The following is a 419347-nucleotide window of genomic DNA, read 5'->3' on the forward strand; positions in this document are numbered from 1 at the left end:
ACTCGCTTTCCTACGCGATTGTCCAACAGCCGGATGATCTGAGCGGGCTCAGTCTCAGTCTAAACTGGGGGCAGCAACTTGCTTTTGGCGGTGTGCCGACCCTGCCGACCTCCTTCACCGTGCGGGCGACCGATCCGGGGGGAATGTATGTAGATCTGACCAGCAGACTCCAGTTTGCCCCTGAACCTGTCTCGCATGCCATGGTGGACGCGACCGGTTCACAGACGCAGGTCGATCTCAACGCCTTTTTCCGGGATCGGGACAATGATCCGTTAACGTTTGAACTGTCTGGCACCAGCTATGCTGCGAATGCTTCCATCAAGGACGGCCTGCTAACGTATAGCGGCACCATCCTTGCACCGGTTCGCATGGGAGTCACTGCCACCGATCCTCACGGATGGTCGGCTTATAATGTAGTGGAAATTCAAGGGGAAAATGTTGCGCCTCTTACCGTCAGTTCCCCTGTCCTGACGTTTGATCCGAATAAAAATAGATTCTATCCGAATGTTTGGAATATTGCAGACTTTTTCCAAGATCCTAACCAAGACTCGCTTTCCTACGCGATTGTCCAACAGCCGGATGATCTGAGTGGGCTCAGTCTCAGTCTAAACTGGGGGCAGCAACTTGCTTTTGGCGGTGTGCCGACCCTGCCGACCTCCTTCACCGTGCGGGCGACCGATCCGGGGGGAATGTATGTAGATCTGACCAGCAGACTCCAGTTTGCCCCTGAACCTGTCTCGCATGCCATGGTGGACGCGACCGATTCACAGACGCAGGTCGATCTCAACGCCTTTTTCCGGGATCGGGACAATGATCCGTTAACGTTTGTTATTGATGGAATTAGCAGTAGTAGTTCAATTAGCGCCTGGGTAGATGGCAACATACTTTCTGTATCAGGCATCATTAATTCCTCAGTGAAACTAAATATTAGAGCTACTGACAGCAATCATTTTAAGATTAACAACACTGTGCACATTGAACCGAAAAGCAATTAAAATAGAAAAACTTTAGACGGAAGGAATTGTTATGGATCCCAGACACAATCACATATCAGACTTAATATTAAAACAATTACATCATTCAGCTGAACTAGCGGCTAAAAAACACGTTCAGGAATTCCCATTAGATGGTCAGGGCTGGCTTTTACTTGGAGAATCACTGATGAAACAAGGTAAGGGAAGAACGGCCCAACTCCTGTTCAATCGGGCCTTGTTTCTTGATCCTAAAGGGCAGTGGATGCCCTTCATGCGCGAAGAGTTACAAAAAGTACCCTGCAATGAAATGGTGAGTAAGGAAATACAATTACTTCTAAGTACACCAAAAGTCACTGTTTCAGCTGCTCTTATTGTCAAGGATGAAGAACGAAGCATAGAACGGTGTATTCAAAGCATTCTGAACGCGGTTGATGAGGTCATTGTTATCGATTCGGGGTCAACCGATCAAACCTTATCGATTCTGCAAAAATATCCGCAAGTCCAAGTGTATCATTTGCAATGGAACGACAACTTTGCGGAATTACGTAATGAAGCATTAAGCCATGTTCGTTCAGAATGGGTGTTCTGGCTGGATGCAGACGAGTGGCTACATGAGGAAGATCAAGAACTCATTCGACTGGCAGCAGGAATTTATAGCTCTATGAAAACCTATGTTCCAGCCCTCCAGCCTGCCATTATGAATTATGTAGGAAATAAATGTTTATCAGAATATTCCGTTCCACGCCTTTTTCAAACCAATAAAGGTATTCATTTTAGTGGCAGAATTCATGAGCAGATCGCTACAGAAAAGGAAGGGATTTTCACTTCCAACATTATTCATAAACCTGTCGGGATTCGCCTACATCATGACGGCTATGAACCCGAGATTAAATCTAAAAAAAACAAAATAGCACGTAATATCGAGCTATTAAGAAAAATGACAAAGGAAGAGCCGAGCAACCCAGGTTGGTGGTACTTCCTTGGACGTGAAACAATGAACACGAATGATAAACAAGCTTCATTATTTTATTTCACAAAGGCCATTGAACTAGGGCAAATGAATTCACATTTTGGAAGAATCGCAGAAATTCATGTGTTAATGGGTAAAATCTATACTACTCAAGACAACCTTGAAGCTGCTGAAAAATGTTATTCTCAAGCCCTTTCCATACACCCAGATTATCCTGATGCACATTTCTTATTAGCAAATATAGCGGTCTCCAAAGCTCAAAAATTGCTAGAAGGAGCCTACTCACATGTGAATAAGGCTACCACTGGCTTTCACTCTTATCGCGGAACCATTGCTCCTGATCAAGACATTTATTTGTGGAGATCCGAGTTACTACGCTCCGATATCCTTGTTTTGAATGGTCATTTTGGCGAAGCAGTGACTATATTACAAGCCTTAAAAGAGAAATTCCCGAATTTAGAGGTTGTAGAAAGAAAATTAACATTCATCAATGAACAGGTTCAACTTGTATCAAACAAATCGTAACGATGATCAAATTAAAGAAAGAGTGATGTTACTTTGTTTAAACGGATTGGAACTTTAACGCTCTTCCTCGCCTTATTAACGTTTATCTTAAGCTCTTTGAATGTTTCGGCAGCAACGCGAGTAATCGAAAGTGCGCTTATTACAACGGTTCAAGGAGAAGTAACGATAACGCGAGCTGGAGGACTAAAACAAATACCTGCTTTTTCAAATATGAAACTCTATCAAGGTGATCGAATAATTACTGGAAATACTGGCGCAGTAACGTTTAGGGTAAGCAATCCAGAGTCAGAAAGATCTTTAGGGAAAAACTCTAACGCTGTCATCTCTAAATTAAAACACAACACTTTAGGAAATGAGTTTTCCATTAAATTGTGGACAGGTTCAATCTGGAGTTCCGTATCCCACTTGGCCGATTCCGATACGGAATACGTTGAAACCCCTGGTTCCAAATTACGTGTACGAGGAACCAATTTTCACGTTATGGTCCAATCAGATGGTACATTAACGGTATTCGTTGCCTCTGGCCTTGTTGCTGGATCTACAAGTGATATCCATGCTTCCAAGGCATCCTTTCTGGTCGCACCTGCGCAGCAGATCAGCTTTAATTCTGTTGCTCCACCGAAAAATATGCAGGATGCTATAACTGTAGTTGATGTCGCAAAGCTAACACAACAAGCGGACCCTTTCATTCTAAAAGCGATGTTATTCAGTACTCCTGCTATCATCACAGAGAATACAAAGCTTGAGAAGCAGCTTAACGATGATATGAATAAAAATATCTCTCCCTTGATTCAACGAGATGGAATTCAAGCTGACATGACAATCAATAACAAAAAAGCTCTCTCTAACTACTTAGATAACATCAATAGACTAATATCGAATATCGCTTCTGAATCTGTTCGACTTAACAAGATAAATAATAATGAAATGAACGTAATTCTTAATACGGTCAACCAACAGATTATAGATATCGAAAGAAAAATAAGCTTACAGAACGTCAAACCTCTTCATGCGATGGGAGGTATTAATCCAGAAGGTTTTCAAAATAAGGAGACAGAAAGATTACGATTAGAATCATTACAAAAAGAAATACAAAAGCAGCAACAGGTCTTAAAAGAAGAAGCCAAGGCTAGGTTAGATTCTTCTTTGGAAACCATTTTAGATAACAAACAAAAGATTGATTCAGTAAATAAATCGATATTAGATCAAATTCAAGGTCGTGCTGAAAAGACTTACACAGCTCAATTATCGCCAGAGGAACTTAAAACCTTTGAAAAAAACAAACAACAATTAGGACTGAATCATTCCGATTCTGATCCTGCACTGGTTGTAACAGCTCCTGATTCTCCTGGCAATTCAGCTGGGAAACCGAATACACCCAAAGTCACTTTGGTGCAGACGCCAACAGCAAAAGGATTCGAATTGTCTATTCGTTTAAAGGATTTCACGGGGTCCAGTGCTATCTTTGGCACGGAATTTCACTTTATTAGTGATACTGGTGTAGATGTAACTAATCCAGCGAACCGTTTTTTGAATGATTCCTACTTCAATCCTTCAAATAGTGTAGACATTACCAAAACCTATGTTGGAAATCCAGATAACGGCCTAACTCAAAAAAAAGAAACGATATATGCTGCAACCCAATTCGGCACTACATCAAACATTGCGATTTCGGACGGGATCTTAGCTACTATTCCTTTCTCCATAAGTGGGGATGGAACATTTAAGCTATTCTATGTAAAGATCGTGGACCATACAGGCAGAACTATCTTAGAATTAAATGATTCAAATGCTGATTTGCCACCTGCATTTAACTTCACCAAGTAAGATACAGATATTCCTAAAATAAAAATACAGCACAAGGAGTTCTTATGACCTTACTACACAAAACATTTCTCTCGCTCAGTGCTATAATCATTATCTTTAGCTCGAGTATCGGTTCAGCTGCCAATGCTGCCCCATTATATAATGATAAAGGGAATATGATTGCAACCGTCTCAAGAATTGCTGGTAACGGGATGTATGGAGAACAGGAAGGGCCAGCCTTAAATTCTTCCTTCAGACAACCGACAGGATTAGCTATTGGGGAAAAGAATCAGCTTTTCGTTTCAGACACGGGGAACCACAGAATCTTTAAACTCAGCAATGGTAATACCAATACTTACGCAGGCCCTTCATCCTCTTTACTCGTTGATACGGGAGGCCAGCCTATTGGAACCCTTCTTAACGGGAATAAATTAAACGCCATGTTCCAATCTCCTGCTGCTCTAGCTTACAGCACAGACAAGAGCTTGTATGTTGCAGATACCGCAAACAATGCAATCCGGAAAATATCCTTCACGGGTGAAGTGACTACAGTTGCAGGAAATGGCCGAATTGGTGCTACAGACGGTAAGGGAAAAGAGGCTCTATTTAATCATCCTCAGGGAATTGCAGTTACGAAAGAGGGATTAATCTACGTTTCTGATACCTTGAACCATACTATCCGCAAAATTATGCCAGACGGCACCACTACTACGTTAACCGCAGCATCAAAACGTGTTGTCGAGATTCACCCTGGGTTTGTATCACCGGCTGGTGATTACAAAAATGGTTCGATCCAACAAGCTTTATTTAACGAACCCACCGGCCTTGCTTTAGATGAAAAGGGAAATTTATATGTCAGTGACTCTGGTAACCAGCTCATTCGTTATATTGATTTTTCGACTAATAATGTCACAACTGTAGCTGGTCAGTTACATGTAAAAGATAATTCAATCTATGATAAACATGAATTATATGCTTCTGGAGGTTACACGGATGGGTCATCACAAATGGCCGCCTTTCACACGCCCAGAGGAATTGTCTTAGACAAAACAGGAGGCCTTCTTGTTGCTGATTCTCTAAATAATGTAATAAGGTATATCAAAAATGGAAATGTGACTACAGTATCGGGCAGTCAGACAGGTGAATCGGGTGACCAAGATGGTCCCGAGCGAGTAGCACTCTTTAATTCCCCACAAGATGTAGCCATTACATCTGAGGGAATCATCTATGTTGCAGATACAGGCAATAATATCATTAAAAAGATTTCACCCTATACACTACCCACAAATATGAATAAAACCTCTGGAATTAACATTGTTTTAGAGGATAAGCAGATCAAGTTTGATACTTCCCCTGAGATAAAATCAGGACGAATTATGGTTCCTCTCCGTCAAATAGCCGAGGCTCTGGGCTTTAATACAACCATCTCTTCGGATGGTAAATATATACATTTAGAAAAGGGAAACCGTTCTATACAACTTTTCCTTAATTCGAAGAAAGTCCTAACAAGTGAGACAAGCAATACATTACAAAATAAAGAACTTGATGCAGCACCCTATATGAAGAATAGTAGGACATACGTTTCTCTTCGGTTTGTAGCAGAAGAACTCGGAATAGACGTCCAGTGGGTTCCAACTGCTGGAGCTGCCATACTTCGAAACAACATCACTAATGAATACTAAATGACATAAGACTCCAAAGAGATCAAAAGTAAGCTTTTCTTGATCCCTTAGGAGTCTTTTTTTATCTCTATTTCAGTTTGTTTTTTTTCATTATTTTTGCTTATAAAATTCATGGTACAGCTTCATCAACGCCCGCTTCTCAATCCGCGAAACATAACTGCGTGAAATACCGAGTTCCTTGGCAATCTCGCGCTGCGTGCGCTCTTCTCCCCCGGCTTCCAGGCCAAAGCGGCCAATGACCACTTCTTTCTCCCGATCATCCAAAATGTCGAGATTGCGATAAATTTTGCTTTTTTCAATTTTAAGCTGCACACGATCTACCACATCATCGGCTTCGGTGCCGAGGATATCAATAAGTGTAATTTCATTTCCTTCTTTATCCGTACCAATGGGGTCATGCAGGGATACGTCTTTACGTGTTTTCTTCAGAGATCTTAAGTGCATTAAGATTTCGTTTTCAATACATCTCGCTGCAAATGTCGCCAGCTTTGTGCCTTTGCCTTGCTGAAAGCTTTCGATCGCTTTGATCAATCCAATCGTTCCAATGGAAATCAGGTCTTCCTGATCTTCTCCGGTATTGTCAAACTTCTTGACGATATGCGCCACAAGACGCAGATTGTGTTCAATGAGCAGATTGCGCGAGTGGGCATTGCCTTCAGCCATGAGGCGCAGGTGCTTGGCTTCGTCATCCTCAGCGAGCGGCTGAGGAAACGCATTGTTTTTGACATATGAAACGAGTAACGTTAATTCTTTGATGAACAGAGCTATTGCGGTAAACAATCCGGGCACAGATGACACCTCCTGCAGTTTTACAACGATCTGGCCTGAGCACATAAGGGAACAGGGTCGATCTATTGTATGTGGGCAGAGGCCTAGAAGTGCACGTACCAATAAATCCGCATCAAAATAAACACGCTACACACTCACCGTAACAATGGAACCCACTCTCTCCAGCAACAAAAACTCTTTCTCCACACTTTCAATAAAGTATGTTCTCTCCCCAAACAAAATCACATCATGCTGTACCAGCGGAACTTCGCTTTTAAAATAGATAACGTTATCCGTTTCCCGAAATGCCCCTTTATAATAAAACATCGTCATCCAGTCCCTCACTTTCACGAAAATACCTATGTACGCCTCATCTTATACTATACTATTTACCCTTCTGATTTGAATCTGCTTCACCGAGAAAAATACATAAAGCCTCAGGCGCTGTATAATACAAGCCTGAGGCTGATGCTCATCCCAATACTCCCTCTTAACGCTACCCTCTTCTTAGAGAATAGTGTGGATGGAACGTTCAGATGATTACTTTTGGATGGAAGCTGGTGTACTATTTAAAAATGCGTTGCGAGAACTGATACAGGCCACTATTCCAAACTTTTGGTTCATGTCCACCTACATCCTGATACCAAATGTGTGGAACGTTCATGCTGCTGAGGCCATTTTTGAAGTTCTGGCTCACCCACAGCAGGCCATCACTTGCTCCACAAGAAATCCAGAGCAATTTCAGTTTGCTGGCCGCCTGTCCAGGATTCGTGATCAACTGGTTCACAGGCTTCGTATTCGGAGCTGCCGAGAAGGCACCTACATAAGCGAACGTATCCAGATTCTTCAATCCAAAGTTGAGAGATTGTCCGCCACCCATGGACAGGCCAGCAAGTGCACGATTGTTTTTATCCTTATACACGGGATAAGTTCTCTCAATATGCGGGATGAGATCCTTGAGCAGATCTTGCTCGAACCGTTCAAAGGCGGCAACCTTATCCGGTGCGTAAATATCACCTACCGGGCGGTCATCCTTCATCGCACGGCCATTCGGCATAACCACGATCATCTGCGACAGTTTTCCTTCCGAATACAGGTTGTCCAGAATGTTCTTCGGTTTCATCGCGTTAGCCCACTCGTGCTCATCCCCGCCAATCCCATGCAGCAGGTACAGCACGCTATACTTTTTATTAGGTGAATATCCAGGCGGCGTGTACACCATCGCTTTCCGTGCATTGCCAACTGTCGTAGAATAGTAGGTAATGAGGTTCATATTCCCATGCGGAATGTTATTCCGATAGCCATCATACCCCGCTGGTGCCGGTACAACCGGCGTAGAATTTAGAGTATTGTTCACCTCATTGGTGGAAGCATTGGTGGATTCATATGCAGTGTTCTGAGCAGAAATTTCGCTAGATTCCGTGGCAGACGCCATCGTTGGAGCAAGCATAGCAACAACCATAGAAAGACTTAAAAGGATAGAAACACGTTTCTTCATTCACTTTTCTCCTCTCAATTGGGTTAATCACAAGCAACACTTCTGTCATGAAAGCCCTTACAAATAAATCCACCACCTCCCTTCCGTCACACGCACTGAGGATAGAATACGTTGAAATTTGTAGATTTGACTTGAATTCTCTCTCAAAATTACTTATATAGTATATTTAAACTTATTTATCCAATTTTTGCAACTATATTCGACACATTGTATCTACACGTAATCTTTCTTAACATCAAGCAAAGAATTCACGCTTCTCTTTTCTAACAAAACTACACTATAAAAAATGTAAAATACTGTTGTTAAATTGAATATTTTACCTTATTATAATCTCAAACAAGGAGGTGTCTATACCAAATTACAATATTTTCTCGTTTTTTCCTGTCTACAGACATTTAATTCACCAAGTCAGGCGGCATGATTGATTGTTCTGCAAACCAACTATTTCTTGGGAGGGAAATGATTGTGAACAAACTTCGCTCATCTATTCAAAAGACATGGGCCTCATTTTTGATTTTCACGTTATTGCTGCCTTTACTTGTCGGTCTTTGGCCTACCAATGCCTACTCTGCTTCTAACAACGAGGGAAAACTTTACATAACAGCCGACAATGAATTCTCGCTTTTTGTTAACGGTAAACAAGCAGGTAAAGGGGATGACTGGACCAAAGCCTATACGTTCCCTGTCCCCATTCAACCTGGCACCAATGTTATTGCGGTTCAAGCCAAGGACTGGGGTTCGTATGCCGGACTGCTGGCAGATCTCAGTTATGAAGATGAAAATCTGGTTACTGACTTCAACTGGAAAGTATCTGAACGATACGTTGAGGGTTGGGAACAACCAAGATTCGATGATACATCCTGGGCGCGCGCTTCAGATTTTGGACGTTATGGCAGTGATCCATGGAAACAAATCCAAGGCATGCCGGAAGAGACAAGTGCACGTTGGATCTGGGCAGGTAAAACAAATGTGGACGCCCCGATTGCGGAAGCTTATTTCCGCATTACGTTTACCATTTCGGAAGACGGCCTGGGGGTCAGTAATCCGATTACATCCTCCGGCCAGTTTGAGCAGGTGGATTATCAATTAAAACCGACACAACCTATGCCATCTTCCATCGTGCAAAAACTACCCGTCGTTAATTCCGTCTTCGAAACGGTGGAAGATAAAGGTTCAATCGAACTGAATTCCCGAGAAGCCGCTCAGATTGGAAACCTGCTTTCCCCTGGTCAGATTTTTCTGGATGAGTCTTCCGCCAGGGCAATTAAAGTGGCTAGCACCAGCAAAAGTAAAGATGGATTACTGGTGGATTACACCACACCTGGTGTAGATGAACTGTTTGATTACTATGATATCCCTGAGCAGGAAGTTTCTTTGGAAGAGCGAAATATCGTCATGCCTGATCTGGACATGGTGCTGGAAAGCAATGAACGGCTTGGTGCTTTGTCTGTATCCGATGAGCAGATCAATGCGGATCAAGAAATAAAACATTTCAACATCGACAACACGCTCCAGCAAGACGCTAATATCTCAAATCCAGATCATCCTAATGAAGAAGCTTCCCTAGGTTTGGATCAGGCAAACTCCGCCGACATCACTGAGGCAAACGCCATAGATATGAATGAGCTAATTCGCACTGCCGGGGCAGGGGATTTTGCTACTTGTAAAAAATCGGGCAACGAATTTGTCTGTGATTTCAAAAAAGTACTTGTAAATCAACAAAATGCAAACGGCAACAAAGTTTACGTTGAAGCGGGCGGCAAACTTACATTGATCGCACCCAAGGTAACGGGAAAATACGGTTTCTGGGGAAAATACGATCTTAAATTTACAGCAGGTGAGAAAGCGAACGTCTACATTAAAGGCGACGCCAAATTCAAAAAAGAAGTTAAAGTGCCGATTATGGGCTTCAATATCGGTGCAGGTAGTCTGGGCTCCGTATCTGTTGGGGTATTCCTTGTCATCGGTATTGATGGCAATGTCACATTTGAATTCCAAGTGGATCAGGGGTATACCGTCACTCTAGGTGTAAAAGGTAAAACACGGGCCTATATTCCTGTACAAATCAAGCCTTACAGCAATGTGAGCCGTTATCTTACCGTCACACATAAAATTGAAGGACAAGTTACGGCTTGGGCAGGAGCCAAAGCTGAAGTGAGTTTGAAAATTGCAGGCAAGAAAATATTAGAGGTCAGTGTGTTCGCAGGCATTGAGGCCACAGGAAAGTGGACAAGTAGCAACAGTGTGCCAAGCACCATGTCCCTTACCATTGATGCGCTCGTGAAGGGGGAAGGCGCTGTATTTAATAAATCCTTCAAACTCTTTGAGCTACGCTGGAATCTCGTAAGACTGGTGAAAAATCCCACCAATCCGGGAACCGGGCAGAACCTGGCGAGAAATGCAACCATAACCGCATCCTCCACCTATCCGGGGTACTCAACAGCCCGAATCAACGACGGCGACCGTAACACGGCACTTGGAGAAAGCTATAGCTGGGCAAATAATCGTAATTCCTCATTACCGCAATATGTCACTCTTGATCTGCCTGCATCCAGTTCCATACAGAGGATCGATCTATACACAACCAAGGGTTACGTACTTTCCAACTATGACCTGCAATACTGGAATGGTTCAAGCTGGGTAAACCTGGTTCAAGTCACAGGCAACCAGGAGACGACACGATCACATACTTTTGCAGCAGTAAACACCTCCAAGGTACGTGTCGTTGCTAGCAGAGGGCCTTCACATCAGCCAACCTATGTTCGAATTAACGAGCTTGAAATCTATTAAAATACAGCAGAAAAAACCTCAGTTTTCTTGTTTATAACAAGAGGCTGAGGTTTTCTTCATTATCATTAGCCTATAATTTTTAATTTAATGCACCGATACGGGATGAATACCATCTGCACCTTCAGGCGAAGATTCCTTATCCTGCTTAAACAAACTGAGTAACAATCCAAGCAAGCCAAGTGCTGCAATTACTGCGGCGTAGATTGGCACTGATATCAGTCCTGTGTGTGTAATGGCAAATCCGCCGAGATAAGCCCCCGCCGCATTCCCCAGATTAAATGCAGAGTGGCTGGATGTCGTCGCCAGCAGCGGAGCTTCACGCGTCATATTCATAATGCGAAGCTGAAGCCCCGGCATAATGCCAAAAGCTGCAACACCCCAGAAGAAGATCGTGATTACCGCCAACACCGGATTGTGTAGTGTCAGCGTTAATGCAGCGAGTAGCACAGCAAGAATACCGAAGTTCACAATCAGTGAAGGCATAAGCTTCCAGTCGGCCAGACGACCACCAACCATATTCCCCAGTGTGACACCGAAGCCAAAGAGCACCAGAATCCAGGTTACACTCTTCTCTGCAAAGCCGCTAATATCAACCAACATCGGCGTAATGTAGGTGAAAACTGCAAACAAACTTCCGCAACCCATTGCTCCGATAAGCAACACAAGCAATACCTGTGGGCGGATCAGATTGCGGAACTGTTGTCCCAGGTTAGCTGGTGTACCTTGCGGAATAACCGGGATAAAACGAATAATACCAAGCAGTGAGACAATGCCCAGAATAGTAATCGCCCCAAAAGAGGAACGCCAGCCAAGCTGTTGACCGATAAATGTACCAAACGGAACACCGATAATATTGGCGATGGTCAGTCCCGCAAGCACTACCGACACCGCACCAGCTCTCCGATCTGGTGTTACAAGCTTGGTAGCCATGATTGAACCTACGCCAAGGAACGTGCCGTGAGCAAATGCCGTCAGGATACGTGCCGAGATGAGCAGCCCATACGTAGGCGCGATGACAGACAAAGCGTTACCTATTATGAAAATGCACATCAGCAGCACCAATAGTTTTTTCTGCGGAATCTTGTGCGTGAAAACGGTTAGAATGGGAGCGCCTACGGCTACGCCGAGTGCATATCCCGTAATTAGTTGTCCCGCCCGTGGAATGCTAACGTTCAGATCCGTTGCCACATTAGGTAGCAAACCCATAATGATAAATTCAGTCATGCCAATGGCGAATGCCCCAATCGTCAAGCATAACAGCGACAAGGGAAACGGTTTTCGTTTGCCAGACTTTGAAGTCTGTGACGTACTCGTCGATGCTGCCGATTCACCCCGTTCACCTGTGGAATTGTCTAATGAATGTTCTGTCTTACTCATGATGTTTTCTCTTCTCCTGTCCTTCATATATCTATAGTGTTACGCCTAGTTCTTTCTCTTCATGTTCGATGATGTTCTCTTCATTTCATCTCTTATTACCTGTCTATCAAACGATCTTTAAGCCGGAACCTCCTACTCTTCCTGCGCCATGTTGCCGTAAGCTTTCAGCCATAAAGCCTCATTTAATTGATCAAACGTATCTCTCATCGCCAGCTTGTCCTGCCAATAGGGCGGAATTCCACTTCGCCCGTAATATGCACCCGCAATCTGTCCATAGACAGCACCGGTTGTATCTGCATCATCTCCTAGATTAACGGCAAGCAACACGCCATCTGAAAAACTGGATGACTTGTTGAACGCCCAAAGCGCTGCTTCCAGAGAACGAACCACATACCCACTGCCTTGGATTTCGGGCGGTTCTTTACGCTCGTATGACCCCATAACCACTTCTTCGATAGCAGGTGAAAAAGAACTCCCTTTCTCCGTCCGCCAGCGCTTCATCGTCTCTGGAGATAACATTGTGGCCTTGTCTGCTCCATGGAATCCCGCCACAAGAATGGCTGCCAGCACTTCGCAAGCCTCTACACTTTCCGTCGCAGCATGTGTTGTCCGCGAACTCAGCCCTGCGTAACGAACCGCCTCTGACGGTTGAAGCGCATAAGCCATGGCAACTGGAGCAAGCCTCATGATGGAGCCATTCCCGGCAGTCATGGGGTCAGTTGATCCACTATAGGCTTCACCGGTTCGAGCAAATCGTTCCAGCGCGCTTCGCGTAGCTCCACCAATATCAAAACAATCTCCAGTACTGCTCATATAACCGATCTTATACCAATTCGTATAGCGGCGCATCTGATCAGCGGGATCGAAATTCGGCTGACGCACCAGACTTTCCGCCAGACACAGAGCCATAGAGGTATCGTCCGTCCATTCGCCGGCTTTTAATCCAAACACTCCGCCGCCTACCAGATCTGTGACAGGTTCAAAAGTACCCGGACTGCTGAATTCAACAGTTGTTCCTAGCGCATCTCCTACTGCGAGCCCAATCAAACCGCCCTCAAAGCGATCTCTTTGCAGCATGTTCTCTTCCTCCTTCACATCACTTATCCAACAGGCAACTCGTGGCCTTATTGTCCCACATGCGCTGATCTGGCGTAAAGCAAATTAAACTAAAGTTGCCGATTCATTTCTTCTATTATAAACGTGTCGAAAGCTGTTGAATGGTCCAATACGATTCATTTTCAACAATTTTTTTTATTTTTTTCGTGTTGAAAAAACCGTTCATCCATTACACCGCTTACATGCAAAGGACTTAACGGTTTGCAAGGTTTCTCATTTTCTGAGAGTAAGTCACGCATGTGAAAATTTTCAATGTAAACATTCATGACACACTTGACCCTATTCTTTGTCCTGTGGTACGGTTTTATTAGATTCAACGCATATTTTTTCCCAAATTAATATGCACCTCCCGCTTTTTGCGTCAACTAACATTCCGCGGGTTAATGAATGTACGGGAATTAATTTGCAGAAAATTTTCATGATTTAATGTTTCATCTTTCAACCCAAAAACAAATTCTGAAAACAGGAGGAACAAATTGATGATTAAGGCACTGATTTTTGACTTCGACGGAACGATTATTGACACAGAGACAGCGTGGTATATTGCATTTCGGGATGCGTACAAAGAACATGGTGTTGATCTAACACTGGAGATGTATTCCAAGTGCATTGGTACCAGTCTCAAAACCTTCAATCCGTATGAGTACCTCATCACAGATTTGAACCTTCCGATTGATCGGGATGCGTTCAGGGAATCGGTCCAATTGCAGCATGCTGCATTGATGAACAAAGAAAAGGTTCGCCCAGGTATACAGGAATATTTGGAACAAGCAAGCAAAGCCGGTATAAAGCTCGCTGTAGCTTCCAGCTCCAAACGTGAATGGGTAGAGCAACACCTGGAGCAACTGAAATTAAAAGACTATTTCGAAGTGATCCGCACGGCAGATGATGTTGCCAATGTAAAGCCTGATCCGGAACTGTACAATCAAGCACTCGAAGCCCTTGGAGTAACTGCAGACGAGGCCGTAGCCATTGAGGATTCACCTAACGGCGCGCGTGCAGCAGCTTCTGCTGGTATGCATTGCGTTGTCATCTCGAATACCATCACTGGAACATTGGCATTCGATATGCCTCACCAGCGACTATCCTGCCTGACCGACCTGCCATTTAACGATTTGATCTCGAAGCCACTCGTCACCACCGCCTAAGGTCTGCACGAATTTCGTCATCCAATCTTAAAGGGGGAGTTCACACATGAAAGCTGTACATTTTGGTGCGGGCAATATAGGCCGTGGGTTTATTGGTCATATGTTGTCCGCTTCCGACTATGACGTCTGCTTTGTCGCACGTAACCCAAAGAAAATATCATTGCTTCAGAAGAGGCAAGAGTATCCGATCACCCTTGCCAATAACGAACAAGACACAACCATTGTGAATAACGTAACCGCGATTAACGTAAACGAGCAACATCGTGTCGCGGAAGAGATTGCATCCGCTGATCTCATTACGACAGCAGTAGGTGTATCTGCCCTTGGGGATATCGCCGAACCGATTGCAAAAGGCATCTTTCTGCGCATGAAAGCTAATAATCACAATCCTCTGCACATTATCGCTTGTGAAAATGCGATCGGCGGTAGCACCCGGCTGAAAAAGCGTATCTATCCTTTTCTGGATGAGCCCACCCGGGCCAAAGCCGAACGTTATGTTTCATTCCCCAATGCAGCTGTGGACCGGATTGTTCCGGCTCAGAACCACGAAGACCCGCTGCAGGTCACGGTTGAACCATTTTATGAATGGGTTGTTCACCGCCCGGCACTGCTGGATGGGTTTAAAGAAATCGAAGGCGTTCACTATGTTGATTCACTGGAACCTTATATTGAGCGCAAAATGTTTACGGTCAACACGGGTCATTGTGTCGCCGCATACTTCGGTTATCTCGCAGGCTTGAAGACCATCCGGCAGGTCATGAGCAATACGGCCCTTCGCGCCAAGGTGCGTCATGTCATGGAAGAGACGGGAGCCATGCTGATCTGTAAACACGGTTTCAACGCGGAAACACACCAAAAATATATCGATACTATATTGGGACGATTCGCTAACCCCAATCTCACCGACCAAGTGACTCGGGTCGCGCGTTCTCCACTTCGCAAGCTTTCACCTCATGATCGGCTTGTTCGCCCAGCTATGCAGGCCAGTGAATTCGGAATCGAGATTCCCCACTTAACCTCTGCGATGGCGGCCGCAATGCTGTTTGATGACAAACGCGATGAGGAAGCCATGAAGCTGCAACATTTTATTCATGAAGATGGACTCTCTCCTTTTATCCGCGAACGCATGGGCATTCCCGAAGAACATGTCCTTCACCAGCACATTATCACCTGTTATGAAGAGCTTCAAGAGCATAAGGTACCGAAGGTACTTACCTGAACTTGAGTTCAGCCTGTGGATCGATTATGTCCGTTGACCAACAGCAACATCATGAACAAGGCAAACAGCCGGGAGGAACGTGTGCTTGCTCTTGTTCCTTCCGGCTCAACAAAACAGCGTATCCCCTTTTTTCAGGAGACACGCTGCCCACGGTTATCGCTTTATTCATTCATAATCGAGTTCACTGATGCATACACCATAGGCAAGAAACCTTCGGAAGGTTCACCAACCGGCGCATCAATGTGGAAAATGAATCCATTCCCGTCCAGTTCCTTGACGATGAAATATTGCGTTTTCTTCCCATTCTGAGACATCATAAACAGTCTTGCTTCTTTCATCGGCCCATTACTAAGCTGTTCAGGGGTTAATTCTTTGACTTCCCCCACCTCGGACAACTCTTCCTTCGCGTCCATCTTCAAATAATCCAGATTAAAGTCCGAAGGCAACTTTTCGATCTCTACCTTGTACCTAGGATCAATCTTCATCGTTAACTCATGGTCTTTTGCATCAAAAGCCATCGGCTCAAAGATATATAACGAATACCCTTTGGCCTGTGCCAGAGTTACTGGCCGCTTCTCCGTGATCCCTTCCACTGTCACTTCCAGTTCTGACGTTTTGGCGCGATCAGATGTAACGATATTTCCTGCCCCAGTACCCGTTTTATCGCCATCCTCAGATGCAATTTTGGTAATCCCGGTGAGTACCAGTTGTTTGGTTGATGCATCCACTGCTTTTTCTACATATTTGAAACGAACCGAATCCTCATCATCGATATCGTCCAGTAATTTCTGCATATCCTCCCCCACCTGGAAAGACATCGCTTTATCCTTTACACGAATCTCAACCGTGTGCGGGTCAGCCCAACCCGTCAGAATGCCCTCTGCTTCAATGACATCACTTTCCTCCGGCTTCTGTTCAGGCGCTGGTGACGTTTCCTTTGTATTGTTCACAGATGGTTGAAGTGCAGGTGCACTGCTCCCACAAGCCACGAGTGAGAATCCCATAAGTAGAACTACTAATGTAGTGCTGACCCTTGCCCTATTCCTTTTTCGCATATGAACACCTCCGTTAGCTTAAACGCAATGCTGCTTGTCCATGTTGCTACATCCATTGAACCAACGATGCTTCACACGATCATTCCGGGTAGCGGCAGAATCTTGCAATCGCTGTTTTGTGCAAAGACTGTTTTTTCTATTTATATAGCTTCGTATAATATTTACTTACACGGGAATCAGACAGCTCAATCACGCATAAACGGTATTCAAAGGCCAACTCTCCAGCCTAGCCCGCCTGATCAAGCTTGACCAATTGCGCATGCGCCGCGTTGAAAGCTTGCGTCTGCAAGTTGAATTGTTTACGTACTTCCGCAAGCTTGGCGTATTCTTCATTACGTGTGCGGATGGCACGTTTAATTTTAACAAGATTCGGCTTAGCACTTGCTCGCATAAGCCCGTACAGTTGTTCTTCAGCATTCAGGCTATGTTCATATGAAACTACAAATAGCTCATAGGTTTTGGCTCTTGCCTCATATTGATCCAGCACTTTACCTGCGTGAGCAAGCGTCTCTTCCTTCTCAATGGTAAGCTCATTCAGAGAACCGCGTAGTGCTTCAATCTTCTCTCCTGTCTCCTGCATAACCCTCCCCGTCTGTTCAAGCAACGCTCGACGTTGCTGAATATCAGCCTCTGCTTGATCCAGCAGCGCTTCGATATTGCTGTTCTTTTTCCTTCCATTGCTCAAAATACGCTTGTATAGTTCCATATCCTCTGCTTCATACCGTGTCAAATCCTTCAGACTTTTGTCGATCTCCTGACCGCTCTGCACCAAACGATTCACCTGATTGGCCGCAGGCTCCTGCGGCTCTCCACACCCGCTAAGTAAAAGCATCAGCAATAAACTGCATACTGCTAGCGTAATTTTTTTGCTCGTGATTAACATGTGTTCTCCCTCTCTTGCCATAACGTTTACAGGCGTGTATCCCCGCTAAAATTGGCGACCCAGTGCGCACTCGGATCATACACTTCGAATTCGTAGCCCCGATCTTCCAGCAGCTTCATAATGCGCGGCAACGCCTGCACAGTCTGTTCCCGTTCATGCATCAAAATAACTTCCTTATCCCTATGCACACTGTTGCTCACTCGGGCTACAATTTTGTCCGGCTGACCGGGAAGATTCCAATCGAGAGAATCTGTCGTCCAGTCCCACATTTTGAAACCTGCCGCTGCAATGTCTCCCCTGAATGCTTCGCCAATCTGCGGACTGCTACCGTAGGGAGCACGGATGAGATGCGGTGTGTATCCGATCAGTTTTTCGACCATTTTCTGTTCCTTTTTGAACTCGTTCACAAAGTTCGCCGAGCTTCCGCTCTTATAGAGCTTATTGTAGTTATGTGTCATGCTGTGCAACCCAGGATAACTACCTTCCTTCAGCAAACGTTTCACCGCATCCGGATGCTCATTCAACTGCCGTCCAATCATGAAAAACGTTGCTTTCGCTTCATGTTGCTTTAAAATATCCAGCAATTGATCTGTATATTGACTTGGTCCATCGTCAAATGTTATGTACACCACTTTTCGAACCTGACCCATAAATCGTGCCGGCTCCTCTTTCGCCTCCGGTGTAACCTGAATCATCCCCAGCTTGGCGGGTTGTTCAATGACAGCAATTGGCGGTGGTGCCATTACCGTTTTCATCCAATGAGTCATACCGATAAACACATATGTCAAGCCCGCAACAAACACAAGCAAGAGCATGATCGCCACGCTCAATCTGCCGTAGCGGATTTTCCTTCTTTTATGAGTTTGTTTTCGACTGACACTGCGAATCGCATTTCCATAGTCTCGCGTTGTTTCTTGTTGTACTCTCACGACCTAGCCACTTCCCAACTGTCTTTTTTTCCCGATGAATGGAATATTATATCGATTCACGTCTCTATATAGAAGATTAATAGAAAAACCGTCGCTGTGAATGACAGAATAGTTACAAGCTCGGTTACAATCTACTTATCTCTTTTCCATGTTTCTCTAACCACGGATGTGCAACTGAATTTATTCGTTGTTAAAAGTAAAACGTGTTTCATGGCCGAGATGCTGCTTCCAATTTTTTCAGCGTCCATACAACAATTTATATATATCAAGATATCTGCTGCGTGGTGAAGTATCTTTACCTGCTGATGTCTTCCCTGCACTGACCTTCTCCTGTATAATGAGGTGATTTAGGTTATCTATTTACAAGAAGGAGCTACACCTATGACAAGCATGAACCGTGCCGGCAGATCCATCTATTTGTTATTTTTTGTCGGCATTATTGCCATTTCTTTCTCTTCTATTTTTGTACGCTGGTCTGACGCAGATGTTGCGGTCATTGCCATGTATCGCCTGTTTTTAACTAATGTGCTCATGCTGCCTTTCGTTTGGCCACACAGGCATGAGATGCTTCGTCTGAATGTTCGTCAGTGGGTTTTGTTACTCGCTTCCGGTGTGATGCTTGCGCTACACTTCCTGCTCTGGATGGGATCACTGAGATTAACCAGTGTCGCCAGTTCCACCGTCATCCTTGCTCTCGAGCCGATTCTGATTCTGGCCGGATCGGTGTGGCTGTTCAAAGCCAAAATCAACCGTATGATGCTCATTGGCATGGGTATCGCGCTGTTCGGGTCGATCATTATCGGTGCGGGGGATTTTCAGGTGGCGGGCACCGCGCTACAGGGAGATATTTTATCATTACTTGGCACGATGGCAGTGGCTGTGCATATGTTGCTGGGACAATTTTTGCGAACAGGTCTCAGTGCATTCTCGTATAATTTCTGGGTGTTTCTTGTCGCTGCCTGTACGTTCGCGGTGTACAATCTGTTCATGGGGCATCCGTTCGGCGGTTACGCGGCTTCGGAGTGGGGAATCTTCCTGTTACTGGCTATCGTGCCTACCATCTTTGGACATTACCTCTTCAACTGGTTGTTGCAATATATGAACGCGACCACGGTATCTATGGGCGTTCTCGGAGAGCCTGTATTCTCCTCCTTGCTGGCCTGGGTACTGCTGGGCGAAGCACTAAGTACACTTCAAATGTCGGCAGGTGTCGTGATCCTGTTCGGGGTGTGGATCTTCATTCGGTACGGCAAAACCAAACCCCAGGCCATTCCAGCTGATGCGCCCATCGCCGCTCCAGTTCCTGTTGAACCGAAGACGGTGTAAAAAAATTCATTACATATGAAGGCGGTGTGTTGTTATGAAAAATATAGTATCCATGCGCTGGCTGCTCGCCAGAATGTACGAATCCGATGTTGCTATCGTAGATTGCCGTTTCCTGCTCGGTCAACCCGATGCTGGACGTGAAGCTTATGAAGCCGGACATATTCCGGGGGCTGTCTATCTTGATCTGGAAAAGGACCTTTCCGCTCCGGTCACTGAGCACGGCGGACGCCATCCACTCCCTGATCCGGCTGCACTCGCAAGCCGCCTCGCTAAAGCAGGCATCGGCTCCAATAGTCGCATCATTGCCTATGATGATCAAGGCGGCATGAACGCATCACGTTTATGGTGGCTGCTTCGCTACTTGGGACATGAGCAAGTTTATGTCATGGACGAAGGTTTCTCGGCTTGGCAGAATGCCAAGTTCCCGGTGACAACGGACATCCCGGTACAGATTCCATCTTCGTTTGACGTGAACCTGCAACCACAGATGCTCGCAAGCGTTACGGATGTGCAACAAGCTTCGGCAAGCGGTAGCGCCATGCTGATTGACTCCCGTGATGCCCGCCGTTATGCAGGGCTGGAGGAACCGATTGATGCGAAGGCCGGACATATTCCGGGGGCAGTGAATTATTTTTGGAAAGAAGTGCTTGGTACGGATGGTCGCTGGTCTGGTGTTGAGGCATTGGAGAAGCGGTTCGTGAAGCTGGGGAAAGATGATGCCATTATCGTATACTGCGGCTCAGGCGTATCCGCCTGCCCGAACGTGATTGCGCTGGAAGAAGCGGGATTCTCGAATGTGAAGCTGTATTCCGGGAGCTGGAGCGACTGGATTAGTTATGAGGGGAATGCGGTGGCGACAGGGGAAGAATAGGTACGTAGCAACTTTACAATATCTCAAAAACAAATACACCGCCATGCAGACTGGTGTCTGAAGCGGTGTATTTTCAGTACCTGAACGTTTCCCAGGAAACCCGTGATGGACATCCGTCCACCACGCCTGAATAATGAAATCGATTATTGCTTTTTACTTAACGACACGTTTGCTGTTAACGTCTTGTCGATCGTCGTCCAGTTTACATAAGCACCTAGTATTTCATTGATAACAGAAACCGGAACTACGGTTTCGCCATTTAAAAGCTTTGGCACTTTACTATTGAACACTAGTTTATCGTTAATTGAATACACATCCGAACCAATTTGGGCACTTATATCTTTCGTGCCTAATTTAATTTTCGTTGTACGCGTCTTATTATCCCATTCAACTGCGCCACCTAATAGCTCCGAAATGGTTCGAATCGGTACGTAAAATTCATCGTTATGAACAACCGGTTTGATGGTCGTACCCCCTACCTTCATTGCAACGTCAACATATTCAAGGAAATCGCTCTTTCGAATGAGCCCATGAACCCCTTTCGTTCGGTCTACGACCTGGGATACTTCATAATCTGTTGCCGCCGATAGGTACGCATAAGCTACACTTCTATCCATATCAAGCTTATCGGATAAGAATTGAATCGATTCACGTACTGATTCTTTCATTGCTTCATCCAGATCAGGATCAAGTCCAATGGGAATCCAATAATCCTCTGTTTCAGCAAAGGGTTGCGTGAATTCTCCACGATGCGGGATCGATGGATCACCTTTCTTTAACACCGTTAACCGAACTGTCCCCCTTAAAGAAGCTTCCAATGCAGTTAACGCTACTTCCCCATCTCCTTGAGCAAAATGTGGATCTCCTGTATAGAATAGCCCGCCTTTAACTTGAATCGGATAATAAATAGTTGCACCAACACCCAGCTCATTGATATCCATATTCCCTCCCGTTTCAATAGGCGGGATCGAACTCACTACTTCACTGGTATTCGGTGCAACCCCCATAACACCTAGAAACGGGTTAATGGGGAAACGTACATTTTTCCCAGCTTTTGTTGGTAACAAACCATACCAATTACCGTTGATCTCTTCAATAGGTGTAAATATAGATACATTATTATATAGTTCAGGTTTTGTTGCGCTAGCCCCCTCTTGCAGGCCTGAATTTTCTGGAAATTCGTCAGGAAGGGCACCTTTACCATGACGATTAGAAATGACACCATAGGGAACTCGAGTTTGCAACGAAAGGACTTCTACTTTAAGAACATCTCCTGGCATCGCTCCCTCAATCGCTACTGGCCCAGTGATAATATGAGGTCCGTCTTTTACATAATCATGCTTAATTGGAGAAGCCGCAATTGCCTTGGCATCATCCAACACGCCATCGGGGGAGATACCAAATTTGCCGAAGTACTCCACTGGATTTCTCCCCTGATCTTCTATCAGTCCCTCATGCGATACCGTATCAAATGTTACAGCGCTTCCTGATGGTACAGTAAGAATCGGAGAGCTATCTCGATTAGGCAGTGATCCCCAGCGAACGTTCTCAATCGCAGACGTTACATAATAATCACCTTCTACCTTATCGATGGTTGTTGGTTGCAACGGCATACTAAATCCCACTGAAGCTAGAGCAAATGTAAACATACCCACAATCCCTACTGAAACACCAATTTTCCTAATCGTTCGGTTAATAAACATCACGTCCCCCCTCCTAGGTTATGCAACGTTATGTAATATTATATGACACGTATAAACGATAACATATAAATCTATTTAAAACAATATTTTCTTGTTAACAAAAATAACAAAAAAGGGCTATAACCCGAGAAAAACTTATTAAAGCATAAAACAATGTTAATATATCTGACATATGAAAGGCGTGTAAAACTTAAATATGTTTCCTAAACTTAATGAACATTCTTCAGATATCAGTTATGAGGGGAATGCGGTGGGTGCCCGTATTTATTCATAGACTTCATTTTAATAATAAAAATCGCCCCTAATTTTGTTATCTATTAAACGTGCTAAAATAGGATTTAGACCTGCTAAACTTATTGAGGGGTACCTCCTCAATCCATCAAGAAGAGGTGAACAACGATGACGGAGTCATATCATGGAATACATTCGAATTTGCAATTTCCAAGTAGCATCTTTAATATCGACCGCAAGGATGTTCCAGCACTTCTGGAAGCTACGAACGTCAAGCACCAGGAGACCATTGCGGAAAAACTGACTGGTTCGGAGTATGCACTTCATTTACTCCTTGCTGTAGAAGTTGCTAAGCAACTAGTATCAGAATGGACTGAAGCAGTGCAGCGATGGTCACCGCCGCTTATCCTTGATCTGTCCATATGCTCAATTGACTGCGCTGTTGAACTCCTGCAAAACCCTGAGCGGCGACTGCTTCGCTTCTGGTTTTATTCCGAAGATGTACCGGAGGACTGGAGAGAGGGGCACAGTGACCGCTTTTTCGATCTTACGGTGACCATCGACGCCGAATCACTGACTGTGCAACATGCTGCAGGGCCAAGCAGATAAAACAATAGAGCCTGCATTCGGAGACACTAACACTTGTCGATACTCTACCAACAGCCTGAAGGGCATTAACACAGACTTCGGGCTTTGAAGCCAGAGTGTAGTAAGTAACAAGTATCACGGCTCTACAATACCTGGTCCACTATTTCAATTTATCCACCCGTTCTGTATTCTCCCAGATGGCCGGATTATTAATCATCTGACTTTCGCCACGCATAATAGAATCGTAACTATCCTTTCCAGATGTATACCAGTCCACAATAACTATCTTTCCTTTCAGATCTTGTACCAAGAATTCAGTAGACTCCGCATACTCACCTACATCCTTTATAATACGTGCATTCATTTTTAGATAATAAAAACTCCGCTCTCCTTCAATATAATCCAATTTTTCAGCTTCCATCTTGACCTCTCTCACTTGGTTATAAGTTAAATTGTTCTTACGGAACAGATTATATTGTGATCTGATCTTCTTTTCCGTATATAGTTTGAGGTTCGGGTTATCAATATATCTACTAACATCAAATTCCAGACCGTTCCATATGGCTTTGTAATATCCAGATAAAACCTCTGCACAGAGTTCATAAGCCTTCTCCGCATCCAAAGTAGTTAAACTTGGATTGTTGGTCGTTCCCCTCCCTATCAGAGAAGCAGAATCTCCACGTCCCCCTCTGTCCTTGCTACGATCAGACTGTTCACATGCACTAGTAAGCCACATCGTTATTAACAATAAAACAAGGTAAGTATGCTTCATCATATCCCTCCAAAGCTCAATTTTAAATTAAACAATATTTTACTAAAAATTTATATAATTAACATAATTATTTACATTTTTACCTTAGAAGAATATACTCTGATATGAATGAATATCTTAATTATTCCCATATTAGGAGGGTATGTATGATGAAACGTTGGCTATCTTTAACTCTAAGTTTTTGTCTGGTTTTTCTGATGGCAGCTCCACTTGCAGAAGGGAAAACGAATCAGGTTGGCTCTAGCGGGCTCTATGAAGTAAGTACAGGGGTTGCTTTGTATGCGAATATTCAAGGAGTGAAAACGTCTCTCCCTACCGTTGTTTTCATTAGCGGATACGGTGACGATTCATCCGTCTGGTCTAGTATCCAATCCGAGATATCCCAAAAAACGTTAACGGTTTCTTATGATCGTGCTGGTCTCGGACTTAGTGACGATACTACCAAAGATAAAACAACAAAACAACAGGTGAAAGAGTTACATAAGCTGCTTCGAAAAGCTAATATTCCAGGTCCATATGTACTGGTAGGACACAGCATTGGCGGATTAAATGTGCGAGGATTTGCTGATCGTTATACCAATGAAGTTGCAGGAGCTGTGCTGATCGACGCTTCTCACGAAAAGCAAGAGGAAGCTGTTCTGGCAACCTTACCGCCCGAATTTATAGAGATGTACCAGTCACAGTTTACTGCGGAAGGGGATTATGCAGAAGTAACCAAGAGCTTTAAATATATCGAAAAACTGCGTTCGAAGGATGCTTTGCGAAATTCACCATTAACTGTAATATCCGCAACAGAACACGGCATGGGTCCAGAAATGGAAATCAAATGGGCTGAAATGCAACAAGATTTAGCATCCTTGTCTAATCAGGCTACTCATGTCACTGCGCCAAACTCAGGACACTATGTGTACCTTGAACAACCTGAGCTTGTGCAACAAGCAATCATCTCTATGCTAGAGCAATAACTTATGTATCGGGGTTTCAATCTTCCCTATAGAAATTCAAAAAGCTCGCGAATAGCGAGCTTTTTGAATTTCCTGTAAACAACTTACCTCGATCAGAGGTGCCTGAGGAAGAATAGTATCTCGCTTAGATAAAAATAGAAAGAAAACATTATATTACTATCGGACCGTAATCCTAGTTTGGCATTTCATAGTTACACACCACACTTGTCTCTTATAGGACATATGTCTCCTTTTCTCCGAAAACGATTAAAAAAACTTTATAATCCACTCCAAATGATCGATATACAACAAATGAACACCCGCATATCCCATGATTGCAACCTGAAATCGATCTCAGGAATGCGGCACGGGAGAACAGAATCATACATATAACAGGTTGTTAGGAAAAAGAGAAAGTTCTGTCTAATGGAAAGACAAGAGCTAACAAAGGAGACGAAGATGTGAAGGGACGAACGAGTCACAAACGAAACAAACGCAACATCTGCGTGAACTTGCTGTTATCTATGCTATTGTTGATTAGCAGTGTGCCGCTATGGCCCAGCAACACAGCAAACGCTGCAGCAGAAGGGTCATATCTCTTGTCGCTGAACAGACCGGTCTATAGTTCCTCATCCCTTGGCGGAAATACAGCCGATCATGCCGTGGATGGCAACAAAAATACCCGGTGGGAAAGTGTTTGGCAGCAAGACCCTCAGTGGATCTATGTTGACTTGGGTGCAGTGGCTTCCATCTCGAACATCTCGATTGAGTGGGAAAATGCTTATGCTTCCGCCTTCGACCTTGAAGTGTCCGATGACGAGGTGAACTGGACGCAAGTATACTCCACAACGAAGGGTCAAGGCGGTATGACGGAAGTTGAGGTTTCCGCAAATGCACGATACGTACGTTTGTTCAGTCATGAACGAGCACAGCAAGCCTACGGTGTATCTCTGTACGCGTTCAATGTGTATGGAACGGGCGGAGCAAATCCACCTCCGAAACCGGTTGCTACCAACCTTGCCCTTGGTAAAACGGTCATGGCTTCATCGGAAGAGATTGACGAACCTAGCCGCTCCGCCGAAGATAAGGCCAAGATGGAAAAGCGAAACTATGAAGCTCGCAATGTGACAGACGGTGACCCGGGTACACGCTGGTCTTCCATCTACAAGGATCAGGAATGGATTATTGTGGACCTTGGCGAGCGTCATGAAATCGGAGGAATTTCGCTACAATGGGAAAATGCGTTTGGACGCGCTTATGACATTCAGGTATCCAATGACGCAAAGCAATGGACTACGTTGTTTCGGGAGTTACACAGTAATGGTGGACGAGATGACATTCCTGTATATGCAGAAGCCAGATATGTAAAGTTCGCAGGACTTGGCCGAGGTACAACCAACGGATATTCGCTCTATGCCTTTGATGTATATGAGTATATTCAAGGTGATGAACAACCGGTCTACACCATTCCGGCTATCCCGGAGATGAGCTCAGTACAGGTTGGGGCCGGCAGTTATGCCATTAATGACATCACGATGCTACAACCGAAAAACCCGAAAAATCGCACAGCCGACATTACCGCTCCGATTCCATCTAATGACTGGTGGCAATCGATTCTCGTTTCGGATTTAGGCGATGGGAACAGCCTGGTTACACTCCCGTTCAAAAATCGCTACACCAAGCAGGGGCTTCATGTTTTGAATCCTGGTGCGGGATACCTTTCTGCTGACGGCAACTCGATGGATGCCGATGGTGAAGCAGACCTTATCCTGACTACAAACAATATAAACCCAGCTAAGGTTAATACCAAGGTAGCAGGGTACGGGGATTACTCCGCTAACATCATCATGAGTGATGACGACAAGGCGAAGATCAGTACAACCTTTGTCAAAGGCTCCCCTTTCCTGTACAACACGTTCGAGAATCCGGACACGATCCTGCTCCGTTCACCGAACATCACACGTCTTTTTGATGATCAAAACCGTGAGATTATGCTCAAGGACGGGGAATCATGGACGGGAGATCATATCGGTATAGAAGTCACCAATCAAGACAGGGCTCCTTCGCCCCAAACCTTTACAAGAAACTACGGCCTTTATGCACCAGAGGGTACCACACTTATAAAGCTTGGCAATACACTTAAGATCAAGTTGGGATCAAACGAAAATTATTTGTCGCTGGCTACCCTGCCGTCTGCATCAGAATTAGCATACTATTATCAGCATGCCTATGCTTTTGTGACCGATACGAAGGTTGATTACAACTACAACGAGAGCACTTCCCAAGTTACAACGACCTTTAGCTCCGTTACACAAACGAAGCGTGCCAACTTTTCCACCAGCACATTAATGGCTTTGTTCCCGCACCAGTGGAAAATTGCAACAACTCCACTTACGGAGCTCACTTATCCTTCCATTCGCGGGATGATGAAAGTAAGCGAAGGCAACAGCTTTACGACACAGGATCGTTTCTACGGCATTATTCCGCAATTCGTGGAGCCGGATGATCCGACATACTCACGCGCGCAATTAATCAGCTATCTGGATCAGCTTGATGCAGATACGTCAGGCAATTTAATGAGCGAAGATCCCTACTGGCAGGGGAAAAAGCTTCATCCTCTTGCGCTGGGTGTACTCATTAGCGACCAGCTTGGGGATCACGAACGTCGGGACAACTACCTGTCCCTGTTAAGAAACATTTTGACAGACTGGTACACCTATTCGCCAGATGAACGTCTGCACTCCTATTATTTTTATTACTCGGAGCAATGGGGGACGATCTTCCCTTACGGAAGCGGGTTCGGCGTCAATACTGGGCTGACGGATCATCATTTTACGTATGGCTATTACGTCTTTGCATCTGCAGTGCTGGCTATGTATGATCCAACATTTGTAGAGGATTATGGAGATATGGTTGAACTGTTGATCCGAGATTATGCCAACCCTTCGCGTACAGATGATCAATTCCCATGGATGCGTAATTTTGATCCCTATTCAGGTCATTCCTGGGCTGGCGGTTATGCCGACAATCGCAGCGGAAACAATCAGGAAGCGGCAGGCGAAGCTCTGTTCAGCTGGGTCGGGCAATATATGTGGGGCGAGGTAACAGGGAATAAAGCCTATCGCGATACAGGCATCTGGGGCTTTGTCACCGAAGAAAAAGCGGCTGAGCAATATTGGTTCAACTACGATGGAGACAATTGGCTGGAAGGATACAAACACGCTACCGTAGGGCATGTCTACGGCAGTGCTTACCTGTATGGCACGTACTTTTCCAACGACGCAGAGCATATTTACGGCATTCATTGGCTGCCGCCGGCGGAGTGGATGACCTATTATGGCCGTGATCCGAAGAATACCGCCGCACTTTACAACGGTCTGATCAAGGATCTGGGTGGTCAGCAGGAGCGCACATGGCAGCACATCATCTGGCCTTTCCAATCCATTGGGGACCCGGAGGCTGCTCTTGCGAAGTGGAATACGAAAGACATGCAGCAAAATGAAGTCTTTAACGCCTATTGGTTCATGCATAGTATGGCATCCACGGGAACACGTACAATGGATATTTGGGCTGATTCTCCGGCAGTAACCGTCTACGAAAAGGACGGCGTCTACACAGCGCAAATCTGGAATCCGTCCGATACCGCCAAAACGGTTCGATTTTATAATGCCAGCGGGGCTTTGGGTTCAGCTACCGTCTATGCGAAGGCTCAAGTAAAGGTCAATCCATTAGAAAATACGGTAGTCAAGCAGCCGGATGCTTCACAAGGCGTCACTTATCTGGATCGCAGCTCATGGACGATTACCGCCTCTTCCAGTTCGGAAGCAGTGGAACGCATGATTGACGGAGATTTGGCTACCCGCTGGTCATCTGGACAAACGCAACAGCCTGGAGACTGGCTCCATATTGATCTGGGCAGCGAGCAGATGATGGATACTCTCTTTATGAACTCCGGCAATAACTGGGGTGATTATGCCCACGGGTATGAAGTTTACGTTTCGAAAGACAATGAGAACTGGAGCAAGCCGATTGCACAGGGAACAGGAACATCGCCGAGCTTGTCCGTTGATTTGGGGATGCAGACTGTGCGTTATATCAAAATTGTTTTGACTGCTCCGGCAGACAGTTGGTGGTCCGTCTCGGAACTCAAGCTCGCCCGATTTGGGAAATTGTCCCAAGCACCTGAGCATCCAAATCCAGCTCCAGCCCCGTTGCCCGATCGGTCAACCTGGACCGTGACTGCTTCCTCCACACAAGGGACGGATGTCACAGCTTACATGCTGGATGGAAAACGAGACACATTATGGACGAACGGACGAAAGCAAACGGAGGGACAGTGGGTTACGATTGATCTTGGGCAAACGAGTGCTTTTGACGCGGTAGAGCTGGACCCGGGGAACGCGAAGGATGACTATCCGCGGCAATATCGCATTTTTGTTTCCGATGACGGGCAGAACTGGGGAACCTCTATTGCTGGAGGCGAAGGAACGTCAGGACGTCTTTCTATCTCCTTCCCTGAGCAACAGGCACGTTATGTGAAGATCATGCAGACGGGTGAATCCGACCAATGGTGGTCGATCTCTGAGTTGTTCGTTCAGCACTATGGAACAGGAAAACAAAAACGTCTGATTCCAGATGGTTGGTCCGTCTTAGCATCTTCCGGTGATGAAGTTGCAATGGCGGTACTGGATGGCTCAGACCAAACACGCTGGACTTCGGGCCAGACACAAACAGGCGGCGAGTGGATTCAGCTGGATCTGGGTAATTCACAGATTGTGAACCGGATTGTACTGGATAGTGCTCACAGCAGTGACGATTATGCTCGTGGTTACGAAGTATACACCTCTCTGGATGGCACGGATTGGGGTAAAGCTTTGGTAGCGGGTGAAGGGCAAAATGCCGTGCTCTCTATTGCTTTTGCTCCCCGTGAGGCTCGCTATATCAAAATAGTTCAGACCGGAACGGATTCCCACTGGTGGTCTGTAGCTGAAATCGCAGTTTATACCGCTGATCAGACGCCATGGACACCCGGAGAACAGGATCATTGGTTACCTACTGAACTGGATCGGACGTCTTGGACAGTTACTGCTTCTACGTCTGAAGACGTTAGCGCACTGCTGGATGATGATCTGAACTCACGCTGGACCTCCGGATCTGGACAACAAACAGACCAGTGGATTCAGGTCGATCTGGGAAGCATCCAGGATTTCAGCCGTTTAACTATGGACTCAGGTAGCAGTACCAAAGACTATGCACGCAGTTTTAATATCCTCTCTTCAACGGATGGCGAACAATGGAATTTGGTTTCAGATGCTTCGGGAAGCGATCCTGTAATCTCCGTGATGTTCACGAACCAGCGGGCACGATATATCAAAATCGCTTTGACTGTGGAAAATCCCGAGTGGTGGTGGTCTATTGCCGAATTGAAGCTGTACCGTTAATTGATCAATAAAGTGCAATTTATGGGCTTTGTTACTCTCCAATCGAATAACAATGACTTAATTCGTATACTGACACATAAACAGGGACCTCAAGCCATGATCGGCAAGAGATCCCTGTTTCCTTTTATGATATATGGTAAATTGTCACATAGAAAGAGAAGTCATTGTTCTAGAACACGGTGCCAAAAAGCAAATCTAAGCAAGGTAGACTTTAGTAGCTAGGAGCTTCACTTTTTCTATGAAAATGGCTACCAGTATTTATTTTTTATTTTCCCATTATACCCTACTTTAAACGCAAATCCTCTTGAATAAGATTCGAATACGAAATCCTCTCCAAAATTCCCCAAAAAATAATCATCTTTTCGCAAAGAAAACAACTTATTTTTTTTACCCGAATAGCGATCAAATACATATATATAATTTTCTGTACTTCCCCAGATTAAATAGTAGAACTTGTTATTGTCATATCTTAGCGGTTCAATATGACTATCTGATAAAAAAACTTTTCTCTTTGTACTCTTCAAATCTACTAAAACACCTTTATCATTTTTGGACCCATGCTCTGCAAAAAATAGAATGTCGCCATAGATCTCTATGCTATCTACATATCCTGACGAAATAACTTTAGTTCCCGTACCGTCTAACTTCATACGATATAATTTTCCGTTATTGCGGTCAGCGTAGTATATGTATCCTTTATGAATCACAAAAAGCTTTTTGATTCCAGCTACCTTGAGATGAGAATTAATTTGGATAATCTTCTCGTCTGTACCGTCCATTTTCATTGAACCAAAGGATACTGGCGCATCAACATCCATGTCTTTTTTCCTTTTTGAAAAATAAATCGTATCTCCTACAATCTGAAAATCCATATAATCTGCATCCTTACTTACATAAGTGAAGGCTGAGCCATCCTTTTTAATTTTAGCAATGTGAGCAAATGACTCGGATGTCCCGTCCAATAGCAAAAAATACACCCACTCTCCCACCAATTTCGAACCTCGAATTTCACTCGGAAAGGTAAATATTACTGTGGTATCGTTGCTTGTAGACGCTGTTAGATAAATTTCACTCGATTCAGTATGCGGATTATACCCCTCCCATACTAGAGATTCTCCTGAATCTTCAGCCCCGTATGCAGGTACAACGCCAAATAACATGATTACACTTAATAACGCTATCAGCCATCTTCTTCTCATCTTCTTCTCCCTAAAATATGTATTTTTGCTACATTGGCTATTGTAAATTGGATTCCTAAATAGAACAATCATTTTACTTTACATTCTGGCATGCTTTCCGTTCTCATTGTGCGTCAAATTAACTTATCGCACTTCTCAAGTGGAATCTCCGTTACAAAATAACTACATCTCCAGCATGTAAATGAGATGGGCAGAAGTATCAGTCTACGTAGATAAAAGAACCTCTCGCCTATAAGGCAAGAGGTTCTTTTTTGTGTGTTCTGAATTGAGAAATTGTAAAAGATTTCATTAAGTGATGGTAAGGCCGCCGCTTGCATATCCGGCAATGGTTGAAGCCACATCAATTCCGGCCGTTACTGATGCAGAGAAGACCATAAGCAGACGGTCACCCGCGGCTACCGGGATACTCAAACCTGTAGTTAACCCGCTAGAGATCGTGCCTAATGACAATACGCCAGTCAGTGCCGGTGCCAAAGTTACAAGTGCTCCCGGTACAGCCGTAAACGTATTGTTCGGTGTAGTTGAACGGAATAATTGTGCAGTTATCGTTATTGTAGATCCAACCAAGCTGAGTCCAGCTGTTGTACTGAAATAAGCAGCCAGTGAAGTAATCGTTCCTGCTCGTGATGCCGAGAACGCAAAGTTAAGCAAGGTTCCGGCAGCGCCTGTGAGATCAATGATTCCTCCATTAATCGTCACTCCAGATGCATTATTACCAAAACCAACCAAGCTGGAGGTATTCAAAAGTCCGCCGAGCACCGTAGTCAACGAAGCTGGTAACCCTGATGCATAAGGAATAATAGCACCAGAACCTGTTGCTCCGGTTGCACCCGTTACTCCTGCAAGTCCTGTCGCCCCGGTTGCACCCGTCACTCCTGCCAGGCCTGTTGCCCCGGTTGCACCCGTTACTCCCGCCAGACCTGTCGCTCCGGTTGCACCAGTCACTCCCGCCAGGCCTGTTGCTCCGGTCGCACCCGTCACTCCCGCCAGGCCTGTGGCTCCGGTCGCACCCGTCACTCCTGCCAGACCTGTTGCTCCGGTTGCGCCAGTCACTCCTGCCAGACCTGTTGCTCCGGTCACACCCGTCACTCCTGCCAGACCCGTTGCTCCGGTCTCACCCGTCACTCCTGCCAGACCCGTTGCTCCGGTTGCGCCAGTCACTCCTGCCAGACCCGTTGCTCCGGTCGCACCCGTCACTCCTGCCAGACCTGTTGCTCCGGTCTCACCCGTCACTCCTGCCAGACCCGTTGCTCCGGTCGCGCCCGTTACTCCTGCTAGACCTGTCGCTCCGGTTGCACCAGTCACACCCGCCAGACCTGTTGCTCCGGTCTCACCCGTTACTCCTGCCAGACCCGTTGCTCCGGTTGCACCAGTCACTCCCGCCAGACCTGTTGCTCCGGTCGCGCCCGTTACTCCTGCCAGACCCGTTGCTCCGGTTGCACCAGTCACTCCCGCCAGACCTGTTGCTCCGGTCGCGCCCGTTACTCCTGCCAGACCTGTCGCTCCGGTCGCGCCCGTTACTCCTGCTAGACCTGTCGCTCCGGTTGCACCCGTTGTTCCTGTTGCTCCTGTAGCTCCACCGGTTGCTCCTGCTGGACCTGTCGCCCCGGTTCCCCCCGTTGCACCAGTCGGACCTGTCGCTCCGGTTACTCCCTGAGCTCCAGTCACACCCGTTGCTCCCGTAGCACCGGTTGCGCCTGTGACTCCTGTCATACTCGGAGTTTCCCCCAGCAACTCAGAAGAAACTAAACGATGTGCTGTTACCAAAGAGCCTGTGCTGCTTTTTCCCCATACAGAGACTTGAAGAGGATCATTAACCGTCGCTGTAGTAGTAAACGTGAATTCAAAGGCATCCAGATTGGCAAAATAGTTGTTCGTTATCACTTGATTTGGTGCGATGTCCAAAGATTCACTGACATACAAAACTCTTAATCCGCCACTCATATAATACCCTTGTATCTGTACAGTTGAGGATGTAACTTCACTGCGGTTATCAATTCTAACCGTTACGGATTGAGTTGGTCTAACACCACTAACAGCGTTATTTTCGATCGGCCCTGTCGATAAAAAGCTCATCGCTACATTCCCTTCTTTCGAAAAAAGTATTTTCTACAGATCTTTAACTGTTTGTTCGTGCTCCACTACCCGGTGTGCATCCACCAATTGACCTGACGAATCTTTGCCCCACACTGAAATTCCGACGTCTCCCACTCGTTCATCGCTTAATCCAAACACAAATTCAAAAGCATCTAGATTTGCAAAATAATTTCGGGTCACTGCTTCATTAGGTGCAATACTGATCACTTCACTTACATACAGCGTTCTTGTTGTACTCAGCACATAACCCTGAACGGATACACTTACCGCATCTACAGCAGCCCGACTCACCAATCTGATCGTTACCTGTTGTGTCGGTCTGACCCCGGAAACGGCATTATTTTCGATCGGTCCAGTTGATAATATAGCCATTTTCCCATCCCACCTTTTGTGAACCTCTTACTCTAGCATTACTTGACATCACGGATCACATATTAGTCATATTCATTCACTAGATCAGCGGTGTGGACCATAGACAGGGGACAGTTCACCATTATCAAGCCATAAGTGCCATTAACACCTAAAACTTCATCCATACAGAGCTTGCAAATATGTATAATCCGTGTTTATTTCAACCCAAAAATGACCGTTCCTCATGAAATGAAGGAGCTACGGCCACCATTGGATACATCTTATTGATGTCACTCTTACAAATGAATAAACCTCCACCCAACTTTTTCTTACAAATTTTGATAGAAAATGATTGTATTGTGGCAGAAATGTGATATGATATCGTCAAATACAAAAAAACATTTTTAAACAAAAATGAAAAATAATTACATAAAACGAGTCACAACTCTGTTTTTTTCTTTTTAAAACCATTCTATTGAAAGCGATTACATTACACAACAGGACAAATTATATACTTTTTCACACACGAGTTCGTACTTCCCCCACCCTATTCCTGGGTTACCGCTGTCAACTTGCTACAGTAGATAGCTATTCTCTGTACAGGTTGTATGGCTTAAGCCATAGATCACAATCATGAACGATTCAATCCATCTCATCTTTGAAAGGAGGTGTAATAAAGAACATTAACTCATCATTCTTCTTTTTCTTCTCACTGTAACTCTCATCCAACAGCTCTGTTCAACCATTTAGCGTAACACCCAATAACACTATCCCACACTAATTCAATGGAGGCGAACGTATGAAGATCCGTAAACCATTAGCTCTGCTGATGTCACTAATTTTGATTTTTTCCACTCTACCTGCCGAGTCAAGCTATGCAGCAAATAATGCTGTTGCCAAAACGCCTGTAAATGCCAATCCGCTCGTCGATCACAAATTGGGAGCTGACCCTTACGTGCTCGTTCACAACAACCGAGTCTACGTATATATGACAGGGGATACCTACCTCTACAACAACGACGGATCTGTTCGCGAAAACAACTACGGCACCATCGGCAGAATCAGCGTGATCTCCTCGGCTGACATGGTGAACTGGACCGACCACGGCTACATTCCGGTAGCCGGTGCGAACAATGCCAACAATGGACAAGGCATTGCCAGATGGGCAAGCCAATCCTGGGCGCCAGCAATGGCCAAGAAAACGATCGCAGGCAAAGATAAATTTTTCTTGTATTTCGCCAACTCGGGTGCAGGTATCGGTGTTCTGACTGCTGATTCTCCGATCGGCCCATGGTCTGATCCAATCGGACGTGCACTTGTTACCCATGGGACTCCTGGGATGTCGGGCGTGACTTGGCTCTTTGACCCGGCTGTACTTGTTGATGACGATGGCTCTGCTTATCTGTATGCAGGTGGCGGTATTCCGAATGAAAATAATGCAGCTTCCATTGCAAATCCAAAAACAGCACGAGTTATTCGTCTTGGTGCCGACATGACCAGTGTGGTTGGCAGCGCCACGACTATTGATGCACCTTACATGTTCGAAGATTCAGGTATTCATAAATACAACGGCAAATACTACTACTCGTATTGCATCAACTTTGCTGGAAACCATCCGGCAGCCTACCCAAAAGGTGAAATCGGATATATGGTAAGTGACAGCCCAATGGGGCCTTTCACATACAAAGGACACTTCCTCAAAAACCCGGGGACATTCTTCGGTGTAGGTGGTAACAACCACCATGCCGTATTCCAGTTCAATAACCAGTGGTATGTCGCGTATCATGCACAAACCGTAAGCAAAGCCTTCCTCGGTGATGGCAAAGGATACCGTTCTACCCATATCAACAGACTGACGCATAACGCGGACGGATCGATTCAGGAAGTACAGGGTAACATGACCGGTGTTCCTCAGACAGCTAACCTTAATCCGTATAACAGAGTGGAAGCCGAGACGATTGCATGGCAAGCCGGCATCAATACACAGCCGACTCAAGCAAGCGGCGGACCAACGGCTAACCAAAATGTGACGAATATCAATAATGGGGACTGGGTTGCTGTAAGTAATGTGGATTTTGGTTCAACAGGTGCATCGAAATTCAAGGCCAACGTAGCTTCTACTGGAAATGGTAATATCGAACTCCGCCTTGGCAGCCCGACAGGTACACTGATCGGCACGCTTAACGTCACTTCGACGGGTGGCATGCAGAACTGGCGTGAGATCGAAACCAATATCACCAATACAACCGGTCGTCATCATCTGTATCTGGTGTTTACGGGCTCAGGTAACGGAAATCTGTTCAATCTGGATTACTGGCAGTTTACTTCCGGTTCCGGTGGTAACCCCAATCCAAATCCGAACCCGAATCCCAATCCAAACGTGACTCGCGTTGAAGCGGAGAGCATGGCCCTTGCCGGTCAATATGCCGGGTTGATTAGTTCTCCATTTACTGGCGTGGCACTCTATGCGAATAATGATTCTGCGTCGTACAATCAATTTTTTGCTAACCCTACACATCAGTTCTCTCTTCGCGGGGCTTCCAACAACAATAGTACAGCCCGGGTTGATCTCGTTATTGGTGGGGTAACAGCTGGTTCATTCTTTTTTACCGGGACACAGCCAACGGTGCAAACTTTGCCAAACATCACACATGCCACAGGGAATCAAGAAATTAAACTGGTCGTGACAACGGATAATGGTACGTGGGATGCTTACATCGATTATCTTGAAATTTCGTAATCAATTTATCCATTTTCTGTGGATTTTGATATTCCAGGAGGATTAGTTATGTGGAAAAAATTCGGCTTGCTCCTGCTCACACTTCCTCTGCTGCTAGCATCGTTGCCATTGACGCCGCAGTCTGCCTCTGCGGCAACGTTTAACAATCCGGTCATCTATGCAGATGTGCCGGACAGCGATGTCATCCGCGTGGGCAATACCTTTTATATGACCAGTACCACCATGCATATGAATCCGGGCGTTCCTGTCATGAAGTCAACCGATCTGGTCAACTGGAGCATTGTGAACTATGTGTATGACACACTTGGCAACGGTGATGTACAGAACCTGAATAACGGTCAGAACGAATATGGGCGCGGATCTTGGGCCAGTAGCCTCCGTTACAACAATGGTACCTATTACGTCGCATTCGGTTCGCTTTCCACAGGAAGAACTTACATCTATCAGACCAGCAACATCGAAACAGGACCATGGACGCCTTACACGTTGAACAGTTATTACCATGATCCATCCCTGCTTTTCGATGGGAACCGTACGTTTCTTGTGCATGGCAGTGATAACATCAGCATCGTCGAGTTGACACCTGATGCCAAAGCTGTGAAATCCGGAGGTCTGAATCAGGTGCTGATCCCGAATGCTAGTCATATCGCTGGCTCCAATATGATTGTAAAAGCTGAAGGCGCGCACATTCAGAAGATTAACGGCATGTATTACGTCTTCCTGATTGCCTGGCCCTCAGGTGATGGACGAATCCAGCTCGCCTATCGCGCAAACTCATTGACAGGGCCCTATACCGGCAAAGTGGTGCTCAGAGATTCGGGCATCGCACAAGGAGGTGTCGTGGATACCGCTTCTGGTGCATGGTATGGTTTCCTGTTTCGGGATCGAGGAGCCGTTGGACGCATTCCATATCTGGTACCGGTAACCTGGTCGGATAACTGGCCCGTATTCGGGGTGAATGGCAAAGTTCCATTGACGATGAACATGCCTGTGGAAGGACAACCAGCCGCTAAAATCTTCGGTTCAGATGAGTTTAATGCGCCTTCGGGTACATCTACTCTCTCGAAGTTCTGGCAGTGGAATCACAATCCTGACCCGTCAAAATGGTCCTTGAGTCAGCGTCCAGGTTTCATGCGGCTGACCACAGGCAAGCTCAGCAAAAATATATTGGAGGCTCGCAATACGTTGACACAACGCACGTTTGGGCCAAAAAGTACAGGCATTACCGCCTTGGAAACGGCAGGTATGAAGGATGGCGATTATGCCGGCCTAGCCGCTTTTCAGGCCAGATATGGCTTTGTGGGCATCAAGATGACAGGCAATACCAAGTCCATCGTTATGACAAACGCCAGTTCCGGCACGATGACCGAAGTGGCAAGTGTGCCCCTGAACCAGAGCAAAATTTATCTGCGGGTTATCTGTGACTTCACCAATCAGACAGATAAAGCCTATTTTTCCTATAGTCTGAATGGGACCAACTGGACAACCATTGGCAATACGCTACAGATGTCGTATACGTTGCCACACTTTATGGGTTATCGCTTTGCATTGTTTAACTACGCTACCAAATCCACCGGAGGCTATGCTGATTTTGACTTCTTCCGTGTGGAGTAAGCGTGATGAACGTACTGCTGATCTTTAGGATCAGTACTGCGAATTGAAGTACACTTGAAGTACAACTGTGGCCTGGAATTCCGCTATATGCGGAGCCAGGTCATTTTCATTATTTTTACGGAAACATCTCACTTGAACGCTTTAATATATTGGATATACGCTTCAGCACTTTGGTCAATCTCTTCATCACTTGCCTGGAATGAGGCACCAAAGACAGCATAATGCGGCAGTGCCGTAACGCCTACATGATTCATACTTGCCTTGAACGGTGCAATCAATTCTTCGACACTAAAACCTACCGACTGCCCTGTTGCGTAATTCTCCCGCTGATCTCCGATTGTCATTGCCAGTCCCATCCGCTTTCCATGCAATCGGTTACCCTCCGATCCATAAGCCCATCCATGCGTGAATACATCATCCAGCCATTTTTTGAGTAGCGGCGGGTAACTGTACCAATAGAACGGAAACTGCAAGATAATATGATCATGTGTCTCCAGTAACTTCTGCTCATGAGCAACGTCGATGTTCCAATCAGGATAAGTCTCGTATAATTCGTGAATATGCACCTCATCTGCATGCTGCTCCAGCTCCATTCTCCAGCGAAGATTTACTCTTGAAGTTGTCATATTCGGATGTGCCAGAATAACCAGTGTTTTCATTGCATGCCTTCCTCTCTCCAAAACCGTTTGATTTCTTTCCTTAATTACGAACCATTATCCACCCGGTCACCTCAAAAGAAAATACACACAATGAAGTAAGATACTTACCTCAAGGTGTGTATGGACTTCTGCTTTGTAACTGTGAGAAAATAAATAGCTATCCCTGTAAATACGTATAAATACAACGAGGTGATATGTATGAAGGAGTATCGTTTGGGCATTGAAGCCACACTCGAAATCATTGGCGGCAAGTGGAAAGCGATCATCATCTGTTTATTAATGTCTGGTGTCAAAAGAACAGGAGAATTAGAGCGCAGCATGCCCGGCATTTCCCAAAAAGTACTGATTCAACGATTACGCGAACTAGAACGCGATGGTCTTGTCACAAGACATGTGTATCAGCAAATGCCGCCCAAGGTGGAGTATAGTCTTACGGAATATGGTGTGACAGCAAATACGATTGTGGATGTGATGTGTACCTGGGGAAGAGAAAATATTGCGCTAAGACAGCAACGCGGTGAAGACATTGTTTTGTTATCCGATGATAATATAGATTAAGTTATTTTACAGCCCCTTAGCCCTGCCCTTCTATAGATGAACAAACGATGCTCTACGAATGAAGCATCCCTCATGTAACCTTCACCTTCCATATCCCACCTATGTAGTAAACTATCCTTATCATTATTAATTTTGATATAGGTTGGATTCCTCTTATACCTTACTCATTTGAAGTAACTCTTTTGCTATAGCCTACAGGACACTTGAGTATGAATCCAATCTGTATCGTCAGGGGGATTTTACATATGAAAAAATATATTGTATTCGGTGCTAGTAAAGGATTGGGGGACGCATTTGTCCGCGGAGTGCCGCAGGCAGGAGATAAAGTGTGGGTTGTATCCCGCAGCAAACCAGAAAGTCTGCAACGGGAGGACGGTGTACAACGCGTATGGATTCAGGCCGATCTCTCGGAGCTTCAGGCTGCCAAACAGATTGCAGAGCAGCTACGTAGCGAAACGTTGGATGTGCTTATATATAACGTAGGGATTTGGGAAAAGGAAGGATTTGAGGAACACTACACCTTTGATCAGGATGAACCTTCCGATATTCAAGAGCTGATCCATGTGAATATAACGTCCACCATTGTATGCATCCAAGCTCTACTGCCTCAGCTTCGCAAGTCTGCCGCAGGCAAGATCATTCTCATCGGCTCTACAGCAGGCCTAAGCAATGCGGGGAATACTCAGGTTTCTTTTGTTGCCTCCAAGTTTGCGATTCGTGGAATTACAGAAGCATTGAGAGAACATACCCGGCGGGATCACATCGCCGTAACGTGCATTAATCCGGGAGAACTGGCAGCAGAGATTCCCTACGAAGATGGAATGGAACGTGCGTTGTCAGAGTATGACGGGACACGCATTCCTGTTCAAGATATGGTGTCCATCGTGCAGTGTATCGTTAGCTTGTCCAGAGCGGCGTGTGTAAAAGAGATTAACGTCCCTGCTCTTACGGATATGAATACGTAGTACAAAGGATTGATTTATTGTATTGAATACGCGTTTCTTCACATTAAATATTGAGATAAATGTTCGATCGCCATCGATTGTACTCGTTGTTGTTCAGGAATATGTTCATAGATAATATGTGACTTCCCCTGTTGGATCAGCTGTTCACGTATGGCTGCAATGCGCCCTTTATTAAAGTCAATAAAGCGGAAATCCACCTGCCGAAGCCGCTCAAGCTCTGCCAGTCTAACAAATGAAGCGGCTTTGATCGCTGTATTGATCTCTTTCAGCTCCAAGACTTCCAGTGCACGGGCTGTCCATAAACACTCGATATCTTGAAGCGATTTCATGTAAACCAGTTCAAGCTGTCTGAGCCGGGGCATCTGCGAGAAATCACAACATTGTTCCAGCTTCGGCAAGGATACATGCAAATACTCAAGTCCGTGCATCTGCTCTAGTCCCTGGATACTCATCAGTTTCCGCACCGAGCTAAGCTTGAGCATCCGAATGGTGGACTGTGCCAGTACATCAAGCTCACTCTTTAACTCACAATGATCAAGGGACACATACTGTAGTTTCCGCAATTCTGTTAAAATCTCAAGATAGTCCACCGGACAATTCAGAACGACGGTCTCTAGACTTTGACATTTTCTTATCGCGGTCAGACCTCTACATTTACCGTGCAGTTCAAGATACGTTAGCTTTTGATAGTGCTCGATAAAACTCAGATCGATTGCTTGGGCTGGTGAATTCACTCTCAGAAATACCAGTTGCTTCAATGCTCCCAGAATCGTCAGATCCTGCACCTGTGCACAGTCCAGCTGTAGAGCGGATACATGTTTTAACTGCGCTAATCGCCCAAGAAAGCTCGGTGGATACTCCGCTTTAGGATCCGCATTCGAAATATGAAGAATCAGATCAGGCCTGGCTGCGAAAACGTTCATGTCCAATTCGGCCAAATCCTCATACGTATCCACGCCAACACGGAAATGAACCGTCACCCTGCGGCACACATGCTGCACGGCTGGGTTCATTTTTCTTCATTCCATGGCATTCCCTGAGCGAACCACCCAACTATGGTTCTGGCTTTTTCATTAATTCTTTTTTAATTCGACAAAAATATACACAAATCTATATTATATGCCGACATATAACTCAGAAGTTGAGAACTTCGTATTAAGAATCTGGGGAGATGGAACATGTCAAGCATTTCTAAAAAGTGGGGGAAAAAAGGACCTCGTACATCCAGTATGGCGAACACACTGGCTATTGTACTGCTCGTCATTATTGTTGTCGTATTCGCTGTGCTCGGAACATTCATGTTCACAACTACACGAAACATTCTGGTTCAACAGCAGGAATCCATGCTCCAGACCAAAACGCAAGCGATTGTCAGTGAGTTCGATGCTCTATTTAAAGAAAAAGGCTCATTGGTCAAACAAATGTCCACTAACAAATTATTCAGGCAATACATAGAAACAACGAAATCAGCCGCAGAAGCAGCCACTTCTACTTATGCTGCAGAAACAAGGGATACACTGGCTAAGATTGTAGAGGCAGAGCCCTCCTTCAACGATGCTTGGATTGCTGGCATGGATGGTAAAGGCTTTTGGCTACAAAATGACGGTGTCGTTTCCGCACCGGATTTCGATATCCAGGCACGTCCTTACTACCAACCGGTAAAAGACGCCGATGGACTCTACTTTTCCGATCCGTACATTGACATTTCTGCAGGCAAAGTACTCATGGGTATTTTTTATCCAATCAAGGATGATAACAACAACATGATCGGTTTTGCCGCAGCAGATATTCTGTTTAGTAACATTCCGAGTATTATGGAGAGTTACTCTCTGGGTAGCACCGGGTATTCCATATTGTTATCCAAGAGTGGGGATATTTTGTATCATCCGGACGAGAGTAAAATTCTGAAGGAAAATATCAAGAACACTACAGGTGATATGGGAGAAGTTGGTAAAAAAATGATCGCTGGTGAATCCGGTATACAGCTGATCAACGACAATGGGGAACGTCGTTACGTCGGGTATGCAACCAGTAAAGACACGGGATGGTCCGTAGGTCTGACGATTACGGAGAAAGAAGTTTTAGCAGAACTCAGAACATTCACCTGGATTACCCTTGGCGGTTTTGCTGCAGCTGCAATTCTTTTGGTCATTATCAGTTACATTACGCTTCGTCGTCTATTGCGCACCATCCCGCAGCTACTTAGTAAGATCAAACAGATTGAGCAAGGTGATTTAACCGTTGAACTGGATATCAAATCCAATAATGAGATTGGACAAATTGCAACTGGTCTCAATTCCATGGTGCAGAAGATTCAAGGCATGTTAAAGATTGTTGGCAATTCAGCTCAAGTGCTGAATCATTCATCCAATGACTTGCAGTCGATATCTTCCAGAACCGCTGTAACCATGAACGATACATCTACGGCGATCAACGAGATTGCGAATGCAACTAATTATCAGTCGATTGAAACGGAGAACATTTTACGTAAAACAAGCTCATTATCAAGCCAAATTGATGAAATTGCTGCAGACGCCCAAGCGATGGGTTCCATGGTGCAGACCTCTGTTGATCAGAGCGGTCAAGGACTTGCGGTTGTGGAACAATTGTCCAAATGGTCAGCGGAGAACCACAGTTCTACTCAATCCATCTCCTCCATTATTCAAGAGATTGATCAGAGCCGGAATGAAATTTCCAGTTTTGTAGATACGGTAAAACAAATTGCTTCTCAGACCAATTTGCTTGCCCTCAATGCTTCTATTGAAGCTGCACGCGCCGGGGAACATGGCCGGGGATTCGCTGTCGTTGCAGAAGAAGTTCGCAAACTGGCAGAACAAACAGCTCAGGCTACAGAGGAAATTAACAAAAAAGTAAGTGTCATCGAAGAGAAAACATCCTTGTCTGTAGAACACACGATGCGAGGAATGAAAATTGCCGAAGAGAATACCAAATCTGTAGAAGATACCAAGCAGGTGTTCTACAACATCAATAAAGATTTGGAAGAACTGAAGCTGCGTATGGCACAGATCACGAACAGCACCTCTAGTGTGCATCAGCACAAAGATGAGATTTTCCAGGCGCTGGAGATTATCTCCTCCACTACGGAAGAGAACTCTGCCTCCACGGAAGAAGTCAGCGCAAGCACACAGGAACAACTGGAAAGTATTCAACAAGTCGCCGATCTGTCCAATGAGTTGAATCAACTGTCTGCCAAATTGCAGGAAGAACTAAGTCATTTTAAAGTGAAATAAGCCTTGCTGCCCTCCTGCTCTTCTCTTTTGTACGCGATCCATTTATTATTAAAAGAGTTGCGTACGAAGAGCACTGGAGGCTGATGGACTTATCATGAGATTTGCAAAACGAATGGATTACTTTAGTGAAGGCATCTTCACCAAGTTGCTGGATATTAAGCGCCGCCGGTTGGAGAACGGGCAACCCGTCATCGATCTTAGCGTCGGAACACCCAACATCCCGCCGGCTCCGCACATTATGAAAGCACTCGGTGAAGCAGCCACTGATCCGGCCAATTACATCTATGCTGTGAACGATCAAAAGGATCTGCTTCAGGCGGCAAGTGACTGGTATAAGCAACGTTATCAAGTCGAGCTGGACCCAGCTACAGAGATCTGCTCACTACTTGGTTCACAGGAAGGACTTGCGCACATCTCCCTCTCGATTGTTGATGAAGGTGACCTGGTTCTTGTACCTGATCCTTGTTATCCGGTGTTTGCGGATGGACCTCTTCTGGCTGGGGCAGAGTTGTATTACATGCCGCAAAAAGAGGAACATAACTATGTTATCCAGTTGCGGGACATCCCGGAATCTGTGGCTGAACGAGCTAAATTTATGCTTGTATCCTATCCGAACAATCCAACAACAGCGATGGCTCCAGACTCCTTTTATGAGGATTTGATCGCATTTGCCAAAAAATATGATATTATCGTGCTTCATGATAATGCGTATAGCGAGCTTGTGTTTGACCAACAAACATGCGGTAGTTTTCTAGCCTTTCCCGGTGCCATGGATGTAGGCATTGAATTCAACTCCCTGTCCAAAACGTACGGCTTAGCTGGAGCACGCATCGGTTTTTGCATGGGGAATTCGGCTGTTGTTTCCATGCTAAAAAAGCTGAAATCCAACATGGATTACGGCATGTTTATACCGATTCAGAAGGCAGCAATAGCAGCTATTTCAGGGGATCAAGGTGATGTTGAGCGAGTAAGGTCCATCTATGAAGAACGACGGGACATGCTCTGCGAAGGCTTCGCCAAACTGGGCTGGCCGATTAATAAACCGGAAGCTACGATGTTCATCTGGACACGCATTCCCGCACATTACGACACGTCTGAGCAATTTGCCACCGATCTCGTCACACGGGCAGGTGTCATTGTTACACCAGGCAGTGCCTTTGGTCCTTCAGGTGAAGGATACGTCAGACTTGCTCTCGTTCAGGATATGGAACAACTGCAACAAGCCCTTCATTATGTTGAAGCGAGCGGGATGCTGATTTCTGAAAAGTCAGGTTGACGAGCTATGATGAGCTAACATGGCATATGCGATACAGATTTGTTGTGAAACAAAAGTAAAAGCACCAAACCCTTCTGATTCGGGTTTGGTGCTTTTCTACTTCAACCTTTATTTCACTGCTTTGCGCCAGTTCGATCGGTACATCAGATACAGGAAGTAAGGTGTACCGATGATCGCAATGAGAATGCCTGACGGTATTTCCGTTGGAGCCATTACCGTTCTGCCAATCGTATCTGCGAGTACCAGCATCACGGCTCCAGCCAGCGCGGACAGAAACATCGACTGCCTCAGTTTGTGTCCAGTCAGCAAACGGACCATATGTGGTGCAATCAGACCGATAAATCCAACCGTTCCAACACAAGCGACCGCGCCAGCGGCGAGCAGTACTCCCACAGTCATTGCCATCAAGCGAGTGCGACGTACATTCACCCCAAGTCCTGAAGCGCTGTTGTCGTCAAAGACAAGCAGTTCAAACTTGCGGGCAAGCCACCAGGCCACTGGCACCAAAATCAGCAGGAATATACCGATCACTTTGACTTGGTCCCAAGTACGGGCATACGTGCTGCCTGTCAGCCAGATATAACCGCTGCTACCGTACACGGCACCGCGTACAATCAAAATCTGTATACCTGCGCCAGCAATAGCCGACATGGCAATGCCCAGCAATACAACGGCGGAAGGATTCAAGCCTTTTTTCCAAGAAAACGAGAATACAACTGCAGCGGCAATAGCGGCACCTGCAATGGCTGCAAGAGGCAACACATACATTGGCAGTCCAGGCCATAGAATGAACACCATCATGGCACCAAGTCCCGCGCCGGAAGATACACCGACAATCGACGCATCAGCAAGTGGATTACGTACAGCCATCTGGATCAACACCCCGCTGATGGCGAGAGCCGCCCCTGCACCTGCAGCCACCAAGGTACGAGGGATTCGAAGCTGTACAATTCCGGAGAATAACCCATCCGACTGAAATAAACTCGGTAGCAGGTCGGCTAGTGGAATACGCATTCCACCGAACATCGTACTGAGCAGCAGCAATATAATCGTAATGGCAGAAAACAGAATAGCCATAGGCGTGAAGGCAAAACGCCGTACTCGCCCACCCGTACTCATCGATGTCGTCATGCCAGCACCATTTCCTGCTTTCATGCGAGTTAGCACGAGCCAGATCAGCCATGGTGCACCAATAATCGCCATCACGGCACCGGTTGGCAATTCCATACTGGAGTTATGTATCATCTTGGCAATGACATCTGCCCCCACCAGCAACGCTGCCCCCCAGATGAATACACCTGGTATCAAAAGCCGATTGGAACGAACGCCACTCAGACGAACCAGATGTGGAGCAACCAGACCAACAAAACCGATGGGCCCGATTACGCTGACGATCACGGCAGCCAGAATAACGGCAATGATCAGCCCACCTGTTCGGGCAAGTCCGACTCTCTGGCCCAAAGAAGATGCGGTTGATTCATCCAGCTCCAGCATATCCCACTGTTTGGATAGAATCAGAGCCAGCAGCGTTACGCCTGTGACCCAAGGCCAGACGTAGTTCACACCTGTCCAGTCATTCTGGACAAGGGTTCCCGAACCCCACAGAAATAAACCCTGAGTTTCCATCGAGAAAAAAATATGCAAGGCACTTGTAAATGAACCTAGCACCATGGACACGATCATACCCGATAATGCTAGTCGTACCGGCGTTGATGTCCGCCCACCGCCCATAAAATAAGCTGCGAACGCTGCAACCAATCCGCCCATAGCAGCAAAAAGAAACGGTGACTGGCTAAGTAGAGATGGAAACAGAATGGCACCAAGCACCACAACAAAATACGCGCCCGCATTAATTCCAAGCGTGTCTGAGGCTGCAAGCGGGTTACGGGTAATGGTCTGCAACAACGCCCCGGCAACAGCCAGTGCCCCTCCTGCCAGAATACCGATCACCGTGCGCGGCATACGCAAATCCCATATCATATTATGTTCGAGCGTACCCTGTCTGTTTGTAAGCGCGCCCCAAACATCCTGCAACGAAATGGCCGCTTCTCCATAACACAGACTTACAAAAAAAAGCACGATAAGGGCGGTTATACCGCCCCCATAGATGCTTATCATACGCCAGTTCGTGGCTGGCTTCGTTCCTTGTTGAGTCAGACTCATTTGGTAATCGCCTCAACTACACCGTCAACCAGTACTTTGGAAGAAATCGGGCCGCCAAATGTCCATGTCGTACTTCCCAATTGATACATACGCTTGTCCTTTACAAAGTTCAGACCGTTCCACACCGAGTTATCTTTCATCGCTGTGCCAAATACATCATCGTCTGGTTGCGTAATATAAATAAAATTACTGTCCTGTACTTTCGATAAAGATTCAATACCTACCGTGGAGAAACCGTAGTTTTCAAGTTTGTCCGGCTGCCAATCATTCACCAACCCAATTTTGTTCAAGGTACCCGCTACAACCGAATTGTCACTGAACATACGCAGGGAAGCTGCATTTTGATACGTGAATGCCTGTGTCAGTACAAAGTGGAAATTTTCTTTTCCAGCTGCAGCCAGTTTTTCTTTGGCTTCCACATAATGCTGATCTAGGTTGTTCAGCACTTCTTTTGCTTTATCTTCTTTGCCCAGAGCTGTTGCAATCGTATTAAAAATGGTTGTCATTTTGTCATAGTTATAACCATCACCGTTATATGGATCAAACTCCAGCGTTGGAGCAATGGCTTTCAACTGCTCATATACGTTTGAATTGTTGTCTGCATTAGCGATGATAAGATCCGGCTTGAGTGCTGCAATAGCTTCCATATTCGGCTCACTGCGTGTTCCGATATCTGTAACGCTATCATCCAGAGCCGCTTGATCCGTTACATACACTTTATAATTGGCATTATCTGCATTACCGACAGGCTGAACTCCTAGAGCAACAACATCCTCTGTATATGTCCATTCCAATGTCACGACACGTTTAGCCGGCTTGTCTAATGTAAATTCCCCACGATTATCTTGGACAGTAACCGATCCAGCAGACTCTTCAGCAGGAGCACCGCCCGAAACCGTATTTTTAGTTGGTTCTGTCGTTGTATCCGTCTTACCGCATCCAGCCAGAACTAAAACAAATGCCATCATGATCAAAAGTGCATGTAACCCTTTTTTCATATCTCTAATCTCCTCTATGTTTGTATGTATTTATATGATAACAATTATCATTATCACCTATGAACTTCTTTTTTGTCAACGTTGCCTCATAATTTTCACATTCTTTAATGACATCAGAAAAAGGAAAGACATGCCCTGTAGGCCAGCCTTTCCTTGTCTTTATCGTATCTTTATAACATTAGTTCTTATGTTGATCTGCCTATTCTTGGCTTGATACTTATTCGGGTTAAAACTCGGCTTTAGATTAACTGCATTGTCGTAATGCAGGTCTGATCCGTTTTGTATGTAGACAATTGTGTTTCAGCCACCTTTCCGCCGTGAACAATACGGATTGAATACGTTCTATCACGTGGTACCCACAAATCCATAAATCCATTGGCACCGGACTTCAACACTTCACCTTTCATCAAGGTGTTGCCTTCGGAATCATGTATCGTCACGCTGAAAGGTTCATTCGCCATCTCTCCTTGGCAACCCGTTAAACTATGAATCTCACAGGGATGTGTCTGGTCTACATAAGGAGCAATGGAGAGGAAAAACTCATCTTCGGGCAAATCGTAGGACATTTCCTGGTTTCCTGAATCTGTCACGGTTAACGTTGTCGCACTGATTGAAGCAAACTGCAGTGTTTCTCGGCCTGTACTGATATCTTCAACCAGCTTTCGGATATCCGGTGCATCCGCCTGTTCGGTCTTCTTTTGGCCTGCCGTATTGGCGATCAAGTATGTTCCGAGTACGATTACAAGTGCCACACTGGCAATAATCCATAACGATTTTTTCATTAGGCAACCCCTTTCTTATTGCTTTAATTATATAAGAAAAGGAGATATCCCGGACGAATTCAATAGATCATTTCACCATATATTCACATTTTTGGTTCTTTGATTGAGCCATCTTGAAATAATTATATCATGTTATTACAGCTTGATCTCGTATTCGCAATGTTCATGACCGCTTACGTTACACTTGGTTTCTTTTACAGTCACCCTTCGTTCCATCATCTTGGTCAGTGCCCCTTCGAGAATTGCCCCCTCCAGATCACATACCATTTTCTCATCTTCAAGTGAAGGCAATCCTTTACAGAAACAGTCATCCACGGCAACAATGATCTTATGCTCATTTCTTTCTATTACCCGGGGAATACCAATCCGCAGTTCTTCAAACATTTGCAATAATTCCTCGACCGTATGTACAGGCAGATTCTCTCCAATTTTACGTCCAATGGTAAGTGTGGTGCCTTTGCCGCCCATCGGCAAACCCTGATTTAATCCAATTAACCGTATCGTGCGAAACAGTTCCAGCGGCACCATATTTCCCAGCTCTTCACGATTCATCTTTCTCATATCCTCAAATGTATATTCCAACATCGCTGCGCCCCCCATGGATGATTTATAATTCCATAATGACAGAAAAATATGTCCCTTTCCTTGATTCCAATCAATAAAACAGGCGATTCGCCTAAACTTGCAATCCCGCATCTAACTTGCCAATATAACTTGAAACATAACAAAAAAACCTTGCCAGCCACACCAAGAACTTCTCGGGTGGCTGGCAAGGATATTGACTTTCATCCTATGAATCTCACACTCTCTCCTATTCCTGATAGACACATAGATCTGTCTATCTGTTGGCAATAGCTTTGTTTTTCTCAAAGAACCGGGCATTATGGGAAGACACACCCGCCATATCGGATGCCGCAGGTTCCAGATACATCTTGGCACTGTTAACTGCTAGCACTGCATCGTTAAAGGCTCCTGCGATCAGTCGCACTTTGCTTCCATAAGTGATAAAGTCACCGGCTCCTAACACACCTGGAATGCTGGTACGCATGCGCACATCAACGCTCACCCCATAATCTTCACGTTCGAGTCCCCACTGTACCAGATTGCCGAAGTCGCGATCATACCCATGACTCACGATAACTTCATCCATGTCGAGCTGTTTCAATTCCCCAGTCTCCATATGTTTGAGTTCAACACGGTTTATCCGGTCACCCGCACCGTATAAATGAGATATCCCATAGGGCGTAAAGACCTGAGCATGAGCTTTCATCTGGGCGACTGGCGTTTCATGTGCAGTGAACTCATGCCGCCGGTGTACCACAATCACTTCATTCGCAATTTTGGCTATTTCATTGGCCCAATCAATGGCCGAATCGCCACCTCCCGAGATCAGAACCCGTTTGCCGATAAAACGGGAAACGTCTGTAACCGTGTAATGCAGATTGGTTAGTTCATAACGGTTCGCACCCTCAATGTCCAGCTTTTGAACCTGTGTCATTCCCCGACCTGCACATAAAAGGATGGTGCGTGTGTAATGTTGCTCTCCCGTCTTGGTTGTCAGCACAAATACACCATCTTCACGCCGATGCATCTGATCAATCTGTTGGCCGAATACAATAGTGGGGTCGAATGTTCTCGCTTGTACCTCCAAAGATTCAATCAATTTCTCACAACGTACAGGCTCGATTCCCCCCACATCCCAGATTAACTTCTCTGGATAGGTACGCATAAATCCGCCGAGTTCCTGTTTGGCTTCAATGATTTTAGTACGCATGGCTCTCATTCCGCTGTAGAATGCAGAGTACATTCCAGCAGGCCCACCGCCTACGATCGTAATATCATAAATGTCCAGTTGCTTCTCAGTATTCATTAAGGCACCAACTTTCCAACAACATAGTCCATTAATTTAACTGAACCTATCGGACCCACACCGGATACAAATTCACTGGTTTTCAGCGGGAAAACATGATCATTCTTAACTGCCTTCAGATTCGCCCACACCTGGCTTGATTTCAGATCTTCCATGGATTTCTTCGTGTCATAACCTACGAGGGTTCTGTCTTCCAAGAAGATATAATCCGGATTCAACTCAGGCAAAAATTCCAGAGAGAACTGACTGAACCAATCTGTAGAGTCTTTAATGGCCTCCGGACTGTTTAAACCGAGGGTTTCATAGAAAAAGACACTGCTGCTTCCCCCTTTGGGACCCATGAAACGGTAACGATTGTGCTCCACACGCAGGACTAATACCGTCTTGTCCCCCAGAGCAGTTGCAATCTTATCTTTGGCCTGTGCAGCCTTCTCTTCAAATTCGGCCAGTACCTTAGCAGATTCCTCAGTCTTGTCGAAGATGGCCGCTAATTTGGGCATCGCCCGCTCCATTTCACTATTGGCATCCAGTGCCACAGTCGGAGCGATTTTGGATAATTCGTCGTATACGCCCTGTTCCATACCCTCGCCGGCTATAAGAATCATATCCGGAGATAATGCAAGCAACTGCTCATAATTGTATTGATATTGTTCTACTTCTATCGTCTGAACACCGTGTTCTTTAAAATAGGCGGGTCGATATTCCGCTTCGACTTCTGGCGAGTACAATACGATCTGTGGTGTAACTCCCATCTCAATTAAATACTCGGCATAGATCGAATCAAACACAACCAGATTTTGAGGATGGGCAGGGATGGTCACCTCTCCAAACTGATCCTTCACCACTTTGGTTTCACTGTTATTCGGTTCAACTTTTGTTATACTTGTTGCTTCCTCACTCTGAGTTCCTGATATACCCGCTGTTGTCTCCTCTTTGGTTCCGCTGGAACATGCCGCCAGCAAAATGCAGATCACCACCAGCATGATACCGAATCCTCTAAAACTTCGTAACATGATATGCTTCGCCCCTTATATGTATTGATAATGATAATTATTATCAAATATTATCAAATAAGAAGTGTTGCATCCATAGCTTATCGTGCGTATTCAGATGGATTATTGTGCTCATTCTGATACGGTATCTACCAGATTGCTGATCATCTGATTTAGAATCAAATTTTGGCCCGTGATGCCATGACCGTCGACCCATAGATGAGTATCGATGTAAAATACTCGTTTGTTTTTTACCGCTTTCAGTTCATTCCATGGAGAACTCTCCAGCAGTTTTCTCATATTCTCGTCGGCACTGAAATGTTGCATCATTCGTTTCTCAACAAACAGATAATCTGGATTGGCTTGTACCAACAAGTCAAGTGAGCACGGATTGAACCAGGCTGTACCTTGTTCCAGTGCTTGCGGAATTGCTAATCCAAGCTGATCATATATCAACTGTGATATTCCGTAGGAGTTCCCACCCAAATAACGATAACCAAAAGCTTCTACCCTTAGCAGCATAACTGTCGAGGCGGATTGAATGATGGGTTGCAACTTCTGTTGTGCTACGCTAAGTTGTTGTTTCAATTGTAACTGGATTCCTTGGGCTTCTTCTTCCTTATGGAACCAAGCTGCCAATTGATAGAGCAAAGGCTCTATGTTCTGATGAAGTCCTGTCAAAAGTGGTGCAATTGTGCGCAGTTTTCTTTTCATCTCTTCTGTCATACTATTGCCCACAATAATCTCTGGTTGGACTTGCCTTACAAGTTCCAGATCCATATCATATTGCGTAACCTCAAGCAGTCTCACCCCATGCACGATAAATTGCTCACGTTGATGTGGAGACAACAGGATCTCAGTGACCATAACGGCATATGGAATAACACCCAGATGAATCATCATCTCTGCACAGATTGGGGAAAGCACTACTATTCTACGATGCTTCAAATGTTGTCTATATTGTTTCGGTGATTCCCCTGTCAGTTGCTTGAAGCGACGACTGAAATAATGAGCATCCTCAAACCCGGACTTTTTAGCAATATCCTGTGAGGTAGCTGAAGTTAATAACAGTTCTTCCTGAGCACGATAGATGCGATAATGAGCCAGATAATCCAAGGGCGACTTACCATATTGCTCACTGAATTTGCGGGAATAGTGCCACGGCGTAATGCCTGCGATCTGCGCCAACTGTCCCCTCGTAATCACCTGATCATAATGCTCCCGCATATAATCGACGGAACGGAGTATACCATCTTCCGGTCTCAGTTCGTTATCCCGCTTTTGCTGATAGAGATTATTCAACAGCTCATATAACAAGTGCTGATTTCCAACCCATAGCGCCCTCCCCTCACCCGTGTTTGCTTCACTCATATGCTGAATAATGCTAGCCAGACTTCCCCCTGGAAGTTGCACTTTCTGGTAGGCTTCCCCCGAGGGTACATGCCAATCGTACTTCTCTACTTCTCTTCCTTCCTCAAATACAGCGTAAGTATCGAACTGAACATGCCATCCTGCCAGATCCATATCGCCTCCGTCAATGACCTCCAGAACCGATTTCTCTTCAAGCGCAATTAATTCTCCAAAGGAGACGTGAACACATTGGCCATTAATACTCCATGTCGCTTTGCCATCCAGAATAAATATCAGGCTGGGACTGGCAAAGTAATGCCGCTCCCCGGCGGATATCCATGTATTGTTTAATGCCTTGGTTGACCTCCACTGAGCAATCCATTCCATATTCTGAGGCATATCCTTATCCTTTCACGATCATACTCCTGAAAAAAGCCTACACGCATGCAGGCCCATTCCTGATCCAACTATTCTATTCGTCATACTCCCCGTACTCACATCCAACGTTTGAACTCATCCTACCTGAATAGCAATCGCTGTGCAATCCTATGCCGGAATTGTCTAACAATACAAAAAAAGCCGTGCGGGAAGCACGACTCTTTTATCTATCTATTCATATAACTACATTTGCTTAAGACAAAGCCAGCATTGCGTTCATATCTTCTTCTGCTGTCGTGATCAGTTTAAGACCAAACATGTCCACGAGCACATCCAGTACACCTTCTGAAATAAATTCAGGCGGTTTAGGCCCAATCCGGATATCCTGGATGCCAAGGCTGAACAGACCGAGCAGAATCGCTACCGCTTTTTGCTCAAACCATGACAGCACAATGCTTACAGGAAGCTCGTTCACCGTGCAGCCAAAAGCATCGGCCAAAGCCATTGCGATTTTCACAGTTGAACCGGAGTTGTTGCATTGACCCAAGTCGATGTAGCGCGGAATGCCCGTGTCTCCCACCGTACCGTAATCCACATCATTGAAGCGAAACTTACCGCAAGACGTGGTGAGAATAACCGTATCATTCGGCAGCGACGTAGCGAGTTCACGGTAGTAGTTGCCCCCTTTACCCGGTGCGTCACAGCCTGCAATGACAAAGAAACGGCGGATATGTCCGTCTTTGACGGCCTGGATAATCTCGGGTGCGAGCCCAATCACGGTCTCATGGTGATAACCTGTCGTTAATACTTGCTCGGATTGGATGTTCGCTACCGGCAGTGACAACGCTCGCTCAATAAGAGGTGAGAAATTCTCGCCTTCAATTTTCGTTACTCCTTCGAGACCAGCTACTTCATAAGAGAAGAATCGATCGGCATATGTGCCTTTGATTGGCATAACGCAGTTGGTTGTCGCCAGAATCGCACCCGGGAATTCCTCAAACAGTCTTCGCTGATCGTACCAGGCTTTACCGATATTCCCTTTAAGATGAGCATATTTCTTTAATGCCGGATAACCATGCGCAGGCAGCATTTCGGAATGCGTGTAGATGTTGATGCCTTTGCCTTCTGTCTGACGTAGCAATTCTTCGAGGGCGTACAGATTGTGACCCGTCACGACGATACAATGACCTTCAATCTGATTTTGACTCACCGTGATCGGCTGTGGAATACCGAATCGATCGGTATGCGCACGATCCAATACATCCATGATTCGAATGGCAGCATTACCGACTTTCATCGCCATCTCTAAATGTTCCTGCTGATTAAAGTTTGAGTTCGTAAGCGTCATATATAAAGCTTCATGTGTGATCCGATCCACCTCAGGATCGGTATAACCAAGCTGCCGTGCGTGAGTTGCGTAAGCCGCGATCCCTTTCAGTGCAAAGATCATCGTATCCTGCAAGCTGGCAATCGTTTCGTTTTTACCACATACCCCAATTACTTTACATCCACCACTCGGTGTCTGTTCACATTGATAACAAAACATATGAATTCCCTCCAAACCAAATGAACTCTTTGTTATGAAATAGCGTAACAGAGCTGGAGGCAGACAATTGTGATATTACACACAGTTTCGCAAACTAACACCCATATTCTCCCTTTTCGTACTTTTAACAAACGATTATCCAATCCATTAATCCTATTCGATCATACGTTGAGATGAGGACAGCTATCGTTTGATTTAAAGAGTACTGATGCTCCTGCTGTAAAATCAAAACTTTCATTTCAGTGATGCTGTCTCTACGCATAAGTATCACTGGAATTATGAATAATGACATAGACAACGGTCACTATCCAGCCCTATGGTCAGATTACATATCCAATGTTGAAAAAACGCCCCCATTTAACGATTCTAGTTTTTGTCCAATCGGGTAATACACATATAAATCACATGCCGAGGAGCTGGTCGATTGCAACATTACAGGCGCAGTGCAGAGGAAGTATTGCAGGAGGTACAAAGTTCCGATAGAGGACTTTCCGCCTCCGAAGCAGCGAAGAGATTAGAATCCGTAGGATATAACGAGTTAAAAGGAAAAGACGCAACACCGATCTGGAAACTGTTCCTTGAAAATTTTAAAGATCCGATGGTCATCGTGCTGCTCATCGCAGCTGCTGTACAAGTTGTGCTTGGGCATCTGATCGAATCCTTGATCATCTTTCTCGTCATTCTGCTTAACGCTATCATTAGCGTGGTGCAGACCAAGAAAGCGGAAAGCTCACTAGATGCCCTTCGCCAGATGTCCGCCCCCGAGGCCAAGGTCATTCGAGATGGTCAGAAGCAGACGCTTCCTGCGCGGGAGCTCGTTCCCGGCGACATCGTATTGCTTGATGCCGGAGATTATGTACCGGCAGACGGTCGTATTCTGGAATCCGGCAGTCTCAAAATCAACGAAGGCATGTTGACTGGTGAATCCGAAGCTGCCGAAAAACATGCGGATGTGATATCAGAAGAAGCTGGCATTGGGGATCGGCGCAACATGACATTCAGTGGATCGCTAGTTGTATATGGTCGCGGCACGATTGTCATTACAGGTACGGCCCTAAAGACCGAAATCGGTAAAATAGCCGAATTGATTGAAAATGCAGAAGCCAAGGAAACACCGCTACAACGCAAGCTGGAATCGTTCAGCAAAAAGCTGGGCTTTTTCATCCTGGGTCTGTCGATTCTCATTTTTGCCATTGAAGCGGGACGCGTGTGGCTAACGGAGGGTACCGAAAATATCGCTCCATCGCTTATTAATGCGTTGATGTTTGCTGTAGCTGTCGCTGTGGCCGCCATACCTGAAGCTCTCTCGTCCATCGTCACCATCGTACTCTCTCTCGGTACCAGCAAGATGGCCAAGCAACATGCGATTATTCGCAGATTGCCCGCGGTGGAAGCGTTGGGATCGGCCAGCATTATTTGCACAGATAAAACCGGTACACTCACTCAGAATAAAATGACCGTTGTGGATTATTACATTCCCCATGGCACAAAAGACGAGTTTCCCGATGATCCTGCCGAATGGTCGGAAGAAGAACGTCGGTTGTTACATATTGCCGTACTTTGCAATGATTCGAACATCAACCAGGAGGGCAAGGAACTTGGTGACCCCACCGAAGTTGCACTCATTGCGTTCAGCAACAGCGTGAACAAGGATTACAACGAAATCCGGGATCAGTTTCCACGGGAAGCTGAGCTTCCGTTTGACTCGGACCGCAAGCTGATGAGCACGGTGCATACCTTTGAGGGACAGACTGCTTTGCTGACCAAAGGTGGCCCGGATGTGTTGTTCAGTCGCTGCAGTCATGTATCTATCCATGGTGAAGTACAACCGTTGACTCCTGAGATTCGTACTCAATTCGAAGAGAAGAATGAAGCGTTCTCCAAACGCGCATTCCGGGTGCTAGCCTACGCATACAAACGATTTGAAGACAAAAAAGAGGTCACGCCTGATGACGAATCCGATCTGACATTAGTCGGTCTAACCGCGATGATTGATCCCCCCCGTGAAGCAGTCTACGGCTCGATCGAAGAGTCGAAAAAAGCAGGTATCCGCACCATTATGATTACGGGTGACCATAAAACTACAGCCCAAGCTATTGGTATTGATATCGGACTGGCAAACAAAGATGATCTCGCGATCACCGGTGCCGAGCTGGATAAGATGACAGATGAGGAGCTGGATGGGCAGCTGGAGCATATCTCCGTCTATGCACGGGTGTCCCCCGAAAATAAAATTCGGATCGTGCGTGCATGGCAGCGCAAAGGTAAAGTTGCAGCCATGACCGGAGACGGCGTCAACGATGCTCCTGCACTGAAACAGGCCGATATCGGCGTAGCTATGGGAAGTGGAACGGATGTCGCCAAAGATGCGGCGGCGATGATCCTGACTGACGATAATTTTGTATCCATTGTGAATGCGGTCAGCGTTGGACGGATGGTATTTGATAATATTAAAAAGGCTATCGCCTATCTGTTCGCCGGAAACCTCGGCGCCATTATCGCCATCCTCTTCGCACTGGTTGTCGGCTGGGTCAATCCGTTCACAGCGCTTCAGTTGCTGTTTATCAACCTGGTTAACGACTCCTTGCCAGCTATTGCGCTCGGCACGGAGAAGGCCGAACCGGATGTGATGCGACGCAAACCGCGTGACATTAACGAGGGTATTTTTGCAGGCGGAACGTTGCAGGCTGTCATCACCCGCGGGTTGCTCATCGGCGTTGCCGTAATTGTGTCGCAATATATCGGTCTCGGTATCTCGGAAGAGATGAGTGTCGCGATGGCGTTTACTACACTGATCCTGGCGCGCAGTCTGCAAACCTTCGCGGCACGTTCCAACACCCAGACCATCTTCCAGGTGGGCTTCCTGACCAACAAGCTCGTGCTTGGTTCGATTGTGATCTGTCTCTGCCTCTATGGCATTACACTGATTCCGGGTGTTCGCAGCATCTTTGCCATTCCTGACACCTTCGGCTGGGATGAGCTCCTGATCGCAGGTGGGCTTGCGCTCGGCGCGGTTATCCTGATGGATATCATCAAATGGATTCGCAATCGCGGCAAACAAACCGCGGCGGCGTAGTTGATACTCGATGTATCGTTGTACACCGTTGTAAGCTTTTATAGATTGGATAAACAAACAGCGCCCCTTTTTGGAAGGGCGCCTGTTTGTTTATCCGGGTTATTTTTTCATACCATAGATCGATTGTTTGGTGCTTCTTAGGTCGTGCTTCTTAGGTCTTGCTTCTTGCTTCTATTCCAGTACCTTCTACTGCCCCTGCTTGATGCCAAAGGCAATCCATCGTCCATCGATCTCCTCGATTACAAATTCTTTGTTGTTATAATCAGAATGATGGAAGGAACGGACAATCGTTACACCCGCGTCGATGAACTCCTGTTCAAGCTCTTCTTGCTGTTTCGTAATGAAATAGGCAGAAAGACTCTCCTTTCAATAATTGTGCTGTGTTGCTTTTGATTGGGTTATCGTGCTGTTTTCTTCTGGTAAATCTCTATTATTTGTTACGCAGTCACAGATATGACACTATTGCCATAATAACGTTGCAGGAGTAAAATAGAATATTGTTTTGTCTCCATCGTATGTAATACTAATGTCAAAGTCTTTTCATATCATACAACACTCTATAGAAGACAGGAATGGTTACATGAAAGAAAAAATTGTGATGCCACTTTGGACATGTTGTCTGTTCATCGTGGTCATGAACACAACCATGTTTAATGTTTCGTTGCCTGTCATTATCCGTGATCTTCAGATCACTTCTGACCTGGGCTCCTGGGTTATCTCCAGTTATTCTATCGGATATGCCTTGTCTACCGTAATTTACAGCCGCTTGTCTGACCGAATTCCGGTACGTAAGCTGGTCACCATTGGGCTCTTGATTCTCGGTTGCTCGTCCGTGCTTGGTCTGTTCGCACATAACTTTGCCTTGTTGCTCACGACGCGTATTCTGCAATCCGCAGGGGCAGGGGTTATGGCTGGCCTAGGTCTGGTCATTGCAAGCCGTTACATTCCGGTAGAACGACGCGGAGCAGCCCTGGCACTCATCTCATCAGGCAGCGCGATGGCCTTTGGTCTTGGTCCCATTGTTGGCGGACTGATCAGCGAGTACATGGGCTGGAACGGATTGTTTGCGATTACGGTGCTGGTGCTACTGGCCCTACCCGTACTGCTCTATTTTCTACCTCGGGAGAGCGTGAACAAAGAACAACCATTTGACCTTACGGGTGCACTGCTCACCATCGTTAATGCAACCACCCTGCTCGTGGCCATTACACAGCGGTCATGGATATGGCTTGTCATCGGCGTAGCCTCTCTGGCTGCTCATATTCTGTATATTCGCAGAGCAAGGTTGCCTTTTGTCAACCCACAGGTATTTCGAACACCAGGTTTCACCAGGCTGATTATCATTGGCTTCTGCGTGCTTGTGGTTAATCTCGGAAACTTGTTCCTTATGCCGTTAGTGCTTGCGGATCTGTATTATCGTTCTGCCCTTGCCATCGGCTTGCTCATTGCCCCCGGAGCGATCATCTCGGCATTTTGTACCCGTTATGTCGGTCGCTGGATAGATCGGTATGGCAATATGCGCTTTATGTTGATTGGACAATGTATGCTCGCCGCGGTACTCGCGTTGTTTATGCTTGGACTTGACCAGTCTGCCCTGATCATTACAGGCGGTTACGTGTTCTTCTCGCCAGCACTCTCTGCCTCTATGGCCTCCCTGAATAACGAAGCTTCACGTGTACTGCCTAGAAACCAGATTGGTTCAGGGATGGGATTGCTACAACTGATCCAGTTCTTTGGCGGTTCAGTATCTGTCGCCGTGTGCGGCTTGCTTCTGCATGCCATACCCGGCGTATCCGTACAAAAAGCTTATCATGTGGTATATGGATGCCTACTTGTCGTATGTATCATTTCACTTGGACTAACGCTATGGCATAGTAAATCTGCCGATCTTACAAAGCGCGCGATTTAAATTCTGTAACATCGGGTCGTTAATGAAGCGTGCTTCGGTCATTGGATATATCTTGTGGAAAATTAATTTTACTTAAATCCAAAAAGGCCCGCATATGTTTTTGCGAGCCTCTTTGACTTTGACATAACTATTTTTACGATCGATTATCTTGACATGCTAACCTCATTCTTGCACTTGCGATGGCTTTACTTGGAGAAGGGCCGCAAATGACTGGAAATGAGCAGCAAGCAGCTTCACATTTTCCTCCATCAACTGCTGTGCCTCTTCCATCGTCTCGGCTTCACTCTCCGCATCTTCACGCACCATCGCCAGTTCATGCTCCATCACCAGTACAGAAGGGGACACTTTGTTCTCCCGATAATCGAGCAAGTAGTTGTTGCCGCTGCTGACACTCCACGCAATCGGAATAATTCGCCGGGGATCAGGATTGACCTCGTCCACCAACGTAACATTATTGACGATAAACTGATCATCCAGCACATGAAAGCGAATGTCCCAGTCTTCCGTCTCTGTACCTTGGACCAGATCAAAAGAAGCGTTGCCGTGCAGCTGAATAAAGTCCAGATACTCCTGCGGAAAAACAATACCATAATGAGACTGAATACGTTTCAGACTTGCACGGTCATTCTGCTCACTCATCCCTATTCGTCCTCTCTAAGGTTGATCAATTTTTCGCTTCGAGTGCCGCCTTCCAAGCTTCAGCAATATCAACTGGCGCTTTACTGCTTTTCTTTCCGCCACCTTCCTTCGTCCAGAGCGGAGGAAAATAAGCAAACACTTGGCCTTTATCCAGTTGCGCCATATCTTCCTGCCAGCCTTTCCAGCGAAACGTTTCGTAAAATAATTGCAGATCACCCTCTGCCAGCCAGGTCATAAACTCGGAGTACGAGAGCTCCGTTGATTCCCACTCCAAGGCATCCGGTGCAAAATAATAAATCTGTCCCGAGCCACCGAACTTTCCGGTATCCAGAGCAAAAAAACCTCCAGCCACATCATAGGCCACAACCATCATGCCCGGCAAAGCCTGTACAACAGGTTCAGCATTCAATCCATTCCAGCTGCTCAAACTGCCATATACACTTTCACCGCCTGAGCCTAGCAGCGTAATCCATGCATGATCCACCACTATACCCTCTGTCTCATAGGCAACAGCTCCCAGGTAAGAACGAGTACTCACTTGGATCTGGTGTAGCGTATTCTTGCCCATCTCCGGCTTTGCCGGAACATAGGTATATGTATTCTCCCCCTGATCCATAAGCGCTTTGAGCTCCGGCCAGGCGTGATTTTCCCGATCGATTAATTCATCAGCAGACATATTATTCATCATTTGACGACTCCTCTCCATTTCATGACTTTTCCAAGCATATCATGGCTTATTCTACCATTCAAATCTGATATAATTAGCTTTCACACTGTAATTAAAGGAGGAATATCCTTGTTTCGTTTTATCCTGCTACCTGCTCTAATCCTGACGTTGTTCACATCTTCGGGCTGCCAGGATCGAGCCTTCTCCATTCCTCAACAACCAGATGTCCGAACCGAAACGAATGATCAGACCATCTATTATATTTCACCACAGGGAAACGATAAGAATCCCGGAACCGTCCATTCTCCATGGAAGACGATTCAGTATGCAGCGGATCATGCTTCTCCCGGTAGTACGATCTATCTGCGCCAAGGCGTCTACCCCCAGAAAGTCAAAATAACCCGTAGCGGGCTTTCTTCAAGCAAACCTACGCTAATCTCCAGTTATCCTGGAGAGAAAGCAATTCTCGATGGTAAGAAATTATCTGTACGCGGTGTCGAAGGCATGGTAGAACTGGACAATGTCAGCCATGTTACGATCTCCAATCTGGAGATTCGTGGCTTCTCTACCACTCAGACGGGACAAGTCCCTGTCGGCATTTACGTACATGGAGCAGGGGAGAACGTGCAGCTTCTTGGCAACCAAATTCATGCCATAGCTAGCCGAGCAACGCCGAAAGGTGATGAACTGCAAGGCAGAGATGCACACGGAATCGCCATCTATGGCACGGAGCATCCACAGGCCCTACGCGATATCATCATTAAAGATAACAAATTATATGACCTCGTGTTAGGTTCCAGCGAATCACTTGCGGTTAACGGCAATGTTGACACCTTCGCCATTATAAACAATACCATCCATGATACGGACAACATCGGCATTGATCTGATTGGCTATGAGGGCATTTCAGAGGATGACGCGTATGATCGAGCGAGAAACGGCATCGTTCGCGGCAACACCATCTACAACATCACATCAACCCGCAATCCATCTTACGGTCTTCCACTTCCGAATAAAAGTAATTCGGCCGGAGCGATCTATGTAGACGGCGGCACCCATCACATCATCGATCGCAACAAAGTATACCGGAATGATATCGGAATCGAGATAGCTTCGGAGCACGCCGGTCGTTCCACCAGCAACATCACCGTTCGTGATAACCTGATCTATGCTAATCGACTAACAGGCATCGCCATGGGAGGTTATGACGAAGAGCGGGGCGCAACGGAAAACAGCCAGATCATGTACAATACAATCGCAGACAATGATACGTTAAACGCAGGTAACGGACAGCTTCTAATCCAGTCACACACCCGAAATAACACCTTCACACGTAATATTGTTGCCGCTGGCAGCTCAGACGTGTTGATCCACAACGAATACACAAGCAATGCAGGCAACATGTTCGACCACAATCTTTATTACGTTAACGACGAGGCGCAAGAGGCCCTTTGGGTTTGGAAAAATGAAAGCTATTCCGGTGTTACAGCGTACCAACAAGGAACAGGCAATGACACACACTCACGCTACGTAAATCCAGCGTTTGTGAACAGCTCAAAGGGAGATTATCGCCTGCGAACAGGCTCTCCAGCCAAAGCTTACGGCTATCTGGCCCCGAGATAGACGTTGTCTTCCTTTTCTAACCATCGTCTATACTAATAAATAAACGGATCAAGTAAGCAAAGACTCCCTGCCTGCTGATCCGTTTTTATGATGCTTGACCCGGCTTAACGCCGGATCAAACTAGCGGCATGGGTTACCCGATTTCGCCCGCCCGTCTTGGATGCATAGAGCGCATCGTCTGCCTTTTGGAACACAGACAGCTCCGTATCTGCTGCCGAGATCGTTGCCGCGCCAATGCTCACCGTAACGTGATATTCCCCCCAATCCGCTGAAGCTACTTGTGACCGGTATCGTTCTGCGATACTAACGGCTTGTTCCTCTCCGCAATTCGCCAGAATGATTACAAACTCCTCACCACCGTAACGGGCCACCACATCGACCTCACGCGAGATGGATAGCAGCAGCGAAGCCAAGTTACCCAGTACCAGATCACCGATGGGATGTCCGTAGGTGTCGTTAATGTTTTTGAAGTGGTCAATGTCCATTACAAGCAGTGAAAATTCACGCTGTTCCTCTTGATAGAGCGATAGATGATGAGCCATTTTCCCCTGGAAAAACCGACGGTTTTTGAGACCTGTCAACAAGTCTGTAGATGCCATCAACTCCAGTTGTTCATTGACTTTAATCAGCGCCTGCTCTTTGATTTTATACTCCTCGTGCAGACGTTCCAGTTCCTTGTTCGCTTCATGTGTTGCTTGGTATAACTCTTGCAGCTTGGTTTTCGTATTCAATATGTCTTTTTCATGCTCAATCCGTTTGCGCATAATCACCACAACACAATCCACTACTTGTTGCCCGTCCCGCAGCTGACGCACCCCGTTCAGCAAAACCGGAACATCTTCCTGCTCCCGATTGCGAAAGGAAAAGTACATCTCGTCCACGTGACCATACAACTGAATATACGGATAGAAATAGGTATGAAAAAATACTTTATTGGTGACGGACATCATGGATTCAATATGTCTTCCCATCAACTCATCACGTTCACGCCCGATCATGCTCAGCAACGTTTGATTTATCGATAGGATCACGCCTGAATCTGATATCGAGAAGTATCCACAAGGTGCCGTATCTAATTGGTTGTCCATAAAAACAGCCTTTCTTCTGCATGTTATGCACTAGTCAGATAATCTTTAATCAATCGAATCGTCTCGCCGGGTTCACTCAGATGAGGGTAATGTCCTTTGGCATTCATCTGAGTGAGCCTGCTGTTCTTCAGATGGGAATGCAAATAATCTCCCACTTCCACAGGAGCGATACTATCATCCGAGCACTGCAGAATCAAGGTCGGCACAGACACCAGATCCAGTTCGATCCGGCAATCGGACAGGAATGTCACTTCCGCAAACTGCCGGGCGATGTGCGGATCACGGGAGCAAAAGCTCTTTTCCAACTCTTCCGTTAAATCCTTGCGTTCCGGGTTCTGCATCACAATAGGGGCCAGATAACTTGCCCAGCCGATAAAGTTTAATTGCATCATCTCCAGCAGTTCATCTATATCCCGCCGCTCAAATCCGCCATAATAATGGGGCAGATCATTCAAATAACGCGGAGAAGGCCCCAGCATGACGATATTTTTGAAAAGATGCGATGCCTGAATAGAGGCAAGCATACCAATCATACTGCTGACGGAATGCCCGACAAAGATGACATCCCGAAGTTCCAGCACTTCCATAATTTCAAGTACATCCTGAGCATAGCCATGAAGATCATTATATTTAAGCGCATCATAATAGTTAATTTGGGACTCCCCGGAACCTACATAATCAAAGAGCACAATTCGGTACTGTTCAAAAAAAGCAGGCACAATATGTCGCCACATATCCTGATCACACCCAAAGCCGTGTGCAAACATAATCGTCTGACTGCCTTTACCAAGTACATTTACATTGTTGCGTACAAGGACATCAACCGTCATCTCACTCACCTCTCAGAGAGATTATAATTTTTTAATTTATCAGAGTATTATATCGGAAAATGTTGGAATTAGGGTTAAAAATGTTAATATTTTTACTCTGTTAAACATGAAATAGTTGTTTCCAATTGAAAAAACACCTTTACAACCTGACTGTCGTCAGATAAAATCAACCATCATATCGCGCGATATTAGAACATATTTTGGAGGAATATCATGAACACCCTAACATCAGACATATCACCGCAGAAACTTTGGGGAAAATCGTTTATCTTTATCATGCTGGCCAATGCACTTTTGTTTATGGCCTTTGAAATGTTGCTCCCCACCTTACCTTTATTCGTTTCCAGCTTGGGAGGAAATGCTTCGCAGATCGGGCTTGTGACCGGCATTTTTATGTTTTCAGCCATATTAGTTCGACCTTTCACTTCCGTTTTGGCAACAAAGATGGACAAAAAGTACCTCTTGATTATTGGCATCGCTATCTGTGCATTAGCTACTGGCGCATACTACCTCTCGTCAGGTATAGGAATAATTCTTGTACTACGTGTAATCCACGGATTCGGTTTTGGTCTGGCAACGACTTATTTTGCAACAATTGCTACGGAAAACATTCCGAAAAGCCGACGTGGGGAAGGCATGGGATATTTCGGAGTTGGAGAAACGGTCGCTATATCTGTTGGTCCATTGATTGGAACAAGCCTGCTCCTTCAATACAACTACCAGAGCCTGTTCTTGGGCGGAATGTGTATCTTGTTATTGGCACTTCTGATGACCGTTTTTGTATCCAGAAACTCTCAGAGGGAGTCTGAGGACAAATCTTCCGTTCATCTTGCCACTTCCGTAAAACTTATTGAGAAAAAGGTATTATTTCCTTCATTGCTCATCCTGATGGTTGGCGTTGCGGCCGGTTCGATCATGTCTTTTGTCGCTTTGTTTGCTGCGGAGAAGGGGTTCAACAATATTGCCTGGTTTTTCTTTATTGTGGCGATTGCCAGCTTTGTCGTCAGACTATTCTCAGGAACTATGTTTGATCGCCTAGGTCCAGGGTCTGTACTTCTTCCTTCGGCATTTTTCGCGATCGCCGGGCTCCTCGTTCTGATCCTCTCACAGAACCAGATCCATTTTCTGATTGCTGGCGCACTGTACGGTTTTGGGTTTGGTGCCATTTTCCCCGCCATCCAAACATGGTGTGTCAATCTCGTGGAAGAACATGAGCATGAGAATGCGATGGCTTCATTCTTTAATTTTTTTGACCTCGGCATCGGCGGCGGCTCTTTGGTTCTGGGTCTGGTGGCATCTGCATTCTCCTACACGGTAGTGTATACTATCTCTATCGCTGTTTTAGTGATATACATCTTGTTATATTCGGTATACGCTCTAAAGCAGAAGCAGTTCGAAGACCGATCACTGGGGGTACACATTGAGTAAAAAACGAATTAAAGAGATTGCGATTCAGCATTTTAATCGTTTTGGTTATGAAGGGACCAAGATGGCACAGATTGCCGAAGAAGCCGGTATCCGCAAACAATCACTGGCTTATCATTATTCTTCCAAAAAGGACTTGTTGCTGGAAGTATATGAGGAAGTTGTGCAAGAGGAGCAACAGTTTGTACAAGATTTCTTGGGAATTTCCACTGCAGGAGATACGCTGGAGCAGAGATTATATGCCTTTTTGCTCGAACATAAAAATCGCTTCCTTACTCAGCCCAATGTAGCTTTTATGTACATTCTGTCCTTTATGGCGCCGCTAGAAGTGAATGATTTTGTTTTGGCTCAATACCGGACATATCTCGGCACCTTAAAAAAAGAAGTAACCGCTTTGTTCGCAAGTCATGAGGGGATTCGTCTGAGCCCGGAAGAAGCAACGCTAGCTTTTGTCACTCTGATGGACGGTCTAGATATACAGCTCGTGTACGAGACAAGGCAATCATACGAGCAAGCGATGGCTATTACTTGGAATGTGTTCTGGTCTGGCATCCAAAGCTAAAGCAGTCCCCCTTCGTAACTATTACATGAGCCATAACAAAACAAACTGATTAGGAGGATGGCATATCATGCAATCACTGAATGCGGCCTTAACCCGTTTCGTAGAACAACAAGACTTATATAATGAAGCCTACGGACTTTTTCAAAATCACGACCTTCGCCCTCGGGTGCTTCCAGTTCAGCCGGAAGTGGACAAGCGTATTTCCCTTTCGCCGGAACTCCAATACTTCTATAGTCATTACGAGATGGTAGACGCTCAAGCCGAAGGAACATTGAAAATGAAAAGCGCAGCTGTCGAAATCGGCGATGCCGCTCTGCTCTTTTTCGTCGCTCCCGAGCATCTGCATCGCCAGCAGCTGGGATTTCGCTGGATCGGTATGCAGGAACCTTTCGAAGAATCCGATTCCTGGCCGCCACATCATATTGTCATCGCCAACGTGAACGATGATCCTATTATCGTTGACGCACAAGCTCCCGCTTCTCCTGTCTATGCTGCATTTGAGGGTGGAGAACCACAACGAGTTGCGGATTCCCTAGCCGACTTTTTTACCGCGCTTGCCATCCTGATTGAATGTGCATATTCATTCTCAGGAGAAGTGAAGGACGAAGAAACCTATGAAACCAAACCCGAATACCTTGCCCAGGTTCAGCCAAAATTAAAGGAACTGCTCGGAGAAGTACATACAAAACACCTTATCGAGTATCTATCTTTATGAAGTATATGAGAATGAGGAAGAGAATTGGGATGGTTTTATAAACAATAAGGAACTAAAAAAACTCCCCTCGCAGTAACAGCTTTACAATTTAGCTGTGTTCCACTTGGGGAGTCGTATATCAGGCTTTACTGTGAAGGGTGATTAAGTAACCATCTGGGTCAGCAAATGTGAAGGTGCGCCCGAAGGGTCCATCGATGGGTGCGGATGTAATCTCTATACCTGCTGCGAGAAGCTTATCGTGGATGGCTTGTGCATCAGGGGCATGCAGCCACAGAGCCACACCAAGTCCAGGCTGCGTGTCTGCACCAAGTTTTACTCCTGGCATAAGATCACGAAGAGCAAACGCGATGGGCTTTGTTTCAAAAACGACTGCATGAGGCGGTCCAGCTTGTGAACGGACCAGACCAAGATGATTTTGATAAAATGTTGCCGAGCTTTCAAGATTGGTCACCTGAAGTGAAATGAAATCGGGTCCAATGACTGACATATGAATAAACTCCTCCTTTATATTGGGTTAATCAAAGATTGCTAAAATCTTGTACATAACCTCGCTTTCTTGATGTGTATCTTGATTATAAAAGCCCTCTCTTGCCAACAGTATGTCAGTAGCGTTTTTCATTTTTAAAAATTTTTCAAGTGGTGAGGAGGATGTATCCATGATCTACGTTGCTTTGCTACGTGGCATTAATGTGGGTGGCAATAACAAAATCGGCATGAAGCAGCTCAAGGAAACCTTTGAGCAAGCAGGGATGTACAACGTGGTAACGTACATCAATTCTGGCAATATCATCTTTGCCGACGATCAGCCACGAATTGATGCCCATGCTGAAATATCTGCAATTCTGGAACAAGCCATTGCTGCGGATTTTGACTTACAGATTAAAGTGCTGGTGCGAGACATGGATGAGATCACATCGGTCATACAGGCCCTGCCTTCTGATTGGACGAATGATGATCAGGCCAAAAGTGATGTTTTCTTTTTGTGGGAGGAAATTAACGATGTTGATATTCTGGAGAAGCTGCCGCTGAAACCCGGTGTAGGCAAGCTTATGTATGTACCTGGTGCGCTTCTGTATTCGGTTAGTCGAGAGGAAGCAACGAAGAGCGGCATGAATAAGCTCGCCAGCTCGAAGATTTATTCGTACATGACCGTTAGAAACGTCAATACGACGCGTAAAATTTATGCACTTATGCAAGCCGCTGCTGAAAATTAAAATCAATACTCCTGTTCAGGAACAGGCTCCTTTCATGTACAGGCTCTTCCTCTCCTCACGTGGAATTCGTCCCTGCCTGTGGAACATGAAACATGTATTACATAAAATAAGGACTTAACATCAGTGAACTGATGTTAAGTCCTTTTGCATTTCATCTTACGTCTCAAATCCTATCTTGCAATCCTATGACTGACTATGCTTATGCCTTCGTCAGTCAATCTGAATACGTCTGCATGTCTGCTCATCGCCCGGACGTTTCGGAATGTCCAGCTTCAGTACCCCATTTTCCAGCCGTGCCTTAATATGTTCCTCATCAATATGATCCACGTAGAAACGGCGGACAAATTCGCCGGCACGACGTTCTTGACGAATCATTCGATTATCGTCGTCCTTTTGCTCGACCAGTTCATTACGTTTGGCGCGAATGACGAGTTCATTGCCTTGCACCTGAATATCGATGTCTTCTTTGGCAAAACCAGGCAATTCGGCTTCGACCAAATATTTTCCATTTTCCTCGCGAATGTCGGTACGGAATGGCTGCATGCTGCTTCCAAACGAAGAGAGGAATGAGGTGTCAACCATGTCATGGAAGGATTTCAGCATCTGTCCGAACGGGTCATCATTTCTTCTGCGAAATGGAATCAGATCAAACATGAACATCATCTCCTTAAATGTGGTTGGGTTTGTTGTTGCTTACATCTATTATTGTATTCATGATGCTCCGATGGTTCAAAGCCGATAAAATGCGATTTAAGGCAATAATCTGCGATTTTGGTTAAATACATTAACATAGATCGTTGTATCATTTATTTTGACCAATTCTGACCTTCTGACTTTATCTGACCAATTTTCGATACTTCGTCGCATCTCACTGCGTATGGATATCCTGTCCAGAAGCCGCTACTCCTTGTCTTTTACTTGCTCCTTTAAACTGTAACAAGGCTAAACAGAAGGCTATACCTACCGCAGCAAAGCCTGCCCAATTCAATGCCAGAACCGATGAGCGGCTAATCACAAACCCGCCCAACCCAGAACCTAACGCAAAGCCAAATTGGATAAATGATGTATTCAAACTTAGCGCAATGTCCGGACTACGAGGGGCTAACGTCACCAGATATAATTGCTGGGCAGGAGAGATGCTCCATGTAGCCAACATAAATATCATCAGAACCAGGATCAGCAGGATCAGATGTGCACCCGTCACAGCAAATAACAGAAGCGTCAGACCTTGCAACACTAACCCAAGAAAAATGGTGAACTTCGATCCTCTGGCATCCGCCAGTTGTCCGCCCAATTTGGAACCCATAAAACTACAGATCCCTGCCAAAAACAAGATCAGGCTAATTTCGGTCATGGTAAGGGACGAAGTCGTTTGCAAAAACGGCGTAATATACGTGAACAAAGTTGCGTAACCGCCCACATATAATAGTGACATCATCAATGCGATTATAATCGATTTATTTTTCAGCAACGAGAGCTGCATGCTCACGGTTACCTTCTCTTGCTCGCGGATGGAAGGAACCTTTTGATAGATAATCAGAAATGGAATAACACTGAGCAGACCTATGACAATAAATAACATTCTCCAGCCAAACATTTCACTGAAAAATGTACCGATCGGCACACCAAGCACAAGTGAGCTGCTTAATCCCATCAGAATAATTCCAATCGCATTACCTCGCTTTTCATTCTCCACAAGCCTTGTTGCTGCCGCCATCGCAACGACCGTTGTCATGCCACCGCTCGCTCCCTGAATGATACGTATCCAGATCATCGCCTCATACGAGAGATTCAACATCATGATGCCATTGCTGGCAATAAATACCCCAAAGGTTAGGAGCAATAGTTTCCTTCGGTCAGCATTAATGGTTACGGCGATCAAAATAGGTGCAACAATAGCTGCTGCAAGAGCAAATACCGTGACAAGCAAGCCCGCTTCCGCCGTAGATACGCCAAGATCGGCGGCCATCATCTCAATAATTCCGGTAATAATGTATTCAATGGTGCCGATTAGAAACACAGCCAATGCCAGAATATAAATCGTGCCTTTATTTTTCAATCCTTCTCACTCCATCTTCTATATGTTCATTTTCACTTAAGCCTTCGATATAAGTTAGTTCAACTTATATCGTTACCTGCATGTGATAGGAATCTGAATCTCGATGTACTGTGCATCCTGTTCAGGAGATAAGGGCAAATAGTATTCTCTGCCCGGCTCATTCTCTTTGATCTGGTAGTTGTTTTTCTCGATCCACCGTGCTAAATGCACACAGGCTGCCCCATCAAATGTGGAATGCGAATGAAACGCTATAGAGGCGACCATCGGTTCCGGCTGGAGATTCCGGAGCTGAAACGGCTCAGCAACTACAGGAGGCTCACCCGTTAAGAAGTAACCGACTTCGTACTCGAATTCATCCTCTTTTCCATCCACCTCTCGCCACAACACAACCTGTGGTCCCTGAATCCATTGGCGCAGGTCTTTCGTTAGCAGTGAATCCAGATGACCCAGCAGTTCCGGAATACGCTCTTCTCCCCCGTTTGCAGTAAAGAACAGGAAGGTTTGAGCAACCTCGGCTTTAATTCGGATCTCCTGGCCTGTATCCCATTGTCCTTCGCTTTCCATAAGCTGGATGCGTTCTTCAATGCGTACAAGCCTAGCTTGTTCCATATCAATCATTTGCTGAATCTCACTTCGTTTCAGCCTCAACATGCCCTGAATCTGCTCATGTGAGATGTCTTCCTTGAGTAGCTGCGTGATCTGCGGCAGTGTAAAGCCCAATTCCTTGTAGATCAGAATCCGGTTAAGTTCAAGCAATTGATCTGCGGAATAATATCGGTAGCCCGTGTCCTCGTCTACTTTACGCGGCTTGAGGATACCGATCTGGTCGTAATAGCGCAGCGTTTTCAAAGAAAGCTTGCTGAGCTTGGCAAACGTACTGATTTTGAACAATGTATCATCTCCAATCCATTAGTTTAACGTGAGTATACAGTCTCCCGTGCAGGGGAAAGTCAAGGGTAGCATGTGAGATAAGTAGGGTTATGTAATCGATTCTAAAAGTAACAGAAAAAGAACAGGAGCAATGATCCCCTGTCCTTCCTTCTCATTTTAAGTTAATTGCTGTCATTTTTCTTAACTTAATTTTTGTGGTTTTTCATTTACTCCCAGAAGAAACGGCCTGCAAGCACTTTTTCGTTCAACAGTTTGTACGTCTCTTCAGGCAATTCCTGCTTCATCTTCGCATTCACAGCTTCTTTGCCCTGATTATATTGGGAGGACATGCCGATCTCGGCAGTTGTGTTATTCGCATCCAGGCGCATGATCGGTGCTTTGGCATTTTTCGTCCATGGCGTCCATGCAGCAAGGGCAGACGTTCCGCCCGTACCTGGCTTGCCCGTATACAGGAACTGCTTCAGGTAAGCTGCCATCGCAGCAGACAGTTGCTCACGTCCCGGCTTGTTGGCATCACTGAAATAACCTTCAGGGAAGTAAGCCGCAATACCTGCTGCTTTCCCTGTATAGAAGTCCATATCGGCACCATGCGGAGCCCCTAACAAGGTACGCAAACGTTCAGAGATGACGCCAGGCTGGGTCCCCCATGCAAAACGATATGCATATACTGGCGGCTGACCCGCCGCACTGGTTAACTTTTCAGCAACTCGCTCCGCATTAAATCCTGCGTACGCCTCGCTACCATATTTGATTGCAGCCGCATATTGATCTGCTTTCTTCTGGTCAGTAAACAATGTACCATCATTGATCGATGGAGCAAAGTTTGGATCACCGAATGCAAAAGCAGAGAATTCCGTTTCCAAGCTGCCGAGCAACACAGGCACTTTCGTATATTTGCCACTGTTGATCGCATCAAAACCTTCTTTTGGAATGACGGTACCATCACGGAACAAATGCGGGAATGGTTGCATCCGGATGGCCGTTGCGCCAAATACCGTCACCAGTTTATCCGCAGGCAGTGCACGTAGGTATGTTTCCAGCTGTGCAGATGTTTGCTTGCTGATCCAGGCCTTGGCTTCGCCTTCATTTGCAGCTTTACCTTCTTGCACAAGCAGCTTCACGATCGCATCCTCGGATTTCTGCTGTCCTTCTTCAGGTGAAGCCGTCGTCAAACCACCGCTGAACGCGATCGCTTTTTGATACAATCCCTTGCTAAGCGGTGAGATAAGCGTGGCTAGAACATCACGCGCCCCGGCAGATTGACCCGCAAGTGTCACGTTTCCTGCATCGCCGCCAAAACCTGCAATATTATCCTGCACCCAAGCTAATGCACGGAACGCATCCAACAAGCCATAGTTGCCGGAATCATCCAGAGCATTGCCTGTTTTCAGCGCAGCATTCTGGAAGAAACCTAGTGCTCCCAAACGGTAGTTCACCGAGATAATGATACTGTTTGTATTGCGTGCAAGCTGTTCTCCCTGGAAGTCCTTGCCTGATCCAGTCATATTACCGCCGCCGTGCAGGAATACCATGACCGGAAGTTTTGTGCTGGTTGTATTCGGACGCCAGATGTTCAAATATAAGGAGTCCTCACTACCCACTGTAGTTTTACCGGAAATTTGCAAGCTGTTTGCCGCGAACTCTTTGGCTTCTCTTGTGCCTGTCCAAGCCTTCGGTTCTTGTGGTGCTTTCCAGCGTAGTTCGCCTACCGGAGGTGCTGCGTATGGAACACCAAGCCAGCCAAGCGTGCCGTATTGATCATAGGCTTTACCATCAATGGCACCGTATTTTGTTTTTTGTAACGTTTGAGGTTTAAACGCTCCCGCCTGTTTATGTTTGGACCAGAGTTGTTCAAGCGTACCTGTACCATTTTTGAGCTGAGCCTGCAAAGCCTGTGCCGTGGCTTCAGCCATTAAACGGTTGGTCAGCTGTGTCGTTCCTTTTCCTTGAAGGGATTTGATACCATGGGTTGCCGCAAATGCGGAAGCTTCTCCTGATGTGTAATCCGTCCCTGCTTCATAACCAAGAGCCTGGAGTAGCAAATCTGCATATTCTTCTGCTGTCAGTGGAGCATTAGGCGCAAAATGTTCCGTATCCGTGACCACACCAGCTAAATAAGGATGCTGCTTCAAGTATCCAACGACGGGTTGCAACACCTTGCCTGCCTGAGCGGCATCCGTATACGTTTCGGTTCCTTGATAGGCCAGAGCCTCTTTTTCCAGACCTGATAAACGCAAGTAAAGCACCGCGGCTTGAATACGTGTGGCATGTTTACTCAGGTAAGCCGCGTTCACGCCTTGCCCATTCCCGCGAATAAGCTCTGCTTTTACCAGTTTGTCCATAGCCGGGGACAAGGATGGAGCTGTATTCCCTGCTGCATAAGCGGGTAGACCCGATACACACATGCTCAGAATCGCTGCTACTGCAATAGAACGTTTCATTTTTTTCATTGGTTATTCTCCTCGCTGTCTAGTCGTGTATGATGGAAAAATAGTTTCGAAATATTGCACCGCTCGGTACAGTATTCCAAGGTTTGGATCATTCTATTTCTTGGTCTTGGAAGAACAGAAGATCGGCCCTCCTTTCTGCTGACATGAACTGTTGCAACCCTTCGGTTATGACATTCAGGCGGATCATATATAAAAAAAACCTGAATCAAAGGCACACAGACGTTGGATCACATCGTCTACTGCCCTCAATTCAGGTTTTGCCTGCAATACGTAACAACCCTGAGAATAATGAGGTGTGTTATTGAATTAGTTTACTATAGTAAAAACGCAATCAATCGTCTGATCAACCATCCAACGAATGAACTGGAACAGGTCTTGCCCTGAGATCGGTTACAATCCTGTTATTACCGTGATATTAGCACAGAATGAAAGCGCTAGCAATATTTTTTTAAAAAAGTATCACTGCTTACAGTTCTCGGCTCATGCTATAAAAAAAACCATGAACAAATCCGGATGGATCCATTCATGGTGTTACGTGCATGGTATTCTGTTACGATCAGGCAGTATTTTAGCTAACCTCTCAGTTATTGCTAGTACAGCAATTACAGCTATTGGAGCTTTTTCACTTGTTCAATCAAACTGTCCAGACCTTTATCCGCCAGATACGGCCCATAGTTCCAGTAGTTCCTGGACACGTTGATAATTCGATTATGTTTGATCGCGGGAATGCTCTGATATACCGGTTCCTCGAACAGTTCCATCATCTGATCCATCTCTTCATCTTCCATCTGAGTGAAGAAGTAGTCGGCAGGCTTGTCTGCCAGTTTTTCCAAGGACAGCACTGTGCCGCCATCCGAATAGATTTTATACTGCTCAGGCATGGAGAAACCAAAATCCTCATAGATCAGCTTGCCCAACGTACCACCCTCGCCGCCAAGCAATACCTCTTTATTGTAGATCACAAACGACATGGCTGTTGTGCCCGGTTTAATATTAATGTTCAGTTCACTGCGAATGCTCTTCAGTTTCGCTTCAAACTTCGCAATCCATTGCTCGGCTTCATCCTTACGATCCATAATATCCCCCATCGTTCTCAGGGTATTAATGACATCTGGATCACCGCCCCAGGCCACCGTAATCGTTGGTGCGATTTTCGCATACGTGTCTACAATTTCCTTGCTTGTGTAGTCCGGTACAATGATCACGTCCGGTTCCAGACCTGAGATCATTTCAACGTTGCCGTTGCCTGATCCGATGTCCGGAACACCTGCCAGTTCTTCTGGATATTGCTCCAGTGTTTCCGTGTTTGCACCTGCTGGCTTCATTCCGAGAGGTAACAGATATCCGCCATAGGTTATGATAACTGGTTTGGAAGGCTGCGCCGGAATCTCAACCTTTCTTCCTGTAGCATCTGTATACGTTCGAGTAGATTCCTGTACCGGTTCTGCACTCGTTGCAGGCTGTGGCTGTTCAGTTCCCGCCCCGCATGCTGCGAGTAGCAGCGATAAACTAAATAATAAACTAACCGCCAATGTTGGCTTAAAACGAAGGTTCAACTCGTCCACGCTCCATGTGTTGTATTGATAATGATTATCGTTATTACCAATATAACTATGCTTGTGTCTGTCAGCAATGAACGATTCAGACTTCTTATTCGTACGATTTGAACCTTTGATTCGATGACTGTGCATTTTATACTGTGCTGGCGTCTCACCTGTTATACGTTTGAAAATACGGCTAAAGTAGTACAAATCCTTGTAACCAACACTTTCAGCCACCTCCCGGATCTGTGCTTCCGTCTCGGTCAGCAAACGTTTCGCTCGTTTGATTCGAGTCTGAATGACATAGTCCATGGGACTGCATCCGTACTTGCGTTTGAATACCCTGGCCAGATAATGCGTGCTGTAATGAAAATGCGTAGCCATATTTTCCATGGAGATAGAATGAGCGTAGTGCTCCTGAATGTAGGCTTCGATCTGCTCCGCCAGCTCCAGCGATTCAACCTGCCGCTGACGCGCCATCTTCCACTGGCGAAAGTGCTCATACACCAATTGATAGAACAATCCTGTCACCTGTAACCGATCCAGTTCATCACTAGAAGTCCAAGACTCCGCCATTTTTTCCACAATCGTAAGAAGCGTTAATGGGTATGATGCTGCAAAATAATAGGGTTCTCCTCCCTGAAACGCATTCACGCCTCGTATACTTCCATCTTCGGATGATTCAAGAGGTAACGGGGCTGATTGCGGTTTATATAGCAGTAAATAATAATCTAACGGTTGCTTCATACAACGAATCCGCAATGACGTACCTTTTTCACCATGCAGAATGAGTGTCTGATCCGATGTAAATCGGTTTATCCCGAATTGAATGTCTGCTTCGCCTTTACTTAGGATCAAAAAAGCCGGAGCCGGTAAAATGGTTGTCGATAACTCTTGTTCTGAATGCAATACGTTATGGCGGATATCGATCAGTTTCACTTGATTGTTATTCCACCACCGAATGGCTTCTGACCATTCTTTCATGTTGAACCACCTCAAAACGATCATTGGACTTTGGTTCCCGCATGTCCGATTTCATCCTTACCATACAAGAGTGCTTATCGTTTTGTCTAGTTCGTCTATTATGTAAGCTTTAACTTATAATCGTAATTTTTACAATTAATTAACCTAAAGCTGATGTTCCATTAGCAATTGTTGTATACACTGGGTTCTGGATAAACTATACATATTTATTAGGAGGATGTTCATGTTAAATCGCTTTAATGCTCGTGCAGCCAAAATGATGCTCGCGGTCACCACCATTGTTACAGCTACGCTTGGAGGCAGTAGTGCAGCTTGGGCTGTAGAAGACGGTACTTCAACAACTTCTGCTTCACCCATCAAAAATGTAATCATTCTTATTCCTGACGGTATGGCTAATGATGCTACTGCACTGGCTCGTTGGTATAAAGGTTCCTCCCTGACCATTGATTCCATGGCAAGCGGTATGGTGCGTACACACTCCGCGGATGCGCCGATTGCAGACTCGGCTCCTGCAGGAACAGCCTTTGCGACAGGACATAAATCTCATACCGGTTTTGTCGGTGTTTTGCCGGACAAGGCTACCATGCCTGGACAAAACCCGATTGCAAAAGGCGACGAAAGGAAACCTGTTGCTTCCGTATTAGAAGCTTCCAAACTTGCGGGTAAAGCAACGGGTATTGTAGCCACCTCCGAAATTATGCATGCAACACCGGCAGACTTCTCTGCCCATTATCCTGACCGTAAAAACTACGATGCACTCAGCAAACAACAAGTCTTCAACGGCATCGATGTTGTACTGGGCGGCGGCAGTAAGTATCTGGAACCAGCTGGACGCAAAGACGGTAACAATCTCGTTGCCTCCATCAAAGCACTCGGCTACGATTATGTAACTACACCTGCGGCGATGAAAGCATCAACTTCCAACAAACTGTGGGGCATGTTCTCTCCTGCAGGCATGTCATACAACATGGATCGTGATCCAGCCAAGCAACCAAGTCTTGCTCAGATGACATCCAAAGCGATTGAAGTTCTCTCCAAAAACGAGGACGGTTTCTTCCTGATGGTGGAAGGCAGTAAGGTAGACTGGGCTGCTCATGCCAATGATCCCATTGGTATTATCAGTGACGTGCTCGCTTTTGATGATGCTGTAAAAGTAGCAATGGACTTCGCCAAAGCCGATGGACAAACTGCTGTTGTAGCCGTATCTGACCATCAAAATGGTGGACTTACGATTGGTAACGCATCTACAACAGGCACGTATGACAAAGAGCCGTTGTCTACTTTTATCGGACCTTTGAAAAAGGCTAAATTGACAGGTGAAGGTGTAGAAGCGAAACTGGATGCGAAACGCACCAACATCAAAGCAGTCATGAAACAATACTACGGCATTTCCGATCTGACTTCCGAAGAGGTTGCTGCCATTAAAGCCGCCGAGCCAGGTAGCCTGAACTATGTGGTAGGCCCAATGATCAGCAAACGTGCGGGTATCGGCTGGACAACTGGTGGGCACACGGGCGGAGACGTTGTACTTTATACGTATGCCCCTAACAATGATCGTCCATTCGGTGTTATTGACAACACGGATGTAGCCAAATACATGGCACGCGTGCTCAATCTCGATCTGGACAGTGTAAGCAAGCAACTGTTCGTACCTGCCAAACAGGCGTTTACAGCTAAAGGCGCAACGTACAAACTGGATCTGACGGATGTTAAAAATCCGAAGATTCTCGTAACAAAAGGCAACACCAAACTGGAGTTGCAAATCTACAAAAACATTGCACTCGTGAATGGTAAAAAGACAGCTCTTGAAGGTGTGATCGTGTATAACGGCGTGGATGCTTTTGTACCGCAAGGCGCTGTGGATCTGATCCAATAAAAGCGGCATAGCGAATAAACAAACCCCCGAACACTGACGAGACAACCTCGTCAGGTTTGGGGGTTTTTGTGATGATTGGATGATAGATAGAATGACTAAATCCGCGACTCTTCTTGCCTACCTATTTATCATCATTCATTGGTTTATTTTGAAAACGTCAGAATGCCATACTGGGAAGTGTTCTTCCAGCTGTCATTAGTGAGATCATTCCATTTTGCCGTACTTTTGTTATTGTTTCCTTGATTATCATTAATTTGGAGTTCAAATCCCATGACTTGGCCTTCCTTCGGCAGGAGGGACTGTAATCTGATCTTAGCCTCCACCTGATATCCCTTGGACGTTTTCTTCACAGCACTTTGGAGCCGTCCTGGAGAGGCACTGCCAGCAAACGTACCTACGTTGTCTGCACTGATTCGGAACTGAGCATCATCGTATTGATAGAACGGTGTACGCTGATGATTTTCATCCAGGAAAATCTCAACCGAATCCTGATCCCATGGATCAGGAGCGTTGGTTATAATTTGTGGATCAGTGACATCGATAAACAGATATAAATCCTGACCAGACCACATCGCACGGGCCTCAGCGGATGCACCTCCGCTCTGATTCAGTGGTGTAATATGGAATGGCGTAACCTTATTCCATTTTGCATCCTTCTCACCATCTATCGTTACTGTTCCTTGCAAGGCTTTCGCAGACTTAGGCATACTCGCAAACTGAATAACGCCATATTTGCTGGTGTCTTGATCCTGGGATAGTGTGCGGTCATTCCAGTACAGAACCTGCTGTCCTCCTGAACTGTTGTTTTCACCATCCGTCACCCGTACATCCAGGCCAACTTCACGTGCAAGTGACCCTTGTGCATTAGTCAATGGTATGGATAATTCAACCTGATAACCGTCCGCCGCTTCACGAACGCGATACGTATTTGGCTTAGCTCCTGTCACTTTGCCTTCACGGCTTATGGTGATATGTCGATCATCTGCCTCATACACAGGAGTTTTGCCATTGTTCAGATCAACGAACAGCTCCACTTTGTCTTTCGCATGTTTGGTCGTATCCTTTACGTCAACCAGAACATACAAATTATTTTTATCCCACAACGTACGGAACGTCGCAGAACCCGAATTGCCTTTCAAAGCTGTGGAAACAGCCTTGTTCCAGAGTGGATCTTGTTTGGCTGCCTTCGTATTTGGTGTACCAGACAACGTAACCGCCCTGTTCGTCAAAATAGACAGGCTTGATTCATCTGCCAACCCCCAATAGGCCGGTTTGGATTGCAGAGCACTATCGAATAAAAAGGCTTGATTGTTATACGATTTCTCATCCTGTAATCCCCATAAGGTCACCGATGAGATGACATCGCTATGTTTTTCATACAGGTCAAACAGCTCTTTATAACGATATGCCTGTTTCACAGCAACGTCCTGAGGTAATGTCTCACCATAAGGAATTCCGCTATCGACATCCAGTTCCGTGATTTGGATATCCAGTCCAAGACCGGCAAACAGATTGATTGTTTTCTCAATCTCGTCAATCGGCGGAGATTCAAGATTATAGTGGGATTGCAGACCCACGCCATCAATCAGCCCTTTTTCTTTCAACTTTTTCACCAGTTGATACATATGCTCTCTTTTTTCAGGAATTTCGGTGAAATACTCGTTGTAGTATAATTTCGCATCCGGGTCGGCGGCACGTGCAAACTCAAACGTTTTCTCAACATAATCCGGGCCAATCAGCTCATAGAACGGGCTTTTGCGCATTCCGTTTGCATCCCCGTTACTATCTGCAATTGCTTCATTCACAACGTCCCAGGCGTAAATTTTGCCTTTATATCGTTTCATGACCGTATCTACGTAGTTCTGAACCCGACTGAGTAGCAGATCCCTGCTCGCAGGGTTGCCTTGGTCATCCTTGAACATCCACTCTGCGGCATCAATATGCCAGAGCAAGGCATGTCCACGTAAACCCATTTGATTTTTCTGTGCAAAGTCCACATATTCATCCGAGGCTTGGAAGTCATACACGCCTTTGGAAGGGGACACAAACTTCGGTTTCATCTCATACGTTGCGGTCAAACTGTTAAAGTGTTTGGTTAACAATTGACCGTAAGCTCCTTCAAGCTGCCAGCGATACACCGCGGCTCCAATCGGAAATTCAGTCTGGTACAGATCTTGCAAGGAAGGAATATCGGTCTCAATAGCGAGTGGTGCGGCTTCCTCAATTGTGAAATCATCCACATAAAATGACAATGTATCTACCGTGTCGTCGGAAACATAAGGTGTTTCAATAAAGAAATTCAACTCCTCGGGATTATCGCTGTATTGGTACGTGGCCGTAACCTTATGCCATTGCTGCCAGTCGTCTTTGGGAATCGTGACCTTGTCTAACATGTTCCAGCTCTCTGCCCCATTCTTCTTGTAGGCCGTTAGCTGAATCGTCTGATCTGAAGCTGGTTTCTCCGTAAGCCTGACATAGAATGAAATGTTATAAGTAGAATTCGGCTTCAACAGACCTTTCATTTTCAGCATTGGCCCATGAAAGGAGCGCTGACGGTTCGAGACAAGCATACTCCGAGTACCTTCATGCGCTGCCTGCTCTGAAACGGTCAAACTTTCGCTGCCAACACGCTGAAGCCAGCCTTGAAGTGTCCCATCCTCAAAATCGGTTTGAAGCACCTTGAGGTTCTGCCCAGAAACCGCCGCAGCCCCAGAACTTGCTCCCTGTTCAATCTGTTGTTCTTGCGCAAAAGCAGCCTGCTGAAAAGGAACCGTCGTCATCACCAGCATCGTTGCCAGCAGGGTTGAACTCATTTTTTTAAACACCTTGCTCTTCATTTCATTCCTCCTCTCAATATTAACTTGTATTATACACTTCGAAATAACGCTTACATATATATTTATGTAAATTTTTTCATTAAATTCAGATGAACTGCCTTTCTTCTTGTATAATAAACAAGAACCGACACTACGCAACTCCGAAGGAGAGACCCAACATGTTAATCAAACTCAACTGGATTACACTACGTGTGCGTAATCTGGAAGCATCGATTCACTTCTATCACAATTTACTAGGACTTACCGTTCAGCGCAGATTTGAAAGCCGTGGGCGTCAGATTGCCATGCTTGGTCTGGGTAAGACGAGTGAGACCTCACTAGAGTTAATTGAAGGTAGTGAACAGACATTGAAGCCGGACGCAGGCATCTCGATCGGTTACGAAGTAACGTCACTGGATGAAACCATGAAGCATCTTGAAAACATGCAAATCCCTATTCTGCGCGGACCTGTAGAGCCGAACCCACGTCTACGTTTTATATACATTGCAGACCCGGATGGGTTCGAGGTACAGCTGGCCGAGCATCTGAAATAGGGCATACATATGAGCTCAATCAAATAACTGGAGCAGCACAGCTTGCTTATAGCTTCATGCGGCGCATCAACGGCACACCTATGCTGTTCAACAATCGGTCTAGTAATGCCCAGCACCATCGTCTGCGGAATGAGAGATGCCGGTCGTATACTGCGGAATATTCAAAATCCGCTATCGCGCCGCGATTACGTTTAAACTGCGCTGCACCAGCACTCTCATGTAGTAACACTCTGTTGTTTTGGGCTTGTCCAATGAGACAAGCGGACAACATGCGGTACAAACCGACAGACTGGGGAATATCTGTGTCATAACCGAACAGCGGAGTGGTCATCACCCCATTACGGCAGAAGTAACCCATTACCGCATCCAGGCGCCCTTCCTTGCGCAAACCGTGCAAGCTTAACGCGCCGGTTGCCATAGCTCCAGCAATAAAACGCTCGTTGAACTGCGGGTTGTCATAGGAGTACTTTTCCAAATAAAGCATCCGGTATAGCTCCACAATTCGCGGGATATCTGATTCCACAATATCTGCACCAGAAACTAATTCATAGCCATGTTTGTTCAGCAATGCCTGATCCCTTTTCAGCAACCAGCGCGACTTGGCGTTGCCGAAATTCGGATCATATGCCTGATACAGATATATCTGCCTGCTCGGTATAGAGCGGCATCCCGCTTCCTGAAGCCCTGTTATCAGGTTCGAGTGCAGTTCGGAACTCAAAGAGCGAAAGATCACCGTATGCCCTGGATAGCGGTCTTTTACCCTTTCAAGTAGCTGCGTGGCCTGCTCAGCAGTCATGGCAGGATACAGATTGGTAGATAACAGCCAGTTGTTGATATGTACAACCTTGTTGATCCGGGATTTTTTCATGCCCCAGCCTATTAAACTGAGCAGCATGGAGAGTCCTTTTTCCAGCATCGGTTTCTGTAACATGATTAGTTCCTGCTTGGCGTACCGCACATAGTGAGTATACGGGGAACAGACATAAGCATTATCATATTCCTCATCATTCACGGTCACCGGCAGCACAAGATTATCTATCCGGGCAAGGAGCAACGTGGTGTTTACGTTAGTCATGTATTCTGTAGTTCCTTGCATCATCATCGGTTCTAAATACACCCGTGCGTACCTCGCATCCTCCGTATCGGGCCAATCCATGGTATGAAGCGAATGTCGATCGTATAATCGAACGCGAGTCTCCTCATTAGCTTTACTCATGAACGTTCTCCGATTTGGTCACAAATGCAGCAATTCGTTCTCCCGGTTGCAGATTCGGCCGATTATAGTAATAAACCATGCCGAACTGATAGGTCATCTGCTTCGCCACGATATAAAATCGTTGCTCTTCAAATTCATTTTCCAGGCAGAAGACTGTAGCATTCCTTTCAAAACCATACATCACCGAATTTAACTGAACGATCTCTTCTTCCGTGGCCGGTCGAAACCTTTCCACGATAAATATCGTCGCCGGACACAGAATGAACTCTACCTCATGAAAGGTGATCTCCACATTGTGATAATACGAAAAGTCAAAGCTGCCTGCCAGCACCAACTGCTGGCTCTGATGCTGCATAGGCTCCGTAATGTAAAAATGCTCGATGTTACCTTCCTTCAGTTCCTGTTGCAACTGCTCCAGCTTTTTGTTCTGCTCATGGAGAGAGTCATGCCCCATTTTTGAATCAACCCTTTCTAGTCAAAAATGCCGCGAGGTGGCGATATGTAGACCCATCTGCTCTTGTATTCACTTCTTCCATATCCATTTCCAGCCAGTAGTCTGCCTCCATCAATTCAGCCATATCAAGTTTTGTGATCTCGGCACATTTTGGATGCTCAGCTGCTACAATCATCGGTCCGGGACGATCATCCCAATTAAAGCCATTCACCACTGCATGTATCAACACTTCTGAGTCCAGCATCCGAATTTTCTCACAGGCTGCCTCGGAAGACTCCTCGTAAACAATGTCATCCACAATCTGCTGTTCTTCAGCCGTCAAAATCAAACGTATGGCTCCAGGTGTATCTAGCAGCATCTCTTCCATGTTTGGATTGCGCCCTCTTGCCAGGTTCCAGGCTGTAGCTAGAATGCCGTTGGGAGAATCCAGTTTCGCCCCATGTTCAAGCAATAAACGAATCGCTTCAGGCTGGTTGAACCTTACGGCTTTTTTCAAAGCGGTATCCCCGAGTTTGTCCTCCAATTCCAGTTCAGGATTGGCTTGCAGCAGACAGCGAATGCCCTCAAGAGGCGCACGATTAGTCAAGAAGAGCATAAGGGGTGTTCGTCCGCGTTCATCCCGTTCATTGACATCCAATGAGGATGAAGCTATAACTTCAGAAAGATGCTCTATATCTTTGATTTTACTGATATCTGTCCAATTCAAAATGATCTCTCCTTCATTACTTTTCTATTTCTACACCTACTCTATCTAAAAATATAGATCGCTACAAGAGACCTTTGAACGCCAAAAAAGCCCGCAAAGCGAGTAATTACGCATGGACGGGCCTATTGGCATAAACCTAATATGATCGGTTAACCATCTCTTGCAAGACGAAAGTCAGACTTAGGCTGATATCGTAGGGATTGGAACAACCTTTGCCGCAAGGGATGAATCTATCTCGGATTTGTTATCTGGTCTCGAAGCATGATGATCGGACACGAGATCACCTAGATTAACAATAAGCTTCTCCAGTTCGGTAAAGCTTGCCACCATATTTTGTGTCAGATTACGTTGCTCTTCCATACTCGCCAGAATCTCTTCCGTTGCAGCACTGGATTGTTGCGTTACACTGGAAATCTCGGATACCTCGTTAACCACCCGAGTCGAGGATTCCTTCATCGTTGCTGAACTTGTTTCAATCTCTGTGGCCTGAGTCAATACATTCTGTGAATTGGTATTAATGGACTGGAATACCCGTTCCGTTGTCAGAACACTTTCTGCCCCAACTTGCAACAACTGACGAACCCCTTCAAACCGGCTTGTCAATGCTTGCGTCTGTGTTCTCAGACTGGTGAGGATCGAGGTAATCTCACTCGCCGATTGCCCTGAGCTTTCAGCCAGCTTGCGGACTTCCTCCGAAACGACAGCAAAGCCGCGTCCATGCTCACCTGCCCGTGCTGCTTCAATAGCTGCATTCAGCGCAAGCAGGTTGGTTTGAGTGGCGATATCGGAGATACTGTTCAGCATTAACGTCATCGATTCACTCTGATCATTGAATTTCTTCATATCATCAGCAGTCGTGTTTATTGTCTCGTACAATTCATGCATCTGTTCGTTCAGGTGACCCATCTGCGCACTACCCGTCTGTGTACTTGAGGCCATACTTGCGGACAGCTCTTTCATCTGCTCGGAATAAGACGCTACGTCCTTAATATGACGGTCAGACTGAGATAACGATTCGGAGATTTCAGCAATACTGGTCGCCTGAAACTCGACCCCTCTTGCAACTTCGCTGAATCCAACCGTAACTTCGTTGGTGATGGCACCGGTCTCATCCACTTTTTGTTTCAATTGCTCTGTATAGCGGGACAGCCCTACAACAGCTTCTTTTACCCGTTCCAACATGATTTCCACACGAGTGCGTGACTCTTCTACCTGCGCTCCCCGTGCTTCACTATCCATGAACAATCGTTTGTTCACCCTTGACACGGTGATCATGATAATTCCGGTTACGATATACATACTAAAATTAATCAAGTCAGCAAAGAGCAACTCTATGCTCGCCGATGACACAACAACAAGTTGAACCGTGAAAAAGGCAAGCATCACCGAAAAGGCAATATTATAGTGCTTACTATTCGGATACAGGAGCAGCGGTGAAACAATAAGAATGCCTTGCACGGCATTCATCGCGTCACGACTTACGTAAATTCCACTGGCGATCACCGCTACGGTCACAAACCATGGAATGATATGTATACCTTTTTTCATAAAATTGCATACGGTAACTGCTAAAGTAACTACAATGGAGAGTAGCGTGGACAGCCATAGATCTGGAACAATAATCGTGATTCCCGCGCTGATGGCCGTTATGGCCCACATCATGTAACTTACTAGTTTGTTTCTCTGCCAAGTGATCTCATCAATACGATTCATGCTTACCCCGTCCTTTATGTAAGTTAAAAAAATTAACACATGTAGGCCACTGTAAGTTTATTCTCAGTCCATAGTCCTGCTTATACGTAGTTCCGTAACCCCTGCGCCTTTAGCATAGTACATATTAACTTCATAAACGTGCAGTCAGCGCCACTTTATGTATATCGGTAATTTATGTCTAAAATTAATATGTCTTAATAAATATATGTTAACAAAATAAAATCTCCTGAATGTGAGCCAAAAGAAAGAAGCCCGCTCATGCGTAGGTACGCATAAAAGCAGACTCTTTACTCCATCTTCATCTTTTATAGTGATCTCATATGCCTTCCGGCTGTTACTTGCCAAATACCAATGTTGTATTTGATGATCCGGCATATTTCGTAACAAACTCACGTGCATAGGCCGCGCTTTCAACTTGATAGCTGTAGTTATTGCTTGGTCTCCAGTTGGTTTTTGGAGAAACCGGGCTGTTCAGAGCGGGTGTGCTACCTTTATCCGTAAATTCTCCTTTACCTTTGTCGTCCAGAATGCCGCCTTTTTCAGCTCCTGCACCAAAGTAGTTGTTTTCGGAATAAATACGGGCTTTTTCTCCGATCGTGATCGCTTGATTGAAGTTATTGGCGTAATTGTTTTTGATGTGGAAGAAACCATAACGCATAAGTCCAGGGCCACGTACATACAAGTTTTCGAAATAGTTATTGGACATCGTCACATGAGGCACACCATTATAACTGCTATTACCGTCATTCGGGTGTCCTAGAATGATGCCATATTTGTGATTCGCAAATTTGGAGTTACTGATCGTGATATAGTCTGCGCGGTCACCGATATACAAAAGCTTATCCAGGTCATTGCCGCCAGAACTGTAGTTGTGGCCCGAGAAGGTAACATGGTCGATCCAATAGTTGGAGCCGGAAGTGATGTACATCTGGATATCATCGTTGGCATTGATGTTCGCAGAGTGATTAAACGTCAGATTTTGAAAGATCACATTGCTTGATCCCGAAGTGGATCTGAAGTGAATGTTCGTTAATGTATGTCTGTCAAAAGAACCTACCAATGTTTTGTTGGAACCAAATTCAACTTTTTGCAAGCTGGATGAAGAAATATTCTGTTCCACAACGACAATCTTAGCTGTAGAGCCTGCCATGTGTGTTCTCAGATCATTCAGATTACTGACATACACGACCTGACCGTTCCTGCCCCCTGTCGTCGCCGCCTTGGATACACCGTTTTCATTCTTCGAATTACCTGCAAAACCAGTCAAACCATTTGTGCCCGTGTTGGGAAAGTTAGCCGCACCATATGTAGCAGGGGCTGTTGAAACCGTTAACAACAATAAAGTGACTGCGAGTAAAAGCAATGAAAACTTCTTCAAAATATCACCATCCTTTGTAATTTGTCCCTTCAAACAACTCGATTATAGCTTGTAACCTGCATTGTGACAATACCATCATTGCAAAAAGACAATTATTTTATCTTTTTTGCAACAGCAGGTCAGATATCGTGAAAAAACAGAAAGATGAGACCAGTTCAGGCTCAGCCTTTGAACAGGTCTCATCTGTTTGCAGATATCCAAAAAAGGTCCCTTTATACTATAAAAGGGCTTCTGTTCGAGCACTCTAATTTCCATTGAATTCACAGATTACCCGTAACTTCAATTCCATCAGCTGAATCCAGAACTTTCCGAATCCAGGTTGTCAACGAATCCAGGAACACCCGCAGTTCCGGTTCAACAACTTCCACCTGCTCCAACTCAGCTAAAATGCCCGGCCATACCTCTTTTACCAACGGATTATCCCAACAGGGATCAAACGCCCGCAGCTCTTCTCCACTTTGCGGGTCCGTTAAAGGGAAAACACGATGGATTGCCGGACGAATATGCTTGAAATCCTCATCATAGATAAACAGCATATCTTCCTTTCTTATCTCACGCACATCCTCTTCAATCAGGTATAGAGGAGATAAGGTAAACCCGATATTCCTCTCGGGGCCTTCATACTGATAAAGGAGCACCGGAATTTTACTTTTTGATCTTCTCGCCACAACGTTCACTCCTTTCCCGGAACACCACTTCCGGCACTCACAATTCGAACCATTCAAATACTTCTGGATACTGATTCGTCACAACCTCCATCTGCTCCTTCCAGGCTCGTCCTTCCTCCCCCCAGATATGGAACAGGCAGTAGATGTATTTTTCACCCTCCGCTACTTCATCCAAATTGTTCGCTTCCTCCAGCCATACTTCCAAAGCTTTGGGCCAAGATTTATCATCACGCAAAAGAACAAAACCATCCATATGTTGTTCTACACTGTACATCCTGTTATGTGTCAGCGAAGCCGCCAGTCGCGTCAAGATCTCAGTCAACCTGCCGTGCTCCTGCTCCTTCGTTCTGATCCCATACTCCCAACCCATAACCTGATACCTCCCTCAAACATCGTTTACCGGGCTTCACTTCGCTGCACTGCGTATCCAGATTGCCGTAGTTCATCCATTGCAACGAACACATCACGCTTTGGATTCAATTCTCGGATCAGGTCAGCACTAATCGGTGCATCGTTATATATTTCAGTCACAGCAGTCAAAGACATATCCTGTATATCGTAGTAATCTTTTGCCCAATCGATGTATGATTCCGGTGTTTCCTCGATATAACCGAGCAGAAATGCTACCCCACCCTCAGCATCCGATTCGTCCTCCTGAGCCATAGCAAGTCCAATCCAACTGCCTGCTTTCCACTCAGGACTGTGCACTTCCTGCCACATACAGAAGGTCACATCCTCTCGAGCCAGCGTTTCCTCGTGTTGATCTAACAGACGTATGAACTCCTCCGGTACCTCATCGTACATTCCCGGATAATAAGTTGCATCATCCTCTCGGTTATGCGGACTAAGCGGGGATTCATGATCAAACCCTTTGAGTAACGTGCCCGTATTCGTAAACAGAGCATGCAGATGGTCCCCTGCCCCGTTATCTACACTTCCCCATGCTGTATCTGGCTGAAGAATGTTATGGTGATAACGACGGACGCGGAGCCATTCCTCCTCTGACAGAATGATATCAAGTGCCGCAAGCGCTCTTATCCGCTGGTGCAAAAGAGAAGCATTCATGATCGGTGTCCCGCTCCATTGATGCATATCCATCTCTCCTAAAAATGACTTATATAAGTATGTAGTCTAATTAAATTAATCCATGCAAGACCATGCTATAGTCGGATCAAATCCTGCAGCTTGTTCTTCCCTTGGTCACTAGGTTGGATCGTAACCGATATCTGATTTTCTTTTTTGAACACAGTACACGCATAATTTCCAGAGTTTAGTTGTAAGAAAACCCCTTGGGATAATTCATCCGGCTCCAGTTCACCGCCACTGACATCATCTGCTGCCCCTAAGTAAACGGTGCCCGAAGGAACCTGAAAATAATATACCTGTCTCGGCTCTGCTTCACTCCCGGTTTCCAAAACCGTTTCTTGCACATTCCAGTGCACTTCATACGTTCCGTCCTCACCCAGATTCAGAAACAGACAATGACCTGCGTTGACCTCCTCCAGTTCACCATCCGGGATCGACCACCAGTCAGGTGTATCCTGGAGACGATGCTCTAATGACGCCAGATCATAACAACATAATGTGGCTGTATCCGTATCCATCTGAAATGTTCCTTGCATGTTCATCCACTCCTTCATTTTTTTATTATAACAAGCCAGCCCCATACATAAAATCGAACTCCCGAACCATCTCTGTAACGTTACTCTTCATTTCTGGTTAACAACTGACGATATATCCATAACGGAATTTTTTTGAACTTGATGGAGGAATCTATGCCAATTAATAATAGGAAAGAACCTTTTCGTTATACTCTGAAAGAACCTATGCACTTCGAAATCTATATCCTGAGCATTAATGGCATGGACGGTCCTTCCAAGCCTATTCAGGCCGAATTACGTGATATCAGTCGTTCGGGCTGTCAGCTTGCTTTTCCTCTGTCCCTCCCTGTAGAAGATAACGATATTCGCATCGGCATCAACTTGAAGCTGTTTGAAGACTTATTATATATTGAGGGCACACTTCGCTGGGGGATGGAACATAACATGGTATGGCGTTACGGTGTGCAACTTGAAGTTGAAAAAGAGCACCAGGATCGTCTGTCCCGTGAAATGCGCATGCTCGCAGGACAAGGTAAAATAATCGTCAAATAACCATCTAACTATGTTTCCTTTAAAATAAAGCTGATTCAGATTGCACAGGCCTCTCTACAATATACATAGAGAAATCTTCATAATTAAAACGAAAAAAGCAGTTGCTCCTCTGGATATATTCCAGGAAGCAACTGCTTTTGTTATATTGAATTATGCTTTTGCCGTGAACAACAGTTCTTGTTCCTTAACGGTTGTGCGACCAGCAGACTCAATCGAAGTATATTGATGCATATTCGTGATGATTACCGGTGTGATCGTTGTATATCCGGCTTTTTCAATCTCTTCCCGGTCGAATTCCATCAAGACATCACCCACAGAAACCTTGGTGCCTGCCTGAACTTTAGGAGAGAAGAACTGGCCTTTCAACTTCACCGTATCAATCCCGATGTGAATCAGCATTTCCGCACCTGTATCACTTACGAGACCAATGGCATGTCCGCTCTTCGATAATGAGAATACCGTTCCGTTGATTGGAGAAACAACACGGCCTTCTGTCGGTTGAATTGCAAAACCTTTACCCATAATTTCTTCAGAAAACGCAGGGTCAGGAACTTCACTAAGCGGTTTCACTTCACCCGTGATCGGGCTATATACTTGCTCATCTTGTGCTTGTGTTTCTTCCGTTACTGCTGGAGCAGTCGTTGTTGCTGACGTTACAGTTTCTGTAGATGCTGAAGTTGCAGCTGCTTGTGGAGCATCATTTTCCTGGAATCCCAAGATGTACGTAATCAATGCTGCAGAGACAATCGCAATGACACCGCCCAGGATACCATAAATCAATGTACTGATGGACGGACTGATAAATGCCGCAAGTCCCGGCAAACCTACAAGCCCTGTTAGTACAAATGCTTTTACCTTAACAATACCCATAAAGCCACCGCCAATTGCCCCACCGATGAGCGCCGCAATAAACGGTTTTTTGTATCTCATATTAACACCATACATCGCTGGTTCAGTAATCCCCATAAATGCTGTCAGACCTGTGGAATAAGCCATAGATTTCGTTTGTCCATTTTTGGAACGCAGTCCTACACCAATCGCTCCACCCGCTTGAGCCCAGTTTGCTGCAAGCATCAAAGGAATAATAAAGTCATAACCTAATGTTGTCATGGAACCAACAACGATCGGTAGCAACGCATAGTGCATTCCTGTAATAATCAGCAGTGACATTGTACCACCAATCAGAATACTTGCAAGGATAGACGCATTATCGAACAACCAAGCAATACCGCCAGACATACCATTACCGATAATGGAACCCAGTGGTCCAATCGCAATCAATGTAAGTGGAACCATGATCAACAAGGTAACCGTTGGTACGACAATGAGTTTTACCGATGAATGGGTAATGCGGTCAACCGCTTTTTCCACGTAAGAAGCAATCCAGATCGCAATAACAATCGGAATAACCGTTGAAGAATAGGTTGCTGCGACGACTTTAATCCCCGCGAACGATGAGTTTCCTTCTGCCAGTAAAGCTGTAATGGTTGGATGCATAATCCCGGCTGCAAGCGCTGCACCGATATACATATTACTTCCCAATTTCTTAGCAGCACTGATGGCAAGAATGATTGGCAGGAAGTAGAAAGCACCGTCACCAATCGCAGATAAGATAACATAAGTCGAACTCTTATCGGACAGCCAGCCAAACGCTACAAGGATCGCCACGATCCCTTTGATCATACCTGCGCCAGTAATCGCCGGGAGGATTGGAGTAAATACACCCGAGATGAAGTCAAACAGGGCACTTATCGGATTTCTCTTTTGTTTCGGGCCTGTAGAAGCCGTAGAAGATCCTGCATTTGCACCTTTGGACATGTTGCCTACCAACGCGTTGTATACCTTCGGTACATCGTTACCGATGATGACCTGGAACTGTCCACCATTCTCCATAACACCCATAACTCCAGGTGTGTTCTTTAATGTTTCTTTGTCTGCTTTTTTGTTGTCATTCAAGTTAAATCTGAGTCTTGTCATACAGTGGGTCACTTGATCCACGTTTTCTTCGCCACCAACAAGCTTCAGAATATCTTTGGACAATTGTTGTTTATCCATTGTGTTTTGCTCCTTTTATGTGTATTGAAGGTTTAAAAAAAACCTAAACACCGATCCATGACAAAGCAGAATAGCTTATCATGTTTCAACGTTTAGGTTTTGCCTTTTTTGCAGTAACAATCCCAAATTATTCGATTGTTTGTTCATTTCGGACAATACGTTCGATATGGATCGTGAGATACAACACTTCTTCCTTCGACAAGACCCGATTATAGATTTTACGTGTATAATCGTTAATCTTGACTGCACAAGCATGTGCTTCCGGATATTGTTTACTCACCAAATCATGAAGCGGATTATCCTCTTCCTTGTCTTCAATCGCTGTACCTTGCAGTACCCGTTGAGCGAAGAACTTCAAATGGGTCAGGAATCGGTAATAACTTAGTGAATCTTCGTCGAGCTCGATCACGAAACTGCGCCGAACGATATTCAGAATATCCTTCACGATATTCGTAATGCTGATCGTTTCTCTCATCTCACCATTCATCTGGGCATTAACCAGATGCATCGCGATAAATGCACATTCGTCCTCGGGAAGAAGAACACCTAACGTTTCTTCAATAATCTGCAATGCCTTGAGACCGATCGCATATTCCTTCCGGTACATACGCTTGATTTCCCAAAATAATGCATTGCGGATCTGCAATCCTTGACGATGTCGGTCAATAGCAAAATGAATATGATCCGTCAGTGAAATGTAGATGCTTTCATGAAGCTTCTCACCCAGTACCGTCTCAGCGTAACGAATAATCTCATCCGAGCATTCCACATATTCCACCGGAATATCAGACAGAAGCGTCTTCAATTTCTGAGATACTTCTTTACTTTCGAGCGAAAATATTTTTTCGACGAGACTCTCGTCGATGAATTCACCAGTATGCTTTTTGAAGGCAATTCCACGCCCCATAACGACCAGTTCGTTACCTCCCGGATCAATTACAGTGACTACATTGTTGTTGAGCACCTTCTCAATTTTCATTTCTTCACATCACCTTGCACCGTCAAAGTAGTAAAAGGCAAAACCAAAACAGGTCATGAAGTATGCCTGCCTCTGGTTTTGCCTGATTGAACAGTAACAATCCAGTATTCTTTAGCCTTGGGCCTATCTTACCATATTAAATCGCATGTGACAACGTTTTTCTGAAAGCGGTTAATGTGCGTTAATGCGACATAAAAGGCACTCATACAACAATGACTTTGGAATTATGCTTTTGCATTATTATCGACAAGACTTGCGCCATTTGTACTAATAACTTCTTTGTACCAGTGGAACGATTTCTTCTTATAACGCTCTAGTGTTCCTGAACCGTCGTTATTACGGTCTACATAGATAAAACCATAACGTTTCTTCATCTCTGCTGTAGATGCACTTACCAAGTCAATGCAGCCCCATGACGTGTACCCCATCACTTCGACACCATCTTCAAGCGCTTCACCAACTTGAACCAGGTGATCATTCAAGTATTGAATGCGGTAGTCATCATGGACTGTTTTATTGCCGTGTTCATCTGTAATAAGCTCATCGACAGCACCCAGACCGTTTTCGACAATAAACAACGGTTTCTGGTAACGGTCCCAGTACTTATTGAGGGTTACGCGTAAGCCCTGAGGGTCAATCTGCCAGCCCCACTCACTTGCTTTCAAGTACGGGTTTTGCACGCCTGCAAACAGGTTTCCTTTGCCCTCTTTCCGTTTCTCCGGATCTCCGGTCTCACAGATACTTACGTAATAGCTGAAGGAGATGAAATCTACGGTGTGCTTGAGAATTTCAGCATCCCCGTCTTCGAACTTAATGTTGATGTTATTCGCTTTGAAATAACGATTGATGTATTTTGGATAATAACCACGTGCATGGATATCAGCAAAAATATCATTACGTTGCTCTGCGTGCATCGCTGCAACAACGTCGTCTGGATTCGGTGTGAGCGGATATGTCGGCATGCTCAGCACCATGCACCCGATTTTCGCTTCCGGCATAATCTCATGGCCCAGTTTGACAGCAAGCGCACTGGCTACCAATTCATGATGGATCGCCTGGTACAGATCCTGCTTGGACAATTCGGATTTCGGTGTATAAATACCACCGCTCATGAATGGTTCTTCCAGAATGGAGTTGATCTCATTAAACGTCAACCAGTACTTCACTTTGCCTTTGAAACGGTTAAACAGCACAGTGACATAACGTTCGTAAAACTCGATCATTTTACGGTTAACCCATCCATCATAGGTTTTAGACAAATGTAGCGGCGTCTCGTAGTGAGAGATCGTTACGAGCGGTTCAATGCCGTATTTGTGACACTCATCGAACAGGTCATCATAGAATTGCAGACCTTTCTCGTTAGGCTCCAGTTCGTCCCCTTTTGGAAAAATGCGAGACCACGCAATGGATGTACGGAACACCTTAAAGCCCATCTCGGCAAACAGTTTGACATCCTCTTTGTAGCGATTGTAGAAATCAATACCGATCAACTTCAAGTTATCTTCGGTAGGGCCTTCGGTTCTTGGCGTTGTAATACCATGTGGCATAACGTCCTGTACAGACAGACCTTTACCATCCGCATTATAAGCTCCTTCAAGCTGGTTCGCCGCTACCGCGCCGCCCCATAGAAAATCCTTCGGAAACGGTGTAGTCATTTGCGTTCATCCTCTCAACATTGAATATCTATATAAATTGAACTTAAGATTTTACACAATCCACTTCGATGACAGAATAACCTTCTAATCGCTGTTATCCCCAGATTTTTTCGATCCCCTTTTCCTAAGGGGAAAATCCGGTGATAAATGCGACCGCTCCGCTTTTCCAGGTTTTTTCTGTCCTCTCCGTTAACGTGTAAAAAAAGTTCAACTTATATAAATTTTATTCTATATCCATTCGAAGCTTTATTTTGTGCCCACTTGCTCTAGACGCTCCATGATCTGCTCAAGCTGTGCGCCTGTTACGATTTGCTTCATATCAAACTTGCCTTTGCTCACACCTGTCATTACACCAGCACGAGCACTATTCCGAATCGCCGCATGTGCCCAATGCTTACTGTCGACATCGCCAAACATCAGCTCCACTGAATCTGTAGCAGGCTTCCAATCCTTATTGGTCAGGATCTGGTCTACAATAACTGCCATCTGCGCTCGTGTTACTTCGCTCTCTGGAGCAAACATTTGATTGCCGATGCCTTTCATCAGTCCCGCCTTGGTCACCTTTGCAATGGCTTGAGCAGCCCAGTCGGGAGCGCTGTCCACATAAGGATATTTCTCAGTTCCTTCCGAAAGTTGAAGAGCATCAGCCAGAACCATTGCAATCTGCGCGCGTGTTACAGGTTCAGAGGGGTGTACAGCATGCTCTGATGAGGAACCTGTCTGCTCTCCAGCTGTACCTTTATGAAGTTTGAACAGACTCGCGATAACCTCTTTATTGTTAAAAGCAGGTACCCATGACCAATGTTTCAAACCTCCATAGAATCTATGACTATCCATGTATGCATCATCGTATAAAGTTAAATGCACCTGTTTAGCCCCCATCTCCGTCAATGCCTGATAAGCAAGTGAACTAGTACGACTATCTGTTGTTGGATCATTTTGAGCGTGCATAATCCACATCGGCACATCTACAATGCCTTTCAGTTCTTGCTTGAATGCATCAACGGAACCCGTATAGTCCGCAACGGTATCTTTGGCAGCAACGATAATTGCTCCAGCAAACAGGTCAGGATACTGCATCAGGAAGCGGAATGCACCTCCACCACCACTGGATACACCAGACAGATAAATCCGGTCAGGGTCTACTTCACCTTCGGCAACAAGCTTTTGAATCAACTCAACCTGAGCTTCAAAATATGCCTTCATTATTGGTAGTTGCTCTGCATTGTTGTAAATTTTGAAGCTGTAATTCTCAGGATATTGCACCGCTAGTACAGAAGTATCATACCCTGATTCTGTCCAGACTACTGCACCGCGATTCGCGGTTAGATGATTGCGTCCGTCCGTTCCAACTTCACCACCGCCGTGAAGCCATACCATAAGCGGCTTTGCTTCCTTGGAAGGACTGCGTTTCAAGTTATAAGATAACGTTACACCGTTGCTCGCTGTGAATTGTGCTTTTTCAAACTCATCCACGGTACGTGTTTTCACCTGAGTAACACTTTTTTTATCAAAAGAAAGCTCTGGATATGTTTTGCTGGTTACCGCAAACTCGGATTTCAGACCTCCAGGATATTTGAAAGGTTTCACGGTCATGTGGATCGTATGATCCTTCATGGATACCGTGATGCCGTCATCTTCATAGTTGTCTTGCACAATTTCTCCTGCAGCATTTAACGGATAACCGTCATAGTTGCCTGTAATATCAAAGTCCGACGCCTTCAGATTTTTGTATTTTTCCACGTCTGAAACCGTAATGTCGAAAGATTCAACCATCTCACCCGGATCACCAACAAACGTATTCGCCTGAATTTGCGTTACTTGTGCGCTTGCTGCACCTGTTGTCCCAGGCCAGATCACACTTAGACTCAGCGTTAGTGCTAACATACAGGAAACGTGTTTAATGCCTTTATTCCACTTCTTCAAAAGAACCCCTCCAGCTCATGTGATGTTTGATTGCAAAGTAAAAAGCGGACAAGCGCCAACCAAAAAGGTTGTATGAAGCGAAAGCTCATATCACACTTTTAAGTCAGGTTTTGCCCGCCCCTGTGCGGTAACAATCCTAAGAATGTCATCGCTGAATATCAGATCTTTGTTTCAGGTGTTTACAGTTGCTCACCATTGCTGGCAATCACATTTTTGTACCAATCAAATGAATCTTTTTTGGAGCGTGCAAGTGTTCCGTTACCTTCATCATCGAGATCCACGTAGATAAAGCCATAACGTTTGGACATCTCGGATGTCGACATACTCACGAGGTCAATCGGGCCCCATGCAGTAAAACCAATCAGCTCAACGCCATCTTTGATGGCCTCTTTCATCTGTTCGATGTGCTTTTTGAGGTAGTCGACGCGGTACGAGTCATGGATAGATCCATCCTCTTCCACTTTGTCGTACGCACCCAGACCATTCTCTACAATAAAGAGTGGTTTTTGATAACGATCCCAGAAGTTGTTCAACGTTACGCGCAGACCGATCGGGTCGATCTCCCAGCCCCAGTCGGATGCTTCCAGATAAGGGTTTTTCACGCCGCCTGTCAGGTTACCTGCTGTCTCAGCCGCATCCGCAGAAGCCGACTTGGTCACAGACATGTAATAACTGAAGGAGATGAAATCTACCGTGTTGTTCAGCAGAATCTCATCATCGCCTGCTTCTTTTTGAATAACAATGTTATTCTCATCAAAATAACGCGCCATGTAATTCGGGTATTTACCTCGAGCGTGCATGTCGGTGAAGAAGAGGTTAAGCTGATTTTCATGCTGAGCCAGTTGTACATCTACCGGATTACAAGTCGCTGGATAAGTTTCCATACGTGCAAGCATACAGCCCACTTGGGAGCCAGGGATAATCTCATGTGCAAGCTTCGTCACCATAGCACTTGCTACAAATTGATGATGCAATGCTTGATACGTTGTTTGCAGCTTATTGTCCACTTTATCAATTAGAATACCGCCGCCAGTGTACGGACTGAACACCATCACATTGATCTCGTTAAATGTCAGCCAGTATTTCACTTTGTTTTTATAACGGTTGAATACCGTTTCAGCGTAACGAACATAATGTCCGATCACTTCACGGCTTGCCCAGCCATTGTATTTTTGCGTCAAACCAAGCGGAGTCTCATAGTGAGACAGTGTTACGAGCGGTTCAATGCCGTATTTATGCAATTCATCAAATACTTCATCATAGAATTTCAAACCTGCTTCATTTGGCTCTTGGTCATAACCGTTCGGGAAAATACGTGCCCAGTGAATGGACAAACGGAATACTTTGAAGCCCATTTCAGCGAACAGTGCAATATCTTCTCTAAAATGATGGTAGAAATCAATACCAAAACGTTTCGGGAAACGTTCTTCAATTTTGCCAGCGAGAATCTCTTCGATTCGGGAAGAGGAAATTTCCATGGCATGTCCACCCGTGCGCTTTTCTTTTGGCACATGAGCGATCATGTCCGCTGTGGAGAGACCTTTTCCGTCCTTATCGAATGCGCCCTCCAATTGGTTCGCAGCTGTAGCGCCGCCCCACAAGAAGTTTTCAGGGAATCCTTTTTTTGCCGTGGTCATCATAACAACCTCTTTTCGAAATAATTTTTGGTTTTCCATACGTAAGAGCAACTCCAAAACAGAGCAGAAAACAAGAAAAACCTAAACTCAGGGTAAAATAGCGCCAAAAAAAGGAGCTTTCATTTCACCATCAGTTTAGGTTTTGCCTGTCTTCACAGTTACAATCCATCAAAAGATGTTATAACATATTCTGTTGTTTTGCTCTTGTGATGTAAGCGTAACATATTTATTTTGTAAAATCAAATTCACGAAAACTATGCGGCCTACGGCCTCGCTAAGATCACCTAACAACGTATTTATAATAAGTGTCATCTTATTTCTAACATCAATTCTGACATCATTTCTAAAACTATTTCTAACGCGGCATTCGCAAAATCGCTGCCCGTAGGGCATTAGCTCCTTCCTCCGTTTCCAGGTAACTTGCAGGACTTTGGTCCCCCAGAGCTGGAACCTTTTTATCTATCCATTTCAATGCGGAATCTTTCATTTCACATAAAAGTACCCGGCTTATATCTTCTGGAATTCCTTTTACTCTTGCCTCTTCTTTCCATTCATCGGGCAATTGAGCGTACCATTCATCAAACAGTTCAACGAAGGTATCCCAATGCTCCTGTTTAAATGCGGACAAATACATATCTTGCATACTCATGTAACATTTCTCCTTCTCATTAAAGATATGTAACCCCCTGGTCCTATCTCAGAGAATTCATCCTTAAGCCGCTTGTAGTCGCTGTTATAACTAGTAGACTTAATTTTAAATGATTTTCAGGGAGAGAACAATTAAGGAGGAACACATCATGACCGAAGAAGAAAACACATCGGGCTGGGACGCCATCGACCACGCTATACAGCAATTGTACGGAGAACAGGAACCTAAACATTATGGCACAGCCATTCCATATATGCTTGGCGGACCCGACCCACTGGACGGAATAAGTGCCTATGCGGTAGATACACCGATGCCTCATTGGCATTTTGTAACTTATGGTTTCTCGGAGCTCTACGGCAAAGAGGGCGATGATGCATCGAAAAGTGGATATGGTTTTGAACTTACTTTTCGCCTTACACGCTGTGAAAATGAATCAGAACCGCCGGCCTGGGCACTCAATCTACTCCAAAATATGGGGCGATATGTCTTCAACAGCGGTAACCTGTTTCAGCCCGGAGATTATCTGGATGCCAACGGCCCGATCTGCCTGAACTCCGATACACTCTTGACTGCACTTGCATTCATAGAAGATCCAGATTTACCTGAACTAAATACACCGAATGGTTCTGTTCAATTTATCCAAATGGTCGGTATGACCTGCCGTGAACTGGAGATGATTCAGAGCTGGAATACCCGCGGTTTCCTGGCTGCCTGTGAAAGCTACATGCCTAAATATGTAACGGATCTGATGAGGAATTCCTACGCAGATATCCCTTCGGTGATCCAAGCTACGAAGCGTGGCATTGAGGAAGACGGATCAAGCACCGCCTTTTTGTTCATCCAACAATTGAGCTGGGAGTCTCCGCGCAAAAAACGGTTACAGAAAAACATCCCTGCCAAGCTTCAGCTAGGTGCCCAACAGGCAACCCTTCTAGCCAGCATCCTGAGGAGCCGAATCGCCAAAAAAGCAACGTTGTCCCTGATCGGGCCGGATATCAATATTGTCTTTGAAGCCGGGGATCTTCCCTCTCTGATGGAAACGGAGCGAGAGGTCAGATTGACTGTGAATCAGCAAGCACTGAACGAAATTGTAGAGCAACTTCGTCCACAAGCCAGCTCCTTTCAGGTCCCTTCACTGGACAAGCTCCTTATTGAGATTGTGCCCACGCAAATTAAAGATCAGGAAGGGAATGTGATCAAAACGATTGGCTAATCAACGGAATTGCATCAAGGAGGAATGACATGTCTGCTCATACATCGGTCTCAAGGCCATTGGAATACGGTATGGGAGTTCATACTGGAACTCCTGCTTCCTTTCACTATTTAGCTCAAAGCGGAATAGACCGACTATGCAAAATCAATCATTTTCTAATTCAAGCGTTCTGCCGCAGTATTTTGGATATCAAAGAGAATTTGACAGGTACCTATCTGTTCCTGCTAACAGATGTTAACGGCGTGCTGCTGTCCATGGATTACAGCTCTAATTTGGAACCGCACGTAAAGCAATCTCCTATTCGACCGGGACTGAGTTTTTCAGCCCAGAGCTGTGGCGTTAATGCCATCTCCCGAACGATGGAGGACAATACGCCTGTATTTTTGCTGCCTGAGCAGCATGAAAGTCCTTTTTTTCAAAGCTGGCACTGTTATGCCGTTCCTCTATACATGGGGTCACAGCATTTCGGTTATCTCGATGTGTCTACAATAAACGCGGATATGCAGCGTGAACTCATGGCCGTAGCCCAGTTGATCCCGGCTAATATGCAGAACCGTTACCAGAGCCAAAGTATGGCACATCAGCAGAATCAGCCCCAAATCGAATTCACAGAGCGGCAGTTAACGATTCTAGAGATGATATCCCGCGGATGGACGGTGAAGGCGATTGCATTGCAACTAAAGATCAAGGAATGCACGGTTAATTATCATAAAAAAGTCATTTTTAACAAGTTAGGCGTTCAATCCAGCACAGAAGCTGTTTCAATGGCCAGTCAATTGTCTTATTTATAGGAGACCCCTATAGTTTCCTATAGGTGGCAATAGAGAACAAATGTGCTACAATTTTAGTAAGCACAACAAAGAGAGAATAACTCACACATCTCAGGAGGGTATTATGTCTATTACGAAAAAAACATCTTTATTCGCTATGCTCATCATGATGATGATCGTAGTCGCTGCCTGCGGAGACAAAGCAGATAACAATGCAAAATCAAACGAACCTGCAGCCGCCGAAACAACTACAGGCGCAGATTCTGGCACAGCCAAAACCGACGATGCCGACAAATCAGCAGCGTCCAGCGAAGGTAACGAAGAAACCGACAACTCGTCCAAAGTAGAGCTGGGGACAACACAAAAGGGTTCTTACACGAATGACTATTTTGGCGTATCCCTGAAATTCCCTGAGGCATGGGAGTATCAGGATGCCGAGGGCATGAACCAACTGACGAGTGCTTCCTCTGAAGCCATTGCCGGTGACGATGAAAAGAAGAAAAAGCAGATGGAACTGTCTCAAACGAAGACATTGAACCTGCTCATGGCATCCCAATATCCGCTTGATGGCGGCCAGATCGGCCCTTCTGCAATGGCCATTGCCGAGAAAGTTAGCTTGTTGCAAGGCATTCGTACAGGGGAGGACTACCTGAAAGCTACCAAGAAGTTCATGGAAGACAGCAACTTCCCTTATGAATACAAGGACTTCACCAAAGAAACCATCGGTGGCAAAGAAATGGATCTGATGCAGATCACGACGGATGCAGGGGACGGAAGCAAAATCACTCAAGAATACTACAGCACAATTATTGAAGGTTATGCGTTCAACTTCATCTTCACTTATCTTGATGAAGATAGCAAAGCCGAGATCGATAACATTAAGAAGTCGGTTCAATTCAAATAAAACCAAAACCCCGGTTGTGATCTGAACAGATCATGCCGGGGTTCTTTGTTTTTTATATAACTAAACAAAACTGTTTAACCAGACAGGGCCACCCAATGTCCTTCTTTCACTTCGACCCAGCGGGAATGCTCCAGATTGTATCGGTCTCCCGTGCCACTGGTTTCCTTCTCCTGATCTACCCAACCGATACGTGGCTTATTCTTCTCTACCGCCGGATCAGGAACCGGAATTGCCGATAGTAAGGCTTTCGTATACGGGTGCTGCGGATTAGCATACAGTTCTTCACTCTCAGCCAGTTCCACAATTTTTCCGTTATACATCACAGCAACACGATTACTGATATGTTTGACCATCGACAGATCATGCGCGATGAACAAATACGTTAGACCCAAGCGCTGTTGCAGCTCTTCAAGCAACTGCACAATCTGCGCCTGAATAGAGACATCGAGTGCCGACAACGGCTCATCACAAACGATAAATTCAGGCTCTACCGCCAGCGCTCTTGCAATGCCAATTCGCTGACGTTGTCCTCCCGAGAACTCATGGGGATATCGCTGTGCATGTGACGGTTCAAGCCCCACCATCTCCAGCAGTTCTTCAACTCGCTTCTGTCGCTGAGCGGCATTACCTGCAAGCTGATGGATATCAAGCGCCTCGCCAATGATGTCCATAATTCTCATTTTGGGATTTAGAGAAGCATACGGATCTTGGAAAATGATCTGCATATGTCGTCGCATCGTTTTCATCTCACCAGGCGAGAGTCGCTGCAACGGAATGCCTTTGAACAGCACATCACCCCCCGTTGGCTCATGCAGACGCAGAATCGCTCGTCCCGTGGTAGATTTCCCGCTACCTGACTCTCCTACAACGCCAAGTGTTTCCCCTTGACGGATATGAAAGCTGATATCGTTCACGGCTTTTAACGTATTGCCTTTGCCGAGGTTAAAATACTGTTTGAGAGATTTGACCTCCAGCAACGGCTGATCGTCTTCCAAATCTTTGGGTACCTGAGAGACTAGCTTCGGCTTCTTCTTCTCATCCAGCCTAGGCAGTGCGTTCAACAGACGGATGGTATACGGATGTTTAGGATTCGCAAAAATCTCCGCCGTGGTGCCCGTCTCCACGATCTCTCCCTCTTTCATTACAACCACCCTGTCACACATGCCGGCAACCACACCCAAGTCATGTGTAATCAGAATAATCGACGTACCCATCTGCTCTTGCATATCCTTCATCAGGTTCAAAATCTGTGCCTGAATCGTTACATCCAGAGCCGTAGTCGGCTCATCGGCGATTAATAGTTCAGGACGACAAGCAAGGGCGATACCAATCATCACCCGCTGACGCATGCCACCGGAAAATTCATGCGGATACTGATTATAACGGATAGCGCTTTGTTTGATGCCTATTCGTTCCATCATGGCGATGGCTTGTTTTTTCGCTTCCCTTTTCGATAACTTCTGGTGTTTGATCAAACTTTCCGAGATTTGCTGACCAATCTTGATCGTTGGATTAAGCGAGCTCATGGGGTCTTGGAAAATCATACCGATGTCCCGGCCACGAATATGCTCCATCTCTTTTTGTGATTTCCCGGCGAGATCCATACCTTTAAATAGAATTTCACCCGATTTCATCTGTGATGGGGGAGAGGCAAGCAACCTCATAATGGAGCGTGCGGTTACGCTCTTACCACTGCCTGATTCTCCAACAATGCCCAGCGTTTCCCCTTTCCGCAGTTCAAAGCTAACCTGCTTGACCGCCTGAAACTCACTATCACCCGTGTAAAAAGAGACGGACAAATCATTTACTCTCAGCAAAGGTTCCACGACGTGCACCATTCCTTTCATATCTGCTCTATCTTCTCATATGTAATCAATTCCATACCTTGACAATTAAACACACCCTACATAATATATACTATATTGATCGGAATAATGCAATTTATACTTCAGTGAAAGGAGGGTTACCGTTTGACAGCTGAAGCGGAAAATCATCATACCTCCCGTCTGGTGAATCATCTACGTTTTATTTATGGCAAAATGCTGCTTCATCCCGTCTATCGATATGTATTGATCATTCTCGGATTACCGATTAACTTGATCGTATATAAGGTCTGGCGTTCCAAACGTAAAAAAGACGACTGGTCAACTGTAAAACAACAGGTTGAACAGGAGATGAACAACTCTTCCTATCGGGATACCAAACGCTTGGAACTGGAAGAACAACTGAGACGCAAGTATCGTTTCTTCAAGCAAGAGGTCAGTGAGGCAACATTCAAAAAACAGGCTGAGAACTGGCTTGAGGAAACGTTTCAGAAGGAGTTGCTAGAACGTGCATCCCGAAATTTAGAAGAAAAGGGAAGGCATCGTCTCGCGATTCAAGATACATTCGGTATTTTAATAGCGAAGCCTTGGTTTCTAGCCTTATCGATCATCCCAGGCTGTCTAATGTATCTGACTCTATTGGTGTATGGTAATGCTTATCTAAAATACATATTTGAAAGACTGCTCATGACCATCTTAGTCATTCTGGGTGTAGCGACGCTAGTATTTACGATTCTGTACTTATCTCCGTTCAACCCGGCGGCCAACATTCTCGGCGTAACAGCAACACAAGAACAGATTGCAGCCTTTAATCATGTGTACGGCCTGGATCAGCCTTATCTGACACAGCTTTGGAACAATATCAAGGGTGTTGCCATGTTTGATCTTGGCAAGTCGTTTGCCGGAAATGAGGACGTGACGGCAACGATTGCTCGAAAGTTCCCGATTACGCTGACACTCGCCGTAATTTCACTTTTGTTCGCTGTTGCCATCGCTTTGCCTATTGGCATTATTTCGGCGCTCAAGCCTAATTCATGGTTCGACTATACATTTATGTTCGTCGCTCTCATTGGACTGTCCATTCCGAACTTCTGGCAGGGACTGATTTTCATCCTGAATTTTTCAATAAAAATGCAGTGGCTTCCTGCTACCTTTAACCCACAGAACTGGCTGTCCATGATTATGCCGGTCATCGTATTAGGTACGGGACTTACAGCTGCGGTTGCGCGTATGACCCGTTCATCCACACTGGAGGTCATTCAGGAGGATTATGTCATGACTGCCCGGGCCAAGGGCCTAAGTGAACGTCAAGTGATGCTGAAGCACGCGGTGCGTAACGCGCTGATTCCTATCATTACTGTCGTGGGTCTTCAATTCGGAGCTATGCTTGGAGGGGCCGCTGTGACAGAGAAGGTATTTAACATTAGCGGACTGGGAAGTTACATCGTGGATAAACAATTCATACCCGATATTCCGAGTATCATGGGCGGAGTAATCTACACCGCGATTACGATCTCCATTGTGAATGTTGTCGTTGACCTGTTTTACGCGTTTATCGATCCAAGGGTTCGCTCCAAAATGAAACAATATTAAAGCAGGTGTACTATGACAAAATCAAGCTCCCTTACGCAGGAAATCCGTTTCCGGCTCAAGTCTTCGCATGAATACAGCCAGGCCAGCTTTGCATGGATCACTTCGGTTCTGCTGACCCTGTTATTACTGCTGAACAGTTATGACTGGAGCGGGCAGGCGTTCAAGCCTTTTATAGCCGGAGTAGCCGGCATTTATCTATTCTTCACCCTCATTCAGAGTCTGCTTCTGATTCGAATCAGACAGGACTTAATACAGCACGGGGGTCTACGTGTTCTGACACGTAGACTTGCTTGGGTACAGTTGCTGGCTGCTTGGACAGGTAATGTTTTCATCGTAACGGCTGCCTTCCATCTGATTCGGAAACGAAAAAGTATTGAATATACATTTGCTGTATACGCACTGTTAACCCAGTTATTTGTGATCGGTGTATCGGCCCTGAATGTGTTCAAGCCTTATGTTGCCGATACCTTTCTATCTTCGATGGCGGCGCTGTTATGTATTCTGATCATGGATTTGATCGTATTGATCATTGTATCAAGGTATGATGCGACTTCTCCTCTGCCTCGCTGGATGATGGTTGTAGGTGGAGTGATGATCGTTAGCGTGATTACGGGCAACGTTTTCGCGTTGCTGCTGGGGATCTCGATCCTTCGCCGGCTCCGCAGACAAGGGAAGCATGGAACAAATTTTTGGAATGATCTGTGGGAACGTCTTGCTCCCAATATGACCGCGATGTCCGGACTCTTTTTCATCATCTTCCTGTTCTCCATCTCCATATGTAGTTTCTTTACCTTCGACTACAGCATGGCGGTGGAAAATAATTATTCGGCCCTGCTTCAGTCACCTTCTCTGGCCTATCCGCTAGGAACGGATGATTTCGGTCGATGTCTATTTTCACGAATCGTGTTTGGTGCACGGATTTCCTTGATTGTCGGTTTTATGTCCACCCTGATTCCGGTTGTGATTGGCGGTGTGCTGGGTGCCTTCTCGGGTTTCTACGGAAGACATACGGATAACATTATCATGCGACTGCTGGATATTCTGTACGCCATTCCGGGTATTTTGCTCGCCATCGCGATTATCGCGGCTTTCGGTGCTAACACGGTAAATCTGATCGTGGCTCTGAGCCTCGGCTCGATTCCTACTTATGCCCGAACGATGCGAGCCAGTGTGCTCTATGTGTCGACCTTTGAGTTTGTTGAAGCGGCGCGTGCCTTGGGATATACCAATCGTACGATTATTTTCAGACACATCATTCCCAACTCGCTCGCACCGATGATTATCAAATCCACATTGACGATTGGTGGAGCTGTCATTGCAACCAGCAGTTTGAGTTACCTCGGGCTGGGTGTAGAACCACATATTCCGGAATGGGGCAACATTCTGAAGCTGGGCAGCACCTATCTGGAGACTCATTCGTATCTGGCAATTTATCCGGGACTGGCGATTATTCTGCTTGTTCTTTCGTTTAACTTTCTCGGTGATGGACTGCGGGATGCACTTGATCCCAAACTGGAGAAGGCGTGACGATGGATTTATTAAGTTGAACTAAAAGAGGTTTACACGAAGCACTCCAATGACAGAATAACCTTGCAATCGCTGTTATCCCCAGATTTTTTTGATTCCCTTTCCGAAAGGGGAAAATCCGGTGATAAGCGTATGCTTCCGAAGTAGCTTTCTTACAGAAAGCTTTTAGGCGAGCGCTCCGCTTTTTCAGGTTTTTTCTGTCCTCTCCGTTCCTGTGTAAATGAATAGTTCAAAAAAAAAAATCATACATCACATCTATTAATACAATGGAGGTATTCTCATGAAAAAACGTACACTTGTCGCCTTGCTGCTGATTCTCGTGCTGGTGATCTCCGGCTGCAATGTGAAAACCAAAACCGAATCGCAGGAGCAGAACCAACCTTCCGATACAACAGAGACCACATCAAAAGCGGTTGACATTGAATTGCTTGCCATGAGTTCTTCCGAGAATGATGTCAACATCATCCGTGATCAGCTGACCAAAAACGGCTTCAATGTGAAGCTGAACCTGCAACCGGATTACGGAAGCTTTAAGTCCCAGCAGGACGCTGGCAACTATGATATCGCATTGTCCAGCTGGACAACGGTAACGGGCAATCCCGACTATGCCGTTCGCTCTCTTTTCAAAACAGGCGGGGATTACAGTATTCTGGCGGATCAAGAGATCGATAAACTAATCGATCAGGCCGCTACGCAGACACCTGATGAGTACAAAGAAACGTATAAAAAGTTGGAAGACCGTTTAGTTACAGATCAGGCGTACATCGCTCCGCTGTATATTTCTCTGAAAAGTCAGGCGGTGAACAAAGACATTTTGAATGTCGATACCGTTCGTCTGTCCAAATCCCGTGCCATGGCGTGGGAACCGATTGAGTTCAAGGACAGCTCCAAAAACAGTAAAGATCCGTTGATTCTGACACAAGCAGCATCTGTACTGACTTCCCTCGATCCGATCAAAGGAAACGACGGTTCCATCAACCAACTCAATACCAATATGTATGTTCGTTTGGTGAATCTGACGGATGACGATCAACTGACAGCAGATGGATCGCTCTCACGTAATTTCACGATTGCAGATGGCAATTCCGAGTACTATTTTGTACTTCGTGACGATATCAACTTTGCTAAAATCGAAAACAAAAAGGCAGTCGATACCGGAGAGCGTGTAGGCGCAGATGACGTCATCTTCTCCCTCGACCGTGCCAAAAATAAAGATTCCGTTCCGGATCACCGTACGTACAGTCTGCATGAACATATCAAACAAGCGGAACTCGTTACAGACCTGAGCGTACTGGAGTCAGCGAAACAATCCGGGAGTAGCGGAACCGTGCTGGAAGCCCTGAATCAAGGACTCGACAGCGATATCAAGGAACTGGTTGGCGACAAAAAACAGGCTAATAACGGTGCAGGCAAATACCAGGTGGTTAAAGTGACTACGACTGAACCGTTCCCGCAAGTGCTGAACTATCTGGCACACCAATCGGCCGGGATCGTATCCAAGAAACAAGTCGAAAGTATCAATACGTATGATGTCGCATCCTTCGATGTGAACAAGGATATTCCTTATGGCGATCAGAACACCGTGACTGAGGGTGCCAGCTATAACAACACACTTTATACAAGCGGCCCTTACATTCTTTCTTATAAAAACGACTACGAAGGGGTGTTCCTGAAAAACCCGGGATACCGCAAAGGTTCGGACTTCGCACCGAAGATTGATCAAGTAAACGTACGCTTCATTGCCGATGCAGACAGTGCTCTCTCTGCGCTTCGCAGCAGTGAAATCCACCTGTATTACGGGGTACCTGAGACAAAATACGACATTATCCAGAATGACAGCAAATTGCACTTGCAAAGCATTCCAAGTAATGCCGTATCCTATCTGCTGTTTAACACAGCCAATCGTGAAGTGGCCAAGAGCAGTGATCTGAGAAAGGCGGTACTCTATTCCATTAATCAGGATGAGATTCTGCAATTCTACAAAAACAACAAGCTGAAAGCTTACTCCACCGTAAGCCCACTTGTGCAAACCGGGAATGAACTTAAGGCTGATCCAGCCAAAGTGAAAGAATTCCTGAGCAAGTATAACGCGTCAAAATAAACCACCTGAACACAAAAGGCTGTCACCAGGATCATGCAGATCCAGCGGTGACAGCCTTTTTCCTATCCATCATTCCGGCACTTGGCAATCTGCCAAAATGTCGGGATAATGCCTCATGCTATCCGCTTCTGTAATGCTGCGGATCACTCTACACGGCACACCAGCTGCAAGCGAATGCGGTGGAATGTCACGTGTAACCACGCTCCCTGCCCCAATGACACATCCGTCTCCAATCGTGACACCTCCGCATACTGTCACATTCGCGGACAACCACACATCATCACCAATCGTAACGGGTTTGGCATAACAGAGTGATTTCAGCTCACCATGTTGATTCAGCATCTGTCTCCGTTCACTCGCAATCAAAGGGTGAACAGGCGTAACGATCGTCACATTAGGACCAAAGCTGGTGTAATCTCCAATCGTAACTTGTGCATCATCCTGTATGGTCAGATTGTAATTCGCAAAAAAGTGATGGCCGATCCGGGTATGCACCCCATAGTGAAAGAAGATCGGGCCCTGCATAAATCCGCCTTCCCCCATCTCCCCCAATAACTGTTGTAGTATCTGCTGTCTTTCCTCCGTCTGATCTTCAAAGGTTTGGCTATAACGCTGACTGAGATGATGAGCTTTTCTTTTGATTCCCTTCAGTTCCGGATCAGCCGGACTGAATAACATTCCCTTCATAATTCTCTCTTCTTCACGCATCACGATTCCCCCTCATCTTATGTTTATTGCTGTAAATCCATGATCGCCTGAATCGTGCGTAATACACCATTTTCGTCATTGGATTTCGTAATGAATTGTGCGGCACGTTTGGTATTCTCGCATGCATTGCTCACAGCAAAGCTGTATTTGGCAATAGCCATAAGCTCTACATCATTTTCTCCGTCACCGAAGGACATCGTTTCGCTTGAAGTTACCCCAAGCAGCTCCTGCAATGCTTTGACCGTTTCACCTTTGTGCGTATGCAGCGCCGTAATATCCAGCCACCTCGGTTCAGAATCAACAATATAGATTTGCCCTTCCATCGTCTGTTCCACATGTTTTCGCAGCGCTGTACAGCGTCCGTGTGTATCAAATACCGTAATTTTAATAAAAGAGTTACTGATGTTTGCAAAAGAATCGATTTGGATGACCTGTTCATACGAACTCCTCACCACTTTATACATCTCATCCGAAATGGAAGAATGTACATAAGCGGCATCGCTTGCACATACGATGATGGTCAGTTGGGGATCAAATGACTGAATTTCCTGAATGGCTTGCAGTGCTAGCGTAGGCTCCATGCTAAACTCCCGAACCACCTTCCCTTCCTTCTTGATGCGGGCTGCGCTGTCCCCAAGAATCCAAACACCTCTGCCATGTTGGCCGAATAATTTCTCCACCCGTTCGCACTGCTTTCCTGTACACGCCGCAAAAGTAATGTCTTTACGTTTCATCTCCTCATAAACTTCGTTGAATAACTCCATATCAAATGATCCTTGACTGTTTAGAAAAGTTCCGTCCAAATCGGTTACAACCAGTTTAATCATGATGTGCCCTCCAGATGATTGATAGATGTTGTTGGCAAACGTCTTAAAGAACCTCTGAAGCTCGTGAAAATTCAAAATCACCTTTATAAAATATGTTTATAAACAATATTTATAAAGTGTGCAGAAAGCTCTTCTTGCCATAAAAGAATCGTATCCCGTGTAACTGGTTTCATGTCAACAAGAAATTCCGGGAAAATTCGTGGACTCATTTTGCACAAAAAAATCCACAGAACTTATCCTGCGGATTATAAGACTTCAGACAAAATTGAGGATTTCAAAGCTTGAAGAACCACATCTCTTAGCCCTGCATCGAAGTCATCCTGAAACGAGTTCTGGTATACAATCTCAGGCAGTGTCGGCATCATATGCTCCTTTACATATTGTCTCCACGCCGCGTCGAGCACCTCTGTCTCCACTCGCTCCTGATAGATGACAATCTGATGAGGGGCAACAACCGCATTAACCGTTTGTAGAATCCGGCACACATGACCCGTATAGTCTTCGTTGCTCATTTCCTGTTTCCAGTCGGGTGAGTACGGAAGATACTTGATCTCACCGAACATCCCGTTTTTGCCACGGATGATTTGTCCGTTCAGAACCATGCCCATACCAGGCGGGTAACGATTTGGAAAATAAATGCCCGCTACATCCTGCCCCTTAGTATGCATATGTTGTGTGTAGTAGCCGCTAACCGCTGCATTGACATCATTCTCTACAATTACAGGTAACTGGAATTCACGCTCAATCTCCCGAATCAGATGGGAATGAATAAGCTCATCATGGCTACTTACCGTGATATCCCCGTCGACAGCCTGGCCCGGGATACCAATTCCGATCATATGGATGGAAGGATGTGCCGCAATGAATCGTGTTATAAGATGCAACACATGCTGTTTATCAAAAACAGGCAGCATGTTCTCTTCCTTCAGCACAATCTCATTCTCAAGATTGATGACCGTGGCCGAGATTAACCCCTGACCTTTCATTTCTTTCATGGACAAAACCAGCGCAAGTCTATAATTGTAATTGTATCGGTATGCTTGGGCAGGGCGACCACCGTTCGAAGGAACGATCTGATCTTGAATCAGCTCTCCGCCATCACATAACTCCTGAATTAGAGCGTTAATGGTAACTACACTAAGATTTGTTAATGAAGCAAGCTGCGGTTTCGTTGCGGTTTCCTGTTGCTGCATGACTTCACGCACATTATTCATATTGATGTGTTTCATCATTGTAGCGTTTGCCTTTTTCATAAGCCTCTCGTTTCTACTCCGGTTCAACAGACCAAAGCAATCGTATTCATGTTATCGTACTGCATATCATAACATAATACATCGCTTCTACACATAATACTCACTCCGATGTTCATTCAAATAAGTCATCTATAGATCGCACTGGTTTTACGTCCATCGGCTGTTTGGACACAGCCATATTCACATACACACCTATCCAGATGATTAGAGCCATGATTACATAAGCCATCCCACTTACCTCCTTATTTTATGTGATCCATAACCCCCCTCTCCAACAACATGCCTCCATTCAAGGTGGGATTATATCGCCACTTAATAAATATACTTTATAAAGTAAATATCATAAGTATGCAGGCTTAAAATTTTCTTGTCAATATGGAAAAGCATCGCACCCCCTCGGATAACGAAATGTATTACCTCCGTTCAAACGGTATATCTCCGCTGTATGTCTGGGAGCAAAGTAACTACCTGAATGCCCAATCCCCAGACAAAATAAAACAAATGAATGGAGGAGACGGTCTGAATAACGTAAACTTGCACGATGATCCAGATGAGTAGAGCAAACCCCGTATACAAGGAAAACGTCCATGCCCAGTAACGTTCGGGGTAAAGATTCAACTTCTTCGCTAACGTCCAATGAACCCTTCTCACAAGAGCAATGCAAATAACGATAGGGAGCATTCCAAGAACCATGAACAATATCAATCCTGGAATTAAAAAATCGAAAAAAGGGGCTTTCTCCAGTAGAGTAAGAGGCATGTTCAACAATTTTCCTGACGGATCGATCATCAGCAATAATCCTCCAACGACTGCCCCAATTCCCAGCAAGGCATGCATCGCTGCCAGTAAATATGATTTGTCTGATTTTTCGGATTTGTCTAAACGCTCTGTCATCATGAACCGCTCCCCTCGTATCCTTATTAGTCACAGGCCATTGAAACAAATAAACGTACTTACTGCACCATCTTCTCACAAATAAGGATTAGAACCTGTGCTTCTTTTCACTGGCGGTATCAAACTAATCAACACCAATCCATTTAGATGGTAAAACTTGATAAAAGAACATATGTTCGGTATAATGATTTTATACACTTAATGAGCGAGGCATAATACGATGGACGACAAATTTATTAAGGAATTACGTAAGATCAGCCGTGACGACAGACGCCGATCCGAGTTCATGATTCAGGGCATGAAGGAAACATTACAGGAACGCAAAGAGGAAGGTTTGTTCAAGCGATGGATGCGGCGACGCAAGACCAAGAAAAACATCTCTGAGCGATTTAGCTCTCATTCCTCTTCGAGTCATAAATAGATAGATTTCAAACCAAAAAAAGGAGGCCACATAAGCCTCCCTTGATTCTCTACATATATTTTATAATGTTAAAGTAGCTTACACTTACGTTTTGGTCTATAGAATTTTAAGGCAGGATAGCAAATGAGCGCACCGGAAATCCTGATGCCTTCTCTGCTTTCGGAACGATGTTGAATATGACAGCTCCTTTAGCAGGAACCTGATCCAGGTTCGTTAACAATTCGACCTGATATGTATCCTGTGCAAGCACATAATACTCCGCCAGAAGTGCACCGTTCTTCTGATAATCTACCGCGGCATCGGTATCAAACGTTTCGTGACCAATCGCTTTAATGTTTCGTTCTTCGAACAAGAACTTCAATGCAGCAACAGACCATCCGGGTGCGTGGCTGTTCCCATCGGCATCCTTGTTGTCAAAGTCTTCATGGTTCGGCCAGCGTTTACTCCAATCGGTTCGCAGAGCTACGAAGCTGCCTGCTTCGATCTTGCCATGCTCCCTCTCGAATTCGAGGATATGCTCCACTTCCAAAGTAAAATCGGGATTGTTCTTCACTGCAACAGACTGATCGATCACGAAGAGAGGCAAAACAAGCTCTTTAAGTCCCAGTTCGTCCAAGTAACGCGTACCACGCACAAAATGAATCGGTGCATCCAGATGGGTGCCGTACTGGCCGGGGAACTTGAAGCTTTGAGCGAAGAAACCTTGATCATGATTAAACAGCGTATCAAACTCCGCAGCATCAAAAGCAGAGAAATGCGGCGATGCCGGACCGAAGGTATGAGTCAGATCTACCCATTTCTTTTCTTTCAACAGCTGAATGGCTTGAATAAGTTCATTGGTCATCCGTTTCACCTCATATGCAGAATGGAATAAATTCCCCCTATTATATATCAACGTTGCACATTGGTGAAGAAGCTGAGTTAATTTGTTAGTAGGTACAACTGTCAGAAGATGAACGATACAACATCGATTACATCTTTGCAGCGATCATTCAAGATAACTTCTCCTGCACAAGTTCACTAACCATGATCATTATACGCTGTATTGTGTCCAGTTTTATCCAACAATCTACTGTACTGGTATAGTTTATTAAGATGAAAACCCTAATAATTACTAAATAAACAAATTAATCCTTTGTTTTTCACAAGATATTTTCCTAAGAAATCAACATCTTCGTATGTATTGAAGAAATCGACCAAATGTTCTTCAGCTTCTTTGAGGACAGCGAATTGTTTCAACTCTTCTCCTTCACACCATCCCATCTGCCCCATACACAATCTTTATCTCCGGTTGCTTGATGAGACGGATGCATATCTTCTTCCGTCTTCTGCTGCTGATTCTCTTCAATTCCTCCAATAAAAAAGGCCACTCCAGTGCAGGAACGATTTCAGCTGTTATATGTACGATAGTGGTTAATCAAATTACGTTTTCTGGCTATAAAATGACGCTTTTGGCGAATCGAGTGACTCTTTTAAAAGATTGGCGTCCATACAGTCCACAGCAAATGCGTTGCGCACTTTGCTTTAATTACATATCGATTATATAACTACAGAGGAGTTACAAGAAGATTTAACTTATCTAAAGAGTCAATATAAATTTCACATATGATGGTTAAATCACATACCCCATTAACTTATAAAACATAAACAAAAAAGACCATGTCACAAGCGACAGGGTCTTTCATGTTTCAAAAAATAATTTACTGTTACGAGTTAAATAAGATTACAAAAAAAATGAAATACATCAGGGGTAGAATTAATAGTATAGAGACAATAGATGATACTATTATTACTGTTTTTTTGTTTAATTTCACACTAGCCCCCCGTTTCAGAATATATGTTATATATTTCCATATCCACTTAAGTACATTATAACATAATTATTATAGATTATAAGTGCCCCCATATCCAGATCCAGCTTTATTCACTTCCATCCATTGTCTCTTGACTCCAATGGTTAATCCAAGTTTATCCCAAATAAAGTTCCATGACCAATCAACGTTAAATTTAGCAGTTAATTTATCTGAAGCAATAACTGGGTTATGCTCAGACTTTGTAATGTCTGCACCTGGATAAAAGTTTTGAACCAGTATTCCATTGCTATTTAGAATTTTTGTGATTTGACTTGAGTTTGTTTTTACTTCAGTTGTTCTGTAAGACATTTCTACACGGGTTTTAATAAAATCCAGACCAAATAAGGATGCAGAATGCTCATGGTACAATGAATGATCTTTGGTATCACCTACAGCCATAATAGAGATTTCACTTGTGGAATATGCAGGAGTCGCTTCATGCACTGAACTGGTAACTACCAAATCACCGTTATATAATAGCTCACTGCCCAAGTCCCCATTCATGGCAGAAAATACTGTTCTAATAAATTCCGGATTATTTAGATAGTCTAAAAACTGTTGCTGCTTATTCTTAGGTAAGTTCACATACTTGTTCAAAAATTGATTAACATCCTGTGAGCCTACTACCGCTGTGCTCCGTAAAGATTGTACCGAGAAAGATTCATCTTGAAGTTGGTTTAGATAAGCTATGTATTCCTCAGGAGTTTCGATACCAGTAATTGATTGTGAAGTAACTGAATTAGCAGTTTTTTGTGATTCTTCCACACCAACTGCTGACGCGCCAGCAGTTACTGGAACTGATAATAATAATGACATTGCGATAAAGCCCGTAACAAACTTCTTAGTTTTTCTCAAGCTAATCACTCTCCATTTCATTTTTTTGTAATTTAAAACTCAAAAATTAAATAAATAGTTTTTTATTACATTTTTTATATTAAATTATACAGATAGATTATTAAAGTTAATATATTCCATTTATAATATTTCTGAGAATTGGAAATCGGGCCAGAAGAGGAACGCCCCTTATATGCCGGATGTGCAGCTGTGCGTTTTCATTCTTGCCCGATTTCCAAATACAAATATATTCACGAACGGTACTTGTACTTGTGCGATCAATTACTGACTAAACTATTGCTCTATGAACCTTTCATTTGTTTTTCTGACTTTAATGTACTTACATATTTTTTTCTGTGAAATGACTCTTAACAGTCTTTAAAATAACTTTCCTCATCCATTTCCCTATGATTATCAAAATAGAATGATTAACATCGATTCCATTAACTGTTTCCATAACAATAATCGCAATGGCTCGAACTTACGGAAGAGTCCGTGAGTTACAGCTTTCTGATTGCCCGTTGGTCCTCCTTTACCTCCTCGATTTCCTTTAGCGTTGCCAATCTATAATAATTCTTTGTCCAATCTGAAAAATGTATAAACTAATAAGGAAAAATTAAAAAAGCCACTCTCCTATATGGAGAACGGCATGTGATTTAGGTTGAGAAACGTCCGTTCCAATATATGAACATTTTTCTCAGTGCAGGCTTCTGCCAGCTTGGTAGCTCACCCATTCCAGACTAATCCGCAGTAATGACCAGTTTGCCCCGTGTATGGTGAGATTCACTTTTTTCGTGTGCATCACGCAAACCCTGCTCAGTGAGCGGATACGTTTCATCAATGATCGATTTCAGTTTTCCGGCTGCCGCAAGTTCGGCCAACTGTTCCAGTTGATCTCCCTTTGGCTCCATCATGAACACTTTACCTGTCACGCCAGCTTCCTTAGCCAGTTGCTCATCCGGCTGTTCCACAAGAGATGCTAAACGTCCTCCAGACTTTAACACCTTGAAGCTGTCTCGCTGGATGTCACCGCCCATCGTATCCAGTACGACATCGTAGTCTGAGAGAATCTGCGAGAAATCCTGTTCCTTATAGTTAATGAAATGATCCACACCTAACGAGCGAAGCAGTTCTTCGTTTGCTGCACTCGCCGTGGAAGCCACTTCAGCGCCCAACGATTTGGCAATTTGTATGGCATATGTGCCTACTCCACCCGCACCGGCATGAATGAGCACCTTTTGCCCTTTGCCCAAACGGCCATGATCAACAAGTGCTTGCCAAGCTGTCATCGCGGCGAGTGGAATCGCTGCTGCCTCCTCGAAGCTCAATTGTTCAGGAATCCGGGCCACGATATCTGCATCAACAGCAACATATTCCGCATAGGTTCCGAATTGACGTGGGCGGGCGAATACGCGATCCCCTTCTCTGAAACGGGTCACGTTCGAACCCGCTTCAACCACGGTGCCTGCCACGTCACCGCCCAGAATCATCGGCAACTGATCCGCTGCTTCTTTTAAGTGACCTTGTCTTATTTTGAAGTCAACCGGATTAACAGACGTTGCATGTGTACGGATCAATACCTGATTCACACCGCATGCCGGCTTATCTACTTCCTTTTCCTTTAATTGTTCGGGTCCGCCAAATGCATCAATGACAATAGCTTTCATGTTGAATCCCTGCCTTTCTTTCAATGGAATGACATGTGAAGGGTTATTCTCATACTCTTCTCTATTTATGATTACCCCATTCATCGGTTTACTTGACTTGAAGTCACTGCATTTTCATTTCATCAATCAGAAACGAGTTCAAAGCTAATGCATTTTTCGCAAAAATTTTAAAACCGCTTCTTCCAATTGACTCAAGCCGGGCTGCTCTATCGGAAAATGACCTGCTCCCTCCAAAATGACACACTCCTTCTCCACAGCCAGACGCTCAAAAAAGGGTTGACTGAACTGTAACGGAGTCATCGGGTCTATTTCAGGATGCACCAGCAAAACCGGGCACTGACTGAATTGATCCGGGCTCACCTCTGGCGTTTTATTCAGGAAAGTTCTTAATAATTCCAGAGGCACAGAAGTAGCCGCCGCCTGTGGATCATTCATAATGAGGCGGGTTAGGTCCTTGTTGTTCGTAATCAGATCCATTCGAGAAACCCGTTTAACCGAGATTCGTACAGCATCTAATACGCCAGGGAAAAGATCCATCATACATTTACCCACACGACTGACGAACCGATTCGGAGCAATCTGATCGCGCATATCTGGATCACTCGTATCTACAAATGTTGTTGCGATTAATCCCTTCACATGTGTGTTCCTTACACTGGCATGAAAGGCCAACATGCCTCCAATGCTACTACCTAATACAACGAAAGGTTTGCCTTCTTTCTCATACTCTCTCTCCATCAGGGCATCTAACAGCGTGATCCATAACTCATAGTTCATTCGCGTGCCATGCAGTGCGTAGCTTAGACCGTACGGCGGCAGATCAGGTGATATCACCTCGTATCCATGTTGCTGTAGCATTCGTGCATAGGGAGCGAGTAACCTGCCATTCCCCCCGGCACCATGAATGAACAGTATTTTGATAGGTGATTCTGGCACGGGTAAACGATCAATATGAAGATGGATTCCATGGCTTTCCCACCACTCCTCCTCCGGGGAGTTGTTTTCATCCAATCTTACTTCTTCAGGAAAAAATGACTGATATTGCTTCCAATATAAATGCGTTGTTCTATAGGATGGCAAGCTTTCTCGCATATGTACGCTCCTTTTTCTATATCAAAAAAGCCGTACGATGTACGACTTTTAGACTCATCTATGATCATACTTATTTTGATGCACATTTCATTTAGTCCGGGAACTGCACGTTACCCGGTACGATATATGCACCGCCTGATCCATCGTTTGGCAGAGCCGGAATGGAATCATACACCACTTTACCACGAATATCGGTGATCCGAATACTTAATTCTTCCTTACCTAATCCCGTGCCAAGGAAATGGTTATAATCTTGCTTTTCTAGATTAAGCCATGAGCCGTTCTTCTGCCTCACTTCAAACTTCAGCACCGGATATTTATGATGACGGACTTGAATGGCTGCCCACCACTGACTGCTGCCTTCCTTAATTCGATAAGATACGTTCCCTTCAATCGGTGCTTTGACTACTTTCCAACTGATATTGATCTTCCCTGCTTGAGGATCACCGATCTGGTTGAACGCATTCGGTGAGAGATCGAGTGCTCCGCTGGATCCTTCCGGGTATAAATCCGTTACATACACCACGGTTTTTCCTTTGGGACCTTGCACTTCCAGATAAGCTCCAGCTAGAGCAGCTTTGACACCATTATAATTAAGCTGATATGGATTGAGTGCAGTAATCTTCATGTCTGCTGGAATTGGATCCAGCAGTACGGCACCACCCGAGTATCCCGAGCCCGTGTATGTTGCATACCCTTGATATGTATCATTCCAAGCAGCAGATGCAGGTAAAGCAAACAAAACAAGACCGAGCAGTATACCTGTGGCAGACCTTCTGAAACGCTGGAATCTACTTTTCTTGCTCAATGTGTTATTCCCCCCCTATCATTTTGGCTGTGATTCTAAAATATAGCTCTTCCTTGTCACAGACAACGAATAACATTATTTTACATAATTTTTAAAATATTTAAATATATTTTCGAAAAATCACATCTAAAGTCCTGCTTTATATCGCATAAAAAAGCGCCGCACCTTGAGAGAAATTCCATTCTCCCGCAACGTGCGACGCGCTTCTCTAACCCTTATCCAGTTTCCTTGCGTTTCTCCCGATTTCGGAATCGTTCATACCTCGCATAGAGGCGAGGAGATTCTTTCGTCAGAATAGGCCCAAGGACAGCCAGAATTAACACGTATAACACAGCGAAGGATTGAATGGATGCCATCAGACCTCCAGCCTTGCCGATGTTCGCCATGATGATCGAGAACTCGCCCCGAGATACCAGGGTAAAGCCCACATTTAACGAGGCCTTGTTCGATACTCCAGCCATTTTTCCTGCAATCATGCCTGCACCGAAGTTACTCAGAATCGTCAGCACGACGGCAATCAGAGTCATCCCTACAGCTCCACCGAGGGAGGATGGCTCAATGGTCAGGCCAAAGCTGAAGAAAAACAGGGCACCAAAAAAGTCTTTGAACGGCATAATCTGCTGCTCAATTCGGCCAACATGTCTGGATTCCCCAAGCACAAGGCCGATCATCAACGCACCGATAGCCTCTGCCACATGTAAGGTTTCCGAGAATCCTGCTACGAGGAAGAGCAATGTCATAATCGTAAGCAGGAATAACTCCGAGGACTTAATGTTCAATGCTTTATCGATATATTTAATACTCTTCCTGCCAATAATCAGGAACAGTACAATAAACAGCAAAGCCGAGAGAGATACCAGCAGGACACTTCCAAATGAAGTTGCTCCGCTAAGCACAAGTCCAGTCAAAATCGAAATATGAATGGCAATAAACAAGTCATCAAACATAATCATGCCCATAATAATTTCTGTCTCTGGATTCGCGGTACGTTTCAAATCCACGAGCACTTTGGCAACGATAGCCGTCGACGAACTGGTCATGATCCCGCATACGACCATCGTTTCCTGTAGTGGCAGATTCATGAACCAGCCCAGCAGCAAACCTGAGACAAAATTGAGAGCCACATAGAATATGCCACCGGTGAGGATGGCTTTCCCCGATTTTAATAACCGGGAGACCGAAAATTCCAATCCCAGATAAAACAATAAAAATAAAATACCCAGCCTGCCCATAAATTCAATAAAAGACGAGCTTTCGATAAATCGTAAATCCACAATGCCAAACTGTGGTGCATGCGGTCCAACGGCCATACCGACCAGAATGTAAAATGGAATAACCGAAAATCGTAGTCGTGCAGATATTAATCCCGTAAGTGTAATCAGCGCAATGGCAACCCCCACTTCAAATATGAGCATATCCATACGCTACATCCGCCCATCGGTCAACAATTGTTTGAGCTGCTTAAGCTGGTCGCGTTCACCAGCAACAACAATTGTCGCCCCACTGGTGAACACATACTCTGGCCCGGGGTTGAATTGTTTCTGTTTCTCTTTGTCAACAGCCGCCAGGATCGCCACACCGGTAACCTGACGGATGTTCATCTCTCCAATCGTCTTCCCGATGCACGCCGCATGGGGTTCGATGCGTAGCCACTCAATCAGCAACCCTTCCAGCATAACTTCCCGTTCGTTCTGGAACTGAGGTTTATACGTCATACCACCGACTATAGCAGCTACGGCTCTTGCCTCATCATCGTCAAGGGTTACAAGAGAGACCATATCTCCAAGATCTTCCGCTTGATCTCCAGATTCCATATGGAATAAATCACGCCGCTCATCATTATGAACCACGATGACAAGATGCTCCCCGCTGCGAGTATGCAGCCAGTATTTACGTCCAATGCCTGGCAGATCCGTTTCTTTAAAGTGCATGATTTGCACCTCCCTGAGTCAAGCCTTGCAGCGGATTTGGTTTCGCCTCATCAGCCTGCTCAAGCTCCTGCACCAGCTCTGAGCTTTGTTCAAAAGCCCATTGAATGTCTGCTATACGTATTTTCATGTCACCCGAAGGGGTAGAGATGGCTCTCATTTCGCCTTTGTTCCCCAGAAGCAGTTGACGTCCCACAGGAGAAAGGAATGAAATCTGTCCTTCGTCCGGGTCTGCTTCCTCTGGCATAACAATCGTTAACTTATCCGATGTATGAAAATCGACATATTCCAGTTCAATCTGACTACCAATCAGCACAACGGAACTTAACAGCTCATCCGGACCAGCAAGTAATCGCTCTACTCGGTCTGTATAGGCTGTTAATTGTTTATCCAGCAGTATACGCTCGGGATTACGCACGTCAAAATAAGCGTCAAGAAAAGTTCTTTTCTCTTCGCCCAGGGTCAACAGCTGACTCACCAGCATTTCTCTGCAATTGTCAAGTGGAGTCCTACGGTTCATAGTAGATCTCACCTCCTATACATGCCTTGTTCTCCACGTTGATTCGCTTGTTGTTAACCATCATCATCCTGTTGTCCTCCTTCTTATAATAAAAGAGCCCGAATTACGAGCCCTTCTTACCATCTTACCAAAATGAAATTATTAATCCAATCAATTCCGCTAACTTGGATTTTAATTCTATACTTTGGGTATATTATCCAACATTTCACGATATTCTTTACATTTAATGATAGATCTATAGAACATTTTAATTGCCTCATAAAAAACATTTTATGGATTTTTGTCTCGTATTTTTATTTCCTTTCCTGTATATTTAACTACAAACTTTTATGCAAATTGTACAAATAGGTATCTACAGACTTTAACACGATAAAGGAGTGCATTGAAAAAGTGTCCACGATTACTAAAGAAAGTTCAACGTCATCTCAAGTTACTACTGCCGCAGCATATGTTCATTCCGTCTATGAATCAGTTATCGCAAGAAACCCGAACGAGAATGAATTCCATCAGGCTGTTAAGGAAATCCTGGATTCACTGATCCCCGTCATCGAAGCACATCCCAAATACAGAAACCACAGTCTGCTAGAGCAACTTGTTGAGCCGGAACGGGTTATCACGTTCCGTGTGCCTTGGGTCGATGATCAAGGTAAAGTTCAGGTGAATCGCGGTTTCCGTGTACAATTCAACAGCGCGATTGGCCCCTACAAAGGCGGACTTCGTTTCCACCCATCGGTATACTCGGGCATCATCAAATTTTTGGGCTTTGAGCAAATTTTCAAAAATGCACTGACTGGCCTGCCAATCGGCGGCGGTAAAGGCGGTTCTGACTTTGATCCAAAAGGAAAATCGGATCAGGAAATCATGCGTTTCACGCAAAGTTTCATGACAGAGCTGTACAAATACATCGGTCCGGACGCTGACGTACCTGCGGGTGATATTGGTGTAGGCGCTCGGGAGATCGGTTACATGTTTGGTCAGTACAAACGAATTCGTGGCGGACATGAAGCAGGTGTACTGACTGGCAAAGGTCTGTTGTATGGTGGAAGTCTCGCACGTAAAGAAGCAACGGGATATGGCTGCGTATACTTCGTTAATGAAATGCTTGCATCCAAAGGACTTAGCTTCAAGGACAGCACCGTTGTTGTCTCCGGTTCCGGCAATGTATCCATCTATGCTATCGAGAAGGCGCAGGAGCTTGGTGCTCGCGTTGTAGCATGCAGCGACTCCGGCGGTTACATACATGATCCGCAAGGCATTAACCTGGATACGGTAAAACGTCTGAAAGAGGTTGAGCGTCTGCGGATCAGCGAATACGTCAAAGAACACCCGCATGCGACGTATACCGAAGGCTTCGAGGGCATCTGGTCTATCCCTTGTGATATCGCGCTGCCGTGTGCAACACAGAACGAAATCGACGAGCAAGCGGCAAACCTTCTGGTTCAAGGCGGTGTCAAAGCCATTGGTGAAGGAGCGAATATGCCGTCCACTCTGGCTGCCATTGATGTATTCCTTGGTGCTAACGTACTGTTTGGCCCTGCAAAAGCTGCGAACGCCGGCGGTGTAGCCGTGTCCGCTCTTGAAATGTCACAGAACAGCATGCGGTTGTCCTGGACATTTGAAGAAGTCGATGCCAAACTGCATGACATTATGAAAAATATTTATAAAAGCTGCGTAGAAGCAGCTGAAGAATACGGCTGCGAAGGCAACTTGCTTGCTGGAGCAAACATTGCTGGTTTCCTCAAAGTAGCCGATTCGATGATTGCCCAAGGCGTCGTGTAATTTTTTTCACCGCATTTTTAAATGATTCATACAAAAAGAAGCCTTACCTTCTCATGCAATGGTCGCCTAGCGGCATAGTAGAGAAGGGGCTTCTTTTTTTTATCGTGCAATATACTCAACTATTAGAGGTCCAGATCCCTTGATAATCTCTAGACATGAACACATCTACTTCATCTTCATCATCCACCGTAAACCCAAATCGTTCGTATAAACGCTTCGCTGGACTTCCTTGCAACACGTTTAACGTCACACGTCTGCCCTTGACTGATTCCTGTTCGAGCAACATGTTAAGCACCTTTGTGCCTAGTTTCCTGCCCTGATAGTCCGGATCAATGTAGAAGTGCTCCAGCAAAAACTCTCCATCTCCCGGTTTTAATGACACACATCCAATTAATGTTCCTTCCAGTTCCAACACTTGTGTATGTTCCGGCTGGAACGTATTGCGGAAGCGTTCCCTCACCCGAGTCTCATCATAGCGCCCTAAACGCGTCAAATCATCATACAGCACCAGTGCCCGTAAATTAGCCAGCTGCTCCTGATCTTCCTGGGTAGCTTGACGTATCTTGAATTCATCCATGTTCTGCTACCTCCATTCGTGGTAAGTCCATATTTTTTCTAACTCATGATACTGTTTTCATATTTTAACATAATATAATTCTTTGCATGGTTATCCAAACCGGGTCGTAAAAGATGGTGTCCATTTCATTTTCATTGAAGTGACTTCCTTCCAATGGTAAAGTGAACATGACATGATCTATCGGTACATTTGAATTTAAAATCAATTTTTTCTTGATGATAAGGAAGTGTGTATGTTGTCTAACCATTCTTTAAACTACATTGAACATCCTCATCTGCAAGCAGACTGCGAGCAGTGTTACGGATTATGTTGCGTGGCCTTGCCTTATGGCAAATCCTCTGACTTTGCTTTTGACAAGTCCAGCGGTACACCTTGCCCCAATCTGCGGGAGGACTACCGATGTGGTATCCACACCCAGCTTCGACAGAAGGGGTTCAAAGGTTGCACCGTGTATGACTGTTTTGGCGCAGGTCAAAAGCTGTCACAAGTGACGTATGCGGACAGAAGCTGGCGTAGCCACCCCGAAACGGCCCGTGAAATGTATGAGTGCCTGCCTGTACTACGTCAAATTCATGAGCTGATCAGTTATATGAGAGAGGTTATGATGCGGCCCGATACGTCTTCCCTACATGCCTCACTGGAAAAAGCCTATCCTGATGTAGCGCGTCTGAGTGATCTGGAACCGGCAGCTCTGCTACAGTTGGACATCACGAGCCATCGAGCAAATGTGAATACCCTGCTGATTCAGGCTAGTGAGATCGTACGTAGCAGTGCTCCAGCAACAACAAAAGCAAAAGGAAAACCCAAAGGCAAGAAACGCAGTGGAATGGATTTTCTGGGGGCTAACTTGCAAGGAGCAGACCTGAGAGGTACAAGCTTCCGGGGCGCGCTTATGATTGCGGCGAACCTGCGTAACGCCGATGTACGAAACGCCGATTGGATTGGTGCAGACTTGCGGGATACAGATCTTGGGGGAGCCGATCTACGCGGCGGAATTTTCCTGACACAGTCTCAGCTGAACGCTGCTATGGGAAGTGCGGATACCTTGCTACCTGACCATTTGAGTAAACCCTCCCATTGGCGCTAAAAAACGCGCACAATGAAAAATAGCTAGTCCTTCCACCGAAGGACTAGCTATTTTTCTAAGACTATTTACCAAACTAACTAAGATTACAGCAGATCACGACGGAGATCCGCAGCGGATTTTGGAGAAAGGTGACCCAGCGGGATATCAAATACCGTCTTCGCGCCTTTGTGTCCTTCTTTGCTCAAACGCTGCGCCGCACGTGCATATGCCACAAGTACACTTGCGGTGAACTCTGGATTGCTGTCGAGCTTCAGACCAAATTCGATAATTTGTTTTTGTCCGTTACCTGTAATTCCACTGCGAATAACGAAGCCACCATGTGGCATACCTGCATGCTCGGATTTCAATTCTTCTTCACTGATGAAGGTAACTGTCGTATCGTAGTCCGAGAAATAGTTAGGCATATTCACAATCGTTTCACGAATCTCATCCTGGTTCGCACCCTCTTCTGCTACCACATAACACTGACGCAGATGTTTCTCACGTGTGGACAATTCTGGTGTTTCACCTGAACGAATGCGGTCAATCACTTCTTCTACAGGAACCGTATACTGCACACCCGCTTTCACGCCAGGTACACGACGAATGGCATCGGAGTGACCCTGACTAACCCCTTTGCCCCAGAATGTATACTCTTTCCCTTCCGGCAGAATAGATTGCGCGAGAAGACGATTCATCGAGAACAAGCCTGGGTCCCAGCCTGTTGAAATCACGCTTACATGTCCGCCTTGCTCAGCCGCCGCATTCACAGCTTCAAAGAACTCAGGAATCTTTGCGTGGGTATCAAAGCTATCTACGGTATTAAACATCTTGGCGATCACAGGTGTCTGCTCTGGCAAATCCGTCGCAGAACCACCGCACAAGATCATGACATCGATTTTGCCTATGTACTGCTCAGCCGCAGAGATATGCTCAAAGCGAACTTCTGTACCTTCAGCCACCATTTGCTCTGGATTACGACGTGTAAATACAGCAACCAGCTCTAGATCATCATTCTGGGTAATTGCTTTCTCGACACCTTTACCCAAGTTACCGTAACCTACGATACCAACTCTAATCATGTTTAATCCTCTCCCTGTCTGAATCTTTTGTCTATAAGTCTATCTAAGGATATAACATAACATGTAACTTGTCAGGTTTCCAGATGTAAATCAAAAATACCTTGCAGAGGGACAGCTTTAATGCTGTACCACCACAAGGTGTGGGTAAATAAACAATTTCATGAATAAAGATTCTATTTTGATTTTACGACTCAGACCAGGTTAACGTGAGTTCAACGACACCTTCCTGACTCGCCAGTGCTCCACCGATCATAGACCATTCCTGCTTCGTATCCGGATCAGTCCCTTGAATAACAATATTTTTTTCATCAATCAGCTGTCCTGAGTCTGCCAGCTTCTTCTCTGTAAAATAATCCTTGTACAGTTTCGATACCGTCTTCATGTCCTGTTCCGTGGTAAAAATCATCATTGCTGATTTCTTCCCTTCATTCTCTCCGGAAGTCGCTGTGGTAATCTTGGCATCGTCTGGTAATGGGAAATCTTTAGGCAAGTGTTCCGGCATGCCGTCCACCGCACTACTTTCACCTTTATTTGCAGATGATTCCGAAGTTGTCGGCGTGGATGCGGCTCCTGTATCTGTACCTGTCGCTGCTTCGCTTGTGTTTTCTGTGACAGCTGGCTCAGCGGTTCCAGATGTTGCTTCACTATTTACCTTCTCAGATTCACCTTTGGGCTCGTCAGCAGCACTGCTGCACGCACTTAAAGCCACCATCATAGCCAGCGCAGCGCAGGCCAGCAAAACTTTTTTCTTTTTCGCCATTAAAATCACTCCTTCTAGTTGTTTTATGTTGTCATTCTTCCAAATCACATTCGTTCCTCAGAAGTACGCTTCTATATGCAGCTTGAAAATCCCCCCTTCTTTTAGTTGAACTCCCTTGTCTGCTGAATAACGTGTACGCACCTACGGTATGTCAATCCAGATGACCGACAACGATAACACCGTCAAGGATAACAGACAGCTTATTGCAAGTATGGATAGGAATCGGGTGATGACTTTGAACTTTTTCAACCAACCCTCCTCCTTCTGTATCATTGAACAATTCAATTTATAATATATGTATGATTCAATCGTACCCAAGAAATGGCGGGATTGAAACAATCCGGAGTCCAGTCCTTTCCCCAACCAAAGTCCAGTTCCTCTCCCCTACCTCTGAGGCGCAGGATAACGTAAAAAACCGCCTGCATCCCTTTATCGGGATACAAACGGTTGTCAGGTTCTGTTTGCTAAGTGTGTGTTCTCACAGTTTCAGCTTAACGCCTACCGGGCAATGATCACTGCCCATGATATGACAGTCGATATAGGCTTCGGCTACACTTGGTGCAAGCTGATTGGACACAAGAAAATAATCAATGCGCCAGCCCACGTTCCGCTCTCTGACCTTAGGCATATATGACCACCAGCTGTACACATCGGTTTGATCTGGATGCAGATGACGGAAACTGTCCACATATCCTGATGCAAGCAGGTCGGTCATCTTGCCGCGCTCCTCATCCGTAAATCCGGAGTTGCCCATATTCGATTTCGGGTTCTTCAAGTCTATCTCTTGATGAGCCACGTTCAGATCCCCACAGATGATTACAGGTTTCGTCTGCTCCAGTTGCAGGACATAGGACCGGAAGCGGTCTTCCCACTCCAGACGGTAAGGCAGCCGGGTCAGATCACGTTTGGCATTAGGTGTATAGACATTAATCAGATAAAAGGCATCATACTCCAGCGTAATCATCCGGCCTTCCGGCTCGCTGTCCTCTTCCATACCGTAATACACAGACAAGGGCTTGATGCGGCTGAATACAGCCGTGCCGGAGTATCCTTTTTTGATCGCATAGTTCCAGTACTGATAGACGTTTTCGCCCAAATCCATCTCGATCTGTCCAGCCTGTAATTTCGTCTCCTGAAGGCAGAAAATATCGGCCTCGCTTTGTTGATAATACTCCATAAATCCTTTATTCACACACGCTCGAAGTCCATTCACATTCCAGGACACCAGCTTCATATTCTCATCCCCTCACATCTCTCCAATATAACATGAGCCTGATTCACGGGACAAGACATCACATGTTGGGTGACAAGGACTGAGATGGGAGTTGAATATGGGGATGAACACGGAAATGGAGGACAGGGGCTAGTTGTCACTCTGTAGCTTCGAGAAAACAGCGAGATCGACGTATCTGCCCTTCTCAAACTCATGCTGCCGCAGCAGACCTTCCTGCCGGAACCCCAGCTTATGCAGTAGACGAATGGACGCCTCGTTCCCCGGGTCCACCTTCGCTTCAATTTTGTTCAATTGCATCTGGTTGAATCCAAATTCCAGCACAGCTCGAGCAACCTCAGTCATCACCCCTTTGCCCCAGCACGATGAAAGCAGATCATAACCAATCTCTGCGCGATGATGTTGCTCTTCATACTCCAGATATCCGCACGTTCCAATGACTTGATGAGACTGCTTATCTTCGATCATCCAGCGTAAACCCGTCTGTTGATTGAAAATCTTCTTATACCAGCTCATCTCATCTAATGCATCCTGTTCGGATTCGAAGGGTGTGAAGGGCATATATTCGACGACAGTCTCATCTGAGTACAGTGCCAGCAGATCCCCACTGTCACTGTCTGTTGCTGCACGGAGCACAAATCGCTCTGTTTCTATTTGCGGAAACGTGTCAAATGTAAATAATGTATTCATATGTAATCTCCTTTACATGCGAAATCTCTTCCATTTATGTATGTTATAGTCCCTGTGTTATTTTACTACGTCAACTAGATCTAACCAAGTCATATAATAGAATGATCACAATGAGTTAAGAGGAGTAAAAAAGACCACCCCCTGGCTAATCGGGAATGGTCGCGAGTAATTTATAACTAATTTTAGATATTCGATTGAATAGATCGGCGCATTTATTCTTCAAGATAAATGCCCTCTATTGAATTGTTAACGCATCGTTTTCACAAGTGATGCTATATCTTGCTCGCCATAACCAGCTTCTATAGCTTTATGAAACATGTTTTGCAAGAACAACGGAAACTCGTTATTCATACTCTTCTCACTTGCCTGTTCCATGAGCAGACCAACCGTTACCATGGACATCTGAAGAGAACTTTGTGGATTTTCGTATTTGGAATGTTGAATGACCTCACCTTCGTATTGAAGAATGGAGCCAATCATAGGCGAGACTCCAGCAATCATAGAACCAAAATCATCAATACGCAAACCATCAGACTCCAGAATTCGTGATGCGTGGAAGAATCCAAGATATGATCCAAACAGATAAGAGAGGAATGCCAGGTCAATTGAAGCAGCCGCACTAACCTGTTCTCCGTAATAAGGAACATGACCTGCTAGTGCACCGAGAACCGGCTTTACTTGATCAAAAGCTTCCACCGATCCAGAAGTGAAGATGGTTGCATGAGAGCCACCGATCTGGGTTGGGGCAGCCGCTATTGCTCCATCTATATATGCAGCACCATGGGTGTTTGCCCAGATTTCCTGCTTTTGAGCCTGTTCAGGGCTTCCTGTAGTAAGTTGGATGAGCACTCGCCCCGACAAGGCCGCATGTACGTCTTCTACATCCAGTACTTCATATGAAGTCTTGTAATCAGACACACAGATAATCGATATTTGACTAGCACGAATCGCTTCAGCTGCCGTAGAAGTGAGTACCGCTCCTTTTTTAACGATGGAATCTGCCCTTGTCGCTGTACGATTCCATACAGTCACATGATATCCCTTTTCCAGTAATGTTTGAGCTATAGCCCCCCCCATCGCTCCTAAACCAATAACCGTTACTTCATTCATTATTATTCCTCCCAAAGTTTCTATATCACGAATCGAAGGCAACATATCTTGACTTCGAAATTAAGCATAATAGATAATAGTGACAAGTAATGGCATGATTATAAATTAATTTTAGGGAGTATATATGCACAAAGCGCAAAGGCTTGTTCAGTTAATTATGTTAGTGAATGAACGCAGAACGTTTACCGTACAAGAACTGGCCGATGAATGCGGAGTATCACGTCGAACTATGATTCGAGATTTGGCGGAATTAAGCGAACTGGGCATCCCCCTTTATTCCGAAGTGGGTCCTCATGGTGGTTATCGTGTTTTACGTGAAAAGGTGCTCCCACCCATCAGTTTTTCCGAGCATGAAGCTATGGCTTTGTTTTTTGCCGCTCAATCGTTAAAGAACTATAAATCTCTACCTTTTAACAATGAAGTACAAAGTGCGTTACGCAAGTTTTTCCATTATTTATCCAGTGACCTCAAACATAAAATTGAACGGATGCAGCAAAGACTCACATTCTGGGTACCACCGCATGAACTCGATGTTCCTTACTTGAAGGAACTATTGGAGGCGGCATTGGAACAGAGAATCGTACAAATTCGCTATGAAGCAAGCTCAGTCCAGGATCGATTGATTCAACCTCTTGGACTGTATACGATGAATGGTTTATGGTATTGTAGGGCCTATTGTTTTCGTGCAATGGATCATCGTGTATTTCGGGTTGACCGGGTTAGTGGGCTGCAATGTGAAGTGGATCAGAGCCAAAAAGTCGACCTGAACGAAGAAAATATTCAAGAATGGATCATACGTGAGGATCTGGAAACACCACTGGAACTTAAAGTCTCACTGTCGCCAGAAGGCGTGCGAAGATGTCAATCCGATGTGTGGTTATCACAATTTTTGAAGGTCAACGAGGACGGCTCAGGTACAATTCATGCTCATATAGGCACAAGCTACACCCCTTGGGTGGTCGGTTTCTTTCTTGGCTTGGGAACAGATGCCCATGTGACGCATCCCCCACAGGTCCGTGATCAAATTCGCTCCAAGTTACAAGCCATGGCTGCACAGTATGGGAAATGAAAAACAGCCTGCTATAAGCAAGCTGTTCCTCGTGCATCATGCCACTATCGCGGGGATTGTACTCTAGTTCACCTTAACCAGACTCCATTGTTGATTCGCTCCGCCGTTATCCTCCCATTGAATCGTAGAAGCACCCGCACTCATCGATCCTTGATTAATATCGACAGTAAGGCCACTGTTACGATTCGCCAAAACAACATATCCGCCTACATCAATCGGTAGCCACTGCTGGTTATAACCTCCGTTAGCCTGCCACTGAATTAGCGATGCTCCGCCCTGTGTGGAACCGGAATTGACATCAAGCAACAATCCGCTGCCAACATTCCGGATGTTGTAATATCCGTTGCCTGCCGGCTCCAGCTTCCATTGCTGATTGGCTGCTCCGTTATCATTCCATTGAATAATGGTCGCGCCTCCAGCTGAGGAAGCACCCTTCACATCCAGTACAAGGCCGCTGTTACGGTTAACAAGCTTGTAAATAGCCCCTGCTTCATACCCTGTGCTGCCACTGTAGGCTGTGCCAGAGATCACATAAGTAGTTACCGAATTCGCTTTAGACGTCGTTGTAAACTTTTTGTTTTGGACCGGTATGTTCGTAAGCTGTTGTAATTTCTCCGTTGCCGAAGTGCGGTACACTTGTACGGACGAACCTACACTTGAGAACCGACTCAAATCATAGGTTACCGAAGTATCGGTGGATTCCGAGTTTGTCGTAACCAGTACCACTTTGCCGGATGCCGCATCATACGCCGCAAGCGTATTCGCATCACTCATACCAATGATCTTGTAACCTGGACGAATAAATTTGCTGTAATTCCCCATAACATAGTATTTCTGATTAACCGTATAACTGGTCGTTTTTGTATTGTTCAGCACATTTTTGAAAAATCCCCAGCCTTCCGCACTATCTACGGCCTGCCAGTACACCCAAGCCGTAGCCCCCATGTTACGCATATCCTTCAGAATGATACGTGACATGGTAAGACCACTTGCATCTCCATCTCCGTATTCGGATGTCCATAAATGTTTGCCCGCAGATGCTGCCGTATTACGCAGTGCTGTCCGGTTGCTACCATTATACGTATGTGTGTTAATCTGGTTGATCGCTGACTGGACGGCAGTGCTGTAACTTTTATAGGAAGTGTTGGTATCATCCAGATTGTTTTCTTCCGGTGCACTTAGCTTGGTGGTTAGTCCTTTGGCAATCAAAGATGCCTGAACCTGACTTAGAATCGCATTCTGCTCAGCGAGGCCGAAGTGCATGCCCTCCTGATCGTTCCCTTGCTTCCACCAATTCGAAATGGGTTCATTCAGTGGAGTCACCGTATCAAATGTAATGCCCCAATGATCCCGGAAATGCTCCACAACCTCCGTCAAGTAATCAGCAAAATCATCATAATAATCCGGCTTGAGGTTATTACCGCCATTCGGCGCACCCGAGACACCGCCACTGATCGTCATCCAGTAAGGTGCCGAGTTAGCAAAAGCTTCAATAATGTTGACTCCCTGTGCCTTGGCAGCTTGCAGCATGTAACGCTGGTTTGCATCGGCAGTCCAATCGTACACGCCTGGAGAAGGTTGAAAACCAGGAACCGCTTTACGATATTCAAGCACATTGGATGAAGGGTCATCCCCGCCTCCGATGTTATATCTCAGAATGTTCATGCCAATTCCTGTCGCAGGATTAAACATTTTCTCTACATATTCATCCCGATTTGAATATTCACCAACCACCTTGCCCCACCAAGCCAGCGATGTTCCCCAACCTTCCACCGTCTGATATTGTTTCGATGGATCTGCCACAGCCGTATAAGCACCAGCAGCCGATACTTCGGACCCTGAACCCAAGCTTCCGACCAGTAGTGTTCCACTTAGCAGCAACGCACTCATTCGTTTCGACCACTTCATCGACTTCACTCCTCAGATATTTTAGATAAGTCATTGGGTAAAAATTCCGGGTACAATCCATTCAATTAAAATCAAAATTGTTTGCTGATCTTGACTTGCGAAGAGCTATGGAGTGATCTCCCGGAAAGTTGCATCGGATTTATCCAGAGCCGTGGCAACAGGTTGCAATCGTAACACTTGATCGTAATGTCTCAGATACAGATTCGGATTGTTAAATAACGCATACGAAGACCAGCTTGCATTCGCCAGCCCGTTAACCCGTTTGAACGTTGCATCATTGCGGAACGCAGCACTGCCGTCATTTTTCACCAGCACGGCATTGCCATTATTATTGCGCAGGAAATAACCAGGATAATTCATCGCTTCAAACGAGATGCCCGTCGCATTCGCCAGACCAGGAACGATACGAAACTGAGCATCTTCTACCGGGTTCACACTAGCATCAATCCGAGCTTGGTAGTTATAGTGACGAATGAAACTCCCCGGTACGTTAAATGATTCGAGCTTGCGAATATCACCCGGCTGACCGGATTCTTTCAGTACGGTCATATGGCGAACCATGCCGGACAGTCCCGTGATCTCTTGTTTGGCACTCCAGCTCTGAAAACTGTCCGCCGAGTCGCTGTAATAATATTTGTGATCAGCATACCCATCAAAATAAATTCGCCAGGAACCGTTATCCAGTTGGATCAACGCCGGTCCTTCTACCCAGGAACCCCAGCCCGCCCAATTACCTGTGCCTTTAAACGTGTAGGGCCCTTTCAGCGAACTAGAGGTGGCATATTCAATGTATTTAGTCGTTTCGTTCTTCGTAAACGCGTGATAGGTTGAACCTGTCTTTACTACAAAAGTGTCAATATAGTTGGAAGCAAGACCTGTAAGCACCGCAGGTGCAGACCACGTTGTGGATGCCAGATTGTTTCCTGATGCGGTGATGACATGTGGCTTGAAGTTCTCATAGTTGCCAGGAGAGAGAGAGACGATGATGTTCACACTACCATTCGTGTCTTTGAACCATTCCGGTGCCCAGGTATGGGCAATCGGGGTTGTAGTAGACAACGTAATATTGCGGACAAACGTCCAATTCATCTTGTCCGGGCTGGACGCGATGCCAATCGTATTGCCTGACCAGTTGGTGGTGTACACCACATAATACAAGCCATCCGTGTGTTTCATGATGCTGGGATCGCGAATCAAGTCCGTCGCAGGTGGAGTATATGCCGGCCCTTTCAGCAAACCGTAGTGTTTCGCGTTATATGACTCATAGATATACATGTTGGACTCGCTTGTGTTGGTAAAGGCCGTCATCGTATACACACTGGTAGTTGCTTTCACCGTATTAGGAAATGTGATCGTGAATATCATCAGCAATCCTAACGTGAGTAAGAGTGCAGCCTTAGGTCTGCCCCATCGCTGTGACTTGCCTTTCATTTTGGTTAACATGAACCCAACTCCTTACCCTACCCAAGATCATATTGGACTACCTTATGACTGAACGAAGCGTGTACTTAAACATACTTCCTTTTGCCAAGCAGCCCTTACGGTATCTGCTCCATCCCATTTACATGAAACATCACCCCCTTTACAGGAATACACGTTTTATGTATACGCTTACAAAATATAATCTTTGTCTTCCTCTCTTGAACATAGAGATGAAGCGTTACTACTTTTCTTTCTTTATGAATTCGCTTAAATCCCCTCATTCTCATATAAATCAGTTTGAACCAAGAGTCGTTATCTATATCAAACTCTCCTATGATTCAGATTTATTTAGAATGAGGGAAATATCTGCGGCCTGAGGCTAATGCTAACTAATAGGAATATCGCTATCTAATGTTATTTATCCTTGCTCTATTGCATACATCTTAGATGCATGACTCTTAAAAGACTTCTAATTTCTAGTTCTATTCTTACTTCTATATTTCACTTTTATTTTTCTTTTATCTCTACATGCTATTTTTAGTTACTGTTTTAGTTGCTATTCACTATTTCTCCACTGTGATCCACGGATATCGTGACATCTCATCCAGCAGCAGTCGTACCCTTTCCGGTGTTCTGCCTTCCTCGTCAAAAATGAGCAGTTCATTCTCTTCCCTCAGCCACGCAACCGGAATTTTATAGTCCTCCTGCGGCCCAATCTGCCAGTATCGACCCAAATGATGACCATTCACATGGATCGTTCCTTTACTCATACCCGTCATGCGAAGCATCAGGTTTACTTTGTGATGTTCAGCTGTGACAGGTTTGGCAAAACGCCAGCGATACCATACCGGCTGACCGTTTGAAGCTCCCGGTGAAATTACTTCTTGTGTATCCTCTGAGAGATCATATGACTCCCATGACGCAGGAAGTAGCGCATCCGTACCTGCCATTCGCCAACCCTGAAGCTCACCCTCATGAAGATAAGTGATCAGCTCAAGTCGATTGAGTGGTGACCGACTATATGGCATCTCAAGCGTATTTACAACGCCAGGTTTCACGTAGCCGGATATATCCAGCGTCTGGAACGCAAACCAATCCTGATAAGCAGGCATCGGAATTTCAATGCCGTTAATACGCAAACCTTTGCTCGGAGCACCCACAAGTACAGCCCGATCCATACCATCCAGTATAAAACTTCGACGAAGCACCGTTCCTCCCCGAATGGAGTTCACTTCATCCAAATGTATAGTTCCTATTTCTGTTCCTGTACTCGTATCTGTCTCTGACTCCATCTGCCAATCGCGGCGAATATCCTGTACTTGCCCACCAAGGTACACCGCTCCTGCTACACCCTTGTGTTCCCCAAGATAAGGAGAAAAGTTCAGTCGGCCCATATGCTGTACAAGCATTTGCAACGTATTCTGCCCCTGAGTTACCTGAATGGGAACAGCCGCCGCACCAACCTGGCGCACTAGCGCTTGCTCAGCACCGTTTACGATAATTCTCGCGGTATCTTGTATGTTAGGCAGCACGAGATTCATCATTCCACCCACCGTACTGACAAAATCACATTCGTACAGCAGGTAGCCAAAGTCCTGACCGTACTTGGAAAAATCGATAGGATGCCCGCTCGCAGAGCGTTGCTTTGCCGTTAATGTAACACGGGAGAACTCAGGAGATTTGCACAACACCGGGGCCAGCGGCGCTGCAGGAATCATCCAAGCAGGCTGATCTTTAACTGCAATAGATGCTGATTCAGGCTGTGTCTCCACTTCTTGAGTAAAAAACTCACGTCCAGTCCGTGTCTGTTCGCCATCTTGCCAGTCGCCCAGCAACATCGTTGTACGCTCGGGATCAGAGATCATGCCTTTCACTTGCCCGGACGCCGTGACATCCACATCGTCAAAACCGATGGCATAACGCAAGCTTTGGTCATCAGCAGATTCCATTCGCCATGTGCGATTCATCGCATCACGATCCAGAATGATGAACCGAATGGCGGTGCCACTCGCTTCGAAACGCATCATGCCCGGCTCCTGAAAATGAAACAGATCGAAACGATATGCATTTCTCCCCGCATCCTGTTCAACCAGCACTTGCATCGTGCTTTCTTTCAGGATTAGTCCTCCTGCCACGGCGTCCTTTTGGGCACCCAGTTCCAATTCAACCACCGAGCGTTGTCCACGGTCTGCTGTGATGAACAACGTCAGTTCTCCGTTAATCATCTCATTACCGGTTATTAAAGTGCCGCCCGTCAGGTAGACCTGATCGGCGATTTGCACGCGATCCAGCAATGGTACAATCTGTCCCGGATGAATCGATATCGGCAACGTACGGCCTTCCTCAAGCGTGACGCTCACCGTCTCACGCTCATCCTTGTGACTCTCCACGAACCAGATTTTTTCTTCCCCCGCCTGTCTTCCACGTACGGAAATGCCGCCCGGATGCCGAACCTGAATCTTTTCAGCTACGATCTCCTCAGATTCCATCAGCAGTGATCCAAAAGTACGCACAAAATAAGACAGGTTTTTCGTCACTGCATATTTCGGCGTCACGCGTCCATATTCACTCAGCGGAGCATCGTAATCATACGATGTGATCATGAATATATCGCTGTCACCCAGCGTTCTTCCACCATATCCACCGAAATTAGTCCCCCCATAGAACATGTAATAACTGATTCCGGTATATCCGGCTCTCAGAATTTCCATGATTCTTCGGTCCAGCAGAGATGCCGTCTTCTGGATTGCCGAAGGTCCTCCCCAATTTTCAAACCAGCCGGTCCAGAATTCAGTAACAATCTTTGGTGTATCTGGCTGTTTCGAACGCAAATTCGCATAATGTCCATCCGCACCAGACCAGAAGTTCGCTCCCTCAATCGTTCCTTCCGCTCCGCCAACACAAGTAATCAGCGGGACGTCTATCCCGCGTTCCAGTATCCCGTCCCTAAGTGTGGTCATATGTGCGCTTGCCGCCTCATCATCCATCAGATAACCGTACTCATTTTCAACCTGGACAAGAATTACCGTACCTGCGGCAGACAATTGACGCTTACGAATAACAGGGATGATCTGATCAAAGTAGAGCTGCACATAATGAAGGTACGTTTCATTATTTTCACGGAATTTTACGCCTTCCTTCGTACCCAACCAGTACGGAAAGCCGCCAAAATCCCACTCCGCGCAAATAAACGGACCCGGTCGTGCAATAACCCACAGGCCTAGCTCTGCACACAGATCAAGAAATGCACCGCAGTCGTTATCGCCTTCGAAGGACCATTGTCCCTCTTCCGGTTCATGTACATTCCACGCAAAATAGGTATCAATGCAGTTCATACCTGCCAGCTTAGCCTTCATCAAGACATCACGCCATTCTTCCTTCGGCATACGGAAATAATGAATGGTCGCACTATTCAGGAAGATACGTTCACCGTTAAGATAAAAGCTTCGCCCATCGTACGCCAGCTCCGTTTGAGTATCATTCTTGCTGCCAAGCTTGTTATCCTCTTGTTCCTGAAACAAAAGGGATGTTGGTTCTGTCAACGTAATTCCCTCCTTCTCTTTTTTATAGATAAAGAACGCTCTCAATTGAAGTACATATTTACACGGAACACTCCGATGCCAGAATAACTTGCAGATCGCTGTTATCCCCAGATTTTTTTGATTCCCTTATTCAAGGGAAAAATCCGGTGATAAATGCGAACGCTCCGCTTCCTCCAGTTATTTCTGCCTTCTCCGTTAATGTGTAAATCATTTATTCAAACCAGATCATTCAAGTTCACACGTCGCACTCCGGTGCCAGAATAACTTGCAGATTGCTGTTATTCTGTGCTATCACTCTGCAGATGGCAGAACGTCTTCAAGCACGACAGTAGTGATGGAGTTTTCTGCGGTTGGCACTTTAATGCCGTTAGCATATACCGGGATATCCTCCAACTTCTGCATATTGAGTTCCGGTGATGTCTGGTACACCTGAGCAGAGTTTGTCTTTGCCATTTCCCAGCCGGTCAGGTCAAATGCTTTGTTTTCCGCGGACAGCTCATTCCGAATCACCAGCACAAGCCGCTGTGCCTTGGCATCATAAGCCGCAAGGGTTCTGCCTTCATCCGTCGGAATAATAACCGCGCCTGGACGAATGTACTTCGTGAACTGAGCCATGCCGTAATATTGCTTAGTCAACTCATATTGTTCATCTCCGTTAAAATTCGCATGAATGAGACCCCAGTTGTTATTCGCTCCTTCGTCTTCAACAGCCTGCCAGTATACCCAGGCGGACGGCTGCATGATTTTCAGATCAAACATGATACGGTCTGCCAGCTCCTGTACCGAGGTCATGTCGTCATGGTTATGCGGCTCGCTGCCGCCGGTGCCATATTCAGACATCCAAAGCTTTTTGCCAAGTTTATCAGCCAGAGCACGCAGTTCTTCCATTTTGCTGCCGTTATACGAATGGGTATTCATCTGCTGCACCGCATCAATCGTATCCTGGTCATACAGGCTGAAATTAAATACGGTCTCATCAATGCTGTTATCGTCCGCAGCACTTATTACCGTGCCATCCAGTCCTTTGCTTTGGAGAGAAGCGGCCGTTTTCTTAATAATCTCGGCCTGCTTCTCGGTACTGAAATGACTGCCCTCCTGCTGATTGCCCTTTTTCCACCAGTTGGCAGAAGGTTCATTCAGCGGATCAAGGGTGCGAAATGTAATGCCCCACGTATCCCGATAATGCTTCACCACTTCCGTCAAATAGTCGGCGAACGCATCATACTGATCTTCACGCAGATTATTACCCCCATCCTCGGCACCGGTGACTGAACCACTAATCGTCATCCAATACGGAGGTGAGTTGGAGAAGGCCTCCGTGATGTTGACTCCGCGTTTGATCGCACCCTGCAGTACGGAACGCTGACCCGCATCCGCTTCCCAATCCCACTTGCCCGGCTCAGGCTGAAAACCTGGAACGTCACCACCTGGACGAAGCGCGTTCATTTCGGGGTTCTCTTCACCGCCTATATTGTAACGAACGATGTTAAGTCCCAAGCCCTTGGCCGGATCAAATATCAGATCCATAACCTCATCCACCTTCGCCTGATCCTTCCAACCACCGAGATCATTCGCCCACCAAGCGAGCGACGTACCCCAGCCTTCAAAATGATCATACGACTGCTCCAGCTTGAGATGCACCGGATCTTCCTGGAATACAAGTGCCTTGGGAGTTGAATTCGTATAATGATGGATAGCCATTCCTCCTACCGCTATCAAGGCTAACAAGGCTGTACCTGCGAGCACCAAACCTCTTCTGCCTCTAAAACGCTGTTCATGATGTGCCATCGTGACTCCTTCTTTCGGATCCATTGATCTTCTAAGTTGATGTATCTCCTTTTGTGAAATTGTTCATGTTAGTCAAATTTTTTGAAACCGATTTCATGAAATGGGTTTCATTAAATCGAAAACTAAAACCCGTTCCACAGGAGGAAAAGGGTCTCATTTACGCCCTCATTATATTTCACGCTTCAAAGAAATGTCAACGCTTTCTTTTTTTGATAACCAGACCCACTACCGGGCGGCAGGTCCTGTACTTTGGCGTATGATCAGCCTAGGTTCCAATACATTCTGTTTCTTCGGTTTGCCTTGATTGATCAGCTCATGCAACACATCCACGGCCTGTTTGCCCAGTTGATACGTATTCTGGGATATCGTTGTAAGCTCAGGGATCACGGCACTCGCTAGCGGTGTATCATCAAAACCGATGATTGAAATATCTTTCGGGATCGATAAACCATGCTCAATGGTCGACTTAATCGCACCAATTGCACTATTGTCGTTGACACAAATCACTGCCGTTGGCGGATTGTCCTGCTGCAGAAGTTTGGACATCTCCCGCTTACCGTCGTCAATCGAGAAACCGCCTAACAGCTGGCGTTCTTTCGGTATTTCAATTCCATGTTCACGTAGTTTCTTCTGTACCGCCTTAACCTTGACCATCGTGGTAGATAACTCCTTCAACCCCCCGACAAAAGCAATCTCCCGGTGCCCCAGCTCAAGTAGATGCTCCGCAGCCATAGCCGCTCCAGCTCCCTCGTCAGTGTATACCCGGTGAAGTCCGCTCTTGGCAATGTTACCGTTGACCAGCACAATGGGCATATGCCTGCTCATATCCATCAATTCCTGTGCCATGTTATCAGGGCAGACCTGCAAATTGATACGTCCGCCGAGAAAGATAATGCCATCCACCCGTTTCTCCCGCAAAATAGAGAGATATTCAGACTCACGATTAGAGTCCCCTGCTGTGTTACATAAGAAGAACGTATACCCGAGTCCACGTGCTTCATTCTCTGCCCCCCAAAACACTTCAGGGAAAAAAGGATTGGTGATATCCGGCAAGATGATGGCGATGGTGCCCGTCTCTTTCTTGATCAGGCTGCGTGCCTGTGCGTTGGGTTGAAACTGATGTTTCTCGATAATCGACATGATCTTCTCTCGCGTGCTGGCACGAACCGGAGCCGTATCATTCAACACCCGGGAGACGGTCGATACAGATACGTTTGCTTCTTTCGCAATATCATATATGGTGATCGATGTCATAGGGGGGAAACCTTCCTTTTTTCTCTATTTACCTGCTTATCATACCAGATAAGATATCACGAATGAAATGCATTTCATTCCACAAGATACCTAGCGTGTGAAAATAAATAGCTTGCTGTCGGCATTCACTACCTGTGTGCCGTTACTCAGTTCAGCCAAAGGCATATCCCAATGGGTATGCCCGCTGAACACCAGCGTCTCCGGCCCGGCCTCCAAGGCCTGCCGGATGAGCGGTTCACCCCTAAGCCCAAGCTCGGCGATGCCCGGGCTTTGGTGCAAAAGCAAGCAATCCGGCTGCCGCTTCAGCAGCTTGCGCACGGATTGCAGGTACGGCTCTGCCGGCAGCCGGTTCGGCTTGTCCGGCCTGCCGATGATGCCGCCAAGGCCCGCGATGCGCAGCTGACGCGCCTTGGCGGCATGGGGCGCAAGGCCACCCGGTGGGTGGCCGACGCTGATGATTGCAGCCGGGCCATCCATGCAATGGATGCCCTCGCTGCCGTGTAACCGATGAGCGTCTGCATCATCGGTTAGATCGTGGTTGCCGTGGACGCCGGCAACCCAGCCGAAGGCTTCCCTGAAGGCAAGCCAGACGGGAACCGGATTGCCAGTCGCTCCCCTTTTCCCGCGCAGGGCATACATATCTCCACATAACAGTACACCCGTCTTCTGCGGATCGAGCTCAGGCCACTCCACCTCCATCAGCAGACGAATATAGGCAGGCAACATCTCACCCAAAAGCTTATCTGTAGCCCCCGTGTCACAGGCGGCATCAGATTCCTTCTCCATTACAGGAACAATTCCCTGCAAATCTGAAGTGACAATCAGTGCATCGATACCTTCAGGCAAGCCATCTAATGTACCATGATAGATCGGAAGCTGAGCTTGAATGACCTCGCCGCCGGGAATCGCATTCCAATACGCATAATGTTCAATGGGATCATGATTCAATTGCCGTATTTCCAAATTGCATCTCCCCTTTCCCTATATATTATTTTACATTCTAATCGGCAATTATGGTCCATATATTAAATTGTAAGCGAATTCATTGGGAAACAAAGGAGTGTGACGACGCCATGATCATTCAAGTGAGTCCGCAAGCAGAAGCACGACTTTTGGAGCAATTGGGGGATCGGCCCGGCTTTTTCAAATTGTTTTATGATACCGATGGTTGCGGCTGTGATGGAATTACGGTACTTCTGATCTTAAATGAACGAGACAGTGATGACGTGCCTATTGAGGCAGGCTCACTTCCGTTTGTGATTAATAAAGGGCAACAGATTCATTTTGAAACCTGTTTACGTCTGCAATCCGAAAATAACTTCCCTTCCTTCCGTCTCAGCAGTGATTCGACGATTTACGGAAGTAACGTAAAGATACATGATCTGCGAGATGTAGCTAATGTACCGTCTGAATCTACGGAATGGTCTATTAAATAGTCATTTTGCATGAATGAAGATTAGAAACCAGACCTCCCTCTCCCACAATGTTGCGGAAAGAGAGGTTTTGTTGGTAAATCTACTTTATTAACCAAATTCCAGAGCAAACAATTCTTTATATTGTTATGTTGATTGATAGCCAAACCTTTCTCCGACTTGTAACGTTTATTTTACAAGCTCCCTATACACGGTACGACCAAAGAAAAGAGGACTAACGATGAGGAACCGCTACATCCTATACCCAGCTATTCTCGTACTCATGATCTCACTCATATTATTTTCAGGATGCAGTAGCGGTGAAAGAAGCATTAAGGTCACTCCACCAGCAATTAAGCCTGGTGAAGCAAAGACTCGCGAATACCTTTCCATTACGAACACCGAATACGTCAATGGGACAGATTCCGCGGATGGAATGAAAATGAATGTGTATACATACGACTTAGAGTCCAAAGCTCTCAATAAAATGACTGACTTGCCATATAACTCACAATATCCCTTGACCGTAGTTTCGTTGGCAGAAGACACCACGTATTATTCGGGTGAGGGCAAAAATAAAGGGGATGAGCTATTCGCTTATGATATGAGAACACAGCAAGTGCAGCAATTAAGTTCTAATTTATTTGCGATAAATGCAATAATCCCGGATGTCACTGAGAATACACTAATGATGGCTGCTGTGCAAAAAGGAGAACGCCCTGTAAAGGTCATGTTTCTGGATAAAGCAACACAAAAAATCTCGATATTAAACGAGCAAGATTCAGATACGACCACATGGGACATCGCCTATGATCCAGAAACAGAAAAAGCATACGCCATCCAATACTCTGAGGAAGAACAATATGAGCAGATGGAAAAATCAAATCAGACCCAAAAACCGATGGTTCCACCAAGTCATACCGTTCTCGAAATCGATCCCGTAACGAATCACACTCGTGCAATCATCAAACTCAAAGATGAACAGATTCTCACTTTATCCGCAAGAGGAGACCAGCTTCTCATCGCAACGGCAAAACACGTTAATAAAATGCCCATCGGATATAGTCTTGTGGATCTGAAGACAGGACAAAGGAAGGAACTTCATCTTCCCATCAAGGCCAGTAGTGAATTATTTTTGGACAAAAACGGTAACGGATTTTATTTTCTTGGGGAAAAAGGAAATGGCGATACCGGGAGAGGTATTTACTATTATGATATGAAAACGGATGAGATAGAGACTGTTTTTCTGCAAAAAGAAGGGTTCATTAATAACTTCACGCTGGTATCAGAGCCAGGCAAAAAATAAAGATACTCCCTTTAACAATAATAAATATTTTTACCGTGCGAGCATCAACACATAAAAACCTCCCCATCCACTATTTGGATAGGAGGTTTAATGTTTTTAATGAAATCTTTGAAGTTTTATCATTGGGTATGCTTCATTCAATCCTTACGAACTCGTTTTAAATCTTGCCGATTCCTCCGCCAGCTGTTTAGTCAAAGCATCGATGGTTTGCACCAGCTCGGCCAAATGCCCGGTCATTCCAGACTGTTCTTCCATGGTGGCGGTGACTTCTTCAATGGATGCGGACACTTCCTCGCCCGAAGCAGACAAGTTCTGCGCAGCGCCAAGGACTTCGTCTTTATCCCGTTCAATCGATTCAATCTCAGAGGCAATCGCCTGCACCTGATTCATCATATTTTGCATATTTCGCGTTGCAAAATTAAAGGTTTCCTTGGTTTGCATCACGCTGCTCTTATGCTGCTCTGCAATCGCTTCGATGGCCTGTACACTCTGGTTATTCTGCTCCACATGTTCAATCGTCTGCATAACGATGCGATGAATATCTTCGGATTGCGCGGTTGTCTGTTCTGCCAGCTTGCGTATTTCGGAGGCTACTACGGCAAATCCACGGCCCTGCTCTCCTGCCCGTGCCGCTTCAATGGACGCATTCAGCGCAAGCAGTTTGGTCTGATTCGCAATTTCGGCAATGGTGCCTGTGATCTGCTGAATACCGGATGAACTCTCTGCGAGTTGAACGGTTATCTTGGAGATGTTATGCACCTCTGCTTCGTTCCGATCATTAACGGCGATAAGCGCGTCGATCACTTCATGATTATCTCGGAATGCATCTGTAATTTCATCCGCTTTAGCCATAACAGACTGGGACATCTCGTTTACATTTACAATTTTGCTACCCACGTTCATAAATTGATCCACGATCGCCTCTGTATCGTTAGCCTGCGACTCCATTGCACGGGATATTTCAAGTGCAGTGGCTGTGGTATCGGTAATCGATGCAGATGTCTGCTGTGCAGACTGATCCAGTTCCGCCGTACTTTTATTCAAAACACCAATAGAAGCGTTCATACTGGCAATCAGTTGTCTGTTTCCTTCAGCCATCGTGTTAAAGCTATCCGCGAGTTCGCCGAACTCCCCACTGTATTTCTCCTTCGCCTGTACCGTCAAGTCTCCACCGGCAAGCTGTTTAAACAGTGCGGTAATGGATGTAACCGGCTTTGTCATCACCCGTGAGAGTAGAATACCCACAATGATTGAGAAGGCTATGGAACTGAATAGAACAATATACATTTTATTCGCCATGCTTGTTAGAGGTTGATTGACGTCTACGTAGGAATCCTCAACTATAATCGTCCAATCCGATTGCGGAATTTTGGAATAAAACACCACTTTCTCGTCCGTGCTTACCTCGCCCTGTTGTAATTTATCACTTGGAGCCAAATCCACAAGAGACTGATATTCCCCGCTTTCTAGCGGTTTCCCTGCCATATTCGCATCTGTGGAGTGGTACATCACCTTACCCACCCGATCCAGAACAATCACTTTACCTTCGTCGTTAATCTTAACGTTCTGCAATTGGTTCACAAAAAATGACGTGGATATCGTAGCAATAAGAACCCCGTTGACTTGCTGATTCTCATCATACATCGGGGAGGCAAAGACTGTGCCAAGTGTACCCAGAGTTTTGGAAATGATACCTTCACTGATCACCTGACGTCCTTGAATGGCTTCCTTAAAATAGGCCCGATCCGACCGATCTCCGCCCACGCTTTTCGGATCGTTTGCCGCGACTACTGTGCCATTCTTATCAATAAGCATGAGCACAACAGCGCCTTCGATGCCTTCTAAACTTTGAGCTAATATGTTATTAGATTCATTGATTAGAATCTGATTTTCCTCGAAAAAGACGTTAGCATCCTGCCCTTGATTCGCACTCCGAATCGCCAGCAATCGTTCAAAAGCCTTATATTTGGTCATTAGAAATGCGGCTTGCTTAGACAACTGCAAAGAGGTAAACAATCCGGCTCCAATCCGATCCGAATTGGCATGAATTTCATCTTTACTTTTATCCTGTGTAATACCCTCAGCTATCTTATAACACAGTACAGCTGTTACGGTCAGTACGATACACACGAGAAGACTGATCATTAATGGTAATTTGACCCGAAAAGACATATCTCTTAGTCGCTGTCCTGCTTTTGCAAAAAACATGAATACCTCCACCATCCATCCTAATTTTGTATGAACCCATATAATGTTTGATATTTTAATATCGGCATGGACCCAATAATCTGACAGTGTATGGAGCATTTGCACAAAAAAAATTGTAATGATCTAAATTTATTACCAATTGGATGAATGGTAGTTACTTCAATGAACCAATGAACAGCGATCTCTCTTTTTGAAAAAGAAAACAAGCTCCGGCCAGCAGAAGGGCAAGAGCTTGTTTGGGGGTTGCTATGACTTCGCAACACGCTGACCGATACGTGGAAACAGGCTAAATGCATTTTCGTAAAACACTTTCTCATGATGCTGCTCCGGCACAAGCCTGCGGACAAATTCAGCATACAAATCAATAGGGGCAAGCGGCCAGTCGGTGCCGAACAGCATTTTCTCATAATGATCCGAGTAGACCAAAGCCCTGCGGAAATGATCCATAAACAGCGGTTCGTTCATAAAGCGTTCGAAGTGAGGGCGATCTCCCACGACAAGCCCAGATAAATCCGCGTACACGTTAGGATTCTTAGCTACGACCTCCGCCGCGTCCATCACCCAGGGATCACCGAGATGACAGATCATGAAATTTACACCTCGTTGTTGCAGAGCAAGCTCGTCCACCGTCAGCGGATGCGAATATTTGAGCAGGCCGTTCATCGAGTAGGTGTCTCCCGTATGAATGACCACAGGCAGATTGTATTTTGCCGCCAGCTCATAGACCGGGGTATAGATTTTGTCATACACATAGTGATGGTAGTATCCGGCATACAGCTTGATTCCCGCAACTTCGGGCGATTGCAGTCTGGCTTCGATCCGGTCCAGCTCGTCTTGAGCTTGTTTACCTTCCAGTCGATTTGGATTAATGCCTACACATTCCATTAGAAACGATGGAATCTGTTCTTCCAGATCGAGCCCCATCGGGTTAGGGGAACTGGAATCCGGGAAAGCCCCCTTGGTTTGCTCGCTCACCCCCATGCCGATGCCAAGAATAACATCATTTCGGTCAAATTCTGCCTTGAGACCCGCCGCGCTATAGTCTACCTTGGACAGATCCATCGCGGTACGGTGAAAGCTGTCGATATCGGATAGATGAATGTGAATATCAATGATGGGCATCGGAGGCCTCCTCTTCGCTTGTTGATGTTACAAAGTTCAGTTTTAACAAATCATGTATATCCATCGTATGAAGCGGGATCGGCCCCAGAACAAGATAAGTCGGCTCCGTCCAGACGGTTTCGCCATCTTGTATCGTAAGCTCGTGTGTTACGTTATGTCCTGTCACCAGATTGTTGGCAAACGCCCAGGCATTCTGGTTCGGATAACGATTCACCGCATGCAGCATGTTTTGACGTGAAAGCGAGCCTGTCCGAAAAATGTCTTTTAAAGGCAAGCCAATGTCTACTTTGCCGAGCGGAAAACGACCGTGACCCGGTTGTTCGACCCAACCTTCTGTATACACATCCGAAGGTTTGAAGAAACGACCTTCCGTAAGAGCATAATTCGCTCGTGTCAGGCCAGAGTTGTTGGTCACAGCCAGCAAGGTACAGAGCACAGGAACACCGGGCAACATCAAGTAATGCTGATGAACGGTTATTCCCCTGTTTGCTTCATGTTTCTCAATGCGGGTGGTCACCTTCAAGCCTTTCCACACATTGCCGAATTGATCCTTCTGCTCCGACCACGATAGCATCGGTTGCTCCAATTGACGGCTAAATCCGTTCATGCCCGGAATATCGACAGCCATCCCGCCATACCACGGATTCCACCACGAACGGGCAGTAGGTTCAGGATATGAACTGTCCAGCCACTCCTCTCCCTGAACTTTCAGAGAGTGTACAATCCCCCCGAATGCCGGGTCAGCCGTAATAGATAACAGGCCATTGTTGACGGTATATAACGTCCCTGATCCCTCTTCAGTCCGTTGTAGCACTTCAGATCGTGTCTGCGGGAACCAGAGGGCTGTTCGCTCCTGAATTCGATCCTCTCCACGATAGACACCACGTGCTTTCCAGATGTTCAGGTTCTCGTATCCGCCGATACTGTCAAAGGAGTCAGACCCTTGCGGGTCAAGGCGATCCACTGTCGTTGCCATCGGTGTTTCCACTACCGTTTCCTCAGGCGAAAACTCCAGCTTAACCGAGTTCAGCTGCTCCGTAGCATCGAACTCGATCGTACAAGCTTTAGTCTCGGGTTCCTTACCCTGCTGTACGTGTAGCTCCAATGTACCTGCAAGTGAAACAAGCTTACGCTCAACCAATTCAGCCTGTAGTACGTCCGCAGCAAATGGATTGCCATCATTCAGCTTCACATCCAGATGACTGTCCAGCATCGGAATAACCCGATTAGGTTGTTTACGGGCGAATGCGCGGAAATCCGTCCACTTGGCAAACGTGTTGAGCGCAAATACTGTTTCCTTCGTGGCTACCGAGGCTCCGGCCTCCAAACGTCCCAGCTCATGCTGTAATGCCAGCGTATATTCAGGCTTAATCAATTTCAGTGAAGGGTCCCAGTAGATTCCGCACGCGCCATACTCTTCTTTGCAAAACAGCCAGTTCTCCGTAATCTGTCCCGTATCCCAATGGTTTGGATCCCCGGCATAATCATCCCCCATATCTATAAAACGACCCTGATAGGGCAGAATGAGCCGATTGCCGAAGAAACCGAAGTGATCCATCAGGAACAGTTCTTCTTCCCATGCCGTATCACATGTATTCACAACCTCATGGGAGAACGTAGCAATTCCGTTAGCGGACAGTTTGGCAACCGTCTTCAGCAGTAATCCCGGAAAATTTTCCAATTCATAGACCGCTTCCATAACCTGATACGTTCCATCAGCCACGATCCGTACTTCTATGGCTTCTTTCAGGGACAACTCCTCGGAATATGGTTTCCCCAGCTTCGGGTAATTCCACCAAAAGGAGTGACGTGACCCAGGGTATTCGATCCACATGACGTTATCATGTTTGTTCATATGCAGGGAGTAAGCCCCGTTCACCGCGATCCACTGGCCGTTTGCCTCACCGCCGTACCTGCCCTCAATTCCCTTCATAAGCACAGACAGTTTTCTTGTAAAAGAAATCTCCGATCCTCCCGCCGGCACAGCGGTAATCTCCACATCCTGTGCATAGATGCCATATGAATGCAGTGTAAACGGAACGGACACCGAGCGTTTGCCCTTCGCAGGTACTGTGAAGCGCAGTGTGCGCTCTGTCCAGTCTAGAAAAGCATCTGCCTGCAGTTCCATAACAAATTCCGTTTCCCCATTCACATTGTTTTCCACGTTCAGGATCAGCTCTGCCGGAATACCCGGATACAATTCCTTCACGGGAAGAACCGGCGTAATCTTCGCCGGGAATTTAGGATGAACGCCAAGACGGAACTGAGCTTTCTTCCCGCCAATAAGCCAAGTACTGCTAATGACCGGATGTGTTTTATTCTTGTTCTGTTCTTCGGTCACCGGATCGAGGTAAAATTCCCCCTCTACGGTAATCGTTTCGCCTGGCTGCAACGTTTGCGCGACTTCCATAGCGAAACGGATATTTTTGTCGTCTTGTCCTTTGATCTCGAACTCAAGATCAAAATTAGATTTATTTTGGATATGATAACGCACGGGATAACTCGAACCAAACACCAGATCATGATGATCTACTTCGGTGTGGATGCTGTAATCCGGCGTATCGAGAGCGGCCAGGCCGCGGCCTGTTTTTTCAAAAGATGCCCGTAGGGAGATATCTCCTTTTTGCCAGGTATAATCCAGGAAATCGAAGCCCCACTCCTGCCGTCCGTCCGGCTCGATCACCAGTTCACGGGTGCTGTCAGCGTACCAATCCAATGTTTCAAAGTAGGGGGCCAGCGCCTCGGTCCGCAATACGGTCGGGATAAAGTTCATGAGATGAACGCTATCGTCTTTTTTCTCCCAAAAGAAACCGCATTTCTTGTACATCGGCACCGCCTTCGTATTGCCCGGCCATGTGAACAGATCCAGGCGCGGCCATCCAGCCTCGACTGTTTTCTCCACTGCTTTTAAGATCAGACTACGTCCAATCTTGTAACCGTGGTAGTCGGGGCGCACGTTAAGTAGCGGTACATATAGTGCATTCTCGTCAAAACGATAGTGGGCAAAGCTGCAAAAACCGACGACCTCTTCCTCATGAACCGCCAGAAACACATGCAAATGAGACGAGTTCTCCATCTCCTGGCGAATGCTATCCTCTGTCCGCTGCCTCGTGCCGCCTCCCCAGCTCTCATTGCTTTGGTTCCACATATCTGCCAAGCTCGCGGCATAAGAAGCGTTGTATTCAACAATACGAATCTGATCGATGATCCTTTGTGATTGTATACTCATGTTCGGTTCTCCTTCTCTATATGTATAGGATGGTCTTCGTGAACACTAACTGGCCTTTGTCTGATCGCTGCAGAACTAACCCAGGCCCTGTATGGTAAATCTAGCGATAGTCTTATCATACTATATTTGGAAACATTTTCAGAGTACCATCATCTCATAGATTCATATTGGCTCCAGAACGATTATAAGTAAATAAGAAACCTTAGACCGTGAACGTTCGTATCTATCTAGGGGCTGCCTTAGGCTTATGTATAGGCTAACATATACGGTGGTGATAAGGATAAATTCCTTAACTGTGAGTTTTGACAAGCGCTGTTCGCCCTTGGTACTCTGAAGAGAGCAGTGTCTACTTATATCAAAAATAGATAGATTCATGGAGGGAAAGCATGACGGAGTGGATCACGCAATTCATACTGTTCTTTAAAGATTTGTCCTATGCAGGTCTTGTTATTGCCCTATCGTTTGAATTCGTCCCTGCTGAACTTGTTCTGCCCATGGCGGGATATTGGGTATATCTCGGGGATATGAAGCTATGGTTGGCTATTCTGGCAGGAACCGTTGGCGGTACATTTGGCCCACTAACATTATATGCACTCGGACGCTACGGAGGCAGACCGATGGTGGAGAAGTACGGCAAATACTTCCTCATTCGCCCCCACCATGTTGAGGCTTCCGATAAGTTTTTCGAAAAATACGGCAGCGGGGTTGCTTTCTATGGACGCTTCGTACCCGGCATTCGAACGGTCATCTCCATCCCTTGCGGAATGGCAAAGATGAACGTATTCAAATTCAGTCTATTCACCTTTTTGGCTATGCTTCCAATCACATCCATCTACGTCTACCTCGGTTACAAACTGGGCGCACAATGGGAAGAAGTCGGCGAAGTGGTTAAACCGTATGTCATCCCGGCAGGCATGATCTTCCTGATTGGATTTGGACTGTACATGCTGTTGAAACGTTTGAAAAAAAGACCGGCTTAGACAAGTGAATGGCTTGTTGAAGTAACGGAAGGGATAAAAATAAAGCCCCGCTGATTTTTAGAATCAGCGGGGCTTTATGAGTTTTAGATGTTTTTAGTCATAGAAGACTTACTTCCTTAGGATAGAACTATTAAAATGTAAATGTCTCAATGGCTCCCGCTTGAAAAGGAGGCTGAGCCGCTTCACGAACCCGAACGGAATCCCCCGTTTGGAACGAAACGGTTTGCTCAACGAGCAATGGGATCCATTCTCCATCATTCTTCGAGTATTCCAGCGTCGGCAAAGATGTGGATATTGAATTATTCAAATGCATCACATGAACTTTGGATGTGAATTTAAACTCTTTTGCTGGAGCAGCATCCAGATATTGACCACCTTTCTCACGAACAAGAACGGTGAGATCCCCTGGAAATTGTTGTGGGTTCTCTTCATTGTATGTGGTCCACGTCAGGCCGGCATCCACTGAATATTCCATTGCAGAGGACATATATTCTGCCTCAAACTTATTGCTGGCATCATTGTGACCAACATACATGTACACATTATCTACAAAAGTAACAGTAACGAACTTACCCGCAGGGACTTGATTGTCCGGATCAGCTTTCACACGTACTCGTACGTATACTTCTCCTGGAAAAACAGGTGGGTTAGCTTCATCATACGTGATCCAAGTTTGTCCTTTATCAAGTGAAAATTCCATACTTGCATTGGCTCCGACCAATATATTTCGTTTATCATCCTTCGTGACCGTTGGTTGTTCAGGAGCAGAAGGCAGTGTATCTTTGATCGCAATAGAGATCGGTGCTGTATGAGTTCCATCTTGCAGTACGGCTTGAATCAGCAAATGTGTTGCTCCATCAGGAATAGACGTCCCTTGCGGCAAAGTATAGCTGTTCTCGTCCGTCTTATCCAATGTCTTGATTGTAGCCAGGGTTCCTCCCGTATTCCCCCACATCAGCTGATAGGAAACGACCGAAGTGTCATCTGCGCCAGGTTCCCATCTAACCTCTCCTCCAATAGAACCTGCTGCTGGATCGGTATCCACAAAAGAAAGAGAGAGAGGCATAGAGGACGATTTCATGTAGGCCAGCTCGTAAGCGTGACGAATTTGTTGAATGCTTATAAATTTGTTTTCCGGTAAGAGACTGCGTTCACTTAAAATCATTTTAGCAACTTCGGTTCGAGCTACTTGGTTCATATTGCCATATTGTGCTGCATCAATCTGGAGTGTATTCGCATACTGTTTCAGATAAGATTCCATGTTGGAGTTCGTTCCGGCGCTATTGAAGTTACGAATCACAGTAGCTTCGGTATTGGACGGTGCAGGGTATTGCTGGTTAGTCGCCTCAATAATCTGTTTAACATCGCTGAAAGTACTGTACCGGCCAGCTTTTTCTGCCAATGCCTTCTGATAATATTGTCCGTTAAATTCAATCAAACCCAATTCCTGTTTCAATGCAGAAGGATATACGCCAAGAATATACATAACTGCTTCTGCCTTGGTTGGGTCGGCTGTGTTGCCCGTTTCGATGGACAATTGCTTCGTAATCAACGAGACCACTTCCGGTCCCGAGTAACTGCCATGTCCCCCGAACGAGCGGGAACTACTTCCATCTGGATCTTTAATAGTCAACGCATTTTTGACGTAAGTCCAATCGAAACGATAAGACGTCCCGTCCCCCAATGTTACCGGGTCAAAATTCACATTAAGAATAGGCATGTTCGGAATCGTTAGATCCCAATTTATCGATTTGATCTCAATAAATCCATATCCGTAGTTGCGCAAATGACCATCCTTAAAGATCGCAGCCGGATTAGTAGTGCTTGTTGCTGGAGGTGTAAGTACACCTGAAAACTGAATTCTAATCTGGTTCAGGTTCGAATTATCGTATGGAAGGACACTGATGTCATTGGCAATATAATTCATAATCGAATGAATGAACATCGGTTGTGTTTCCTGACCGGTCTCTCCATTTTTGAAAATGGTATAGATATGATAGGTTTTGGATCGCTCCAGACCTTCTACTTTGTACGTTACAGGTTGATTAGCTGTCACCGAAAACTCGCCATGCGTTGAAGGCAGGTTACCAGGGAGTGATCCATTCTTCACTTGCTCCGCAGTAGGACGTACATTGTCATCGGCACGAACAGCCATGTAATAGACTGTACCTGATTTATTCGTGGTCATCAGACCTACAGCTGAATTTTCTGTACGGTCCTGATAACTCTTGTACGTATATGGATACCACGATGTCGGGTCTGGATTCGCTGGTGTTGGCGTTGTACCCGGATTGGAAGGAGTTCCTCCTCCTGAATTCCCCGTACTGCCTCCACTAGTGGAAGAATTACTTCCTCCAGAGCTTGGTTGTACAAATGTCGGATTGCTTACACCGTTAATCGAAGCAATTTGAGTTTTCACCTTATCGTAGTTTGCAATAACTCTTTCCGGCGATACTCCCTCTGGCAGAACCAAACGTTGAATCGAAGCGTTCGCTGGAATGGATACTTGGCTGGCACGATCTGTAATCGTTACAGATCCAATACCCCCGGTACCTTGTAGGTTAATTGTTCCAGCACCTTGAATGGTTAACGAATCGATGCGCCCCGTTCCAGAGATGCTTGTTGCCTCACTACCCGCGTTTACCTCCAGGTTACGGATGTGTGCATACAATGAAGCGTTCTGAACCCCTGCTCCTACGGTCACCGTTTCGTATGTGATTGATTCATCTCCCCATAATCCAGAGAGCTTGGAATCGATATGGACCTCTTTAACGACCGTTTTATTCACGGATTCAACTCGAACATCTTCCTTACTAATATTCATTCCTTGAAGAGAGGATTGGTCGAAAACAACCGTGTTGTCATCTCCACCCTTTACATAAGTCGTACCTTTAACTGTAACTTTCTCCGCGTAAAAATCATTCTCCAGCTCTTTTGAAATTTCCAGATCACCGCTAATATTGAGATTTCTAATCGTTATGTAGTCGGCTGCTACTGTTACGTTACCCGCTATAACTGCTTGTCCACCATCAAGTACGGCGTTTCCTGAGAACTCACTTTTCCCCGTTTCTGCTGCCCGACCTGGCGTAACCAGTTTGAGCTCTAACACTTTGGTGATCTGCCCATCTACCGTTGTAACTCTAATTCCTGCGTTAGCAAGTACTTCTGCATTTTTCGCCTCGAATAACGGTTTTAATGCTTCGGCTGCACCGTATTGCTTATTTTCAATCGTAACTGTACCGTTTTCCACTTTCTGGATAGTTTGCAGTTTGCTGTTTGCCACCGTGGAATCTATTCGTACTAGAATAGCAGCTAGTTCCTGCCGAAGCACCGGCTGCTGAGGATGAAAGCTGCCGTTATTGCCTGTCATCAGACCGGAAGAAACAACAGATGTCACCGATTTTTTAGCCCACGTTGATATTTGCTCATGATCTTTAATCTTCGATAGCTCTTCGACCTGATCTTGCGTTGGATCTGCTTGGGTTGCTCTAGCCAATATGGAAGCTAATTCTTCCCGTGTAACGACAGCTTGGGGACGAAACATGCCGCTCGGATCTCCGTTCATCCATCCGACTTTTTGCACGGCTTCAATCGCACTTGCACTCCATGAACCGGGAGTCACATCCGAAAACTTAGAAGTTGCATGATCATTCAGTTCAAGACCCATAAGCTTGGCAAGTGAAACGGCTGCCTCTTGACGAGTAACCTGCTGTAGGGGATGAAAGTACCCTTTAGGGTCTCCGCTCATGAATTTTTTCTCTTGAGCTTCAAGTATAACCGCCTTAGCCCAAGGCGAAGCCTGTTCAACATCTTTGAATGGAAGAGAGGATGCTGCCGAAGCGCTCGAATGCACGGCTGTGCTTAGCGTAAGCGCTATCGTTGCTATAGCTGTTACGCCCAGTTTTTTTGAAATATCCATAATGCCTCCTATTATCCCTTAAGTCTTTTCTCCTGATTTTTGTATATTATTGAATCAAAAGACCCATCCATCATAATATGTAATTCGACATATAACAATATAAAATTTCCAAAATGTTCTTTTAAATGAGACAAATTCTGCTATTTTACGACAATAAAAACTCCACCCACTCCCTATTCAAGTGGAAAGAGTTTTATTGTTGCCTCTACTGTGAAGAACTAAATTAGTTCCTGCTTCCTTTTCAAATACACATACAGTACCACACCGGACGCTGCACAAATGACCGCACATAGGCCAATAAATCCGTAGCCCGCCTGAAGTCCGCGCAGCAAGCCGAGCTCCGTGGTGGCACCGTACATGTTTTTCACACCTTCAATGACCCAGCCGATCACATAGTTGCCTATAACACTACCAACCCCCATGAGCGTTACCGTAAACGTAATTGCCGTATCACTGCCGTTCGGATATCTGCGTGCGATAAAGGCCATTACTGTGGGATAGATCATCGCAATGCCTGCGCCCGATATCGCGAAGAAGATCGCCAGACTTTCTCCCCCTGCAAGTGCTACAAACGTGCATATCGCCGAGAAAGCCGAGAACAAAATCAATGAGAGTACGAACCCGATGCGATCCGTCAACGGCCCTAGCAGCAAACGACCCAGCGAGAACGTAAGGAAAAATGCCGACAATAGACCGGAGGCTTTGACCGTGTCCCACGTGTAGGCTTTCTCCAGGAAGTTAACAAGCCAACCTCCAACCGCCAGTTCCGATACCACGCCAAAAGAAAGAATAAGCACCATCAGCCACAGGGCCGGATCACGTGTCAATGTCTTAAGCGAGGTGCGATCTTCATGGGCAAGATCATCCCCGGGGAATGTACTGCGCAGTGCCGCAATGATCGGCAAAAGGCAGAGCGACAACATGACCAGATACATGCCGCGCCAGTCCAGCAGGTGCCCAAATACCGTCAGCGACATCACACCTGTCGCCAGCAATGGCGCCACCGTTGAACTGAGTCCATAGAAGAAATGGGACAGGTTCATCATCGTGCCTGTATTTTTCACAAAAATCCGCGCCCCGAGAATCGCCAGCGCAATCTCCAGCATCCCGTTACCGATGTACATGAAGAAGTACGATGACGCAAAGAGCGGATACGTATGCGATACATAGATGAACACACCCGACAGAATCATCGAGGCAAATGAAATGATGCTGACCGCCTTGATGCCCCATTTGCGAACCAGTATAGCCGTAAACGAGCAGGCGATCAGATATCCCAGTGCGTTCAGGGACAACAACGTCCCGAGCTGTTTCTCATCCAGATTGAAGTCGAACTGAATACGCGGAATGGCTGGGCCTTTAATATTTTCCGAGATGCCAAATACGATAAATCCAAGAAAGATCGTTGCCAGCTGCATGGCGTACAGCTTGTTGAACTTTCGTTTGTTCCCTTGTGTATCTGCTTGCTGATTCAAAATAAGTTCCCCCATTGTGTCCATATAAGTTGAAACAAGGGTCATTAACCTGACCACTCCGATGACAGAAGAACCTTCCAATCGCTGTTATCCCCTGATTTTTTTGAACTCCCTTTTCTAAAGGGAAAATCCGGTGATAAAGGCGACCGCATTCGCTTCTCCAGGTTTTTTCTGTCCTCTCCGTTACTTGCTTAATGAAATCGTTCATTTTATATAAAAGAGTTATTTCAATTCGTTGATCCGAAGAGAGCACCTCCTTCTGATCAACGCTCCGATCCTTTACCACTGCTTCTCAACTACCTGAATACGGTAGGTCAGGCTTTCGAGTGTGACGGCTACAAGCCCGGTAACATACTCGCGCCGGGTGTCGCGGCGAATCATTAGCTCAGGCATATGCTCCTGTGGAATATGGTGATCTCGGCAGCCTTGGATCAGGCCATCCCGCATCGCCGGGTCCATCGTATCGCCCGTTACAACAATTGCTGCCGGATTGATAATGGCTATGATGGAGACGAGTGTCTGTACAACAAGCTCCTGCAATCCGTCTTTCGTTTGCAGCATGCGCAGCTGCTCTTCCCGTGACACGCCAAACGGTAAAAAGGATACCTCGCCCCCAAATTGCGTATTCCCGGTGAGTGGCCGACCATCGATAATAAAACCTGCCCCCGGAAAATGGTTTTCAGGGAACGTCACCACCGCAAAGTTTTTCTCTTGCTCAAATTGCTGTTCGTTGTACAGTCCGTACACCGTCAGATTCATATCGTTGCCAATGACCACTTCGATGTCTTCGTATTGCTCTTTGAGCCTTAAACCCAGCGGCTGATTAGCCAATTCTGGTACGTCACAGATGCCAATCACACCATTGTGCGCAACCCCTGGTATCCCAATTCCGATGGACTGCACATTGTGGCGCTGCTCGATCAGTTCAGCAATAAGTTCCTCCACCACCGTGACATTAATCTCTTTTAAAATAAGCGTCTGTTCGTCCTCCATCTCTCCGTTCAGGTTGGCATATGTATGTGTGATCGAATGAATGCCACCTTCCGTACGAATAATCAGACATAGCACACTCGCGTAATCCGCATTAAACTGATACCGACTCGCCGGTCTGCCCCCGCTTGACTCATCCGGGCCGAGATCAATGATCTCCCCCGTTTGGAGTAATTCATTTAGTATCGTTCCGCATGTCGCCACGCTGAGTTTGGTCAGGTTTGCAATGGAAGCCTTCGTGCCTACGCCCATCGACCGAAGTGTATTTTTTACAATTTCAACGTTAATGCGTTTGACCTGTTGGGTGTTGTGGGATGTGGGTAACATCGTTTGTTGTGTGTCTCCTTTCGTTTGTAGGTATATGGGTGATCGCGTATTCGAGAAAATATTGGGGGGGTTTTTAAAAGTGTTTTAATAATTGAAGTTTAGGGTGATTGGTGTGGAAAGTCAATGCTTATTACTAACAAGATTGAGCTAACAAGAAAGAAGAAATAGCTACGAGCGTTGTATTACATTTCACATAATTGTTACTAAATGATAAAATTAAACATAAGTGTCAAGGAGGTGGATTTATATGAGTTGGTTCTATTGGCCGGAATTTATCATTTTAACTATATGTCTTATCTTAGTCTTATTCGGAATCTACTATGTATTTCGTAGGGTCTCGGGTCTCTCAAAAAGAATTTCTAACTTGGAAAATAAAATGAATACAATAAAGAAGAATGATTAGTTAATAATCAGGTTTGCGATGGAATTCTCCATGCCTACGTCCATTGAGATGCTTATATGGGGGAATGACTTGGGATCGCTTATAAAAATTAAAAGGACAGTACAAGATCATCCCTAGAATGATCCTGTACTGTCCTTCTCGTTCATACGGTTATGTAGACTGGCTCATGTGGTGGGCCAAGATGCTCTTCTCCAGCCTGACTTCAAATAACTTGTGGTTCAAATCCTGCTCCATCGCATGAAGGTGATACGCTGCCTGTTTCACCGTATCCATGTGTAGCACTCCTGCCCGCTTCGCGATAATGTCCATGGCATCCAGGATGAGTTTGTTACACGTGACCAGTTGATCGACGTAATCGTCTTCTTGTTTTACGAGTTGTGCGTACTGCGAAGCAAGCTCTTCGCCGTGGGTACTTGTCATGTCACCACTCCTAAAATTGGTACGCATAAGAGTACCAGATATACAAAAAGTATATGGTACGCTCATGCGTAACATCAAGACCATATGGAAATTTTAGGAGTGATTTAAGATGGCGAAAAAAGTTGTGATCAATATTCACAAACTCACAGAGAAACATAATATTTCACTGCGAGAACTAGCACGTTTAGCTGATATCCGTCATGCTGCTTTGAGTGAATTGCAATCTGGAAAACGTGAGAATATCAACTTTGCTCATATTGAGCGGATTGCAGAAGCGTTGGATATTGATGATATTAGGGAAATTATTGAGATTCGGGAGGATTAAATCTTAACTTTCCTTCATCTGTTAAATATTCTTTTGATTTCTTACAAAATTACAAATTATAAAAGACAAACAAATTCTAAATATCTCAAATATTATAACTTAATATAGAGGCCTATGTGTCTATTTTCTGTCATACCATTAATGGTTCACTTTCAAGAAAATTAACTAAATTTATATGTTACAGTTCAATTAATTCAATAAATCTAGAAGCCTTTTGAGGTTTAAAGTCCCCCCAAGGCATTTTTCTTGAAAGGGGAAAGGTAATGTAGCATTCTCTCTTTGCTCTAGTTATCGCAACAAACATGTTATTTACTTCTTCCCTTTTTTCTTTTTCTCCTTTCGCTCTATAATCTGGAAAAACCCCTTCAGTAATCCCTATTAAGAAAACCACATCATATTCTAGGCCTTTAGATCCATGCACAGTTAACAAAGATATTCCAGACTTATTGAAGGAATAAGTCTTTCCTATTGATACCAGATTCCTGAAATGTGCTAAATTTCTCTGACCTGACACAGACTGATTACAGTAATTTTTCCAATTGTTTTTCCACATTTCTAAATCCTTTTGTATAAAAAATTGTTCTGTCTCAATTTCTTCATTTGTAGATATATTGTTCATTTCTTTATTTACAAGTTTAGTGGTTAATACATCAATTGCCTTAGTGAAATTCTCCTCATTGTTAAGCAAAATCTCCCAAGACTCTTTAATAGCTAGATACAACTTCTCGTATTCAGGTTCCAATTTCGAAAGATCTATATTTAACAGTAAATTCAAATAGAAATTATTTTCACTTGATTCTTCAATGACACCTTTATAATTTAATAGATTTAGTATTTGACTAAAATGGACATTGTCAAAAGGATTGATAATAACTCTTATTCCAGCTTCGAAAATTTTTATTGCATTTGACTCACTTTCCACACTTCTCGAGGAGTGACCTAAATTATATGGAATATTTTTTTGTTCTAAAATTCCAGAAATTGAAGATAATAGATATTTATTTCTAGCTATGACGGCTATATTCTCACTTTTAAGTACTCCTTCAACCCACGCACTCCCGTGTTCCAACATACTCTCAATTTTGTTCACGACCCATTTTGCTTCTAACTTCTCGTTCTCAAAACTTCTTACCGAAAATACTCCCTCAAGCGGATAAACAGCACTACTATTTGAGTTAGCTTGAATTTTTTTAGCAGCCTCAACAATTTTTTTTGTTGACCTAAAATTTTCGATTAATTGATATTCAATAGGATTGAAGTCCTCTCTGAATGATTTCATCATAAGTTCACTTTCTGATCCATTGAAGCCATAGATAGATTGTGCTGGATCTCCTACCATCATTACGTTTGAAAACCCAGTAGCAAGTGCTCTAATAACTTTGTATTGTGCAATATTTAGATCCTGGGCTTCATCGATAAAGATATGTTTATACAATCTTGTATAAGTATTTGCTATCTGGGGTCTCTCAGTAAATATTCTAAAAGCATAAAAAAGTATATCATCTATATCTAATGCCCTTTGAGCCATCATCAAATTATTATAAGCTTCATAAAGCTTAGAAAATGTTAAATCAAACTTTTTATTTGAATCTAACAGCACTTCAGGCAATATAAATTTTGATTTATATATGCTTATTTGTCTTAAACACTGTTTGTAAATGTTTCTATCTTTATCAAATAAATCAGATATTTGTTCTCCTAATTCAGGGTAATCATTAAAAATTTTCTTTAATATCGATATCCTATCACTCTCTGATTCAAAAATAACCATATTAGATGGAAGACCAATCAAGTTTCCTCTATTTAGTACAACTTCCAGACAAAAACTATGAATTGTCCCAATATATACTTGCTGACGCATTTCATCATTGATTATCCTACTTTCAACTCTTTCTCTGATTTCTTCTGCAGCCTTGTTACTGAATGTTAATGTTAGTATTCTTTTCTGATTTTGATTTAATAAATTTATAATTCTTTCAGTTAAAACTCTTGTCTTTCCGCTTCCTGGTCCTGCTGTCACCATAATTGCCCCGTCAAAATGATTAACTATTTTTTTTTGAGTTTCAGTTAATGAAAAATTCATGGGACACCTCCAAATCTATATCTTTATTTTCAAACTCTGCTCCATTACATTGAACAGATCATTTATTATTTTCGGAATCTTATTTTCAACATTGTTATTAACAATTATATCTGCAATGATTGACGAATATGCAGTCTTATTATTATGTATACAATCGAGAAGAGCCTGATTAACTCCTTCTTCCCCAGCGTATTGTCTGTATATATCTTCATAAACATTCTGACCACACCCTGAACATATAGCATCTGTTTTTAAACGTCCTCTAATTGTGTTATCTTTTTTCGCAATATAATTTTGAAGATAATCATCTCCAAGGATTTGCTTCATGGCAATATTCAATTCTTCAGAGTAGCCCTCATTTAATAAATAACTTTCAAAATCATATCCATCATTCAAATATTTTATGTTGTCTACTGGCCCACTTTCCTCAAAAACTTCTCTTACATCTTTTTTTACCTTTCTGATAGTGTCCTCTTCTCCATCACTTAGTATATAAAAATTAATATTAAAGCTTTTAGCAATCCTTAAAAAAGGCTTATATTTCCCTTTACCTCCGACACTAACAATGTTTACACCTGCTTCGAAGGACTCACAACCAAAAAACTCTTTGAAAAAAATTGGTAAAGCCTGTTCCTCGGTTTCTCCCTCACACAATAAAATTGCTCTCGCAAATAATAAATCTCCCCTTGTTTTAAAAATCTCCTGTTTAATCTTCCTTAAGTCTTGCTCTTCTAATTCAGTTACATCCATTGTACTTATTTTTGATCTTCCTTGATGCTTAGATAAATGAATAACATCTTTTATTTCAGCCTGCCCAACTATCATTGGTGAATGTGTACTTATTATTTTTTGTCCAATCATAGAATTCATTTGCTTAAAAATTTGTCTTTGAGCTTGAGGATGTAGATGGGATTCAGGCTCTTCTAAAAGAATTAGCGGATGATAAGGAATTTTATCGTCTTTCATTTGAGTTATTTTCCACGTAACATAAGCAACTAGTGTTAGAAAAGTAATCCAACTTCTCGTCCCCATGCCATGATTAGAAATAGGGAAACTCTCTGCATCTTTATCTTTAAATGTAATGTCAATTCCCCTATTTAGATCCCTAATTCTCCTTGAGACTGGATTAATTTTAATACTTTCATCTCCGCTATCAATAGTAACTGCGATTTCACTTAAGTTTTTCACAAGATGTTTGAGAACAGAACTTCTATTAATTATATCGTTATTTATTCTATCAAGTACTTCCTCAATTTCACCTATTTCTTCTACATTTAAACCCACATCAGTTACTAGCTTACCCCAGTAAGATGATTTATCTTTCATTTCAGCTGAAATATCTCTTTTAGCATCCATGTAGAATATAGGAATTGCTTGTAGTAATCTTTCAGTTATTCTAATCTGTTTGTATTCGATGTAACTTTCAATATTTTCATCATCTGGCCAATCTATTAGACCTTTTCTTACTATTTCGTATTCACCTCTAACCTTATCAAAAACTATAATTGTTCTAATAGCAACAAACTGGCTTAGATCAGTTACTTTTTCACTCCTTAATTCTCCAAAATGTTCTAACCATACATCATCAAATTCTGCAACTTCATTGTCATTTGCATCAGTTGGTGTTATCAATACATCTATAATTGCTTTTCTATCCATGGGCAACAATTCACCTGTTTTAATAAAGATGTCTTCTCCATTTATTTTCCTACTGCCCGCAAACGCAATTTGAATAGCTTGAAGAAATGAAGTCTTCCCTGCATTGTTTGCACCAATCAAAATACAATTATCTGTAAAGCTAATGTCTACTGATTCTAATGATCTAAAATTACGAATTCTAACTTCTTTTATTCGTACTCCCATAGTATTATCTCCTTTCAAAACCACTTTTTTTGTATAATTAGATACTAAGAATAATCTTATTCTATTGTACTATTTATAGCTAAGTATTTTTCAACTTTCTGTAATAACTATATTAAGCTTATCTTCTTCTATAAAATAATTAATGTAATTATTTCAAAATTCCACTCTGTTTTGCTTCGCTAAAAATTTTACTATCTAATTGCCTAGTTAGAGTTGTTAAATTGCTCCTATGATTGGTTTTAAGAATATCTCTTTTAACTTATCTGATTATTAAATTCTAGAAAAATTCCCTCATGAATGTATAGACTAAATAATAGAGTTCACATGTTTACTCCAAATATTCTAAGTTGATTTAATCTACTAATAAGCTACATCTCAAACATCCCACTTCTCCTACTGCTGATCAATAAAATTATGAGTTTAATTGATCAAATAAAATATGAATTCAGCTTTCTTTTTAATATAAAATTCGAGCTTAGCCCTCCCCATTTGACACCCCCTCCAAAAAGGTCTATCCTAATAACGAATCACTCATTCACTATTAAGGAGTCGTTTCCGATGGTGCAGGCCAAGAAAGACGAAGTCAGGAAAGAAATTGAATACGCAGCGCTGAAGGTCTTTTTTGAGAAGGGTTATGCGGATGCCAAGATGAACGATATTGCGAACGAGATCAATATATCGGTCGGCAATATCTATACCTATTTCAAGAACAAGAAGGAGCTTTTCTACGCTGTTGTTCCACCGGAATTGGTGGATTATCTGAAAAAGGTACTGGTGGAGACGATTCATTTTGATAACCAGAATGCGTTTGAGGAAACGAACAGTGAGCAGCGTTCCGTCCTCATGCATGAACAGATAGATGTGTTGCGGAAGTATCGGAATCAGATCGTTATTATTTTTGAAAAGAACAAGGGCACGATCTACACCAACGCCAAGAGCGAGCTGGTTGAGCTGATGATCGAAACGAAGAAAGCCTATCTCAAAAATCAATACAAACACTATGAGATCGGCAACGAGGAGAACCTGATTCTGCTGAACATTCTGGCACATAACGTCATCGACATGAATCTGGACTTATTGAAACGAGACATGAGCGAGGACAGCCGCAAGCAAATTTTTGAAGCGTTGTATATATACCGACTGTACGGCATGAAGAGTTTGAACGAATAAGGAATAGTGCCGGATCACTGCAAAGCAAAAATCCATTTTTACCATAGATCACTACGCGCCACACAGCGTGCAGATCAGTTGTACTTTCCTCTGATTTGCACGCAAAAAAATAAGCATAGGCAAACAGATCTATTTTTTTAACCCAAAAATGAATTATAAATTCATTTTTAGACCACAAGAATACTTTGCACAGAGAAACCAAATAGCACAGAACCGCATCACTCAACTGATTCAACATCTAACATCATGTAACAACACCCACACCCAAGGAGGAACACACCATGAACACCGCTTATGCTTTGAAAAACGTGCATCTGATCCACGGCGACGCAAGCCGCCATCTTCAACCCAACATGACGGTTCTCGTCAACGAACAAGGACTTATTGAGAATATCACTCCAGATCAGGATCTGCCTATCCCCAGTCACTATACAACAATCGACCTTACCGGAAAATACGTGATGCCAGGGCTGATTAACGCACATGTGCATCTATTTGCCGATGGTAAACCGCTCACCCTCTCCGTTAGTGAAGGTTTGCTGAATTTTGCCTATCATCGGATTTTGAATACCCGATTCGGTCAACATATTTTGAAGAAACGTATGAAACGTAACGCACTTACCGCACTCCATTCGGGTGTGACAACCATGCGCAGTGTCGGTGAATTCTTTTATACCGATGTGCAACTGCGAGATGAGATTAACCGCGGGGAGTGGGTCGGTCCGAATCTGCTTGTTTCGGGATTTTTCCTGAGTGTGACAGGTGGACATGGTGCTCCTTACTTGGCGCTGGAGGGTGACTCACCTTGGGAGATGCGCAAAAATACTCGGATTAATGTGAAGAACGGTGTGGACTGGATCAAAATCTGTGTGACGGGCGGTGTAACGGATGCCAAGATGGTTGGCGAAGCTGGACGTCTGCAGATGACGGTGGACGAAGTCGCGGCGGTCTGCGATGAAGCGCATAAGATTGGAATGATGGTTGCCGCTCATGTGGAGAGCACGGAAGGTGTGCGTGTTGCGCTTCAAGGGGGCGTGGATACAATTGAGCATGGGGCTGAGATGGATGACGAGATTATTCTTTTGTATCAAAATAACCCCAAGGCCCTTCATGGTTACACCGCATTGATCCCTACACTGCAAGCCGCTTATCCATCCGCTTCGCTCGATCCAAGTGTGACCAAGTTAAGTCCGACGGTCAAAGAAAACGCCAGACTGGTCTACGACTCCATGCTCAAAGGGGTGAAACAGGCCATCGACAACGGTATTACTATTGGAATCGGAAACGATGCAGCCATGTCCTACGTGAGTCACTACGATATGTGGAGAGAGATGGATCATTACATGAGACAGACCAAACTAACCAATAAAGAGGTCATCGACATGGTCACCTATACGAATGCCAAAATTCTCGGGATTGATGATATAACGGGTACGTTGGATATCGGCAAACAGGCCGACTTGATTGTACTGGATCACAATCCGCTAGAACAGATCGAAGCTTTATCCAACATGTCGATGGTTATGGTAAAGGGCAATCTGATTCAAAGTCCATCCGTTAATCGCATCAAAGAGGTAGATGAGGTTCTTAATACAGTGTGGCGAGGTAGAGTTATGGCAAAGTCAGAGTAAAATGTTGAATTATACGTTTTAACCCTCCTCCTAAAAGTTATTAATACTATTTATAGATATATTAATAACTAAAACAAATGCTTATCATTGTCTGTGTACAGCGATGAGCTTAGTCTCCATGATCAATCTTCAGTTAATTTTATGCGGAACAATATTAAAAATATAATTTTTAGAAACTCTCTTAAAACTGAATTTTATAAATTTGAATGATATGTAAATATATTACTTTATAACTATATTAAATTTTTATATAATTGTATATAATTACCTTTTTAACCAATACATATTTTAGGAGGTAATTATTTTGTTGTTGAAAAAGAGTTTAAAGGTTTTAAGCTTAGTTACAGTGCTATCTTTATCTTTAGCTATTCCTGTTCTTGCATCCGATTCAGAAACTACTGTTAACAATCGGGCACCAATTGAAGAGTATAAAGATGGAAAACTTTTCATTGATGGAGTACAATTGCTTACTGAGAAAGATCTGAAAGATAATTTCAGAAAAAATTTAAAACCAATTACTATTCCTAACTCAGGTGGCATTGGAACAATGGGAAGAAATTCCTGGACCAAAGTAGCTGAAGCTAACTTCTACACTAGCTACGACAGAGATCGCTACAACAATGTTGCAGCGGGCGCTGTTAAAAGAACGCTCTCAACAAAGTCCGAATTCACAATTTCAGTAAGTGGTGAGACAAGCTTTGGTTTTAAAGATGTCGTTGGATTCAAATTAGCAGGAGCAATTGGGCAAAAATTTGAAAAATCATTGGTCGAAACATATACAATTCCAGCCGGCTGGGTGTATGAACAAAAAAGTGCTATTAAAGTAACACAAGAGGATTATCGTTACACAGACGTCGGAATTATCTGGGATACACAATATAATGCATCAACATTCGACTATAGAGGTTTTGAAACCTGGCTCTGGTCCAACCCAATAAATTAAAACATATAATTAGGGCGGTTCCGCCGCCCTTCCTTAGATCGGAGGAATAATGCGAAAAATTTTAATTAGTTGTTCCATTTTAATTGTATTATCAGGCTGTGTCCAAGATCCTCCTCCTGCAACTCTGGAGACATCTACGAAAAAGTCTGAGGAATTACCTAACGAGTATAATAATAAAATTGCACTTCTTGAAAATACTGTTCCTAAAGAAGAAAGTTATTTTTTTCAAACTAAAGAGTTCAAAATCTACTTTCCTTATGCTGTAGATTTTATTGACATTTCTAAGATAGAACTATTTTCTGACGGGAACCTTGTAGCTGAAATCTCTAATCAAGAGAGTATTCAACTTCAAGATAAACATATTCTTGTTTTACAAGCGAATAAACGGATTAATCATTTTGATACGGTAACATTGACCGATGCACACAATAACCATATCGAAATCCCTGTAGGGGACTACTATTACGAAGGAAAAACTTCGGATGACACCATTCCCAATGACAAGGAAGCCTTCATTCGCAGTAAGCATTATAAACAAGCTAAGGGTTCTTTAGTCTACACCATTGAGTTTACAAAAGTTGAAGGAGCAGACATTCAATTTTCAGTACCTGCATCCATTCAAAAAATCGCTTCATTGGAAGAACAAAAAACAATATCAGAAACAGCAGACACCATAACCTACGACTTCCGCATCGACATTCCGAAAGAATATTTTATAGATCAGGACATTACAAACCTAAACCTAGAATTAAAAGCAGAACAAATCAATCATTCTTTGAGGAAAACGATATTCAAAGCATTTATTCCGGTCAATGTCGACGAATATAATACAAAGGCACCTTAATTAAACAGGTGCCTTTGTGCCTTATATATTTGTTCGCCCTAAAAAACCTCAGGCTTATTTTGTAGTTCCAGATCGTTTTCAGTACCTTCCTTTATCTGTTGAAAATGATTTATCAATACTTATGAGCATACACGCCCTCACTTAAGCATCAGTCATTCAACCCTTTTCCCTCCATAATAGGCTGCATACATTTTTCAATGCGAGCTGTCTTGGTCTTGGATTGTTTTGGCTGTGAAAAGTGATACAGATACGCCCGCTGACGACCAGGGGTTAGTGCTTCGAATGCCTCCTTGAAGGCAGGATTGGCATCGAATTGGTGCTGGAGTTCGTCCGGAACCGCATATTCCTCTGTTTTCTTTTTCTCTACTTGCAATCCGGCTTGCTCGACTTCAATTGCCTCCTGAATATACAATTTCAGCATGTCTTCCTGCTCTACAATCTGCTGCAAATTAGTAAAACGAATCTGACGACCCGCTTGCACATTTTCCGTTTGCTGAACCAAGAGGCCATGGGTGTCCTTGAGCAGAGCTCCTTTAATAAAGAGGATCGCACAGTACTCCTTAAAGCCATGAATCAGCACCACATTCTTCCCGTTCAACGTGTAGCATGGATGCATCCATTTGTAATCTTCGGTCAGGTCGAACTCTTGAATGATCTCCCTTAACTTCACGGATTCTTCTTTCCACGTTTTGATTTTGCTTAAATATTCATCTACTTTGGGATTGGTATTTGGGACTACCACAGGTATCTTCCTCTCGTCTGCTTAATCACGACTCATTAGTCCTCGTACACTCAAATCAACAAGCACATACCATAAAAATGTAACAAGAAGCTCACTTTCCTCTGAAGCATACTCATGGCAATGATCAATAATTATAATCCACTTAGCCCCAGCAGTCCGTAAATCAAAGGGTCTCCTACCCTTATACTATATCTAACAGACCGTAACACACTTCTTACCTCATGAGACTCATAGTCAAAAACATCATCAACCGTTAATATATCCCGATCATACTGCATAAACTGACAACTCCTTTGAAGTATTACTACTTCATTCGACAACGCTTAACTATCCCCTTCTTTGGATGTCACATCCTGCCATTGAGCTCTTTATTGCGATTTGGATTCAATCCAGCTTGATCTATAGCGCACAAAAAGAGCTCATAAAACAATTTATGAGCCAATTCTTTTCATACTGTTTAGAAAAATTGCAAATGTAAAAAGCCTTCTCCGTTAAAGTCCACATAGATGGTTAGACTTATATAATTGACTATTCGATTTACATTACCAGATTCATTTTCAAGCGATCCAGCTGTAAAAAATGATGTTTGTAGTGCATTTCGATCAAGTGAAACCACTCCTGAGCATTTAATGCTCCAAGACGGGGGTGAAGCACTTTACGGCTTGGAGTAACGCCTGTTGTCACTTCGTCCAGCACAACCGCTACACCCCTCATCCGATCCACAACCTGCTGAAGCCCCTGGGCCAGTTGTTCCTTACTTTCGGGCTGCCATGGTGTATATTGCGGAGAAGCTGGTACTTTAACCTGAACAGGAGGGAATTGTTCTGCATCAAATACCTGACTGCCCAGTTCTGTTTTTTTCGCATCAACATCTACTGTGTGCTCATCCTTGGCTAAGCAATGCTCTATATTACGCAATTGCATGAACAGCGCCGATTGAATCAAATGCATGTACATCTGCCCGATCGACCATTCTTCTTCATTCTCTTTTCTTAGCAACTCATCCATATTCAAAAGATTTAATTCTGCTACATACCTCTCTACTGTAGTCTCGAAAGAATTTAATATTTCATTTGTGCTTTTCATCCTGCAAACAACTCCTCTTCATCTTGAATAATTCCAGTATAAAAAAGCACTACTGACAAGGGTATGTCAGTAGTGCTTCAAGATATTTGTCGCCATCTCCCGCATACCAGCACGCAGTGATTCCGGCTCCATCACTTCGATATCTCCACCTAGACCAAGTAGATGAGGCAGGATTTCCTCAGGATAGCGGACACGAAAGCGGAAATGAATCCCGTCCTCCTGTTCCTCCACACGGTCAATATAAAAATGAAGGGTCTCCATCATTTTGTCAGCAACTTCTGATTTTGCTCGAACAAGAACATGTTCGTTACGATCATCCGGCGGCTGATACCGATTCAGATCAAAATCTGGCGGCAGACGAAATTTCTCTTCCAGAACAGAAAGCTCCGACATGCGGGACAAACGAAAATGACGAACATCCTGCCGCAGATCACATCTGCCGATCAACACCCAAATTTCCCGCACCAAGGTAAGCCCATATGGCGACACGACACGCTGATTCGAGCGTTTCCCGTCCGAGCCCGGCATTTTTTTCAGATACATCAAGCTGATTTTACGTTGCTCCAGAATCGCGTTACGTATATCGTTAAGGTAAGTTCTCACTATGCCAGTTGTATCAGGTCCCATCGGATGAAGCACGCGCATCGTTTCCTGTACACGCGAGGACTGCTTACGAATGGCTTCTGGTAAAATGGCTTCAATCTTGCGCTGTGCAGATTTTGCTTGAATACCATAGGCGGTATCCCATCTCTGTTCGATAAACTTCGCTCCCATGAGCAGCGACACGCTTTCCTCCGCAGTAAAACTAACCGGAGGCAGAAAGTACCCTTCCATGAGAGAATACCCATGACCCGGAGCACCTGCAATGGGCACGCCAGCCTCGCTTAAAGCTTGGATATCGCGATATATTGTACGAACACTGGTCTCAAATTGAGCGGCTAGATCCTCCGCCCTTATCAGTTTTGTTCGTTGTAGTTCCAACGTAATAGCGAGCTGTCGCTCCGTTTTATTCATGTTTCATTCAGTCCCCTATGGTTTACTTCCATGCTTGCGGTACATGTTTAATCATATCATGGATGAAACCGTCGTTGCCGTAAACAGCTACAACAAGGTGTTCCTTTTGCAAGGGAATTGGAATAATGAGTGCTTGTTTTCCATTAAAATAATAGCGGTCTTTCCTCTCAACCATGTTATCGTCTGTATAGATAATATTAACAAAATCCATCTTATGACTAAGTGCTTTGTCATGGATAGCGATGCATAGATATCCTCCCAACTGTTCCACAGAGATGCCTTCCTCATCTTCTTTCCACACATACTCATTAGGCCGCAACACAAGTGTATTCTTTGATGATTTAGTAAGTATAGAAGCCCTGGCATGTTCTCCCTTTACACTAACCAGAAGTGCTGAACGATCATTCACAATTTTAACATCTGCATAATTCAATTGATGTAATGTAAGATAGGCTTGGATATCCTCTCGGGTTATCGGCTCACCAGTAGAACCATTCGTTAACATGAGCATAGATAACATTAATTCAAATAAAAACTTCATTTCATACACTCCTTGTACAAATCTTTAAAAGAGAAAAAGAGACTGTCTAAAATCTAGCAGAAATTTCACTTCTATTTCTTCCTGTTATACCACCTGCTACCTCCACCAACTAATTCCCATACAACCTCAAACTTCTTACTTTTGATAACCGCTCTCATACTTTTACGTGAAACCACTGACATGCCACTCTCTGTGATCCACACACTCTCCAGTTTAGGAAATTGTGTGAGCAAAAATCCCCAGTCTTCCGTAAGTACTCCCTCAATACGTAATCTGCGGAGCTCTGGTAATGCCAACAAATGAATATTTTGGATTGGGTTGTAGCCCAACATCAACTTACGTAATTTCTTGAGCTGATTAAGTGGCGTGATGTCTTCTATCTGGTTGTAATCAGCTCTAATCCAGTCCAATTGAGGAAACGTCAACAATGGGGACAGGTCTATTAAATTATTATTCTCAATGTGAATGGTTTCCAGATTAGAAAGATGGGTTAACCTGGTCAATTCCGATATACTTTTTAATTTCATATTGTTGACACATAATGTTTCGACACTCTCAGGCAGATAACAGAGCTCTGCAAGATCAAAATCAGGATTTTCTTCCACGCTGTAACTTCGCAAATTTTTGGCATACTGAATACCATCCAGATGATACACTGGTCCTTTGAAGTAATAGCTGATGATATCTTTCAATTCCAGCAGGTTCATATCCGTCAAATCTTCTTTAAACACTTGAAGCTTCGACCGAATAGCTTGTTCCAGGTGTTCGTCCTTAAAGAAGACCTTGTTACCCCTAGGTCCGTTAACCTTGTAAGAAAGTTCTGCAAAATACTCCTGCTTCACTCTCTCCAGCTCAGTAGCCTCATACACGTACCATGGCCACACTAAATAAATCGGAGGGATATACGTTGGAATTATCCACTGAATCGATTCATTATCCAATATCTTACCATTCAGAAACTGGCCGTTCCTCTGTATTAAGATGTGATCATCATGACGACAAATGGTCCCTGTTTCAACGATGCTTCTTGCCGTTTCATAAGTCACCTGCTGTCTTGCAGCAATGTCTGCATAATATGTATCATAAACCTTTAGACGTTCTTTCCGCATCTCTTCTGTGTTTTCTGTATCCCATAGCTCAATAAATTCAAAAGTCTTTAATTTATTCTCTTCCACCACTTGTTTAAATGTATCTGTCGCAAAAAAACGAAGGTGATGATGTTGCGGTAGACAAAACAAGTGTGCATCTATATCAATACGCTCCGGCAGAATATGTACGTATTCTGAGAAAAAACCGTACCCCGTCTTTCGCTCAACAGGATTACTCATATCAATAAAATCCTGTATCCGGTTCACCTTAACAGCGAACATCTCTTGTTCAGCGTGGATTAATGGGAGAAATTCGACATCCTTTCCGATTAACGGTGTGAGAACATCTTTTGCTTTTTTTGAGAAAACTAGAAAGGTAATCATATATTCAATGCAATCACTTTTGTTACCTTTTCGCTGCGTTACAAATACTGGCGGCTCCCAATGCTCACTCTCCCCGTCGAAATAAGCCTCCATCCTGTCACTATCTCGATCAAAAGATTCAAGTTTGATTTCCATTGCCTTATGTGAAGGCACAACCATCCAAATTTTAATGATCTTCAACCCCCAACGGAAGTATTATGATTCTTGTTTATATATCGGTTGGCTTTATCTACGAGCTAAGTGTTCAACAAGTATTTAGCTCAAACAAATTTTTAAATTCGAAAATGATACTGGAGGTCTGCAAAATGAAGAAAAAACGTTGGATTACGAGTGCAATTTTCATGTTTTTCATCAGCATACTACTTCTGAGCGAATTCATGATGTTATCTTCCCAGAAAGTTGGCTTGATCAATACATCCTACCGATTCATCTCAGGTGCACCTCATATCAGCACGCAGGGGCAGACCTTGTCTTATCAAGGAAAAATGCACGGGGAAGACTTTCTGGACAACATAGAACCATATTCAACAAGTGATGACGGAGCAACGTTATACAAAGCGTTCGGCACCCCCGTCCCACCTCCATGGATTTATGTTAAACATGAGAATAATACCGTTTTTCGTTACAAGTACCCTCTTCTCCCCTGGAAAATGTAAACGACAAAAGAGCCTTTCAGACCATTTCTGAAAGGCTCTCGTCTACTACTTAAGCAGCACCATCTCAACCAAATCGGCCGCTGATATAATCCTGTGTACGCGCATCAACGGGTTCGGAAAACATGCTCTTTGTAGGCGAATACTCTACAACTTCACCGTTCAGAAAAAACACGGTCTGCTGGGAAACACGCGCGGCTTGCTGCATGTTGTGGGTAACCATCACGATCGTATAACGTTCTTTCAATTCATGAGTCAACTCTTCAATCTTGAAGGTGGAGACCGGATCAAGAGAGGCTGTCGCTTCATCCATGAGCAGAATATCCGGTTCGACCGCTAAAGCACGAGCGATGCATAGACGCTGTTGCTGTCCACCTGACAAACTAAGCGCTGAGCGCTTCAGGTTGTCCTTGACTTCATCCCAGAGAGCGGCGGAACGCAGACTGCGTTCAACGATCTCATCGAGCTTTTTTTTGCCATGAATCCCGTGTTGTCTTGGTCCGAATGCAATGTTGTCATAGATGGATTTCGGAAAAGGATTCGGTGACTGGAAGACCATACCGATCTTCTTGCGCAGTGTCTCGACATGCACATCACCGCTGTAAATATCTGTTCCACCAACAGCTACGGTTCCCTCAATTCGTGTACCAGGTATCCGGTCATTCATACGGTTCAGAGTGCGCAGCAAGGTGGATTTGCCACAGCCGGATGGACCGATGAATGCCGTAATGGCTCGTTCCGGAATTTCAATAGATACTTCTTTCAGCGCCTGAAAGGTACCGTAAAATAAGTTCAGCTTATTCGTTTCAATAATCGATTGCACCATGTGCCCTCCTGGCGATGAATTGGAATATACTATTTTGCAGCGAATGCTGTAGGCCAAGGTATGCCGCACATACTTTGGCTCTACGTTACACTTGATTTTTACGAGAATTAAACCACAGCGGCACACGGAATAAAATATTGATCAGCAGCACGACAAAAATCAGCACGGCTGTGGATTTCTGGGCAATCTGCTCCGCATCCGGCACAATGGCTTCGGACTGGATATACCACAGATGCACCGCCAGCGTTCCGCCTGGTGATAACAGATTGAAATCCCACATCTCGCCGGACGTGGATACACCCGCGGTCAGAATAATAACGGCACTTTCCCCAAAAGCACGGCCTGCGGTCAGACAGATGCCTGTCATGATTCCGTTCAGCGCAACAGGAAGAACCACCTGCCGAATCGTCTGCAGATGCGTTGCACCCAGTGCAAACGAACCGTTACGAAGCTCGGTTGGTACCGCACGAACAGCTTCCTCTGTTACCCGGGTCAACACAGGCAAGTTCAGGAAGGCAAGGCTGACCGCAGCGCCAAGAATCGTCAGACCGATCTCGAAATACTCGACGAACAGTGCAATCCCAAACAAACCAAAAATAATCGATGGCACGGACGACAGTCCCTCCACGCATATACGCACAACCTCGATCAGTTTGTTGCTTGGTGCAAATTCAGCAAGGTAAATACCCGCTGCAAGCCCGATCGGAATCGAGATGAGAAGGGACAGAATCAGCACGTAAAAAGAGTTAAAAAGTGCCGGGCCAATGCCTCCGCCCTCTTCAATCTCACTCGGTACACCGTACAGGAAATCCCAGCTGAGCATCGGCAATCCTTTTTGCAACAACAGGAACAACAATCCCACAATAAATAAAATAACAATGATACCTACGCCCCACACCGTACCCGTAAACAGCCGATCCATCCATGCCGAGGACGCTCGCCTTTTGCCAAAGGAATACGCGGTAGCCGGGTTAACCTCTCTTTTCACGCTCACAGGTAACGTCCCCCTTTCTTCTGCAACATTCTCACGGCAACGATCATCAGGATGGAGATCGCCAGCAAAATAAAGCCCATCATATACAAGCCATGGTTCCAGATCGAATCAAACTCTACACTGGAGATTTGCATCACAATGTTACTGGTCAGCACGGCGGTTGGTGTGAACAGACTCGTCGGCAACTGCGCCGTGTTCCCAATAACCATAACCACCGCCATCGTCTCACCAATGGCTCGTGTCATGCCCAGAATGACCGCATACATGATGCCGCCTCTTGCCGCAGGAAGCACAACACGGGTAATCGTTTGAAAGCGATTCGTACCGAGTGCATACGCCGCATCCCGATATTTATTCGGTACGGCGGAGATGGCATCATCACTAATCCGGCTAATCGTCGGCAGCACCATAATGGTGAGCACGATAGACGCTGCAAGCAGACCATCTGCCAGATCACGTCCACTCAAGTCTCTAAGCCATGGGATCAATACCGTCAAACCAAGATAACCGTATACGACGGACGGGATACCTACCAGCAGATCCAGCACCGGACGCAACAGGCGACGAAGCCATTTTGGTGTCATTTCCGCCAGAAATACAGCAATGATTATAGATAGAGGAATCGCCATCAGCATCGTAAGTCCAGTGAGAGCAAACGTACCCAGAATAAAGGTCAGCGCGCCGTAGTGCTCATTTTCCGGGTCCCAGTTCGTAGAGAAAAAGAACTCCTTCAGCGAGACGTCTGCAAAAGTGAGGACACCTGTGCGAAGCATAAGCACCAGAATACAGAACAGAACGAGGCAGACAAAGGCCGCACTGCTAATGCAGAGGATGCGAAACATGCGGTTAGACCACCGGAGCCGGGCTTTACGGTCAAAACGTCGTCTCTTCTCGGGCGCTTTGCCAAGGCTTGAACCCAGCTCATTCGGAGCCGGGCTGTTCGCCGGTGGATTCATTTCCATCATAGAGGACTCTTCCTTTCACATAGAGAAGCCAGCTTGGCGACCACGCGCGGAAGCTGGCTATCCCTTTCTTATGAAATGCAGGTGCAGGATGTTGAAGTCTGATTCAGATTAGACTGAACGTTTTACTTAACGGCTGCGAGCGGAATGAATTTCAGCTTTTTCAGGGAACCGTTTTGGAATTTGTTGCTTTGGATGTACTCGATGAATGCCTTCGTTGCACCCGTTGGTTGACCTTTCGTCATGTAGTATCCGATACCCCATACTTTGTATGTTTTGTTCAGCACGTTTTTCTCTGTTGGAGCTACGCCATTGATGGATACAGCTTTCATTTTGCTTGTTACGTACGGCAGGTCGATATAACCAATCGCGTTAGGTGTCGTTTCGATCGTCGTTTTCATGTCACCGCTGGAACCTACTTCTTTGTAGTTGTCCCCTTTGCTCATGAAGTCTTTACCATCGAGTGCTTTTTGTTGGAAGTTAACGCGTGTACCTGATCCGAACTTACGGTTAACCACAACGATTTTACCGTCTGAACCGCCAACTTCTTTCCAGTTGGTTACTTTGCCGGAGAAGATATCTTGCAATTGTTTTGTAGTCAGACTCGTTACACCTACGTTTGTATTTACTACCGCAGTAAACACAGTTACAGCTACCGGATGAGCAACCTGTCCGTCGAATTTTTTGAAGCCAGGAACATCTTTGGATGCATCCCAGTCTACCGCGCCGATATCTGCAATGCCTTTACGAACGGATTGTGGCCCTGTCACGGAACCCGCAGCAGATGCCGAGATTTTAACTTTTGGATTGTCTTTCTTGAATTCACTTGCAGCTTGAAGCGTCAATGGAAGGAGTGCAGAAGATCCATTGATAACAATTTTGCCTTTCTCCGTGCTTTTGGCAGCCGATGCTGTCATTGCACCACCAAGTCCACCAACCAGGGATACAGCCATCAGCATGGCTGTGAAAGGTTTAATCCATTTTTTCATTGTAAAAAGCTCCTCTCGAATTTAACGTTAAATTTTGATTTTACTTCGTTACAGCTTTCCATCTGCCATCCGCTTGCACCAGCACTCGTCCGTTTTCAACGACAGCAATCTGTGAACCCTTCACAACGATGGATGATACGTCAGAGGATACCGTGTAGAGCTTGGATTGTTGACCGGTCACCGCATCGATGGAAAGAATCACGCTGTTCTTGTCATCCTGCGCCGCAAGTACATACAGAACACCACCTGACAAAACCGCTTGTTCTACATCATGTTCGCTATACACCGTAACTGGTTTCTGGGATGCATCTACGGACATGAGGGAGGCATTACCATCCTCAGACGGTACACTCACGTAGTAGACTTTCTGACCATCTGCGGAATAGATAAATACTTTATCATCCGTTGAAGTGGTTAACTTCACTGCCGATGGTTTGTCAGCACCGTTGTTATACGAAAATAATTGCTGTTGATTCGCCGAGAAATCAATGTCCACATTGTCTGCATCTACATTCGTCGAATCTGCGGTTACTTTACCCAGAGTAGTTACCGTATAGACGAATCGTTTGCCGCTCAGTGACACATTCAAGTTTTCTTTGTAATCGACTTTATCTTCCACCAGTTTCTTGATGGTACCGTCCGCCAGATTCAAGTTCGCGATCACCGATCCTTTATCTCCTTGCAGGAAATAGATCGAACTCTCGTCCGCAGACCAGACCAATTCCGGTTTGATGCTTGTATCATTCGTAATGAGCTTGGAAGCCTTCGTTTTCAAGTCAATAACGTATACGGCTCCTTCTGCATTCGTATAGGCTGCCTGATTGCCGCTTGGGGACACAACGAGGTCTGAACCACCTTCAGTCGTTAACAACAGTTCATATTTTCCAGTAGCCGTATTGATGAGATAATCACTTCTGCCCTCATCGTCATTTTTGGAGACAATTAGCTCATTTGCTCCGGCAAAACGCGGGTTCTCTGTACCTTCAATCAGAGCAATCGTGCTGACTTCAAGCTGACCATTCTTCAATCCAACGGTACCGCCTACACCTGCCAAGAGCGGACGAAGTGCAACGTAGCTTACTCCTCCAATGATCGTAACAGGCTGATTCAGATTCACCTTAGCCCCGTCCACGACAAGCTGCTTGGACTTGTTCTGCAAGCTAACCGTGTGACCATTCAATTGGATCACCGTCGCTCCGTTTGCAATTTCAGCTTGTGCACCGATCGCTTGGATTACATCACGAACGGCTACAAGCGTTTCTCCATTTTTCACAATGGAACGTACAATGACACTGTTACCGTTTATGGTAAACGTGGAGTTTTTCACCTGAGCTGCACTCGTACTAGCTACAGATTTTGTTACAGGAGCAGCCGATACTGCGTGAGCCACAGAGGTTGTTAATACCGTGGCTACCATGGACACTACGAACGTCTTCTTCATTGACATTGGCTCTTGTCACCCTTCTTTTCTCCATATAATCTTGCCTGATATTGCTGTGCCCTGCTTGGTATGCTTGCATGTATCGTCTATATGAGAGCTTGTTCGCCTCATCCCCCCAAACTATCCACGTTCATAGTAAAAATGACCTATCACGTTTGTAATTATAGGAGGGATTTGTAAACGGGAAATCTTGGAATTGTTAACGTATTGTCAATGTTTTTATATAAACACATTCATATTGTAAAATTTTCATTACAATTCGGCTCGCCCCGTGATTGCAACAACAAATAACCCATACGAATTGCATGGGTCAAAGGTTATCGTATTTTTTTAAAGAGAAGCAAACACCCGATCGTAGCCTGCCTTCGACTTGGCAAACCGTGTTTCCACATCCAGTTCGGGTACAGGTGCCAGCACTTCCTGCGCCACAACATCGTTATAACCGATGGTCTGCAGATTTTTCAGAAAACCTGTTAGGTTAATGACACCTTCTCCCGGATAAAGCCGTTCTCCATCCTTCAATTCCTCAATAGGCAGGTCATAAGCATCATTGATGTGCACATGAACCACCTGCTCCCGCTTTAACTTCAGGAGTTCGTTCATCTCCATCCCATTCGTGTGCCAGTGATACGAATCGACGAGCAGACCCACATTGGGTGCGTGAATGGTATCGATCCAGTCCAATGTATCCTCTACACGCCAAAGAAACGGATTCTTCCATTGTGTGCGCAGGTGATGACACCCCACAAACTCTAGTCCGAGCCGGATTCCATAAGCATCCAAAATATCAGCACAAAGTCTTAGTCGTTTGGTCGCTACAGCCATAAATGGCGCAGCAGGCTGATCGGTAGAAGGTAGAATGTAGGTACAGCACTTGTCTACGTTCAGTGCGGCAGATGCTTCGGCCATCGCGATCAGGTTCGGTAACCCCTCTCGGAATTGTTCATCGTCTGAACGCCATTCTACCGGAAAATCCGCTGATCCAATGATGACTTGATTACGTTCCAGCATATCCTGGGCTTGTCCTATGCCATACGTCTGTACGAATGAGAGCGGATTCAAATCAACTGCCCCAAAACCATACCTTGCTGCATACGTAACATATTGTTCATCTGATTCCAGCTTGCCAAGTCCTGCCTTGGTCAATCCCTTGATCATCCCTTCGCCTCCTCTTACATGCTTATTCCATTGTATACGAAATGCCTACGTGTCAACAAAACCAATGCAGCACTTTATTAAAGATTGCATATTACAATGAATATCATTTTTCTGGAAATCATGATTAACGCTTCTATGTATTCTCTATTAACTTTTACTAAGATATGAAATGGCGAGTATTCTGTATATGCTTGTTGCCATTTTGCATGCAGTTCGGACGCTCTACATCCAGTAAAGTGAATGCTGTCCAAAAAAGCGGTAAGCACATCCATATAAAGATTGCGCTTACCGCTCGTCATTACGTAGTATTTTCACACAAATTATACATTTAATTCTGACGAATGCTCCTTCTCCAGCACCTGCTTCATGATAGAACATTCGAACTTCTTCAGTTCTTCGATTTTGGCAAGCAAGGTATTATACTTCTTGTATACCCCCTGCTCCATAATAAATTCGTTCATGTACATCACGAGATTTCGGAGTTTCAGAGCTTCACTTACCAATTCTTCCAGTCGTTCTTGTAATGAAGATTCAGGGAAGAATTCAAGTATAGCCTGTGATAGAAGCTGCTTATGTTCATAGAGAAGATGGAAAGGATGCACTGCAAACGGCATATTTGTCATGCCTTCTTTCTGCATGTCCAACATCTCGGTCATCTTATCATATATTTCACTTCCCAGATAACGATTGTCTTTTCGGAGGATTGTCCGAATATGATCTGTTTCTCCCACGTATTCTTTTAAAATATCCAACAAATCTTCTTTGGTAAATTGCAGTACCGTCTCATAATAAAATTCACTTGGTTGCTTATACTCATCCGTTTTCTCAATCGCCCAGATCCCGTTAAGATAATCCGTAGACCATTCTGTGTCAAAGTTGGAATCTTCTATAGCAGTAATTTCATCATACGGAAGCCACTTTTCTCCATAGAATCCATCCCAAAAATCATGACATAAAAAGACTTTACGATCCGAATCAAAACCGGTTATGAAAACCTCATGCTTTCCTCCGTCCGGCATATTTCTCAGGAAATAAATATAATTGTCTTTTCGAATCAATTCCACTAAAAAGTCCTGAAGGCTCCACTGTTTTAATATGATTTCTCGCTCGTATACGCGTGTAATAAGCATGGGACATGTAGGTAATTTGAATTTGTGCCATGGATAATATTGTGAGCACAAATCCAAACCATAACCTCCCTCATCATTATGATGAAGGATAACCAGCAAAAAATGATGATAGATCCAGCTACGTGAGCGTGTATCCATATCCAGCATGGAAAACAAACTGGCATGATGTGGATATGTCGTAATTAACGGGTCTTGAACTTGCAATGTTTTAATCATAGCTAATCTCCAATCGTGAGCAATGTATTCAAATGCTGCCTCTCCAGTTCCTGAACAGCCTCCAGCTTGCTATATATTTTCTTCCACTGATTTTGTTTCATAATCCCGCTGTATACGGATTTAGCCATTGCGTTACGCACATCACTCCAGCCATCCTGTAACGCTTGGGCGGTATCGACCACCGTTTCTTGAGGATCATATAATTGCTTCATACGATAGGTTTCTACCTTTTTAGCATTGACGATGTTAACAACGGACTCCAATACAAGTTCTGCATAGGCCAGATCCGGGCTTTCTTCCTCCTGAATCAGACTTTGCCTCTGTATGAACAACTGGAGATTTTTCATCTCCTGATCAATCTCTGAAGGAGTTAAGCGTATATTTTTTGTAAACTCTTGGCGCAATTCTTTTAACGGAATACGATTTGCGGGAACTCCCTGTGTAGTAGCAGAAAATGCATAAAACGTAGGTACATCTTCCTCTTGCGAAAAATGACGTACAAAACCTTCATAAGCCAACTTAATATCTTTGAAGGGCATTTCCATTCGCTGGTAAGAGAGGTTGTCCCGATGATCATGCTCAATCACATGGAACATCTGTTGTTCAAAATCAAAGCCATAGATGAGTAATGAATGCGGCCAATGCGTACGTAAATACATATCTTTGCGCAGTGATTCATAGTAACAATCCACTCGTATAATGACAGGACGTTGTGAGCGAAGCGCCTCCAGTATCTCGTGAAGGATGTCCTCGCAATATCTTTTAATTTCGTATATTAGCCCTGTCCGTTCCATCAACAGCTCATCGGACAGAACAGCTTGATACTTCAGACGGAGTAAATTCTCGGACGGTTCGAACTGATATTGCATCCGATCGTTGATCATGACGGGTAGCACGCCAATATCATATAAATTCAGAATCGGAAAAAGTGAATTATAGAAGCAGTTCTTATAGAAAACTTCATTAAATGGCTCAATCCCTGCTATCATTACAATCGCTTCTCCGGTAACTGAGGATACACGCTGAACGGGCTCCGCAGTTGCTCCTGCTTCTTGAGCAGATTGTAACTGTAGCTCAACGTGTTCCGATGCTTCATCGTTGACGCCAAAAGACGCTATTGGTGTATGATATCCCTTTGCGTTATATCCTTGGCTTCGGAGCACTTCAGCCAAGGAAGCAATGGTCTCATGTCTCACCACGTCTTCAGCCGTAAGAGGCATACTCCACTTTTCCATCATTGCTTCAAGCTTGATCACATTTAACGAATGTCCCCCGATGTCAAAGAAGCGGGCATGAATGTCAATCTCCTTCAACTGCAATACATCAGTCCACAACTGAGCCAAAAGACGTTCCAAAGCATCGGTTGGCGACGTAATAACATGCCCCATGGGCTGCACAAGCATAGGATCGGGAAGTGCTTTTCGATCCAATTTGCCATTGGCGGTGTATGGAAGGTGGTCCAGCAAGGTATATGTGGAAGGCAACATGTATTCAGGCAATTCCATTAACAGAAAATCCCGCAGTTGTTCAAGGGCAATGCTCTGGTTATCTTTTACCGTATAATAAGCACTTAACAGGGATTCACCTTCATGATCTGTACGCACTGTGACTGCCGCGGCCGAGATCGCCGGGTGCTCAAGTAAACGGTTCTCAATTTCTCCAAGTTCAATCCGATAGCCACGCACCTTCACCTGAAAATCGGAACGACCGAGAAATTCCACATCTCCGTCTTCATTCATGCGTGCCAGGTCCCCTGTTTTATACATGTACGCTCCTTCGTGAAAGGGATCATCAACAAATTTTTCTTTTGTCAGCTCCGGCCTGTTCCAATACCCTCTGGCGACGCTATCACCTGCAATACACAATTCTCCCGTTGCACCGGCAGGCATATGTCGATGCCGCTTGTCCAAAATGTAGATGCGTGTATTGGCAATGGGATGACCAATCGTTATTGGTGCATTCGGCACAAGTTCCTTAATGGTTGACCATACGGTTGTTTCCGTAGGGCCATACATATTGTAGATACGTGCAGAAGTCAGACTTGAAACGTCCTTATACAAAGCCTGCGGTAGAGCTTCGCCTCCAATCATCAGGATGCGTAGCTGGCTCCACATGGTTGAATCTTCAGCAAGTCCGATCTGGAGCATACGCAGGCGAGAAGGTGTAATTTGTAATAATTCAACACTATGTTTCCTGATAAGTTGAGCGATACGCCCTGGATTTAACTGGTCTTCCTCACGAGCCATGACCAATGTGAGCCCATTGGCGAGTGATCCTAGTGTCTCCAGTACAAAAATATCAAACGAAAAGGTGGTTAAGGTAAGCATCTTCTTCCCGGATTCGAAAGGGATGGCCCGGGAGACACCCTCCACAAAGTTCCGAAGCGCGAAATGCTCAATCATGACCCCTTTCGGTTTGCCTGACGATCCGGAGGTGTAGATCAAGTACGCAAGCTGTCCTAATGAAACAGAGGGTAAATCCATGCTAACCTCCCCCCACTGCGCTTTGCTTGCGATGTCTATCACCTGACCGGTGTACACAAGGGAATCGATCAGTTCGGTTTGTGTAAGCAGTACGGAAGCCTGGCTATCTTCCAGCATATATTGCAACCGATGATCCGCATACGAAGGATCTAAAGGCATGTAAGCTGCCCCTGCCTTGAGAACACCAAGCATTGCCACAAGCATGTCCTCCGAGCGCTGCAACAGGATGCCTACAATGGCATCCTTGCTTACCCCTTGAGAGCATAAATACCTGGCAAGATGATCCGAGTGCTGATCCAGCTCCTGATAGGTAAGCATTCGTTCGTCACAGAAGACAGCCGGTACATCCGGCTGTTGCACTACCCGAGACCGAAACATCTGAATGATGTTCCTGTCTTCTGAGAATTGTAATTCAGTATTATTGCGCTGTTCGAGCTGCTTGGCTTCCTGAAGCGAAAGCAGGTTTACCTGGTCTAATGCTTCTTCCGGATGGGCTGTACAGGTTGATAGCACAGACATCAGGCGCTCAACAAGTCGTTCGATGGTTGAGACCGGGTATAGTCCAGCATCATAATTCACATTCAGCATTATACCTTCTGGTGATACCTGGAATGAAAATAGCATTTCCGCGTGAACAGACTCCCTGATCACGTTGCTTTCTGTAGTGTCCATTTGAACAAAGGTGTGCAGTTTGGGCAGATTATTTTCCTGGTAACCAAGCAAACTCATTATTTTATCCAGAGAAAGATGATTGAACTTCTGTGCCGATCGAACAAGCGACTTTAGCTGAATAACAAGTTCTTTGAACGAATGCACTTCACCAAAATCCAGTCGGATTGGGCTCCATTGTCCTGCTTGTAACGTACCCGTAGCGGAAGGAATACCTACCGTAATATCATCATGGTCCAGATAGCGATGCAGCAAGTACATGACACCCGCCAGTAACAAAATAAACGTTCCAGATTCGGATCGTCCGGAAATACGAAAGATATGTTCCGAAACAGACGCAGGAAATGCAAAATGCATCTCCTCGTGTTTGGTTTCATCAGGCGAAATTGCTTTGTTTGCTCCAGGGAACATGCTGAATTGAAGTTCACCGGATAGCTGACTGAGCCAGTACTTTTTCTCCTCTTCGAACTTGCGACTTGATAGGAGCAAATTTTGCATGAAAGCACCTTGTTCTGCTGACAATTAGCACGCCTCCATCCTCATTGAGGTGATCAGAAAACTAGATCAGATTGAGTCCTTTTTTCTTCGCCATTTTTTCGACCTTCCGAAGCATGACAACGGAAATAATCGTATACGAAATAGCAAAAAAGATTAGAATGCACCATTCCATCCAGATCGGTGCAAGAGGAATCCACTCGGTTTTAAAACTGTAATAACGAACCATATCATAACCCCAGGTATACGGGAGAAGATAGGCAATCCAGCGCACAAATGCAGGGAACTGATCTACAGGAAAATAAGCCCCTGCTACAAATTCAAACATGATAAACAAAATACCTACAATAGAAGAAACCTGACGATAGAGAATACCCAATAAAGCAATCATGACACCAAGCGCCATCAGTGCAACGATGACCACAAGGCAGGTTAACAAAATCATCATCGACTCCGCAAAGTTAAGCCCTGCATATAAAACAAGCAAAATATACATGGGAATAAAAACAATCACATTCATTAACGCACTGGCTACAACTGTCCCTACATAATAGGCATAACGGGAAATGGGATTACAGTACAGATACTCCAACGTACCATTGTGAAGATCGTTTGTTACGGCACCCAAAGGAGCATTGAGCGCTACACCGTAGAACAACCATACAAGGATAGCACCCAGATAAAATATGAACAGATTGTCGCCTTGAAGTACATTCTCTCCCTGATAAACAACAAAAGTGGACATCAGCAGAAAAAACAGCACCCTCAGACCTAGCTGCAGAAAATTACCGAGAAAGTTAGGCAAATACCTTACGGCGATTTGTAATTCCTTCACCGTGGTCGCCCATACTACAGTAAAAAAACCGGTAGATTTCCCCATCATATCGAGCTTTACATTTTCCCGGCTTGTGCTTGCCTTCGCATATTCAATACTCACTATTCTCTCCCCCCCGCCAATGTGTACTCTAGGTGTTCATCAGAATTTATATAGAGCTGAACAAATAAATCCTCAAGCGTCAATTGTCGGTGCTGAAGAGTTGTATGAACGTCCCCTAGCTTTAACTCGTTAATAACCGCACCCATCCCGTCATACAGGTTGGTAATTCCAAACGAAACGATATCTTCTTCCTCACGAATAATGATGGAAGCCACCTCCGGCAGAGCCGTAATTCTCTCTTGAACCGCTAAAGGCAAGTCAGACTTGGGAATATCAATAAATTCAACCGCCCCCAGATTAGATTTCAATTCAGCAATTGTTCCTGTCTTGAGGAGCGTTCCTTTACGCATCAGAGATACCCGATCCGTCATATCTTCCACCTCTGTTAGAATATGTGAAGTAAGGATGATGGATTTCCCCTCGTCGCGGACATAGCTTTTAATAAACTCGCGTACACGTCGGGAAATTACCGGGTCAAGCCCTTTGGTCGGTTCGTCCAGATAGATGATTTGTGGGTCATGTAACAAGGCCCGCATTATAACGACGGTCTGTTTTTGCCCCCCGGATAATTGCATAAATTGTTTATTCAGATGCTCGGAAAAATCCAAGTACGTACTTAATTTGTCAATCTGATTGGAAATCTCATGTTTGCTGAGTCCTGTTAATCTACCAAAAAAGATCAGATTCTCTCGTACCGTCAGCCTCGCGTAAGCAGAACGTTCAGTGTCTTGCCCGACATATCCAATCAGTCGTCTAATACTGTTGGCATCTCCATCCAGATCATAACCGCCGATATTGACATGACCCGAGTCCTTGGTCAACAAAGTTGCTAGAACTTTAATGAATGTGGTTTTGCCTGAGCCATTTGTTCCGAGAATCGTATGAATTTCTCCTTTGCGGAGTTCGAAGGACATGTTATTTAAAGCCAGATGTTTGCCATAGGACTTGGAGACGTTCTCAGCGGATAATACTCTCACTTCCATTTCCCCCTTTTATGTACTGCCTGTATTGCTGGATTTATTGGGAAGGACGAACACGCCATAACTCCTTGCGCATTCGTCCGAATAGTTACTTCACTCCAACAGGTTCGTGTACCAGATACTCCGCCAGTTCATAGTGATGGCCCGTATCATCGATAATGTGATTCATCCATTGATTTCTTTCTTTCACAGGTAACTTTTTGGTTTCAAAGATTCCCTTAAGCAATTCCAAAGCTTCAATCATCTGGTCCTTTGACGGCTTATCACCTGAATTTTCAATCTGCTCCTGAATGGTCTGAATTTGTTTGTAACGCTGAACAACACCTTGCTGATATTCTGCTTCATCCCAATTTTGATTCGGCGTTGCCACGGCAATAGCCAGACATTTGGTAACGACTGTTGGAACTCCTTTTTTCTGCTTGGCTTCCGTCTGGAACATGCTGATCAATTTCTGACGTTCAGCTTTTTCGCCAAAACAGAGTGATTGGATATCCGGACAGTTTGTTTTGGTTAACTTGTTTAGTACATTTTTCGGTCCCATTTCAATGGCAAGGTTCATGCCAAATCGTTCGAGATATTGCAAAATGCGTGTCCACTGCACAGGTTTCACCATCTGTTCTGTCAGTAGCTTCGGAATACGATCTACATCTCCATAAGGTTGACCCGTTACATTGGATAACACCGGCCATTTAAATATGTTATATGCATACTTTTCTAATTCCTGACCAAGTTGCTGCGCATCTTCTGCCATGAGAGCACTATGAATCGGTGCGCTGGACATGAGTGGAGTAACCTGGCCATCTGCGTCCAGTACAGCTGCTTCAATCTCCTCCAAGACATATTGATGACCTGATACCGCAGCCTGAGTTGGCGAGTTGTAGCAGGATACTACCGCCACGCCTTGATCACCGCTGTATTGCTGACAGAGCTTGTCCACGGCTGATGCTTCAATACCGTCCATAATGGTCATCGACCCTGTGCCGCGATCAATATGAACCTGCATCATAGCACCGCGCAACTTGGTAATTCGAACTGCATCGGCGAAAGTCATGGCGCCTGAACATACCAACGCCGAGTATTCACCCATACTGTGACCTGCGCAAAACTGAGGACGTATCCCCACTTCTTCCATATACACCCGAAAAGCGGATACATTCGTGGCTAGCAAGGCTGGCTGCATGTTCTCATTCCGATTCAATTCAGACAAGCTTCCTTCGAAACAAAGTTTTGCTAGATCTACACCCGCAACCTCACTTGCTTCCTCAAATGTCTGTTTTGCGATACTGTATTGATCGTAGAAACTCTTGCCCATGCCAACATATTGAGAACCTTGTCCCGGGAATAACAGCGCTATTTTTTCCATGGTATGACCTCCATTAATCGAGTTGTCTATCAATTTTCAATAATGTTCAGTTCCACATATGAAGGGATTTTCTGAATGTAGCTCATATCATGTTCAAAAATTACAAGGTCCTCTTCCTGATGAATTTCCTGAAATCCACCGAATTTATAGGTCAAATACATCATGCGATTACGATCTGTGACTTTGAATTCAGCCCGTATTTTCACCCCGGCCTCTTTGGCCTGCTCCAGAATATAGTTCATAAGAATCGTTCCCACACCTCGCGACATCACTCGGCAGGACATTAGCAACAACTTTACAGTCCAATATTCTTCTTCCATCTCCAGCAAGGCTAGTCCAATCTTTCCGTACTCTCCATACTTGTCTTCCAGGCCCGTAATAAAAAGCTTATGATTGGGAGATTTGCTGAGTTGCTCCAAATCTTCATAGGAATACGTATATCCCGTCGTATTTAACTGATGAGTCCGTACCGTCAGTTCTTCCGCACGCTGCAAATCGTTTCCCTTAAGCGGAGAGATCGTAAATACCATACCTAGCGAAGCTAAAAAGTCATCTTTGGGCCCTGTAAATTCTTCCTCGGCTTTATTTCGGATTTCATCATTTTTGTACATCAGTCGCCGAAGTTTGGAGTCCTCCGTTATAAAACGGGGATTCATGATATCCATGTCGGGAATATCCAAGTAATGGGTTGCATTAATACATCGAACCTCAGGATGTTCGAACTGCACTTCCTCCAGTTCAAACAACTGATCGTCTACAAAGGCCACCGTATTGGAACCGATATTGATCGAAGTAATGATAGATTCAATAGAACTAGACTTGGAGTTCCAATGAATCTGGGGATATAGGAAATACTCATGAAGACCAAATTGCTCCAGTTTGTCCATTGCGGTCTGATAATCATTTTTGCTGGCAATGGACTGGAGCACCCCCCGCTCATCCAGTGTCCGAATTACATCGGTTATCCCCTCTCTCAGTACAACATTCTCATCTTCCAGCAATACGCCTTCCCAGATCGTGTTATCCAGATCCCATACAACAAGCTTCACCTTTTCCTGTTTTTGCTTGTCCAATACCGGACTTACCAACGAATCCCCCATACCTGAATCCCTCCCTGAACTATTTTAGAAGTGGGTCGCACAAAACAAACATCACATCTAGGCCGATTTGCGCTCAATCAACTCATTGATTTTGTTCAATGTCCGGAAATTGTCCAGATCCATATCCTGCGTCTCTATGCGGATGTTGAATTCTTTCTCCAGAAACATCACCATTTGCATCGCAAACAAGGAATTAGCAAACCCCAATTCAAAAATATCTTCATCATCCTGGATTTCACGTTTGCGATAGAAACGGCTTAGAAATGTTTTTACTTTGACTTTGGACTCCATCTTAAGTCACCTCTTATAATTAGTTTAATAAATTACTAGATTAAAAAATGACGTGTTCGAAAAAACCTTGACCACTCTTGGCGCCCAAGAGTCCGGCATCTACCATCTTGCGGAGCAGGGGGCACACTCTGTACTTCGGATCCTGGTACGTTTCATAGAGAACATCCAGCGAATGAACTACCGTATCCAGACCGATGAGATCCGCCGTTCGAAGCGGGCCCATCGTATGCCCAAAACATTTGACGAATATATCATCAACATCTTCTGGTGTAGCCACCTGATCCTGAACGACAAAGGCCGCTTCATTCATCAGTAAGTGAGATACTCGATTGGATACAAAACCAGGTAGATCTTGTACCAAGATGGCTTCTTTACCCATGGTGCGCAGCAACTCTCGGGTCTCCAGAATCGTTCTCTCCGAGGTGTGGTAACCTTGGATGGCTTCCACTACAGGCTTTAACGGTACCGGATTCATAAAATGTACTCCGATTACCTTGTCAGGCCTTTTTGTGACAGCACCCACCTTTGTAATTGAAATGCAGGATGTATTCACCAAATAGATGCAGGACTCTGGACAGTACTGTTCAAGCTGCTCATAAACTTCCTTTTTGATCTGCCATTGCTCAGGCACATTCTCAATAATAAAATCGGCATCCCCAAGTGAATCATAGTGCGTTGTAAACATGACCCTTGAGAGTACAGTATCCGGATCTTCTGCCCCTGCATCTTTGTTATAGAACCCAGAAAATCGAATGTTAGTAAGCAACTCTGTTCTCGCTTGGTCCAGAATCGCATCACTTATGTCAATCAAAATTACGTTGTGCCCGGATTGCGCAAGATTTTGCGCAACCCCCTTGCCCATGACTCCTGCTCCGATAACGCCAATCTTCATTCCCATCATCGCCTCTCCGCTATCTGGCTAGAAATTGAAATGCACTTCTTCATCTTCAGCATCCCCCGTGACTTCCCGGACACGATCAAGTTCGATGTCATATATTAATACATCCGGCTGTTTCGTGATAATTTCGAGAATACTTACATAATCAAGGGCTATTTGCTCTGCCGTTTCTGGCATAAACAAGCTGGTGTTATATTCCAGAATAAACTCGATAACGCCTTCACGCTCAATGGCATCCAGTGCCAGATCAAAACGCGAAATTTCACTGTCATAATCTACCAACGTACCTTTGAAATCCTGAATATCGCCGGCATACATCCCTACGTTCTGTAGGGCAAAATACACATCAAACAGCGGATTTCTGCTTGGATCACGCTTGCTATTCACCAGTTGCACGATCCGGTCGAACTGGCAATCCTGATGCGCAAACGCGGATAATGTCCGCTGTTTCACATCCAGCAGCAATTCCCGGAACGAATCATTCGGCAGAGGTTCATTTCGTAAAACAATCGTATTTACAAACATGCCTATGGTGGCATCAAAGCTGCCTTGCTGACGCCCCGTTACAGGGGAGCCTATGAGAATATCACTCTGATTCGTATACTTGTGGAGCAACACATTTAATGCAGACAGAAGCAACATATACAATGTGGTTCCGGTTTGTGCGCCAATTTGACTGATTCGGGTAGTAAGGGTTTGATCCGTGTAAAAAGTTAATTTGGCTCCATCATAGGTTTTTCGATCAGGTCTTGGATAATCGGTAGGAAGTTGCAACACAGGCAGAGGTTCCTTCAATGTTTCCAACCAGAAGTTCTCTTGTACCTTCATCCGATCCGATTGCAAGTATTTGTTGCTCCATTCAGCATAATCCCGGTATTGGTAAGGGATGTCCGGTAGAGGAGAATCACTGTACAGGGACGTAATCTCCTGCATCATAATATCCATAGACGTTCCGTCAGTAATGAGATGATGTACATCGAACATCAGCAGATGACGGCCATCTTCCAGAGATCCGACCAGCATACGAATCAGCGGGGCTGCTTCCAGATCGAATGGCCGGATAAATTGCCTCACGACTGTTCCTATGGCATCCATCCCCTCAATCACACCTGGCAGTGTTTCAATGATCAATTCTGCATGGTCGTGAATCTTTTGGATCGGCTCTCCCTGCTCCCAGTGAAAAGAAGTTCGGAATGATTCATGACGCTGAATCAGGATGTTCATATGCTCATTCAATGTGATCGGATCGAAATTCCCCTCCATGATTAAAGCTTTATTCAAGTTATAGCTGATATTGTCAGGGTCTTGAGTACAGAGATAAAAAATTCTCTTCTGAGCTGATGAAAGTGCGTAAATGTCCTTCACTTCCGCATGTGGAATGATTGATTGTTCCCGCACCACATCCTCTGATTCTTCCAGCGTCTGCAGATAAGCTCCAAGTCCCCATATCGTCGGATATTGCAGCACATCCGAAGGATTAACCTGTATTCCGCTTTCCCTATAAATATCCGATGCCATCTTGAGCCCAATAATGGAATCCCCGCCATATTCGTAAAAATCATCATACAGGTCAATTTCACTCAGTCCCAGATGAATTGACCAAATTCGGGACAACATCTGTTCCATGACGGTATATTGACCATCGTTACGACCACTGAGTGCGACCTCTTTATTCATGGATGCCTGTTTCATCCTTACTTCAGCGATGATGTTCGCACTTTTCTCCTGAATGTTGCTGTAAACTTCCTCAGACATCATCATGGTCATGTCATCGACATAAGCCATATACTCCGAGTCATAATTAAGTTCTCCAATAATGGATCGTTCCACTTTTCGCTGCAACACTTGGTCGAACGCTCTCAATGCAGATCGTGTCATCACGGACTTGAATACCATGTCATCATTTACGCCAAAATCTTTGGCCATCCCGGTTTCTTTCCATGCCACCCAGTTAATTGTTAACGTTCGTCCCCCTTTGCGATTGCGGTAAGCTGCATAGGCGTCCAGATAACTATTAGCTGCCGAATAATCTCCTTGACCCGGAGAACTGAACAAGGTTGACGTAGTAGAAAACAGAACAAGGAAATCCAGTGGCTCATCCGACGTGGCGCGATCCATATTCCAGGTTCCCTGAACTTTAGGAAGCAGCACTTTGTTAAAGGTTTCTACCGATTTGGAAGCGAGAAACCCTTCCCCGGCTACTCCAGCCCCATGAACAACACCATGAATTCGGCCATATATGCCCCTGATCTTCTCTATGAATTGTGTGACTTGTTCCAAGTCACTGATATCAACGCTATAGCAAGCCAATGTAGAGCCCTTACTCTCAATCAATTGGATCCATCTGATTTTTTCACAAAGGCTATGATTCCTGCCGTCATCTAGAATAGCTTGCCACTTATCACGTTGAGGAAAATCGGATCTGCCTGCAAGAATGATGGTTACGTTGTGCTGGTTAGCGAAATGTTCCGCAAATGCGCGGCCAATACCGCCCATTCCACCCGTAATTACGTAAACCCCCTGTTCCTGAATGGCTACACTGGATAACTCTGCTCGATCCAAATCCATTTTCCTGAATTCTTCCATATAACGTTCGCTGTTACGATAAGCTGTCAGATAGAACGGTTCATCTGCATTCATTCCGTTAATCAGCATGGATATATTCGTATGCTCATCCATATCGATAGCTTTGCATTCCAACTGGGGATGCTCTTGCCCAATAGCTTTGCCTAACCCAAACATAGTTGCATGTTCAGGTGCGAGACGCGACTCTTGCCCATTAATTTCATGAACGCAACGAGATAACAGCACAATACGCATCCGATTACGTAATCCGGCTCCTGCAATGGCTTTCGTGAGATAAAACAAGCTGTGCACCCCTTGAGACAAAACCGTCTCCAATTCGTATGGACTCTCGGGTTCCGCAGATCCATTCAGGGTGAAGGCATGAATAATCTGATCAATTCTATGATTACTCGTAGACTTTAATAAATGAAGATATTGCTCTTCTGAACCGTCCATTTGATAATGAACGGGAGAAATTTTGGCATATGTTTCCCCGAGCGTAACTTCAATGACATGCGTTCCCCGCACGGAAAGCTCACGCGAGAGATCATTGCATAACGAGCTTGCCCCCTTCAGAAGCAAGACCGTTTGCGGATTGGATACTAAACGTTCAGGTTCCGTTCCTTTCACCCAGCCAGTCGTGTAATGCATGGTCGGCTCTTCGGTTGGAACAAAAGAGGGTTGGACTGCAAACCGTTCGGGAACAGATATCCAGCAGCGGGTTCGTTCATATGGATAGGTTGGAAGATGTAGTCGGAATGTCTCCTCCTCTGCATATAGTCTGGACCATTCAATATCAGCACCTTGGATATATAACATGGATATTTCCTCAAGATGCTCCTCCTGAAGACCCTCACTGATACCACCTAATAGCCGTTCTGCCCTTTCGTTTAATTGTTGCAACTTTCGTTCCGTTAATTCGCCAACCTCCGGCTCCTTGTTGTCTGGTATCATACGATGTTCAGATGCATAGGCAACGGGTGGCTTGATTTCATTAAAAGGCACGCCAGCCAGGTCATCCAATCGGGATATGAGGTCTCTTCTGTCGTTGAACGGAATGGCAACACGTAGCTTATAATGCCCTCTGCCTAGAGCAGCTGTAGCACACATACTTAACAAATCCAGCTCGTGACCTCTTTGCAGATAGTCCCTATAAGCAGCAATGAGGCGGATCAACGAGGCTCTGCTTTTCGCGGAAAGAGGCAGAACATACGCTCTCCGTTGGTTGGCTGATACAAAAGTTTGCACAGGTGCCTCTTCCAAAATGACATGACAGTTCGTTCCACTGATGCCAAAAGCGCTGATTCCACATCGCCGCGGCCCTTCCTCCGAATTCCATTCTCGAAGTCGGGTATTTACAAATACTGGCGAATTAGAAAATTCAATCATACGATTAGGTCGGTTAAAAAATAAGGTCGGTGGCAGCTTTTTCTCCCGAAGAGCCATCGTTGCCTTGACCAGACTGATGACGCCGGCTGCCTCTGAAGAATGACCCATGTTTGTTTTAATGGAACTGACTGCACAAAACTGCTTGCGATCTGTATAACTGGATAACGCATCGGAGATACCCTTGATTTCAATCGGATCACCCAGGGTTGTACCGGTACCGTGAGTTTCAATGTAACCAATGGTCTCAGGCTCAACGCCTGCATCCTCCAAAGCCGATATAATGACCTCTGTTTGTGAAGCCGGATTGGGAGCCGTAATGCCGATTGAACTGCCATCCTGATTTACGGCTCCACCCTTAATAACAGCATGTATGGAATCATGATCATCCAGTGCCTGCTGAAGTGATTTTAAAAACACAACAGCAACCCCTTCGCCTATGCCGGCTCCATCCGCATAATCATCAAAAGCTTTGGAGCGATGATCTGTCGATTCAATACCGAGCTTCATATTTTCATCATCTACTGGACACAGATTGATCTTGATTCCACCCGCCAGTGCATAATCACACTGACCACTACGGATTGCTTTGCAAGCCATGTCCACAGAAACAAGGGAGGAAGAACATGCCGTATCAATAACCATATTAGGGCCTTTCAGATCAAGCAGATACGAGATACGGGCAGACATCATCGCTGTCAGATTACCGACCATAGAGCTTGATCCGCTTCCTGGGTCAACTTCATAGAGCAAACGTGCATACAGATCTCGTAAGGTTGCAGCATATCCTAAATAAACGCCTGTTTTACTGCCCTTTAGTCTCGTTCCGCCATATCCGGCATCCTCGATGGCTGTCCAGGCTGCTTCAAGGAACAAACGTTGATTGGGGTCCATCAGGCTGGCCTCTTTGGGTGATAAGCGAAAGAAACCTGCGTCAAATTTATCAATCTCTTCAAGGTACGCGTTCTCGTTATATTTCATCTGTGACTCGTTAGGATTGGTGAAAGCAAAATGTTTATCGATATCTGCTTTCCGGGATTCCGGAAATGATCGAACCAGATCAGTGCCATTCACGAGATGTTGCCACAATTCTTCAGGCGTAGAAGCAAGCGGTACATTAACCGCCATTCCGATAATGGCAATATCGCCATCCCGCTCATTTGCATCCATTCCCCTGGACTTTAACGCAGGAGACGGGCGCTGACCTTGCTCCTTATTTTTCCCGCTTATGAATTTTGCCAAGTGATGTACGTTGGAATATTCAAACAGATCTGTGACATCTATAGCACCCGGAAAGATTCGTTCGATCTCTCCCTGTATTTTCATGAGCAGAATTGAGTCTGCACCAAGCTCAAAAAAGTTGTCGTGAATATCAATTTGATCGAAGCCCAGGATCTTTCTGCAACATTCAGCCACACGTTTTTCAGTATCACTAAATTCGTGATGGAGACTGCCTATCAGGTTTACTTCTCCCCCTGAATTAACAGCTGCCGTTTGTGCTTTGGCTGCTTTTTCCTGTTTCTTTTTCTCTTTGTATACCTCAAGTTGCGCGACAAGATCGGATGAGAGTAATACCCCTGACTTTTCTAGCAGGTAAACCCCACCATTCTCATAATTGAGATAACCGACCAGCGCTCTAGGTATATTGCGGGAGAGAATTTGCTGCAGGCCTTCAATAGCCAACCGAGTTGGAAGGGTCTTGAAAATGGTATCGATTGTAAATCCACCTTCAAGGGCCATACCTGTTTCCTTCCACGTCGTCCAATTGATGACATGAGTCCTTTTGCCAAGTTTATTACGATATTCCCCATATGCATCCAAGTAGGCATTTGCCGCTGTGTAATCTCCTTGAACAGCTCCACTAAACATAGTTGCCACCGAGGAGAACAGAATAAAAAAGTCCAGTTTATCCGATGAAGTTAGTTCATCCAGAATGCGTGTCCCCAGCACTTTAGGATCAAAGATGCCTTTAAACTGCGATTCTGAGCGATTTATCAGCAGATCGGATCTGCCAATTCCTGCCCCGTGAATCACGCCTCTGATTTTTCCATGTTGTCTGCGGAGTTCATCCACAATAGGCTGAATCTCACCTTTTTTGGAAATGTCAGCGCTATATATTTCAATGGTAGAACCCATGCTCTCGATATCGAGTATGCTTTGAATTTTCCGGCATAACGCCCGATCCTCATCTGCTTGCAAGAGATCTTCCCATGTATTTCGAGGAGGAAGGGCTGAACGGTTGATCCATGCCAGATGTACGTTGGCTCTGCCGGCCAGATATTTGGAAACTTCAATTCCGATGCCCCCCGCACCCCCGGAAATGAGATATACTCCATCGGAATGAAGCGCCGGATTTTGCTCCATGTCAGATTCTAAATCAGGAGCGGTACCAATGGGACCAAAGGATTGGACATATGTTTTTCCATCTCGGATAGCCGTCAGGAAATGCTCCGTTCTTCGAAGTACATACTTCACATTGTCCATGTTCCAAGCCATGTCTTCCAAATCCATAACCCGGCACTGCAAGTTCAAATGCTCTTTGCGTATAACCTTCGCAAGCCCCTCCAGGGTAGCTAGTTCAGGTCTGAGCACCTGCTCTTTTCCAGTCACATGATGAACATCTCTGGTTAAAATAACCAGATCTACGTCATGCTCGGTGCCATGTCTGTTTAAGGCACGTACAAGATAAAACAGACTGTAGACACCACGTTGCTGTGTTTCATTCAGCTCTTCCAACCCTTGAATCCCAGTGTGTTTAATAAAAGACGGTTCAAAAATCACCTGGGACCATGAGCCTTCACCCAAGGCATTTACCAAAGCATCAAACTGATCCTCTTCCGAACCAATATAGAACTTGAATGGCTCATTATGCTCAAAACATTCTCCGGGATGCACCAGAATTACGTTCTTGCCCATTTCCTGCAAATAATGCGCAAGATCGGCTCCTTCATTATGTTCACCCGTAAAAAGTACGATCCTGTCACCTGAACAGAGTTCGTTTGCATCCGTATCCTCTTCTATCTCGCGCCAAGAGAAGGCGTACAGTCCTTCTTCTTGATGAACGCTCTCCTTGTTACTTACATGTCCCATGTCAATCCAGCATTTTTGCAAATCAAAAGGGTACCCTGGGAGAGGAACTGTATAGGTCGACTGTCCCTCATATATGTGCCGCCAATCTACCGCTGCGCCCTGCACGTATAACGTGCAAATTCGCTCCAGATTAAATACGGACTCGTGTATTCGAGTCAGCTCCTGTTTGACCTCTTCGTTCAAAGCACGAACACTTTTTTGTGTAATATCATGGGGACCGGAAATAGTCCGATTGTCATTGATCAGTCGGTGCTCTCCGTATTGCAACCAAGGTGCGGTGAAGGAATGAACATCTCCAGATGAGACCTGTTTCAATTTTTGAATCAAATCGTTCATGTCTTCTGCCAGAATGACCAATCGATGCGCATAATGTCCGCGGCAAGCATTGGCTGTTCGACATACATCCATGAGCGAATATTTGTGTTGCAGCGCAGCAAGTGCATCCAGATGTTGCTGGATTAGCGTTTGAACCCCCTGATCCGATCCTGCCGAAATCGTGAAAGGATGAAGATTGGCTTTCACCACGCTGCTACTGTTAACCCCCGCTTGCGCAGGGGCTTCTTCAAGCACCAGATGGCAGTTTGTACCGCTTAGACCAAACGTGCTGATTCCGCATCTGCGGGGGGTTTCCCCTTGCTCCCAATCTCTTAATCTCGTATTGACATATACTGGTGAGTTACCAAAGTCAATATTCAGATTAGGACGATTAAAATGAAGGGATGGAGGAATCTTTTGATGATAAAGAGACAGAAGGCCCTTGATCAGACTAGCCATGCCTGCTGTTTCATACAGATGTCCCACATTAGTTTTGACAGAACCGATCGCACAAAATTGCTTTTTACTGGTATGCTTTCGAAATGCACGTTCCAGACCTTGAATCTCAATAGGGTCCCCCAGATTGGTTCCCGTGCCGTGCGTTTCGATGTAAGCCAGAGATTCCGGATGAATGCCCGCACGTCTCCATGCCTCTTCAATCACTTCCGATTGAGCTACCGGATTCGGTGCTGTTATCCCCATGGATGTCCCATCCTGGTTAAGAGCAATGCCTTTGATGACACCATAGATATGGTCCCCGTCTTTCTGAGCTTGACGGAGCGGCTTCAGAATAACAGCTGCTACACCTTCCCCCATGCCAGATCCATCCGCTTCGGTATCAAATGCTCTTGTTCGATAATCCGTAGATTCTATACCAATCTTTAGAAAGTCGTTGTCTACTGGCAAAATATCCAGCTTCACCCCTCCGGCAATCGCCATGGAACAATCCCCGTTCATCAGCGATTTGCAAGCTAGATACACGGAGACGAGTGAAGATGAACAGGCTGTGTCCACTACCATGGTTGGCCCCTTCAGATTAAGCAGATACGAGATGCGGGTAGGAAGCATGGACGCAATATTGCCTGTCATCGCAATGGATAATTCCTCCGGATGGACATCCTTGATCATTTCCTTGTAATTGTTGCTGTTCGCAAATCCAGTAAAAATGCCGGTGTTACTTCCTACAAGCCGTTGTCCACCATAACCAGCGTCCTCAATAGCGTGCCAAGCGGTTTGCAAAAACAAGCGATGACAAGGATCCATCAAGCTGGCTTCTTTAGGTGAGAGACGGAAGAACTTATAATCAAATTGATCGACGTCATCCAAAAATGCACCATCCAGATATTGAAGAAATTCTTCCGAGTAACCACTTAGTCTAAGGTAGTCATCCGTAACCGCTTTACGGTCAAGGGGATAATTGCCAATGCAATCAATCCCTTGCTCAACAATGTGCCAGTATTCCTCCGGGCCGTTCGCATGTGGAAACTTCAGGCTCATGCCGATAACCGCAATGTCCTCCTGAAGATTGGCTTCTTCCTGCTTCAACAAATTGATGACCTGGATGCCGGTCACTTTGTCAATTTTGCCGGAGGCTATGTTTTCAACTACATGTTTGTAGACTTTTTCCACAGGCTCACTCCCCTGGCCGTATTTCATCCAATCGAAGAAGAATGTCTTCGACAGATACTTCACCATCCTGCAACTTGTCCAGCATATTGCTTAACGCATCATTCAAACTTCCAGTCTGCTCCTGTGAAGCGAATCCGGTTGATGGAGCAGGCATGCCTTGCTCGTCACTGCCTGTGATATATTTGCTGAGTTTGTCCACAGTCGTGTATTCGAACAAGTCTACCAATTTGAATTTGCCTGGAAAGTGACGCTCCAATAATTCATGCATCTGACCTAACATGATTGAATCTCCACCTAATTCAAAAAAGCTGTCATGAATGTTGATTTCGCTAAATCCCAGAACCGAACCAAATATTTGGGCAATCAAATCCTCTACATCGCCAGATACTCCCTCACCTGTTCTACCGTCCAAAATAACTTCTGCATAACTTGAGGGTGCCTGTTCCTGTATAGTTGAGGGCTTCACCCTAGTATTCAAGGACATCAGTTCGTCAGACAGTCTAATAGGAACGCTCGACATCATGCCCAGCATCTCGCTGTCCCGATTGATCTCTCCGACAATGACCCGACTCATACTCGTACCAAGCGCGCGGTCAAGCCAATGGATGCCTTGTTCCGTAGGAATAGCCGAGAAAACACCATCTACATTGATCCCGTAACGAACTCCCATTCCGGTATCCCGCCATGTGTTCCAATTAACCGTCATTGTTCGTTTCCCCAGCTTGCTTCGGTAAGTGGCGAAGGAATCAAGATATGCATTGGCAGCTGCATAGTCTCCCTGCCCAGGAGCAGCAAATACGGTAGAAATCGTAGAAAACAGCAGGAAAAAGTCTAAGTCATCCTCAAGAGTAACTTGATCAAGCGCCCACGTTCCCTTTACTTTAGGATTGAACACAGCCGAGAACTGCTCTTCTGTTTTGCGCATTAGCGTCCCTTCACCAGGAACCCCGGCACTGTGAATTACACCGCGAATCGGACCACAAGTTTGTCGAATTTCTTCAAACACGATGCTTAATCTATCCTTGTTACTGATATCCAGTTGATAAATAGAACATGTCGTGCCCTTCTTCTCCATCTCTATCATCCGGCCTAGAGAGTTACACACTTCTGCGTCACGATCCTGGTTATCTTCGATGTATCCAAGCCACTGTTCACGAGGTGGATATGAGGTTCGTGCAAGCAACACTACATGTCCAGCTCCCTTGTCAGCCAGATACTGAGCGGCTTCCAGTCCAATGCCTTTTGTTCCTCCAGTGACAACATACGCACCTTCAGCTTTGATATCTGGCGAACGGCTAATTAACGTATCGTTGTCGAGGGTCTCAAACTGCTCTTCATAGCGATTTCCATCTCGATAAGCTACGAGATACAACCTTGTTTGATGACCGATTTCCTGCAATACTTGTCCAGCCGAGACTGCATCATCAATATCCACAAAGGAACAGTGAATGCCCATCAATTCTTGTGCGACCACTTTCCCCATCCCCATAAAGGGAGCCTGATGCGGCTGTATAATACGTTCGTTGCCAGTCACTTCATTCACATATTCGGATATGAGGGTAAGACTTAGCCCCCGTTCATAACCTACATGGGCAAGCGCCTGGGTCAGATACATCAAGCTGCGCGCACCAAGCTGTTGCGTGTTTTCCAACTGTTCAGCACTCTCCGGGATCAGCTCCTGTCCTGTCGTGCCCATATGGATAATATGTGTGAAGCGATACTCGGCCTGGAGACGAGTTAATAACTGTTCATATGCCTGTTTGCTGGAATCAAGATAATAAAGTCCATCATCTGAATTCAAATTCCGCTGATGACCTGTCTCAACTTGAACAACCCTGCGTCCTGCAGCAGTCAAGCTCTCATAGATGGATAACGATAAGGCTGATTTTCCCGTAAACAGGAGTACATCTCCAGTACCCGTGGACATCCAGGACGTCCCGGAATCCGAGGGAGCATGCATCCACCGAATGACATGAAAAGGCTGCTCACTGGTTTTGACGCTCACTCTAGATACCTCAGGAATATCCAGCCAGTGCATTCTGCGCTCAAACGCATACACAGGAAGTCTTACTTTACGAGGCTCATATGCGCCTTTATCTACCATCTGTGGCAGATCTGCACCTGAAGCATACAGCTCACAAATTTGAATCTGCTTAGAGTGATCACTACACTGGCTGGCTATCCAAGACGTAACTGCCTGTTCAAGCTCCGCACTCATGCTGTCCTTCTGGGAGAAAGTTAGATCTTCTTGACGCCTCACTCCATCCGTACCTGATACCAGTCGATGTTCGCCATAATGATAAAAGGCTGTTCTTTCTGCATCAGATGTTTCCCAAAAATTAATCTGCATCAGCTCATTCAGGCGGGAGACAAGCTCTGCGACAGTATCTACCGCAAAGACCAGTCGGTGCGGGTAATGACTGCGACCTGACTGTACCGTGTAACATATATCGCGCAGATCCATTTCCAATAACTCTGGACCAAATGCACTGTATCGGGAGATAAGCTGTTTCAAGCTCTCAAGCGATTTGGCAGAGAGCATGAACAATTCGGTTCGACGGCTCTCATCCTGATCAGCCAAAGTCTCATTCACATATTCTGACGGCGGCTCTTCCAGTACAATATGTGCATTGGTTCCACTCATGCCAAACGCACTGACGCCTGCCCGCCGTGGATGACCCTGCACCTCCCACTTACGGGTCACCGTATTGACATAGATCGCAGAATCATGGAACGGAATATCTTCGTTCGGTCGATTAAAGTGAATGGTTGCGGGCAATTCCCTATTTTTCAGTGCAAGGGCCGTTTTAATCAAACCAATGATTCCGGCCGCCTCCAGCAAATGGCCCATATTGGTTTTTACCGATCCAATCGCACAAAAATTACGTTTATCCGTAAATGCGCGAAACGCACGGGTTAAGCTGTTTACTTCGATTGGATCTCCAAGAGGTGTGCCCGTCCCGTGAGCCTCAACATAACCGATCGTTCCCGGGTCTATCCCTGCATCGTTCCACGCCTTGCGAATGACCTCTTCCTGAGCTGCCGGATTCGGCGCTGTCATGCCGGCAGAACTGCCGTCTTGATTCGATGCTGAACCTTTGATAACGGCATAGATGTGATCGCCGTCCTGCTTGGCTTTTTCAAGTGGTTTGAGCAGGACTACACCGATGCCTTCGCCAAACCCGGTTCCTTCCGATTCTTCATCAAATGCGCGGGTAATTCCGTCCATCGATTCCATACCAATCCCCATTCGTGTATGGGTATGGTGAATTGGCATCGTATGGATTTTAATTCCTCCGGCAATAGCCATTTCACAGTTCCCGCTACGAATGGATTGACAAGCGGCATCCACAGCAACAAGTGAAGATGAGCATGCCGTGTCCACGACCATGGAGGGCCCTTTTAAATCGAGCATGTAGGACACTCTGCCTGAGGTTACTGCAGCGGTATTGCCCACCATGGCACTGGAAAGCAAGCTTGGATTCGTCTCATAAATAAGACGAGAATACATATCACGTATATTTGGCGAATACCCGACAAATACGCCCGTGTGACTCCCACTGATATCCTTCAGGCACCCCGCATCCTCAACAGCTTCCCAGCAAGCTTGCAAGAAAAGACGTTGATGAGGGTCCATCAGGCTCGCTTCCTTGGGTGATAACCGGAAAAATGTATGGTCAAACTTATCAATCTCATCAATATAAGAGCCTTCCACCAGAGCAATGCTGCCCTCCGGAAACTGCTTGAATCGAATATAACGCTCAATGGCTTCCTTGCGTTCTGCTGACAAATCCGTTCTGCAATCCACGCCGTTACGAATGTTCTCCCAAAAATCATCTACGGTGTTGGCATTGGGCAATTTGACGGAGATTCCAATAATCGCAATATCATGCTCGGTGGTCTTACCAGGTTCAAATTCGGTTGTGCCATAATCATTTTTGCGGTTGCTCACCAGAAAACGAGCCAACTTATAGACTGTTGCGTGCTCGAACAGATCTGTAATGACAAGCGAACCGGGATCAAGCAGCTCCAGTCGCGCATGCATCGTTTTTAACAAGAGAGAATCTGCGCCCAGCTCAAAGAAATTTTCATGAATATTAATTTCTTCAAAACCGAGGACTTGTCTGCATACATCAGCAACACGCCGCTCTGCTTCTGTGTAGTCTTCCTGTTCTTTTCCCGTTAGAATGACCTGACCTGATCCATGATGCGAGAATGATGAAGCAGAAGAATGATCTAATCTAGATTTGGTCATGCTTTTTATTTGCTTCACCCGTTCAAGCAACTGTGGATCAACACGTACACCTGAACGCTCCAACAGGGGTACTCCGCCACCATCGATATTCAGCTCGCCTATAATCACGCGGTTTGCTCTGCAAGTTGTAACATCTGCAAGAGCTTGAATGGCCTGATCAGGCATTATGGCCTTAAAAATCGTATCCGCCGTAAATCCAGAACGCGCCGCCATGCCTCTCTCTTTCCAAGTTGTCCAGTTAATGGCGAGTGTATGGGATCCCTCTTTGCTTCGCTGCGCAGCAAACGTATCCAGGTATGCGTTAGCTGCAACATAGTCTCCCATAGTCAATGCACTGAACGTGGTAGCCACAGAAGAACAGAGCAACATAAAGTCAGGCTGATCTTCCCGAGTAAGACGATCCAACAACCATGTCCCTCTAATTTTGGGAGCAAGGGTTTGTCTGACTTCTTCTTCTGTCTTTACATCTGTAACCTGACTACTGCCGGCTCCCGCACAGTGTACGATACCTCGCACAGGACCATAGATTTCTCTAATCGTTTGCAACGTTTCTGCCAGACGCATATCATCTGATACGTCTACGCTAAAATACGATACCTTTGCGCCAAGACTCTCTATTGCTTTAATTTCACCGATGATGTCTTGAACAGCGGTTTGTTCGTTCCCATTGTTCTGAAGCAACTCCCAATGCTCTCTGGCTGGCAATTCAGTTCGCCCAAGCAGGGCTAATTGCACCTTGGCTTGACCAGCCATCCATCTGCCGATCTCCGAGCCTATGCCTCCTGCTCCGCCAGTGATGATATAACATCCATCCTCTTTTAGTTGCCACGTCATGCTTTCCTGCTGCTCGCCATCCCAGTCTTCCAACTGCTCAACATAGCGCTCCCCGTTGCGGTAGGCTGCATTTTCACCGAAGTTCTCTGACTTGTCTACGAATTCGGGAATGGAGCTCAAAAGAGTATGTTCATCCCTATCAATACTTTGACATTGAATATGCGAGTATTCTTTTCCGATCACCTTCGCCCAACCGGCTAAGGCAGCATGTTCGGGATAGAGCTCACCTTCATCTCCTGTCACTTGATACGCATTGATTGTGGCTATTGAAATCTGAATCCGAGTGGAGCTGTCCCTATGTACAAGGGACTTAACCAGTCTATACAGACTTAGGGGGCCTTGCAGTTCAGCTTGTGCAAGCTCTTCCAGTTGCTGAGTCTGCAATTTAGGAACCGCATGTAACAAATGAATAATCCGAGCAGTCTTGCAAGTCGAAAGAGCCGCCGCCAGTTGATCGTATACCTCTTCTGACGCGAGATCCATTGATCCCGGAATACCTTCCATCACTGCCTTGTCTCCGTCTACTGTTACGGACACCAGCTTGTGCCCCTGATTGCGCAATGCCACTTCCAGTTGCTCGCCTTCCACATCATGATCTTTTCGCAGTACCAGAACGATTTCTTCTTCGACTGCCTGCTCATGCCGACCAGACGTAAGCTGTCTATCAGATGCCGTCTTGACCCAACGAGTCCGATACATACTTGGATTGGAAGCAGCCGTTTGATATGAGTTACTGTACGATTTCCAGTCCAGCCAGCATACGTTAGGTTCAAACTTGTAAGACGGGAGAGGTATTTTGCTCACAGACTGTTCTCTGTATAATTCCTCCCAGTTCACCTCGGCTCCCTTCACATACAAATCACTGACGGTTTCCAGCAAAACCGTTAAGGGATGCAAGCTCCTTTCAGTGAGCCAACGTTCGACCTCTTGCCCCAATCGTTTGACTTCCTGTTCTGTAATTTCGCCTTCATCTCGTTTGAACTCAAGTGCACCAGCTGACGTAATCCGATGAACCCCTGAATGGATACCGTATACTTCAAACCCAGTCACGCTTTTTTCCAGCACAAGATATAATTTATTTTTCAAATCCTCGTAATTACTGTAGATTATTGCCAGCCGATGAGTGTAGTGCCCCCTTCCTGTATTAGCTGAATAGGATAGATCAGCCAATGAAATCGTTGGATTGGAGGCAAGCAAATTTTGATAGGCTTGCACCTGCTTTTGCAAGCTTGGTTGACTCTTGGCCGAAATTGTCAGTATCTGATGATCCGGGTATGAGACCGTTTTGCTTTTGATTTGATGCGGAGCCTCTTCTATGACAATGTGACTATTCGTACCACTCAGCCCGAATGCACTTACACCACATCTTCTAGGTGCTCCATCTGCATGCCATGTTCTAGACCGTGTATTCAAATATACAGGCGAGTCCTCAAAGTTAATTTTGGAATTCTGACGTTGAAAATGTAGCGTAGGTGGCATTACACCTTCTCGCATGGCCATAATAACCTTGAATAACGAAGCCATTCCGGCTACACAATCCAAATGCCCAACATTGGTCTTTACCGAGCCAATGGCGCAGAATTGCTTTTTGTTCGTGAATTTCTGAAAGGCCCTGCGTAAAGCTTCGAACTCAATAGGGTCCCCCATATCTGTTCCCGTACCGTGTGTTTCAATATAACCCAGCGTCTCCGGATGAATGCCGGCATTTTTCCACGCCTTCACCAGCAGTTCCGCCTGAGATGCCGTATTCGGTGCGGTAATACCCACAGACGTTCCATCCTGATTCACCGCACTGCCTTTAATTACGGCATAGATGTGGTCCCGATCTCTGATTGCTTTGTTCAAAGGTTTGAGCACGATAGCCGCAGCACCTTCTCCCCAAACCGTCCCATCCGAATCTGCATCAAATGCCTTCACTTTACCGTCGGGGGCCTCTACACCAAGCTTGTTACCCTCATCCAGTGGAAAAAGACGTATCTTCACACCGCCGGCAACCGCCAGATCACAATCGCCGTTTCGAATCGCTTGTGATGCCAGATGTATGGCGACAAGAGACGATGAACATGCCGTATCAAGACAAAGACTAGGCCCCTTCAGGTCGAGCAGGTAGGATATCCGGCTAGCCAGAATGGAGGCCAAATTACCAGGAACTGCACTGGGATCTGCCTGAGGGTCAAGATCGGTAATTAATCTTTTGTAGTCATAGACCTCATCGTTACGAAATCCAACATACACCCCGGTGTTGCTTCCTTTAAGCCTGCCGCCTCCATATCCGGAATCCTCGATGGCATGCCATGCCGTTTCAAGAAATAATCGTTGATTGGGGTCCATTAGGGATGCCTCACGCGGAGACATATTAAAAAAACGATAATCGAATCGATCAATATGGTTCAGGAATCCGGCTTGGGTATAAGCCACCGTTTCCCCGCGTGTTTTCATAAAATAATCCGTAAAAGACTGACGTTCCGCAGGGAAATCGCCAATACTATCCACACCGTTCAGCAGATTGCTCCAATATGTCTCTAGCTCCTCCGCACCCGGGAATCTGCCGGACATCCCAATGATGGCAATGTCCTTTGTCGAAACATTTTCGATATCGACCGATTCCGTTCCATCTTCCAGGAGATCATCCAGTTTAATGCTTCCCATTAATCCTTTTTTCATTTTGTTCTCCTTTACCGTCGGCTGAGATCATTCCAGCATTGCATTAAGCAGTTTGAAGTAGATCTGCAATAGTGACTCCACCTTGTTTTTGCGCCATTTCATAGAACGGAAACTACATACAATCTGCAAACCGGTCTCTTGATGCACCACTTGTAAGGTTAAGTCGTACAGTTCGGATATCGGTACTCCCGAAGCAATGGAGTCACGGTTATAAAACAAAGGTAGCGTCCCTGTGCCTGATTCGGCTACAAGGGAATTGACATACTTGACATGGAATCTCTCACCGTTAACGGAATGGTTGGATTGATGAATGAGAGTAAACAATTCATCAAACCGCTCCAGTGTACCGAAGTCCAGGTCAAATACCTGAACATGTTCCGGCTGTCCAATAGCAGCATGAATTTTCAACTGATCATGATTTGACGTCTGTGCGAGCAGGTACGCAAAAGCGGCAAATAAAATGTCATCTTCCTCAACCTTCCACTTCCTTGAGGCATCTATAACGCGGTTATAATGCTCTGAAGGCAAGGCAAACTGCAACTCCTGAATTTCATTGGATGTCGATTCCACATCTATAAAGAAATCCGCAGATAATGGAATAAGATTTCGTGGTACATGCGTAACATCCATCTCATCCAACCGTTCTTCAATAAAAGCGGTAATGTCCGAAATGGTCGGCAGATTAAACATGTCCGTTATTTTGACAATCCCCGGATACTGATCATCAAGCTTCGCATGTGCCTTAATCATAAGAACGGAGTCGCCGCCGATTTCAAAGAAATGCTGATTCACACCGATATGGGTATTGCCAAGTACCTCACTCCATATCTGTACTAGCTGTTTCTCAATGTTGCTTGCCGGAGCTTGATATTGCACTTGAACGGTGTGAACTGCTGTTGGTTCAGGCAAAGCTGCTCGGTTCATTTTCCCATTAGGTGTCAATGGAAATGATTCCATCCTTATAAAGAACGAAGGTACCATGTACTCGGGTAATCTGGAAATCAGGAACTCTCTCAAATCCGTAATGGAGATTTCTCCATCCGATACGTAATAGGCGCACAGAACCTTTTTCTTCTGCTCATTCAGCCGATCCATTACATATACTCGCTTCAGCTCAGGATGCTGGACAAGCACAGCCTCAATCTCGCCCAGTTCTACACGATGTCCCCTGATCTTGATCTGATTATCCTTTCTACCTAAAAATTCAATATAACCTTCTTTGCGCATAACACCATGATCCCCCGTTCTGTACAGACGGCCCAGTGTATGATGTTGGATAAATGCTTGCTCCGTTTTTTCCGGATCATTCACGTATTGGTTAGCCAAGCCTGAGCCGCCGATGAACAGTTCCCCCGGAACATCAACCGGACATGAACGCAGGTGATAATCCAGCACATGGAAGGTTTGATTCGCGAGTGGATATCCGTAAGGAATACTTTTCCAATCTTTGGAAACGGTATCGATGGGATAAAAAATGGACCAAATGCTAGCTTCGGTTGCTCCGCCTAAGCTCACAACGTGTGCATCAAGACATAGATTTCTGATCTTGTCCGGCAGGGCTAACGGAATCCAATCTCCGCTCAGCATCACAAGACGCAGACTGCTTGCTCGATCACCTCTCTGCACGGATTTATCCGCTTCGGATAAGATCGATTCTTCCAGTTTCACTTCACTCATCACAGAAGCTTGAGAACCCAGAACAGATACCTTAAGTTCCTTTGATTCGATATAACTGGTTAGCTGGGAGTCCTGATAACCGGACTCTTTTACGCCAAAGGCTTTTTCGGAATGCTCGTTGAAGCTTGTCCATTCTCCCATTGAATCTATTGAAAAATCCGGTCTTAATCCAGCCTCTACTGTATGCAGCCATATCTGATTTTCGTTTAGACCAAATAACGGTTTTACCTTCTCAAAGAGCATATCTCCAATCGAACACATTCCAATGCCCAACATTTCACCCACACTGTTTAGCGTAGACACCATAATTCCTGTATCAAGGAGTGAATACAAGTAACCTTGCGCACCATATTTGGGCATTGTTGCTTCCGCATTGTAGATAAAAAATACGGTAAATGCCGAAGAAGCATAGATCGACTTGTTTGTGTAATAATGCATTTCATCCATACATGCTGATCCGTTGTGAATGAGACGTAGCGTATGCTCTACTGGACTGAAGTAATATAATCCTGCCTTCATTCCTGTAACTCGGCCTTCTTTCACATATACGAATACATCTATCGGATACAACCCGCCAGCAGATGGATAATAATACCGTGTTTCCTGTCCATCGTAATACTGACCAAGCACTCCGATCAGATTGGAGAACTGTTCCAGTGTAATCGGCTGATCCTCTATGAAGGAGCGATGTGAACGGCGCTTGGATATAAAATCTGGATATTTCACCCCGCGTTCCAACTGCACTGTAGCTGCTGTTTCTTCTCCAAACGTTCGATTCAGCTGAATTTTTTTGAAAGACTCATAGGCTTGTGCATCATAGGCGACTTTTTCGTCATACGGGTTACGGAACAACTCTGCCTGCTTCTTGAATATCTCAACAGGTTCCATAAGTCCGCTAACCAGAGCACGTTTACGAACAAGTATTTCCGTGACAGAATGTACTTCTTTAGCTGATAATTCAGGGAATAAAGGGGTAATCTCTGATAGACGAATTCCCTTTTGTGCAAGAAAATATAACTCAGGGAACATGAGGGAAGCACATTCTGGACATTTAAATTCATCCACATAAACGTGCTTTCCTTCCATACGCCATAATGTAGAGAAGGACCAATGATATAAAGGCTCTTCCAATTCCGTTACAACAGACTGTTGAACAGCAGCCAAGTTGTCTTCATCCGTTGCCCAGCGATAATTGCGCGCCGCATCTGATTCCAGTCGATCCGTAAACATGTCCATCAGCGCCGGGACCGAGTTCCAGATCGTCACTCTATGACGATCAACAGCTTCCATCATTAAACGCATATCTCTCTGGTCAGATACCAACACAAGAGCTGCCCCTGAAGAAAGCGCACCGAAGATATCATATACCGACAAATCAAAACACATGGATGATACGCCAATTATACGGTCCTGCGCATGAACTCCGAATCTTCTGTTCATATCCTGAATCGTGTTGCTTACCGCCCCTTGTGCAATGGCCACCCCTTTGGGCCGACCTGTACTTCCCGAGGTGTAAATAACGTATGCAAGATCATCGGGTTCTCCATAAGGCTCACCCTCCAGTACACCGTATGTGGAGGCTGAAACTTGAACATATGCATCTACATCCAGAACCACACGGCACTCACTGTTCGCAATCATGTAAGCACGTCGGTCTTCCGGATACTCAGGTTCTAGTGGTACATATGCGGCACCGGTTCGCAACACCGCCATAATGTTCACGATGGTTTCCATTCGGCGTCTGGCCATGACACCCACACGATCTCCTCGTCCTATCTTCTGTTCAAGCAGATACCCTGCCAGCTGACCCGACTTCTGATCCAATTCTGCATAACTCATCCGCTCATCCCCGAATAACAGCGCATCCTGATTAGGATAGCGTTTAGCTGTGATGTCAAAGAGGTGCTGTAATGTCGTTGGTACGAAATTAGCAGCCGAGTCGTTATACCTTTCCAGAATGCTGAGGTCCGCAGCAGGAAGGTCCGGTCCAAGACTGCTTTCCCCCGTAATCAGACCTTTCAGCAGCGAAGTGTACTGAGCAAACATCGTTTCAATAACCTGTTCATCAAATAGATCCTGCACATAATCCCAAGTTAGTGTCAGCTGTCCTCCCGCATCCGAAGCCTGATGATCCAAATAAACCTGGGATGTCTGGCTAACTCCCTCACGGACTTTTCCGATCAGTCCGTGAGTATTATCCGATGCATCGCGCTCGTTAAAGATCATGCTTGTGAACACGATAGGCATCACGGTCTTATTCCCCATTTGATGATGTTTGGAGAGGTCTCGTATGAATTCGATACCTTCGTAATGCCTGTGCTCCAACGCCTCTAGAATGCTATTTTGAACATGCCCAACCTGCTGCATAAAATCATTCGTGGACGTCATATCTACATCAATTAAAATCATGGACGTAAAGTCACCGATCATGCGTTGTATGCTTGGATGGAATGGATAGCGATTAAAAACCGTCAGATTCAGTGCGAGCCTAGGCTGATTACTCCAGTAAGATAAAATCCGGGCATAGGCCGCGCACAAAAGTGAAGAAGGCGTTAGCCCTTGTCCATTCGCTATTTTTTTCAGTGACTCCCACTGCTCTGATTCAAAAACGGCACTGAGACGTTTGAATTTGGGCTCGCTAATCCGTGTTGGATCTGTCTTCAAAGGAAGTGCAGGCGCTGCGGGAAATTCTTCAACTCGTGCAAGCCAGTACGATTTGTCCGCCTGATAGGTACTGGACTTTCGAAACTCATTGTAAGCAAGAATATAATCCCGGAACGTAAATAAAATCGGCTCAGGTTTCAGATCAGGATGATGATAATATTTCAGCAGATCATCGTTAAAAATCTGAATGCTCGCCCCGTCTGCGATCAGCAAATCATAGCCAAACAACAAAAGATGTGTATGCTCGGATATTTTCTTCGCACGAATCTCAAATAATGGCCATTGCTCCAATTCAAAAATGTGATGAGACATTCGCTCTCTTTCTACGGTGAGCAAGCGTTCCATCTCTCCTGGACTCAGCATGCTGATATCTTCAATATCCAGCTTATACGCTGGTACTTCGGGAAGTATACGTTGCTCTCCGGTAGACAAAATAATCGCACGCAGCATCGGATGATGCTCAATCACTTTGATTAAAGCCTCATTGAAACGAGTCATATCCAGGTCACTTTCAAATTCAAGGTATCCGTGTGTTGACGTTCCTCCCATTTCAAAAGCCTTGCTTCTACCTGCAACATAAGCCATCTGCACCTCGGTCAGCGGGAATGGACGCCCTTCCGGATCAGGTGAAGGATTATGCTGCGGATAATGCACAGTTTCCATGGATGGTTCAGTTTCAAATGATTTTTCTAGCAAGTCCGCCAACTCGTAAATATCTCTCAAGGCCATAAATTCCCTGAAGCTTAGACGGCGATTAAATTCCTGATCGATTCGGTTCACCAGCTGCACCATTTTTATGGAGTTGATTCCCATTTGAAAAAAGCTGTCGCGAATCCCTATGCCATGCAAACCGAATACGGATTCGCAAAGTGCGACAAGTTTTTGCTCGGTCGGACTTTCCGTGCCCGATAGGGCACTCTGATACTGCCCGAATACCGGTTCTGGCAATGCTTTACGGTCAACCTTGCCATTAGGAGTCAGTGGAAACTGCTCGACACGAATTAAATGCTGTGGGACCATATAATCCGGAAGTACTTGTGCCAAGAGACGTTTTATGTCCAGCTCTCCATAGCTGTGTTCTCCCGAGTAATAGGCCACCAATGTTTTGGTCCCATGTTCGTCCACTTTGTCCATAACAACTGCCTGTTTGACACCTTTAATCACGGCCAGTTTGCTCTCAATCTCCCCAAGTTCCACACGATATCCCCTGATTTTGACCTGGGAGTCCCGTCTGCCGAGAAATTCAATATATCCTGCTCTTCGTAATACACCAAAGTCTCCTGTACGATACAACCGACCTAGCTCCGGATGGTTAAAGAAAGCCTGATCTGTCTTGAGGGGATCGTTAAAATATCCTTCGGCCAACCCAACCCCGCCTATGCACAGCTCACCGATCACATCAACCGGACTGATTCTGCCCGCAAAGTCCAGCGTGTAAAATGTCTGATTCGCGAGTGGTCTGCCATAAGGAATGCTATTCCAGTCTGAACCTACCGCATTGACCGGATAATAGATAGACCAGATGGATGCCTCTGTGGCCCCGCCCAAACTGATAACTTGTGCAGAAGGAAAACCGTTTTGCACCTGTTCAGGCAACTTCTTTGGTATCCAATCTCCACTAAGCAAGACAAGTCTCAGTTGTTCATTGACCTGGTCCATGGCGTACTCCGTCATTAACTGCATGATTGCCGGTACGGAGTTCCATATCGTCACTCTGCTCTGTTGTATCACGTCATACATATCATGAATATCACGCTGATCAGCAACAATGACAAGTGCCGCTCCCGCTGCCAGTGCGCCAAAAATATCATACACGGACAGATCGAAACACATGGAAGAGATACCGAGAATCCGATCCTGACCGTTGACCTCAAACTTCATATTGATATCATGAATCGTGTTCATTGCCGGACCATGAGCCGTAGCGACACCTTTGGGAGTTCCCGTGCTGCCAGAAGTATAGATAATATAGGCTAGCTCGTGAGGTTCCACTTCATGCCTTACGGGTTCTACCGGAAAGCTGCTCAGCTTTTCGGTATCGTATACATCAGGCCGCAACAATATGTTGCAATTACTATTGTGCAATATATAATGCTGACGTTCTTCCGGATAATCCGGATCAACAGGCACATAGGCCGCTCCGGCTTTTAGAATGCCAATTACATTTACAATCGTTTCTATTCCGCGTTCAGCAAATAGTCCCACCCGGTCTCCTCGTGTAACCCCTTGCTGCATCAGATAGTGTGCAAGCTGGTTGGAACGTTCATGCAACTGCTGGTAAGTTAGTTGCTGATCGTTATAAATGACCGCTGTCTCATGAGGAGACTTTGTGACCTGTTCCATGAACGCCCCATGCAATGTGGAAGGTGTATATCTTTGCGCCGTGGCATTAAAGATACGCCATACCATCTCATCCCGCTCAGGCAGACTCGGGACAAACTCGACATTGGGTTGTTCGCTAAGATGTATAATCATCGACGTATACTCGTTAAACATGGCCGATAATGTCTCATCATCAAAAAGGTCCTGAATATGATCCCAGTTGATCGTTAACTGTCCGTCGGTTTCCATAACCTGATTATCAAGGTACACCTGAGAAGTCTGGCTAATCCCCATTTTAAGTTCGCCGATATGCTGCCAGCTTCCAATCGCATCCACAAATAATGTACTGGTATACACAATGGGCATAATGGCAGAAGTCCCGGCTTCCCGATGACGAGCCAATTCGCGAATGAACTCCACCCCGTCATAATGACGATGCTCCAGCATATCGAGCATGCCACGCTGTACGTTTTTCGCTTGTTCCCAGAAGGTGCTCTGTTTCTGTTCACTGATTTCTAACAACATAATAGACGTGAAATCCCCGATAATCCGGTCTGTTTCTTCATGAAACGGGAATCGGTTAAACGCTGCAAGATTAATTGCCAACCGATCCTGATTGCTCCAGCGAGCCAACACACGGGCAAAAGCAGCACATAAAAGCGCGGAAGGTGTTACATTGTTCTGCTGTGCCTTCTGCTTTAATTGCGTCCACGATTCACGCCCCAGCGTCCAGCTCAGTCGCGAGAATTGCGGATTTTTAATATGTCTGGGCTCTTGTTTCAGTGGAAGCGCAGGTGCCGATGGGAATGTTTCCAGTTGATCAATCCAGTACTCTTTATCGCGAGCATACATCTCACTGTTTTTCAATTGGCTATATGCCATCATATAATCCTTGAATGAAAACTGGAGCGGAGGAAGCTCATTTTCCGGCTCACGGCAGTAATGCACCAAATCTTCGCCAAGAATCTGGATACTCGCGCTGTCACAAATCAACAGATCATAACCAAACAATAAATAATGTCGGGCATCGTCGATTTTGAACGCTTTGAACTCAAACAATGGCCATTGATCAGGTTTGAACACATGATGTGACATACGATCCCGGACCAGTTCTATTTGCTCCCACTGTTTCTGCTCACCCAGTCCGCTCAGGTCCACAATTTCCACTTGATATTCCGGTACCTGAGGCAAAATTCTTTGCACGCCTTCAGGCAGTATAATCGCTCGAAGCATTGGATGGCGCTGTATCACTTTTTGCAAAGCACGCTGGAAATGAGCCATGTCCAGTCTGGTCTCTAATTCCAAGTAATAGTGAGTTGATGTGCCACCCATCTCAAACCGATCATCTCGGCCAAGCAAATATGCCATCTGCACTTCGGTCAATGGAAAATCTTCATATAGCGTCTCAGGATCAGGTTGTTGTTGCGGATATTCGCTTATTTTGCCTGATTGCTTAAGTGCATCCACCAAATGAACTGCCAGCTTGGCCATATTCATACCTTCAAAGAATGTATGATAGTTCAAGTGAACATGGTAGCGCACCCGAATTTCGGTAATGATACGCATCATGGAGATCGAATCAACACCGAGTTCAAACAAGTTGTCATACACATCTAGCTCAGTAAACCCTAGAACATAACCAACCAGTTGAGCCAGTTCTTTTTCCGTCGTCGTATATACGCCGTTAGCTCTTCCATGTAATTCTACCTTTTGCTCATACACGACACGAGACGGCTCCGTATGTTGGGGAACAGAGGTGTTTCGTTCTCGTTGAATTCGAATTTTCAACGCTTCTGAGAATTGAATAACCCGTGACGATTCCAGTAAAGGCAAGAGTTCACTCGTATAATTCGGTTCACCAATCAGTACCCTGCGAATTTGACGGTTCAGAACCATATCAAATGCGCTTATCGCCTTATTGGTAGGCAACGTTTTAAATGCGGTGTCTACATTCAGACCAAATCTGGCAGCCATCCCGGCTTCCTTCCATGCTGGCCAGTTAATCGTCAGTGTTCGTCCCGATGATTTCTCGCGATATGCCGCGAAGCTATCCAGGAAACAGTTCGCAGCCACATAGTCACTCTGTCCCGGCTCACCCAGCATCGAAATACCGGACGAGAACATCACGAAGAAATCTAGTGGCTCTTGTGCCGTTAATTGATCCAGTATCCAGGTTCCTTGCACCTTCGGCCTTAGAACCTCATCGAATGCGCTCTCTTCCTTGCGAATAATCATGCCGTCGTTGGCCACACCTGCACTATGAATCACACCGTAAATAGGTCCATATTTTGCTTTTAAGTCATGAATTGCTTCGGTCATCTGCCCCATATTGGAAATATCGGCCTGAATCAATTCAACACTTGTGCCTTGCGCTTCTAAAGCCATGATCGTTGTCATTCGTTCTTTCATTTCAACAGATAGTTTTTCCGTATGGTCCTCTTGGATCAACATGTCCCACTGGCTACGTTGCGGCATGCCTGTACGGCTGACCAAAGCTAGACGAATATTTCGGCCATCGGCCAAATGTCTGGCAAATTGCAAACCAATTCCGCCAGTCCCGCCAGCAATCAAATACAATCCATTCTCCCGGATCGTTACACTATCAAGCTCAGCTTCCTGAATATGGGCAATATCCAATTCCTCTACGTATGGCTGGTTGTTGCGATAGGCAATTTGGAAACGGTCATGTGAGCCCGTCAATGCTTCAAAAAGGGCATCAGCATCAGTCAAGGCATCTACATCAATAAATCGACAGGAAATTTCGGGGTACTCCTGTTCAATGACCTTGGCAAAGCCGTTTAGTGTTGCGTTCTCAGGCCGTACCAGATTTTCATGCCCTGTAACTGCATTAGCCAGAGAAGAGATAAATTGAAGGCGTAGTCCTTCGGTTAAATGATGATGCAAAAGAGCACGAGTCAAGTAAAATGCACTCTGAATTCCGCGCTTTTGACTGAGTTCCAATCGTTCCTCACTTTGTAAAGCATCTTCATTGTAATTTTCAGCAAGGGTAAACCCGTGAATAATATCCGTCAGTCCTTGACCTTTGATATCTTCCAATAACTGCATGTAATCTTGCTCAACACCACGAATCACATAGTGATAATCACTACGTTTTTCGTAATGTTGACCCCAGGTTACCCGAATAACCTGTGCCCCAGGTTCACGTTCCAGTCGGGAAGACAACGCGGTAGTAACGTGATCTTCACCTTGAAAGAAAAGCAAAGTTCCTTTCCATGTGGAAATAGAAGTTTCCCTTGAAATAGGAGAATGCTGTTTCCAGACAGACTGATAAAACATACGGTCTGCTTGTAGTTTATCTGCATTTTTGCTTCGTTTAGGAATATCAATCCAGCATCTGCGCGTCTGAAATGCGTACGATGGCAGACTAACCTTCATTACTTTTTCATTCGAATAAAGGACTTCCCAATTGGCGTCGCCTCCAGAAACATAAATGGAAGCAGCCTGATGCAGTGCGTCCATGTTCTGTTGCTGGCTGTTCGTAAACTCTTCAATGGTTTTTCCTAAGGAGAGGCTTAATTCATGTCGGGATGATGGGGAGAGCCTGAACTCCTGCTCTGCTGCATCTTCATCTTGAACCAGTTTATGGAACCCGGTATAGATGTACGAACCGAATGAAGATTCAAAAAGTTGCTCCGACTGCTCTAGCTGAATCAGCTTGTCATGCAGATCACGATGGCTGGTGCACAATACAGCAGCCCTGTAAGGAAATTTTCCTCTTCCCGTATTCGCGGTGTAACAGATATCCTGAAGGGCAGGCAGCTCCTTTTTTTCCAGAAAGTAAATATATTTGTTAATCATCTGACGCAGCGATTCCTCTGTCTTGGCGGACAACGTTAGAATGGCTGGCTCTGTAACCTTACGCTCGGTTGCATGCTCTGATGCCAAGACAGGTGCTTCCTCCAATACCAGATGGCAATTCGTGCCTCCAATACCAAAAGAGCTGATGCCACAGCGTCTTGGCGAGCGCCCATCCGTAGTCCAATCGCGCAAAGTCGTATTCACATAGACCGGTGATCCACTGAAATCTATGGACCTGTTGGGCTTCTGGAAGTTAAGCGTTGGAGGAAGCTTTTTATTTTTTAATGCCAGAATCGCTTTAATCAACCCTGCTGTCCCGGCTGCTTCATAAAGATGACCGATATTCGTTTTAACTGATCCGATCGCGCAAAATTGTTTCTTGGACGTATACTGCTTGAAGGCATTCTGGATGCCCTTAATCTCGATGGGATCACCAAGTTCCGTTCCTGTACCGTGTGGTTCAAAGTAGGAGATGGTCTCGGGATCAATGTTGCCATCTTGCCACGCTTTGACAATTAATTCGGCCTGGGTAGACGGGTTTGGTACAGTGAGTCCGCCAGAGCTTCCGTCCTGATTGATAGCCAGACCTTTAATTACAGCATAGATCTGATCTCCGTCACGCTGCGCAGACTCCAGTGGCTTAAGAAGCAACGCCGTTACCCCTTCGCCCATGCCGGCACCGTTGGCGGAGTCATCAAATGTTTTGGTACGGTAGTCTGGAGATTCCATTCCAATTTTCTCATTCTGGTTTTCACGGGTCATGAGGTGCAGCTTCACACCGCCTGCAATAGCCATATCGCATTCCTTATTCCGTATCGCCTGACATGCCATAGCTACTGCTACCAGGGAAGAGGAACATGCCGTATCCACTACAATACTGGGTCCCTTTAGATTCAAAAGGTATGAGATTCGATTCGATAAAATGGAAGCCAGGTTCCCTACAATGGAGAGCGCACTCGTCTGCATTGTTTCGGTAATATAACGCATGTACATATCTTTAATATTGTTAGAAAAACCTACATAAACCCCCGTATTGGTACCGGATAATTTATCATTGCCATACCCCGCGTCCTCCATGGCTCCCCAGGCAGTTTCCATAAACAAACGCTGATTGACGTCAGTTAAGCTGGCTTCTTTGGGAGGTATACGAAAAAACTCATGGTCAAACTGGTCGATGTTGTCCAGATATGCCGCTTCGTAATATTGAATCTCCTTCTCGGGGATATCCATATAAGCAAGCATAGCATCCATATCAGCCTTCCTTGTCTTGGGTATAGGACGTATACAATCCACCCCGTTCTGGATATTGTCCCAATAGTCATCCAGCGTGTCCATATTGGGCAGCTTGGCTGATATGCCAATAATGGCAATATCCTTTACGGGTTTCTTTTCCTCTTCTTTTAGCATTTTGACGATCTGAGCTGCCGTTGCTTTATTCATCTTTTGATCCTTGACACTTTCCACCAGGAGCTTCAGAATTTTCTCCACGCTTCACGTCCCCCTACATCTTTTGAAGGTTAAGGATTGCTTCATCCAAATCCAATTCTCCTCGTTCGATCTCATCGAATAAATCCTCAATATCTGTGTCACGGTCTTCTCCGAGAGAAGCTTTCTGAGAAGACACTTGTAACATCTGTTCATCTGAACTGCTCAGATAAGTGGTAAGTCTCGAGACGCTTGGGTATTCAAAAAGATCGGTCATGATCAGCTGTCCAGGATAAATTTTGTCCAATCTCAGGAAGATCTGTTTGATCATGATAGAATCGGCACCGAGTTCAAAAAAGCTGTCATGTACATTGATTTCTTTTATCCCGAGGTATTGCCCGGCAATATCTGCAATCGTCCGCTCCATCTCTCCGGTAAATCTCCGGTTTGACTCCTTTTCTGCTGCGACCTGTATCATAGGGGGGTCCTCAGTATCCGTAGCCTGTTGCACTACTCTGTCAGACTTTTTCGCTAACTTCTCCATTCTCCGCTGGATGCTTGCCTCAAGGTGGAAATGGTATTTCGTCAGCATATTCAAATACGATGAGTTCCAATTCAACTCTCCAATGAGCAGACCATTGCTCTGTTTTCCCATCAGTTCAAAAAGTCTTGCCATGGCCCATTCTTTGGATATTGCCTTGAATAAGGTATCGAAATCAAAACCGGCCCTGGAGGCCATGCCTACCTGCTTCCAAGTAGTCCAGTTGATCGTTATCGTGCGCAGACCTTTCCGGTTACGCAGTGGAGCATAAGCATCCTGATAAGCATTGGCCGCAGCATAAGCAGCCTGTCCGGCAGATCCGAATAAAGTAGCCACAGATGAAAAAAGTACCAAAAAATCAGGTTGATCGGATACCGTCAACTGATCTAACAGGCGGGTACCTGCTACTTTCGGAGCAAGCATAGCAGTGAACTCTTGCTCTGTCATCTCATCGGCATGTTGCGTACTTCCTACTCCTGCGGCATGAATAATGCCTCGTATACGACCAAACTGATTTCTTAATTGTTCGAGGGTTTGACCCAATTGCAACGGGTCCGCTACATCCGTTGTCAAATAAGCTATTTGTCCTGCACGTTTCTCCAAATCAAGCAAGCGAAGCAACTTGTCTTTGAGCGAAGCGCGAATGTGTTCATCCTTCAAAAGCATATCCCAGCTATGACGTTCAGGCAGCGGCGTTCTTGCAAGCAAGGCGAGATTCAGGCGCCCGAATGATAATAGATAGTCTGCTATTTCGATTCCAAGCCCTCCAAGTCCACCTGTAATCAGGTAAACACCATCCTCCTGCCAACTCATCTCCGCTTCAGGCAGGGAATGAACATCAACAGGTCCGAATTCAGCCTTGTACACCGCTCCTTTTCTAACAGCAAGTGATTGGGTCTGCAGGGGCCCGACCAAGTATGGCAATAGACTCGACACGTCCCATCGTTCGTCAAGATCAAGATCGATACACAGACACTTCAGACTTTGGATCTCACGTTGAACCGTCTGTCCAAAACTCAACATGGCAGCATTTTCGGGAAAGAGGTCAGGCTCTTCACCTGTCACTTCATTGGCAAGAGCTGTGATCAGAATAATCTCAATGGAATCCCCAGTGACCTGAGCACATGCTTTGCTAAGCTTCCAGACAGACATAAGGCCTTCATTTAAACCGTCTTTTGCTATTGAATGATTAGCAAGTGAAACGGTATGGACGATACGTAAAGGGCTACCGACGGACAGTTCTTGCAAAAGCTTTGCATAATGCATCTCATCATTACCGATTACATAAGTTTGTGCATCTTTTTGAAAAAAAGATGTCCCCAGTATAACGTCAATAACCTGTACTCCCGTCTCACGCAGGCTTGATACCATTAAATTGGAATACGCCTCTTCATCCGAGCGGATGACGACAAGCTGTTTTAGTTCGGATGAGGCGGTATTGTAAACTTCACTTCGTGGCTTCCATGTTAATGAATAATACATCGCCTCTTGAGGGTTCTGAGCAGAATCACCACTATGGGGAACATCTAGCCAGCATTTATTTTTTTCAAACGTATATGGAGGCAAGCTCAGCTTGTTATAGGTCACATCTGGATAAATTCTCGACCAGTCGATGCGGGCACCATTTTGATAATGAGCACATAGTGACTGAAGGGCCTCTTCTCGATCGCAACCTTCCGTGTGCCATCTCATGACCAGTTCTTCTGAAGTCCATACCGGATGATCTCTATAAAGTGATCTATCTACTTGTGAAGAAGACTCCCCTTCAACATGAAAGCGCTCTAAATACTGAAGTAACTGCTCCACAGAACTGACGATCCAAACAGCCCGATAAGCATGATGATGTCTGCCAGTAGCTGCGGTGCAACAAAGATCCCTTAGATTTGCTTTTGGATTCTGTCTGATCCATCTCGCATAAGATTGGACCTGGCTGGAAAGATTGCTGGATGTAACACTTGAAATTAAAAAAGGATAATATTCATCGCTGCTCAATTCCTCGGATCGTTTCGGAGCTTCTTCCAATACGACATGACAATTCGTTCCGCTTAAACCAAATGAACTGACCCCACATCTTCGCGGCGTAACCGATGCTGCCCAATCTCTTGAGATGGCATTGACATAAACAGGAGATTTATGGAAATCAAATTTTCGATTCGGCCGATTAAAATGAAGCGTAGCGGGGAGGCGAGCTAATTTTAATGCCATCATTGCTTTCAATACCCCTGCTAATCCTGCACTGTCGTATAGATGCCCAATATTTGATTTAACCGAACCTATGGCACAAAACTGCTTTTTATCCGTAAATCTGCGAAAAGCGGCCTGAACCCCTTCCAATTCAATCGGGTCTCCGATGAGTGTTCCCGTTCCATGAGCTTCGAGGTAAGACAGACTCTCCGGATGAATTCCGGCATCACGCCAAGCGTGTGTCAACACTTTTTCATGAGCCTTTGCATTGGGCGTCGTGATTCCTGCCGAATATCCATTTTGATTGACTGCTGTGCCTTTAATGACCGCATAAATATGATCATGATCCTTCACGGCCTGTTCTACCGGCTTAAGCACGAGACTTACGACGCCTTCGCCCATTCCCGATCCGTCTGCATGTTCATCAAAGGCTCTTGTAACACCGTCGCTGGACTCAATACCAATTTTGTAGTATTCCTTATCGAGTGGAAACATGTTAAGTCTGATGCCACCGGCAATAGCCGTATCACAGCTTCCTTCGCGCAACGCACGTACAGCCATATCCAGCGCAACCATCGAGGAAGAACAAGCCGTATCCACGACCATCGCTGGCCCTGTCAGATTAAGCATATATGCGATTCTTGCAGGAATAATGGACGAAAGATTGCCGACGGTCGAAATAGGTAACATATCTGCGTTTAGCTCTTCGACCATCTGTTTGTATTTGTAACCTTCCTGATCACCTATTACGCCTACATATACACCTGTTGCACTTCCTGAGAGACGGTCTCCTCCATAACCCGCATCTTCAACCGCATGCCATACCGTTTGCAAGTACACGCGCTGTACAGGACTCATTAATTTAGCTTCCTGTGCACTCATACGAAAGAAGGAATAATCGAATTCATCGATCTCATCCAAATAAGCTCCGTTTAAATAGCGTACTTGATCCAGCGAGCCTTCCTTGTGCATAAAATACTGATCGAGTTGCTCCTTCCGCTGACCAGGCAGTTCACGCACACAATCAATTCCGTAATCAAGCATGGCCCAAAAATCATCGATTGACTCACCCGTCGGCAACTTGACTCCAACGCCTATAATGGCTATGTCATGTCTCTTTCCTGTTGTTATATCCAGTTCGGTCACCGTATCCTGTTCATCTTCTTCATCCCACAGCCCTCTGTCGAACAATTGATCCAGCATAGCCTTCCCCCTATACGCTTCATTTCAATTCAGGCTGCACAAGTAGTTGGAGTCCTTTCACATAATTAGTAATAAGACGTTTCACACGCGTTTGTTTTAATTTCCGCCCATTAAAGCGACACTCATACTGCAGTACGTCACCATCCTCCGCCACCAACATAATCAGATCATAATAGTTCAAAATATCGTCCGATATTTTGAACAATTGCTGTTCGCCGTACAACGGAATAATTTCCTTTTCTTTCCTTTTAAACTTCATTTGATCCATGTGTTCGATAGAAAACGATCGTTGTGAATTCTCAGCTTCAGTTTGCTCGTACACATTCCGGAACAGATCTGTCAAGGTGTGGTGTTGCTGAAAATTGAATCTTACAGCCGTAACCCTCCTGGTTTCTCCAATCGATATATGCACGTCAATAGCTGATTGTTCTGATAACGTGTGAAGCAAGTAAGCAAACATAGCAGAAGCAAGCACATGTATGCTGTAGCCTTCCGCAAATGCAATTGCTCGTATGTCTTTAACTAAGGCAACTGGAAGCGTAAAACGGTGTGCCATCATTTCATATCCATCATCTTCGTGAAAAAAACTCCCATCAATTGAGAACGTTTCCAACTCGACAGCATCTTTTCTGATAATGCTCGCCCACTCATGGATGCTTGTATAGGAGTAGAGGCTGGAAATGGGCAACCTGTCAGGATATGCTTCATCTATAGCTTGATGAATCTGCGTCACTTTTAACGAATCAAATCCTGCTTCAGCGAGATTATCAGTTATACCAACGTTTATGAGCCCAGTGACGGATTCAACGATTTCAATTAAGTTTTGTTCAAGCTGATCACGAGCCGATTGGACTTTTTTGCTTTCCTTAACTTGGTTTATCATACTTCGAATGGATTGCTCCGTTATACTAAACTCACCCGCTTCATATCGTTCTCGAAGCCTATACCGCTGAAATTTCCCGCTTGTTGTTTTGGGAATCTGTTTAATCGGGAGCACCGATTGCAGTTCAATTCCCATTCTCTGCTGAATATGTGCCTTGGCTTCAAGCACCATTGGAATGAAAGAATGTACATCCTTTTTATAAAGAATGAACATGACTACACTCTCAGATCCTGTACGTGTATTGGACACACCGCATACCGTAACTTTACCTAATTCGAAAGACTCCAGTTCCTCGGTTACACGCTCGATATCATGCGGATAAATATTCTGACCATTAATGAAAATGATGTCTTTGCTTCTTCCCGTAATCACCAACGCACCATTGTTCATAAATCCGATATCTCCAGTTCGCAGCCAGCCATCTGAAGTTATCGTGCCTTCCGTTGCCACAGGATTGTTATAATAACCTTTTGTTACACTTAAGCCTTTAATCTGGATGCTACCCAGAATCAAATCACTGACCGGTTGGTCTTGATCATCACAAATGCGAACCTCACAATATTGAATTGGCTTGCCGACTTCAACAAACGACACAGCATGTTCGTCATGAAGCTCTGTTTCGATAAAAGGTTTGCCTGTCTCCAGATATCGTCTGTCCAGCACATAAGTCTTTAAATCACCTACCTCACCGAAGGAAACTCCAACTGTTGCCTCAGCAAGGCCATAAGCTGTCAACATCGTATTCGAAGCAAGTCCATATGGACTCATCTCCTCCAGAAAGTGGAGACAAAGTGATGGAGATATCGGCTCAGCGCCGTTCATGATAAAACGTACAGAAGAAAGATCTGTGGCTTCAAAAGTCAGTGGGTTGTATGAATCCAAAAGATATTTATAAGCAAAATTAGGAGCATATAGTTGAGTGGCTCGATGTTCAGCCGTTTTGGTTAACCATAATGTAGGATGGCGGATAAATAAGGAAGTAGGCATAATGAACTGTTGCAGACCCATGAAGGTGCTTGTGAGATGAAATGCAATCAGACCCATATCGTGGGTCAAAGGCAGCCAGCTTAAGGAACGGTCTGCAGAGGAGACTCCGTTTGCAATATTGATTGCTTCTATATTTTTCATGACATTGCGGTGTGTTATTACTACGCCCTTAGTCTGGCCTGTTGAGCCGGAGGAAAATTGGATAAAGGCGATATCGTCAGGATTAATCGTGGCTTCGAGACCCTCGTTTCGGGGTGGTCCTTGCCCATTGAACTTATCCTGTATTACAAAAATTCGATCGTGCATTTGACTGTGGATCTCTTCTAATCCATTCTTGAGCGCAAACTTTTCCAGGCTTGGTGTGAGATCCTGATCGGCAGCAATGAACGGATGATTTAACGTATTCCATACGTTGTAGAGCTTCATTCGTTGTTCTTGATTCCCGCCCACGGTTATCGGTACAGGAATAATCTTACCCAGCGTACAGGCCCAGAAGGTAACGATAAACTCTTGTTCAGAGTTCAACTGAAAAATCAATTCACTCCCTGGCCGGATACCAAATGCTTGTAGTTCTCCTAAGCGTAGTTTGGCTGACTTCAATAGGGCTTCATAGGATACAACGTTCTCATCCTTACTGCCATTCAGAAAAGTAATGCCTCTGTCTGTGACTGAACCAAGAGAGTTAAATAACTGAGCCAGGTTATCTAGCTTCATAACCGGAACACACTCCTTGTCATCTAGATTAGGTAAGGTTGCAACTTTTCATTTATAATTCTCGTTGTTTCCTGAACATTCTCCTGAATATAAAAGTGACCGCCTTCCAATTTGACAATCTCGCATTGTGAACCAGCATATCTTTTCCATCCAATCAGATCACTCGATTTCACCCGGGTATCACTTCTGCCTGTCAGCACAGTAATATCACTCTGTACCTTGAAAGACTTGGGCTGAAAATTGAATCGTTCGACAATCCTGAAATCTGCTCGAAGTGCAGGCGCGAACAACGAAAAGAGTTCTTTATTGGTAAAGATCTCATCCGATGTTCCTCCCATTCTTTGAATGGTTTCTCTGAATTCCTCGTCTGGTAAAGCATGAATGCACTCATCCTTCACAATATGTGGTGCCCGATTGCCTGAAAGCATCAGGTGTACGGGCAAACGCTCTATGGATTGTGCAAGTCGATAATATAGTTCGAGTGCCATCCAACTTCCCATGCTATGTCCGAAAATAGCATAGGGTCCAGCAATCTTTGAGGAAATAGCAGAATAAATATCATCGACGGCTTCTTCAAAACTCTCATAGAAAGACTCTCCCACACGGGAACCTCTTCCTCTTAATTCGATCGGGATAACATCAATATCAGGGCTTAAAGATGACTTCCAGCGGTGAAAAACCATTGCTGATCCACCTGCATGAGGCAAACAAAAAAGTTGAATTTTCTTCATCAGCCCTATCATTCCTTGTGTGCGTATTTTTCCGTAATTTATCATTTTACGTAAATAAATACAACATTTTCTGTGTTATTGGACACATTATGTAGATTGAATAGTTAACCGTCGATCCCCCTTGCTGTTTTTGAACTGACTCCGATGTTCCGTTGGACTTTTTCCGACTTTCTTTTTGTACATTGCACTAAATTGTGTACTTGAGCTATATCCCAGCATGGAAGTAATCTCACATATTGGCAAATCCGTCTTGGTTACATATTCCTGTGCTTTATCAACTCGAATCTGCTGCAGATATTTCAAAGGGGAGACATTGAACACCTTGGAGAACAAGTTACACAGATATACGGGATTATAGCCCACCATATCGGCCAGAAATTGCAGCGTAATCGGTTTTTCATAATTGTTTTGAATATATTTGCAGATCATAACCAGGTTCCGTTTTACCGAGTCTTCCCGATCGGTTTCCGGACGCATCATATTTGTCAGATTGGTTTGATAGTAACCCGAATAGACTTTAAAGAAGTCCTTTTCAGCCCATTCAATAGCTTCCTTGCTTTCTATCTTTCTATTTAGCAGGTTTACAGCCAGATCATAATGTTCGCAGTCATTTTCATTCAAGATATGACAACTCGGCAACCTTTCAAGCAAATCCGATCCAAAAATGATACCTCTCATCTTCAGAACAGGCTTATCGTAATTCTGTAATCTAATTTTATTGGCTAGCAGCACGGATCCTGCTTTGACCTCTACGGTTTTGCTAAATACACTGATTTCCAAAGCGTCCATAACTTCAAATATGGCAATCTGTCTTCGGAGAGACAAGTCAAATAAATGTTTTTTTTCACGGATGACCATATCATAAGAGACAACAGAACGTAATTGAAAATCCATATCGCCTAACCTCCTGATTGTTTTTCGGACGGTTGATTTATGTGGTATTGAACTTCTGAAGCTGATTACGGATATAATCCAATAAATCTGTTTTTTCCTCCGTCGGGATCCACTCCGTTAATCTAGCCGCAGCAATAGGGAGAACCCATCGGTGAATCTCTCGAATGTCCATAGAAGAGAGAGAGAGGTAATGATCCAAATATGCTTTACGCATCTTACTTTTGATCATTTTCAATAGAATCCGCATCGTCATCGGGGTGCCCTTAGGCAAGTTTCCATATTTCAATAGCACCAGCGTTCTTGCTACGTCTGCTGATGGACAGCCTGAAGTGCCTGTCATCCAGTCTATGATATAGTCCTCTTTTCCAGTAATGACGTTATTGGGATGAAAGTCCCCATGGCACAGGGAACTCCCCTCCGGCAAACTATTTACATAGTCCATGATCTGTTCTTTCTCCGCATCCAACAAATCAATCGCACTTGCTATGTTATTCTTCATAACCGATTTTTGCTTTTGGTTTATTTGCTCACCTGACTGCTGATGTATTTGATAATGCAAAGCTGCCATTTGTCTGGCTCTGCTTTCGATAGACCACGGTTTAAACATCATCTCTTCCAGAAGCGTTCTTCCGTTGACTAACTCAAATATGATGCCTTTGCGATGATCCATCGTTATCATATCGATTGTCCTTGGACATTTAACCCCAAGTTCCATTACGATTCGAGCATTATCATACTCATGCTGAATCGCTTCTTCAGAGAAATCCTCTCTGAAGAGCTTTAAAATTGAAGTTTCATCCTGTCTGAATATTTCCGCTGTCTGTCCTTGTCCAATCCTTTTCAACACTAATCAACTCCGTATCTTTCCCAGATGAATAAACTACAACATTAAAGAACCTAATGATAAAACCCTTTTTTCATAGCATAATGAATGATTCTGCCTATTGCAAAAAAAGGGCTTCACTTTAGGTTCTGTGATAAGGAATCTAAACGTTTCGATTCGCGATATCCTTTGCTTTTTCCGCTTTGGTTGAACGTCTCATTTCACGACGATGAGTGACGACCTCCTGCGTGGCAATCAAAATTTCGTGCATCTGTGTTGTACCTTCTATAATCTCGTTAATTCTGGCGTCTCGATAATATCTTTCGACAGGGTAGTCTCGATGGCACCCGTTGGCTCCATGGATTTGAACTGCATCACTAGCTACTTTGTTAACCATTGTTGACGCGAAATACTTGGCTGTCCACGTCTCCATAATGCTTTCGGGATCTCCTACGTCTCGTAGATAGCCCGCTCTGTAACACAGCATTCGTGCTGCTTTTATATTTACGGACATCTCGGTAATCATTTTCTGTATCATCTGATTTTCACGAATGGCTCTTCCGAATTGCATTCTTGAATTCGCATAGTGAACAGAAGCATCCAGACAAGCCTTGGCCAAACCTACACAGCCACAGGCAATGGTATACCTTCCATAGTCCAAACAAGGCAAGGCAACATGAGATAAACCCATACCAACTTGACCAAGTAAATTTTCTTTGGGAATACGACAATGTTCCATATGCAGTTCCGCGATCATGGATGCTCTTGCGCCTAGCAAACCGCTCATGGGTTCAACACTGAATCCAATGGCATCTCTCTCCACAATAAAAGCTGTCGGCTTATTTTCGCACTGGGCCAGAATTAAAAATACGTCTGCTAGCTGTCCCATCGTAATCCATTTTTTATGACCGTTAAGTATGTACTCCTCTCCATCCAGCACCGCAGTTGTTTCGATACTTTTGGCATCGCTTCCAACACTTGGTTCCGTCAATCCAAATGATCCGAGGGAGGCCCCTACAGCCAGCTTCGGCAACCAGTACTCTCTTTGGGATGCTGTTCCCCATCGCAAAATGGCTAAACCAACCATTCCTTGAACCGTTAATAGACTTCGTACAGAGGAGCACCCGCGGCCAACCTCTTCATTGAGAATGCCGATCGATATATTGTCTAGTTCCATCCCACCGTACTCCTTAGGCAGCATTGAACCCAGATAACCTGCTTCCGTAATTTTTGTAAGCAATTCAGGATGAATTCGCTCTTCACTATCATTCAGACTTGCATATGGAATAATTTCATTGTCCACGAAGTCCTTGAATTGTTCCTGCCACATCAATTGTTCTGCGTTTAATTCTACCTTCATCACATATCACTCCTGATTTTAAAGTTATAAGTGCATTAAATGGAACCTGAATATTGCGCTCATTTGACTAGACGTTGTTAACTCCTACGCATAGACTCATTCGAAACTTCAAAATTAAGACACATGCGTAAGCTGTCTTTCAAATGTTGCAGTGTTGTAAAGTTCTCCAATTCAAGATACTCATCTTCCATCTCAATATTGAATTCATTCTCCAAAGCAATGATCAGCTTAATGAATGAGATGGAGTTTAATCCCAGAACCCGTAAATCTTGATCTAATGCACTAACATCCAGCTTTTGTTCAGAAAACATTTCCACAACCTGATAAAATTGAATATCAAATTGATCTTGAGCCACAGGATACTCTTGCAAAAAGATTCCTCCTCTTGTGAGACATGTGATTCTTCAAAATCTTGCTAGTAGTAACGTTTCTGTGGTCAGAATTTGTCTTGAACGTTGACCGTTCTACGAAATGGATGATGGGAACAGAACCGAAATCAGACAAGAACAGACAAGGAATATCTAGGAAAATGCCACACCCAAAAGGCCTACATTTTGTAAATATTCCATTTATTCTCTGACTCTGATACTATCATAATTTTCCTGATTCAGGCAATGAGGTTTTCCATGTATTCACAAATATTTAATGTTTCTACCATATCCAAATCTGCACTCGGATGATGTCGGAGCACCTTTCCCATGAAACAAAAAAAAGCATCACCCGCGGAATAAATTCCGTATGGAAATACTTTTTTTAAAACTACACTATAGGCTACTACATTTTTTGCAAAATACCTTTAACCAGGTCGATAAACGTTGTTTTCACTTTGGCTGCCACCTCAATAACCTCATCATGGCTGAGAGGCTGATCCAGAATGCCACACGCCATGTTTGTCAGACAGGAGATTCCTAGCACCTTCATGCCACCATGAATGGCAACAATGGCTTCTGGTACGGTAGACATCCCTACGGCGTCCGCGCCCATCGTGCGGATCATGCGAATCTCAGCAGGTGTTTCATAAGCTGGGCCACTCCACCATGCATATACTCCTTGTTGCAGGCTTACATTATGCTCTTCGGCAACCTGTAGTGCGATACTACGCAACTCACGATTGTATACTTGAGACACATCCGGAAAGCGCACGCCCAGATCAGCATTGTTTGTTCCAATCAGCGGATTGTTACCAACCAGATTGATATGATCGGTAATCAACATGAGCTGGCCCGGTTCAAAACCGGTGTTGACCGCGCCACAAGCGTTAGTGACGATCAGTTGTTCAACGCCCAGTGCCTTCATAATGCGAACCGGGAACGTGACTTCATCCAAAGTGAAACCTTCATAGTAGTGAAGGCGGCCTTTCATAGCCACAACCGTCTGCCCCATTAATTCTCCAATCACCAATTCATTGGCATGTCCAATGGCTTCGGATTGAGCAAAATACGGAATTTCTGTATAAGGGATCACCGTTGCATTCTCAATCTCGTCCGCAAGTGCTCCCAGTCCTGAACCCAGAATCATACCTATCACTGGCTTGGTGTTGATGCGGTTAAATATGTAATCGCGTGCTTCCTGAATGTGTGCTGATTGATGCATAATAAAGTCCTCCTGATAATCTGAATTGATATTACATATACCCTATTTATAAGCGTTACTTATCAAGTGTAATGAACAACGGCTCGGATGTAAATGGGTGTCCTCATTCTGTCTTCAATACACAAATCCGACAAGCTTTGTTAGGCTGTAACTCCAGACTGCAACGCGCCAAAGTAAGGCTTCAACATCGTTTCGAAATTTGCGTCTTGTTCTTCAATCTGCTCAACATACGTCCACAATAAACGTTCTTCTGTGTCGATGTTTATTACCTCAAACTCTATCTGCCGAGAGGCCCATATCGTGACCTGCCCCATAGCTCTCTCCGATTCATGAACATATCCAATGAAAGGATCGGGAGTACACTCCTTCTCATTTTCAGGATTTCCTTTTCTCTCTTCCGTAGAGATCTGGAGCACCTGCAGTTGTTCCTGTTTACGTTGCATCCAGCATCGGAATGAATCCAGCGAAAACGGTCGTGACAGCAATCCAGCACCTCCTCTCCAAAATTGTACACCAAATAGCCAATCCTCTGCCGGGACCGGCTCCATGGTACCATATGCTAATTCAGCGTATGACTCCCTCTACGCTTATACCAGTCTATCCCCATCATCAAGATAAACATCCAGAACGCAAATATTAGAGGTTTACCGATCCTTCCCTCTCCGAAAATAAAATAGGCCATTGCGAAATTTCCGATAAATGTTAACGCATTATTACGGATACTTTCCATCTTATTCAACTCCATCTTGAATTCAATTTATAACTCTTCAAGATATATCGTTTCGGCTCGATCTTCATTCCATTGAACCGCTGACGCACAAGACTACTCTATATTATTGAAAATTATAACATATACAGCGAATGACTGGATCTCATTTTCTTTTCATTTTGCTCATACATGCATATACCAAAAAAGCCGACCACATTCGGCCGACTTCTTTAGATGCTACGATAATTCGTTTCCTAACGATGATAACTCATCCTTACTGCTTCTTACTATTCCTTCACACTACCCAGTTGCAATCCGTGTACAAAGTACTTCTGCAAGAACGGATACACGACGAGGATTGGCAATGCTGCAACAATGGTGATCGCTGCCCGAATCGATATCGGCGTAACCATGTTACGCGCTTGCCCCATATCTGCCCCGCTGGATACCGCAGCACTGCTGTTGGTGTTCATAGAAGAGGACAGCAGTTTCATCAACTCGTACTGCAACGTGCTCAGGTTTTGCTTGGATGAAGCGTACAGGAACGTATCAAACCAAGAGTTCCATTGCCCTACCGCAATGAACAACGCGACCGTTGCAAGTACAGGCTGACACAACGGTAAAATGATCGACATAAACGTTCTGAAATCACCCGCACCATCAATCTTGGCTGACTCAATCAGTCCTTCAGGCAACGTCTGGATATACGTCCGAATAACGATCATGTTAAACGCACTGATCAGACCCGGAATGATGTATACCAGGAAGTTGTTAAGCAAATGCAAATCTTTGATCAGGAAGTATGTTGGAATGAGACCTGCACTGAAATACATGGTCAATACAACGATAATCGTGATCGGTTTGCGCAGAATATAGTCTTTGCGGCTCAGCGTATATGCCAGCATGGAAGTGAGGAACAAGCTGAGAACAGTACCTAGTACAGTTCTGGCAACCGAGACCCCAAAAGCCGCGAATATGGTTCCACCCGCAAATACAGCTTTGTAGTTTTGGGTAGTCCACTCCCTCGGCAACAGATAGATTCCGCCCCGAATCGTATCGTTACCCGCATTAAAAGAAATAGCCAGAGTGTTCAAAAATGGATATAAGGTTACTACTGCAATAAAAATCATCAGCAAGCCGTTAAATGTGTGGAAGACAATCGGCTCAACTCGAGATTTGTTTATTCCCATCGATGTGTCCTCCTCATATTAATCGGTCTTCGCCGAATCGTTTGGATATTGAGTTAGCTGCAAATATCAGGGTGATACTGACGACCGTTTTGAATATACCAGCTGCGGTAGCTAGTGAATAGTTACCGATCTGTAGCCCGTATTTCAAGACAAAGATGTCAATGGTCTGAGACCAGTCAACAACGACACCATTTCCAAGCAAGTACTGTACTTCGAATCCGGCTTCCAGAATCCATCCCATGTTCATAATCAACAAGATAATGACGATGGACTTGATGCCAGGCAACGTAACATACAACATTTTTTTATACCGGTTAGCTCCATCAATCTCAGCCGCTTCATAGAGTGAAGGGTCAATGGAAGTGATCGCAGCCAGATAGATGATTGCATTCCAGCCGACTTCTTTCCATACGTGTGATGCACCGACAATACCCCAGAAATACTCTGGAACGCTGAGCCACATAATAGGTTCTTTAATAAATCCGAGCTTCATCAGCACCACGTTCACAATCCCGCCATCAACCGATAACGAACTGGCTACGATGCCCGTAACGATGATCCATGACAGAAAGTGAGGCAGATATGAGATCGTTTGAATCGTGCGCTTGTACAGCTTGTGTTTGATTTCATTCAGCAAAATCGCAAAAACAATGGCTGTTACAAAGCCAAGAATCATGTTAATTAAACTCATCGCGATCGTATTGCGAAGCACGTTCAGAAACGCGTCGTCCGTAAGCAGAAACTTGAAGTGCTTAAGTCCGACCCACTCCTGTTGCGAGAATTTCTTCGCTGGACTGTAATTCTGGAACGCCATAACCCAGCCCCAGATCGGATAATACGAGAAAACCAAAATATAAGCGACGATGGGCAGAGACATAAACATCAGTTGTTTTTGACTACGCAGGCGCTTCATCAGAGGCGTCTTGGTCACAACGGTTGGAGCAGATTTTTCCTGTATGGCTCCCGGCGTATTCGCCATCTTTCACTCCTCCTATCAACGTACAGCGGATTTTAGGGATGAATTGCTCAGAAGGCACAAGGCATGATTTACATCCATGCACCTGGCACCTTCCGAGCTAATTCAACAACCGCTTTTATTTATTTCACGGTCCAGTTCTGAATCCGCCATTGTAATTGCTCATTGATTCGGTCTTCATACGCTTTCACGTTGATTTTCTTGTAAGCATCCACATACTCGCTCCAGATCGAATCAAATTGATCTGAATTGGACATGATCGCTCTAGGCAAGTACTTCAGCGATGTATCGGTCATTTGTTTGTTGGCTACCGAAGCATCTGAACCTTCTTTCAAGTCCACTTGCCATGCTGGATAATACACTGGGTTTTCAGGTGCAGGAGAGAAGAAATCACTCCATGTTTTGAAACCGTATGCATCCAGCAATTCTTTATCCTCTTTCTTCAAGCCATCATAAAATTCTTCAGGCTGATTGGTTGCACCGATCGCGTTGCCATCCGAGAAAGTACCTTCCATTTTCGGTGCTGCACCGTAGAAGCCTTCTGCTTTGTTAGCCAGTTTCCATGCCGGGTCTTCCTGTTGAAGACGTTGTTCAGGCGTACGATAGAATCTTCCTTTATCGTTGACCATGTAGTCTACGCCCTCTTCACCCCAAGACAGCAACTTTTGGTACTTTTCATCCATCAACTTATCCAGGAATTTCAGGATTGCAACAGGATCTTTAGCATCTTTACTGATACCAAAACCGTTGTTCAAGTTGATAACCGGACGATCCAGGTAGTGATCCTTGATGCTTGTGTCATATACAAGTGGGAAACCAACATACGTTTCACCAATTTTGTTCTGAGCTACGAGCGGATCTTCACCTTGTTGGAAGTTCCAGTGCTGGTCAAACATACCGACAACGCGTCCAGAAGAGATTTTAGCCAGATACTGGTCATAGTTCTGAACGAAAGCTTCTTTATCAAGCAGTCCTTCGTTATAGAGACTGTTCAGCTCTTTATAATATCTTTTCGAAATATCTTTATCCGCGAATACGCTTGCAACACCTTTATCATCAACCACAACCCCGCCATCATTCGGATGACCTGTCAAGTGCTCTGGCGGATTGAGCAGTGGGAAGGTTCTCCAGTCGGAAGCCAAAGTTGTGAAACCAATTGTTGGCTGTCCATCCGCTGTTGTTGGATGCTTTGCAGTATAATCCCGAATCAGTTTCATATACTCATCAAGCGTTTTCGGTGTTGGATATCCGGCTTCTTTCAGTACCTGTTTTTGAATCCAAAACGCAGGACCGGAATAGTAGTTACTGATGAACTCACCCGTATATACACCGTAGTTTGGCAACCAGTAAATATGTCCATCACTGGAATCTTTCATCCGTTCCCAGTCTTTTGCGTAATGCTTTTTGAGATTTGGAGCATGTTGCTCGATCAGATCCTCCAGTGGAATAACCGCGCCAGCCGCAACCAGTTTGGTATCTGCAGTAATCAAATCCGGGTATTCTCCACCCGCGACCATAACACCCAGCTTCTGTTGCAAGTCACCAACCAGAAACTCCATGTTCAGTTTGACACCCAGCTCATCTTCAATCTTTTTGTAGATGCGATTATCCGCTGCCGGTGCCTGATTTGGTGTACCAATAAATGCCGAGATGTTTAATACTTCCTTACCATCGGGTGTCGTCGTTTTAGCCTCTTCTCCGCTGCATCCTGCCAGTGCCAGAGTTAATGCCAGAACGAGAGAAACGGAACCCCAAAGTTTCTTTTTCTTCAATCCCCCCATGTATTGCGCCTCCTTGGAAGTGGTTTGCCTTACTGATTTCATTATGAGGAAATGTATGCGGTTTCAAAATAAACAGATTTAAGCATCTCCCCCCCTTAATTGCAGGAGCTCTTAAACCGCATCATACCTCCTTATATTCGCTCTACTTAGTATGCTTAAGGCGATACTCAGCCGGTTTCAGCCCTGTTCTTCGCTCAAATTGTTTTAGAAAATGCTGGTAGCTTTTATAACCAACCTGTTCTGCAATCGCACATGAAGCGTCATCCGAATCTCTGAGCAGCCTTATCGCTTCCTCTATCCTTAGGTCATGAACCATATCGAGGACACCCTTGCCATATTTGCGCATAAAAGATTGGCCCAGATGCACAGGGTGCATGAAGAATCGTTCGGCCAGCTCCTTAATAGTAAAGGTCTCTCTAAAATGCTCTTGCAAATACTCAGCTACCATCGCCTGTGTTCCGCCGAGCTGTTTATGACGAAGAGAGGATGCCACTGCTTGACACGTCAGGCAAAATTTTTCCAGCATACTCGCTGATTTCTCAATATTCCAGTGATACCGGTCATCGGAGTAAAGGGCTGTATCTAGCAATAGATCCTTCGTTTCCCCCCCAAGCTCCTTGCACAGAGAAAAACCACGGAATAAAATCTGAGTCATGAATATGTGTACAAATTCAGGTGCAGTTTGGTTCATTACAAATTGATCGAAGGCTTCCCTAATAGACAGACTGAGCTGTTCTGGCGAACCGTTCTCCAGATGCTCCATAATAAGATCCACTTCACGGAGAGATTCGGGATTAAACCTTAGACGTTGTTCCTGGAGATCTTCGGCGAATAGCAAATTTCCCTCGTGCAGAAACAAAAAACGCTCCGTTTCGACAGCCATACTTCTAGAAAGAGATAAGGCTTCTGGTTGCTGCACAGGTAGACCTACGGCACACTGTACTCCGTCTGGAACAACTTCATTCAAGGCAGATAACAGCCTTTCTGCAAAATCCCGATGAGCTCTTCCTTGCCCTGTTTCTGGCCCCGAAGAACCTTCGCCCCATACGATACCGCAGCAATCCAGTTCATTTTCCACCACATAACAGCATGATTCACCGCTCACGGTCTCATGAATCAACGAGCGAACCTGACCAGAATCAGCACGCTGAAATCTTACTTTCACATACGTCCACTTCTGAACTTGTTCATACAAATGAGCGATATCGTGAGCCATCTGTTCTGCATCCTCAACTTCCTGTCCGGTGACCAGTGTAGTCAAAACATGCCGAGTTTCTTGTACTTTGGCTTGTTCTCGAACACTGTCGCGCTGTTGCTTCTCCTTCAACTCCTGCGCCAGTCGCTCCAGCATATCGTCTGCTTCCACCGTATCCACAGGTTTGGTTAAATAATTGCTTACACCAAGACGAATGGCCTGCCTTGCGTAATTGAAATCGCTATAACCGCTTGTAATAACAAACATTGTGGAATCATGCCCCTGGCGGCGTGCCTCTTCAATCAATTCCAACCCGTTCATCGCTGGCATATGAATATCCGTAACAACCAGATCAGGTTTACTCGTACGGATCGCTTCGACTGCCTCTTCCCCATTGGTGCACACACCGTTAATTTCGAATCCAAATTTTCGCCAATCAATTAACAACTGCAAGCCTTCAATCGCAAACGGCTCATCATCGACCAATAATACTTTATACATCTTCCTGTCCCCCTTTGTTCATCAGTCACAGTCTATCTGTCGGAATATGGAATCCGGCTTCCGTACCGCTGCCTTTCTCACTGCGAATCGTGAACGTTGCATCCCCTTCATAAAATAATTCCAAGCGGCGATAGACATTACGAATGCCCACATGTGAACCGTCCTTCGCCTGATCCGAGCGTACATCCTGTATTAATTGCCGCAGTTTATCCTGTTCCATCCCGATCCCGTTATCGATGACCCGAATAACTAGTCCGGATTCACCTAGCTTTGCGGTAATATGAATTAATCGTCCAGTCTTGCGTGCTTGCAAACCATGTTTGCAAGCATTTTCCACCAGCGGCTGAATACTCATGCGTGGAATACGTTTGCCCGCAGCCTTTGGGTCAATATCTAGAGTATAATCAAACAACTCTCCGAACCTGAACTTCTCAATTTGAAGATAAAGTGTTGTAAATTGTAACTCCTCTTCGAGTGGGATCAGATTGTCTGATCTGCTAAGCAACTGTCTCATGAGTAAAGATAAGCTTTTAATAATTTCGGATACTTCGGTGTAGCCGTTTTTAGTACTCACGACGAGTAGTGCGTTCAGTGTATTAAACAGAAAGTGTGGATTCATCTGGCTCTGGAGCATAGATAACTCCGTTCGGACTTGATCCAGTTCCAGATCCTTGTGTCTGATTTCCAATTTGTATACGTCATTAATCAGAGAATGGATTTTGCTAATCATCATATTAAACGTGCGAATTAACCCACCAATCTCGTCCCGTCCTTCCTGGATTTCAATCAGGTCAAAACGTTCATTTCTCACTTTCTCCATATGCCGTGACAATTTACGGATACGGTAATGGTACGAACGCAAAATAAAGTAAATGAGCACCGATGGTACGATGACACTGATAATTGCCAGCCACAAAATGGAATTACGCGCTTCGTCCAACAACTGATCCACATGCCGCGTATCCGCAACCCCGATCAGCTTCCAGCCGTCCAGATAAGCCAGATTACCAAGAGACTTCTCCATGATATATTCGGAATTCACATCGGAAGACCATCCCTCTACCGGGAAACGTGAACTGGAAACGACCGGACGGCTATTTCCGTCCACAAGCCTGAGCTGCAGGCTGTTCGTCTCACGATTAAGGATGCTATAAATACGGTTCACTTCGAGATCAATTTTGGAATACTTCGCATAGTTGGCGTATGAAGTAAAGGTTTTCATTTTCCCGATGACACTAATTCGTTTCCCTCGGCTAAATCCAGACTGTTCTTCGTAATCGATAACTAAAATATCACCGTTTGCTTGATTTAACTGCTCCATGCCCGGCAACGATGTCTCTTTGTCCTTCATGACGATGTAATGACTGCCCGTCTGAATCGTATCGTTATCCGTATAAATTCGGACTTCCAAAATATTAGCAGACATATACCGTGTCAATTTATCACGCAAGAACACATGATACTCGTTGTAATAATCCACAGGTGACGCGTAGGTACGATCCAGTGCTTCATACAAGGAATCATCCGCGGCAATCATACGGCTTAGCGCCACGCTTTCATCTATCATACCGACCAATTCTCCGGCGGCCCTGTCAATTGATTTGCGCAGATTTTCCTGTTCCCGCACTTTGATATCTGCAGATGTTCGTTGATAAAAAAACAGATTAATCGCAATAATCGGAAGAAGAATACTGACCACATAGATCAGCAGAAATTTATATCGAAGGGGGATGTCGTTTACGGTATGAAACGTCCTCTTTTTCTTATGCACATGATCACCCTTGGTTGTTGTTTTTATATAGAGATGGGAGCTCACCTGTAAGCGCTTTAAATTTTTCTGTAAAATACTCCGCATCATGATATCCCAATTCAAATGCAATATCTGAGATTTTCATATTGGTTCGGCGGAGCATCCTGCGTGCCTCTTCAATACGAAGACGATGAACATATTCACTGAAGCTGACTCCCATCTCACGCTTGAACTGCTGGCCTAGATAAGCCGCGTTGACATGAATGTGATTGGCGAGCTGCTGCAGTTTAATTTTGGTACGATAATGCTCTTTCAGATACTGGACAGCCTCTGCCACCAGACCACTGGAACCCGGATCCGCCTGAGCCATTGAAGCAAACGTTTCCGTAATTCGAACAAACAATTTCTTCAAGTCTCCCATGAACCAACTCTCTGTATGATGCCAGGTCCGTACTTGGAGAAGAGTCTGATCTGCTCCGATCATGTTATATCTGCGTAGCAGTTCTCCATGGATATATCTAACGGCGCTTTGAGCCCAGATCATCGCGGCCCGAGATTCTTGTATCTCCTGTAGCATATCATCGACAGTGCGAGCAACGCCTGTTACATCTCCTGCCTCGATTAATGCGATAAACTGCCGGGCGCGCGAGGCCATTTTCTCCAGATCCGCCTCATCTAGCATGCTGCCTTCATCCGTAGTTGTGTCCGGCATCTCCATGACGCCATATTGTTCTTCCGCAAGCTGGATCTCTATTTCCTGCCGCTGAGTATCCAGCGGTATGATCAGATTCCGTAATAATTCGTGAATTTCTTCTGGCACCAAAGGTTTGAGCACATATTCATTCACCCGATACCGTATCGCCTGCTGTGCATAACCAAACTCTGAATAGCCTGTTACGATCACGATCTGAGAATCATATTTTAACTCTTCACGCATGGTCCGGATCAGACCAAGTCCATCAAGCACTGGCATCTGGATATCGGTTACCACCAAATCCGGATTTACATGATTGATCAGTTCCAGTGCTTCCTCTCCGTCAGTCGCAGTTCCACACAACTCATATCCGCAGCCTTGCCAATCGATCATCGTTTTCCAGCCTTCCAGCATAAACGGCTCATCATCAGCTACAATGACCTTGTACATTGGATTCACCTGCCATTTCCCCTTTTTTTCTCCAGTATGGCATCGTACCGTCCATGTGACAATGCTATTATTCGAATATATCTGCTCTATATATAAGATACTTCAAAAAAGCCTTACAGGCTTAACCCTTTTTATGGGGTCCGCATGTAAGGCTGTAATTCCGAAACACTCAGCAGAGCGCTGTATGCTTAGCTTAAACGTATATCTAAATTGAGCCTGAAATTTTGCCTTAGCCTTCTCTTTACTTTTGCCCGAGAATGCGCCAAAATGAATCCTTCGGTTGTAGCTTGGTATCGAACACAAATGGCCAGTTTTTGCGGCCGCGTACCGGGAAATTATCCAGCCAAGTATAATGATCAGCCGCACCCCAGAATGTTACAGAAGTAATATTGGATTGATACTCCCGGAACAGCTTGAAAATCTCCTCATACCGTTTCTCCTGAAGCTCCATCATCTCAGGCGTTGGCTCTGTCAGATCGGTGCGCCGATCATCATGCTGAAACACTGATAAATCTAGTTCAGTGACATGAAGCTGCACATCTAGTGAAGCATAACGTTCAATGGCTTGACGAATCTCCTCAATGGACGGTCCGTGAATATTCCAGTGACCCTGCATGCCAATACCATGAACCGGAACCCCTTGATCCAACAGTGATCGTACCAGATTGTATATTTTCTCCCGTTTGACCGGGTTAGTCTCATTGTAATCGTTGTAAAACAGCAATGCATCAGGATCAGCTTCATGAGCCATATGGAATGCCTGTGCCAGGTAATCTTCTCCAATCAATTGCAGCCATTTTGTATCTCGCATAACCAAATCGGTCTTATCCTCAATGGCCTCGTTCACCACATCCCATGCGTAGATCTGTCCTTTGTAACGACCAACGACGGTATCGATATGCTGTTTCAACCGGGACAACATCAGTTCTCTCGAAGCAGGGCCGCCAGAAGCATCCTCAAACACCCATGCTGGCGTCTGGTTATGCCACACCAGGGTATGACCACGAACACCTATCGCCCGGCCCACTGCAAAATCAACAATCTCATCTGCTGCCTCAAACGTATATTCATGCTCTCGCGGATGAACCTCTTCAAACTTCATCTGATTCTCCGCAGTAACACTATTGTAGTGCTTCGCAATAAATTCCCCTTGGGATTGTAGCATTCTCGTATGTACTGCTGCACCTATTTTGAACGCATCGGCATAAGCAGCATGTAGGGACGGAATTTCGGTAGACATCCTGGTTCCTCCTCGCAGATTTGTTTCTTCATCATAACGGATAATGAATGCGCTTTCCCTGAACAAAATAAACTTTCTTCCCCCTGAAATTCTACCAATTTCAGCACAAAAGGAGAAATACAAGCAATATACGTTATAACTTGTCTATCTGTAGCAAAGTCACTTGCTTCACCGTACATGCCGGGCTTACTTGTTCTTCGGAGAGAACATTAAGTTTGATCAGGCTTTTCAGCTTCTGGCTGTCCACCTTGGACAGCAGCCTCCAGATCTCCGGGTCAGGCAACGATGCATACAGCTTCTGATCGTCATATTCCTTGCGGTGCTGGAGCACCATTTTCACCTTATATCCGCCTACTTCGGTCTCATATACGCCTTGCTGCGCACAGTATGCCACAATCTCATCTCTCAATAGAGATAACTGTTGTTCAATCTCTTTCTGCTGTTGTTTCAGTTCGAAGTAAGCCTGTACCTTCTGCTCCATTACTCATCACGCTCCTCTACTACCATAGGTATGCAGAAAATGTGAGTTTAAGACAGGCTTGTAGGCCACCTCGAGAAGATATTTCGAATACCGAATTCGTATTTTGGCATCCCCTTCGCGCGCGAGCAACACCCAACGTAACCAGGCCAATGCTTCAAAACCCTCTTCTTCGTCCAGCGTATTGTAGGCAATCGCTTGTAATTCAGCCCGATAAAACATTCCATACTCTTCACCGTTATAGATGTTGATTAGAAAAACAGACCATGCTGCATCATATCTCGGGTCTCCGTACTGTCCGTTGATCAAGTCTATAACGGTGTATTCGCTTCATCCTGTTGAACCCAGCGGATACTGTCAGTTGTACCACTTGTACTCACCTCACGGTCCTTCATCATGATTAGGTTCAATCAATCCTCTGCCTATAACATTAGCAGATACGGGCTCTCGGCCAAGTTCTCTTGCCCATACAGATAACTGCCCTATATGATGAATTTCATGTGCAATTACATGACGCATCACTTCGCCCCAAGCATCGATATCCACGTGTCCGTCGCTTCGGCGGGCGATGTAAGTTCTCTTTTCGAAGCTCGGCTCCCACAATAAAACAAATGCTTCTACATCTTGATGTAGCTTACGGTCCAGCTCACGAACGGCTTCGAGCGTCTGGTAGTTTGCAAAATCCTCCGCAGTATCCGGTTTTCCTTGTAGCAGTTGGAGCCAGCTCCACTCGACATCAATAATATGAAAAAAAGTCTTCAGGATACTTCCCACACCACCTGCACGCGGTCGAAGCAACTCCTCTGGCGGCAGGTCTGCACACCACGCATACCATTGTTCGCGCACGATCCAGTTGTAGCGAAAAAAGGTTTCCATACCGTAGCCTCCTATTTTGATGTACTCAGGTCATTATAGCTTCTTGATCAACTCCATATTTGCAAAATGGTTTGGTGTATGTTTTTCATCACCATAAATGCCGCCGATTTGGCTAAAACCCGATCTAAACCAGAAGCGTAAAGCTGGCCAATTTTTGAGTGCAACATTGATTCTAATCTCATCATAACCCAGAGTGGCAAGCTGCTCAGTTAAGGCAGACATCATTTCCTGGCCGTAACCTTGTTTCTGAACTCCGTTCAGAATATACAAAAACTCCAAATACAATACAGGTTCAGCAGGGTAGCCATGATATACGCTTAACATCCCGATCGTCTGATTCTCCTCAAGCGTGCGTATACTTTGAATTCTATAATTGGCTAATATACCACCCGGGGGAAGATTACCATGTTCTACGCAATTCTTAACGTAATTCGCATCGTTTTCTTGTCCATCCCATTCCTGGATATAGCGGCTTGTATCATATAGTTTCTGAAGTTCGACAATCTCGAAAGACCTCACATCTGAAATGATTAGCCTCTCTGAATTCCAGCTTGAAGGAAGATGTTTCATTATGATTCACTCCATTGATTTCTTAGTTAATCTTTTTTTGAGATAGACAATCACATGTATTCCAGCATAAATAAATAGAACATTCACGAAATATACTAGTAAATTAATATGCATATCCGATATAAACCATATCGATCCATTTGAATTAGAAATATGGTAGTCTGTCAAAAAACGCAGCGGGAACCCATACTCGGTTCGAAGTGGCCCCCCTTCCGTATGCAAAGTACCGGGAATAATCAGTACAGCTAGTGCAGCAAGCCAAGCCGACAGATTGAATATTCTTTTGTGTATCTTCATTACGTCTCCTCCTTTCCTCCTTCGCCAGATTTCCTCCGTATTAGGTTCCTTCCAGCTCTTGATCAGAATGCTATCACGTCTTGTTGATGGCGTATCACCTCGTAACATATGCCATGTCCACCACATGAGCGAACATACTCAGCACCGAATTATGATGTTCAATAATTTGCTCTGCCCGAAGCGCGCTAGAGTCCCATGTACTGTGGGCATCTCGGATCAATTGTACTTTATATCCCAAACTAAACGCTCGACGGCAAGTGGTATCCACACATAGCTCTGTCTGCATACCTGCAAGAATCAGCTCGGATACACCGAATTCCTGCAATTTCGCTTGTAGATTGGTTTCGTGAAACGAATCCGGGGTCTCTTTTTCAACAATCAGATCACCTTCATGAGGCGCAATGGACGAATGAATCTCCCATCCGGCTGTTCCGCGCTCCAGCGGGCTCCCTGTTCCTTCACTGTGCTGTATATAAATGACACGATGCCCTGCATCACGGGCCGACCCAATAAGCTCCTGAACGTTTCTTAGCAACTGCTCGCCCTGATATACCGGATCTGGCTCATCAAACATCGCCCTCTGCACATCAATAATAACCAATGCGGTAGAATCAGCCATTATGCATTCCTCCTGTTCTTATAATAAAAACAAACGGAATTGAACTTTAGTTACAGTCTTTTCTTCAACAACTGAACGAGAAAAGGCGATCTCACCAGATCGCACCTGTTCGCTAATAATTCCTTTTTCGAGTTACGCGAATATCGGTTACAACGGCAACCTTCATTCCGCTTCCTCCTCAGGAATATACATCGTCTGAATTTCCTGCACACCTTGAACAAAACCCAGATTCAGATATACCGACTCCGCCTCATTACCTTCCATCACATACAGCCGCAAAAAAGGATAGTGTCCCTTGAGCATCGTTAATGCTCTTTGTAACATCTGGGTAGCAAGTCCTCTGCCTCTATACGCAGGAATAACACCAATACTGTACACCGCTGCCTGATTGTCCTGTAGACATAACCGGCAGTTAGCGACCAGTTTTCCTGTTTCCTGATCATATACCAATGTAGATGCCTGAGTCAGAATTTCGTTCATATAGTTAGGATCTTCGTCAGGTGTAAAATCTTCTAGTGAGCTCTGTTTTCTGCGCGTTGCTTCCAGACTTCCACCGAAACTTTCCAGATCACACTGGGCAATTTCCTCTTCGTTTACATATTTGAAACCGCCTGATCCTTTTTCAATAATCACTGGACTTTTCGCGGTCATCCTTATACCCCAATCGATATCAAAATGATCCGTAGGCCGCTGCATCCAGCGACATCTGAACTCGGCTGGCCAAAATCCGGCTCTCGCAAACCAGTCGACTTGACCTGGAAGAATCTCAAATGTCAGAATACGTTTGCTGCGATCTGACCACTGCATCAATTTATGTTTCAGCAGCTTGACGATCTCAAAACCCTGCTGGAATGGCGGGATGATAAACAAATGATACATTTGGTTAGGCTCCATTCGAACACCGCCTATCTTGCTTTCTCCCCTATAAATCCAGTACGCATTGCATTTTGTGGAATTGAATTCTTCTTCCCTGAAAAATCCAACGTACCCCATATCATAATAAATGGTGCAAAATAACCCCCACTCCGTAACATCCGCAAGGCGAATTGAGTATTCATCCGACAGATCATATTGAAGTATATCTGCAGACCATTCTGTTAAATGCATAAGTCCTTCCTCCTAAGCCGGGTATCCAATTTCTGCAATGTCCTCTTCCAACTCGTCTAACTCGATCTCTGGGTTTAACGCTTGCAGCAATTGTTCATCCAACGGTTTCATATCAAAAACATGTTGAATAGGCTCTAATTCCAGTTCAACCTCATAATACTCTTGAGCCCAAGCATGATAATACGCTGCACCGCCCACAAGAACTTGCAGCAGGGGATAATTTTCATCCGCGATCTTTTGACTAGAAGTCCACTCATTCTTCTCCTTATCATTCCAGACGCAGAAGGTGGTCTGATCCATCATAAAAGCAGGCTCGTTCAGAAACGTCGTTTTGAAGACTTCCGGCACACGCTCTAATACATCATCAAGTTGATCTTTATGTAAGGAAGCATAAGCTTTGTCGTAACCCTTGATGATCAAACGGTTACTCGAATCAAACAACGCGAAATAGTGATCCCCCTCCCCATCTCGCATTGAAGCCATCTGTTCATTTGCATCCCACTGCGCATTGTACGAATAGTACCTGTACTCCCATTCTGGCATTAGAATCGCATCCAGCATCGCTACAGCCTTGAAGATTTGCCGACATTCAGAAATGCCAGGCAGTTGCTTGGTAAAATCAGAAGTATTGCTCATTTCTTCCCCTCCCGTGTGATCGAACTACTTATCAATGAAATAATGATATATGCGAATCCTTGGATCACAAACATCAGCGTAACGAACTCCACCAGAAGACCGCTTGCTGAACTTAAATCATGCATCAAATCGATAACAATCTGCCCGGGTCTGGACACGATATCCCATGAATTCCAGCGATTAAATCTCCCGATATATACGCCCAAACCACTTAGAAGTAAAATAAACCCGACAATGATCCAGCCCACGGACCTGTGTACGAGCAATTGCAACACATGTTCTATTTGCCTTATAGAACATATGGAGAGCATCAGCCCTACGATAGCTACACCAAACGTAAGGGTCAGACTATACCAGAAATCCATGTCGAACCAAAAAGGACTCTCGGGCTGAGCAATAAAATACCGGAATGCATGCAACATTTCCGTAAACAGATAGGCCGCGTTAGGTAGAAAGAAAAGCCAGATTAGACCGAGTACACCTATCAATGTCTTGCTCAGCCATCCAGGTCTCACCGCCTTACTTCGAAAGATAAGAGCAATCATCGTTGAAATGATCAACGGGACCCATGCCAGAAACATGTCCCAGCCCAAAAACGCATACCTATTCGAGCCTGACTTTGCACGCAGATACATCGCAATACCAAGACTGCATAACGTCATAAGCAGCAATGTAAATGCTAATACAATACATTTTTTGTTCAAAATCTGGTATTGGTGTTGGTTATTTCGCATCTTGTTGGACTGACCCTTCTCCTTAAAAAATCATAGATATTTTTTAAATGCTTTGCTGGACTCGCCATCGTACCCTAGCTTTTGATAAAATTGATGGGCCCTTTGCCTAGAAGCCCCGCTAGCGAGGAGTATTTTGGATACATTCATCTGCAAACATACCTGTTCCACATGTTCCATTAATTCTGTACCGTATCCCTTGCCTTGCACTTCGCTAGACATAATGACCCTTTCAACCAATCCAAACGGTCGATTTCCTGCGAGAGCATCTAAGCAGATATGTAAATGTACCGTACCGACTAGCTGCTCCCGGGCTTCATAAACAAAAAGGAAGCTGTGTGCATGGCGCTTGATCTATTCAATTCGTTCGGTCAGCACCTCGGTATCCGTGTGGTTAGGCAATAGTTCCCTGTACAATCTTTCAATAGCTGCTGCATCTCTGGCTTCGGCTTCTCTAATCATTTTTTATTTGCCCCCTACTCTCTGACCTGATAACCTAGAATAACATCGCCGTTATCCTCAAATTCACCTGTTTCCTGAAACCCACAACGCTTGTACAGTGCATTAGCCGCAACGTTATGCGGAACGTGAGATACCCTGATTTGCCGGCAATCACTTCGCTCCTGCAATATGTGAATAACTTCCTGGATGGCACGCTTCCCATATCCCTGTCCCTGATGTTTCTCATCAATCATAAAACGAAGAATCCAGTAATGCCCATCCGTATAAATCTCATTGTCAAATAAAATAAACCCGACCATGTCATTTCCTGCATAGATTCCATAAGGTCTCGAAGTCACTTCCTTGGTCGCATGAATTAATGAATCCGCATTGCTCGCTACCAGTGTGAGTTGATCTTCCCTCGGTTGCAGACGGGTGCACTCACTTTCATTTTCCGGTGTAATCGGTCGCAAAGCGACTTGTTCCTCCATGTGATTACGCATATCTCATTCTCCTTCATCTATGAATGCTTCCATTTTCTTTTGGCGGTTTTGTTCAAGAAGGTATGCATGGTTTGCCTGCAAAGCATATGTAATGTGCATAGGATTAACGCCTTCAATAGTAAAACTATAATCTATCATAACCCAGAATGTAGGTCATGCGTATAATTTCTTCCTCCACATGTGCTATATAAGTTGCTAAAATAGTTCACCACAGTTCATGTTTATTCATGCAAAAAAACCACGACACTCGTGGCTTCATCTTTGACCTGTATTTCGTTTATTAGTTCTTTAGGTGACGTCAGTTAAGCTAGAGTTCCACTCACCAATTGTCCCCGATACCACACGACTTTCCTGTCGGCTCTGCGGGCAACCGCTTCAGCTGAACAACTCGCCTGCACTAGTACAAAGCTCGCTGCATCCCCAGCCTTCGGCCATATCTGCTCTCCTGCTCTATTCAACGGGGTCAGTCCGCCCGTAATCACAGCCAGCGACTGGGACAACGATAACTCGTCGTTATATCCATACAGCTCGGCGAAGCGTCCTGCCTTTTCAAGCATGTCCCCACTGCCAAAAGAAGACCAGTGATCCGTCAGACTGTCTGTCGCCAGTTTCACGTTCACACCCACACGTTGCAACATCGGAAGCGGCATCATCATTCTGCCAATCGGCACCGTTGAAGCCACACTCATTCCCAGAGACGCCATGCGGCTCGCCATCTCTTCGGCCTCCTGCTTCTCGGCTCCTGCAAACCAGAACGCGTGGCTAACCGTCACCTGACCGTGAAGCCCTGCTTCTTCAGTCAGCCTCACAAGTTCCAGTAACGTTTGCTTACCAGCTTCGCCTCCATCATGCAGATGCATATCGATCCCTGCCTGATGTTTGACTGCCAGTTCCATCATGGTATGCAGCGATTTTCCGATGTTCTCATCAACAGTGTACGGATCAAGTCCACCAACATGCGTTGCACCCTCTGTCATAGCTTGTCCCATGAGTTCAACCGAGTTGGATCGCAACAGCCCATGCTGCGGGAATGCGACAATCTCTGAAGATATTTTACCTGTATAACTCTCTAGAGCCTGCTTGGTTGCTTCCAATCGTTTCAGTCCGCTGACCGGTTCGATGTTACAATGCGCACGAACGCGTGTAGAGCCATAACCCTGTATTAGTGCAAGGATGCTTTCCGCCTGCCGTTTCGCATCGGGTAGCAACTTGGGCAACAGTACCTTCTCTTCCTCAATACGATCAAAGATGCTGGAGCTGCGTCTGACCGCTTTCCAAGCCCCGTCATAATAGGTTTTATCCAGATGAATGTGTGCTTCTTCGAACGAAGGCAGCAGAAGCAGTCCTCTGCCATCCAACGATGGAAGATCGTCTGCCAGTGGTTCATTACCGTCCACAATCGCAGCGATGACTCCGTTCTCAATTCGAAGATGCGCAAGTCCTGTTTGTGTGCCTGTTACCTCTGTCCCTTCACGACTGTACCCTTGTTCCAAAATAACGTTTGTCAGCCAATATGTCTTTTGCATAGATCATTCACCTCTTGATATCTGGCATGTTTCCTGTTGTTATAACAAACCATTTTTTTGTTTTAGTTTACCATACCACTTCAAGCTTCAAGAAGGAATCATAGTGTAGGGATAGAACAGCAATATAAATAGAGGAGCGCCCTCCAAACATTCATTGTATATTATGTCAAGATTGCTGGCCGAGGCAATCCTGTTTTCACTTTTTCTTTAAGATTACGGCAAAGGTGTCCAAGTCTGATTGATACTCCGCGCCATTTACATCTGCGTATACTTTTTCAATTGTAAATCCGGAATCGTTCACTTCTTTTTGCAGGCTCTCTATAGTAAAATGCTGATTCCAGTAATGATAATTTACTAATTCGCCGTCATCAAAGACCAGAAGATTTTTGGATAATGTCACATAATCAGGATATTTTACAGAAGCGTATAAGGACAGATGCTTTTTCGGGGAGAACGGGTTATCTTTTCTGGTGAGTCCCCACATAAATTGGGTCTCGAATTTTTCATAGCTATGTTCTGATAATACATCCAGCAGAACTAATCCCCCGGGTTTTAAACCCCGATGGATGTTGTTAAGTATTTTCTTTCTATTTTCCGGGCTAAACACACTATAAATTTCATAAATTAACAAAGCTACGTCAAACTCACTTTCGAGTTCAATGCTCGTCATATCCTCGTTTCTGTATTCAATGGATAAGTCCTCTTTGGCGGCTTCCTGCCTCGCATACTCAATTGATTTGGGGTTGAAGTCTACACCCACTACCTCATAGCCCTTCTTCGCTAATTTTTGAGCATATAAACCTGGTCCACAGCCGAGATCAACAACTTTTTTATGCTGGTCCAAAGGCGCAATCGTGTGAATAAAATCAATGGTTTCGTTAATGAATTCACTACTTTTACTGCCACCAGGAATGTTTTCGTCGAAATGAGCTTTCAAAACCTGGTCAACCCTGCTCTCGTCAAGCCAGACTTGTACGGAACCTTCCTCGAATGGCTCTGGAATCTTCGCCAGTTCTAACAGTTTTCCCATTATAGTCTCTCCTTCTGTTTAAATTAGATGGATAGGTAGCTGTCAAAGAGTTATTGCTGCTTAGCTGAAGAAACAGCTGCATATCAGCTAAGCAACAGTAACGATTACTCCCATAACAGCGTTGCACAGATTATTATTGCGAATTTCCTTGTATATCTACTTTCCGGAATTCAAATTAACAATTGTTGCTAATCGTTGACAGGAACACGGTTACCGTCCATGTCGTCACTGTTGCGTCCACCGCTTTACCCTTACCTTCTTTGTCATGTGGCAATTTTTGCAATTCCAATACTTTATTCATGTGCTCTATCTCCTTTTATGATTAAAATGACATCATTAGCAGCTATTGCTGATCGTTGACAAGAACGTAGTTACTGTCCATGTCGTCGTGATTGTTCCATCTACCGCTTGACCTTTACCTTCTTTGTCTTTTGCGAGTTTTTGCAACTCCAATACTTTATTCATGTGCTCCACCTCCTTTCATGATCAAAGTGACATCATTAGCAGTTGTTGCTGATGGTTGACAAGAACGTAGTTACTGTCCATGTCGTCGTGATTGTTCCATCTACCGCTTGGCCTTTACCTTCTTTGTCTTTTGCGAGTTTTTGCAACTCCAATACTTTATTCATAGATTTCACCTCCTTTCCTGCATAGAATGCACTCTTATACTACTCATGCCTTATACTCAAACACCGCTAGTTGGTAGCTAATAAATGGTTCGCTTTGGTTTTTGCCATAAACTCATCAGGATTTATTAACGGCAGCCAATAGAGCGGATTATTTTTAACGATGCACATCAATGCCAGTATGATTCCTGAGCTGCCTGAGTACACATCATCTGCTAAACGATATGAAAACTGACCCGGGTATACATAATATTCCTGTCTATCAATTAAAAATATATTCAGTAGATTCAACACTTCTTTTACCATTTGTTCGCGTTCTTGATTCTGTTCCACTATAGAGGCCAACAATAGAAAACTGCCTGCACCGTCAAATAATCCTCCACTAATGGTTGAACAGATTCCGGACAACCTTGTAATTGCCTTCATTTCTTCATGGAATAAGTCTTCTCCACTAACATGGTTGAGGAACCATATGCACACACCGATCCCAATCGATCCCCCCGAGAGATATGGTAATTGACGATTTCTGTTATCCAACGTTTGCATCGAACCAGTAACTTCATCCTTGATGGTTTGCTTCAAATCTTCATGGATGAGTTGCTTTGCCTTGTCCAGATAAGCTGCATCACTTGTCGCGGAGTACATCGCAGAATAAAAGAGTGACACACCTGATAATCCATCTATTGCACCGATCTCTACAGCCATCCAGTCATTGGTGCTTAATATTCCTTCTTTCTCCCGTTTCATTTCAATTAATTGTTCTACTTCTTTTGCGAAAATCAGATAACCGTAATCCCCTGTTTCGAAATACAAGCTAATGACGAACAGTCCTATTCCTGAAAGACCTGAACGTAAAGAGATATTGTTGGTGTCGTTCATACGCTGTCTTATTGTCTTCAATTCTTTTAAAACAACATCCTGATACCCCATTTCATATAACAAGGTCAAGACTCCTGTTTTCCCAGTAATCAAACCGTTTTCTTCAATCTTATTTAAATGGTTCAACAGATAATCTTGAATCCATTGATTCACATCCGCTGTATTAGCTTTATTTCTGGTTAATACATAGGCAGCACCGCTTCCTCCAGTCAGGAAGTTATACCTCCCTCCATTCATCTCAAACTGGCGGATGTCTCCATTAATAAATCGCTCATCGTTCGTTAAATTATGTTGGAGTCCTTTGATTAATCTCGTCATAATTGAAGATATATCCAAATTGTTAAGCTGAGCATCAGGTTTAATTTCTTCAGGAGAATAAGACTGAACCTCCTGGATTTTTAGGTCGCACTTCATTTGCAAGTCGATAATAAATTCGTAGAAAGAATCCTCATACAACTCTTTAATCCATCTATAGTGGTTATGCTGTAAATGCACATCTAAAACTTCTGAAGACAAAACGGGAAGGGCCAAATACCTTATGATTTTTTTCAATCCAAACCAATCTCTTGCACCACTGAATTTTATCTTTTGAGAAGCAAATCCGATGGTCATCATCGTAGGCTTTTCATCAGAACCTACAGGCATAGCTGTTTCAAAATCGATCAGTCTTACGGTCAAGTCCTGCATCACCATAATGTTGGCCGGTTGGAAATCTCCCATAGCTACACCTTTTTGATGCATCTCTTCAATCAGCGTATAGAGCTGCAGCAATATTTTTTTAGCCTGTTCTGCATGTTCGTTCATTCCTTCGCGATCTCTGAAAAAAGGGTAATGCTTCGCAAGCCATTGTCTCAAATCTATTCCTTCAATGAATTCTTCCACCAAAAAGAAATGCTCCCATTCTTGAAAATATTCGATGAAATTTACGACTCCGCTTATATCTTGAAGTTTAACCAGCGCTTCATATTCTCTGGTTTGTCTGGACAGCGCATCATGAGCCCCCCCATCCAAACCCGCATTAGGTCTGGCTTCCTTGATGATGACTCTAAGATTATCTTCCTTTCGAGTCGCACTATATACTCCGCCTGCATTACTATAGCTTAGTGCGGTTTCAATCTCGTAACGGTCCAGATTGCTATCACTCTTGGAAGCAGCATCATCAGAGTCCGTTGAACCATTTAATGTATTTAGATAATCGTCAAAATCTTTTACAAAATCAGGAACCTGGTAAAAAGGCGTTCTCTCGTCTTTAATCAAGCGGCCATGATTATCCCTGATACAATGCTCCCCGTACTCATTAAAAATACTTTTGAAACCTCCATATCTGTAAAAAACATTGCTATCTTTCCATCTCCTATCACTTAAAATATAGGGTCCTTTTTGGAAATCCGATGTCGCTAAAGAGATTGCATCCAACAGCCTTAGGAATGCTTCATTATTTACAGGATATATGGTCATAAATTTTCCGGAAGAAGAACGACTGGCGTTTTTTGAATTAACCTTGATAAAACTTTGTTTATCCTTAAGATGTTTAAACTCAACCTTTTCGTCTATACATACTTTCGCAACCTTCTCAAGCAAGGTTTGTGATTCTTCAAATAAAGCAGTCACATGAATTTTCCACCCCTGATCGGGGAGGTGTGAGCCCTTAGCATGATAATGTTTCCAAACGGAGTCACGATCTGATATCACAGCGTAAGTATTGGGAAGGTCTCTCAGTTCATACAGGTGTGTCTTTTCTTCAGGGCTTTCGAACTTCCCGTAGTATTCCGAATCCGGTTTTAGATACAAGTTGTATAGCATATTCCCTTCCATACCAATCCCTCCTGAAATCAAATACCCAACTAATAATTGTTAAATTATCGTTGTTATGCGAATTAACTTATCAGGCCAAGTTCAAAACAAACTTGACCTAGAGGTAGATGATGGACACCTCATCTTCAAAATTCTTTTTTCTGATAGATCAATATCGAGAATAATAGAGATATAATATAGACGATGAGACCAAATAATAAATAAATGATAGGAACGAATGGATCAGGATTATTGGCATCAATGCTCGTTGCCAATCCCCCAACGAAACTCTGCGTTACAATTGTGATCAATATCGCCCCGCCAACACTTCCTAATGTAATGGAATCCGACTTTTCTGAACCAAATATATAATAGAGCGGGAAATTTATCCCTCCAGTGATCAAAACTGCGAATGTCCCGAAAAAGACTGCATGAAACATATTGTTAATCTCTGTTCCTGACACCAAACTATAAATATAGAAGATACCGAAGGATAACAAAACACCATAAATGACAACTAAGAAATAGAACAGGTAATGACTTTGAACAATACGACCTCTACTCACAGGCAAGGTAAGAACGTATTTATCATACCCTGACTTACCCTCAAACTTAATGACATCAAGCGCAGTCATCACCATAAGCAAAATATTTAACATGGCAACCAAACGATGCATTGAAGCATCGGCATACGTCAAAATGATTACCGACAGCAAAATAGCCAAGCCTGTATACCAAAACGAACTCCGATATACAAGATAATAACTTGTCATTAATAAACCTTTCATTTATTCTTGACTCCTTGTCAATAGTAGACTAATCATATCCATTGTAATAGGTGTAGTTACCATATCGCTTGGCAATTGCTGTTTATCCGATACGAGTACACTATAATAAGAATCACGATTTCTCTTGGCCACCACAATTTCCTGATCAAGCGAGCGAAGTTGTTCTTCAGGCAGATCTACAATCGCATATTGTTCAAAAACCTTTGCCTTTTCTTCGTTCAGCAAGATTTCACCCTCCTTTATGATGACAAGATGACTTGCTATCTTCTCAATATCACTCATAATGTGTGAGGAAAGCACAATCCCGCCCACACCGTCACTCACAAATCTTTTTAACTCTTCTAACATCTCTTCTCTTGAGGAAGGATCAAGTCCTCCAGTCGCTTCATCAAGAATCAATAGCTCGGCATGATGTGACAAGGCAACCGCTACGGACAGCTTCATCGACATTCCACGTGAGAACTCATTTACTTTTTTATCCGTAGGCAACGAGAAAACCTGTACTAAACGTTGAAAATTATTCTCGTCCCAGGACTTAAATATTTGTCCAAAAACTTTATTTAGCTGTTTGATGGTCAGATGGGCAGGCAGATTGGCTGCATCAAATACAACTCCAATCCTCTCCTTGATTTCGGGGTGTTTATTCATATTTTCTTGGCCAAATACGTTAACGGTACCCGCATCTTTGGATATAAGACCAAGCACTATTTTGAACGTTGTTGATTTACCAGCGCCGTTATCCCCAATGAAACCGACGATCGATCCTGGAGGAACATTAAATGACACATTCTTTAATGCATCCTTCCCCCCATATGATTTTCTAATATTTTTTATTTCGAGAAGATTAGCCATGTGCTCACTCCTGTTTTATGCATGTTCATTGATCTTTTACGATTACTGTTGTTTGGGCTTCATCAGAAAAATGCTCATGCAATACATTTTCAAGATCAGATTTGGTTAACTCCTCTAGAGCGGGCAATACATCAAATAAATCCATCTCGTTAAACCGATAACGTGTAAATTGATTTGCGATAAACTGCAGTGAGTTAATGGAACTTAAGAAGCGACCTATCTCTTTTTTGATTACACGTTCCGCATCTTCCTCAGGGATCGATTCCATTTTGAACCGGTGTATCGTTTCGCTTATACATGTGATGACCTTATCCGGTTCACGACTGTTTCCGCCTATGATTGTAAAGCCGAAATCCCCTTCATTGGTATGTTCGAACTGAAACGAGGTGTCTAGGTAACCAAGATCATACATTGTATTGTATGCTTCTGAACTGACGCCAAACATCAATTCCAACAATACATTTAAAGCTAACTCATACTTAAGCCTCTCCTGGCCTCGTCGTGATAAGTTTGTTTCTTTGTATCCTATGAATACTTGAGGTACGGAGACAGGCATCTGCCTCGTGCTTGACCTTCGATTCACGTTGTTGTTTTCTTCAGCGAAAATACAGTTAGCCTCTACCCTTTGCGGAAAGTTCTTCTGTTCCTGATTTTTTCGAATAAGCTCTATCGTTTCCTCCGGATTGACAGGTCCAATAACGAAAAGCAGCATATTCCGAGGATGGTAAAATGTATGATAACACGTGTATAAATCTTCTTTGGTGATCCTCTGAATGGATGCTACAGTCCCTGCCAAATCTATTTTCACTGGATGACTTGTATATAGATTGTCTATAACTCCAAACCTGGCGCGCCAGCCCGGAGTATCGTTATACATCTTTATTTCCTGTTCTATGATGCCTTTTTCCTTTTCGACCGCTTCATCTGTAAAATATGGCTCTTGAACAAAATCGAGCAGAGTTTCAAGATTCTCATCAATGTTGGATGTTGCCGAAAATGTATAAGCTGTACGTGTAAAGCTTGTAAATGCGTTAACAGATGCTCCTTGCTCGGCAAATCTATGAAAAACATTCCAATCTTTGCAATCAAACATTTTATGCTCCAAAAAATGAGCCAGCCCATCCGGAAATATAACAGAATCTCCTCTTCCCGCTATAGAAAATTCCTTATGCACTGATCCGTAATTTACGGTGAGTGTTGCAACCGTTTTGTGGAAGTCCTTCTTGGGAAGTATGTAAACCTCGAGACCATTCTCGAGCTGTTCAAAGAATATAGTTTCGTTGAGTTTCTTATACGGAGTAGCCTTCAAATCGTTGACTCCTTTCTGTTCAGGAAGTAGATTGTATCCAGTTCCCACTTATTCACAGCGCATATGATATCTTCTTTTGTTACGTTGCTAATTCTTTGGATATGGTCTTGAATTTCAATCGAAGATCCGCTATCCACGGCCTGAATGAAGATGTCCATAATACCTGCAGGAGAATCATGCGCTTCCAGCAACATGTTGATCAGCAGTGACTTCCCTTGTTCAACTTCCACTTCAGTAAAATGGCCATTTTTCATCGCGTATTCTTGCTCTCTGATTAGTTCGATCACCCGGTCATAATGATCAAATTCGATCCCAGCCATCGCTACCAGCAAGCCTTTATTGCTTTCCATCTGGGACTGGGCATAATAAGCAAGACCTTGCTTCTCGCGAATCGAGCTAAACAGCCTGGAGGTCGGGAACCTTCCGAAAATTGCATTCGCTACTCTGGCAGCCTCATAATGCTCATCTTGTATTGTGGTGAACGTTCTGTAACCCATAAGGAGCGTTCCCTGCTGCACATCAAGATGATCATGAATCACTTTAACTGCATCTACTCCGGAGTCGTCATGAGTAATTTTATTTGTAGGTTTGATATTGTAAACTTCACAAAATATATCCTTTACCATAAGTCTGACCGCTTTCTCGTCAAAAGCTCCTACGATAAACAGGTCAAACCGATCATTCCTAAGCATATCTTCATACACTTGAAACACAGATACCTCATGGAGAGAGTCAATCAATTCTTTTGACCCGAGTGGCGGAATAGCATAATCTTCATCTTGATACATCTCTTCTATCAAACGAACATGGGCATATAATATCTTTTCATTAAACATGGAGTCTATTCGCTGCTTTAACAACTGCTTCTCGCGTTCAACAATCTGTGGACGAAATGCTCCATCCTCAAGCAAGGGGTTATATATAATTTCATGTAATAGAAGCAAAGAGGATTGTAATAAAGAATTACCGTCATTTAAAAATTGATCTGCCGAGATTTCCATCTTAAAAAAAATACAATGTTCTTCTCCCTTTTTATGTGTGTCCCATGAAAGCTCCGCCCCATACATCTCATCCAGCTTATGTTGTATTTTCTTACGAGTCGGGTAATTCATAGAGCCTCCATTGAGAATCTGGGAAAGTAATACTCTCGAAGTCATGCATTGCTTGCGAAGAGGTGCCCTAATGGTCAACATCACACTAATTGTCTTGAACTTCTCCGTGTTGTATAAATGAAGATGCAGGCCATCTCGCTCATCAGGACATATTAGCTTGTTTTCCAATTGAGATTCCCTCCCTTAATATATTTCATCACGAATTATGTATAACTGCCGATCAAGGTTAAAACATAAAAATGTGTAATATTCACTCTATATACACGTATCGATACAGGAAATCCCTATCCCTCTCTTATTATACAAACTTTTACATATATTAAGTATAAGAACTATTTTTACATACATTTTCCACAATTGTATCACAATCTAAGGCGTAAATATACCATAATTGCCCATTAAAACCTAAATTGCGCTAAATAAAAAACGACGAATTTTAATATATTTCGACATTCACTTGTCTTATTTTGTCTTAAAAATAATGGGCCAGATCATCATAGACCTGTTTTCCGCATGTTTCTATTAACAAAAACAAAAATACAAGCTGGTTTTCGTTAGAATCGAAAACCGGCTTGTATTTTTGTAAACTTTTGAATTTGTATTGGGCATCGAAGGTTGCGTCTATCTTTTTCGAAAAACAACTGAGATCATATCTGCTATAGCCTGAAGAAGTAGAGCAGCTACGTACACGATCAGAATCAGATTAAACAAGGGAAAAGAATACGGTGCTATCCCTTCATTAAGCAGCTTTGACTCAAGGATGCCTCTAAGCATTACTGAAAATACATTGTCACTATCATTTACCCTAGGTTCTAAAGACGTACCGTCAACAACAATAAAGATTATTTGAAGAACTACAAAAATGCCAATGCTGATCATCCAGCGTTTTGTACGATTCGGGTGAGATTTCTGCGAAACGTACGACAATACAATCCTCTCCTCTCATAAAATCATAATTTCCAGATTAATTCACAAGGTAGCTCTGTATTTTTCAATTTCTCTCTGATGGATATAATTCTCTGTACCTGTAATTAATATACAGAGCACAGATAGATTATATACCACATCTCTATCATATTTCACCTGAACCGTTCCAAATAAATAAAAATTTTCATATTACTACCAATACCTCTTGATATTAAAATTCAAACCTAGCATGCCCTCCATCTTCAACACCCTGAATCTGCTCCATATTCAGCAGCCTGCGCTTCAGCTCTAAACCACCGCGAAAGCCCGTCAGCTTGCGGTTTGCGCCAATAATGCGGTGACACGGAAGTAGCAAGGGAATCGGATTCGCCCCGTTCGCCGCACCTACAGCCCGCACAGCCGAGGGTCGTCCGATCACGGCAGCGATATCGCCATAGGTACGTGTCTCACCGTACGGCACACGCCCGAGCGCTTTCCATACCTGCTGCTGAAATTCGGTACCGATCAGGTCAAGCGGGATGTCCTCTGTATAAGCTATCCTTTCTCCTTCAAAATAGGATATCAGCCAATCCATCATGCCGGTTTGTTTTATCGCTTGCTCATTCGCCTCCGGCTCAGCGCCAGGTGCAATTTTGCCAATCCAGTTGCGCCAGTCCTCCAGCGTTTCGTTCGGCATAACGACCCGGCACAGCCCCTTTTCGGTTGCTAGCAAACTCCATGGACGACCGTCCAGCAACATCGTGGCATACATCATCTTTTGCCTCATTCCATATTCACCCTCTCTTTATTTTGAGCCAGGAGCTTGTCTGTTTGTTCACCTTGCGTTTCATGCTGTGGATCACTTGTTTGTCCTCCGCTGTTACCCGGTACGATTCCGTAATCTTCTGGAGTGCTTTGTTGTACGTAAAATCGTCAAGCGTATTGTGCTGCAAATACGCCATGGTCACTTCAGGCTGTTTTACATACGCAATCGAGATTGCCCAAGCGACCGCCATTTTCACATAATAGGCCTCATGTTTAATCTGATCAAGTAACGGTAACACCTGATGAATGTAAGGGGAATCCACATAAAAGTTCAACAGCATGACCACGGCAAACCGGATTTCATACTCCTGATCTGACTTCAAATAAGGCTGAATGAAGTTCCACATTGCATCCATATGCGCTTTCGTATATTTCAGTCCGGCACAGAAGCTGTCACACACAGACCAATTATCGATTTTGGGCACAAAAGCCGCAATACGTTTTGACACTTCGTCCAGATCTGCTTGAACGTGACCAATCACCATCGCTTGCAGCATCACTTCTTCAAAATAGTCATCCTGCGCCGTATCCAGGTACGTACGCCAGTCTGCAGCGGCAATCTGTTTGGCTATTTTGCGGATCGTCGGTAATCGCACACCCATCACGTTTGAAATATTCGGTATAAGGGAGGCTGCGAATTTCTGGTATTCTGGCTCAGCCAGGCTGAGCAGTTGTGTTCGAATATCGGTTTCCAAGGGCACTGGACCTCCTCATTGATTACTGTAAAACAAGTATATCCTGAGTGCTTTCTTTTGTAAGCCCATCTCGAATGTTTGAGCAAGATTTCAATATTGTTTAACAACGAATGCATTCCGTTTAAAAATATGAAGCGCACCATTCAGGAAAGGAGTGTCATTATGAACGGTTCTCAAACCAATAAAGAGCTCTCCGTTGAGGAGATCACCCATCAACTGACACAGCATGTACAATCCCAGAATCTGCCGGAATTCTATAAACTCGTGAAGGAACTGCGTCCCTATGATCTTTCACTTATCTATAAAAAATTCCCTGAAGACGAAAAGAATCGTTTTCTTCTTCTATTTAAACCGGACACACTTGCCGATCTGGCAGAGAACCTGAAGCTTCACGAGCAGGCTGAACTGTTTGAACGACTCGGGCCAGAGCGTACACTGGAAGTCATGCAGCAGATGGACAAGAGTGACCTCATTCGCTTCATGCACGACCTGCCAGCGAAACGCAGGGAAGAATTGTTATCCAGCATGAATCTGGATCACTCCGCCATCATCCGCTCTGTACTCAGCTATCCACCAGAGACAGCCGGACGGATCATGACCGATCGCTATCGGACATTATCCACCCACGACACAGCAAAGGAAGCACTGAAGCAATCACAAGGTACGCTGCACCTCTCCCCTTCCAGTTACCTTTATGTCATTGACGATGAAGGTAAGCTAGCTGGTGTCGTTAGTTACCGCTCCCTTGCTCTGGCCGATGACAAAACCAAAGTGGAACAACTGATGACCAGACGTGTCATTCACGCCACCGTAGATATGGATCAGGAAGAGGCTGCCCAGTTGCTCCAGCGTTACGAATTCATCGCCGTTCCGGTCGTCGATGAGAATAATAGGCTGTGCGGGATCATCCAGATGGATGACGTCATTGATATCATTATGGATGAGGCCAGCGAAGACCTCGCCAAAATGGGTGGCGGCGGTAAAGATATTGATTTTGATACCAAACCTCTCGTTGCCGTCAAACGCAGGTTGCCTTGGCTTATTTTGCTGTTATTGATCGGCTTAATCTCGGGAAGCATTGTGGATTTTTTTGAAGATACACTAAATCAGGTTGTGGCTCTTGCGTTCTTCATGCCTATGATTGCGGGTATGACGGGAAATACAGGGACGCAATCCCTTGCTGTCGTCGTACGCGGACTTATCGGACGCAAGCTGGACAAATCAACGGTACTCGCTCTGATTGGACGAGAGATTAAAGTCGGTACGATGATCGGTCTTGTCTGCGGTCTGCTCATTACGGTCATTGCTTATTTCTGGCAAGGAGACTGGTTGCTCGGGATGATTATCGGTGTATCCCTGTTTCTCACGCTAATCATCGGCACACTGACAGGCACATGCATCCCGCTCCTGCTCAGCCGTTTCAAAGTTGATCCCGCTGTGGCATCCGGCCCGTTGATTACAACACTGAACGATATTCTCTCCCTGTTTATCTACTTTGGGATTGCTACATGTTTCATAGGAGCACTGATGTAGATGCAGTGCCAGTATCTTGATAGATCAAAAAGACCCTGATCAATAGATCGAGGGTCTTTTTGAAGCTGTCATGTCATTATACGGTTCTATTTATACAAACCTTTAAGCAGCCCGTTTATTTTTGTTATAGATATCAAATGCTACCGCGAGCAGCAACACCAATCCTTTGATTCCTTGCTGCCAGTCAATACCCAGACCGATCAGGGACATCCCGTTGTTCAGCACACCCATAACCAGACCACCGATGATCGCACCGAATACGGTACCGATTCCGCCCGAAGCTGACGCTCCACCGATGAAGCAAGCTGCAATGGCATCCAGCTCAAAGTTCGTACCCGCTCTTGGCGTAGCCGCATTCAGACGTGCGGCGAAGATCAGACCGGATACAGCCGCAAGTGTACCCATGTTCACGAACACCCAGAACGTTACTTTTTTCGTTTTGACCCCGGACAGTCCTGCCGCTTTCTCATTGCCCCCGAGAGCATACACATGTCGTCCCATCACGGTACGATTCATGACGAAGGAATACACCACGATCAGCACAAACAGGAGCACCAGAATATTGGGGATACCCGCATAACTTGCGAGTACGAAGGTGAACAGGTTCGTTACCGCTGCCACTACGATCAGCTTAAGCAGGAACAGCCCTTGCGATACAACTTCGAATCCATACTTGCGCTGGGAAGCTCGTTCCCGCAGTTCATTCACAATGTACCAGATGGTAAGTGCAAACCCCACAATGATGGACACCAGACCCAAACCCGAGAATTGTACATCCGGCAGGAAACCGGAGCTGATTTTTTGAAATCCAGCAGGGAAAGGAGATATCGACTGCCCTTCCAGTACAATCATCGTCAGACCACGGAAGAGCAGCATGCCGGCGAGCGTAACGATGAAGGCGGGAATCCGCACATACGCAATCCAGAAGCCCTGCCATGCACCAATGAGCGCACCGACCAGCAGCGAAGCAATGACTGCGAGCCAAGCTGGAAGCTGCCAATCCACCATCATGATGGCGGCTACAGCACCGACAAAGGCCGCAATCGAACCGACGGACAAGTCGATATGCCCTGTGATAATGACCAGCACCATTCCAATGGCGAGGACAAGAATGTAACTATTTTGCAAAATCAGGTTCGTAATATTAATTGGCTTGAGCAACAGTCCACTAGTTAACACCTCAAATAGAAGCATAATGACAACGAGGGCAATGATCATGCCATATTGACGTATATTATTTTTGAACAGTTTAGTTACCGTTTCCATGCTTACCGCCTCCAGACTTGGTCATATATCTCATCAGTGTTTCCTGCGATGCCTGTTCCCGGCTGACTTCACCCGTAATTCGTCCGGCATTCATCACATAGATCCGGTCACACAGACCCAGCACTTCCGGAAGCTCTGATGAAATCACCAGCACACCCTTGCCTTCGGCAGCAAGCCGGTGGATAATCGTATAAATTTCGAACTTGGCTCCTACGTCGATCCCGCGTGTCGGCTCATCCAGAATGAGAATATCCGGCCCGGCAAAAATCCATTTGCTCAGTACCACCTTCTGCTGGTTACCTCCGCTCAGATTCCCGGTTTTCTGCAGGATGTTTGGTGCCTTGATGTTCATGCTTTTCTTCATCTCTTCCGCAACCAGCACTTCCTCCTGCTCGTTCACAACGGCATTACGGGTCAGTTTACCAAGTCCGGTGAGGGAAATATTGCGTTTGATATCATCCATCAAAATAAGGCCATATTCCTTGCGATCTTCTGTCACATAAGCAAAACCATTCTGAATCGCCTCGGTCACACTGTTGTTCTGAATCGGCTTGCCGTCCTTGATCAACTGCCCCGAGATGTTACGACCATACGATTTGCCGAAAATACTCATCGCAAGCTCTGTACGTCCTGCGCCCATTAGTCCCGCGATCCCTACGATCTCGCCACGTCTGATGTTCATGTTGATCTGATCGAGCACCTTACGCTCGACCTGATGCTCGTGATACACCGTCCAGTCTTTTACTTCCAGCACCACTTCACCAATCGTGGCATGACGTTCAGGGTAGCGGCTCGTCAGATCCCGTCCAACCATTCCGCTGATGATGCGATCCTCGGTGACGTTATCCTTTTTCATATCGAGCGTTTCAATCGTTTTACCGTCCCTCAGAATCGTCACCGCATCCGAGACCTTGGACACCTCGTTCAGCTTGTGAGAGATGAGGATACAGGCGATTCCCTGTTTTTTGAATTCCAGCATCAGTTGAAGCAGATTTTCACTGTCGTCTTCATTCAACGCTGCGGTGGGCTCATCCAGAATAAGCAGACGCACTTTTTTGGAGAGCGCTTTCGCAATTTCAACCAGTTGTTGCTTACCTACTCCGATGCTGGATACCAGGGTGTTCGGGTTTTCATCCAGACCTACTTTGCCAAGTAGTTCACGTGTCCCGACAAAGGTTTCCTTCCAATTCACGATACCTTTGCTTGCACGCTCGTTGCCCAGATATATATTTTCCGCAATGGAGAGATACGGGATCAGCGCCAGCTCCTGATGGATAATGACAATGCCCATATCCTCGCTCTGCTTGATATCTTTGAACTCACAAGTCTTACCTCGGAATAAAATGTCCCCTTCATAGCTTCCATGCGGGTATACTCCGCTCAGCACCTTCATCAGCGTAGACTTGCCTGCGCCATTTTCGCCGCATATGGAATGAATTTCGCCTTCCCGAATTTTCAGGTTGACGTTCTCTAGCGCTTTGACGCCCGGAAACGTTTTGGTAATGTTCTTCATTTCAAGAATAATGTCCGTCATGGCATGTACTCCTTTCCTTGGATGATGCGTTATGGCACACCGATCTTTTGCATCGTATTTATGAGCGCCCTACCTATTTCATCGCACTTTACGGTAGGCCTATTTCTTCTTTGGTGTAATACTTACTGCCTACAATATCTTTTTCCACATTGGTACGATCTACAGAGATCGGGTCGAGCAGATACGCAGGAACAACCATTAATCCGTTGTTATATGACTTTATGTCATTCACCTCTGCTTGTTTTCCTTGCAAAATGCTGTTAGCCATCTCCACCGTTTTCTCGGCGAGCTTACGTGTATCCTTGAAGACCGTTTGGGTCTGCTCTCCGGCTACAATGGACTTGATGGATGCCAATTCCGCATCCTGCCCTGTAATAACTGGAAGTGGTTTGTTCGGCTTGCCGTAGCCAATGCCCTTCAGAGATGAGATAATCCCGATACTGATTCCGTCATACGGAGATAACACCGCATCCAGATTATCGCCTGAATAGTAAGCACTCAGCAGGTTATCCATCCTTGATTGGGCCAAAGCCCCGTCCCAGCGCAGTGTGGCAATTTGCGCCATCGTCATCTGTTTGCTGCGGACGACCAGTTTGCCAGAGTCGATATAGGGCTTGAGCACGGACATTGCACCGTCGAAGAAAAAGTATGCATTGTTGTCATCCGGTGATCCACCAAACAATTCAATGTTAAACGGCCCCTTGCCATCCTTAAGCCCCAGCTTCTGTTCAATATAGGAGGCTTGCAGCACCCCGACTTTAAAGTTGTCAAACGTAGCATAGTAAGTCAGATATGGCGTGTTACGAATAAGCCGGTCATACGAGATGACCTGAATGCCTTCATCATGTGCCTTCTTGATGACATCGGTCAGCGTGTTGCCATCAACAGAAGCGATGACCATGACATCAACGCCTTTGGTAATCATGTTTTCAATCTGGGAGATTTGATTCTCAACCACGTCTTCGGCGTACTGAAGATCTGTTTTGTAACCTTGCTCCTGAAACAGACGAACCATATTCTCGCCGTCTCCCACCCAGCGTTCCGACGATTTGGTAGGCATGGATATACCGACATATCCTTTCTCCTTGCTTCCCACATCACTTTCAGCCAGATTACAGGCTGAGAGCATGAAGGACATCACCAGAAGCCAGATGAGTATTGCTCCTTTTTTCATATGAAGTTCCCCTTTCCTCACGTCATCGCGTTCAGTTGGAATCTTAAGATAACGCTTACAACTTATAGATTATCGTCTAACTTATCGTCCCTCTCTGTATCTCATGGTAGCATTTCGCAACCAGCGGGGTCTTTGCAGGTTTTGAACCTTTTTTATAAAAATTTAACTTTTGATGGAAAAGGGCAAAGGAAAAACCCACCACAGGCGGTTAACCTTTAACGGTGGGTTTATTTGTAGCCTATTGATATCCATACTTCCGATGATGCTTCGAAATCTACACAGAGCCTGCGCTGGAACTGTCTGTTCCGCCATTTTTACGATATTGGGCAGGCGAGATACCCATCGTTTTTTTGAACGCTGTGCTGAAATAGTGCTGTGTATCATATCCTACGCGTTCAGCGATGGTATGGATCGGGAGCGACGTGGAGTCCAGTAGCTGTGCGGCTCTACGAATACGAGTATGAGTGACAAGAGTAACGAACGAGTCATTCAACTCTTTTTTCAACACACGACTGAGATATACTGCCGACACCTGCAAACGGGATGCGAGTGATTCCAGCGTCAACTCCCGTTCTGCGTACTCCTCCTGAATCAGCTGCCTTGCCCTGCGAACGAGCGGAGAGAGCTTCACTTCTTCATATACCTGTTCACGGCAATGCCGATACGTACCCGGCACCTCTTCCAGCGTCCCCCTATGAGGTTCAACATGGGCATGAACAGCGATGTTCAGGCAAGCACTAATCTGCTGCTCCAGCAGGAGTGTAATCTCCTCAGGGGTCTCCTGCCACAGGCAGATCCCGATAACACTACTAGCATCACGAAAGAGTACGTGCGGATGATCTCCGAGCAGTTCTGCTATGATATTTTCCATGGCATACAGAAACAGCTGACGATCATTCTCCCTCAGTATGGTCTGACGCGCCTCGGCAGCAGGCCAACGCACCACTCCAACTTGTACAGGCGATACAGACGGCAGATGTAGAAAAGCAAGTTGCTCCATCAGACTATTACCATCTACCTGTCCTTTCATCCACTCCTGACAAAATCGCTGACGAAGGAGCGGAATATTGCGTTCAATCTGCTCTGCCGCCTGTCTGACATAGGCTGTCCGCTGATGCTCCTCATCCAGACGCTGACGTAACCGCTCCAGTGCAGCACTCAATTGGTCTGCTTGTACAGGCTTCAGGATGTAATCCTCCACCCCGAGACGAACCGCTTCTTGCGCATAAGCGAATTCATCGTGCCCCGATATGATCAGATACCGAACCCCGGGGCACTGTTCCTGTAAAGCACGAATCAGTTCAATCCCATTCAGGAACGGCATATTCATATCGACTAGCACGACATGTACATTCAGCTCAACTGCCCGTTCAAGTGCTTCTTCACCGTCCTCAGCTTCACCGACAACCTCCATGCCAAGCATAGCCCAATCCATAGCCTCTCGGATTCCTTCTCGAATAATCGGTTCATCGTCGGCAATCAGCACACGATACAGGTTATCCATTGCATTGGCATCGACGGGTGTCACTGTATAATCCACAGCCTTCTTCACTCCTTCTCTTGTCGATCTTGGTTATCTTGGGGCTCAACCCGGGGAGGTATTGTTACAGGCATATCCCGCATCAGTGGATGAATAATCGTAACGCGGGTTCCCTCACCCTGCCTGCTGTCCAGCCAAATCCCATAGTCACTGCCAAATGATAATCTTAATCGTGCCTGTACATTCAACATCCCGTAACTTTTACCCGTCCACCCCGGTGAAGTCGATTCCAGACTCTCCATCGGCATATCCAGTAGCTGCAGCATCTCCGCCAGTCGTTCTTCGCTCATTCCGGCTCCGTCATCCTTAATTGTCAGATGTAACCGCCCCTGCTCCACATTCGCTTCTATGGCAATATGACCTGGGCCACGTCTACCCTTAATGCCATGGTAAATCGCGTTTTCCACCAACGGCTGGAGTAACAGCTTCAGCACATACAAGTTCTGAAATTCTTCCGGGACATGGATGGTGTAACCAAGACGATCCCGATATCTTGTCTGCTGAATCTGCAGGTAACTGCTGATATGTTCCAGCTCGGAGTGTAGCGGAATATAATCCTGTCCCTTACTGAGTCCGATTCGAAACAAACGGGACAGTGCCCCAACCATATCGGACACACCGTCAGCGCCTTCTTTTCGAGCCATCCAATGAATCGTATCCAGCGTATTATATAAAAAATGAGGCTTGATATGTTCCTGCAAACTGCGCATCTCCGCATCCCGTTTCTGCCTTTCTCTCAGCTCATTCAGCGTAATCAGCTGACGAATCTGACTCAGCATTCGGTTAAAACTATTTCCCAGCATGCCGATCTCATCGGCACGATCACTCCAGCGGCCTGCATTGAGATTGCCTGTTTCGGCTCTACGCATATAAGACATCAACCGAAAGATCGGCTGCGCAATGGAGCGGGAAAACCACAAGGATGCACTCAAACCAAACAAACACACGACAAAGACAAAACTGACCACGTAAAACTGAATCTGTCGCACCTCGGAGATCGACTCTTTGGTCGGGAACACCCCGACCGTTCTCCAGCCCGTAAAGGTAGATGACTGATACATGAATAATAACGCTTCGCCACCCACATCTTTCGTAAACGTTCCGCCCTCTCCCGAAGCAAACCAGCTCGCCGGAATATGTTCAATGAGCGGATGCTCCGGTTTATACACACTTTGTCCTTCGGCATCGGTGACCATGACATACCCAGATTTTCCAAGGGTTACATTACGAGCCGCCTGTGAAACGGACCTCAACTTGAGGTCAATGAGTACAGCTCCCTTTACAAGCCCTGTCGTTTCATCCGTGACAGAGCGGGCGACCGATACAATCTCATCATCCTTATACCGGACATGGGTGGTCATGTTGCGCTCTCGCGGCTGACCCAGTACCGTGAAAATTCCTGGTTGCATTGCAGCCTTCCGATACCAATCCTCCTCGGTCAGACGTTGCTCCTTTCGAGGATACATCTCATTGCTTATATAATCACCGTTACCGTTCACAAGCACGATACCTGCAATTTCCGGGTACAACGTTGTGAATCCTTGCAAAGTCTGTTTGATGCCATACAAACGGTTCTGTTCAGATTCCGTATACGCTTGGCTGGCTTGTCTTTCGATGCGTTCACGTTCTTGTTCACGTGTGTTCCCGTCTCCGCCGATCTTCTCGTCCATGAAAGCATTAACGTCTGGTTCAAACGCTATCAGGTAGGTCATATTTTGCAAGTTCTCCATCTTGGTATTCAACGCTTCATTGACCTTGCCAATCAGCTGCATCGTATGTCCCTCTACCTGTCGCTCCACGACCCGTTCTACCGTCCAATTCACGAGCAGACCCAAACCAACGGACGGCACGATGGCAAAAAGCAGAAATAGCAGCATCAACTGGTATCGTAGCGGCATGTTACGCAGACGCAGGCGGCGTACACCGTTCACAAGCTCAGAGCGCCATGTTCTCTGTTTATTTGGCATAATAATCATCCACATTCGAACGTGTCACGACCGAGATTCCCGTATCTACCGTTACAGGTAGCGGTGCATTTTCTCCTGAAGGCGAAGGCGCAGGCACAGTCAAGTGATGATGCAGATGGAACAGATATTGGAGCGACCAATATCCCATGTTCCAGGTCCCTTGTGCAATCGTAGCGGATATTGTGCCATTTTGGATCAGATCGAGTGTTGCTTTGTTCGTGTCAAAAGAAATAATGTGCAGCTTCTGACCATTGCCTGGATTGGCATTTTGAACCGCTTCCCCGGCTCCGGCGCCTCCCGTTGCCTCGGTGACAAATATACCCGCCAGCTTCGGATGTGCCTTCATCATCCGTATCGTTTCATCCCGGGATTTCAACGTATCTCCATGTCCATCCGCGATTTCAACGACCTGCATATTGGGGTATCGCTGCTGAATCGTTTCGCGGAATCCGTTGGTACGTTCCTCATGATTCTGCTGTCCCGGCAACGTTAATACAGCGACTTCTCCTTCACGACCGAGGAGCTCGGCCATTTTATCCGCTGCCGTTACGCCTGCCTTGTAATTATCCGTTCCCAAAAAAGAATACGCCTGGCTCCCCGGTGCATCGGCATCGAACAAGATTACAGGAATATCCGCTTCCACAGCTTTATTGATCGCTGGAATTAACGACTTTGGATCAATTGCGGATATAGCAATGCCTGCAGGTTTGCGCGCAATGGCCTGTTCAATCACCGTGATCTGCTCTTTGGCATCATACCGTGTAGCCCCGCGATATTCGACGGTCACGCCCAGCGCATCCGCGGCATCCTCAAAACCTTTCAGCGGGCTCTTCCAATATTCCAGCCCGGACTGAAACGTAATCATCATGTACGTCTCACCCAGATCACCGCGGAGTCCGCGGTTTTCCCACGAGCTGTTTACCTGACTGGTATATTCAAATCTCAATACATACAATGCAAACGCCGCAATCAGCACAATATAGATCAGCAGCATTTTTTTCATTTTTGTTCACTTCCTCAAGTGGTCTATGTCAGTCTGTACATCCTCACTCCGTTATCGATTGTAAACGCAATCATTCAAAAAGGGAACCTCTCTGCAATAATGTACTATAGCTCTGGTCTGCTCCGCCGTATGATTACGACAATGAACGTGAAATTTGAATCTATCATCGAAGAAGGAGCTTAACATGAATATACTAACCTTTTTAATCTACTGTATCGTTGTCACTTTCACACCTGGCCCCAGCAATATTGTCATTCTCTCTTCCACACAAAAAGTAGGCGCACGCCGCACCATGCCTTATGTCTGGGGAGCTACCTTAGCTTTCGGTCTGTTGCTGACCGCGTCTGCTTTGTTAAATCAGCTTCTCGCTGACGTCTTGCCAGGCATCTTGCAAGTCATGCAGATCATCGGCGGCATTTACATGCTATACCTCGCTTATCAGGTCTATCGAATGGGCTCTACTGAAGCCGCTCCCCAGGCTATATTAGGCTTTTGGAACGGTGTAATGATGCAATTCGTGAATCCCAAGGTTGTACTGTTTACCTTCACCGTCATTCCAGCTTATGTACTTCCTTACGTCGCTGCAGAATCATGGTCTGCGTTCTTCTATGTTATGCTGATTACATGTATTGGTTTTCTGGCTTACTCCAGCTGGGTGGTGTTCGGCACGATCTTTCGATCCTTGCTGAATCGTTACCAGCGAACATGTAGTATGATGATGGCTCTTTTTTTGATATACTCAGCCATTATTGTATCAGGTGTGATCTAAGGACTTATTTCATCTGAGGAGGTGTGCGGTATGGAACAGTTTAGCTACAAAAGATCAGAAGACGTGCTGGCTCTATCCGCCAGCTTCACCGATTTTACCTATAAAAAGCATTGCCATGAGGAATATGCCGTAGGCGTAACGCTGCGCGGCATTCAGCAATATCATCTGGAAGGTCACTATCAGGCCTCACATCCGAACGGTGTCATGTTGTTTAACCGCGAGCAATTACATGATGGAAGTTCCTATGATAAAGAGGGTATTGATTATGTGATGCTTTACCTGAAGCCTGAATTAGTTGAAGAAATTATGGGTAAAAAAGAACTTCGCTTCTCCACTCCCATCGTCTATGATCCGAAGCTTGCCCGAAGCATTCTCATGCTGAACGATGCCGTGCAGCACAGACAGGACGAAGCCGAGTGTAGCACCCGGTTGTTTGAACTGGTGCATATGCTGGCTCAGGAGGAACAGCCTGCAAGACTCTGGAAACCTCAGGACAGCCTTGTTCGCAAAGCAAAAGAAATGATGTTTTGCAGCACCGCAGACGTACTTAAACTGGATGATCTATCGGCTGCGTTCGGCCTGTCGAAGTTTCAGTTTATCCGTGAATTCAAAGCCCATACTGGCTTTTCACCCTATCAATTTTTCCTGAACTGCAAGGTCGAACATGCCCGTCAATCGCTTGAGAAACATAGAGACATCTATACCGCCGTGGCTGACTGCGGCTTTGTCGATCTGACCCATCTGAACAGACATTTCAAGCGAGTATTCGGTGTGACCGCGCATGATTATATGGTACAGCTCCAGCGTTAATATAGAGTTACAGTACTCGGACCGTATGCTCATCACCCACCGAAATCAAAAACACAGCTGAAAAATCAACATCCCCTTACGGAGTGTATATAGGTCCATAAGGGGATGTTTGGTCAGGTAAATTCCACTGCACGCTGCGTTCACTGCAGCTCTTGTCCTTCATATGGCCGCTCTCATACAAGCCTTCTATATATCACATACAACTCTTCTATGATAACAATACAGATGCTTTAACTATAAATATTATGCTCTCCGCTGTTTCTTTCTCCACAGCGAGCCACCTACCAGCGCAAGTATGACAACTGCACCCCCAGCATATAGCGAAATCATCCACGGATTGCTATATCCACTGCTACTGTCCGTGAAATCATCAGAGCTTACAGGAGTGCCTTTGCCCAACATATTAATTGCTTCTCCAGCCTGTTCAATCTGAAGATTACCGCTACATAGGCTGCTGTATAATTTGCCATCCTTATCATCCTGATTAGCAAAAATAAGATAAGACTGATCTTTTGCCAATGTTATTCCACAGGCACCTTCGCCCATATTATTAATCAATATGGTTGTCTTTTTTGCATCTACGCCTTTCCAGGTCGTGTCTACATCCAGCGTATATTTCTTATATTCCCTACTACTGATTATGGAGTCGCCTCCGATCTCGACTACTTTCCCCGTAAATACAGCGCTATACGTTTCCAACTTATCCTTGACACTGGATTCGACACAACTGCACGCGTATGCCCGCTCCCCTGGCCAAACCATCACATTTGCTACAAAAAACAACAGAACTAAAACGGCCGCCCCCACTCTCCTCATCCTTACATTCTCCCCCTTTGAATTATCTTGAAGCCTCTCTTATCTTATTAACGTCTCCATTTTCGTTTTTGTTTGTTTTATTGTAGAATGTTAACACTATGTTTCGAGCGAACAATACTTTCGTTCAACAACGATAACTATAATCAAAAACATCATGGATGACGGAGGAATTAACATTTGAAGCACAATTTGACGAACAAAATCTCCATTCCGCTGCTGGTTGCAGCGTTATGCCTGTTCGCTTTTATCAGCATTGCGCTGTCCATTAGCGATAACCAGATTCATCGTTTTGATGCTGTACTCATCGACTTGATCCAAGGCATGGAATCACCTGGAATGACCCGATTTATGCAATTTTTCACCTGGATTGGTAGTGAGCTTCAGGTCGTTGTTATTACGGTCATTGTCATGCTGATCCTCTATGTTTTCCTACGCCACAAACGCGAACTGCTCTTTCTTGCCATCGTGCTTGCAGGCTCTACGCTACTGAATGCCGTGATCAAGCTGCTGTTTCAACGAGCTCGCCCAACTATTAACCGCATTATCGAAGTAAGCGGGTACAGCTTCCCCAGCGGACATTCCATGGCGGCGTTCAGCCTTTATGGCGGACTTGCCTTTCTGATCTGGAAACATATCCCGACCTTTGCCGGGCGTGTATGTATGATTGCAGCCAGTGCTGCCTTTATCCTGATGATCGGCATTAGCCGGATTTATCTGGGCGTACATTATCCTAGTGACGTCGTTGGCGGTTACTTTCTGAGCGGGTGCTGGTTATTCACCTGTATCTGGTTCTACAGACGTCATTTGCAGCGGCTGTCTGAATTACAAGCCAGAAGCTTCGCCTAGTCGCATGTTACATGCTTCATCGTAAAAACCCCAACGACCGAAAGATCGTTGGGGTTTTGTTATCTTTTGATTACAGCTGTTGAATTACAATTTCTCTCCATTAGAAGCAATCACATCTTTGTACCAGTAGAAGCTTTTCTTCGGTGTGCGGCTCAAGTCACCGTTGCCATCATTATCTTTGTTGACATGAATGAAACCATAACGTTTCTTCATCTCACCAGTCGATGCACTTACAAGGTCAATACAGCCCCACATTGTATAAGCAATAAGGTCAACGCCGTCTGCAACCGCTTCTTTCATCTGCTCAATATGACCTTTCAGATAATCAATCCGGTAGTCATCCTGAATGGAGCCGTCTTCTTCAATTACATCAACCGCACCCAGACCATTTTCCACAACCATTAATGGTACCTGATAACGATCATAGAGGTGGTTCAGCGTATAGCGTAGTCCTTTCGGATCGATCTGCCAGCCCCAGTCGGAAGCTTCGAGATAAGGGTTTTTGATACCACCCAACAGATTTCCTTCCGCTCGATCCAGCGATGCATCCGCACTTTCCACGAGAGACATGTAATAACTGAAGGAGTAGAAATCTACACAGCCTTCACGCAGCGTCTGCTCATCTTCCGGTTGCATTTGAATTTCAATGCCTTCTTCTGCGAAGAAACGTTTTGCGAATCCTGGGTATGCTCCCCGAACCTGTACATCGCCACAGATCATGTTGGACAGTTGATCTTTCTTCTGTGCAAGCAAAATATCATCCGGGTTGCACGTGTTCGGATACGTTGTCATGAAAGCAACCATACAGCCGATTTTGAAATCCGGGTTGATCTCGTGTCCCAGCTTCACCGCTTTGGCACTGGCCACGAATTGATGATGCAGCGCCTGGAACCGAGTCTGTGGCTGATCTACGCCGTCCGTCAATGTTTCTTTACCTTCAAACAACAATCCACCTGCCATATATGCACCAAGCGGCATTGTCAGACAGTTAATTTCGTTAAAGGTTAGCCAATATTTTACCTGATCCTTATAACGATTGAAGAGGGTTGTACAATAACGGATGTAAAATTCGATCACTTCACGAGAAGCCCAGCCGTTATATTTTTGTGTCAGGCCAAACGGTGTCTCGTAGTGGGAGATCGTCACCAATGGCTCGATATTGTGTTTTTTCAACTCGGCAAAGACGTTATCATAGAACTTCAAACCCTCTTCGTTTGGCTCCAGATCGTCACCGTTCGGGTAAATGCGAGACCAGTTGATCGACATGCGGAACATTTTGAAACCCATCTCGGCCATCATCGCAATATCTTCTTTATAATGTCCATAAAAATCAACCGCTTCATGGCTCGGATAATAGGTACCCTCTTCAAGAACAGGTGTAATTCGGCGCGGCGTGGTATGCGTTCCGCCTGTCATCATATCCGATGTGCTCGGCCCTTTGCCATCCTTATTCCATCCGCCTTCAAACTGATTGGCAGCCGTTGCGCCGCCCCAAAAGAATCCGTCTTTCATTTTCATCATGCATTTCCTCCTCTAATATAGACGGCTACTAGAGCACGTCTGTGATCTTCAATCCACTAAAATACGCTGAGAACTATAACGTTATAGTCCAAGTGTAGCACCCATACCCTGACAACGGTTGTCATGATATAATTGGGTCATGGAACATAACCGATTATTCCGAATGTTGTTGCTGTTGCTGGAAAAAAAGAAAACGACCGCCCCGGAGCTTGCGCGCCTGTTCGAAATCTCGGTTCGCACCGTATACCGGGACATTGACCGCCTGAGCGCGGCAGGCATTCCCGTCTACACAACAACGGGCAAACACGGCGGCATTCATCTGATGGATCACTATGTCATGGACAAATCGCTGCTGAACGAGGATGAACAGAATGAAATTTTGCTGGGCTTGTACAGCGTCAGCGCCATTCCTCATTTGAATAGTGCCCGGATGTTGGGCAGGTTAACGACCCTTTTTGATCATAAACTGGACTGGATTGAATTTGAGTATTCTCCTTGGGGCAGTATTCCCGAGCAAGAGATGCAGCTATTTAATCAGGTGAAACAGGCGATATTCGCAAGTCAATTGCTATCGTTTCATTATATCGATTCCAATGGAGAAGCGAGTGTGGAAACGGCGCTGCCGGTGAAGCTTATTTTTAAAAACAATACATGGTACTTCAAGGGTTTAAAACAAGCCCCCCCTGTGACATCCGATTCGTCAGACACCTTCATCACGTACAAAATCAAGCGGATCACAGAACTTCGCTTTGTGCCCGGCGCTTACGAGCGTACCGAGGTATATACGTTGAAAAAAGAGAATTTAACTGCGGACAGTAATAAAGGTCAAAATAACGACATGGAAGGAGAAACTAGGGAACAGCCGGATGAGCAGATCGAACTCGAACTACTCTTTGAACATTCAGTCGCCTACCGTGTCTATGACCTGCTTGATCCCGCTATCATTCAACAAGAGCCGGATGGCAAGTTGCGAGTCTCTCTTCAGCTTGATCAGGGTGAACGGCTGTACTCTTTTCTACTGTCCTTTGGCTCGAAAATAAAGGTGATTGCACCTATAGAGGTGCGCAAAGAGCTGCTTCGCAGACATCAAGAAGCCGTCGCACTTTTATTGGAAGATGATGGGCACAAAGCCGAGGATGATGGTACAATATAGTATGGATCTATACCATTTTATTTTAAAATTGGATCAACAGGCATATAGCGATGTTGGGAGGACACACATGAATCAGCAGATCAGACATAATAACGTGGAACGCTTTAAAGGATTTGGCACATTGTATGATCAAAACAGACCCGCTGCTCCCCGCGAAGTCGTCGATATTTTGACTCATTATCTGGGCAAGAAACCGCGCTTCGTGGCTGATGTTGGCTGCGGAACAGGGTTATCTACCTGGATCTGGCTGGATCATGCCGAGCGAGTAATCGGTGTGGAACCTAGCGAGGATATGCGCTCCGTGGGCATTGCGAAATGGGAAGCCGCAGGCAAACCGGATCAGCTTCGTTTTGCGGCCGGAATGTCACATGACCTCGGCCTGCCTGATGACAGTGTAGATATTCTGACGTGTTCCCAATCGTTTCACTGGATGGAGCCCGAATCCACCTTGCGCGAGTTCGCACGGGTGCTGCGTCCAGGTGGTGTTTTTGCCGCCTACGACTGTGACTGGCCGCCAGTATTGGACTGGCAGCTTGAAGCAGCATACCAGCAACTGGTGAGCACTGCGGATGAGCTTGCTTCACGTTTATCGAGCGCAGGGCAACAAGCCCATAAATGGAGTAAAGAAGGCCATTTGCGGCAAATTCAACAATCCAGGCTATTCCGTTATAGCCGGGAAATTGTGTTCCATCATCAGGAGCCATTCACAGCTGAGCGTTATGCCAACCTGGCTCTTAGCCAAGGCGGACTTCAGACAGCTTTGAAGCTGGGCGCCACGGAGTTGAATGACATGGCAGATGACTTCAGACGCCGGGCAGAGCTTGTTTTTGACGGAAAATCGAAAGAAGTGCTGTTCTCCTATCGCATGCGAATCGGTATCGTTTAAAATAAAAGCATATCAAGATATAAAAATATACGAATGATGATTCTTGAAGGGTTGTGACCGCTTTGATTAACAAAGAGGTGCTGGAACAAGATCGCCTTTTCATCAAAAGCTGGCTGGACGCATATTTCGATTCTCCTCACCGCGATATTCTAATGTCTCATCCAGCCAAAATGGAAGAAGAGGACTATGGCGTTCCTTCGAATATGCATGATGGCGAGGTGGATGAAGAGGAATGGGTTCGCTGGAGAATGCTGGATTCAGAGGTTACAGTAGATCAGATTAACGAATTAGTTGCTAATTATGTTAAGCCTGGTTCGGGTATGTATAGCTCATCTTTCTCTCTGCCGCCGCTCTATACGGCCTATCTGAGTAGCCGATATGTTCTGAATGTGTATCTTCGCTATGAAGGATTTACGATCGAATTACCGAATCTACCTTCTGACTACCCCCTTCGGGAATTACGCAACCTCTGGTCATCATGGGAATCACTCATTAAGGCGGGATATATTCCATTTGCCTCCTATGAAGATCATGCGGGGCCTGTCTGCTGGGATACGAGTAAACCAAATGATGACAATGATTATGCTGTTGTGTGGTTCGATCACGATATATTAACAGAAGAGGGACAGCCCAGCCGGGAGCAGCTTGAACACTACGCACAGCCTCTTTTTCACTCTTTCCGGGCAATGCTGATGCGTTCTCCTTCAAGCACTCGTTCTTAATTTAATTGTAGAGCTACAAATAAAGAGCGCCGTTCCCGTTCATCGTCCGCTTTGACTTGGGGAGGGCGCTCGAATATTATAACTCTAATTTCCTGAAATGAACCGCGAGAATGCTACAGTTCCATTTTGTACAGCTTTTTTAAAGTGATGCTAAGGATAAGCAGATCAAGATGAGAATATTAAGACGAGAAAAGATGATTCAACTGTTGTTCCTGCACTTGAAGAGCAAGAGCCACCTTGGAAGGGTCCTGCGGCGAATAAAATACGTTAATGATATGTCCCTGCTGAACCTGCGACATCGCAGAGGGCAGTATTTCTTTTTGCGTAGTCACCTCAAAGGTTTCACCATTTGACTTCGTAATACTCAGTTTAAGCTGTAGCTTGATGTTGCCATTCTGTCCGCTTCCCATAGGGGTAACGTCCATAATTTTAGCCAGCCCCTTCTCTCCTGTGCGCGCAATATCTACCATCTCCGGTGCTATACCTTGCTGCATCATCTTTTCATTCAATAGTTGCTGCATATGCTCTTGCGACACCGTTCCATGGTGATCCAGCCCGACTTTGCGCTCATCCTTCTCGGAAACGACAAGCGGTATGATGGCTCCCGGCTGCAACTGGGACAACAAGGTCAAAGGAACGATGGTTCTTAATTCTGTATCATACGTTTCCCGGCCTTGACGAGACACTTTCAGCATCATTTTCACTTCCGGCTGTTCATTAATATAAGTGCCCGTCTGCTGAATACTTTGGATCACACCCACTGCTGGCAATCCCGATTTGATCTTGCGCTGTCCCAAACTCGTACCGAATATAGACGAAATGACCAGTAAACCAATTCCTCCAAAAAGCATCGGTTTAAACCACCACGCCTGCATAACCATAAACGGATCATTCCACAGCCACTGAGCTATGAACGGGGAAAATCCTGTCCCAAATACCATCAGTAATCCAATCACTCTAAAAAAACGACTCATCTCTATCACCCTATCTATCTAATTTATGCTTATACCTCTGTTTACTGTGTATCTTTCTATTTACGTATGTCTATTTCTCCTTGTTATCTGTAACAAACAAACTAAAAGTTATAATTTTTTCCAAACACATCTTACCTTTATTTACATTTTCCAGCCTTTGGTTATTCGCCTGTTGAACCTTTCAATTCAAAGTTGAACTCTTGCTGTACTTCAAACTCCTTCACACCTTGCCACCTAAACTGAAAGAAGTCCCATATAAATCAGTTCAGAAGGATTCGCCGGATGCTGTCCCAAACCGACACGATCACCCACACGCGGAATCTGCAGCTTGGACACCAGTGTTTCCATCGTGCGCTGATACGTGCGACCACCCGTTTCAGTGACTTCAAGTACAAGCACCACAATAGGATCAAAGTTAATTAATTTTCCCGTATCCGTTACACTGATCACGGTTCCAGTTGCCGTCAGTGGCAGCGATCCGCTTGCAGCCAGTTGTGCCTGCTTAGCCGAGTCCAAACTTTGGTTGATGGCATCCCGATGTTCCTTGGGTACAAATCCTTTCATCATCATGCCCGTAAGCCCTTTGTTCATTACGCGATCTGCTTTGGCAACAGCATCTTCCTGTTTGTTTTTACGTGTAAACCATCCCAACATATCGAACACCTCATTTGTTTTTTATTGGTATGATTAATTATAAACACAACATAGCCTATATGAATACAGATCTGGACACATACAAAAGAACCGAGGAGATGTGCTGCTTAAGACAACATTCCATCAATTTATTTGTAGCTATGCTTACTTTTTCCCAATAAAAAAATTGTTCTTACCGACTCAATGAGGAATAAGCCATTTATTTTTGTGAATTTGTCCGCTACTTGGCTCTGATTACAGTTACTCAGAGTGGTCAAATTCCTATTTTTAGACGAATGCACACTCGGCACCTTAGCTCTATTAAAGATGCTTATCTAGCAAACATTCAGCAATAAAGACAAACTTACAGCATACATCTACCATCTACCGCACAAAATTCACACACATATCTCTTCAACATTTAAAATATTCTACTGAGAAGTTGAAGCTTTGCAACCCATTTATTTATTCTAACGATCTCAGATAAGCTTATTTGAGCAAAATAGGCCATTCTGAAATTGTAACGATCACGAGAGAGCTTATTTCACTGAAAAACAAAGAAAAAGTCCAATTCGGCACTGATTTTCCTAAAATAAGCTCCACTGTGATCATTAGGATACCAAACGCCTGAAATTCGCAGAAATAGCGTCGCTGGTGATCGTTAGACAATAAACCTCCTTATATTGTCCTATCCTGGCTTGTCTTAATCTACTCTACTCTTAATTCACCTTTTGCTTGTCCTGTCTCATTGCCTTACCTTACCCTGCTACAATCTATATCCCTTTACATTACTGCATCTAGCCAAGCGGTCCGATACTTACGATACACAATACGTTCCAGACCTACTCTATCTGTTCTATCTTATCCTTCTACTTCCTAAATTCCCCTTAACCGATCACCTTATGCCTGCACTGCTTTCCCTTCCTCCAAATTTCAATCGATTTACCTTACCTACCTTACACCTGCCTTACCTGCCCCAACCGGCCTTAAAACTTAACCTTTACTTCGTTCTCCGAAGCAAATACACCAGCTTGCGATAATAACCTGCCGCCTCTTTGTACCGCCGCTGATCCTCACTCACCACAGCCAATCCTTCATATAAGGATTCCAGGCGTAGCGGTTGCTGCACAGACTCAAAATACGGCAGACAAGCCAGGGCTTGAGTTATAAAGGTGGCCTGTTCCCCGTGTGCCAGCGCCAGCTGACTTTGATAAAAAACCGCGTTCATTCGCTGATCCTCTGTGACAGCACAACTTAACAGTTGATCCACACTTTGCGCCAGCATGCCCCAATTTTTCCGAGCGGAGGCAACCTCACAGCGATACACCAAAAGCAACGGTTTCATCGCCTGCTGCGTCTCCTTCGTTTCTGCCTGGAGCAGGTTTTCGAATCGCTCAATCTCAGTCTGCGCCTGATCTAACTCTCCTGACATCGTCAACATGACAATTCGATTGTTCGCAATAGCCGTCACCAAATCTCCCTGATTTCCGGCGTAGACCAGATTCGCCTCAGCCATCGACAACGCGGACAAAGCTTCCTGCAACAGTCCCATCGTAAAGCAATATCCGCTGTATGCCACGTACAGACTGGATAAACGATGAAACAACCGCTGATCATACACCTGTTTCATCGTCTGTTCAAATGTGCGCTTAGCATCCTCGTACTGCCGGGTATGGATATATGCCTCCATCTGAATATTCTGGGTCGACAGCCATAGCTCGCTTCCAGGCTCCGTCAGGGCGCTCAGTCTGGTCACATGAGTGAGCACGTCCACAAATGCCTGCTTGGATCGGTAGTATTGAATTTTGTAAAATAGCAAAGCTTTCGTAAGCGGCCCAGGTAGGTGCACGTCATCCGGTCGACCATATTTCTCCAAATAAAAATTCAGATACGATGTATGTATATATTCATGCGCAGCGGCATCATTTAACTGCTGATAGTAGACCGCCTTCATCAAAGCAGTCGTCAGTTCCACCATAAGTGAATCATCCTGATCCTCCAGAGCATGTACCGTTTCTTCCGGGATCGCCGAGGCTGGCAGGGACATCTGTACAAAAATCGTTTCTGCTCGTGCCAATGTCTGTTCATCCTGCGCTGCTGTCCGCAACAAATAAGAGGAGCTTACACCCAAGCGCTCAGCAATACTCACAGCCAAATCGTCGGGCAGCGGATAACGCTCTGCCAAGATGTTTGCAAAGTGTGCCTGCGTAACCAGACCTTCTACGAGGTCTTTGCGTGAGATTTGTTTTCGTTTGCTCAAAAACTCGATCCGTTCTTTCAGCATAACTAGTTTATCCTTTCATTATGAAGGTCTTCTCTTTCTCTATAGCGAGTCTACCATCTCATCATCCCCAAATGAAAGCCGAGTGGCCACCCCCGTACTATCCTTCCAGCAAAATTGACAAAACGGTTTCCGTTTCGGACATAATTGTTTTACAATAGGGAAGATGTATACGTACAATATACGAAAAAAGCGTAATGAATCGATCTAAAGTTACACATGAATTGAACACGAAAGGGTGCCACAACAATGATTATCAAACCAAGAACACGTGGTTTTATTTGTACAACTTCCCATCCTGTCGGCTGTGCGGCACAAGTGCAGGAGCAGATTGACTATGTAAAATCTCAGCCAGAGATTCAAGGGCCCCGCAACGTGCTCGTCATCGGCGCGTCCACAGGTTACGGACTGGCTTCGCGCATCGTCTCCGCTTTTGGAGCAGGCGCTAATACAATTGGTATTTACCGTCCCTCCAGCTCTACGGATAAACGAACCGCTTCTGCGGGGTGGTATAACTCTGCGGCATTCGAGAAGGCTGCGGATGACGCAGGCCTGAAATCCTACAGCATCACTGGTGATGCTTTTGCCAATGAAACCCGCGATAAAGCTGTCGAACTGATTCGCAGCGAATTGGGTCAAGTGGATCTGGTCGTATACAGCGTTGCTTCGGCACGCCGTACCGATCCAAATACAGGCGAAGTGTTCAACTCTGTGCTAAAGCCGCTTGGACAAGCATACACCAACAAAACCGTCAATTTCCATACAGGCGAGATCACTTCAGTAACTCTCGAAACTGCAACAGAAGAAGAGATTCGTCAGACAGTTAACGTCATGGGCGGAGAAGACTGGGAACTGTGGATGGACGCATTGCAACAAGGCGGCGTACTCGCAGACAATGCAACAACCATTGCCTTCTCTTACATTGGCCCTGAACTAACACACGCCATTTATCGTGATGGATCCATTGGTCAAGCGAAGGCTCATCTGGAAGCAACGGCACGCAAAATGCATGAGCGTCTGAGTGCGACAGGCGGACGTGCTTACGTTACCGTAGCCAAAGCACTGGTTACCCAATCCAGCTCGGCCATTCCAGTTGTGCCTCTGTATATTTCCGCCTTGTACAAAGTGATGAAGGAAAAAGGACTGCATGAAGGATGCATCGAACAGTTGCAACGGCTGTTTGCGGAGCGTTTGTACGCTGGCGGTGAAGTTCCAACAGATGAGCAAGGACGCATTCGGATCGATGATTGGGAGATGAGAGCAGACGTGCAGGAAGAAGTGGCGAAGATCTGGAACGAGTTGACGTCTGAGAACATCTATGACCTGTCCGATCTTGAAGGTTACCGCCGCGAGTTCTTCCAGCTGTTTGGTTTTGAAACCAATGGCGTCGATTATGAGGCCGACGTGGATCCAAACGTTGAAGTACTTCATCTCGTTCAGTCATAAGTTTAATGTACATTGCATCCAGGGAGGAGCTGCCATGCTTCTCCTTTTTTATTTCCATACGTCTCCTTCCATCCTTCCACGCACACATTCATCACCTTTTCCTGACCTACTCCGCTCGAAGAGAAAATAAAAAGAAGCACCACCATCCTGGATGATCTGCTTCTTGTGTTTGACCTTTTGTAATTTTTCCTGCTTGGATGGCGTGAGGCGAACATGTTGCGATAATGCCCCATAATCCCCATTCACTCTTCGGCTTTGCTCGGGAGTCCATTGTCCTGATCGTGTTGCTTTACGTAATGCTTTTTGTGTCTGTGTACGTGCCATAATGATGAACACACTCCTTCAGTTGTACTATGTTCAATATATCATGTGTAACGTTGCAAGTGAAGGTGCAACTATAATTGAGGACTTTACATCTAAGTAATCTTAAACTTGTTTAACGAAAAGTCATAACGTCTCTTTAACCATTGAAGTGACCTACTTATGATGTTTGTAAATACATATGTATGAGTGATCCAATAGGACGTTCAAATTTTTAAAAAAATAATCCCAACCTTTATTTCTCCTGGCACACTATATAATTGTCAGGAATTACAGACGCAAATATGGAGGAAAAAATGGATTCAATCAGTAATAACGGAAAAGAAGCCGCGGAAGCGATTCGGAACTATGTCAAACCGATTTTCGGTTTTGCGTTAAACCGGGTCAAGCACCGGGCGGAGGCGGAGGATCTGGCTCAGGAGATTATGCTGCAGTTGTTGAAATCCTTCTCTGGGGCGCGGGACATTAGAAGCCTTGACGCTTACGTCTGGACGGTTGCTCGATACACTTGGGTGAATTGGTTGAAAAAGCGCGAGCACGCTCCGCAAGTGATCGAAATCAACGGTATGTCTGAACTGTCTGCCGCCCCTTCCCGGGAGCCGCTTGACCGGTTGCTGGCAACCGAAGCTTCACGCGAGCTGCGCCGAGAAGTCGCGTTTCTGTCCGACATCCATCGACGGATCGTGGTCATGCACTACTACGATGAGCTTAAAATCGGCGATATCGCGATTGCTCTGAACATTCCAGTAGGCACGGTGAAGTGGCATTTGAGCGAGGCTAAGAAGAAGTTACGGAAAGGGATGAAACGTATGCGTACAACAGGAACTTTAAGTGTCAATCCGGTCAGCATGGGGGAAATGGGCCATTCGGGTTCGGCCGGCAGTTTGGGCGAAACCAACGATTTTCTTGGACGCGCCTTGGCGCAAAATATCGTTTATGCGGCTTATCACAAGGCGCGTACCGTACATCAAATCGCGGAGGAACTGGGAATGCCGCCGTCTTTGTTGGAAGGCGAAGTCCGGCACCTGGCTGATTACAATTTTCTCCTCCAAACCTCTCCCGGTAAATACCAAAGCAATACCATCGTCTGGGACCTCTTCGAGTTGGCTGTAGCCGGTCACCAATTTTGGCAAGATTGCGCTGCCGAAGTAGCCGATGTTCATTTTGACGCGTTAATGGAAGTTCGCCGTCAAGTTGAGGATAGCGGAGTGTACGTTCCGGACGACGACTATAACTTCCTGCTCTGGACCTTGCTGCCCAAAAACATCGAGGAGCAATCCTGGCGGAGCATGCCAGCGGGCGAAAACTTCGATGCGGTCGCACCAATGCGAAAGGACGGAGGTCAATATATTGCCTATGCGGCGTTAGATCGAAGCCACTATCCCGATCCGGGTTTTGATATGGGTAGTTACGTCACCTTCGGTCCTTCGATCCGCTACGTCGAAGACACTCCTTTATACTTATGGCAATTCAATACTTACTGGAGCGACCGCGAGACGGATTGGCGTTTCCTGGAATACCGGAATGTCGAGATTTGTCATGCGTTCCAACAAGGGGAACTGCCCGACAACGAAGATAACGCCGAGCAATATTCGTTCCTGCTGGAGAAAGGATACATCCGCAAGACGAAGGAGGGGTACAAGTTCAATGCGGTTTGGTTTGACTCTCCGCAAACGTTGGATCGGTTGAACAAGGCAATGCCGGATTTGTCCGCTCTGTATGCGCCTGCTGTCGGCAAACTCTATGACAAAATGCTCAACCTGTTCCTGCAAAATCAGCCGAAACATTTGGAGCCGCAGCTTGCTTACATGGTGAGAGGCAACACCGGCGGAGGCCGGCTGGTCGCTTATATTTTGAAGCATTTGATCGATAACGGGAAGCTGAAACCGCCGTTGCCGCACCAGCAGAAGACGATTTCAACCTGGATGGGACCAGTCAAGTAAGCCGGTTCGGAATGTATACGAAGAACGTATGAAAATGATTGAAAACTACCCATGATGCATGTGCGTCATGGGTAGTTTTCAATCGCAATTATATATGCCGGATTTCTCCTTTACCTTACTGACATCAGGATCGCTTGCGCCGAGACTGCCACGTCTCAATGGGTTCGTGGTCATGCTCTTCGATCAGTTCCATCGCTTCGTCCAGCCTGCGCGACTTAAACAGGGCAATCAGCTCGATCAAGTCCTCGCGATCCAGCAGTTTTACCTCATTCACCGCAGCCAGCGTGCGGCAAGCCTCCGTGTACCGGGCAGAAGTCAGTACAATGGAACGATCGGCCTCATAATAACGCATCGATGTATAAATCTCCTGCACTGCACTAAGACCAACCGGATGATTCGCCCCGTATCGTTTGGCCTGAACCACCGTGCGTCTGCCCAGTCTGTCCACAAACACGAGGTCTGCACCGAAATCCCGACTACTCATGGTTTTGTGAACCTCGTCATAACCAAGCTGCTCGAACAGATTGTTGAGATATAACTCGAACTCTGACCCATCCTCCATTTTATCGATATCCTTGATTGAGATTTTCTGAGGATTCGCTTCACTTCGTATTCGCTGCCCACGATAAATAATCCGCCGAGTCATCCAGGTTAACAACAACAACAGGACAATGCCTGCGATGACCCATAAGACGATATTTTCACTCCAATTCATGTCGTTTCTCCTCATCATTGTTACTTCGTATTTCTCTTGTCACAGCCCTAAATATATCAAACTTCAATAGTCATCTAAAGAAGATGAATTCCCTGTAACTGTTTGACCTCTTATAACATCGCATTATCACATCCAGGGTGTAAAAAGGTTACAGCGTGTTCGGTTGAATTCGACTAGAAATCAATGGTAGAATTCTACAATCGGTGTTATTTTGACCGAAGATGAAAGGTGGTTTATCACTTGCATACTACTTATATGAATCGTAAACGCAAGTCCACGACTTGGGCTGTTCTTGTGCTCGGTGGCATGCTTCTCTTGAACATGAATACTACTACAGGATACGCGGCGGCATCCACAGAATCCTTGCCTAAACCGACATGGACCTCTTCCTCCCTCATGTTAAATGAGGCTAATACGGAAAAGGACGTCATGATCAAGAACATTTACTCTGTACCTGCTAAAAATCTGGTATATGTACATGCTTCTCAGCCCGTAACCAAAACCAGCAGCAAAACAACGCTGGACTGGCAGCTCGATTCACTTCAAGCACTGGATGCCAAAACAGGACAGCTCAAGTGGAGCACCATTTTCCATGAGAAAAACGGCCCTTATACAACCTACTCCAACTCAGTATATGCAAGCAATGGTACAGCTTACGTGTATATGGAGTATTCGGATAAAACCAAAAAATTATATTCTTTTAATACGTCAGGCAAGGTCAACTGGGTAAAAACCGTGAACTCGTCAGCAAACATCTCACTGATGGATAACGATAATCTACTGGTCGCTACAAGCCAGGGTGTACAAGCCAACGGCTCAGTACGTTCTACCCTCTCTCTATATGACAAAAAAGGGAAGCTGTTGACCGAAAAAACAATTGCAGGCACCGTGCTCAAAGCGGCTCAGGGCAGGATTGTCGTCGATGCGAGCAAACAGGTCAAATCGGGTAACTTCTGGCAACCGGCTGCCAATCCCAAAATCGAAATCTACGACCCATCGTTAGAACGTCTGTCCTTCTATCAATTCCCGGCTGATGCCAATACACAAGGAGATGGTGGCGGTGAAGCTTTGGCCATTCTGGATGATGGTTCTGTTCTGATGCGTGCCAACTTCGAAACCGCCGGCAATCGCTTGATGGGATTCGGTTCGGACGGCAAGCTTGCATGGGGGCGTGCAATCGCTGGGGATGCGTATATTCAAACAGCGGGTAACGGGTACACCGTGCTCACTGGCTCCAAGCTCGAGCTATACACGATGAAAGGCAAAGTGACAGAACGGATGTTCAAGGATGCTCAGCCTGTGCTCATGCATGTTGACCGTACACAAGACGGACAATACCAGCTTGATTTTGCTAAAACAGGATATATTCTGAACCCGCAGACATTGGAAGACGTGCATGTGTACACCGTCAGCACTGCTGTTCCTTCATTAGAAAGTATCTCCACTTATATGAATGATGTGATCTATTCGATGAAGGGTGAAGCTCTTTCTAAGTATGCACTCAAGTCGTCGTCGGCTAAATAATGAATGTTGCTCTTACCTGACATAGCTTTAGTCAAGAAAAAGCCGGAACAGCTCCTCGCGGTGCTCTCCGGCTTCTTTTATTTCCAATTCTCGTTAATGAATTCGTCCCTACCGGACAGTGCCCGGTCTTCCTTGTAATGCTTCTCGTTTTTCTTATGATAGTCCTGGTGGTAATCCTCTGCCGGGTAAAAAGTTACGGCATCCCGAATCTCGGTCACGATGGGCTGATTGAACCGTCCACTGGCCGCGAGTTCCTGTTTGGATTGCTCGGCAAGCTGCCGCTGGCGTTCATTGTGTACAAAGATGGCGGTACGATACTGCGATCCTCGATCCTGAAACTGTCCTCCATCATCCGTGGGGTCAATCTGAGGCCAGTATAATTCTAGTAAGCGCTCGTAAGGGAATACATCTGGATCAAATGTAATCTCCACGACTTCCACGTGCCCCGTTTCCCCAGTCTTCACCTGCTCATAAGTCGGATTTTCGACATGGCCACCTGTATAACCTGATACGATACCGTGGATGCCTGGTTGTTCTTCAAACGGGGTAACCATACACCAGAAACATCCGCCGGCAAACGTTGCTTTTTCCATTCCTTCAACTCCTCTGGTTCAAAACAATATCATGAAAGCATGAGCGCAGACACGCATTCATTCCTACATTGTAAAACAACAAGAGGTTGATGGAAAGCCACCGCAATGGCTCTTCATCAACCTCTTCATTCAGCTTCGCTTGGAAGCATTCCTATCCGTATGGTTCATACAGCTTTCAGCTGCACCCTAATTTCTTAGTCAGGAACATCGCTTGCTCTAATTTACCCGCGGCTTCGTCCCATCGAACGGAAGATCAAGCTGACAATCGCTACAAGCACAATCGCACCAATCAATGCTGGTACAATGTGGAATCCGCCCATCTCAGGACCCATGTCTCCAAGAATCACTCCGCCTAACCATCCACCGATAAAACCAGCAACGATATTACCAATAATACCGCCTGGGATGTCACGACCAACAATCAGACCTGCGAGCCAACCAATGATACCACCGATAATTAATGACCATAACCAACCCATATCATTCACCTCTATTTTAAAGTTTTTGTTGCGTCTGACTACTATTAACCGCTCCGAAGGCATTTAAACAACTAGCATTAAAATTGTTACATATTACCATTGTCCAAAATGCTTCCTTCTCTGCTAACAGGCGCTCCGCGAGTGCATGACTACAGGCCGTGTCCGTTTCCGGCATCTCATCAGCATATGGCTGCGATATGTACCTCCCGAAAGTCATTGTATGTTACCAAAGACAAGGTTAGTATACCCAGCGAAGGTGAATTTATATTTATGGCTCAGAACCATTTATACTCCAAACTTTATAGTCCATCAGAATGGTATCAGTCAACGTATTAGATCAGAAAACAAGACTCATATAACAGATCAATAAAATCCAGCCCGACCCTTGCCCGGTTGTGCAAGCCAATTATGTTTATGACTTTTGTCCAGTTCTCCCCGCATGGACTGAATGACCTGAACAATATCGGTTTGCCCGTTCTGATGCCATTCCAGGGCAACACTGACATACAATTCCCCGAGTTGTGCAAGCGAGAACGTATCTGTCAAACGGGCTGCCTCGATCGATCCTTCCTCACCTGCAAACACGCTAAATCCACGTTGCCGCAAATACTGCAAGCGTAAAGCTTCATCAGGCAGCGGAATCTCATAGGCCCGGTCGAATCGTCCGGCACGATTCATGAGACCTGGATCGATTTTTTCCGGATAGTTGGTCGTGCCGATCAAAAAGATTCCTTCTTTGGACGTCGCACCATCCAGCGTATTCAGGAAAAAGGAGCGAACTTCATCCGGCATCGAGTCGATATCCTCAATGATCAGCACCATCGGTGCCAGTCGTTTGGCTGCATCAAACACTTCACGCACAGACTCACTATTGGTGTATTCGGTAATTTGCCAGTACGCAGCCGGGCCAGGAATACTGCCTGCTATTGATTTCACGAGCGTTGTTTTTCCGTTTCCTGGATGCCCATAGAGCAGAATGCCGCGTTTATAGGGGATATCATAGTCCCGGTAAAAGGATCGATCCGCTTCAAAGAACTGATCCAAGGAGCGAAAAATATCCTGTTTGATCTGTGCGGAGAGAACTACATCTTCTCGGCTCACCGAACGAGTTATGGACTCCACGTGACGGTCACTGCCATTACGAGCATCCGTGTAAACCGTTACTTTCTTCATATTTTGCTGACGTTCGCGTTCCCTTACACTTCCCAGGAAATGCTTCATCTCTTCATCCCCCACAGCGAACACAAAATCTTCACTGTAGATCCCGTTCTCCCGGAAAAAAGGTACCCGTACCAAAGCTACGCCCCATTGGGGATAAGCAAATACGTTGTTGCGGATGGAATAATGTACACCGTATGTTGGTACATCTCCATCATCATCGTAATGCAGTGCTTGGAGCTCTAGATCCTCAAATATACGAGCAACAAGCTCAACCTCGTCACTTCCATTCTGCAAGTCTTCCCGCAGCAATTCCCAATATTCGTTGTTCGGATCAGAGCTTGAATATAACTTGTATTCAACGCCGTAGCGCTTCCGAAGCGCATCACTAATTCCTCGAATCAGTCTCGAATAGACCGCGTACCCTTCAACCCGGATACGTGTATCATGCTGTTCGTCATAGGAGTAGATGGCTTTTTTTTCATCCATTGGATTCATCTGTTTTTCGTTATCGTTCATCATTTCGCTCCCTTTACCGCAGCAAGCGGTTTACATTTGGCTACCACTTGTGCCAGTCTGGCGCCGGTAACACTATCTATAATCTCATCAACGTTTTTATAAGCCTGAGGTGATTCATCAAGAATGGATTCCAAGGATCGTTGGTTAACAACAATCTCGTCTGCCGTTCCTACACCAAGGGCTGTAGCAAAATCCTCAACCGTCACCAATCGTTTTGTTGCAGTACGTGACCGTATACGGCCCGCACCATGACATATCGAATAATAGTTGTCTGAGCCTTCTGGCTGACCGACCATGATATAAGAGGCCGTACCCATCGAGCCAGGAATCAAAGCCGGATGCCCTGTAGCCATGTATGGTTTTGGATTATCCTGATGGCCTGCAGGCAATGCCCGGGTTGCTCCTTTCCGGTGTACAAAGACCGAACCACGCTCCTCATGGGACTCCTCCCAAGCATAGTTATGCATCAGGTCGTACAGTGTCCGGAATTCGCATTTTGACCCAAATACATCCCGGAATGCTTCCCGGATGGCATAGGCGATGAGGTGGCGATTCACTACGGCATAATTCAAAGCAGAATACATCATGTTGACGTAATGGCGACCTTCCGCATGCTCCAGCGGGGCAAATACCAATCGGGGATCGGAAGTTCCAAGGTCCAGCCGCTGCATGACTTTGGCAATCGCTGCCGAACTTGTCTGGCTGACATATCCGCCCCATGCTCTTGAACCAGAATGAATCATCACAGCTATCTGTCCATTATAAAGCCCCCAAGCCTCGGCCACTTCACGATTTTCCTCGGCAATCTCAATCGCCTGAATCTCGGCAAAGTGATTCCCGCCACCCAGTGTACCGAGTTGACGATGCGAACGATGCCAGGTCATATCTGGAACAAGATTCAGCACATTCTCATCATACGTAAATTTGCTACTTTCCACATGCGTCAGGGAAGTAGATTTTTTCGGTGTATAACTGTCCGGAATATATTTTTTCGGCAGTCCATGCAGTCCCTTTTTTACAATGTGCTCTAGCCTTATATCTGAGAAATGGCCACGCTGGCTAGCTTCCATCGGTAACACCTTTTCAATCGCTTTAACCAATTTGCGGCGCAACTTTACCTCTTTCAGATCATCCTTATGCAGATTGGTCAGATGCACTCGCATGCCACAGCCGATATCACTGCCTACGATAGAAGGTGATACATATCCGCCCTGTGCCTCCCATACCGCTGTCGTTCCAATACAGGTTCCTACACCGACATGCACGTCCGGGGTATAACCCATATAAGAAATGTTTGGAATCTGCAAATTATTGTTAGCCATCTCAAATACTTTGTAGTCCAGAGAAGAGAATAATTGCTGTGCCGCATATACCGTAAGTTCTCCCGCCGGTAATTTCACTTGATGGCGATAATTTTCGGCCATGTTGCTAAAATTTTCAATATTGTTCATCTCGTTATTCATAAATAAGTGTAATTCCTTCCTGTTCCGTTCAGCAAATTTAGTTTTGCTGCGTGTTTTTTGAAAAAATACATAAAAAAGCCATGGACTGATCGTCCATGGCTTCTACTGCATGACAATAACGGATAACAGCACAATGGAGTTTGCGCCTGTCATCCATCGCTGGATACCGCGAAGAACACACATTGCCTATAGCACTACACGCTGTACTCTATAAACAATATGCCCGTTCTTTATGTCGACCGTATGAGGCCAAAAAGACGATGAGCCGGATATACAATTGTGTTAAACCTTCTGTGTCCTAGATTCAATCCATAACCTAACGTCATGTCTTTCGGCCTCCCTTCATCATTGATATGTATATATTAATAGCACATCTTTTCAAATGTCAACCCTTTTCTTGGAAATTAATGCACTCTTATGTTCTAGCCAATTAGAAACAACAGGAGGTTGTCCGGGGACAACCTCCTGTTGTTAAAACTTTTTATTCGGTTTATTCACTGCTATATCCGTCATATCATCAGATAAAAGACATTCTCATGATCTGATCATAAACCTTAGAGTTTAGCCTGCTCCTGCAATTCCTCTACAGGATTCTCATCTTGCTTTTCAGGCAATTTGGATGAGAGAAACCATCCACATACCGCAATCGTGATCAGCACAACATAAAAACCGATTTTCCATATTTTATTTTCCGGGAAATGCTCATCCAGTACGCCTAAGGAAGGGTGAGCCAGTGTAATTACGGACAGTTTAACCCCTACCCAACCTACAATTACAAAAGCGGCAACCTCAAGCCCCGGACGGGAATGAAGCAATTTCACGAAAAACGATGCTGCAAAACGCATGATAACAAGACCGATAAAACCGCCGAGGAAGATGACAATGAACTGTCCGCCATCCAAACCGCCAATTGGCGGCAAGCCGCTTGGTGGCAACGCAACTGCCAAGGCTACAGCTGCTAGGATAGAATCTACTGCAAAAGCGATATCTGCGACCTCAACCTTAAATACCGTCATCCAGAAACCGGATTGTTTTTTCGGTTTTTTTGGTGTGTCATCTGCTGCTTCATCTGTTTTATTCCGACCACTCATCACCTTTTTGACGATATGGTTTATTGAAATGTACAGAAGATACAGCGCTCCAATTGCTTGAACCTGCCACACATCCACCAGGAATGAGATCAGGAACAACGATCCGAGACGGAAAATAAAGGCACCCATGAGACCATAAAACAATGCCTTTTTACGCTTCTCCTCCGGCAAATGTTTAACCATAATGGCAAGCACCAGAGCATTATCTGCTGCCAATAACCCTTCAAGCACGACCAGGACCAAAAGTACCCACCCGTATTCTAATAATAGTGCTGGTTCCAACATTGACTCCTCCTTCATATGCTTATGATGTACAAAAAAAAGGACCTTTACCATTGCTGGTAAAGATCCTTTTATAACCACAAAAAGAGACCTTTACCGAGCATAAAAACTTGGTAAAGGTCTCGCTAACAACAGATCGCTGCCAATAAAGCCGGGGATGCGATCCCGAATTGACGACTTTACTGTAAAAGCTACTCCCCTTTAACAGGAATATGTAGTTTTAGTTGAAACCGGTGAATAACCTGTTTACATCATATTTCATAACATAAAATAAAGTCAAGCTTTATTTTCGGCGTTAAGGGCTAATTTTCGAAAAACAAAAAAATCATAAATCATATTGCCCAGCGGGATAAATGAGATGAAAAATAGTGCAATGGGACGGCGCAAACGCCACTTCTGAGTTGTATATAAAGATACCATAAACAAGAGATACATTAGAAACAGAAAACCATACAGGTTCCCGAACCAAGTCACCGCTTGAGGCATAACTCCTGCATCCCGAAGGGGAAACGCAACGAACAACAGCAATACATATGAAATCCCCTGTAACCATAACATTAGCCGGAAACGACCCAGCATTGAACGTAACATCTTCTTCCTCCTGCTTCTATACAATACGCGCTAATTGAACCCTGTACAGTATATCACAAAAGCAGTGTCGATTTGCATCCGGCCAAGCTGTATTATATTCCATGTCTTTTGTATGTTCCAATATACGCCTCACAGGAGCCAAATATCCACCTCTCACATACAATGCATGAAATGTGTCATGAACAATGTCGGACAAGGAGGAGTGGATTCATGAAAATCGTTCTGGTTGCACCAGAGAAATTACCTCTGCCTGGCAATGGTTCCGTGGAAATCTGTATATTAGGGATCGCACATGATCTTGCCCGCCGTCATCAGGTAATCATTATAAGCCGTCTAATACATGGATTGCCGGCGCTTCAACAGATTGGGCAGATAACAGTTCAGCGAATCTCTGCATCCGGTGTCGTAGATTATACCCGGTCAGTTATTCGTTTGCTTCGTACACTCGATGTTGATGTAATTCAAGTCGATAACAGACCTTACAGCATGGCTGCCATTAAACAGGCTTTCCCGCAAACACCCGTTGTCCTCTATCTGCACTCACTTACATTCGCCCAACCCGGGCCAAGGAAACTGTCAATGTTGAAAAAAGCGGATTGTATTGCCGTGAACAGCCAATCGTTGAAGCGTAGACTTAGCCGCCGTTTCCCTGCCGTGAAGAAACGATTAAATGTTGTGCCACTAGGTACAGATCTTGATCGCTTCCGCCCCGCTGCCAGCAATGAAGAACGGCTTCACTTACGTGAAAAGTTTGGAATCACCGGACGTTTCTCAGTCCTGTATGCAGGTAGGGTCATCCCTGGCAAAGGGGTCGATATTCTTATTCGTGCTGTTGCTTTAGCACAAAAAAAAGTACCTCTCCATCTGGTTATCGCAGGCAAGGGTCCTCCAAAGTATGTGCGCTTATTACGTAAACTGACACAAAAGCATAACGTACATGCCACCTTTTTAGGGCAGATGAGTCACGAACAGATTGATCAACTCTATCGAAGTGTCGACTGCTTAGTCTGTCCTTCACAGAGCCACGAGGCCTTTGGCTTGGTGAATGTAGAAGCTATGGCCTCCGGTGTTCCTGTTATTGCATCCGATAATGGGGGTATCCGGGAGATTATCCATTCGGGAATGAACGGATACTTGATATCAGAGTATAAGCAACCTCAGCAGTTTGCTTTATGCTTGCACCAGCTGGCTACCCAACCTGATCTTGTGCAATCCATGGGAAAAAGCGGCCGGGAAACAGCAAGTTCTCACTTCAGTTGGTCAAGAACAGCTCTATATTTGGAGGCAGCTTACACAAGGCTCATCCGTTCATGAGCCTTTTTTTCTTGATCAGGCTTTCTCGCGGAATTGCCATTCTGTAATCATTGAGTCCATCTGAGTTACAGGTACATGCATGATTTCGATCAGTTCAATAATGACCATATCCTTCATCATAAATCTCACTTTTGCACAAGTTTGTTGGTGGAAGGCATCGTAGAACCCCGCCCCAGTCCAGCATCCATGAGGGACAGTCTCGGCATGGTTCACAATATAACCCACCTCCCCGATTGGAGGAATAACTACTTTAATGGCTTGATGATCCAAACGATTATCCGGATCCTTTACAAGATAAAGTGTATCCCCCACATGCAGAGCCTGTGCTCCATGATAGTTTTCCATACCCATCAAAGCGGCAAAAATTTTGTTGCTCATACAAAAGCTCCTTTTTACAGATATTCCTTGGCATATGGCTATAAAGCCTTATCATCTTTATAGTGCTCCAACCATTCCAAAAGTTGTTTGCGAATCTCTCTCCGATACTCGCGAGGTTCAAGTACCTCAGCCTCAGGACCGAATTGGTTTAACCATTGCAAAAATTCACGGCTGCTATTCAGTGTTACTTCAAATAACAAACCACCATCCATAAGATTTGTCATTCGTGGACGAACAAACATTTCTTCTTCTTTTATGTAAGGGGCCACCTTTTCGGAGAATCTCACCTTAAAATGAATATGCTCGTCCCCTCGGTCAACAGACCAAGTATTCTTCATATATTGAGTTATATTGAAGTCGCCCATATCAAATGCAGCAGTGGTTCTTGTTACATCCAGAAAGCGGCTAATGCGAAACAATCGAACTTTCTGCTGTAGATGGCAGTACCCAATCAGATAAAATCGTTGGTCACGCGGTACAAGATAATAAGGGTCTATTTGCCTAACCGTAATCTCGTTATCGGTGAGCGTATGATATTGCGCTTGAATCGTCCGTCCGTCTAAAATCGCTTCGATAATGGGAATTAACAAGTTAGGATCCTTTCCCTCTTCACGATAAGCAGGTATCCCCATCCGAATAATTCCTGCAATATTTTCCACAATTTCACTGTTCCTTGTCTTTTGTTTGGTATGTGCCGATATAACCTTATCAAATGCTGATTCAAATTCAGCAGGTAATTTTGTAGTATCGACTAAAGCCGGAAGCATGCAGAAAAGCATGGCTTCCTGTTCGGTAAAATCTAAAGGATACATGGCAAACTCACCGATAAATCGATACCCCTTTCCATATCCTTCGTTCATAATGGGAGCAACCCTGTCCAAAATCCGGAGATCGCGATAGATTGTGCGCACCGTTGTACCACATTTAAGCGCCAATTCCTTAGCAGAGATTCCGGGATTAGCCTGTATAGCCTGAAGTATACGCAGCAGACGAATTAATTTCTCTGTCATGTAGTTTCTCCCCTTCGATATTTTATCGGCAAGGAAAACTAGTTCCTTTAGTTCATGTCTAAATCTTTAGTCCCAAATGTTTTTTCGCAATTTCACCTTTTACTTATAGTCCAATTGCACTTTTCCCCTCTCTAAATATACATTCTCTTACTTGCTTGCGTAAATTAATAACCCAAAATCTGATTTTCCTAAGCCTGAAAGCCTATACAAATATCTAAAGAAAATACAAAAAAAGCCCTATCTCCGAAGAGAAAAGGCTTATAAAGTTCTATTTCATTCTTATAGTTCTATTCATGCATCATGAACAATTTATTCAAAACATGCAGCATATGATCACATAATACCGGAATGTCTTGCATCTGCTCCTCGTTCACTTGCCTGTCAAAATAAACACTGGCAGAAACGTTAAATGATACCGGAGCTTCTCCAAAAAGATAGTGGATATGCTGAACTATCCGCTGATCGGGCCAATTTTCCTGCATGACCGCCTGAACGTCGTGACAACGCCGCTCCGGCTCTTTTGTTGCCCACGCAAAACGAAGCTCCAGTCCACAGCCGGGATGGCTACCTGGGGTCTCCAGAATCTCTGCGGCTATAGCCTGCAGCGAACTTCTCAGTACCACTTAGGCAGTAACAGCCGTATGATCTCTTAGGCAGAACTGCAAGGTGAATTCTCGGGACATGCTTGCCAATTCTAATTGATCCCTGCGGTGAGTAATGTGAATACTCTCATCCAGATTGTCCAGATCATAAAGATAATTCTCGAAAGCTACTTTTAAATTATCGTATATCGTGGGGTCAAACATAGGACAGACCTGCTTTCATTTCGATTTAATCTATCTTCACGTTGTACCACAAATACAACCCTTAAATCCATACGAAAAAGCCCAGCCCACAAAAAGTGGACCGGGCTTGGCTATCATTTACGCAGAATTTTTGAAATTCCAGCGTTCGCCTATTCTTCTGCTGGTTGACCTTCTTCTGCTTCTGGAGCTGCTTCATCAGCAGAAGTCGTTGGTTCTTCCTCAACAGCTTGCGGCGGCATAACCGAAGCCACGATAGAATCTGGTGATGTCACGAGCGTCAAACCTTTATCCAGTTTAATATCGCCTGCTGTCAAGCGGTCACCAATTTCCAGACCACTGACGTCAACTTCGATCGAAGTTGGCAGATCTGCTGGCAAGCCTTCAACCTCTAGTTGTGTTTCTTGCGTCTGGAAGACACCGCCTTCTTTGGAACCAGCAGCAGTACCTTGGAAATCAATCGATACGCTAACGCTAATCGGTTTGTTTTTCGAAATCTGTAAAAAGTCAACGTGTAGCAAACGTCCATTACGCTCCTGCTGATCCTTAATCAACACAGGAACCGTCTTTCCGCCTTCTACATTAAGGTTAAACATCTCTGAGCGGCCTGTACGAGCCATTTTCAGCATTTCTTTTTCATCCACATGTATAGCGGCACCTTCTTGTCCCGGTCCGTATACTACGGCAGGAACTCGTCCACCTTGTCTTAACAGGCGCAATGCTGCACCTTTCTTTTCAGTTCTTGGCGTTGCTGTAAGTTGAGCCATTTTTCCGTTGGATTTCATGGTTGAACATCCTCCTTCAAGGGATCCCTACTTTGATTTTGTTGGCAAGCTCTGCGGCTTCTCTCATAGACCAAAACAGTCTTTTTTCTGAGGCCATATGTTGGGCCATATCTATATTTACCCCAATGATCCAGCATCTAAAACATGAATCCGGAGTTTTTTATCCTTTTTTTGTAATTATATATGTGTTTAAACATACGAAAACAGCCGGAAATCCTTCCGACTGCAAGATTGGTGGTGCTTGGAACGATGAAAGAATTCCCTGTTCAAAAGGTACAGAGCAGTAAACATCATGCACTATTCAGATCATCCGTTTCATTATTTTCTCGCACAATCTGCATCTCGTCTGATCCACTTTGCACCATAATTTGCACGTCTCCATCTTCAGGCAAAATATCTACATAACGATCTCCGCAAGTGTCCTTGGCCTCCCACTCATTCCGCCTGATGATAAAACCCAGATGATGCAGACCAGGAGCTACACGGAACCGCGCTTGTGCAACATTGCCTGCCCGCTCTAAGCGAATGGCTCCATCCTCCATACCCGTTCCCCATACCCAAACGTCCCAGCCATCATAACAGCTATCCGCTCGTTCATAACAGACGGTCACGGTTCGTGACAGATATCTATGAACCGTAACCGCATATGCCGCACGAACGGAGCCTACTTCTGCGACGATCATTGATTTCCCCGAAGTCAGCGCCCTCACGATTCCCGCGTGACTTACGGCAGCTACATCCGAATGAGCGGAACTCCAGCGAATATGAGCATCTGTAAGGGGTTGCCCATATTGATCCAACACCAACGCACGAAAACGACTAACTCGAGTTGTATATAACACCGGTTCACCTATGATCTCAATTCGTTCAGCGTGGCGGATATCGACCTGAACGGTACAAGACGTTGTGATCGAACCGACGCTTGCCGTAATGGAAACTACACCTCGAGCCAACGTACGGATGGTGCCATCTTTTTCTATACGAACCATGTCAGGATCGGAAGAGTTCCATACCACGGGTACATTTTCTAATACATTGCCGATATGATCCCTCACCGTTGCTCGTAGCAGAGCAGTCTCCTGTGGAGCAAATACCCTGCGCGGAAGAGCGATTTCCAGTGCGGCTGGCTCTGACTGAGTAGTGAGCTCCTTGTCGTACAGAACCATAAGCGACCAACGTTCCACCTGAACCTCGCCCGTAACCGTCTCGATCACGTCGGTTCCAGCGGTATGATGATTCACGACAACTTTCCACTCACCCTCATCCAGGTGTATGGTCTGAGGTTCCTCCGAGCCGTTATAAATGATAATTATCCGATGCCATGAATCTTCGTTTGCCCCATGTTCAATCATATACGCAATAACGTTCCCATCCATCCGAATGAAGCGAAGATGTCTGCGAACCTGTTCGGCCTTAATCATACGGAACGCCGGATGGGTGCGACGCAAGTGAATCAGCCCACGATAATAGTCAAATACAGGCCTGAAGCGGGATTTATTGGCCCAAGTGATCGAATTTACTGCATCACCGCTTCGATAACTATTATGATCTCCAGCCTTGGATCTTAACATCTCATCACCGGCATGCAGAAAAGGTATTCCTTGTGAAGTAAGCAAGATGCCAGATGCAAGAATGGAACGACGAACCATTTCATTGTGCAGCACATCTGCTTCATCGACGTATCGATACGGATCTGAAGCCTTAACCGCCGACTCGGCACTGCCCCCCTCCACAGGCTGTCCGTCTTTCCACACAGGAAAGCCCAGATCATGGCGAAGATGGAGCGAGGTTGCTATTTTATCCCAGAGATTCAGGTTATCATGGGCGGTCACATAATTTACGGTTTCGGCAGGGGAAGAGGTGAAGTCATCCAGTGCTCCCGCCACACCTTTGCCTATTTCATACGCCAAACCTTCGGCACCCGTGATGAATCCTCTACTGTTGCCGTCACTATCCCCTTTGATCGCACTTCGAAAATGGTCATTGAATACAGCAAACCCTCTGCCTTTCTGTGTTCCCTTAAGAGTCTGATGCCCCAGTGGCGAGTCTCCTCCCATCCAAGGCTCACCATAGATCAGAAAAGCAGGATCTATCTTTTCTTTTAACTCACGGGTAAGCTCGCTCATGGTGTCCAGATCAATCAGTGCCATCAGATCAAACCGGAATCCGTCAATATGATATTCTTCCGCCCAATAGTGCAAGGAGTCTAGAATATATTTTCGTACCATAGGACGTTCTGTTGCCAGTTCATTCCCTACACCTGAACCGTTGCTGAGTGTGCCATCTTCATAATGGCGATAGAAGTAACCAGGTACAATTCGCTCAAAAGGGCCTTTTTTCACACTGTACGTATGGTTGTAGACGACATCAAGCACAACACGGATACCTTGCTGGTGCAAGGACTGGATCATCGCTTTGAACTCCCGAATGCGAACAGCAGGTTCTCGCGGATTCGTCGAATAGGAACCCTCAGGAACATTATAGTGTTGCGGATCATAGCCCCAGTTATAGGGTACTTTGGCCGTTCGATCGGTGTTCTCTACTGCGAGTTCATTTACCGTCTGGTAATCGGCCACAGGCAGAAGATGTACATGGGTAATCCCCAGTTCGACCAAATGATCGACGCCAATTGAGTTGCCAGCCTCATCGGTAAGCCCCGTAGCCGTAAAAGCCATATACTTTCCCTTGTACGGAAGTTCGGCCTGGGGATCGGAAGAGAAATCTCGTACATGCAGTTCATAGATGATCGCATCAACCGGGCTTACAAAGGCGGGCTTTACATCTTGATCCCATCCCTCTGGATGAGTCATATTCAGATCAATGATCGCCGTCCGTTGCCCATTGGCTGTAACTGCTCTGGCGTAAGGGTCCGCTACTACTTCTACCCCTTGATCATGATGAACGATGCGATACATATAAAAGTGTCCTGCCCAGTCGCCCGAAAGAGTCCGTTGCCAGATCCCGTCCGGGTCACGTGTCATCTCAAATGCCTGACCGTCCTCATGTTGGGTCACCTCGCCAAGATCGTTATACTCTCCCTCATATTCGAAAACTAATATATTAACCAGCTGTGCTGTAGGCGCCCATACTTTGAACGTACTCGCAGCACTGGTATAAGTTAAGCCAAGATCGTTGCCTTCATAACAAAAAGAAGTCCATTCCGGCATCGTTCTCACCGCCTTTATATCCTTTAATTTCGTATTGTCCCGATGTTACGAAGTGGGACGCCTTTTGTCAACCCGGGGTTGTCTGTACTCAACATATCGGTTAGATCGAAACAATTGATGAGCAATCGCTTTCATCTATCATATGTAAACAAGCGCAGCGGTTGACAACGTATGTACCTATGGAATCAAAAAAACACCCTCTTTTGATATCAAAGAGAGTGTTCTACTGTGTGACTTTTAAACTGAAATACATCGTTATGACTCACTGCCCTGTTGTTAGATAAAAACAGACATTTTGTTATCCTTGTACAAGCCTACTTTCTTCAAGAGGACTGCGAAAATAATACGGTCATGGATAATATGCTGACCTGTACTTGATTGTTGTTAGTCTCTTGATTGTCTGAGCTGCTCTTGGTGCTCTTCTTGCTATGCTGAGTCTGATCGTGGATGTTATTGTTGCCCTCCATTTCCTCCGTAACCTCGATGGTACGAAGCGTATTTACACCAGCCTGTCCATCTTCAACAACCACTCTCCATGCGCCTGAAGGGATAGAGATCCGATGAGATTCTTTGGTCGCATTGTAGATCACGATAATCCGTTGCCATGCATCATTCACATCTGCACCCTGCAACTCGAATGCTAAAAGTCCTTTATCTTTTTGCAAAAGTCGAACATGCTTCTCAATCGCTTCGCGTGTACGCAGGCGAAAAGCAGGATGCTCCCGCCGCAGGCGAATCAGGCCACGGTAATAGTCGAATACGGGCTTAAATCGTTGCTTCTGATCCCAATGAATAGCGTTGACCACGTCTCCACTCTCATGGCTGTTGGCATCTCCGTACTTACTTCGCAGCAACTCATCTCCTGCCGCAATCAGCGGAACACCTTGTGAGGTAAGTACAATACCGTTTGCAAGAAGGCAGCGTCTCACGGTTTCGTTTCCGAGCACATGCGCTGGATCGATCTGAAGATAAGGATCAGCCTGTCGCACAGCCTCTTCCACATTGTCGAACCCCCGGATACTCCCATCCTCATCATACGTCAGAAAGCCTAGCTTATCTTGTAACCCTTGTGTACGCGCCACCTTATCCCACAGATTAAGATTGTCATGTACAGTTACATAATTAATAGTCTCAGATGGACCTTCCGTAAAATCATGAATAGACCCTTGCACGCCTGTCCATAACTCCGATTCTTTCCCGTCTTCACCCGTCGCAAAACCTTGGCCGTCCCCATCACTGTCTCCTTTAATGACACCACGGAAATTATCGTTAAACACTGCAAAGCCTGCTCCGCGCTGTGTTCCTTTCAAGGTCATCTCATCACCCAAAGGTGATTCCATTGCTCCCCAAGGTTCGCCGTATAACAAGATGGAGGGAGCTACCTGAGTATGAAGCTCGGATGCGAGCTGTTTCATCGTCGTAACATCCATCAGCCCCATCAGATCAAAACGAAAACCGTCCACATGATATTCCTCTGCCCAGAAACGCACCGAATCGATAATAAATTTACGAACCATAGCTCGTTCTGTTGCCACTTCATTGCCTGTGCCTGAACCGTTACTGTACGTTCCGTCGGCATGCTGACGATAATAATATCCGGGAACGAGCTTCTCAAATGAACTCTCCGCTGTATCAAACGTGTGGTTGTACACGACATCCATAATGATACCTATCCCTTTACGATGAAGTGCAAGCACCATGGACTTGAATTCACGAATTCGCGTTACGGGTTCATCTGCGCGTGATGCATAAGATCCTTCCGGAACATTGTAATGTAGCGGATCGTAACCCCAATTATAGTTAGAGGCATCCTTAGGATCATCATCTACCTTCGCCTCGTCTACCGTAGCAAAATCAAATACAGGCAACAGGTGTACATGTGTAATGCCTAGTTCAACCAAATGATCGATTCCAAGCGTATTACCTGTTGCATCTTGAAGCCCAGTCTCGGTGAAAGCCAGATACTTTCCTTTGTTCGCAATCCCGGAAGAAGCATGAATGGAGAAATCCCGGACATGTAGCTCATACAGGACAGCATCCGTGGGATGACTCAATTCGGGACGTTTATCCTGTTGCCAACCCTCAGGGTGAGTCTCTTGCATGTCCACAATAACACCCATTTCACCGTTCATGGTTACGGCTCGCGCGTAAGGATCAACCGTGATCGTTGAAGTTCCATCGGCAAAAGTTGGCTTGAACATATAGCGATAACCTCGTAAATCCCCTTCCACTTCTAAAACCCAAACATCCTGTTCACCGGAATGCATTGGGATGTTGCTCTGCTTCAACGCGTTCGGGATGTCATCGGGACTTCCACCTGTGAGGGGTGGGTACAGAAGCAGTTCCATTTGAATCGCAATGGGAGACCAAACTTTGAAAGAACAAACAGCCGGTTGAAGGGTAACCCCCAGATCCCCCCCTTTATATGTACTCGTGATCGAAGCTATATCTGTTTTCCGGGCAATCTGCTGTTGCTGTTGTTGAACTTCGTCAATCATATCAATTCCCCTCTCGGTGAGCGTCGTATGTTATTCATGTAAAACGGAATGTAGAGCGTGGTGCCAAGTGAGTATCAGGAAAGTGCTCCTTACCCTTTATACCCGTTCAACGGATCAAGCATAATCTGTTTATACAAAAAAGAAGTAGCCGTGACGCAGACTCACATCACAGCTACTTCGTATATAAAGCTTCTACTTTTATTTCAAACCCGTCGTTTCGCTAATGAGGTACCTGCGCTTGAAAATCATCACGGCTGGATTGATCTGCATGATACCACACCACATCTCCATCTCTCGTCTGCCATCTTATCCCCTGTTCATCCGCTGGACTTCCATTAAAACCTTCCAGTTTCCATTGATTCATTAATGGGGCGTGCATATATTGCAGATGAGGCGCGAGTGTATTGCCATTTTGTAACGTTTCCAGATTAAAGTTCACTACAATGTATCCATCTTGCAGGAATACAGGAGCCTTGTCATCTAGCAAAGTTTCTCGGGTCAGACGCTCCAGATTCGTGCCTTTGGGAACAGCATATACATCGGCTGGCAGGCTATATTCTCCGTACCAGCGCTGTATGGCGGCATTCGCCCGATCTATATCCACCCCGGAAGGAAGGTCTGTTTTTGGACCTATGAGTGTACGAATCTGTGACGGGAGAATCATCCAATCGTACCTGCCCGTCCAAGTTTGACGATGTGACGTCTGGGTCACAAACCGAACCATCGCCTGTTCCAGCGTATACAACTGCCGATCTTCTGGTGTCCATTCATGGATGTACTGATAGCGTGCTGTATCGCTGAGTTCCATTCCAGGCACGTTTCGTAGCCTTGCGTTCAGCACTACATAACGCTTCTCAACATCCTGTGCAGATCCAATACGGATAAGTTGCTGCTGCCCTCGATGGTAGTACAAATCCACTTCCTGCCTCTTGGTTCCGTCTTTGGGGATATAAAAGAAAGTTGGTGTGATTCGGATACCATCCTGTTTGCCAAACATGTTCCCCTTGGTCTTCACATCAAACTTAAAGTGATAACCTGTCTTCACAGCGACATTGCGGTATCCCTGCACAGGGTGGCTACCTGGGCGGATTGGCAAAACATACGGAGCCAGGTTGCCCCTCGGATCTCCATCAATTTCATTTGTTCCTGTCCAGTAGTTAACACCCGTAGGCTCGGGACTTCCTGGTCTTTGACGAAACACCCTCTCCCAATGATAGTCCGCGATATCTGTGATTCGAAAATCATACAATCGCCCAATGACCTCCACAGCTACCGTATCCGTTGCGACATGATGTGCCAGATCCGTATTAGCATCAGGTTGTTCTGTGAACTGTATGGGTGCATTCTCTGCGATGTTGCGGAACTCAATCTGATAGGCGCCTTCATCAATCCAGACAGGAAGCACAAAGGTAGTATCCAGTTGATTGACGGAAATATCAACCCAGGTTTTGGCTGGAATAAAGCTACTTTTGCCATCCGTGTAAACATCGAACGGGAAACGCACCTGTTTACTGCGAAAATACTTCCCGTGATCGCGATTTCCGTAACCTGGATAACGTACTCCATCTAGATGTTGTCCTGACGTGGGGATACGAACCAGGAATGGACGCTCCAGAATTAACGCCGCCCGCACAGGATCTGGCTTTGTTTTCTGATTATGCGGCTGGTCATCCGAAACCCAAGCATAGTTGACCACTGGTGTATGTACCGTGACCGGATTGATACCGGGAATTGAAAACCGCTGATTTTGTCCACCGTTTACGTTTTCAGGGAGTAGTCCGTAGAATATTTCACCCGTGCTCGGCTGATCTGCTCTGTTCATCAGTGTGTTCTGAATGGTTAATCTGTTCTGATAAAACACATCATCCCCGATCATATGAGGCTGTGGAATCATTCTAGGTCTGGGGGCTTCCTTCTGGGCTGGGGTATTATTCATAATAGTCGTACCATTAAAGTCCACTTTGTCATTGTTAACTGTATTCTCCTGAACCACCGCTTCTGCTTCTGCTTGAAAAAGTGAAGTTTCCATCGGCGTAGGCGGCTCAGTGGAACCTCCAGGGACAGTCTGGGTACCCAGATCAATCTCACGACATGGCGAAGGTTTAACATGGCTCTGCACAGCAGTATCCGTCATAGATTGTAGAGTTGGAGGTATGTAAGAATTTGGTGTCAGCGTAACCACACCTCCGTAACCACCAAGCGCATAGTTAGACACCTTGGCTTCATTTAATTTGTAGACCTCTAAGTTATCAATCTGCCAATAACTATATCCCCTTGTTACTCGCATCGATCGATCACCTGGCACATCACGTTCTTTGGGCTCTGGTTGTGTGCCTGGATCCCCCTCACCGCGGGAAGGTCGGCCTGGTATTGTCCACGTTTTGTGGTACGTCTTCTTGACTTTAACATCATAGGTCACTGTGCCCGTCATGTTCACCCATCGGTGCTGAAACAAGTATCCTTTGGCGAGAACATTTGCATACAAATCTTCCGACGTTGGGATTCCACGTGTAACATCAAATTTCTCGGCACCCCGGATGTCTGCTCTGAGCACCCCTTGAACCGAAGGATCCATCACTTTAGCTTCAAGTACTGCGCCTCGACTTGGTGGACTGATGCTCACCGGACAGGCATTCGCAGGATCGTTTCCTGGATCTTCACCGCCCATGTCTCCTCCACCTCCGCCATTAGAGCAGTCCTTGACCTCAAGCTCTTGTTCAGCCTGGTCATCTATACGCTGGGCGGTATCCAGAAAATGAGCTTTGATGATCGTAGTACCCACAATACCCTTTGTTGTAATTTTGCCATCAGCACCGATTGTCGCCACAGAAGCATTCGAACTGCTCCACGTCAATTTGGGATGCACCGTTAATTTACGGATACTTCGATCCGATTTGGTAAGGACCGCTTCCGCCTGCAATGGTGTTGTCGTAGATTTACAGGCATTAGGCAGGTTCACAACCAGTCCCGGTTCGGACGTCACGGTAACGGTGGCTGTATCCGAAATGAGATATGTACCATTGTTCCAAATTGCACGTACCGTAACCGTTCCAGGGCTTTCCGCTTTTAACATACCTGTCTTTAGTTCAATGCTTGCCACCGCTTCGTCCGAAGAAAACCATTTAATCTCCGTCTCCCTGCCAGATACATCGACCCCCTCACTCCACGTTGTGGAACCATAGCCTTTGGTCTTTACTTTGGCTACCATCTGTTTGGTCTGGCCAATGGTTAGGGTAGTATCAGGTGTAACGTCAATTTCTTTTTCTTCCTCTAGATCACCTGCCCAAATGATGTCCATAGGGGTGAAGTAGGCTACGTTGTACTTTGGACAGCCAGCAGTTGTTCTACCACCATTATCAAATGGCTTATGCTCCGTTGGTACATGATATCCTCCAGTGATTGTCCTGATCCCAACAACAGTTGATAAGAACGGAGGTCTAATATCTCCTATACCAGTATACGAATTTTGATCTGCTCTTCCTTGATATTTAACATCATGAATACGTATGTTTTTAACTTTATTAGTATCAATTCTTGTAGAATTGTAATCAGGCCAGTCTGTTGGTGGCCAATTACTAAAATCTACACTATCAGGAACCTCTGTAGCTGCAGGAAATGGATTTGAGCAACTCCCTGCATTATTTGCATAGGTCGGTCCTCCTGAATGATCAGCTCTAAATTTCCCATTATTCTCTTGGTACCAATACACTCCTGGATTTCCCACTCTAGGGTTCGCTAGTATGGTAACATACTGAGGGCTCTTCATTCTTTTAGGGCCATACTCACTTGTAACAGCATTTACTATGTTTGACGTCAATATTAACGCTGTGAGTTGTAAGATCAACACTCCAAATAATATAGCTACACAAGAATATATTACTTTTCTCATTACAACCTACTCACCATCCTACTGAACTATCTTTGAATTCTAAATTCACCTAATTGATCTGTTTTCAGAGAATAAGACCACGATGTGTTTCTCAGAGTTGAAGTAACCCAAAATCTTTTTTGAATACCCTTCTTTAATAATTGTCCCGAGTCCATAGGTATTGTATTAATACCTTGTTTCTTAGCCACATCCAAATTGAGACGATTAAACTGTATTAGTGAATCAGGTAACCCCCTATTGAATGTGATCAAATTAGAACTTTCTAAATTAGATTTGAAGGAAATATCTACAAAAGTCCTATATGAACCACTTGCATATTTTTCAGGCATAAAAAGCTTAGCATAAATTCCTTCTGGTTTACTTTGAGTCGCATCCACAACGATAAAACGATGAATTTGTAATACTCCAGACTTGTTACTAAGGCTAATATCAGCTTCTGATAGATCTGAAATCATGACAGAGCCAGAGCTATACTTATAATTACTAATCGTCGTTAAATTCGTACCTGTCGTGCCCACTTCCCGCATCTCGTTCAGGTCGCTGTACTTGGAAGCATCTGTTCCCTCCACGTCCATGTAGCGAAGCAGAATAGCGGAAACCTCTGCACGAGTCGTCGTATCTGCTGGTTTTAACGTACCATCTTGAAATCCACCGACAATGCCTGTTCCGCGCACTACAGCGAGGTACGGAATCTGCTCATCACGGATCGTTCCGCGATTTACTTCGGGTGTGGGCAGTAGGGTGTTTTTCGTATCATTAAAAGCATTCTGAAAACTGCTGTCTGACTTGATCAGTCCGTTTGCAATCCACTTCATCATTTCATATCGTGTCAGTTCCGTATTGGGCTTAAAGCCGCCTGCATAATCACCAGCGTCAATAAAGCCTTGTCCCACCAACTGGCGGACAGCCGTTTCAGACCAATGTCCTTGAAGATCAGAGAAAGAAGACTGCTCCTGCCCCTGAGCATTCTCGATTCTGGTCGCGCGAGCTAGTATTGCTGCATATTCCCCGCGGGTGATCTTACCATTCGGGCGGAAAGTGCCATCCTGATAGCCGGAAATCAATTTTTTCTCATATGCTTTTGCAATCGTTGCCTGAGCCCAGTGTCCTTTGATATCGCTGAACCGACTCCCTACGCTGTCGCTCACTCCAGCACTAACCACTGTCGTCCACTTCCCAGACCCCATTCCAAAAGAAAGACATGTACCTGCCATCATGACTGCTGTTAACAGCCCTATCATATAAACAAATCTTCTTTTCTTCTTAACTTGAACCACTCGCTTCATCTTCAATCTGTTCACGCTCCTATGTACCTTAGTATGGGGATGCTTCATTTGCTCAAACGGATGACTTGCTTATCAAACATAAGCCAAAATCCTAAATATGGAATTATAATCAATATTCTACCATGTATAACTAGTATTTTGGTATCATTTTCATACCTCCCCATGATTCTAAGGTGACTATCTCCCCCTCCTTGAGACCTAATATTTATCCTAAAAAACAAAAAAAGGCCATGAATCCGCAGATTCATAGCCTTATGCTTTAAGGTGTGGTCTCACTTATTAAATTATGGAATTTATCCTCTTTTATAGAATAAACTTATTCCTTGCATGAAATCAACCTTTTTTTATGGCAGTCTCATTTATTTCCCGTTCAGTTCTTTATACGAAGCTTCCAGTTCTGTGATCAGCTGGTCACCGCCTGCTTTTCTCCAGTTGGCAACTTCCTGTTCCCAGCCAGCATCATCGATCTTGCCCATAATGTATTTGGTCTGCGCATCCCAGATCATCTGATCCAGTTCCTGACCGCGCTCTGTATAGATCACCGAGGACAGCGTAAGTGCAGGATTAGCAATTGCATACTGTTCATTTTCTCGAGCCATCTTCGTGCCTTTCATACCAATAGGAACGTCGACCAGTTCAGGCACATTGTATCCTTCCACACTTAGCAGATTATCACGATATGGTTTAACCTCACGCTGATATGCGTCGAAGTCTTTCAATTCCGTTTTACCGTCAGCGGTCTTGCTGTAGTGCACATCGAGTAAACCACGCAATTGCAGCGTGCTGAGTTCCTCGTCCATCAGCTGATCCAGGAAGGTGAGTACCTTTTTGAGTTGCGCTTCATCCGTTACAGATGCTTTCGGAATGACAAGCATACCGTAGTTTCCAGGCTCACCGGCAATGCGAATGCCATCTGGCCCTTGAAACGGCGCTACATCAATGACACCATCCGGTGCATTAGGTGTGAGCCGTTGCTGGGATGATTTCCCGTTCTGAGCAACACCGTTCAGTTTCATAGCAACGAGACCTGAATCCATTTTTTTGTCCGCATCGGAAGGGTCCAGTGCAGGGAAATCACTATTGATCAACCCTTCATTAAACAATCGCTTGAACAGCTTCATCGTATCCACATATTCAGGAGTCAGAAATTCTGGTGTTAATTTACCAGCGTCGTCTACACCCCATTTGTTGACTCCACCAATACTTACAGCAATCCGGGTCAGCGGTGAAGATACACCCTCGTTATACTTTTTAAACAACAACGCACCATACGTATCTTCCTTGCCATTACCATCTGGATCATCCTTGCGGACAGAACGCATAACCTCATACCAATCATCCAGATTTTTCGGGATATCCAGTTTCAGCTTATCAAACCAGTCTTTCCGATATACGATTGCCGTTCGTCCGATATCCCGGAAATTCGGGATGCCGTAGATTTTACCTTCGATCTTGATGTTATTAAAATGAGCCTCCGACTGGGCAGACAAGTTTTTGTAATCTTTCAGGTAAGGCCCGAGTTCCCAGAACAATCCTGTCTTTGCCGCATTAAAAGTTGTGGGTACATAATTGACACGCATAATCGTTGGCATCTCCCCTGATGCCACCATGACATTGACTTTGTCGTCGAACGCCGATTGCGGAATCCACTGCACGTTTACATCGGTATTCGTGTATTCCTCAATCTTCTTCTCGATTGCATTTTCCTTGGCGGGTACATCACCCACCTGCATCAATGAAATGGAAATGGGCATTTTTCCTCCCCCGGCGGCTGGAGCTTTTTCTCCCCCACATCCAGCCAGCAAACCGGCAGACATCGCACCAACAATAACGAAGCTTCCTACGCGAAACATTGGACTTTTTGGACTCATGAACCATCTCTCCTTTTGGATAAACCTATTGTTCAGCGAACTTGCCCTCATTCCTCAATCATAGATGCCTTCATCCTTATAATGTATGCGCTATCATAATGTCTTGGAGAAAAGAACCGGCGTTATGCCAGTTCCATCTCGACCCCTGCCAAAATAAATGGAGCAACCGATTTCGGATCATTGATCCGAATCGATTCAGTCACATAGTACTCGTAGGACCCGTCACGATAAGGAGTTCCTCCAAGGCCCGCTCCCCCATTGCACTGTGTCAGGGAAAGCACACCCTCTTGGTCTGTTTGCAACAGATGCTGCAACAGGCCTTGATATCCTTTTTCCGCAATCGCTTTGAACTTCCCGCTCAAGTATCCTTTGCGCACACCCTTGGCAAGGGCATATACAAACATCGAAGTGCCCGAAGCCTCCAGATAATTCCGCTCGCGTCCTGGCTGATCGAGCAGATGCGGCCACAATCCTGTCTCCTGATCCTGTACATGGATAAGCGCATTTGCGAGTCGCTCGAAAATACCGATAATCTGTCCACGTTGCTCATGATCAACTGGCAGATAATCCAACGTATCTACAACCGCCATCACGTACCAGCCCACTGCCCGGCTCCAGACATGTGGCGAACATCCCGTATCTCCGGAGCTCCAGCGTTGCTCCTTGCTCTCGTCCCAAGCGTGGTAGAGCAGACCACTGCGTGGATCACGAGTTTGTGCTTCCACCAAAAGCAATTGCAAAGCAGCCTTGTCAAACCACTTCTCTTCACCAGTCACGGCTCCATATTGAGTCAGATAAGGTGTCGCCATATACAATCCATCCAGCCACATTTGGAACGGATAGATTTTCTTGTGCCAGAAACCGCCCCCACTTGTGCGCGGTTGCCCTTTCAGTTGCGTCATCAGCAACTCAGAAGCTTTGCGATACTTTTCCTGACCTGTTTTCTCCAGCAGGAAAAATAGTGATTTTCCCTGGTTGATCTGATCCAGATTATATTCCTCAATCGTATAGGACCGAATCGATCCGTCTTCCTGAATGAAATGATCCATAAGTTCCTGAATATAGTCAAAATATCTCTGTTCACCTGTACGAGCGTAGAGTTCTTCCAGTGCTTTGAGCAGACAACCGTTCTCATAATGCCAAGTCGCATACAGCTCATGGCTGCGATAACTCTCCATAAACTGGTCGGCCATGCGCATCGGTGTATGTTGTAACGTTTCCTTCATGATCAAACCTCCGGTTTCGCTCCTTATTGAGCCTGTTTTTTGTAATCCTCGGCATATTCCTCGCGGATTTTGGTACCGCCTGCATTAGCCCAATTCTCAATTTCTTTTTCCCAGCCGCTTTGATCGATCTTGCCCATAATGTATTTGGTTTGCGCGTCGGCAATCATCTGATCCAGATCTGCTCCGCGGTCACCATATGTTGGAGAATACAACGTCAATGCAGGGTTTGGTACTGCATGTTCTGCCAGTTCCTTCACCAAAGCTGTTCCTTTTTCTCCAAGCTCGGTGTCCTTCAGTTTAGGTACATTGTAACCATCAACATAAGGGAAATTATCCCGATATGGCTTCACTTCACGCTGGAAAGCATCGAAATCACTCATTTCCACTTCGTTGTCTCCGACTTTGGTGTAATGTTTGCCTTCCAGACCACGCATTAGCAGCGTTGCCATCTCTGGATCCATCAATTTATCCAGGAAGGAGAGCAAGTTTTTCAGTTCCTCTTCCGATTTTACCGTTGCTTTCGGGAAAGCCAGAATACCCGAGTTACCTGTCTGTCCAGCTACACGGTCACCATTTGGCCCTAACAGACCGGCAATATCTACAACACCGTCCGGATTATTTTTTGACAGACGTTCCTGCTGGCTCTTACCATTCTGTGCCACACCTACACGCATGCCGACAACACCGGAATCATACTTTTTCTCCGCTTCCGTTGAATCAAATACAGCGAAGTCCTGGTTCAACAATTTCTCTTCATACAAACGTTTCAACAAATCCATCACTTGCATATATTCCGGTGTCATGAATTCTGGTGTAAAGCTCCCATCACTCTCAACCTTCCATTTGTTCGGTGCGCCAAAGCTCACACCAAGACGAGTCGTAAAAGAATACTGATCTTCGTTGTACTTTTTGAACAACATCAATCCAAACGTATTCGCCTGTCCATCGCCATCCGGGTCGGAAGTAGACAATGTCTTGATCGTTTCATACCACTCATCCGGTGTTGTTGGTACTTTCAGATTCAACTTGTCAAACCAATCCTTGCGGTAAATAACAGTTGCCCGTGCAATATCGGAGAATACCGGCACGCCATAAATTTTTCCTTCAACCTTGATGTTGTCAAAGAAACGTCCGTTTTGGGCAGAAAGGTTTTTGTAATCATTGAGTAAAGGTCCAACTTCCCAAAATACGTCATTTCGCATCGCATTCGTTACCGTCGGGTTATATTGCACCTTTACGATTTTCGGCATGTCGCTGGAGGCGATCATGACATTAATTTTGTCATTGTACGCAGATGCCGGTATCCACTGGATGTCCAGTTTGGTTTTGGTATATTCCTCAATTTTTTTCTGTACATCGTTGCCCTTGCTCGGCACGTCACCCACCTGTGCAATAGCGATAGATACATTCTGCACGCCGCCTTCGGCAGCCTGACCTTCATCTGATCCGCATCCTGCCAGCAAACCGGTCACCAGAGCCAGTGTACTCAGGACAGCTACGGCTTTCTTTTTTGTTGCCTTCATTCATGAAAACCTCCCTTTTGATATACAGTCACAGACTGGTATTCACAATTCAGTAATACGCTTCACACCACACACTGCCCTAATCAGCCTTTTACCGAACCGAGCATCACTCCCTTGGCAAAATGCTTTTGCAGGAATGGGTAGACCAGCATAATCGGAATAGTCGAGAATACGATAACGGCCATGCGAATCGTAAGCGGCTGGATTTCAGTTTCTTCAATGCTCGTATCTCCGATTCGGCTCTGTGCCAATATGACAATTTCACGCAGCCAGACTTGTACAGGCCACTTCTCACTATCGTTAATGTAGATGACGGCACTGAAGAAGCTGTTCCAGTGTGCCACGGCATAAAAGAGTGAGAAGGTAGCCATCGCTGGCATCGAAAGCGGCAACACAATGCGGAACAAAACACTGACATCGTTACAGCCATCAATTTTGGCCGCGTCTTCCAGCTCATCTGGGATGGCTTGGAAGAAGTTTTTGAGTACGATCAGGTTGAATGCACTGATAGCCGTTGGCAACATCAAGGACCAGAGTGTGTCGGTAAGGTGCAGGGATTTAACGACAAAATACGTTGGAATCATCCCGCCACTGAACAACATCGTGAACAGTACACCCAGCAGGATCGGCTGGCGTCCGCGCAAATACTTTCTGGATAACGGATAAGCCATAAGTGATGTAAATAACAAGTTAAGCAGTGTACCGACAACCGTAATATAGATCGACACACCGAGACTTCGAATCAATGTATCTGTAGAAAAAATGTAACGGTAAGCTGCCAAGGAGAATTCTTTGGGAAAAAGGATAAATCCGCCTTTAGCCACTTCATGCGGGCTGGTAAAGGAAACAGCTAAAATATAAATGAATGGGATTACGGTCACGATACCAATTAATAACAATAAGCCATGATTCACAAAATCAAAGATCCGGTTGCCCCATGTTTTATCCTGTTGCATCTATTGTTCACTCCTGTCTGATGAAGAGCGTCTGCCACTGTTGCATTAATAGACGCCTTCCTCCCCGAATTTTTTGGCTAACGTGTTGGCACCAAGCACCAGCGCCAGTCCAACAACCGACTTAAACAATCCGACAGCAGCACTATAACTGTACTGTGCCTGGGTAAGTCCCTTCGTGTATACGTAGGTGTCAAATACCTCGCCCACATCACGGTTGGTAGGTGTCAGCATCAGGAAGATTTGTTCAAAGCCTGTATCCAGGAAGTGACCCAGACGCAAAATGAGCAAAATGATGATGGTACTCCGAATCGCTGGTAACGTAATGTGCCAGGTCTGACGCCAGCGGTTAGCACCGTCAATCCGAGCAGCCTCATAAAGCTGCGTATCTACGCCAGAGAGTGCCGCCAGGAAGATAATTGTGCCCCAGCCTACTTCTTTCCAAATGGATTGTCCTACAATCATCGTACGGAACCATCCTGGTTCAAGCAGAAAGGCAATTTTTTGTCCCGTCAGGTTGTAGAGCAGTTCATTGATTGCACCGCCTTCAGTCGTGAACAGCATGTAGAACACACCAACCACAACAACCCAGGAAACAAAGTGTGGAACGTAAACCAGTGTCTGCACGAAGCGTTTAAACCGCTCCCGCCTAACCTCATTCATCATGAGCGCAAGCACAATAGGTAATGGAAAAAAGAAAACCAGATTATAAATCGCAAGTAAAAACGTGTTTCTAAATAAGGTCCAGAACTGCGGTTCTCCAAAAAAACGCTGGAAGTGTTTGAATCCTACCCAATCACTCCCCAGGATGCCTTTGTACGGCGTGTAATCCTGAAAAGCCATCGTAATCCCATACATCGGTATGTATTTAAAGATAACAAAGTAAAGCACTCCCGGAATCAGCATAATGTACAGCCACCGGTTTTTGATGACGTCCCTCCAGAGCAGGTTTTTGTCACTGCGGGTAGCGGGCCTTGTTCGAGCAGCCGTTTCGGCTTTCATAGTGTCTTCCTCCCCACGTTGGAAACGATTACAAAAGATCACTTCCTGAATTCATGTCTCCATTGTGGCGGATAATCGAATCACTGGCTATCATCTCGTTTTAGCCTCTTGTTTTTCCTTGTGTATCAAGGGTTTTAACCACTTAAGAATGGCTGGCGATACTTGAAATGAACTGCTTTCAACCTGCATGTTCCTGGTTTAACTATGGCTTATAAGCTGCGAATGGGCTCAAAAAGAAAGTTAAATTGAACGACAAAAGCCTGCCTGCCATGAGGGCAGAGCAGGCCATGTTCTCTAGCGTTGCTGCTCCCGGTACTTGCCGGGAGTTGTTCCTGTTATTTTGCGAAATGTACGGATAAAAGCTGTCGGGTTCGTGTAATTTAATTTTTCGGCGATTTCCGATATTTTTAAATCTGTCGTCTGTAGCCACGTTTTGGCTTTTTCCATGCGGTACTCTGCTAGATATTCGGTAAAATTAACACCCGCTTCCTTCTTGAAGACCCGGCTTAGATAGACAGGATGAAAGTTCAACTCCTCGGCACAAGCCTCCAGTGATAAATCCCGATCATATCGTTCCTCGATCAGTCGAATCATCCGGCGGGCGATATTCATATATTGTGACTCCTCTTGTTCCTTCCAGTAACGAATCACAGGCAGAAATAAACGCTTACGGAACCAACCCGTCATCTCGTCCAGTGTAGATAATTTCAGCAAGTATGCCATGGAAGCTTTCTCACCAAGCACTTCTGCCACATCTCCGCCCTGCTCTTGCACAAGTTGATATACCCGTGACAATAACTGCACCATGATGACTGGATACTCGCTGAAATGCAGCTTTTTATCCGCCAGTAATCCTAAATATTGTGTAAAATAGATATCTGTTTTTTCTTCGTCTCCCTGTTTAATCGCTGAAGCCAACTGATCTTCGATCATTCGTAACTGCGTATACAGCGCAGCTTCCATCTGACCTCTTGGTTGGATGTCCTCATAATGTAAAATAATACGGCTACCCAAGCTGACTCTGCCTTGCAACGCTTCTTTGCTCTCTTGATAGGCTCTAGGCGTATCTCCAATGCTGGAATAAGCCCGGCTAATACCTATGCTTACTGGCAGATTCAGATAGGTTACAACCCGTTCACGAATCCATTCGGCCTGTGTGTGCATCCATTCCTTCAGCTGTATCTCATCACTCAGTTCAGAAGCAAGCACGGTAACCTGCGCATCATCTAGCATGACCGGTGTGAACCGAATCTCGGAAGGAATCAACTCACCTACCATATTATTGACCGCAAATAGCAATAGATCCCGATCCTGCTCCTCATATCTCGTGCCTTCAAGCGTATCAATCTGAAGCATCAGCACGCCCAGATGTGACCAGCCGGTCGGGAAATCATACAATTCGCCCTGATATCTGAAATCTTCTTCCGATATTTTACCTGTCAGCAGCTTGGTCATGAAAAACTCCTGAAGATGCACATGTTGCCCCTTCATCTGCTCACGCATCGTTCTCTCCGAGCTGAACAGGGTAGACAAGCGTTCCTCAATATAAATAAACTCATCCTGACGGCGTCCAGCTGGAGGAAGCGGAGAATCTAACCCTTTGGTAAACTGCAACAGTCTAGAGATTGGTGAGTACATGCGCCGGCTACCGTAGATGGCCACAAGCCCTGTCACCAATAACATGACTAACGTCGCCACACCGGTCACCACTGCGATTTTTTGCGACTGGGCTGTAATCTGTCCAAGCGAAACAACCGATACGTATAACCAGCCGTTTAGCGGAGACTGCCTGTAGCTGACGGCTACGGGTTTGCCCTCCACTTCTGCGCTGTAAAAACCTTGTGCTTCCCCCGTTGTCTGAACCTTCTCCTGAATGTCTTGGTTGAGCAGATCGTATTTATTTCCATAATTCGTGTCATTCAAAAAGTATTTCTGGTCTTTATCCAGAACATACAAATCACCCGAATTCGGATTCCGGCTCAAAAAGCTGCTCAGCTCTGCATCCGCAATATCAATGACAAGGAACCCTTTCGGTTTCACATTTGTGGGCACCATCGGAATTTTAAAAACCATGCTGACTACATTATCAGAAGAGATTAAGGTAGGAGCCTGTTCCGTTAAAGCCTCACCCATGCCAGCAGATACAGGCACACTCTCTTTGGATGAACTTTTATTCTGAGTCACCCAGAACAAACTGTTGGTGTATGTAAGATAAGTTCCGATTCGGTCTCGAATGCTGAAATCATTAATTTTACCAAATGAACGCATCGATACGACCCAGTCCTGTTCCAGATTTACAAGGTAAGCCTGATCAATACTTGTGACCGCCTGCAGATTGTTAAAACCGGATGTCAAATCACGAATTTCCTGAAATTCGCTACTATTCAGCGGTTGCTTCATTGCACGAAGCACCAACGGTGAATTGACGTACTGGATTGAGGACAGTTGTAAACTTCGTAATACTTGTTCCACTCGCATCTGAGTCTGATGTAGTATCTGAAGATTACTCTCGCGCACTTTCTGTTCGATATCACGCGAGGCAATCGTATACGAGACGGAACCAATCACAATGACTGGCAATGCCCCAAGAATCATCGTAAAGCAGAGCAGACGCAGTAGATATTTAGGCAAGAAGAGCATCTCCCTTTTATAAAAAATCGCTTACATTGGATTAAATTACTATTGTTATTTTAAAACCCAATCATAATCAAGTCCACATCTTTATTCAGAATTGTTGACTTGAAGTGATTTCCAGTTTATATTACATGTATATTCCTCAGGTCGAAGGAGAGATTTTGATGTCGGTGAGCGTTCTTAACTAATCAAGTTTCATATTCAGGAGTTTGGCTTTTCATGACACTTTTGCCGTCAAGGCATACGTGTGTTTCATGACGCGTCAGATCCCTGTACTTAGTTAAGAACAGCGGAAATCAAACATCGCCTCCGGGATTGCCTATGTCCGGGTCTATTTCCGCGCTGTGTTCAGCGCGGATTTTTTTGTTAGACCTTATATGGACCTTGCTTTCCCATACGTTCAGGGCGGAGAATGACGTTTGTTCATTCTCCGCCCTTTTTGTGTTTTCCATGAGGAATATTTTTCACTATATAAATTGAACTAAAGATTATTCACACATGCACTCCGATGACAGAATAACCTTCCAATCGCTGTTATCCCCAGATTTTCTTGATTCCCTTCTAGAAAGGATAAAATCTGACGATCAGCGTATGCTTCCGATGCAGCTTTCTTGCAGAAAGCTTTAGGCGAACGCTCCGCTTCTTCAGGTCTTTTCTGTCCTCTTCGTTTCCGTGTAAATGAATAGCTCAATTTATATAGGCACACAAAAACATTACACATGAAGGAGAGATTTAAACATGAACAACAATACCAACATTAATAACTACAACATGACAGCAAATATTAAGAGTTCAAACGAACAAACCCTAACCAGTCTTGGCTTCCATCATATTCAGAAAAACATTGCAGACTGCGCCCTTTCCTATCTCGGCAAACGTTATGCCCGTGAACTCAAACCGATGACCGATGTGCATCTGATTCAGATGCGTCTGGACGAAGCTGCGGAGGCCACAGCTCTTGTCCGTTTTGGGGCGAGCGTGCCCATCCCTTCGCTGGAGGGGATGGAAACGATTATCAACCTGCTTGGCACGGGATATCTGTTCAGTGAACGCGACTTCAGTCATCTCGCGCAATTTCTACACAGCTGCGCACAACTAATGAAGTATATGGATAGCAAATCCGGCGTTGCTCCGATCGTTAGCCGTTATGCATCCTCCATGATCCTGATGGAATCCTTGCGAAGCGAAATTGAACGTTGTATCCACAACGGTCGAATTCAGGATCAAGCGAGCAAGGAACTCGTACGGATTCGAAAAAGAATGACCGTGCATGAGGAACGCATGAAGCGCAAGCTGGATTCACTGGTTAGCAAGCACCGTTCGATCATGCAGGAGCAGGTCGTGAGCCAGCGAAATGGAAAAACCGTACTGCCCATTAAAAAAGAGTTCCGTAAACAGGTTAAAGGCAGTGTACTCGACGAATCGGGTAGCGGCCAAACCGTATATATCGAGCCAGCCGAGCTGTCGGGACTGCAGATGGAACTCTCTTCACTGCAAGCCGAGGAGTCCAGGGAAGAGATGAAAATCCTTGGAGACTTGACTTCTCTGGCCGAATCGTACAGCCGGGAAATAGCATTGAATACAGAAACCGTTGGTATTTTGGACTTCCTGTTCGCCAAAGCAAAATATGCGGCGGCTATAGATGGTCGATCCGTACGTGTTAATAGCAACGGTAAAGTTAAACTGCAACGAGCGAGACACCCCTTGATGGGGCCGTCCATGGTCCCGCTTGATTTTTCCATCGGATACACTTACTCGTCCCTTATCATTACAGGCCCGAACACAGGCGGTAAAACCGTTGCACTCAAAACATTGGGGTTGCTCACTCTCATGATGCAATCTGGGCTGCTTGTTCCTGTGGATGAGAGAGGTGAAATGGCTGTGTATGAACAGATCGCAGTGGATATCGGCGATGGACAGAGTCTTGAGCAGGCACTCAGCACATTCTCGGCGCATATTCGGAATATGATTACCATTCTGGAGCAGGCGAATCCTTCCACGCTTATACTGATTGACGAGATGGCGTCAGGCACAGATCCTGGAGAGGGCGTCGGACTTTCCATTGCTATGCTGGAGGAATTGCATCACCGCGGAGCAACCGTGGTAGCTACAACACATTTTGGGGAAATTAAGCATTTTGCCTCAGCCACATCTGGATTTGAAAATGCACGCATGGAGTTTGACACCGCATCTCTCCAACCTCTGTATCGACTTCGGATCGGAGAAGCCGGTGAAAGCTATGCATATTCGATCGCGCTGAAGCTGGGCATGCCCCAGCATATCATCGCTCGTTCCAAATCTGTTGTGGATGAAGCTCTCACGAAGAACATGATGCAAGATGTTGCAAAAGAATCGCAATCACAAACAGATAGTGAACATCACACTACCTTGCCTGTCTCTATGGAACACACTGATTCTATAGAGCAAAATGCACATACGACCGTCCCAAATAAGACTATATCTCCAAACGGTGCGCCTCCCGTCTCCAATTCGGCACCAGCACCAATACGTGCTTTTCGTAAAGGAGACCGTGTCTACGTTGCCTATCTGGATCAGGCAGGTATAGTAAGTGAAGAAGAGGATAACCGTGGACAGATCGGGGTCATGATTCGGGGCCGCAAACTAAAAATTCATAAGAAACGTCTGCGTCTGCACATCTCTGCTGATGAGTTGTATCCAGCCGATTATGATCTCGACATTGTGCTGGAAAGCAAAGAAAACCGCAAAAAACGCAAACTCATGGGGCGCAAGCATGTAGAGGGATTACAAATTGAGCTACCACCGGAAGAATGAAGGCACGCCCACGCATTTAAAAAATCAACCTGTGCATATGTTACTCTCATACGGGTACTTGCGGTGTAGATGGAGTAAGTCACGATTATAAAAGTTGGGAGCAAAACCAATGTATTTGTTATACTGAAATCAACAAAAGGTCACTGCCCGGATTGTAAAACAATGTAAAGGAGGGAGATAAGCCATGTCTGATCAACAGGACAGCACTCCTGGCAAAACGCTCAATGCGCTGATATGTCCACTTTGTGGGGAAAGAAATGCTTGTGCCTATGCTGAAGGTAAACCACATTCGGAATGTTGGTGCGGCCATGTTTCCTTCCCCGAAGGTGTGTTTGAACGCATTCCAGCCGAGAAACGCGGCAAGTCATGCATTTGTCAGCAATGTTTGGAGAACTATGTACGTGAGCATGAGTAACTATTTTGCTCTAACCAGCTCTTATTCGCTAAAAGCGATATGAAGAGCCTATTGTTAACTAGGGCGTGTCTTGAAATCGACTGAAGTGCATCTTTTACCCCCTTTTCGCCCCCTGCTACGTCACTTCCCCTTGACGTGCCCCGGCACGCCTGCGGGAAACTTCCTTACTTGGAACGAAAATTCGGCAAAATCTGCTTTCTTCAGCGTTTTCAGACACGCCCTAGAATCGAAAAATAAAAGAAACCATTCCCTCTCAAATGGAACTGTATCATGAATTTGAAGGGATGGTTTCTTTATATTGGAGACTTAAGTTCATTATTACGTTTGGTATCTCTATTTCATCTATCTTTCTGTATAAACAGATAAGTAAACTTGCTAACGTCCCAGCCTTAGTGGACCCACGCTGAGCTTTCAATACACTATGCCAGACTTCGATTACTGTTATACAAACCGATTACATCTGTTTGTACTGCTTCACTGCCTCCACCAGTACCGGATGATTCTCATCCATACCAGTATAGTGCGATAATGCGGCTTCAACGCCTTTTTCGCGAATCATGCTTTGTAGCTCCACCGCTTCGGGATCATCAGACACATCAAACTTGCAGGCAGCGGCCATTCCCATGGCGAGATGTGTCACTGGCATGTCTTCTTCATACGCCAGAAGTGCCGGGCGAACGAGACGATCATTCGGGGAAAGCTTGCGTAGTGGCGAGCGCCCCACACGGGTTACCTCGTCGGTCAGATAAGGATTAACAAACCGCCCCAAAATTTTTACAATATACTGCTCATGCTCTTCCGGGTTGAAGCCAAAGCGTTTTACCAGCACCTGACCCGTTTCCTGCAATGCCCCGTATACAACGGATTTCACTTTTTCATCGGCAATGGCCTTCTGAATGGTATCATATCCGTGCACATAGCCGATATATGCCGCAACGCAATGTCCCGTATTCACAGTAAACAGCTTCCGCTCAATGTACGGTTCCAGATCATGCACATAAACGACACCTTCCATCGGTTTGAATACAGGCGCCATCTGCGAGCGATCCACTACCCACTCGTAAAAAGGTTCCACCTGAACATGCAACATGTCTTCATGATTCTGGATGGGTACAATCCGGTCTACGGCCGAATTGGGAAAGTAAACATATTCATTAGCAAACGCACGAGCCTGCTCATCTAGCAAAGCATATACATGCTCTTTCAGCTGAGCGCTTCCACCGATCGCATTTTCACAAGCGATAATATGCAGCGGCTTTTGTACAGAACCTGCACGTCTTCTTTGCTCCAGACCTTCTGCGATTCCTGGTGCAATATGCTTTAGTATGCCTACACCAACTGCGGTTGTAACCAGGTCAGCTTCCGCTACGGCCTTAGCAACTGTCTGCAACTCCCGTCCGTCAATGGCTGTTACTCCGGTTACGGTCTCCTGATCTTTGCTTTCGTTAGCAAGCTCTACGGTGTACTCCCCACGCTCCCGAAGAGCATTCACTAGTTCCTGATTTACATCCGAGAACGTCACTTCATATCCGGCACGGGACAGAATCAAGCCAATAAATCCGCGTCCGATGTTACCTGCGCCAAAGTGGAGGGCCTTCATAGCTCCATTTCACTTTCTAGAATGGTGATGACTTCTTCAGCGGTTTTCGCATAGCGCAGAGCTTCCATATTTTCTTCCTCGGCGCAGATCACCGCAATGCTCGTTAGAATCTCCATATGTTCGCCGCCTTGTGCCGCGATGCCAATGACCATATAAGCTTTTTCCTCTCCAAAATCGACCCCATGCGGGAACTGAATCACCGAAATTCCGGTGGAGAGAATGAACGCTTTGGACTCTTTTGTACCATGCGGAATAGCCAGTCCATTGCCGACATAAGTGGATACGATCTCTTCACGCTCAATCATTTTGTCGATGTAATCCCCAGTGATATGGCCTGCATCCTTCAAAATCTGTCCTGCCATACGAATCGCTTCGTATTTATCCTGAGCCGTCGCGTTCATGATGACTTTGTCTGTTGTTAACATACTCATGTTATATACCTCCGATTTCATTTTTACTACGATAGAATCCCACTAGTTCACGGGACAGGTAATGAATAATCTCATCCCTGTTCCCTTTGCCCAGCAGTGTAATCATCTCTTCTTGCAGCAATAGTGCACTAATCTCGCTGAGCACCTCCAAACTTTCTTTGGACAACTCCTTTGGCCCCAGCATTAGTAATACATGACTGACACCTTCCGGGTCCTCCACTGTTCGAAGCAGAGGTTCCTCTAGTTGAAAAAGACTGATGGACGGCTTGTAGATACTCTCACTCCGTGTATGGAAAAGGGCCAGCTGTGTCCCGGGAATCTTCTGACTTCCCATCAACTCGCGAACCTCAAGCAACTTGGCAACCTCGCCCGGGTCTTTCAATATGCCTGAGCGATGTGCAACTTTACACATTCCAAGCACACTTTGAGCAAAATCAAGATGCGCATTATCCATTGCATGTACCTGAAACTTACCGATAATGCGTACAATTTCGAGCAGCGTTGCTTCCATTCCGTCCGCATCGGAGATCCTACGAGTGGGTGTCTCCTTGCCCATGTCGGGGGATTTGCGATGTTGCCGCTGTAACGTTGTAGTTTTGATAAAATGTCGCAAGCTCTCGCTTTCTTCGGCTGTCAATAGCGGACTGACCTTGTAATACTGATCTTCCTCCATCGGTAAATCGACTGTAGACAACACCAGATCATACTCATCGGTTGGCATTCGTGCGGCTTCGTACCAAGAGACACTGTCTATAATCTGGATCTCCGGAAATTCCTTCGACAACCGGCTGGATAACATGCGCGAGGAGCCAATGCCACTGTTGCATACAACGATGGCCCGAATTTCCTGCTTCAACGCTCGTAGTCGTTCAATGGATGCACCAAAGTGCATGACTAGAAAACCGATCTCCTCATCCGGCACTTCTGCTCCCGGCCATGCATGTAACACAGACCTTTTCACCTGTTCAAAAAGAGTGTCATAATCCTTGCGAATTTGTTGCAGCAGTGGATTACGTATCATCTGATGCCCTTCAAGTCGCTCCATTACCGGTACCATATGTGCAATTAAACCTTCACGTAGCAAGCGGTCTTCATGAAACGCATAACCTGTTCTTTGTTGCATCTGGTCCGTAAGCGAATGCACCCTGTCCATCAGTATCAGATCATCGATCGGGAGCAGTCGTGAAGAATGAATCTGCTGTTCTGTCTCCGTAAGCAATTGGTGAAAATAGGCTTGCTCCTCACCAGAGAAGCTGACTTCAAGCTGTGAGGATAGAACACTGCAGAGCCGCGAAGCCATGAAAGTCGGCACTCTCTGCTCGTGCTGCTCCGCCACGGTTTCGGCACCTTCAACCGTCTTAGCACCTGACGAAGAACGTTCTATATTAAACCCTTTACGTATCCGAACCACAGCAGCCGATAACTGAATGAGCAATTTCATGTACTGCCGTTCAGGTATCTTTTCAAGCCATTCGATATCCGGCTGCCACAATGCATTTTCAATGGTAAGTACATCGCTGTGACCGATCATGCTGAGCAATTTTTGATTAACGATCGAACCTCCTTGCTCAGGCTGTCTACCAAAGAGATCCGACTCATCTAGCACTTCCAAAGCAAGCGCTGCAATGGCTCTGCGATAAATCGCTTCACTTCCGGTAATTTTGACACCATAGCCTCGCCTTCGAACAAGCTTCAAACCCGCCTGCCGAATACGTGATTCCAGATCATCCAGATCGGTGGTGGCCGTCGAAACGGTCACTTTCAGATCCGAAGCGAGAGCGAGCAGTTTGACCGGTTCAGCTTCATCCAGCAGGATGCAAAGCATGAAGAGCTTACGCTCTTCAGGCGTAAACTCTACATATTCATTACCCTCCAGTTTCTGGCGTAATGCACTGAGGTCATCCGAACCGGAATCAATACGAATTCCGGTTCCCGACTTTTTTTCAAGACGCATACCGAGTGGTTCAAGCCACTGTTCGATCATCAGCAGCTCACGATGCACGGTACGTGTACTCACTTTTACTTCAACCGCAATTTCACCCGCCGTGACTTCATGGGGATGCTCCAACAGGAATTCCACGATTTCACGTTGTCTTTTGGTAATACTCATATCTCAGCCTCCGGCTCTGGGAAAACGGCTACCCTTGTTTGAAGCTGGCTCGCAGTCTGCTCCCTTTTACTTCAAACGTTCAACAAGCGCATCGTATTCCGGGCTTTTTAGGAAGTTGTCAATAGATATATGCTCTGCATTTGGTGCTACTGAACGTGCACGATCCGTTAGTGTTTTTTGCGTAATAACAACGTCTGCGTCTTGCGGAATTTCACTGATCGCTGTGTTAGTTACAGCAACGTCAATTCCTTCGGCTTTCATTTTCTTGCGCAGAATCGAAGCACCCATTGCACTCGACCCCATACCTGCATCACAGGAGAAAACAATCTTTTTCACATCTGCTTTTGCCTTGGATGCAACGGAAGTTGCGATATGCGCTGCTCTGTTCGCTTCATGGTTATCCGGTGTGATGGCTGCATTTGCCGTGTTGCCTTGGCTCTTCATATCTTTCATTCGGCTAGAGGCCTCTTCCAGATCTTCTTCCTTCTGTTTACCGGTTTTGAGTAGCAGAGAGGCTATCAGGAAGGAAACCACCGCTGCCACGATCACCCCGGCAAGCATCGGGATATATCCACCTTTTGGTGTCAGCAGGAAGTAGGCAATGATACTGCCTGGTGATGGTGCCGAAACCAATCCTGCGCCAGTTAGCATGAACGTTAACGTACCCGCTACACCGCCGGCAATGGCTGCCAGAATCAAAATAGGTCTCATCAGAATGTACGGGAAGTAAATCTCATGAATCCCGCCGAAGAAATGAATGACCACCGCACCAGGTGCAGAAGATCTCGCCATTCCACGACCGAAAAAACAATAAGCGAGCAAAATGCCTAGTCCCGGTCCCGGGTTAGACTCAAGCATGTAAAGAACGGATTTCCCTAATTCTCTTGCCTGATCTGTTGCAATTGGCGTTAAAATCCCGTGGTTAATGGCATTGTTCAGGAACAATATTTTACCCGGTTCAATAATCAGATTGACGAGTGGTAGCAAGCCCAGGTTCATCAAACCCTGTACGCCAGCAGACAACACTTTGCTAATGGCCTCTACTGCCGGCCCGATACCGAGCAAAGCAAAGATCGCCAAAATACCGCCGATAATTCCTGCCGAGAAATTGTTGACCAGCATCTCAAAACCGGCTCTGATCTTGCCCTCAATGGATTTATCGAACTTCTTGATCACCCATGCACCGAAAGGCCCCGCAATCATGGCCCCGAGGAACATTGGAATATCCGTTCCGACAATGACACCGATGGTCATAATCGCCCCGACGACACCACCACGCGTGCCATGCACCATCGTACCCCCGGTATAACCGATCAGTAGCGGCAGCAAATAAGTAATCATCGGCCCTACAAGCTGCTCTATTGTCGCATTCGGAAACCATCCTGTTTTAATAAACATCGCTGTAATTAATCCCCAAGCAATAAATGCTCCCATATTGGGCATGACCATACCGCTCAGAAATCGTCCGAAGCGTTGCACACCAACACGTAACCCACCTTTGGAATTGGATGTTTGATCCAAATTACTCATTGGTTTATCCTCCTTGAATCAAGTCATTATTCTTATGAAAGGGGTATCATTGTTCCCCTGCTGTAATCCTAAGCGAGAAACCCTTCCTGTTCAATCAAATGAAAGCGTACTTTCGTCATGAACAATGATGACAACATTGGATTATGTAATCGCTTTTAATTAGGAATATATGCTCAACCCTTTGATACGCAAGGCTTTTCTTGCCTATGACTTTATTCATATACAACATACAAAGCAATAAAATAGCTTGGTCCGTTTGCATTTTTTTTATTCATGATGCTATGTCACTCCTACTTAAATTCCTCCAATATGCAGAAAAAAACAGCAAAAAACCTGCATAAGCTCATAGCTCACGCAGGTTTAAATAGCAAGATTTTTTATATTCAATTAGGATCATATATATGTCAATAAGTACAAATCAACTCGACAATCCAGTCGAATTCTATTCCTCAGTATGTTTAAGATAAGCATCCGCATTCAGCAATGTGGATAATGCAGTCGTTACATCTCCATCGACACGGATTTCGATCATCCAGCCTTCTTCGTAAGGAGAGCTATTCACCAGTTCTGGCGAGTCCTGCAAAGCTTCATTCACTGCAACAATGGTGCCGCTGACGGGTGAGAACAGATCAGACACCGTTTTGACGGATTCAATCGTACCGATGCTGTCTTCTGCCTTTACACCGGCTTCAAGATCAGGCAATTCCACAAACACAATGTCACCCAGCTGATGCTGCGCGAACTCGGTAATGCCAATACGTACGGTATCCTTCCCTACGGTTTGCACCCATTCGTGCTCTTTACTGTACAGGAAATCATTTCTCAATTCGCTCATCGATATCCGCCTCGCTTTTCATTAATGAGTGCATGCGTTCTTTGACCTTCACCTTTTTCCCAGACAATAGCGTATGATATTTCAGATTCAAATGTCAAGTTAGCTCACAGTTTATTTAAATTTGATACCTCACCGTGTGTAACCTCACACTACTCTTTCTGCATATAATGGTGAATATTAGAATAGTAAGCGCCCTCTTTTCAAATAGACGAACATTAATTTTCATTAAACATTAAATATTCGTATTTTACACAATATTAATGATATTGTTCTTGACATCATCGTAAGATTCACGTTTTAATGAGAAGAGCAACTGAAGTTAATTGGACTACGTATGAACCGCGGATGAATGTAAAGGGAGAGACTGCCCGTACGCCCGGTTTGGGGATGTGCATGAGGCGGCGCCGAAGGAGTAAACCACCGACAAGCGGGGGTGAATCTCTCAGGCAAAAGGACTTTTACAGGACGCAACTCTGGAGAGCATCTAATCGTCCTATACGGATGTTATGATCACCCAAGGGGAAACCTGTCTGAATAAACGGCGGGGTAACTCTCAGGTACAAGGGACAGAGCCTAAGAATACAGCGTGCTACTTGGCATGCCGGTTCTTTGGCCTGTCCTTTTCCTTTTTCCCAAAAAATGAATGGCAGGTTCTAGGATCGCACTGAACATAACCAATGAAAAAATGTAGAACAGTTGGCTGTTAACTCTCGATTACTAACATTACTTAAGCATTAATGATGCGGCTCACAGAACGTGTTTTCATACTTGGCCTACTAAGGCCCATGACGAGGTGATTGGATGTCTGATTTATTAAGAACACCACTCTTCCCCCTATACGCGCAATATGAAGGTGTACGTTGCATTGATTTTGGCGGTTGGGAGTTGCCCGTGCAGTTTAGCGGTATTCAAAAAGAGCATGAAGCCGTGCGCGAGCGCGCTGGGCTGTTTGATGTATCCCATATGGGCGAATTCACCGTAACGGGTGAACAGGCAGAAGCCTTTTTGCAAAACATGACAACCAACGACGTGAGCGCAACTGTACCAGGTCAGGCACAATACACACTGATGTGTTATCCCGATGGCGGTGTAGTGGATGATCTGCTCATCTATAAACTCGCGGAGCAACACTACATGCTGGTCGTCAATGCCTCCAATATCGACAAAGACTGGGCATGGTTGCAGGAGCACATTATACCTGGTGTGAACCTAACCAATGATTCCGAGCAAACGGCGTTGCTTGCGCTACAAGGCCCTTTAGCGGTCGATATTCTCTCGAAGGTTACAGGTTCAGAGATAGATGCAAGCTCCATCGAACCGTTCCGCTTCGTGCAGCATGCCGAGGTATGCGGAGTAAAGCTGCTGCTATCACGAACCGGTTACACCGGAGAAGATGGCTTTGAACTGTATGTTGCAGCTGATCAGGTAGCCCTCGTATGGAACGGACTGATGGAAGCCGGTGCTGATGTAGGCCTCGTTCCAGCAGGACTTGGTGCACGTGATACACTGCGATTCGAAGCGAAGTTGCCTTTATACGGGCAGGAATTATCACCAACCATCTCTCCACTGGAGGCAGGGCTGGGCATGTTTGTGAAACTGAACGCCGGGTCTTTTATCGGACACGAAGCTTTGTTACAACAAAAAAATGACGGCCCTGCCCGCAAGCTGATCGGCATCGAAGTGCTGGAGCGTGGCATACCGCGGCCCCATTACCCGATCTATGCGGATGGCGTTCAGATTGGTGAAGTGACGACCGGTACACAGTCGCCGACCTTGAAACGTAATCTGGGGCTTGCCCTGATTGACAGCAAATATACTGCACTGGGTACACCACTGGAGATTGAGATTCGTGGCAAAAAGCTAAAAGCCGAGGTCGTTAAGACCCCTTTTCATAAACGGACGCGTACGTCAAAGACACCTACCCAAGGAGCTGAGCAAACATGAGCAAGCACCGCTACATCCCCATGACAGAACAAGACCAGAGCGCAATGCTGGCAACAATCGGCGTGGATACGCTTGAAGATTTGTTCAAAGATATCCCGCAGGAGATTCGTTACCAAGGCGAGTTGCCTGTCTCCTCCAAGCTCGATGAATATGCCTTAACTCGCCATATGTCAAAGCAAGCTGGCTCCAATGCCAACTTTGAAACACACGCCAGCTTCCTCGGCGCAGGCATCTATGACCACCACATCCCTTCAGTCATCAACCATGTCATTTCCCGTTCGGAGTTCTATACAGCCTACACTCCTTATCAGCCGGAGATCAGCCAAGGAGAATTGCAGGCTATCTTTGAATTTCAGTCGTATATTTGTGAACTGACAGGTATGGCGGTAGCCAACGCGAGTATGTATGACGGAGCAACGGCCTTTGCAGAAGCTGGTAATCTTGCCGCCGCAGCTACCCGTCGCAAACAGCTTATCGTATCTCGCACCGTGCACCCTGAAGCCCGTCAAGTATTGCAGGCATACGCACATGGCCTCAGTCTGGAGATTGTAGAGATTGGTTATAAAGATGGAGTTACCGATTGGGATGCATTGCAAGCGGCTATCTCAGACGATACCGCAGCGGTTATGATTCAAAACCCGAACTTCTTTGGTGCCGTGGAAAATGTAAAACAGGCCGCCGACCTTGTGCACACGCACAAAGGACTGCTCGTGGTGAGCGCCAACCCGCTGTCTCTCGGTCTGCTGGAAGCCCCAGGCAAGCTGGGCGCCGACATCGTTGTAGGCGATGCGCAGCCCCTCGGAATCGCCGCTTCGCTTGGCGGACCCACTTGCGGATACTTCGCCGTGTCCCAGGCTCACATGCGCCGGATTCCTGGTCGAATCGTCGGCCAGACGACCGATCGCAACGGCAAACGAGGCTTCGTGCTGACGCTGCAAGCCCGCGAGCAACACATTCGCCGCGAAAAAGCGACATCTAACATCTGCTCAAATCAGGCGTTATTAGCGCTTAGTGCCTCCGTCTATATGTCCACGCTGGGAAGACAAGGCATGATCGATGTTGCTGATCTGAATTTGCAGAAGAGTCACTATGCACGAAATATGTTAACAGCTATTCCCGGAGTGAGCCTCACTTTTACTGCTCCTACGTTTAACGAGTTCGTCATCCGGCTCCCTGAAGGAACCGATGTGGATGCTCTTCAGCTGAAACTCCTGGATGCAGGATTCATCGGCGGTTATGAACTCGGACGTGAATATTCGGAACTGGCAGGACATATGCTCATTGCGGTCACCGAACGACGCAGCAAAGAAGAGATCGATGAATTCGCACGTGTATTGGAGGGATCGCTGTGACTCAGGAAACGACTACAAAAGGTACTTCATCGGAAACATCTAACCTACATCAGTCAGTCAATGAGCAGACTGGAATGGACTCGCAAGCATTAGGAAAGTCGACCAGTCCGCAAGTCGCACCATCCGTTGCTCCCGAACAAACTCTAATTTTCGAACTGAGTAGTCCCGGGCGTGTGGCCTATTCCTTGCCGGAATGTGATGTTCCCCGTCAGCATGCTGATACGTTGATTCCCCGGGAAATGCTGCGCTCGGAAGCGGCCGCGTTGCCGGAAGTATTCGAGGTTGATGTTATTCGTCATTATACGGCATTGTCTCGCCGCAACTTCGGGGTAGATAACGGCTTTTATCCACTTGGTTCCTGTACAATGAAATACAATCCAAAGATCAACGAAGATGTAGCACGTTACAACGGCTTTGCCAAAATCCATCCGTATCAGCATGAATCCAGTCTTCAAGGTGCTCTCGAACTGCTCCATACTTTACAAAATGATCTTGCAGGTCTGACCGGCATGGATGCCGTAACCCTGCAACCTGCTGCCGGAGCACACGGGGAATGGACCGGACTTATGATGATTCGAGCTTATCACGAAAGCCGTGGCGAACTGCGTACCAAGGTTATCGTACCCGATTCATCGCATGGCACGAACCCGGCCAGCGCAACCGTAGCTGGATTCGAAACGGTGACAATCCCGTCGCGTATGGACGGGTTGGTCGATCTTGATGCTCTCCGTGCAGCAGTCGGTTCAGATACCGCAGCACTCATGCTGACGAATCCGAATACGCTCGGTTTGTTTGAAAAGGATATTCAAGAGATTGCTTCCATCGTGCACGAAGCTGGCGGATTGTTGTATTACGACGGAGCCAACTCCAATGCCATCATGGGTATTACACGTCCGGGAGATATGGGCTTCGATGTGGTGCATCTGAACTTGCATAAAACAATGAGCACGCCTCACGGCGGCGGTGGTCCTGGTGCCGGACCTGTCGGCGTGAAGAGCCGCCTGATCCCGTTCTTACCTAAACCGCTGGTTGTTCAAAATGATCAAGGCATGTACGCTCTGGATTACGAAGGAGATCAATCGATCGGCCGGGTCAAAGCCTATTATGGCAACTTCGGTATTCTTGTTCGTGCTTATGCTTATATCCGCACTTATGGACCAGAAGGGCTTCGCCGTGTGTCCGAATGTGCTGTGCTGAACGCCAATTATATGATGGCTCGCCTGGCACCTCATTACGAGATTCCTTATCCTGGCGTGTGCAAACATGAATTTGTCATGTCAGGCCGTGGCCTGAAGCAGTATGGTGTACGCACACTGGATGTAGCCAAACGCCTGCTGGACTTTGGCTATCACCCGCCAACCATCTACTTCCCGCTTAATGTCGAGGAGTGCATTATGATTGAGCCAACGGAAACCGAGAGCAAAGAGACGCTGGACGGATTTATCGATACAATGATCCGTATTGCGAAGGAAGCCGAAGAAACACCGGAATTGGTGCTCAACGCTCCGTACGGCACGCCGGTAACTCGTCTGGATGAAACGACCGCAGCACGCAAACCTGTATTAAACTGTGCTTGTAGCTAAATAAGTTGTGCTTAATTTACACGGCCCACTCCGTTAAAAGAATAATCCCCTTGTGTATGATGAGGCGTTCTCTCCTTCTCACAAGGGGGTTTTCTTTATCCTTTTATCGCATTTGTAACATCAGCCGCCGTTTCACTTGTCAGAAACAAAAAAAGCCGGTCTCCACTACTACGTGGACACCGGCAATATTGCTGCACTAAGTCAGCCCTTTATCGGAAAAAGAAAGACCTCAGATCCGGAGGAAATTCCGGCAAAATTACGCTTGAATGCTTTGAACCAGTTCAACCACTTGTTCAGCGGTTTGCATTTCCAACGCTTTGGCAGCGAGTTCCTGCATGTCCGCACGGGACAATTTGGTGATTTGGCTACGCGCTGGCAGAATGGAAGTTGCGCTCATGCTGAACTCATCCAGTCCAAGACCAAGCAGCAATGGAATTGCTGTTTCGTCTCCTGCCATCTCACCGCACATGCCAGCCCATTTACCTTCACGATGCGCTGCATCGATAACCATTTTGACCAAACGCAAAATAGCTGGGTTGTATGGTTGGTACAGATAAGATACACGTTCGTTCATCCGGTCAGCAGCCATCGTGTACTGAATCAGATCGTTAGTACCGATACTGAAGAAGTCTACTTCTTTGGCAAATTGATCCGCCATCACAGCTGTTGATGGAATTTCGACCATGATCCCGAGTTGAATGCTGTCGGAAACAGCGATCCCTTCAGCAACCAGCTTTTCCTTCTCTTCGAGCAGGACAGCTTTGGCTTCACGGAATTCACCCAGTGTTGCGATCATAGGGAACATGACACGCAAGTTTCCGTGTACACTTGCACGCAGCAACGCACGCAATTGAGTACGGAAGATATCCAGACGGTCCAGACACAGACGAACTGCGCGGAAGCCGAGGAATGGATTCATTTCTTTTGGCAGATCCAGATAAGGAAGCTCTTTGTCTCCACCGATGTCAAGTGTACGAACTACAACAGGTTTGCCTTCCATTTTTTCGAGTACCGCTTTATAAGCATTGTACTGAATGTCTTCGGAAGGAAGCTTGTCTCTGCCCATGTACAAGAACTCGGTACGATACAAGCCTACCGCCTCGCCGCCGTTTTCCAATACACCAGTTACATCGTTCGGCGTACCGATATTTGCAGCCAGTTCCACATGAACGTTGTCCACCGTAACCGTTGGTTCGTCACGCAGTTTTCTCCACTCCGCACGCTGTGCATCATACTGTTCCTGTTTGGCACGGTATTCAGCAACGACGTCATCTGTAGGGTTAACCAGAACTTGACCGTCCAGACCGTCAACAATGATCAAGTCTCCTTGTTTCGCTTGAGCCAAGATGTCTTTCGTTCCAACCACAGCCGGAATCTCAAGCGAACGAGCCATGATCGCGGAGTGAGAAGTACGTCCACCGATGTTGGTTGCAAAACCTTTTACGTATTGGCGGTTCAATTGAGCTGTATCAGAAGGTGTTAAATCCTCTGCAAGCACAATCACTTCTTCACTGATTTCAGCCGGGCTCATGAAGTCGATACCAAGCAAGTGATTTAGCACACGCTTCGTAACGTCACGCATATCTGCAGCACGCTCTTGCAGGTATGCACTCTTCATGTTTTCGAACATCGAGATGAACTGGGAAGCTGTTTCGTTCAGTGCAAATTCTGCATTGATCATTTCATCAGCGATCTTCGCTTTTACCGGATCAATCAGTTCCGGGTCATCCAGGATGAGCAAATGCGATGCAAAAATCTCTGCTTTTTTCTCGCCGAGCTCTTGTAAAGTACGCTCTTTGATCGCCTCAAGCTCAGCGCGGGATTTACCCAGCGCCGAGTCAAGTTTAGCGATCTCTGCGTCAACGTCGTTAATCTGGCGTTTTTCTACAGAGTAGTCAGGATGCTCCAAGATAAACGCCTTGGCGATAGCAATACCCGCCGAAGCCGCGATCCCGGAAACATTAAGCATTAATTTCGCCCAACCCTTCGTTAACCATAACATCTGTCAAAGCTTGAAGTGCTTCAGCTTCGCCTTCACCTTCAACGATGATGCTGATGGTGTCACCTTGCTCCAGACCGAGGGAAAGAACGCCCAGAATGGATTTCAATGTTACTTTTTTGCCGTTAGCTTCTGCGAAGGATTCAGCACCTTTGAATTTGTTTGCTGTATTAACCAGGGCAGTTGCCGGACGTGCGTGGATACCATCTTCGTCTGTAATTCTGAATGTTTGTTGCATTACAATCATCTCGCTTTCGGTAGTTTAGTTTAGGCATTGCGTATATTTACACTTGCTTGCCATCGTTGGAACAGTTCTTATTTTATCTCAATGATCGGCTGATCGCCAACTTTGAGCACGCCACTCTTCTTCAGAGTGACGGTAGAGCCTTCTGGCAAGTTGGTGAATATCACCGGAGAAATGATCGATGGAGCGTTCGCTTTGACATACTCCAGATCCACTTCCATAATCGGTTGTCCTGCAGATACCAAGTCACCTTCCTGAACCAGTACGTTGAAACCTTGACCTTTCAGCTTCACCGTATTAACACCTATGTGAACAAGCACTTCCTTGCCGCCGTCGGACATAATGCCAACAGCGTGTTTGCTTGGAAATACATTAAATACTTTACCATACACAGGAGATGTAATCGTTCCGTCATGTGGCAAAATGGCGAACCCGTCACCTGTCATTTTCTCAGCAAAGACCGGATCAGGTACATTCGTAATATCCATCAGCTCACCATTGACTGGCATTACGATATCCTCTGTGACAATGCGTTCACCTTGTTCTCCTTGTGCTTTCTCCTCTTCAGGAGTCGGTTTAACTTCAGCAACTGGAGTTGGTGCAGGTGTACGCCCTGCAATGATATCTTGCATTTGGGACTTGATCGTATCGGAACGTGTTCCGAAGATGGCTTGAACATTATTACCCACTTCAAGCACACCAGATGCACCCAATTGTTTCAAACGATCTTTTTGTACATTGGATTTCTCATTCACTTCAATCCGCAAACGAGTAATACATGCATCCAGATGTTTAATGTTTTCCTTCCCGCCAAAGGCTTCAAGGATATTGTGAGGCAGATCGTCCGTGGAACTTGAAGAACCGCCGGATGCTGTTTCCGCAGATGCTTCCTCACGTCCAGGTGTTTTGAGATTGAACTTGCGAATGATCAATCGGAAACCGAAGTAATAGATCACGGCAAGGATCAAACCGACGATAATCACGTCCCACCATGGTGTACGGTTTGGAATGATACCAAAGATCAGGAAGTCAATGAACCCGCCTGAGAAGGTCATCCCGATTTTGACATCAAGCAATTGCATCGTCATGAAAGACAGACCCGCAAAGATACAGTGTACCGCAAACAAAATCGGTGCTACGAACAGGAATGAGAACTCAAGTGGTTCTGTAATCCCTGTCAGGAATGATGTCAGTGCAGCTGAACCCATGATACCCGCAACATATTTTTTATGCTCAGGTCTTGCTTCATGGTACATCGCAAGTGCGGCTGCTGGCAAACCGAACATCATGAACGGGAATTTACCCACTTGGAACGTTCCTGCAGTCAACGCAACGCCATCACGCAGTTGGCTGAAGAAAATCTTCTGATCCCCGCGGATCACATCTCCGGCTTTGTTCACATATTCACCGAACTCAAACCAGAATGGGGAGTAGAAAATGTGATGCAGACCAAACGGAATAAGTGACCGTTCCACAACACCGAAGATAAAGGCCGACAAGGTCGGGCTGGTATCCACCATGAAGTGGGATATGGCATTTAATCCGTTCTGGATTGGTGGCCAGATGACCACGAGCAGCAACCCTAAAAGCAGGGAAACTACTGAGGTAACAATAGGAACAAAACGTTTACCTGCGAAGAATCCAAGGTAAGATGGTAGTTCGATTTTGAAGAACCGATTGTAACACAATGCTGCGGCGATACCAATAATGATACCTCCAAACACCCCTGTGCTTAATGTAGGAATACCCAAGATACTTGCATACCCAGGTACTTTGCCGATCATAGCAGGCGTAACACCTACCGCAGAACCCAAAGTTACATTCATAACGAGGTAACCGATGATCGCTGCAAGTCCTGCAACACCTTCACCACCAGCAAGTCCGACTGCCACCCCTACAGCAAATAACAATGCCAGATTGTCAAATACGATCTGACCCGCATTCATCATAATGGTTGCAATCGAGTTTACCCAAGGGGTATCAAGCGCAGTCGCATATTGCAAGAAATCCGGATTCACCAACATGTTACCGATTCCGAGCAGCAAACCTGCGGCTGGAAGAATCGCTACAGGCAGCATGAGAGCTTTACCTACTCTTTGCAATACACCAAAAAGCTTCTTAAACATGGCGTTGTATTCTTCCTTTCATTTCAAATGTGTATGTCGTGATGCAAGCAAGGGAACACAAAAAAGGCATGAACTAATAAAAGTGAACTGTGCCAACCTCAGGGTATAGCATACCCTTAATAAGGTAGAACAATAACACTCTAATTAACTCATGCCTGATCGAGTCAGTAACACGTCGCTTATGTTTATTCAGTTGCTTGATTACGGTCACCATTGTAGCACCACTTCAAACGCATTGCAAGCCTTTACAGAAAAAAACGTATTTTCGCTAAAATTTCTGACATGATTTCACGTATTCTCTTCTTCTTTCCGCTGATTCAGCCGTTGCAGATGAATGGTTAAATAACCAACTTCTGCCGGATATACAGGTAGCTTTAAACGCTTTTCCATCACTTTAGTAAGCTTCCATGCAAGCGAGTACATTTCGGGGTACTCTAATTTGAGCAAGGAATCCAGCTTATGCAGTTCCTCCACCTTATCTCCACGGCGTACACGTTCCAAGGCAAACCGAAGGTGAGTTAACAGACGGGAATAATCCAAAGACTGCATTTCAAATGAATAGTCGAGTTGGTCTGCAACCAGGTTTACCAGATCCGTAATTAATTGAGAATGCTCTCGTACTTGGGATATGTTCTGGTTCGTCATCGCACTATAGATATGCAAAGCGACAAAACCAATCTCATCTTGGCCAAGATCTACGCCCATCTTTTCCTTAATTAAACGAACGGCATATTCCCCCATCCGATACTCATCTGGATAGATCTCTCTTGTCTCATATAAAAAAGGATTTTGGATGATTATTCCCTGCTCCTTGCGTTTAAGGGCAAAAGAAATATGATCTGTTAACGCAATATGAATATGTTCATTAAGCGGAACGTCCGTACGCTCTGCGATATACGTAATGACTTCGTTAATTATCTCGATCAGAGCTTCATCCACCTGCGGGAGGAGTTGCTTGTACTGCTCCTGTTCCTGCTGGTTTTTCAAAATAAACATCTTCTCCACAGCCGTCAGTGGGATATCATCATTCGGCTTCCTGTTAAATCCAATGCCTTTGCCGATGACCACCACTTCGCCGTGTTCAGGATGCTGTGCGATAATTACATTATTATTTAACGCTTTATCTACATGCAGGCTGCTCATTTTTGCACCTCTTTTTTTCACACCATCTTGGATGTGCCTGACACATCTTCAACCAAACCAAAAAACATCCGGAGCGGGCAAACCGCGCCGGACGTCTCGCTTAAAAAGTAACAAAAATTCGCCATAAGGTCAATAGACCAGCCATGTAATTAAGCTGCCATTTCTTACTCTTTACTATCGCTACGCTCTACAATGCTCTCGATAATAGGTGACGTCTGTTTTACTGATTCACTCGATGGCACAGCCACTGGTATAGCCGTTTTCGATTTGGTCAATCCTTTGATCAGTTGTTCCACGTCGATGCCTGACACACTTTTCAACATCTCAGGTGCAGTAGCCATCAGTTCCGTGACGTAGTTGCTGACACGTGCAGCACCCTCGCCTTTACCTGTATCTACGACCGTCAACTTGTCAATCGAGGAGATTGGCTCAGCGATTTTACCAGCCAGTTCAGGCAACATTTTGACGATGATATCGAGTACCGCAGCTTCGCCAAACTTCTGGAACGCCTCAGCCAATTTTTCTTTGGCTTCCGCTTCGGCAAGACCACGCAGACGAATAACTTCTGCATCGGCTGTACCTTTTGCACGCTCTGCATCCGCAATGGCCTGACCTTCAAGCCGCTTTTGCTCGGCTGTTGCTTTGGCTTGGGTTTCGATAGAGTATTGAACTGCATCGGCTTCACGCATCCGTTTTGCTTTATCCGCTTCCGCAGCCTGTTCAACGGCATAACGATCTGCTTCCGCTTTTTTCTTCACTTCCGCATCGTATTGTTTCTCACGCACCGTAATTTCTTTTTCCTGCAGGTCAATCTCACGTTCTTTACGTACGAGTTCTACTTTCATCTGCTCTTCAACAACCGTCTGTCTTGCACGCGCTTCATGGATATGATAAGCCTGATCCGCTTCCGCCTTGGCTGTATCCTGATCACGTTTAAAGGCTGCTACTTTCAATTCTTTCTCTTTGGCTGCCTCAGCAATATTGGTATCACGCAGCAACTCGGCCTTCTGCCCTTGTTCTTCAGCATTTGCCTTCTGAATCCTTGCATCCCGCATCGCTTCCGCTTCGGCAATTTCTGCATCCCGTTTTACGGCTGCAATTCTTGGTTTACCGAGTGCGTCCAAATATCCCTGTTTATCGCGGACATCCTTAATGGTAAAGGAAACAATCTGCAGACCCATCTTTTTCAGATCCCGTGCGGCCACGCCTTGAACCTCTTGAGCAAAACGATCTCTGTTCCGATATACCTCTTCCACTGTCATCGTACCGAGAATGGCCCGTAAATGCCCCTCCAGCACTTCCTGTGCTTCGCCCCTCAGCGCATCAACCGGTTTGCCGATAAATTGCTCCGCAGCCGTTGCAACGTCTTCTACAGCGCTACCAACCTTGATGATTGCCACCCCGTCAGCAATAACCGGAACACCCTGTTCAGTGTACACTTCCGGAGTGGATACATCGAGCTTGTGTGAAAGCAATGAAATAAATTCCGATTGTTGGAACACAGGCAGGATAAACGCTCCGCCGCCGCGCACAATTTTAATTTTGCGTCCTGATTCATCTTCTGAAATATTTCTGCTGCCCAGGAATGAACCGGTTACAATCATCGCTTCATCGGGACCTACCGTTTTGTATCTCGCCCAGAAAGCTAAACCCAGAATCAAAATTACACCAACAACCACAACAGGAATTAACAATACATCCCAATCCAGATTACCCATTCACATCTCTCCCCTTATCTCGTAAGTATGAAAATTCATTTTTGCTATCGTCAGTTCCCCGCATTATTCAGGGAATTTCACTGACCTAGACATCTTTAAGTACATTTTCCTCCCACTCGGATACACGCAATACTCCATCCACCACATCGATGATAACCACTCGTGCACCCGCCGCAATGGGGAGCTCTTCAAAGCTAGATGCCGTCTGAATGGTGCTTCCTGATGCAAAGCGAATCATGACTTCACCAAATCCGTTTGCCGGTACCGGAATCGTAATCTCACCAATTTTTCCCGCTAACTCCTTCATAGAGAAAGCAATTGAAACGTCACTGTTACGCATCGGCTTGATATATGCGAAAAATACCAGCATGGCTGCAGCAATACCGATCAGCAGGGATAAGATCAGATTCGACATCACACTAAGAGAGCTGTACCGCGTCAGTAGTATGCCTGCTCCACCAAAAGCAGTGATGGACCCCGCCAGTACAACAGGTTTAAAAAAATCAACACCAGGTATTTCGAAAGCACCATCCAGCAAACCGTCAATCAAGTCACCCAGCACCAGACTCACGATGGCAAAAACGGCACCTCCGATGAGACATCCCCAATAGATTGCTTCCATCCCCTCTTCCTCCTCTCCGCTGCAATTTCTCCCAACTGTACATCCCACATGTAAATAAATACGTACATCTAGGCAAAATGTTTCAAAATCTTTCCTGAGTTGTATTGAGAAGCCGCTAATGGGTATTAGCATCATAAGGTTCAGGAATGCTCTATTTCTCTCTTCCGTGCAAATGTTACGGTATGGAATTACAGAAGTGATTTACAATAGTCCAGACATCCAAAAAAACGCAAGCCTCCAGCAGGAGACTTGCGTTTATGTCAGTAGTTCAATGAAGTCAAGTTTATACGCCAACCTTCTTATCTCATTTACAGCGAAGCTTTGTAGATGGATACCACATCTTCACGTTGCAACTTATTAAAGTTACCGAACGGTCCAAACAGCATCGCTTTATCCGCCATAACCTCGATCTGACTGTCATCGATATCATAGTCAGCCAGACGGTTCGGTGCACCAATGGATGTCCAGAACTTGCTGAGCGCATTAATGCCTTCCTCGGCAATCTGTCTGTCGGATTTACCTTCAGGGTTCACGTCAAACACGTTGATCGCAAGACGTTTGAAACGATCTACCTTCACATCCAGGTTATGTCTCATCCAGTGTGGGAATAGGATTGCAAGTCCACCACCATGCGGGATGTCGTAGACCGCTGATACAGCATGTTCGATATTGTGCGTTGCCCAGTCTCCTGCAAGTCCCATGTTCAGCACGCCATTAAGCGCCATCGTTCCGCAATACAGAATCGTTTCACGAAGTTCATAGTTCTCCAGGTCATCCACCAAACGAGGAGCTGCTTCCATTACTGTACGCAGAATCGTCTCGCAGAAGCCGAGTTGAACAGGCGTGTTCGGATCCAGATGGAAATAATGCTCTAATACGTGAGACATCATGTCCACCATACCGTATACCGTTTGATCCTTCGGTACCGTGTATGTATTTACGGGATCAAGAATGGAGAATGCAGGGAATGAATGCGCACTGCCCCATCCGAGCTTCTCTTGTGTTTCTTGGTTTGTGATTACCGAACCGGAGTTCATCTCTGAACCGGTAGCCGCCATGGTAAGCACTGTGCCGAGTGGAAGGGCGTCTTGTGCAACAGCTTTACGTTGTGCAAAGTCCCACATATCTCCATCGTATTTCGCCCCAACAGCAATCGCTTTGGCACAATCAAGCACACTACCGCCACCAACAGCCAGAATGAGCTCAATACCATTCGTCTTACACAAGTCCACGCCTTTATGTACAGTGGACAGACGTGGATTCGGCTCTACACCTGCAAGCTCCGTTACTTCTGCTCCGATTTCCTTGAGCAAACCAAGCACTTGATCATACAGTCCGCTACGTTTAATGCTTCCACCGCCATATACAAGCAGAACCCGTTTGCCATATTTCGGCACCTCGGTTTTTAGCGCTTCGAGCTGGCCTTTACCGAAGATTAGACGAGTCGGGTTATAAAATTGAAAAGATCTCATGATCTATAATCGCCTCCAATGGAGTTTAATTTTTAGTGCAACCTCAATTATAGTACCCCTTTTATAGAAAAACAAATCGATAGCCGCTCACTTTAGTTCAATCCGTTGATCTTCAGATGTGCTTGAAGAAGTTCATTCACGGATGGCAACTCTTCGGATTTCGCCCATGTTGCAGCATCCCATAATCCTGCCTGATGAAAAGCACGCGGACAATGAATGAAACATTCCTCGACTTCAACAATGACGGCTGCTCCAATCGTTTTACCACTCCAGTTCATGCTTGCGATGAATTCTTCATCCTTTGTGATCCGAGCTGTTCCATTGATACGCAGCACTTCATTCAAACCCGGAATCACAAACAACATTCCTACTCCTGGATCTGACAGAATGTTCAACAAGGAATCGATTCGGCGATTTCCTGGGCGTTCCGGGTACACCAGTCTATACGAATCAAATACACGAACAAAGCCGGGTTCATCCCCGCGCGGTGATACATCACATTTGCCATCCTGATCCGAAGTGGACAAGAAGAACAAGGGTGACTTCGTGATGAAATTCTGAACATGCGAATCCACAAATGGGATTACTTTGTTACGCACACGTTCGCTGGATTCTCCAACCATGCTTTTAAGTTCCTTGGCATCTGAGATAAACGGAAGACTAAGCGGCTGCTTTTCCAAATAAATCGTCCCCTTTTCCTTATGTAGTGTGGTCATTCTAACTGTTCTTCTTTCGTTCCTTACTCTATTATACATCTCGAACCATGCCAAAAAGCACCCGTTCACAATTGAACGGATGCCAAATGGTCTTCCTACTCGGTATATCCCATACTACTTACGAAGCGACGGAATGCCTGACGTCCAGCTTCATCATGTTTGTACACACCTGCATGCTCCAGAATTTCGGAGAATTTCAAACCTACCTGCTGTTGTACAAGTGCAACCGCTTCTTCCTTCGTCAAGCTGGAGCCATGCTCCTGCTTCAACTCTTCTGTCCACGGTACATGTTTGTTCAGCTCGTGATCCGCTGCCTGGGCAGCTTCTGCAAGCTCTGTATTACCCGCCAAGATGTCGGCAATGCCATCCAGCTCTTGTTTCAGGCGTCCTGGCAAAATAGCCAGTCCCATGACTTCGATCAAGCCGATATTCTCTTTTTTCAAATGGTGCATTTCACGGTGTGGATGGAAAATCCCTTCCGGATGCTCGTCATTTGTACGGTTGTTACGCAACACGAGATCCATCTCAAAACCGCCATCCGCACTACGGCGAACAATCGGAGTTACCGTATTGTGAGGTACCTTTTCCCCATCGATCTCACTAAACGCTTCGATCTCTACTGCGGAGTCACTGTAGACTTTCCACGCTTCATAGACCGCGTTACCCGCTTCTAGCAATTCTGCAGGATCATGTGAATGCAAACGCATCACGGACATCGGCCATTTGACAAGGCTAAGCGTCAGCCCTGGTGCATCCGCATGACGGAAGACCGCCTCTGGCTGTGCGTTTTGAATGGCAAACGTATGACGTCCGCCCTGGAAGTGGTCATGGGTCAGAATGGAACCGCCCACGATTGGAAGATCGGCGTTAGACCCGATAAAGTAATGCGGATATTCCTGAACAAAGGCAAGCAATCTGCGCAAAGTATCCTTCGTCAGTTTCATCGGCACATGATCATGATGGAAAATAATGCAGTGCTCATTGTAATACACGTACGGCGAGTATTGGAACAACCACGGCTCATTGTTAAGCTGCAGCGGAATGACACGCAGATTCTGGCGGGCCGGGTGATTCACCCGACCAGCATAACCTACATTTTCACGACACAGCTGACATTTCGGATATACCGGAGGTGGAAGCAATTTCGCCATAGCGATTTCCTTTGGACTCTTCTCCGGCTTCGAAAGGTTGATGGTGATCTCCATCTCGCCATAAGCGGTATCCTGCGTCCAATAGACGTTCTTGGATACGCGATCCATTCGGATGTAGTTCGAGTTAATGGATAAGTCATAAAATTGCGATGTTGCCGCCTCGATGCCTTCCGTTTGCTCCGTATGGCGGAAAGCACGCACAACTTCTGAAGGGCGCGCCATCAGATGACCCATAATTTTCGCATCCAGCAGGTCACGGAAGGTATCGCTATTTTCAGGAATGAGTCCAATCGTATATCCATAGTCAATGAGAGTGTCCAGCATGGTCTGTGGACTATCAGGAACTGTAGCATGCAATTCACCGGCATAGGGCTCCGAGAATCCGAACTGTTCCATCAGCAGGTTGCGACTGTAATCATAGTCCGCTTCCTCGATCAATTTTTTCTGTAAGGCAAATTCGACCAGACGCTCAATGGCATGCAGTGCTTCCTGCTGCTCGGGTGTACGCTCTGTGGCCTCTGCTCCAGGTTGAGTCTGTGACATAAGATGTTCGCCTCCTAGTTTTTTCCGTAGCCTTCAGGGCGTGATTGATGCCAGTTCCATGCGCTTTGAATGACATCTTCGAGATTGGTCCATTTTGGGTTCCAACCCAGAACGGATCTTGCTTTCGCAGAAGATGCCACCAGCACAGCCGGGTCACCTGCACGACGTGGTTCCTGAACAACCGGAATATCCAGGCCTGTTACTTTTTTAGCGGTTTCGATCACTTGTTTTACCGAGAATCCAGTGCCGTTACCCAGGTTGAACACGTTGCTGTTCTCCCCTTTGCGCAAGTAATCCACTGCACGCAGATGCGCATCAGCCAGATCACTAACGTGGATATAGTCGCGGACACATGTGCCATCCTCTGTTGCATAGTCATCTCCGAATACAGCGATATGCGAACGTTGTTTCAGTGCCGTTTGCAATACAAGCGGAATCAAGTGACTTTCCGGCTGGTGATCTTCACCGATTTTGCCACTTTCGTGTGCACCGGCTGCATTGAAGTAACGCAGGGAAACGTATTTGATATCCTGCACTTTGTCGAACCAGGACATCATGCGCTCCATCATCAATTTGGTTTCACCATATACATTCGTAGGCTCCGTACGGTCGCTCTCTTCGATCGGCACTTTCTCAGGCTCACCATAAGTTGCTGCTGTAGATGAGAAGACGATGCGACGTACATTCGCTGCATTCATCGCTTCAAGCAGGCAAAGTGTGCCGAATACGTTATTATCGTAGTATTTAGCCGGTTCTTTCATGCTCTCGCCGACGAGCGAGTTCGCCGCAAAGTGAATGACGGCATCAATTGAATTTTCCGCGAACAGCTTCGTCAAGATTTCCTTGTCACGCAAATCACCTTCATATAACTTACCGCCCAGCAATGCCTCGCGATGTCCTGTTTGCAAGTTATCCAGTACAACGACTTCTTCGCCACGTTCGAGCAATGCCGCCACCGTATGAGATCCAATATATCCTGCTCCACCTGTCACCAAAATTGCCATTTTACTTCGCCTCCTTGAGTTCGTTAACACCTTCGCCTACACTACATACATAGAAATCACCTTTGAGACCGGTGCGTGCTTCATATGCTGCACCCACTTCACTCACAAAACGTTCCACATCATTCTCATGTACCAGAGACACCGTACATCCACCAAAACCTGCACCCGTCATACGTGCACCCAGTGTTCCTGGAATCCGCTGCGCTTCCTCAACCATGACATCCAGCTCGATGCAGCTAACTTCATACAAATCACGCAACGATTCATGTGAAGCATTCATCAACTGTCCAAACGTATGCAGATCATTGTTCCGCAGCGCTTCTACGGATGCAAGTACTCGTGCATTTTCTTCTACAACGTGCTGAGCACGCTGTCTGACTTTCTCATCCTTGATCTGATCCTGTAAGGTGTCAAACTGCTCCGGCTTCAATTGAGCCAGGTAATTCAGTGCAGGCAGCTGTTCCTTCAAAATGGCAAGTGCCTGCTCGCATTGAGAGCGCCGCTCATTGTAAGCCGAATCAACCAAACCACGGCGTTTGTTTGTGTTACCGATAATCAGTTTGTAAGCACCTGTACGGAAAGGAACCTTCTCGTACTCGAGCGTATCACACATCAGCAGAATCGCATGATGCTTCGCCCCGTTGGCTACAGCAAACTGATCCATGATGCCGCAGTTGACACCAACAAACTCATTCTCTGCTTTCTGGGACAAAAGCGCAAGCTCCACGGTGTCAATGTCGGATACCCCTTCCATGGATTGAATCGCATACCCGGTGAGAACCTCCAGAGATGCTGAGGAGGAAAGTCCTGCGCCATTTGGTATTTCACCGTGGTAGAGAAAATCATACCCTCTCGTCACTTGCACACCTTTGCCTTGCAGCTGTACCATGACGCCTACCGGGTAGTCCGTCCACTCCCCCGTTTTCTCCTGACCAATGGAGGCTCTGTCCAGAGTCCCCTCGTAAGCCATATTGGTAGAAGCCAGCTGTAATGCGTTATCCGTACGTTCACGAATGAGCAAGGTTGTGCCAAACTCAAGCGCGGCCGGGAGCACATAACCACCGTTATAGTCGATATGTTCACCAATCAGATTCACACGCCCAGGGGCATGGAATACACGGATGTCCGCTCCACTTTCTCCGTACCTCTCAATAAACTTTTGTTGCAAATCAGTTACATTCAAAGCTGATGCACCTCGCCTCTTTGTTGTGGTTTTCTTAATGTTATTATACAAGGAAGTGATCTCTGTTAAAATGAAACCATGTGTGATTCATATGGATAAATGTGACCTTTAATCATATAATGAATCTAACGACTGAAGCTCTAATCAACGGAAAGAAGGATTTCACATGAAAGATTCCAAAACAAATCCGGCAGAAACATCCCATAACACAACAGGTTCATCCAGTTCGTCTAGCTCCAGGCCCTCACAGGAAACAGCCGTAAGCAAAAGCGGAGCACTTAGTTATTCGGTTGCCTCCAATCCCACCTATGATAACCGAGGGGCACTTCATGTCCTGTTTGCTGGTGCAAGCCAGACTCTCCCTGGACATGCACTTGGACCGAAGCTATATGATTATTATCTTTTGCATTATGTAGAAAAAGGAGCCGGTACGTTCCGTACGGAGCTGCACACCTACGATCTCGCCGCAGGTGATTGTTTTTTGATCCATCCGGGACAACTGGTAAGCTACCAGTCCCATAACCGCAAGCCGTGGCAATACCGCTGGATTGCCTTTACAGGCAGTGAAGCTGCCGGGCACGTCGAACAGGCCGGGTTTAGGCCCGAGAAATCGGTTTTTCATGCCGGTACAGCCTGTGACATATCCAACTGGTTGTCGGTCATGCAGGACGCTTTTGCCGAGCGAAAAGAAAGCGCCCATTATACATCACTCGGTACACTGTACATGATTTTAGCCGAGGCCCAGACCCATCTCACCGAGGGACAGACATTAACATCAGGAGAATCCTCCATACGGCGGACGGTAAAACAGATGATTCAATATATGTCCACTCAATACGCTTACCCCGTATCCATTGAACAAATGTCGGAGAGTCTCGGATATAATCGTGCATATCTCTCGCGTATTTTCAAGCAGGAAACCGGACTCACCCCTGTGACCTATTTGTTGAAACTGCGGATCGACAAGTCACGTCAATTGCTTCGGGAACGTCCAGACTTGTCCATTGAACAGGTATCTGCATCTGTTGGTATGCCTGATGCTCTGTATTTTTCCCGTCAATTCAAACGTTTCCACGGCGAAGCCCCCACTCTCTATCGGGAGAAACTGCTTGCGCATCCGCTTCGCTCAAAATAAAAAAAGTGCATCTTGCCTTATGGCTAAGATGCACTTTTGGGTTGTGATTTATTTGTACACGCTCCCCATATAAGGGACAGGTTCTAATCTTTGTTTTTATTCGTAGACTCCGGTTTCAAAATCGACTCAATCCGCTCCAGTTCCTCCGTGGAAAACTCCAGCTGACTAAGCGCAGCTACGTTCTCTTCAATCTGAGACGGACGGCTTGCGCCAATTAGCGCAGACGTGACTCTTCCATTGCGCAGTACCCATGCCAGTGCAAACTGGGCAAGACTCTGACCACGGGATGCCGCAATCTGATTCAGAGCACGTACCTTACGAAGTGTTTCGGGAGAGATATTATTTTCATTCAAAAATACAGAAGGACCTTTGGCACGGGAATCTTCTGGAATGCCATTCAAATATTTGTTCGTAAGCACACCTTGCTCCAATGGACAGAACGCAATACTGCCTGCTCCGTATTCGTCCAGCACATCCTGAAGTCCATCTTCAATCCAGCGATCCAGCATGGAATACCTTGGTTGATGAATCAGCAATGGCGTACCTAAGCTTTTCAAAATCTCTGCCGCCTGTCTCGTTTGCTCTGCAGGATAATTGGAGATACCAACATAAAGTGCCTTGCCGGAACGAACCAGTTGATCAAGTGCCATCATTGTTTCTTCCAGCGGTGTATCTGGATCATAACGGTGTGAATAAAATATATCCACATAGTCCAGTCCCATTCGTGTAAGACTCTGATTCAGACTGGAAATCAAGTATTTGCGGGATCCCCACTCACCGTAAGGTCCTGGCCACATATAATATCCGGCTTTGGTGGAGATAATCAGTTCATCCCGGTACGGTTTCAGATCCTGAGCCAGCACCTGACCAAACAGTTGCTCCGCTGAACCTGCAGGTGGGCCATAGTTGTTTGCCAAATCAAAATGAGTAATGCCGAGATCAAACGCGCGTGTAATCATGTTGCGTCCATTCTCTACACTGTTAATTCCGCCAAAATTATGCCACAGTCCGAGTGAAATCGCTGGCAGTTTGAGGCCCGAACGTCCCACGCGGTTATATTTCATCGTTTCATAGCGTGTTTCAGCAGCTACATAGACCATCATAAATCCCTTCTTTCCACAGGTTCGCGCATCCTGATCCAAGCCTTAGCCGGAGGATGCTGTAATTCAGTCCATTTTTATAAGGCAGAAGTTACTTCACAACCTTGGTTACCCAATAAGCTGATTCACTAACAACCTTAAGTTAACCAATAAGCTGGTCTACACCCTTCATTACCTCGCCAATCGGCTCTGTAATCAACAAGTCTGCCCGGTGATCGTAAGCGGTTGGTGTGGCATTGAGCAGAACGGTGTGTTTTCCCTGAAAATACGTAATTAATTGAGCTGCTGGATATACCGTCAACGAAGTCCCACCTACAAGCAATAAATCTGCTGAAGACAGGGCGTCGATGGCATGATACAACGTTGCCTGATCCAGTTCTTCTTCGTACAAAACTACATCTGGCTTGACCACACCTCCGCATGATGAGCAACGAGGTACAACCTCTTTCGATTGCATAATGTCATGCAGCGAATAGAACTGCTTGCAATCCATGCAAGCATTGCGATGAACCGAACCATGAAGCTCCAGCACATGACTGCTGCCTGCCTTTTGATGCAAACCATCGATGTTTTGCGTAATGACAGCGTGAAGTTTACCTTTCTGCTCCAGCCTGGCAAGTAAACGATGACAACCATTCGGTTCCGCATCGGGATGAAGCATTTTCCCCCGGTAAAAGTCATAAAAAATATCAGCGTGCTGATCAAAAAAATGTCGGCTTAACAGTTCCTCTGGAGGATAAGGGGAGTGCTGCTCCGTCTGGTACAGTCCCGCAGCCGAGCGAAAGTCGGGAATCCCGCTTTCCGTTGAAGTTCCGGCTCCTCCGAAAAAAACAATGCGTGAGCTTTCCTGAATCCAGGCAGCCAGTTGCTCTGTTGCGTTCATCCTCTCTCCTCCTTTGATTTCCTTATACATACGAACATAGCGCAGGATCTATAACACAATACCTAACTCATCATAATGACGAATGACGGCGTCCGCATCATGCAAATGCGCACTCTGGTCCGATGAAAGACAGTACCCCAAAGTATATGTTGCTCCTGCATGGCGGCCCATTTGCATATCACCGTTGCTGTCTCCAATGACTACAGCCTCATGAGGCTCAACCGCTAATTCCCGGCAAGCCAGCAGGAATGATTCACCATCGGGTTTGCCGCGCGTTACCCGGTCACAGCCTACAATCGAACTGAAAAAGGAACGGATGCCCATCCAGTCCAGATGTGTCTCAGCCGCTAATGTACTGTCGGAAGTCACCACTGCAAGCTGAATGCCTGCTTCCTTACAACGTTGTAGTAAATCCAGTAATCCAGGCATGGGTTCAGCGGATTTCCGCTCTCTTACAGACTTCATCGCTATACTTGAAAACTGGCGTATCGTTGTAATAGCTTCGTTCCATGGCGTACCCGCAGCATAGAGCTGACCTGCCAGCCAGCCGTTACATTCATCTACAGTTGCAATGGCGAGCGGCCCTTGCACATCGTAGCCGCTGAGATGACCTTCCGAATCATGAACCGTACCCAGCACATGTTCGAGTTCCACCGTAAAAGAGGCATCACGTTCTCGCATCCATGCTTGCATTTGCACGAGCATACTCTCGGCCCAAGGACCCCATAATTGAAGAAAATCCAGCAAGGTGCCATCTTTGTCAAACAGAATTGCCCTGCAGGGGATCTTCTCTCCCTGCACCTGTAGCCAAGCCACTCACCCTCACCTCCGCTGAAAAATAGACTACTTGATGGTATCTAACCAAGATAACAACGTTTTGACCGTCTGCTTCAACTGATCCTCTTCACTAATTGATGGCTCACCGTCACCCTTCTGATGACCATAGTCACCAAACTGAGCGTGGTTCCCTCCTTCAACGGTGTAATACACGGTATCTGGTGGCAAATACATGCGTCCAGCCTGATACTTGGTCATATTCACAACTCCATCATTCGTGCCGAGAATGGATAAGGCCGGAATATCCAGCTTCTGCACACTTCCTTTTTCATCCGGATAGGACGCCAGGAAAAAAATGCCGTGAAGGGCATCTGGATGTGCCACTACATATCGTGCAGCCATGGAGCCACCTAACGAGTGACCACCCATGACGAACTGCTCTTCAGGGTATGCTGCCAAAATATCATCGGCCAGATCGGGTTTGATTACAGCCAGATTTACCGGCATCTTAGCAATAATGGTATGATGACCAGCTGCAGCGAGCTCATGAGCAAGAGGAGCATAACTTTCTGGTTTAACTAATCCGCCAGGATAGAAAAGCACACTTTTTCCATTTGCTTTAGGTTTATCCGGCTTAAAATCGATCCAATTCTCCTGCTCACTGACGGTAACCCCGCCGGCTGTTTCCATCGCAGCCTGCGCCGATTCCTGTGGGCCGTAAGGCGTGAGCAACTTCCATGCAACATATCCGCAACCAATAACAATGAGCGCCAAAAGTACGAGCAGAAACTTGCCAATGCCCCTCTTCTTGCGCCCCGTATTATAACGATTTCTCAACATCATTCACCTTTCTACACTTCCGCAAATTACCGCGGCTTATGGAAGCGGGAGCCCGCTTGTCGCAGGCTCCCTTCCATCTTGAAACATTATTCAGCCTTGGCTTTGCGATAAGCTTCCATATATTGTTCCGCTTTGCGGCGGACATGACTCAAATCTCCCGTCTTCACAGCTTCCGACGTCAGATCAGATCCGATCCCGACAGCTACTGCCCCACCTTTGATCCACTCACCAAGATTGGACAAAGATACACCGCCTGTTGGCATGAAGTTCGCCTGTGGCATAGGGCCTTTCATCGTTTTGATAATGGATGGATCATACAGGTTGCCAGGGAACAGCTTGATAATATCCACGCCAAGCTCCAGTGCGCGCTGCACGTCAGCAATGGTCATGACACCCGGTAAGATCGGCACCCGGTACAAATTACACATCTGAACGGTCTCCGGGTTAAGAGATGGTCCTACGACAAACTCGGCACCCGACATAATCGCAGCTCTCGCCGTTTGCGCCTCAAGCACAGTTCCTGCGCCAATAATCGCGAATTTCTCCGGATCCTGCGTATTCCAATGATACACACGGCTTAATTTTTCGATCGCTTTGAGCGCACCCGGAACGGTCATCGTAATTTCGATAACCTTGATCCCACCCGCGATTGCCTGCTCGGCCATAGCAATGACCTGGTCAGCCGAATCTGCGCGCAGAACCGCCACCACACCATTGTCCGTCATCTTTTGCAACAGTTGAAGCTTCTTCATTTCATTCTCTCCCTTGTCCATGTGGTGGTTGTGTATACAAACTTTACATTTTTAAAGAACGAAGATGAGTCATCCTGATTTTAACTGAACTTAACGCTCGACGTGAGCAACATTATTCAGCTTGGCCTCAACCTGTGCCCATGTCGGAAGTGCTTCCCAATCCCCGACGGCCTGGATAACCATTGATCCGTTCAAATTACCAAGCCTGGTCGCCTCCTGCGGAGTATATCCTTTTAACAGACCCGCTAAAAAACCTGCACAGAATCCGTCTCCAGCACCAACAGTATCAAGAACCTGATCTGCTTTAAAGTACGGAACTTCCGTTAGGGTACCATCCGCAAGTACGTAGGTCAAATCAGGCCCACCCTTAACAATGCACACTGCATCCATGGCAGCTAAGCGTTCAAGCACCTTCTCATCGCTTTCTTCGTTATATAACAGTTTCATCTCATCCAAACCTGGTAAAAAGTAATCAGCCTGCTCAGCCAAACGTAGTAATACAGGGCGTGCCTTCTCTGCTGACCATAGCTTCAGGCGCAGATTCGGATCGAAGCTCACTTTCACCCCTGCCTGCTTGGCAATATGTATGGCGGCTTCAACCGTGGAAAGACCTGATTCGCTAATCGCTGCAGTAATACCTGTGACGTGCAAAATCTTGGCCGCGGCAATATATTCCGGATCCAGATCATCCGGTGTCATTGCACTGGCCGCGGATAACTTCCTATAATAATGCACCGAAGCTTTCCCGGAAGCGTTCTCACGAATCATCAGACCTGTAGGTTCATGATCACTTAATTTGGCCCGGGATACATCCACACCTTCGCCGCGAATAGCTTTTAGAATCATGTTTCCGATCGGATCGTTGCCAAGCCGTCCAAACCATCCGCTGGTATGTCCAAGGCGCGCTACGCCAATGGCCAGATTGCTTTCGGCACCTCCGAACGTCTTGTCCAGTGTAGCTGCATATTCAAGCCCTCTCGTATCTCTGGCCGTCAGTAACCCCATACTCTCCCCGAATGTAATAATATCAGGGCTTTGAAAGGGACTCGTTGACATATTGCCTTCCTCCTTAATATTGACTACCTCATCTTCTTCTACCATTGTCATCCCGTATGCAACCGTTGTCAATCCCGAAGCATTCTTTTTGTTGTCACATCTTTGAGAAAAGATAACGCTTACTATTGTGAATTAAATCACAATAACTAGAGTGAATCCATATTAACCTTAGTACAGATGTATATAACGAATGCAGATAAACTTTTAATGAAGTTTTCGAGGGGGCTACATCATGAGAAAACAGATACTGATTCAACATGATCAGGAATCTTTCTTTTACAATCTTCGCTTTATGTTAATTGTGTGCGTACTTGCGGGAAATGCACTGGAGCCACTCATTACCCGCTTTGCCGGAGCGGAGGCATTGTTTCTGTGGATTTATACGTTTCATATGCCACTGTTCGTTTGGGTGACCGGATATTTTGCCAAACCTTCTATCCAGGGTGCCTCGGGGCGCAACGTGCTGAAACAGATTGCACTACAATATCTTCTGTTCCAAACGTTATATGCATTGATGGATGCGACCGTGTTTCATACACCACATATGCGCTTATCCTTCTTTGCACCGTACCTGTTGCTATGGTTCCTTGCCAGCCATTTCTGCTGGAGGTTACTTGTCCGTCTCACCATCTCTTGGAAACCTGTATATCGGTTGATTGCTTCAATCGCACTGGGAGTCATTGCCGGTTACTTGCCTGTCGACGGTTTTTGGCTCAGTTGCAGCCGCACCTTTGTATTTCTTCCATTCTTCGTAATTGGATATGACTATGGTGCAGCCATCCGTGCGCGCCTGCTTCCAGGCTGGGGCCGTAGAGTAGCCGGAATCCTATCTGTTGCTCTGCTGGTCTATATTGCATATGGCGGTTTAAACATTCCGCAAGGATGGCTGTTTGGAAGCAAAACTTATGCAGAACTGGGGCATCAGGAGTGGTATGCCGGGATTTTTAGGCTTGGCGTGTATCTGCTGGAGATCATCTCCGCTACGCTTTTCCTTGCCTGGGTTCCGAACTTGACCTCCAAACTGACGGACCTGGGTCGTCGTACTTTGTACGTCTTCCTTTTACACGGATTTCTTGTACGGCTTGCGATCTGGTCAGGAATCTACAGTTATATGGGTAGCGCACTCTTCATCCCAATTATCCTTGGTATTGCTGTGCTCTTCTCGGTTACTCTGGCTCACCCGCTTGTACGGCATACCTTTAAAGTACTCATTGAGCCGGACATCTCCCGGATTTCAATTCATCGACATGGTGTTTTCAAACGTTCTGCTTGAGATTTAACTCACTCCTATTATCCAACCGTTTCCATTTAAATTGTTTCAGGCTGGAAAAACTGTGGTAATTCAGCATACACGATGCAAAAAACAACTTATCATGGTAAGGAGTGATTTGTAATGGCACAAGGGCAGACATCTGAACGCAAGATGAGCAGAGAAGAAGCCGGACGGTTAGGCGGGAAAGCTACTTCAAGAAACCATGACCGGAGCTTCTACCAGACGATTGGTAAAAAAGGTGGCGAAGCGACTTCCGACGCTCATGATGCAGATTTCTACAAGGAAATCGGACGTAAGGGCGGCGAAGCGACTTCCGAAAACCATAGCAAGGAATTTTATCGCGAAATCGGTCGCAAAGGCGGAAGTAGTTAAACTGAGCTTATAAAACACGTATGCCATTCAAAGCGAACCTCGCTTTAAACTTAATTCAGAAGCCAAACTCCATGTTAATGGAATGTGGCTTCTTTTCTATATGTCTATTGATTGTAGAAATATGACGATGGTTGTGATAGACTCTATAGAAAAACCGGGTGTTCACGGGTTTAAAGCAGCAAAGAAATTCACAAACTACGGGGAGCCAGACACCAGCCCACGGGGTATTTTTTTTGCAGAGTACGGATGAAATTAAACGACAGATGAACTGCCATTTATTTTTCCATTCATGTTGCTCAATATTATAGTTTTGGGGGGAATACACCATGTCAGCCAATAAAATGCGTTCCGATATGATCAAAAAAGGGTTTGACCGCGCACCACACCGGAGTTTGCTCCGTGCAGCGGGCGTAAAAGAAGAGGATTTCGGCAAGCCGTTTATCGCGGTATGTAACTCGTACATCGATATCGTACCTGGTCATGTTCACTTGCAAGAGTTTGGTAAAATTGTTAAAGATGCCATTCGCGAAGCCGGCGGCGTTCCGTTCGAATTCAACACCATCGGCGTTGATGACGGGATTGCAATGGGACACATCGGTATGCGTTACTCCTTGCCAAGCCGTGACATTATTGCGGATTCCGTGGAAACGGTTGTATCTGCTCACTGGTTCGACGGCATGGTTTGTATCCCGAACTGTGACAAAATTACACCTGGTATGATGATGGGCGCACTCCGTTGCAATATCCCTACCGTATTCGTAAGCGGTGGACCGATGAAAGCCGGCCGTGACAGCAACGGTAAAGCTCTTTCCCTCACTTCCGTATTCGAAGGCGTAGGTGCTTTCCAGGCGGGTAAAATCGACGACAAGAGCTTGCTTGAGCTTGAGCAGTTCGGTTGTCCAACTTGCGGATCATGCTCCGGTATGTTCACCGCGAACTCCATGAACTGTCTTGCAGAAGCGATGGGACTGGCTATGCCGGGTAACGGAACCATTCTGGCTGTTGCTCCAGAACGTCGTGAATTTGTCAAACAATCGGCGAAACAGTTGATGGAACTGATCAAACTGGATCTGAAACCACGCGATATCGTAACTGTAGAAGCCATCGACAATGCGTTTGCTCTCGACATGGCGATGGGCGGCTCTACGAATACGGTACTGCATACACTGGCTCTGGCTCACGAAGCTGGCATTGAATACCCGATCGAGCGTATCAACGAAGTTGCTAACCGTGTTCCGCATCTGGCGAAACTGGCACCAGCTTCTGACCTGCACATCGAAGATGTTCACAATGCAGGTGGCGTAAGCGCGGTTCTGAATGAATTGCTCAAGAAACCAGGCGCAATTCATGCAGATTGTATCACGGTTACAGGTAAAACCATCCGTGAAAATGTGGAAGGCCAAGAAATCAAAGATACAAACGTAATCCACAAACTTGACAACCCCCACTCCGAAAAAGGCGGACTGGCTGTATTGTTCGGTAACCTCGCACCAGAAGGTGCAATCATTAAAGTAGGCGCTGTAGATGCTTCGGTTGGCGGATACCACAAAGGTCCTGCCATCTGTTTCGACTCCCAGGAAGAAGCACTTGAGGGCATCGCTAACGGGAAAGTTAAAGAAGGACATGTCGTAGTTATTCGTTATGAAGGACCAAAAGGCGGACCAGGTATGCCTGAAATGCTTGCGCCAACTTCCCAGATCGTAGGTATGGGACTTGGTGCCAAAGTCGGTCTGATCACGGATGGACGTTTCTCCGGCGCATCCCGCGGAATCAGTATCGGCCATATCTCTCCAGAAGCAGCAGAAGGCGGCCCGATTGCCTTTGTTGAAGAAGGAGATATCATCGAACTCGACCTCAACAACCGTACGATTGAGTTGCAAATTAGCGATGAGGAATTCGAAGCTCGTCGTGCGAACTGGAAAGGTTTTGAACCAAAAGTCAAAACCGGCCTGCTGGCTCGCTACTCCAAACTTGTAACCAATGCAAGCAACGGTGGCGTACTGAAAATCTAGTTTGGATGAAGAAGCCATAAGTACTGAACCAAAGATATAAAATTGAAAAAAGATGGGCTATGCCACGCTGGCAGAGTCCATCTTTTTTCATTTGAAATGTGTATGGGAAATCTTTTCAGAAAAATTGCAATATAAAAATGATAATTAAATTTGTGTATAAGTCCGTTACACCCTCATCAGAAAATTCAGTTCTCATCAATGAATTTAGTTCTGTTCCGTTAAAACTTCATTTTCTATAACAAAAGACTCCTCTTCAGCTTGTTCAGCTAAACCTGAAGCAATCGTATGGTGTTGCTGCCCATAACGTTTCAACAGCTCCTCAACAGGCATCACAATCATTTTAGGCACCAATTGATCTGCACGCTGTTTTAAGCGTTTTTGGCCTGCCGGATGAATAACGCTGAGCAACAGCCTCAGATATAACTTGGAAGCCAGGCTGAACGGGCCTGGTGCCAGCTCATGTACAGCGAACCCAAATTTTTCAGGACCACGGTTAATCATGCTAACGCCATAGAGCGCCTTTGCTGAACGTAATTTGGGATCGGCAGCAACAACCTGTGCCAGGTCCGGTAGTTGTTGTTCCATCGTACGAATCATACGAATAGCCAAATGCATCGTTGAACGGGACGTAACACCAAGTTCGAACAATTTTTGATTGTCGAAATGTAACTCTATAATGGGATCTCCGTTCTGCATCACATAACCATGTTCCATCTCAACTCGTGCACCGTGGTATACACGTGAACGAAAATGAAGCATCGGATCTTTAGGTGAAGCGGCTCGCAGATGATATACCCAGTGAAACAGCTTTTCCCAGCCTAACCACATAGCAACCACGGCACGTTTCCACAGCTTCAGCTTCAATCGGGGTTCCACTTCTTGCCTGAAAACCACTGCCGACGATTCGTTTATTGCGCTACCATTCATCAACGTGTCCACGCGTACACTTTCCAAGCCACGTCGCTCGGCTTCCTGCAGCAATGCCTCCAGCGCCTCAAGCATCTGCTCTGGTGCGTGTGCATCTGCTCCTAAGGTGGTGCCGCGATCATGGAGCAGCATCACCTCTCCGCCGTTTAATTTGTTCAGCATACGTTTTTTTAATTGCTCGGCACCTACGCTGCATTTCCAGTCCTCAAACATGGCGGACCACAGAATGATCTTGCGATCTTTTTTACTGAAAAAATCAAACAGGTTCATAATGCCCCATGGCGGACGGTAATAACAGGTCTTTTCACCCGTGATTTCTTGAATGATCTGACCTGTTCGATCGATCTGATCCCGAACCGTTCGTGGACGCATCAACCAGTTTGTTTTGTGGATATAATTATGAATTCCGATTAAATGCCCTTCCTCATGCATACGTCTGACTAACTCCGGATGACTTGCTGCATGCTCCCCCACGACAAAAAAAGTTGCTTTCACATTGTACTTACGTAACAGTTCAAGCAAACGGGGCGTATACAAAGGGTCAGGCCCATCATCAAATGTCAGGGCATAGTATGTTTCACTTTTCCCCCTTCTGAACACACGAAATCCGAACAGTCTGCTGATCAAACTTGGAATAAAAGCATAAAAAGAGGACAGATACAATAACCACAGTAAAATACTCTGAAGCATCGTTGTCATGATGTCGATTCCCCACTTCTCCTGCTAATTTACGGCCATACGGCACTTTCTAAAATAAACCGCCTTTAATTTTATCATAGTTAGTTCTTTTCTTAAATGCTATTTCCTCAAATCCCCGCTTTCATGTACAATAAATACAATCTAATTTCTGCCTGTAAAGGAGTCTATGCCCATGTTGCCGCTTTATAAAAAGTACGGGCGCACCGTGTTTGATATCGCTCTGCTCGTGTTAACCGTGTATGTGATCATGTTTGCTTTTAGTAAATTGTATCATATCGCTGCACCCGTTTTTCTTTCGTTTATTGTCTTTTGGATGATTGAGCCCTTAGCCAAATTCCTTCATCGGAAAGGATTGCCCAAAACAGCCGGAACTGCCATATCAGTGTTATTGTTTCTCGGGCTCATTGTAGCTGCCTTTTTCGGTCTAGGCTTTTTTATCATTTCACAAATTTCCGATCTTCAGCTCAATTTCCCGGTGTATGTTGAGATGATCCAGCGTGAATTCACGAACCTGGTCTTGCTCATCCAGGATAAGTCCAATGCCCTTCCAGACGGTATACTGGACAAAGTTAATGAATATTTCGCCACACTGTCGGGCATTCTTTCCCGTTGGGTCACTAGTGGAGCACAGTTCATCATCGGCTTTCTTAGCTCATTCTCCACATTTATTACCAACTTCGGAATCGCAATCATTCTGGCATTTTTTCTCAGTATCGAGATTGAATCCTGGCGCAAGTTTGCTCGTACCAAAACGCCCAAAACATTAAAAACAGCGAATGAATTTATGCGCACACACGTGTTCAAAACGATCCGTTCCTATATGAAGGCACAATTGATCATGATGCTTATTACTTTTGTATTGATATATGCGGGGTTGTTGATTCTGGGAACCTCCAACGCCTTTACAATCGCAGCAGTCTGTGCCATCTTTGATCTGGTGCCACTGCTTGGTGTTCCAGTGATATTTATTCCGTGGATTGTTTATTTGTTTATCGTGGGCAATACTACGCTTGCCATCGGCTTGATTGTCGTTTTGGCTGTGACCATGCTGACGAGACAACTGTTGGAACCGAAAATTTCAGGGAATTCCATCGGTGTTTCCTCTGCTTATTTGATGCTTTCGTTTATGTTAATTTCCCTGTCGGTCTTCGGACTCGCAGGTGTCGTGTTATCTCCTGTGCTTCTGATCTTATTAAAAGAATTACTACAGCAAGGTTATCTGCAAAAATGGATTCATCTGCCCACTGACGAATTCGAATCGTCACCATTAGTAGTTGATTCTCCTGCTCCCGATGTTTCAGAGAGAACAGAACATGAGTAGATGACATGCTCGTGATCTTTTCCTGTGAAGCAATCACGAGCACTCCGCCAGATAGTCCATAACTTTGCGAAACAGAGCTGTAGCCTGATGTGAGGCTTCTGGAGAGACATTCTGTACCAACACAGCAACCGCGTATCTCGGCTTCTCTACGGGCCCATATCCTATAAACCATTGATTGTTTTTGGCTTTCCCATTTTGTTGTACCTGAGCTGTCCCTGACTTCCCTGCGACGTGCCATCTCGCGTGTTGCAGGGATTTTCCTGTTCCCTCCCGTACTACGGTTTTCATCCACCTTAACAGCAGATGGGCTGTGGTCGGAGAAACCTGTCCTTCTGCTGAAGGAGATGCATGTAAAGGCATGTCCAGCATCGTACCTCCATCCGCGTAACGGATTCGTTGCACAAGCCGGGGGGCATTTACCTTTCCATCATGCAACAATGTCACGATCAGGTTTGCTGCTTGTAGCGGAGTCACCAGAACATCCCGCTGTCCAATGGCTGTCTGAATTTTGGCTCCTTCGTCTGCAGACTTCACGGCTTCTGTCCGAATACGCCCCGGTTCTTCATGATCAAAATGTTTTAATACCGGCATCCCCGCGATATGTTGTGCCTGCCAGCCGACAGAACGTGTAAGCCCCAGGCGATCAGCGGTTTGTTCCAATTGCTCCATGTGCAGTCTACGTGCAGTCTCAGCGAACACAATGTTACATGACTCCGCGAATCCCTTTTCCAAATTCAATTCACCATGTCCATGCTCTTTCCAGCAGGATAGTCCATATTTTCCATAAGCTCCTTCGCAGTGGAACTTCTCATCACGGGAAACAATCTGATTTTCCAAGGCTGTTGCAGCCGTTACGATTTTGAATATAGATCCGGGTACAGCCGCTTGAATTGCACGATTCCCCCAGGAGGATTGCTGCGGATCGACATGCTGCGGTTGATAAAAAGGAACGGATACCATTGCTCGTACATCCGCATTTGTAGTATCAAGAACCACGATGGCTCCTTCCTTGAGCCCGGATGCTTCTGTTAATTCTTCGATGCCTTGCTGTATACGTGCATCAATCGTGGTTTCCACCACTAATGGATAGTGCGAATTCGTAGGAGCAATTACGCGCGGCTCCATCTCTGGAATGACCTGCCCATTTCCTGATACCATACGTGTTATTAATGTTGGTCCTATACCTCTCAGCAACGGCTCCAGCGTTCTTTCCAGCCCAGCTGCTCCCGATTTCATGGCAAAAGGTTGTTTTACTTCATCTTGGTGTCTAGGCTGTCTCCCATAATTCTCGGGATGTTCGCTCAAATAACCTAACCACTGGCTTCCACTCTCCTTCGGGAAATACCTCGTCATGACAGGATACACATCAGCTCCTCGAAGGCGTATGTTCCGTACATTTACAATTTGAGCATCCGTTAACAACACAGGCTCTGGACCGCCTCCAGTCCAAAGATGTGGCGTGTTCACCTTATGCCATTCCCTTTTTAACCGGTTCACATCTGTATGAAGGAGGGAGGCTAATTGTTTGAGCTTGAGATCATGTTCATTACTTTTCCCGCTAGTTGGGTAAAGCACAAGCCCCCATTGCAGCTTCCCTGTTAATGGACGCCCGTGGACATCCGTAAACTGCCCGCGGCCGGAATCCAGCATCACACCCTGTTCACGTTGCAGCACCGACATCTCCCGCACGGTCCGCTGAAACCCGGGCATGGTTCGGTTCACTTGAACCATTTGAATCCAGCCAAGTCTCAGTATCAATACCGCGAAGAGAAGAGTAAGTCCGGCGCTCATTATGGCTATACGATGTTTCCACACCAGTTGCAACTGCACACCTGTTCCACCCTCATCTTTTTCGTGTATTATGCGCTGTCCTGTCTGGAATTATCCGGTAAACCTAAAAAAACCTACCCCGATGAAGAGGCAGGTTTGTTTGTAATTTTCAGCTTTTTGCCTGCTGGTTACACGGTAAAACGTGAGAGGGTTTCTTTCAGTTCAGTCGATACATTCTCCAGCTTGCCAGAGAGGCTCACGAGTTGATTACTGATGTTTTGCTGTTCACTACTCAAGGAAGCTACTTCCTCTGAAGTTGCCGACGACTCTTCAGCAACAGCGCTGACATTACTCATCGCTTCAGATAACGTTGCTTGAGATTTGCTCAACTCTCCAATGGAGCCTGTAACCATACCCAGACGTTCCACGAAAGCAGCCATCTGGTCCTGTACAGAAGCAAAGATCACATTTGTATCTTTTACAGCATCCATCTGTTCCTTAAACAAAGGATATGCATCGGACAGAGCTTTTACCGTTTCGTTCATCTCTGACATGATTTTGTCGGTAATTTCCCCGACCATATCAATGGACTGTCTAGACTGCGCAGCGAGTTGACGCACTTCATCCGCTACGACCATAAAGCCACGGCCAGCTGCACCAGCACGCGCTGCTTCAATCGTTGCATTCAGAGACAAAATGTTGGTTTGCTTCGTAATATTTTGCATAACATCGAGCACCTTTAATACAGAGGATGTGCTCTCTTTTAACGAATCAACTTTGTTAACCAACGCTCCAATCATTTCTTCGGTCTTCTGCGTTTTGGTCATCAACTGATTCAGATGCTGTGTTCCCGTTTGACTGGATTTCTCCACATGACGGGCAGAACTGCCCATCTCTTCATTAGCTGCAATCACACTTTCCATCTGACGAGAGATATTATCCGTCAACTCATTGCCTCGTTCCGCTTCCGTTGCCAGACTGCCTGCACCACCAGCAATTTCTTCAGTTGCTACAGCGATCTCAGAAGCAGATACGGCGGTTTTCTTCGAAGCATTGCTCAGTTCTGTAGCTGTGTCCAATACTTCCTGTGCAGAACGATTGGTCTGCTCGACCAGCTTCGTGATTTGTTCCATCATCGTATTAAATGCAGCGGATAGTTGCCCGATCTCATCTTGAGAACTATACGGAGTGCGTACTTTCAGATTTCCTTTTGCACCCTCTTGCATCAAATCTTTCAATCCGCTGAGCGGACGAGCAATCATACGAACCATCCAGACACCGATTACCACAGCCAGAGCTGCAAATGCAAGTGCCATCCACAAGGTCATTGTCAAGATGCCTTTGGCATCCTTAACCAGCATCGAAGTGGGAACCATACCGACCATCTTCCACGCTGATGAATCCAGCGTACTGTATACAGCCAGCATATTCGTCGACTTGCCATCGATATCATATTCCGTATTTGTACTTCCTGCAGGCTCTTTCAAATCTTTTACGAAGCCAAGTTCCGTTTCTTTTCCCGCACGCCCCGCGACGGATGAAGCAACGACTTTGTTATCCGGAGCAATCAATTGAATGACCGAGCCTGCTCCCAGATCCAGTGATTTAAGTTGCTCTTCCAGCACCTCCAGCTTCAACTCAATAATCAGTACGTAAGACTGTGTTGTACCTTGCAAGTTCTTCATTGAACGTGCAATTTGGAAAGTCTGAGTCGTACCATCATTCTTTTCTTTTGTTGGGAGCCAGCGGTAACCTCCCTGTGCTATGAGGTCTTTATACCATGATTCCTGACGCACACTACCCATCGTTGAACTGCTGTTGCCTGTTCCCATAACGGATTTAGATTCATCTGTTGGCACCAAATAAATCGCTTCCATGGATTTGTTTGTAAAAGCTACATTGGATAACTGTTTATTAATTGAACTCGAATTGACGAACGTATCATATGCCGTCAGATTCGGATCAGACATTTTTTGAAGCAATGACTGCATCTCTGGATCAAAAAAGATCTGTGTAGACGTATCCACAAAGCGCTCCAAAATGATATCAAGCTTCTGCTTGGTTTGATCAATCGTTTCCTGATTGGCTCTGGATGCATTAGCCTCGATCGTATTTTTAGCCTTGGAATAGGATAATAGACCCAAACTAATAACGACAATCATAATGGCTGCGAAAAAGATTAAGAAAAGTTTAACTCCTACAGATTTGACTGGATTCACCTTTCTAATCTGTTTGTAGGAATTGCCTCCAAGTCCTTTCCAATCACGATTCTTCAGTTGCTTCTTCAACCAATCCATTTTGATCCAATCAAACCGGATCTTACTGCGATCAAATTTGAAAGGCTTTTTATGTATCCCTTCTTTTTTGATTTTGACCGGCTTAACTTTCTTCACGTTCTGTGTCTTATCAGGCTTAGCCTGCTCGGGTTGTGTAATGTGTTCCCCACTGTCTTTATCCTTCTTTTGTACCAATCCCAATCACCTGCCAGTAATTTTCTTGTTAGATTTTTCAATCTCTCCCCTATAAATATGTAGTATTCGACAGCTTTCCTGCTTTCCCTCCATTTCCTCAGAAATATATTACAACTTTTTTCCTATTTTTCTATAAAAAAAAGACCCCCATATACCGATATACGGAGGTCCAATTCTGCACTTTATAACACAAATTTGTGATTCATTAACATTATTTTGTAGCAAACTAGGAATATAAGCCTACTTCTTTTTCCGCATCATATCAAAATAAGAAACTGGCTGATCTACTTTCATTTTCACCAGTTGCAACGGATGTCTGGCAGCATCCAGAACATTGCCTTGTTCATCCTGAATTTCTCCTACCACTTGTTTGAAAAAAGTACCGTTGGGACCGAAGAACTCGATTTCATTTCCCGGCTTAAAGTGATTCCGCTGCTGAATAGTCGCCATGCCCGTTTCTTCATCATAGCCCATAACCAGACCAGCAAAGTCGTAAGGTACTGCTTTCTCTTCCGGCTCATAGATATGATCTTCATGATCAGGGGTGTCATAGAAGAAACCGGTATTCAGCGGACGATTCGCCGCTTTATTCATTTCTTCCACCCACTCCGGTTTCAACACATAATTTTCAGGATCAGCCATGTAAGCGTCAATCGCCTGACGGTATACGTTGACGACCGTAGCTACATAGTGAATGGATTTCATCCGTCCTTCGATTTTGAAGCTGTCCACACCCACATCAATTAATTCCGGGATATGACCGATCATGCACAAATCCTTCGAGCCCATGGAGAAGGAATTATCCTGTTCCTGGAACAGAGGCAACTGATTATCTCCCAGTTTAAACGGAGCAGGAGCCTGCATCTGCATCTCCTCTTCGCTTACCCAGACCGCATCTTCTCTCGCATCCTCGAACAGATCATACTTCCAGCGGCAAGACTGACAGCATCCTCCACGGTTGGAGTCACGGTCTGTAAAGTGATTGGACAATACACAACGGCCCGAATAGGAAGAACACATCGCTCCGTGAATGAAAGCCTCGATCTCGATATCCACATTCGCCTTGATCTCTTCAATCTCTTCAAAGCTTGTCTCACGGCCAAGCACAACCCGTGGCAGTCCTTCGTCCTTCCAGAACTTCACCGCTTGCCAGTTCAATGTGGACTGTTGTGTGCTAAGATGCACTTCCAGACCCGGTACTGCACGCAAAGCTACTTCAATGATGGCCGGATCGGCAACGATAACTGCGGAGATACCTGCATCATACAGGTTCTGCAAGTATGCTTCAATGCCTGCCACATCTTCGTTATGGGCATAGATATTCGTTGCTACGAATACTTTAGCTCCATACTTTTTCGCAAATTCTACTCCTTCACGCATTTCTTCAAAACTGAAGTTATCTGCGTTGGATCGAAGTCCATAAGCCTGTCCACCGATATATACGGCGTCAGCCCCATAGTGAATCGCAAATTTTAATTTTTCCAGATTTCCCGCCGGAGCCAAGAGCTCCGGTTTATCCAGACGGTTACGTTTACCGGAAAACTTCCGTTTGACCGCCACTGTTTCCATCTTGTTCACCTCGTCTATTAATACACTTGTTCTTTATAGAAAAATCCAAATGACAATTCCCGCTCAGGGTCCTGTAGCTCACGGACCTTACGTAGCCATTCTTCGTCGTATGCATAAGCATCTGCGTCTGCCTCATAAAGATCTATCGCTTTACGATAAGCACGAACAACCGCTTCATTGTAAGCAAGAGATTTCAAAATCCCCTCTACCTTGAAACTGTGCACACCTGCTTCCATCATCAGATGAAGATCTTCCAGAATGCAGATGTCCTCTGAACTCATAATATGCGTTCCATTGATGTCCTCATAAATCGGAAACTTCTCATCTCGTCGCTCGGCTTCAATCAAGAACAATCCGCGCTCCTTACCAAGATGCCCGTCCACTGGACGTCCTTGATGAGCCATGTAACTCTGAACCAGACTGCGCTTCGAGTGATAAATATTGGTCATGCCATGAACCTGCACCTGCGCCTCCACTTTTAAAAATGGAACCATCTCCGTGATTTCATCCATGTTCAACTCACGGGCAAGAACAACGCGGCTGGCCCCCTTGGTTCCCCAGTAGTTGGCCGTTGCATAGTTTGTAGACGTCATCTCTGCGTTCCAATGCAAATGAATATGCGGTGCATGTTCCTTGATCGCAGCCAGTACAGATGGATCATTGAACTCGACCGCGTGCACGCCAATTCGGCCTAACGCTTGCACATAGTCAGGCAATTCTTTTAATAATTCATTCGACATCAGGTTGTTCATAGAAACAATAACCCGAGCTTCGTGTTTGGTAGCCATAGCCACCACTTCTGCAGTTTCTTCCAGGCTAAAGTTACCTGGCAGACGCATGCCAAAGCGATCATCTCCGATTAATAAAGCGTCCGCTCCCGCTCGAAGCAATGCTTCTGCTTCTGTTACATTTGCTACTGTCACGAGCAGTTCATGTTTTGTACTCATCTAATCCCCTCCGCTTATTGCGCAGCCTTACTTTTGGCTATATTTTGCTGATGTTCCTTGTATGTCTTGGCAAACAGATGCCCTGAAGTTCCATCTTTTTTCGTTACATAGAACAGATATTCCGAAGCTTCTGGATTTAACGCTGCCTTAATGGACGCTAAACTTGGACTGGCAATGGGACCTGGTGGCAGACCTTTGTTCAAGTACGTATTGTACGGACTCTCTACCTTCAAGTCTTTGAAAAACAATCGTTCCTTCGGTTTGTCGAGCAGATATTGTACAGTTGCATCAATCTCCAGCTTCATATCTTTATTAATTCGATTGTAGATTACCCCTGCTACCAGTGCACGTTCCTGATCTACGACAACTTCCCGTTCCACCAGCGATGCAATCGTCAGCAGTTCATGCAACGAAAGTTTCTTTTCATCAAGTTTCGCTTGCAAATCTGGAATGGAATTCACTTTCGTCTGAAACTCTTCCAGCATTCGCTGCATCACATCATGAGTGTTGCTGCCTTTTTTCATTTCGTAGGTTTCAGGAAAAAGATAACCTTCCAATGCGTAGCGAAGTTCTTCATCCAGGGGGATACCCTTGATGATATCCACATCGAAGGCTGAAGATTCATTGGCCAGCTTAAGGAAGTCCTTTTTATCGACAATACCCTCAGCTGAAAGCTTGTCTGCCATCTGCAAGACGGTGTAGCCTTCTGGAATCGTAAACTTCACCATTTCTTCGGGTACAACCTCGCCGCTACTCAGTTTATGAATAATCTCATCGTATGTCACGCCTGGATTCATGGCATATTTCCCCGCCATAAAATTACTGCCTAGCTTCTTCCATTTTAAATAACCTTTGAACACGAGACTGTTTCGAATAAGTCCTTCCTGTTGCAGCTGATCCGCAATTGTGGATATACCCGAGCCGCTCTTGATTTCAAATACAACTGGCTCGGAAGAAGCCTGCACCGGACGCATCATGTTCCATACATACCCGCCAGCTCCTCCAGCCAGAACGAGCAGTACGAGTAGCAATATCCCTATGACCTTGCCTTTCAACAGAGACACAACTCCTTTACACAACCAAAAAGAGCGGACTTCTCCGCCCTTCCGGTTTTTTCGATTTGAAGCTGATTAATCCTCGTCAATCGGGAGTGTACACTCATCATATAGCTCCGAGATGCTCTCCCACTCATCGTCGTCATCAATCGTAACTAACTCCGGCATGATCTGGTCCTCACTGCCAGGTACAACCCTCAGCAGTTCAACCTCGTCATACGGACGCAATGAACTGCGGAGCACCGCGTACTGCTGCCCATGTACCTCAAATTCAGCGAGCAGTTCATACGGATGTGATTTACCGTTCTCTTCCTCGAGCTCCACATGAGCACCGAATGCCAGACGCAGCGAATCTGTCCATTTCAGGTCTTTGCGATTATATTCCGTCATTTAGTTCGCTTCCTCTTCATCTTCAGCAAGAAATGTATTAAAGGTCTCCTCGACGATATCCCACTCGGCATCATCTTGGATCACAAAAAGTTTGATATCATCGCCATCTTCTTCATAACGGAATGCATACACATCCGTCTCGCCATCTTCAGGTTCAACCGGAGCAACCATCATATACTTGGCCTCCGAACCGTCCACTTCGAATTTCATGATGACTTCGAATTCCTCTTCGTTACCCTCATCATCTGCAATGTAAATGATCTCAGCTTCTTCTTCCATACCCAGTTGATCTTCAGCCATTGTTGATCCCCCTCACCTTGTACTATTGGCATCCAAATAATTTTGCAAAATCAGGCTAGCGGCCATTTTGTCCACGACCTGTTTGCGTTTTTTGCGGCTGACATCCGCTTCGATCAGCGTACGTTCTGCTGCCATCGTTGTCAGCCGTTCATCCCAAAGGTGAACAGGTAAATTCAGTTCGCCCCGCAGGCGTTCAGCAAACGCAATGCATAGTTCACCACGTGGCCCTACGGTGCCGTTCATGTTTTTGGGAAGCCCAACCACAATTTCGCTGACCTCATGCTCTCGCACTAACTCAGCAATTCGTGTGAACTCACCTTCATCCCGGCGGCGTTCAAGCACTTCCAATCCCTGGGCAGTCCAACCGAAGGCGTCACTGACAGCAACTCCGATTCTGCGGTCCCCATAGTCCAAACCTAATTTTTTCATCATGCTCTCCCATCCTGGGCCCGTTCGGAACGATACTCAATCGCCTTTTAGACACCAGTCTGTCTTCTGTCGGTTCATTGCCCATTTGCCTGCACGGCTGCAGACAAACGGAAGTGGCGTATATTACCGGTGATTGGCCAGATAAGAACGAACAAGCTCTTCAATCAGCTCGTCGCGCTCCTTTTTCCGGACCAGACTGCGTGCGTTGTTGTGACGCGGAATATACGCGGGGTCGCCGGATATCAAATATCCGACGATCTGGTTAATGGGATTATACTCTTTATCGACCAGCGCGTCATATACCGTGAGAAGAATCTCTTGTGAAGATGCTTCATGTTCGTCACCTTTCACATTAAATTTAACCGTCTTATCCATGGAGTCCATTGATGGCACCTCGCTCCTGCATGAACATGGGGACCATGTCCTGCCGAATTGATTTCTGTTTATATAATAACATATTCTGACTGCCACAAGTACACAAAGGATAAGGCAATTGTGTTTTTTGCTTGTCCTTTACTGGCTGACGATGGAAATCGCCAATTTCAATGCTTCATCCAGCTTACTTGCGTCCTTGCCTCCCGCCTGAGCCATATCCGGTCGTCCGCCGCCGCCGCCGCCGCATACCGCAGCAACTTCCTTCACAATCTTACCGGCGTGCAGACCTTGTTTCACCTGTTCAGCAGGTACTGCGACTACAAAATTCACTTTACCGTCAGCTGGCGCGCCGAGTACGAGCACGGCATCCGGCAGTTTCACTTTCAGCTCATCCGCAACGGTACGCAGCGCATCCATATTCGGTGCATCTACACGAGCGGCCAGCAATTGGGTATTACCTGCTTGTACCACCTGATCCGTCAACTGGCCCGCTTCCATCGCACTGAGTTTGCTTTGCAGCGACTCAGTCTCTCGCGCGACTTCTTTCAGTTGCTGATTCAGACCTTCGATCCGCTTCGGCACATCCGATACATTCGCTTTAAGAAGGGCTGCGGACTGTTTGAGCAAGTCCAGCTGGCTTTCTACATACAGATATGCACCGCGCCCAGTAACAGCCTCAATCCGGCGTACGCCCGATCCGATTCCGCTTTCGCTGACAAGTTTGAAAATTCCAATCTCTGAAGTATTATTTACGTGACAGCCGCCACAAAGTTCCAAACTGTAATTTCCAATTTGAACGACGCGCACGATATCTCCATATTTTTCGCCGAAAAGAGCCATAGCTCCCATTTCCTTCGCTTCATCGATGCCTTTCAGCTCAATGTTTACGTTCAGACGATTCCATATCTGCTCGTTAACTTGACGTTCAATCTCTGTCAACTCTTCCGGCGTAATACTGCCGAAGTGAGAGAAGTCAAAACGCAGACGCTGCGGTTCCACCAAGGAACCAGCCTGATTAACATGCGTACCCAGCACATCTTTCAATGCTTTGTGCAGCAAGTGTGTTGCCGTATGGTTTTTAATGATATCGCCGCGTTTGGTTTCATCCACTTCTGCTTGAATGACATCGCCCACGCGAAGCTCACCAGACTTAATCGTCACCACATGCACATGCTGTCCTTGCGGAGCCTTGAACAATCCTTGAACAGTTGCTACAGCACCAGAACTGCGAAGCAAGCCTTGGTCACTGACTTGACCGCCGCTTTCTGCATAAAATGGAGTTTGATCCAGAATAACTTGAGCAGTCTGTCCTTCTCCTACAGAATCTGCAAGAGCCTCTCCTGTAACAATCGCTACCACTTTTGCTTCCGTCAACAGGTCAGTATATCCAACAAACTCGCTTTTAACCTCCAGGTCAGCCAGCGGTCCCCCTTGAATCTTCATACTTTCGTTCTCTTGACGCCCTGCACGCGCACGATCACGTTGCTCTTGCATGGATGCATCGAAGCCTTCACGATCTACAGTCAGACCATGTTCAGACGCATAATCCTCAGTCAAGTCAAACGGGAATCCATACGTATCGTATAGTTTGAAGGCCTCCGGTCCGCTAATCACTGTGCGTCCTTCGGATTTGGCTGTAGCGCTAATATCTGCCAGAATGGCAAGCCCGTCTGACAACGTTTCGTGGAAACGTTCTTCCTCGGTTTTGATCACTTTGGCAATAAATTCTTGCTTCTCTACCACTTCCGGATAGTACATGCCCATCACTTCACCAACAGTCGTTGTCAGCTCATACAGGAACGGACGATCCAGACCCAATACTTTACCGTAACGAACGGCACGGCGCAGCAAACGACGAATAACGTATCCACGGCCTTCATTGCTTGGAAGTACGCCATCACCTACAGCGAATGCCACCGTACGGATATGATCGGCAATGACTTTGAGCGCAACATCAATCTCAACGCTGTCGTTATATTTTACGCCTGCAAGTGCAGCCGTTTTCTGAATCATCGGTTGGAACAGGTCCGTGTCAAAGTTGGAATCTACATTTTGCAGAATGGAAGCAAAACGCTCCAGCCCCGCGCCTGTATCAATATTTTTGTTCGGAAGCGGTGTATAGCTGCCGTCTTTGTTATGGTTAAATTGCGAGAATACAAGGTTCCACACTTCCAGATAACGCTCGTTCTCCCCACCTGGATACATTTCAGGATCGTTCACATCGTTACCGTAAGCTTCCCCGCGGTCATAGAAGATTTCGGTACAAGGTCCACATGGGCCTTCGCCGATATCCCAGAAGTTTTCGTCTAGCTTAATGATACGTTCAGCTGGCAGACCAATTTTTTCATTCCACAGCTTGAAGGCTTCTTCATCTTCAGGATATACGGTAACGGACAGGCGATCCGGATCAAATCCGATCCACTCTTTGCTCGTTAGGAACTCCCAAGCCCAAGTAATCGTTTCTTCTTTGAAGTAATCACCGATGGAGAAGTTACCAAGCATTTCAAAGAACGTATGGTGACGACGCGTTTTGCCGACATTCTCAATATCGTTGGTACGGATACATTTTTGCGAGTTTGCGAGACGCGGGTTCTCCGGCTTCTCCCGTCCATCAAAATAAGGTTTCAGCGGTGCCATACCCGCATTAATCCACAGCAGGGAAGGGTCGTTGTGCGGCACGAGCGACGCACTCGGTTCAATTTTGTGACCTTTACTTGCAAAAAACTGGATCCATTTGGATCGGATTTCACTAGCTTTCATACTGATTGCCCCCATCAAATTATAAGTTCCGCAGCGAGATCGCCCCGGTTGGTTAACAGATTGTTTTGTACATTTTTTTGGTAACGCATCTGTAAAAATAAACACAAAAAACGCCCCTGAATGATCAGGGACGATGTTATCGCGGTACCACCCTGGTTATTGTTCATCTCCCCTTATTGAAAGGGTTCATCACCCATCATTGAAAGGATAAACGAACAATCGCCTCGTTCATGCGAGTAACGGTCGCGCCCGGCAGGGTTATCCTGCACTCCGAAATTAGCTTTCTGCCGCTTCAACTTTCAAGACTCTCCCAGCCAGCGAACCCAGAGCATGTCTGAATTCAAAGAAGTCTATTCTCTGAGGAAAGGAACCCTCGGCATACTTCATTTCATCATCGATTTTAATTTAGCAAACATACATCCTCATTATATCGATAGAGTGAGCGAGTGTCAACGCGCCTTCTGAGGCGATTCCAGATGGCTCCTGCCTCTCTTGCCCTGCTTGTTCACTCGGTTCTGCGTTTGATGTAATAGGCGAAAAAATGCTGCACAATCACCTTCAAAACAGCAAAGACCGGTACTGCCAAAATCAAACCGACTATACCCGCTAGCTCTCCACCAACCAGAAGCGCAAAAATAATGGAGAGTGGATGCAAGTGTAGCGTTCGTCCCACCACCTGCGGGGAAACTACATTGCTCTCCAGCACCTGGCAAAGTGTGTTCACCGCGATGACCAGCAATACCATTTTGAAAGAAACTGTTGAAGCCATCACCACCGCAGGTGCCGCCCCCAGAAAAGGACCCAGATAAGGCACAATGTTGAATACAGCCACGATACTTGCCAGAAGCAAAGCATAGGGCATATCGATCACAATATATCCGATATAGGCAAAAATCCCCACAATAACACAGACGATAAATTGTCCCCGGATATAATTGCCGAGTGCGGTGTCGATCTCTTTCATCACGGAAACAATGGCTTTACGGCGAGAACGAGGCAGATAAGCCACTACTGTGCGTTCGAACACATCAAAATCTTTTAACATATAAAAAATCAGAAACGGCACAATAAATACGTTAAACAGCACATTAATCGTTGCTCCGATATTATCCATTAGCACGGTAATCCCCTGCGTAAGTCGGTCTTCCATCTGGAAAAACCAACTGTTCATGCCTGTGCGTATGCTTGGCGGCATTAATTTGTGATCCATATTGTTCATCAGGTTTTGCGCCCGCATGGACAATTCCGGCATGTGTTCATTTAACTCTTCCAGCTGTTCAATCAAGACAGGAATAACATTCATTAAGATGACTCCGATACAAGTCAGAAAAAAAGCATAGATTAAAAGAACCGCAATGGAACGAGGGACTTTGCGTCCGCCAAGCATGCTCACTATCGGATTAAGCACATAAGATATAATGAGGGCAACGATGAACGGGGCTAGTACCGTTTTCAAGAATCCATAGATATGTAATAATAACGGCCGTAACAGCCAGATAAAATATAAAATGATCAATCCGAGCAAGAGCCAGATCGCGTAACGAAACATTTTATTTTTGGTTAGTTGCTCCATTTCGATTCTCCCCTTTGGACTGGCCTCTACAGTTCAGTATATGGACTGGCTCTGAAAGTCAGTATATGTAGGAGAGGGAACTTTTATTAACTCCGTGCAAATGTGGCAATGAAAAGAGGTAGGAGAATTAAAATATGTTCTGTATTCGGCATTGCATAAAAAAACGCCCTCCTCTAAAAAAAGAGGAAAGCGAATTTTATGAATCATTGACTCATATAATCAACCATATGCTTCCTGACCACTATGTAACTACATCTATATCCATCTGTCGCCAGATTGCGACATCATTAAATGACATGCATTGTCATGAAACCGCATATAGAGGAAGTTAAACCGCGTATTAAGAAGAAGCGTGAATATGTGGGAATTCTTGTGGCAACTCTTCTCCGAAGAACAAATCATCCAGAGAGCTCAGCGTACCGTCCTCTTCCACTTGATACACAGACATTTTCTCACCGTTTACCGTTAACTCAATAAAGCATCCCCAGCAATAAAACTGATGGGAGCCAATTTTCCCGATATCTTTCGAACTACAATTTGGACATTTCATATTCATTCACCTATCCATTAACAGAATGAATGGCATTTTCCAAGCGCTGTTCACTCAGTGGCGGTACCATAATGGCACTTTCTCCGATAGACATATCACTTGTACATGGCAGCCATTTACGGCCCTCGATCAGATCGGACACAAAACCGTCCGTAATTTCAATCCCTATTATTGTATTTCCCAACTCCTGGTCAAAATAAACATCAGAGACACGTCCGAGCAGCAAACCTTCTTCGGTGAGCACGGACATCTCCTTCAATTTAGAACGACCAAGGAGGTACGTGTATTTTATGTCGTCGGCCCCCGTCTTGCGGACAGCCTGTTGATTACGGATCATGACGGCATCTTCGCCATAGGCAACGATATCTTTCCATTGCACCATTTTGACATGATTGGTAAACAGGCCCTTATTCTCAAGTTCAATGCCTTCAATCTCCCAATCATCATTCACAATGAAATCCTGGATTTTACCGACCTGCTTCCCGTCCTCAACATCAAAAACAGCAAGCCCGATCATTTCCTGAAGCTTCATCGCTGGGTCCCCCTCATCTTCTTCACATTGTATAGGCGCGGCGCTATTGCTAGGTATGCCCAAAGTTGATGAGTGGCAATCAGACGCCGATCATCAAACCGCTTCTATTCAACCGATGAAAATGGAACTTCTCCCCTCCTTCTGTTCCATATGTAAAGAACCCCTTAAGGTTTATTACGTAGCCGTTGAAGAATGGTTCCAATTTTTTCGGCGGTTGTGATGATTTCTTTTGTAGTATTACCCAAACCCCAGCTGAATCGAATCGCAGACTTCAAAACTGCTTCTGGCAAGTTCATCGCTTTGAGTACGTGGGATACTTCCAAGGAACCAGAAGTACAAGCTGAACCACTTGCTACGGCGATACCCTCCATATCCAGGTTCATCAGCATCGTTTCAGTAGACACCTCGGGAAAGCTGATATTGAGAATATTGGGAAGCGTATAATCATGATGTCCGTTGACATGAAAATGTTCTGTCCCTACATGAATGGCAAGCTGATCAAGCAATATTTTTTTTAATTCCAGTGCATGCTGCAGGTGCTCCTCTGCATTCTCGGTAATGATCTTTAGCGCCTCTGCAAAACCCGCAATCCCCGCAATGTTCTCTGTACCTGCACGACGTTGTCGTTCCTGTAATCCACCATGTGATCTGGCTTCCAATGTTACACCGCGTCTAACATACAGCGCACCTACACCCTGCGGTCCGTTAATCTTGTGCGCAGAGAAGCTAATCAGATCTACAGGCAAGTCACTACAGGAAATGGGTTGGCTACCCAATGCTTGAACCGCATCGGTATGAAATAAAATATCATGCCGACGCGCAAGTTCACCAACCTCACGAATCGGCTGCATCGTGCCTATTTCGTTGTTGGCATACATCATTGTAATCAGCACGGTGTCAGGCCTGATGGCTTCACGCAGTTCTTCCAGCTTAATGCGTCCAGACTCGTCCACAGGCAGATAGGTTACATCGTATCCCTGCCGTTCAAGTTCTTGGCATGAATGCAATACAGCATGATGTTCAATCTCCGTCGTAATCACATGTTTGCCTTGATCTGCTCTGGCAGCAACAGCACCAAAAATCGCCAGATTGTCGCTCTCCGTCCCGCCACCTGTAAATACAAGCTCGTCCGGTTTACATCCCAAAGATGCCGCGATCCTGTCTCTTGCTCCACTGACCGTGCGTTTGGCTTCACGTCCAAAGGCATGAATGCTGGATGGATTACCATATTGCCCTGTCATCACGTTCATCATCGCTTCTGCGACGCGCGGATGCATAGGCGTCGATGCGGCGTGATCTAAATATATACGATTCATCGTTGTCACCCCGTTAGTTGTTGGAATTTATGATGTCATTGCACTTCTTGGTCTGGCTCTCTAATGCTTTTATCTCTGTTGGCACGGCTAAAGCCCCCATTTATTTGGGGGCTTTAGTGTGTTGTCTAGATGATCAACCTAAATGTAGAACATGTACGAATCTTTCTTCTCCTGATCCTCGAACGTAATCAGATCTTTCAACGTTGTTGAATCCAATACATTGGCAATGCTATCACGGATGCGCAGCCACAAATCACGTTTGGCCGGGTCATCTTCTTCCGTAAAGTCCACTGGCGAGATCGGTCCTTCCAGTACACGAATAACATCCCCTGCGGTCATGGTTGCAGGATCACCTGCTAGAATATAACCGCCATATGCACCGCGGATACTCTTAACAAGACCAGCATTACGCAACGGTGCAATCAGTTGCTCCAGATAATGTTCAGAGAGCTGGTTGCGCTCAGCAATACTCTTCAAGGATGTTGGACCTTCGCCGGTTCTTGCGGCCAGCTCCATCATGATTGTGAGGCCGTAACGGCCTTTTGTCGATATTTTCAAAGGAGTCACCTCTTTCAATTTTCAAAAAAATACATCTAATCCTCCGTATTCCGATCATAACCTTCAAGTAATGTTAACATATCTGCATACGTTATGGAAAAGAAAGATTGACGATATTGCAAAATGTGCGCCTGGAGTGGACACTATCCAAAATTGGCCGGGTGTATCGTAAGTTCGTTCGGGTTATGCTAGAATAGTAACGAAACACATTTATATATAGAAATGGTGATAACGATGTCCAAAGCTAATGAAAATACACGGGTCGTCGTTGGCATGTCCGGAGGTGTGGATTCATCGGTTACCGCATTGCTTCTGAAAGAGCAAGGTTACGATGTCATCGGCATTTTCATGAAAAATTGGGATGATACGGACGAGTTCGGCCATTGCACCGCTGAAGAAGATTCAGAGGATGTGCGCCGGGTATGCGAACAGATCGGCATTCCGTACTACACTGTCAACTTCGAGAAAGAATACTTTGATAAAGTATTTACCTATTTCCTTGATGAATATAAGTCGGGTCGTACGCCGAATCCGGATGTCATGTGTAATCGTGAGATCAAATTCGGTGAGTTCCTGAACAAAGCGCTGGATCTCGGCGCAGATTATGTAGCGACAGGCCACTATGCGCGTCTCATTGAAGAGGACGGCACGTTCAAATTGTTGCGCGGTGTGGACAACAACAAAGATCAGACTTACTTCCTGAATGCTCTTAATCAAAAGCAACTCTCCAAAGCCATGTTCCCGATTGGTCACCTGCCTAAACCGGAAGTGCGCAAAATTGCTGAAGCTGCCGGTCTGTACACGGCTAAGAAAAAAGACAGCACAGGCGTATGCTTTATCGGCGAGCGCAACTTTAAGGAGTTCCTGAGCAACTATTTGCCAGCCAAAGGCGGAGACATGGTTGATATCGTAACGGGTGAAGTCAAAGGCCGTCACGACGGTCTGATGTACTACACCCTGGGTCAACGCCAAGGACTTGGCATTGGCGGTTCCGGCAACGGTGAGCCTTGGTTTGTCGCGGATAAAAATCTGGAGAAGAATCAATTGCTCGTGGTGCAAGGCGATACTCATGCCAGCTTATACTCTACAGGTCTGACAGCTACAGGTGTAAACTGGATTGCAGGCGCAGAGCACACACCGAATGTGCCTTTCCGCTGCACAGCTAAGTTCCGTTATCGTCAACCGGATCAAGGCGTTACGTTGACCTGGAAAGAAGACGGTAGCGTGGATGTACAGTTTGATCAACAGCAAAAAGCGATCACGCCAGGACAAGCCGTTGTTTTCTACGACGGAGAGGTTTGCCTGGGCGGTGGTACGATTGATCAGGTACAGAAGGTCCCTGTACCCGCGATGCAATGACAGGACTTACCTTCACTTGAGAGCGGTGAAGCCAATTCCATGTATTCCTACAAAAAAAGCCGTCTTTCATGTAATACCATGAAGGACGGCTTTTTTCCTGCTTTTTTTTGCAAAAAATTTAAAATAATTTAGTTATGCAGTAAGCCAGACTCCTGCCAGACAACCTAACACACCCACCACGACTGAACTCGCCACGTAAAGAATTGCTCGAGCTTGTTGTTGCTGTCCCATCAATGTTAATGTTTCATACCCAAAGGTAGAGAACGTGGTGTACGCTCCGCAGAAGCCAGTTCCCCATACTACCCACATTGCGTCTGGCAAACTTCCTGCTTGATGCCCGCCGTACAACATTCCCAAAATAATAGAACCGCTGATATTAATTACCCACGTTCCCCAGGGAAAGGCGATTCCCACTCTACCTGAGACAACCTTTCCTAGACTATAACGGAGTAGTGCGCCAAACACACCTGCTAGTCCAATCCAGATCATCATTAGGCATCACCCTCTCTGGAGGGGACACTTAGCATTCGCTTGCCCAGCTTGATACCAAGAGCGCAGAGCAGTAGCCCTACCAACACACTCAAAAGGAGATAAGCCGCTGCTTTCAACCACTCTCCGCCCTCCGATAAACGAACGATATCCAGTGTAAACGTGGAAAAAGTGGTGAAGGCTCCCGTAAAACCTGTGCCGATGGCAAGGCGGAGCTGAGGAGTTATTTTTCCCGGAATAGTTATAGTTAAAAACCAACCCAAAAACAGGCTGCCGATCGCATTGATCAACAGCACTGCCCATGGAAAACCTGTATTGGCCGAGGGAAGCATCAGTTGAATCGTGTACCTGGTTAATGTGCCCAGAAATCCGCCGGCTCCGATATATGCTAGCTCTCTCATCAATACAGCTCCCTGCGTCGCTGTTGATTCAACCTGATCTTCGACTCATTCCCCTGCTCTGTTGCCTCATAAAATACCCTTCGAGAAAGCTGTTTGGGCAGATACTCCTGTTTCACATAATGTCCCGGATAGTTATGAGGATACTGATATCCTTCATGTCCCAGCTTCGCGGCACCCGAGTAATGGGTATCCCTCAAATGCAGCGGCACTTCAGCCGACTTCACCTCATCAATGGCGCTCATCGCTTTGGATATGGCGGTATATACCGCGTTGGATTTCGGACTTTCCACCGCAAACAAAATAGCTTGCGCAATATTCAGCTTCGCCTCCGGCCAGCCGTTATTTCGGTACGCATCAAGCGCTCCTATTGCTTGAGTCATTGCCTGTGGATTCGCCAGTCCAATATCCTCACTACTTGCCGCAATCAGGCGCCGGATGAACGTCATGGGGTCCATGCCCAACTTCTCCACCGCATACAGAAACCAGAACAGTGCCGCATCACTCGAACCACGAATGCTTTTGTGAAAAGCGGACAATACGTCATACTGCGTGGACTCGTCTGCCTTGACAATGGGACGGCGGATCGACTCTTCCGCAACAGCCAGCGTAATATGAACCGTTCCATCCTGCTCAGGCGGTGTAGTGAGCGCGGCAAGCTCCAACGCATTCAGGGCACGGCGAATATCGCCATTCGCCATCGTAGCAATGTGCGCCAGCGCTTCATCATCGGCTTTCAGTTCCATAAAACCAAGACCTTTATCTGCATCGCTTAACGCTCTGCGCATCGCAATCAGGGAATGTTCCTTATTTAAAGATTCCAGTTGAAAAAGGGTGGAACGACTCATTAAGGCCCCGTTTACATAATGAAACGGATTCTCTGTTGTAGCCCCGATAAAAATAATGGTGCCCTTCTCCACTGCTGGCAGCAACGCATCTTGACGCGAACTGTTAAAACGATGTACCTCGTCGAGGAAGAGAATGGTCTTGGTTCCATACAGTTGCTTATTCGTCTGGGCCTGCTCAATGACTTCGCGCACATCCTTGACTGAGGCATCCACCGCGTTCAGCCGCACGAATTGCCCTTGGGTATGCTGCGAGATAATGTGGGCAAGCGTTGTCTTGCCACATCCCGGTGGCCCGTACAACAGGATAGATGAAATCTGATCAGCTTCAATGGCTCGGCGCAGCAGCTTTCCTGGCCCAATAATATGTTCCTGCCCTATATACTCATCCAGATGCTCAGGCCGCATGCGGTCTGCCAATAGTCTGGCTTGTGGTTGTGTATCCTGTTGAAACGAAAATAAATCCATGTGGTTATCACTTCCTTAACGGATTGCCAATCTGATACTCAGTTATAACGTGAATCAAAATGTTGAAATGAATCTCCAATCGCTATCATATCATTCCTGCGGAAGCATAGCCATAAATGCCCCAAGCGCACTGCTGACAAACGCATCCTTACGAATAATAAATCTTGTCATCATACGGTTCATGCCAACCGGAAGAGCATATTTACGCAGCAAACCACTTTTGATCTGCTGGCGAATGACGATTTCAGGTAATAGAGAGATGCCCATTCCAGAGGCTACGCCACTGATAATCGCCTCGAGCGTCCCAAATTCCATAATAACAGGCCTGTGAACACCACTCAGAAGCATCCAGTCCTCCAAAATTTTACGGTAAGAGCACCCCATACTGTAAACCAATATCGGCTTTCGGATTAGTTCCTCCTCTGACAGACTTGGAGACGATATCACAAAAAGTTCTTCATCAAATACATCCACGGATTTAATATCAGGATGATCGCAAGAACAACCAATAAATGCGCCTTCCAATTCATACCCGATAACCTGGTCAATAAGCATTTGTGAATGACCTGTAGCCAGCGCTAGTGAAACTTCCGGGTACTGGCTGTAATATGTTGCAAGAAGACGTGGCAACCTTACCGCCGCGGCTGTTTGTATGGAGCCAATTTGCAATGGGCCAGACGGTGTATTGGTAGCCTGAAGCGCTTTGGATGCATCGTTCAACAGACCAATAATTTTATCTGCGTAAGTTAGTAGCGTTTGTCCCCCTGGAGATAACGTCATTCCCCGATTGTGACGGATAAATAATGTTGTGCCTACCTCCGCTTCCAAGTGCCTGATGCGTGCCGTAACGTTGGATTGAACGTACCCCAGCTTGGCTGCAGCTCTGGTCAGATTTCCTTCCTGTGCAACACATTGAAATATTCGAAGATCCCCGCTCTCCATCATGCCTCCGCTCTGACATCATTCAAAATGATATCCAGTTCATTTGTAATCATTATACTCTCTTGCCAGAGCGTACTACAATGATGACATATTCATCTGTTGTTCGAAATTCAATGGTTGAAAACAAAAGAAGGAGTGTTCGAGATGACATACTGGACCAATAGAGTGGTTTTAATTACAGGCGGAGGAACAGGTATAGGCCGCGCGGTCAGTACCTTGCTGGCTGAACGCGGTGCACGGGTCGTATTGAACTATTCTCGATCACAGCAAGCCGCAGAAGAAACCGTTCAGCATATCCTAAATCAAGGCGGGCAAGCATTTTCCATTCAGGGGAATATTGCAAATGATAAAGAGGTTCGCCAAATGGTCGCAAAAGTAACCGAAATCCATGGCCCCATCACCGACCTTGTAAATAATGCGGGCATGACCCATCATATCCCCCTCAGCGATCTGGAAGCTGTCACAGATGATATCTGGAACGAACTGATGGATGTAAATGTGAAAGGTATGTTTCATTGTGCTCGTGCCGTAACCCAAGGAATGAAGCAGGCCGGTGGAGGTGCCATTGTAAATATGGGCAGTATTGCCGGCAGCACCGGTTCGGGTTCATCTCTTCCATACGCCGTATCCAAAGCAGCAGTACATGGTCTGACTTTATCTCTAGCCCATGCACTCTCCCCGCTCATACGTGTAAATGCCATCATTCCTGGAGCTGTCTCCACACGTTGGTGGGCTGGCAATGAGGAACGAATGCACCAACTCGGTGGACAATTGTTACTACAGCAAATCGCTCAGCCAGAGGACATCGCCCACATGGTCTGCGCTGCTCTTGAACAGCGATCCATGACAGGACAACTTATTACTGTCGATGGAGGACAGACATTATGAGCGCAACAATTCATAATCCGGCTAGAGCGAAACGCGTACCAGCTTCCTTAAAAACAGTCAAATACGTCGTATTGATTATCGTGACAACGCTCATTATGGGAACTTCTTTTCCTGTAGGTAAAATAGGACTCAGTTACGCACCACCTTTTCTATTGATGGGCTTGCGGTACATCCTTGCTGGGGGTTTGATGGCCCTGGCCCTGCGTAAGCAACCCTTACCGAGGGGATGGCGAGCCTGGGGTAAAATCATGCTCATCGGCTTGTTTCAATCCGCCGGGGTGATGGGCTGCGCCTATTACAGCATGAACTGGATTTCATCCGGTGAATCGGCCATTATTACATTTACGAATCCATTGATCGTCATTGTTCTTAGTGCGCTACTATATAACCTGAGATATCGATTAAGCCAGTGGATTGGCGTAATTGTTGGGTTTGTCGGCATTTTGTTTACCTTTGGATGGCATATGAGCTTCACCCCGGGGACCTGGATCGGTTTTGGCGGAGCAATTTCATTTGCCGTATCCACACTCCTGATTAAGCGCTGGGGTGTCGATTATGACACTTTCGTGCTTACCGCTTATCAGATGCTTGCTGGAGGTGTAGCATTGCTTCTGCTAAGTGTATGGACGGAGCAGCCTCATTTTACAATAACTCCAGTCTCCCTCCTATCGTTGTTATATCTAACGCTGATTTGTTCCATCATGCAGTTTTCCCTCTGGTTTTATCTGTTACAGAACAGTGATCCCGCCCAGACCAGCAGCTACCTGTTTCTCGCACCGTTCTTCGGCGTTCTTTCAAGCTGGATTTTGTTGAATGAAGAGGTTCAATGGTTTGTCGGGGCTGGAGGAGTACTAATCGGGGTGGGCATCTATCTGGTGAACCGCCGTTCAGCTAAGAAAAAACAAGACGTATCTCCCTCTGTAACCTCAGGATAAGAATACTGCCTTCATCTTCCTAGGCAAAAAAGGCATGACGCAGAACAACCTGCGTCATGCCTCTATATCTATAGAGCTTAGTACTGTGTGATCCATTTATCTATGAAACGGTCTCATCAGGCCAGCCTTGAATCGTAACCTGTTCACCTTCAGGATTATGCGTTGCCGCGGCATACGCCGGCATGTTGCCGTCGTGGAATAACCACAATTCATGCAGAGCCCGTGTACAGCCGACATAGAGCAACTTCGCATCACCCGCGCCAGGATAATAGTGCTCCTGATCAACATCAGCCACGATAGCTGCATCGAATTCAAGCCCTTTGGACAGATACACAGGCAAAATCGAATGTCCACCGCTGTACTGCTTTTTACCACCGTCGATCAGGTTCAAATCCCAGCCCGTCGCCTGAAGCTCACGATGGAGTTCTTCGGCTTCATGCAATGTTCGCGTCAGGATGGACACCGTACGATAATCTTTCGCGGTAAGTATCTTCAGTGCCCGCTCTAAACTCCCCGTCCGTCCTTCACTTCCGTATGCAAGCGTACGCACCGGATCACCGCTCCGGAACACGGGAATCGCCGTAATCCCACTCTTTACACCCTCCTCCAGGATGGTGTTGGCATAATCAATAATTTCCATCGTTGAACGATAGCTTCGGGTCAAGGCAAAATATGCATTTTGTTCTTCCGGGAACAACGAACTCATCTCTTCCCACGTATGAACACCACGGTACTCATGAATACCTTGGGACAAGTCTCCCAAAATAGTGAAGGAATGTCCTTTCACAAACTGATCCAGCAGCGCAACATGAAATGGCGAGAAGTCCTGGGCTTCGTCAATGACAACGTGGTCAAAACGCTCCGCTCCTTCAATGTCATGCACTAGCGTATGGATATAAACCAGTGCCGGCAGGTCCTCTTCCCGAATGACATCTTTCTTCAAATCTGCACCAGTTTGTTTCATGATTGCTTTGGGTATCAAGTTGCTTAGTTCAGCAGGTACAGCCCTGCCTTTCACTGCCTTGAACAGCTGTTTGTACAACGTCAGCGGATTGTATTCAGGCCACTTTTTGGCATAGGATTTCTCCCGCGTTGCTGCCTTTTTCTTACGTTCTTTACGCACGGTTTCTGGCATGGGCTTTTTCAATTCCATCTCGATCCAGCGGTGAACCCGTGCCATGACCCGCTCTTTGCGTTTGGCCAGCGGATAATGTTTGTACTCCGTTCCAAACCAGTTATCGATCTCCTGTTTACTGAGCACCGCACCGTCCCATGGACTGAAATCACCATCCGGCACAGATGCTTCTTCCATCCCAGACAACCACTCCCGGATCAGTTCCATGAAACGAATCGAGCCTTTGTAACGTCCAGGGACATCATCGTTCAGTTCAGGCCGAGTAGCAGGGGTTTCGAACCACGTCTGCAACGTCTCTGACGCATCTGCAAGTGGCATTTCCAGCCCTAGCAGATTCATCGCCCAATCGGGAAAGGTTTGCTGCTGAATGTCTCCTACACCGAGCTCTGGCAACACATCCGAGATATAATCGAGGAACATATGGTTGGGTGCAAAAATAACCATTTTTTCCGCCGACACCTGCTCCTTGTACTGATACAGCAAAAAAGCAAGGCGATGCAGGGCCACTGTGGTTTTCCCTGATCCGGCGACCCCCTGAATGATCAAGGCGGTGTTTCTCGCCGCCCGAATGATCTGATCCTGTTCGGCCTGGATCGTGGATACGATGTCCCGTAGTTTATTGTCCTTATTTTCACCAAGGCGGTACACGAGGAACTCATCGGATACGGCAGGCTGGTCACTGTCCCGGTTATACGTATCTGCCACACGTTCCAGTATGCGCTGACGGATCACCACATTTCGTTTCAGGTACACCAGACCTTCAATCAGTCCTTCAGGGGCTTCATACGTTGCGGAGGCTTCTCCTCCGGTAAAAGAGTAAAACAGGCTCGCGACAGGAGCGCGCCAATCGATGACAAGCGGATGCTCACCGATCTCTTCGCGGTCTACGCCGATTTTGCCAATATACAGCGGTTTCCGTTCACCACTGCCCTGCTCTTCGAAATCCAAGCGTCCGAAATAGGGTTGTTGCGCGCTCTTGGACAAGGCATTCCGGCGTTCTTCACGTCCGGCTTCCAGCACTTGCTCCGTGAAATCGTGACCGGTATACACCGGAAAGTTCCGCAGCCGTGTGAGCTGACGATCCACTTCATCCATCGTTCGCGCTAACCTGTACTCTTCTTCTTGATAGGCACTTTGAAAGCTGTCTGACATGTTTCAGTTACCTCCTAAGAATAGTTGTTTGCTCTGCATCGCTGTAGATCGCGCAATACAAAAGGATACCCAATATATCACAAAGGGCAACTGAAAGCCATATCCATTTTCCATATGAACAAATCAAACCATGAAGTCCTTGCCAAAAAAAGAAGGACTCTGTTGAATCATACCTTCACAGGTATCGCAGAAATCCTTCATTCCTCATCTCTTTATTTGTCGAGTGCTACTCTTTGTTTTGTATTTCTCCATTGCTGCTTGTACTACCTTCTCCATCCTGTGCCACAAATTGCTTTTGTGCAAGCTCCCGATATACGGGATGTGTGTTGATTAATTCTGCGTGAGTTCCCGTTCCAGTCACATGACCATGTTCTAATACTACAATCTGATCTGAATCCACGACAGTGGACAATCGATGTGCAATGACAATAGTAGTTCTGCCCTCCATCAGATTGGATAACGCCTGCTGAACTTCGTACTCGGATGTACTGTCCAGACTGGAGGTGGCTTCATCCAGCATCAGAATATCCGGGCTACGCAGCAACGCACGGGCAATAGCGATCCGCTGACGCTGGCCCCCGGATAACTTCATTCCGCGTTCGCCCACTTCGGTGTCAAAACCTTGTGGCAGTTTGTCGATAAAGTCAGCCGAATAAGCCATCTCCGCGGCTCTTCTGATCTCAGGCATCGTTACTTCACGATTGAGACCATACGTGATATTATCCTTAATCGTACCTGCCATCAGCGGACTTTCTTGTGATACATACCCAATTTTGCTACGCCAGGAAGCGAGTGAATACGTTGTGATCTCTTCTCCCCCATACGAAATGTGACCCGAATCAGGCAAGTAAAATTGCTCCAGCAAGGAGAACAGCGTAGACTTACCACTTCCGCTCGGACCCACAATGGCTGTTACTTTGCGAGTAGGCACCGTTAGATTAATGCCATGCAACACTTCTTCGCCTCTAACATAAGAGAAATGTACATCGTGAAACGCAATCGTTTCATTGCCCTGGGGAGCCAGCTTTGTGTTATGATCCGGTTCTTCCTCATCCGCAAGAATCGCCTGGATGCGTTCGGTAGCACCTACGACTTTTTGCAAACGTGAATACAGCGTTGTGAACTGCCCCATAGGCATTATAACTTGGAAAAGTAGCAGAATGAACGCAACCAGTTCCCCCGGCGACAATATCCCCGAAGCAACCCGCATCCCTCCGACACCAAGAATAACGACGAGCACAGCCGTCATAACAAAAGTAAACAAAGGCCCGATCAACGCCAGAATGCGTGCTTCCTGTAATCCAAAAGCGAACATTTTACGAATGCGGGAATCTCCCGCCTCCGATTCCTGCTTCTCGGTTCCGTACGCTTTGACCAAACGGATTTCACTAATCACCTGACTGAGCACCGACGTCAGTCCAGCCATCTCATCCTGCTGTTTTTTGGAGATTTTGTACATTTTTCTGCCGACTGGCAACAAGATCAGCATAGTCAGCGGTACCAAGCTCAGAATGATGAGTGACATTACCCAGTCCAGATAAAAGAGCAGTGCCACCCCACCGATTACCGCAACGATGTTAGAAACAAATGATACGAGATAATCCGCAATTAATGTCATAATCTGACTGGTGTCATTGGTGATGCGGCTCATTGTATCCCCCGTACGATTGCGGTCGAAGTATGGCATACGGAGGGACAGTACCTTGTTCCACAGCTTGGTGCGGAGCGTCGCCACGACACGTTGCCCGGCATAATTCAACATATAGATGCTAATTCCTGAAGCAATGGCTTGGATCACAAACGCCCCGAGTAGCAGAAAAATCACCGATTTATTTAGAGCAGATGTGGTCAGTCCATCAATGAGACCTTTGGTCATCAAAGGAACGATAAGTCCCGCCGTCGTTTGAATCAATGTCAAGATGAGAGCCACGGTCAGGATCAATTTTGGTGGATTTGTGGAAGCGATCAGCCTAACAAAATCCTTGAATCCTTTTGTTCCGACTTTCGGTTTATTCGACTCCGAGTGTTGCTGTTGCTGTTCTTGCATTCCCTGTTCTTCCATCCATCTTCCTCCCGTTCTCTATCTCATCACTTTTTGTTTTACAAGATACCATGCAATACAAAGTTCGCCAGGAACAGAATCGAAATGCCATACATAACGACAGGCACTTCTTTTCCTTTTCCAGCGGCCAGTTTGGCCAGCGGGTACGCGATAAAGCCAAAGGCCATTCCATCCACAATGCTATATGTAAAAGGAATCATGACCATGATCAGAAACGCCGGAAATGCTTCGGTAAAATCGCTGAAATCCATATCTCTGACACCCTGTACCATCAAACCACCGATGATGATCAAAATAGGGGCAATCGCACTGTCGGGAATATACCCGAGCAGCGGAATGAAGAAAAAGGTCGCGCCGAACAGCACAGCTGTTACCAGCGGAGTCAAACCCGTACGGCCACCTGCCGCGATGCCCGCTGTAGTCTCCGCTGCCGCTACCGGCGGACTGCTACCCAAGATACCAGCCAGCACCGTGCTGACCGACAGTGCACGCAGACTGCCTTTGAAACGTTCCGGACGACCAATCATATTCGTTTGCGCGGTGATGAGCCCGATATTTTCAAACACAACAATCAACAGCAGCAGAAAAACAGCAATCCAGAATGCAATATCCGCCAATTTTATTAGAGATAATTCACCAAAAAGACCCCCATATTGCCGCAGTGCTTCCAGTGCAGATACCGCTTCACCGGGATTTACCGCTCCGAGCACATAAGCCAGTCCTGTCCCAATTAAAATGCTGATGAGCAAACCGCCTTGCACATTTCGGATAAATAAAATAACGGCGAGCACAAGTGTTACACATGCCGTAATGACATTGGGATCATTGAAGTGCCCGATGGCAACAAAGGTTGTCTGATGGGCAATCACAATGCTGCTCTTTTGCAATCCGATAAAGGTTAGAAACAATCCGATTCCAACCGTGATGCCATGCTGCAGATTTTTCGGGATCGCTTCGCTGATCATTTTATATAACGACGTAAAGGCAACAACAGCAAACAAAGCACCAGTAACAGCCACTACAGCCAGTGCTTCCTGCCAAGTCAGTTTCATCGAGTGCACAAGCGTGTATGTGAAAAATGCGTTAATTCCCATGCCGGGCACTACAACAATCGGTGATTTACCCCCAAAAGCCATCAGTAAACATCCTGCAATGGATGTGAGCAATGTACCTACCATGGCCGCCTGCAACGGCATCCCCGCATCGGAAAGAATCTTGGCATTCACCATCACAATATAAACGACCGCAAAATAGGATATGGCGCCAGCCACAATTTCCTTCTTCCACTGATCTTCTGGTTCCATGCCCAGTTGTCTGGACAACCACCCGTGTTTCATTTGTTCTGTTCCCCTCTCTGACCGCAAACCATTATATATGTATCATCATTTCGCGCAGCAAAACATATCATACACCGTTTTCAAAGTGAAGTACATGACGTAATCCTGACATATCGGCACCAAAAAACGCAGGTGCTCATGGCACCTGCGCTTCATTTGTGTATCTGTATAAGATTTAGCTTAATTTATCTGTTGTTTCGGCTTATGCCTCTGACTTCTCTGCTTTCTCAAGCAAGTCTTTCACGGCAACACTGACCATAATCAGTCCAGCTACCGGTGGAACAAAAGCGTTACTTGCCGGCGGCTGTTTCGCTTTGCGAATCTCCGGCGCATTCTCTGGAACGATCTTTTGCGTCACGTCTGCACGTGGCTTCAATGGCTCCTCGGTAGAGAATACTACCTTCACTCCCTTTTTGATGCCGTCTTTGCGCAACTTGGTGCGCACCACACGGGCAATCGGGTCCATGGACGTTTTCGAGATATCCGCAACCTGGAATTTCGTCGGGTCCATTTTGTTCGCAGCGCCCATGCTGGAGATAATCGGAATTTTGCGTTTCAGACACTCTTTAATAAGATGTATTTTGTAGATAATCGTATCGGAAGCATCCAGCACGTAATCCAGATCGTACTTGAACAATTCCTCATACGTTTCTTCCGTATAAAACATGTTCAGCGCAATGGCGTCACATTCCGGATTGATCAATTTCACACGTTCTACCATCAAGTCGGCCTTTTTCTGACCTACCGTGGTGGTAAGTGCATGAATTTGCCGGTTGATGTTCGTGATATCCACTACATCTTTGTCGATCAGAATGATCCGGCCAACGCCACTGCGGGCAAGTGCTTCTACAGCAATCCCGCCCACACCGCCGATGCCAAGTACGGCTACTGTGCTACTTCTGAGCGTATTCAGACCTTCAGGTCCGATCGCAAGCTCTGTTCTTGAAAATTGATGGAGCATTGAAAATCGATGCCTCCTTTATTTCTTTTCCGCGACTGGTTTACGAGCTACACGGATATGAAGCTGTTCCAGCTGTGATCCATCCACTTCGGAAGGTGCATTCATCAACAGATCGGTTGCACTTGCCGTTTTCGGGAAAGCAATGGTTTCGCGCAGATTTGTGCGTCCTGCCAGCAGCATCACGAGACGGTCCAGACCAAAGGCGATACCGCCATGTGGTGGTGTACCGTATTCGAATGCTTCGAGCAAATAACCGAATTTATCGTTAGCTACTTCCGGTGTAAGTCCAAGCGCAGCAAACATTTTTTCCTGTACATCACGTTTGTAAATACGCATTGAACCGCCACCGACTTCATAACCGTTAAGAACAAGGTCATAAGCTTGGGCACGGATTGCACCCGGATCTGTGTCAAACAGATGTACATCTTCGTCTTTTGGACGTGTGAACGGATGGTGTTCCGCCACATAACGTTTCGCTTCTTCATCATAGCCGAGCAGCGGGAAGTCCACAACCCAAGCAAACTTGAATTTGCTATCATCGATCAGACCGAGTTGACGTCCGATTTTCAGACGCAGGGCACCGAGAACATCAGCAACCACTTTTTTAGTGTCAGCGGAGAAGAGCAGCAAGTCGCCTTCTTCAGCGCCTGTACGCTCTTTAACCGCTTCAATCTCTTCCGGCGTAAAGAACTTCACGATTGGCCCTTTGAACTCGCCGTCTTTTACTTGGATCCAAGCGAGGCCTTTAGCACCGTAACGAGCAGCGAATGGTCCGAGATCGTCGATCTCTTTGCGGCTCCAAGTACCACAGCCCTTAGCGTTCAGTACTTTCACTTCTCCGCCTTTTTCGATGACGGAAGCAAATACTTTAACACCGCTGCCTGCTACGATATCGTTCATTTCCACCAGTTCCATGCCAAAACGCAGATCCGGTTTGTCAGAGCCGTATTTGCCCATTGCATCAGCATACGTAATCCGTTGGAATGGCAATTCCAGTTCAATACCTTTTGTTTCACGCAGCAATTTCGCCATCAACTGTTCCATCATTGGCAACAAGTCATCTTGTTGCAAGAAGGACGTCTCGATGTCGACTTGAGTGAATTCCGGTTGACGGTCTGCACGCAAGTCCTCGTCACGGAAACAACGAGCGATTTGGTAGTAACGCTCAAGTCCACCAACCATCAACAATTGTTTGTAGATTTGTGGGGATTGTGGCAAGGCGAAGAATTCTCCTTCATGCACACGGCTTGGTACGAGATAGTCACGCGCACCTTCCGGTGAGCTCTTGGTCAGGATTGGTGTTTCCACCTCAACGAACTCTTCTCCGTCCAAGTAATCACGGAACACTTTAGACGCTTTGGAACGCAGTTTTAATGTTTCAAACATTTCTGGACGACGCAGGTCCAGGTAACGATATTTCAAACGCAGGGATTCGTCTACCTCAACGCCATCTTCGATGAAGAATGGAGGTGTTTTGGCTGCATTCAACACTTCAATCTCCGTAATTTGAACTTCGATCTCGCCTGTTGGCAAGTTTTTGTTTACGGTCTCTGCATCACGTTTAACCACTTTACCTGTTACCGCAATGACATACTCACTGCGTACACGATCTGCAATTTGCAATGCCTCACCGGAATATGCCGGGTTAAACACGACTTGTACAATTCCGCTGCGGTCACGCAGATCGATAAAAAGTACGCCCCCCAGGTCACGGCGGGTCTGTACCCAGCCGTTCAATGTTACCGTTTCACCGATATGTGCGTCTGTTAATGCGCCGCAATGATGACTTCTTTTCATAACCAAACTCCTCTTATGTGAAATTTCCGTTCTGTGCAGACAAGCATGTAGCTTGCCTTCCACATTCCGGTTACGTGAAGATATATATTCGAAAGGCATGCCGTCTCTGGAGATTACCATCCGTACAATCGGGATCTATTCACCATAGCCACTTGCCGATTCTACGCCTGTCATTCCATCGTAGGTTCTTAACGATTTCCGCGTACCGCTGCCACCAGATCATCCAGCTTCACGGTCTGCTGTTCACCCGTATCCATCGCTTTGAGTGAAATCTCGCCACGCTCCAGTTCGTCATCCCCAAGGATCGCCGTATAACGAGCTTTGAAACGGTCAGCCGATTTCATTTGTGCTTTCATTTTGCGTCCCAGATAATCACGCTCACCGGATAAGCCGGATTGACGTAACTTGAACAACAGTCGATTGACCTCACGATCCGCTGCCTCACCCAGAGCGACAAAATATACGTTCAGCGGAGCCAGTGTTGTTACTTCGATATTCTGGTGCTCCAGAATCAGTTGGATGCGCTCTAGCCCGATACCAAAACCGATGCCAGGCTGATCAGGTCCGCCAATATCGCCAACCAGACCGTTATATCTGCCGCCCCCACCAACGGTATCAATGGCTCCAATGCCTTGTGCTTTTAGCTCAAATGCAGTCAGGGTGTAATAATCCAGCCCTCTCACCAGACGGTTGTTCACCGCATAGTCTACGCCGAAATCGTCCAGGTACGCTTGTAGTTTAGCAAAATGACTCAATGATTCTTCATCCAGGCTGTCCAAGATGGACGGAGCCCCAACGAATTTATCCTGATCCACCTTACAATCCAGTACACGTAACGGGTTACGCTCCATCCGGGACTGGCAGTCTTTGCAAAGCGTATCTTTCATTGGTCTAAGGAAACCCAGCAGTGTCTCGCGGTATTCCGCCCGACTAGTTGCATTCCCCACCGAGTTAATTTCCACTTTGACATCCTTTAGGCCAAGCTCTACACACAATTGATAACCGAGTGCAATAACTTCAGCATCAATTGCCGGATCAACTGCACCAAGAGCTTCTACACCGAACTGGTGGAACTGACGCTGACGACCAGCCTGCGGACGCTCATACCTGAACATCGGACCGATATAATACAGCTTGCTCACATCCGGTTCGCCATATAGCTTATTTTCTACGTAAGCACGAACTACGCCAGCTGTTCCTTCTGGACGAAGTGTCATACTACGATTGCCCTTGTCATCAAAGGTATACATTTCTTTCTCAACGATATCTGTCGTTTCTCCTACGCCGCGTACAAACAAAGACGTTTGCTCAAAGATCGGCGTGCGAATCTCGCGATAATTAAAACGTCGACACAGATCCCGTGCTTTTTCTTCTACATACTGCCACTTCTCCACTACACCAGGCAGCAAATCCTGCGTTCCTGTCGGTTTTTGAAAACCCATCTGTATCCCTCCAGCATTGATTTTCTCTGTAAACGTTAATTCGCAATGTACACTTGACCACTTCGATTGTAGTACCATCTTCCGATCGCTGTTATCCCCGGATTTTTTTTGATCCAATTTCAAAATGTTTAAAATCCGGGGATAAAGGCGAATGCTTCGCTTCTACAGATTGGTTCTACACTCTACGTTCCGGTGTACAGGGAGAATCAACGTGAAAACAAAAAAATCCCTCGCCCTTTGTGCTTATCAAAAGCAAACAAAGGGACGAGAGATTGTATATACATTCACCCGTGGTACCACCCACATTCCGGAAGCCTGAGCCTATAGCCGTTCAGGTTGTCGCTGTTACGTCAGGATGTTTCCAATTCTACATCCAGATCAACAGTTCTTCCGCTCTACGTATAACGCACGTCATGCGCAGGCCGGCTACTAAGATCCGCAGATTGTCTCTGCCTTGTTCGCCGTCTGTTCTCAAGGAAGTCATTCGTCCGTTCATCAAGAGAATCCTTACAGCCTGGGGGATTCCTCTCTGGTCATGTGGGTACGGAGTACTTGGTCCCGTCATCAAATCAGTCATATGTTTCAAAAAACGACTTAAGTTGACTATAGTCAACGTATTATTTTCTGATTGTAATGAACCGCAGTACTAAAGTCAAGGGCTAACATGCAAAGATAGAAAAAAATAACCTGCACACGGTGTGCAGGTTCAAAGGATATATAAAAAAAGGGGGTCATGTCTGTTATTATAAACGCACATTGTTAAAGGCTTGTGTTACTAATATTACAGGAATATTACAAAAATGATAGCGCTTTAATATGGGGTTTTCCCACAATATCTTTTCTTTTTCGCCAGCACATTTGCAGTATACAACAAATCTTCGCATATAATTAAAAGCCCTTACGTCTTCCCGGCAATTAAAACCGGGCAATGTAAGGGCTAGCTTAATATCTATTGATTTAATCGAGTTCTTCCACATAGGCATGGTTAGAGCGAAGCTTATGAACAATCGCATCATAATCCTCATCTCTTACTTTGGCAGACAGAACATAATGCAGGTCATCATAATCGGCCGAAGTTACATCTGCGGCATCCAGCATATCTCCGTCCTCATTCACTCTGTTGCGAGGATCGCGTTCGGCGTCACGATTGACATCGGTGACAACAGGAATTACATTTTCGCTAGCTGGAACCCCGGGAGCAGCTCCTACACCCATTGCTCCATTCGTACCTACGCCACCAGCCGTATTATAAGGAACCAGTGGAACCATAACTCGTGTATCCCTGCCAATGGCAGCATCCAGTTGACCTACTTCAAGCTGCTCGGTATGGAACGTCAATAGTGAAGTTCTTGCACCCTCCGCCTCGTCCTCGGTTCGAAAATACGCCTGAATATGTTTTGCCATGTCAAACCCTCCTTCATGGAATAAAATATATCATTTGAATGCCATCCACTTATTCAGTTTACCCTCTATGCTTATATTACTTTCATTAATTCACGAACAAATGCTGGTTCATCTTCAGGTGTACGGGATGTAATATAGTTCCCATCCACCACTGCTTCATGATCTTTGAAGTCAGCTCCTGCATTTACCATGTCATCCTTGAGCGGAGGATACGATGTAATTGTTCGGCCCTTGAGCAAATCTGCGCTAGCTAAAATTTGCGGACCATGGCAGATCGCAGCGATGGGTTTGTTAGCTGCGTTAATTTCCGTAACAAACTTCAGGATATTTGCGTCTGTTCGCAAATTTTCCGGCGAAGACCCACCCGGAATAACGACAGCATCATAATCTGATGCGTTAACCTCTGAGATCGCTTTGTCCGTCGTATAGGAAGCCTTGCCTCCTTTACCTTGAAGCGTTTCACCGGCTTTTAACCCGATAATGTGTACCTCATGTCCAGCCTTCTTCACCTCATCGTACGGAACCTTCATTTCTGAATCTTCGAACTCATTCGCAAGCAAAAAAGCAACTTTACTCATGATCTATGGTCTCCTTTCCGTATTCGAATGTGATTAAACCTGAGAGATTAATTCTATCCTTGGCACTTCTTTTGTGCCTCGTTTTGTTATTACCCCAAGGAGTGCCTTTTATAACAATCCATACATTTTGAATTGATTTTGCGGCCCGCCTCTGGGAACATGAAATGTGAATCATACAGCAAAAAACCCCGGATTGTCAGACAACCGGGGTTTTGAGCATAACTATTTTGTTTTATTACATGGTTAAGCTATGGTCGTGGAATATGCTCCTGCCTGTCTTTATCTGATGTTTGCAACATCCACAATGTGGACAAATGAGCAGCGGCAGAGCGGGCAAGTTGAAGTGACTCCGCCAGATTGCCAGGCATCATTAGCGGCTCGTTCTGGTTCTTGGTTACTTTTGCAGATTGGCGCATAATTAAGAGAAACTCCTTTGGTCAACAAAGTTACAGCTACAATGTAATACCAACGTTTACTTCTCTCATTATGACCTCTTCACTACCCAATTATGCACAATTTCAGCCTCGCGAAGGACTTTCTACCATCAGGGTAACCGGGCCCCAGTTCGTAAACGTAACATCCATCATCGCTCCGAAACGTCCCGTTTCCACCTGAATCCCTTTATCTCGCAACAACTGATTAAACGTTTCATACAAACGTTCAGCTGCTTCTGGACGAGCCGCCGCAGCAAAGCTTGGGCGTTTGCCTTTACGACAATCACCGTACAGCGTAAACTGTGAAACGGACAGAACTGCACCACCTACATCCAGCAGGCTGAGATTCATTTTTTCCTGTTCATCCTCGAAAATGCGAAGCCCGCTAATTTTGTCTGCCAGGTAGATGGCGTCTTTCTCCGTATCCTCATGAGTTATGCCTACAAGCAGCATTAAACCGGACTCGATTCTGCCTGTTAATTCATCTCCCACGGTTACCTGAGCCTCTTTACAGCGTTGTACCAGCACTCTCATCTTACGGACTCCTTACTGCATAATTCGGTGTACAGAATAAACGTCCTTCACCCGTTTGATTCGTTCCACAACGGCTTGCAGATGATCTGTATTGCGAATCAGAATGGTAACGTGCACCAATGCCAATTTATTTTTATCCGTCCGTCCGGTGACAGCAGATATATTCGTTTTACTTTCCGAAACAGCCTGAAGCACCTCGTTGAGCAGTCCATTGCGATCATGACCTGTAATCTCGATATCGACACTGTAGCTCGATTCGATATTCTCTTCCCACTCGACTTCAATCACCCGTGCTGCCTCTTCTCCATCCGCACTTGTAGGGATATTTGGACAGTCACTGCGGTGCACAGAAACGCCGCGGCCGCGTGTAACATAACCGATAATGTCATCTCCGGGTACAGGGTTACAACACCTTGCAAAGCGAACCAGCAGATTATCAATGCCTTTGACACGAATGCCGTTGGTTGGTCTGTTTCTGCGTTCAGGAGCCGGCTTCAATTCACGCATCTCGGAATTCAGTTCCAGCAAGTTGGATTCTTCCTGCTCTTTACGAAGCTTTTCCGTTGCCTTCGTGACGATCTGAGCCGCTGTAATCCCGCCAAAGCCAACAGCCGCTAGCATATCATCGATATCGTTAAACGCAAATTTCTTCGCCGCTTCCATTAGCTTGTCATCGGTCATCCACGCAGAAGGATCTAGTCCCATACGTTTCAGTTCGCGCTCACAGCTCTCCCGGCCTTTTTCTACGTTCTCTTCACGGCGTTCCTTCTTGAACCACTGTTTGATCTTCGCCCGTGCGTGTGAAGATTTCGCAATTTTCAACCAGTCCTGGCTTGGGCCGTAAGAATGCTTAGAAGTTAAGATTTCGATAATATCGCCCGTTTTGAGATGATAGTCGAGCGGAACAATTCGGCCGTTTACTTTGGCACCAATGGTTCGGTTCCCCACCTCGGTATGAATGCGGTAGGCAAAGTCTAGCGGTACGGAGCCGCTTGGCAATTCAATAACTTCCCCTTTTGGCGTAAATACAAACACCAGGTCAGAGAAGAAATCCATTTTGAGCGATTCCACAAATTCCGAAGCATCCTGTGCTTCATTTTGAAGTTCAAGAATTTCCCGGAAAAAGGTGATTTTATCCTCAAACTGAGGCCCTGCCGCGGTTCCTTCTTTATAAGCCCAGTGTGCCGCGATACCAAACTCGGCTGTACGATGCATATCCCAGGTACGAATCTGTACCTCGGTTGGTTCCCCGTTAGGTCCCACCACGGTTGTGTGCAAGGACTGATACATATTGGCTTTTGGCATGGCAATATAATCCTTGAATCGTCCAGGCATCGGCTTCCATAATGTGTGGATAATGCCGAGCGTAGCATAACAATCCTTGATATTATCCACAATAATACGAATCGCAAGCAGGTCATAAATTTCGTTAAACTGCTTGTTCTTGGTCGTCATTTTTTTGAACACACTGTAGATATGTTTCGGTCGTCCAGATAGGTCTGCTTGAATACCCATCTCTTCGAGCTTACTTGTAATGCCGTCCATTACGGTGTCGATGTACTGCTCACGTTCTGCACGTTTCTTATGCATCAGATTTGCAATACGGTAGTATTGTTGCGGATTCAAATAACGGAGGGCGATGTCCTCCATTTCCCATTTGATCGCAGAGATCCCCAAACGGTTTGCAATCGGACAGAAAATCTCCAGTGTCTCATACGAGATCCGGCGCTGGCTCTCTTCCGACTGAAATTTGAGGGTCCGCATATTATGCAGACGGTCAGCCAATTTAATCACGATGACACGGATGTCCTGCGCCATGGCGATGAACATTTTGCGGTAGTTCTCGTTCTGCTGTTCTTCCTTGGAGCGGAACTGGATGCGTTCCAGCTTCGTCAAGCCGTCAACAAGCATGGCACACGTATTGCCGAAATGAGTGCGGATCTCTTCAAGCGACACCGTAGTGTCCTCGACTACATCATGAAGAAGTGCTGCAATAATGGAGATGGTGTCCATCTGCATATTCACAACAATGTCGGCAACCGCAAGCGGATGCAGAATATACGGTTCTCCCGATTTTCGCGTCTGTCCGTGGTGAGCCTGATCAGCAAATTCGTAAGCCTCTCGTATGCGCACCAGATCGGGTTCTTTGATATACGCCCCGGCCTTCTCGAGTAATTGCTCTATGCCCATTCTGATCTGTTCCGTGTCCTTTCTATACAAAATGGAACCCGTGACAATACATCAACACAGGTTCCCCGTAAAAGTAATTTCCTATAATTATGACGCTTTGCCCGTTTCCCGTCAACTGCTGACGAATAAGAGCGTTTATCCAATTTTTTAAAATGCTCCGTAGTTATCCATTATTGCCGATAATTGCTGAAATAGAAGGGAAATCTGAGAAAATAAGTGATTTACAGTCCAATTCTGAAAATTGTTATTGCTAATTTGAAAGAAACTCTGTAATCTATTGAAAGTTTGTGTATCGGAAAAGGAGATGAGGTTCGTTGCAACGCGAAATTCAAGTTAATCAGAAGATGCCTTTTGGGCCAGGTGCATTATTAAGTTTGCAGCATTTGTTCGCTATGTTTGGCAGTACAGTACTGGTACCTAACCTTTTTGGAGTGGACCCTAGCATGATTCTGTTGATGAACGGAATTGGTACGCTACTGTACATCCTGATGTGTAAGGGGAAAATACCCGCATATCTGGGATCAAGCTTTGCTTTTATTGCACCGGTTATGGCTGTTTTGAAAGGCCACCCAGAGAATGGTTACTCCATGGCTCTCGCAGCTTTTATCGTAACAGGAGTCGTGTTTTGCCTCGTTGCACTCATTATTAAATATGCCGGCACAGGCTGGATTAATATTGTATTTCCACCAGCTGTCATGGGTGCGATCGTAGCCCTGATTGGTCTGGAGCTTGTACCTGTCGCCGCCGGAATGGCGGGTCTCATTAATTCTGATCCTGTGAACAACCCCGGTTGGGTTCCTCAAGCCAAACCTATTATTTTATCCATGGTCACGTTAGGAATCACCGTCGTCGGTGCTGTAACCTTCCGCGGCTTTCCTAAAATTATTCATATCCTGATCGGTATTGTGTCCGGTTATGTCCTCGGGTACTTTTTGAAAGAAGTGAAAACAGAAAACATTGCTAATGCTGATTTCCTCTCTCTACCAACCATAACTACACCTACATTTGATTGGTCCGTCATCTTCACAATTTTACCGGTAGCACTCGTCGTTATCGTCGAACATATCGGGCATCTACTTGTTACGAGCAGCATTGTGGGCAAAGATTTGTCCAAAGACCCTGGACTGCATCGCTCCCTGCTTGGTAATGGTGTGTCTACCATTCTGTCTGGTTTCGTGGGATCTACACCGAATACAACGTATGGCGAAAATATCGGTGTTATGGCTCTGACTCGCGTCTACTCCATTTACGTTATTGGTGGTGCAGCCGTAATTGCGATCCTGCTCTCTTTCTCCGGCACGTTCTCGGCACTTATTGCGAACATTCCAGTACCGGTTATGGGTGGTGTCTCCCTGCTTCTGTTCGGAGTCATTGCGGCTTCCGGTCTACGCATCTTGGTTGAACAAAAAGTGGATTTCGCCAAACCAACAAATCTGCTTCTGACTACACTCGTATTAGTTATCGGACTTAGCGGTACGGAAGTTTCCTTCTATGGTGTGCATCTGAAAGGCATGGCGCTGGCTACGATTGCCGGAATGCTTCTCAGTCTGTTGTTCAAATTGTTTGAGGTACTTGGTTTATTGAACGAAGACAGTAAGAAACAACCAATTATCGAAAAAACACCTGACTAAGCATCACATGAAAAGAACAAATTGTAAGATTTGCGTATGCTTATCTCAATATAGAATGGTATTTCTTCACGTATCCCATCTTCAAAAAACAATTCAAAAAGCCTGCCCTCCCAACGGAGAAGCAGGCTTTTTGCTAATCATTAATGCTGTATATTATTTCCCGGGAAACTTGGGAATTCAACTTACATTACTCACAGCAACTCATAAACTAAGGCGATTTACGTTTTAGTAGTTCATCAACGTAAACACATTCATATTCTCAGGCAATTTACCGCGGCCATTCAGATCTGTCAATTCAATCAGGAATGCAGCACCTACCACGTTACCGCCCAATTGTTCAATCAGATTAATGGAAGTTGCAATGGTTCCACCCGTTGCGAGCAGATCATCTGCGATCAGGACATTTTGCCCTTTCTCGATTGCATCTGTATGCATTGCTAGTGTATCCTTGCCATATTCGAGATCATAGCCTGCTTCAATTGTTGCTCCAGGCAATTTTCCGCTTTTGCGAATTGGAGCAAAACCAACACCGAGAGCGTATGCCAGTGGGGCGCCCACAACGAAACCGCGTGCTTCAGGTCCAGCAATGACATCAATTTTCAGTTCAGATACCATCTGTTTCAGTTCATTGATCGCATTGCGGTACATTTCTCCATCTTTCAACAATGTTGTAATGTCCTTGAAGCTGATTCCCGGTTGTGGAAAGTCAGGAATGACACGAATATACTCTTTAAAATCCAAAATAATCTCCTCCTAAAATAAATACACAAACTTCCATCTAAGATACGCCCTTCATCCGGGATACCATCCATTGTGTCAGCTGAGGTGTAGATGCGTCCAGCATCACCTGCTCTGTCTCAGCCATATTTTCCAGCGCTTGATAATGACGTGCTGAAGTTAAATCCCGTTTTGGCGGGTTGTCCGCAACTGTGATTTTGCCGTCTTTCCGAGTAATGAAGGCCAGCTCTTCAAAAACATCAAGCATCATTGTGATCATACGTACAGAACAACCACACTGACGACTGAGCACAGGAATGATCTCTTGTTCCTCCACAGGTTCCGCTTTCCATTTGAACACCAGCATATAAAACCGCTTGAACAGTTCTCTGGAGGGCATCTGAAGTCGGTCTCGACGGTTGCCTGATCCATGCAGAAGGATGATATTCTCGGCTCCGCTGAACAAAGCCAGCATTGCATCAAGTTGTTCCGGAGTTTCCGGCGTATCAAACACAAATAACGTCCGGACTTCTTCCTGCCCATACTGCTCTGCGGCAGCATTACACGGAAATAACCCGACCTTTCTATCATATACCCAAAGGCACGGTTCATACAATGAATTTCCCTCAGAAACATTGGTTTCTTTTCGAACAATGGCCCCAATCGATCCCGCTTTATATCGCAGATGTACGTCAAGCGCACTCAGGAAGTGCTTCATTGCAATCAGCGGTTCAGCATGTCCGCGGAGATCAAACACCTGTGCCCCAGGAACGTGGATGTCCTGAAGCATCATCTGAGGCTTTCTCATGCCATTCCATTCATTGATGGACAGTTCTCCCATCACATCGATGACAGAACCAGGAGTGAGGAATTCAGCAAGTGCCCCCTTGCCAAAAGCAACGGTTTCCAACTGGAGGCCGTCTTGTTCAAGAACCAGCTTCAAATGGCGCTTTTCCCGCCCCATGGTTCTGGTTTCTTTGACAATTACCTTTCTCAATACAAAGCGTGGTGATGGATTGCTCATACCAAACGGCTGTAATCGGTCAATTTCCTGGATCACCTTGAGTGGCACATCACTAATTCTGCATTCATCGTCAGCCAGACGCTGAGGTACAAAATCTTCTTCTGTTAACAGCGTGGCAGCATATTCATTTAAACCCGCCTCAAGCTCTTCCAATTGATCGCGATGCAGCGTCATTCCTGCAGCAGCAGGATGTCCACCATAATGATCCAGACTATTTTTGTTCACTGTGAGTGCCTCATATATATCCAGGCCTTCAATGGAACGCGCAGACCCTTTGCAGACGCCACTCTCGGGATCGATTCCCAGAATCAGTGTTGGGCGATAGTATCGTTCCAGCAACTTGGATGCCACAATGCCGACTACACCAACATTCCACCCTTCACCCGCCAGTACGATAACATCCGGCACGGACCCGGAACGTTTCTCAATTTTCTGTTCCAGTTGTGCTGTCGCTTCCTGTAAAATACCCTCCACGACTTGTTGCCGCTCTCGGTTCAGTAGATCGAGCTGACCCGCAAGGGTATGAGCTTCATCCAAATCTTCCGTCGTGAGCAGTGATACCGCTCTTCCGGCATGGTCTAATCGTCCGCTAGCATTAATTCGTGGAGCCATGGCAAAAGCAATATTAATGGATGTTACCTGGCTTTGATCCACACCACTAATCTCAAGTAATGCACTAACTCCAGGAAGTTTGGAACCTCTCATGGATTCGATCCCGTAACTGACGATTACCCGATTCTCGCCTTCAAGCGGCATCAAATCCGCCACTGTTCCAATCGCTGCAATCTCCATCCATTCACCCGGCACCTCACCGATCAATGCCTGAGCAACCTTCAACGCTACACCAGCGCCTGCCAGGCCCTTGAACGGATATGGACACCCCGGTAGTTTCGGATTGATCAGTGCGTAGGCCTCTGGCAGAACCTCAGGGGGTTCGTGATGATCCGTCACAATGACTTCGATCCCCAGTGTTGTAGCATAAGCAATCTGTTCTACAGCGCTGATTCCCGTATCGACAGTAATAATTAACGTAACCCCTTGCTGTTGAGCCCAGTCCAGAGCATGATTATGAAGACCGTAACCTTCATTCGAGCGATGAGGAATATAGATATCGTATGAGGCTCCTAAATGACGCATCAGATGGATCATAAGCGATGTACTGGATACTCCATCGGCATCATAATCTCCATAAATTAAAATATGTTCTTCTCGCTCCAATGCCAGCTTGATTCGAGGAATGGCCTCACTCATGCCTAGTAGCAGATAAGGATCATGCATCTGATTCAAGTCAGGATGTAAAAAACGTTCTGCCCCCTCTTCATTGTGCACACCTCGGCTTACAAGCAAACGTCCAACTAGAGGGGAAACGGAAAGCGCCTGCGATAGTGCCGCAGCCGCCTCCAGATTGATATGTGGTGTATTCCACCGATATTGCGAATATAGCAACGCTAACGCTCCTTTCCTGATCTACGAGATCCCAGCGCCATTACTGAATTAATGTCGCTTCATGATCGGGCAGTTCATGATTGGATTTATAAGGATATCCAGGATCATAAGGTATAGCCTGGATCTGAACTTCTTTTACATGACTGAAACGTGTTAACAACAATGTCTTGGCCCGATTTGCAATTTCTTGCGCCTCCAAGATGGAGATTCTGGGATTCACGCTTACAACTAACTCAATGGTAACATCATGTTCCTGCTCCCTTGCAACCAAATGTTCAATCGTGATAATACCGTATACCCGTTGTACGGTTTCCTTGTAATCCGCAGCATCCTCTTGCTCAAGTTCTTGAACAAGTGAACCGTAGACCGTGTCTACAATCATTCGATACCCTTTATACAAAATGAAACCGGAAGCAATCAGAGCAGCGGTTGGATCAAGGTACAACAGCAGGCTCAAACCGGTCTCTTCCCCTGCCATCGCGCCGATGATACCTATTAAAACCGCTAGTGAACAATATAATGCACGTCGGTGTTGCAAGGCATACGACATAGCCTGTGACTGATTTCGTTTACGAAAATATCGGTACTGAAATTGAAATATAGCTTCTTTCACAGCTAACGCAGCAACAGCTACCAAAAGAACAGACTTTCCAGGTGCTTCGAGTTCACCACTGGATAGACTGCTTAATGCGGAAATAGCCAGCTGTAGGCCTCCCATCAAAATAAGCACTGCTAACAGAACCGTCATGCCCGGTTTTGCAGCCCTTGCATGTTCTCTTAGCCGTTCCTTTTGCACCTTGCCTTTGGATTGAACAGATTTTGAGGGGAAAAGAGCAACCAAGGAAGAGGCGGCTTCAGAGGCAGAATACAAGCCATCAGCCAGGAGAGATTTGCTATTCGCCATGTATCCTACTCCTGTTTTGATGACGGCAAGTGCCATGTTTCCGACGATCCCGCTCCATGTTGCCGCTTGTGCGGACCGACCAGCTTCTCTTGTCATGTTGATTCCCCCTTAATTCTGTAATTAACGTTGCAAAACCGCGCCTGGCAGACGCGGCTTTACATTCCGATGTTTAGTTAGAAGCTTTAGCCGCTGTTTTTGGCTTGTTGACCTGTTTACTTTTAAGTGTGAACCATAGCGGAGCCGCGATGAAGATGGAAGAATACGCTCCAAAAAATGTTCCGATCACCATCGCAAGAGAGAACATGCGAATGGACTCACCACCAAAGATAAACAAACAGAGTGAAGCGATAAACACAGTAAACGTTGTGTTTAGGGAACGAGTCATCGTTTGAGCCAAACTATGATTCACTACTTCACGAAGATCAGCTTTCGTTGATTTTTTAGCAAAACGAAGATTCTCACGAATCCGGTCAAAGATAACGATGGTATCGTTGATCGAGAAACCGACAATTGTCAGAACTGCCGTAATAAAGGTCAGATTAACTTCAAGTCTGAAGATGGAAAATACACTGATAACGACAAAAGCATCATGGAAAATGGAAATGACCGCAGCAACTGCAAATCTCCATTCAAAACGAATCGCAACATAGATCATAATCCCGATACTTGCTATAAGCACTGCGTAGATTGCATTGCGTTCCAGTTCCTTCGCCATCTCAGGATCAACTGTATTGACCTCATAAGATGCTTTTGGATCAAGTTTACTAAATTCCTGCTTGAACTTACTTTCCTGATCTTCAACAAGAACATTGGAGAAACGAACATTTACCCGATCTGCGCCCGGCGTGATGTGCACATCACCCTCCTTGACACCCATGTCCTTGATGATCGGATTAATCTGCTCCGTTGTGATTGCTTTGGATACTGTGATATCCACATTGGAGCCTGATTTGAAGTCAACCGCATAGTTCAGTCCTAACCAGAGCAAACTGACTATCCCCGCCACGGTTAGAATAATCGAAAAGATATAGGCAAGTTTACTACCTTTTATATAATCATAGTTCCAATTAAAGCGCACGAATTTCACTCTCCTTCACTCCGAAATACTTAGGCTTCTTGATCACGTTACCCCGTACAAGCAAGGTTAACAGGAAGCGAGAGAAGAAAATATTCGTGATGATACTGGTGACAATATCGAAAATCAGTACGAGTGCGAAACCTTTAACTGCACCAGTACCCAAGAAGAACATTACAGCTGCTGCAATAATGGTTGTGATATTGGAGTCAATAATCGTACGGAAGGAATGTTTACCGCCAGCCTTAACGGATGACAAAATGGATTTACCACTTCGCATTTCTTCCTTAATTCGTTCGTACGTAATGATGTTTGCATCAACCGCCATACCTATACCCAGAATAAAGGCCGCGATCCCTGGGAGGGTCAGTACAAACTCTCCAAGATAGAAAATCGCAAGGACTAGCCAAGTATGGGTGATTAGTGCAAAGCTCGCGATGATACCTGGTACGCGATACAATCCAATCATGAAGATCAGAATGATGATTGAGCCAATAAAACCGGCTTTAATCGTCTGATCCAAAGACAATTTACCAAGAGTTGCGCCTACGCTTTGGGAGTATTTCTCCGTAAGTTTCAGCGGCAGTGCACCCAGGTTAATAGTATCACGAAGCTGATTCGCTTCTTCACGTGTATAGGAACCTGAGATTTGAGCAGATCCGTCAGTCAATTGCTGTCTAACTTCGGGTGCCGAAAGCAATTGATCATCCAAATAGATCGCAAGAGGTTTATTGATCAGACGTTTTGTGATTTCAGAAAACTTGGCTTTGTCTTTTACTTTAATGTCGATCATCGGCTCATTTAATTGAGTGAAGACCACCTTCGCTGCATTTTCGACAAACTCATTACCGCGAAGCTCAATTTTGGAGTACTCGCCTTCCTTGTCATCCGGTGCTTTACTCCGGAAGGTCAGAACAGCGGGTTCTTTCATTTTGGCTCTAACCTCAGCCTCATCTGTAACCCCTGCCAGTTTCAACCGAATCCGGTTGGTTCCTTCTGTAGTTACTTCCGGCTCGCTTGTTCCGAGCGCATTGGCACGGCTTTCGAGGCTTTTGGCTGTTTGCACCAAAGAGGCTTTGCTGACTTGCTGCCCTGCTTCGAGCGGCTCTGCTTCATATAAGATCTCGTAGCCTCCCTTTAAATCAAGGCCCAAGCGTATATTTTTGAGCAGCTCCGGGCTTGTACCCACCATAACCCCTGTGGTGACAAGCACGACCAGAATGAAACTGATAATTCTTTTCATGCCGTTCCTAGATCCCCTTTCGTTCTCAATATTCCTATTATAGCGATGCCGTAAAAAGCAGTCAATTTTCAACAAAAAAGATCCCTTTCGTCTAGAAAGAGGACCCCCGGTATGCAGACACCGTCATAAAGTTCATAAAGCTTGTTGCTTTCAGTGACAATATGTCGTTCACCAGTTGGTGAAGCGGTGGAATACCCTGTTTTTCGTATTTATGACTGACACAATTCCAGACATCTTGGCTGGTGACATATTCGTAACCGACAAGCCTTAATTCCTCCGCCTTACTTCGGCAGAGTATCTCTATTGACTGTTCCAACTCCACATCATTCATTTCTTCCAACGGGGAGCCTCCCTTCTTACATCCGAGCCTTTATGCGGCACCAATACTACATCATTCGACCTCACCCTTTCATATTCCTTCTTCTCGTATATGGTTCTTTTTGTTAATCGTGTCCAAGTTGTCATGAGATGATGAAAGACCGGCATAGGATGAAGTACAACGGCTTTGTCCCATTAATGAGGATAACCAGTACCTTCAATGAGGATAACCTGTACCTTCAACCGGGAAAGAGGGGTAGTTTTGAAGAAACAGACATTTATTCAGGGGGCCATGATCCTGCTCGCTGCAGGCATTATCAATCGGATTCTCGGCTTCATTCCGAGGATCGCACTGCCACGCGTAATCGGTGCGGAGGGTGTAGGCATCTATCAACTGAGCTATCCCTTTTTCATCGTGCTGGTGACACTGATTACCGGGGGTATTCCTTTGGCTGTGGCCAAGCTTGTCGCCGAAGCCGAGACGGGTGCTAACCGTTATTCGCCACAACGTATTTTGCAGATTAGCCTCAGCTTCACGCTCACTCTCGGTGTCGTTTTTATGTTTTTATGCATCCTGTTTGCCCCTTGGATCACCCAATATGTTCTCACAGACGAGCGAGTGTACCATACGTTTGTCAGCATGAGCCCTATGATTGCTATTATTGCAGTTTCAGCAGTGTACAGGGGGTATTTCCAAGGTAAGCAAAATATGATGCCTACAGCGATTTCATCCATTACTGAAACCATCATCCGTATCATTTTTGTGATCTGGTTTGCATGGCTGTTGCTACCTAAAGGGATTGAACACGCAGCCGCTGGCGCAATGCTTGGGGCCATGGTTGGAGAACTGGGCGGAATGCTGGTTCTGCTGTGGAATTATGCGAAGTTTAGAAAGGAACAGGAACTTCCTCTCTCTCTTCAAAGAACGAAAGTTTCCTTTCCTTCATCGAAGTCTGAAAAAGAAGCTCATTCCAGTTTGAGGGAGAAAGACGAGCACTATACAGAATCTGCCCCTTCTCAGAGAAGATTAATTCGCCGTTTGCTAGCGATATCTGTCCCTGTTACCGCAGGTCGTCTTGTCGGTTCTTTATCCTATCTCGCAGAAACGATCGTGACAGCCCAGAGTCTCGCCATCGCCGGTATTGCTAAAGGGCTAGCCACAGCTCAATATGGTGCATTACAAGGGATGGTAATTCCCCTGTTGCTACTTCCGGGAGCACTGACTTCTTCTCTCGCAACATCACTCGTACCCTCCCTGTCAGAAGCTTCAGCCAATGGTGACCGTGCGCTCATTCATAAAAGAATGCATCAGGCTCTGCGGTTAGCTCTAGTCACTGGTGCACCTTTTTCTGTCTTTATGTATGTGCTTGCCGAACCGATGTGTCTTCTACTCTATAATGATGCATCGATTGGAAGCATGCTAAAGCTGATGGCTCCTTTTGCCTTGTTTATCTATATTCAAGCTCCACTACAGGCTGCACTGCAGGCACTCGATCGTCCGGGCAAAGCTTTATTAAACACGTTTATCGGTGCTGTCATCAAAATTACGTTGATTTTATTGCTAGCCTCGCAACCTGAGTATGGTATTTTCGGTGCCGTCATTGCCATCTGTATTAATTCAATGGTTGTAACCTTGCTTCACGCGGGCAGTGTGCGCCGGTTATTACAATTTCGCTTCAAGCTTATGGATTGGGTCAAAACCGGCGCTGGCATGTTCATCATGGGTGCTGCAACCCTGCTCGTCTATGAGCATACAGCGGAACTATTTCCGTTCTGGCTTCGAATGATTTGTGCGCCTCTCACAGGTCTGCTTGTTTACTTTATGGTCATGGGTTTAACCAAAATGATCGACTTTCATGATCTGTCACGTGCTCCCCTCATTGGTTCATGGTTCAAACGGCGCACTGAAAAAAAGTAGTTTTATTTTTTGTCTTCGCGAACGCTTATATATAACTTGCCATTGTGATCAATTGAGCATATAAACACATCTTTAAAATCGTTAATGCCTTTTTGCTGGATTTGATTTTTCAGCCAGAAGCGTGTTTTCTCGATCATTTCCAAATTTTCATCCTGCACTTTCCCATCCATGATCAGGGGCACAGGTAAACCCTCATATTTGATGTTGGGGAAACCTTTCAGTTTAACATTTTCTTTTTGTTGCTTAGATGAATTAGAAGAACTGGAACCCGAATCCGAGCTGGAAGCAGAACCCCCAGAGCTCTGATCTTTCGGAAACACGGTCAGTTTTCCCGTTGTTTCCAGGAGCGCAAAATCTACATCACCGATGCTGTCAATATTTTGTTCCCGTAACTGGAGCAGCAAATCATCCAGATTATAACGTTGCTTGCGCATTTCATCTCGATGAAGCTTGCCTTTGGAAATTAAAACCGTAGGTTTCCCATCGATCATCAGACGAAGCTTGCGACTTTTCAAACCCACATAAGCCATACCAATTTGCATAACAATGACTGTCAGCATCGGAGCAATACCATGAGATAGCGGTTTTTTAATGTCCTCAATTACAAAAGCAGCCATCTCGGCAAGCATGATCGATACGACCAGATCAAACATTGATAATTTGCCGATCTCTCGTTTACCCATAACACGAATAGCGCAATAGACCAAGAAATACATGAGTATCGTTCGATATATGTGAGGACCGAAATCAGTGAAATTCATAATAGGAACCTCCTTCGAATTTCAACATTGTACAGAGATCTGGAGTGCAATCCCTATTTTGACCTGAACCTCACATGCTCATGCAGAAATAATCCGTTCATTTAATGGAAATCAGTTCATAAGTCAGAAGGCTTGACCATACACTGTATTAATTTCAAACTTGTACAAGGGGGTTGCATTATGCAATTGATTCGCCGCTTGTTCTCATTTCGGATGTCCAATCCAATTCTGTCCGGCCTCTGTCATGCTTTTATCTGGATGTTTATCGGAGCATTAATTCTTTCATTTTTCCTGTGGATGAGCGGCATGCGAGAACAGGATCTTTCCACCTATACTTATGTAGTTCATGGTTTGTCATTGCTTATCGGTGGTTTCATTGCGGGAAAACGTTCGGGTGAGAAAGGATGGTATTACGGTGGCTTCACAGGAATCGTTTATGGGCTTCTTGTGTTGCTCATCGGATTCTTGGCGCTGGATGCTTCGTTTAACTGGAAGGACAGCTTGCAGCTACTCAGCGCGTTCTTTATATCGGCTCTTGGCGGCATCTTTGGAGTTAACACACAACGCTCATAATCGACTCGTCGAATTAAAAAGAGAACCGGATCTACTTAAAGATCCGATTCTCTGTTCGGGAATATGCCGGTTGCATATTCTCATCATGTATACCATTATTCAGCCGTTTCACGACTTACAGCGCTGCTAATCGCATTACGGTCAAACGTGAGTTTGGTAACATCGTTTACACGCAATACCACCATGTCGTCTGTAATTTCAGCAATCGTACCGTGAAGACCACCGATCGTTACAATTTTATCGCCTTTTTTCAGCTGACCCAACATCGCATTACGTGCCTTTTGCTTTTTGTTCTGTGGACGAATCATCAAGAAGTAGAAAATCGCGACCATCAGTACCAAAGGTACGATCAACGAAAAAATTCCACCACCAGCATTAGGTGTTGTTGCAAGCATTCCCTGAAACATCAAAACTCCCCCTTATCGACTATACGTACAGTTACTGCTTGTTGCATCGGTTCCGCAAAAACCTCAATCAGAAACCTTTGTCATTGTCATGCAGACCATATTGATCGAAAAATTCATCCCGGAAATCAAGCAAACGATCTTCCATTATGGCTTTACGCACATTGCGCATCAAGTTCTGTAGGAAATGAAGATTATGGATCGTTGTGAGACGCAAGCCAAAGGTTTCATCTGCTTTGATCAGATGGCGCAAGTACGCTCTGGAATAATTGCGGCAAGTGTAGCAATCACATTCCGGGTCAAGCGGCCCAAAATCGGTTGCAAACTTGGCATTGCGAACGACCAGACGTCCCTGACTTGTCATCGTTGTTCCGTTACGGGCAATCCGGGTTGGCAACACGCAGTCAAACATGTCCACTCCACGAATCGATCCCTCAATCAATGCATCGGGTGAACCTACCCCCATCAAATACCTTGGTTTATTGGAAGGTAGCAAAGGCACCGTGTAATCCAATACACCATACATCAAATGTTTCGGTTCTCCAACACTCAGTCCACCAATAGCATACCCCGGGAAATCCATGGAAGTCAAATCAGCCGCGCTTTGACGACGAAGATCTTCGTGCATGCCTCCCTGTACGATGGCAAACAAGCCTTGATCATGCGGACGAGCATGACTTTCAATACAACGCTCCGCCCAGCGAGTTGTTCTTTCGAGTGATTTTTTGACGTATTCGTATTCAGCTGGATATGGAGGACATTCATCAAATGCCATCATAATATCTGATCCCAAAGCATTCTGGATTTCCATAGCCACTTCAGGGGAAAGAAACTTTTTGTCACCGTTCAGATGGGAGCGGAAATGTACTCCCTCTTCGGTAATTTTACGCATCTCACTAAGGGAGAACACCTGAAAACCACCGCTATCTGTCAAAATAGGGCGATCCCAGTTCATGAATTTATGTAAACCGCCAGCTTGACGGATAATTTCATGACCCGGTCTCAGGAACAAATGATACGTATTACTCAGAATAATCTGAGCATCCATTTCCTTCAATTCTTCGGGACTCATCGTTTTTACTGTTGCTTGTGTGCCGACCGGCATGAACGTTGGAGTCTCAATAACACCATGAGGTGTATGCACACGTCCCAGACGCGCACCAGATTGTTTACACGTTTTGATATGTTCGTACGTAATTGCTGCCATTGGTTATAATCATCCTCTAAAAGTTAATCGGTTTATTAATATATCAACATCGCATCGCCAAAGCTAAAGAAACGATATTTCTCCTTGATGGCTTCCTCATAGGCATGCATAATATGCTCTCGACCTGCAAGAGCACTAACAAGCATCACTAGTGTTGATTTCGGCAAATGGAAATTCGTCAACATTCCGTCAATCACTTTGAAGGAATAGCCGGGATAGATGAAAATGCTCGTCCAGCCGCTACTTTCCTGCAATACACCGTCTTCGAATTTACTTCCTACCGTCTCCAGCGTTCTGCAGCTAGTAGTACCCACTGCAAACACCTTATTACCACGTTCTTTCGTCTGGTTAATCAGTTCAGCCGTTTCCTGTGATAAAGAATAATACTCCTCATGCATAACATGATCCTCAACCACGTCCACAGACATTGGTCTAAACGTACCAAGTCCAACATGTAGGGTAATAAATCCAATATTCACACCTCTAGCACGAATCTGATCCAGCAACTCATCCGTAAAGTGTAACCCTGCTGTCGGTGCAGCTGCAGAGCCTTCATGTTTGGCATATACCGTCTGGTAACGCTCTCGATCGTCCAGCGTTTCCTTGATGTAGGGTGGCAGCGGCATTTCACCAAGGCGGTCCAAGATTTCTTGGAAAATACCATTGTACTCAAACGTTAACGTACGTGCACCCATTTCGCCTACTTCATTAATGACAGCCTTTAATTGATCACTAAACACAATGACAGAGCCAGCTCTCAGCTTTTTACCCGGCTTGACGAGTGCCTCCCATTGATCACCTGCGACATTTTTAAGCAACAGCACCTCGGCTTTTGCCCCAGTGTCCTCTTTAGTTCCAAAAAGGCGGGCAGGCAATACACGTGTGTCATTCAAGATCAGTGTATCTCCTGGCTCCAGCACTTCGATAATATGAGGGAAATGGTGGTGTGCAACCTCCCCTGTTTCTTTGTTCAACGTAAGCAAACGAGAAGCGGTACGATCCAGTAACGGCGTCTGAGCGATTAATTCCTCTGGTAACTCAAAATCATATAAGTTCACATTCATGTTCTATTCATTCCTTAATGCTTTGATATTCTTTTTCACTTTAATATAAGCTAAACTAAAGATTTTCACACGGAACACTACGATGACAGAACAACCTTCCCATCGCTGTTATCCCCGGATTTTTTTAACTCCCTTTCCCAAGGGGCAAATCCAGTGATAAAGGCGACGGCTTCGCTTTCTCAGGTTTTTTTCTGTTTTCTCCGTTTATGTGTAAATAAATATAGTTGAGCTTATATAAATCATTGTCTTTTATTCCTTAACAATAGTTGCGTTTTGGTAATAGTGTTTCAATATCGTCTGGTAATCATACCCTTCGTCAGCCATACCCTTGGCGCCCCATTGAGATAAGCCAAGTCCATGTCCATTCCCTTGACCAATAAACATAAAGGTCTGACCTTGTGTCACGGCTCTTGCTTGACCATCTGCACTCATCACAACCAGTGCATTGCTGGATGAGGTACCCGTGCCTGAGGCAGACAATACTGTGGCCCCCTGTGATCCGGTTTTGCTGACTTTTTGACCGTCAGCGCCTAATACAGTATAACTTCCGGTCCCTGCAATATCAAATAAAGTGCTTGGTAATCCTCCGAGTGCTGAGCGGTACGTATCCGCATATTTAACAGTCAACGGTTGCCCGTTGGCCGTAACTTCCAGTGCTCGTCCGGAAGGTCCTCGCTTGGTCACTTCCAGCGTTGAGATAGAGGATGGAGCGGCTACAGTGGTCTTACCCTGCAATGTCTTGACCAGTTGTGCTGAAGTAAACGGCCCTCTCACCCATGCATAATCATTGGATTGAGCCACTTTTGCCAATACAACAACTTCCGTTCCGGGATTGATCTTGGCAACCGGTTCAACATTGGATTGGATGAGCGGAATCGGTCTTACGTTTGTATTTTGAGCCGTTACGGTCGCTTTGGAGAGTCCAGCATCCGTCTTCGTTGTCAATTCTTTTATATTGTCCTCACGAATATATCCGCTCACACCTGAACTCATCAACACATGATACCATGTATGCAGTCCAGCCTGCGCAGACAGATCGCCACGACTGTCAACGTTTGTAAATACACCCGCCCCACCGTTCCATACTTCAGAAGGATGAGCAGTTTGACCTCCAGCATTAGATGAAAATACAGCTTCTACAATTTTGCCTTCACTTTTGAGCACCTCTCCAGCCGTTGCATCCACCGCACTCGTTACTTTGTCATTCTCAGAGTTCATTCCGTTGTATGCCTGACTGAGTGTGGTATCTACAACATTGGCGATCTTGAAACGCTCACCCTGCTGGAGCGCATAGGAACGGGCAGCTACGGCCTGCACTTTAAGTGCTTCCGTTGGCCAAGAAGAATACACTTCTGCACCGACAACCGAGTATAAGTACTGTTCCAGTGGCACGACGTTAACTAAAGCCAGATCCCCATTAACGATGCTGATCTCCATATCTCCGCGATATGTACGCTGGGAGCGCTCCACAACTTTTATGCCGTTGCCACTTCCTTGTATCATTACCTTGGAATTATTGCCTGCAATCGTGTAATGTGGAGCCGTTTTAAGGGCTTCCATACTCATTCCCACATCCTGACGGATAATCAACCCCGAACTGTTACCTACAGGAGAAAGGCTAATGCCAGCTACACTGGCTTCTACACGTTGCTTCAACGTAGATAACTCCGCTGCAGATGTCGCTTCACCAACCCATACGGAATAAGTCTGGTTGCTTCCGTCTAGTTGCAATACAGGATAAGCTGTAAATCCCCCTGCAAGCAAAGTTGACTGTGCTGCTTCTGCTTCCTGAAGAGAATTGTACATCCCGGAAGACAGACGTTCGCTGCCGGTTATAACCGGTTTCTGTCCCGCTAATTGAACCGTAGCTGTCTTTTGTACCCGAGCGATGGCTTGTCCTGCAAGTGCTGCTGTACCGTAATTACCGGTGTATAGCTGATACAGTGTTTTGCCGTTATACGTCACCGCATACATCAAAGGTTTATCAGCCGTAGCCTGAAGCAAATTTGCTGCCGCTGCGGCGGTTTTGAAATCAGCAGTCTCTAATACTTTTACGCGAAATCCATCTGCACTAAAACGGGTTAGCCCCGATGGAAGAGTCACATTGGTATCACCAGTCTGAATACTCCATGAACCTGTTGATTCAAGCGTAATTAGAGGTGTCGTTGATTTATAAGTGCTCCCTAAATTCGCAAACATAGCTACCCGAATCAATTGTGCATTATCACCAGCCGCAAAAGCTGGTACTTGCAAGCTCCCCACTGTCAACAGAGTAGCCGCCAGTACCTTCAATCGACGACTCCACTTCTTCGTGCGTATTGTTTTTCCCACAATCAGGCTCCTCTCCATACATGTCTTTCACTTTATATCGGTCAGTTTCTCGGAGATTTCAACTTCCTGTTCAATTTCTAGGAATTCCGTTCACTGCTTATATCTAGGCGATATCGCCTTCTCCATCTATTCTCTCAAGGTTTTCGCATCGACGATGTGTAAGGGCTGAGACTTACTTGCTGTCTCTAGGTGGTACAGGCAAACCAAGATGATGGTAAGCTAAATCAGTAACTACACGTCCTCTTGGCGTACGCTGAATCATACCGATTTGCAGCAGATATGGTTCATACACGTCCTCAATTGTCTGAGATTCTTCCCCAATTGTAGCCGCTATCGTATCCAGTCCAACAGGGCCTCCCCTAAAGCTGTTAATCATAGACTTGAGCATCTTGTGGTCAATATCGTCTAAGCCACGCGGATCAATTTGCAGGCGTTGCAACGCCTCTTCAGCTAGTGCTTGTGTAATAATGCCATCACCGCGTACTTGTGCAAAATCACGTACTCTTTTCAACAAACGGTTTGCAATTCGCGGTGTCCCTCGCGAACGCAAAGCGATCTCTTCCGCAGCATCCCCAACAATCTCTACGCCCAGAATATCAGTGGATCGTGAAACGATGTAGGCAAGTTCATCAACCGTATAGAACTCCAAACGACTAATCACACCAAAACGGTCACGAAGCGGAGCTGATAAAAGTCCCGCGCGTGTCGTAGCTCCTATTAACGTAAATGGAGGCAAGTCCAAACGAACGGAACGTGCACTTGGTCCCTTGCCGATCATGATGTCCAGAGCAGAATCCTCCATCGCCGGATACATCACCTCTTCAACGGTACGATGAAGTCGATGGATCTCGTCAATGAATAAAACATCCCCCTCTTGCAAATTCGTCAGCAGAGCTGCCAGATCACCTGGACGTTCAATGGCAGGGCCTGAAGTGGTTCTCAGGTTTACGCCAAGTTCGTTTGCAATAATATTCGCGAGTGTTGTTTTACCTAGACCCGGAGGTCCATATAACAGCACGTGATCTAGTGCTTCATTCCGCAATTTAGCGGCTTCAATATATATTTTAAGATTTTCCTTCACCTGATTCTGCCCGATGTATTCATTTAGATATCGGGGACGAAGGCTTAATTCAACGTTCTGATCTTCCATCATCAGGTTAGCGGATATAATCCGTTCATCCATGTTCTTCCCATCCTTTTCTTGCAGGTTACAACTCTAGTGCGACTATTAAAATAAATTAACCCGTGAATAACATTTGCAGTGCCCGCTTCATCAACACATCCACAGAATCTGCGGTCGTGACATCTTTTTTCAGCTTGAGCCATACTTTGTCCAGTTCACTATCCGTATATCCAAGCGCCTTCAGACCTTCACGAGCCTCATCCCATGAAGACCCGCTTCCAACCTCTTCGGATGGCGGTGCAAAGAGACCTGTTGCATATGCTGCTGTACCGAAACCGTCCAATTTGTCCTTCAGGTCCAGAATCATACGTTGTGCTGTTTTTTTACCGATACCCGGCAGTTTCGTCAAGAATGTCAGATTCTCCTGATAAATGGCTGTGACCACATGATCAGGCGTGCCACCGGCAAGAATACCAAGCGCCACTTTTGGCCCAATTCCAGATACTTCAATCAATTTGCGGAACAAACGCTGTTCCTCTCTCGTCACAAACCCAAACAAAAACATCGCATCTTCACGCACATGATGATGGGTGTACACGATGATCTCGCCTTCCTGCTTGGCAAACGCATAGGGGTTCGGACAGAACACACGGTAACCCACTCCATGAACATCCAACACAATATAATCACTTTCGACATGCATGAACTGTCCTCTTAGAAAATCAATCATTTTCGCAATACCTCATTCAACTTGGAATTTAGTGTATAAGAATGTGCATGACAAACGGCAACAGCCAGTGCATCTGCAACGTCATCGGGTTTAGGCACAACCTGCAGACGAAGGAACATTTTGACCATCTCCTGCACCTGTTTTTTCTCCGCTTTACCGTATCCTACGATTGCCTGTTTGATCTGCATTGGAGTATATTCCGCAATCGGCAAACCTTTCTGAGCAGCTGCAAGAATCATCACCCCTCTAGCCTGGCTGACAGACATCGCTGTTGTTACGTTACGGTTAAAAAAGAGTTTCTCCAGTGCGACTGCATCTGGTTTATACTTATCAATCAGTTGCACCATGCCCTCATATACGTGAAGAAGCCGATCCTCATCCGGTGTATGAGCCTCCGTCTGAATACATCCATATTGTACGGGAACAACCTTGTTCCCGATTTTATCTACAAATCCAAATCCCACAATCGCAATACCCGGGTCAATTCCCAAAAAACGCAAAACCATCTCTCCCTCACAAAAGCGAACATATGTATCGTTCATTTCATTATAACAAAAGATAGGCCCTGGCGGCAGGAAAAACTTTGTCTACACCAAAGCTTGTTATATTTCGTGATCTTTCTTCAAAAGTTTCATTTTAAAAAGGCGATTAAGTGAAAACGACAAAAAGGACATCCGCACGATGTCCTTCTTTAGCCATGTCTTCACTTCTCTTCATATCCGTTCTCCTCAGGTAACTATAGCCCCTCTGATTTAGAGGTTATCTTTCTTGTTTTATTCCTTGTTTTATTCCTTGTTTTCGTTGGCTATCCTATCCTCCATTGCGAAGTAAATGATGCATTTCATCCACAGCAAAGTCACTGAACGTCGAAATTACACTGTCATATTCATCTTTGTCCTGAATGCGGATGCCTTCTTGCAATTGCTTCAGCACTCCTTCAGGCAATGAACTTTCCAGCGTACCTACATCGAGTTGAAAAAACGTGCGAATAACGTTCTCTTCAGCAGGTTTGCCTTCATACAGATTGAGATGACCAACAGCATCAATACTGATGTATGCTTCTTGTTTACAAACAGGTGAAAGATCATCCACACTTTGATTGAGATGTAACGTATCTGATGAAGTGACCTTTGCATCCCACTCAGGATGCTGAGCAAGTAGTATTTTCAATTGAGGGATATCCATTCTCCCCAGTTGTTCAGTTTCAACGCCACAAATATATTTGGTTTGCAAAACGACACGTATTAATTGGTCTGTACTTGTTTCAAGCTTTTCAACAATCACCTGAATCTCTTCTTCCGATCGTTGTTCCTGTTTAACTGAGGCCATTACATTTACCGCTTCACCAAAATCGGTTGTTAGTAAACGCTCGACTGCTGCAGATATAGACAAACCACGGTATGCTAATATCGTAACCGCACATATAGCGGCAACCATCCACAATGTTCGTTTCCATCGCCGCCATCGTCTCTTTAACTGTTTTCGTAAGGTGTACCTATTCACATAAACCCCTTCAATCACTTTTTTAAACTTATTGTGACCTAATGGGTAAACCTTTATGCAAACCAGTCTCATTGAACACTAGAGTGGCTTGACCGGACAAGTTACAGTAGTCGAGATACTCAAATTTGTGAAGTAGATATCTTTTAAAGAACAAAAAATCACTATCTAATTAGATAGTGATTTTTAGAAAATCGGGATGACACGATTTGAACATGCGACCCCCTGGTCCCAAACCAGGTGCTCTACCAAGCTGAGCTACATCCCGTTATATATACCGGCGAGAGGACTCGAACCTCCACGGTTTCCCACTCGATTTTGAGTCGAGCGCGTCTGCCATTCCGCCACGCCGGCAAAGTTTAGAATTAAGTTATAATGGCGCGCCCTGAGAGATTCGAACTCCCGGCCTTTTGATTCGTAGTCAAACGCTCTATCCAGCTGAGCTAAGGGCGCAAATATTGGAGCGGAAGACGGGAATCGAACCCGCGACCCTCGCCTTGGCAAGGCGATGCTCTACCGCTGAGCCACTTCCGCATAATAAAATTATAAAATGGCGGAACCGACGGGATTCGAACCCGCGATCTCCTGCGTGACAGGCAGGCATGTTAGGCCAACTACACCACGGTTCCAGATCACTTTCGGTTAGGAAAGCTACAATTGCGGGGGCAGGATTTGAACCTGCGGCCTTCGGGTTATGAGCCCGACGAGCTACCGGGCTGCTCCACCCCGCGTCATTAGAAAAAAGATATGGTGGAGGCTGAGGGGATCGAACCCCCGACCCTCTGCTTGTAAGGCAGATGCTCTCCCAGCTGAGCTAAGCCTCCGTAATTATGACCCGTAGGGGATACTCTCACTTCGTTCGAGACTGCGAAGCAGTTGCTAACGAGGCTAATCCTCCGACGAACCTTTGGGATTCTCATCCCACTCTTTAGTTATTAAATAACTATGACCCGTAGGGGATTCGAACCCCTGTTACCTCCGTGAAAGGGAGGTGTCTTAACCCCTTGACCAACGGGCCCTAATGGCTCCCCGAACAGGACTCGAACCTGTGACAACTCGATTAACAGTCGAGTGCTCTACCAACTGAGCTATCAGGGAATAATATGTATTAGAAATGTAAATGCAATTCACCATACAACGTCTACAAGCAGAGCCTGTTTTCTATGTAAGATGAAAGAGTTCGCTTGGCGGCGTCCTACTCTCCCAGGACCCTGCGGTCCAAGTACCATCGGCGCTAGAGGGCTTAACGGTCGTGTTCGGGATGGGTACGTGTGGAACCCCTCCGCCATCGCCACCAAACGAGCATTTGTTTCACAAATGCATTCGCGTTCCATTCGGTCCATCACAGCGGTGTGGATGAATGGTTCAGCGCATATTCAGAGTGTTGTTCTCTGAAAACTAGATTCGAAACGAAACTCACACGATTAAAACTTGCTATTGGATAAGCCCTCGACCGATTAGTACTGGTCAGCTCCATGCATTACTGCACTTCCACCCCCAGCCTATCTACCTCGTCGTCTTCAAGGGGTCTTACATACTGGGAAATCTCATCTTGAGGGGGGCTTCACGCTTAGATGCTTTCAGCGCTTATCCCGTCCGTACATAGCTACCCAGCGGTG

Annotated in this window: 321 protein-coding genes, 9 tRNA genes, 2 rRNA genes, 2 pseudogenes and 2 riboswitches; of the genes and pseudogenes, 74 read left to right on the top strand and 260 right to left on the bottom strand. The window is 45.6% G+C overall.

Features of this window, described 5'->3' with window-relative positions:
- The 4 genes from M3629_RS10990 to M3629_RS11005 form a co-directional block, all read left to right on the top strand.
- The coding region (locus tag M3629_RS10990) for a hypothetical protein (protein ID WP_251505861.1) at positions 1-995 on the top strand (995 nt) is incomplete at its 5' end.
- A gap of 31 nt (positions 996-1026) precedes the next feature.
- Complete coding sequence (locus M3629_RS10995; RefSeq protein WP_251505864.1) at positions 1027-2469, top strand: glycosyltransferase; 1443 nt, start codon at positions 1027-1029, stop codon at positions 2467-2469.
- 33 nt (positions 2470-2502) lie between these two features.
- Positions 2503-4296: a FecR family protein gene (locus tag M3629_RS11000; RefSeq protein ID WP_251505867.1), complete on the top strand. Its 1794-nt coding sequence runs from the start codon at positions 2503-2505 to the stop codon at positions 4294-4296.
- 44 nt (positions 4297-4340) lie between these two features.
- The gene (locus M3629_RS11005) at positions 4341-5957 is read left to right on the top strand and encodes a stalk domain-containing protein (protein WP_251505870.1); all 1617 of its coding nucleotides are present in this window, start codon (positions 4341-4343) and stop codon (positions 5955-5957) included.
- A 90-nt stretch (positions 5958-6047) separates the two neighbouring features.
- Here the strand turns inward: M3629_RS11005 and sigK are convergent, their stop codons facing one another.
- The 3 genes from sigK to M3629_RS11020 form a co-directional block, all read right to left on the bottom strand.
- Positions 6048-6746 (bottom strand): RNA polymerase sporulation sigma factor SigK, encoded by a 699-nt coding sequence (sigK, locus tag M3629_RS11010; protein WP_090915017.1) that lies wholly within the window; start codon positions 6744-6746, stop codon positions 6048-6050.
- Between the two features lie 126 nt (positions 6747-6872).
- Positions 6873-7058 (bottom strand): hypothetical protein, encoded by a 186-nt coding sequence (locus tag M3629_RS11015; protein WP_244159164.1) that lies wholly within the window; start codon positions 7056-7058, stop codon positions 6873-6875.
- A gap of 232 nt (positions 7059-7290) precedes the next feature.
- On the bottom strand, positions 7291-8223 hold the full coding sequence (locus M3629_RS11020; RefSeq protein ID WP_251505873.1) for an alpha/beta hydrolase: 933 nt from the start codon (positions 8221-8223) through the stop codon (positions 7291-7293).
- A gap of 465 nt (positions 8224-8688) precedes the next feature.
- On the opposite strand from M3629_RS11020, the gene M3629_RS11025 reads away from it, so the two are divergent.
- Positions 8689-11013 carry a galactose-binding domain-containing protein gene (locus tag M3629_RS11025; RefSeq protein WP_251505875.1) on the top strand — a complete coding sequence of 775 codons (2325 nt, stop codon included), beginning with the start codon at positions 8689-8691 and terminating at the stop codon, positions 11011-11013.
- An 84-nt stretch (positions 11014-11097) separates the two neighbouring features.
- Here M3629_RS11025 and M3629_RS11030 read toward each other — a convergent pair whose 3' ends face one another.
- Positions 11098-12390, bottom strand: coding sequence for an MFS transporter (locus M3629_RS11030; RefSeq protein ID WP_251505877.1), 1293 nt, complete (start codon positions 12388-12390; stop codon positions 11098-11100).
- A gap of 132 nt (positions 12391-12522) precedes the next feature.
- Positions 12523-13467: an ADP-ribosylglycohydrolase family protein gene (locus tag M3629_RS11035; RefSeq protein ID WP_251505881.1), complete on the bottom strand. Its 945-nt coding sequence runs from the start codon at positions 13465-13467 to the stop codon at positions 12523-12525.
- Between the two features lie 518 nt (positions 13468-13985).
- Here M3629_RS11035 and M3629_RS11040 point away from each other — a divergent pair.
- Together M3629_RS11040 and M3629_RS11045 are read left to right on the top strand one after the other, a co-directional pair.
- Positions 13986-14654 (top strand): HAD family hydrolase, encoded by a 669-nt coding sequence (locus M3629_RS11040; RefSeq protein WP_251505884.1) that lies wholly within the window; start codon positions 13986-13988, stop codon positions 14652-14654.
- A gap of 46 nt (positions 14655-14700) precedes the next feature.
- A complete protein-coding gene (locus M3629_RS11045; protein WP_251505887.1) occupies positions 14701-15873 on the top strand; it encodes a mannitol-1-phosphate 5-dehydrogenase in 1173 nt (390 codons plus the stop codon).
- Positions 15874-16034: 161 nt separating this feature from the next.
- Here M3629_RS11045 and M3629_RS11050 read toward each other — a convergent pair whose 3' ends face one another.
- From M3629_RS11050 to M3629_RS11060, 3 genes are all read right to left on the bottom strand, one after another.
- Entirely contained in the window at positions 16035-16928 is an 894-nt protein-coding gene (locus tag M3629_RS11050; protein ID WP_251505890.1) for a hypothetical protein, read from the bottom strand.
- Positions 16929-17154: 226 nt separating this feature from the next.
- Entirely contained in the window at positions 17155-17811 is a 657-nt protein-coding gene (locus M3629_RS11055; protein ID WP_251505892.1) for a YkyA family protein, read from the bottom strand.
- Positions 17812-17837: 26 nt separating this feature from the next.
- Positions 17838-18740, bottom strand: a complete 903-nt coding sequence (locus tag M3629_RS11060; RefSeq protein WP_251505894.1) for a polysaccharide deacetylase family protein — start codon at positions 18738-18740, stop codon at positions 17838-17840.
- Between the two features lie 381 nt (positions 18741-19121).
- Between M3629_RS11060 and M3629_RS11065 the strand changes: the two genes are divergently transcribed.
- Together M3629_RS11065 and M3629_RS11070 are read left to right on the top strand one after the other, a co-directional pair.
- Positions 19122-20066 carry a DMT family transporter gene (locus M3629_RS11065; RefSeq protein WP_251505897.1) on the top strand — a complete coding sequence of 315 codons (945 nt, stop codon included), beginning with the start codon at positions 19122-19124 and terminating at the stop codon, positions 20064-20066.
- A 34-nt stretch (positions 20067-20100) separates the two neighbouring features.
- Positions 20101-20937, top strand: a complete 837-nt coding sequence (locus M3629_RS11070) for a sulfurtransferase (protein WP_251505901.1) — start codon at positions 20101-20103, stop codon at positions 20935-20937.
- Between the two features lie 143 nt (positions 20938-21080).
- On the opposite strand, the gene M3629_RS11075 is transcribed toward M3629_RS11070, so the two are convergent.
- Positions 21081-22640: an acetamidase/formamidase family protein gene (locus M3629_RS11075; protein WP_251505903.1), complete on the bottom strand. Its 1560-nt coding sequence runs from the start codon at positions 22638-22640 to the stop codon at positions 21081-21083.
- 399 nt (positions 22641-23039) lie between these two features.
- Here M3629_RS11075 and M3629_RS11080 point away from each other — a divergent pair, with 399 nt between their 5' ends.
- Positions 23040-23480, top strand: a complete 441-nt coding sequence (locus M3629_RS11080) for a hypothetical protein (RefSeq protein WP_251505905.1) — start codon at positions 23040-23042, stop codon at positions 23478-23480.
- A gap of 139 nt (positions 23481-23619) precedes the next feature.
- Here M3629_RS11080 and M3629_RS11085 read toward each other — a convergent pair whose 3' ends face one another.
- The gene (locus M3629_RS11085; RefSeq protein ID WP_251505908.1) at positions 23620-24234 is read right to left on the bottom strand and encodes a hypothetical protein; all 615 of its coding nucleotides are present in this window, start codon (positions 24232-24234) and stop codon (positions 23620-23622) included.
- Positions 24235-24377: 143 nt separating this feature from the next.
- Between M3629_RS11085 and M3629_RS11090 the strand changes: the two genes are divergently transcribed.
- Together M3629_RS11090 and M3629_RS11095 are read left to right on the top strand one after the other, a co-directional pair.
- On the top strand, positions 24378-25196 hold the full coding sequence (locus tag M3629_RS11090; RefSeq protein ID WP_251505910.1) for an alpha/beta fold hydrolase: 819 nt from the start codon (positions 24378-24380) through the stop codon (positions 25194-25196).
- A 440-nt stretch (positions 25197-25636) separates the two neighbouring features.
- Positions 25637-30616 (top strand): discoidin domain-containing protein, encoded by a 4980-nt coding sequence (locus tag M3629_RS11095; RefSeq protein ID WP_251505912.1) that lies wholly within the window; start codon positions 25637-25639, stop codon positions 30614-30616.
- 248 nt (positions 30617-30864) lie between these two features.
- Here M3629_RS11095 and M3629_RS11100 read toward each other — a convergent pair whose 3' ends face one another.
- The 3 genes from M3629_RS11100 to M3629_RS11110 all read right to left on the bottom strand — a co-directional run bounded on the left by M3629_RS11100 (position 30865) and on the right by M3629_RS11110 (position 34284).
- Entirely contained in the window at positions 30865-31815 is a 951-nt protein-coding gene (locus M3629_RS11100) for a DUF5050 domain-containing protein (RefSeq protein ID WP_251505915.1), read from the bottom strand.
- A gap of 288 nt (positions 31816-32103) precedes the next feature.
- A complete protein-coding gene (locus M3629_RS11105) occupies positions 32104-33891 on the bottom strand; it encodes an exosporium glycoprotein BclB-related protein (protein ID WP_251505917.1) in 1788 nt (595 codons plus the stop codon).
- A 33-nt stretch (positions 33892-33924) separates the two neighbouring features.
- Positions 33925-34284, bottom strand: a complete 360-nt coding sequence (locus M3629_RS11110) for a hypothetical protein (protein WP_251505920.1) — start codon at positions 34282-34284, stop codon at positions 33925-33927.
- Positions 34285-35062: 778 nt separating this feature from the next.
- Between M3629_RS11110 and M3629_RS11115 the strand changes: the two genes are divergently transcribed.
- Entirely contained in the window at positions 35063-37003 is a 1941-nt protein-coding gene (locus M3629_RS11115) for a carbohydrate-binding protein (protein ID WP_251505923.1), read from the top strand.
- A gap of 48 nt (positions 37004-37051) precedes the next feature.
- Positions 37052-38617: a glycoside hydrolase family 43 protein gene (locus M3629_RS11120; protein WP_251505925.1), complete on the top strand. Its 1566-nt coding sequence runs from the start codon at positions 37052-37054 to the stop codon at positions 38615-38617.
- A 128-nt stretch (positions 38618-38745) separates the two neighbouring features.
- Here the strand turns inward: M3629_RS11120 and M3629_RS11125 are convergent, their stop codons facing one another.
- Positions 38746-39276 carry an NAD(P)H-dependent oxidoreductase gene (locus M3629_RS11125; protein ID WP_251505928.1) on the bottom strand — a complete coding sequence of 177 codons (531 nt, stop codon included), beginning with the start codon at positions 39274-39276 and terminating at the stop codon, positions 38746-38748.
- A gap of 198 nt (positions 39277-39474) precedes the next feature.
- Between M3629_RS11125 and M3629_RS11130 the strand changes: the two genes are divergently transcribed.
- Positions 39475-39834 (top strand): winged helix-turn-helix transcriptional regulator, encoded by a 360-nt coding sequence (locus M3629_RS11130; RefSeq protein WP_251505931.1) that lies wholly within the window; start codon positions 39475-39477, stop codon positions 39832-39834.
- Positions 39835-40079: 245 nt separating this feature from the next.
- The gene (locus M3629_RS11135; RefSeq protein WP_251505934.1) at positions 40080-40799 is read left to right on the top strand and encodes an SDR family NAD(P)-dependent oxidoreductase; all 720 of its coding nucleotides are present in this window, start codon (positions 40080-40082) and stop codon (positions 40797-40799) included.
- Positions 40800-40837: 38 nt separating this feature from the next.
- On the opposite strand, the gene M3629_RS11140 is transcribed toward M3629_RS11135, so the two are convergent.
- Complete coding sequence (locus tag M3629_RS11140) at positions 40838-41812, bottom strand: hypothetical protein (RefSeq protein WP_251505936.1); 975 nt, start codon at positions 41810-41812, stop codon at positions 40838-40840.
- A gap of 165 nt (positions 41813-41977) precedes the next feature.
- On the opposite strand from M3629_RS11140, the gene M3629_RS11145 reads away from it, so the two are divergent.
- Positions 41978-44050 (top strand): methyl-accepting chemotaxis protein, encoded by a 2073-nt coding sequence (locus M3629_RS11145; protein WP_251505938.1) that lies wholly within the window; start codon positions 41978-41980, stop codon positions 44048-44050.
- 94 nt (positions 44051-44144) lie between these two features.
- A complete protein-coding gene (locus tag M3629_RS11150) occupies positions 44145-45326 on the top strand; it encodes an aminotransferase class I/II-fold pyridoxal phosphate-dependent enzyme (protein WP_251505941.1) in 1182 nt (393 codons plus the stop codon).
- Between the two features lie 108 nt (positions 45327-45434).
- On the opposite strand, the gene M3629_RS11155 is transcribed toward M3629_RS11150, so the two are convergent.
- The 8 genes from M3629_RS11155 to hcp all read right to left on the bottom strand — a co-directional run bounded on the left by M3629_RS11155 (position 45435) and on the right by hcp (position 55405).
- Positions 45435-47483, bottom strand: a complete 2049-nt coding sequence (locus M3629_RS11155; RefSeq protein ID WP_435368213.1) for an iron ABC transporter permease — start codon at positions 47481-47483, stop codon at positions 45435-45437.
- Between the two features lie 2 nt (positions 47484-47485).
- Entirely contained in the window at positions 47486-48487 is a 1002-nt protein-coding gene (locus M3629_RS11160) for an ABC transporter substrate-binding protein (RefSeq protein ID WP_251505945.1), read from the bottom strand.
- Positions 48488-48726: 239 nt separating this feature from the next.
- Positions 48727-49269, bottom strand: a complete 543-nt coding sequence (locus M3629_RS11165; RefSeq protein WP_251505947.1) for a CueP family metal-binding protein — start codon at positions 49267-49269, stop codon at positions 48727-48729.
- Between the two features lie 135 nt (positions 49270-49404).
- Positions 49405-49854 (bottom strand): V4R domain-containing protein, encoded by a 450-nt coding sequence (locus tag M3629_RS11170; RefSeq protein WP_251505949.1) that lies wholly within the window; start codon positions 49852-49854, stop codon positions 49405-49407.
- Between the two features lie 253 nt (positions 49855-50107).
- Positions 50108-51139, bottom strand: a complete 1032-nt coding sequence (locus tag M3629_RS11175; protein WP_251505951.1) for an NAD(P)/FAD-dependent oxidoreductase — start codon at positions 51137-51139, stop codon at positions 50108-50110.
- Complete coding sequence (locus M3629_RS11180) at positions 51139-52152, bottom strand: ABC transporter substrate-binding protein (RefSeq protein ID WP_251505953.1); 1014 nt, start codon at positions 52150-52152, stop codon at positions 51139-51141. Before M3629_RS11180 ends, M3629_RS11175 begins: the two co-directional genes overlap by 1 nt.
- Before the next feature lie 111 nt (positions 52153-52263).
- Positions 52264-53880 carry a helix-turn-helix domain-containing protein gene (locus tag M3629_RS11185; RefSeq protein WP_251505955.1) on the bottom strand — a complete coding sequence of 539 codons (1617 nt, stop codon included), beginning with the start codon at positions 53878-53880 and terminating at the stop codon, positions 52264-52266.
- Between the two features lie 232 nt (positions 53881-54112).
- Entirely contained in the window at positions 54113-55405 is a 1293-nt protein-coding gene (gene hcp, locus M3629_RS11190) for a hydroxylamine reductase (protein ID WP_090915103.1), read from the bottom strand.
- A gap of 424 nt (positions 55406-55829) precedes the next feature.
- On the opposite strand from hcp, the gene M3629_RS11195 reads away from it, so the two are divergent.
- Together M3629_RS11195 and M3629_RS11200 are read left to right on the top strand one after the other, a co-directional pair.
- A complete protein-coding gene (locus tag M3629_RS11195; protein WP_251505958.1) occupies positions 55830-58481 on the top strand; it encodes a cation-translocating P-type ATPase in 2652 nt (883 codons plus the stop codon).
- A 580-nt stretch (positions 58482-59061) separates the two neighbouring features.
- Positions 59062-60390, top strand: coding sequence for an MFS transporter (locus tag M3629_RS11200; RefSeq protein WP_251505961.1), 1329 nt, complete (start codon positions 59062-59064; stop codon positions 60388-60390).
- 162 nt (positions 60391-60552) lie between these two features.
- On the opposite strand, the gene M3629_RS11205 is transcribed toward M3629_RS11200, so the two are convergent.
- A complete protein-coding gene (locus M3629_RS11205; protein WP_251505964.1) occupies positions 60553-61029 on the bottom strand; it encodes an SMI1/KNR4 family protein in 477 nt (158 codons plus the stop codon).
- Between the two features lie 25 nt (positions 61030-61054).
- Complete coding sequence (locus M3629_RS11210; RefSeq protein WP_251506577.1) at positions 61055-61714, bottom strand: DUF2625 domain-containing protein; 660 nt, start codon at positions 61712-61714, stop codon at positions 61055-61057.
- Positions 61715-61825: 111 nt separating this feature from the next.
- Here M3629_RS11210 and M3629_RS11215 point away from each other — a divergent pair, with 111 nt between their 5' ends.
- A complete protein-coding gene (locus tag M3629_RS11215; protein WP_251505967.1) occupies positions 61826-63319 on the top strand; it encodes a right-handed parallel beta-helix repeat-containing protein in 1494 nt (497 codons plus the stop codon).
- A gap of 104 nt (positions 63320-63423) precedes the next feature.
- Here the strand turns inward: M3629_RS11215 and M3629_RS11220 are convergent, their stop codons facing one another.
- Positions 63424-64407 (bottom strand): sensor domain-containing diguanylate cyclase, encoded by a 984-nt coding sequence (locus tag M3629_RS11220; RefSeq protein ID WP_251505970.1) that lies wholly within the window; start codon positions 64405-64407, stop codon positions 63424-63426.
- A 23-nt stretch (positions 64408-64430) separates the two neighbouring features.
- Positions 64431-65237 (bottom strand): alpha/beta fold hydrolase, encoded by an 807-nt coding sequence (locus M3629_RS11225; protein WP_251505974.1) that lies wholly within the window; start codon positions 65235-65237, stop codon positions 64431-64433.
- A 213-nt stretch (positions 65238-65450) separates the two neighbouring features.
- Between M3629_RS11225 and M3629_RS11230 the strand changes: the two genes are divergently transcribed.
- From M3629_RS11230 to M3629_RS11240, 3 genes are all read left to right on the top strand, one after another.
- Entirely contained in the window at positions 65451-66665 is a 1215-nt protein-coding gene (locus tag M3629_RS11230) for an MFS transporter (protein WP_251505977.1), read from the top strand.
- Positions 66658-67224 (top strand): TetR/AcrR family transcriptional regulator, encoded by a 567-nt coding sequence (locus tag M3629_RS11235; protein WP_154887848.1) that lies wholly within the window; start codon positions 66658-66660, stop codon positions 67222-67224. Before M3629_RS11230 ends, M3629_RS11235 begins: the two co-directional genes overlap by 8 nt.
- 67 nt (positions 67225-67291) lie before the next feature.
- Complete coding sequence (locus M3629_RS11240; protein WP_251505980.1) at positions 67292-67939, top strand: hypothetical protein; 648 nt, start codon at positions 67292-67294, stop codon at positions 67937-67939.
- 118 nt (positions 67940-68057) lie between these two features.
- Here the strand turns inward: M3629_RS11240 and M3629_RS11245 are convergent, their stop codons facing one another.
- On the bottom strand, positions 68058-68426 hold the full coding sequence (locus tag M3629_RS11245; protein ID WP_251505983.1) for a VOC family protein: 369 nt from the start codon (positions 68424-68426) through the stop codon (positions 68058-68060).
- Positions 68427-68595: 169 nt separating this feature from the next.
- On the opposite strand from M3629_RS11245, the gene M3629_RS11250 reads away from it, so the two are divergent.
- Positions 68596-69153, top strand: coding sequence for a DUF1697 domain-containing protein (locus tag M3629_RS11250; protein ID WP_251505986.1), 558 nt, complete (start codon positions 68596-68598; stop codon positions 69151-69153).
- Between the two features lie 210 nt (positions 69154-69363).
- Here M3629_RS11250 and M3629_RS11255 read toward each other — a convergent pair whose 3' ends face one another.
- The 5 genes from M3629_RS11255 to M3629_RS11275 form a co-directional block, all read right to left on the bottom strand.
- Positions 69364-69807 carry an Hsp20/alpha crystallin family protein gene (locus M3629_RS11255; RefSeq protein WP_251505989.1) on the bottom strand — a complete coding sequence of 148 codons (444 nt, stop codon included), beginning with the start codon at positions 69805-69807 and terminating at the stop codon, positions 69364-69366.
- 214 nt (positions 69808-70021) lie between these two features.
- Positions 70022-71212: an MFS transporter gene (locus M3629_RS11260; protein WP_251505992.1), complete on the bottom strand. Its 1191-nt coding sequence runs from the start codon at positions 71210-71212 to the stop codon at positions 70022-70024.
- A 72-nt stretch (positions 71213-71284) separates the two neighbouring features.
- Entirely contained in the window at positions 71285-72103 is an 819-nt protein-coding gene (locus M3629_RS11265) for a MerR family transcriptional regulator (RefSeq protein ID WP_251505995.1), read from the bottom strand.
- Positions 72104-72309: 206 nt separating this feature from the next.
- The gene (locus M3629_RS11270) at positions 72310-74553 is read right to left on the bottom strand and encodes a carboxylesterase/lipase family protein (RefSeq protein WP_251505999.1); all 2244 of its coding nucleotides are present in this window, start codon (positions 74551-74553) and stop codon (positions 72310-72312) included.
- A gap of 608 nt (positions 74554-75161) precedes the next feature.
- Complete coding sequence (locus M3629_RS11275; RefSeq protein WP_251506001.1) at positions 75162-77078, bottom strand: AraC family transcriptional regulator; 1917 nt, start codon at positions 77076-77078, stop codon at positions 75162-75164.
- A gap of 256 nt (positions 77079-77334) precedes the next feature.
- Between M3629_RS11275 and M3629_RS11280 the strand changes: the two genes are divergently transcribed.
- On the top strand, positions 77335-78954 hold the full coding sequence (locus M3629_RS11280; protein WP_251506579.1) for an alkaline phosphatase: 1620 nt from the start codon (positions 77335-77337) through the stop codon (positions 78952-78954).
- 143 nt (positions 78955-79097) lie between these two features.
- Here M3629_RS11280 and M3629_RS11285 read toward each other — a convergent pair whose 3' ends face one another.
- Entirely contained in the window at positions 79098-81791 is a 2694-nt protein-coding gene (locus M3629_RS11285; RefSeq protein ID WP_251506004.1) for an endo-1,4-beta-xylanase, read from the bottom strand.
- Between the two features lie 158 nt (positions 81792-81949).
- Between M3629_RS11285 and M3629_RS11290 the strand changes: the two genes are divergently transcribed.
- Complete coding sequence (locus tag M3629_RS11290) at positions 81950-82324, top strand: VOC family protein (protein ID WP_251506006.1); 375 nt, start codon at positions 81950-81952, stop codon at positions 82322-82324.
- 46 nt (positions 82325-82370) lie between these two features.
- Here M3629_RS11290 and M3629_RS11295 read toward each other — a convergent pair whose 3' ends face one another.
- The 9 genes from M3629_RS11295 to M3629_RS11335 all read right to left on the bottom strand — a co-directional run bounded on the left by M3629_RS11295 (position 82371) and on the right by M3629_RS11335 (position 90081).
- Positions 82371-83540, bottom strand: a complete 1170-nt coding sequence (locus M3629_RS11295) for a GNAT family N-acetyltransferase (RefSeq protein ID WP_251506009.1) — start codon at positions 83538-83540, stop codon at positions 82371-82373.
- Complete coding sequence (locus M3629_RS11300) at positions 83533-83994, bottom strand: hypothetical protein (RefSeq protein WP_251506012.1); 462 nt, start codon at positions 83992-83994, stop codon at positions 83533-83535. The genes M3629_RS11295 and M3629_RS11300 overlap by 8 nt, the downstream gene beginning before the upstream one ends.
- A gap of 7 nt (positions 83995-84001) precedes the next feature.
- Entirely contained in the window at positions 84002-84700 is a 699-nt protein-coding gene (locus M3629_RS11305) for a DUF4274 domain-containing protein (RefSeq protein ID WP_251506015.1), read from the bottom strand.
- Positions 84701-84880: 180 nt separating this feature from the next.
- The gene (locus M3629_RS11310; RefSeq protein ID WP_251506018.1) at positions 84881-86413 is read right to left on the bottom strand and encodes a methyl-accepting chemotaxis protein; all 1533 of its coding nucleotides are present in this window, start codon (positions 86411-86413) and stop codon (positions 84881-84883) included.
- A 334-nt stretch (positions 86414-86747) separates the two neighbouring features.
- Positions 86748-87791, bottom strand: a complete 1044-nt coding sequence (locus M3629_RS11315) for a pectate lyase family protein (protein ID WP_435368210.1) — start codon at positions 87789-87791, stop codon at positions 86748-86750.
- Between the two features lie 260 nt (positions 87792-88051).
- Positions 88052-88459 (bottom strand): hypothetical protein, encoded by a 408-nt coding sequence (locus M3629_RS11320; protein WP_251506022.1) that lies wholly within the window; start codon positions 88457-88459, stop codon positions 88052-88054.
- Positions 88460-88496: 37 nt separating this feature from the next.
- Positions 88497-88829 carry a hypothetical protein gene (locus M3629_RS11325; protein WP_251506025.1) on the bottom strand — a complete coding sequence of 111 codons (333 nt, stop codon included), beginning with the start codon at positions 88827-88829 and terminating at the stop codon, positions 88497-88499.
- A 26-nt stretch (positions 88830-88855) separates the two neighbouring features.
- Positions 88856-89551: a hypothetical protein gene (locus M3629_RS11330; RefSeq protein WP_251506028.1), complete on the bottom strand. Its 696-nt coding sequence runs from the start codon at positions 89549-89551 to the stop codon at positions 88856-88858.
- 68 nt (positions 89552-89619) lie between these two features.
- The gene (locus M3629_RS11335; protein WP_251506031.1) at positions 89620-90081 is read right to left on the bottom strand and encodes a DUF6386 family protein; all 462 of its coding nucleotides are present in this window, start codon (positions 90079-90081) and stop codon (positions 89620-89622) included.
- Between the two features lie 153 nt (positions 90082-90234).
- On the opposite strand from M3629_RS11335, the gene M3629_RS11340 reads away from it, so the two are divergent.
- Entirely contained in the window at positions 90235-90612 is a 378-nt protein-coding gene (locus tag M3629_RS11340; RefSeq protein ID WP_251506035.1) for a PilZ domain-containing protein, read from the top strand.
- A gap of 150 nt (positions 90613-90762) precedes the next feature.
- Here the strand turns inward: M3629_RS11340 and M3629_RS11345 are convergent, their stop codons facing one another.
- The 6 genes from M3629_RS11345 to M3629_RS11370 all read right to left on the bottom strand — a co-directional run bounded on the left by M3629_RS11345 (position 90763) and on the right by M3629_RS11370 (position 99513).
- Positions 90763-92667, bottom strand: a complete 1905-nt coding sequence (locus M3629_RS11345; RefSeq protein ID WP_251506038.1) for a beta-glucoside-specific PTS transporter subunit IIABC — start codon at positions 92665-92667, stop codon at positions 90763-90765.
- Positions 92668-92794: 127 nt separating this feature from the next.
- Positions 92795-93646 (bottom strand): BglG family transcription antiterminator LicT, encoded by an 852-nt coding sequence (gene licT / locus M3629_RS11350; RefSeq protein WP_090915167.1) that lies wholly within the window; start codon positions 93644-93646, stop codon positions 92795-92797.
- A gap of 224 nt (positions 93647-93870) precedes the next feature.
- On the bottom strand, positions 93871-95301 hold the full coding sequence (locus M3629_RS11355; protein ID WP_251506040.1) for a glycoside hydrolase family 1 protein: 1431 nt from the start codon (positions 95299-95301) through the stop codon (positions 93871-93873).
- Positions 95302-95547: 246 nt separating this feature from the next.
- Positions 95548-97227 (bottom strand): S-layer homology domain-containing protein, encoded by a 1680-nt coding sequence (locus M3629_RS11360; RefSeq protein WP_251506044.1) that lies wholly within the window; start codon positions 97225-97227, stop codon positions 95548-95550.
- A gap of 179 nt (positions 97228-97406) precedes the next feature.
- Complete coding sequence (locus M3629_RS11365) at positions 97407-98864, bottom strand: glycoside hydrolase family 1 protein (RefSeq protein ID WP_154888585.1); 1458 nt, start codon at positions 98862-98864, stop codon at positions 97407-97409.
- Positions 98865-99219: 355 nt separating this feature from the next.
- Positions 99220-99513: an MbcA/ParS/Xre antitoxin family protein gene (locus M3629_RS11370; protein WP_251506048.1), complete on the bottom strand. Its 294-nt coding sequence runs from the start codon at positions 99511-99513 to the stop codon at positions 99220-99222.
- Positions 99514-99661: 148 nt separating this feature from the next.
- Between M3629_RS11370 and M3629_RS11375 the strand changes: the two genes are divergently transcribed.
- From M3629_RS11375 to M3629_RS11385, 3 genes are all read left to right on the top strand, one after another.
- Entirely contained in the window at positions 99662-100726 is a 1065-nt protein-coding gene (locus M3629_RS11375) for a suppressor of fused domain protein (RefSeq protein WP_251506052.1), read from the top strand.
- A gap of 29 nt (positions 100727-100755) precedes the next feature.
- Complete coding sequence (locus M3629_RS11380) at positions 100756-101517, top strand: LuxR C-terminal-related transcriptional regulator (protein ID WP_251506054.1); 762 nt, start codon at positions 100756-100758, stop codon at positions 101515-101517.
- 103 nt (positions 101518-101620) lie between these two features.
- Positions 101621-102400: a hypothetical protein gene (locus M3629_RS11385; RefSeq protein WP_251506058.1), complete on the top strand. Its 780-nt coding sequence runs from the start codon at positions 101621-101623 to the stop codon at positions 102398-102400.
- A gap of 74 nt (positions 102401-102474) precedes the next feature.
- On the opposite strand, the gene M3629_RS11390 is transcribed toward M3629_RS11385, so the two are convergent.
- Positions 102475-104226 (bottom strand): ABC transporter ATP-binding protein, encoded by a 1752-nt coding sequence (locus tag M3629_RS11390; RefSeq protein ID WP_251506582.1) that lies wholly within the window; start codon positions 104224-104226, stop codon positions 102475-102477.
- Positions 104227-104439: 213 nt separating this feature from the next.
- Here M3629_RS11390 and M3629_RS11395 point away from each other — a divergent pair, with 213 nt between their 5' ends.
- The 3 genes from M3629_RS11395 to M3629_RS11405 all read left to right on the top strand — a co-directional run bounded on the left by M3629_RS11395 (position 104440) and on the right by M3629_RS11405 (position 109444).
- Entirely contained in the window at positions 104440-105816 is a 1377-nt protein-coding gene (locus tag M3629_RS11395; protein WP_251506584.1) for an ABC transporter permease, read from the top strand.
- A gap of 12 nt (positions 105817-105828) precedes the next feature.
- Entirely contained in the window at positions 105829-107343 is a 1515-nt protein-coding gene (locus tag M3629_RS11400; protein ID WP_251506061.1) for an ABC transporter permease, read from the top strand.
- A 280-nt stretch (positions 107344-107623) separates the two neighbouring features.
- Positions 107624-109444, top strand: coding sequence for an ABC transporter substrate-binding protein (locus M3629_RS11405; RefSeq protein ID WP_251506064.1), 1821 nt, complete (start codon positions 107624-107626; stop codon positions 109442-109444).
- A 69-nt stretch (positions 109445-109513) separates the two neighbouring features.
- Here M3629_RS11405 and M3629_RS11410 read toward each other — a convergent pair whose 3' ends face one another.
- The 4 genes from M3629_RS11410 to M3629_RS11425 form a co-directional block, all read right to left on the bottom strand.
- On the bottom strand, positions 109514-110152 hold the full coding sequence (locus M3629_RS11410; RefSeq protein WP_251506065.1) for a sugar O-acetyltransferase: 639 nt from the start codon (positions 110150-110152) through the stop codon (positions 109514-109516).
- A 23-nt stretch (positions 110153-110175) separates the two neighbouring features.
- Positions 110176-110979: an HAD-IIB family hydrolase gene (locus M3629_RS11415; protein WP_251506068.1), complete on the bottom strand. Its 804-nt coding sequence runs from the start codon at positions 110977-110979 to the stop codon at positions 110176-110178.
- Between the two features lie 245 nt (positions 110980-111224).
- Positions 111225-112232, bottom strand: coding sequence for an ROK family protein (locus tag M3629_RS11420; RefSeq protein ID WP_251506071.1), 1008 nt, complete (start codon positions 112230-112232; stop codon positions 111225-111227).
- A 423-nt stretch (positions 112233-112655) separates the two neighbouring features.
- Positions 112656-113129, bottom strand: a complete 474-nt coding sequence (locus tag M3629_RS11425) for a hypothetical protein (RefSeq protein ID WP_251506074.1) — start codon at positions 113127-113129, stop codon at positions 112656-112658.
- Between the two features lie 217 nt (positions 113130-113346).
- Here M3629_RS11425 and M3629_RS11430 point away from each other — a divergent pair, with 217 nt between their 5' ends.
- Positions 113347-113547 (top strand): hypothetical protein, encoded by a 201-nt coding sequence (locus M3629_RS11430; RefSeq protein ID WP_251506077.1) that lies wholly within the window; start codon positions 113347-113349, stop codon positions 113545-113547.
- 106 nt (positions 113548-113653) lie between these two features.
- On the opposite strand, the gene M3629_RS11435 is transcribed toward M3629_RS11430, so the two are convergent.
- From M3629_RS11435 to M3629_RS11475, 9 genes are all read right to left on the bottom strand, one after another.
- Positions 113654-114391, bottom strand: coding sequence for a cyclase family protein (locus M3629_RS11435; protein WP_251506080.1), 738 nt, complete (start codon positions 114389-114391; stop codon positions 113654-113656).
- A gap of 260 nt (positions 114392-114651) precedes the next feature.
- Entirely contained in the window at positions 114652-114819 is a 168-nt protein-coding gene (locus tag M3629_RS11440; protein ID WP_251506083.1) for a hypothetical protein, read from the bottom strand.
- A gap of 611 nt (positions 114820-115430) precedes the next feature.
- Positions 115431-116255: a hypothetical protein gene (locus M3629_RS11445; RefSeq protein WP_251506085.1), complete on the bottom strand. Its 825-nt coding sequence runs from the start codon at positions 116253-116255 to the stop codon at positions 115431-115433.
- A gap of 719 nt (positions 116256-116974) precedes the next feature.
- Entirely contained in the window at positions 116975-117901 is a 927-nt protein-coding gene (locus M3629_RS11450) for an NADP-dependent oxidoreductase (protein WP_251506088.1), read from the bottom strand.
- A gap of 144 nt (positions 117902-118045) precedes the next feature.
- Complete coding sequence (locus M3629_RS11455) at positions 118046-118993, bottom strand: alpha/beta hydrolase (protein WP_251506091.1); 948 nt, start codon at positions 118991-118993, stop codon at positions 118046-118048.
- Positions 118994-119084: 91 nt separating this feature from the next.
- Positions 119085-119801 (bottom strand): expansin EXLX1 family cellulose-binding protein, encoded by a 717-nt coding sequence (locus M3629_RS11460; protein WP_251506094.1) that lies wholly within the window; start codon positions 119799-119801, stop codon positions 119085-119087.
- Between the two features lie 215 nt (positions 119802-120016).
- Positions 120017-121222 carry a cation:proton antiporter gene (locus tag M3629_RS11465; protein WP_090915209.1) on the bottom strand — a complete coding sequence of 402 codons (1206 nt, stop codon included), beginning with the start codon at positions 121220-121222 and terminating at the stop codon, positions 120017-120019.
- Between the two features lie 3 nt (positions 121223-121225).
- Complete coding sequence (locus M3629_RS11470) at positions 121226-121732, bottom strand: cation:proton antiporter regulatory subunit (protein WP_251506097.1); 507 nt, start codon at positions 121730-121732, stop codon at positions 121226-121228.
- Positions 121722-122249: a GreA/GreB family elongation factor gene (locus M3629_RS11475; RefSeq protein WP_090915211.1), complete on the bottom strand. Its 528-nt coding sequence runs from the start codon at positions 122247-122249 to the stop codon at positions 121722-121724. Before M3629_RS11475 ends, M3629_RS11470 begins: the two co-directional genes overlap by 11 nt.
- A gap of 390 nt (positions 122250-122639) precedes the next feature.
- Here M3629_RS11475 and gdhA point away from each other — a divergent pair, with 390 nt between their 5' ends.
- On the top strand, positions 122640-124028 hold the full coding sequence (gene gdhA, locus M3629_RS11480) for an NADP-specific glutamate dehydrogenase (RefSeq protein WP_418792660.1): 1389 nt from the start codon (positions 122640-122642) through the stop codon (positions 124026-124028).
- A 115-nt stretch (positions 124029-124143) separates the two neighbouring features.
- Here gdhA and M3629_RS11485 read toward each other — a convergent pair whose 3' ends face one another.
- Complete coding sequence (locus tag M3629_RS11485; protein ID WP_251506100.1) at positions 124144-124605, bottom strand: GNAT family N-acetyltransferase; 462 nt, start codon at positions 124603-124605, stop codon at positions 124144-124146.
- Positions 124606-124837: 232 nt separating this feature from the next.
- Here M3629_RS11485 and M3629_RS11490 point away from each other — a divergent pair, with 232 nt between their 5' ends.
- Complete coding sequence (locus M3629_RS11490) at positions 124838-125692, top strand: pentapeptide repeat-containing protein (protein WP_251506103.1); 855 nt, start codon at positions 124838-124840, stop codon at positions 125690-125692.
- A gap of 83 nt (positions 125693-125775) precedes the next feature.
- Here the strand turns inward: M3629_RS11490 and M3629_RS11495 are convergent, their stop codons facing one another.
- The 5 genes from M3629_RS11495 to M3629_RS11515 form a co-directional block, all read right to left on the bottom strand.
- Complete coding sequence (locus tag M3629_RS11495) at positions 125776-126753, bottom strand: diaminopimelate dehydrogenase (RefSeq protein WP_251506106.1); 978 nt, start codon at positions 126751-126753, stop codon at positions 125776-125778.
- Between the two features lie 184 nt (positions 126754-126937).
- Positions 126938-127513: a hypothetical protein gene (locus tag M3629_RS11500; protein WP_251506109.1), complete on the bottom strand. Its 576-nt coding sequence runs from the start codon at positions 127511-127513 to the stop codon at positions 126938-126940.
- 478 nt (positions 127514-127991) lie between these two features.
- Positions 127992-128747 (bottom strand): exodeoxyribonuclease III, encoded by a 756-nt coding sequence (locus M3629_RS11505; protein WP_251506117.1) that lies wholly within the window; start codon positions 128745-128747, stop codon positions 127992-127994.
- Between the two features lie 129 nt (positions 128748-128876).
- Positions 128877-129434 (bottom strand): GNAT family N-acetyltransferase, encoded by a 558-nt coding sequence (locus M3629_RS11510; RefSeq protein ID WP_251506120.1) that lies wholly within the window; start codon positions 129432-129434, stop codon positions 128877-128879.
- Between the two features lie 246 nt (positions 129435-129680).
- Positions 129681-130544: an NAD(P)-dependent oxidoreductase gene (locus tag M3629_RS11515; protein WP_251506123.1), complete on the bottom strand. Its 864-nt coding sequence runs from the start codon at positions 130542-130544 to the stop codon at positions 129681-129683.
- A 124-nt stretch (positions 130545-130668) separates the two neighbouring features.
- Here M3629_RS11515 and M3629_RS11520 point away from each other — a divergent pair, with 124 nt between their 5' ends.
- Entirely contained in the window at positions 130669-131613 is a 945-nt protein-coding gene (locus M3629_RS11520; RefSeq protein WP_251506126.1) for a helix-turn-helix transcriptional regulator, read from the top strand.
- A 63-nt stretch (positions 131614-131676) separates the two neighbouring features.
- On the opposite strand, the gene M3629_RS11525 is transcribed toward M3629_RS11520, so the two are convergent.
- From M3629_RS11525 to M3629_RS11550, 6 genes are all read right to left on the bottom strand, one after another.
- Entirely contained in the window at positions 131677-133521 is a 1845-nt protein-coding gene (locus M3629_RS11525) for a glycoside hydrolase (RefSeq protein ID WP_251506129.1), read from the bottom strand.
- Positions 133522-133626: 105 nt separating this feature from the next.
- Positions 133627-134964: a glycoside hydrolase family 43 protein gene (locus tag M3629_RS11530; protein ID WP_251506132.1), complete on the bottom strand. Its 1338-nt coding sequence runs from the start codon at positions 134962-134964 to the stop codon at positions 133627-133629.
- 542 nt (positions 134965-135506) lie between these two features.
- Positions 135507-138485, bottom strand: coding sequence for a beta-galactosidase (locus M3629_RS11535; RefSeq protein ID WP_251506135.1), 2979 nt, complete (start codon positions 138483-138485; stop codon positions 135507-135509).
- A gap of 291 nt (positions 138486-138776) precedes the next feature.
- Positions 138777-140273, bottom strand: a complete 1497-nt coding sequence (locus M3629_RS11540; protein WP_251506138.1) for a glycoside hydrolase family 30 protein — start codon at positions 140271-140273, stop codon at positions 138777-138779.
- A 225-nt stretch (positions 140274-140498) separates the two neighbouring features.
- Positions 140499-141527, bottom strand: coding sequence for a LacI family DNA-binding transcriptional regulator (locus M3629_RS11545; RefSeq protein ID WP_251506140.1), 1029 nt, complete (start codon positions 141525-141527; stop codon positions 140499-140501).
- 90 nt (positions 141528-141617) lie between these two features.
- Positions 141618-142490, bottom strand: coding sequence for a metallophosphoesterase family protein (locus M3629_RS11550; RefSeq protein WP_251506143.1), 873 nt, complete (start codon positions 142488-142490; stop codon positions 141618-141620).
- 110 nt (positions 142491-142600) lie between these two features.
- Between M3629_RS11550 and M3629_RS11555 the strand changes: the two genes are divergently transcribed.
- Both M3629_RS11555 and M3629_RS11560 read left to right on the top strand, forming a co-directional pair.
- Entirely contained in the window at positions 142601-142963 is a 363-nt protein-coding gene (locus M3629_RS11555) for an iron-sulfur cluster biosynthesis family protein (RefSeq protein ID WP_251506146.1), read from the top strand.
- Positions 142964-143180: 217 nt separating this feature from the next.
- Positions 143181-144245, top strand: a complete 1065-nt coding sequence (locus tag M3629_RS11560) for a hypothetical protein (RefSeq protein ID WP_251506148.1) — start codon at positions 143181-143183, stop codon at positions 144243-144245.
- A 144-nt stretch (positions 144246-144389) separates the two neighbouring features.
- Here the strand turns inward: M3629_RS11560 and M3629_RS11565 are convergent, their stop codons facing one another.
- The 3 genes from M3629_RS11565 to M3629_RS11575 all read right to left on the bottom strand — a co-directional run bounded on the left by M3629_RS11565 (position 144390) and on the right by M3629_RS11575 (position 150804).
- On the bottom strand, positions 144390-146453 hold the full coding sequence (locus M3629_RS11565) for a methyl-accepting chemotaxis protein (protein WP_251506151.1): 2064 nt from the start codon (positions 146451-146453) through the stop codon (positions 144390-144392).
- A 246-nt stretch (positions 146454-146699) separates the two neighbouring features.
- Positions 146700-147575, bottom strand: coding sequence for an amidohydrolase family protein (locus tag M3629_RS11570; RefSeq protein ID WP_251506153.1), 876 nt, complete (start codon positions 147573-147575; stop codon positions 146700-146702).
- The gene (locus M3629_RS11575) at positions 147562-150804 is read right to left on the bottom strand and encodes a GNAT family N-acetyltransferase (protein WP_251506156.1); all 3243 of its coding nucleotides are present in this window, start codon (positions 150802-150804) and stop codon (positions 147562-147564) included. Before M3629_RS11575 ends, M3629_RS11570 begins: the two co-directional genes overlap by 14 nt.
- A 386-nt stretch (positions 150805-151190) precedes the next feature.
- Here M3629_RS11575 and M3629_RS11580 point away from each other — a divergent pair, with 386 nt between their 5' ends.
- Positions 151191-151784, top strand: a complete 594-nt coding sequence (locus M3629_RS11580; RefSeq protein WP_251506159.1) for a DedA family protein — start codon at positions 151191-151193, stop codon at positions 151782-151784.
- Between the two features lie 130 nt (positions 151785-151914).
- Here the strand turns inward: M3629_RS11580 and M3629_RS11585 are convergent, their stop codons facing one another.
- From M3629_RS11585 to M3629_RS11600, 4 genes are all read right to left on the bottom strand, one after another.
- Positions 151915-155703 carry a DUF4073 domain-containing protein gene (locus tag M3629_RS11585; RefSeq protein ID WP_251506162.1) on the bottom strand — a complete coding sequence of 1263 codons (3789 nt, stop codon included), beginning with the start codon at positions 155701-155703 and terminating at the stop codon, positions 151915-151917.
- 218 nt (positions 155704-155921) lie between these two features.
- Positions 155922-157121 carry an MFS transporter gene (locus tag M3629_RS11590; RefSeq protein ID WP_251506587.1) on the bottom strand — a complete coding sequence of 400 codons (1200 nt, stop codon included), beginning with the start codon at positions 157119-157121 and terminating at the stop codon, positions 155922-155924.
- Between the two features lie 336 nt (positions 157122-157457).
- Positions 157458-158495 (bottom strand): ROK family protein, encoded by a 1038-nt coding sequence (locus tag M3629_RS11595; protein WP_251506165.1) that lies wholly within the window; start codon positions 158493-158495, stop codon positions 157458-157460.
- Between the two features lie 553 nt (positions 158496-159048).
- Entirely contained in the window at positions 159049-159318 is a 270-nt protein-coding gene (locus M3629_RS11600) for a hypothetical protein (RefSeq protein WP_251506168.1), read from the bottom strand.
- Between the two features lie 109 nt (positions 159319-159427).
- On the opposite strand from M3629_RS11600, the gene M3629_RS11605 reads away from it, so the two are divergent.
- The gene (locus M3629_RS11605; protein ID WP_251506171.1) at positions 159428-159643 is read left to right on the top strand and encodes a helix-turn-helix domain-containing protein; all 216 of its coding nucleotides are present in this window, start codon (positions 159428-159430) and stop codon (positions 159641-159643) included.
- A 178-nt stretch (positions 159644-159821) separates the two neighbouring features.
- Here M3629_RS11605 and M3629_RS11610 read toward each other — a convergent pair whose 3' ends face one another.
- Together M3629_RS11610 and M3629_RS11615 are read right to left on the bottom strand one after the other, a co-directional pair.
- Positions 159822-161726: an ATP-dependent helicase gene (locus tag M3629_RS11610; RefSeq protein ID WP_251506173.1), complete on the bottom strand. Its 1905-nt coding sequence runs from the start codon at positions 161724-161726 to the stop codon at positions 159822-159824.
- 15 nt (positions 161727-161741) lie between these two features.
- Positions 161742-163589: an ATP-dependent nuclease gene (locus M3629_RS11615; protein ID WP_251506176.1), complete on the bottom strand. Its 1848-nt coding sequence runs from the start codon at positions 163587-163589 to the stop codon at positions 161742-161744.
- 558 nt (positions 163590-164147) lie between these two features.
- On the opposite strand from M3629_RS11615, the gene M3629_RS11620 reads away from it, so the two are divergent.
- From M3629_RS11620 to M3629_RS11635, 4 genes are all read left to right on the top strand, one after another.
- Positions 164148-164759 (top strand): TetR/AcrR family transcriptional regulator, encoded by a 612-nt coding sequence (locus M3629_RS11620; protein ID WP_251506178.1) that lies wholly within the window; start codon positions 164148-164150, stop codon positions 164757-164759.
- 281 nt (positions 164760-165040) lie between these two features.
- Positions 165041-166390: an amidohydrolase family protein gene (locus M3629_RS11625; protein ID WP_251506180.1), complete on the top strand. Its 1350-nt coding sequence runs from the start codon at positions 165041-165043 to the stop codon at positions 166388-166390.
- Between the two features lie 304 nt (positions 166391-166694).
- A complete protein-coding gene (locus tag M3629_RS11630) occupies positions 166695-167333 on the top strand; it encodes a hypothetical protein (RefSeq protein WP_251506182.1) in 639 nt (212 codons plus the stop codon).
- Between the two features lie 49 nt (positions 167334-167382).
- Entirely contained in the window at positions 167383-168177 is a 795-nt protein-coding gene (locus tag M3629_RS11635) for a hypothetical protein (RefSeq protein ID WP_251506184.1), read from the top strand.
- A 148-nt stretch (positions 168178-168325) separates the two neighbouring features.
- On the opposite strand, the gene M3629_RS11640 is transcribed toward M3629_RS11635, so the two are convergent.
- From M3629_RS11640 to M3629_RS11660, 5 genes are all read right to left on the bottom strand, one after another.
- Positions 168326-168919 (bottom strand): YdeI/OmpD-associated family protein, encoded by a 594-nt coding sequence (locus M3629_RS11640; RefSeq protein WP_251506185.1) that lies wholly within the window; start codon positions 168917-168919, stop codon positions 168326-168328.
- 537 nt (positions 168920-169456) lie between these two features.
- Entirely contained in the window at positions 169457-170005 is a 549-nt protein-coding gene (locus M3629_RS11645) for a DinB family protein (RefSeq protein WP_251506187.1), read from the bottom strand.
- Positions 170006-170071: 66 nt separating this feature from the next.
- The gene (locus M3629_RS11650; RefSeq protein ID WP_251506189.1) at positions 170072-171019 is read right to left on the bottom strand and encodes a helix-turn-helix transcriptional regulator; all 948 of its coding nucleotides are present in this window, start codon (positions 171017-171019) and stop codon (positions 170072-170074) included.
- Positions 171020-171041: 22 nt separating this feature from the next.
- A complete protein-coding gene (locus M3629_RS11655; RefSeq protein WP_251506191.1) occupies positions 171042-171560 on the bottom strand; it encodes a hypothetical protein in 519 nt (172 codons plus the stop codon).
- 71 nt (positions 171561-171631) lie between these two features.
- Complete coding sequence (locus M3629_RS11660) at positions 171632-173212, bottom strand: leucine-rich repeat domain-containing protein (RefSeq protein ID WP_251506192.1); 1581 nt, start codon at positions 173210-173212, stop codon at positions 171632-171634.
- Between the two features lie 125 nt (positions 173213-173337).
- Here M3629_RS11660 and M3629_RS11665 point away from each other — a divergent pair, with 125 nt between their 5' ends.
- The gene (locus tag M3629_RS11665) at positions 173338-173688 is read left to right on the top strand and encodes a hypothetical protein (protein ID WP_251506195.1); all 351 of its coding nucleotides are present in this window, start codon (positions 173338-173340) and stop codon (positions 173686-173688) included.
- A gap of 64 nt (positions 173689-173752) precedes the next feature.
- On the opposite strand, the gene pstB is transcribed toward M3629_RS11665, so the two are convergent.
- The 57 genes from pstB to M3629_RS11950 form a co-directional block, all read right to left on the bottom strand.
- Complete coding sequence (pstB, locus tag M3629_RS11670; RefSeq protein ID WP_154887683.1) at positions 173753-174511, bottom strand: phosphate ABC transporter ATP-binding protein PstB; 759 nt, start codon at positions 174509-174511, stop codon at positions 173753-173755.
- Between the two features lie 85 nt (positions 174512-174596).
- Complete coding sequence (gene pstA, locus M3629_RS11675) at positions 174597-175505, bottom strand: phosphate ABC transporter permease PstA (protein ID WP_251506197.1); 909 nt, start codon at positions 175503-175505, stop codon at positions 174597-174599.
- Positions 175502-176470, bottom strand: a complete 969-nt coding sequence (gene pstC, locus M3629_RS11680) for a phosphate ABC transporter permease subunit PstC (RefSeq protein WP_251506200.1) — start codon at positions 176468-176470, stop codon at positions 175502-175504. The genes pstA and pstC overlap by 4 nt, the downstream gene beginning before the upstream one ends.
- Before the next feature lie 122 nt (positions 176471-176592).
- Entirely contained in the window at positions 176593-177456 is an 864-nt protein-coding gene (locus M3629_RS11685) for a phosphate ABC transporter substrate-binding protein (protein WP_090915333.1), read from the bottom strand.
- Positions 177457-177496: 40 nt separating this feature from the next.
- Positions 177497-178897 carry a stalk domain-containing protein gene (locus M3629_RS11690; RefSeq protein WP_251506202.1) on the bottom strand — a complete coding sequence of 467 codons (1401 nt, stop codon included), beginning with the start codon at positions 178895-178897 and terminating at the stop codon, positions 177497-177499.
- A gap of 330 nt (positions 178898-179227) precedes the next feature.
- Positions 179228-180055 carry a sugar phosphate isomerase/epimerase family protein gene (locus tag M3629_RS11695; RefSeq protein ID WP_251506206.1) on the bottom strand — a complete coding sequence of 276 codons (828 nt, stop codon included), beginning with the start codon at positions 180053-180055 and terminating at the stop codon, positions 179228-179230.
- Positions 180056-180375: 320 nt separating this feature from the next.
- Positions 180376-181401: a hypothetical protein gene (locus tag M3629_RS11700; protein ID WP_251506208.1), complete on the bottom strand. Its 1026-nt coding sequence runs from the start codon at positions 181399-181401 to the stop codon at positions 180376-180378.
- A 2-nt stretch (positions 181402-181403) separates the two neighbouring features.
- The gene (locus M3629_RS11705; protein ID WP_251506211.1) at positions 181404-185075 is read right to left on the bottom strand and encodes an amino acid adenylation domain-containing protein; all 3672 of its coding nucleotides are present in this window, start codon (positions 185073-185075) and stop codon (positions 181404-181406) included.
- Positions 185076-185112: 37 nt separating this feature from the next.
- Positions 185113-185985 (bottom strand): ABC transporter permease, encoded by an 873-nt coding sequence (locus M3629_RS11710; RefSeq protein ID WP_251506214.1) that lies wholly within the window; start codon positions 185983-185985, stop codon positions 185113-185115.
- A complete protein-coding gene (locus M3629_RS11715) occupies positions 185985-186968 on the bottom strand; it encodes an ABC transporter ATP-binding protein (RefSeq protein ID WP_251506217.1) in 984 nt (327 codons plus the stop codon). The genes M3629_RS11710 and M3629_RS11715 overlap by 1 nt, the downstream gene beginning before the upstream one ends.
- Positions 186969-187053: 85 nt before the next feature.
- Positions 187054-188328 carry an ACP S-malonyltransferase gene (gene fabD, locus M3629_RS11720; RefSeq protein WP_251506220.1) on the bottom strand — a complete coding sequence of 425 codons (1275 nt, stop codon included), beginning with the start codon at positions 188326-188328 and terminating at the stop codon, positions 187054-187056.
- Positions 188329-188357: 29 nt separating this feature from the next.
- A complete protein-coding gene (locus M3629_RS11725) occupies positions 188358-189428 on the bottom strand; it encodes an HAD-IIIC family phosphatase (RefSeq protein ID WP_251506223.1) in 1071 nt (356 codons plus the stop codon).
- A gap of 57 nt (positions 189429-189485) precedes the next feature.
- A complete protein-coding gene (locus M3629_RS11730) occupies positions 189486-189719 on the bottom strand; it encodes an acyl carrier protein (RefSeq protein ID WP_251506226.1) in 234 nt (77 codons plus the stop codon).
- Between the two features lie 40 nt (positions 189720-189759).
- A complete protein-coding gene (locus M3629_RS11735; protein ID WP_251506588.1) occupies positions 189760-190617 on the bottom strand; it encodes a 3-hydroxyacyl-CoA dehydrogenase family protein in 858 nt (285 codons plus the stop codon).
- Between the two features lie 21 nt (positions 190618-190638).
- Positions 190639-199602, bottom strand: a complete 8964-nt coding sequence (locus M3629_RS11740; RefSeq protein ID WP_251506228.1) for an SDR family NAD(P)-dependent oxidoreductase — start codon at positions 199600-199602, stop codon at positions 190639-190641.
- A gap of 4 nt (positions 199603-199606) precedes the next feature.
- The gene (locus M3629_RS11745; protein ID WP_251506230.1) at positions 199607-207355 is read right to left on the bottom strand and encodes an SDR family NAD(P)-dependent oxidoreductase; all 7749 of its coding nucleotides are present in this window, start codon (positions 207353-207355) and stop codon (positions 199607-199609) included.
- Between the two features lie 27 nt (positions 207356-207382).
- The gene (locus M3629_RS11750; RefSeq protein WP_251506231.1) at positions 207383-219325 is read right to left on the bottom strand and encodes a non-ribosomal peptide synthetase; all 11943 of its coding nucleotides are present in this window, start codon (positions 219323-219325) and stop codon (positions 207383-207385) included.
- 13 nt (positions 219326-219338) lie between these two features.
- Positions 219339-223190 (bottom strand): SDR family NAD(P)-dependent oxidoreductase, encoded by a 3852-nt coding sequence (locus tag M3629_RS11755; protein ID WP_251506234.1) that lies wholly within the window; start codon positions 223188-223190, stop codon positions 219339-219341.
- A gap of 19 nt (positions 223191-223209) precedes the next feature.
- Positions 223210-225774 (bottom strand): non-ribosomal peptide synthetase, encoded by a 2565-nt coding sequence (locus M3629_RS11760; protein ID WP_251506237.1) that lies wholly within the window; start codon positions 225772-225774, stop codon positions 223210-223212.
- A gap of 23 nt (positions 225775-225797) precedes the next feature.
- Complete coding sequence (locus tag M3629_RS11765; RefSeq protein ID WP_251506241.1) at positions 225798-226505, bottom strand: thioesterase II family protein; 708 nt, start codon at positions 226503-226505, stop codon at positions 225798-225800.
- 87 nt (positions 226506-226592) lie between these two features.
- On the bottom strand, positions 226593-227399 hold the full coding sequence (locus M3629_RS11770) for a helix-turn-helix domain-containing protein (RefSeq protein ID WP_251506244.1): 807 nt from the start codon (positions 227397-227399) through the stop codon (positions 226593-226595).
- Positions 227400-227436: 37 nt separating this feature from the next.
- Positions 227437-228246, bottom strand: a complete 810-nt coding sequence (locus M3629_RS11775; protein ID WP_251506247.1) for a phosphotransferase family protein — start codon at positions 228244-228246, stop codon at positions 227437-227439.
- A gap of 139 nt (positions 228247-228385) precedes the next feature.
- A complete protein-coding gene (locus tag M3629_RS11780) occupies positions 228386-229582 on the bottom strand; it encodes an acyl-CoA dehydrogenase family protein (protein ID WP_251506250.1) in 1197 nt (398 codons plus the stop codon).
- Between the two features lie 77 nt (positions 229583-229659).
- Positions 229660-229953, bottom strand: coding sequence for a phosphopantetheine-binding protein (locus tag M3629_RS11785; protein ID WP_251506253.1), 294 nt, complete (start codon positions 229951-229953; stop codon positions 229660-229662).
- Positions 229954-230356: 403 nt separating this feature from the next.
- A complete protein-coding gene (locus M3629_RS11790; RefSeq protein WP_251506254.1) occupies positions 230357-231175 on the bottom strand; it encodes a purine-nucleoside phosphorylase in 819 nt (272 codons plus the stop codon).
- Positions 231176-231315: 140 nt separating this feature from the next.
- A complete protein-coding gene (locus M3629_RS11795; RefSeq protein WP_251506257.1) occupies positions 231316-231660 on the bottom strand; it encodes a hypothetical protein in 345 nt (114 codons plus the stop codon).
- Positions 231661-232171: 511 nt separating this feature from the next.
- Entirely contained in the window at positions 232172-233074 is a 903-nt protein-coding gene (locus M3629_RS11800) for a carbohydrate ABC transporter permease (protein WP_090915344.1), read from the bottom strand.
- 13 nt (positions 233075-233087) lie between these two features.
- Positions 233088-233987, bottom strand: a complete 900-nt coding sequence (locus M3629_RS11805; RefSeq protein ID WP_090915693.1) for an ABC transporter permease — start codon at positions 233985-233987, stop codon at positions 233088-233090.
- Between the two features lie 185 nt (positions 233988-234172).
- Entirely contained in the window at positions 234173-235831 is a 1659-nt protein-coding gene (locus tag M3629_RS11810; RefSeq protein WP_154887671.1) for an ABC transporter substrate-binding protein, read from the bottom strand.
- A 142-nt stretch (positions 235832-235973) separates the two neighbouring features.
- The gene (locus tag M3629_RS11815) at positions 235974-237527 is read right to left on the bottom strand and encodes a response regulator transcription factor (protein WP_251506260.1); all 1554 of its coding nucleotides are present in this window, start codon (positions 237525-237527) and stop codon (positions 235974-235976) included.
- Between the two features lie 25 nt (positions 237528-237552).
- The gene (locus tag M3629_RS11820; protein WP_251506262.1) at positions 237553-239298 is read right to left on the bottom strand and encodes a sensor histidine kinase; all 1746 of its coding nucleotides are present in this window, start codon (positions 239296-239298) and stop codon (positions 237553-237555) included.
- A gap of 4 nt (positions 239299-239302) precedes the next feature.
- Positions 239303-240421, bottom strand: coding sequence for a response regulator transcription factor (locus tag M3629_RS11825; protein ID WP_251506590.1), 1119 nt, complete (start codon positions 240419-240421; stop codon positions 239303-239305).
- 241 nt (positions 240422-240662) lie between these two features.
- Complete coding sequence (locus M3629_RS11830) at positions 240663-241661, bottom strand: endo-1,4-beta-xylanase (RefSeq protein WP_251506265.1); 999 nt, start codon at positions 241659-241661, stop codon at positions 240663-240665.
- Positions 241662-241794: 133 nt separating this feature from the next.
- Positions 241795-242142 carry a hypothetical protein gene (locus M3629_RS11835; protein ID WP_251506268.1) on the bottom strand — a complete coding sequence of 116 codons (348 nt, stop codon included), beginning with the start codon at positions 242140-242142 and terminating at the stop codon, positions 241795-241797.
- 6 nt (positions 242143-242148) lie between these two features.
- The gene (locus M3629_RS11840; RefSeq protein WP_251506270.1) at positions 242149-242448 is read right to left on the bottom strand and encodes a hypothetical protein; all 300 of its coding nucleotides are present in this window, start codon (positions 242446-242448) and stop codon (positions 242149-242151) included.
- Positions 242449-242520: 72 nt separating this feature from the next.
- Positions 242521-243015 (bottom strand): DinB family protein, encoded by a 495-nt coding sequence (locus tag M3629_RS11845; RefSeq protein WP_251506273.1) that lies wholly within the window; start codon positions 243013-243015, stop codon positions 242521-242523.
- Positions 243016-243048: 33 nt separating this feature from the next.
- Positions 243049-243585 (bottom strand): GNAT family N-acetyltransferase, encoded by a 537-nt coding sequence (locus tag M3629_RS11850; protein ID WP_251506276.1) that lies wholly within the window; start codon positions 243583-243585, stop codon positions 243049-243051.
- A gap of 6 nt (positions 243586-243591) precedes the next feature.
- Positions 243592-243882, bottom strand: a complete 291-nt coding sequence (locus M3629_RS11855) for a hypothetical protein (protein WP_251506278.1) — start codon at positions 243880-243882, stop codon at positions 243592-243594.
- A gap of 94 nt (positions 243883-243976) precedes the next feature.
- Complete coding sequence (locus M3629_RS11860) at positions 243977-244501, bottom strand: cysteine hydrolase family protein (protein ID WP_251506280.1); 525 nt, start codon at positions 244499-244501, stop codon at positions 243977-243979.
- 162 nt (positions 244502-244663) lie between these two features.
- Positions 244664-245608 carry a GNAT family N-acetyltransferase gene (locus M3629_RS11865; RefSeq protein ID WP_251506283.1) on the bottom strand — a complete coding sequence of 315 codons (945 nt, stop codon included), beginning with the start codon at positions 245606-245608 and terminating at the stop codon, positions 244664-244666.
- Between the two features lie 12 nt (positions 245609-245620).
- The gene (locus M3629_RS11870) at positions 245621-246244 is read right to left on the bottom strand and encodes a hypothetical protein (protein ID WP_251506285.1); all 624 of its coding nucleotides are present in this window, start codon (positions 246242-246244) and stop codon (positions 245621-245623) included.
- A complete protein-coding gene (locus M3629_RS11875; RefSeq protein WP_251506287.1) occupies positions 246241-246978 on the bottom strand; it encodes a DUF1361 domain-containing protein in 738 nt (245 codons plus the stop codon). Before M3629_RS11875 ends, M3629_RS11870 begins: the two co-directional genes overlap by 4 nt.
- 30 nt (positions 246979-247008) lie before the next feature.
- Positions 247009-247329, bottom strand: coding sequence for a GNAT family N-acetyltransferase (locus M3629_RS11880; RefSeq protein ID WP_251506592.1), 321 nt, complete (start codon positions 247327-247329; stop codon positions 247009-247011).
- 122 nt (positions 247330-247451) lie between these two features.
- A complete protein-coding gene (locus tag M3629_RS11885) occupies positions 247452-247919 on the bottom strand; it encodes a GNAT family N-acetyltransferase (protein ID WP_251506290.1) in 468 nt (155 codons plus the stop codon).
- Positions 247920-248221: 302 nt separating this feature from the next.
- Positions 248222-249445, bottom strand: coding sequence for an amidohydrolase (locus M3629_RS11890; protein WP_251506292.1), 1224 nt, complete (start codon positions 249443-249445; stop codon positions 248222-248224).
- A gap of 196 nt (positions 249446-249641) precedes the next feature.
- The gene (locus tag M3629_RS11895; protein WP_251506294.1) at positions 249642-250475 is read right to left on the bottom strand and encodes a class I SAM-dependent methyltransferase; all 834 of its coding nucleotides are present in this window, start codon (positions 250473-250475) and stop codon (positions 249642-249644) included.
- 175 nt (positions 250476-250650) lie between these two features.
- The gene (locus M3629_RS11900) at positions 250651-250776 is read right to left on the bottom strand and encodes a class III lanthipeptide (protein ID WP_251506296.1); all 126 of its coding nucleotides are present in this window, start codon (positions 250774-250776) and stop codon (positions 250651-250653) included.
- A 35-nt stretch (positions 250777-250811) separates the two neighbouring features.
- A complete protein-coding gene (locus M3629_RS11905) occupies positions 250812-250940 on the bottom strand; it encodes a class III lanthipeptide (protein ID WP_251506297.1) in 129 nt (42 codons plus the stop codon).
- A gap of 35 nt (positions 250941-250975) precedes the next feature.
- The gene (locus M3629_RS11910; protein ID WP_251506298.1) at positions 250976-251104 is read right to left on the bottom strand and encodes a class III lanthipeptide; all 129 of its coding nucleotides are present in this window, start codon (positions 251102-251104) and stop codon (positions 250976-250978) included.
- Positions 251105-251170: 66 nt separating this feature from the next.
- Entirely contained in the window at positions 251171-253795 is a 2625-nt protein-coding gene (gene lanKC / locus M3629_RS11915) for a class III lanthionine synthetase LanKC (protein ID WP_251506300.1), read from the bottom strand.
- 125 nt (positions 253796-253920) lie between these two features.
- The gene (locus M3629_RS11920) at positions 253921-254562 is read right to left on the bottom strand and encodes an ABC-2 transporter permease (RefSeq protein WP_251506303.1); all 642 of its coding nucleotides are present in this window, start codon (positions 254560-254562) and stop codon (positions 253921-253923) included.
- Positions 254563-255414, bottom strand: coding sequence for an ABC transporter ATP-binding protein (locus M3629_RS11925; RefSeq protein WP_251506304.1), 852 nt, complete (start codon positions 255412-255414; stop codon positions 254563-254565). It abuts the gene before it with no gap.
- A 25-nt stretch (positions 255415-255439) separates the two neighbouring features.
- Positions 255440-256723, bottom strand: coding sequence for an EF-P 5-aminopentanol modification-associated protein YfmH (gene yfmH / locus M3629_RS11930; protein WP_251506306.1), 1284 nt, complete (start codon positions 256721-256723; stop codon positions 255440-255442).
- Complete coding sequence (gene yfmF / locus M3629_RS11935; RefSeq protein ID WP_251506308.1) at positions 256720-258003, bottom strand: EF-P 5-aminopentanol modification-associated protein YfmF; 1284 nt, start codon at positions 258001-258003, stop codon at positions 256720-256722. Before yfmF ends, yfmH begins: the two co-directional genes overlap by 4 nt.
- Before the next feature lie 453 nt (positions 258004-258456).
- A complete protein-coding gene (locus M3629_RS11940) occupies positions 258457-258762 on the bottom strand; it encodes a YfzA family protein (protein ID WP_285888644.1) in 306 nt (101 codons plus the stop codon).
- A gap of 211 nt (positions 258763-258973) precedes the next feature.
- Positions 258974-259528 carry a methylated-DNA--[protein]-cysteine S-methyltransferase gene (locus M3629_RS11945; RefSeq protein ID WP_251506310.1) on the bottom strand — a complete coding sequence of 185 codons (555 nt, stop codon included), beginning with the start codon at positions 259526-259528 and terminating at the stop codon, positions 258974-258976.
- A gap of 7 nt (positions 259529-259535) precedes the next feature.
- Positions 259536-260261 (bottom strand): DNA alkylation repair protein, encoded by a 726-nt coding sequence (locus M3629_RS11950; protein WP_251506311.1) that lies wholly within the window; start codon positions 260259-260261, stop codon positions 259536-259538.
- Positions 260262-260423: 162 nt separating this feature from the next.
- On the opposite strand from M3629_RS11950, the gene mgtE reads away from it, so the two are divergent.
- Complete coding sequence (gene mgtE, locus M3629_RS11955; protein WP_251506315.1) at positions 260424-261794, top strand: magnesium transporter; 1371 nt, start codon at positions 260424-260426, stop codon at positions 261792-261794.
- A 102-nt stretch (positions 261795-261896) separates the two neighbouring features.
- Here the strand turns inward: mgtE and mmsB are convergent, their stop codons facing one another.
- From mmsB to M3629_RS11985, 6 genes are all read right to left on the bottom strand, one after another.
- A complete protein-coding gene (gene mmsB, locus M3629_RS11960; protein ID WP_251506316.1) occupies positions 261897-263060 on the bottom strand; it encodes a multiple monosaccharide ABC transporter permease in 1164 nt (387 codons plus the stop codon).
- A complete protein-coding gene (gene mmsA / locus M3629_RS11965) occupies positions 263044-264594 on the bottom strand; it encodes a multiple monosaccharide ABC transporter ATP-binding protein (RefSeq protein WP_251506318.1) in 1551 nt (516 codons plus the stop codon). The genes mmsB and mmsA overlap by 17 nt, the downstream gene beginning before the upstream one ends.
- 88 nt (positions 264595-264682) lie before the next feature.
- On the bottom strand, positions 264683-265768 hold the full coding sequence (gene chvE / locus M3629_RS11970; RefSeq protein ID WP_285888646.1) for a multiple monosaccharide ABC transporter substrate-binding protein: 1086 nt from the start codon (positions 265766-265768) through the stop codon (positions 264683-264685).
- A 274-nt stretch (positions 265769-266042) separates the two neighbouring features.
- Entirely contained in the window at positions 266043-267272 is a 1230-nt protein-coding gene (locus M3629_RS11975) for a response regulator (RefSeq protein ID WP_251506598.1), read from the bottom strand.
- A 44-nt stretch (positions 267273-267316) separates the two neighbouring features.
- A complete protein-coding gene (locus M3629_RS11980) occupies positions 267317-269284 on the bottom strand; it encodes a cache domain-containing sensor histidine kinase (protein WP_251506600.1) in 1968 nt (655 codons plus the stop codon).
- Complete coding sequence (locus M3629_RS11985) at positions 269265-270278, bottom strand: substrate-binding domain-containing protein (protein WP_251506320.1); 1014 nt, start codon at positions 270276-270278, stop codon at positions 269265-269267. The genes M3629_RS11980 and M3629_RS11985 overlap by 20 nt, the downstream gene beginning before the upstream one ends.
- 184 nt (positions 270279-270462) lie before the next feature.
- Between M3629_RS11985 and M3629_RS11990 the strand changes: the two genes are divergently transcribed.
- Both M3629_RS11990 and M3629_RS11995 read left to right on the top strand, forming a co-directional pair.
- Positions 270463-271047: a LysE family translocator gene (locus M3629_RS11990; protein WP_251506322.1), complete on the top strand. Its 585-nt coding sequence runs from the start codon at positions 270463-270465 to the stop codon at positions 271045-271047.
- 30 nt (positions 271048-271077) lie between these two features.
- Complete coding sequence (locus tag M3629_RS11995) at positions 271078-271857, top strand: AraC family transcriptional regulator (RefSeq protein ID WP_251506324.1); 780 nt, start codon at positions 271078-271080, stop codon at positions 271855-271857.
- A gap of 243 nt (positions 271858-272100) precedes the next feature.
- On the opposite strand, the gene M3629_RS12000 is transcribed toward M3629_RS11995, so the two are convergent.
- Positions 272101-272673, bottom strand: a complete 573-nt coding sequence (locus M3629_RS12000; RefSeq protein WP_251506326.1) for a hypothetical protein — start codon at positions 272671-272673, stop codon at positions 272101-272103.
- 177 nt (positions 272674-272850) lie between these two features.
- Here M3629_RS12000 and M3629_RS12005 point away from each other — a divergent pair, with 177 nt between their 5' ends.
- On the top strand, positions 272851-273519 hold the full coding sequence (locus M3629_RS12005; protein ID WP_251506328.1) for a phosphatase PAP2 family protein: 669 nt from the start codon (positions 272851-272853) through the stop codon (positions 273517-273519).
- 84 nt (positions 273520-273603) lie between these two features.
- On the opposite strand, the gene M3629_RS12010 is transcribed toward M3629_RS12005, so the two are convergent.
- Entirely contained in the window at positions 273604-275037 is a 1434-nt protein-coding gene (locus M3629_RS12010; RefSeq protein ID WP_285888684.1) for a glycoside hydrolase family 1 protein, read from the bottom strand.
- Positions 275038-275179: 142 nt separating this feature from the next.
- On the opposite strand from M3629_RS12010, the gene M3629_RS12015 reads away from it, so the two are divergent.
- The 3 genes from M3629_RS12015 to M3629_RS12025 all read left to right on the top strand — a co-directional run bounded on the left by M3629_RS12015 (position 275180) and on the right by M3629_RS12025 (position 277801).
- Positions 275180-276193: a helix-turn-helix transcriptional regulator gene (locus tag M3629_RS12015; RefSeq protein ID WP_251506332.1), complete on the top strand. Its 1014-nt coding sequence runs from the start codon at positions 275180-275182 to the stop codon at positions 276191-276193.
- A 67-nt stretch (positions 276194-276260) separates the two neighbouring features.
- Positions 276261-277079 (top strand): class I SAM-dependent methyltransferase, encoded by an 819-nt coding sequence (locus M3629_RS12020; RefSeq protein WP_251506333.1) that lies wholly within the window; start codon positions 276261-276263, stop codon positions 277077-277079.
- Positions 277080-277141: 62 nt separating this feature from the next.
- Positions 277142-277801, top strand: coding sequence for a hypothetical protein (locus M3629_RS12025; RefSeq protein ID WP_251506334.1), 660 nt, complete (start codon positions 277142-277144; stop codon positions 277799-277801).
- 179 nt (positions 277802-277980) lie between these two features.
- On the opposite strand, the gene M3629_RS12030 is transcribed toward M3629_RS12025, so the two are convergent.
- The 3 genes from M3629_RS12030 to M3629_RS12040 form a co-directional block, all read right to left on the bottom strand.
- Positions 277981-278775 (bottom strand): hypothetical protein, encoded by a 795-nt coding sequence (locus M3629_RS12030; protein ID WP_251506336.1) that lies wholly within the window; start codon positions 278773-278775, stop codon positions 277981-277983.
- Between the two features lie 234 nt (positions 278776-279009).
- Positions 279010-279429 (bottom strand): hypothetical protein, encoded by a 420-nt coding sequence (locus M3629_RS12035; protein WP_251506339.1) that lies wholly within the window; start codon positions 279427-279429, stop codon positions 279010-279012.
- 979 nt (positions 279430-280408) lie between these two features.
- Positions 280409-281692 carry an XRE family transcriptional regulator gene (locus M3629_RS12040; protein WP_251506342.1) on the bottom strand — a complete coding sequence of 428 codons (1284 nt, stop codon included), beginning with the start codon at positions 281690-281692 and terminating at the stop codon, positions 280409-280411.
- A gap of 246 nt (positions 281693-281938) precedes the next feature.
- On the opposite strand from M3629_RS12040, the gene fabV reads away from it, so the two are divergent.
- Entirely contained in the window at positions 281939-283135 is a 1197-nt protein-coding gene (gene fabV, locus M3629_RS12045) for an enoyl-ACP reductase FabV (protein ID WP_251506344.1), read from the top strand.
- 48 nt (positions 283136-283183) lie between these two features.
- Here fabV and M3629_RS12050 read toward each other — a convergent pair whose 3' ends face one another.
- The gene (locus M3629_RS12050) at positions 283184-283459 is read right to left on the bottom strand and encodes a hypothetical protein (RefSeq protein WP_251506346.1); all 276 of its coding nucleotides are present in this window, start codon (positions 283457-283459) and stop codon (positions 283184-283186) included.
- A gap of 293 nt (positions 283460-283752) precedes the next feature.
- Between M3629_RS12050 and M3629_RS12055 the strand changes: the two genes are divergently transcribed.
- Positions 283753-285399 (top strand): RNA polymerase sigma factor, encoded by a 1647-nt coding sequence (locus tag M3629_RS12055; RefSeq protein WP_251506348.1) that lies wholly within the window; start codon positions 283753-283755, stop codon positions 285397-285399.
- Between the two features lie 124 nt (positions 285400-285523).
- On the opposite strand, the gene M3629_RS12060 is transcribed toward M3629_RS12055, so the two are convergent.
- Positions 285524-286114: a restriction endonuclease gene (locus M3629_RS12060; protein ID WP_251506351.1), complete on the bottom strand. Its 591-nt coding sequence runs from the start codon at positions 286112-286114 to the stop codon at positions 285524-285526.
- 240 nt (positions 286115-286354) lie between these two features.
- On the opposite strand from M3629_RS12060, the gene M3629_RS12065 reads away from it, so the two are divergent.
- Positions 286355-287638, top strand: coding sequence for a PQQ-binding-like beta-propeller repeat protein (locus M3629_RS12065; protein WP_251506353.1), 1284 nt, complete (start codon positions 286355-286357; stop codon positions 287636-287638).
- A 77-nt stretch (positions 287639-287715) separates the two neighbouring features.
- Here M3629_RS12065 and msrA read toward each other — a convergent pair whose 3' ends face one another.
- The 6 genes from msrA to M3629_RS12095 form a co-directional block, all read right to left on the bottom strand.
- The gene (gene msrA / locus M3629_RS12070; RefSeq protein ID WP_154887601.1) at positions 287716-288231 is read right to left on the bottom strand and encodes a peptide-methionine (S)-S-oxide reductase MsrA; all 516 of its coding nucleotides are present in this window, start codon (positions 288229-288231) and stop codon (positions 287716-287718) included.
- Positions 288232-288452: 221 nt separating this feature from the next.
- Positions 288453-288710 (bottom strand): GlsB/YeaQ/YmgE family stress response membrane protein, encoded by a 258-nt coding sequence (locus M3629_RS12075; RefSeq protein ID WP_090915436.1) that lies wholly within the window; start codon positions 288708-288710, stop codon positions 288453-288455.
- Between the two features lie 363 nt (positions 288711-289073).
- Positions 289074-290387, bottom strand: coding sequence for an ATP-binding protein (locus tag M3629_RS12080; protein ID WP_435368214.1), 1314 nt, complete (start codon positions 290385-290387; stop codon positions 289074-289076).
- Positions 290387-291850 (bottom strand): RtcB family protein, encoded by a 1464-nt coding sequence (locus tag M3629_RS12085; protein WP_435368211.1) that lies wholly within the window; start codon positions 291848-291850, stop codon positions 290387-290389. Before M3629_RS12085 ends, M3629_RS12080 begins: the two co-directional genes overlap by 1 nt.
- 554 nt (positions 291851-292404) lie before the next feature.
- The gene (locus tag M3629_RS12090) at positions 292405-293223 is read right to left on the bottom strand and encodes a TerC family protein (protein WP_251506608.1); all 819 of its coding nucleotides are present in this window, start codon (positions 293221-293223) and stop codon (positions 292405-292407) included.
- A 276-nt stretch (positions 293224-293499) separates the two neighbouring features.
- Complete coding sequence (locus M3629_RS12095) at positions 293500-293814, bottom strand: DUF3817 domain-containing protein (protein ID WP_251506358.1); 315 nt, start codon at positions 293812-293814, stop codon at positions 293500-293502.
- A 210-nt stretch (positions 293815-294024) separates the two neighbouring features.
- Here M3629_RS12095 and M3629_RS12100 point away from each other — a divergent pair, with 210 nt between their 5' ends.
- Entirely contained in the window at positions 294025-295128 is a 1104-nt protein-coding gene (locus tag M3629_RS12100; protein WP_251506361.1) for a glycosyltransferase family 4 protein, read from the top strand.
- Between the two features lie 15 nt (positions 295129-295143).
- On the opposite strand, the gene M3629_RS12105 is transcribed toward M3629_RS12100, so the two are convergent.
- From M3629_RS12105 to M3629_RS12175, 15 genes are all read right to left on the bottom strand, one after another.
- Positions 295144-295506, bottom strand: coding sequence for an HIRAN domain-containing protein (locus tag M3629_RS12105; protein ID WP_251506364.1), 363 nt, complete (start codon positions 295504-295506; stop codon positions 295144-295146).
- A gap of 38 nt (positions 295507-295544) precedes the next feature.
- Positions 295545-296516, bottom strand: coding sequence for a helix-turn-helix transcriptional regulator (locus tag M3629_RS12110; RefSeq protein WP_251506366.1), 972 nt, complete (start codon positions 296514-296516; stop codon positions 295545-295547).
- A gap of 287 nt (positions 296517-296803) precedes the next feature.
- Positions 296804-297139 (bottom strand): hypothetical protein, encoded by a 336-nt coding sequence (locus tag M3629_RS12115; RefSeq protein WP_251506369.1) that lies wholly within the window; start codon positions 297137-297139, stop codon positions 296804-296806.
- Complete coding sequence (locus tag M3629_RS12120) at positions 297140-297322, bottom strand: hypothetical protein (RefSeq protein WP_251506371.1); 183 nt, start codon at positions 297320-297322, stop codon at positions 297140-297142. It abuts the gene before it with no gap.
- Positions 297323-297471: 149 nt separating this feature from the next.
- Positions 297472-298104 (bottom strand): 50S ribosomal protein L25, encoded by a 633-nt coding sequence (locus M3629_RS12125; RefSeq protein WP_251506373.1) that lies wholly within the window; start codon positions 298102-298104, stop codon positions 297472-297474.
- Between the two features lie 290 nt (positions 298105-298394).
- Positions 298395-301271, bottom strand: coding sequence for a type I pullulanase (gene pulA, locus M3629_RS12130; RefSeq protein ID WP_251506609.1), 2877 nt, complete (start codon positions 301269-301271; stop codon positions 298395-298397).
- Between the two features lie 323 nt (positions 301272-301594).
- The gene (gene pulA / locus M3629_RS12135; protein ID WP_251506376.1) at positions 301595-303769 is read right to left on the bottom strand and encodes a type I pullulanase; all 2175 of its coding nucleotides are present in this window, start codon (positions 303767-303769) and stop codon (positions 301595-301597) included.
- Positions 303770-303989: 220 nt separating this feature from the next.
- Positions 303990-307658, bottom strand: coding sequence for a DUF5704 domain-containing protein (locus M3629_RS12140; protein ID WP_435368212.1), 3669 nt, complete (start codon positions 307656-307658; stop codon positions 303990-303992).
- A gap of 26 nt (positions 307659-307684) precedes the next feature.
- A complete protein-coding gene (locus M3629_RS12145; protein WP_251506611.1) occupies positions 307685-308944 on the bottom strand; it encodes an S-layer homology domain-containing protein in 1260 nt (419 codons plus the stop codon).
- A 359-nt stretch (positions 308945-309303) separates the two neighbouring features.
- Positions 309304-310815 (bottom strand): extracellular solute-binding protein, encoded by a 1512-nt coding sequence (locus M3629_RS12150; protein WP_251506381.1) that lies wholly within the window; start codon positions 310813-310815, stop codon positions 309304-309306.
- A 122-nt stretch (positions 310816-310937) separates the two neighbouring features.
- Positions 310938-312041, bottom strand: a complete 1104-nt coding sequence (locus M3629_RS12155) for a glycoside hydrolase family 88/105 protein (protein WP_154887583.1) — start codon at positions 312039-312041, stop codon at positions 310938-310940.
- A 23-nt stretch (positions 312042-312064) separates the two neighbouring features.
- Positions 312065-313564, bottom strand: coding sequence for an extracellular solute-binding protein (locus tag M3629_RS12160; RefSeq protein ID WP_090915455.1), 1500 nt, complete (start codon positions 313562-313564; stop codon positions 312065-312067).
- Between the two features lie 83 nt (positions 313565-313647).
- Positions 313648-314520 carry a carbohydrate ABC transporter permease gene (locus tag M3629_RS12165; RefSeq protein WP_251506383.1) on the bottom strand — a complete coding sequence of 291 codons (873 nt, stop codon included), beginning with the start codon at positions 314518-314520 and terminating at the stop codon, positions 313648-313650.
- A 45-nt stretch (positions 314521-314565) separates the two neighbouring features.
- Positions 314566-315519, bottom strand: coding sequence for an ABC transporter permease (locus M3629_RS12170; RefSeq protein ID WP_090915459.1), 954 nt, complete (start codon positions 315517-315519; stop codon positions 314566-314568).
- Between the two features lie 294 nt (positions 315520-315813).
- Entirely contained in the window at positions 315814-318150 is a 2337-nt protein-coding gene (locus tag M3629_RS12175; RefSeq protein ID WP_251506388.1) for a helix-turn-helix domain-containing protein, read from the bottom strand.
- Positions 318151-318891: 741 nt separating this feature from the next.
- On the opposite strand from M3629_RS12175, the gene M3629_RS12180 reads away from it, so the two are divergent.
- Positions 318892-320946 carry an endonuclease MutS2 gene (locus M3629_RS12180; protein WP_251506391.1) on the top strand — a complete coding sequence of 685 codons (2055 nt, stop codon included), beginning with the start codon at positions 318892-318894 and terminating at the stop codon, positions 320944-320946.
- 184 nt (positions 320947-321130) lie between these two features.
- A complete protein-coding gene (locus M3629_RS12185) occupies positions 321131-321361 on the top strand; it encodes a cysteine-rich CWC family protein (protein ID WP_251506395.1) in 231 nt (76 codons plus the stop codon).
- Positions 321362-321815: 454 nt separating this feature from the next.
- On the opposite strand, the gene M3629_RS12190 is transcribed toward M3629_RS12185, so the two are convergent.
- The 5 genes from M3629_RS12190 to gcvH form a co-directional block, all read right to left on the bottom strand.
- Positions 321816-322961: a mannitol-1-phosphate 5-dehydrogenase gene (locus tag M3629_RS12190; protein ID WP_251506401.1), complete on the bottom strand. Its 1146-nt coding sequence runs from the start codon at positions 322959-322961 to the stop codon at positions 321816-321818.
- A complete protein-coding gene (locus M3629_RS12195; RefSeq protein WP_251506407.1) occupies positions 322958-323392 on the bottom strand; it encodes a PTS sugar transporter subunit IIA in 435 nt (144 codons plus the stop codon). Before M3629_RS12195 ends, M3629_RS12190 begins: the two co-directional genes overlap by 4 nt.
- A gap of 1 nt (position 323393) precedes the next feature.
- Positions 323394-325502 (bottom strand): BglG family transcription antiterminator, encoded by a 2109-nt coding sequence (locus tag M3629_RS12200; protein ID WP_251506412.1) that lies wholly within the window; start codon positions 325500-325502, stop codon positions 323394-323396.
- 66 nt (positions 325503-325568) lie between these two features.
- Positions 325569-327032 (bottom strand): PTS mannitol transporter subunit IICB, encoded by a 1464-nt coding sequence (locus tag M3629_RS12205; RefSeq protein ID WP_251506415.1) that lies wholly within the window; start codon positions 327030-327032, stop codon positions 325569-325571.
- A 442-nt stretch (positions 327033-327474) separates the two neighbouring features.
- A complete protein-coding gene (gene gcvH / locus M3629_RS12210) occupies positions 327475-327867 on the bottom strand; it encodes a glycine cleavage system protein GcvH (protein ID WP_251506418.1) in 393 nt (130 codons plus the stop codon).
- Between the two features lie 345 nt (positions 327868-328212).
- A riboswitch (glycine riboswitch) is annotated at positions 328213-328335 on the top strand.
- Positions 328336-328338: 3 nt separating this feature from the next.
- A riboswitch (glycine riboswitch) is annotated at positions 328339-328439 on the top strand.
- 229 nt (positions 328440-328668) lie between these two features.
- Here gcvH and gcvT point away from each other — a divergent pair.
- The 3 genes from gcvT (at position 328669) to gcvPB (ending at position 332746) form a co-directional block, all read left to right on the top strand.
- Positions 328669-329811 (top strand): glycine cleavage system aminomethyltransferase GcvT, encoded by a 1143-nt coding sequence (gene gcvT / locus M3629_RS12215; protein ID WP_251506423.1) that lies wholly within the window; start codon positions 328669-328671, stop codon positions 329809-329811.
- On the top strand, positions 329808-331163 hold the full coding sequence (gene gcvPA, locus M3629_RS12220) for an aminomethyl-transferring glycine dehydrogenase subunit GcvPA (protein ID WP_251506428.1): 1356 nt from the start codon (positions 329808-329810) through the stop codon (positions 331161-331163). Before gcvT ends, gcvPA begins: the two co-directional genes overlap by 4 nt.
- 74 nt (positions 331164-331237) lie before the next feature.
- Entirely contained in the window at positions 331238-332746 is a 1509-nt protein-coding gene (gcvPB, locus tag M3629_RS12225; RefSeq protein ID WP_251506613.1) for an aminomethyl-transferring glycine dehydrogenase subunit GcvPB, read from the top strand.
- Positions 332747-333002: 256 nt separating this feature from the next.
- Here gcvPB and ptsP read toward each other — a convergent pair whose 3' ends face one another.
- From ptsP to M3629_RS12280, 11 genes are all read right to left on the bottom strand, one after another.
- A complete protein-coding gene (gene ptsP, locus M3629_RS12230) occupies positions 333003-334715 on the bottom strand; it encodes a phosphoenolpyruvate--protein phosphotransferase (RefSeq protein WP_251506435.1) in 1713 nt (570 codons plus the stop codon).
- Positions 334708-334983 carry an HPr family phosphocarrier protein gene (locus tag M3629_RS12235; protein WP_036617010.1) on the bottom strand — a complete coding sequence of 92 codons (276 nt, stop codon included), beginning with the start codon at positions 334981-334983 and terminating at the stop codon, positions 334708-334710. Before M3629_RS12235 ends, ptsP begins: the two co-directional genes overlap by 8 nt.
- Positions 334984-335060: 77 nt before the next feature.
- Complete coding sequence (gene ptsG / locus M3629_RS12240) at positions 335061-337115, bottom strand: glucose-specific PTS transporter subunit IIBC (RefSeq protein ID WP_251506438.1); 2055 nt, start codon at positions 337113-337115, stop codon at positions 335061-335063.
- A gap of 288 nt (positions 337116-337403) precedes the next feature.
- Positions 337404-338258, bottom strand: a complete 855-nt coding sequence (glcT, locus tag M3629_RS12245) for a glucose PTS transporter transcription antiterminator GlcT (protein ID WP_251506441.1) — start codon at positions 338256-338258, stop codon at positions 337404-337406.
- Positions 338259-338422: 164 nt separating this feature from the next.
- The gene (locus M3629_RS12250) at positions 338423-339976 is read right to left on the bottom strand and encodes a flotillin family protein (protein ID WP_285888655.1); all 1554 of its coding nucleotides are present in this window, start codon (positions 339974-339976) and stop codon (positions 338423-338425) included.
- A gap of 85 nt (positions 339977-340061) precedes the next feature.
- Positions 340062-340598 (bottom strand): protease, encoded by a 537-nt coding sequence (locus M3629_RS12255; protein ID WP_251506445.1) that lies wholly within the window; start codon positions 340596-340598, stop codon positions 340062-340064.
- A gap of 308 nt (positions 340599-340906) precedes the next feature.
- Complete coding sequence (locus M3629_RS12260; RefSeq protein ID WP_251506448.1) at positions 340907-342070, bottom strand: iron-containing alcohol dehydrogenase; 1164 nt, start codon at positions 342068-342070, stop codon at positions 340907-340909.
- Between the two features lie 92 nt (positions 342071-342162).
- Positions 342163-342693 carry an MSMEG_1061 family FMN-dependent PPOX-type flavoprotein gene (locus tag M3629_RS12265; protein ID WP_251506614.1) on the bottom strand — a complete coding sequence of 177 codons (531 nt, stop codon included), beginning with the start codon at positions 342691-342693 and terminating at the stop codon, positions 342163-342165.
- 188 nt (positions 342694-342881) lie between these two features.
- Positions 342882-344480 (bottom strand): UDP-glucose--hexose-1-phosphate uridylyltransferase, encoded by a 1599-nt coding sequence (locus M3629_RS12270; protein WP_251506452.1) that lies wholly within the window; start codon positions 344478-344480, stop codon positions 342882-342884.
- A gap of 14 nt (positions 344481-344494) precedes the next feature.
- Positions 344495-345484 carry a UDP-glucose 4-epimerase GalE gene (gene galE / locus M3629_RS12275; protein WP_090915498.1) on the bottom strand — a complete coding sequence of 330 codons (990 nt, stop codon included), beginning with the start codon at positions 345482-345484 and terminating at the stop codon, positions 344495-344497.
- Between the two features lies 1 nt (position 345485).
- The gene (locus M3629_RS12280; protein WP_251506474.1) at positions 345486-346667 is read right to left on the bottom strand and encodes a galactokinase; all 1182 of its coding nucleotides are present in this window, start codon (positions 346665-346667) and stop codon (positions 345486-345488) included.
- A 166-nt stretch (positions 346668-346833) separates the two neighbouring features.
- On the opposite strand from M3629_RS12280, the gene M3629_RS12285 reads away from it, so the two are divergent.
- Complete coding sequence (locus tag M3629_RS12285) at positions 346834-347802, top strand: AraC family transcriptional regulator (protein ID WP_251506476.1); 969 nt, start codon at positions 346834-346836, stop codon at positions 347800-347802.
- Positions 347803-347885: 83 nt separating this feature from the next.
- Here M3629_RS12285 and mgrA read toward each other — a convergent pair whose 3' ends face one another.
- The 6 genes from mgrA to M3629_RS12315 form a co-directional block, all read right to left on the bottom strand.
- Entirely contained in the window at positions 347886-348902 is a 1017-nt protein-coding gene (mgrA, locus tag M3629_RS12290; protein WP_251506615.1) for an L-glyceraldehyde 3-phosphate reductase, read from the bottom strand.
- 142 nt (positions 348903-349044) lie between these two features.
- A complete protein-coding gene (locus M3629_RS12295; protein ID WP_154887550.1) occupies positions 349045-349785 on the bottom strand; it encodes an NAD-dependent protein deacylase in 741 nt (246 codons plus the stop codon).
- A 48-nt stretch (positions 349786-349833) separates the two neighbouring features.
- Positions 349834-350601 carry an HAD family hydrolase gene (locus tag M3629_RS12300; protein ID WP_251506478.1) on the bottom strand — a complete coding sequence of 256 codons (768 nt, stop codon included), beginning with the start codon at positions 350599-350601 and terminating at the stop codon, positions 349834-349836.
- Positions 350602-350628: 27 nt separating this feature from the next.
- The gene (locus tag M3629_RS12305) at positions 350629-351405 is read right to left on the bottom strand and encodes an alpha/beta hydrolase (RefSeq protein ID WP_221787340.1); all 777 of its coding nucleotides are present in this window, start codon (positions 351403-351405) and stop codon (positions 350629-350631) included.
- An 83-nt stretch (positions 351406-351488) separates the two neighbouring features.
- Complete coding sequence (locus M3629_RS12310; RefSeq protein WP_090915508.1) at positions 351489-352154, bottom strand: bifunctional 2-keto-4-hydroxyglutarate aldolase/2-keto-3-deoxy-6-phosphogluconate aldolase; 666 nt, start codon at positions 352152-352154, stop codon at positions 351489-351491.
- Between the two features lie 90 nt (positions 352155-352244).
- On the bottom strand, positions 352245-353210 hold the full coding sequence (locus tag M3629_RS12315; RefSeq protein ID WP_251506480.1) for a sugar kinase: 966 nt from the start codon (positions 353208-353210) through the stop codon (positions 352245-352247).
- Positions 353211-353442: 232 nt separating this feature from the next.
- On the opposite strand from M3629_RS12315, the gene M3629_RS12320 reads away from it, so the two are divergent.
- From M3629_RS12320 to ilvD, 3 genes and pseudogenes are all read left to right on the top strand, one after another.
- Positions 353443-354483 carry an acyltransferase family protein gene (locus tag M3629_RS12320; RefSeq protein WP_251506483.1) on the top strand — a complete coding sequence of 347 codons (1041 nt, stop codon included), beginning with the start codon at positions 353443-353445 and terminating at the stop codon, positions 354481-354483.
- 120 nt (positions 354484-354603) lie between these two features.
- Positions 354604-354852, top strand: a pseudogene (locus M3629_RS12325) (KGG domain-containing protein); the annotation flags it as partial.
- Between the two features lie 329 nt (positions 354853-355181).
- Entirely contained in the window at positions 355182-356867 is a 1686-nt protein-coding gene (gene ilvD, locus M3629_RS12330; RefSeq protein WP_145332657.1) for a dihydroxy-acid dehydratase, read from the top strand.
- A gap of 204 nt (positions 356868-357071) precedes the next feature.
- On the opposite strand, the gene M3629_RS28825 is transcribed toward ilvD, so the two are convergent.
- On the bottom strand, positions 357072-357956 hold the full coding sequence (locus M3629_RS28825) for a YkoP family protein (protein ID WP_435368215.1): 885 nt from the start codon (positions 357954-357956) through the stop codon (positions 357072-357074).
- 114 nt (positions 357957-358070) lie between these two features.
- Positions 358071-358493: pseudogene (locus M3629_RS28830) on the bottom strand (polysaccharide deacetylase family protein); the annotation flags it as partial.
- Between the two features lie 172 nt (positions 358494-358665).
- Here M3629_RS28830 and M3629_RS12340 point away from each other — a divergent pair.
- Entirely contained in the window at positions 358666-359814 is a 1149-nt protein-coding gene (locus M3629_RS12340; RefSeq protein ID WP_251506488.1) for an AI-2E family transporter, read from the top strand.
- Positions 359815-359847: 33 nt separating this feature from the next.
- Here M3629_RS12340 and M3629_RS12345 read toward each other — a convergent pair whose 3' ends face one another.
- The 15 genes from M3629_RS12345 to cymR all read right to left on the bottom strand — a co-directional run bounded on the left by M3629_RS12345 (position 359848) and on the right by cymR (position 376409).
- On the bottom strand, positions 359848-361644 hold the full coding sequence (locus M3629_RS12345) for a peptidoglycan D,D-transpeptidase FtsI family protein (protein WP_353056743.1): 1797 nt from the start codon (positions 361642-361644) through the stop codon (positions 359848-359850).
- A 128-nt stretch (positions 361645-361772) separates the two neighbouring features.
- Entirely contained in the window at positions 361773-364055 is a 2283-nt protein-coding gene (locus M3629_RS12350; protein ID WP_251506491.1) for a methyl-accepting chemotaxis protein, read from the bottom strand.
- A gap of 240 nt (positions 364056-364295) precedes the next feature.
- On the bottom strand, positions 364296-365624 hold the full coding sequence (locus M3629_RS12355) for a peptidase U32 family protein (RefSeq protein ID WP_154983385.1): 1329 nt from the start codon (positions 365622-365624) through the stop codon (positions 364296-364298).
- A 17-nt stretch (positions 365625-365641) separates the two neighbouring features.
- Complete coding sequence (locus M3629_RS12360) at positions 365642-366571, bottom strand: peptidase U32 family protein (RefSeq protein WP_251506494.1); 930 nt, start codon at positions 366569-366571, stop codon at positions 365642-365644.
- 14 nt (positions 366572-366585) lie between these two features.
- On the bottom strand, positions 366586-367626 hold the full coding sequence (gene mltG, locus M3629_RS12365; RefSeq protein ID WP_285888663.1) for an endolytic transglycosylase MltG: 1041 nt from the start codon (positions 367624-367626) through the stop codon (positions 366586-366588).
- Positions 367627-367701: 75 nt separating this feature from the next.
- On the bottom strand, positions 367702-368016 hold the full coding sequence (locus tag M3629_RS12370; protein WP_090915530.1) for a DUF1292 domain-containing protein: 315 nt from the start codon (positions 368014-368016) through the stop codon (positions 367702-367704).
- Positions 368017-368316 (bottom strand): DUF1292 domain-containing protein, encoded by a 300-nt coding sequence (locus M3629_RS12375; RefSeq protein WP_090915532.1) that lies wholly within the window; start codon positions 368314-368316, stop codon positions 368017-368019. It abuts the gene before it with no gap.
- Between the two features lie 12 nt (positions 368317-368328).
- Entirely contained in the window at positions 368329-368745 is a 417-nt protein-coding gene (ruvX, locus tag M3629_RS12380) for a Holliday junction resolvase RuvX (protein ID WP_251506618.1), read from the bottom strand.
- A 123-nt stretch (positions 368746-368868) separates the two neighbouring features.
- Complete coding sequence (locus M3629_RS12385) at positions 368869-369129, bottom strand: IreB family regulatory phosphoprotein (protein ID WP_251506498.1); 261 nt, start codon at positions 369127-369129, stop codon at positions 368869-368871.
- A gap of 129 nt (positions 369130-369258) precedes the next feature.
- Positions 369259-371880: an alanine--tRNA ligase gene (gene alaS, locus M3629_RS12390; RefSeq protein WP_251506503.1), complete on the bottom strand. Its 2622-nt coding sequence runs from the start codon at positions 371878-371880 to the stop codon at positions 369259-369261.
- A 505-nt stretch (positions 371881-372385) separates the two neighbouring features.
- Entirely contained in the window at positions 372386-373453 is a 1068-nt protein-coding gene (locus tag M3629_RS12395) for an AI-2E family transporter (RefSeq protein WP_090915541.1), read from the bottom strand.
- A 340-nt stretch (positions 373454-373793) separates the two neighbouring features.
- Entirely contained in the window at positions 373794-374003 is a 210-nt protein-coding gene (locus M3629_RS12400) for a hypothetical protein (RefSeq protein ID WP_251506507.1), read from the bottom strand.
- Between the two features lie 10 nt (positions 374004-374013).
- Positions 374014-374535: a PRC-barrel domain-containing protein gene (locus M3629_RS12405; RefSeq protein ID WP_251506510.1), complete on the bottom strand. Its 522-nt coding sequence runs from the start codon at positions 374533-374535 to the stop codon at positions 374014-374016.
- Positions 374536-374699: 164 nt separating this feature from the next.
- Positions 374700-375851: a cysteine desulfurase family protein gene (locus M3629_RS12410; RefSeq protein ID WP_251506513.1), complete on the bottom strand. Its 1152-nt coding sequence runs from the start codon at positions 375849-375851 to the stop codon at positions 374700-374702.
- A gap of 138 nt (positions 375852-375989) precedes the next feature.
- Positions 375990-376409 carry a cysteine metabolism transcriptional regulator CymR gene (cymR, locus tag M3629_RS12415; RefSeq protein WP_123066318.1) on the bottom strand — a complete coding sequence of 140 codons (420 nt, stop codon included), beginning with the start codon at positions 376407-376409 and terminating at the stop codon, positions 375990-375992.
- A gap of 234 nt (positions 376410-376643) precedes the next feature.
- Here cymR and mnmA point away from each other — a divergent pair, with 234 nt between their 5' ends.
- Positions 376644-377768, top strand: coding sequence for a tRNA 2-thiouridine(34) synthase MnmA (mnmA, locus tag M3629_RS12420; RefSeq protein WP_251506516.1), 1125 nt, complete (start codon positions 376644-376646; stop codon positions 377766-377768).
- A 132-nt stretch (positions 377769-377900) separates the two neighbouring features.
- Here mnmA and crcB (M3629_RS12425) read toward each other — a convergent pair whose 3' ends face one another.
- The 4 genes from crcB (M3629_RS12425) to M3629_RS12440 form a co-directional block, all read right to left on the bottom strand.
- The gene (gene crcB / locus M3629_RS12425) at positions 377901-378260 is read right to left on the bottom strand and encodes a fluoride efflux transporter CrcB (RefSeq protein ID WP_251506519.1); all 360 of its coding nucleotides are present in this window, start codon (positions 378258-378260) and stop codon (positions 377901-377903) included.
- A complete protein-coding gene (crcB, locus tag M3629_RS12430) occupies positions 378260-378658 on the bottom strand; it encodes a fluoride efflux transporter CrcB (protein WP_251506521.1) in 399 nt (132 codons plus the stop codon). Before crcB (M3629_RS12430) ends, crcB (M3629_RS12425) begins: the two co-directional genes overlap by 1 nt.
- Entirely contained in the window at positions 378658-379968 is a 1311-nt protein-coding gene (locus M3629_RS12435) for a replication-associated recombination protein A (protein WP_251506525.1), read from the bottom strand. The genes crcB (M3629_RS12430) and M3629_RS12435 overlap by 1 nt, the downstream gene beginning before the upstream one ends.
- Positions 379969-380058: 90 nt before the next feature.
- Positions 380059-380910 carry a LysR family transcriptional regulator gene (locus M3629_RS12440; protein ID WP_251506621.1) on the bottom strand — a complete coding sequence of 284 codons (852 nt, stop codon included), beginning with the start codon at positions 380908-380910 and terminating at the stop codon, positions 380059-380061.
- A 144-nt stretch (positions 380911-381054) separates the two neighbouring features.
- Between M3629_RS12440 and M3629_RS12445 the strand changes: the two genes are divergently transcribed.
- Positions 381055-381798 carry an SDR family NAD(P)-dependent oxidoreductase gene (locus M3629_RS12445; protein WP_251506526.1) on the top strand — a complete coding sequence of 248 codons (744 nt, stop codon included), beginning with the start codon at positions 381055-381057 and terminating at the stop codon, positions 381796-381798.
- Positions 381795-382733, top strand: coding sequence for a DMT family transporter (locus tag M3629_RS12450; RefSeq protein ID WP_251506528.1), 939 nt, complete (start codon positions 381795-381797; stop codon positions 382731-382733). Before M3629_RS12445 ends, M3629_RS12450 begins: the two co-directional genes overlap by 4 nt.
- A 100-nt stretch (positions 382734-382833) precedes the next feature.
- Here M3629_RS12450 and M3629_RS12455 read toward each other — a convergent pair whose 3' ends face one another.
- From M3629_RS12455 to M3629_RS12505, 11 genes are all read right to left on the bottom strand, one after another.
- A complete protein-coding gene (locus M3629_RS12455) occupies positions 382834-385020 on the bottom strand; it encodes a HelD family protein (protein WP_251506530.1) in 2187 nt (728 codons plus the stop codon).
- Between the two features lie 226 nt (positions 385021-385246).
- A complete protein-coding gene (locus M3629_RS12460) occupies positions 385247-387082 on the bottom strand; it encodes an ABC transporter ATP-binding protein (protein ID WP_251506532.1) in 1836 nt (611 codons plus the stop codon).
- 38 nt (positions 387083-387120) lie between these two features.
- Complete coding sequence (locus M3629_RS12465) at positions 387121-388419, bottom strand: NCS2 family permease (protein WP_251506534.1); 1299 nt, start codon at positions 388417-388419, stop codon at positions 387121-387123.
- A gap of 202 nt (positions 388420-388621) precedes the next feature.
- Positions 388622-389380, bottom strand: a complete 759-nt coding sequence (locus tag M3629_RS12470; protein WP_251506537.1) for a tRNA threonylcarbamoyladenosine dehydratase — start codon at positions 389378-389380, stop codon at positions 388622-388624.
- An 18-nt stretch (positions 389381-389398) separates the two neighbouring features.
- A complete protein-coding gene (gene aspS / locus M3629_RS12475) occupies positions 389399-391177 on the bottom strand; it encodes an aspartate--tRNA ligase (RefSeq protein ID WP_145332676.1) in 1779 nt (592 codons plus the stop codon).
- 188 nt (positions 391178-391365) lie between these two features.
- Positions 391366-392619 carry a histidine--tRNA ligase gene (gene hisS / locus M3629_RS12480; protein ID WP_251506540.1) on the bottom strand — a complete coding sequence of 418 codons (1254 nt, stop codon included), beginning with the start codon at positions 392617-392619 and terminating at the stop codon, positions 391366-391368.
- A gap of 957 nt (positions 392620-393576) precedes the next feature.
- Positions 393577-394023: a hypothetical protein gene (locus tag M3629_RS12485; protein WP_123066289.1), complete on the bottom strand. Its 447-nt coding sequence runs from the start codon at positions 394021-394023 to the stop codon at positions 393577-393579.
- A 71-nt stretch (positions 394024-394094) separates the two neighbouring features.
- On the bottom strand, positions 394095-394601 hold the full coding sequence (locus M3629_RS12490) for a type 1 glutamine amidotransferase domain-containing protein (protein WP_154983395.1): 507 nt from the start codon (positions 394599-394601) through the stop codon (positions 394095-394097).
- A 248-nt stretch (positions 394602-394849) separates the two neighbouring features.
- On the bottom strand, positions 394850-395017 hold the full coding sequence (locus M3629_RS12495; RefSeq protein WP_251506543.1) for a hypothetical protein: 168 nt from the start codon (positions 395015-395017) through the stop codon (positions 394850-394852).
- A 102-nt stretch (positions 395018-395119) separates the two neighbouring features.
- Complete coding sequence (dtd, locus tag M3629_RS12500) at positions 395120-395569, bottom strand: D-aminoacyl-tRNA deacylase (protein ID WP_251506545.1); 450 nt, start codon at positions 395567-395569, stop codon at positions 395120-395122.
- A 12-nt stretch (positions 395570-395581) separates the two neighbouring features.
- Positions 395582-397759, bottom strand: a complete 2178-nt coding sequence (locus M3629_RS12505) for a RelA/SpoT family protein (protein ID WP_154888526.1) — start codon at positions 397757-397759, stop codon at positions 395582-395584.
- Positions 397760-398073: 314 nt separating this feature from the next.
- Here M3629_RS12505 and uraA point away from each other — a divergent pair, with 314 nt between their 5' ends.
- Positions 398074-399390: a uracil permease gene (uraA, locus tag M3629_RS12510; protein ID WP_251506547.1), complete on the top strand. Its 1317-nt coding sequence runs from the start codon at positions 398074-398076 to the stop codon at positions 399388-399390.
- Positions 399391-399615: 225 nt separating this feature from the next.
- On the opposite strand, the gene M3629_RS12515 is transcribed toward uraA, so the two are convergent.
- From M3629_RS12515 to M3629_RS12540, 6 genes are all read right to left on the bottom strand, one after another.
- Positions 399616-400131, bottom strand: a complete 516-nt coding sequence (locus tag M3629_RS12515) for an adenine phosphoribosyltransferase (protein WP_123066285.1) — start codon at positions 400129-400131, stop codon at positions 399616-399618.
- Between the two features lie 37 nt (positions 400132-400168).
- Positions 400169-402577, bottom strand: coding sequence for a single-stranded-DNA-specific exonuclease RecJ (gene recJ, locus M3629_RS12520; protein WP_251506549.1), 2409 nt, complete (start codon positions 402575-402577; stop codon positions 400169-400171).
- A 40-nt stretch (positions 402578-402617) separates the two neighbouring features.
- On the bottom strand, positions 402618-403577 hold the full coding sequence (locus tag M3629_RS12525; protein WP_251506552.1) for a cation diffusion facilitator family transporter: 960 nt from the start codon (positions 403575-403577) through the stop codon (positions 402618-402620).
- 73 nt (positions 403578-403650) lie between these two features.
- Entirely contained in the window at positions 403651-404559 is a 909-nt protein-coding gene (secF, locus tag M3629_RS12530) for a protein translocase subunit SecF (protein WP_251506554.1), read from the bottom strand.
- On the bottom strand, positions 404549-405799 hold the full coding sequence (gene secD / locus M3629_RS12535; RefSeq protein ID WP_154887487.1) for a protein translocase subunit SecD: 1251 nt from the start codon (positions 405797-405799) through the stop codon (positions 404549-404551). Before secD ends, secF begins: the two co-directional genes overlap by 11 nt.
- Before the next feature lie 91 nt (positions 405800-405890).
- On the bottom strand, positions 405891-406130 hold the full coding sequence (locus M3629_RS12540; RefSeq protein ID WP_251506622.1) for a post-transcriptional regulator: 240 nt from the start codon (positions 406128-406130) through the stop codon (positions 405891-405893).
- Between the two features lie 249 nt (positions 406131-406379).
- Here M3629_RS12540 and spoVB point away from each other — a divergent pair, with 249 nt between their 5' ends.
- Positions 406380-408035: a stage V sporulation protein B gene (spoVB, locus tag M3629_RS12545; protein ID WP_251506557.1), complete on the top strand. Its 1656-nt coding sequence runs from the start codon at positions 406380-406382 to the stop codon at positions 408033-408035.
- Between the two features lie 2 nt (positions 408036-408037).
- Here spoVB and M3629_RS12550 read toward each other — a convergent pair whose 3' ends face one another.
- Positions 408038-408796 (bottom strand): DUF421 domain-containing protein, encoded by a 759-nt coding sequence (locus M3629_RS12550; protein WP_251506561.1) that lies wholly within the window; start codon positions 408794-408796, stop codon positions 408038-408040.
- 180 nt (positions 408797-408976) lie between these two features.
- On the opposite strand from M3629_RS12550, the gene M3629_RS12555 reads away from it, so the two are divergent.
- On the top strand, positions 408977-409369 hold the full coding sequence (locus tag M3629_RS12555) for a TIGR04086 family membrane protein (RefSeq protein ID WP_251506565.1): 393 nt from the start codon (positions 408977-408979) through the stop codon (positions 409367-409369).
- A 95-nt stretch (positions 409370-409464) separates the two neighbouring features.
- Here the strand turns inward: M3629_RS12555 and yajC are convergent, their stop codons facing one another.
- The 19 genes from yajC to M3629_RS12650 form a co-directional block, all read right to left on the bottom strand.
- Complete coding sequence (gene yajC / locus M3629_RS12560; RefSeq protein ID WP_251506567.1) at positions 409465-409776, bottom strand: preprotein translocase subunit YajC; 312 nt, start codon at positions 409774-409776, stop codon at positions 409465-409467.
- Between the two features lie 67 nt (positions 409777-409843).
- Positions 409844-410980 carry a tRNA guanosine(34) transglycosylase Tgt gene (gene tgt, locus M3629_RS12565; protein ID WP_090915605.1) on the bottom strand — a complete coding sequence of 379 codons (1137 nt, stop codon included), beginning with the start codon at positions 410978-410980 and terminating at the stop codon, positions 409844-409846.
- A gap of 35 nt (positions 410981-411015) precedes the next feature.
- Positions 411016-412044 carry a tRNA preQ1(34) S-adenosylmethionine ribosyltransferase-isomerase QueA gene (gene queA / locus M3629_RS12570; protein ID WP_251506569.1) on the bottom strand — a complete coding sequence of 343 codons (1029 nt, stop codon included), beginning with the start codon at positions 412042-412044 and terminating at the stop codon, positions 411016-411018.
- 249 nt (positions 412045-412293) lie between these two features.
- The gene (locus M3629_RS12575) at positions 412294-414375 is read right to left on the bottom strand and encodes a SpoIID/LytB domain-containing protein (RefSeq protein ID WP_251506571.1); all 2082 of its coding nucleotides are present in this window, start codon (positions 414373-414375) and stop codon (positions 412294-412296) included.
- Between the two features lie 172 nt (positions 414376-414547).
- Entirely contained in the window at positions 414548-415558 is a 1011-nt protein-coding gene (gene ruvB, locus M3629_RS12580) for a Holliday junction branch migration DNA helicase RuvB (RefSeq protein ID WP_123066274.1), read from the bottom strand.
- Between the two features lie 55 nt (positions 415559-415613).
- Positions 415614-416228: a Holliday junction branch migration protein RuvA gene (ruvA, locus tag M3629_RS12585; RefSeq protein ID WP_251506573.1), complete on the bottom strand. Its 615-nt coding sequence runs from the start codon at positions 416226-416228 to the stop codon at positions 415614-415616.
- Positions 416225-416728 carry a crossover junction endodeoxyribonuclease RuvC gene (ruvC, locus tag M3629_RS12590; RefSeq protein WP_090915614.1) on the bottom strand — a complete coding sequence of 168 codons (504 nt, stop codon included), beginning with the start codon at positions 416726-416728 and terminating at the stop codon, positions 416225-416227. Before ruvC ends, ruvA begins: the two co-directional genes overlap by 4 nt.
- A 310-nt stretch (positions 416729-417038) precedes the next feature.
- Positions 417039-417731 (bottom strand): BofC C-terminal domain-containing protein, encoded by a 693-nt coding sequence (locus tag M3629_RS28650; RefSeq protein ID WP_251506575.1) that lies wholly within the window; start codon positions 417729-417731, stop codon positions 417039-417041.
- Between the two features lie 191 nt (positions 417732-417922).
- Positions 417923-417996, bottom strand: a tRNA-Pro gene (locus M3629_RS12600).
- Between the two features lie 7 nt (positions 417997-418003).
- Positions 418004-418082: transfer RNA gene (locus M3629_RS12605), tRNA-Leu, on the bottom strand.
- Between the two features lie 22 nt (positions 418083-418104).
- A tRNA-Arg gene (locus M3629_RS12610) sits at positions 418105-418181 on the bottom strand.
- A gap of 6 nt (positions 418182-418187) precedes the next feature.
- Positions 418188-418262 (bottom strand) — tRNA-Gly (locus tag M3629_RS12615).
- Between the two features lie 17 nt (positions 418263-418279).
- Positions 418280-418357, bottom strand: a tRNA-Asp gene (locus tag M3629_RS12620).
- Between the two features lie 28 nt (positions 418358-418385).
- Positions 418386-418459: transfer RNA gene (locus M3629_RS12625), tRNA-Met, on the bottom strand.
- Positions 418460-418476: 17 nt separating this feature from the next.
- Positions 418477-418552 (bottom strand) — tRNA-Val (locus M3629_RS12630).
- Positions 418553-418674: 122 nt separating this feature from the next.
- Positions 418675-418746 (bottom strand) — tRNA-Glu (locus M3629_RS12635).
- A gap of 4 nt (positions 418747-418750) precedes the next feature.
- Positions 418751-418826 (bottom strand) — tRNA-Asn (locus M3629_RS12640).
- 84 nt (positions 418827-418910) lie between these two features.
- A 5S ribosomal RNA gene (gene rrf, locus M3629_RS12645) occupies positions 418911-419027 on the bottom strand.
- A 138-nt stretch (positions 419028-419165) separates the two neighbouring features.
- Positions 419166-419347, bottom strand: a 23S ribosomal RNA gene (locus tag M3629_RS12650); the annotation flags it as partial.

Source organism: Paenibacillus polysaccharolyticus (assembly GCF_023714295.1).
Classification (GTDB): domain Bacteria; phylum Bacillota; class Bacilli; order Paenibacillales; family Paenibacillaceae; genus Paenibacillus; species Paenibacillus polysaccharolyticus_A.

Coding starts and splice junctions, on each gene's coding strand:
- M3629_RS12375 (WP_090915532.1), bottom strand. CDS start 368,316: ATGGCTGAAGATCAACTGGGTATGGAAGAAGAAGCTGAGATCATTTAC.
- M3629_RS12140 (WP_435368212.1), bottom strand. CDS start 307,658: ATGAGAAAAGTAATATATTCTTGTGTAGCTATATTATTTGGAGTGTTG.
- M3629_RS11330 (WP_251506028.1), bottom strand. CDS start 89,551: ATGCATCAATGGAGCGGGACACCGATCATGAATGCTTCTCTTTTGCAC.
- M3629_RS12110 (WP_251506366.1), bottom strand. CDS start 296,516: ATGACAGAGAAATTAATTCGTCTGCTGCGTATACTTCAGGCTATACAG.
- mmsB (WP_251506316.1), bottom strand. CDS start 263,060: ATGGAAACGGTAACTAAACTGTTCAAAAATAATATACGTCAATATGGC.
- M3629_RS11690 (WP_251506202.1), bottom strand. CDS start 178,897: ATGAAGAAGACGTTCGTAGTGTCCATGGTAGCCACGGTATTAACAACC.
- M3629_RS11500 (WP_251506109.1), bottom strand. CDS start 127,513: ATGGCGAAAAAGAAAAAAGTTTTGCTGGCCTGCGCTGCGCTGGCTATG.
- M3629_RS11980 (WP_251506600.1), bottom strand. CDS start 269,284: ATGATTATTATGCCAAATAAACAGAGAACATGGCGCTCTGAGCTTGTG.
- M3629_RS11595 (WP_251506165.1), bottom strand. CDS start 158,495: ATGTTACCCACATCCCACAACACCCAACAGGTCAAACGCATTAACGTT.
- M3629_RS11270 (WP_251505999.1), bottom strand. CDS start 74,553: ATGAAAAAAATGAAACGTTCTATTGCAGTAGCAGCGATTCTGAGCATG.
- M3629_RS11355 (WP_251506040.1), bottom strand. CDS start 95,301: ATGACTACACCGTTTCCGAAGGATTTTCTATGGGGCGGCGCGGTAGCG.
- M3629_RS12435 (WP_251506525.1), bottom strand. CDS start 379,968: ATGGATTTATTTTCGTTTCAACAGGATACACAACCACAAGCCAGACTA.
- M3629_RS11860 (WP_251506280.1), bottom strand. CDS start 244,501: ATGGCTGATTCTACCGCATTGGTTATTATTGATGTGCAGAGGGCGATG.
- M3629_RS11290 (WP_251506006.1), top strand. CDS start 81,950: ATGTTAATCAAACTCAACTGGATTACACTACGTGTGCGTAATCTGGAA.
- licT (WP_090915167.1), bottom strand. CDS start 93,646: ATGAAAATTGAGAAGGTGCTCAACAACAATGTAGTCACTGTAATTGAT.
- M3629_RS12195 (WP_251506407.1), bottom strand. CDS start 323,392: ATGAGTATGTTAACAACAGACAAAGTCATCATGAACGCGACGGCTCAG.
- chvE (WP_285888646.1), bottom strand. CDS start 265,768: ATGAAAAAAGGAGCAATACTCATCTGGCTTCTGGTGATGTCCTTCATG.
- M3629_RS11160 (WP_251505945.1), bottom strand. CDS start 48,487: ATGAAAAAAGGGTTACATGCACTTTTGATCATGATGGCATTTGTTTTA.
- M3629_RS11945 (WP_251506310.1), bottom strand. CDS start 259,528: ATGAGGCAAAAGATGATGTATGCCACGATGTTGCTGGACGGTCGTCCA.
- M3629_RS11895 (WP_251506294.1), bottom strand. CDS start 250,475: ATGGGAAAACTGTTAGAACTGGCGAAGATTCCAGAGCCATTCGAGGAA.
- M3629_RS12360 (WP_251506494.1), bottom strand. CDS start 366,571: ATGAGTACAAAACATGAACTGCTCGTGACAGTAGCAAATGTAACAGAA.
- M3629_RS12450 (WP_251506528.1), top strand. CDS start 381,795: ATGAGCGCAACAATTCATAATCCGGCTAGAGCGAAACGCGTACCAGCT.
- M3629_RS12160 (WP_090915455.1), bottom strand. CDS start 313,564: ATGAAGGCAACAAAAAAGAAAGCCGTAGCTGTCCTGAGTACACTGGCT.
- M3629_RS12100 (WP_251506361.1), top strand. CDS start 294,025: ATGAAAATCGTTCTGGTTGCACCAGAGAAATTACCTCTGCCTGGCAAT.
- M3629_RS11515 (WP_251506123.1), bottom strand. CDS start 130,544: ATGAATGAAGTAACGGTTATTGGTTTAGGAGCGATGGGGGGGGCTATA.
- M3629_RS11685 (WP_090915333.1), bottom strand. CDS start 177,456: ATGAAAAAATGGATTAAACCTTTCACAGCCATGCTGATGGCTGTATCC.
- M3629_RS11470 (WP_251506097.1), bottom strand. CDS start 121,732: ATGCACTTTAAAGAAACGGATCTGCCAGGCATTGGACGTAAATACTGG.
- M3629_RS11170 (WP_251505949.1), bottom strand. CDS start 49,854: ATGTTGGAATATACATTTGAGGATATGAGAAAGATGAATCGTGAAGAG.
- M3629_RS11185 (WP_251505955.1), bottom strand. CDS start 53,880: ATGCCTCAGAATATGGAATGGATTGCTCAGTGGAGGTCAACCAAGGCA.
- ptsP (WP_251506435.1), bottom strand. CDS start 334,715: ATGCTTAATGTTTCCGGGATCGCGGCTTCGGCGGGTATTGCTATCGCC.
- M3629_RS12035 (WP_251506339.1), bottom strand. CDS start 279,429: ATGTTGGGATGGTTTACACGTAAAAACAAACAGGAAGATGCTGTTGCC.
- M3629_RS12180 (WP_251506391.1), top strand. CDS start 318,892: ATGAACAACAATACCAACATTAATAACTACAACATGACAGCAAATATT.
- M3629_RS11845 (WP_251506273.1), bottom strand. CDS start 243,015: ATGGAAACCTTTTTTCGCTACAACTGGATCGTGCGCGAACAATGGTAT.
- M3629_RS11140 (WP_251505936.1), bottom strand. CDS start 41,812: ATGAACCCAGCCGTGCAGCATGTGTGCCGCAGGGTGACGGTTCATTTC.
- M3629_RS12265 (WP_251506614.1), bottom strand. CDS start 342,693: ATGGTTGGAGAATCCAGCGAACGTGTGCGTAACAAAGTAATCCCATTT.
- glcT (WP_251506441.1), bottom strand. CDS start 338,258: ATGAGCAGCCTGCATGTAGATAAAGCGTTAAATAATAATGTAATTATC.
- M3629_RS11995 (WP_251506324.1), top strand. CDS start 271,078: ATGGAACAGTTTAGCTACAAAAGATCAGAAGACGTGCTGGCTCTATCC.
- M3629_RS11295 (WP_251506009.1), bottom strand. CDS start 83,540: ATGAGTAAAGCTAATGAGGAGACTCGCGTTCGATTATACGATCGACAT.
- M3629_RS12205 (WP_251506415.1), bottom strand. CDS start 327,032: ATGAGTAATTTGGATCAAACATCCAATTCCAAAGGTGGGTTACGTGTT.
- queA (WP_251506569.1), bottom strand. CDS start 412,044: ATGAATGTGAACTTATATGATTTTGAGTTACCAGAGGAATTAATCGCT.
- M3629_RS11300 (WP_251506012.1), bottom strand. CDS start 83,994: ATGGGGCATGACTCTCTCCATGAGCAGAACAAAAAGCTGGAGCAGTTG.
- M3629_RS12060 (WP_251506351.1), bottom strand. CDS start 286,114: ATGAATTGGAGTGAAAATATCGTCTTATGGGTCATCGCAGGCATTGTC.
- M3629_RS11085 (WP_251505908.1), bottom strand. CDS start 24,234: ATGATGAAGCATACTTACCTTGTTTTATTGTTAATAACGATGTGGCTT.
- M3629_RS12150 (WP_251506381.1), bottom strand. CDS start 310,815: ATGAGTCCAAAAAGTCCAATGTTTCGCGTAGGAAGCTTCGTTATTGTT.
- M3629_RS12125 (WP_251506373.1), bottom strand. CDS start 298,104: ATGAAATCCAACGGAAAAATGGCTCAACTTACAGCAACGCCAAGAACT.
- M3629_RS11790 (WP_251506254.1), bottom strand. CDS start 231,175: ATGCATCAATCAGCACACATTCAGGAAGCACGCGATTACATATTTAAC.
- M3629_RS12155 (WP_154887583.1), bottom strand. CDS start 312,041: ATGAAGGAAACGTTACAACATACACCGATGCGCATGGCCGACCAGTTT.
- M3629_RS11065 (WP_251505897.1), top strand. CDS start 19,122: ATGACAAGCATGAACCGTGCCGGCAGATCCATCTATTTGTTATTTTTT.
- M3629_RS12105 (WP_251506364.1), bottom strand. CDS start 295,506: ATGAGCAACAAAATTTTTGCCGCTTTGATGGGTATGGAAAACTATCAT.
- M3629_RS11510 (WP_251506120.1), bottom strand. CDS start 129,434: ATGAATACATTATTTACATTTGACACGTTTCCGCAAATAGAAACAGAG.
- M3629_RS12555 (WP_251506565.1), top strand. CDS start 408,977: ATGCAATTGATTCGCCGCTTGTTCTCATTTCGGATGTCCAATCCAATT.
- M3629_RS11050 (WP_251505890.1), bottom strand. CDS start 16,928: ATGCGAAAAAGGAATAGGGCAAGGGTCAGCACTACATTAGTAGTTCTA.
- M3629_RS11905 (WP_251506297.1), bottom strand. CDS start 250,940: ATGAATAAAGTATTGGAGTTGCAAAAACTCGCAAAAGACAAAGAAGGT.
- M3629_RS11045 (WP_251505887.1), top strand. CDS start 14,701: ATGAAAGCTGTACATTTTGGTGCGGGCAATATAGGCCGTGGGTTTATT.
- M3629_RS12120 (WP_251506371.1), bottom strand. CDS start 297,322: ATGTTTGACCCCACGATATACGATAATTTAAAAGTAGCTTTCGAGAAT.
- M3629_RS11765 (WP_251506241.1), bottom strand. CDS start 226,505: ATGAAGAAAATTCAACTTTTTTGTTTGCCTCATGCAGGTGGATCAGCA.
- M3629_RS11440 (WP_251506083.1), bottom strand. CDS start 114,819: ATGGGGCAGATGGGATGGTGTGAAGGAGAAGAGTTGAAACAATTCGCT.
- gcvH (WP_251506418.1), bottom strand. CDS start 327,867: ATGAGCGAATTGAGAAATGATTTCCTGTACAGTAAAGAGCACGAATGG.
- M3629_RS11900 (WP_251506296.1), bottom strand. CDS start 250,776: ATGAATAAAGTATTGGAATTGCAAAAATTGCCACATGACAAAGAAGGT.
- M3629_RS11700 (WP_251506208.1), bottom strand. CDS start 181,401: ATGATTAAAACATTGCAAGTTCAAGACCCGTTAATTACGACATATCCA.
- M3629_RS11745 (WP_251506230.1), bottom strand. CDS start 207,355: ATGAAAAAAGGATTAATGGGAAGCATTAAACTGGATGATCTCCTGGAA.
- alaS (WP_251506503.1), bottom strand. CDS start 371,880: ATGAAAGCTAGTGAAATCCGATCCAAATGGATCCAGTTTTTTGCAAGT.
- M3629_RS11825 (WP_251506590.1), bottom strand. CDS start 240,421: ATGTACAAGGTCATTGTAGCTGATGATGAGCCGTTTATGCTGGAAGGC.
- M3629_RS11240 (WP_251505980.1), top strand. CDS start 67,292: ATGCAATCACTGAATGCGGCCTTAACCCGTTTCGTAGAACAACAAGAC.
- M3629_RS11125 (WP_251505928.1), bottom strand. CDS start 39,276: ATGAAAACACTGGTTATTCTGGCACATCCGAATATGACAACTTCAAGA.
- M3629_RS11540 (WP_251506138.1), bottom strand. CDS start 140,273: ATGGCACATCATGAACAGCGTTTTAGAGGCAGAAGAGGTTTGGTGCTC.
- M3629_RS11475 (WP_090915211.1), bottom strand. CDS start 122,249: ATGAACCGTAGGACTCCACTTGACAATTGCAGAGAAATGCTGGTGAGT.
- mnmA (WP_251506516.1), top strand. CDS start 376,644: ATGTCCAAAGCTAATGAAAATACACGGGTCGTCGTTGGCATGTCCGGA.
- M3629_RS11180 (WP_251505953.1), bottom strand. CDS start 52,152: ATGTTACGAAGTTTTAGAGGATTCGGTATCATGCTGGTGGTGATCTGC.
- fabD (WP_251506220.1), bottom strand. CDS start 188,328: ATGGAAAAAATAGCGCTGTTATTCCCGGGACAAGGTTCTCAATATGTT.
- M3629_RS11090 (WP_251505910.1), top strand. CDS start 24,378: ATGATGAAACGTTGGCTATCTTTAACTCTAAGTTTTTGTCTGGTTTTT.
- M3629_RS12315 (WP_251506480.1), bottom strand. CDS start 353,210: ATGTCAACGAGTCCCTTTCAAAGCCCTGATATTATTACATTCGGGGAG.
- M3629_RS11100 (WP_251505915.1), bottom strand. CDS start 31,815: ATGAGAAGAAGATGGCTGATAGCGTTATTAAGTGTAATCATGTTATTT.
- crcB (WP_251506521.1), bottom strand. CDS start 378,658: ATGAGAGAGCTAGCATATATCGGAGCCGGCGGATTTCTGGGCACATTA.
- M3629_RS11800 (WP_090915344.1), bottom strand. CDS start 233,074: ATGGGAATAAACAAATCTCGAGTTGAGCCGATTGTCTTCCACACATTT.
- M3629_RS11110 (WP_251505920.1), bottom strand. CDS start 34,284: ATGGCTATATTATCAACTGGACCGATCGAAAATAATGCCGTTTCCGGG.
- M3629_RS11220 (WP_251505970.1), bottom strand. CDS start 64,407: ATGGACAACCAATTAGATACGGCACCTTGTGGATACTTCTCGATATCA.
- M3629_RS11865 (WP_251506283.1), bottom strand. CDS start 245,608: ATGCATTTAACAGAATGGTCTGCAGATATACTTCAATATGATCTGTCG.
- M3629_RS11810 (WP_154887671.1), bottom strand. CDS start 235,831: ATGGGGGGATTGAAGAAAAAGAAACTTTGGGGTTCCGTTTCTCTCGTT.
- pulA (WP_251506376.1), bottom strand. CDS start 303,769: ATGATTGACGAAGTTCAACAACAGCAACAGCAGATTGCCCGGAAAACA.
- M3629_RS11525 (WP_251506129.1), bottom strand. CDS start 133,521: ATGAAGTGGTCGAAACGAATGAGTGCGTTGCTGCTAAGTGGAACACTA.
- M3629_RS11885 (WP_251506290.1), bottom strand. CDS start 247,919: ATGCGTAATCACATGGAGGAACAAGTCGCTTTGCGACCGATTACACCG.
- M3629_RS12055 (WP_251506348.1), top strand. CDS start 283,753: ATGGATTCAATCAGTAATAACGGAAAAGAAGCCGCGGAAGCGATTCGG.
- M3629_RS11725 (WP_251506223.1), bottom strand. CDS start 189,428: ATGGGGGATTCGTTGGTAAGTCCGGTATTGGACAAGCAAAAACAGGAA.
- M3629_RS11650 (WP_251506189.1), bottom strand. CDS start 171,019: ATGAATAAAACGGAGCGACAGCTCGCTATTACGTTGGAACTACAACGA.
- M3629_RS11545 (WP_251506140.1), bottom strand. CDS start 141,527: ATGACATCGATCACCATATATGATATTGCGAAAGAAGCAAACGTATCT.
- M3629_RS11340 (WP_251506035.1), top strand. CDS start 90,235: ATGCCAATTAATAATAGGAAAGAACCTTTTCGTTATACTCTGAAAGAA.
- M3629_RS12255 (WP_251506445.1), bottom strand. CDS start 340,598: ATGGAAGCAATCTATTGGGGATGTCTCATCGGAGGTGCCGTTTTTGCC.
- M3629_RS10995 (WP_251505864.1), top strand. CDS start 1,027: ATGGATCCCAGACACAATCACATATCAGACTTAATATTAAAACAATTA.
- M3629_RS11560 (WP_251506148.1), top strand. CDS start 143,181: ATGAGGAACCGCTACATCCTATACCCAGCTATTCTCGTACTCATGATC.
- M3629_RS11585 (WP_251506162.1), bottom strand. CDS start 155,703: ATGGATATTTCAAAAAAACTGGGCGTAACAGCTATAGCAACGATAGCG.
- M3629_RS11150 (WP_251505941.1), top strand. CDS start 44,145: ATGAGATTTGCAAAACGAATGGATTACTTTAGTGAAGGCATCTTCACC.
- M3629_RS12460 (WP_251506532.1), bottom strand. CDS start 387,082: ATGGAAGAACAGGGAATGCAAGAACAGCAACAGCAACACTCGGAGTCG.
- M3629_RS12010 (WP_285888684.1), bottom strand. CDS start 275,037: ATGAAAATGAAAGACGGATTCTTTTGGGGCGGCGCAACGGCTGCCAAT.
- M3629_RS12020 (WP_251506333.1), top strand. CDS start 276,261: ATGAATCAGCAGATCAGACATAATAACGTGGAACGCTTTAAAGGATTT.
- M3629_RS11400 (WP_251506061.1), top strand. CDS start 105,829: ATGACAAAATCAAGCTCCCTTACGCAGGAAATCCGTTTCCGGCTCAAG.
- M3629_RS11855 (WP_251506278.1), bottom strand. CDS start 243,882: ATGAAGATACACAAAAGAATATTCAATCTGTCGGCTTGGCTTGCTGCA.
- M3629_RS11430 (WP_251506077.1), top strand. CDS start 113,347: ATGGACGACAAATTTATTAAGGAATTACGTAAGATCAGCCGTGACGAC.
- M3629_RS11370 (WP_251506048.1), bottom strand. CDS start 99,513: ATGAGTATGCAAGATATGTATTTGTCCGCATTTAAACAGGAGCATTGG.
- M3629_RS11145 (WP_251505938.1), top strand. CDS start 41,978: ATGTCAAGCATTTCTAAAAAGTGGGGGAAAAAAGGACCTCGTACATCC.
- M3629_RS11610 (WP_251506173.1), bottom strand. CDS start 161,726: ATGAATTTTTCATTAACTGAAACTCAAAAAAAAATAGTTAATCATTTT.
- M3629_RS12490 (WP_154983395.1), bottom strand. CDS start 394,601: ATGAGTAAAGTTGCTTTTTTGCTTGCGAATGAGTTCGAAGATTCAGAA.
- dtd (WP_251506545.1), bottom strand. CDS start 395,569: ATGAGAGTGCTGGTACAACGCTGTAAAGAGGCTCAGGTAACCGTGGGA.
- M3629_RS11890 (WP_251506292.1), bottom strand. CDS start 249,445: ATGCAAAAGACATATTGGCTGACAAACGTTATTTTGGAACAAGGGTAC.
- M3629_RS11925 (WP_251506304.1), bottom strand. CDS start 255,414: ATGGCTAATCTTCTCGAAATAAAAAATATTAGAAAATCATATGGGGGG.
- M3629_RS12250 (WP_285888655.1), bottom strand. CDS start 339,976: ATGGGTAATCTGGATTGGGATGTATTGTTAATTCCTGTTGTGGTTGTT.
- pstC (WP_251506200.1), bottom strand. CDS start 176,470: ATGATGGAAATGAATCCACCGGCGAACAGCCCGGCTCCGAATGAGCTG.
- M3629_RS12370 (WP_090915530.1), bottom strand. CDS start 368,016: ATGACGGAATATAATCGCAAAGACCTGAAATGGACAGATTCGCTGCGT.
- M3629_RS11070 (WP_251505901.1), top strand. CDS start 20,101: ATGAAAAATATAGTATCCATGCGCTGGCTGCTCGCCAGAATGTACGAA.
- M3629_RS11055 (WP_251505892.1), bottom strand. CDS start 17,811: ATGTTAATCACGAGCAAAAAAATTACGCTAGCAGTATGCAGTTTATTG.
- M3629_RS11130 (WP_251505931.1), top strand. CDS start 39,475: ATGAAGGAGTATCGTTTGGGCATTGAAGCCACACTCGAAATCATTGGC.
- M3629_RS11210 (WP_251506577.1), bottom strand. CDS start 61,714: ATGAATAATATGTCTGCTGATGAATTAATCGATCGGGAAAATCACGCC.
- M3629_RS11580 (WP_251506159.1), top strand. CDS start 151,191: ATGACGGAGTGGATCACGCAATTCATACTGTTCTTTAAAGATTTGTCC.
- fabV (WP_251506344.1), top strand. CDS start 281,939: ATGATTATCAAACCAAGAACACGTGGTTTTATTTGTACAACTTCCCAT.
- M3629_RS11815 (WP_251506260.1), bottom strand. CDS start 237,527: ATGTATAAAGTATTATTGGTCGATGATGAGCCGTTTGCGATTGAAGGC.
- M3629_RS11755 (WP_251506234.1), bottom strand. CDS start 223,190: ATGCTGGATCAATTGTTCGACAGAGGGCTGTGGGATGAAGAAGATGAA.
- M3629_RS11035 (WP_251505881.1), bottom strand. CDS start 13,467: ATGCTGCAAAGAGATCGCTTTGAGGGCGGTTTGATTGGGCTCGCAGTA.
- M3629_RS12525 (WP_251506552.1), bottom strand. CDS start 403,577: ATGACAAGAGAAGCTGGTCGGTCCGCACAAGCGGCAACATGGAGCGGG.
- M3629_RS11730 (WP_251506226.1), bottom strand. CDS start 189,719: ATGGAGTCCAAAGTCAAAGTAAAAACATTTCTAAGCCGTTTCTATCGC.
- M3629_RS11530 (WP_251506132.1), bottom strand. CDS start 134,964: ATGTTAACCAAAATGAAAGGCAAGTCACAGCGATGGGGCAGACCTAAG.
- M3629_RS12465 (WP_251506534.1), bottom strand. CDS start 388,419: ATGAAACACGGGTGGTTGTCCAGACAACTGGGCATGGAACCAGAAGAT.
- M3629_RS12455 (WP_251506530.1), bottom strand. CDS start 385,020: ATGTCAGACAGCTTTCAAAGTGCCTATCAAGAAGAAGAGTACAGGTTA.
- M3629_RS11225 (WP_251505974.1), bottom strand. CDS start 65,237: ATGACGGTTGATGTCCTTGTACGCAACAATGTAAATGTACTTGGTAAA.
- mmsA (WP_251506318.1), bottom strand. CDS start 264,594: ATGACGGACATTATTCTTGAAATGAAGAACATTACCAAAACGTTTCCG.
- pulA (WP_251506609.1), bottom strand. CDS start 301,271: ATGCCGGAATGGACTTCTTTTTGTTATGAAGGCAACGATCTTGGCTTA.
- M3629_RS11600 (WP_251506168.1), bottom strand. CDS start 159,318: ATGACAAGTACCCACGGCGAAGAGCTTGCTTCGCAGTACGCACAACTC.
- M3629_RS11780 (WP_251506250.1), bottom strand. CDS start 229,582: ATGAAGGTAGAATTAAACGCAGAACAATTGATGTGGCAGGAACAATTC.
- gcvT (WP_251506423.1), top strand. CDS start 328,669: ATGTCTGATTTATTAAGAACACCACTCTTCCCCCTATACGCGCAATAT.
- M3629_RS11405 (WP_251506064.1), top strand. CDS start 107,624: ATGAAAAAACGTACACTTGTCGCCTTGCTGCTGATTCTCGTGCTGGTG.
- M3629_RS11285 (WP_251506004.1), bottom strand. CDS start 81,791: ATGAAGAGCAAGGTGTTTAAAAAAATGAGTTCAACCCTGCTGGCAACG.
- M3629_RS12185 (WP_251506395.1), top strand. CDS start 321,131: ATGTCTGATCAACAGGACAGCACTCCTGGCAAAACGCTCAATGCGCTG.
- lanKC (WP_251506300.1), bottom strand. CDS start 253,795: ATGGAAGGGAATATGCTATACAACTTGTATCTAAAACCGGATTCGGAA.
- M3629_RS11415 (WP_251506068.1), bottom strand. CDS start 110,979: ATGATTAAACTGGTTGTAACCGATTTGGACGGAACTTTTCTAAACAGT.
- M3629_RS11985 (WP_251506320.1), bottom strand. CDS start 270,278: ATGAAAAAAATGCTGCTGATCTATATTGTGCTGATTGCGGCGTTTGCA.
- M3629_RS11280 (WP_251506579.1), top strand. CDS start 77,335: ATGATGCTCGCGGTCACCACCATTGTTACAGCTACGCTTGGAGGCAGT.
- M3629_RS11735 (WP_251506588.1), bottom strand. CDS start 190,617: ATGGGAATGAAGATTGGCGTTATCGGAGCAGGAGTCATGGGCAAGGGG.
- M3629_RS12285 (WP_251506476.1), top strand. CDS start 346,834: ATGAAAGATTCCAAAACAAATCCGGCAGAAACATCCCATAACACAACA.
- M3629_RS12445 (WP_251506526.1), top strand. CDS start 381,055: ATGACATACTGGACCAATAGAGTGGTTTTAATTACAGGCGGAGGAACA.
- M3629_RS11255 (WP_251505989.1), bottom strand. CDS start 69,807: ATGTTTGATCTGATTCCATTTCGCAGAAGAAATGATGACCCGTTCGGA.
- ptsG (WP_251506438.1), bottom strand. CDS start 337,115: ATGTTTAAGAAGCTTTTTGGTGTATTGCAAAGAGTAGGTAAAGCTCTC.
- M3629_RS11575 (WP_251506156.1), bottom strand. CDS start 150,804: ATGAGTATACAATCACAAAGGATCATCGATCAGATTCGTATTGTTGAA.
- M3629_RS12305 (WP_221787340.1), bottom strand. CDS start 351,405: ATGATGTTGAGAAATCGTTATAATACGGGGCGCAAGAAGAGGGGCATT.
- M3629_RS11495 (WP_251506106.1), bottom strand. CDS start 126,753: ATGATTAGAGTTGGTATCGTAGGTTACGGTAACTTGGGTAAAGGTGTC.
- M3629_RS11875 (WP_251506287.1), bottom strand. CDS start 246,978: ATGCGAAATAACCAACACCAATACCAGATTTTGAACAAAAAATGTATT.
- M3629_RS11275 (WP_251506001.1), bottom strand. CDS start 77,078: ATGAAAGAATGGTCAGAAGCCATTCGGTGGTGGAATAACAATCAAGTG.
- M3629_RS12340 (WP_251506488.1), top strand. CDS start 358,666: ATGTTGCCGCTTTATAAAAAGTACGGGCGCACCGTGTTTGATATCGCT.
- M3629_RS11770 (WP_251506244.1), bottom strand. CDS start 227,399: ATGGATTTTCAATTACGTTCTGTTGTCTCTTATGATATGGTCATCCGT.
- M3629_RS12190 (WP_251506401.1), bottom strand. CDS start 322,961: ATGAAGGCCCTCCACTTTGGCGCAGGTAACATCGGACGCGGATTTATT.
- M3629_RS12030 (WP_251506336.1), bottom strand. CDS start 278,775: ATGAGTCGTTTTTTTAGAGTGATTGGATTACTGATGGTATTTGGGACA.
- M3629_RS11615 (WP_251506176.1), bottom strand. CDS start 163,589: ATGGGAGTACGAATAAAAGAAGTTAGAATTCGTAATTTTAGATCATTA.
- M3629_RS11250 (WP_251505986.1), top strand. CDS start 68,596: ATGATCTACGTTGCTTTGCTACGTGGCATTAATGTGGGTGGCAATAAC.
- M3629_RS11990 (WP_251506322.1), top strand. CDS start 270,463: ATGAATATACTAACCTTTTTAATCTACTGTATCGTTGTCACTTTCACA.
- M3629_RS11975 (WP_251506598.1), bottom strand. CDS start 267,272: ATGGATAACCTGTATCGTGTGCTGATTGCCGACGATGAACCGATTATT.
- M3629_RS11135 (WP_251505934.1), top strand. CDS start 40,080: ATGAAAAAATATATTGTATTCGGTGCTAGTAAAGGATTGGGGGACGCA.
- M3629_RS12095 (WP_251506358.1), bottom strand. CDS start 293,814: ATGTTACGTTCAATGCTGGGTCGTTTCCGGCTAATGTTATGGTTACAG.
- M3629_RS12395 (WP_090915541.1), bottom strand. CDS start 373,453: ATGGAGCAACTAACCAAAAATAAAATGTTTCGTTACGCGATCTGGCTC.
- M3629_RS11435 (WP_251506080.1), bottom strand. CDS start 114,391: ATGACCAATGAACTTATTCAAGCCATTCAGCTGTTGAAAGAAAAGAAA.
- M3629_RS12310 (WP_090915508.1), bottom strand. CDS start 352,154: ATGAAGAAGCTTCAACTGTTGCAAAAGATGACGGACAATGGTGTGGTG.
- M3629_RS11420 (WP_251506071.1), bottom strand. CDS start 112,232: ATGAAAAAGGCAAACGCTACAATGATGAAACACATCAATATGAATAAT.
- M3629_RS11200 (WP_251505961.1), top strand. CDS start 59,062: ATGAAAGAAAAAATTGTGATGCCACTTTGGACATGTTGTCTGTTCATC.
- M3629_RS11920 (WP_251506303.1), bottom strand. CDS start 254,562: ATGAAAGGTTTATTAATGACAAGTTATTATCTTGTATATCGGAGTTCG.
- M3629_RS12440 (WP_251506621.1), bottom strand. CDS start 380,910: ATGGAGAGCGGGGATCTTCGAATATTTCAATGTGTTGCACAGGAAGGA.
- M3629_RS12270 (WP_251506452.1), bottom strand. CDS start 344,480: ATGTCACAGACTCAACCTGGAGCAGAGGCCACAGAGCGTACACCCGAG.
- M3629_RS11565 (WP_251506151.1), bottom strand. CDS start 146,453: ATGTTTTTTGCAAAAGCAGGACAGCGACTAAGAGATATGTCTTTTCGG.
- M3629_RS11505 (WP_251506117.1), bottom strand. CDS start 128,747: ATGAAGCTGGTGTCCTGGAATGTGAATGGACTTCGAGCGTGTGTGAAT.
- M3629_RS12320 (WP_251506483.1), top strand. CDS start 353,443: ATGAGAAAACAGATACTGATTCAACATGATCAGGAATCTTTCTTTTAC.
- M3629_RS12000 (WP_251506326.1), bottom strand. CDS start 272,673: ATGAGGAGAGTGGGGGCGGCCGTTTTAGTTCTGTTGTTTTTTGTAGCA.
- gcvPB (WP_251506613.1), top strand. CDS start 331,238: ATGGACTCGCAAGCATTAGGAAAGTCGACCAGTCCGCAAGTCGCACCA.
- M3629_RS11030 (WP_251505877.1), bottom strand. CDS start 12,390: ATGAGTAAGACAGAACATTCATTAGACAATTCCACAGGTGAACGGGGT.
- M3629_RS11830 (WP_251506265.1), bottom strand. CDS start 241,661: ATGTCTACCGAAATTCCGTCCCTACATGCTGCTTATGCCGATGCGTTC.
- mgtE (WP_251506315.1), top strand. CDS start 260,424: ATGAACGGTTCTCAAACCAATAAAGAGCTCTCCGTTGAGGAGATCACC.
- M3629_RS11345 (WP_251506038.1), bottom strand. CDS start 92,667: ATGGATAAACAACAATTGTCCAAAGATATTCTGAAGCTTGTTGGTGGC.
- M3629_RS11245 (WP_251505983.1), bottom strand. CDS start 68,426: ATGTCAGTCATTGGACCCGATTTCATTTCACTTCAGGTGACCAATCTT.
- M3629_RS11450 (WP_251506088.1), bottom strand. CDS start 117,901: ATGAAAGCTATTGTCATTGATGCATTTGGCGGACCCGAACAATTAAAG.
- M3629_RS12405 (WP_251506510.1), bottom strand. CDS start 374,535: ATGAAGCTTCAGGAAATGATCGGGCTTGCTGTTTTTGATGTTGAGGAC.
- M3629_RS11760 (WP_251506237.1), bottom strand. CDS start 225,774: ATGAAGCTAGATAACCTGGCTCAGTTATTTAACTCTCTTGGTTCAGTC.
- msrA (WP_154887601.1), bottom strand. CDS start 288,231: ATGGAAAAAGCAACGTTTGCCGGCGGATGTTTCTGGTGTATGGTTACC.
- M3629_RS12540 (WP_251506622.1), bottom strand. CDS start 406,130: ATGAATGATGTGGAGTTGGAACAGTCAATAGAGATACTCTGCCGAAGT.
- M3629_RS12505 (WP_154888526.1), bottom strand. CDS start 397,759: ATGGGCATAGAGCAATTACTCGAGAAGGCCGGGGCGTATATCAAAGAA.
- M3629_RS12040 (WP_251506342.1), bottom strand. CDS start 281,692: ATGCTGAAAGAACGGATCGAGTTTTTGAGCAAACGAAAACAAATCTCA.
- M3629_RS12235 (WP_036617010.1), bottom strand. CDS start 334,983: ATGCAACAAACATTCAGAATTACAGACGAAGATGGTATCCACGCACGT.
- pstB (WP_154887683.1), bottom strand. CDS start 174,511: ATGGTGCAATCGATTATTGAAACGAATAAGCTGAACTTATTTTACGGT.
- M3629_RS11410 (WP_251506065.1), bottom strand. CDS start 110,152: ATGCGTGAAGAAGAGAGAATTATGAAGGGAATGTTATTCAGTCCGGCT.
- M3629_RS11335 (WP_251506031.1), bottom strand. CDS start 90,081: ATGCAAGGAACATTTCAGATGGATACGGATACAGCCACATTATGTTGT.
- M3629_RS11625 (WP_251506180.1), top strand. CDS start 165,041: ATGAACACCGCTTATGCTTTGAAAAACGTGCATCTGATCCACGGCGAC.
- M3629_RS11385 (WP_251506058.1), top strand. CDS start 101,621: ATGTCTATTACGAAAAAAACATCTTTATTCGCTATGCTCATCATGATG.
- M3629_RS11395 (WP_251506584.1), top strand. CDS start 104,440: ATGCTGCTTCATCCCGTCTATCGATATGTATTGATCATTCTCGGATTA.
- M3629_RS11365 (WP_154888585.1), bottom strand. CDS start 98,864: ATGACCACGGCAAAAAAAGGATTCCCTGAAAACTTCTTGTGGGGCGGC.
- M3629_RS28825 (WP_435368215.1), bottom strand. CDS start 357,956: ATGCTGAACAAATTAAACGGCGGAGAGGTGATGCTGCTCCATGATCGC.
- M3629_RS11695 (WP_251506206.1), bottom strand. CDS start 180,055: ATGATCAAGGGATTGACCAAGGCAGGACTTGGCAAGCTGGAATCAGAT.
- M3629_RS11485 (WP_251506100.1), bottom strand. CDS start 124,605: ATGGATGAATTCAAGATACGTCAAGCTACCCAGGAAGATCAGGAGCAG.
- M3629_RS11015 (WP_244159164.1), bottom strand. CDS start 7,058: ATGACGATGTTTTATTATAAAGGGGCATTTCGGGAAACGGATAACGTT.
- M3629_RS11570 (WP_251506153.1), bottom strand. CDS start 147,575: ATGCCCATCATTGATATTCACATTCATCTATCCGATATCGACAGCTTT.
- M3629_RS12550 (WP_251506561.1), bottom strand. CDS start 408,796: ATGAATTTCACTGATTTCGGTCCTCACATATATCGAACGATACTCATG.
- M3629_RS11520 (WP_251506126.1), top strand. CDS start 130,669: ATGCACAAAGCGCAAAGGCTTGTTCAGTTAATTATGTTAGTGAATGAA.
- tgt (WP_090915605.1), bottom strand. CDS start 410,980: ATGGCAGCAATTACGTACGAACATATCAAAACGTGTAAACAATCTGGT.
- M3629_RS11325 (WP_251506025.1), bottom strand. CDS start 88,829: ATGGGTTGGGAGTATGGGATCAGAACGAAGGAGCAGGAGCACGGCAGG.
- M3629_RS12170 (WP_090915459.1), bottom strand. CDS start 315,519: ATGAAAGCCGAAACGGCTGCTCGAACAAGGCCCGCTACCCGCAGTGAC.
- M3629_RS12295 (WP_154887550.1), bottom strand. CDS start 349,785: ATGAACGCAACAGAGCAACTGGCTGCCTGGATTCAGGAAAGCTCACGC.
- M3629_RS11230 (WP_251505977.1), top strand. CDS start 65,451: ATGAACACCCTAACATCAGACATATCACCGCAGAAACTTTGGGGAAAA.
- M3629_RS11605 (WP_251506171.1), top strand. CDS start 159,428: ATGGCGAAAAAAGTTGTGATCAATATTCACAAACTCACAGAGAAACAT.
- M3629_RS11105 (WP_251505917.1), bottom strand. CDS start 33,891: ATGAGCTTTTTATCGACAGGGCCGATCGAAAATAACGCTGTTAGTGGT.
- M3629_RS12165 (WP_251506383.1), bottom strand. CDS start 314,520: ATGCAACAGGATAAAACATGGGGCAACCGGATCTTTGATTTTGTGAAT.
- M3629_RS11665 (WP_251506195.1), top strand. CDS start 173,338: ATGAAGAAAAAACGTTGGATTACGAGTGCAATTTTCATGTTTTTCATC.
- M3629_RS12080 (WP_435368214.1), bottom strand. CDS start 290,387: ATGAACGATAACGAAAAACAGATGAATCCAATGGATGAAAAAAAAGCC.
- M3629_RS12495 (WP_251506543.1), bottom strand. CDS start 395,017: ATGCGCCAATCTGCAAAAGTAACCAAGAACCAGAACGAGCCGCTAATG.
- secD (WP_154887487.1), bottom strand. CDS start 405,799: ATGAAAAGAATTATCAGTTTCATTCTGGTCGTGCTTGTCACCACAGGG.
- M3629_RS11115 (WP_251505923.1), top strand. CDS start 35,063: ATGAAGATCCGTAAACCATTAGCTCTGCTGATGTCACTAATTTTGATT.
- M3629_RS12075 (WP_090915436.1), bottom strand. CDS start 288,710: ATGGGTTGGTTATGGTCATTAATTATCGGTGGTATCATTGGTTGGCTC.
- M3629_RS12260 (WP_251506448.1), bottom strand. CDS start 342,070: ATGAGATCTTTTCAATTTTATAACCCGACTCGTCTAATCTTCGGTAAA.
- ruvA (WP_251506573.1), bottom strand. CDS start 416,228: ATGATTGATTTTCTAAGAGGACAGTTCATGCATGTCGAAAGTGATTAT.
- mgrA (WP_251506615.1), bottom strand. CDS start 348,902: ATGGTCTATGTAGCTGCTGAAACACGCTATGAAACGATGAAATATAAC.
- M3629_RS12200 (WP_251506412.1), bottom strand. CDS start 325,502: ATGAGTATTACCAAAAGACAACGTGAAATCGTGGAATTCCTGTTGGAG.
- M3629_RS11620 (WP_251506178.1), top strand. CDS start 164,148: ATGGTGCAGGCCAAGAAAGACGAAGTCAGGAAAGAAATTGAATACGCA.
- hisS (WP_251506540.1), bottom strand. CDS start 392,619: ATGGGTTTTCAAAAACCGACAGGAACGCAGGATTTGCTGCCTGGTGTA.
- M3629_RS11590 (WP_251506587.1), bottom strand. CDS start 157,121: ATGCAGCTGGCAACGATCTTTCTTGGATTTATCGTATTTGGCATCTCG.
- M3629_RS11175 (WP_251505951.1), bottom strand. CDS start 51,139: ATGAATACTGAGAAGCAACTGGACATTTATGATATTACGATCGTAGGC.
- M3629_RS12410 (WP_251506513.1), bottom strand. CDS start 375,851: ATGAATCGTATATATTTAGATCACGCCGCATCGACGCCTATGCATCCG.
- M3629_RS12015 (WP_251506332.1), top strand. CDS start 275,180: ATGGAACATAACCGATTATTCCGAATGTTGTTGCTGTTGCTGGAAAAA.
- M3629_RS11805 (WP_090915693.1), bottom strand. CDS start 233,987: ATGAAGCGCCTGCGTAGTCAAAAACAACTGATGTTTATGTCTCTGCCC.
- M3629_RS11490 (WP_251506103.1), top strand. CDS start 124,838: ATGTTGTCTAACCATTCTTTAAACTACATTGAACATCCTCATCTGCAA.
- crcB (WP_251506519.1), bottom strand. CDS start 378,260: ATGATGATCTGGATTGGACTAGCAGGTGTGTTTGGCGCACTACTCCGT.
- M3629_RS11020 (WP_251505873.1), bottom strand. CDS start 8,223: ATGAAGAAACGTGTTTCTATCCTTTTAAGTCTTTCTATGGTTGTTGCT.
- M3629_RS11380 (WP_251506054.1), top strand. CDS start 100,756: ATGTCTGCTCATACATCGGTCTCAAGGCCATTGGAATACGGTATGGGA.
- M3629_RS12385 (WP_251506498.1), bottom strand. CDS start 369,129: ATGGACTCCATGGATAAGACGGTTAAATTTAATGTGAAAGGTGACGAA.
- M3629_RS11910 (WP_251506298.1), bottom strand. CDS start 251,104: ATGAATAAAGTATTGGAGTTGCAAAAACTCGCAAAAGACAAAGAAGGT.
- M3629_RS12485 (WP_123066289.1), bottom strand. CDS start 394,023: ATGGCAAAACATATTCAGGCGTATTTTCGAACCGAGGACGAGGCGGAG.
- ruvB (WP_123066274.1), bottom strand. CDS start 415,558: ATGGATGAACGGATTATATCCGCTAACCTGATGATGGAAGATCAGAAC.
- M3629_RS11715 (WP_251506217.1), bottom strand. CDS start 186,968: ATGGAAGTGAGAGTATTATCCGCTGAGAACGTCTCCAAGTCCTATGGC.
- M3629_RS11075 (WP_251505903.1), bottom strand. CDS start 22,640: ATGTTTATTAACCGAACGATTAGGAAAATTGGTGTTTCAGTAGGGATT.
- M3629_RS11375 (WP_251506052.1), top strand. CDS start 99,662: ATGACCGAAGAAGAAAACACATCGGGCTGGGACGCCATCGACCACGCT.
- M3629_RS12085 (WP_435368211.1), bottom strand. CDS start 291,850: ATGAATAACGAGATGAACAATATTGAAAATTTTAGCAACATGGCCGAA.
- ilvD (WP_145332657.1), top strand. CDS start 355,182: ATGTCAGCCAATAAAATGCGTTCCGATATGATCAAAAAAGGGTTTGAC.
- galE (WP_090915498.1), bottom strand. CDS start 345,484: ATGGCAATTTTGGTGACAGGTGGAGCAGGATATATTGGATCTCATACG.
- M3629_RS11555 (WP_251506146.1), top strand. CDS start 142,601: ATGATCATTCAAGTGAGTCCGCAAGCAGAAGCACGACTTTTGGAGCAA.
- M3629_RS11455 (WP_251506091.1), bottom strand. CDS start 118,993: ATGCGAGAAAGCTTGCCATCCTATAGAACAACGCATTTATATTGGAAG.
- M3629_RS11870 (WP_251506285.1), bottom strand. CDS start 246,244: ATGAGCAATACTTCTGATTTTACCAAGCAACTGCCTGGCATTTCTGAA.
- M3629_RS11205 (WP_251505964.1), bottom strand. CDS start 61,029: ATGAGTGAGCAGAATGACCGTGCAAGTCTGAAACGTATTCAGTCTCAT.
- M3629_RS11120 (WP_251505925.1), top strand. CDS start 37,052: ATGTGGAAAAAATTCGGCTTGCTCCTGCTCACACTTCCTCTGCTGCTA.
- M3629_RS11655 (WP_251506191.1), bottom strand. CDS start 171,560: ATGAAGTTTTTATTTGAATTAATGTTATCTATGCTCATGTTAACGAAT.
- M3629_RS12470 (WP_251506537.1), bottom strand. CDS start 389,380: ATGCTCCATCAATTTTCAAGAACAGAGCTTGCGATCGGACCTGAAGGT.
- M3629_RS11040 (WP_251505884.1), top strand. CDS start 13,986: ATGATTAAGGCACTGATTTTTGACTTCGACGGAACGATTATTGACACA.
- M3629_RS11850 (WP_251506276.1), bottom strand. CDS start 243,585: ATGAAACATCTTCCTTCAAGCTGGAATTCAGAGAGGCTAATCATTTCA.
- M3629_RS11165 (WP_251505947.1), bottom strand. CDS start 49,269: ATGAAAAAATCGTTATGGATTATTGCCAGTGTGGCACTTGTAATCGTA.
- M3629_RS11465 (WP_090915209.1), bottom strand. CDS start 121,222: ATGGATATGCTCATATTTGAAGTGGGGGTTGCCATTGCGCTGATTACA.
- M3629_RS12355 (WP_154983385.1), bottom strand. CDS start 365,624: ATGGAAACAGTGGCGGTCAAACGGAAGTTTTCCGGTAAACGTAACCGT.
- M3629_RS11645 (WP_251506187.1), bottom strand. CDS start 170,005: ATGAAAAGCACAAATGAAATATTAAATTCTTTCGAGACTACAGTAGAG.
- M3629_RS11425 (WP_251506074.1), bottom strand. CDS start 113,129: ATGATGACAGAGCGTTTAGACAAATCCGAAAAATCAGACAAATCATAT.
- M3629_RS12050 (WP_251506346.1), bottom strand. CDS start 283,459: ATGGCACGTACACAGACACAAAAAGCATTACGTAAAGCAACACGATCA.
- M3629_RS11005 (WP_251505870.1), top strand. CDS start 4,341: ATGACCTTACTACACAAAACATTTCTCTCGCTCAGTGCTATAATCATT.
- M3629_RS11835 (WP_251506268.1), bottom strand. CDS start 242,142: ATGGAGCAGAAGGTACAGGCTTACTTCGAACTGAAACAACAGCAGAAA.
- ruvX (WP_251506618.1), bottom strand. CDS start 368,745: ATGAAAAAATTAGGTTTGGACTATGGGGACCGCAGAATCGGAGTTGCT.
- M3629_RS12400 (WP_251506507.1), bottom strand. CDS start 374,003: ATGAAATGTCCAAATTGTAGTTCGAAAGATATCGGGAAAATTGGCTCC.
- M3629_RS11080 (WP_251505905.1), top strand. CDS start 23,040: ATGACGGAGTCATATCATGGAATACATTCGAATTTGCAATTTCCAAGT.
- M3629_RS12145 (WP_251506611.1), bottom strand. CDS start 308,944: ATGAAGCGAGTGGTTCAAGTTAAGAAGAAAAGAAGATTTGTTTATATG.
- gcvPA (WP_251506428.1), top strand. CDS start 329,808: ATGAGCAAGCACCGCTACATCCCCATGACAGAACAAGACCAGAGCGCA.
- hcp (WP_090915103.1), bottom strand. CDS start 55,405: ATGTTTTGTTATCAATGTGAACAGACACCGAGTGGTGGATGTAAAGTA.
- M3629_RS11635 (WP_251506184.1), top strand. CDS start 167,383: ATGCGAAAAATTTTAATTAGTTGTTCCATTTTAATTGTATTATCAGGC.
- yajC (WP_251506567.1), bottom strand. CDS start 409,776: ATGTTTCAGGGAATGCTTGCAACAACACCTAATGCTGGTGGTGGAATT.
- aspS (WP_145332676.1), bottom strand. CDS start 391,177: ATGAAAAGAAGTCATCATTGCGGCGCATTAACAGACGCACATATCGGT.
- M3629_RS11310 (WP_251506018.1), bottom strand. CDS start 86,413: ATGAATCGTATTGATGAGATCACTTGGCAGAGAAACAAACTAGTAAGT.